Here is a 337,680-nt window from a genome sequence, read left to right on the forward strand (position 1 = left end):
ATCAACCTATCCATTCATCCGCTCGTGCCACATGACGCCTAACGCCTCGCTGCGCCCTCGCCTCGTCGCGCTCTACGCGGTGCTGCTCGCCGCCAACCTCGGCGCATGGCTGTGGGCGCTAGTCGCGTTTCGCCACTACCCGCTGCTGCTCGGCACCGCGCTGCTCGCGTATGGCTTCGGACTGCGTCATGCGGTCGACGCCGACCACATCGCGGCGATCGACGCCGTTACGCGCAAGCTGATGCAAACCGGCATGCGACCGGTCGGGATCGGGCTCGCGTTTTCGCTCGGCCATTCGACGATCGTGATCGCGGCGACGATCGGCATCGCCTGGACCACGCATTCGCTGAACGGGCGCTTCGAAAGCTTCAAGGAAGTGGGTGGCACGCTCGGGACACTGGTTTCCGCGTCGTTCCTGCTGGTGCTCGCGGCGGTCAATCTCGTGGTCCTGCGCGACGTGTGGCGCCGCTACCGGCACACGCAACGTGGCGACGCTGCGACCACAGCGTCGGCCGATGCGCTCGCTCCAGCCGGGCTGCTGTCGCGCGCATTGCTGCCGCTGTTTCGGCTGGTCACGAAAAGCTGGCACATGTATCCGGTCGGCGTGCTGTTCGGGCTCGGCTTCGACACCGCGACCGAGATCGGCCTGCTCGCGATCGCTGCGTCGCAGGCCAGCACTGGCCTGCCGCTCTATTCGATCCTCGTGTTCCCGGCGCTCTTCACGGCCGGCATGACGCTTGTCGATTCGACCGACAACGTGCTGATGGTGCACGCGTACGGCTGGGCGATGGACGACCCGAAGCGCAAGCTTTACTACAACGCGAGCATCACGTTCGTGTCCGCGATGGTCGCGATCGTGATCGGCGGCGTCGAGGCGCTGGGGCTGCTGTCGGATCGCTTCGGCTGGAGCGGCGGGGTGTCGGATGCGATCGTCGGAATCAACGATCATTTCGGCGCGCTCGGCTATGCGATCATCGCGGCCTTCATGGCGTGCTGGATCGGCTCGGTGCTGTTTCATCGCTGGAGACGGCCGGATAGGGCGGCACGATAAGTGGCCGGAACCGTTCGGCTGACGTTTCGTAGTTCAGCGTCTTCCGCGGACCTTCATTGGTCCTGTCGTCGAAGCATGTGAAGCGTCGGTCGTGCTTGCGCACCAGCATCGGTTCGAAGCTGCCGTCCCGGTCGCGCGGCACCTCAACGCAGATCGGGCTTATTCGTAGGTTTCCTTGAGAGTTCCACCTTGTGGAGTTCGAAACCGCATTTCGCACCGTGTTGCTCCGCCAATCCGTCCACAATCGCGGCCGCCCCTCGCGAGCACGCGTCCGGTAACCGTTGTGACGACGACACACCGCGCGTCATTTATCGGCCGATCGACTAGCGCGGCGCGCCCCCGGTGCGCCAGAGCCGCGAGCAATCGCTTACACTGAGACCGCTCTGCATAGCGTTGCCCTTTCGCGATAGCGGCCCCAGCACATCCCACCGCCCATCGGAAGGCGCGCTGCACCTCGCGCCGTCGCGCGACTCGCGCGACGGCTCCGAACCAGCAACAGAACGGGTTGGACACGCCATCGATGAAAACGCCAGCGGACCGATTTCTCGCACCTGACGCATTGGACGCAGCCCGCCTCACAGCCGACGCCTATGGCAACCACGCCCTCGACGAGTTTGTCGCCGGCCGCATCACGCGCCGCGAACTGCTGCGCCATGCGAGCGTGATCGGTCTGTCGCTCGCGGGTGGCGGCTTGCTCGGCGCGCCGCGAGCGCGGGCCCAAGGTGCTTCGGCCGGGTCGAACCAGACGATCCGCGTCGCGCATCTGACGCCGGCGGGCGCCGTCGATCCGCTGACGGTGACTGACGCCGCGAGTCTCGCACTGCTGAACCAGACCGGCGAATTCCTGATCGACGACGACGGCGAGAAGCTGATGCTGAAGCCCGCGCTCGCGCTGTCGTGGAAGCCGAACGACAAGGGCGACGTGTGGACCTTCAAACTGCGCCAGAACGTGAAATTCCACGACGGCCAGAGCTTCGGCGCGAAAGACGTGGTCGCGACCTTCGACCGTCTCGCCGATCCCGCGAGCGGCTCGGCCGCGCTATCGGTACTAAAGGGCGTGCTGTCGAAAGGCGGCGCGAAGGTCGTCGACGAACACACGGTCGAGTTTCATCTCGACGCGCCGACCGGCAATTTCCCGTACTACGTTTCCTCGGATAATTACAACGCGGTGATCCTGCCCGCGAACTTCGCGGGCAACTACGAAAAGAGTTTCATCGGCACGGGTCCGTTCAAATTCGAAAAGTATCAGCCGAAGGTTGGCGCGTCGTTCGTGCGCAATCCCGACTACTGGGGCGAAAAAGCGTTACCGCAACGCGTACAGTTTTCCTTTTACGCCGACGAGCAGGCTCAACTGCTCGCGTTGCAAGGCCACCAGGCCGACGTGATGGGCACGTTCACCGTGCAGGGCGGCGCGGCCATCCTGAACAATCCGGACTACAAGGCGGTCGGCGTCAAGTCGAGCGCGCACCGCCAGATTCACATGCGCAACGACAGCCCGCTCTTCAAGGACAAGCGCGTGCGTCAGGCACTCGCGTTGTCGCTCGATCGCGACGTGATCGTGCGCGGTCTCTTCAAGGGTCGCGCACAACTCGGCAACGACAGCCCGTTCGCGCCGGTGTTTCCATCGTCGGATGCGGGCGTGCCGCAACGCAAGATCGACGTCGCGAAGGCAAAGCAGCTGCTCGCGCAGGCCGGCGTGCCGAATGGTTTCGACGTCACGCTGACCACCGAAAAATACATGGAGATCCCCGACCTCGCGGTCGTCGTGCAGAACGCGGCGAAGGCGATCGGCGTGCGCATCAATCTGAAGGTCGAGAGCCAATCGCTCTACTACGGCGCGGGCACGCCGGGCAAATCCGACTGGCTCGACTCGCCGCTCGGCATCACCGATTACGGCCATCGCGGCGTGCCGAACGTGTTCCTCAACGCGACACTGACGAGCAACGGCACATGGAACGCCGCGCACTTCAAGAATCCGCAATACGATCAACTGGTCGCGCAGTTCGTCGCGGCGATCGATCTCGCCACGCAAAAGAAAATCTCCGGGCAGATCCAGACACTATTGCTCGACGAAACGCCACTGATCATCCCGTTCTTCTACGATCAGCTGATCGCGATGCGCAAGGGCGTGAACGGCGTGCGCTTCACTGCGCTCGCGCAACTGTATTTCGATCGCGCGACGCTCAGCGCGTAAGCAGCGCGCTGTCCGCCTCGCTTTTCGCAGGAGAACTCAAGATGTCGGCTCCGGCGCCCTCTCCCGCCTCGAATACATCGCGTATGCCGCGCGCGACGAACGGCAACGCGGGCCGCGTCGCGCGTTTTCTCGCGACGCGCGCGGGTCTTTCGCTGATCACGCTGTGGCTGCTGTCGGTGATCGTGTTCGCGGGCGGTCAACTGCTGCCCGGCGATATCGGCCGCGCGGTGCTCGGGCCGCTCGCCGATGCGCGCGCGGTCGCCGCGCTCGATCATCAGCTCGGCGCCGACCGGCCGCTGCTCACGCAATACATCGACTGGATCACGCATTTCGTGCGCGGCAACATGGGGCTGTCGTACGCGTATCGCGAACCGGTCAGACCGTTCATCGCCGATGCGCTCGGGCATTCGGCGAAGCTCGGTCTGCTCGCGTTCATCGTCGTCGTGCCGCTCGGCATCGCAGGCGGCGTGTGGTCGGCGATGCATGCGGGGCGCTGGCTCGATCGCACGATCAGCATCGCCGGTTTGTCGGCGACCGTGGTGCCGGAGTTCGTGTCGTCGATCGTGCTGATTCTCGTGTTCGGCGTGTGGCTGCGCTGGCTTCCGATCGAGGCCTCATATCCGCCCGATGCGAGCGTGCTCGAACAGCTGCGCCATCTGGTGCTGCCGGTGCTGCCGCTCGTCCTCGTGTTCTTCGGCTACATCGCGCGAATGGCACGCGCGGGCACCGTCGAAGCGCTCGACGCCGACTACACGCGCACCGCGATCCTCAAGGGCCTGCCGCGCCACGTCGTGATCTGGCGGCATGTGCTGCGCAATGCACTGCTGCCGACGATCACCGTCGCCGCCACCCAACTCGGCTACATGATCGGCGGACTCGTGGTGGTCGAGACGCTGTTCCACTACCAGGGCATCGGCTCGCTGATCTACAACGCCGCCAAGGCGAAGGATTTTCCAATGCTCGAAGCGGGCGTACTGACGATCGGCGTCGTCTATACGCTCGCGAATCTGGTCGCCGATGCGCTGCACGTGCTGCTCAATCCGCGACTGCGGGTGAGGACCGCCGAATGAATACGACCGTGCCGCCGGCTTCATCGACGCCACCAGGCTCGCCCGCGCCAGGCGCACCGGGCTCCGAGCCGCGTTTCCCGCGCCTCCTCCTGCTCCTCGGTTCGCCGACCTTCATCGTGGGCGCGCTGATCGTCGCGTGGTGGATCGTCTGCGCGATCGCCGGGCCGTGGTTCGTGCATCTCGATCCGTACGCGTCCGATCCGCTCAATTCGCTGACGCCGCCCGATCGCACGCACTGGTTCGGCACCGATCAGCTCGGCCGCGACGTATTCTCGCGCGTGATCGTCGGCGCGCGCGACATCCTGACGATCGCGCCGCTCGCGACCCTGCTCGGCACCGCGGCGGGCACCGCGCTCGGTCTACTGGTCGGCTACTTCGACGGCTGGGTCGACGACGTGATCGGCCGCATGATCGACGCGGTGCTCGCGCTGCCGCTCGTGATCGTCGCGCTGCTCGCGCTCGCCGCGGTCGGTGCGTCGAACTTCACGGTGATTCTCGTGATCGGCACCACCTTCACGCCGATAACAGCCCGCACCGTGCGCGCCGCCGTGTTCGCAGAGCGGCATCTCGACTATGTGGCCGCCGCGCAGCTGCGTGGCGAACGCGCGCCGTACATCATGTTCGCGGAGATCCTGCCGAACGTCCTGCCGCCGATCGTCGTCGAAGCGACGGTGCGGCTCGGCTATGCGATCTTCGCGGTCGCGACGCTGTCGTTTCTCGGCTTCGGCATCCAGCCGCCGTCGGCCGACTGGGGGCTCGCGCTGTCGGAGTCTTACACGCTGATGGCGGGCGGCGCGTGGTGGACCGTCGTGTTCGCGGCGGGCGCGATCGCGTCACTGGTGGTCGGCGTCAATCTGATCGCCGACGGCGTGCAGGGAGTGCTCGACCAATGAACGGCCCACCGCCCTCCTCGTTCGCCGCGTTCGACGTGTCGAAAAGCGATCGCACCGATGCCCTGACCGTGGTCGGCCTGACGGTCACCTACCGGATCCGCGGACGCGATCGTGAAGTGCTGCAGGACGTATCGTTTCGCGTGCGACGCGGCGAGGCGTATGGGCTCGTCGGCGAATCCGGTTGCGGCAAGTCGACCGTGGCAATGGCGACGCTGCGCTATCTGCCGCGCAATGGCAAGGTGAAGGCCGGCAAGATCGTAATCGCCGGTGAGGACGTGCAGAAGCTGGGTGCCGACGCGCTGCGCAGCATGCGTGCGACGACCGTCTCGATGGTCTACCAGGACCCGGGGCGCGCACTGAATCCATCGCTGACGATCGCCCGTCAGGTTTCCGAAGCATTCGAGGCGGCCGGCGTCGCGCGCGACGAGGCGCTGCAACGCGCGCTCGATATACTCAAACGCGTCCGCATCGCGGCGCCCGAGCGCGTGATGAACAGCTATCCGCATCAATTGTCGGGCGGCATGCAGCAGCGCGTCGTGATCGCGATGGCGCTCGCGTCGAACCCCGCGCTGCTGATTCTCGACGAACCGACTACCGGACTTGACGCGACCGTCGAAGCGGAAGTGCTCGATCTCGTCGCACAGTTGCGCGAGGAACTCGGCACCGCGGTGCTGTTCATCAGCCACAATCTCGCGGTGATCGGCCGCATGTGCGAACGCGTCGGCGTGCTGTACGCGGGCAAGCTGGTCGAGGAAGGCGCGACCCAGGACGTGTTCGCGCGGCCGCGTCATCCGTACACGGTCGGGTTGCTGCGCTGCCTGCCGACGGCCGGACGCAGCAAGGACAGCGAGCGGCTCGATACGATCGCGGGCGGCCTGCCTCTGCCGGGCTCGGTCACGCAGGGCTGCATCTATGCGGAGCGTTGCCGTCTCGCCGACGAGCGCTGCCGCCGCGACGCGCCGCCGCCCTATCGCCTCGGCGCCCGGCATGGCGATCAGATGGCGCGCTGCCACTATCACGAGCGTGCGATCGAACTGCCGCGTGCGACATCGAGCGCGGCGCCGGTGGCGGCCGCATCATCCAACGCGGGGCCGCGCGCGCCCTCTGCGCCGGTCTTGCGCGCTCGGAACCTGTCGAAAACATTCCACGTATCGGGCGCCCCGCTGCGCGCGGTCGACGACGTGTCGCTCGAACTCGCGAGTGGCGAGACGCTCGGCCTCGTCGGCGAATCGGGCAGCGGCAAGACAACGCTCGCGCGGCTGCTGCTCGGCCTGCTCGCACCCGATGCCGGCAGCGTGCTCGAACTCGACGGCGCCCCGCTCGCCGCGCGCGTCACACGACGCAGCGACGAGCAGCTGAAATCGCTGCAGATCGTGTTCCAGAATCCGGACTCGGCGCTCAATCGCGCGCATTCCGTCAAGCGGCTGATCGGCCGTGCGCTCGCGCGCTTCACCGCGCTGCGCGGGCCCGAGATCGACGCACGGCTCGCCACGCTGACGGACGCCGTGCGGCTGCCCGAGCGCTATCTGGACGCACGTTCGCGCCAGCTTTCGGGTGGGCTCAAGCAGCGCGTCGCGATTGCGCGCGCTTTCGCCGGCGAACCACGCGTCGTTGTGTGCGATGAGCCGACTTCATCGCTCGACGTGTCGGTGCAGGCCGCGATTCTGAACCTGCTCGCCGATCTGCAGCGCGAGCGCGGCGTCAGCTACGTATTCATCTCGCACGATCTGCACGTGGTCCGCTATGTGTCGGATCGCATCGCGGTGCTCTATCTCGGTCGGCTGCTCGAAATCGGCCCGGCGGCGGCCGTGTTCGATGGACCGCAGCATCCCTATACGGAGGCACTGCTGTCCGCCGTGCCGACGCTGCCGGGCGACGGCGCATGCGGCGAGATGCATCAACGTACGCGTATCCGTCTTTCCGGCGAGTTGCCCGGGCCCGGCGCGATGCCGTCGGGCTGCGTGTTTCACACGCGCTGTCCACGCAAGCTCGGCGCGATCTGCGAGCAGCAGGACCCGCCGTTTCTCGACGCGGACGGCGCCGCCGATTCGTCTTCGGCGCACCGGATTCGCTGCCATATTCCGGTCGCCACACTTCGCGAGCTGCAAAGCGAGCCGCGCGACGACAATGCGGGCGACCCGACGAATGGCGGCACCTCCGACGATGCGTCGGAAAACGCCAGCTAGCGTCGACTCGAACCTCATCGACGCACACCGCCCCTCTTAACGAATCCCACGTCGGAACACACTTTTGCGTCCGCGCGTTTCATCGTCGCAACGTTTTGAGGCGTTTTTCCAGCGTGCGCATTGCACATCCCGATATCGCCCGTGTCGCTTCAAGGCTTTGCGACGCGTGGCATGGATATCGCTAACTTACCGGCCAGAGATTCGAAGCCAAACCGGGCGCGCAACGCCGCGCATATCCGCCCGACGAGCGTCACCACGCGATGGCGCGACCTCGCGCGATCAGCACGGCAGCGACGCACGGACAACTTCGACACAACGGACTGGGGGTTCGACAAGACCCGCGCGCAGGCAGGCAGGTCGGCCGCCGCTGGAGCAGCTCGTGAAGGCGGCAGAGAGGTATGGTCCTTCGCTCTGGAGACGCGCGATGAAGTCCGGAAAATCAGATCAGTACTACCCGTGCAATGATGCGCCGCGCGGTGGCGGCTGCGGGAGCGGCGGCTGAGGTTGCGGAGGCTCCAGCGGGGGCCCAGGTGGTGGCTTTGGCGGTCGCCCTAGCGGTGGCCCTAGCGGTGGTTTCGGCGGTGCGAATGGTGCTGGCTTCGGTGGCGGCTTCGGTGGCGGCTTCGGTGGCGGCTTCGGTGGCGGCTTCGGTGGCGCGGCTTCGGCGGAGGCTTCGGCGGCGGTCACGGAGGCAAGGGTGGCGGCAGCGGCGGCAGTGGCAACGGTGGCGGGAACGGGCACTAGGCGTCGCCCGTTGCCCCCCGGGTAGGGGGCCCCGCGCCCTACCCGCCGGCGACATGTCCCGGCATACTGTCCGCTATCCGCTGGCAACGGCGGTGATGTCCCGATCCCCCGGTCGGGCGTCACCGCCGGAGGCCGGTCGGAGCGGCACGCTCGCCTTCGGCGCGCGCTGGCGGAATGGCTCGGAGAGCGCGCGAGCCGCGCCTCGCGCCATCGCGCGAACCGCACCGCGAGCGGCGGGAACTCAACTTCCCTTGCGTGCGAGTGTTATGGAACCAATCCGAGACGACCGCCTCATATCAAATTCATCGTTCGATATGAGGGCCCACAACATGCATAGAAGCGTCCCCCCCTCCGCGACCCGCACGGCAGCCGCCGTGCTGGCGGCTGCCGCCCTGGGCCTCGCATCGCTCGCCAATGCGCAAACACCCGCGCAGCCAATGGCGCAAACCTTGTCGCAAGCGTCACCACCGGTCGACCCGAGCTTCTCCGCCTACTCGCTCGTCCAGAGCTGCAAACAGCGCCACGACAACGTCGCGCAAGGGCAATGCGTCGGCGCGATCCGCGGCATCATCCACGGCTATCAATACGGCGTGCTGTTCCTCTCGCAACGAGCAACCCTCCCCGCCAACGAAACGCAGCGCGTGTCGCTATGCCTGCGCGACGTGGCGGTGTCGTCGATCGTCGACGACTTCCTCGCCGATGCCACCCAGGTGCCGGACGACGCGCTGCAGCACACCCCCGCCGAAGTCGCCGTGCTCGGCTCCGTGCATCAGCACCATCCCTGCACCTGAGCGCCGCGTCAGCGCGAGCGGCGTCATCGACACCCACAGCGCTTTGAGCCTCGCGCGCCGCCGTTCCGCAACGGACGGCGGCCGCGCCGGCGCTTACAACATCTCCAGCGCACGCTTGCCGCGCGGCGGCTTGAAGTACGCGTCGAGCGCGGCGAGTTCGCCGGCTTCCAGCACCAGTTGCGACGCGCGATGGTTGTCGCGCACATGCTCGACGCGCGCCGCCTTCGGAATCGCGCACACATTGGGCTTGCCCAGCACCCACGCAAGCGCCACCTGAAACACCGAGACGCCGCGCGCGTCGGCGATATCGTCGAGCGGCGAGCGTTTCGGCAGCCGCGCATGATCGACCGGGCTGTACGCCATCGCGGGCATGCCGCGCGCGGCGAGCCACGGCAACAGATCGAACTCCGGCCCGCGCCGCGCCACGTTGTACAGAATCTGGTTGGTCGCGCACGCGTCGCCGCCTGGCGTCGCGACGAGTTCTTCCATGTCGTCGGTATCGAAGTTGCTGACGCCCCAGTGACGGATCTTGCCCGCGCGCCGCAGCGCCTCGAAGCCGTCGACGGTTTCCGCCAGCGGCACCGAGCCACGCCAGTGCAGCAGATACAGGTCGAGCCGGTCCGTTTTCAGACGCTTCAGGCTCTGCTCGCACGCGGCGATCACGCCGCGCCGGCTGGCGTTGTGCGGATACACCTTGCTGACCAGAAACACCTTGTCGCGCAAACCCGCGAGCGCTTCGCCGAGCAGCGACTCGGTCGCGCCGTCGCCGTACATTTCGGCGGTATCGATCAGCGTCATGCCGAGTTCGATGCCGCAGCGCAGCGCATCGATTTCCGCCGCGCGTCGTGCCCGCTGCTCGCCCATCTCCCACGTGCCCTGCCCCAGTGCTGGCATGCGCTCGCCACCCGGCAGGCTCACGCTTGCGATCTTGCTCGTCATGCTGACTCCTCGAAAGTGGTTCGATCCAGATGCGATGCGCTGGCCCGCCGCCTCATCACGCAACGCATGCTACGAAAAACCTGGCGACGAGTTTAGCGGCTCCGCGGCCTCACGACGGCGCGCCTGGCAAAAGCCAGCTATAACGGGACGCGCCGATGTTTTAAAATTGCCGCTTGCCCATCTTGCGTGAGCCCCATGACCTCTGCCTCGGAAGACCGCTGGCGCGACCTGCGCCCGGACCCGGAAAACGACACGCCGCTCTATCTGCAACTTGCCCGCAAGCTCGGCAGCGCGATCCACGAAAACCGCTGGAACGCCGGCGAGGCGCTGCCTTCGGAGCGCGTGCTGTCGGAGGCGCTCGGCGTGTCGCGCATCACGTCGCGCAAGGCCATCGCGCTGCTCGTGGAGCAGGGTTTGATCCGCCGCACCCAAGGCGCGGGCAGCTTCATCACGCCGCGCTACGAAGATCCGTTGTCGCGTCTGTCGAGCTTCAGCGAAATGCTGCGGCGGCGCGGCTTCACGCCGAGTTCGAAGTGGCTGTCGCGCGAAATCTCACCGGCCAATCGCGACGAGGTGATCCAGCTGGGGCTGTCGCCGGCCGCCGCGGTCACGCGGCTGCGGCGGCTGCGGCTCGCCGACGGCATCGTGATGGCGGTCGAGAATTCGACGTTCCCGGCCGCGGTGATTCCCGATCCACAGGCAATCGGCGACTCGCTGTACACGTATCTGGAGAATCGCGGACTGACGATCGTGCGCGCGTTGCAGCACTTCCGCGCGGTGAACGCGAGCGACGAGATCGCGCAGCAGATGAGCATCGCGCCGAACGAGGCGTTGCTGTTGATCACGCGCGTGGGTTATACGGCGGATCAGCGCGCGATCGAACTGACGGACACGTACTGCCGCAACGATTACTACGACTTCGTGGCGGAGTTGCGAAAGTAAGCTGCGACACGATGGGCGGTTAGGTACGCCGCGTTCCCAACCTGAACGCGCCGCCCGCTCCAACCGTCACGTCCACCGGGCTTCGTGCGCGCCGATGCGCGCCGGCGGCAGCGCATAAAACGCAGGCGTCTGCTCCAGTTCCTCCGCCGGCAGCACGCCAAGCACACGCCCGAACTCCGATTGCACGCTCGCGACGCAATCGCGCACATCGTCGAGCGACACCTCGGGCGCCTGCTGTCCGTCGGCCAGCAGCCCGAACGACCGCAGCCAACGCCCCGTCTGCGCAAGAGACACCTTCACGTGCCAGCTGCCGCCCTCGCGAGCGCGCCGCGCGAGCGCGACCATCGCGCCGAACGCGGCCAGATAGCCGGTCGCGTGATCGAGCGCCTGACACGGCAGATGCCGCGGCTCGGCTGAACCCGCCGCCGCGCGCTCGGTCCACGCGATGCCGCTCGCCGACTGCACCAGACTATCGAAGCCGCGTCGCTGCGCCCACGGCCCTGTGTGCCCGTACGCGCACACCGAGACATAGACGATGCCGGGCCGCAGCCGCGCAAGCTCGTCCGGCCCGAAGCCGCGCGCCTCGAGCGCGCCCGGACGATAGGCCTGCAGGAACACGTCGGCATCGCGCGCGAGTCCGCGCAACGTATCGCAGCCTGCCGCCTCGCGAAGATCGACGATTGCCGAACGCTTGCCGCGGCCGTTGTCGATCACAAGCGGCGCGATGTTCGGCAGATGCGGCCCGTTGATCGTCAACACGTCCGCGCCGTGATGCGCGAGCGCGCGGCTGGCCACCGGTCCCGCGATGATCCGCGACAGATCCAGCACCCGCACACCCGCGAGCGGGCGGTCGATGCCGGGGTCAGCGTCGGCGTCGGCGTGGCGCGGCGGCTCGGCCGGGGCGTCGCCGATGCGCTCGATCTCGAACAGCGGCAAGCGCGCGATCGCTTTGGCCTGCTCGAGCGCGCCCCATTCGTCGGGCGTGCGAATCAAGGCGGCGCACAGGCCCGCGTCGGCGAGCGTTTGATCGAGCGTCGCGCCCTCCCAGCCGCGAATCGCGGCCGCCACCGAGGGCCGCCCATTGTCACAGCCGAGCACCTCGAGCACGCCCTTCAAGTGATGCGCGAAATTCGTATGCAGCTGGATCCAGCGGCCGTCGCCCGTTTCATAGAAGCCGGTGACCGGATCGCGCAGCGCGGGCGGCGGCCCATCGTCGATCCGCAAATAGCGTTCGCTGCGAAACGCCGCCAGCGCGCGACGCATCTGCACCGACACCTGTTGCCGGCGTCCGCTGCGCAAGCGCCAGTACTCGGCGGCGGCGAGGCCCGTCGCGGCGATGGTCGACGCCGCGAGGCTGCCGACGCGGTAGACCGACGGCAAGCCGGGGTCCGCGCCGGCAAGTGACACGGTGTGCAGCGCGATTGGATCGCTGCCGGCGAGGGTCCAGATGTGCTTGAGGGCGAGTTCGGGCGTCATGGGATCGGGCGGGCGAGCCGGCCGCGCGGACAGGAAGCGGATGCACCGAGTCTAAATTTGCGCCTTGCCGCAATCAACCTTGATTATGATAATCAACATATATTGATTTCTTCGGTTTATACGCACTTTTATGCCAGCCCCGATTTACCTGACCGCCGCCGAAGCGGCCGCAACGCTCGGCGTCAGTTTGCCGACGCTGTACGCGTATGTGAGCCGCGGCATGCTCGGCTCGTCGCCGGATACGCAAGGCAGGCATCGGCTCTACGATGCCGCCGAGGTGCGCCGCCTCGCGCGTCGCAAGGCGGACGGCAAACGCGCCGGCAAGGTCGCGCAGAAGGTGCTCGACTGGGGCGTACCGGTGCTCGAATCGTCGATCACGCTGGTCGCGGACGGTCGACCACTGTATCGCGGGCACGACGCGATCGAGCTCGCGCGCAGTGCGTCACTCGAAGACATCGCGGCGCTGTTGTGGGAATGCAGCGCGCGGCGCATCGCCGACGCGCCCGTCGTGCCGCTCGCCCCCGCGCAATGGGCCGCGTGGCTCAAGCTGTGGAGTGACAGCACGCCGCTCGATCGCGCGCTGGTGCTGCTGCCGACCGCCGCCGCGCAGATGCCGCGCGTGTGGGCGCTCGGCCGCGATGCGCAGCTCGACACCGCGTGCGCCGTGATGCGGCTGCTGGCCGCCGCGATGCTGCCGGCGGCGCCGTCGAACGAACCGCTGCATCGGCAGATCGCGACGGCCTGGCGGGTGCGCAGCCGTCAGCAAAGTGGACTGCTGCGCGCGGCCTTGGTCGCGTGCGCGGATCACGAGCTGAACGCGTCGACGTTCACGGTCCGTTGTATCACGTCGACGGGCGCGCACCTGTTCGGCGCGGTTGCGGGCGGGCTCGCGGCGCTTTCCGGGCCGCGTCACGGCGGTGAAACCGTGCGCATCGCCGCGCTGCTCGATGAGGCGTCGCGCTCGCCCGAACTGGACCGCTATCTGGCGAACCGTCTCGCGCGCTACGAGCACGGCGCGCAAGGTCCGGTGCTGTCGGGCTTCGGTCATCCGCTCTATCCGGACGGTGATCCGCGCGCGCGGTTGTTGCTGACGATGCTTGCCGACTGCGCGCCCGCCCGCTCGCCGCTCAACGAGGTGCTGCAGGTCGAGCGAGCGGTGCGCGACACGACCGGCGCGGAGCCGACGGTGGATTTCGCGCTTGCCGCGATCGAGCGCGTGCTCGGCTTGCCGAGCGGGGCCGCGTTCACGCTGTTCGCGCTCGGGCGGGTGGTCGGCTGGATCGCGCACGCGATGGAGCAGGCGCGCGATGGCCGGTTGATCCGGCCGCGGGCGCGGTATATCGGGGAGTATGAGGCGGGAGGTGCTGCTTAGGGCCTACGAAGAGACGGCTCGCCGTTCGCCCTGCATCAGACCACGCCTGGCCGACGCGCCAGCCAAGCCGGCATCGGCCAGCCGAATAGCAGCGTCGGCAGCTTGCGTTCCGAGCCGCTCGCCAGCGCAAAACGCGCCCCGTCCCGCCCGGCGCTGATCCATGCCACCGATCCACGCGCCAACTCGATCGATTGCCCCGCCGCCAGCCAGTGATCCTCATGCTCGCCCTCGACGGTCAGCCAGACGTTGCCGCTGATCACCTTGAAAATCGTCGGACGCGCAACCCGCCAGGCCGTGACGGGCTCGCCATGTTCCAGCTCGAAAACTCGCACTTCTCGCATCGCCGTTCTCCTCGATGAACTTTCTGTTGTACCGATTATTGACGTGCGATGATCGGACACCCATGCACAGTTCCGAACACTTTCATCGGAACTGTTCAGTCAAAAAACCGAACAGTTGGCATGGCTCGCGCGGCGCAGGTTTAAAACTTTCGCGTCCGCAGCCTGGCGACAGAAGGCAAGCGTATGAAACTCGAAATCCAGCTCGATCGGGACAACGCCGTGCCGCTGACCGAGCAGATCGTCACGGGCGTCTCGGCGTGGATCCGCTCGCGCAATGCACATCCTGGCTCAAAGCTGCCGTCGATCCGCCAGTTCGCCGCCGACTTCGGCGTAAGCCGCTTTCCGGTGATCGAGGCATACGACCGGTTGGTGTCGCTCGGCTATGTCGACTCGCGCCACGGCTCCGGCTTTTACGTCGCCGATCGCCAACCGACAGACATGCGCTGCCAGGGCACTTCGGACCCGCGCCGCGCCGATGTCGAGTCGGACCATCTGCTCGAGCAATTCAACTTTCCGGGCGAGACGCTGAAGCTCAGCACCGGTTTCATCCCCGAAAGCTGGCGCGACATCGATGGCATTGCGCAGGCGATCCGCCACGTGTCTCGAACCGATCCGGCTAGCATGGTCGAGTACGCGACGCCGCTCGGCAACCCGGTCTTGCGCGAACAGTTGCGCGGCCGCATTGGCCAGTTGGGCATCCAGGCAGACGCATCGCAGATTCTGATCACCAATGGCGCGAGCCAGGCGTTCGATCTGCTGGTGCGCTACATGCTCAAGCCAGGCGACACGATCTTTGTCGAGGACCCCGGTTACTACAACCTGTACGGCCTGTTGCGCCTGCACGGCATGAAGCTGATCGGCATTCCACGCACCGGCAATGGTCCCGACCTCGACGCGATGCAGGCGCAACTGAAGCTGCACCGGCCCAGATTGCTGCTCATCAACACCGTGTTCCACAATCCGACCGGCACCACGGTCGCACCGCAGGTCGCATTCCGTTTGCTGCAAATGGCGCGAGAGCATGGCTTCCAGATCATCGAGGACGATATCTACGCGGATTTTCAGACCGAGCTCACCGACCGCCTGGCCACCCTCGACCAACTCGAACAGGTGATCTACATCGGCGGATTGTCGAAAACGCTGTCGTCTTCGCTACGGATCGGCTGCGTGGTCGCGAGTCACGCGATCATCAAGGACCTGGTCGACATCAAGATGCTGACGAGCATCGGCTGTTCGCGCTTTGCCGAAGCGGTGGCGGTGTCGATGCTGGAGCGCGGCGCATATCGCAAGTATCTGGAGCGACTGCGCCGCCAGATGCGCGGCGCGCTCGGCTCGACCGTCCAGACACTCGAAGATGCCGGCTGGGAGATCTTCGCAGAACCAGCGGGCGGCAAGTTCGTGTGGGCACGCGTGCCGCATGTCGCGGACGCCGAGCGGCTCGTCGAATGCGGCGAGCCCCTCGGAGTGACAGTGCTGCCTGGACAGCACTTCAGGCCGAACCGGGAGGTGAGCCCGTGGATCAGGATTCATGTGGCGTTTGGTAACGAGCCACGGGCGCAGGCGTTTTTTCATGCGGCGGCGCAGTTGCCGCCTGATGCGTGAACACGGCGCGGAGCGCGGCCGTGACACAGCGCCGAGACCCGTGCAACGCTGCGCTGCCGGCTGCGCTGGGACCCACTTTTCCCTAGAATAGCGAGTCCCAGCCCGACCGAGCGCGCCCAGCCGCCTCATATGTCCACGCCGCCTCCGCCCGCCCTCGCTCCCGATATCCCCTCGGGTCCTTCGCCCCGCTCGCTGACCGTGATGCTGTGGCTGGTCGCCACGGGCTTCTTCATGCAGACGCTCGATTCGACGATCGTCAACACCGCGCTGCCCGCGATGGCGACAAGCCTCGGCGAACTGCCGTTGCGCATGCAATCGGTGGTGATCGCCTACTCGCTGACGATGGCGGTGATGATCCCCGTGTCCGGCTGGCTCGCCGACAGACTCGGCACGCGGCGCGTGTTCTTCAGTGCGATCCTCGTGTTCGCGGTGGGCTCGTTGCTGTGCGCGAACGCGCATACGCTGAACCAACTGGTGCTCTTCCGCGTTCTGCAAGGCGTAGGCGGCGCGATGCTTCTGCCGGTTGGGCGGCTCGCGGTGCTGCGAACCTTTCCGGCTGAGCGCTATCTGCCGGCGTTGTCGTTCGTGGCGATTCCGGGGCTGATCGGACCGTTGATCGGACCGACGCTCGGCGGCTGGCTCGTCAAGATCGCGTCGTGGCACTGGATCTTCCTGATCAACGTGCCGGTGGGCATCGTGGGCTGCATCGCGACGTTTATCTTCATGCCGGATAGCCGCAACGAACACACGGGCAAATTCGACCTTGGCGGCTACCTGTTGCTGGTGGTGGGCATGGTGGCGATTTCGTTCGCGCTCGATGGCCGCACCGAGTTCGGCATTCAACATGCGACGGTGCTGGTGCTGCTGATTCTGAGCATGGCGTGCTTCGTTGCGTATGGGCTGCACGCGGTGCGCGAGCCCGCGCCGATCTTCCCGCTCGATCTGTTCAAGATCCACACGTTTAGCGTTGGGCTGCTTGGTAATCTGTTCGCGCGGATCGGCAGCGGCTCGATGCCCTACCTGATTCCTCTGCTGTTGCAGGTGAGCCTCGGCTATAGCGCATTCGAAGCCGGGCTGATGATGCTGCCCGTGGCGGCCGCGGGCATGGCGACGAAGCGCCTCGTGACGAAGCTGATTCTGAAGTACAGCTACCGGCGCGTGCTGATGGCGAACACGATTCTGGTCGGCCTGATGATGGCGAGTTTCGCGCTCACGAGCACGCATCAGCCGCTGTGGCTGCGGCTCGTGCAACTGGCGCTCTTCGGCGGCGTGAACTCGATGCAGTTCACCGCGATGAACACGTTGACGTTGAAGGACCTCGGCACCGGCGGCGCCAGCAGCGGCAATAGCCTGTTTTCGCTCGTGCAGATGCTTTCGATGAGTCTCGGCGTGACGGTGGCCGGTGCGTTGCTGACAACCTTTACGGGCATCATGCAACGCGTGAGCGGCGCCAATTCGCTGCCCGCGTTTCATGCGACGTTCCTGTGTGTCGGCATCATCACCGCATGCTCGTCATGGATCTTTGCGCAGTTGTCGCCGGAGATTCGCACGCCCGCGAAAAAGACCGATCCTTCGGAGCGAACTTGAAAGCCGCACGAGCCAGGACGACGCATCCTCGTGCAGTCGCGAACGGATTTCCGGGCATCGCTCCGCGTGCGCCGCACGCAGCACTCTTGCACAGCGTCGCCGACCCGCAACGGGGCGCGTCCCGCACCAGCGAAGTGCGCGTTATCGCCTTCGTATCGCGGCGGGCGCACAATGATTTTCCTCGGAGCATTGCTGGTGGATGCTCGAGCTTTGTTTGAGCACGCGCATAGTTCTTGCTCGTCTATCCTGTAAACTCTTGTTCTTCGCGCGCGAACTCCTGCCTTGCCCAGCAAGCGCCGCCATTTCCACACGACTGACACGATGAGCATGATCGAACTCGATCCTCCCGGCTTCCAGCCACCACGCCCGATGGCCGGCGACGAAGGCTCCCGGCGTACCGTTCTCTATGGCGGCTACACCGTTTTCAGCGTGTTTCAGCCGGTCTTTTCGGTATCGCACCGGCGCGCGATCGGGTATCACGCGTCGCTGCGCGTGCACGACGAGCATGAGCGGCAAGTGCCCTCGCACGAAGTCTTTACGCAGGCCGCGCGACGCGGCGATCTGCTGGAACTCGGACGGCTGGCCGAATCGCTGCACCTCGGCAACTTCAACGCATTCGACAGCCACGACGAATGGCTCTTCCTCAGCCTGCATCCGGCCGCACTGATGGACACCAGTTACGGCGACGCGCTGCTTGCCAGCCTGAAGGCACTCGGCCTGCCCCCGCAGCGCGTGGTGCTCGAAGTATCCGAACAGGCTGGCGGCGAAACCACGCGCTTCGCCGAAATCGTCGATTCGCTGCGCAAGTCCGGTTTCCTGATCGCGCTCGACGGCTTTGGCGCCAAGCATTCGAACATCGACCGGGTGTGGAATCTGCGGCCGGACATCGTCACGCTCGACCGCTGCATCCTCGCGCAAGCGAGTGAACACTCGCATATCGAACGCGTGTTGCCGGGCCTCGTCTCTCTGTTGCACGAGTCTGGGCAACTGGTGCTGATGGGCGGTCTGAGCACCGAACGTGATGCGCTGATCGCGCTCGAATGCAATGTCGACTTCGTCCAGGGCGCATTTTTCGCGGGTCCGAGCGTCGAACCCGTCAAGCCGCAAGTTGCCGCTGGCCTGATGGATTCGCTCGCCGCTTCGCTGCGCGAACGCGTTGCCGCTCGAGAGAAAGCGCAATCCGCGCGGCTCGCGCCGTATGTCACGGCGCTCGAGGCAGCCGCCGCGCAGTTGGTTGCCGGGGAATCGATCACGCAGGCGACCGCGCCTCTGCTCGCGCTCGGAGAAACGGCGCGCTGCTTTGTTCTGGACGGTTCGGGGCGGCAGATCGGCGACAACGTGCTGCCGCCGGGTCGCACATCGCAACGCGCAAAGCGCTTCAGCCCGCTGCTGCATTCCGAAGGCGCGAGTTGGGAGCGCCGCCCGTACTTCATTCAGGCGATGCGTCAACCGGGGCGGGTTCATCTGACGCCGCCGTATCTGTCGATCAACGAAGCGCATCTGTGCGTGACCGCCTCGATTGCCGCGCACACATCGCATGGTACGCAGGTGCTATGCGTCGACATCAACTGGGAAGTCGCGGCTCACCGTAACTGACGCCCCCGGATGGTCCTTGATGCGGGCAAGCAGTTCCGTGACCGCATCACGGCCCAGCATCTGGTTGGCCGCCTGCAGATGCGCGGCGCTGGTCAGGATGCGCAGCGAGACGATTTTCGCCGATAGTTCCGTTTTGCCATCCGTCACCACGTCGATTAGCCCGACGATGTCGCCGTCGCAGAACAGTGCGATGCACACCGCACCCGCCATCGACACCACCTCGGCATGGCTCGCCTGTTGCGCGAGCGATGTGACTACAGCTATCCACTTCGGACCTGAACCCGGTTCGCGGTCGCGTTGCGCTTCGGTTTCAGGCGTTGGCCCTTGTGCTCGAAGGGCCGGATTGGCTGTGGGGAACGGAGGGGGCGGAGCGTACAAAGGTACGTCGCTGATCAGTTGCGGCGCATCGCTGAAAAGCTGTAGCAGGCCCGCCCGGTCTTGCGCTTCGAGCGCCGCGCGCAAACGCTCGACGATTCGCCCATGCACCGCCGGATCGGGCCGCTCCAACGGCGCCCCCGCACGTCTCAGACGCGCCTTGGCGCGATGAACCATTTGTCGGCAAGCGGCCGGTGTGCGCTCGAGAATCGAGGCGATTTCCGCATAACCGCACTCGAACGCTTCATGCAGGACGAGCGCCGCACGTTCGTCTGGCTTCAGATGTTCGAGAAGCAGCATCACGCCGTACGACATATCTGCCGCTCGCAACGCCAACTCCTCCGCCGATGGTGCGACCTCGTCGAGCCACGGCTCCGGCAACCAGCCGCTAGCCTGCGACGCGCGCTCGCGCTGTGCATGCCGCAGACGGTCGATCGCCGCGCGCGTGGTGAGCGTGGTGAGCCACGCGACCGGCGTTTGCACCGCCTGCGTATCGGCCAGGTGCCATTTGAGCCAGACATCCTGTACCACGTCTTCGGCCTCCGCGCGACTGCCGAGCATCCGATATGCGAGTGCCAGCAGACGGGCGCGCGCGGCCTCGAAACTGGATGCCTTGTCGATTCCCTGTTCAGTCATGCGTCGACCTCCCGATGGTGCGTGGTGAAAAAGCGGCTGCATACCGGTGGCATCGCTCAGGCGCGCGTCGTGTTCGGTATTCCTGAGCTTGACGCGTGGGCAACCGGTGATGTGACAGCGCGGCGCAAAAAAATTTTCTGTCACAACGCCAGCGGCTGCTCCGTCAAATGAGCAACAACCGGCGCATGTCAGGCGGCTTCTGATCCGCGGCGGCCTGCGCATCCCGGAACGCCCGCGCCATCCATCCGAGCGAGGAATCCATGCCTTCCAGTTACCCGTCTGTCTCCGGCCTCGGCCTTGTGCCCACGGTGATCGAACAATCCGGCCGGGGCGAACGTGCCTATGACATCTACTCCCGCCTGCTGCGCGAGCGCATCGTCTTTCTTGTCGGGCCCGTGAACGAGCAGTCAGCCAGTCTGATCGTCGCGCAATTGCTGTTTCTCGAATCGGAGAATCCCGACAAGGATATTTCTTTTTACATCAACTCGCCCGGCGGCTCTGTGTACGACGGCCTCGCGATTTACGACACCATGCAGTTCATCAAGCCGGAGGTCTCGACCTTGTGCACGGGTTTTGCCGCGAGCATGGGCACCTTTCTGCTTACGGCGGGTCAACGCGGCAAACGGTATGCGCTACCCAATGCGCGCATCATGATTCACCAGCCGTCGGGCGGCGGTCAGGGCACCGCGGCGGACATCGAAATCCAGGCCAAGGAGGTGCTGTATGTACGAGCGCGTCTCAATGCGATGATGGCCGAACGCACCGGACGCAGCATCGAAGAAATCGCGCGCGATACCGACCGCGACAACTTCATGTCGGCGCTCGAAGCGAGGGAATACGGATTGATCGATGACGTGCTGGAAGCTCGCGCGACATGGAACAACGCAGGCCGTCGCGACACCCTGTAACGGAACTGACATCGAGCCGCGCGCTGGACCACCAGTTGGACCGCTTGCTGCAAACTCCCACCTACCGATCGGTGCGAGCTCACGACAAAAGCTGCTCACCTTCGCTGGAATCGCTATCATGTCGCGATTCGTCGACTTCGACGACCGCTTCAATGGAGATACACATGGCGTCATCCAACGAAAACGTCAGCATGGCTCTGTTCTGCGACTTCGAGAATGTCGCGCTTGGCGTGCGCGACGCGAAGTACGACAAATTCGACATCAAGCTGGTGCTCGAGCGCCTGCTGCTGAAGGGCAGCATCGTCGTCAAGAAAGCGTATTGCGACTGGGACCGTTACAAGAGCTTCAAAGGCGCGATGCACGAGGCCAATTTCGAGTTGATCGAAATTCCCCACGTGCGCCAATCAGGCAAGAATTCGGCCGACATCCGGCTCGTCGTCGATGCGCTCGATCTTTGTTACACGAAATCGCACGTCAACACGTTCGTCATCATCAGTGGCGATTCGGATTTCTCGCCGCTCGTGTCGAAGCTGCGCGAGAACGCCAAACAGGTGATCGGCGTCGGTGTGCAACAGTCCACCTCGGATCTGCTGATTGCGAATTGCGACGAGTTCTTCTTTTACGACGATCTTGTACGCGAAAGTCAGCGCGCAGTCGCGAGGCCCGAATCGTCGCGTCAGCAGCAGAGCGCGCAGCAGGCAGCCAAACGTGCGCCTGATGAAGAGAAGGCTCCGCCCAAGGAAGATCTGGAGAAGCGCCGCAGCAAGGCCGTTGAAATTGCGGTGCAGACATTCGACGCGCTCGCTTCCGAACGTGGCGACAGCGGCAAGATCTGGGCGTCCGTGCTGAAGAACGCGATCAAACGGCGCAAACCAGATTTCAACGAGACGTATTACGGGTTTCGCGCTTTCGGCAATCTGCTGGAAGAAGCGCAGGCGCGCGGGCTGCTCGAATTCGGCCGCGATGAAAAGTCAGGCGCGTACGTCTATCGAAGCACAGCCGTGAACGTCGCGAGTGAAGCGGCAAGTGAAACCATCGGCGAAACAGCGGCGGAGTCTGCGGAAACGGGGTCGGCTGAAGCGGTATCGGCTGAACAGGCTGCCGAACATTCGTATGAAGCGCAGGCTGCGCAAGCGGCCGCGTCCGAGTCGGGCGGCAAGCACAAGTCGCGGCGCAAGGAGCGCAACAACCGCAAGCCGGGGCGGGGTCAGCAGGAGGCCGCGCACGGCAAGCGCGGTCACCACGAAACGGCTGATGAAGAGCATGCGGCTAACGCTCCGGCTCTCACCGAACACGCGGAACCCGCCGAAGAGGTCGAACGGCAGGAACCGCGTGAACACGCGCCGCTCCCACGTGAGTTCGTCACTGAACCGATAGCTGAAGAGTCCAAAGCTCGCGCTGTAACAGCGAAAGCGGATACAGCCGCTGAACAAGTCGTTTTCGGCGGCCAAGGAACCGACCATTCCACCGACAGCGACCAACCCGCGCTGCGTCAAAGCGCCAAAAAGCGCGCCTCGCGCAAAACGGCCGCGAACAAAGTGAAGAAAAGCACGCCACGCACGATCGAGGAAGTACCTGAGATCGCAGCGCCGGCCGAAGTCCCTGCCCCAGCAATCAACTCGGAAGAAGGGTCTGAGGCCGCCAGGAAGGCAGCCCGTAAAACGGCGTCCCGGAGCCGTCGCCCGCGCAAAGCGGCGTCAACCGACAGCGCGGAATAAGTTAGCGGCACGGATTCGACGATCGTCACTAAAAGCTACCGCCCAACCGTCCTTCGGACTTGAAACGCAGTACCGGCCGAAAATGCAAGACAAGCAAGCCGGCCGGCCTCAGCTATCACCGCTCAGTAAGCCGGATAAGGCCCATACATGACGGGCGGGGGCGGCGCGTAATAAGGACGGGGCGCGATGTACACCGGTTGCGTCGAATAGTAAGGCTGCGGCTGAACGATCGTCTCGCCCTTCGAGGTCATGCACTGGGCGTAGGCGGTGTCGTAGCGCGCCTGCATGCCGGCCGCCGAATACTGGGCGCCATTCGCGCCGTTCGCGCCCCCGATCAGCAGACCGCTGCCGGCGCCGATCGCCGCGCCCGCGCCGGCGTTGCCCGCCGCGGCGCCGAACAGCGCGCCGATCGCCGCGCCGCCGAGCGTGCCGAGCGCCGCGCTGTTCACGCTGTTCGTGGTGGCCGCCTGCGCAGCGCCGGACGGATTCGTCGATTGATTCGCGTAGTCGCGGCACGCGTAGTCGTTCTGCTGGAACTGGCTGAGCGGCTCGCCGCTGCGCGGCATCGCGGCTATGCTCGGGCCGCTCGGTGGCGCCACTGCGCAACCGCCTAACGCGAGCGCGATGACGGCGGCGGGAATCGCCAGGCTAATCGTTTTATTGCTGGAACTCATGGCGGTGCACTTCGGAGGATTGGAATTCAAACGTTAGGCTAATCGCGAAATTCCGTGGTTACGGCTCAGTTACAGAAAGTTTTTTGTCCGGCTGGCTAGTCGCTGCGGCGATTGGTACGTTATATCAAGTAATGCTTGTAGATGAGCTGGCATCAATTGACAAGAAGCGCGGCCTGCACTCGCGTCAAACGATCTCCGCCGCCCAACCCAATCGACCACACGAAGAACGCTTCTTTGAACCGGCTCATTCTCGCCGCCGCAGGGGCTTGCGTCGCCTGCAGCGCGCCCGGGTTCGCCCCATCGACGCCGGCCGCGCCGAACGTGGTACTCCAGCAACCGGGCACGACGACCTTCCCGAGCGTCGCGACCGCGCAGAACTTCCAGTACATGAACCATCCGCCGCCAGCGCCCGGCCCCGCCAGTTCAGCGAAGTCGACGGGCGAGGACCGGGCTCATCGGCACCGACAGATGTCCACGAATTCCGGCCCCGACGATTAGCCTCAGGGCAATTTCGCTTAGCGCCGCGCCCCGCGAAACCGCAGTTACTAACTGTGACAAACTTCTTTCAGAAGCGCGTAAGAAGCGCATCCGTCGGTGTAAGCAATACCAATCCCTCCCCTTCCAATCACCTCCAGAAAGAAAAAGCCCTCGCGATGGAGGGCTTTCTTCTCTGGCTACCATCTTCAATCGCGACCGCAAGGATCACGACATCAGACGGCGAGCTGCAACCGGCAATCTCAAGCGAAGTTTTTCGCTGCGAAGTCCCAGTTGACGATGTTCCAGTACGCTTCGACGAACTTCGGACGCGCATTGCGATAGTCGATGTAGTAAGCGTGCTCCCACACGTCGATCGTCAGCAGAGCCTTCGCGTCGGTGGTGAGCGGCGTGGCGGCGTTGCTCGTCGACACGAGGTCGAGCGAACCGTCAGCCTTCTTCACGAGCCATGCCCAGCCCGAGCCGAACGTGCCGACCGCGGTCTTCGCAAACTCTTCCTTGAACTTGTCGAACGAACCCCACTTCGCGTTGATGGCGTCAGCCAGCGCGCCAGTCGGTGCGCCGCCACCTTGCGGCGACAGGCTGTTCCAGAAGAACGTGTGATTCCATACCTGAGCCGAATTGTTGAAGATACCGCCCGACGACTTCTTGACGATCTCTTCCAGCGACAGGTTCTCGAACTCCGTGCCCTTGATCAGATTGTTCAGGTTGGTCACATAAGTCTGGTGATGCTTGCCATAGTGAAATTCGAGCGTCTCTTCCGACATGTGCGGAGCGAGCGCGTTTTTCGCAAACGGCAGCGGCGGGAGCGTATGTTCCATGGTGCTTTCCTTCTCTGTATCTGTTGTGGGGAGTCTGCGGATGACGCTATCGAGCACTCGATTGTAGGCGAGTTGGAATAACCCCGCAAACCAACGGCCTTTATGTCCGGCATGTCGAACACGTCGTGCGCAAGGCCCTTGAGAAGGGCGCGCATGGCGCGTGCCCGGCGCGTCGGAAGACAGTAAACGGGCGTAACGCGCCCACCGGCGAAACGTCAGAAACCGTCGGTCAGACGCGTCTGCACGTCGGCGAGCGCGACATCGGCCGAGCCTTCGGCGAGATGCATCGTCAGACGACGTCCAGGTTTCAGCGACGACGGCGTGCGAATCGCCCGACCGCTTTGCGCATCGAGCACGGCCGCATAACCGCGCTCGAGCGTGCGCTGTGGACTCAGCACTTCGAGTCGCGCGCTGAGCATGTCGATGCGCGCGACCTGTCGTTCATGCTGGCGCGATAGGGCCGCATTCAGACGCTGCGCCAGCACGTTGACGCGCGTGCGCTCGGCCGCGAGATCCGGACGCCAGCGTTGCCAGCGCATCTGCAGCAGCGAAAATCGCGCACGAGCGTCGCGCACCGGCCGGGCGCCCGCCGACGCGAGCCGAACGCGCAACTGCTGCAGATGCGTGCGCTGCCGAGCGAGCCGCTCGGCGGGCGACACGAGCCGGCGCGCCAGCCAGTCGAGCTGCTGCGCGCGCCGCTCCATCATGCGGCCGAACGCGCGCGCGAGCGTCGCGTGCCGATGATCAAGTTCGCGCAGCAGCATGACGCGCTGTGGACTGACGAGTTCGGCGGCGCCGGTCGGCGTCGGCGCGCGTACGTCGGCGGCGAAATCGGCAATCGTGAAATCGGTCTCGTGACCGACGCCGCTCACCACAGGTATGACGCTTTCCGAAATCGCGCGCGCGAGCACTTCTTCGTTGAACGCCCACAGATCTTCGATCGAGCCGCCGCCGCGACACACGATCAGCACGTCGACCTCGCGGCGCGCGCCAGCCGCCTCGACCATCGCCGCGAGCTTCGCGCTGACGCCCGCGCCCTGCACCGGCGCCGGATAAACGATCACCGGAATATGCGGCGCGCGACGCGACAGCGTCGTCAGCACGTCGCGCAATGCGGCCGCCTGCAACGACGTGACGATACCGATCGCGCGAGGATGCGTCGGCAGCGCGCGCTTGCGCTCGGCGGCGAACAGCCCCTCGGCCTCGAGTTGCGCCTTCAACCGCAGAAACGCTTCGTACAGACGCCCCTGGCCGGTGCGGCGCACCGCTTCGACATTAAGCTGCAGTTCGCCGCGCGGCTCGTACATCGTGACGAGGGCGCGCACTTCGATGCGATCGCCTTCGCGCGGCGTGAATTCGGCGTACTGAGCTCGACCGCGGAACATCACGCAGCGCATCTGTGCCTGCGCGTCCTTGATCGAGAAGTACCAATGGCCGCTCGCGGCGCGCGTGAAGTTCGACACTTCACCCGCGACCCAAACGAGTGGAAACGAGCGTTCGAGCATCGTGCCGATCGCGCGATTGAGCGCGGAGACAGGAACGACGACTTCACCGCCTGGTGTGGCCGCAGAAGCAAAAGGATTTTCGGGGTTCATGCAAGGAATAAGTAGCGCTGGCCGGACAGACGATAGACCGAGCGAAGAGCGGCGTCCAGCCGGAATCGCAGGATTGTTAAAAGTGTCCACATGGCGGGAACCGCCTGACGAATTTCGCCAGAACGCCCGCCAACGTCAATAAATTCGTGGCAGAGCCTTGATTTATATGGCGTTTGCATCTGGATAGCGAGCAAGTACTACGATCCAAAGCGCACGGAATGGCCCTTCCGGACGATCGGACGGCAGGTTCTCCACAAAGTTATCCACAGACTGTGGGCAACCGCACATAGCGTGGAGCGGCGTGCGTTGGACCTTACGCGACTTGCCGGGCGGGACGCCCGCGCGCTACAGTGCCGGGTTCGACGGCATGTCGATCGCGCAGCGCAGCGGAGAACTTGCCGGCCCGAGGCCACTGGGCGCGGGCCCTTTCGGCGCGCCGCTCGCACCTCATTTTTTGACCCGTATTCGCATTCGATTGCCCGGAGAACCGCGTTGATGTTGACCCCGCGTAGTGCGCACGGCGCGCAGTCCGTGCTCGCAACCCGCCCATGAGCGAACTCAGCGACCGTCTCGGAGCGCGCCTCTCGCGCGAATGGCAGCAACGTGGACCGCTCGCCTGGGCGCTGACGCCGCTCGCCTGTGTGTTCGGCGCAGTCGCGGCCGCGCGCCGCGCCGCGTTTTCGCTCGGCTGGCTGAAATCGGTGCGCGTCGGCGTTCCGGTGGTGGTGGTCGGCAACGTGACGGTCGGGGGCACCGGCAAGACGCCGACCGTCATCGCGCTCGTCGAAGCGTTGCGCGCCGCGGGCTTAACGCCCGGCATCGTGTCGCGCGGCTACGGCGCGCGCGTGAGCACGCCGACCCAGGTCACGCCCGGTTCGTCGGCACGGGTCGGCGGAGACGAGCCGTTGCTGATCGCGCGCCGCACCGGCGCACCCGTCTGGGTCTGTCCGGACCGCGTCGTCGCCGCGCAGGCGCTGTGCGCCGCGCATCGCGACGTCGACGTGATCGTCAGCGACGACGGCTTGCAGCACTATCGCCTCGCGCGCGATGTCGAACTCGTCGTGTTCGATCACCGGCTCGGTGGCAACGGTTTCCTGCTACCGGCCGGGCCGCTGCGCGAGCCGCTGTCGCGCCGCCGCGACGCGACGCTGATCAACGATCCGTATGCGCGCACGCTGCCCGCATGGCCGAACACGTTCGCACTACAGCTCGCCCCTGCCGACGCGTGGCATCTCGACAATCCCGCACTGCGCCGCCCGCTTGCGCAATTCGCCGGTCAACGCGTGCTGGCCGCGGCCGGCATCGGCGCGCCGGAACGCTTTTTCGCGACAGTGCGCGCGGCCGGCCTCGCGCCCACGACGCGCGCGCTGCCCGACCACTACGCGTTCGAGCGCAATCCGTTCACCGACGTCGACGCCGACGCGATCCTGATTACGGAAAAGGATGCGGTAAAATTGGGGGCCTGGCATGACGCGCGCATCTGGGTAGTCCCGGTCGAAGCCGCGCTTGATCACCGCCTCACTGCATTAGTTGTGGAGAAAGTCCGTGGACGCTCGCCTGCTTGAAATCCTCGTCTGCCCGATTTGCAAGGGCCCGCTCAGCTACGACCGCGCCGCGCAGGAACTGATCTGCAACGCGGACAAGCTCGCCTATCCGATCCGCGACGGCATTCCCGTGATGCTCGTCGACGAAGCGAGGCAGACCGTCGAAGGCACGCCGGTCGATCTGAATCCAGGCTCGGTCGCCTGACCCGGCGCGTCGCGGCACCGAGGTGCCGCGACGTCTCGCTCGCGCGCGGGTCAACGCAGGCTTCATCGATGCCAACGCCCCCTTCCCGCATGCTCTCCAAAATCGATCCGCGGCCGTTTTCGCCGACCCTGCGGGCGCGTCGCGCGCGCAGCCTCTTCCTCCGGCCTGATCGCCGCCCGTTCCTGATCCGATGATCCACACCATCCCTCATCCGTTTATCGCCGTCGTGCCGGCCCGCCTCGCGTCGACCCGTCTGCCCAACAAGCCGCTCGCGGACATCGGCGGCAAACCGATGGTCGTGCGCGTCGCGGAGCGCGCGCGCGAATCGGGCGCGCAGCAGGTGCTGGTCGCGTCGGACGCGCAGGAAGTGCTCGACGCGGCGCGAGACCACGGCTTCGACGCGGTACTCACGCGCGCCGACCATCCGTCGGGCACCGACCGTCTCGCGGAAGTGGCAACGCGTTTCGGCTGGAGCGACGACACGATCGTCGTCAACGTGCAGGGCGACGAGCCGCTGATCGACCCGGCGCTCGTGCGCGGCGTCGCCGCGCATCTGGCAACGACGAGCGACTGCGCGATCGCGACGGCCGCGCATCCGATCACCGATTCCGCCGAAATTTTCAATCCGAACGTCGTCAAGGTCGTGCCGGATGCGCGCGGCGTCGCGCTGTATTTCTCGCGCGCGCCGATCCCGTGGGCGCGCGACGCATGGCAACCGCTCTGGCCCAACGTCGCGTCGATGCCGACGCCGCCCGCGCCCGCCGTCGTATACCGGCACATCGGCCTGTACGCGTATCGCGTGAAATTTCTGCGCACGTACCCGAGCCTCGCGATCTCGCCGATCGAGCAGGTCGAAGCGCTCGAACAGCTGCGCGCGATGTGGCATGGCGAGCGCATCGCGGTCCTCGTCACGCAAGACGTACCGTTGCCGGGGGTCGATACCCCCGCCGATCTCGCGCGCGTACGGGCCTTATTCGGGTCTTGAGCGCGGGAAGCCGTGGCATAATCGAACGGTTATGCGCGTCTCCCAGCGCAGGCGACACTCGGGTTATCCCTGTCGCGCCGTGCGGATCTTGCAGCGCCGTCGTATTCGACGTGCAGCGCGAGGTAGTCAACGGTAGCCGATGCGGAACCTGCGAGAATCGCCGGGAAGCATGCCGCGTCAACAAAGAATTCACATAGATTTGGAGATATCCATGCGTTTGATCCTGTTGGGTGCACCGGGTGCCGGCAAAGGCACTCAGGCCACCTTCATCAAGGAAAAGTTCGGCATCCCGCAAATTTCGACCGGCGACATGCTGCGCGCGGCCGTCAAGGCTGGCACGCCGCTCGGCCTCGAAGCAAAGCGCTTCATGGACGCCGGCGAGCTCGTCACGGATGAGCTGATCATCAACCTCGTGAAGGAACGTCTGCAGCAGCCGGACTGCGCGAACGGCTATCTGTTCGACGGCTTCCCCCGCACGATTCCGCAAGCCGAAGCAATGAAGCAGGCCGGTGTCGCGATCGACTACGTGCTCGAAATCGACGTGCCGTTCGACGAGATCATCGTGCGCATGAGCGGCCGCCGCTCACACCCCGCATCGGGCCGCACCTATCACGTGACGTTCAATCCGCCGAAGGTCGAGGGCATCGACGACGTGACCGGCGAGCCGCTGATCCAGCGCGACGACGACAAGGAAGAAACGGTCAAGAAGCGTCTGGCAGTGTACGAATCGCAAACCAAGCCGCTGATCGAGTACTACAACGGCTGGGCGAAGAACGGAGATACGTCGAACTCAGTGAAGGCGCCCCAATATCGCCGCATTTCGGGCCTCGGCAGCGTCGATGAAATTCGCGCCCGCGCGTTCGACGCGCTGAAGTAAGCCGGCTTGGACCAAACATTACCGCTGTTTTCGTTTGACCAAAACCCGCCCACGTTGGGCGGGTTTTTTATTTGGCTCGGGGCGCAAACCAAAAGCGGCAAGCGGCGGGGAACGCCCAGCGGAACTAGTTAGTTTTCCATAGCGCTCGCATACCGCCGCCCGCTTCGCTTTCCGCAGCGCAGCACAGCCGCTACAATCGATCGTCGAAAAATGCTTCGCTCGAGACCGCACTGAACAACCGTAGCAAAGGAGAAGACATGGAAATTCGTGACAACGTGTTCCTGATCACCGGCGGTGCATCAGGGCTTGGCGCTGCCACCGCGCGCCTGCTCGTCGAGAACGGCGGCAAGGTCGTCCTCGCCGACCTGAATCTGGACGCGGGCGAGGCGCTCGCAAAGGAACTTGGCGGCGTTTTCGTCAAATGCGACGTGAGCCGGGAAGAGGACGCGCAACAGGCCGTCGAAGCCGCGACGAAGCTCGGCGCGCTGCGCGGTCTCGTCAACTGCGCGGGCGTCGCGCCGGCCGCGAAGACCGTCGGCAAGGATGGCCCCCATTCGCTCGATCTGTTCACGCGCACGATCTCGATCAATCTGATCGGCACGTTCAACATGATCCGGCTCGCCGCGGCGCAAATGTCGAAGAACGAGCCGAACGCCAACGGCGAGCGCGGCGTGATCATCAACACCGCATCGGTCGCCGCGTTCGACGGCCAGATCGGCCAGGCGGCCTACTCCGCGTCGAAGGCTGGCGTGGTCGGTATGACGCTGCCGATCGCGCGAGACCTGTCGCGCAACGCGATCCGCGTGATGACGATCGCCCCCGGCCTCTTCGAAACGCCGATGCTGCTCGGCATGCCGCAGGAAGTGCAGGACGCGCTCGGCGCGATGGTGCCGTTCCCGCCGCGCCTCGGCAAACCGGCCGAATACGCGATGCTGGCCAAGCAGATCTTCGACAATCCGATGCTGAACGGCGAGGTGATCCGGCTGGACGGCGCGATCCGCATGCAGCCGAAGTGAGGATCGCTTAGCGCTCGATCTGGTCGCCGACGCTTGGCCAAGGCCCGCATACGGCGATAAAAAAACGCCTGTACATGTGCGACATGTGCAGGCGTTTGTGTTTTATGCAGCGTGAAAACGCGCGTCGCTATTCGCCGCCATCATGCCGCGTGCGCTGCCGCAATTCATGCAACTGCGACTCGACCACGGTGGCATCTTCCGCATCGGGGCGATCGCCGAGATAGCTTTCGAGGTCCTCGAGCGCGGGCCGCAGATAATCGAGCCGCGCATACGCGAAACCGCGATCCCGCACTTCCTCGATATTGTCCGGCAGCAGAATGACGAGCCGTTGCTGCACCGCGAGCAGACGTTGCCAACGCTCGGTCTGAAGGTAGATCGCCTTCAGGTTGCGCAACATCCGCGCGACGATCTCGCGACGCGTGGCCGGTTGCAGCAGCATGCGTAGCGCTCGCCCGACCGAATCGCCAGCCGACGCGACGTACGGCTCGAGCATCTCGACCATCTGCGTTTCGGACAGCGAATGACCGGTGGTCGGATCGAGCATCACGTCGCCGTCGGGCGTCGTCACGCGCAGCAGGAAGTGGCCTGGAAATGACACCCCACGCACCGGAACGCCGAATTGCTCGGCCATCTCCAGATAGAGCACCGCGAGCGAAATCGGAATGCCGCGGCGACGTTTGAGTACGACGTTCAGATGGCTGTTGTCGGGGTCGTAGTAATCGTTCAGATTGCTCGCGAAACCGAGTTCGCGGAAAAAGAAACGATTGAGGATGCCAACCTTCTGACGGATGTCGGCATCGTCGGGCATGCGGCGCCGCAACCGCAGCACCAGCTCGTCGATCTCCGCGAGCACCGACTGTAGATCGAGGTCGGGATAGGCATCCTGCGCGATCGAGAGCGCCGTCTCGGTCAGCGGCAGGCTCTCGTCTTCGGCGACGAGCGTACTGAAATAATCGAGAACCCGCGACATGGTGATCACTTCACTCGCCTTTTGAAATACGCGTACTTGAAGCCCATCAGCCAAAGCATACCGAAATACAGCGCGGCGAACAGCACGAGACACGCACCGAGCAACACCATGCGGCTGACCGGCTGGGTATGCATGCCGATCCAGTCGAAGCTGATCGCGAGCCAGCGCATCACGCCGGCGAGCACGAGGCACGCTCCGAGCAACTGCACGAAAAACTTGAGCCAGCCGCTCGACGGCATATAAATGCCACGTTTGCGCAGACCAATGAATAGCAGCAACGCATTGACGCAAGCGCCGAGCCCGACGCTCAGCGTGAGACCCGCATGCGCGAATACCGGCACGAACGCGTAGTTGCTCAGCTGCGTGACGACCAGAACGCCGATGCCGATCTTCACTGGCGTCTTGATGTCTTGCTTCGCGTAAAAGCCCGGCGCGAGGATCTTGATGAGGATCAGGCCGATCAGGCCGACTCCGTACGCGGCGAGCGCGCGGCTCACCATCACGACCGCATTGCCGTCGAACTTGCCGTAGTTGAACAGCACCGCTGTCAGCGGCTGGGCGAAAAAGAATAGCGCGATCGCGCTCGGCGCGGCGAGCAGGAACGTGACGCGCAGTCCCCAGTCGAGCAGCGACGAATACTCATGCGAATCGGCATCGACGTGCGCCTTCGACAGGCTCGGCAGCAGGATCGTGCCCAGCGCGACGCCGAGCAGCGCGGTCGGAAACTCCATCAGCCGGTCGGCGTAGTTGATCCACGACACCGCGCCGGGGCCGATGTGCGACGCGATGTTGGTGTTGATGATCAGGCTGATCTGCGCGACTGACACCGCGAACATCGCCGGCACCATCTTCGCGAGCACGCGCTTTACGCCGCGATGCGCGAGCGCGCGCAGCGGGTTCAGGCCGATGAGCGGCACCATGTCGATCTTCTTGAGGCCCGGCAGCTGCACGACGAATTGCAGCACGCCGCCGACGATCACTGCCCAGGCGAGCGCATAGACCGGCGTTTGCAGGCGCGGCGCGAGGAATACGGCGGAGACGATGAACGCGACGTTCAACAGCACGGGCGCGAACGCGGGCAACGAAAAGTTCTTGTACGTATTCAGCACGCCCGACGCCAGCGACGTCAGCGAGATGAAAATGATGTAGGGGAACATGATGCGCGTCATCACGACCGCGAGCTGGTACGCGTGGCCCTCGTGCGCGAGGCCCGACGCGACGACGAACACGACGCCCGACGCGCCGACCACGCCGATCACTGACAGCACGGCGAGCGCCCACGCGAGCACGGTCGAGGTCGCGTCGACGAGCGCCTTGGTGGCGTCGTGGCCTTGCTGGTTCTTGAACTCCGCGAGGATCGGCACGAAGGCCTGCGAGAACGCGCCTTCGGCGGAAATGCGGCGCAGCAGGTTCGGAATGCGAAAGGCGACGTAGAAAGCGTCGGTGTATTGACTGGCGCCGAACGCACGGGCGATCAGCGTTTCACGGGCCAGTCCGGTCACGCGCGACAGCAGCGTGAAGCCGCTGACCGTCAGCAGGGCTCGGAATAGATTCATGGGGCGCTTATTATACGGGTCCCGCCAATGCGGGCGACGAGCCAGAACGCGATTCGGACCGATTTGCCACGCGGACGTTCGCCGCGATCGGCTGGAAAGCGCGATTTTTTGTGTTTTTTGCGGTCTTCCCGGCAGCGCCCCCGCCTTCCATCGGCGCCCTCGCAGGAGGGCCAGCACATACGCGCCGACATGACGCCGCTCCGGTCATCGTGGCGCCGGCCCGTGTTTTTCGTTGTCACGTGCCTGATTTTGTTGCTATAATTATCGGTTTCGAAGCTTGCTCAGTTTTCGAATGGTCTTCGGACGCGGTTCTCAGGTTGGCGCGCCGCCTGTCAATACATCCGGATGCCTTGAAACACGGGCCCGCCTTCGCGTAGTTCGATCGATTTTTTCGACACTTTTGCGCCCTTGGGCAATCGCTTCCAAGGGTTCGGATCGAGAAGCAGCACCTCGCCTCATCTTTGAAGGCCGGGTACTGGAAACAGGAACAGGATAAGGAACCGTCATGGCTAACTCCGCACAAGCACGCAAGCGCGCCCGCCAGGCCGCGAAGGCAAACTCGCACAACTCGGCACTGCGCTCGAAGTTCCGCACGGCTATCAAGGCTGTCCGCAAAGCAATCGACGCAGGCGATCACGCTAAGGCCGCCGAAATCTTCAAGGCATCGTCGAAGACCATCGACATCATCGCCGACAAGAACATCGTTCACAAGAACAAGGCAGCTCGCAACAAGAGCCGCCTCGCTGCAGCCCTCAAGGGTCTGCAAGCGCCCGCAGCGCAGTAATTCCGGTCGGCCCGCTTCGGCGGGCTACCTCCTGTTTCCGCTGCACAAGAAGCCCGCTTTGGCGGGCTTTAATGAGATGGTCAGCCTGACCGAAACAGCCCGATCGGCTTACGCTGATCGGGCTGTTTCCTTATGGGAGATCGTCATGGACACCATCTCGTTGATTGGAATCGATCTTGGCAAGCATTGCTTCCACCTGCACGCACAGTCCGCATCGGGCCACATGGTGTTGCGCAAGAAGCTGACGCGCAACCAGATGTTCACACTGCTTGCCCGTGTTCCGAGCTGCACGGTGGTCATGGAAGCCTGTGCCGGCGCTCACTGGGTCGCCCGTCGCCTCCAGGAACTTGGGCACTACCCGAAGCTGATATCCCCGCAGTTCGTCCAACCTTTCGTGCAAGGCAACAAGAATGACTTCGCCGACGCGCAAGCGATCTGCGAGGCCGCGTCACGTCCCAGCATGCGGTTCGTCAGTCCGCGCAACGAGGTGCAGCAGACGATCTCAGCGCTGCATCGGGTACGCGAAGCGCTGGTGCGCGACCGTACCGGCACGATCAACCAGATTCATGCCTTTCTACTCGAATTCGGCGTGAGCCTGCCCAAGGGGATGGGCGTCATCCGCCGACTTCCTGCCGTGCTGGCCTCGCATGATCTGCCGCCGCGACTAGTCGCGCTGCTCGAGCGTCTGCAGGCACATTTCAAGTACCTCGACGAACAAGTCGCGCAACTCGAAAGCGAATTGATCCGGCAACTGCGGGAGGACGAACGCAGCCAGCGCCTGTTGGAGATTCCCGGCATCGGCCCAATCACGGCCAGCGTGCTGGCAACCGAATTGGGCGACGCCCACCAGTTCGCTTGCGCTCGCCAGTTCGCCGCATCCATCGGGCTGGTTCCACGCCAATACAGTACCGGCGGCAAGCCCACGCTGCTGGGAATCAGCAAGCGCGGCGATAAGAATTTGAGGCGACTGTTAGTCCAGTGCGCGAGAGCGCTCATGCTGCACATCGAGCGGCACGCCGATCGCCTGGGGGCCTGGGTCCGCGACCTGCTGGCCCGACGGCATTCCAACGTGGTCGCTTGTGCGTTGGCCAACAAATTGGCGAGGATCGCCTGGGCCATCCTCGCCCGCGGAACACACTACCAAAGTGCTCAGGCTGTGGCAGCAGCCTGACTGTGCGCCGCCTACGTTACTCCTTCTGACCCAGGTCACTTCCTGGTTTTGCGACGAGAGATACGTGAAGACATAAACGGCTCAACGGCCGAGCAAGCAACCTGGCAAAGCAAATAGTATTCCGATACTGCGGCTTTTTTTAAGGTTTGCCCGGCGCGGCTCTCATCATGGGGCGGGAACCTGTTCCCACAACGACCCCGGATAGATTTGCGCAAGCCCAATTTACGTCAACACCACCTCGCTTGCAAAAGTCAGGCTGACCATAGATTTGTTTTGGTTGAATTGCCAGCCACAAAAAAAACCCGCTGCTTGCGGGTTTTTGTTTTTTGCTTTTGCCAATCCGGCCGACTGACATCAGATGACGTGCCGTTTGGCTTGTGGCGCAGGCGCATGCTCGAGTTCCAGCTCACACGCCTCGGTGACCAGCAGGTCGTTGTCTTTCGCGAAGTTCATGACGAAATCGAAGGCCATTGGTTCGATGTCGCGCAGCCGCGAATCGAGAATCACGCATTTGAGGTCGCCGATCATGGTCGGCCGCACGTACAGCGAGTACTGCATATAGGCGTTCGGCCCCTTCCTCACGCCAGGCCCGAACGACGACATGACGCCCGCGAGCCGCTCCGACCAGTCGCTCGGCCGAAATTTTTTTCCGGTCGACGTAATGCCCTGAATGAAATATTCGATTGGAGCTGCTTCGGCCATGTAGAAATACCTGTGTGACTGCCCAGCGGAATGACGACCAACCGGAGACGCCAGTTGTACGCTCGAATTCACCGCAAGCGGCATGTACGGCAAGCGCTTGCAGCCACCTGCGACGTGCGTGGGATCTGGCGCTAACGCAACAATGACGAACCGCACCACGAGAACCGCTGCGGCGAACCGGCTGAACCGCTCTGCGTCTGTCATGGCGGCCACGCCGTGACAGGCTTTCCGCGCCGCGCGAGCCGCGTTTCTTCATGCGAAACGCCGGCCTGCTGGGCTTTGGGATAACCCGCAGATTATAGCGCAGCGGGCCCTTTTCCGCAGCGCACACAAGCGCCTTCCGATGACCCCGGTGAAGCCCGATACAACGCTTTCGAATCGCTTGCGGCGCCTTCCCGCCGACTCGTCAAACGAGGCGAAATCCTTTATGCTGCATGGAGTTACCACCAAACCGACGGCGGCGCAGTCCGGCAACCCTGCCGGGTGAGACCGCCGTATTTGTTTCATGACCGCCAAGAAAATTCGCCACTACCTGCAGTTCAAGGACTTCTCGCTGGAAGACTACGAGTACGTGCTGGAGCGCGCGCGCATCCTGAAACGCAAATTCAAGAACTACGAGACCTATCACCCGCTGCATGACCGCACGCTGGCGATGATCTTCGAAAAGAATTCGACACGAACGCGCCTGTCGTTCGAAGCCGGCATCTTCCAGCTGGGCGGCCACGCCGTGTTCATGAGCACGCGCGACACGCAGCTCGGCCGCGGCGAGCCGATCGAAGACGCCGCGCAGGTCATCTCGCGCATGGTCGACATCATCATGATCCGCACGTTCGGCCAGGACATCATCCAGCGCTTCGCCGAGAATTCGCGCGTGCCGGTGATCAACGGGCTCACGAACGAATACCACCCGTGTCAGGTGCTCGCAGACATCTTCACGTACTTCGAGCATCGCGGTCCAATTCGCGACAAGACGGTCGCGTGGGTCGGCGACGCGAATAACATGCTGTACACGTGGATCGAAGCCGCGCAGATTCTCGGGTTCAGGCTGCGCCTGTCCACGCCGCCCGGCTACAAGCTCGACCGCGCGCTCGTCGCGGCGGAAAGCGCGTCGTTCTACGAGGAATTCGACGACCCGAACGAAGCCTGCACGGGCGCCGATCTCGTCACGACCGACGTTTGGACCAGCATGGGCTTCGAGGCCGAGAACGAAGCGCGCAAGAAGGCCTTCGCGGACTGGTGCGTCGACGCCGACATGATGGCGCGCGCGAATCCCGACGCGCTCTTCATGCACTGCCTGCCCGCGCATCGCGGCGAAGAAGTCAGCGCGGAAGTGATCGACGGACCGCAGAGCGTCGTGTGGGATGAGGCGGAAAACCGTCTGCACGTGCAGAAGGCGTTGATGGAATACCTGCTGCTCGGCAAGCTCAATCACTGAGCGAGCCGCGGGTCCGTACACCCGCCGGAACCGCGGGCACAAAAAAGGCGCCGGGAGGAAACTCCCGGCGCCTTTTGCATTCGTCGGCGGCGACGCTCCGCGGGGCAACTCAGCGCGAAAAGAGAGAACTGCCGCTCACAGGCAAACTGGCTCCGCCTCCAGTTCCACGCCAAATCGCTCGAACACGTCGTGCTGGATCGCCCGTGCCAGCGCCAACACTTCCGTGCCGCTCGCGCCACCGCGATTCACCAGCACCAGCGCCTGCCGCTCATGCACGGCCGCCGCGCCCATCGCGCGGCCCTTCCAGCCGCATCGGTCGATCAGCCAGCCGGCCGCCAGCTTCACCCGCCCATCCGCTTGCACATACGACACGACTTCCGGCTCGCGACGCTTCAGCGCCTCGAACTGGGCGGCATCGATCAGCGGATTCTTGAAGAAGCTCCCCGCGTTGCCCAGTTCAAGCGGATCGGGCAGCTTCGCGCGCCGCACGGCGACGACCGCATCGAAAATGGCTTGCGCGGTCGGCTGCATGGCCGCACCGTCGGCTTGGCCAGCGCTCGCCGCATGACCGCGCGCCGCCAGCTCGCGCGCGAGATCCGCGTAGCCCGCGCGCGGCTGCCACGCCTTCGGCAAACGGAACGTCACCGACGTAATCACGAAGCGCTCGCGCCCTTCCCGCTTGAAAAAGCTGTCGCGGTAGCCGAACCGGCACGCATCGCCGTCGAGTTCGACGGCCTCGCCGGTCGCGAGCTCGATCGCCCGCAGCGACGCGAAGCATTCGCACATTTCGAGCCCGTACGCGCCGATGTTCTGGATTGGCGCCGCGCCGACCGTGCCAGGAATCAGCGCGAGATTCTCGAGGCCGGGCATGCCCTGCGCCAACGTCCACGCGACAAACTCGTGCCACGGCTCGCCGCCGGCCGCCTCGACATACCACGCATCCTGATCCTCGCGCACCACGCGGCGCCCGCGCAGCGCCACCAGCAGCACGAGCCCGGCGAAGTCGCCGGTCAGCATGACGTTGCTGCCACCGCCCAGCACGAGGCGCGGCAGGCCCTCGACGCGCGGATCGCGCACCGCGGCGAGCAACTGTTCCTCACGCTCGACCAGGCACGCTAACTGCGCGCGCACGTCGAAGCCGAACGTGTTGTGGGCCTTCAGCGGATAGTCGGCCATGAGGGACGCGACGGCGGGAGCGGCAAGAGCGGATTGGGACATCGGAATGGCAACCGGGCAACGACGGGAAGCAACAGGAATCGACGAAAAACAACCAACGACGCGCCTGACGACACGAGCGGCGCCGCCCGCCGTCGCGACGCCGCGCGGCGGCCTTGGGCAAAAGAGAGCGGCGTCGGTAAAATGACGTCCGGTCCGTGATTATAGCGAGTGCCTCGCGATCGGCCGACCGGCTGTGTCGCGCACTGCCGCACTATTGGGAGAAAGCAATGCCATCGTTTGACGTCGTCTGCGAAGCGAACATGATCGAAGTCAAGAACGCGATCGAGCAGTCCAACAAGGAAATTTCGACGCGTTTCGACTTCAAGGGGTCCGATGCGCGGGTCGAACACAAGGAAAACGAAATCACCGCGTACGCCGACGACGACTTCAAGCTCGGCCAGGTGAAGGACGTGCTGCTGTCGAAAATGGCCAAGCGCAACGTCGACGTGCGCTTCCTCGACTACGGCAAGATCGACAAGATCGGCGGCGACAAGGTCAAGCAGGTCATCAAGATCAAAAAGGGCGTCTCGGGCGATCTGTCGAAGAAAATCGTGCGTCTGGTGAAGGACAGCAAGATCAAGGTGCAGGCGAGCATTCAGGGCGATGCGGTGCGCATCACCGGTGCGAAGCGCGATGATCTGCAAAACGTGATCGCGATGCTGCGCAAGGACGTGACCGACACGCCGCTCGACTTCAACAACTTCCGCGACTAAGCGGCACGACGCGCCGGGCTTGCAACGAGCCTCCCACGGACCCGGAAGCGCTTCGCATCGGGCCATCTGGCCGGGCGAAGCGCTCAGCCCACGTCAAAGATCGTTGCCCGCCGCCGGACTGGCTGCCTTCTTCTTGTCGCCGATACGGCTCTCCTGCCCCCGCATCAGCTTCGCAATATTGCCGCGATGCCGCCACACGAGCAGCAGGCTCATCACCAGAACCGCGAGCGCGACGATGCGCGGCCCGAACAGAAACACGTAGAAGAGCGGCGCGAACAGCGCCGAGCACAGCGCCGCGAGCGACGAGTAGCGCGTAAAGAACGCGACGATCAGCCAGGTTAGCAAGGTCGCGACGCCGAGCGTCGGGTTGATCGCGAGCAGCACGCCCGCGGCGGTCGCGACGCCTTTGCCGCCCTTGAAGCGGAAGAAAATCGGATACAGGTGACCGAGAAACACCGCAAGCGACGCAATCGCGATCGCGCGCTCGTCGAGCCCGTAACGCGCGCCGAAATGCACGACCAGCCATACCGGCAGCCAGCCCTTGAAGGCGTCGCCGATCAGCGTCAGAATCGCGGCCTTCTTGCTGCCGCTGCGCAGCACGTTGGTGGCGCCCGGGTTGCCCGAGCCGTACGAGCGCGGGTCGTCGAGACCCATCGCGGCGCTCACGATCACGGCAAACGACAACGAACCGATCAGATAGGCAACGACAGCGACGATCAGGTTTTGCATCTGGGACTCTTATAAGGATCGCGGTCTGACATTCGATACCCCAACCGCAACAGGGCATGCCCGTCGAATCAGGGCGGCGCACATTTTACCGAACGCGTCCGCGCGAAAAACATTCAGGCAAACGTCAACCCGCTCATCGGCGTCAGTCCACGCTCGCGCATTGCACCGGCTTCGCCGCAAGCAGATCGGTGAGCACCTTCGGCTCGATGCTGACGAGAAAGCCGCGCCGCCCGCCGTTCAACCAGATTTTGTCCATCTCGAGGATGGTCGACTCGACATACACCGGCATCTGCTTGCGCGTGCCGAACGGCGACGTGCCGCCGATCAGATAACCCGAATGCCGGTTCGCGACCTCGGGCTTGCACGGCTCGACGCGCTTCGCGCCGATCTGCCGCGCGAGGTTCTTGGTGCTGACGGTGCGATCGCCGTGCATCAGCACGATCAGCGGCTTCGCGTGCTCGTCTTCCATCACCAGCGTCTTCACGACGTGATGCTCGTCGACGCCGAGCTGGCACGACGATTCCGCAGTGCCGCCATGTTCGACGTAGTCGTAAGGATGCTCGCCGAACGTGACGCCGTGGCGGCGCAGCAGCTGCGTGGCGGGTGTTTCGGACACGTGTCTGGATTTGCTCATCGGCGCATTGTAATGGCGAGTTTGCACAACGGCTATTTGACGGATGGCCAATTGTGCGGGTTCGACGCTTGTGGCACGATCGTTCGAAAATATGCCGGCGTGGTGCGAGATACTGCGCGCAGGGCCACGAATTGGTAAAGAGGAGACAGTGTTGAAGCAGGCTTCATCCATCCGTTCCACGATCGATATCCCCGCGCTGCTCGCCGCCCTGCCCGCGCGCATCGGCGACATCCCGGCGCTCGCCGCCGCACGCGATCCGCGGCATGTCGCGCTGATCGAAGATGCGCGCCGCCTGACCAACGCGCAACTGCGCGAGGCCGTCGATGCGGCCGCCGCGCTGCTGCGCGACTGGGGCGTGCGCGGCGGCGATCGCGTGATGATCGTCGCGGAGAACAGCATCGCGCAAATCGTGCTGCTGTTCGCGACCGCGAAGCTCGATGCGTGGGCGCTCGTGTCGAACGCCCGACTGTCGGCCGCCGAACTCGATTCGATCCGCGCGCATGCGCAACCGCGCGTCGTCGCGTATGCGCTCGAAAGCTCGCCCGACGCACGCCAGCACGCTGAGCGGCATCGAGCGACGCACGCACCCACGCTGTCGCCGGACATCGGCGCATGGTCGTATGTGGTGGACAGCAGCGTGCAAGCCGAAGCCGTCGAACCCGCCAGCGACCGCCAATGCGCGGCGCTGATCTACACGACCGGCACCACCGGCACGCCGAAAGGCGTGATGCTGTCGCATCGCAATCTGCTGTACATCGCGGCCGTGTCGAGCCGGCTGCGCCAGGTCGGGCCCGACGACGTCGTCTATGCGGTGCTGCCGATCTCGCATGTGTACGGCTTCGCGTCGATGTGCCTCGGCAGCCTGCATGCGGGCGCGACGTTGCGGCTCGCGCCGCGCTTCGTGCCGGAAGCGGTGCGCCTCGCCCTCGCCACCGAGCACGTCTCGATCTTCCAGGGCGTGCCGGCGATGCACGCGAAGCTGCTCGAACATCTGCACACGCACGGCCACGCATGGTCCGCGCCGCGACTGCGCTTCGCTTACTCGGGCGGCTCACCGCTCGCCGCCGCGCTGAAGGCGCAGGCCGAAGCGGTGTACGGTCTGCCGCTGCACAACGGCTACGGCATGACCGAAAGCAGCCCGACCGTGTCGCAGACGATGGTCGACGCGCCGCGCGCCGATTGCTCGGTCGGCGAAGTCATTCCAGGCGTCGAGGTGAAGTTCGTCGGGCTCGACGGCGCCGAAGCCGCGCCGGGCGAGATCGGCGAGCTATGGGTGCGCGGGCCGAACGTGATGCTCGGCTACTACCGCAACCCCGAGCAGACCCGCGCGACCGTCACCGAGGACGGCTGGCTGAAGACCGGCGACCTCGCGCGGCAGGCCGCGGACGGCGCGTTGCATATCGTCGGGCGCAGCAAGGAGCTGATCATCCGCTCGGGCTTCAACGTGTATCCGGCCGAGGTCGAGCACGTACTGAACGCGCATCCGCAGGTCGTGCAGTCGGCGGTGATCGGACACGCGGTCGAGGGCAACGAGGAGGTGATCGCGTTCGTCGAGCTGGTTTCCGGCGCGACGGTCACGCCCGCGGAGTTGATCGCGTGGTGCGGCGAGCGGCTCGCGCCGTATAAGCGGCCAGCCGAGCTGAGGGTGCTCGCGGCGCTGCCGGCCGCATCGACCGGCAAGATTCTCAAGCACCGGTTACGCGAGTTCGTGTGAAGCGCGCGGGCACCCGCGCGGATGATGCTGCGCATGCAGCGATTTCAGCCGCTCTCGCGCGACGTGCGTATAGATCTGCGTCGTCGAAATATCGGTGTGACCGAGCAGCAATTGCACGACGCGCAGATCCGCGCCGTGATTGAGCAGATGGGTCGCGAACGCGTGCCGCAGCGTGTGCGGCGACAACGGCGCATGGACGCCCGCGGCCTGCGCGTGTCGCTTGATGATGTTCCAGAACTGCTGGCGCGTCATGCCTTCCGCGCGTGTCGTCACGAATAGCGCATCGGCCGCGCGCGGGCCGAGGAGCGCCGGGCGCGCCTCGCGCAGATAGCGCTCGATCCACGCGTGCGCCTCTTCGCCGAACGGAACCAGCCGCTCCTTCGAGCCCTTGCCAGTGACGCGCACGACGCCTTCGTTGAGTCCCACCTCGACGGTTTTCAGCGTGACCAGTTCGGTCACGCGCAAGCCGCTCGCGTACATCAACTCGAGCATCGTGCGATCGCGCAAGCCGAGCGGCGTGTCGATGTCGGGTGCGCCGAGCAACGCTTCGACCTGGACCTCGCTCAACGTCGACGGAAATCGCGGCGGCTGCTTCGCCGAGCGGATGCGCAAGGTCGGATCGGCGGCCGCGCGATGCTCGCGCACCGCCCACGCGTAATAGCGGCGAAACACCGACAGCCGGCGGTTCGCCGAGGTCGCCTTGTCCTTTTGCCGCGCCGCGCTGTAGGCGCTCAGGTCGGCTTCGCTCGCGGTGTCGAGCGAAGCGTTGCGCACGTGCGCGAGCCATTCGCAGAAGAGCCGCAAGTCGCGGCGATACGCGTCGAGCGTGTTGCGCGACAGGCCATGTTCGAGCCACAGCGCGTCGCAGAAGGCGTCGATCGATGCGGAGCTGGTCAGCAGCAGCGGTGATGCGGCGGCTGTGTCTTCGACGTGTACAGCGGTATCGGTGGTGGTGCTCGTGCTCATACGTACGGCACACCTTCATGCGCGAGCAACCAGCGCTTCACGTTGCGGAAGAAGCCGTCGCCGCCATCGCGCGCGAAGCCGCCGATGCCGCTCGAACTCACCACGCGGTGACACGGAATCACGATCGGAAAGAAATTGGCGCCGCACGCCTGGCCGACCGCGCGCGGCACGCTGCCGAGCTGCTTGGCGAGTTGTCCGTAAGTCAGCACGACGCCGGGCGGGATGTCGCTGATCGCCTGCCACACGCGCCGCTGGAACGCGGTGCCGCACTCGGCGAGCGGCAGCTCGAACTTCGCTGACGCGTGCTCGAAATAACGCTCGATCTGTTCGGCCACCTCGCGTGCGAGCGGCGTGTCGGGCGCGACGTTGGGCGTCGAGTCGGGCAGATAGACGATCTCGCGCACGGCTTCGCCTTCGAGCCGGATGCCGATCTTGCCGAACGGCGCATCGATCACTGCGTTGAACATGATTGCCTGCTCCTCTAGCGTGCCAGATTGCCGGCACCGAATTGCCACGACTTTACGCCGCTTCGAGCGCCCACTCCACATGCTCGCGCACGACCGCAGACGGATCGTCGGCTCGCTGCCTCAAAGCCAGCACGATCGCGCCACGGGCATCGAGGTCGAGACTTCCGGGCGCGGCACGCAACGCGTTACCCATGCCGACCGCGAGATTGCGCAGCCAGCTCTCGTAGCCGATGCGGCGAATCGCGCTGCCCTGCATGCGCGTATCGAATTCCTCGGCGCTCCACGCGAACAGTTCGACCAGCGACGCGCGATCGAGCCCGTGCCGCACGTCGAAATCGGCGACCGGTGCGGCCTGCGCGAACTTGTTCCAGGGACACACGAGCTGGCAATCGTCACAGCCGTACACCCGATTGCCGATCAGCGGCCGCAGGTCGAGCGGAATACTGCCCTTCAGCTCGATCGTCAGATACGAGATGCAACGCCGCGCGTCGACCTTGTACGGCGCGACGATCGCACCGGTCGGACAGGCGCCGATGCAGCGCGCGCAGCTGCCGCAATGCGAGCCCGGCGTTTCGGGCGCGGCCTCGGGCGAGGTTTCGGCGTCGGTCGGCAGCGGCACGTCGACATAGATCTCGCCGAGGAAAAACAGCGAGCCGGCGTCGCGCTGCAGCAGCAATGTGTGCTTGCCGCGCCAGCCGATGCCGGCCTTCTGCGCGAGCTCGACTTCGAGCACCGGCGCCGAATCGGTGAACACGCGATGGCCGAACGGCCCGATCGCCGCTTCGATCCGGTCGGCCAGTTGTTGCAGGCGCTGACGCATCACCTTGTGATAGTCGCGGCCGCGCGCGTAGATCGACACGACCGCCGTCGACGGGTCCGCGAGCCGCGCGTGCTCGGCCGCGCGCCAGTCGCGCGCGCGGGGTGTCGCGCGTGAGGCGGGTTGCGTTACGTCTTGCGACACGCTTTCAGGCGCGCTTTCATGGCCCCCTTCATGCGCCCCTTCAGCCGCCTCTGCTTCCAGCGTCTGCGCAGGCAAATAGGCGATGCGCGCGGTGACCACGCGTCGCGTGCCGGCCACAAGCTCGGCCGGCCGCGCGCGTTTCATGCCGTGTTTGGCCATATAATCCATCTCGCCGTGGCAACCCGCTTCGAGCCACGCTGCAAGCGGCGCTTCGGCGGCCGACAGATCGGTATCGCTAATGCCGATCGCCCCGAAACCGAGTTCACGGCCCCACGTCTTGATGTCGAGCGCGAGCGCACTAAGCGCCGCCTCGTCGAAACGGGACGTTGCACCAGAAGCTCGCGCGGCATCATCGGCCGATGCGGGCGTGCAGAAAACAGGGGACTTCGGACTTCGGTTCATCACGCCATTTTACGAGAATGCCTGTCAATCCCGATCACGCGCTCCTACCGTCCGCTCCCGTGCTGCTCGAACGCTCTTTCGCGCTCGCGGACGAAGCCGCCACGCAGGCGTTCGGCGCGCGCTTCGCACAGGCGATCGAAAGCGTGCGCGCGGCCTCGCATCAGGCACAGCCAGCCCAGCCTGGCGCTGTCAGCAGCCTCGCGTTCCACGGCTTGCAAGTCCAACTCGTCGGCGATCTCGGCGCCGGCAAAACCACGCTCGTGCGCGCGACCTTGCGCGGCCTCGGCCACACCGGCCGCGTGCGCAGTCCGACCTACACGCTCGTCGAACCGTATGTGCTCGAGCGGCCCGCCGGGGAACTCGCGCTCTATCACTTCGATCTGTACAGATTCACCGATCCGGCCGAATGGGCCGACGCGGGCTTTCGCGAATATTTCGACAGCGGCGCGGTCTGCCTCGTCGAATGGCCGCAACGCGCGGGACCGCTGCTCGGCGTGCCGGATCTCGTCTTCTCGCTCGGGCTCGTCGGCAACACAGAAGCAAACGCGGACGCACGCGTACTCGTCGCACGCGCTTATAGCGAATCAGGAAAGGCATGTCTCGAAAGATGTTAATCAAACCATTCCATTCGATCGAATCGGCGGCGGGCGCAACGCATAACTGGCGGCGCCGGCAGATCCTGCGCGCGGGTGCGTCGACGCTGGTGCTCGGCCTCGTCGCTCCGCGTCTCGCGTTTGCGAGCTCGGTGCTCGGCGTGCGCGTGTGGCCCGCGCGCGACTACACGCGCGTGACGATCGAATCCGATCAGCCGCTGCAGAACACGCAGCAGTTGTTGCAGGGACCGGACCGGCTCGTCGTCGATCTGAACGGCCTCGATCTCGATCAGGCACTCAAGGAACTGGTGTCGAAGATCACGCCGAACGATCCGCAGATTTCGTCGGTGCGGGTCGGGCAGTATCAGCCGCACGTCGTGCGCATGGTGTTCGACCTGAAGGGCTCGGTGAAGCCGCAGGTGTTCGCGCTGCCGCCGGTCGGCGCGTACAAGTACCGGCTCGTGTTCGACCTGTATCCCGCTGTCGCGCCCGATCCGCTGATGGATCTGCTCGCGCAGACCGAGCGCAAGCAGCAGGCGCTCAACGAAGAAAACAGCGCGCCGCCCGCGACGCTTGCCGGCCCCGGCACTGCGCCGCCCGTCGACAACAGCGAAGCGTTCTTCGAGCACTACGCGCAGAACGGTGGCGCCGGCAATGGCGCCGCGGGCGTACCGCATCCGCCCACGCATGGCACGACGGCGCCGTCCGCGCCGGTCATTGCCGGCAGGCAGGCGGCGCCGGCCGCGCCCTCCGCGCCGCCTGCCGCACTCGCGCGCAACAAGGGTGGCAACGCCAACGGCAACAGCAACAGCGCCGCACGCGGTCTCGACAGCAACAACGACAACCTCGGCGACAGCGGCGACACCTACGCATTCACCACACCGAAGTCGAGCCGCGGCAACACCGTGCGACTGCTCACCGTCGCAATCGATCCGGGTCATGGCGGCGAGGACCCGGGCGCGATCGGCGGCGCAGGCACCTACGAGAAGCACGTCGCGCTCGACATCGCGAAGAAGCTGCGCGCGAAGATCGACGCGCAGCCGAACATGCGCGCGATGATGACGCGCGACGCCGACTTCTTCGTGCCGCTGAACGTGCGCGTGCAGAAAGCGCGCCGCGTCGGCGCGGACCTGTTCGTGTCGATCCACGCGGACGCGTTCACGACGCCCGAGGCGAAGGGCTCGTCGGTGTTCGCGCTGTCGGAGCACGGCGCTTCGAGCGCGGCCGCGCGCTGGATGGCGAACAAGGAGAACTCGTCGGATCTGATCGGCGGCATCAACATCAAGTCCGCCGACGCCACCGTGAATCGCGCACTGTTCGACATGTCGACCACCGCGCAGATTCGCGACTCGATGCGCTACGGCAACTTCGTGCTCAAAGAGATCGGCGACATCAACAAGCTGCACAAGGGCTCGGTCGAGCAGGCCGGCTTCGCGGTGCTGAAGGCGCCGGACATTCCGTCGATCCTCGTCGAGACCGCGTTCATCAGCAATCCGGACGAAGAGCGCCGCCTGAACGACGACGCGTATCGCGAAAGGATGGCCAACGCGATCCTGACCGGCATCAAGCGCTATTTCGCGGCGAATCCGCCGCTCGCAAAGGGCCGCATGACGTGATGTCGGCACGCACGAGCCAATCACAAAACGGCCCTCCGGCCGTTTTGTGATTCACGCTCGCAACCCGTGGCGCAACGGTTGCTCAGCGTGCCGGCATCAAGCGCCGCACGACCCAGCCGCCGAACACGTTGACCGCGAGCCCCGCCATCACGAGCAACGCGCCCGCCACCTGCATCGCAGACAGTTGCTCGCCGAGCAGCAGCGACGCCGACGCGAGTCCGACGATTGGCACCAGCAGCGAGAACGGCGCGACCTGGCTCGCCGGATAGCGCGACAGCAGACGGCTCCACAAGCCATAGCCGACCAGCGTCGCGATAAACGCCAGATAGACGATCGCGAAGATCGACAGCGCGCTGATACCGGTCAACGCGGCGGCGATCTCGCGCGGCCCTTCGAACACGAACGACGCCGCGAAAAACGGCAGCGGCGGAATCAGGCTCCCCCACACGACGAGTCCGACCAGATCGACCTTGCCGACCTTCTTCGTAACGATGTTGCCGAGTGCCCACATGCACGCGGCGATCAGCAGACCCGCGACGTTCGGCAAACGGAAGCGCTCGTGCAGAAACAGCGCCGCGAAGATCAGCGTGAAAAACGCCTGCGCCTGAAGCACCAGCGATGCGAGCCCCGCCGGCATGCCGACGTACATCGCCGAGAACAGGAACGCGAATTGCCCGAACGAGATCGTCGCGCCGTAGGCGAACAGCCACCGCCACGGCATCTGCGGCCGCTTGACGAAAAACACCGCCGGCACCGCGGCGAGCGTAAAGCGCAGCGCGCCGAGCAGCATCGGCGGCACGCCATGCAGGCCGACCTTGATCACGACGAAATTGACGCCCCACGCAAGCACGACGATCAGCGCGAGCAGCAAGTCCCTGGGCGACATCCGGCTCTCCAATGAAACGGTGCAATCTGGCAGTGTAACGGAGGCCGCAAATTCGCTTCGTTGCGCCCGCTCGTGGCGAGCGTGCGCCGTTGCCGTCGGCAGCGCGCGACGCGCAGTAGAATCGATCATTCCAGCCTTCTCCTTCCACTTTCCCGTCGAGCCTGCCCATGACTTCCTCGATCAAAGCGGTCCTCAAACCGCACTTACGCGACATCGGCAATCTGACCGTGCGGCGCGTGCTGCCTGCGATGGCGGCGCGCCTCGTCGGCCCGTTCATTTTCTTCGACCACATGGGCCCCGCGACCCTCGAACCCGGCAGCGGCCTCGACGTGCGCCCGCATCCGCATATCGGCCTCGCGACCGTCACCTATCTGTTCGACGGCGCGATCATGCATCGCGACAGCCTCGGCTCCGAGCAGAAGATCGTCCCCGGCGACGTCAACTGGATGACGGCCGGGCGCGGCATCGTCCATTCGGAGCGAACGCCGCCGGAAGACCGCGCGCGCGGCCAGACGGTTCATGGCATCCAGACCTGGGTCGCACTGCCGCTCGCCGATGAAGACGCCGAGCCGTCGTTCACGCATCATGCGGCGGCGACCTTGCCGGTCGTCGAGCGCAACGGCGTGACGCTGCGCGTGATCGCGGGCACCGCATTCGGCGCGGTGTCGCCGGTCGCGACGTTTTCGGGCACGCTGTACGTCGCCGCCGACTTCACGCCGGGCAGCGCGTTCGCGCTCGAACCGGAGCACGAGGAGCGCGGCGTGTATCTGGTGGAAGGCGATCTGGAAATCGACGGCACGCCGCTCGAAGCGGCCGAGATGGCCGTGCTCGCGCTCGACGAAACCGTCACGCTCGCGAGCACGCACGGCGCGCGCGTGATGCTGCTCGGCGGCGAGAAGCTCGACGGCGAGCGCTTCATCGAATGGAATTTCGTCGCGAGCTCGCGCGAGAAGATCGAAGCCGCGAAGCTCGCGTGGACCAATCAGGAAATGGGCCACGTGCCCGGCGAAACCGAATGGATTCCGCTGCCGCAGCGCAAGTGACGGCGTCGGGCCCGCGCGCGAATCACCGCATTGAATTCGCGCGATTCGGCCCCACCTAGTGCCTGTTCACAAACCGTTTCTATCGACGAGGACGCAATGGACACCACTCTGGCCACTTTCGAACAGGACGTCATCAAGGCGTCGATGCTGGCCCCCGTGCTGGTCGATTTCTGGGCGCCGTGGTGCGGCCCCTGCAAGAGTCTCGGCCCGATGCTCGAAAAGCTCGAAGCCGAAGCCGCCGGCAAATGGAAGCTCGTGAAGGTCAACGTGGACGAGAACCACGAACTGGCCGCGCACTTCCAGGTGCGCAGCATTCCGCACGTGATCGCGTTCGCCGACGGCCAGGCCGTCGATCAGTTCGTCGGCGTGCTGACGGAAGGACAGCTGCGCGAGTTCCTCGACCGGCTCGTGCCGCAAGGGGCGCCGGCCGCGCGCATCGAAGCGCAGACCGCGCTCGCCGAAGGCCGGCGCGACGACGCCTACGACCTGCTGCAAGCGGCACTCGCTTACGACCCGGGCTTCGACGACGCGCGTATGGACCGCATCGAGTTACTGCTCGAAGACAACCGCGCCGATGAGGCGCGCAACGAAGTCGATCTGCTGTCGCCGAAAACCACGCAAGGCATCGACGCGCGTTTCAACGCGATCAAGACGCGGCTCGACGCGGTGGACGCCGCCGCGGACCTGCCGCCCACCGATGCGCTCGAGGCGCGTGTCGCCGGCAACCCCGACGATCTCGAAGCACGCTTCGATCTCGCGAATGCGTTTATCGCGCGACGCAAATACGCGCAGGCGCTCGAACATCTGCTCGCGATCGTGCAACGCGACCGCACGTTCCGCGACGATATCGGCCGCAAGACGATGTTGTCCGTGTTCGATCTGGCCGCGCATCAGCCGGAGCTGGTGTCGCAGTGGCGGCGCAGGCTGAGCGCGTCGTTGTATTGATCGATTGTGATGTTTTGCCCGATGGCAGCCTGGGTCAGAGCGGTTGAAACCGCCGCCCGGGTTGCCACCTAAACCGTCGCCTTCTTCGCCAGCGCCCGCAACACAAACGCCGCGGCCGCAAAACCAAAGCTCGCGGTTACGCACACGCTGGAGCCAAACCCCGCGCAGTTCAAGCCGACCGGCCCAGTATGTCCCGGCGACGTGCTCACGTGCTCGGCTTCTTCATCGATATCGCAGACGGCCGCTTCCGGATAGATCAACGGCTCGTCGGAATACACGGCGCTCACCTTGAACTTCGCCTTCGGCCCGCGCGGAAAGTCATGCTGCTTGCGCAACTGCCCGCGCACCTTCGACAGCAGCGGGTCCTGGATCGTCAGCGCGAGATCGTCGATGCGGATCCGCGTCGGGTCGAGCTGACCGCCCGCGCCGCCGACCGTGATCAGCGGCTGCTTGCGCTCGACGCACCATGCGATCAGCGCGGTCTTCGTGCGCACGCTGTCGATCGCGTCGATCACATAGTCGAAGCCGCCGCCGAGCGTGGCCGCGAAATTGTCCGGCTCGACGAAGTCCTCGATCAGCCGCACCTCGCAGTACGGATTGATTGCCGCGATGCGTTCGGCCATCGCTTCGACCTTCGGTTTTCCATAGTTGCCGTCGAGCGCGTGAATCTGCCGGTTCGTGTTGCTTTCCGCGACGTTGTCGAGATCGATCAGCGTCAGCGTGCCGAGCGCGCTGCGCGCAAGCGCCTCCGCGACCCACGACCCCACCCCGCCGATGCCGATCACCGCGACGTGCGCACCCTCGAATGCGGCGAGCGCGGGCGCGCCATACAGACGGGCGATGCCGCCGAAACGGCGCGCGCGGTCGGCGGTTTCGTTCGCGTCGAGGCTGGTAGTAAGATCGGATTGCGCGGCGGTGCTGGACATGATGGCAGGGCTCGAAAACACAGGCGGAACAAAGCAGGCGGTGGCGCTTTGGCAAATCGCCTTGGCAAATTGCTTTGGCAAATGGGGCGCGCAGCCCGTATTTTGCCTGAACACGTGCAAACAGCCGCGCAGGACCACGAGCAGCGACGCAGCGTTGCAGGCTTGCGCTGGCGCAACATGCGCCGCGCCATACGTTGCTCCGCTCACGCGCAAAAACCTGACGCCTTAGCTATACTTGGCCCACTGTAGCGTTCGCATAAGAACATGATCTCACTCGCCGAGCTTCGAAAAAACTACTCGCTGGGCTCACTGGACGTTGCCGACGTCAACCACGATCCGTTCCGTCAATTCGACACGTGGTTCCAGCAGGCCATCGACGCCAAGCTGCCCGAGCCGAATGCAATGACGCTGGCCACGGTCGACGCGCGCGGCCGGCCTTCGGCACGCATCGTGCTCATCAAGGGCGTCGACGAGCGTGGTTTCGTGTTCTTCACCAACTATGAAAGCCGCAAGGGCCGCGAACTGAGCGCGAACCCCTACGCGAGCCTGCTGTTTCACTGGATCGAACTCGAACGCCAGGTGCGCATCGAGGGTCGCGTCGTCAAAACGAGCGAGGCAGACAGTGACGCGTATTTCGCGTCTCGTCCGCTCGGCTCGCGGATCGGCGCATGGGCATCGAATCAGAGTCAGGTGATTGAAAGCCGTTCGCAGCTTGAAGTACGCGAACGCGAAATCAGCCTGCAATACGGCGAAAATCCTCCGCGTCCGCCGCACTGGGGTGGCTACCGTCTGGTGCCCGACGCGATCGAATTCTGGCAGGGGCGGCCGTCTCGGCTGCACGATCGGCTGCTTTTCACGCGCGCGGAAGAAAGCGCCAACTGGCTGATCGCACGTCTGTCGCCCTGACCGGTCGATGACCGGACGAATGAGGCCGGCGGCGGCGCCAACGTAGCGGCGCGCGCCGGCGGGATTGCGTTGCGCGGCCCGCGGAATGCGCCGCGCCATGTCGCGATCCACATAGCTTTGCTTTAAATCAACGAACACGGAGAGATCACATGTTCTGGGAGAAAAAGCTGGCGCAGTGGGTTGAAGATGTCAAAACCACAGCTAACCTGCCCGCACGCCTCGTGCTGTGGGACGGTCAGCAACACGACTTCGGGCAGTTCGCCGCGCCCCGGGTCACGCTACACGTGAAGAGCGCAACCGCGCTGCCCTATTTGCTCGAACCGAGCCTCGACAATCTTGGCGAAGCCTATGTCAAAGGCAAGATCGACATCGAGGGCAAGCTGTCGGACATCATCAATATCGGCTATCAGCTCGCGCGCAGCACCGTGACGAGCGCTGGCAAGCTCGCGCGCGTGCGGCGCTACTTCAATCACTCGAAGACGTCGGATAAGAAAGCGATCCAGTATCACTACGACGTGTCGAACGAGTTCTACAAGTTGTGGCTCGACGAGAACATGGTCTACTCGTGCGCGTACTTCGAGACCGGCACCGAAGACCTCGCGACCGCGCAGCTGAAGAAAATCGATCACATTCTGACCAAAATCCAGTTGCAGCCCGGGCAGCGTCTGCTCGACATCGGCTGCGGCTGGGGCGCGCTCGTGCTGCGCGCCGCGCAGAAGTTCGGCGCGAAGTGCGTCGGTGTCACGCTGTCGCAGAACCAGTTCGACCTCGCCACCGCGCGCGTGAAAGCGGCGGGCCTCGAAAACCAGATCGAAATCCGCCTGCAGGATTATCGCGACGTGCAGGGACAGTTCGATCGCATCACGAGCGTCGGCATGTTCGAGCACGTCGGCCGCAAGAACCTGCCCGGCTATTTCCACAAGATGCACGATCTGCTCGCCGACGACGGCATCGCGATGAACCACGGCATCACGTCGAGCGACGCCGATAGCGGCGAAACCGCGCTCGGTGGCGGCGAGTTCATCGATCGCTTCGTGTTCCCGGACGGCGAGCTGCCGCACATCAGCCTCGCGCTCGAAGCGATGCAGCGCGGTGGGCTCGAAGCGGTTGACGTCGAAAGCCTGCGCCGTCACTATGCGCACACGCTCGATATCTGGGCGGAAAATTTCGAAGCCCGCGCGGACCAGGCGCGCAAGCTCGTCGACGACGAAAAATTCCGCATCTGGCGCGTGTATCTGGCCGGCTGCGCGTATGCGTTCGAAAACGACGACGTGTCGATTTTCCAGGTGGTGTGCCGCAAAGCCGGCCGCAGCGCGAAAACCCTGCCGTGGTCGCGCCGCTACATGTACGAAAAACCGCTGTGACCCGGCTGTGACCCGGTTTGTGACCGGTCGCGCCGCGGCGGCGTGCATGAAGCGCGCGCCGCGGCGCAATTCTGATGAACAGCAGGCCGGACATTGATGGACCAGAGCAGGACGAGTGACGTTGAAGAGCCGTTGAACGGCAAGGACGGCAGCGCGGACGATGCGGTGCATCAGGCCACGCAGCAGTTCGATCTGTTCGGGATGCCGGTGGAGGCCGCGGCAGAAGCGCCGGCCATGTCCGCACGTGAAGCCGATTCGGCCGCAAGCGCTGCCGCGCAGCCAGAGCACAAGCGCACGCCGAAGACCGCAATATCCAATCCCCCCGCGTCGTTGTTCGAAGACGACACCCCGCCCGACAGCCCCGCTCCTGAACCAGACTGCGCCCTGGTCTCCGCCGACGCCCCGAAAAAGCGCCGCAGCCGCGACGTGCTCGCTGCACCGCCGTCGCCGGAACTGCTCGCGCTCGCGGCGCAATTGCCGCCGCAGATCCACCTCGGCACGTCGACATGGTCGTTCCCGGGTTGGACAGGCATCGTCTACGGCGACGACTACAGCAACAGCAAACTGTCGCGCGAGGGCTTGAATGCGTACGGCGCACATCCGCTGCTGAAGACGGTCAGCATCGACCGCTCGTTCTACCAGGCGTTGACGGTCACCGAATACCTGCGCTACGCGCAGCAGGTGCCCGAGCACTTCCGCTTCATCGTCAAGGCGCCGATGACGATCACCGATGCCACCGTGCGCGCCGAGCGCGGCGAGCCGGTGTCGCTGAACCCGTGCTTCCTGAACGCGCAGATGGCGATCGACGATTTCGTCACGCCCTGCCTCGAAGGCCTCGGCGCAAAGGCCGGCGCGCTGGTGTTCCAGTTTTCGCCGCTGCCGGATCAAATGCTTGCGCAGCCGGCCGTATTCATCGAGCGTCTGGGAGAGTTTTTCGACGCGCTGCCCGGGCTGCCCGACGGCAGTTGCTACGCGGTCGAGATTCGCGACGCGAGCCTGCTCACGCCGCGCTTCATCCGCATGCTGAAGACAGCTGGCGTGCGCTACTGCGTCGGCATTCACGCGCGGATGCCCGATCCGCTGCGCCAGGCCGCGGCGCTCGCGCTGCTCGATGGCGAGCCGGCCGGTCCGCTGATCGTGCGCTGGAGCCTGCACGGCGGTTTCAGATACGAACAGGCGAAGGCGAAGTACGAGCCGTTCAACCGGCTCGTCGACGAAGATCCGGCGACGCGCGCGTCGCTCGCCGCGCTGGCCGCGCGCTACGCGCTCGCTGGTCAGCCGGTCGTGATCGCGGTCAACAACAAGGCGGAGGGATCGGCGCCGCTCAGCTGCGTGAAACTGGCCGAAGAAATCGTCGAAGCCTGCGTGCGTGTCACGCAGGGACACGGCGATAACGGCGACGAGGCGCCATCGCGAGCACAGGAACCGCAGTGACGAACAGCAGCGGACGGTCTTACGCATCCGCCCGTTGCCGACTCCAAACCTCGCGCTGCGCCGTTAACCCGCCTTGATCCGATGCGCGAACTTCTGGCGGAATTTCGCGACTTTCGGCGCTACCACGAACGAGCAGTAGCCCTGATTCGGATGCTGCGCGAAATAGTTCTGGTGATAAGCCTCGGCGGGCCAGTAGTTGTCGCCGAGCGGCAGCACCTCGGTCACGAGCTTGCCGTCGTAAATGCGCTGTTCGCCGATCTCGCGAATCGCCTGCAGCGCGGTTTCGTGTTGCGCGTCGGAATGCGTGAAGATCACCGAGCGGTATTGCGTGCCGACGTCGTTGCCCTGCCGGTTCAGCTGGGTCGGATCGTGGATCGCGAATAAGATGTCGAGAATCTCACGATAGCTGATCTTAGCCGGATCGAAGTCGACCTTGACCACTTCCGCGTGGCCGGTGTCGCCGTCGCAGACCTGCTCGTAGCTCGGATGGCGCGTGTGACCGCCCGCATAACCCGACTCCACCGCATTGACGCCCTCGACGCCCAGATACACCGCTTCGAGGCACCAGAAACATCCACCGCCGAGCGTTGCCGTCTCGTTCATAAGCTTCACCCCTGGATCAGATTCACACAATGATCGGCAGCCGGCCTGCGCAGCGCCGCCGTATCTGCCACCGCATCCGAATATATGGCCGAAAGCGCGTTCCGAAAGGCGCAGTCAGGCATGAGTCAGGCACCCGTCGCGCAATGACCGCAAATTCGGCCGTGCAGATATCGAGTATAGAAACGCCGGCACGCGACGGGTGAATAACCGTGCCTAACCCACGCAAGCGCCACGCCCGCACCTCGATCCAGCACGATCGGTAAATTTTCGCGTGCAGCCTTTCGAGGAGATCGTCGATGCAACCGGCCGGCTGCCACGCGCCGCACGCATCGTCGTGCGGCGCGCGCGGCGATTGCAGTTAAAATTGGCAGAAATCAACGATTTTCACCATGACTTTCGAAACATCCGCTTCCCGCCGCGCGGGTATACGCTTCAATTCGCGCCTTGATTCGCGCTGCAGTCGTTCTTTCACACGGCGAGCGACGGGGGCCTCGCCCCGATGAAGCGCGCGAGCCCACCCAACTTCGACCCGTCCGCGTTCAAACAGGCGCTCAGCCAGTTCGCGACCGGCGTCACCGTGATCACGACGCGCGCCGCGTCCGGCCAACTGATCGGCATCACGGCCAGTTCGTTCAACTCGGTGTCGCTCTCTCCGCCGCTCGTGTTGTGGAGTCTCGCGACGCGCTCCGCATCGATGCCGGTGTTCCGCGCCAACAGTCACTACGTGATCAATGTGTTGGCCTCGACACAGCTCGATCTGTGCAAGCGCTTCGCGACCGTGAAGGGCGACCGCTTTGAGGGCGTGTCGCACGCGGCGGGCGACACCGGCATGCCGGTGCTCGACGGCGCACTCGCGTGGTTCGAATGCCATAACCGCAGCCGCTACGAGGAAGGCGACCACGTGATTTTCGTCGGCGAAGTGGAGCGCTGCGGTGTGCATGAAAATGCCGCGGACATGCTGCCGCTCGTGTTCCAGAACGCGCAGTTCCACGGCCTGAAGCCGCTTTGAGCGGCGCGGCACTTCCCTGGCGTCTGTAGCGCCTGTCGGTCGGACGCGTCGAAAACGGCGCGCCCCCGCCCTCATCATCCTCAACGGTCGCTATGCGTGGCTCCGTGCCCGCTGTTCTTCTTCACGAGCGACACCGGCACGCCCGAATCTTCCTTCAGCGTTTCGAGCACGATGTTCGAGCGAATGTCCATCACGCCCGGCGCCTTGTACAGGCGATTGAGCACGAAGTCCGAATAGTGTTTGAGGTTGTGCGCGAGCACGCGCAGCAGATAGTGGGTTTCGCCGGTCACGACGAAAGCGCCGACCACTTCGGGCCAGTCGCGCAACGCTTCGGCAAAACTCTCGTGCCAGTTCTGCTGGTCGTTGCGCATCGATACCTGCACGAACGCTTCGAGCTCGAACCCCAAAACTTCGCGGTTCAGGCACGCTCGGTAGTGTTCGATGACGCCCTGCTCTTCCAGCAGACGCAGGCGTCGCAGACAGGCCGATGGCGAGAGCGAGATGCGCTCCGCCAGGTCGAGATTGCTGATTCGTCCTTCCTGCTGAAGCACCGTCAAGATACGGCAATCGGTGGCGTCGAGCGAGATCGCGTTCATATTCGGTCTCCCTTTCCCGTTTGACTCAAATTATGTTCCAAGACACGGCTGGTAAGGAGATTTTTTCGCAATCACATTTCACCGCTTGACCTCTATCATTTAGAGATAGTTAGCAACCGTCGACTCCGTCATGCGAGCACTCTGGGACATCACCCCCGCCGTCGATACCGCCACGCCCGTCTGGCCGGGCGACACGCCGGTCGGCATCGAGCGCGTCTGGCGCATGGAAGCTGGCTCGCCGGTCAATGTCGCGCGTCTGACGATCTCGCCGCACACCGGCGCGCATACCGATGCGCCGCTGCACTACGACGTCGACGGCGCCGCGATCGGCAACGTGCCGCTCGACGCATATCTCGGTTTATGCAGAGTGATTGACTGTATCGGCGCGTCGCCTGTTGTGACGCCACAACATCTGGCCGGCTCGCTCGACGATTTACCGCCGCGAGTCTTACTGCGCACTTACAGAAAAGCGCCGACGCGCGAGTGGGATAGTGCGTTCTGCGCGGTCGCGCCCGAGACCGTCGACCTGCTCGCCGCGCGCGGCGTGATGCTGCTCGGCATCGACACGCCGTCGCTCGATCCGCAGGAATCGAAGACGATGGACGCGCATCACCGCATTCGCGCTCACCGGATGGCGATTCTCGAGGGCATCGTGCTCGACGCGGTCGAACCTGGCGACTACGAGCTGATCGCGCTGCCGCTGAAGCTGACCACGCTCGACGCGAGCCCGGTGCGCGCGGTGCTGCGTGCACTGCCCGGCTCGCGCTCAGCCACGTTCCCCGACGAGCGATCAACCGGACAACCCAACCCATCGAACCACCATGAACCATCGTGATGAAGCCGTGGCGCTCGACAGCGCCGAACCGCTCGCAGCGCTGCGTGACCAGTTCGCGCTGTCGCCGACGACCATCTATCTCGACGGCAATTCGCTCGGCGTGCCGCCAGCCGCCGCCGCGCAGCGCGCGCAGACCGTGATCGCCGCCGAATGGGGCGAGGGACTGATCCGCAGCTGGAACAATGCCGGCTGGTTCGCGCTGCCGCGCCGACTCGGCAACAAGCTCGCGCCGCTGATCGGCGCGGCCGAAGACGAAGTCGTGATTACCGACACGATCTCGATCAACCTGTTCAAGCTGCTGTCGGCCGCCGTGCGGCTCGCCAATGCGCGCGATCCGAAGCGTCGCGTGATCGTGTCCGAGCGCTCGAACTTCCCGAGCGATCTGTACATCGCGCAGGGCCTGATCGAGCAGCTCGATCGCGGCTACGAGCTGCGCCTCGTCGACGATCCGTCTGAACTGCCCAGCGCGATCGGCGAGGACACCGCGATCGCGATGATCACGCACGTGAACTACCGCACCGGCTATATGCACGACATGGCCGCGCTGACGAAGCTGATTCACGACAGGGGCGCGCTCGCACTGTGGGATCTCGCGCATTCGGCGGGCGCGGTGCCAGTCAATCTGAACGGCGTCGGTGCCGACTACGCGGTCGGCTGCACGTACAAGTATCTGAACGGCGGTCCTGGTTCGCCCGCGTTCGTGTGGGTGCCCAGGCGTCACCAGAACGAGTTTGCGCAGCCGCTGTCGGGCTGGTGGGGGCATCGCGCGCCGTTCGAGATGAACCCGACGTATCAGCCCGACAACGGCGTGGGCCGCTACCTGTGCGGCACGCAGCCGATGGTGTCCATGGCGCTCGTCGAATGCGGGCTCGACGTGTTCCTGCAAACGACCATGGAGGCGGTCCGCCAGAAGTCGCTCGCGCTGACCGATCTGTTCATCGAACTCGTCGAGACACGTTGCGGCGAATTTCCACTGAAGCTCGTGACGCCGCGTGAGCACGCGCAGCGCGGCTCGCACGCGAGCTTCGAACATCCGCACGGCTACGAGGTGATGCAGGCGCTGATCGCGCACGGCGTGATCGGCGACTATCGCGAGCCGCACGTGCTGCGCTTCGGCTTCACGCCGCTGTACACGCGCTTCGTCGACGTATGGGACGCCGTCGAAAGCTTGCGCGACGTGCTCACCCGCGAGGCCTGGCGGGCGCCTGAATTCGCCCAGCGCGGCGCCGTTACCTGAGGACGACAGAATGACCGATCACATGCACACGCCGGGCTTGCCAGAAGAACCGGCGGCACAAGGCTGCCCGTTCGGGCACGGACGGACGGCTTCGCCGCCGTCCGCGAGCGCGGCCGACAGCGGCTGGCACGACGCGCAGCTCGACTTCTCGGAGTCGATGAGCTACGGCGATTATCTGTCGCTCGGCACGGTGCTGGACGCGCAGCATCCGTTGTCGCCGGATCACAACGAGATGCTGTTCATCATCCAGCATCAGACGAGCGAGCTATGGATGAAGCTCGCGCTGTACGAACTGCGCGCGGCGCTCGCGGCCGTGCATCGCGACGAGCTGCCGCCCGCGTTCAAGATGCTTGCGCGCGTGTCGCGAATCATGGAGCAGCTGGTGCAGGCGTGGAGCGTGCTCGCGACGATGACGCCGTCCGAATACACGGCGATGCGGCCGTACCTCGGCAGTTCGTCGGGCTTTCAGTCGTATCAGTACCGGCAGATCGAATTCCTGCTCGGCAACAAGAACGAGCAGATGCTGAAGCCGCACGCGCATCGCGCCGACGTGTACGCGCAAGTGAAGGCATCGCTCGAAGCGCCGTCGTTCTACGACGAAGTGGTGAGGCTGCTGGCGCGCCGCGGCTTCAGGATTTCGCCCGCGCGGCTCGAACGTGACTGGACGAAGCCGACCGAACATGATGCATCGGTCGAAGCGGCGTGGCTCGAGGTGTATCGCAATCCGTCCGAGCATTGGGAGCTGTACGAGATGGCCGAGGAACTCGTCGATCTGGAGGATGCGTTCCGCCAGTGGCGCTTCCGCCACGTGACGACAGTCGAGCGCATCATCGGCTTCAAGCAGGGCACCGGCGGTACCAGCGGCGCGCCGTATCTGCGCAAGATGCTCGACGTGGTGCTGTTTCCCGAGCTTTGGCACGTGCGGACGATGCTGTAGCGCCTCCGCGTACTTCCATTTCACCCGGCAACCGGCAGTGCCTGACACCCTCTAGCGTGCGGTGTAACCACCGTCAATCGGCAAACACACCCCGCTGATCATCGACGCCGCGTCGCTCAACAGAAACAGAATCGGCGCGGCGACTTCCGCCGATTCGGCAAAGCGCCTGAGCGGAATCGCCTGTAACGCGGGATCGCGTTTCGCGGGATCGCTCCACGCCAGCACCGCCATCGGCGTCAGCGTGACCGTCGGGTTCACGCTGTTCACGCGAATTCCGTGTGGCCCCAGCTCGATGCACAACGCGCGCGTGACTGCATCGAGCGCGGCCTTCGACGCCGAATAGCTCAGATGATCGTCGAGCGCGACGAGCGCGGCCTGGCTCGACACGTTGACGATGCTGCCCGCGCGCTCCGCGTCGAGCATGCCACGCGCGACATGCTTCGCGACCAGCACCGCCCCGCGCGCATTCACCGCCATCACGCGATCGAAGCTTGCGGCCGTCGTTTCCACCGCTCGTTCGAGCAACGCGATGCCCGCGCAATTCACCAGACCGTCGAACGGTTCGAGCGAGGCCATTGCTTCGTCGATCGCGGCTTCGTCGCTGATGTCGAGCCTCAACGGCTCGCAGCCGGTTTCCTCGGCGAGCCGCGCGAGCTCGTTCACGTTGCGCGCGGCCGCGACGACCGACGCGCCGCTCGCGCACAGCGCCTCGACCGTCGCGCGCCCGATGCCGCTGGAGGCGCCCGTCACCAGAATCGAGCGGCCGGAAAAATCGAAAGTAGCGTTCATGACGATTGCAAGCGATGCATGACCGGCTTCAACGCCGGATAGAGGTCCGTGTACACGCCGAAGCGCTCTTTGTATAGCGCCATGCGCCGTGCGTCGGGCTGCGCGCGCTCGATCAGCGTGACCCAGCCGCCTTGCGCCGCTTCGCGCGACACGAGGCCGACGCCGAGCGCGGCGAGCAGCGCGGCGCCCATCGCGGCTTCGACGTCCTGCTCGATCGTGCAGACCGGATAGCCGGTGACGTCGGCGATGATCTGCATCCACAGGTCCGAATGCGTGGCGCCGCCGACCACGATCAGCTTGTCGTCGAGCGATCGCGCGCCTTTGCGCCCCGCCTCGATGTTGTGCTTCAGCGCGAACGACACGCCTTCGAGCACGGCGCGATACAGATGCGCGCGCGTATGAAACAGCGACAGCCCGACGAACGCGCCGCTCGCCTTCGCATCCCACACCGGGCTGCGCTCGCCCATTAGATACGGCAGGAACAGCACGCCGTCGGCGCCGGCCGGTACTTGCGCGGCCCGCTCTTCGAGTAGCCGATGGGGATCGCCATGCGGTGTCGCGCGCGCGGCCTCGATCTCCGCATGACAAAACTGCTCGAGATACCACGTGACCGACGCGCCCGCGGTAATCGCACCGCCGAATACGTAGATGTCGTGCTGCCCGTTGAAAACGTGCGGCATGCTGATCAAACCGTGCCGTGCGTCGACACGCTGATTGATGTAACCCCAGCACATGCTGGTGCCGATCATCGCGACGTGCTGCCCCGCGCGCGTGACGCCGGCCGCGAACGTCGCCATCGCCGCATCGACGCCACCCGCGACGATCGCGGTGCCCGCGTCGAGCCCGAGCTGCGCGGTCCATTGCGACAACAGCCCGCCCACCACCTCCGACGATTCGACGAGCCGCTCCGGCATCATCGTCGCGGGAATGCCGAGCATGTCGAGCGCTTCGTCCGACCAGTCGCGCCGCGCGATATCGTAGACGCCGCCGATATTGCCGGCCGAGCTGTGATCGACGGCGACCTCGCCGGTCAGCAAATAGATCACGTACGTATTCGGCGGCAGGAAATAGCGCGTATGCGCCCACACGTCCGGCTCGTTTTCGCGCAGCCACAGCATCTTCGTGTAACCGTAGTAGCTGTCCACTCCGTTGCCGGTGATCGTATAGAGCCGTTCAAGATCGATGTTCTCGCGCACCCAGTCGACCTGCGCGGTCGCGCGCCGGTCCATCCAGATCAGGCAGGGCGCGAGCGGCCGCATGTCGTTGTCGACCGGAATGCCCGAGCCGCCGTACAGGCTACTCACGCACAGCGCCTTGATCGCGCCCGGCGCGATGCCGGCCGCCTTCGCCTCGCTGACGCACTCGGCCACGCATTCGACCACCGCCTTCAGCCACACCACGGGCCACTGCTCGGCCCAGAATGGCTTCGGCGTTTCGGGCTGATAGCTCGACGCATGCTGCGCGACGATCGCGCCGTGCTCGTCGACCAGCAGCGCCTTCGTGCTCTGCGTGCCGATATCGACGCCGATGACGTAGTTCATAGAGTCTCCGTTGAAACGCCGCGCACCAGATTCACGCGCGCGGCTTCATCAGCACCTTGATCGAATCGAGCGAGTTCGCGATCCTGATCGCTTCGTCCCATTCTTCCAACGAAAAGCCGTGCGTGACGATGCCCTTCGACGTAACGAGTCCGCGCGCGAGCAGATCGATTGCGATCGGATAGCAATAGGGCCCAAGATGCGCGCCGCGCACGTCGAGTTCCTTGCGATCGCCGATCACCGACCAGTCGAGCGTCGTATCCGCGCCGAACACCGAGAATTCGACGAAGCGCCCGAGCTTGCGGATCAGGTCCATGCCCTGGTTCACGCCGATCGGCGCACCCGTCGTTTCAATATAGACGTCGCAGCCGTAGCCGTCCGTCAGTGAATGGATGATCGCGAGCGCGTCGTCCTTCTGAGGATTGATCGTCACGTCCGCGCCATATTCGCGCGCGAGTGCGAGCCGTTCCTCGACGAGATCGATCACGACGAGCTGCTTCGGCGTCTTCAGATGCGCGACCTGCGTCATCATCAGACCGAGCGGCCCCGCGCCCGCGATCACGACCACGTCGTCGAGTTGCAGATCGCCGCGATTGACCGTATGAATCGCGCACGCGAGCGGCTCGATGATCGCGGCGTCTTCGAGCGAGATGCCGTCCGGGATCTTGTGGACGATCGCGGTCGGCGGAATGCGCATGTACTCGGCCATGCCACCGTCCGCGACTTCGCGCTGAAAGCCGAAGATGTTGTGCACTTCGCACATCCAGTACTGGCCGGATTTGCAATAGCGGCACTTGCCGCACGGTACGATCTGCTCGGCGATCACGCGCTCGCCCTTCTGCACGCCGAAATGCTCGGCCGCACCCTCGCCCAGTTCCTCGACATAGCCGAAGAACTCGTGGCCCGGAATCACCGGCGCCTTGACCCAAGGGCTTGGGCCGCCCCAGAACATCTTCGCGCCCGAATGGCATTTGCAGTCGCTCGCGCAGATACCGCACGCGGCGATGCGGATCACGAGTTCACGCGCGCGGGCGCGCGGCTTTTGTACCTGTTCGACGCGATAGTCTTTCGGCGCATGGCAGACGATTGCCGTCATGCTCTGCTTGTCGGATTGAGTCATTGCATGGTCCTGCGAAAAGAGGGATGTGGGGAAGACAGCGTTACTTTCTGCGGTCGCGGCTGATATAGATCGCGAGCAGAATGATTCCGCCCTTGATCACGTTCTGCACGTACGGATTCACGCCGACCATGTTCAGGCCGTTGTTCAGGACGCCGAGTAACAGCGCGCCGATCAGCGTGCCGATGATCGAGCCGCGCCCACCGGAGATCGAAGTGCCGCCCATCACGACGGCGGCGATCGCGTCGAGTTCGAAACCGACGCCCGCGTTCGGCTGGCCGCTCATCAGGCGCGCGGTCAGCACGATCGCGGCGAACGCGGACGTCAAACCCGCGATCGTGTAGACGATCAGCTTCACGCGCGCCACACGCACGCCGGACAATCGCGTCGCCTGCTCGTTACCGCCGATCGCATACACATAGCGGCCAAACGGCATCCGTTCGAGCAGCACCCACGCGATCAGATAGATCACCGCCATGATCACGACCGGTGCCTGGACGCCGAGAATCTTGCCGCTGCCGAAGAAGCTGACCCAGTCGGGCAGACCGTCGATCGGATAGCCGCCCGTGTAGATCAGTGCGAGGCCGCGCGCGATACCCATCGTGGCGAGCGTGACGATGATCGGCGGCATGCCGGCGAACGCGACGAAAAAGCCGTTGGCCGCGCCGAAGCCGAGACCGACCGCGAGGCCGACCGCCAGCGCCGCCACCGCATTCATGCCGGCGACCATCAGCCCGGCCGACAGCGTGCCCGCGAGCGCCATCACCGAGCCGACCGACAGATCGATGCCGCCCGTCAGGATCACGCAGGTCATGCCGACCGCGATGATCGCGTTGATCGACACCTGGCGCAGCACGTTCTCGATGTTCGCGGCCGACAGAAAGCTGTCGCTCGCGAACACCATCACGACGCAGACGACCAGCAGGCCGATGAACGGATAGAACAGTGTCGAGCGTTTCAGCGCGGCCCACGTGAAACGCACCGGCGCGCCCGGCGTATCGCTGCCGACGCTCGATGTTTTCGGCGAAGAGGAAGGATTAGGCATGTTCATGAGAGGCTCCGAGCGAACCGGCGGTCGCATAGGTCATCACGGCGTTCGATTCGATCGCGTCGCCTTCGAGCAGCGCTTCGATGCGGCCCTGCCGGAATACGGCGACGCGGTCGCACATGCCGACGATCTCCGGCAACTCGGACGAGATCATGATGATCGAGTAGCCGCGCGCGGTCAGTTCGCGCATCAGCAGATAGATTTCGGCCTTCGCGCCGACGTCGATGCCGCGTGTCGGTTCGTCGAAGATCAGGATGTTGGTGTGGTGATTGAGCCAGCGCGCGATCACGACCTTCTGCTGATTGCCGCCCGACAGCGTCGCGACTTCGGTGTGCATCGTTGGGGCCTTCACGCCGACGCGCTTCATGATGTCGGCGGTCGCGCGCGCTTCGCTACGTTGGTCGATGAAGAAACGTAGCGACCGGTACTTGCCGAGGTTGTTGATCGAGATGTTCTGCTTGATCGAGAACTCGGTAACGAGCCCTTCGGTCTTGCGGCTCTCGGGCAGAATGCCGACGCCCGCGCGCAGCGCATCGGCCGGATCGGCGAGCTTCGCGGCCGCGCCGTTGACGCGAATTTCCTTCGCGTACGCACGGTCCGCGCCGATCACCGCGAGCGCGGTCTCGGTGCGCCCCGAACCGACGAGTCCCGCGAAGCCGAGAATCTCGCCCTCGCGCAGCGTGAAGCTCAACTCGGGGCTGTCTTTGAACAGCTGCAAGCGCACGACGTCGAGCACGACCTTCGCGTCGGCGCGCGGCGTCGGTTTCGGCGGAAAGCTGCTTTCGATGCGGCGTCCCACCATCATCTGCACGAGCCGGCCCACGTCGGATTGCGCGACCTCGGTCATGCCGACGTACTGGCCGTCACGCAGTACCGTGATGCGGTCGCACACCTCGAAAATCTCTTCGAGGTGGTGGGAGATGAAGATCATCGCAACGCCCTGCTGCTTCAGCTCGCGCATGATCGTGAACAGATGCGCGGCCTCGGCGGGCGTCAGCGTCGCGGTCGGTTCGTCGAGAATCAGCACGCGCGCATCGAGCGACAACGCCTTGCCGATTTCGACGAACTGCTGCTGCGCTACCGACAGTTCCCGGATCGGCACCGACAGATCGATCGCTACGCCAAGCCGCTCAAAAATCCGCGCCGCCGCGCGCCGCATGCTGCCGCGTTCGAGCAGACCGAAGCGGTTGCGCAATTCACGGCCGAGAAACATGTTCTCCACCGCGTTCAGATACGGAATCAGGCTGAACTCCTGAAACACGATACCGACGCCCGCGGCCACCGCGTCGTGATAGTTCGCGAAGTGGCGTTGCTCGCCGTCGAGCGTGATCGTGCCTTCGTCCGGCTGGTAGATGCCGCACAGAATCTTCATCAGCGTCGACTTGCCCGCGCCGTTCTCGCCGAGCAGCGCGTGAATCTCGCCGCGCGCGATCTCGAGGTGAATGCCTTGCAGCGCCTTCACGCCGGGAAAGCTCTTGCTGATGTTGTCGAGCTTCAGAATCGTGTCCATCGCATGTTCCTGTGCCGCGCGCCGCCGCGCATGATCCGCACGCGCGGCAGCCTGCGCTTGCGTTACCAGCTGAAGCCCCTGGCGTTGCTCTTGTCGATCATCTTCACGTCGACCGGAATCGCTTTCGGCACATTGGCGCCCCACTTCTTCGCGAGCGCGATGCCGAGCGCGATGCGCACCTGGTCGGCCGGGAATTGCGCGGACGTCTCGACGAATTTCGAATTCGGCTTCTGGATCGCGGCGATCGCTTCCGGTGCGCCGTCGACGCTCGTCAGCTTGATGTCCTTGCCCGACGATTCGATCGCCGACAGTGCGCCCATCGAGCCGCCGTCGTTCACGCTGAACACGCCCTTCAGGTTCGGGTGCGCCTGAATCATGTTCTCGGTGACGGACAACGCGGTCGCGCGTTCCTGCTTGCCGTTCTGCGTATCGACGAGCTTCACGCCCGGCGACTTCGCGAGCGCCGCTTTGCAGCCGCGCACGCGTTCGAGAATCGGCACGACCGGAATGCCGTCGAGAATCGCCACTTCGCCGCTGCCGCCGATCGACTTCGCGAGGTAGTCGCACGCCATCACGCCCGCGTCGTAGTTCTTCGAGCCGACGAACGAATCGACCGGACCGTTCGCGTTCGCATCGACCGCGACCACGACGACGCCCGCCTTCTTCGCCGACGTGACCGCCGACTGGATGCCGGTCGAGTCGGTCGGATTGACGAGCAGGATGTCGATCTTCTTTTGCAGCATGTCTTCGACGTCGCTGACCTGCTTGCTGACGTCGTGATGCGCGTCGGTGACGACGACCGTCGCGCCGGTCGACGCGGCCGCGTCGTTCAGCGCTTTCTGCATCGTCACGAAGTACGGGTTGTTCAGTTCCTGGAACGTCATGCCGATTTTCAGCGGCGCGGCCTGCGCGGTCTGCGCGGCCGACATGGCGACTAGCGACAAACCGAACGCGAGCGAGGCGACACGGCGCGCGAACATCATCGAAGGGTTGAGCGAAAGAGTAGACGGCTTCATGGTTGTCTCCATTTTTTGAAGTGAGCACGCCCCCTCGCGCTGTGGGCGCACAGCGCGATCGATGCGTGTTGAAACGCGAGTGGAATAAAGCTGCGAACTACCGGGCGGCCACTATGTGACCGGGTACGCGACGCCGCTACGCGGCAAGCCCGGCGCGAGCACGATCGCCGGCGCGTTGTCGATGCCCCTGCCATGCGCGGCCGCTTGCTCGGAGGCAACGCGGCTCGCATCGTTCAGTTGCTGATAACGGCGAAACGTCGACGGCGCCATGCCCTTCATCGCAAGAAACTGCCGGTTGAAATTCGACAGGTTGTTGAAGCCCGCCTTGAAGCAGATGTCGGTCACGCTCAGTTCGCCATCGGTCAGCAACTGGCACGCGAGATTGATGCGCATGCGGTTCACGTACTGCACGAACGGCAGCCCGGTATGGCGGCGGAAATATCGCGAAAACGCGCTGACGCTCTGGCCGGCGAGTTGCGCAAGCTCCGACTCGCGCAACTCGTTCGCGAGGTTCTTGCCGATATACGCGAGCACGTGATTGATGCGGGTCGCCGCGAAACTGGTCGGATCGGCTTGATAAGCGGGACTCGCGAGCGTGTCGCGATCCGGCGCGTTGATCAGGATCTCCAGCATCGACATGAACAGCACGAGCCGGCGCAGCCCACGCGCCGCGAGCAGTTCGAGAAAGAGCGGCTTGATCTGCGCGGATGTCTCCAGACCGAACGACAGGCCGCGACGCGCATCGGCGAGCAGCGCCTCGACCTGACGCCATTCCGGAAAACTCTCGAGACAGTTCGATACGAACTCCTGGCCGAATTGCACGACCAGATTGCGCTGCGCGACGCTCTCGCCTTCGGGCACGTCGCTGACCCAGTTGTGCGGCAGGTTCGGCCCCATCAGCACGAGGTTGCCGGGCGCGAAGCTGCCGATGTGATCGCCGACGAACATCTTGCCGGTCGTCGCGACGATCAGATGGATCTCGTACTCCGGATGAAAGTGCCAGCGCACCGTGCGATACGGATAGCCATGCGACCATACTTTGAACGATTCGTCGTGGCGTACGGCCACGATTTCGAGATCAGGTTGCACTGTCTGCCTCCATGAAGCGGCGTGCGGGAGGCGCCGCCGATCTTGATCTTGTAAAGCGAAAAGTAACCGCCAAACGCGTTGGCAACCACTTTAAAAGAAACCGCGAACCGATACTTTTTTGTATTCGGGTTACTCCCGACGCGCGCGCGGTCAAATTTGATGCAATGCAATATGAGTACCGCGATTTGTTTTGTCGCCTCGAACGCTCGTCGCTGCCGCCGGCGCATCGCCCATGCCGCGCTGCGCCATCAAAAGCCCGCCCCTTGCCTTGACTTTCGTTTCTCCGGGTACGATCATTCGCTCACATACAGAGCAAATGCTCTGCACGCACAGAACGCGCGCCGCGAGCGCCGCGGACAAGTTTTTGGAGACACAACATGAACAGCGGGCAAGGCAGCGGCGCGGCCGCACACGTGATCCTGCACATCGGCGCGGGATCGTTTCATCGCGCGCATCAGGCGTGGTATCTGCACCGGCTGAACGAAGCGGGCACGGCCGGCGAGCCGCGCTGGTCGCTCACCGTCGGCAACATTCGCAGCGACATGAACCCGGTGCTCGAAGCGCTCGCCGCGCAGAACGGCGTCTACACGCTCGAAACCGTCACGCCGCAAGGCGAGCGCGCCTACGAGACGATTCGCTCGATCGAGCGCGTGCTGCCGTGGAGCGAAAGCCTCGACGGACTGATCGAAGCGGGCGCCGATCCGGCTTGCAAGATCATCGCGTTCACGGTGACCGAAGGCGGCTATTACCTCGACGAACACGACCGGCTCGACACCGCGAATGCCGATCTCGCCGCCGACCTCGCCGGTGGGCACACGACGATCTACGGCGCGCTCGCGGCGATTCTCGACGCGCGCGCGAAGCGCGGCGCGGGACCCGTCACGCTGCAGACCTGCGACAACCTGCGCAGCAACGGCGAGCGTTTTCATGCGGGCATGAGCGAGTTTCTCGAACGACGCGGCGCGAACGAACTCGCGCAATGGTTCGACGACAACACGTCATGCCCGTGTTCGATGGTCGATCGCATCACGCCGCGTCCGACGCCCGACGTGCGCGAGCGCGTGAAGGCCGCGACCGGCGTCGACGATGCGAGTCCGGTGATGGGCGAGGCGTTCATCCAGTGGGTGATCGAAGACCGCTTCATCGCGGGACGGCCGACCTGGGAGAAGGTCGGCGCGGAACTCGTCGATTCAGTGCTGCCGTACGAGGAAGCGAAGATCCGCATTCTCAACGCGACGCATAGCTGCATCGCGTGGGCGGGCACGCTGGTCGGCCTGAACTACATTCACGAAGGCACGCTCGACGCTGACATCCGCCAGTTCGCGTACGACTACGTGACCGAGGACGTGATCCCGTGTCTGACACCGAGTCCGCTCGATCTCGAACGCTATCGCGACGTCGTGCTCGAGCGCTTCAGCAACCCGCATATCCTCGACACGAACCAGCGCGTCGCCGCCGACGGCTTCTCGAAGTTACCCGGCTTCATCGCGCCGACACTCGCCGAATGCTTCGAGCGCGGCGTCACGCCGGCGGCGACCTCTATGCTGCCCGCGTTGTTCTTCCGCTTTCTGGAACGCTGGCACACGGGCAAGCTGCCCTACGCGTATCAGGACGGCGTGATGGACGAGCGCGTCGCGCACGCCTTTTTCACGGCCCCCGATCCGCTGCGCGCATTCGCGGCCGACCGGCTGCTGTGGGGCGGCATGGCGCAGACGCCCGAGCTCGAAGCGGCGCTCGCGGGCGCGCTCGCGCGGGTCGACGCATGGCTCGCCAAACGCGGCGCGACTAGCCAGGCTTAATGCGCATGACAGCGCGCGCGATGAACCGCTAAAGTAGCGCATCCCCAACGACGAAGGTTTCGCTCCCATGTACCTAGGCATCGACCTCGGCACGTCCGAAGTGAAAGTTCTGCTGCTCGCCTCCGACGGCCGCGTGATCGGCACCGCAGGCTCGCCGTTCACCGTTTCGCGTCCGCACCAGCGCTGGGCCGAGCAGAATCCCGAAGACTGGTGGGCCGGCACGCGCACGGCGCTCGCCGCGTTGCGCGCGCGTCATCCCGACGAATTCGCGCAGATTCGCGGCATCGGCCTGTCGGGGCAGATGCACGGCGCGGTGCTGCTCGACGCGGAAAACCGCGTGCTGCGGCCCGCGATCCTGTGGAATGACATGCGCAGCGACAAGGAGTGCGCGGAGTTGACCGAGCGCGCGCCGGATCTGCACAGCGTCGCCGGCAATCTGGCGATGCCCGGTTTCACGGCGCCGAAGCTGCTGTGGGTCGCGCGTCACGAGCCGGAGATTTTCGCGAGGACTGCCTGCGTGCTGCTGCCGAAAGACTATCTGCGCCTGCAACTCACGGGCGGCAAGGTGTCCGATCCATCGGACGCGGCCGGCACGTTGTGGCTCGACGTCGCGAAACGCGATTGGTCCGATTCGCTGCTCGCTGCCTGCAACATGACGCGCGCGCAGATGCCGGCGCTGCGCGAAGGCAGCGCGCCGGCCGGCACGCTGCTGGCGGAACTCGCGCGCGAATTCGGCCTGCGCGACGACGTGATCGTCGCGGCCGGCGGCGGCGACAACGCGACCAGCGCGATCGGCATCGGCGCGACGCAACCGGGCGACGGCTTCGTGTCGTTGGGTACGTCGGGCGTGCTGTGCGTGGTCGGCGACAGCTTCCGCCCGAACCCGGCCTCCGCCGTGCATGCGTTCTGTCACGCGATCCCGGACCGCTGGCATCAGATGAGCGTGGTGCTGTCGGCGGCGAGCTGTTTGCGCTGGGTCTGCAAGCTGACGTCGACCGACGAGCCGACGCTGCTCGCCGAAATCGAGGCGTTGCCCGCCGAGGCCTTGACCACCGCGCCGCTCTTTTTGCCGTATCTGTCGGGCGAGCGCACGCCGCACAACGACCCCTATGCGCAAGGCGTATTCTTCGGCATGACTCACGCAACCGACCGCGCGCTGCTCGGCTACGCGGTGCTCGAAGGCGTGACGCTCGCGCTGACCGACGGCCTCGACGCGCTGCGCGCGGCCGGCACCGAGGCGAAGGTGTTGTCGCTGCTCGGCGGCGGTGCACGCAGCGACTACTGGGCCCAGTTGCTCGCCGATGCGCTCGACACCGTCACCGTCAAGCACGGCGGCGGCGAAACCGGCGCGGCGCTCGGCGCGGCGCGTCTCGGCTGGCTCGCCGCCGGTGGCGAGCCGGCCACCGTGCTGACCAAGCCGCCCGTCGAAAAGGAGTTCACGCCGAATCCGCGCCGCCACGCGCAATTGCGCACGCGACTCGAAGCGTATCGCGCGCTGTATCGCCACGTACGGCCGCTGTTCGATCCCGCGCGCGCACCGCTCGCCTGAGCGTCAACCGCAGCCGGCCCGCGCGACAGACGCGCCGCCGGCCGCTATCATCGGCGCACTTCAACCGAAAACTCATCGTGCCCAGGTCCACAGAAAAACTCGATCTCGCCACGCGCGCCGCGTGGCTTTATTACGTCGCGGGCAATACCCAGAACGAAATCGCCGAGAAGCTGCAGGTATCGCGGCCGGTCGCGCAGCGGCTCGTCGCGTTCGCGGTCGAAAAGAACCTGATCCGCGTGCGGGTCGATCACAAGCTCGCTGATTGCCTGTCGCTCGCCGATCAGCTGTCGAAGCGCTATGGCCTCAGCCTATGCGAGATCGTGCCGATCGACGGCGATACCTCCGAGGAAGTCGACCGTAAGCTCGCGGTAGCCGGCGCGCAGGTGATGGAGCGCTATCTGAGCGAGGAAAAGCCGATGGTCGTCGCGGTCAGCAGCGGCCGCACGCTGAAGGCCGCGGTCGATCAGATCGCGCAGCTAGACCGTCCGCAGCATCGGCTGGTATCGATGGTCGGCGCGATCGCGCAGGACGGCTCCTCGAACCGTTACGACGTCGCGCTGCACATTTCCGAAAAGACCGGCGGCAAGCATTTTCTGCTGCCCGCGCCGCTGCTTGCCGACAGCGAGGCCGAGCGCGCGCAGTGGTGCAATCACCGTCTCTATCGGATCGTCGAGTCGCTGTCCGCGCAGGCCGATGTCGCGTTCGTCGGCATCGGCAACATCGGCATGACCTGTCCGTTGCACGAGGACGGCTTCATCACGGAAGGCGAGGTGAACGAGTTGATGCACAACGGCGCGGTCGCCGAAATGCTCGGCCTGCCAATCGATGCGGCCGGCGCGCACGTCGAATCGCCGACCGGCCGACGCGTGACGAGCATCGCGCTCGACACGCCGCCACGGCGGCCGACCATCGGCTTCGCGGGCGGGCTGCGCAAGCGCGAGGCGCTGATCGCGGTGCTCAAGGGGGGGTGGTTGTCGGGGCTCGTTACCGATGAGTTGTGTGCGCGGGCGGCGTTGGAGGCGTGAGCTGCGGTAGCGTGCCGGTCGCGCTCTATCGCGTCAAATGCCCGAAAGCACCTTTCGCCTGACGGTCTGTAGTGCGCGCCCGTCAAACGCATGACTCTTTCGACGCAAGGCATAAAAAGGTGGCCGCCTGTTTTAATCTGTCCGGCGCGATTACCTAGTCAGTTCTGAATAATTCGCTTTGGTCGGCCCTTGCCTCACGGTTGAAATGCCACAGCGATTGGGCGGTTGAGCAAAGCGATCAGAACAATGGCGCAGAAGAGCCTCAGCTTCGTCAGAATCATCCGCACGTTATGGCCGGCGCCGCACGCACACTGCGTGCATCGCGTCGCCGAGCGCACCTTTGAGCCAGTTCCGATCGAGCTTGCCGTCCGCCTTCATGTGACCGATGGTCGGCTCGATCTCGCTTCACCTTTGGATCATCGCGCGCAAACCCCGCGTGCTTCCACGTCGCAGTCCCGGGTGATAAATCTTCACGCCATTGACGGCGACGCCCTTGTAGCTGCGATCAACAACGGCCACTTCCGGCTTCACGTCGTTCAGGATCGCCGCCTGCTCCAGCGCCTCGGCCAGTGCATGGCCATCGTACGGATTGCCGGGTATCGAGTGCGCCCCGGTCACGAGCCCTTGTGCATCGTCGTAATCGACACGGGCCACCGGCAGATCCGTCATAAGGTGGTGCGACCTCATCTATACGGAGTGCACCGAATCCATGACGAGCAAGTCGGTACCGCATAACCCGCAAACGCCACCACCGCCCGGCCTCAAGCAACCGGCATTTGCCTTTCCCTTCCTGCACAAGGCGCAAGGCAATGCGGGGGCACCAGCCCGATTCACCGACGAGCACGAGATTTACCGGCTGCTGGCCTTGAACGAGCCGTCCGGTTCGTACCTTGTGAGCCGCAAGGGTATATGGAACGGTGGGATACATGTCACGGACGCAGGCGCGGGGCAGGCGTTGGACCTTGACGCCGGATTGCGATGCATTGCGGACGGCGTGCTGGTCACCTATCGCGCCGACAGCGACTATCCGATCAGCGAAGTGAGCGTGGACGGCAGTAACGTACCGCTTCGAGCCCCTTACAGTACGGGCTTTGCCCTCGTGCGGCACGAGATGGAGTTTCCGCGCGGCTCGAAGCTGACGTTCTACAGCCTGTACATGCACCTTATGTCGAACGCCGACTACGACAGCCATTTCCCGAAGCGGCAGAAACCGGCGTACTGGTCGCGGCGGTGGCGGGTTACACAGTACGCCCAGGACAGACCGTCGCCGCGCGCTGGACAAACTGTGGACCCCTTGCAGGTTGGTTTGCATGTGCGCAAGACGCCTAACGGCGCAGTGCTTGGCATCCTGCCGCAGGGCGTGAGCGTGACCGTCGGCAAGACAGCGACGGTGCACGGCGCACCGTGGGGCCAGCTAACGGATCTGAACGGGGCAACGCTCTATCCGCCCGAGACGGGCGGCTATGTCGCGCCCTCTGTAGCCACTTCCGGCTGGATCTACCTGGGCGCGCAGAATGGCGGCCCGGTCGCGAAAGAGAGCCTCCCGGATTCAACCTTCGACCGGATAGTGGTCGCAATGAACCAGACGTGCAGCCCCGGCGATCCGCAGGGAACAGGCGGCGGTATTTCCGTCAAGGCGGGAGACCTGATCGGTCACCTCGGCCGCTACGACTCGCTGAATCAAGGCACGTCCGGAACGCGGATGGCGCACATCGAGGTGTTCTGCGACGACAGCATCCGGTCGTTCCTCGAACAGGGGCGCGCATGGGTCAACCGGCACGGTCCGCACAAGGAGGACTGGGCGGCACTGGGCCTGTCGTCCGAGCCGACGATCCTGCGGATCGCACCGGGCACGGTGCTGTATCAACGTACTCGGGACAATCAGTTTGTCCCGGGTGCTAACCTGCAGTCGAGAAAGACGGACGCCGTTCAGGTGTATTCGCTCGCCGAACTGGCGCGTAACCCGAATCGACGGATCCCCGAGCCGCATCCCCATCCCGACCCGGGTTACCCGGTGAACTGGTGGCACGTCGACGGCGTGAGTGCACAAGGTCAACCGATCGACGGCTGGGTGTGCGACTTCAACCACGCGAGCGGCCGGGTGACGCTGGAACTCTCGCAGAAGTGGATCGACTTCGAGTGCCTGTCAGACGCCCATGATCCGGCGCATACGATTTTTGCGACCACCCAGCAGTGGGTCGATTATGCGAGCGGCGCCAATGTTGCCGACCTCGCTTCGCGTTCGAATCTCAGTCCGTTGATGCTCAAGGTGTACGACGCCCTGTTCAGGAAAGGCGATGGGAAGCAGGCAGCTGATGAGCTATGCACGCTGTCACAGATTGAGCGTGGTGGGTATCCGTGGCTGATGCAAGCGGCGTCCCGGCTGATCGTCAAGCACGAGAGCGAGTGGGCGAAACCGGGAAAATGGAAGCAGCTGATCGCCGAGCTGGAGAAGCAGACGGGGCCCAAGCCGCAGCACCAGGAAGAGCAGAAGCGGATCGATAAGCTCGTGTGGTGGGATGAGGTGGCGGCTAAAGTCCCAGGCTTCCCCGGATCTGATATCTATCACATCAATCCGATTGCTCTGATTAGCAACTTCATGGGGGCAATTCGAGGCCGTCTGACGCTTGAAGAGGCGAGGATCCGTGCGTTTTTGAGGATGATTCCGGTCGGAGAGGGAACACAAACGCCTACCGGTTATGAGCGCCTATTCGGCGGGCAATCGTTTATCAGAGATTACGGGAAAGACTTCGATGATCATCCCCGGATTGTGATTACCAAAGCGAATAAAAAGACAGGTAAATCCTATAGCTCCAGTGCCGCAGGCGCCTATCAGGTTATGGGATATAACTGGGACGACCCAACCTATGTCGCGTACCGAAAGCAATATGAAATTAACGATTTTTCACCGATTTCCCAGGATAGATATTGCGTTATTCTTTTGAGGCATAAGCGTCATGCACTTAGTGACATCAAAAACGGTGATGTAAAGAAAGCAATATTTGCGGACCACTGCAATCTCGAATGGGCGAGTTTGCCGGGTGATCAATATGGGCAAGGTGGCGTGGGAATGGATACAGTAAATGCCAAATTTACAGAATATCTGAAAGACGAGCTGGCTGGAAAGAGTGATTTGGCTGTGCCGATCGGTGGCCTCGATGATTTGATTAAGTGAGGCAAAAATGAAAGCTATATTTCGAGCCTTGATGGTTTTTTTGTCAGTGAATTCGCCTTTGTTCACGCAGCCGACAACAGGACGCTGCCGAATTTTTCGGACTATTCCGTTGATGTGTATCATGGCACTCTAAAGATTCCGAATTACTATAAAAAAGTGGATGGTGAGTGGCGTGATGATTGGGGAAAAATGGTCTCCCCGATTGAGATAAATTTTGCTGGTAAATATTATATCGGGACTCATAGTTGTGGTGGGAGTTGTAGATACTATACGCTTTCGAACTTGGTAAGCGGATCGGAATCAAACGCGCTCGATATGTTTTCGAATGATGAGAGGCGCTCTCAGAAAACTTCTGATGGACGAAATTATGTAACCAGTCTCGTTAGTCAACCCAATAGCAAGATGTTGGTCGCGCAATATCATATTGATCGAAGTGCAATCTCTGAGGAAGAGTGTCGGGAAAGAATTTTTTATCTTAGTGATGATGGCAAGGAAGTTAGGCCGATAACAAAAACCGTCAATTTTTGCGACGAGCGCCGTTGAAATTTGACTGCGTGTGATCCCCTTTTTCATCGAAAAGATGCCGGCGCCGACGGGCTTAGTCTTATCTTGAATAAACATTTGTTCTAACGTAGCAGACTGAGGGTCGACATGAAAGCAATATTGTTGATCTTGGTGACGGTCTGCGCAGCCTGTTTTGCATACGGTTCAGAGCCACTTGCATCTGTGGAGAGCCAAGACCTTGGGCCAATCCCACAGGTGATTCGCTCGACCATCGAATCAGACATCTCCTTTAGACCTTACGGGTCGCTGAATTGCAAGGTGCAAGGAAAAAAATTCCACTGTCGTCGGATAGTTTGGTATCTACGTGGTTTGTCACAACTAGTGAGGCTTGTGGATGGGGAGCGGCGCTAGGACCTATTTGGCTAGTGGAAAAGCCGTCAACAGGCAATCCTTCACTGATGCTTTCAACTGGTGGCTATAGTGTGTCGATTGCTGGGAAGTCACGCGGCGGTTTTGTTGGCATTGCCGTCATCTCTGGAACTGCTGAGGAGAGTGTTCGTAAGCGTTACTTTTTTGATGGTCGAAAGTATATGTCCGGCACTAAATAGACCACGCTGGCACACGGGCTTGCACAAGCGGATGCACGCCGGACATGATTAACGCGACGGTGGCCGACATAGACCGGTTCAAGAGCGACCCTGCTGGAAACCTTGACTCAGCCTTCGAGGAGGAATTTGGCTACCAGTGCGATCCGACGGCGTGGAAGCAGACCACTGAGGCGGAGCCCGCGCTTCCTCGCACCGGACGACTCCCCGCCGTCCGGTAGATTTTCCGTTCTTTCATTTCACCTTGCAATGCAAAGCGCCTAACGCCCTCCAGGGACAGCGCCTTGCGTGCGCCGCCTGTTTATGCAATGCGTCATCGCGCGATCAAGCCGCCAGCACCTCGACGATCTTGCGCTGGAACGCCTTGCCTTCGCTGTCGAACAGATGGCAATGCTCGGGCGTCCCGCCGAGCTTCTGCACGTTGCCCTTCGCATGCCGTTCGAGCGGCGGAATCCGCGCGATCAATCCGTCCGGCGCCACGCTCGACTCCGCGTACAGATACGCGGCATCGCCGAGCGATTCGACCGTCATCGTGCGTGCCTCGATCCCGTCCTCGGTCGTGCTGACGTGCAGATGCTCGGGGCGGATGCCGACCGTCACCTTGTCGCCCTGCTTGGCCGCGCCCGGCTCGACCGATACGCGCTGCGTCTCGCCGGTCTCGTAACGCACCGTGACGCCGTCGTGCGACACCGACTGCACGACGCCTTCCATGAAGTTCATTTTCGGCGAGCCGATGAAGCCGGCCACGAAGCGGTTCGCCGGCGCGTGATACAGCATCGTCGGACTGCCGACCTGCTCCAGATTGCCCGCCGACAACACGACGATCTTGTCGGCCAAAGTCATCGCCTCGACCTGATCGTGCGTCACGTAGATCATCGTCGTCTTCAACTCGTCGTGCAGGCGCGCGAACTCGAGGCGCATCTTCACGCGCAGCGCGGCGTCGAGATTCGACAGCGGCTCGTCGAACAGAAACACTTTCGGCTTGCGCGTGATCGCGCGGCCGATCGCGACGCGCTGACGCTGGCCGCCCGACAGTTGCTTCGGCTTGCGATCGAGCAGATGGTCGATGTGCAGGATCTTCGCCGCGTTGCGCACGGCTGAGTCGATCTCCGGTTTCTTCGCGCCGGCGAGCTTCAGGCCGAACGCCATGTTGTCGTACAGCGTCATGTGCGGATACAGCGCGTACGACTGGAACACCATCGCGATGCCGCGCTTGGCCGGCGGCACGTCGTTCATGCGCACGGCGTCGATGTTCAGATCGCCGCCCGTGATGTCCTCCAGGCCCGCGATCATCCGCATCAGGGTCGATTTGCCGCAACCGCTCGGCCCGACGAACACGACGAACTCGCCATCGGCGATGTCGAGATTGATGTCGCGCATCACTTCGTTTTCGTCGTAGGCCTTTCTGATGTTGCGCAAGGTTACGCTTGCCATGATGTGTCTCCGTGTAATGCTGTTCGATGCTGCTCGTTACTTCGTGCTGCTACCAGATGCCGTGTCGTGTCGCGTGCATTCGCGCGCTCATGGCGCCGCGGCCGTTGCGGACAGTGTCCATTGCGCAACGAGGTCGGGCAACTGCCGCATGTCGTCGAACACATGACGCGCGCCCGCCGCGTGCAGGCGATCGATCTGCGCATCGCTCGCATGACCGCCGCCGATAAACCCCAGCACCGCCATGCCCGCCGTGGCCGCCGCCGTAACGCCGGTCACGCTGTCCTCGACGACGAGGCACGCGCCGGGCGCCAGCCCGAAGCCTTGCGCCGCCGCCAGATACACGTCCGGCGCGGGCTTCGGATTCGGCACCGCGTCGGCGCAGAACAGCCGCTCGCCGAAAAAACGCTTCAGGCCCGTGCGCGCCAGCACCGTCTCGACGTACGGCCGGAAGCTATTGCTCGCGCAGCCTTTGACGAGCGGCACCTGGGTCAGCGCCATCTCGATACCGTCGACCGCGGGCGCCTCGATCGCCGCAGCTTCGACCGCGCGGCGGATCGCATCGATATCGTCGGCGCCGAGCTGTTTGCCGAGCTGAGTCGCGGTGTCCTGCAACACGCGCTCGATGCGCAGCCCGAGCAGCGGCAGCACGACCGGCTCGACGTCGATGCCGGGCCAGCGCGCCTCGAGTTCACGCACCAGCATGCGCGCGGCCACCGCTTCGCTGTCGATCAGCACGCCGTCGCAATCGCAGATCAACGCATAGCGCACGATGCCCGGGCCAGCCGTCATTTGACGGCCCCGAACGTGAGCCCGCGCACCAACTGCTTCTGCGACAGCCAGCCGACGATCAGGATCGGCGCGACCGCCAGCAACGAAGCGGCCGACAACTTGGCCCAGAACAAACCTTCGGGACTCGAATACGACGCGATGAACACGGTCAGCGGCGCCGCGTTCGAGCTCGACAGGTTGATGCTCCAGAACGCCTCGTTCCACGACAGGATCACGAGCAACAGCGCGGTCGATGCGAGCCCGGGCAGCGCCATCGGCATCAGGAGATAGACGATCTCCTGCCACGTCGCCGCGCCGTCGATGCGCCCGGCTTCGAGAATGTCGCGCGGAATCTCGGCGAAGTACGTGAACGCCATCCAGACCGCGATCGGCAGATTGATCAGCGTGTAGACGATGATCAGGCCCGACACGGTATCCAGAAGGCCGCTGTTTTTCCACAGCAGATAGATCGGCACCAGCACACCGACCGACGGCATCATCTTCGTCGACAGCATCCACAGCAGCACTTTCTGCGTGCGGCGCGTCGGGAAGAACGCCATCGCGTACGCGCACGGCACCGCGAGGATCAGGCACAGCAGTGTGACGCCAACCGAGATCAGTATCGAGTTCCACGCGAACGCGAAGTAGTTGCTGCGCGCGAACACCTCGCGGAAGCTGTCGAGCGTCGGCACGAAAAACAGCGACGACGCATAGGCCTGCTGCTCGGTCTTGAACGCGGTGATCGTCATCCAGAAGATCGGGAAGAACAGCAGCAGCGCGACGAGCCACGCGATCACGCCGGGAATGCCGCGACGAATCGTGTCGAACGGCGATTTGGTCGGCACCGCGACCGGCTGCGTCGTCGATGCCGTAGTGGAGGCAACGTGGCTCATTTTTCGTACTCCCCTTTCAGGTTCTTCGCGAGCATCCGCACGAGGAAGATCGACACGATATTGGCCAGCACGACCGCGAGGATACCGCCCGCCGAGGCGAGACCGACGTCGAACTGTTGCAGGCCCAGCGCGAAGATCAGGTACGACAGGGTGGTGGTCGCGTTGCCCGGACCGCCGCCCGTGGTCGTATAGATCTCGGCGAAGATCGACAGCAGGAAAATCGTCTCCATCATCACGACGACCGCGATCGCACGTCGCAGGTGCGGCAGCGTGATGTAGAAGAACATCGAGAACGGACCGGCGCCGTCGATCTTCGCGGCTTCCTTCTGCTCCTGGTCGAGCGACTGGATCGACGTGAACAGGATCAGGAACGCGAACGGCAGCCACTGCCACGCGACGATCATGATGACCGCGGTGAGCGGATAGTCGGCGAACCAGTCGATCGGCTGCATGCCGAGCGCCCGCATGCCCTGCGCGACGAGGCCGTACACCGGGTGCAGGATCATGTTCTTCCAGATCAGCGCGCTGACCGTCGGCATCACGAAGAACGGGCCGATCGCGAGCAGGCGGGCCACCCCCTGCCCGTAGAACTTGCGGTCGAACAGGATCGCCATCAGCACGCCGCCGCCCACGGTGATCACGAGCACCCATACGATCAGCTCGATCGTATGTGCGATCGACGGGCCGAACGACGGATCGGTCGCGAGATAGCGGTAGTTGTCGAAGCCGGCGAAGCCGCGCAGATCGGGATTGAGCAGGTTGTAGTGCGAGAACGAGAACCAGATCGTCATCGCGAGCGGAATGACCATCCACAGCACGAGCACGCCGACCGACGGCGCCACGAGCCAGCGGGCCGAACTGGCCTTACGCTGCTCGCGTTCTTTTTCTGTCTGGGGATGGGTTTGCATCAGAGGTAGGCGCAAAGGACGCATGATGGACCACCTGTTCGGTAATGCGCGGAGCGTTCGCCGGAGCCGCGTATGTGCGACGCGGCGTGCCGTGCCTGAATGGCGCACGACACGCGCCGCATCGCATCGGGCGCAGACGAACGGCCGCCCTGCTGCATGAGCCGCATCGGTCGATGCGGCGGGCCTGCCGGGTTACTTCTGATAACCCGCCTGCTTGACCGCGCGATTCGCGGCCGCGTTGCCGGCCGCGAGTGCCTGGTCGACCGTCATCTGACCAGCGATCGCGCCGGAGATGCTCTGCCCGACAACCGTGCCGAACGACTGGAATTCGGGAATTCCGACGAACTGCACACCCGTGTACGGGACCGGCTTCAAGGTCGGATGATCCGGGTCGGCGGTCTGGATCGCCTTCAGCACGAAGTCGCCGAACGGCGCGGCCTGCTTGTACTCGGGGCGCGCGTAAGTGGACTGGCGCGTGCCCGGCGGCACCGAGGCCCAGCCTTCGTCCTTCGCGACCTGTTCAATGTACTCCTTCGAGGTCGCCCACTCGATGAACTTCTTCGCCGCATCTTGCTGCTTCGACGACTTCGGAATCGCGAGCGCCCACGCCCACAGCCAGTGCGAGCCCTTCGGCGTGACCGCGACGGGCGCCGCGGCGAAGCCGACCTTGTCGGCGATCTGCGACTGCTGCTTGTTGTAGAGCATGCCGGCCGCGACCGTCGCGTCGATCCACATCGCGCACTTGCCCGAGGACATCAGCGTCAGGTTTTCGTTGAAACCGTTCGAGCTTGCTCCCGGAGGGCCGTCCTTCTTCAGCAGATCGACGTAGAACGTCATCGCCTTCTTCCATTCCGGCGACGTCAGCTGCGCGTCCCACTTCTCGTCGAACCAGCGGCCGCCGAAGGTGTTCACGACCGTCGTGCCGTACGCCATGTTCTCGCCCCAGCCCGCCTTGCCGCGCAGGCAAATGCCGTATTGCTCCTTGGACTTGTCGGTGAGCTTGTCGGCGAATTGGGCGATCTGGTCGTAGGTCGGCTGGTCGGGCATCTTCAGACCGGCCTTGTCGAACAGATCCTTGCGGTAATAGGTCATCGAGCTTTCGACGTAGAACGGCAGCGCGTACAGCTGGCCGTTCGCGGACAGGCCGTCGCGGGCCGTCTTCACGACGTCGTTGAGGTCATAGCTCGCCGGCAGGTTGGTGATCGGCGCGAGCCAGCCGCGCTTGCCCCATTGCGGGGTTTCATACGCGCCGATCGTCATTACGTCGAACTGGCCGCTGCCGGTCGTGATGTCGGTCGTCGCGCGCTGACGCAGCACGTTTTCCTCGAGGATCACCCAGTTCAGCTTGATGTCCGGATTCGCTTTTTCGAACGCGGGCGACAGCTTCTTCAACTCGATCATGTCCGGATTGTTCAGCGTCGCGATCGTCACCGTCGCCGCCGATGCGCTCAGCGCGAAGCAGGTGGCCGCGCCGGCACCGGCCGCCTTCAGCGCAAATTTGAAAGCTGATTTCATCGTTGTCTCCTTTTTCGTACGTTATATGATGCTGCGTTCGTTTGACGGAATGACGCGCCGCTCGGAGCAGTCAACGTGCCCGCTCCCTGCTCTTTATTCAGCTCATCCAGTTGCCGCCGTCGACGTTCAGCGTCTGCGCGGTGATGTAGTCGGCATCGGCCGACGCGAGGAACAGCGCGGCGCCGGTCAGGTCGTCGGGCACGCCCATGCGGCCGAGCGGCACGGCCTCGCCGACGAGGCGCTTCTTCTCGCCGAGCGGCCGGTTTTCGTAGCGCGCGAACAGCGCATCGACCTCGTTCCACATCGGCGTGTCAACGACGCCCGGCGCGATGCCGTTCACATTGATCTTATGCGGCGCGAGCGCGAGCGCCGCGGACTGCGTATAGCTCAACACCGCCGCCTTGGTCGCGCAGTAGTGCGACACGAGCGCCTCGCCGCGCCGCCCGGCCTGCGACGACATATTGATGATCTTGCCGCCGCGGCCCTGCTCGACCATCTGCCGCGCGACCGCCTGCATCAGGAAGAACATGCCCTTCACGTTGACCGCGAACAGGCGGTCGAACACGTCCCAGGATTCGTCGAGGAGCGGGCGCATGTCGAACAGCGCCGCATTGTTGAACAGGATGTCGATCTGGCCGAAGCAGCCGAGCGTGCTCGTGACGATGCGCTCGATGTCCTCGCGGCGCCGGACGTCGGCGCTGACGCTCAACACGCGCTCGCCGTAGATGCCGCGCAGCGCGCCGCCGAGGCTGTCGGTCGGCTTCACGTCGACCAGCACGCAGCGCGCACCCTCGTCGAGATAGCGCAGGGCCACCGCTTCACCGATACCGCTGGCCGCGCCCGTCAGAATGGCGACTTTGTCCTGCAATCGTGCCACTGCCTGTCTCCGGTTCGTTTTTACATTTTGGCGCGCGGTGAGCGAACGCCCATCGCGCGATCAATTGCTCGGCTAGTGATCGAATGATCGGATACGGACCGGATCATGTCAAGGCACGCGGACGAATTTCGATGGTGCAGCGCGGCAGGAGCAAGCCCATTGCGCCATGGGTCGCCACGACGCGTTCGCTGCGTGCCGCCGTGCGAAGATTCGCGCCGCTGACAAAAAATCGCGCTACGTTATATCATTTCGACCTTGCAGCCCGCTCGGGGGCCGCCATGTCAGGAGATTCACGCCGATGACCACCTCGCTCGCCGAACAGCACGCCATGCGGCTCGCGCATGCGGACGCGCACGCCGCGGCGCAGGGGCTCGCGCTGACGCCGCTGCGCCGCCAGGTGTACGCGGCGATCGTCGCGAGCGAGCGGCCGGTCGGCGCGTACGAGTTGCTCGACGCGCTCGCGCCCGAGCGCGGTCGCATGCCGCCGACCACCGTCTATCGCGCGCTCGACTTCCTCGTCGCGCACGGCTTCGTGCACCGGATCGAATCGAAGAACGCGTTCGTCGCCTGCTGCGAAATCGGCGTGCCGCATCGCAGCCAGTTCCTGATGTGCGACGGCTGCGGCGCGACCGTCGAGATTCCCGGCGACGAACTCGCCGACCGCCTGTCGCACAGCGCGCCGGCGCATGGCTTCGAGGTGCATCGTCAGGTGATCGAGCTAAGTGGACTGTGCGGGCCATGTGCGCGAGCGGCGAAGCCTGGCGGCACCGGCGAAGCAGCAGGCAATTCGTCGTGATCAGATGCGCGGCGCCGCGCTAAGCGCCACCCCGTGCCACCCCGTATTTGGCCTTGCCACCGCGAGTGGCTGATTCAACTCTCACCCAGCAGGAAACAACGATGAAAACAATCGGCTCGATGTTGTCCAGAGCGCACCGCGCGCTGAAGCGTTCGACGTCTGTGCGCACCCTGTACACCTGTCTGCTCGCGATCGCGGCGCTCAGCTTCGGCCACAACGCGTTCGCCGCCGACGCGAAAATTCCGGTCGTCGCCGCGGAGAACTTTTATGGCGACGTGGTCCGGCAACTCGGCGGCGATCGCGTCGACGTGATCAGCATCCTCAGCAACCCGGACCAGGACCCGCATCTGTTCGAAGCGAGCCCGGCCACCGCGCGCGCGTTGCAGCATGCGAGCCTCGTCGTCTACAACGGCGCCGACTACGATCCGTGGATGGCGAAGCTGCTGGCCGCATCGAAAGGCACGCATCGCACCATGATCGTCGCGGCCGACCTCGTCGGCAAAAAAGGCGGCGACAATCCGCACCTGTGGTACGACCCGGCGACGATGCCGAAAGTCGCGCGCGCGGTCAGCGACGCGCTCTGCGCTGCTGACCCGGCGCACAAGTCGGCGTACGATGCGAACCTCGCGAAGTTTCTCGATTCGCTGAAGCCGATCGACGCGAAGGTCGCCGAGCTGCACGGCCACTATGCGGGCTTGCCGGTCACGGCGACGGAGCCGGTGTTCGGCTATATGTCTGACGCGATTGGCCTCGCCATGCGCAACCAGCGCTTCCAGCTCGCCACGATGAACGACACCGAAGCGAGCGCGGCCGATATCGCCGCGTTCGAACGCGATCTGCGTGAGCGGCGCGTGCGCGTGCTGATCTATAACAGCCAGGCCACCGAGGCGCTGACCCAACGGATGCTGAAGCTCGCGCAACAATCGAAGGTACCGACGATGAGCGTCACCGAAACCCTGCCGCCCGGCAAGACCTATCAGACGTGGATGCTGACGCAGCTCGATGCGTTGCAGAAAGCGCTCGCGGCGGGTGACACGAACGGCGCGATTGGCGCGACCAGCGCGAACGCGCAAGGAAAGGCTCCATGATTCCGACTGGCCATCAAACGCCAGCAGGTGCGCAATCAGGCGCACCCACCGCGCGCGGCGACAGGCCCGTGCTCGAACTCGCCAACGTGACGCTCGATCTGGGCGGCCGCACGATCCTGCGCGACACCAGCTTCGTCGTGAACCAGGGCGAGTTCATCGGCGTGCTCGGGCCCAACGGCGCGGGCAAGACGACGCTGATGCGCGCGGTGCTCGGCCTCGTGCCGGCCGTGGGCGGCGCGATCCGCGTGCTCGGGCAGACGGTCGAGCGCGGCAACGCGTCGATCGGCTATATGCCGCAGACGCGCAGCGCGCTCGCCGGCCGTCGCGTGCGCGGCCGCGATCTGGTCGCGATGGCAGCCGATGGTCATCGCTGGGGCTTGCCGCATGCGGATGCAAAAACGCGCGCGGACGTCGATCGGGTGCTCGAGCTCGTCGGCGGGACGAATCTGTCGAAGCGGCCACTGTCGGAGTTGTCGGGGGGCGAACGGCAGCGGCTCCTGCTCGCGCAATGCCTGCTCGGCAATCCGAAACTGCTGCTGCTCGATGAACCGTTGATCAGTCTCGATCCGCATCACCAGAAGAGCGTCGTCGAACTGGTGCGGCGCGTGCAGCAGGAGCTCGGCATCGCGGTGCTGTTCTCCGCGCACGAACTCAATCCGCTGCTGAACTCGATCGATCGCGTGCTGTATCTCGGCAGCGGCGTCGCGGCGCTCGGCACCGTCGACGAAGTGATCACGCGGCCGGTGCTGTCGCGTCTGTACGGCTCGCCGATCGACGTGATGCGCGTGAACGGCCGCATCTTCGTGATGTCGGGCGGCGTCGAAGTCGAGAAGCACGATCACGAGCACGAACACGACGAGGACGGCGGACATACGCATTCGCACGGCCACTCGCACAGTCGCCCAACCCCCCACGACTTACGCGACGGACACACGCACGATGTTTGAATACGATTTCATGGTGAACGCATTCGCGGCCTCGGGGATCGTCGCGGTGCTGGCCGGCGTGGTCGGCTATTTTCTGGTGATGCGCGGACAGACCTTCGCGGGCCACGCGCTGTCGCATGTCGGCTTCACCGGCGCGACCGGCGCGGTGCTGATCGGCATCCCGCCTATCTGGGGGATGATCGGCTTCACGCTCGCGGCCGGTGTCGGCATGGGCGCGCTCGGCGAACGGCTCGCCGGCCGCGACGTCGCGATCGGCGTAATCCTTTCCTTGTCGCTCGGCTTTGGGCTGCTGTTTCTGCATTTCTTCACCGCCTACGCGACGCAGGTCACGGCGCTGCTGTTCGGCAACGTGCTCGGCGTCAGTGCAGCGACGCTCGGTGTGCTCGCGGCGTTGGGCGTCGTCAGTCTGGTCGCGCTCGCGGCCATCATGCGGCCGCTGCTGTTCGCGTCACTGCAACCGGAGCTGGCCGAAGCGAAGGGCGTGTCGCTGCGCAGCGTGTCGGTGCTGTTTCTTGCGATCGCCGCGCTGGCCGTCGCCGCTTGCACGCAGATCGTCGGCGTGCTGCTCGTGTTCACGCTGATGGTGGGGCCGGCCGCCGCCGCGCAGAACCTGAGCACGCGGCTGTCGACGGGTCTCGTGCTCGCGGCCGTGTTCGCTCTCGCGCAGGCGTGGCTCGGGCTGACGCTCGCGTTCCATACCGATTGGCCGACGAGCTTCTGGATCACCGCGCTGTCGGCGGTGGTGTATGGCGGGAGTCTGTTGAAGCGGCATTGAGCGGCGCTTACGCCGATCACACGGAAAAACGGCGGCACACGTGCCGCCGTTTGTTATTTCATGCCGCGCTACCCGACGTTTTCAGCCGAGCAACACCTTCGCGTGATGCGCGAGATGATCCTCGACGAACGTCGAGATGAAGTAGTAGCCGTGGTCGTAACCCGCATGCCGGCGCAACGTCAGTGGCTGACCCGCGGCCTTGCACGCCGCTTCGAACACGTCGGGATTGAGCTGCGTGGGCAGGAACTGATCCGCGAGCCCCTGATCGACGAGAATCCCTTCCGCGAACTTGTGCGTCGCGTGCGAAACCAGCTCGCTCGCGTCGTACTGCTTCCACGCTTCACGGTTCTCGCCGAGATAACCGCTAAACGCCTTCTCGCCCCACGGACAACGCATCGGCGCCGCGATCGGCGCGAATGCCGACACCGACCGATAAATGTCCGGATTGCGCAGCGCGAGCATCAGCGCGCCGTGCCCGCCCATCGAATGACCGAAGATGCCGAGACGCACGCCATCGATCGGCAGGTTCGCAAGCGCCGTTTCGCGCAGCTCGTCGCGCACGTACGAGTACATGCGGTAGTTCCGCGCCCACGGCTCCTCGGTCGCGTCGACATAAAAGCCCGCGCCGACGCCGAAGTCCCAGGCATCGCTCTCGCCGGGCACGCCCGCGCCGCGAGGGCTCGTATCCGGCGCGATCAGCGCGATGCCGTGCCGGGCCGCGCAGCGCTGCGCGCCGGCCTTGATCGCGAAGGTCTCTTCGGTGCAGGTCAGCCCCGCGAGGTAGAACAGCGCGGGCACCTTCGCATTGCCTCGCAACGCCTGCGGCGGCAGATAGACCGAGAAGCGCATCGGCAGACCGATGGTGCGCGACTCGTGCCGGTAAAAGCGCTGCTCGCCGCCGTGGCAGGCGTGCGACGATAGTAGTTCGAGCATCGCGACGCTCCTCGCTTAGTAGAGCACGACCGAGCGGATCGACTCGCCCTTCTTCATCAGATCGAAGCCCTCGTTGATGCGCTCGAGCGGCAGACGGTGCGTGATCAGATCGTCGATATTGATCTTGCCTTCCATGTACCAGTCGACGATCTTCGGCACGTCGGTGCGACCTCGCGCGCCGCCGAACGCCGAGCCCTTCCACTCGCGGCCCGTCACCAGCTGGAACGGCCGCGTGCTTATCTCCTCGCCCGCCGCCGCGACGCCGATGATGAACGACTGCCCCCAACCCTTGTGCGTGCATTCAAGCGCCTGGCGCATCACCTTCACGTTGCCGATGCATTCGAACGAGTAGTCGGCGCCGCCGTCGGTCAGTTGCACGATGTGATCGACGACGTTCTCGACTTCGTTCGGGTTGATGAAGTGCGTCATGCCGAACTTCTTCGCGAGTTCGACGCGGCCCGGGTTGAGATCGACACCGATGATCCTGTCAGCGCCTATCATTTTGGCGCCCTGGATCACGTTCAGCCCGATACCGCCGAGCCCGAACACGACCACGTTGGCCCCCGCCTCGACCTTCGCCGAATACACGACCGCGCCGACGCCGGTTGTCACGCCGCAGCCGATGTAGCAGATCTTGTCGAACGGCGCGTCTTCACGCACTTTCGCGACCGCGATCTCCGGCACGACGATGTAGTTCGAGAACGTCGACGTCCCCATGTAGTGAAACAGCGGCTTGCCATCGAGCGAGAAGCGCGAGGTCGCGTCGGGCATCAGGCCTTTGCCCTGCGTCGCGCGGATCGCCTGGCAGAGGTTCGTTTTGCGCGACAGGCAGAACTTGCACTGACGGCATTCGGGCGTGTAGAGCGGAATCACGTGATCGCCCTTCTTCAGCGTGCCGACGCCCGGCCCGACATCGACGATCACGCCCGCGCCTTCGTGGCCGAGAATCGCCGGGAAGATGCCTTCGGGATCGGCGCCCGACAGCGTGTAGTAGTCGGTGTGGCAGATGCCCGTCGCCTTCACTTCGATCAGGACTTCACCGGCGCGCGGACCTTCGAGATCGACTTCCTCGATCGTCAACGGGGCGCCGGCTTTCCATGCGATTGCTGCTTTGGTCTTCATCGTCAATGCTCCTGTGAGTCCGTGAATGCGTGAATGCGAAATGGCATCGCGTGCCGGGCGACTACGTGGCACGCGAAAAGCGTCATGGTATTGCATAGTGCGTGAAGGCTGCGTCGCCGATGGCTGCGCTCGGCACCGTGTTCAACGCCGTCGCTGTCACTTCGCTTCGCCCGGCGCGCTACCACCAAACCACGGCTCGACCCGGCCATACAGATCGACGAAGCGCGTATAGCGTTCAGCCAGCGCCGCATCGCCTCGTGGACCCGCGACGCGCGTCGCGCGCGGCGCGAGCGCGGCGAGATCGCGCGTCTGCCAGTGGCCGCACGCGAGACCGCCGAGGATCGCCGCGCCGCGCGGCGCCGCGTTCGGGCAATCGACCGCATGCAGGTCGACGTCGAGCGCATCGGCGAGCAGTTGTCGCCAGCGCGCATCGACGGAGCCGCCGCCCGCGAGCTTGAGCGCCGTCACCGGTGCGCCGCTCGCGCGAATCGCGTCGAGCCCCGCGCGCAACGAGAACGCGACGCCCTCGAACGCGGCACGCATCATCGCGCCGCGCGTATGCTCGAGCGACAAACCGAGCCAGCCGCCGCGTGCCCGCGGGTTCAGCCACGGCGTGCGCTCGCCGGTCAGGTACGGCAGGAAGCTCAGCGTCGACGCCACTTCAGCGGCGGCACGAGCGCTTGAATCAGCCGCATCGTCAAATGCCTCTCGGTAAGCCTCCGCCCACCCAAACGACAGCCACCCGCACACCCGCTCCAGCGCGATGCCGACGTTCTGCATCGCCGCCATCCGATACCAGTGATCGCTCGCCGCGCGATAGCGATGCAAGCCCTTCAGCGGCGCAGGCTCGTCGTTCCCGAGCACGACGATCTGTCCGCCGGTGCCGGTCGTCAGCAGCGCGTCGCCGTCACGCACGAGTCCGCTGCCGAGCGCCGCGCACGGCGTATCCGCGGCGCCGGTGGCGAGCACGATACCGGCCCGTAAGCCAAGTGCCTGCGCGGCCTGCGGCGACAGCGCGCCCGCCGCCGCATACGACGGCGCCACAGGCGCGAACCACTCGGTCGGAATCTCGAGGCGTTGCAGCAGCGCCGTGTTCCACGCGCCGGCGGGATCGGCGAGCGCGGTCGCGCACGCGTCGGACGCATCGGTCACGCACGCGCCGCCGAGTGCGACGCGCAGCCAGTCCTTCGGCTGCAGCGCCCAGCGCGTGCGGCGCGCGGCTTCCGGTTCTTGCAGCACGAGCCAGCGCAGCAGCGGTCCGGCCATGCCGGGCGCGACCGGATTCGGTTGCGGCTCGGGCCACGCGTCGAGCATGGCGAGCGCGCGCGAGTCGGGCCACAGCATTGCGCGCCGCACGGCTGCGCCGTTTGCATCGAGCAGCACGACGCCGTGCATCTGGCCAGAGAAGCCAATCGCGCGCACGCCGTCACGCAGCTCGCGCGGCAGGCCCGCCATCGCATGGACGAGCGCGTTCCACCAGGTCTCGACGTCGCTTTCGGCCCAACCCGCGTGCGGCGTAACGAGCGCATAAGCGACGCTCGATACCGCCTGCTCGCGTCCATGTTCGTCGACGATTGCCGCTTTCAGGGAGCCGGTGCCGAGGTCGATGCCGAGAAAACTCATGAGCGCAGGGACGTTGAAATGAGATGAAGAAGGAGCCAGCGAGACTGGCGACGAAGTGGGAAAGCGAAGCTCAAAGGCGAAGCTGCACAGACGCCGCGAACGTTGAACAAACAGCTCGGAAAACACGCGAAAAAAACCATTCGCGGGTTAACCCCGCCGTGCTGCGAGCGTCATCAAAACAGGACTATGCGTGAAGCGTGATACACGTCATTGATTCTCACACATATCCCCTCGCGCCACGAACCCGCGCCGCGCACGCCATGCACCGCCCGCAGCCCCCACTGCATGGGGCTCTCTGGCGTCCGACGGCCGATCCGTCCCACTCGTGGCTTTAATTTGCCTTTCAAAACAGGTCCCTGCATATCGTCGCCGGGAATGCCGGAATAGCCACGTATGGTCTTGTTGCGACTTTTCGTCCCCGATACCTTGGAGTCATCCCAACACGAGATGGTGGAGACAGACGATATGCAAGCGAACACGGTTCACCCGTGCGACGAGCGCCTACCGGCGGGCCAGTTGCTCACTCTCGGCATCCAGCACGTGCTGGTCATGTACGCCGGCGCGGTCGCGGTGCCGCTGATCGTCGGCGCCGCGCTGAAGCTGCCGAAAGACCAGATCGCCTTCCTGATCAGCGCCGATCTGTTTTCGTGCGGCATCGCCACGCTGATCCAGACGCTCGGACTGTGGATCTTCGGCATCCGTCTGCCCGTCATCATGGGCTGCACGTTCGCGGCCGTCGGCCCGATGGTCGCCATCGGCACCAATCCTTCGCTCGGCATCCTCGATATCTTCGGTTCGACGATCGCGGCCGGCGTGATCGGTATTCTGCTCGCGCCCGCGGTCGGCAAGCTGCTGCGCTTCTTCCCGCCGGTCGTGATCGGCGTCGTGATTTCGGTGATCGGCCTGTCGCTGATGGAGGTCGGCATCAACTGGGCGGCCGGCGGTGTCGGCAATCCCGACTACGGCAATCCGGTATATCTCGGCCTGTCGCTGCTCGTGCTGACGCTGATCCTGCTGATCAACAAGTTTGCCAGGGGGTTCGTCGCCAACATCTCGGTGCTGCTCGGCATCGTCGCGGGCTTCGCGATCGCGCTGATGCTCGGCCGCGTCAACATGGACGGCGTCACACACGCGCCGTGGGTCGGCTTCGTGATGCCGTTCCACTTCGGTCTGCCGCACTTCGATCCGCTGTCGATCGCGACGATGGTCACCGTGATGTTCGTCACGTTCATCGAATCGACCGGGATGTTTCTCGCGGTCGGCGACATGGTCGATCGTCCGGTCGATCAGAAAACGCTGGTGCGTGGCTTGCGCGTCGACGGTCTCGGCACGCTGATCGGCGGTATCTTCAACTCGTTCCCGCATACGTCGTTCTCGCAGAACGTAGGGTTGATCGGCGTGACCGGCGTGAAGAGCCGCTTCGTGTGCGCGATGGGCGGCGTGATCCTCGTGCTGCTCGGCCTCTTCCCGAAGATGGCGCAGGTGGTCGCGTCGGTGCCGGCGTTCGTGCTCGGCGGCGCGGGCATCGTGATGTTCGGCATGGTCGCGGCGAACGGCATCAAGGTGCTGTCGCGCGTCGACTTCGTGAGGAATCAGCACAACCTCTTCATCGTCGCGGTCAGCATCGGGCTCGGCCTCGTGCCGGTCGTCTCGCCGCACTTCTTCTCGCAACTGCCGCCGGCGTTGTCGCCGCTGCTACATAGCGGGATTCTGCTCGCGTCGGTGTCGGCGGTCGCGCTGAACCTGATCTTCAACGGCGTAAAGAGCGAGAAGAAGGCGAAGAGCGAGCTTCGCCGCGCCGGGCACGATCTCGACGCCAGCGCGGGCGGCGAACCGCAGAGCAACGAGATGCTGCGGGCGGCGGATCTGCATTGAGCTTTGGATGCGTCGATAATGCGGCGAGCGGCACCGAACGCCGCGAATCAACAAAAACGCCACGGCATGCCGTGGCGTTTTTGCTTTACTTCAGCGGTTCGTCGAGCCGAAGCGCTTACCCTGCCGTCGCCGCCGAAGCCGCGACCGGTGCGCTCGCCGCACCGTAGTCGACCGGCGCGTCGGCGGGACGCGGCTGGTCGCCGTTGTGCTCGATCCAGCCGCCGCCGAGCGCCTGGTACAGCGTGACCAGGTTCTGCAGACGTTCCATGCGCGCGGTGACCAGCGCCTGCTGAGCCACGTACAACGAGGTCTGCGCGGTCAGCACCGAAAGATAGCTGTCGACACCGTTCGTATAACGGAGGGTCGACAGATCCAGCCGGCGCTGCTCGGCCGCGACATCCCGCTCGAGCGCCGCGATCTGCTCGTCGTACGTGCCGCGCGCGGCCAGTCCGTCCGCCACTTCGCGGAAGGCCGTCTGGATCGCCTTTTCATACGTGGCGATCTGCACGTTCTTCTCGATGTTGGCGAGATCGAGGTTGGCCATGTTCTGACCGCCCTCGAAGATCGGCAGCGTGATCGACGGCGCGAAGCTCCACGCCGCCGAACCCGGCTTGAACAGCCCGCCGAGCGTCGGGCTCAGCGTGCCGGCGCTGCCGGTCAGCGTGACCTTCGGGAAAAACGCCGCGCGCGCCGCGCCGATGTTCGCGTTGGCCGCGAGCAGATTCTCCTCGGCCTCGATGATGTCGGGACGACGCGTCAGCAGATCGGACGGCAGGCCCGCCGGAATATCCGTGAGCAGGCTCTGGTCGTTCAGCGGCAGGCCGCCCGGCAGATCAGCCGGCAACGGCTCGCCGATCAGCAGCACCAGCGCGTTGTCAGCCTGAGCCCGCAAACGCGTCTGCGTCTGCAGGTCCGCGCTCGCGGTCTCGACGACCGTTTCCGCCTGGCGCAGATCGAGTTCCGAACCGGTGCCGTTATCGAACTGCAGCTTGGTGATCCGATACGACTCCTGCGCCGTCTTCAACGTGTTCTGCGTGACCTTCAGCAGATCGTCCAGTTCGAGCACCGTCATGTACTGGTTCGCCACCTGCGACACCAGCGCGATTTCCGCCGCCTTGCGCGCCTGCGCGGTGCCGAGGTACGTGGCCAACGCCTGATCCTTCAGGCTCTGCACGCGCCCGAAGAAGTCGATTTCCCACGACGCGTTCAAGCCCACCGAATACGTGTTGGAGATCGTCACGCCGGTGAAAGTCAGGTCCTTCGGCGTGCGCGACTTGCTTTGCGAGGCCGCGGCGTCGAGCGTCGGGAACAGGCCCGCGCGCACGATACGGTACTGCGCCGCCGACGCCTGCATGTTCAGCACCGACACACGCAGATCACGGTTGTTCTTCAGCGCGATTCCGATCAGCTGCTGCAGACGCGGATCGACGAAGAAGTCGCGCCAGCCGATGTCCGCGGCGGCCTGACCGTTCGCGCTGCGCGCGCCCTGCGCGCCCGGCTGCTGGTCGTACACGCCGCCGGTCGGGAAGGTCGCCGTCACGGGCGCCGCGGGCCGCTGGTAGTGCGGTGCCAGCGTGCAACCCGTGGCGAGCAGCGCGACCGCTACTGCAATCAAAGAGTGTTTTTGCATCTCAATGCCCATCCTTGCCCGAGCCATTGCCATCCGAGCCGTCGGTCGTGCCACCCGCCGCGCCGCCTTGCGGATCGCGCGGATGGTGCTGTTCGTAGTGGCGCAGCGCCTCATCCGGGTCTTCCTTCTCACCGCCGAACTTCGCGCGAATCACGACGAAGAACATCGGGATCATGAAGATCGCGAGGAAGGTCGCCGTCAACATGCCGCCGATCACGCCGGTACCGATCGCGTGCTGGCTTGCCGACCCCGCGCCGTTACTGATCGCGAGCGGCAGCACGCCGAGAATGAACGCGAGCGAGGTCATCAGGATTGGACGCAACCGTAGACGCGCCGCTTCGAGCGCGGCTTCGATCGGTCCCATGCCTCCACTCTGCTGCAGTTCTCGCGCGAATTCCACGATCAGAATCGCGTTCTTCGCCGACAGACCCACGGTGGTCAGCAGACCCACCTGGAAGAACACGTCGTTCTCGAGCCCGCGCAGCGTCGCGGCCAGCAGTGCGCCGATCACGCCGAGCGGCACCACCATGATCACCGAGAACGGGATCGACCAGCTTTCATACAGCGCCGCGAGACACAGGAACACGACGAGAATCGAGATGCCGTACAGGATCGGCGCCTGCGAACCCGACTGACGCTCTTGCAGCGACAGACCCGTCCACTCGTAGCCGACTCCCGCCGGCAGCTTGGTGACGATCTGTTCCATCGCCGCCATCGCCTGACCGGTCGACTTGCCCGGCGCGGCCGCACCCTGGATTTCCACCGACGAAATACCGTTGTAGCGCTCGAGCTTCGGCGAACCGAAGGTCCACTCGGTGTTCGCGAAGGCCGAGAACGGCACCATCGCGCCCGCGCTGTTGCGCACGAACCAGGCGTTCACGTCTTCCGGTTTCATCCGGAACGGCGCGTCGCCCTGCAGGTAGACCTTCTTGATCCGGCCGTCGGTGTCGAGGAAGTTGTTCACGTACGCCGAGGCCCACGCGATCGAGAACGTCTGGTCGATCGTGGCGAGCGAAACGCCGAGCGCCGAAGCCTTCTCGTGGTCGATGCTCACCTTGAACTGCGGCGTATCGTTCAGGCCGTTCGGACGCACCTGCGCGAGCGTCGGATCTTTTGCCGCCAGACCGAGCAGCATGTTGCGCGCTTCCATCAGCTTCGCGTGACCGATACCCGCGCGGTCCTGCAGCTGGAAGTCGAAGCCCGCCGCGGTGCCGAGTTCAGGAATCGACGGCGGATTGACCGGGAACACCGTCGCGTTCTTGTAGGTGCTGAAGTGCATGTAGAGACGGCCCACCAGCGCTTGCACCTTCTGGTCCGCGTGCTGGCGCTGCGCGTAGTCCTTCATCCGCACGAACACGAGACCCGCGTTCTGGCCACGACCCGCGAAGCTGAAGCCGTTCACCGTGAAGGTCGATTCGACGATCGCCTTTTCGTCGATCAGCAGGTAGTCCGACACGTCCTTCAGCGCGCGCGCGGTAGTTTCCTGCGTGGAACCCGACGGCGTTTGCACCAGCACGAACATCGTGCCCTGGTCTTCGTCAGGCAGGAACGACTTCGGCAGACGCACGAACAGCAGCCCCACCGCGAAGATCACCACCATGTAGATGATGAGCCAGCGGCCCGAGCGCTTGATCACGTGGTGCACGCCCGAGTGATACTTGTCGCGGCTCGTGTTGAAGGTACGGTTGAACCAGCCGAAGAAGCCGGTGGCTTTTTCGTGATGCCCCTTCGGAATCGGCTTCAGGATCGTCGCGCACAGCGCCGGCGTCAGAATCAACGCGACGAGCACGGACAGCACCATCGCCGCGACAATCGTCAGCGAGAACTGCCGGTAAATAGCGCCGACCGAGCCGCCCGAGAACGCCACCGGCACGAACACCGCCGACAGCACGAGCGCCACGCCGACGAGCGCGCCGGTGATCTGGTCCATCGCCTTGCGGGTTGCATCGCGAGGCGACAAGCCCTCCTCCTGCATCACCCGCTCGACGTTTTCCACCACCACGATCGCGTCGTCCACCAGCAGGCCGATTGCGAGCACGAGACCGAACATCGACAGCGTGTTGATCGAGAAACCGACCACGCTCATGATCGCGAACGTACCGAGCAGCACCACCGGCACCGCGATCGTCGGGATCAGCGTGGCGCGCAGATTCTGCAGGAACAGGTACATGACGAGGAACACCAGCACGATACCTTCGAGCAGTGTCTTGACCACTTCCTCGATCGACAGGCGCACGAACGGCGTCGTGTCGTACGGGTACTGCACGACGAGACCGTGCGGGAAGTACTTCGACAGTTCGGCGATCTTCGTGCGCACCGCTTTCGCGGTGGAGAGCGCGTTCGCGCCCGTGGCGAGCTGGATACCGAAGCCTGCCGTCGGCTGACCGTTGTACTTGGTGTCGAAGTTGTAGTTTTCGCCGCCGAGCTCGACGCGCGACACGTCGCGCAGACGCACCTGCGAGCCGTCCTGATTCACCTTCAGCAGGATGTTGCCGAACTGCTCGGGGGTATTGAGCAGCGTCGCCTGCGTGATCGTGGCCTGCAGCACCTGGCCCGGCACCGACGGCGTGCCGCCGAGCGAGCCGCCCGCGACCTGCACGTTCTGCGCCTGCAGCGCGGTTTCGACATCGAGCGGCGTCAGACCGAAGTTATTCAGCTTGTTCGCGTCGAGCCAGATCCGCATCGCGTACTGCGAGCCGAACAGCGTCACCGTGCCCACGCCGTCGATACGGCTGATCGGATCCTGAATGTTCGACGCGACGTAGTTCGCGAGGTCGTACTTGTTCATGCTGCCGTCGGTCGACACGAACGCCATCACCAGCAGGAAGCTGCTGCTCGACTTCGTGACCCTAGTGCCGAGCTGCTGCACCGCCTGCGGCAGCAACGGCGTAGCGAGCTGCAGCTTGTTCTGCACCTGCACCTGCGCGATGTCAGGATTGGTGCCGGCCGCGAACGTCAGCGTGATGGTGGCCGTGCCCGAGTCGTCCGAGGTCGACGCGAGGTACAGCAGGTGGTCCAGACCACTCATCTGCTGCTCGATCACCTGCGTAACGGTGTTTTCCACCGTCTTCGCCGAAGCACCCGGATAGGTTGCGCTGATCTGGATGGACGGCGGCGCGATGGTCGGGTATTGCGCGATCGGCAGCGTGAACACCGACGCGAGACCCGCGAGCATCAGGATGATGGCGATCACCCATGCAAAAATCGGGCGATCAATAAAGAACTTTGCCATGTGGCGGGCTCCCTGTTATTACGCGCCCGAGGCGGCGGAGGCAGGTTGAGCCGCCGGTTGACCCGTCTGCGCGCCGTTCGCGGCTGCGTCGGAAGCCGGGGTGCCGGGCAGTTGCGCCGGCACGGGCTTGACCTGCTGGCCGGGACGCGCCTTGTCGGTGCCCTGGACGACCACGCGGTCACCCGGCTTCAGGCCGTCCGAGACCACCCAGTACGAGCCGAAGGTGCCCGAAGTGACGAGCTGACGCAGCTCGACCTTGTTGTCGTTGCCGACGACGAGCGCGGTGGGCTGACCCTTCTGGTCGTGCGTGACGCCGACTTGCGGCACGATGAGCGCGTTCTGGTTGACTCCCTCGTCGATCTTCGCGCGCACGAACATGCCCGGCAGCAGCACGTGGTTCGGGTTCTTGAAGATCGCGCGCACGGTGACCGAACCGGTGCCTTGGTCGACGGTCACGTCGGTGAACTGCAGCTTGCCCTTCTCGGAATAGATGCGGCCGTCTTCCAGCACCAGCGTGACCTGCGCGGCGCCCGGGCCGGTCGTCTTGAGACGCCCTTCCTGGACCTCGCGGCGCAGCTTCAGACCGTCGAGGCTCGATTGCGTGAGGTCGACGTAGACCGGATCGAGTTGCTGGACCGTGGACATCAGCGTGGCCGCGCTCTGCTGCACGAAGGCGCCCGGCGTGACCTGCGACACGCCGATCTGGCCGGTCACCGGCGAGGTCACGTCGGTGTAACCGAGGTTGATCTGCGCGGTATCGACCGCGGCCTTGCCCGCGGCGACGTCGGCGGCGGCCTGGCCTTCGGCGGCGACCGCGTTGTCGTAGTCCTGCTTGCTGACCGCGTTCGCCGCGACCAGCACCTTGTAGCGATTGGCCTGCGCGGTGGTCGTCACCAGGTTCGCCTGCGCCTTCGCGAGCGATGCCCTCGCGTTGTTCAACGACGCAATGTACGGCGCCGGATCGATCTTGTAGAGACGCTGGCCGGCCTTGACCTCACTACCCTCGGTGAACTCGCGGCGCAGCACGATGCCGTCGACCCGTGCACGCACCTGCGCGACGAGGAAGGCACTGGTACGGCCGGGAAGTTCGGTGACGACGGGCACGGTCGTCGGCTGGAGGGTGACGACGCCGACTTCGGGCGTCTGTGGCGGCGGGGCAGATTGTTTTGGTCCGCACGCCGCCAGCAAGATGGCAGCCGTCGCGGCACTGATTAAGCGGAATGGAACCCGTTCGACGCGCATGGAGCGACCTCTGTCAAAGACTGAGTAATGAAAAAGTGCGCGCATCCCTACCCCGGGGACGACAGCGCACACAAGCGTCTCGCGACGCTCGACCGGAAGCCCATGGATGCAAACCTGCGCCTGCAGGGCACCCTGCTACGAATGCGCCATACCGGGGAATGCCGCGCAGCGCCGCCATTTGGCGGCCGCGAAAGCGCTTTCGAAAGGCAACAGTGACGGATATTAACCGCTCGTCACGGCTTGGGCTATCCGATCGTGGGGTGCTATTATATATACATTCATGAATGCATGTAAAAGTGCATTCATATCTTCCGAGGCCGGGGTACCGCAGATTCGCGTCGCAATTCGCTTCAGAAGTAGTCAAAGCGTCATCAGACTGACTTAAAACTGTCCGCATAAACCCCAGGATCAGCGCAGGCTACACCAATATGGTCAGAAGAACCAAAGAAGAGGCGCTGGAGACGCGCAACCGGATTCTCGACGCGGCCGAACAGGTCTTCTTCGAGAAGGGTGTATCGCGCACGTCGCTGGCCGATATCGCCCAGGCCGCGGGCGTCACGCGCGGCGCCATTTATTGGCATTTCGCGCATAAGAGCGAGCTGTTCACCGAAATGTTCGACCGCGTGCTGCTGCCGCTCGACGAACTGAAGGCGGCATCGCTCGATCCGAACGAAGCCGATCCGCTCGGGCGACTGATGGAAGTCTGCATCGTCTGCCTGCGCGACACCGCCAACGATCCGCGCCGCCGCCGCGTGTTCGACATCCTGTTTCTGAAGTGCGAGCTGGTCGAAGACATGGGGCCGGTCATGGAACGGTATCAGACCAATATGCGCGAGGGGCTCGCGAAGATCGAGGGCGGTCTGCGCAATGCGATCTCCAAAGGCCAGATGCCCGTCGACCTCGACACGAAGCTTGCCGCGGCGATGGTCCACGCGTTCGTCGGCGGCTCGTTGCGCGACATGCTGTTTTTGCCCGACGCGACCGACTTCGGCGCGCATGCGCAGCAGATGGTGGAAGCGATGTTCGACGCCTTGCGCCTGAGTCCGGCGTTGCGCAGGAAGGCGGCGTAGAAGTCGCGCGAGGGTGACGGATTGGAAAAGCGGGCGGTTCGGTGAACCGCCCGCTTCTGTTTTTGGACCGGACCACCGCCCCTGCGCCGGGTTCAGGCAACCGCCCGGCGTGCTCGCGCCGCCTGATTCGACGCATAGATGTTGCCGCGCTCGAGCGGCGCGCCGCTCTTTAGCGCCGCGATCCATTGATCGGTGCTCGCGACCGCCGCGAAGCGCGACTGCAGCACCACGCTGAACACGTGATGAATCTCCTCCGCGCTCGCGAAGCCCGCGCTGTTTTCATACGGCACCGAGCCGGTTGCGTCGTGCAGGAACTCGACGGCGAGGCCAGCATGCACCGCGTGGTTGATCGTCGAGGCATCGCAATTGTGGGTCATGTAGCCGGTGACGCTCAGCGTATCGATCTGCCGGGCGGCGAGCCAGTCGGCCAGATCGGTCCCAGCGAATGCGCTCGGCAGCGACTTCTCGACGAAATGGTCATGAACGCGCGAGCTCACGACCGTGTGCAGTTCCGCGCCCGCGCTGCCGCGCGCGAACAGCGGCGAGGTGGCGGGCGCGACGTTCTGCACGACCACGACCGGCACGCTGGCGGCGCGCGCCGCATCGATCGCGCGACCGATGTTGGCGAGCGACGTGCGCACGTCCGGAAATTCGATCGGCAGGTCGCCGCTCACGTATTCGTTCTGCACGTCGATGACGATCAGCGCACGGCGCGGCGCGGGTGTGCTCATGGCAAGGCTCCTTGTCAGAAAAAGCGGTCGATGGCGCGCGCCCAGCGCGGTGGCCGCGGCGCAACGGCAATGACGGCATTGTTGCTCCGCTGCCCGCCTGTCGACAGCGGCCCGAATGACAACATTCGCTAGGATCGGGCCATACTTATGGCTTTCATGAGGCGCCCGGCATGACCACCTTCGCATCTTCCGACGACGTCTCCGGTCAGGCGCCGCGCCACGTCGTCGCCGTCGTCGCGTTCGACCGCATCAGCCCGTTCCATCTGTCGGTGCCGTGCGTCGTGTTCGGCGAAGACCGTCGCGGCGGCGGTGTTCCCGACTTCGACTTCCGCGTCTGCGCCGCGGAAACAGGCGCGCTGGCGACGACCGCGGGCTTCTCGATCGAGGTCATACACGGACTCGAAGCTCTTGCCGACGCGCAGACGATCATCGTGCCGAGCTGGCGCGATCCCGCCGAAACCCCGCCCGCCGCGCTGCTCGACGCGCTGAGGGCCGCGCATGCGCGCGGCGCGCTGCTCGTCGGCCTGTGCCTCGGCGCTTTCGTGCTGGCCGCCGCGGGCATCCTCGATGGACGGCCCGCTTCGACGCACTGGGCCTGGGCCGACGACTTCGCGCGCCGCTACCCGCGCGTGCGGCTCGACGCCGACGTGCTGTACGTCGACGACGGCAACGTGCTGACCTCGGCCGGCACCGCCGCCGGCCTCGACTGCTGCCTGCACGTGCTGCGCAAGATCTGCGGCGCGCGGATGGCGAACCACGTCGCGCGCCGGCTCGTCGTGTCGCCGCATCGCCAGGGTGGCCAGGCGCAATACGTGCAGCAGCCGATGCCGCCGAACCCGCGCGGCGATCGCCTGTCCGGCCTGCTCGACTGGGTGAGCGGCAACCTGGCCGCGCCGCATACGCTCGACACGCTCGCCGCGCGCGCGTTGATGAGTCGCCGCACCTTCACGCGGCGCTTCCGGCTCGCGACCGGCACCACCGTCGGCGCGTGGCTGCTCGCGCAGCGGCTCGCGCGTGCGCAACAGCTGCTGGAAAGCACCGACGGGTCGGTCGAAGCGATCGCGGCGAGCGCCGGATTCGGCTCGGCCGCATCGCTGCGGCAGCATTTCGCGGACGCGTTTCGCACGTCGCCGAGCGCGTGGCGGCGGGAGTTTCGCGGGGATTAGATGAAGGCGGCGGGAGCACCGCTATTTCGTAGTGCGTCACCGGGATTTCGTAGTCGCGCGGGGATGTCTGTCGCGCGTTCCATCAGGGGCTGCGCGCGGCTCGCGGCCTCAATGCTCGCTGAACCAGCGCGCGACATACAACAATAGTGCGACCAGAAAGATCATCCCGGCCCACGCCCAGTACGGCACGACATGCTGACCGGGCTCGTGATGCGACCAGCTATGCGACGCGCTCGCCGCGCGCCCCGACAGCGCATGGCTGTGCTCGATGCGCGCTCGCCGCGCGATGCCGCCGAGCGTGATCGGCCGCAAAAACACGTACTGGCGACGCGGCGCCGTGCCACGCGCGCGGTTCGGCCCTTTGCCGTGCTTGGCGCGCACGACGGCGTCGAACTCGGCGAAAAAATCGTCGGCAATCTGACGCAAGGCGTTCTCGAGCTGGCGCGTCGGCAGCTCGGCGAGCGGTCCCGACGACGTCGCCCACAATGTGTAGTCGATGCGCGTGCCGCGCTCCCGCCCCTCGTCCGCGCGCAAACGCACTTCGATCTGACCGCGCAACGCGCCGATGCCCTCGGCCAGGGCCTTGAAGTTGATGGTGCGGCGCTGCGCGTCCGCCGGGCCGGAATCCTGGCCGGCGACGTGCGCGCGCGCCTGATAGTGCGCGCGCAACGGGCCGAGCGGCACGGTCATCGTCAGCGCGTATTCGCCGTGGGCGAGACGCACGAATGACTCGCAGTTGTCGAGGCTGGCACGCAACAGCGCGAGGTCCTGCAACGCGTCCCAGACCTCGGACGGCGCCAGCGGAATCCGTAACGCGTCGTTCAGTTCCATGACAACCTCCCCGATGAACGCGCCGACTGCGGGATCAGGACGTCTGATCGATGCGGTCGACGCGCGATGCGTAAAAAGCGAGATAGCCCTTGATGCGACTGACCTGCTCGAACGGGGCCTCGTAGCACCACACCGCGTTCTCGATCACGCCATCTTCGGTGCGCAGATGGAAGTACGACGCGTCGCCCTTGAACGGACAATGCGACGTGTGCGTCGAGCGTTCGAGCCGGGCCATGTTCACGTGCTCGCGCGGGAAATAGAACACGTCGGCGAGGCCGGTCTCCGATAGCGTCAGCGCGGCCTGGGTGTCGGCCATCGTCACGCCGCCGTGAATCACGCGCACGCGGTGACCGTTGTCGCGGATCACGATGGTATGGCCGTCCAGCCGTCCCGCAGATGTCGACGCATCGGTCATGTCCAGGCTCCGTGATGGGGTGGGTGCTGCACTGCCGGCTATTGCCGCGGGAACGGCAAAGCCACGGGAGCTGCCCGTGGCTTCATTATCGGCCAAACTTCGGCCGATTGCGCTAGCTTGCTGCGCGGCGGCAGACGGATCGACCCGTTACTTCGCGTTCCAGATGAACGCGGATTTGACGTTGCCGTGCGCCGGCACGCTAACCGAGCGGGTTTGCTCGCTGTCGTTGTATTTCGCGTGCACCGTATAGCGGCCGGGGCTCAAGCGCACCAGCATGAACGGTCCGCGCGACGTCGTATTCAGCACTTCGCCGTTATGGGCATCGACGATACGCACGTGCACATCCGCGAGAAACTCGGCGTTGGGCCCGGTGAAGCGCAGCGTCAGTGGCCACTGGCTTTGCGCTTGTCGCAACGCCCGCGATTCGTCGAGGCCGACGCCGCCCGACACGTACGACACGTCGCCCTGCTGCTGGACTTGCGGCAGACCGCCGCCGTTGGTGTTGCCCGCGCTGGTGTTGTCGGTCGTCGAGCCACCGGTCACGCCCGCCTGCTGCGCGTACACACCGCCCGCCAGTCCGAGTGCGAGCGCCGCGCACAGCGCGACGGCTACGATCCTTTGCTGATTGCGTTGGGTTTTCATCGATTCGCTCTCCTTGTTGCAGTCCTTGCCCAGTCTCCGAACAGGCCAAAATCAAGACCGACGCAACCTGCGTGCCAAGCATCCGGTCGCGTCGACTTGACATGCGCGACCGTGGCACCAAGTCGCTTGGCGCGCTTCGTCCTGTCCGCGCTGCTCGCCGCAGCACGGTGCGGACAGGCGAAAAAAAACCGGTCCTTGCAGTAAATGCAAAGGACCGGCAATCGCTACTACAGCTCAAACTGGGGTGGGCGATCCGTTCGAACCGCCCGGATACTGGATCAGCCGAGATCTACGGGCACGAAAATCTGCGCGTTGTCCCGCTGGATCAGCAGCGCAATGCTGTTGCCTGCGCCCGAAATCATCTGCTTCAACTGATCGATGTTCGTGACCGGACGGCCATTGACCGCGAGAATCACGTCGCCCGCCTGGATGCCGGCGCTCGCCGCCGCACCGCCTGCCTGCTGCACGAGCAGACCGTGCGACACCGACGCGCTGCTCTTCTCTTCCGGCGTCAGCGGCCGCACCGCGACGCCGAGGCGGCCTTGCAACTGGGTCTGCTGATCAGTCTTGTTCGCCGACGCAACCTTCGCGTCCGAGAACGAGCCGATCGTCACCTTCACGTCCTTGCTGGCCTTATCGCGCCACACTTTCAGCGTCGCCGCGCTGCCCGGCGCGAGACCTGCGATCTTCGACGGCAAATCCGCCGAATCGCTGACTTCGTCGCCATTCACCGACAGGATCACGTCGCCCGGCTGCAAGCCAGCCTTGGCCGCCGGCCCGTTGGCGTCGACCGAGCTGACCAGCGCGCCTTGCGGCTTCTGCATGCCGAACGAGTCGGCGAGCGTCTGGTTCAAGCCCTGTACTGCGACGCCGAGGCGGCCGCGGCTCACGTGACCGGTCTTGACGAGATCGTCTTTGACCTTGATCGCCTCGCTGATCGGGATCGCGAACGACAGGCCCTGGAAGCCGCCCGTCTGCGAGTAGATCATCGAGTTGATGCCGATCACTTCGCCTTGCAGATTAAAGAGCGGACCGCCCGAGTTGCCAGGGTTCACCGGCACATCGGTCTGGATGAACGGCGTGTAGTTCTCGTTGGGCAGCGAACGCGACTTCGCGCTGATGATGCCCGAGGTCACGGTGTTGTCGAAGCCGTACGGTGAGCCGATCGCGACGACCCACTGACCAACCTTGCTTTGGCGCGGGTCGCCAATCTTCACCGTCGGCAGATCGCTCGCGTTGATCTTCAGCACGGCGACGTCGGACTGCTTGTCGGCGCCGACCACCTTCGCCTTGAACTCGCGCTTGTCGGTGAGCTTCACGGTGACGACGTTTGCGCCATCGACCACGTGCGCGTTCGTCAGAATGTAGCCGTCATTGCTGATGATGAAGCCCGAGCCGAGGCTCGCGCTCGGCTGGTCGGGCGAGTCTCCGCCATCGCCGCCCTGCATGCCGGGCACGCCGCCGAAGAACCGCTTGTAGAACTGATAGAACGGATCGTTCGGATCGATCGGCAGCTGGTTGCCGTTGAGGTTGCCGCCATTACCACGCATCGCGGTTTGCTTGACCACGTGCTTCGCGCTGATGTTGACGACGGCCGGACCGTAGGTCTCGACGAGCCCGGAGAAATCGGGGATACCGGTTTTGGCGGCAGCTTCGGCTGGCATCATCGCAGCGGCTTGCGCCGGCGAGATGATCTGCGGTGCGGGCACATCGCGATGGCCCGCCACATAGCCGGCTGAAAGCGCAGCGGCCACAGCTACCGCAACGGCGCCGCGGGACAAGGTTTTCGCGTTCATCATGAGCTCCTGACTGGAGAAAGTGACTTTGGATGTCGAGGAGCGTAAGGGGCATCACTTAAAAGAGTCTTAAGCAGCGCCAGATCATGGGAAGCTTATCGGACCGGCCGTTACGGACCGCCGCGCCAGCATGAACGCCAGCTTTGGCCGAACAGTAAATCACCATGATCAGAAGCGTACGACGACCTGCAAACCACCGGCCGGCGAGTCATCGAGCGACACTTGCGCATGATGTTGGGTGGCGATCCGACGCACGATCGCGAGACCGAGGCCGCTGCCCGCCACGTCGGTGCGCGCGCGATTCGCGCCCGCTTCCGCGCGATAGAACCGGTCGAACACGCGCTCGCGATCGGCGGGATCGATACCGGGGCCGCTATCGGCGATCCGCACGACCGGATGGCCGTCCTCGACACGCAGGCTGACGTCGACGCGGCCGCCACGCGGCGTGTACTTGGTCGCGTTGTCGACGAGGTTGTTGAACATCACGCGCAGCGCTTCGGCGTCGCCGGTCACGCTGGCGGCCTCGCTCGCCTCGATGCCGAGGTCGACGCCGCGATTCATCGCGAGCGGCGCGTAGGTCGCGACGCACTCCCGCAGTAGCTCGCGCAGATCGAGCATCACTGCGCCGGCGGCGCCGTCCGGCTCGGCGCGCGCGAGCGCGAGCAGTTGCTCGGCGAGGCGCGTCGCGCGCGTGACACCCGCCTGCAGATCGGCGAGCGCCTCGCCGCGGGCTGTGTCGTCCTTCGCGCGCGCGACCAGTTGCGCCTGAATCTGTACCGCGGCAAGCGGCGTGCGCAATTCGTGCGCGGCATCGGCGACGAACGCCTTCTGGATATCGAGCGCGGTCGCGAGCCGCTGCAGCAGCCCGTTCAGCGCACGCACGAGCGGCCGCACTTCGAGCGGCAGGCGCTGATCAGGCAATGGATCCAGCGCTTCGGGATGACGGGTGTCGAGCGCGCTCGTCACGCGCCGCAGCGGCTGCAGCCCGCGGCCGACGATCACCCATACCGCCAGTCCGAGCAGCGGCAGCAGCACGATCAGCGGCCACAGCGTGCGCAGCGCGACATCGGCGGCGAGCCGATTGCGCACCGACAGCGGCTGTGCGAGCTGCACGACGTTATCGCCGACGATCGCGCCATATACGCGCCATTCGCCGCGGTCGGTGCGCTCGGTCGAAAAACCGAGTTCGGCGCGCGGCGCGAGCGGCGCACGCGGCCGCGAGTAATACATCAGCATGCCGTTGCGGTTCCAGATCTGCAGCACGATGCCCTCGTCGCCGGTATCGCGGCCGAGCACCTGCGAGAACGGTTCCGCCGGCAGCGCCGCGGCGATCTGCTCGAGCTGGTAGTCGAACAGCTCGTTCGCTTCGGCAAGCGCCTGCCGGTAGATCAGCCAGCCCGCGATGCCGACGCCGAGCAGCACGAGCGCGAGCAGCCAGAACAACAGTTGTCGGCGAATCGAGCGCATCGGCTCAGGCGTCCTTCGCGATCATGTAGCCAAGCCCGCGAACGTTGCGGATCAGATCGGCGCCGAGCTTCTTGCGCAGCGCGTGGATATAGACCTCGACGGTATTGCTGCCGATCTCCTCGCCCCAGCCATACATCTTTTCCTCTAGCTGGCTCTTGGACAGCACCGCGCCGGGTCTCGCGAGCAGCGCCTCGAGCAGCGCGAATTCGCGCGCGGATAGCGCGACCAGGGCGCCATCGAGCGTCACCTGGTGCGACGCGGGATCGAGGGTCAAATTGGCGTGGCGAATCGTCGAATCGCTGCGGCCGGACTGGCGCCGGATCAGCGCGCGCATCCGCGCACCGAGTTCGTCGAGATCGAAAGGTTTGACAAGGTAATCGTCAGCGCCGGCGTCGAGGCCCTTGACACGATCGGCGACCGCGTCGCGCGCGGTAACGATCAGCACCGGCAGCGCATGGCCGCGCGCGCGCAGTGCGCGCAGCACCTCGAGACCGTCGCGCTTGGGCAGACCGAGGTCGAGCAACGCGAGGTCGTAAGGCTGGGCCGCCGCCGCGCGCAGCGCCGCTTCGCCGTCCTCGACCCAATCGACGGCGAAGCCTTCGCCGCGCAGCGCCTTGCGCACGCCTTCGGCGATCATCCGGTCATCTTCGACTAGCAGGATGCGCATGGTTGTCCGTTCCAAAACATTCGATGATGCCGCATTCTAGCGCCCGCTTCCGGCCCGCGCGGCGTGTGGCGCTTTTTTCACCGCAGCCTCGCGGGATGTCACTACAATGGGCGCTTTGCGTCGCGCGACGGCCGTCGGTTAGACCGCGGCGCGCCACCGCGCCGTCAAGGCGCCCAGCTTGCCGTTCCATTGTCCCGCGCACGCCGCACGCCGCTCGCCGCACACCTTGAAATCCTGCCCGTCCGTTTGCCCGTTCACCCGTTCATGACGCACGCTTTTCTGTCTTCCGTCGCACGCCGTATGGCGCTGCGCTCGCGCCGTATGTTCGATCGCGCGGCCTTCATGCCCAACCGCGTCATGCCGCGCGCGGCCGTCTGGCTCTGCGCCGCCGCGCTCGGCGCAGGCACGCTGCTGCCGCTGACCGGGGAGGCCCGCGTCAAGGCCACGCATCCGAGCGTCAACGTCACGACGGTACTGCCGCAGCCGGTGATGGTCGGTCTGCAGCGCGCGCACGTGCCGTTGTCGTCGATCAGCGTGGTCGTCGAAAAGGTCGGCGATCGCACGCCGCTCCTCGCGCTGAACGCCGGCAAGCCGATGATGCCCGCCTCGACGATGAAGCTCGTCACCACCTATGCGGGCCTGTCGATCCTCGGGCCCGGTTACCGCTGGCGCACCAGCGCGTACGCGGACGGCGCGCTCGACGCGAGCGGCGTGCTGCACGGCAATCTGTACATCCAGGGCACCGGCGACCCGAAGCTCGTGCCCGAAGAACTGATCGACCTCGTGCAGAAGATCCACAAGGCGGGCATCAACGGTATCGACGGCGCGCTGGTGCTCGACAAGCGCTACTTCGATCGGTCGACGCGCGACCTGCCCGCGTTCGACGACGACGTGAACGCGCCGTACAACGTCGGCCCCGATCCGCTGCTGTACGCGTTCAAATCGCTGTCGTTCACGCTGACGCCATCGCCGGACGGCACTGTGGCGATCGACGTGCTGCCCGCGCTCGCGCAACTGCGCATCGACAACCAGTTGCATGCGACGAGCGGCCCATGCCGGGGCGAGCTGCCGACGCCGACCGTCACGCCGGAGCCTGACGGCACGCTCGTCGCGTCGTTCATCGGCGACTTTCCGGTGCGCTGCGACGCGCGCACGATCAACGTCGCCGTGCTCGATCACTCGACGTTCTTCGCGCGCGGCTTCCTCGCGCTGTGGCAGCAAACCGGCGGCACCTTCACGGGCGCGACCCGCGAAGGCGCAGTGCCCGCCGGCGCGAAGCTCGTCGCCACGCACGAGGGGCCGATGCTGTCGGACATCGTTCGCGACATCAACAAGTTCAGCAACAACACGATGGCGCGCAACCTGTTCCTGACGATCGGCGCCGCCGAGGAAAGGCCGCCCGCCACGCCCGCGAAAGCCGCGCACGCGGTCGAAGCTTTCCTGACGCGCGACAGCCTGAACACCGAATACCTGTCGCTCGATAACGGCTCGGGCCTGTCGCGCGACGAACACATCACCGCGCTCGCGCTCGCCGATGTCCTGCAACGCGCGAACGCGAGCCCAGTCGCGCAGGTGTTCGTCGACTCGCTGCCGATCGCCGGTGTCGACGGCACGATGCGCAACCGCCTGACCAGCCAGGGCGCGGGCGGCAACGCGCACATCAAGACCGGCACGCTGCGCGACGTACGCGCGATCGCCGGCTACGTCGCGTCGGCCGACGGCAACAGCTATGTCGTCGTCAGCCTGATCAACGATGCGCATTCGGAAGCGGCGCGCGCCGCGCACGACGCGCTGCTCGAATGGGTGTACGAAGGCCCTTCGCAGGGCTTCACGAAGGTCTCCGCGCCCATCGGGGAAGCGCGCGAGAAGCCCAGGAAAAACCCGCGCAAGCGCGGCAGCCACTGAGTATTCCTTCTAGCGATGCCGCGCGCGGCAAGCTGCTAACCGTGTACGCTGTCGGGCAGCATGCGGCGCGCGACATCACGGGCTTGCCGCGCAGGGCGCCGGTCGCGCCGGTCGCGCAGACCGCGCGACCTCACGAACGATAACGACACCACCCGCTGCGTACCGCGCGGCGCTCAGGGACCAGGAAGGGAGACAAGATGCAATTCGATGCCGAATTGCTGCTGCTCGCCATGGCGCCCGTCTTTCTCGCCTGCATCGGCTGGGAGGCGTGGCACGTGAGCCGCACGCGCCCGGCCGAGCGGCTCTACAGCTGGCGCGACACGCTGTGCAACGCCGCGCTCGCGCTGCTGCAGCAGGCCGCCGACAAGCTCGCGTGGCTCGCGATCATCCCTGTCTACGCGTTTTTCTACGAGCATTACCGCATTCATACATGGCCGGCGACGTGGCTGTCGTTCGTCGTGCTGTTCGTCGCGCAGGACCTGCTCTATTACGTCTTTCATCGCTGCAGTCATCGCGTGCGCTGGCTGTGGGCCGCCCACGTCGTGCATCACTCGTCGGAGCGGATGAATTTTTCGACCGCGTTCCGCCAGAGTCTGATGTACCCGATCGCCGGCATGTGGGTATTCTGGATTCCGCTCGCGATCCTCGGCTTTCCCCCGAAGCAGATCGTCGCGATCGTGCTGATCAATCTCGGCTTCCAGTTCTTCGTGCATACGCAGGTGATCCGCAAGCTCGGCTGGCTCGAATACATGTTCAATACGCCGTCGATCCATCGCGTGCATCATGCGCGCAACGATCGCTACATCGATCGCAATTACGCAGGTGTACTGGTGATGTGGGATCGCCTGTTCGGCAGCTACGTCGAAGAAGATCCGCATGAGGCGCCGCAGTACGGCATCGTCGAGCCACTGGACACGTACAACCCGCTGAAGGCGACGTTTCACGAATGGGCGTCGATGGCCGCAGACTTCGCTAGTCTGCGCGGCTGGCGCAACAAATGGCGTGCGCTGTTCGCGCCGCCCGCCTGGGCCGCCGCTTATCATGCGCAACGCGCGAAGGGAGCCGGCTTGAACTCAAACCATACGGTCGCGCTTCGGACATCGCGCAGGCCGTAGAAGATTCTGTAAGCTGTCGTCACGCCGCCAACGCGGTGGACGCCGCCTGCAACACATGGCATCAAGGGCCACACATACGAGGAGATGCAGTCAACATGAATCAAACCGCTTCGAAGAAACAGCAATGGTTGCGGGTCACGCAGATCGCAGTGGCGAGCGCAGCGTTCGCCGCGCTCGCGGCATGCGGCGGTGGCGGCGACAACAATAGTTCGAGCAGCAGCACGCCGTCAGGTGGCGTCAAGTTGCAGGTCGTGTCGTTCGGCGACAGCCTGTCGGACGTCGGCACGTATTCGCCGGTGATCCAGGCCAGTTTCGGCGGCGGTCGTTTCACGACGAATCCTGGCGAAGTCTGGACGCAGAAAGTCGCTGAGTACTATGGGGATACGCTGACGCCAGCTTTTGTGGGCGGCTTCGGAGTGCCACTGAAGGCCAACGGCGGCTTGGGCTATGCGCAAGGCGGCTCCGATGTGGCGAACCCCATCGGCATTGGCTTCGCACCCAATAGCATGGCGGCCACGACCGTACCTGTCACGTCGCAGATCGCGCAGTACCTGACGGACCACGGCAGCTTCAATTCGAATCAGCTCGTGCTGGTGAGCGGCGGCGCCAACGACGTCCTGCAACTGTTGCAGAACACGCAGTTCATGACCGACCTCCAGACCCAGCTCGCGACGGCCACCTCCTTGCAGCAACAGCAGTTGATCATTGGGACGGCGGTTGGAACGCAGCTTCAGACGACTATCCAGAGCTTTGTGGGCGTCGTCGGCACCGCCCTCTCGAAAGGTGCGACACATGTCGTCGTCATGGACGTGCCGGACATCGGCCAGGCGCCGCTCGCGGCTGCCCAAGCGGCAGCAAGCAATGCGCCGCAACTGCCGACGCTGATTACTGCCATCGTGACCGCATACAACACGCTGGTCGCGAATGGACTCAAGACAGCCGGGATTGACACGAAAGTGATTCCGGTCAGCTCGTTCGCCTGGCAGCATCAGTTGCTCGCCAGCTACCAGTCGCAGGGATTTTCCAATGCAACGGGCACGGCCTGCGCGCTCCAACAGATGGAGCAGAACGCGACCGCTTATGCGACGGCCAATCCGTCGGTGCTGCAAGGCGGCATGACGGCGCAGCAGTACGGCCAGCAATTCGGCTCGTCGCTGTTCTGCTCGCCGCAGACCCTCACGGTAGCGGGCGCCGACCAGTCGTACGTCTTCGCCGACACGCTCCATCCGACGACGCACGCACACGCTGCGTTCGCAACTTTCGTCGAACAGCAGATCGCGGCGACGGGTCTGGGCAAGTAAGCGCACATCCGGCGTCCGGCGGGAGCGTTGTCTCCCGCTAACGTCTTCTCGAACTTTAGTTCGATACGAAAAAAGCCCGCCTCATTCGAGTCGGGCTTTCTGCTTTTGCGTGTTCGCTTTTGCTTGGCGCGCGAAGTGTATCAGAGGCGAAAACGTAGCGCCTTCAGGACTCGTGCGCTTCGAACGCCGCCGCCGCGCGCCCGAGCCGATCGTTGACCGCAATCCATTCGATCGTATCGGGCAGCTTCTCGATCAGAATCCGCATGACGTTCGCGCGATCGAGCGCGCGCAGCAAGCCATAGAGCTCGCGTGCATAGACGTGCGGATCTTCCGGCGCGGCGACGAAATGCACGCCGTCGACATCGGCCCACTGTCCCGCACGCGATGCGCGCGCGACCAGCGCGACGCGCTCGCCCGGCTCGCGCACCGCGAGCAGCGGCTCGAGTTCACCGAACGGCAGCAGCACGAGCGGCGTGCGCGGCGCGTAATGCGCTTTCAACGTGCCCGACGCGCGCGGCGCGGTCGCGTCCGACCCGTCGGGCAGACGCGGCGCCTCGCCGAGCACGTCGGCGATATCCTGCGGCGTCACGCGACCGGGCCTCAGCAGCGCCGGAAAGCCGCGCGACAGATCGAGAATCGTCGACTCGATGCCGACATCCGACGCGCCGCCATCGAGCACATGAATCGCGCTACCGAACTCGTCGCGCACATGCTGCGCGGTGGTCGGGCTCACATGTCCGAAGCGGTTCGCCGACGGCGCGGCGACGCCGCCATGCCCGCCGCGCAAGGCGCCGAACGCTTCAAGCAACGCCTGCGCAACCGGATGCGACGGACAGCGCAGTCCCACCGAATCTTGCCCGCCGCTGACCGCCGCGGGAATGCGCGCGGCGCGCTTGAGGATCAGCGTGAGCGGTCCCGGCCAGAATGCGTCGATCAGGCGCTGCGCATCCGCCGGCAAATGCTCGACCCAATAGTTCGGATCGCCGTGCGGCGCGAGATGCACGATCACCGGATGATTGGCCGGCCGCCCCTTCGCGGCGTAAATGCGCGCGACCGCGTCCGGGTTCTCGGCATCGCCGCCGAGGCCGTACACGGTTTCCGTCGGAAACGCGACCAGCCCCCCCGCGTCGAGCAAGGCCGCCGCGTGCTCGATCTGCGCGGCGCTGACCGGCAACGCGTTGGTAGCGTCCTTGGCGGGTTTCAGTTGATCCGGCATGGCGCGCGCGTCAGCTGGTAGCGATGTGCAGCAGCCGCGCGCAATCGCGCGCCGCGGTGCGGGCTTCTTCGAGGGTCGGCGCGGTGAAGTTCACGTGGCCCATCTTGCGGCCGCAACGCGCCTCCTCCTTGCCGTACAGATGCAGCCGGGCTGACGGCATCGCGGCGACTTCCTGCCACGGCGGCGTGACCGCCGCGCGCTTCGGACCGTCCGGAAACCACACGTCGCCGAGGATGTTCAGCATCACCGCCGGCGAATGCTGGCGCGTGTCGCCGAGCGGCATGCTGGTCATTGCGCGCACCTGCTGCTCGAACTGGCTCGTCGCGCATGCGTCGACCGTGTAGTGGCCAGAGTTGTGCGGGCGCGGCGCCATTTCGTTGGCGACCAGCGAGCCGTCTTCGAGAATGAAGAATTCGACGCACAGCACGCCGACGTAGCCGAGCTTCTCGGCGATCTGCAGCGCGGCCTGTTGAGCTTGCTGCGCGAGCGCCGGCGACGCGTCCGGCGCGGGGACGATGGTGTGCGAGAGCACGCCGTCGCGATGCGTGTTCTGCGCGAGCGGATAGACAACCGACGCCCCGCTCGCCGCACGCGCGATCAGCGCCGACACCTCGAACTTCAGCGGCAGGCGCTTCTCGAGCACACACGGCACGCCGCCGAGCGACGCATGCGCCTCACGCACTTCCTCGGCGTTGCGCACGCGAATCTGGCCTTTGCCGTCGTAACCCATGCGCGCCGTTTTCAGGATGCCGGGCAGCACCGCTTCGAGCTCGGCATCGCCCAGCGCCGCAAGCGCATCCGACGACTCGAACACGACGTGCGGCGCAACCGTCACACCCGACGACGCGATAAAGCGCTTCTCGGCGATCCGGTCCTGCGCGACGGCGACGCAACGCCCCGCCGGGCTCACGAAGGTGGTCTTGCCGAGAAAGTCGAGGCTCGCGGACGGCACGTTCTCGAATTCGGTCGACACCGCCGCGCACAACCGCGCGAGTTCGGTGAGCGCCGCTTCGTCGTCGTAGGCCGCGCGCAGGTGGCGGTCGGCGACCGCGCCGGCCGGGCTGGTTTCGTCCGGATCGAGCACGGCGACGCGATAGCCCATCGCCTGGGCGGCAAAGCAGAACATGCGGCCGAGCTGGCCGCCACCGACCATGCCAAGCCATGCGCCGGGCAGAATCGGTGAAACCGGTGTGTTGTCAGGGTTCATCTTGGTGGTCGGTCGCGGCCGGATACGCGTCGCGCTCATGCAACGAGCGGCGGGCATCCGGCCGGGGGTCGGACAGGAGACGTCTTATTAAACAACCAGCGCGCTTACAGCGCCGGCAATACCATCGCGTGAGCCGCTTCGTTCTGGCGCACACGGAATGCAGCGAGCTTATCCGCGTATTCGGCGCTGGTGCCGGAGAGCAGGGACACCGCGAACAGCGCCGCGTTCGCGGCACCCGCCTCGCCGATCGCAAACGTCGCGACCGGCACACCCTTGGGCATCTGCACGATCGAATGCAGCGAATCGACGCCCTTCAGATACTTGCTCGCGACTGGCACGCCGAGCACCGGCACCGTGGTCTTCGCGGCCAGCATGCCGGGCAGATGTGCCGCGCCGCCCGCGCCCGCGATGATCGCGCGAATGCCGCGCTCGCGCGCGCTTTCAGCATAGGCGAACATTTCGTCGGGCATGCGGTGCGCGGACACGACCTTCGCTTCGTACGGCACGCCGAATTCCTGCAGAATCGCGACGGCGTTTTTCATCACTTCCCAGTCGGAACTGGAGCCCATCAATACGCCGACGACCGGCGCATCATGCGTATGGGCGGTTTGTGCTTCACTCATCTTACGGCTTCCTTGTTTCCCGGCGATGCGCGCCTGACACGGCCCGCGCAATCAGATCAGTCGAGCTTGTGGCCCGTCAGGCGCTCGAGCGCTTCCTGGTACTTCTCGCCCGTTTTCGCGACCACGTCGTCCGGCAGTTTCGGCGCCGGCGGCTCTTTCTTCCACGGCTGGGTTTCGAGCCAGTCGCGCACGAACTGCTTGTCGAACGACGGCGGGTTCGTGCCGACCTGGTACTGGTCCGCCGGCCAGAAGCGCGACGAATCGGCGGTCAGCGCCTCGTCCATCAGGTACAGCTTGCCGTGGTTGTCCAGACCGAATTCGAACTTCGTGTCCGCGATGATGATGCCGCGCGTGGCCGCGTAATCAGCGGCTTCCTTATACAGACGGATCGAAATGTCGCGGATCGTGGCCGACAGCTCGGTACCGATGCGGCGCTCCATCTCGTCGTAGGTGATGTTTTCGTCGTGGTGGCCCATCTCGGCCTTGGCGGCCGGCGTGAAGATCGGCTCGGGCAGCTTCTGCGCGTTCTGCAGGCCCGGCGGCAGTTGCACGCCGCAGACCGAGCCGGTGGCCTGGTAATCCTTCCAGCCGCTGCCGGCCAGATAGCCGCGCACCACCGCTTCGACGAGGATCGGCTCGAGTCGCTTGACGACCACCGCGCGCCCCTTGACCTGCTCGACTTCGTCCGGCGCGACCACCGACTCCGGCGCGACGCCCGTCAGGTGGTTCGGCACCACGTGCTTCAGTTTCTCGAACCAGAAGTTCGCCATCGCGTTGAGCACGCGGCCCTTGTTCGGAATCGGCTCGCCCATGATGACGTCGAACGCCGACAGCCGGTCGGTCGTGACGATCAGCAACTGGTCGTTGCCCACCGCGTAGTTGTCGCGGACTTTACCGCGGCCAAGCAGCGGCAGCGAGCGGAGCGTGGATTCGTAGAGGGTAGACATCGTCGTGGTTCGCTAAAAGTAGGGCAAAAATGTGACCGGAACAAAAGGGAAACGCCGTTCCCCCGATGATGCGGGAACGGCGATCGGACGACAACCTGGCCAAACGGCCAGGCGCGGAGCCAAAACTACAGCTTAACGGACGACTTGCGCGAGCTCGCCCGACTTGTACTTCTCCGCAATTTTATCAAGCGAAACCGGCTTGATCTTGCCAGCCTGGCCTTCGCAGCCGAATTGTGTGTAACGGTCGATACAGATCTTCATCGCCGCTTCGCGCGCCGGCTTCAGGTAATCGCGCGGATCGAACTTGCCCGGGTTGGTCGCCATGTAGCGACGGATCGCGGCCGTGATCGCCAGACGCAGGTCGGTATCGATGTTGACCTTGCGCACGCCGTGACGGATGCCTTCCTGGATTTCTTCGACCGGCACGCCGTAGGTTTCCTTCATGTCGCCGCCGAATTCGCGGATTTCCGCGAGCAGCTCCTGCGGCACCGACGACGAGCCGTGCATCACGAGGTGCGTGTTCGGAATGCGCTGATGGATTTCCTTGATGCGCTGGATCGAGAGAATATCTCCCGTCGGCTTCTTGCTGAACTTGTAGGCGCCGTGCGAGGTGCCGATCGCGATGGCCAGCGCGTCGCACTGGGTCAGCTTGACGAAGTCGGCGGCCTGCTCCGGATCGGTCAGCAGTTGTTCACGCGTCATCGTGCCTTCGGCGCCGTGGCCGTCCTCCTTGTCGCCCTTCATCGTTTCGAGCGAACCGAGCACGCCCAGCTCCGCTTCCACGGTGACGCCGATCGAGTGCGCCGCCTCGACGACCTTGCGCGACACTTCGACGTTGTACTCGTACGATGCGACCGTCTTGCCGTCGGCTTCGAGCGAACCGTCCATCATCACGCTGGTGAAGCCGCTGCGAATCGCCGCCATGCACACCGCCGGCGACTGACCGTGGTCCTGATGCATCACGACCGGAATGTGCGGATACGACTCGACCGCCGCTTCGATCAGATGACGCAGGAACGGCTCGCCCGCGTACTTACGCGCACCGGCCGACGCCTGCATGATGACCGGGGCGTTGACCTTGTCGGCCGCGGCCATGATCGCCTGCACCTGCTCCAGGTTGTTCACGTTGAATGCCGGAAGGCCATAGCCGTTTTCCGCAGCATGGTCCAGCAGTTGACGCATTGATACGAGAGGCATGCTGAAACTCCTTAGATTGAAACGAATTCTTTTGCCGTCGGCATCTTTTGCGGCGATTTTATCGCGAAGCAGGCGGCGTTCCCGCGATGACACCGGCGCTTTGGTGCGCCGTCGCACATGGACCGTGCGGGTTTCGCCGCCCTGCTTCGCTCAATCGAGCCTGTGCCGATCGAGCGGTCCTGCCTGATCAGTACGGTTCACCGACCCGCACGATCTTCAACGTGTTGGTGCCGCCCGCCTGACCCATCGGCTCGCCGACCGTCAGCACGACCATGTCGCCGTGCGACGCGTAGCCCTTGCCGACCACCGTTTCGAGCGCTTGCTGCAGCGCCGTGTCGCGGTCGGTGTTGGTGTCCAGATGCAGCGACGTCACGTTGCGGTACAGCGCCATCGCCCGTTCGCTGCCGACGCGCGGCGTCAGCGCGAAGATCGGCACGTGGGTCCAGTGACGCGACATCCACAGCGCGGTCGAGCCCGATTCGGTCAGCGCGACGATGGCCTTGGCGCCCAGGTGATAGGCGGTGAACAGCGCGCCCATCGCGATCGACTGGTCGATCCGCGTGAACGTGCGGTCGAGGAAGTCCTTGTCGAGCTCCGACTGCTCGGACTTTTCCGCTTCGACGCAAATCGCGGCCATCGTCTCGATGGTCTGCACCGGGTACTTGCCCGCCGCCGATTCCGCCGACAGCATCACCGCGTCCGTGCCGTCGAGCACCGCGTTGGCGACGTCCGACACTTCCGCGCGGGTCGGTACCGGCGCGTGGATCATCGACTCCATCATCTGCGTCGCGGTGATCACGAACTTGTTCGATTCGCGCGCCATCCGGATCATGCGCTTTTGCAGTGCCGGCACCGCGGCATTGCCCACTTCCACGGCCAGATCGCCACGCGCGACCATGATGCCGTCCGACGCGTCGAGGATGCCTTGCAGCGCCGGAATCGCTTCCGCGCGCTCGATCTTCGCGATCATCTTCGGCTTGATGCCGTACGGCGCGCCGGCGATGTTCGCGAGCTGGCGGGCCATTTCCATGTCGGTCGCGTTCTTCGGGAACGATACCGCGATGAAATCGACGCCGAGCGACATCGCCGTACGGATATCCTCCATGTCTTTCGCGGTCAGCGCGGGCGCGGACAGACCGCCGCCCTGGCGGTTGATGCCCTTGTTGTTCGACAGCTCGCCGCCGATCTTCACGACCGTGTGGATCTCGTTGCCGATCAGGCGCTGCACGTTCAGCACGATCAGGCCGTCGTTGAGCAGCAGTACGTCGCCCGGCTTCAGGTCGCGCGGCAGATCCTTGTAGTCGAGGCCGACGCGCTCGTCGTTGCCGAGCTCGCAGTCGGCATCGAGGACGAACGGATTGCCGGTGACGAGCGTCGTGCGGCCGTTCTCGAATTTGCCGACGCGGATCTTCGGGCCTTGCAGGTCAGCCATGATGGCGACTTCGCGGCCGGCCTGGCGGGCCGCCTCGCGCACGAATTCGGCACGCTGGCGATGGTCGTCCGCTGTGCCGTGAGAGAAATTGAGCCGCACCACGTCCAGGCCCGCCTGAATCATTTGCAGCAGGATTTCCGGTGTGCTGGAAGCCGGACCGATAGTAGCGACAATCTTGGTGGCGCGATGCATGAGTCTCCTCGTCTGGATAGGATCGCTGGAAAGAGCGCTGCGGGGCTGCTGCGGAGTCTGCGCATCGAAAGATGCTGCCTGGGGGCGCGCGCCGGCTGGGGCCGGGGTCGCTTTGTGGAGTGATGCGGGTGATGCGGTATTCGAGACCGGTGCCTCGCGCGCCGGAGATTTGCTGTCCTGCTTGCCGGAAGGCTGTTCCGGCTGGGCCGAATCGTGTTGAGCAGATTCGACCTGTGCCGTTGGGGGCTGCTCCGCGTCGCCGGTCGGAGCATGCGCTGCAACCGGTTCCGCGGGCGCTCCGGCGGGTAGCGCCGGTTCGGCGGCCGCGGGCGCTACCAGCGCTTCGGCAGCCACGTCCTGTCCGGCCGCTACCGACGCAGCGGCCGCGCGTGTCGCGCGCTCCCCTGCCGGCGTTGCCGCGTTACCGCGCGGCACTTTCACGCCACGCGCCTTGGTCGACTTCGCCGCTGGGGAGCGCGTCGCCACGTTAAGCCCGCGATTCCAGAATTTCTACCGCCGGCAGCTTCTTGCCCTCGAGGAACTCGAGGAATGCGCCACCGCCCGTCGAAATGTAGCTGACCTTGTCGTGGATGCCGTACTTGGCGATTGCCGCGAGCGTATCGCCGCCGCCTGCGATCGAGAACGCAGCCGAGCGCGCGATCGCGTCCGCGAGCGTCTTCGTGCCGTTGCCGAACTGGTCGAACTCGAACACGCCGACCGGGCCGTTCCACACGATCGTGCCGGCCTTCTCGAGTTGCGCGGCGAGCATCTTGGCCGTTTCCGGGCCGATGTCGAGGATCATCTCGTCGTCCTGCACATCCGCGACGGCCTTTACTTCTGCCTTCGCGGTCGGCGAGAACTCCTTGGCCGTGACGACGTCGGTCGGGATCGGCACCGAGGCGCCGCGGGCCTTGGCCGCGTCGATGATCGCCTTCGCTTCGTCGACGAGATCCGCTTCGGCGAGCGACTTGCCGATCTTCAGGCCGGCCGCGAGCATGAACGTATTGGCGATGCCGCCACCGACGATCAGCTGGTCGACCTTCTCCGCGAGCGACTTCAGGATGGTCAGCTTGGTCGACACCTTCGAGCCCGCGACGATCGCCACGAGCGGACGCTTCGGCGCGCCGAGCGCCTTGCCGAGCGCTTCGAGCTCAGCGGCGAGCAGCGGGCCCGCGCAGGCAACCGGCGCGTACTTCGCGATGCCGTGGGTGGTCGCTTCAGCGCGGTGAGCGGTGCCGAACGCGTCGTTCACGTAGATATCGCAGAGCTTGGCCATTTTCTGCGCGAGCTCGTCGGAATCTTTCTTTTCGCCCTTGTTGACGCGGCAGTTTTCGAGCAGCACGACCGAGCCCGGCGCGACGTTCACGCCGTTTTCGACCCAGTTCGCGACGAGCGGCACGTCGCGGCCGAGCAGCTCCGCGAGACGCTTCGCCACCGGCGCGAGCGAATCTTCCGGCTTGAAGTCGCCTTCGGTCGGACGGCCAAGGTGCGAGGTGACCATCACCGCGGCGCCGGCGTCGAGCGCGGCCTTGATGGCCGGCACGGAAGCGCGGATGCGGGTGTCTTCGGTGATGTTGCCTTGATCGTCCTGCGGCACGTTCAGATCGGCGCGGATGAACACGCGTTTGCCGGACAGCTTGCCTTCGGCGATCAGGTCGGAGAGACGCAATACCTTGTTCATGGGCTTGAGTATGCGAGTTGATGAGAAGGCGGTGACGGACAGCGCGCAGGGCCAAAGCGCAGCGGACTCCAGCGCTTCGGCCCAACGGCTCCGCGGGATCGGGCGCCGGCGGCCGCGGCACCAGGCGCCTTGCTGCGGCGCGCTCAACCCGGAAAAGGCATTTTAACTGATCCCAACGGCCTTCTGATCCGCGACACGGCGAATGTCGCGCATTTGATCGCAAGGCCGCAGATGCCGCGGCGTAGCATTCATCGCCGCACCCCGGCCTTCACAGGAAGACGCGCATCAGCGTGAATACGACCATTCCGGTCACGATCGTGCCGAGCATGGTGCGTCGCCACAAAAACCAGCCAAGGCCGGCGAGCGTCGCGTAGAGCTCATGATTGGACGCCGCGAACGACAGCCCGTCGGGCGTCGTCAGCACGTCGGGCACCACCACCGCGGCGAGCGCGGCGGCCGGCGCGTAGCGCAGCATCTTCTGCACGCGCGCCGGCAGTACCGTGCGCTCGCCGCCGATCAGGAACATCGCGCGCGTGAGCGCGGTGACGAAGGTCATGCCGAAAATGGCGAGCCAGATTTGCGTGGAGGTCATCGGGAGTCTCTGGCGCGATCGTTCACGCCACGGATGCGGCGCAGGTCGGCGCGCTCGATCATCAGGTCGGCCGCACTGCCGGCCGCGATCGCCGCGATCACCGCGAGCGGCAACGCCAGCCGGTACGGCAGATCGAGCGCGAGCAGCGACACGATGCCGGCCACGCTGACCGCGACCAGCGTCGAGCGGGTGGCGATCGCCGACACCATCACCGGCAGCAGCGCGAGCGTGCCGGCCAGCGCGAGCCCCCAGTTGTCCGGAATCAGGCTCGCCAGCAGGATGCCGATGATCGACGACACCTGCCACGACAGCCAGCTCGATACCGCCATGCCCCAGAAGTACGCCTCCTTGCCCGGCACGTAGCCGGTCGGAAAGCTCTTCTTGACGAATAGCAGATAGATCACGTCGCCGTTGAAATAGCCCAGCACGATGCGCCGCCACATCGACAGATACGAGAAGTGCGGCGCGAGGCCGACGCTGAAGATCACGAAGCGGGTGTTGACCATCGCCGCGGTCAGCAGCACCGTCCACACCGGCAGCTTCGCCGCGAGGAGCGGCAACACCGCCAGCTGCGACGAACCGGCGTAGCACAGCAGCGACATCGTGAGCGCCTGGGGCAGCGTCAGCACGGACTTGCTCATCGCGATGCCGGTCACGAGGCCCCAGGAAAAAATCGCCATCAGCGTGGGGGCATAGGCGCGCGCGCCTTCACGAAAAGCGCGGCGATCGGTGTCGGACAGTCGAGCGAGCATCGGGCGAAGGGTGCGGGCGCAGGAAACGCCGTCAAGAAGGCCAGGTCGGCGCCAGCTTGCGAGACCACCCGCTGGCGCATCCGGATTTGATTTATGCGTGCGCTGGATTATAGCGTCCGGGGTGCGCCCAAATGCCCGTCGTGTGTGCAAAAGACGCTAAAATAGCGCTCCCGGCCATGTCCTGCGCTCATGGCCGCACCTCATAACGCACCTGCTGGAGAACCGTATGTCAATGGCCGACCGCGACGGCAAGATCTGGATGGATGGCGAGCTCATCGAGTGGCGTGATGCCAAAATCCACGTGCTCACCCATACGCTGCACTACGGCATGGGCGTGTTCGAGGGCGTGCGCGCTTACAAGACCGCCGACGGCGCCACCGCGATTTTCCGCCTGCAGGAGCACACTAGGCGCCTGCTGAACTCGGCGAAGATCTTCCAGATGAACGTGCCGTTCGACCATGAAACGCTCGCCGCCGCGCAGCGCGAAGTGGTCCGCGAGAACAAGCTCGAGTCGTGCTATCTGCGCCCGATCATCTGGGTCGGCTCGGAAAAGCTCGGCGTGTCGGCCAAGGGCAACACGATTCACGTCGCGATCGCCGCGTGGCCGTGGGGCGCATATCTTGGCGAAGAGGGCATCACCAAGGGCATCCGCGTGAAGACGTCGTCGTTCACGCGCCATCACGTGAACGTGTCGATGGTGCGCGCGAAGGCGTCGGGCTGGTACGTGAACTCGATCCTCGCGAACCAGGAAGCGATCGCCGACGGCTACGACGAAGCGCTGCTGCTCGACGTCGACGGCTACGTGTCGGAAGGCTCGGGCGAGAACTTCTTCCTCGTCAACAACGGCAAGCTGTACACGCCCGATCTGTCGTCGTGCCTCGACGGCATCACGCGCGACACCGTCATCACGCTCGCGCGCGACATGGACCTGCAGGTGATCGAAAAGCGCATCACGCGCGACGAAGTCTATACCTGCGACGAAGCGTTCTTCACCGGCACGGCGGCCGAAGTCACGCCGATCCGCGAGCTCGACAATCGCACGATCGGTGCTGGTTCGCGCGGCCCGATCACCGAAAAGCTGCAGTCGGCTTTCTTCGACGTCGTGAACGGCAGGAGCGCGAAATACGCGCACTGGCTCACGAAGATCTGAGCGACGTTTCGAGATGCTCCGCGCCGCCCAACGGCGGCCCACCGCAAGCACCCCGCATACAACGAGAAAATCTCATGAGCGAAATCAAGGAAATGCCGCTGGTCGAACTGTCGGCAAAAGATCTGCCGGCGTATTGTCCGAACCCGGCTATGCCGCGCTGGAGCGCGCATCCGCGCGTCTTCATCGACGTATCGCACGGCGAAGCGCGTTGCCCGTATTGCAGCACGCGTTACAAGCTGCGCGACGGCGAAGTGATCAAGGGCCATTGATCCGACGCATCGAGCGGTTCTGAGCCAGCTTGCGCGGCACGAGGCGCGCGTTTTGAATCACGCGCTCGCCGCGCCGCCATCGCGGCGCGTGTGGGCAAACGGCATCGCGCCGTGCGGCTTTGCGCTTTCCCCATTTACCTATCCGAGTGCCGCGCGCATCGCGCGCGCGGCGCTTGTTATCGACACCGGACACTCACTCTGATGCGTCGCGCGTTGGTTATCGCACCGAACTGGATCGGTGACGCATTGATGGCGCAGCCGCTGTTTGCGCGCCTCGTGAAATTGCATCCGCGCATCGTCATCGACGCGGTCGCGCCCAGCTGGGTCGCACCCGTGCTCGAACGCATGCCGGAAATCCGCGACGTCTACGCGACCGATCTCGCCCACGGCAAGCTGCAGATGCTGCGCCGCTGGCAGCTGTCGAGCGATCTGCGCGACGTCGGCTACGACGCGGCCTACGTGCTGCCGAATTCGTTCAAGTCGGCGCTGATTCCGTGGCTGACGGGCATTCCGCTGCGCATCGGCTACACCGGCGAGAGTCGCTACGGCGTGCTGAACGTGCGTCACGCGAATCCGCGCAAGGACGCCCGCCCGCCGATGGTCGGCCACTACGCCGCCCTCGCCTATGCGCCAGGCGCCAAGGTCCCCGAAGATCTGCCGATGCCGCGCCTCGACACGGACCTGAACGAGGCCTCGCGTGTGTCGGCGCGCTTCAATCTCGATACGCGCGTGCCGCTGCTGGTGTTCTGCCCCGGCGCAGAATACGGTCCCGCGAAGCGCTGGCCGCCCGAGCACTTCGCGTCGCTCGCGCAGATAGTCGGCCAGTCGTTCCCGTACACGCAAATCGTCGCGCTCGGCTCGCCGAAAGACGCGCCGCTCGCGCAAGCGATCGCCGAGAAAGCGCCGAACGTGCGCAACCTGTGCGGCCAGACCGCACTCGGCGAGGCCTGCGCGCTGATCTCGCGGGCCAACGCCGTCGTCACCAACGACTCCGGACTGATGCACGTCGCCGCCGCGCTGCGCCGCCCGCTCGTGGCCGTCTACGGTTCGACCGATCCGCGCCACACCCCGCCTTTGTCCGAGCTCGCGAAGGTACAATGGCTTCATCTCGAATGCAGCCCCTGTTTTGAGCGCGAGTGCCCGCTCGGTCATCTGAACTGTCTGAAGCAGCTGAGCGCCGAGCAGGTTTTCGGCGATTTGCGCGGCATGCTGCTCGCGCAGCGCTGAGCCGACTGGTACTTGCACGCAACACCGCACGCCCCCTGAGCGCGTCGCGTCATGTTCGCGCCTTGCGGCACGGGCAAGCTGACGCCGGGAGCGATGGTCCGGCGCTCTGGACCGTCCCGCTACCGCTGACCCGCAACCGCGCGCCGCGCACAAGAGACTGACGAGCCATGCCACGTTTTGCCCACATCTTCGAAGCCGCCGCCGATACCCTGAACGCCTACTATCAGGCCGTCGCCGAGGTCAATATCGACAGCTTGATGGGCTTGTGGATCGACGAGGAGTTCGTCAGCTGCATCTGCGCGGACGGCTCGCATCTGCACGGCCTCGAGAGCATCCGCAATGGCTTGCAGGTCCAGCTCGAAGCGCTGCCGGTGTCGATCGAGCCGCTCGACATCCGCGTCTACGACAGCCTCGGCACCGTCGTCTATGCGATTGCCGAGGCGCATCGTCCGGCCGACCCGACCGCCACGCCCGCGATGGTCTTCACCACCTACGTGATGGTCCATGAACGCGGCGAGTGGCGCATTGCGCATATTCACGCAAGCCCGATGCCGAACGAGACCGCCAGCCAGTTCGCGACGAAGATGCGGCATGGCCAGGGCCCGCTGCACTGACGCGCGGCACCACGACAGATTCAGAATCACGTTTTCTCGCTTTTCCGCCGGTATGAGTTCGACGCCACATAAACCCGCTTCCTCCGGTACGGCCCCCATCAAGGTGGCGGCCGCCGTCGGGGCGACCGTCGAGCTGCTGTACCGCGCGCCGCTGTGGCTGCCGAACCGGCATGTGCAGACGATCGTCCCGTCGCTGTTCGCGCGCCGCCCCGCGGTATCGTTTCGCCGTGAGCGCTGGGACACCCCGGACGGCGATTTCATCGATCTCGACTGGGTCGCGCACGATACTCCGCCCACCGACACCGCGCCGCTCTTCGTGCTGTTTCACGGCCTCGAAGGCAGTTCGTCGTCGCACTACGCGGTCGCGCTGATGGCCGCCGCGCGCGAATACGGCTGGCACGGCGTGGTGCCGCACTTTCGCAGTTGCAGCGGCCCGCTGAACCGGCTGCCGCGCTTCTACCATCTCGCCGACAGCAACGAGGTCGACTGGATCCTGCGCCGCTTGCGCGCCGCGCATCGCGGGCCGGTGGTCGCGGCGGGCGTGTCGCTCGGCGGCAATGTGCTGCTGCGCTGGCTCGGTGAGCGGCAAGCCGATGCGGCGCGGGTGGTAGCCGCCACTGCCGCGATTTCGACACCGATCGACGTCCATGCGGGCGGCCGTGCGCTGTCGCAGGGCTTCGGCCTCGTCTACACGCGCAGCTTCCTGAAGACGCTAAAGCGCAAGGCCAGCCAGAAGCTCGAGCAGTTCCCGGGCCTGTTCGATCGCGACGCGATGCTCGCGAGCCGCACGATGTACGAGTTCGACAACGTCGTGACCGCGCCGCTGCACGGCTTTCGCGATACCGACGACTACTGGAGCATCGCAACCACCCGCCCGCTGCTGCCGCACATTCAGGTGCCGACGCTCGTGCTCAACGCGCGCAACGACCCGTTCCTGCCGGCCGAAGCGCTGCCGTCACGGCACGAGGTGTCGGCGGCGGTCGAGCTTTATCAGCCTGAGCACGGCGGCCACGCGGGCTTCATGACCGGGCCGTTCCCGGGCCGCATCGACTGGCTGTCGCGGCGCGTGTTCGGCTATCTGGAGCGACACGTCGATCATGGATGACATCGTCAAACAGGCGCTCGCCAAATGGCCGAACGTGCCGAGTTGCACCGGCTGGCTGATGCTCGACCGGCGCGGCAACTGGCGCATGCGCGACGAAGCGGCCCAGGCGAGCGGCACGCCCGGCGTGCCGATCCGGCATGAGGCGCTGCTTGGCTTCATCAACCGGAATTACGAGGCCGATGAGCGCGGGCAGTGGTTTTTTCAGAACGGACCACAGCGTGTGTATGTCGAGCTGGCTTATACGCCGTGGGTGGTCAGATTGTCCGCGCACGCGGATGGAGCGCTCGCGCTGCACGACCAGGGCGGCGGCGCGTTCGAGCCGGCGGCGGTGTTCGTGGATGAAGACGGCGGCATTCTGTTTGCCGATCGCTCGCAGCCAGCACGTATCGCGGTGCTGCACGATCACGACCTCGAGATCTTCTCCGATCACGCGACGCTCGCCGACGATGGCTCATTGAGCGGTGCGTTCCACTGGAGTGTTCAGCGCGCCTTGCCGCTGCAAAGCGTGCGACGCGATCAGGTGGCCGCGCGCTTTGGCTTCGTTGCGAGCCCGGCGGCGCAGCTCTGACGCGCGCTCACGTCCACCCTACCCTTTCTCGTCGAGCCGCTCCTCCTTGTAGCGGCTCTCCATCTCGTGCAGGCGCGCGTCGACGGTCGCGAGGTCGTAATAGCCGATCGTCTTCAGGTCGCGCGCGTCCTTCAGCTGCCGGATCGCCGATGGCCACGCGCCCTCCAGCGCGAACTTCTCCGCCATCGCGCGATGCTGCGTCAATGCATCGCCACTGCCCGCGCTCGCCTGCGCGAGATAGAGCCACCACGCGGGTTGATCGGGATGCGCGCGGGTCTCCTGCTTCGCGAGCGCCTGCGCGTCGGTGAAGCGATGCAGCGTCAACAGCGTGCGGATATGCATGTCGATCGCCGCGTTCGATTGCGGCCAGCGCTTCTGCGCGAGCTCGGCGAGACGCGCGGCTTCGTCGGCGTGACCGGCACTCCGTGCGATGTCGGTCGCGAGTACGTCGAGGCTCGGCGAATCGCGTTCGGGCTCGCCTTGCGCGCGCGCGCCCGAGACGAACGCCGCGCGCGCGTTCGCGAGCGAGGCCGCCGCGTCGTCGTAGCGCTCGAGCAGCATCTGCCCGTAAGCGATGCCGTACCAGTTCGCCGCGACGTTCAGCGCGGTGCGGTCCTCGATTTCCGAGCGCAGCCGCGAAATCTCGTCCGCGTATTCGTTGCGCGAATGGTCCTGCAACAGACGCGAACGCGCCCGCACGAAGCCGTACTCGGGGTCCTGATGCGGTTGCCGATACGGCGCGCCGCGCGCGCGGTCCTCCATGTCGGCGATCCGCTCGCCGGTCAGCGGATGCGTACGCGCGTAGGCCGGAACGCCGTTTTCGTTCATCGCGGCGCGGTCGAGCCGGTGGAAGAACGTGGGCATCGCGTAGGGATCGAAACCGGCGCCGGCGAGCAGCAGAAAACCGACGCGGTCCGCCTCCTGCTCGGCCGATCGCGAGAAGCGCAGTTGACTGTCGACCGCATACGCCTCGCTGCCGAGCGCGATCGCGCTGCCGAGGTCGCCGCTATGCGCGAGTACGCCTGCCAGCACGCCGAACAGCACACCGACGAGCGCCGCGTAGCCGCCGCGCTCGCCGTTCGAGATCATCCGCGAGATGTGCCGCTGCAGCACGTGCCCCATCTCGTGACCCAGCACCGACGCGAGCTCGGACTCCGTCTGCGTCGTCACGATCAGCCCCGTGTTCACGCCGATGAAACCGCCCGGCAGCGAAAACGCGTTGATCTGCGCGTCGCGTACCGCGAACAGCTCGAAATCCGGACGATAGCCACCGATGTACAGCGCGCTGGCCGCTGCCGCGAGCTTGGCGGCGACCGAATCAAGATAGTCGCGCACGAGCCAGTCGTCGAGATAGTCGGGGTCGCGGCGTATCTCACGCATCACGCGCTCGCCGAGCTTGCGTTCGGCCTGTGGAGTCAGCGAGCCGGCGCCGCCGCTGCCGAGATCGGGCAACTGCTGCGCGACGATCGGCGCGCGCCAGTCGTTGCTGCCGGTTTTCCCGCCAGTGCCATCGCTACCGCCGCCATTGAAAAAGCGGCTTTGGGCGCCGCCGTAGGTGCCGAACACGCCGCGCGCGATGTCGGGCGGCAGGATCGGATCGGCATGCGCGTCGCTCGGGCCGCTCACTAGCGGCGCCTCGGACGATGACGTTCCCGGCACGATGGCCGCCCCGCCCGTCGATTGCGCGAACGCGCCCGGCGGCATCGCGAGCGCGACAGATAGCAACGCAGCGAGGAATCGTTTTGAATGCATCGCGAAGCCGGTCTGACGAAGTCGAAAACGCCGCGCGTGGCCCGGACTAAGATAACGGGCAAGGGCGTCGCAGGACGCGTACGAGGCAAAACTCAGAGCACGACACAGCGCAAGCGGAATCAGTCGCCGCGACGATTCGAGGCCGCGCCGCACTGCTATGATAGGCGCCCTCTGAAGGAGTCAACCATGCCTGAACTCACTCATTTCGATGCGGCCGGTGACGCGCATATGGTGGACGTCGGCGGCAAGCAGGAGACCCGGCGCATCGCGATCGCGCGTGGCTCGATCCGCATGCTGCCCGACACGTTCGCGCTGATCCGCGACGGCAACGCCAAAAAGGGCGACGTGATCGGCATCGCGCGGATCGCGGCGATCCAGGCCTCGAAGCGCACCGCCGATCTGATTCCGCTGTGTCATCCGCTCGCGCTGACACGCGTGAAGGCCGATTTCGAACTCGACGAGCAGATGCCCGGCGTGCATTGCACGGTCCAGGTCGAGACGTTTGGACGCACGGGCGTCGAAATGGAGGCGCTTACCGCCGTGCAGATCGGGCTGCTGACCGTGTACGACATGTGCAAGGCGGTGGATCGCGGCATGACCATCACCGATGTGAAGGTGATGGAAAAGCATGGCGGGAAATCGGGGGATTGGGTGGCGCAAGCTTGACGCGCGGTTCGACAACTATCCGGATAGCAACATGACCATCGACGAACTGCTCGAGCAGCTACTGGCGTTTCGCGACGCGCGCGACTGGCGGCAGTTTCACACGCTGCGCAACCTGATCGTCTCCACCGGCATCGAAGCCGGCGAGCTGCTGGAGACGATTCAGTGGAAGACCGATGCGCAGATCGACGCGCTGCTCGGTGATCCCGCGCAATCGACGAACCTCAGGCACGAGTGCGCCGACGTGTTCATGTACCTGCTGCTGGTTGCCCATACCGCAGGCTTCGACCTCGTCGACGCGGCAGCGGAAAAACTGAAGCTGAACGAAGCGCGCTACCCCATCGACAAGGCGAAAGGCACGGCCGCGAAGTATTCCGAGCTTTGAAGTTGACGCGCGCAAGCACCTTGACGCGAGCATGCCCAAGCCTACGCGGCACGATCAATCTTCGTCGCTGTCGTCATCCGGCGTCGCATCGGCCGCCGGTCTGCCGTAGCGCTTCACCAACTGCTCCTTGAAGCCCGCGAGCGACTTCTGCTCGTTGACGAGCTGGTAGAGATAGCCGAGCTGCGCCGGCCAGTCTTTCAATTCCTCGGCGAAGATCCGCAAGCGTTCGACCGTATCGAGCGCCGCCGCGGTATCGCCGGTCAGCGCCTGCAGCACCGCGTAGCGACGCAGCACCGTCTCGCCCGGCAACAGCGCGATCGCCTGCTTGTGCATCGCGAGCTTGCGCTGCAGGTTCAGCGGATTCATCGGCTGCAGCGTCGCGAGACCGTATTCGCCCCACGCGCCGAACATGAACGACGGATCGGCGCTGTACTGCTCGGCCGGACGCGCGCCGTAGTAGAGCACTTCGGCACGCGCATAGTCGCGATACACCGGATACAGCGCGGCGAGTCCGCCGAACACCACCACCGCGAACGCGCCGAGCGACAGATTCGCCGGCACCGCGCGCAACGGCCGCGTTTCGAGCAGGCCGAACACGAACATCGCGGGCAACAGGAAGAACATGTACTGCTGCGGATACTCGACGAGCGCATGCATCGTCAGCACGCCGATCAGCGCGATGCCGAACACGCGCGCGGCGCTTTGCGGCGCACGCACGACGCGCACGAGCCACGCGACGAGACCCACCAGCACGATCGCGAGACCGATCAGACCGGTTTTCGCGAGCAGGTCGACGAAAATGTCGTGCGAGTTGTTGGCGATTTCGACGCCGCCAAGCTGCTTGACGAGCTCGAATTGATGGCTCGGAAATTCGCCCCAGCCGACGCCGAGCAGCGGATGCTGCTTGAACATCGTCCAGCCGTATTTCAACAGCGCGAGGCGCGGCGCGATCTGGCCGGCATCCTGGAAGCGCTCGGCCGCCGACTGCCCGAGTTCGAGGTGAAAGCGCACGTTGGCCCAGCGGATCAACGCATTGACCACGAAGAACAGCACCGCGAGCGCGATCGGCACCAGCCATTCACGGTTGCTGCGGCGCAGATTCGGTTCGTTGCGCGTCTGCGCGAAGGCCATCCAGAAGCCCGCCACGACGATCACGCCCATCTGCAGCCACGGACCCCGCGACACGGTCAGCGCGAGGCCGACCGAGAAAATCGTCGACACGAGCAGCCAGATGGGCACCGCGATGCGGCGCGTCTGCACGAGGTACAGCGCGCCCGCCATCGCGAACGCGATATACGTCGCGAGGTGGTTCGCCTGCGCCATGTTGCCGAACGGCCGGCGCTCGACGGTCATGTTGTACGCGACGACGAGCGGAGCCACGCGCGTCTCGAGGTGAAACAGCTGGATCACCTGACTGAACACCGCGAACAGACCGCCGACGATCAACGCCCCCGCCGCCCAGCGCAACGCGGTCTCGTCGAGCTTCACGCGCGTAAAGCCATAGCCCATGTGCACGGCCATCCACGCAGCGAGCAGGAAGCCCGCGCCGAGCCAGTTCATCGATGGCTCTGCGACCGGCAGAACCAGCGTCTGCACGACCAGCACGAGGCCGAACAGCAAAGGCACGAGCGCGACCGTGGGCGACGCGAAGTTCACGCGCGGCCGGGTGGTCGCGACCAGCAGCACGACGGCCGCACCGGTCAGCAGAAACAGCGCGAGCGTGGTGAATTCGGCGTAAAAGGTTGGGATCGGATACGTATGGTTGGCAACCGCGTAGGGCAGGATCAACGCAAGAGCCAGCAGTACGAGAGACAGGTAGCGTGCGAAAGGGGTGGGCATCGAATCAACGGTGGGCATCAGCAACCGGCGCACTATACAAAAATTTCGTTGCACTGTGCGCCGGTCCGGCCGAAATAGGCTGAAAATCAGCCCTTTACGTTGTGGCTTCGACTCATCCAGTCAGCGCTCGGCTGCCTGTCTCGTTCACTTACTCATTTGCCCCTTATGAACGGCATTCGGGCGGCGCCAGATTCGCGGCGAGCGTCGGCGCTTCGCTTGGCATCGGCCCCGAACCCGGCGCCGGCAACGACGACGCGCTCTTGCCGCTCGCAAAGCATTCCCACGTCAGCGCGCCGGTCTGCACCGCGTCCTTGCTCAACGCGACGCGCGCGCTCGGCGCATCGACGTTGTCCGGGACCGACGGCACCAGCGTCATGGTGTTTGCGCCGGCCTGCGCGACACGCGTCGAGTACGTGATCGTGATCTGACCAGTGTCGTCGTCGATCTGGATGGACTCGACGTTGCGCGTGGCGGGGGGCGACGCATAACCGCCGCTGAACGCGTTGCCGCTCGCGGCGTTTTCGGCGACCGCAAGCCGCGCCGACGCCGCGAGCGACAAACCCTCGCCGACCCGGCTGCGCGCCAGATAGTCCTGATACGCGGGAATCGCGTAGGCCGCGATCACGCCGACGATCGCGAGCACGATCATCAACTCGATCAGCGTGAAGCCGACGCCGCAGCGGCGGCAGATGCGGGGGAACCAGCTCGCGCGCCAGCGTGCGCGGCGCGACCTACGCGGGGATTGCGTCGATTGAGAGTATGGGGAATATGGCAGGGTAACGATCATCGGCAGACTCCTGATACGAGAAACGCCTGGCCCGTGGATCGGGAACAGGCGTTTCAATCGTAGCGAGCGAAGCTCGCGCGTCACAGTCAGCCGGATGGCCAGGCTTGCATTCGGACGGCATCACGAAGCAGGCTGCGATGCAGCGTCAACGCCATGCTCACACCGCCGCGCGTTTCGCGTTACGGCGCTTCAACAGATAACCGACGATCACGACGAACAGCGCGCCCGCGATGCTCATCCCGTATTCGGCGACTGGCGTGTCGAGGATCGGCCAGCGGTCGCCGGCCGGGTCGTTGACCATCAGACCACCCGCGATCCAGCCGAGCAGGCCCGCGCCGAACAGTACGATGCCCGGAAAGCGATCGAGCAGCTTCAGAATCAGCTGGCTGCCCCACACGATCAGCGGAATGCTCACGACGAGGCCAAAGATCACCAAAGCCAACCGGTGCTCGTGCTCCGCGGCTTCGGCCACGCCCGCGATCGCGATCACGTTGTCGACGCTCATCACCGCATCCGCGATGATGATCGTCTTCACCGCCGAGATCAGCTTGTCGGCCGGCTTCACGTTGTCGTGAGCGTCGTGCGCCGGCGCGAGCAGGCGCACGCCGATCCACAGCAGCAGCAAGCCGCCCGCGAACTTCAGGAACGGCACGTCGAGCAGCACGACCGCGAACGCGATCAGCACGACGCGCAGCGCGATCGCGCCGGCGGTCCCCCACACGATCCCACGCATGCGCTGCGACTGCGGCAGGTTGCGGCAGGCGAGCGCAATGACGACCGCGTTATCGCCGCCGAGCAGAACGTCGATGACGATGATCTGAAATACCGAGCCCCAATGGAGGGTCGTGAAAAATTCGAGCATGGAAAGAAGCATAAGAAAGATCGACCGCGCGGGCAGAACCGCGGCGCAAGCGCGGACGAAAAAAAACGGAGGAGTCTGCACTCCCCCGCTTTTCGGGACCGCCCGCTCACGAAAGGAGTTCGTAAGCGTATCAAAATCGCGCGCCAACGGCACGCGAATTCGATTTACAGCATCGCCTTCAGAAGACGCGCCATTTCCGACGGGTTCTTCGTGACCTTGATACCGCACGCGTCCATGATTTCCAGCTTCGCTTCGGCGGTGTCCGCACCGCCCGAGATCAGCGCGCCGGCGTGGCCCATGCGCTTGCCCGGAGGCGCCGTGACGCCAGCGATGAAGCCAACCACCGGCTTCTTCATGTTGTCCTTGATCCAGTGCGCGGCGTTCGCCTCGTCCGGACCGCCGATTTCGCCGATCATGATGACGGCGTCCGTATCGGGATCGTCGTTGAACATCTTCATCACGTCGATATGCTTCAGACCGTTGATAGGGTCGCCGCCGATACCGACTGCCGACGACTGGCCAAGGCCGATCGCGGTCAGCTGGCCGACTGCTTCATACGTCAGCGTGCCCGAACGCGACACGACGCCGATGCGGCCCTTGCGGTGGATGTGACCCGGCATGATGCCGATCTTCAGCTCGTCCGGCGTGATCGTGCCCGGGCAGTTCGGTCCGAGCAGCAGCGTCTTGCGGTTTTCGCGACGCATACGATCCTTGATCTCGATCATGTCGCGGACGGGAATGCCTTCCGTGATACAGATTGCGAGATCCAGATCGGCTTCGACTGCTTCCCAGATTGCGGCGGCAGCGCCTGCCGGCGGAACGTAAATCACCGACACGGTCGCGCCCGTTTCGGCCTTGGCTTCAGCGACGCTCGCGTAGATGGGGATGCCTTCGAAATCTTCGCCGGCCTTCTTCGGGTTCACGCCCGCGACGTACGCTTCGCGGCCGTTTGCGTATTCACGGCAAGCACGCGTGTGGAACTGACCGGTCTTGCCGGTGATGCCCTGCGTGATGACCTTGGTGTCTTTGTTGATCAGAATCGACATGTATTGACCTCTGTTCGTTTGGCGTCGCGCGGTAGCGCCACTCGGCGCGATGCTTCACGCCTGTGTCGCTTGCGCGCCGCCACTCGTAAACCTGGCAAATGAGCTGGTAAATGCGCCGTGGACAGCTGGCTTACGCCTTGCCCGAAGCAGCCGCGACGACCTTCTGAGCCGCCTCTTCCATGCTGTCCGCCGAGATGATCGGCAGGCCGGATTCGGCGAGCATCTTCTTGCCCAGGTCTTCGTTCGTGCCCTTCATGCGGACCACGAGCGGCACCTTCAGCGACACCGCCTTCGACGCCGCGATCACGCCTTCCGCGATCACGTCGCAGCGCATGATGCCACCGAAGATGTTGACCAGAATCGCGGTCAGGTTCGGGTTCTTCAGCATGATCTTGAACGCTTCGGTGACCTTCTCGGTCGTAGCTCCTCCGCCGACGTCGAGGAAGTTCGCCGGTTCGCCGCCGAACAGCTTGATGGTGTCCATCGTTGCCATTGCGAGGCCGGCGCCGTTCACCAGACAGCCGATGTTGCCGTCGAGCGAGATGTACGCGAGGTCGAACTTCGACGCTTCGATTTCAGCCGGATCTTCTTCGTCCAGATCGCGGTACGCGACGATTTCCGGGTGGCGGAACAGCGCGTTCGAGTCGAAGTTGAACTTCGCGTCGAGTGCGATGACCTTGCCGTCGCCGGTCAGGATCAGCGGGTTGATTTCGGCGAGCGATGCGTCGGTTTCCCAGAATGCCTTGTACAGACCTTGCAGGATCGCGCGAGCTTGCGGGATCGAAGCGTCGGGCACGCCGATCTTCTTCGCGAGGTCGTCTGCTTCCGAGTCCTTCAGGCCGGTCGACGGATCGACGGCAACCTTGTGGATCAGCTCAGGCGTCTTTTCCGCGACTTCTTCGACGTCCATGCCGCCTTCGCTCGACGCCATCACGACGATCTTCTGCGAAACGCGATCGATCACGAGACCGACATACAGTTCCTTCTTGATGTCAGCGCCTTCTTCGATCAGCAGGCGGTTCACCTTCTGGCCTTCCGGACCGGTCTGGTGCGTGACGAGCTGCATGCCGAGGATCTGGTTCGAGTACTCGCGAACCTGTTCCAGCGACTTGGCGACCTTGACGCCGCCGCCCTTGCCACGGCCACCCGCGTGAATCTGAGCCTTGACGACCCACACCGGGCCGCCCAGCTCTTCCGCGGCCTTGACCGCATCATCCACCGAGAAGACCGGCTTGCCGCGCGGTACCGCGACGCCGAATTTCCGCAGGATTTCCTTACCCTGGTACTCGTGAATCTTCATGCGTGATTCCCTTCAGTCTGAGAGTTGGATAGAACTTCGATTCCGTTGCCGCCGTTCAGGCCGACGCGTCGCCGCTTCGTTCGCTGGCCGCCGCGCCGTCCGACGAGGCCGCGCGTTGCGCCGGACGCGGTGCGTGGCCATACCAGCGCGGATAAAACTGTTTCACCGCCTCGCCGTCGAAACGCAGCGCGTGGCAGCGTCCCAGCTGGAATGGCGGTTTGTCGTTGGAATGCTCGCCTGTGCCGGTAGACGATTCGTCTCCCGAACCCGCGTTCGCGCCCGGCGTGCCGTCATCGGTGTTCCACACGTCGCCGGCGAACGCCTGGATCGCGGCGGTCGGCAAGATCGCGCACAACTCCGTGAGATGCGTGCAACCGGCCGTGCCGGCCAGCAAACGGGCAGCATCGCGACGGAAGTTGTGGAGCAGATTGAGCCCGATGAGGGCACGGTAGGCGGGATTGCTGGCCTGGCACAACCCTGGATAGGGCACCCAGTCGGACGACGCCTCGGCGTGGACGACATTGAGCTTGCGATCGATGGTGATGCGAAGCCAGAGTTCATGGATCGGCTGACCATTGGGCCGGACACCCGACGCAAGCGCCACATCGCGTGGCTTTTCGTCGGTCAGGCACGCTTCCACATCCCACAGGCCATCGACTCGCTCGTAAGCTTCCGCTCTGATTGCACGACGATGGCGCAACTGACGGGACACTGGCGGGGAGAGCGACATGCGGGAAGGAAAGGCCGGATTGGAAAACCGTTGGATTTTAGCATAACGGGTATTTGGGACAGCCCCGATTGCGCACGGCCTGGCGCCAGGTTACGGCGCGGCAATCGCCCTACCCGTCGAGACTGGCGTGCTAGTCGCCGTCCCCGATGTCGTCGATACCCTTCAGGATCTTGCCGATCGTCGCGCCGGAGAAGCCGCGCGACGCGAGAAAGCGCGCCTGCTTCGCGCGCTCGGCCGGCGTTTGCGGCAACTGGCCGAACTTCTTGCGCCAGACCGCCTGGGCGCGCGCGAGCTCGGTTTCGCGCAATTGCGCGCTCGCCTCTTCGACGAGCGCCGGGTTGAGCGCGTGTTGCTTCAGTTCGCCGAGAATGCGGCTCGTGCCGAGCCGCGATGCGCGCCGATGGATCAGGCTTTCCGCGAAGCGCGAGTCGGATAGCCAGTTTTCGGCCTGCAGCGCGTCGAGCACCGTGTCGAGCGAATCGGTTTCCTCGACGTAAGGCTTCAGCTTGCGGGCGAGTTCGGCGCGGCTATATTCGCGGCGCGACAGATAGCCGAGCGCGCGCGCTTTCAGCGAACGGGCGGGGCGTTGGGATTTTCTGCTGTCGTCTTCGTCGGACCGGCCCGGTGTCTCTTCGCCGGGTTGGCGGCGCGAGCGGGTGTAGGTGACTTCGGAGGGGATTGGGGAATCGAGTCCGGAGGAATCCCGGCTGGACGACGCTGCAGCGGGCGCAGACCGCGTACGCTGCGGGCCGCGGGCAGCGGCGCGGTCGTGTGCGTCGAACGATTCGAACGGATCGAATGGATCGCCGGACTCAGGCGATCCATCCGCCGCGTCGCGCGGGCCGTCCGGATAGCGTCCGGAGTCGGAACCGGACAGCGGCCGGCCTTTGCGTATCACTTGATGCTTACTCTTCTTCGCCCGCGACTTCAGCGTCCGCGCCGGTCACGGCGTTCGCCATCGCGGTGACGCCCAGCGATTCGCGGATACGGTTTTCGATTTCCCGAGCGATGTCCGGGTTTTCGCGCAGGAATTCACGCGCGTTGTCCTTGCCCTGACCGATGCGCTCGCCGCTGTAGCTGTACCATGCGCCGGCCTTGTCGACGATCTTCGCCTGCACGCCGAGGTCGATGATTTCGCCCTGACGCGAAATGCCTTCGCCGTACAGGATGTCGAAAATCGCTTCGCGGAACGGCGGCGCCACCTTGTTCTTGACGACCTTCACGCGCGTTTCGTTGCCGATCACTTCGTCGTTCTTCTTGATCGAACCGATGCGGCGAATGTCCAGACGCACCGACGCGTAGAACTTCAGCGCATTGCCGCCCGTGGTGGTTTCCGGGTTGCCGAACATCACGCCGATCTTCATGCGGATCTGATTGATGAAGATCACGAGGCAGTTCGTGCGCTTGATCGTGCCGGTCAGCTTGCGCAGCGCCTGCGACATCAGACGCGCCTGCAGACCCGGCAGCGAGTCGCCCATTTCGCCTTCGATTTCCGCCTTCGGCACCAGCGCCGCGACCGAGTCGATCACGATCATGTCGATCGAGCCCGAGCGCACCAGCGCGTCGGCGATTTCGAGCGCCTGTTCCCCAGTGTCCGGCTGCGAGACCAGCAGGTCGGCGACGTTCACGCCGAGCTTGCCCGCGTATTGAATGTCCAGCGCGTGTTCCGCGTCGATGAACGCCGCGGTGCCGCCGAGCTTCTGCATTTCGGCGACGACCTGCAGCGTCAGCGTGGTTTTACCGGACGATTCCGGACCGTAGATTTCGACCACGCGGCCGCGCGGCAAACCGCCGACGCCCAGTGCGATGTCGAGGCCGAGCGATCCGGTGGAGACCACCTGGATGTCTTCGACTGCCTCACCTGCGCCGAGCCGCATGACCGACCCTTTGCCGAACTGCTTTTCGATCTGCGCGAGCGCGGCGGCGAGAGCCTTGCTCTTTTCAGCAGTCAGTCCAGCCGAGCCTTTCTTGCTTTCTTCCATGAATCGTCCTTTGCTATGATGAACGGCGTCTGAGGCAGGTGTGCGCCCGTGGTTCCACTCGAATTGAGCGGAGTCTCAAGGACATCACACGAAACGCAGACACTGTATAAAAAAACAGTAGTTTTGGCAAGCGCGATTGTGATGCGAACGCGCATTTTTACTGTCGCGTCGCCCCAACTACCCACAATAATGTTCGGAGACCGCCGCGCGCCGGGGCAACCCTACGGTGCCGGCAAAGCCAGGCTGGCGCATCATGCGAATTCTGATTGCCGAAGATGACAGCATACTCGCGGACGGTCTGGTTCGATCACTCCGCCAATCGGCCTATGCGGTCGATCACGTCAAAAGCGGCGTGGAAGCCGATACCGCGTTGTCAATGCAGACGTTCGACCTATTGATCCTCGATCTGGGCCTGCCGCGCATGTCCGGGCTCGAGGTGCTGCGCCGCCTGCGCGCGCGCAATTCGAACCTGCCCGTGCTGATCCTGACCGCCGCCGATAGTGTCGACGAACGCGTCAAGGGCCTCGACCTCGGCGCCGACGATTACATGGCCAAACCCTTCGCGCTGAACGAACTCGAAGCGCGCGTGCGTGCGCTGACACGGCGCGGCGCGGGCGGCGGCCCGACCGTCGTGCGGCATGGCTCGCTGTCGTTCGATCAGGTGGGCCGCATCGCCTACGTCAACGACCAGGCGATCGATCTGTCCGCGCGCGAGCTCGGGCTGCTCGAAGTGCTGCTGCAACGGATCGGCCGGCTGGTCTCGAAAGAGCAACTCGTCGACCATCTGTGCGAATGGGGCGAGGAAGTCAGCAACAACGCGATCGAAGTCTACGTGCACCGACTGCGCAAGAAGATCGAACCGAGCGGCGTGCGCATCATCACCGTGCGCGGGCTTGGCTACTGTCTCGAAAAAGCGGCGCCGCCGGCAAATGCTAGCGCGCCCGCCGCCCCGGCCGGCTCCGAGCCGCAAGCGGCACAAGCATCAATTTCGCCGTCGTCCGCCGCGATGCCGGCGAGCCACCACTACAAATAGAGGCCAGCGATGTCCGCACGCGCTGATCGCGCCACGGCGCACGCGGCGGACCTCGACGAGGCGCGCGACGCGCGCTACGCCAATCCGTTCGCCCCGCCCGACGAAACCGAAGCCGCCGCCGAAGCGCGTCCGCGCTCGCTGTTCGGCGAAATTCTCGACTGGATGCTCGCGCCGCTGCTGCTGCTGTGGCCGATGAGCCTGGCGGTCACCTATCTGGTCGCGAAGTCGATCGCGAACGGGCCGTTCGACCGCGCGCTCGAAACCGATGCCTACGTCCTCGCGCGCCAGATCCATCCGGTCAACGGCGTCGCGGAGCTGTCGCTGCCCGAATCGACGCGCGATTTCCTGCGTGCCGACAACGTCGACAGCGTTTTCTTTCAGGTGCTCGGCACGCGCGGCGAGCTCGTGGCCGGCGAGCGCGACATGCCGCTGCCGCACGAGGAGGACCGCCCGCCACCGGGCCTCGTCGAATTCCGCGACGACGTGCTGCGCGGCAACGACATTCGCGTCGCCTACACGACCGTCGAGTTTCCGCAGACGCCGGGCGCGCAGGCCGTGCTCGTGCAGGTCGCCGAAACGCTCGACAAGCGCAGCCAGCTCGCCAACGACATCATCAAGGGCGTGATCCTGCCGCAGTTCGTGATCCTGCCGCTCGCGATCCTGCTCGTGTGGTTCGGGCTGTCGCGCGGGCTCGAGCCGCTGCATGCGCTGCAGGCGCATATCCGCGCGCGCCGGCCGGACGATCTGTCGCCGCTCGAAGCGCGCCGCGCGCCGCCGGAAATCGAGCCGCTCGTCACGTCGTTCAACGATCTGCTCACGCGCCTCGAACAGAACATGGAGCTACAGAAGCGCTTCATCGCCGACGCCGCGCATCAGATGAAAACGCCGCTGGCCGGCCTGCGCACCCAGGCCGAGCTCGCGCTGCGCCAGAACGCGTCGGCCGAGGTTCGTCGCTCGCTCGAACAGATCGCGACGAGCTCCGAGCAGGCCGCGCGGCTCGTCACGCAATTGCTCGCGCTGGCGCGCGCGGAGAACCGTCGATCGGGGCAGATCTTCGCGCCGGTCGAACTCGGCGAACTCGCGCGCAGCGCGGTGCGCGAATGGGTGCCGGCCGCGCTCGCGAAGCAGATGGACATCGGCTACGAAGCGCCCGACGAGCCCGTCGAAGTCGCCGGCAATCCGGTGATGTTGCGTGAAATGCTGTCGAACCTGATCGACAACGCGATCCGCTATACGCCGGCGGGCGGCCGCATCACCGTGCGCGTGCGGCACGACGCCCCCGCGCGGCTCGTGCATCTGGAAGTCGAGGACACCGGGCTCGGCATTCCGGCCAGCGAGCGCTCGCGCGTGGTCGAGCGCTTTTACCGAATTCTGGGCCGCGAGGGCGACGGCAGCGGCCTCGGCCTCGCGATCGTGCGCGAGATTGCGGCAATGCACGGCGGCGAGCTCGCCATCGACGACAACGTCTACCAGGAGTCGCCGCCGCTCGCCGGCACACTGGTGCGCGTCAGCTTGCACGTGCTCGAACGGGGCGGGACTTACCCTAACGCGCCTCTATCGTCAGCTTGACGGTCAGCGTATTTTTAAGATACTTCAGCGCGGCTTGCGCGAACATACCAGCACATTAACGGAAATTGAACGCCTATTCGTCGGCTTACCGGACTACCCCAAGTTCAGGCGCCGAGTCAGAACGCCGTAAGTTTCCACTCCAATAATCGGTTGCACGGGAACGCCTGCGCCGGCGATCCGCGTGTATATCAATATTGGAGACGACATATGGCTACCGTTGGCGGGCAATTCTCGCGCGTGCCGATGACGCGCGATGAGAAGCGGGTGATCTTCGCATCGTCGCTGGGTACGGTTTTCGAGTGGTATGACTTTTATCTGGCCGGCTCGCTTGCGGCCTTCATCAGCAAGAGCTTCTTCTCCGGCGTCAATCCGACCGCGGCGTTCATCTTCACGCTGCTCAGCTTCGCGGCGGGCTTCGCGGTGCGGCCGTTCGGCGCGATCGTATTCGGGCGGCTCGGCGACATGGTCGGGCGCAAGTACACGTTCCTGATCACGATCGTCATCATGGGCTTGTCGACGTTTCTCGTCGGCTTCCTGCCGGGCTACGCGGCGATCGGCATCGCCTCGCCGGTGCTCTTCATCGCGATGCGCCTGCTGCAGGGTCTCGCGCTCGGCGGCGAGTACGGCGGCGCCGCGACCTACGTGGCCGAACACGCGCCGGCGAACCGCCGCGGCTTCTACACCGCATGGATCCAGACCACCGCCACGCTCGGTCTGTTCCTGTCGCTGCTCGTGATTCTCGGCGTTCGCACGTTCATGGGCGAAGACGCGTTCGGCGCCTGGGGCTGGCGCATTCCGTTCGTCCTGTCGATCCTGCTGCTCGCGGTGTCGGTGTGGATTCGCCTGCAACTGCATGAGTCGCCAGTGTTCGCGCGCATCAAGGCCGAGGGCAAGACCTCGAAGGCGCCGCTTTCCGAAGCGTTCGGCCAATGGAAGAATCTGAAGGTCGTGATTCTCGCGCTGCTCGGCCTGACGGCCGGCCAGGCTGTCGTCTGGTACACGGGCCAGTTCTACACGCTGTTCTTCCTCACGCAGACGCTGAGGGTCGACGGTTCGAGCGCCAACATCATGATCGCGCTCGCGCTGCTGATCGGCACGCCGTTCTTCCTGTTCTTCGGCTCGCTGTCGGATCGCATCGGCCGCAAGCCGATCATCATGGCCGGCCTGCTGATCGCCGCACTCACCTACTTCCCGCTGTTCAAGGCGCTCACGCACTACACGAACCCGGCGCTCGAAGCGGCAACCGCGAAGTCGCCGATCGTCGTGATCGCCGATCCGGCCGAGTGCTCGTTCCAGTTCAACCCGGTGGGCACGGCGAAGTTCACGAGCTCATGCGACATCGCGAAGGGCGCGCTGTCGCGAGCCGGCCTGAACTACGACAACGTCGCGGCGCCTGCCGGCACGATCGCGCAGATCCGCGTGGGCGATACGGTCGTCAACACGTTCGACGGCCGCGCCGCCGACGCGAAGGAGCAAGCCAAGACGTTCGAGAAGACGCTCGCCGCGACGCTGAAGGCCGCCGGCTACCCGCCAAAGGCCGATCCGGCTCAGATCAACTGGCCGATGAGCATCGTGATCCTGACGATCCTCGTGATCTACGTGACGATGGTCTACGGGCCGATCGCGGCGATGCTGGTCGAGATGTTCCCGACGCGCATCCGTTATACGTCGATGTCGCTGCCATATCACATCGGCAATGGCTGGTTCGGCGGCTTCCTGCCGGCCACCGCGTTCGCGATCGTCGCGGCGAAGGGCAACATCTACTCGGGGCTCTGGTATCCGATCATCATCGCATTGGTCACCTTCGTGATCGGCATGCTGTTCGTGCGCGAAACCAAGGACTCGGATATCTACGCGAAGGATTGAGTGGACCGACAGCCGGGGCTATCTGAAAAAGTTGTGAGCCGGGGGGTTGACAGCCTCCGGCTGCCCCAGCATAATCTCGCTTCTTTCGGCGAATTAGCTCAGTCGGTTAGAGCGACGGAATCATAATCCGCAGGTCCGGGGTTCGAGTCCCTGATTCGCCACCAGCTTCAAGAAAAAGCCGCTGTCCCACAAGGACAGCGGCTTTTTTGTTTTGAAACGCTGCCACGAAGCCTGACGACCCCGGATAGGCCACGTCAGCTGAGGTCGTTACGCGATTCGGCCGGTGTCGGGTGAAAGAGCAGCACCACCACGGTCACCAGACCGAAGGCTGCGCCCGCATAAAAGGTCGTGGCTGCGCCCAGACGTTCCCACAACTGGCCTGCGATAACGCTCGAAACCAGCGTCACGATGCCGCTCAGCAGATTGAAGCAACCAAACGCAGTCCCGCGCAGATGCGCAGGTGCCGTGTGCGCGACCATCGTGGCGAGCAGGCCTTGCGTCATCCCCATGTGCAGCCCCCACAGCGCCACGCCCACGACGACTACGCTCCAGCGGGTGCCGTGTGCCAGCACGAGGTCGGCGCCAATCAACACGATCAGACCACCTATCAGCAGCCGTGTATGCCGCATCGTGTCCGCGAGCTTGCCGAACGGATAAGCGGACAGCGCGTAGACGACATTCATTGCCACCATGACCAGCGGAACGAGCGCAATCGGTACGCCGCTGCCCATCGCACGAAGAACCAGAAAAGCCTCGCTGAATCGCGCCAACGCGAAAACAGCGCCTATCCCCACGACCCACCAGTAGTCCAAACCAAGCTCCCTGAGACTCCGCCACCGCACAGGATCGCTTCTTTTGGCGCGAGGCTCGTGCTCAGGCTCCGTGATACCAAACGTCAACAGCGCAACCGCGAGCACACCGGGAATGACGGCAAGCCAGAAGGCAAGCCGAAAATTACCTGCCCATATCAGCATGATGAGAACGGCCAGCAGCGGTCCGAGGAACGCACCGACCGTATCGAGCGACTGGCGCAGGCCGAAGGCCGCGCCACGCAGGTGCTGCGGCGTGACATCTGCGATGAGTGCATCGCGAGGCGCACCGCGAATGCCCTTGCCGACACGGTCAATGACACGCGCCGTCACCACGACTCCAACCGAGGACGCAATGGCAAAAAGCGGCTTGCTCATTGCGCCGAGCGAATACCCGGCTACGGCGAGCCACTTTCGATTGCCGAGGTAGTCACTCAGCGTTCCCGAAAACACCTTGACCATCTGGGCCGTAGCCTCCGCGATGCCCTCGATGAGCCCAATCGTGCCGGCGCCGGCGCCAAGGCTTGCCAGCAGAAACATCGGCAGCAGGCTGTGGATGATTTCGGATGAGATGTCCATGAAAAGACTCACACATCCTAGAACCCACACGCTGCGTGGAATCTGCCGGACGACATTGACTTGCGGTTCGTTTCGCATTCGATAGGGATGGCATCAAATAACACGTTCGAATGGCGCAGACGCATGCGAGCAGCAAGGCAGCCCGCTACGACCGTTGCATCTTATCTGGCATCGCTGAGTCGGATACCCGTCCTCTCACGCCCGAATCGAGTGCACTCCCTGACACACATCAGTGCACACCTTCCCCGCCCCAGGGCAAAAACTTGCCCTTCGCCGCACAAAGCTAACGACCAACCCGCGGTATGGCCCCTGGCACACTTCCCGCTTTAAAGAGCGCGCAAGGAGCCGGCGCAACCTCCGGTTCGACAGACAATCTGGAAATGGACGGCTAGGGTTCCGGCCTGCTTCACGCAGGTGCTGGTCCGAGAGCTGTCGACCTCAGGCGAGGTTACACGGCGGGACAAAAGCCCGGGAGAGAACGCGATGTTTGCGCTGCTCCCTGCCGTCGCTAACCGTCCCCTCCGAGGTCAACCCATGTTCAAGCTCGTTCGCTGTCTTGGCATCGCCGCCGTCTCCCTCGCCACCTTCGCCTCGAGCCCCACGTTCGCCGCGGGCCGCAACGACTTCAAGGTCTGCTGGACCATCTACGCCGGCTGGATGCCATGGGGTGAGGCGAAAACCCAGGGCATCGTGTCCAAATGGGCCAGGAAATACGGCATCAACGTCGATGTCGTGCAGCTGAACGACTACGTCGAGTCCATCAATCAGTACACGGCCGGCAAGTTCGACGGCTGCGCGATGACCAACATGGACGCGCTCACGATTCCCGCCTCCGGCGGCGTGGATTCGACGGCCCTGATCGTCAGCGACTACTCGAACGGCAACGACGGCGTACTGATGAAGGGCAAAGGCAAGCAGATCGCCGACCTGAAGGGCCAACAGATCAACCTCGTGCAGTTCTCCGTCTCCCACTACCTGCTCGCACGCGCGCTCGAAAGCGCTCACATGAGCGAGCGCGACCTCAAGGTCGTGAACACCTCGGATGCCGACATCTCGGGCGCATTCGCGACCCCCACGGTTCACAACGCGGTCACCTGGAATCCGATGCTCGCGGACCTGAAGTCGCAGCCGAACGTCAGCGAAGTCTTCGACTCCAGCAAGATCCCCGGCGAAATCATGGACATGATGGTCGTCAACACGAAGACGTTGCAGCAGAACCCCGCCCTCGGCAAGGCGCTGACCGGTGCATGGTTCGAAATGGTCGCGCTGATGCACACCGACTCCGCGGCCAGCACGTCCGCGCTGACCGCGATGGCGAAGGCCTCGGGCACCGACCTCGCCAACTTCAAGGGCCAACTTTCGACGACCGCCCTCTTCTATTCGCCGCAAGCGGCGCTCGACTTCATCACCAGCGCCGACATGCCGAAGATCATGACGCGCGTCGCGAAGTTCTCTTTCGATCACGGCCTGCTCGGCCAGGACGCGAAGAGCGCGGACGCGGTCGGCATGGCGTTCGACAAGGGCGTCGTCGTCGGCAACAAGAACAACGTCAAGCTGCGTTTCGATCCGACCTACGTCGCGATGGCGGCCGCGGGCAAGCTCTGAGACGGACCTTCCAGGCTCTCGCTGCGAGCTCGCATGCCGGGCTCGCATCCCAGCTTTCCAACCAGGCGCTCACCATGCGACTCGTCAATCGACATCCGAGCCGGATCGGCGGCTTGATGCTGCTTCTGCTGCCGTTCGTCCTGCTGTTCGCGGTCTACTTCACCGGGTCCTCGATGCGACTCTCGCTCAATCCCGATGACAAGCTGCTGCCGAGTGCGGCGCAAATGAGCGACGCGGTGAAGTCGGCCGCCTTCACCGAGGACAAGCGCACCGGCGAGTATCTGTTGTGGACCGACACGCTGTCGAGCTTGCGGCGGCTCGGCATCGGCCTTGTCGTCAGTGCCGTGATCGCACTGGTAGCCGCGATCGCGACCGGTTCGTTGCCGCTCGTCAGCGCGACGCTCTCGCCATTCATCACCGTGATCTCGATGGTGCCGCCGCTGGCGGTGCTGCCGGTCCTGTTCATCGTGTTCGGGCTCGACGAGTTGTCGAAGGTCGTGCTGATCGTCGTCGGCATCACGCCGGTGATCATTCGCGATCTGCATGCTCGCGCCCGCGAGATTCCGGTCGAGCTGTGGGTCAAGGCGCAGACGCTCGGCGCCACCAGCTGGACGCTGATTCTGCGTCTGGTGCTGCCGCAACTGCTGCCGCGTCTGCTAGTGGCGACGCGTCTGTCTCTCGGCGCGGCGTGGCTCTTTCTGATCGCCGCCGAAGCGATCGCGTCGACCGACGGCCTCGGCTACCGCATCTTTCTCGTGCGCCGCTATCTGTCGATGGATCTGATCCTGCCGTACGTCGCGTGGATCACGCTGCTCGCATGGCTCACCGACGAGCTGCTGCGCCGGATCACGCAATGGTGCTTCCCGTGGTACGGAGGCGCGCGATGATCGAAGTCCGCAACGTCTGGAAAGAGTACGGCGACCAGGTCGTGCTCGAGCGTTTGAATCTGACCGTCAAGGAAGGCGAGTTCTGTTCGATGGTCGGCGCGTCCGGCTGCGGCAAGTCGACGTTTCTGCGCCTGCTGCTGGGTCAGGAGCGCGCGACGCGCGGCGAGATCCTGCTGGACGGCAAACCGCTGCCCGCCGAACCGGACAGACATCGCGGCGTCGTGTTTCAACGCTACTCGGTGTTCGACCATCTGAGCGTGTTGCGCAACGTGATGCTGGGGCTGGAGCTTCCACAGGCGAAGTTCACCGGCCGGCTATTCGGTGCCCGTCGGCGCGTGGCGCGAGACGAGGCAGCGGCCATGCTCGAGCGCGTCGGTTTGGGCGCTGCGTTGAACAAGTTTCCGCAGCAGTTGTCGGGCGGCATGCAGCAACGCCTCGCGATCGCGCAGGCGCTGACGATGAAGCCTCGCGTGCTGCTGCTCGACGAACCGTTCGGCGCGCTCGATCCCGGCATCCGCAAGGACATGCATGAGCTGCTCTCCAGCCTGTGGCGCGAAGCGAAGCTCACGATTTTCATGGTCACGCATGACCTGAAAGAGGGCTTCACGTTGGGAAGCCGCGTGCTGGTTTTCGACAAGGTGCGCGTTGACCCGCAGGCGCCGGGCGCCTATGGCGCGCGCATCACCTACAACATTCCGCTCGACCATAGCCGCGATTCCAGGTCCGCCGTGCATATCGCCGAGGCTGCCGTGCGAGGCGCATCGCATATCGAACTGGTCTCCGACTGAAGGGAACTCAGGTATGAACTCAGATACGACCTTATTGCTTGAAGAAACCGTTCCAGGTGGTGGTCATACATCGCTGATCGTCAAGCGCGGTCAATCGCTGCGCGTTACCGACCTGCGCGGCGGCGCGAACGTCAGCGTGATGATGGTCAATGCGACGGAAAAGAGCGAACGGCTCAATCTGCCGGATTCGTTGAAGTGCCAGCACACGGCCAGGCTCACGGTCGGGCACTGCCTGTACTCCGACATGGGCCGCGTGCTTGCCGCGATCGTCGCGGATACCTGTGGCTGGCACGACAGCATCGGCGGTGTGTCGAATGCCGACGAGGTCCGCGAACGATACGGCGCAGGCCGCTACCAGGAGCTGCGCAACGCGTTCTATCGCAACGGCACGGACAACCTGCTCGTCGAAATGGGCAAGTGGGGACTCGGCATCACTGACCTGCTGATGACGCTCAACCTGTTCAGCCGTGTCGATGTCAGCGACGACGGCGTGCTCAGTTTCGTGCCAGGAAACTCGAAAGCCGGCGACTACGTCGAACTCTACTCACCGATGAACACGCTTGTCGTGCTCACCGCGATCCAGCACCCGCTCGACCCGAACCCCGAGTACGCGCCGAGGCCGGTCAAGCTCGAATTGAGCGACGCGCGGCCCGAGGTCGCCGAAGTTTGCCGCACCGCATGCGAAGAGAACGCACGCGGTTTCATCAACACAGAACGCTTCTTTCTTTGAGCGAAGGCCACGCTTATGATCAGCACGCTTATCGTCAGCGACAAACGTCCGGAAACCGCGGTCTATCGCGAGACACTCGCCGCCGGCGAGCCGTGGCTTCACGAGGTGAAGGCCGGGCAAACGCTGCGCATCGTCGATCTCGAAGGCAACCAGGCGGTCGACACGCTGTTCTACAGCCTCGCCGATCCGCGCGAGCGTTTCGACCCGCAACGCACGTTGTGCCGGCAAAAGAGCCTCTACCTGACCTCGGGCTCCGTGCTGTACTCGAACCTCGGCAATCCGATGCTGACGATCGTCGCCGACACGTGCGGCCGCCACGATACGCTCGGCGGCGCCTGCGCGCAGGAGAGCAACACGGTGCGCTACGCACTGGAGAAGCGCTACATGCACAGCTGCCGCGACAACTTCCTGCGTGCCTGCGCACATGACGGCCGCCTGTCGAAGCAGGACATCGGCGCGAACGTCAACTTCTTCATGAACGTGCCGGTCACGGCCACGGGCGGGCTCAGCTTCGAAGACGGCATTTCCGCGCCGGGCAAATACGTCGAATTGCGCGCGGAGATGGACGTGATCGTACTGATCTCCAACTGCCCGCAGCTGAACAATCCGTGCAACGCCTACAACCCGACGCCCGCCGAGCTGCTGATATGGAATTGAAGCGCATCCGCCACTGGCTTTTTCTCCTCATGCTGGTTCGCTCGGGCCGGTACTTCAGCCGTACGCGCGAAGAACTGACCCAGACGCAACGCTGACGCGACTTCGGCCGTGGACGACCACGGCCGGCCATTCCCACGGCGGGACGGCCCGCCTCCGAATCAACACACCTTCCATGTTCGAGAAGATTCTGATCGCCAATCGCGGCGCTATCGCGTGCCGCATTCTCAGGACGTTGCGCGAACTCGACGTCACCGGCGTCGCCATCTATGCGGAAGCCGACCGAGCGAGCCGCCACGTCAGCGAAGCGCCTGTCGCGCATGCGCTCGGCGAGGGTCCGGCCGCGCTGACTTATCTCGACGTGGACAAGATCCTCGCGATTGCGCGTCGCGAAGGCGTACAGGCGATCCATCCCGGCTACGGCTTCTTATCGGAGAACGCGGCGTTCGGCGAAGCCTGCGAAGCGGCCGGCATCGCGTTCATCGGACCGACACCCGCGCAGCTTCGCGCGTTCGGCCTCAAGCACACGGCCCGCGAAATCGCGGCCAACGAAGGGGTGCCGATGCTCGAAGGCACCGGGCTGCTCGCGGACTTGCCGGCGGCGCTCGCGGCGGCACAGGGCATCGGCTATCCGGTGATGCTGAAGAGCACCGCGGGCGGCGGCGGCATCGGCATGCGGGTGTGCTGGAACGCCGCCGAACTCCGCGCTCATTTCGATGCCGTGAAGCGCCTCGGCGAGAACAATTTCAGCGATGCCGGCGTGTTTCTGGAGAAGTACATCGAACGGGCGCGGCATCTGGAAGTGCAGGTATTCGGCGATGGCAAAGGCGACGCGCTCGCGCTTGGCGTGCGTGACTGCTCGGTGCAGCGGCGCAATCAGAAGGTGCTCGAGGAAACGCCCGCCCCCTGCCTGCCGGACGGCATTCAGGCCGCGCTCTGCGAGGCAGCGGTCAAGCTCGCGAAAGCCGTCGACTATCGCTCCGCCGGCACCGTCGAATTCGTGTACGACAGCGCCGCCGAACAGTTCTACTTCCTCGAAGTCAATACGCGTCTGCAGGTCGAGCACGGCGTCACCGAACAGGTGTGGGGCGTAGATCTCGTGCGTTGGATGATCGAACTGGCGGCCGGCACGCTCGCGCCCCTGAAGGACCTGGCGGCGAGTCTAACGCCGCGAGGGCACGCGATCCAGGCGCGGCTCTACGCGGAAGATCCGGGGCGTGATTTCAAACCGAGTCCGGGCCTCTTGACCGATGTCGCGTTCCCGCACGCTGACGGGCGCGCATTGCGCATCGATACATGGATCGAGGCAGGTTGCGAGGTGCCGCCGTACTTCGACCCGATGCTCGCGAAAGTGATCGCGTGGTCGCCGACTCGCGATGAAGCGCTCGATGCGCTCGACGATGCGCTGCGCGACACCCGACTCTACGGCGTCGAGACCAATCGCGACTATCTGCGCCAGATTCTGCGCGACCGGCCGTTTGCGTCGGGCGAACCGTGGACTCGATGTCTCGAAGGGCTCAGGTATCGGGCCAGCACGGTCGAAGTCGTCAGCGGCGGCACGCAGACGACGGTGCAGGACTATCCCGGCCGCCTGGGCTACTGGGCGGTCGGCATCCCGCCGTCGGGGCCGATGGATGACCGGGCGATGCGGCTCGGCAATCGCCTGCTCGGCAATGCGGCCGACGCCGCCGCTCTCGAAGTCACGATGAGCGGGCCGACGCTGCGCTTCAACACGAATGCCGTGGTCGCCATCACCGGCGCGCAGATTCCGGTGCTGCTCGACGATGTCGCTCAGCCGCTGAACACGAGCCTCCACGTGCCGGCGGGTTCGACGCTCGCGCTCGGCACGATACGTGGCGCGGGCGCGCGCGCTTATCTGTGCGTGCGCGGCGGCTTCGACGTCGCACTGTATCTCGGCAGCCGCAGCACCTTTACGCTCGGCCAGTTCGGCGGACATGGCGGCCGCGCGATCCGCGCGGGCGACGTGCTGCATCTTTATCCGCTCGACGATGCGCAGGCCGGCGCGGCGCTCGTCAACGCGCCGACGCTCGACGGCGTGCGCACCGTTCGCGTGATCTATGGCCCGCACGGCGCACCCGAATACTTCAGCGCCCGCTATATCGCGCAGTTGCTCGACACCGAGTGGGAGGTTCACTTCAACTCCAGCCGTACCGGCGTGCGCCTGATCGGACCGAAACCCGAGTGGGCGCGCGAGGACGGCGGCGAGGCTGGACTGCATCCGTCGAACATTCACGATAATCCGTACGCGGTCGGCGCCGTCGACTTCACCGGCGACATGCCCGTGATTCTCGGACCCGACGGCCCGAGTCTCGGCGGCTTCGTCTGTCCGGTGACGATCATCGAGGCGGACCTCTGGCAGATCGGCCAGTTGAAAGCAGGCGACAAGATCCGCTTCGCGCCCGTCGAAGTCGAAGAAGCGCGTGAGGCTGCGCGTGAGCGTCGTCGGGAACTGGAGAGCCTCGAGATTGCACCGGGTGCGCCGAGCGAAAGAAGAGCATCGCTGACGTCGCCCATCGTGCTCGATACCGGGGCGGACCGCGACAGACTCGTCGCACGTGTATCCGGCGACACACATCTGCTGCTCGAAATCGGTCCAGCGGAGCTCGATCTCGTGGCACGGTTTCGCGGACATGCGCTGATGCAGTCCCTCGAAGCGCAGCATCTGACTGGCGTCATCGATCTCACGCCGGGCATCCGTTCGCTGCAGATCCACTACCGGCCCGAGGATCTGCCGCTCGCCAGGTTGCTCGACATCGTCGCGCGGGCGTGGGACGAGGTCTTGTTGCACAAGGATCTGCGCGTGCCATCGCGGGTCGTTCATCTGCCGCTGTCATGGGACGACCCCGCGTGCCAGCTCGCGATCGAAAAATATATGACCACCGTGCGCAAGAACGCGCCGTGGTGCCCGAGCAACCTCGAATTCATTCGCCGCATCAACGACCTCGACTCCATCGACGCGGTCAGACAAATCGTCTTCGATGCGAGCTATCTGGTAATGGGCCTCGGCGACGTGTACCTCGGCGCACCCGTCGCGACACCGCTCGACCCTCGTCACCGGCTGGTCACGACGAAATACAACCCGGCCCGTACGTGGACCGCGGAGAACTCGGTCGGCATCGGCGGCGCGTATCTGTGCGTGTATGGCATGGAAGGGCCTGGCGGCTATCAATTCGTCGGCCGCACGTTGCAGATGTGGAATCGCTACCGCGAAGTCGCGGATTTCGCCGGACAGCATTATTTGCTGCGCTTCTTCGACCAGATTCGTTTCTACGAAGTATCGGCCGACGAACTGTTGCGCATCCGCGCGGACTTTCCGCTTGGGCGTTTTCCGTTGCGGATCGAAGAGTCCGAGCTTTCGTTGCCCGACTATCAGGCGTTTCTCGCTAGCGAATCCGCCAGCATCGAGCAGTTCCGTTCAAGGCAGCAGGCGGCCTTCCAGGCCGAGCGCGAGCGGTGGCGTGAAGCGGGCACCTCGGAAGTCACGTTCGAGACACCGGTCACCGAAGACACTCAGTTAGCTCCGCTTCACGACGGCGAAGTCGCCGTGGACAGCGAGATCGCCGGCAGCCTCTGGCAAGTCAAGGTGAAAACCGGCGACGCGGTCGACGCGGGCGACGTGCTGCTCATCATCGAGTCGATGAAGATGGAAATCTCGGTGTGTGCGCCGTGCGCCGGAACGGTCGGCGAGATCTACGTGGCGCCGGGTTCGCCCGTGCGCGCGGGGCAACGCGTCGCCGTCGTCGAACGTCACTAATTATCTGGACGCAAACCATGTCTTCATTCTCGTCATTCGATCTTCGCCTCCCGACACTTCGCGCCGCATACCGTGATGGAACGCTCACGCCGCGCAGGCTCGTCGCTGAACTGCTCGAAAAAGCTGCGGTGCTCAATCCATCGTTCAATCTGTTCATCCATCTTCTGACCGAAGATGAAGTCGCGCCCTACCTCGACTGGCTCGACACGCAGGAGGTCGAAAGCCTGCCGCTCTATGGCGTTCCGTTCATGATCAAGGACAACATCGATCTCGCCGGCATTCAGACGACCGCCGCGTGCCCCGCGTTCGCGTACACGCCGTCGCGATCGGCGAGCGTCGTTGCCCAATTGATCGCGCTCGGCGCGGTACCGCTCGGCAAAGCCAATCTCGACCAGTTTGCGACCGGTCTGAACGGCACCCGGTCGCCGTATGGCAAGTGTCGCAATAGTGTGCATCCCGACTATCCGTCGGGCGGCTCGAGCGCGGGGTCGTCACTCGCGGTCGCGCTCGGCGTCGCCAGTTTCGCGCTCGGGACCGACACGGCCGGTTCCGGTCGCGTGCCTGCCGCGCTGAACAATCTCGTCGGTCTCAAGCCCACTAAAGGCCTGCTGTCCACCGCGGGTGTGGTGCCCGCGTGCCGCACGCTCGATTGCGTGACGTTCTTCACGGCGACGGCGGAAGAAGCGAGCGAGTTGCTTGCGTTGAGCGCGCACCCCGATCCTCGCGATGCATACAGCCGCGCGAATCCGCAATGGAATACGGCACGCGCGTTTGGCAGGCCCACGGCGTTCAGGTTCGGTGTGCCGGCGCAACTGGAATTCGCCGGCTGTTCCGAGAGCCCCGGGCTGTTCGCGAAGGTGCGCGCGTTGCTCGAAGAAGCAGGTGGTGAAACTGTCGAAATCGACTTCACGCCGTTTGTCGAAGCCGCCAATCTGCTCTACCAGGGGCCGTGGGTGGCCGAGCGTTATAGCGTGGCGGGCGAGTTGATGACGGAGAAACCCGCTGCGGTTTTGCCCGTCATTCGCGATGTGTTGGCGAAGGCACCCGGCGCGAGCGCGGTCGAACTGTTTCGCGCGCAGTACCGCTTGCAGGAATTGAAGGCCCTCTGCGATGCGTCGATCGATTCACTCGATTTCGTTCTGACGCCGACGTATCCGCGTGCCGTGACGCTCGACGAGTTGGAGCGCGACCCCATTGGTCCGAACTCCCTGCTCGGCTATTACACGAACTTCATGAATCTGCTGGACTATGCCGCCGTCGCTACGCCGACCGGTTTCATGAAGAATGGTCTGCCCTGGGGCGTGACCGTCTTTGGCCGCGCGTTCACCGACCAGTATCTGTTGGGTGTGGCCGACCTGCTGCAACGAAAGAGCGGCGTGCACTGCGTCGGAGGCGTAACCGTCGAGCCGGAGCCGCGCGGCGAACGATGCGCGGCGAGTCACGATCGCATGCGGATCGCGGTCTGCGGCGCACACATGCAAGGTTTGTCCCTCAACCGCGATCTGCTTGCCCGACGCGCGCGGCTCTTGCAGGCCACTCAGACTGCCGCGCAATACCGGTTGTCGGCGCTGCCTGCGTCGGCGGACGGCACGAGGCGTCCAGGCCTGTGGCGCGTCACCGATGGCGGCGCAAAAATTGCTGTCGAAGTGTGGGAAATGCCCAGCGCGGAGTTCGGCTCGTTTATTTCGACCGTTCCGTCTCCGTTGGTTCTGGGGAAGGTCGAACTCGTCGACGGTTCGTGGGTTTCCGGTTTCCTCTGCGAGCCGCATGGCGTGCAGTCGGGAACCGATATCTCGGAGTTTGGCGGGTGGCGAGCATGGCTTGCCAGCGTGCGTTGCGCGAGTTTCTGATGGAACGAACGATGAGCAGCGGCGTCGCAGGGTATGGGCAGTGAAGCGCCGCGGGTTTTGTTGGCACCTCCTCTATTGAGAGAATAGCGTCACGAGCAAGCCTGGCAAGTTCTCTCTTAGGGTTCTAACGCGCGCCTACGATGCAGGACCTGACAGGCTTCCTTCCGCAATTCCGTCGCAACTTCGAGAGGTTCCTTAATGACGCTCCGCACCGTCGCGCTCGCCGCAACCACTGCGCTCACGCTCGCCGGCACGACCGCCGCCCTCACCGCACAAGCTCAAACGCCGAGCACCGCCGACAGTCAATGGCGCGCCAGTTCCACCATGCTCCCGACGCTGCTGCAGGACGGCTACAAGATCGTCGCCGTGGTCAACAAGGGTCCCGCCGACACGATCTTCGTGCAGCGCGATCAGAGCGCGTTCAAATGCATCGATCCGCAGCAGCCGGATGCAAAAGCAAAAACGTCGGTGGCGCCGGGCTGTTACGAGCTGGTACCGCCGAGCGGCGCCACGCCGGCGTCGGAATCCAAATAATGTGATTTGAAGCGCGAGCTCAACGTAACCCCGGCTCGCGCGAAAGACTTCGGCGTCGCGCCAACTCCGCGACGCTTCAGCGATCCACGAGCCGGCTCAGATTGCCGCGCACCCGCTGCAGCAGGGCAATTAACTGCGCGGCTTCTTCATCGCTGAAACCATTGAGCGCTTCGAGCGCGACCTCGTCGCCGACCTTGCGCGCCTTGCCGAGCGTGCGCTCAGCTTTCGGCGTCATGCGCACCTGGCGCTCGCGGCGATCCTGCGGATTCGCGGTCCGCTCGATCCAGCCGCCCTCCTCCATCCGGTCGAGCAGCCGGCCCGCCGAGATCGGCGCGACCTCGAGCAGATCCGCGAGCCGGGCCTGATTGATGTCGCCGTAGTGGCCGAGATAGGCCAGCACGCGACACTGCGCGCGCGTCAGATCGACCGACGACCTCGCGAGATCGTCAAAACGCTTGCCGGTCAGCCGGCCGACGTCGGAGATCAGAAAGCCGAAGCGCTCTTCGAATTGGGTTTTCATGCGCGAATTATACGGAAGCGCTTCGGCGTACAGCGCGACTGCGTATGCGTTCTATCCTCAGCACAACTCCCGATAGCACCAACCCGTATTGACGATATACTAAGCATGCTTACTATATCGACCCTCCCCACCATTCATGTCTTCCGCCTCCACGTCGGCGAGCGCCACTGAGCTGCTCAACCGGCCGATGATCACGATTTCGATCATGCTCGCGACGCTGATCCAGACGCTCGACAGCACGATCGCCAACGTGGCGCTGCCGCATATGCAAGGCACGCTGTCCGCGTCGCAGGACGAGATCACGTGGGTGCTGACCTCCTATATCGTCGCCGCCGCGATCGCCACGCCGCTCACCGGCTGGCTGGCGGATCGCCTCAGCGTGAAGCGGCTGCTGCTGATCGCGATCGGCGGCTTCACCGTGTCTTCCGCGTTGTGCGGACTCTCCGAGACGCTGCCGCAGATCGTCGTGTCGCGTCTGTTGCAAGGGATCTTCGGCGCGTCTCTGGTGCCGCTGTCGCAATCGATCCTGCTCGACATCAACCCGCGTGAAAAGCAGGGCCAGGCGATGGCCGTGTGGGGCATGGGCGTGATGGTCGGGCCGATCCTCGGTCCGACGCTCGGCGGCTGGCTCACCGATAGCTACAACTGGCGCTGGGTGTTCTTCATCAACGTGCCGATCGGCGCGTTCGCACTGTTCGGCGTCGCGACCTTCCTGCCGACTCGCGAACCTAAACACGACGTGAAGTTCGACGCGTTCGGCTTCATCACGCTCGGCCTCGCGATCGGCGCGTTGCAGGCGATGCTCGATCGCGGCGAGCAGCTCGACTGGTTTTCGTCGACCGAGATCGTGATCGAGGCGCTCGTCGCGGCGATCAGCTTCGCGTTTTTTCTGGTCCACACGGCCACGGTCGGCGAGCGCTCGTTTTTCAAGTACAACTTATTGAAGGACCCGAACTTCGCGACCGGCACCTTCTTCATCTTCGTGATCGGCGCGGTGATGTACGCGACGCGTGCGCTGCTGCCGCCGATGCTGCAAAACCTGATGGGCTATCCGGTCGGGACCACCGGCCTCGTCACCGCGCCTAGCGGTGCCGGCACGATGGTCGCGATGCTGATCGCCGGCCGGCTGCTCAAGCGCGTCGACGCGCGGCTGCTGCTGCTCTGCGGCTTCCTGATTTCGGCGTTCGCGCTGTGGCAGATGATGCAGTACACGATCGTGCTATCGGCATCGGACATCGTGTGGCCCGGCGTGATCCAGGGCTTCGGACTCGGCCTCGTGTTCGTGCCGCTGTCCACGCTGACGTTCTCGACGCTGTCGCCGGAGCTGCGCGCGGACGGCACCGCGACTTATAGCCTGATGCGCAATATCGGCAGCAGTATCGGCATTTCGATCGTGCAGACGCTGATGACGCGCAACACGCAGATCTCGCACGCGGACCTCGCTGCGAACGTGACCGCGTTCAATCCGGCGCTCCAGTCGATGCTCAGCAGCGGCTCGAACTATGACATCGCGTCGCTGAATGCGTCGATCACGCAGCAGGCCACGATGATCGCGTATCTGAACGACTTCAAGCTGATGTTCGTGGCGACGCTGCTGGTCATCCCGCTGTTGCTGCTGATCCGGCCGTCGCACAAGGCACCGGACGCGTCGGTCGCGCATGCGGCGATGGATTGACGCCGTCCGCCTCAGCCTTCGATTCGCCCGCGCGTCACGCCGAGCAATGACGCCATCGCCGCGTACGCCGCGGCGGCATCGCGGGCGCGAATCGCGTCGAACACCGCCGTGTGCTCGGCGAGCGACGCGTTGAACACATCGGCGCGTTTCGCATTGAGCCGCAATTGTGCCTCGAGCGTACGCTCGATCAGCGCGCCAAGCGGGATCAACAGTTCGTTGCTGCACGCGGTGAGCACGCACAGGTGGAACTGCAGATCCGCGCGCACCCATTCATCGACGTTGCGCGCCGCCACCATCGAGGTATGCGCGGCCGCAAGCGCGCCCAACGTGTCGACGGTGTGCGCGGCGGCTGCGAGGCCGGCGGCATAAGGTTCGACCATCTCGCGCATTTCCTGCAGCTTGAGCGCGAACGCCATCGGCTCGGCGACGCGCGAATACCAGTCGAGCAGATCGGCATCGAGCAGATTCCACGCGGACTTGACCCGCACGCGCGTACCCACGCGCGGCCGCGATTCGATCAGCCCTTTCGACGTCAACGTGCGCAGCGCCTCGCGCAGCACCGTGCGGCTCACGCCGAACATCTCCATTAACTCGGCTTCGCGAGGCAGGATCGACTCCGGCGCATAGTCGCCGCGCAGAATCGCGGTCGCCAGCAGTTGGGCGACTCGCCCGTGCAGATCGTGCGGAATGGTTTTCTCCTCGCGGTTGATGATCCCGTCGCGCAACGCGCGCGGTAAGGCGGCCAGATCTCACCACTATGTGGCAAATAATACTATTAATAGTATTTTAATGCGGTTTTGTTGTAGCATGGAATTCCCCGAAATTTTGCATGCCCGCAGACCTGCTTTGCATGGGTTCGGAGTAAGCGCCAAAGCGCCAACTTCGATCGACACCGGAGACACACACCATGAAAATCACCAAGCTCGAAACCTTCATCGTCCCGCCGCGCTGGTGCTTCCTCAAGATCGAGACCGACGAGGGCATCGTCGGTTGGGGCGAGCCGGTGGTGGAAGGCCGCGCGCATACGGTCGCCGCGGCCGTCGAGGAACTGTCCGATTATCTGATCGGCAAGGACCCGCTGTTGATCGAGGATCACTGGCAGGTGATGTACCGCGCGGGCTTCTATCGCGGCGGCCCGATCACGATGAGCGCGATCGCCGGCGTCGATCAGGCGCTGTGGGACATCAAGGGCAAGCATCACGGCGTGCCGGTGCATGCGCTGCTCGGCGGCCAGGTGCGCGACAAAATCAAGGTGTACTCGTGGATCGGCGGCGACCGTCCGAGCGATGTCGCGAACAACGCACGCGCGGTGGTCGAGCGCGGTTTCAAGGCCGTCAAGATGAACGGCTCGGAAGAGCTGCAGATCATCGACACCTTCGACAAGGTGCAAGGCGTGATCAACAACGTCGCGGCGGTGCGCGAGGCGGTCGGGCCGAACATCGGAATCGGCGTGGACTTCCACGGCCGCGTGCATAAGCCGATGGCGAAAGTGCTCGCCAAGGAACTCGACCCGTACAAGCTGCTGTTCATCGAAGAGCCGGTGCTGTCGGAAAACGCCGAGGCGCTGCGCGACATCGTCAATCAGACCAACACGCCGATCGCGCTCGGCGAGCGTCTTTATTCGCGCTGGGACTTCAAGCACATCCTGTCGGGCGGCTACGTCGACATCATCCAGCCGGACGCGTCGCACGCGGGCGGCATCACCGAGTGCCGCAAGATCGCCGCGATGGCGGAAGCCTACGACGTCGCGCTCGCGCTGCATTGCCCGCTCGGCCCGATCGCGCTCGCAACCTGTCTGCAGATCGACGCGGTCAGCTACAACGCGTTCATCCAGGAACAGAGCCTCGGCATCCACTACAACAAGGGCAACGACCTGCTCGATTACATCAAGAATCCGCAAGTCTTCAAGTACGAAGACGGCTTTGTGACGATTCCGCAGGGCCCCGGACTCGGCATCGAGGTCAACGAAGAGAAGGTGCGCGAAATGGCGAAAGTCGGTCACCGCTGGCGCAATCCGGTGTGGCGTCACGAGGACGGCAGCGTCGCCGAATGGTGATCTGAACACCTGAACGAAACAGGCGGAATGCCGCCGGCGGGCCACGTGACACTCAGGCCGTCGCAGTAACGTAACATCCCGGACCAGGCGGCCCGAACCGGCGTTCGAGCGCTGCCGCCCCGACCTGCATCACTCCCCGCCGAGCCTTATCCCGCCTGGCTTTCGCGACGTTTGTTCGGTATCGGACATACGTATGGCCTGCTCCTTGCTGAAATGCATGCCAACAACGCATGCAGCGAGGAACACCATGGGCGAATTCCTTCCCGACTATCTGATCCGCGAACAGGCGGCGGTCGGCGCGCTGGTTGCGTTCGGCGTGCTGCGCATCATCGGCGCGATGCTCGCGTACGAGCGCGGATGGAACATCTCGGTGGTCGGGAAATGCTTTATCGCCGCGGCGGTGCTGTACTGCCTGCCGCAGGTCTTCGATCTGCTCACGCAGATGGTCGGCTCGCACGCGGCCGGCGCCGAACTCGAAGGCAAGGCCGCGGGCTGCGCGATCGCGTTGTTCTGCGCGCCGATTCTCGGTCATCGCCTCGGCTTCGAGTAAGCGGGCTTCGCAGTGCGGCGCTTTTTTACGCGGCGCGCATTCGCGGGTGCTGTCGTAGAACTGACGCGCGATGGACGCGCGCGGCCGTCGCGCATCCATCGCCGATTGGTCAATCGCCTATGCCGCGCCGCGCGTTCAACCGAGCGCAGCGAACGCCGGCACGGTGTGTGACAACGCGGCCGCGACGACGAACACGCCGATCATCAAGAGAGCTTCCAGATACATCACGTTGACGAAGGTGTGCGCATCCATCGTCGATGCGGTGCGACGCAGGCGTGGCAGCGCCGATGTGCGGTTCAGCGCGCCGAGCACCAGCGCGAGCGCGACCAGCACGAGCTTCAACGTCAGCACATGACCCCACGTGCTCGCCTGAATCGCTTCGAACGAACTGCCCGAGTCGCGCACCGCATTGAAGACGCCCGACAGCAACACCAACGCGACCGCGACGATCGACACGTTCGACACCTGGGTCGCCGTGCGGATCAGCATGCCCCGCGCGGTGGATGCCCCGAGCGCCGGCAGCACCGCCAGGCCGGAGGCCATCGCGAGTCCGCCCCATACGCTCGTTGCGAGCACGTGCAGCGTCTGCATGCCGATCGCGGCCGACACGACGCCGGCATCGGCCGCATGACCGAGCGACGCCTTACCCGCCGCGATCGCGAGTACCGCGAGCCACAGCAGCGTATTGCGCAGCATGCCCGTGCCATGGCTCAGCGCGGTGCCGAGCAGCACCAGTGCGCCGCCGAACGCGACGCTCCAGCCATAGCCCACATGCGTTTGCGTCAGCACCGTCGGCACCACGCCGAACGCCGCGGACAACGCGACACCGCTCATCGACGCCGCCTGATACAGGAGCCAGCCGAGATCCGCGAGCACCAGCACGATGGTGGCCGCGAGCATCGAGCGTTGCGCGCGCATCCAGCCGGGACGCGCCGGTGAAGTGCCCTTGAGCCCGTCCCTCGCGAGCCATGCGCCGAGTAGCGCCGAGCCGACGGCGAAGCCGAACGAGACGTTCATGAGCGCGGCCATTGCGACCTGCCCGATCCACAGTCCGTCGAAGTTCATTTGACGTTGAACGCGAAGTCGCCATGAGTACGATGGCCGTCGATGGCCACCGCGATCCAGTGCACCGCATAGCGGCCGCTCGTCAACTGAGGCAGCGCGAGGTGCATCACGCGGGGGTCCGCGCTATCGACCGTCGACGCGCCCGGCGTCGCGGGCTTGCCGTTTGCATCGGCGAGTGTGATCTTGCTGAATGCGGGCTCGAGCGGCTCGGTGAAATGGATCGTCAGGTCGGTAGGCGCGACGGCGTCGGCGTTCGCGGCCGGCACGCTCGAGATCAGATGCGCATGCGCGAACGCGGTGGACGACATGGCCAGCGCCACCGCGCCGGACATCAACGCTCGCAGCGTCGACGAGGAGAAATCGAATAGCTTCATGTAAGGCCGATAGCGGATGAGAACGAACGGAACATAGGCGGGCCGGCGAGGCGCATCGTCTGCACGACGGCCGGCGAGCCCGGAAGTGTACGCTTCGATGGTGCGCGTGGGGATCGGTTCAACCTGGCTAGATCGAATGCGTCGCGCGGCATCACGCTTGCGGCCGCGACGCCGTGATTATTTTTGAGGCAAAGACGTCGACCACGTTCCGTGACGCAATCAAACTCAGAAACCGGCATAACGCGACACACTGTCGCATGGCGGTCACACCTGGAACCGTCTCTAATGCGGCAAATAGTCACTATTACCCTTCGATGATAGAATGCTGCGTCGCCGCAGCGACGGTTGTCCTTCACACCGAGCCGCCCGAAGTTCGGTCAGGTCCCCGATTCTGATGGAGTTACGCGTGTCTTCAAGACGCCTCTTCCGCCCGTTGCTTGCCCTTCTGTTGATCGGCACCGCGGGTGTCTATAGCGCAGCGAAAGCGCAGACTCAACCGAAGGCCCCCGACACGATGGAAGCGCGCGTGCAAGGCTGCACGGCCTGCCACGGGTCGCATGGGCAAGGTACAGACAACGACTACTTCCCACGCCTCGCGGGCAAGCCGGCGGGATATCTGTTCAATCAATTGCAGAACTTCCGTGAAGGGCGCCGCAGGTACCCGCCGATGAACTACCTCGTCACGTATCTCTCCGACGACTACCTGCGTCAGATCGCCAGCTTCTTCTCGCAACAGCGCCCGCCGTATCCGACGCCGGCCAAGCCGACGGTCTCGGCCGCCACGCTCGCGCGCGGTGAGCAGATCGTGCTGCACGGTGATGCGAACAAGCAGGTGCCCGCTTGCGCGGCCTGCCACGGCAAGGCGCTGACCGGTATGGAACCGGCAATCCCGGGTCTCGTCGGCCTGCACGCCGACTACATCAGCGCGCAGCTGGGCTCATGGCGCTCGGGCACGCGTCGCGCGATCGCGCCGGACTGCATGCACACCATCGCCACGCGCCTCAGCGACGAAGACGTGAACGCCGTCGCGGCCTGGCTTTCCATGCAGCAGGCTCCGCAAAACCCCGTGCCGGCTCCGGCCCGCTCCTTGAAGACTCCGCTTGCCTGCGGCAGCGAACCGCAATAAGGCGCCGGGAGAGACATTCAAATGAAACGCAAGTCTTTGTTCGCCCTCTCGGCAGTCGTCGTGGTCGCGGCCGCCGCACTCGTTCCCGTCCTGTGGTCGGGCGGCGATCATCTGCATAGCAGCGGCGTGGCCGTGGCGGCAACGCCCGCGGACCAAGCCGACCTGATCAAGAAGGGCGAGTACCTCGCCCGCGCCGGCGACTGTATCGCCTGCCACACGGTGCGCGGCGGCCTGCCGTTCGCGGGCGGCCTGCCCATGGCCACGCCGTTCGGCACGATGTTCACGCCGAACATCACACCGGACGACCAGTACGGCATCGGCAAGTGGACCCAGGACGACTTCTATCGCGCGATGCACACCGGCCGCTCGAAAGATGGCAGCCTGCTCTATCCGGGCTTCCCGTTCACGAGCTACACGAAGGTCACGCGCGCGGACTCCGACGCGATCTACGCATATCTGCGCTCGGTCACGCCGGTCAACGTACCGAGCCGTCCGCACGAACTGAAATTCCCCTTCAACCAGCGCAACATGCTGATCGGCTGGCGCACGCTGTTCTTCCGTGAAGGCGAGTTCAAGCCGGATCCGACCAAGTCGGTCGAATGGAACCGCGGTGCGTATCTGGTCGAAGGCCTTGGTCACTGCGGCATGTGCCACACGTCGATCAATGCGATGGGCGCCCCGGTCAACTCGGCCGCGTTCGCGGGCGGCCTGATTCCGCTACAGAACTGGTATGCGCCATCGCTGACGTCGAACCGCGAAGCCGGCCTCGGCGACTGGGACCTCAAGGACATCGCCGACCTGCTCAAGACCGGCGTGTCGAGCCGCGGCGCGGTGTTCGGTCCGATGGCCGAAGTGGTTCACAACAGCCTGCAGTATCTGTCGACCGAAGACATCAACGCGATGGCGACGTACCTGAAGACGATTCCGCAGAAGAGCGAAGCACCGGAACCGCTGCAGCTCGAAACCTCGGAAAAATTCGGCGGCGAACTGCTGAAGCAAGGTCAGAAGATCTACGCTGACAACTGCGCGAAGTGCCATGAGGAAAACGGTCTCGGCCGGCCGCCGGCATTCCCGCCGCTCGCGAACAACCAGTCGATCCAGATGCCGTCCGCGGTCAACCCGATCCGCATGGTGCTGAACGGTGGTTATCCGCCGAGCACGGAGGGGAACCCGCATCCGTATGGCATGCCGCCGTTCGCGCAGGCTCTGTCGAATCAGGAAGTGGCAGCGGTCGTGACGTACATCCGTATGTCCTGGGGCAACCACGGCACGGCCGTGTCGCCGCAGCAAGTGGCCGACTTGCGTTCGGCGCCGCTCGACTAAGCAGGGTTCGATGCACCCCGGGCGCGGCCTGCGAAATTCGCGGCCGCGCCCTTCGTTTTTTCAGGACCGGTATCATGTGGGCCTGTTTGTGTTGGTGGTCGCCCTCGCGGGACCGTGCAGGAGGAAAGAGTTGTGCCCTTCGGTGAGCGTTTGAATAGCATTACCCATCTCGTCGGCGCCGTGCTGTCGGTGGTGGGGCTGGCGGCGCTCGTCACGATGGGCGCGCTCGCCGGCGACGCCTACAAGGTCGTCAGCTTCGCCGTATATGGTGCGATGCTGTTCGTGCTGTATGCGATCTCGACGCTGTATCACAGCGTCAGCCATCCGCGTCTGAAGGCGATTCTGCAGAAATGCGATCATTCGGCGATCTACCTGCTGATCGCCGGCAGCTACACGCCGTTCACGCTCGTCACGTTGCGTGGACCGTGGGGCTGGTCGTTATTCGGCGTGAGCTGGGGGCTCGCTGCCCTCGGCATCGTGCAGGAACTCACGCTCGGGCGACGCACCCGCAGCGTGTCGATGGTGCTGTATGTGTTGATGGGATGGCTCGCGCTCGTAGCCGTCAACCCGCTGGTGCAGGCGTTGCCGGCCGCGGGGACCGCGTGGCTCGTGGCCGGCGGCGTCATCTATAGCGTCGGCATCTATTTCTTCATCAACGACGAGCGCATCCGCCACGGACATGGTATCTGGCACCTGTTCGTACTGGCGGGCAGTCTGTGTCAATTCGTCAGTGTCGCGCGCTATGTCGCGTGACATTCCACGGCGACGAATTGCAACTTAAGGCCAGTCGACGTGTCTGCATAGCGCGTTGAAACATTCGGCACATCTGTGAGCGTGCCGCCGATTTCTCCGTGAACGGAACCGGGCCTCGGCCCTCGAACACGCCATGCGGGCGTGTCGATTCCGCGCTGGTTTTTCCGCGTTGGGGTCCTTTGGACCCAGCGGGGCCGTTCGCGACACTGCATTGCAAAGAGCTTTTATGTCTTTTGATTCCCTCGGCTTGTCCGAACCGCTGGTCCGCGCTGTCAATGAACTCGGCTACACCAGCCCGACTCCGATCCAGACTCAGGCGATCCCGGCCGTGCTCAACGGCGGCGATCTGCTCGCCGGCGCGCAAACCGGCACCGGCAAGACCGCCGGCTTCACGCTGCCGATCCTGCAGCGCCTGAATTCGATGCCGCCGGCCGCCGGCGGCAAGCGCGTGGTCCGCGCGCTGATCCTCACGCCGACGCGCGAACTCGCCGCGCAGGTCGAAGAAAGTGTGCGCGCCTACGGCAAGTATCTGAAGCTGAAGTCGACCGTGATGTTCGGCGGCGTCGGCATCAATCCGCAGATCGATGCGCTCAGGCGCGGCGTCGATATCGTCGTCGCGACGCCGGGCCGTCTGCTCGATCACATGCAGCAGAAGACCATCGACCTGTCGCATCTCGAGATCCTCGTGCTCGACGAAGCCGACCGCATGCTCGACATGGGCTTCATCCACGACATCAAGCGCGTGCTCGCGAAGCTGCCGCCGAAGCGCCAGAACCTGCTGTTCTCGGCGACCTTCTCCGATGAGATCAAGACACTCGCCGATGGCCTGCTCGACTCGCCGGCGCTGATCGAAGTCGCGCGCCGCAACACGACGGCCGAAACGGTCGCGCAGAAGATTCACCCGGTCGATCGCGACCGCAAGCGCGAGTTGCTCACGCATCTGATCCGTCAGCACAGCTGGTCCCAGGTGCTCGTGTTCACGCGCACCAAGCACGGCGCAAATCGCCTCGCCGAGCAGCTGGCGAAGGACGGCATCAGCGCGCTCGCGATTCACGGCAACAAGAGCCAGTCGGCACGCACGCGCGCGCTCGCCGAGTTCAAGGACGGTACGCTGCAGGTGCTGGTGGCGACCGACATCGCCGCACGCGGCATCGATATCGATCAGTTGCCGCACGTGGTCAACTTCGATCTGCCGAACGTGCCGGAAGACTACGTGCATCGCATCGGCCGCACGGGTCGCGCGGGTGCGACCGGGGAGGCGGTGTCGCTCGTGTGCGTCGATGAACTGCAGTTGCTGAAGGACATCGAGAAGCTGATCAAGCGTCCGGTCCCGCAGGAAGTGATCGCCGGTTTCGAGCCGGATCCGACCGCGAAGCCGGAGCCGATCCTGCGACGCGGGCAGGGCGGCGGCGGGCGCTCGCCGCGCCAGGGACAAGGTGCGGTGCGTCGTGACGGCGGTGCTGGTGGTGGCCCACCGGCCAAGCCGGCTCAAGGCTCCGGTCAGCGTTCGGGACAAGGCACGGGTCAGCGTTCGGGCCAGCGTGCGTCGAACGCTCAGCCCACGCCGCGGCCACAAGGTACGAAGCCGGCCGGCAATGGCAATCAGCCGCGTCGCGATACGCAGCGTCACGACGATCGGCCGCGTGCCGCCGCGCATGATGGCGCTCCCGCGAATCATGCGCCGCGCAAGCCGCAGGGCAATCGTTCGCACAACGGCAATCCGGGCGCGTTGCTCGGCGGCGGCGCGAAGCGCAACGATGCGCCGCGTCGTGCGCAACCGTCGCGCAACGGCGACCGTGGCCGTTAAGCGTCGCGCGGCCTAAAGGCTGCCCGCGCATCAGCCGTTAGCGCTTCCCTGCTCGAAGACTAACGGCTGCTCGCGGCGGCAGCCTGCTTCAAATGCTCGACCTGCCGTTCCCATCGCTCGAGCACCACACTCCCCTCTCCTTGCAATTCGAACGTGATGCCGCCCGTCAGGCGCGCATAACGGACGCTTTGTGCCTCCGCTGTGTCGATCGAGCCGAGCAGATAGACAAGCCCGCTGTCGTCGCCAGCAACACCGGGCAGCGGCGCGACACGCAACTGCACCTGATAGAACGCCGCGTCACAGACGAAGCTCAGCGCCGCGCGCCCGCTTTGCGCGATCGCGCGCGTCGCGCGCGCCTGCGGCCATAGCGCGACGCACAGCGTGCGCGAGTCGGGCGCATAGAGTTCGCCGACGCTCAGCAGAGATGTGCGCACGTGGCCGTTCGCATCGACGGTCAGTAGCGACGCGGTGAAGCCCAGCTTGTCCGCAAGCGACGAACCGTCGAACAACGCGCGCACGTTGGCCGGCCATTCGTCGAACACGATCTGTTCGAGCGGACGCGCGGACGTAGATGCGGAGGAGGAAGCGCTCATGCCATCGATCCAGTCGAAGTAGTCGGTAAAGCTCCATCATGCCTCGAAAAAACCAAAGCCCGCATAAGCGGGCTCTGGTTCGTTTCGTCAGGTCGTTGCAGCTGCATTCAGCCGATGCCTCGCGCAACGATCGATGGCTCAGCGAAAGAATACGTGTTGCGTGATCTTCGCGAGCGGATAATGCACGCCCGGCTGAATGCGCGCCGGCAGATCGAGTGGCTTGAGCAGCATCTTCACGCACATGTCGGCGGACAGATTGCGGCGCACCAGCTTGTTGATGCGCGCCGCGCGCTCGCGGTTATACGCGGAGTCGTGCACGCGCTCCGGATAGCGAATCGCGAACACGTGCCGCAATGCGATCTCCGAATCTTCGTTCTTGATTTCCATCACGCGACGCATCAACGCGCCGAGCACCGCGAGCCGACCGTTGCCCTCGATCCGGTTGTACTTCTTGAAGTACCTGAAAAAGTGCTTGTAGTGACGGACTTCGTCGGTGCGGATGTTGTCGGTGATCTGCTTGAGCACCGCTTCGTCCGAGCACTCGTTGATCGCGCGGTACAGCGTCGCGGTACCCGTTTCGACCACGCAACGCGCGACCATCTCCAGCGCGCGGGTCTTTTCGAAATCCTCGACCGAGCACGTGAGCGAATACTCGCCCATGAAATTGCGGAACGCGGTGTCCCAGTCGAACTCGGGCCATACATACGCGATATAGGTCTTCAGCGCCCGGCCGTGCTGCATTTCCTCGGGCTCCCACTCGTGGTTGAGCCAGGCCGAGACCTCAGGGTCGTCGTTGAAAAACGTACTCAGATTGCTGGTGTAGAGATCGGTGCCGCTTTCGATGAACGAAGCCGCGCACAGCAACAGCAGCAGGTCCTCGTTGGCCGCGGCCTTCTGACGGTCAATGCGCGTCAGATCGATGTCTTCGATCCGCCAGGGCATGACATGGTTCAGCTCTGTGTGCATCGTGTCTTGCTCCCATGCTGTACCGACCCGTGGAGTTCTTCGCAACTGCCCCCCGCGCTCGCCGTGATGTTTCTGCGTGTCGGATACAACGCCGTGAATTAGAGTTGGGCCCTTGTACTCTGCATGGTAGCCGGAGATGTCCGACCATGCAGATCACACAGCACAGACCATGCCGCATCGACGCAGTTCCGATTTCAAGATAGTCGAAATCTTCCAACGTGTTAAAACATGTGCGCAAGGCAAAAAAAAAGCCAGCCCAAAAGGCTGGCTTTTCGGACAGACATCAGACCCGGCGGGGTCGGGGACACGGGCGGGCCCTCCAGGCGAGCCCCTCTTCCTCAGGCAGGCTGGACGTCGCCCGCGATGGGACGCACGCGACGCATGCGCAGCGCGACGATGATCAGCGATACGCCCGAGAGCACTGCCGCAAGCAGGACGTAATAACTTGGCGCGAGTTTGTCGCCGGTCAAATGAATGAAGGTTTCGACGATGGTCGGCGCGAAGCCGCCGAAGATCGTCACGCCGATGCTGTAACCGATCGAAAGGCCAGTCGAGCGCACCTGGGTCGGGAAGATCTCCGACATCAGCGCGGGCATCGGCCCCGAGTACGAGGCCTTGAAAATACCGGCGACGCCTTGCAGCACGAGCAGCCAGCCAATCGTCGGATGTGTCTGCAGCCATGCGAACATCGGATAGATCAGCAGGCCCATCAGGATCGACGTGCTCAGCATGATGCGAATTCGGCCGATGCGATCGGACAGCGCGCCCATGATCGGCGAGAAGATGAACTGCATGCCGCCGTTCAGCACGACCACGCCGAACGACGCAGCCGCCGCCATATGCAGCTGCTTGACCGCGTAAAGCGGCATGTAGAGCTGCAGCACGTACACGCCGACCGTCGACTGCGCAACCATGCCGATCGCGAGCAGCAGGTTGACCCACTGATTCGAGAACGACGCGTCCTTCGTTCCGCTGACGACCTTGTGCTCGCCAGCCGCCTCGCGAGCCGCGCGTTCTTCACGCAATGCGAGGAATTCGGGCGTCTCGTCGAGATGCGAGCGGATGTAGTAGCCAACTGGCCCGACCAGCAGACCGAACACGAACGGCACACGCCAGCCCCAGCTGTTCAGATGCTCGGCCGGCAGCCACGCGGTCAGCAGCGAACCGAAGGCCGCCGCGGTGATCGCCGCGAGACCCTGGCTCGCGAACTGCCAGCTCGCGTAGTAGCCGCGCCGGGTCGCGCTGTGCTCGACCATGAACGCGGTCGCGCTGCCGAACTCGCCGCCGACCGCGAAGCCCTGCACGAGCCGCGCCAGCAGCACCAGCAGCGGCGCCGCGAGACCGATCGTCGAAAACGGCGGCATCACGGCCATCGTGAAAGTACCGACCATCATCAGCGCGATCGCGAGCGTGAGCGCCGCCTTGCGGCCCTTGCGGTCGCCGTATACGCCGAGCACGATCGCGCCGAGCGGGCGCATCAGGAACGAGAGGCCGAAAGTGGCGATCGCGAGCAGCGTCGACAGCCACTCGTCCTGCATCGGGAAGAACTGTTTCGCGATGATCGTCGCGAAGTAGCCGTAGACCAGGAAGTCGAACCACTCGAGCGCGTTACCGATCGACGACGAGAAAACGATCCGCCGCACCATCGCTTTCGAAAGCGGCGCGGCGTGGGGGGAAGCGGTCGTCGAGTGCGACGCGGGGGTGTTCATGATGGTCTCCTGCCTGTCTGCTGCGTGATAGCTGTGGTAGGTGCGGCACCGCCTGGGTCAGCGAGGCGGCTGGCGGGCGCGCAATAGCGCGGCATACGGCATGCCGCGCGTTCGTTACGTGTTACCCGGGTGTCGGACCTGAGTCCCGGTGCGGACCTCGGCCCCGGACGTTGCCTCGTTGTGGCCTAGAAGCCGGCGGCGAGACCGTCGCGGCGGCTGTCGCTGGCTGCGACGTAGCCGCGCTCCGGCTCGTTGCGATCGAGTTTCCAGATGAACTGGCCGGAGCCGAAGTCCATGTACGGATCGTCGACCGACTTGATCGTGTGGCCGAGCTTCTGCAGGCCCTCGGTGGTCTTTGGATCGAGCGTCGACTCGATATCGACCGTGAAGTCGCGGTTGACCTTCCAGCGCGGCGCGTCGCACGCGGCCTGCGGCTGCTGAGCGTAGTCGAGCATGCGCACCACAGTTTGCAGATGGCCTTGCGGCTGCATGTCGCCGCCCATCACGCCGAAGCTCATCACCGCTTCCTGCTGGCCGTTCACCTGCTGGGTGAGGAACGCCGGGATGATCGTGTGGAACGGCCGCTTGCCGCCCTCGACGACGTTCGGCGACTTCGGATCCATCGAGAAGCCGCAGCCGCGGTTCTGCAGCGCGATGCCGCTGTCCGGCACCACCACGCCCGAGCCGAAGCCCATGTAGTTCGACTGGATGAAGCTGACCATCATGCCGCTCTCGTCCGCGGCCGACATGTAGATGGTGCCGCCCGCCTTCGGCATGCCGAAGTCGAAGTGCGTCGCCCGCTTCGGATCGATCAGCTTGGCGCGCGAGCTCAGGTACGCGTCGTCTAGCATCTGCTCGGGCGTGACTTCCATCGACCGCGGATCGGCCACATAGCGATACAGGTCGGCAAACGCGAGCTTCATAGCTTCGATCTGCAGATGCTGCGACTCGACGCTGTCGACCTTCAGCGACTTCACGTCGAACTTCTCGAGGATGCCGAGCGCAACCAGCGCCGCGATGCCCTGGCCGTTCGGCGGAATCTCATGCACGGTGTAGCCGCGATAGTCCTTGCCGATCGGCTCGACCCAGTCCGCGCGGTAGTTGCGGAGATCGTCGGCGCTCAGCGCGGCGCCGCCTTCGCGTGCGAACGCGGCGATCCGCTCGGCGATCTCGCCTTCGTAGTACGCGCGCGGGCCCTGCTCGGCGATCAGGCGCAACGTCTTCGCGTGACCGGGGAAGCGCACCAGCTCGCTGACCTCAGGCGCGCGGCCGCGCGGCATGAAGGTCTGCGCGAAGCCCGGCTGATCCTTCAGTTCCGGCACCGCGGCCGCCCATTTGTACGCGACGATGCTCGCCACCGCGTGACCGCGCTCGGCGATCTCGATGGCCGGCTCCATCAGGTCGGCGAACGGCAGCTTGCCGAACTTCTGGTGCAGCGCTTCCCAACCGGCGATCACGCCCGGCACCGTGACGGCGTCCCAGCCACGCTTCGGCTGTTTCGCGAAGCCGTTTTCCTCGCCGTATTTGCGCTTGAAGTAATCGACGTTCCACGCAGCCGGCGACACGCCCGAAGCGTTCAGACCATGCAGCTTCTTGCCGTCCCACACGAGCGCGAACGCATCGCCGCCCAGGCCGCACGACACCGGCTCGACCACTGTGATCGCTGCGGCGGCCGCGATGGCCGCGTCGACGGCATTGCCGCCCTTCCACAACATGCGCAGCCCGGCCTGCGCCGCGAGCGGATGCGAGGTCGAAACGATATTGCGTGCGAATACGGGCAGACGTTGCGTCGGATAAGGGTTTTGCCAGTTGCTGAAGCCAGTCATGTCGAACACTCTCGAAAGCGCGGGCCGGCACGAAAAAGTCGCCGGACATCATGGGAAAGGTTGTAAGGCGGGTAAATCGCGGAACCCAGGATTGCATCGCGAAGCGAGCCAAAAAACAAATTCATTTATCAAATGAATAAATGCATATTGTGCCTGAATGAAGGTTCGAGCAGGTTCAGAGCGTTCGCGGCGAGTTCCAGCGGATTGCGCCAGTTGGCGGACATGGGGCGCAGTGGTCTTACAATAGCCGCAATCGCGTTCGTCGACGGCGGGCTTCCTGCCCGTCGCTTGATGATCGCGACGGACCACGCCGACACGACAGCCACCACACGAGACACATGACACGAGACCCCCGCCTGACTCTCAACGCCCGGCAACAGGAATTGCTGGAGTGGGTTCAACGCGACGGCTTCGTGACCGTGGACGACCTCGCGAGCCACTTCGACGTCACCCCGCAGACGATCCGCCGCGACGTCAACTGGCTCGCCGATATGAATCTGCTGCGCCGCTATCACGGCGGCGCCAGTCTGCCGACCAGTTCCGAGAACGTCTCCTACACCGCGCGCCAGCGCATGTTTCATGAAGAGAAAAGACGCATCGCGGCGCTAGTTGCCACTCACATTCCCGATCAGGCATCGCTCTTCATCAACCTCGGCACGACCACCGAGGAAGTGGCTCGCGCGCTGAACCGCCACCGTGAACTGCGCGTGATCACGAACAATCTGAACGTCGCGAGCATGATGAGCGGCTACCCGGATTGCGAAGTGCTGGTGACGGGGGGCATCGTGCGGCCGTGGGATAAGGGCATCGTCGGTGAATTGGCGATCGACTTCATCCGGCAGTTCAAAGTCGATTTCGCGATCATCGGCACGTCGAGCATCGAAACGGACGGTACGCTGCGCGATTTCGACACGCGCGAAGTGCGTGTCGCCGAGGCGATCATCCAGCACGCACGCACCGTGTTCCTCGCTGCCGATCACTCCAAGTTTGGCCGCCCCGCTCTAGTTCGCCAGGGGCATCTGGAGCAGATCGACGCGTTGTTCACCGACGCCGCGCCGCCCGCCGACATGGCCGAGGCGCTGAACGCCGCGAATTGTCAAATCTATATCGCCGGATAATTCCAGGCGATCTCCGCCATGCTGCGGTGCACGCAAAACCTCGCGTGAAATCAAGAATCTGGCCGCGGGGCCAGACCGCCTATCGCGCGGCAAATTGTCAAATGGAAAATTTACGGGGACCGGGTTGGCGTTTCATCGGTGCTCGCCTACACTCCAGTTCCCCAACGTGCGTTGCGAGTTTCGCACGGCGTCGGTTATGTGAATCTGTCGTGTAAGCCGTACCTCCCGCACTGATCCTTTAGCGGACCCCGCCCCGGCCTGCCGGTCGACTGCAAGGTTGTCCGCAATTTGCTGACATGGAGAGAACGATGCTGAGTCCGCATGAATTCGCCACGTTGTTGCTAGTCAAGGACGCCCCCAACCAGGTCGAAATGGGCCGAGAAGAACTCGATGCGTTGCTCGAACGCCAACTGGTGCAACTCGAGCGCCTCGCATCGGGCAACGAAGAATGGCGCGTGACCGAAACCGGCGACACCGCATTGCGGGCCATCAAACGTTTTTCCTGAGATTCCCTGTCGTTCGATCCGAGAGCCGTTGGCGGCGTATCCGCGCCGCCTTGGCGGATGCGCCGCGCGCTTCGCTCGCGACTGCCGGGGCTCGTATCGTTCAATTCACCTGACAGCGAGCTGCATTCGCGGCGCTTTGTTGTGCGCATCTCATTTACACAGTAAATTCACGCGACGGACTTCCCGCCCTCGCGCATGCCCAAGACGCTCTCCGCCGACGACATCCAGCAGTTTCGCGAAGCCATGCGACGCGTCGCCGAAAACGCATTTGCAACCCGCGGCGCGCAAGGCGTGACGATGCGCGAGCTGACGAAGGAGCTCGGCTGCAGCGCGATGACACCGTATCGCTATTTCCGCGACAAGGAAGAAATTCTGGCGATGGTCCGCGCCGCCGCGTTCAACCGCTTCGCCGCGCGCCTCGAGGCGGCCGCGCGCGGCATCCCCGCGAACGCCCCCGCCATCGATCACAGCGCCGTCAGCCGGGCCTACGTCGACTTCGCGCTCGATGAACCGCACGCCTACCGTTTGATGTTCGATCAGACGCCGCAACAGCAAGGCGCTTACCCTGAACTGGCCGCGGCGTCGCAGCGCGCGTGGCGTTTGCTGGAAGCGCACTTCGAGCGGCTCGTCGAGGCGGGTATTCTCGAAGGCGATCCGCGCCTGATCGGCTATGCGTACTGGACGAGCCTGCACGGCTTCACGATGCTTGCGCTCGCGAACCAGCTACCGCCGTCGGCGGCGCAACAGGCCGATTCCGCCGGCGACGGAGCGCCGCAGCCATCACGTGAAGCCGTGTTCGCGCAGATTTTGCGCATGCTGTGGCGCGGAGCGTTGGCGCCGCACAAGTGAACCGGTGCGCCGGGCGGGCGGCGCGAGAGTGAGGCTCGCCGGTCGAGCCGCTGCCGCTTACCCGTTACGCAAGGTCGGATCGGCACTCGCACGCCAGCTGATCGCCCTTGCGCGCTGCTCGTTGAAGAACTCGACCCACTGGTTGCGCACTTTCGGATCGCTGCTCGTCGCCTCGCTCGCATGGCGCTGCGCGATCGATGCCTGGAACGCGCAGAAGTCGTCGTTCGACAGCCGGCCGCGCCGGTTCGCCACATAGGCATCGAAAAACGTCTCATAGACGATCTGCGCGTCGCTGCCGTAGTCGACGGTTTGCGGCGAGCACATCTTCTGCAACGCCTCGAACGACGTTGCGCCCCTCGTCCCTTCCAGACTCGGCGTACTCACGCATCCCGCCACAAGCGCGGCCGCGCCGATCATCAAAAGTCCACGCATACATCACCTCGAAATGGCTGCTGCCGAGAGTATCGTCCGCGGTCGCGTATTGCGCCACTCCCGTGCTATTCGACCCAGGCATGCTCGGGTCCAAGCGAACTTTACTTTTTCGAATATGTTCATTAAAGTTCGAAAACGAACATGATTCGTTCAATCCGCTTTCCAACTTACTCCCAGATTCGATGCAGAGGCTCACCAGATGACGCAAGGCACGAAATACGATTTGCTCGTCGTCGGTGGCGGGATCAACGGCGCCGGCATCGCCCGCGACGCGGCCGGCCGCGGCCTGGCGGTGCTGCTGTGCGAGCAGGACGATCTGGCCGCGCACACCTCGTCGGCGAGTACCAAGCTGATCCACGGCGGCCTGCGCTACCTCGAGTACCGCGAGTTCGGGCTCGTGCGCAAGGCGCTGCAGGAGCGCGAGACGCTGCTGCGCGCGGCGCCGCACATCATCTGGCCGCTGCGCTTCGTGATGCCGCATATGCCGGATCTGCGCCCCGCCTGGCTGATCCGCGCGGGTCTGTTCCTGTACGACCATCTGGCCAAACGCGAGTTGCTGCCGGGCTCGCGCGGCATCGTGATGAGCCGGCATCCGGCCGGCGCGCCGCTCGTCGAAACGATCAAGCGCGGCTTCGTTTATTCGGACGGCTGGGTCAACGACGCGCGCCTCGTCGTCCTGAACGCGCTCGACGCGCACGAGCGCGGCGCGACGATCCTCACGCGCACGAAGCTGGTCAACGCAGAGCGCGCCGGCGGCGAGTGGCGCGCGCAACTGCAACGCGCGGACGGCACGACGCTCGACGTGCGCGCCGCCGCGATCGCGAACGCGGCGGGCCCGTGGGTCGGCGAGCTGCTCAAGGGCGCGCTCGGCCGGCCATCGTCGCATAGCGTGCGGCTCGTCAAGGGCAGCCACATCGTCACGCGGCGCCTGTTCGAACACGACCACGCGTACATCTTCCAGAACGCCGATAAGCGGATCATCTTCGCGATTCCCTACGAGCACGACTACACGCTGATCGGCACCACCGACCTCGAATATCGCGGCGACCCGTCGCAAGTCGCGATCGACGCCAACGAAACGCAGTATCTGTGCGATTCGATCAACCGCTACTTCAGGCAGAAGATCTCGCCGGCCGACGTGCGCTGGAGCTATTCGGGCGTACGCCCGCTGCTGGAGGACGAGAACGCGGACAATCCGTCGGCGGTCACGCGCGACTACTCGCTCGAACTCGACGCGCCCGCGGAACAGGCGCCGCTGCTGTCGGTGTTCGGCGGCAAGATCACGACGTTTCGCAAGCTCGCCGAGCAGGCCGTCGATACGCTCACCGACGCGCTGCGCCACGGCGGGTCCGCGTGGACCGTCGACGCGCCGCTGCCGGGCGGCGACATCGCACAGGCGAACTTCAATCGCTTCCTCGGTGAGTTCTCGCGCGAGCATGCGTGGCTGCCGGCGTCGCTCGTGCATCGGCTCGCGCGCGCGTATGGCACGCGCGCGAATCGCGTGATCGGCTTCGCGCGCTCGCGCGCCGAGCTCGGTCGCGAGTTCGCGCCGGGACTGCACGAAGCCGAGCTGGTTTATCTGCGCGATACCGAATGGGCGCGCACCGCGCAGGACGTGCTGTGGCGGCGCTCGAAGCTCGGCCTGCACGTCGAGCCGGGCACGCTCGATGAGGTTACGCGCGATATCGACGCGTGGTTCGCGCGCGAACCGGCCCGGCAGAGCGCGTAGGCGGCCCTGCCGGGCAAACTGGCATTCCCCGACAAAAGCGGCGGCAAACACAACGCGGCGCCAATGCCGGGTGAAGCGAACGGCGCGAGCCCGTAGAGAGGGCGCACACCATCCGCGCGTCCCGGGGCCGGCCCCACCGCAGCTTCGGCTGGACGACACCGGCACGCGCCCTCACACTATGGCGGCCCGCTCACAACAACACGCCGCCCGCATCGCCGGTCAGCAATCCGGCGATCCGTAACATGCATGGAGAAGAGACAATGCTGGATCAGTACGTTCTCGCGCTTGACCAAGGCACCACCAGCTCGCGCGCGATGCTGTTCGACCGGCGCGGCAACGTCGTGTCGACCGCACAAAAGGAATTCCAGCAGATCTACCCGCACCCGGGCTGGGTCGAGCACGATCCGCAGGAAATCTGGTCGACGCAGGCCGGCGTCGCCGCCGAAGCGGTCACGCGAGCCGGCATGAACGGCACGTCGATCGCGGCGATCGGCATCACGAACCAGCGCGAAACCACGATCGTGTGGGATCGCGAAACCGGCCACCCGATCTACAACGCGATCGTCTGGCAGGACCGCCGCACCGCCGACTTCTGCGACGACCTGAAAGCGCAGGGTCTCGAAGCGAGCGTGCGCGCGAAGACCGGCCTGCCGATCGACTCGTATTTCTCGGCGACCAAAATCCGCTGGATTCTCGACAACGTCGAAGGCGCGCGCGAAAAAGCGCGTCAGGGCCGGCTCGCGTTCGGCACCGTCGACAGCTGGCTGATGTGGAATTTCACGAAGGGCGCGCTGCACGTCACCGACGTGACCAACGCGTCGCGCACGATGCTGTTCAACATCCACACCCTGAAGTGGGACGACGAACTGCTCGCCGCGCTCGACATTCCGCGCAGCATGCTGCCGGAAGTACGGCCGTCGTCGGAAGTGTATGGACCGACGGTGACCACCGTGTTCGCGTCGAAGATTCCACTCGCGGGCATCGCCGGCGATCAGCACGCCGCGCTGTTCGGCCAGATGTGCACCGAGTCCGGCATGGTCAAGAACACCTACGGCACCGGCTGCTTCCTCGTGATGAACACGGGCGCCAAACCGATCGAATCGAAGAACAATCTCGTCACGACGATCGCCTGGCAGATCGGCGAGCGTATCGACTACGCGCTCGAAGGCAGCATCTTCATCGGCGGCGCCGTGGTGCAGTGGCTGCGCGACGGCCTCGGCATCATCAGGAACGCGGCGGAAATCGAAACGCTCGCGCGCGGCGTGCCGCATTGCGACGGCGTGTATCTCGTGCCCGCCTTCGCCGGCCTCGGCGCGCCGCACTGGAACGCGCATGCGCGCGGCACGCTGTTCGGCGTCACGCGCGGCACGACCTCCGCGCATATCGCGCGCGCGGCGCTCGATTCGATCGCCTATCAATCGCTCGATGTGCTGAAGGCGATGGAAGCCGACTCGGGCATTCGCATCGGCGAGTTGCGCGTGGATGGCGGCGCCTGCGCGAACAATCTGCTGATGCAGTTCCAGGCCGACATCCTCGGCGTCGACACGGTGCGCCCCCAGGTGTCCGAGACGACCGCACTCGGCGCCGCCTATCTGGCCGGTCTTGCGGTGGGTTACTGGAAGGACATCGACGAGTTGAAAAGCCAGTGGAAGCTCGAGCACCGCTTCACGCCGGCGCTACCGCATGCGGAGGTCAGGACCTGCCTCGATGGATGGCAGCGCGCGATCCGCGCGGCGAAGGCCTGGGCCGATACGCCGTAAGGCCGCGGGCGCGCAGAACGCCAAAAGGACGCGGTCCGAAAGTACGTATGATGACGCTTTTCATCCCGGCGCGCGGGCCCGCAACCCGCCGCCCGCGCGCTTTGCGCTTACCGTTTTTCAGGCATGATCGACCACCTCATCTGTGACTGCGACGGCGTGCTCGTCGACAGTGAAGTCATCGCCGATCGCGTGATGTTCGACACGCTGACGGCCACCTTCCCCGGCATCGATTTCGCCCCCGTCGTCAAAACCGCGTTCGGCCAGCAAACCTCGCGCTTTCTCGCCGGCCTCGAAACGCGGTTCGACATCACGCTGCCCGCGAACTTCCTCGGTACGATCGAGCACAACGTCGAGCTCGCGCTCGCCGCGTCGCTCGGTCCGATCCACGGCGTGCGCGACGCGCTGCAACGCGTGACGCTGCCGGCAGCGGTCGTGTCGAACAGCCGTATGTCGCGCGTCGCCGCATCGGTACGGCGCGCGGGTCTGCAGCAAATTTTCGGCGAGCGCGTGTTCAGCGCCGAGCAGGTCGCGCGGCCGAAGCCGTATCCGGACGTCTATCTGTTCGCGGCGACGACGCTTGGCGTCGAGCCGGCGCGTTGCCTCGTCGTCGAGGACAGCGTCGCGGGGTTGAACGCGGCGCGCGCGGCAGGTATGAAGACGATCGCGTTCGTCGGCGCGAGCCATATTCCGGACGGCTACGCGGATGAGCTGCGCGCGATGGGTATCACGCGAATCACCAGGCATATGGATGAACTGCCGGCGCTCATCGAGGCAGGCGTGCGCGGCGAATTCGGCGACGTGCAGTCGTAGCGGTTTTGCGCAACGCCGATAAAAAAGCCGGTTCTTCGGAAGAAGAACCGGCTTTTTGCGTCATGACGTCGCGTGCCGCTCGATGGATGGCCCGTCAAGCCTCGGCCGTCGCGCCCTCGCGCACCTGCGCGAGCGATGCGCGAAACTCGACCAGCTCGGCGATCGTCAGCATCGGCAGATCATGTTGCGCGGCGAAGCGCTCGACGTCCGCGCCGCGCGTCATCGTGCCGTCGGCGTTCATCAGTTCGCACAGCACGCCGGCCGGCTTCAGGCCCGCGAGAATCGCCAGATCGACGGTGCCTTCGGTGTGGCCGCGCCGCGCCAGCACGCCGCCCGGCATCGCGCGCAGCGGGAACACGTGGCCGGGGCGCACGATGTCGGCGGGTTTGGCCGTATCGGCGATCGCGGCGCGGATCGTGGTCACGCGATCCTGCGCGGACACGCCGGTGCTGACGCCTTCGCGCGCTTCGATCGACACCGTGAACGCGGTGCCGTGACGGCTTTCGTTGTTGACGGCCATCGGCGGCAGTTCGAGCGCGCGGATCTTGTCGTCGGGCAGGCACAGGCAGACGATGCCGCTGCATTCCCGGATCAGCAGCGCCATCGTTTCGACCGACAGGCGCTCGGCCGCGACGATCAGATCGGCTTCGTTCTCGCGGTCGTGGTCGTCCTGCAGCACCACGGCGCGGCCCTCGCGCAGCGCCTGCAAGGCGGCGGCGATACGCGGCGGAACGGCTTCGGTGGCAAGCAGCGGGAGATCGGCGAAGGCATCGTCTGCAGTCGTCGACGGAGCGGGAAAAGTAGCAAAGGACATGGTTGAAACGCTCATCGCAAAAGTTGGGCGAGAAACGTTTCAGGGCATTGCAAACAGACTGACACGCGCCGCGCCCAGGCGCCGCGCGAAAGCGGACGCTGATACGCCGTCCAGGCTACAGGCGGCGGCACGGAACGCACATGACTGTATGCACATCTTCTTCCATCCGGACTATGACCGTCGGCTCTGGCTTCTGACCAGATCTGCTGACCCCGCGCCTGTCTCCGCTATTCCGAAGGCTAAGCGATGCGGGCGCTCGCGGGCTTGCCGGCTCACGCTGTCGCGCTGCCGGCCTACCGCCGGTGGGGAATTTCACCCCGCCCTGAAGACGCACTGATTGCCGGTTCGACCGGCGGGCGAAGCATACAACAGTCGCGCGAGCGCTGCAGCGCGACGAACAAAGACCCTACTCACTGCATTGGACCTGCATCGACGCCCTGACCCGCGCTTGAACCTCGGACGCCGTCGATTCTCAACCCGGCACGCCTTCGCGCGCGGCTTCGTCGCGTGCGGCACCCGCGGCCGGGACTTCCCAGCGCGGCGGCGTCTCAGCCCGCAGCGTCACGCGAAACGCGCGCGCCTCGGTGTCGCCGGGATTGCGCAGGCTGTGCGGCTGGTCGGCGTCGAACACGATCGCGTCGCCGGTCGCGAGCAGTTGACGCTGGTCGTGCACGCTGACTTCGAGCGTACCGTCGCTGACCACCAGATTCACCGTCGTGCCGGGCGCGCGGCGCACGCCCGCTTCGGTATGCAGCGGGGCGATGCGCAGTTCGTGAAACTCGACGGCGATCGACTCGTGGTCGGGATACAGCGGCCGCACCGAGTAGCGACCGTTCGCGCTGACCACGCGGGCCGAGCGCTCGGCCGGCAGATGCTCGAAGCCGTTGGTCGCGTGACGCCGCAGGAACGCCGCCACCGACACCTTCAGCGCCGCCGCCACCTTGCACAGCACCTTGATCGACGGCACGCTGCGCGCCGACTCGATCTGCGCGAGCATGGCGCGCGACACGCCTGACGCGCGCGCCAGCGCATCGAGCGAAAGCTGCCGTTCAGCGCGCAGCCGCGCCAGATTCACGCCGACCAGCTGTTCGAGCGCATCGAAGGGTTCGGCGGAGCGCGCCGCCGCATCGGTATCGGCATCGGCCGACGGATCGCGGACCAGCGCGAGCGGGGAATGCATATTGGCCTCCAGAGCGCCGCCAGGCGGCGCAAGAGCAGTAATTGGAAGCAAGATAGCATCGGCTTTCGCCGCACCCAACGAAGTTATCTTCACACTGTTATCAGCATGGCGGAGGCAAGCAACTGACGACTCACGCGCTTTGCGCGAGCGCGCGCGCCGGCGCATCCATGCGCGCCGCGAACCACGTCAGCAGCAGCGCGGCGACGCTGACCGCGGCCGCGACCCACGGCAAGGTATCGAGCACGTGACCGTGATTGATCACGAGACCGCCGAGCCACGCACCCGCCGCATTGCCGACGTTGAACGCGCCGATGTTCAGCGTCGACGCGAGATTCGGCGCGGCGGCCGCCTTCTCGACCACACGCATCTGCAACGGCGGCACCGTCGCGAACGCCGCGATGCCCCACACGAACACCGTGATCGCGGCAGCCGCTTGCGAATGGCTGGTGCGCGCGAAGATCGCCATCACGACCGCGAGCGCGGCGAGAGTGCCCATCAGCGACGGCATCAGCGCGCGGTCCGCAAGCTTGCCGCCGACCATGTTGCCGACCGTCAGGCCCACGCCGAACAGCACGAGGATCAGCGTCACGCCGCGCGGCGAAAAACCGCTCACCTGCTCGAGGATCGGCGCGATATAGGTGAACACGACGAACACGCCCCCGAAGCCGAGCACCGTCATCGCGAGGGCGGTCCACACTTGTGGGTCCTTCAGCACGCGCACTTCGTGGGCGAGGCCGGCGGGGCCGGTGTCGTGGCGGTTCGGCACCAGCGCGCAGATGCCCGCGAGCGACAGCACGCCGAAGCCGCTGACGATCCAGAACGCCGCGCGCCAGCCGAACTGCTGGCCGATGAAGGTGCCGAACGGCACGCCAAGCACGTTCGCGAGCGTTAGGCCCGTGAACATCAGTGCGATCGCGCTCGCGCGCTTTTCGGCCGGCACGAGTGAGGCCGCGACCACCGCGCCGATGCCGAAGAACGAGCCGTGCGCGAACGAGGTCACGACGCGCGCGATCATCAGCACCGAATAGCCCGGCGCCACCGCGCACAACACATTGCCGACGATGAACACGCCCATCAGCAGCTGCAGCGCGAACTTGCGCGACATCCTGCTCGTGACTACCGCGAGCAGTGGCGCGCCGACCGCGACGCCGAGCGCATAGCCGCTGACGAGCAGGCCAGCGGACGGGATCGACACGGCCAGATCGCGCGCCACTTCGGGCAACAGGCCCATGATGACGAATTCGGTCGTACCGATGGCGAAGGCGCTAATCGCGAGCGCGAGTAATGGAATGGGCATTTTTCCGCTCCGGGAATGAGGTGGGATCAGGGTTTGGGTTGAAAGGCTTGGCGCGGTGACGATGGTCGCGTGATCGAGTTGCATGGCGAAGGACAGCAGCGGAGTTTCGACGGCTGCATTGTCGCGGCGTGACGCCAATTTGATAATTGACGTAGCATTTGAAGCATTTTCAAATTCTGCTTGAAAGCCAGCGATGGATAACCTCGGCGACATCCGCCTCTTCGTCGAAGCGGCGCAGCAAGGCAGCCTGTCGGCGGCGGGCCGCAAGATGGGCCTGACACCCGCCGCGGCGAGCGCGCGGCTCGCGAAACTGGAAGCGAGGCTCAAAGCGCGCCTGTTCGAGCGCACCACGCGGCAGCTACGGCTCACCGACGAAGGCCGCCTCTACCTGAACTGCTGCCGCCAGGCGCTGCAATCGCTGGACGACGCCGAAGCCGCGCTGCAAGCGGGCCAGGGCGTCGTGCGCGGCAAGGTGCGGGTGTCGGCGACCTCGGACTTCGGCCGCAACCTGCTGATGCACTGGCTCGACGAATTCAACGCGCTGTACCCCGACGTGACGTTCGCGTTGACGCTGTCGGATGCGCTGGCCAATCTCGTGCAGGAGGACATCGATCTGGCGATCCGCTTCGGCGTGCCGCAGGACAGCTCGCTGGTCGCGCGCCGGCTCGCGCCGAACCGGCGGGTGCTGTGCGCATCACCGGAATACGTCGGGCGTCGCGGCGAGCCGAAGGACCCGCTCGACCTCGCCAATTTCGACTGCATCGTGCTCGGCACCGCATCGGGGCCGGCCAGCGAATGGCGCTTCACGCGCGGTGACGAGGTGCAGCACTACAGCGTGCCGTTCGAAGCGGCGCGCGAAACCAACGACGGCGCGGTCGCGCGCGAATGGGCGCTGCGCGGCTACGGCATCGCGATCAAATCGATGTGGGACGTGGAAGCGGACCTGCGCGCCGGTCGCCTGAAGATCCTGCTGCCGGAATGGCGCTACCCCGATGCCCCCCTGCACGCGCTGTATCACCGCAATCGCTTCATGGCGCCGCGCGTGCGCGTGCTGCTCGATTTCCTCGCCGAGCGCTTCGCGCAGGTGTCGGATGAACTGGAAAGCCTGCTGGGACTGCCGCCGGACCGGCCAATCAGCGCCGAAACCCCCGTTGCGTGAAGGGCTATAATATGCAGTTACGCTGCAAAGACACGCGCAAGCTGGCCATCACGCGCCGCGCTGTCCCGCGCCGCGGCCTCCTTCACCTTTTTACGACGCCCCCAGGTTAACCACTGCGACCGGCGAAATTCGATGACCAAGAAAGTTTATGTAAAGACCTTTGGCTGCCAGATGAACGAGTACGACTCCGACAAGATGGTCGACGTGCTCGGTGCCGCTGAAGGACTCGTCAAGACCGACACGCCGGAAGACGCCGACGTGATCCTGTTCAATACCTGCTCGGTGCGCGAAAAAGCGCAGGAAAAAGTCTTCTCCGACCTCGGCCGCGTACGCGAGCTGAAGGACGCGAATCCGAATCTGATCATTGGCGTGGGTGGCTGCGTCGCGAGTCAGGAAGGCGCATCGATCGTCGCGCGCGCGCCGTACGTCGATATCGTGTTCGGTCCGCAAACGCTGCACCGCCTGCCGCAATTGATCGACGAGCGCCGCGCGAGCGGCCGCGCGCAGGTCGACATTTCGTTTCCCGAAATCGAGAAGTTCGATTACCTGCCGCCGGCGCGCGTCGAAGGTCCGAGCGCGTTCGTGTCGATCATGGAAGGCTGCAGCAAGTACTGCAGCTACTGCGTCGTACCGTACACGCGCGGCGAGGAAGTGTCGCGTCCGCTCGACGACGTGCTGACCGAAATCGCCGGTCTCGCCGAACAGGGCGTGCGCGAAATCACGCTGCTCGGCCAGAACGTCAACGCTTATCGTGGAGCGCTGAGCGTGGGTTCGACCGAGATCGCCGACTTCGCGACGCTGATCGAATACGTCGCGGACATCCCCGGCATAGAACGGATCCGCTATACGACGTCGCATCCGAAGGAGTTCACGCAGCGACTGATCGACACCTACGCGAAGGTGCCGAAGCTCGTCAGCCACCTGCATCTGCCGGTGCAGCACGGCTCCGACCGCATCCTGATGGCGATGAAGCGCGGCTACACCGTGCTCGAGTACAAGTCGGTGATCCGCAAGCTGCGCGCGATCCGCCCGGACCTGTCGCTGTCGACGGACATGATCGTCGGCTTCCCCGGCGAGACCGAGGAAGATTTCGCGAAGATGATGGCGCTCGTCGAAGAGATGAAGTACGACACGAGCTTCTCGTTCATCTACAGCCCGCGTCCCGGTACGCCGGCCGCGAATCTGCACGACGACACGCCGCGCGAGGTGAAGCTCAAGCGCCTGCAACATCTGCAGGCCACGATCGAAGAGAACGTGCAGCGCATCAGCGACGCGATGGTCGGCAAGGTCGAACGCATTCTGGTCGAGCGCCCGGCGCGCAAGGACCCGAACGAGCTCGCGGGCCGCACCGGGAACAACCGCGTCGTCAATTTCCCGGCGCCGGTCGCGTCGCATGCACGGCTGATCGGCCAGATGGTCGACGTGAAGATCGTGCACGCGTATCCGCACTCGCTGCGTGGTGAACTCGTGATGGTTCACGACGACAGCGCCGCGACGACGCACTGAACGACATTCTGAGTACCGCAACCGACAGGATCGACTCACCGCCTTGAAGACCACTCAGCAGCATCTGGAATTCACCGCACCGCGCGAAGATAATGCGCGGCTCGCCAACCTCTGCGGACCGCTCGACGAAAATCTGCGGCAGATCGAGCAGGCGCTCGACGTAACCCTGCAGCGCCGCGGCCACCGCATCGCGATCCGCGGGCGCGGCGCGAAACTCGCGCTGACCGCGCTCGAAAACTTCTACAACAACGCGCGCGAGCCTTTGTCGGTCGACGACATCCAGCTCGCGCTCGTCGAAGTGCGCCATCCGGCGCGTCATCGCCCGAATGGCAACGGCAATGGCGACACCGTCGACGCGCACTTCGCCGGCAATCCCGATCACCCGTTCGACCAGCCCGCCGACGCCAATGCGAGCGAGGACGACTTCGAGGAATACGGCCCGAAGCTGTACACGCGACGCGCGGATCTGCGCGGCCGCACGCCGGCGCAGCGCGAGTACCTGAAGCAGATCGTGTCGTACGACGTCACGTTCGGCGTCGGCCCGGCCGGCACCGGCAAGACCTACCTCGCGGTGGCCTGCGCGGTCGACGCGCTCGAGCGCGACCAGGTCAAGCGCATCGTGCTGACGCGTCCGGCGGTCGAGGCGGGCGAGCGGCTCGGCTTTTTGCCGGGCGATCTCGCGCAGAAAGTCGATCCGTATCTGCGCCCGCTCTACGACGCGCTGTACGACCTGCTCGGCTTCGACAAAACCGCGAAGATGTTCGAGCGGCAGATGATCGAAATCGCGCCGCTCGCGTACATGCGCGGCCGCACGCTGAATCACGCGTTCATCATCCTCGACGAGGCGCAGAACACCACGCCCGAGCAGATGAAGATGTTCCTCACGCGAATCGGCTTCGGCTCGAAGGCGGTCGTCACCGGCGACACGACCCAGGTCGACCTGCCGCGCGGCCAGAAGAGCGGGCTGATCGAAGCGCAGCAGGTGCTCGCGGACGTGCGCGGCATCGCGCTCACGCGTTTCACGAGCGCGGACGTGGTGCGGCATCCGCTGGTCGCGCGAATTGTGGAGGCGTACGATGCGCATGCGCAGAAGTCGCAGGCCGCGGTCGATCCGCGCTAAAGCGATGCGCTTCGCAGCGCGAGGCCCGCGTCGCCTCGCCGCCTCGCCGCAAAAAAAAACGACTGAGCCAGGAATGCCACGCATAGAAACCGCATGAGCCGCACCCCGAAATTGACGTTGAGCCTGCAATTCCCCGCCGCCAAAGCCTGGCCGGAACACAAGGCGCTGCTGCCGCGCGCGACGGTGGCCGGCTGGATCAAGGCGGCGCTGTTCGCGGACGGCGAACTGACGGTTCGGTTCGTCGACGCCGAAGAAGGCCGCACGCTGAATCGCACCTATCGCGGCAAGGATTACGCGACCAACGTGCTGACCTTCGCCTATGCCGAATCGGAAGATGATCCGGTCACGGGCGATCTGATTCTGTGCTGCCCGGTGGTCGAGAAGGAAGCCGCCGAGCAGGGCAAGCCGCTCGCCGCGCATTACGCGCACCTGCTCGTGCACGGCACGCTGCATGCACAGGGCTACGACCACGAGGTCGAAGAAGAAGCCGAGGAAATGGAAGCGATCGAAACCGAAATCCTCGGCAAGCTCGGCTTTCCGGACCCTTACCAATAGGCGTTCCGCCCCTCCTCGACGCCAGCCCGACCGAACCCACCGTGAGCACTCCGTCCCCCGAAGCCGATATCCCCGTGCGCTGTCCGGACTACCCGCCGGTGCTCGGCGAGTCGCGGCTCCTGACGGACGACGAACTGCGCGCGTCGCTCGAATCCACCTTGCGCGGCTGGGACCGCCAAGGCGATCTGTGGCTGTTCGGCTATGGCTCGCTGATCTGGAACCCGGGCCTGCCGACCGTCGAGGCGATGCGCTCGAAGGTGCACGGCTATCACCGCGGCCTCTATCTGTGGTCGCGAGTCAATCGCGGCACGCCAGAGCAGCCCGGCCTCGTGCTCGCGCTCGATCGCGGCGGCTCGTGCACCGGCATGGCCTTCCGGCTCGCGGCCGATGGCTCGAGGCCGCATCTCGAAGCACTGTGGCGCCGCGAAATGCCGATGGGCTCGTACCGTCCCGCGTGGCTGCCGTGCGTGCTCGCGGACGGCCGGCGCGTCGACGCGCTCACATTCGTGATGCGCCGCGACGTGCCGAGCTACACCGGCAAGCTGCGCGACGACATCATCCAGACCGTGCTGGGCTGCGCGAGCGGCCGCTACGGCACGACCTTCGATTACGTGAGCCGCACCGTGCACGCGCTGCGCGAAAGCGGCATGCCGGACCGCGCGCTCGAAGCGCTGCTCGCGCGCTGCAAGCCGGCCGTGTGACCGCGGCATCTCGGCGAAAACCCCACCCGTGACTTTTTTGCCAGCGAGCGCTTTTGCCCGCGTAATCGGTTAGGATGATTCAACGCTCCACCGTCGCGGCGGGGCCGTTTCACCTGGCTTCGCTCATCGCCGGGCCCGGCGGGACACGGTTCCGCCATGCGCCTGGTGTATCCTTAACGCTCTGCAACAGCGCGCCCAGTCTCGCCGGGCGCACTACCATGAACGACACGTATCCCAGTCGACGCCATACCGGACGCCAACTCGACAAACCGCAGGAAAAGCGCTCGCTGCTCGAGCGCCTGACCGACTTCATCTCGCCCGAGCCCGACTCGCGCGCCGAACTTCTGGAAATTCTGCAGGACGCGCACGAACGCAACCTGATCGACGCCGACTCGCTGTCGATGATCGAAGGCGTGTTCCAGGTGTCGGAACTGAGCGCCCGCGACATCATGGTGCCGCGCGCGCAAATGGACGCGATCAACATCGCAGACAATCCCGCTGAATTCATCCCCTACGTGCTGGACAAGGCGCATTCGCGCTATCCGGTCTACGAAGGCAATCGCGACAACATCATCGGCGTGCTGCTCGCGAAAGATCTGCTGCGCTACTACGCCGAAGAAGAGTTCGACGTGCGCGGAATGCTGCGCCCTGCCGTGTTCATCCCCGAGTCGAAGCGGCTGAACGTGCTGCTGCACGACTTCCGCGTGAACCGCAACCACCTCGCGGTGGTCGTCGACGAGTACGGCGGCGTCGCGGGCCTGATCACGATCGAAGACGTACTGGAGCAGATCGTCGGCGACATCGAGGACGAATACGATTTCGACGAGGAGAGCGGCAACATCATCGCTTCGCCGGACGGACGCTTCCGCGTGCGCGCGCTGACCGAGATCGAGCAGTTCAACGACACCTTCGGCACGCATTATTCGGACGACGAAGTCGACACGATCGGCGGGCTGGTCACGCATCACTTCGGCCGGGTGCCGCATCGGGGCGAGAAAGTCCGCCTCGACGACCTGATCTTCGAGATCCTGCGCGGCGACGCCCGCCAGATCCACATGCTGCTGGTGCGCCGCGAGCCGCTCGCGGGCCAGCGCGAGCGCGAGTCACAGCACGTGCAGACCTGAGCCGGCGGCTCGGGCCGATGCACGGCCTGAGCGCCCGCGCGCTTTCATTGCCGGCGCATTTGCCAACTCGTTTGCCTACTGAGTTGCCCTTTCAACTACCGACGCCGACCGCGCAACAATGGCCGACCCGATCACTTCCCGTTCGCACCGCGGCGTGAGCGCCCCCGCTCCCGCTTCCACCGAAGACGGCACGCGCAGCCGCGCGCTGCCGCGCTGGCACTACCTCGTCGCACTGGCCGCGGGCGCGGCCAATACGCTGTCGTTCGCGCCGACGCCGCATGGCGGCTGGCTGCAACTCGCGATCTTCGTGTTCTTCTTCGCGTGGCTCACGCGCAGCACCGGCTGGAAAAGCGCCGCGCTGACGGGCGGCGCGTTCGGCTTCGGCAACTTCGTGAGCGGCGTCTGGTGGCTGTATGTGAGCATGCACTACTACGGCGGCATGCCGGCACCGCTCGCCGGCACCGCGCTCGTGCTGTTTTCGCTGTATCTCGCGCTCTATCCGGCGCTCGCCGCGGGGGTGTGGTCGTTCTGCGCGGGCCATGCGCGCAATGGCGCGGCCGACGAGCGCGCGCCATTCTCGCCGACCTGGCACGGCGCGCTCGCCTTTGCAAGCGCGTGGGCGATCGGCGAATGGCTGCGCGGCACGGTGTTCACCGGCTTTCCGTGGCTCGCCACCGGTTATGCGCAGGTCGACGGCCCGTTGGCGGGGTTTGCGCCAGTGGTCGGCGTATATGGCGTCGGTTGGATGGTTGCGCTGACGGCCGCGTTGATCGTGCAGGCGTTGCTGGCGCTGCTGCCGTCGTGGCGCTCCGGGCGTGCGAATGAATCGCTCGAACCGAACGCCAGCGCCGCTGATGACGCCAGCGGTCGCGCCGCGCGGGGCCGCGGCACGCGCGTCGCCCCCATCGTCGTGCCTGCCGGCGTCGCGCTCGCGCTGCTCGCGATCGGCCTGCTGCTGCCGCTCGTGCAGTGGACCACGCCCGCCAACGCGCCGCTGTCGGTGCGGCTGTTGCAAGGCAACGTGAAGCAGGAGATGAAGTTCGAGGAAGCCGGCTTGCGCGCGGCGGTCGACGAGTATCAGCAGATGATCACGTCGAAGCCGGCCGATCTGATCGTCACGCCGGAAACCGCGATCCCCGTGCTCGCGCAGCAGCTTCCGCCGAACTTCGCGGCCGCGATCCGCCATTTCACGGATTCGACCGGCAGCGCGCTGCTGTTCGGCGCGATCGGCGGCACGATCACGCCGGACGGCCGGGTGGTCGACTACACCAACAGCCTGTTCGGCGTCACGCCCGGCTCGCACGAGATTTATCGCTACGACAAGCACCATCTGGTACCGTTCGGCGAATTCGTGCCGTGGGGCTTCCGCTGGTTCGTGAACCTGATGAACATTCCGCTCGGCGATTTCTTCCGCGGCCCGCCGGTACAAAAGCCGTTCATGGTGCATAACCAGCCGGTCGCGGTGAACATCTGCTACGAGGACATCTTCGGCGAGGAGATCGCGCGCACGCTGCGCGAGAATGCGACGCCCGCCGGCGTGCTGATCAACTCGACCAATCTCGCGTGGTTCGGCGACACGATCGCGCTCGACCAGCATCTGCAGATCGCGCGCATGCGCTCGCTCGAGACCGGCCGGCCGATGCTGCGCGCAACCAACACCGGCATGACCGCCGCGATCGACGCGAACGGCCGCGTGATCGGGCGCCTGACGCCCTACACGGTCGGTTCGCTCGACGTGAGCGTGCAAGGCACCTCGGGCAACACGCCTTACGTGACGAGCGGCAACAACACGGTGCTCGCGGTGTCGGCGCTGCTGCTCGCGTTCGGTTTCGCGTTCGGACCGGGGCTCGCGCGGCGACGCGACGGCAAGCGGTAACGCCGACGTCAAAGGCACGACACCCGCAAAAAAATGCGCCTGACATGCAGGCGCATTTTTTTCATGCTCGTCCGAGCTTCATCAATCCTTCGGCACCGTATCGATGAAAGACTGCCGCAGCGACAGCTTCTGGAAGTGCTTGTCCAGGTTCGGATGCGATTCGCGCCAGTTCAGTTCCGGCATACGGAAGTCCAGATAGCCGAGCGCGCAGCCCACCGCGATGTCGGCCAGCGTGTAGTGATTGCTCGCGCACCACGGCTTGCTGCCGAGCCCTTGCGACATCGCGATCAGCGCTTCGTCGATCTTGCGCAGCTGCCGCGCGACCCACGCGTCCACGCGCTGCTCGGGCGCGCGCTGCGTGCCTTCGAGACGGATCAGCACGGCCGCGTCGAGCATGCCGTCGGCGAGCGCTTCCCAGCAGCGCACTGCGACGCGCTCGCGCCCCGACGGCGGAATCAGCTTGCCGACCGGCGACAGCGTATCGACGTACTCGCAGATCACGCGTGAATCGAACACGGCCTCGCCGTCTTCCATGACGAGGCACGGCACCTTGCCGAGCGGATTGAAGGTGTGAATCCGGGTATCCGGCGCCCAGACGTTCTCGGGCACCAGTTCGTAGTCGATCTTCTTATCGGCGAGCACGATGCGTGCTTTGCGCACGAACGGGCTGCCGAACGAACCGATGAGTTTCATCATGACCTTCTGCCTTTTTCTGAATCCGGCGAAAGTATAAGTGGTCCAAGGCTTTCGCGAGCGTGCTGGCGCCATCTTCGCGAACTGCCCGCCGAGCCACCGTGGACGGATTGCAACATGACGGCGGCCGCCGCGCCGTCCGGAGCCGCACAAAGCGAGTCAATGTCGTGCGCGGAGAATGGGGCCAGGAGAAACGCGGCGCTACAATCGCACGATGAACCAGCCGACCGAACCCACCATCGCCATCGACGTCTACCGCACGCGCCGCGAGCGCGTTCTCGCCGCGCTGCGCGCCGCGGGCGGCGGCGTCGCCATCGTCCCGACCGCGCCGGAAGCGCTGCGCAACCGCGACACTGACTACCCGTACCGCCACGACAGCTACTTCTATTATCTGACCGGCTTCACCGAGCCCGAAGCGCTGCTGGTGCTCGATGCCAGCGCCGCGCCCGGCGCGCCCGCGTCGATGCTGTTCTGCCGCGAGAAAAGCGTCGAGCGCGAGACCTGGGAAGGCTTCCGCTTCGGCCCCGATGGCGCGCGCGAAGCATTCGGGCTCGACGCCGCGTTCCCGATCGGCGAAATCGACACGCAGTTGCCGCGCATCATCGCCGACAAGCCGGCGCTGCACTACGCGTTCGGCACCTCGGCGCATTTCGACGAGCAGGTGCGCGGCTGGCTCGACGCGGTGCGCGCGCAAAGCCGTGGCGGCACCGTCGCGCCCACGGCCGCGCGCGACCTGCTGCCGTTGCTCGACGAAATGCGGCTCGTCAAGGACGACCATGAGCTCGCGATCATGCGCCGCGCAGGGCAGATTTCAGCGGCCGCGCATCGTCGCGCGATGGCGGTGTGCCGGCCCGGTATCCGCGAGTACGAACTCGAGGCCGAACTGCTCTACACGTTCCGCAAGTTTGGCGCGCAGGCGCCGGCCTATACGTCGATCGTCGCGGCCGGCGCGAACGCGTGCGTGCTGCACTACCCGGCCGGCAACGCGATCGCGCGCGACGGCGACCTGATCCTGATCGACGCGGCCTGCGAACTCGACGGCTACGCGTCCGACATCACGCGCACGTTTCCGGCGAGCGGGCGTTTTACGCCGGCGCAGCGCGAGCTGTACGACATCGTGCTGGCAGCGCAGCAGGCCGCCGTCGACGCGACGCGCGCCGGCGCGAGCTTCGACGATCCGCATCAGGCCGCGCTGCGCGCGCTGTCGCAGGGGCTGCTCGACACCGGCATCGTGCCGCGCGCGAAGTTCGCCTCGGTCGACGACGTGATCGCCGAGCGCGCCTACGTGCCGTTCTACATGCACCGCACCGGCCACTGGCTCGGCATGGACGTGCACGACTGCGGCGACTACCGCGAGCGCGGCGCGCCGCGCGACGAAGCGGGCGCGCTGCCGTGGCGCACGCTGCGCGCGTCGATGACGCTGACGATCGAGCCGGGCCTGTACGTCCGCCCGGCCGAGGGTGTGCCAGAACGCTACTGGAACATCGGCATCCGCATCGAGGACGACGCGATCGTGACGCCGACCGGCTGTGAGCTGATCACGCGCGACGTGCCGGTCGCCGCCAACGAGATCGAGGCGCTGATGCAGGAAGCACGAGCCCCCCATCAAGCGTCGCATCAACAGAGGACCTGATCCGCGATGAACGAAGCATCTCCATCGGCGGTGATCCTGAGGCCCGCCTCCCACCAGCAGGGGTTCGATTTCGACGTGACGATCGTCGGCGCCGGGCCGGTCGGCCTCGCGCTCGCCGGCTGGCTCGCGCGCCGCAGCCTGACGCGCGAGCTGAAGATCGCGCTCGTCGACGCGCGCGAGCCGGAAGACTCGATTGCCGATCCGCGCGCGATCGCGGTCTCGCACGGCAGCCGGATGATCCTCGAGCCGCTGCGCTGGCCCGCCGACGCCACCGCGATCGAGCGCATCCACGTGTCGCAACGCGGTCATTTCGGCCGCACGCTGATCGATCATCGCGAGCACGGCCTGCCCGCGCTCGGCTACGTGCTGCGCTATGGCTCGATCGTGCATGGCCTCGCCGACGCCGTGCATGCGACGCCGGTCCACTGGTTCCGCTCGACCTCGGCCGGCGCGCCGGTTCAGGAGCTCGACGGCGTCACGCTGCCGATCGAAACCGCGGGCGTCGCGCGCCAGTTGCGCACGCGGATTCTGGTCAACGCCGAGGGCGGCCTGTTCGGCGACCAGAAGCACGCGAAAAATCCGAGCCGCGCCACGGACGAATACGCCGGCGCACGCGACATCGGTAAAAACGACGCCGGCTCGCGCGACTACGGCCAGACCGCGCTGGTCGGCACGGTCACCGTGTCCGCGCCGCAGCCACACGTCGCATGGGAGCGCTTCACGTCGCAAGGTCCGATCGCGCTACTGCCGATGGGTGGCGTGCGTGGTGCCGACTACGCGCTCGTCTGGTGCTGCGCGCCCGACGAAGCCGCGCGCCGCGCGCAGCTTTCCGACGAAGCGTTCCTGCGCGAGCTCGACGCCGCGTTCGGCAACCGCATGGGCCGCTTTACGCACATCAAGGGTCGCGCGTCTTTCCCGCTCGGTCTCAACACGGTCGACACGCTCGTGAACGGCCACATCGTCGCGATCGGCAATGCGGCGCAGACGTTGCATCCGGTGGCGGGCCAAGGCCTCAATCTGGGCTTGCGCGATGCGCACGCGCTCGTCGACGCACTGTCGGCCGAAGGCCCCACCCCGCTCGCGCTCGCCACCTTCGCGCAACGCCGCGCGCTCGACCGGCGCCTGACGATCGGCTCGACCGACACGCTCGCGCGTCTCTTTACCGTCGACTTCGCGCCGCTCGCGGTACTGCGCGGCCTCGCCCTGACCGCACTCGAATTCGTGCCGCCGGTGAAAACCGCGCTCGCCCGGCAGATGATGTTCGGCCAGCGCCGTTAAGCACGAGAAAGCGCTGCGCGGTTCTATGAGCCGGGCGACTTTCATAGAAGATTTAACGGGTTACAAGACTCGGTTCGCGGGTCCCGCCAACCCGTTAACGCTAAAATAGCCGTTTTCCCTCGCATTTCGCGCTGCGCCGGCTGTCACGATTGTCAAATCCTGGCCCGTCGGCGGCGCACGCTCACGCCATGCCCCCTCTCGGCCCCCACAATCTGCGTAACAACCTGTTCGTCGCCCCGATGGCCGGCGTGACCGACCGACCGTTCCGCCAGCTGTGCAAACGGCTCGGCGCGGGTTATGCGGTGTCGGAAATGGTCGCGTCGAACGCGCAGCTGTGGAAGAGCGAAAAGACCATGCGCCGCGCGAACCACGAAGGCGAGGTCGAGCCGATCGCGGTGCAGATCGCCGGCGCGGACCCGGAGATGATGGCCGAAGCCGCCCGCTACAACGTCGCGAACGGCGCGCAGATCATCGACATCAACATGGGCTGCCCCGCCAAGAAGGTCTGCAACGTCGCGGCCGGCTCGGCGCTGCTGCAGAATGAACCGCTCGTGCAGCGCATCGTCGAGGCCGTCGTGAACGCGGTCGGCGTCGGGCCCGACGCGGTGCCCGTCACGCTGAAAATCCGCACCGGCTGGAATCGCGAGAACAAAAACGCGCTGAACGTCGCGCGTCTCGCGCAAGCAGCGGGCATTTCGATGCTGACCGTGCACGGCCGCACGCGCGCGGACCTGTACCACGGCGACGCCGAGTACGAAACCATCGCCGCGGTAAAGGCGGCGGTGCGCATTCCGGTCGTCGCGAACGGCGACATCACGTCGCCGCAAAAGGCGCGCGAGGTGCTCGCCGCGACCGGCGCGGACGCGATCATGATCGGGCGCGCCGCGCAGGGCCGTCCGTGGCTGTTCCGCGAGATCGAGCATTTCCTGCAAACGGGCGAGCTGCTGCCGCCACCGCGCATCGACGAAATCCAGCAGGTGATGAACGAACATCTCGAAGATCACTACGCTTTTTACGGGGAATTTACCGGTGTCCGCACTGCGCGCAAGCACATCGGCTGGTACACTCGCGGCCTTTCCGGCGCCAACCTGTTCCGGCATCGCATGAATACGCTGGACACCACGCGCGAACAACTCCTCGCCGTCAACGAGTTCTTTGACGCGCAAAAGGCGATCTCAGACCGCCTCGTCTACGTCGACGAAGCGCCCGGCAACCCCGGGCTCGACAGCGAGAGCGAGGACAACTCCGACCGACTAGCAGCATGAGCAAGAACAACATCGAACAATCTGTCCGCGACAGCCTGGACGTGTATTTCCAGGATCTCGACGGCTCCAATCCGCACGACGTCTACGACATGGTCATTTCATGCGTGGAAAAACCCTTGCTCGAAGTGGTGCTCGAGCAGGCCGGCGGCAACCAGTCGCTGGCCGCCGAGTATCTCGGCATCAACCGCAATACGCTGCGCAAGAAGCTGCAACAACACGGTTTGCTGTAGCGCGTCGTAGTTTCTCGCGCCCTGCCACGTTTCCCTTCGGCTTTTCGTCTTCATCATGATCAAGCAAGCGCTCATCTCCGTTTCCGACAAGTCCGGCATCGTCGACTTCGCCAAATCGCTGTCGGACCTCGGCATCAAGATCCTGTCGACCGGCGGCACCGCGAAACTGCTCGCGGACGCGGGCCTGTCCGTCACCGAAGTCGCCGACTACACGGGTTTCCCGGAAATGCTCGACGGGCGCGTGAAAACGCTGCATCCGAAGGTGCACGGCGGCATCCTCGCGCGCCGCGACCTGCCCGAGCACATGGCCGCGCTCGAGAAGCACGACATTCCGACCATCGACCTGCTGGTCGTGAACCTGTACCCGTTCGTGCAGACCGTGTCGAGGGAAGAATGCTCGCTCGAGGACGCGATCGAGAACATCGACATCGGCGGCCCGACGATGCTGCGCTCGGCCGCAAAGAATCACCGCGACGTGACGGTAGTGGTCGATCCGGCCGACTACGCGGTCGTGCTCGACGAAATGCGCTCGAACGGCAACACGGTGTCGTACAAGACGAACTTCCGCCTCGCGACCAAGGTGTACGCGCACACCGCGCAATACGACGGCGCGATCACGAACTACCTGACGAGCCTGACCGACGAGTTGCAGCATTCGTCGCGCAACGAGTACCCGGCCACCTTCAACATGGCGTTCGACAAGGTGCAGGACCTGCGCTACGGCGAAAACCCGCATCAGAGCGCGGCGTTCTACCGCGACCTGGCGGTGCCGGCCGGCGCGCTCGCCAATTACAACCAGTTGCAGGGCAAGGAACTGTCGTACAACAACATCGCCGACTCCGACGCGGCGTGGGAATGCGTGAAGACCTTCGACGTGCCGGCCTGCGTGATCGTCAAACACGCGAATCCGTGCGGCGTCGCGGTCGGCGCGGACGCTCACGAAGCGTATTCGAAGGCATTCCAGACCGATCCGACCTCGGCGTTCGGCGGCATCATCGCGTTCAACCGTGAAGTCGACGAAGCGGCCGCGAAAGCGGTGGCGAAGCAGTTCGTCGAAGTGCTGATCGCGCCGGCGTTCAGCGCCGAAGCGCGTCAGGTGTTCGCGGCAAAGCAGAACGTGCGTCTGCTCGAAATCGCGCTGGGCGAAGGCCATAACACGTTCGATCTGAAGCGCGTCGGCGGCGGCCTGCTCGTGCAGTCGCTCGACTCGAAGAACGTGCAGCCGCGCGAATTGCGCGTCGTCACGAAGCGTCATCCGACGCCGAAGGAAATGGACGACCTGCTGTTCGCATGGCGAGTCGCAAAGTACGTGAAGTCGAACGCGATCGTGTTCTGCGCGAACGGTATGACGCTCGGCGTCGGCGCGGGCCAGATGAGCCGCGTGGACTCGGCGCGCATCGCGAGCATCAAGGCTCAGAACGCCGGTCTGACGCTGGCCGGTTCGGCGGTCGCATCGGACGCGTTCTTCCCGTTCCGCGACGGTCTCGACGTGGTCGTCGCGGCAGGCGCGACCTGCGTGATCCAGCCGGGCGGCTCGGTGCGCGACGACGAAGTGGTCAGCGCCGCCGACGAGCACAACATCGCGATGGTGCTGACGGGCGTGCGGCACTTCCGTCATTGATCGGCTGAAGTTCGGTAGCCGCAAGACAGGCCCGGCGGGTTGTCCCGCCGGGCCTTTTGTTTCGAGGCGACGCGTTCAATCGTCCGGCTCTTTGCGCGCATAACCGTCCCGCACCTGCGCATGCTGGCTGATGTACGTGCCCAAACCCCGGCCCCGCCGCGCGAGACGTTTCAGCACGGCGACATGTTCGGCGCCGACACTCGCCTCTGTGTACCAATACACGACGCCCGGCCGAAAGCGCACCTTGATGAAATCGTCGCCGATTTCATAAGCGTCGACACCCGAGTCGCCGCTGAGATTGCGGTAGCGCTCCATTCTCGATCGCCCTCCTTGCGCAAAGCCTTTAGCAGCTTTTATTCCGCTAGGCATGCTGCCAGCGGGCCGCCGCGCGCCACGTTCGTTGTAGTATCGCAGGCACCTGGTTTTTATCGCTTGTGCGGCACCTCATGAGAATTCTCGGCATCGACCCCGGCCTGCGCGTGACTGGCTTCGGCGTGATCGAACAACACGGCCACACGCTGAGCTACGTCGCAAGCGGCGTGATCCGCACCGCCGACGCCGACCTGCCGTCGCGGCTCGGCACCATCTTCGCGGGCATCTCGACGCTGATCCGCGAGCACGCGCCGGATCAGGCGGCGATCGAAAAAGTCTTCGTCAACGTCAATCCGCAGTCGACGCTGCTGCTCGGCCAGGCGCGCGGCGCCGCGATCTGCGGGCTCGTCGCGGGCGGCGTGCCGGTCGCCGAATACACCGCGCTGCAGCTGAAGCAGTCGGTGGTCGGCTATGGCCGAGCGACCAAGGAGCAAATGCAGCAGATGGTTGTGCGGCTGCTGAGCCTGTCGGGCGTGCCCGGCACAGACGCCGCCGACGCGCTCGGCATGGCCATCTGCCACGCGCACGGCGGTTCGACACTGAGCACGCTCGGCGGCATCGCACCGGCTCTCGCGAAGAAGGGTCTGCGCGTGCGGCGCGGCCGTCTGGTCGGATAGACCGACGCATAACCCGCCATGCCGTTCGCGCCGCCGAGCCGCTGCGCTACACTCGCGCTTTCCCATCCGACTCTGAAAACTAATCCGCCATGATCGGTCGCATCGCCGGCGTTCTGCTGGAAAAAAATCCGCCGCATCTGCTCGTCGACTGCAACGGCGTCGGCTACGAAGTGGACGTGCCGATGAGCACCTTCTACAACCTGCCGTCGACCGGCGAGCGCATCGTGCTGCTCACGCAGATGATCGTGCGCGAGGACGCGCATCTGCTGTACGGCTTCGGCACCGCGCAGGAACGCGCGACGTTCCGCGAACTGCTGAAGATTTCCGGCATCGGCGCGCGCATGGCGCTCGCGGTGCTGTCGGGCATGAGCGTCGCGGAGCTCGCGCAGACCGTCACGATGCAGGACGCCGCGCGCCTCACGCGCGTACCGGGCATCGGCAAGAAGACCGCCGAGCGGCTGCTGCTCGAACTGAAGGGCAAGCTCGGCGCCGACCTCGGCGCGATGGCGGGCGCCGCGTCGCCATCCGACCACGCCTCCGACATCCTCAATGCGCTGCTCGCGCTCGGCTACTCGGAAAAAGAAGCGCTCGCGGCAATCAAGAACGTGCCGGCCGGTACGGGCGTGTCCGAGGGCATCAAGCTCGCGTTGAAGGCGCTGTCGAAGGGCTAAGCGCCAAGCCACGCGCGGTACAATGACCGCATGATCGAAACCGACAAACTCGCCGCCGAGCGCATCATCGCGGCCACGCCCGTGTCGCCGAACGAAGAAGCGTTCGAGCGCGCGCTGCGCCCGCGTCAGCTCGACGAATATGTCGGGCAGGAGAAAGTGCGCGGCCAGCTCGAAATCTTCATCGAGGCCGCGAAGCGCCGTTCCGAATCGCTGGACCACGTGCTGCTGTTCGGGCCGCCGGGCCTCGGCAAGACCACGCTCGCGCACATCATCGCGCGCGAGATGGGCGTCAATCTGCGGCAAACGTCGGGGCCGGTGCTCGAACGCGCCGGCGACCTCGCCGCGCTGCTGACAAATCTCGAAGCCAACGACGTTCTTTTCATCGACGAAATCCACCGGCTCTCGCCGGTCGTCGAGGAAATTCTGTATCCAGCGCTCGAGGATTATCAAATCGACATCATGATCGGCGAAGGGCCGGCCGCGCGCAGCGTGAAGCTCGATTTGCAGCCGTTCACGCTGGTCGGCGCGACCACACGCGCTGGTATGCTGACCAATCCGCTGCGCGACCGCTTCGGCATTGTCGCGCGACTCGAGTTCTATAACGCCGAGGAGCTCGCGCGCATCGTCACGCGTTCGGCCGCGCTGCTCGGCGCGCAGATCCATCCGGACGGCGCGTTCGAAATCGCCCGTCGCGCGCGCGGCACGCCGCGTATCGCGAACCGCCTGCTGCGGCGCGTACGCGACTTCGCCGAAGTGAAGGCCGACGGCAACATCACCGCGCAGGTGGCCGACGCCGCGCTCAGCATGCTCGACGTCGACGCGGTCGGCTTCGATCTGATGGACCGCAAGCTGCTCGAAGCGATCCTGTACAAGTTCGACGGCGGCCCGGTCGGTGTCGACAACCTCGCCGCGGCAATCGGCGAGGAGCGCGACACGATCGAAGACGTGCTCGAGCCGTATCTGATCCAGCAGGGCTTCCTGCAGCGCACGCCGCGCGGCCGCATCGCCACGCTGCTCACGTACCGGCATTTCGGACTGGCCGCGCCGGATTCGGCGAGCGCGCGGCCGGGTCTGTGGGATTCCACGAACTGAGTCACGCGACGAGGCCGACCAGGATGTCAGACCAGACCCAGCAACCCGGCCCTTCCAACCGTTCACCTGTCAATCCCGCCGGCGCCCCGTCCGGCAATTTCACGCAGCGCCTCACCCACCGCCTGCGCTCGAAGCTCGCCGCCGGCGTCACGCATCTGACGACCGGCAGCGGACCGGTGCTCGACTACTCGTCGCCGCCGGGCGACCCCGGTCTGTTCGGGCCGGACTCCGTCTGCTGGAAAGTCCACGCCGACTTCACGTCGATGATGACGGGCGGCATCAGCGCGCTGCTGCTTCAGGCGCTGCATCCGCTCGCGCTCGCGGGCGTCTGGGATCACTCGAGCTTTCGCACCGACATCCTGGGCCGGCTGCGTCGCACGGCGACGTTCATCGCCGGCACGACGTACGGCAGCAAGAACGATGCGCTCGCGCTGATTGAGCGCGTGAAGCGTATTCATCTCGACGTGACCGGCGTCGCACCGGACGGCCAGTCGTATCGCGCGAGCGAGCCCGCGCTGCTGACGTGGGTGCACGTCGCGGAAGTGTCGAGCTTCATGACCGCGCATCTGCGCTATGTGAATCCGGTGCTGTCCGTCGCGGCGCAGGATCAATACTTCGCGGAAACCGCGCGCATCGCGGAAATGCTCGGCGCCGTCGATATTCCGCGCTCGCGCGCCGAGATCGAGGCGTACCTGCTCGCGATGCGGCCCGTGCTCGTCGCGAGCGAGCGCACGCGCGAAGTCGTGAGGATTCTGATGAACGCGCCGGCACCGAGCTTCGCGATGCGACCCGCTGGCACGCTAATGCTCAACGCGGGGGTCGATCTGTTGCCCGACTGGGCGCAGACGATGCTCGGCTTGAATCGCCACGCGGCGCTGCGTCGAACCTTCGCGCGGCCTGGCGTGCGGGTCGTCGCGCCGGTGATCCGCTGGGCGCTGGTCAATGGAGTATCGAAACGGGCCAGGCGGCGCGCGGCGGCGGCGGTGCGGGAGCAGGATTGATTGCGGCACGCGTCTCGGGCCATTGCCCGCCTTTGCTTACCGCCCCGGTCCCTTCCTGAAACCATCATCGTCGGCGCTGCCCGCGTCTAGGTGCGTTACGTCCGCCCACGACACGATCGTCGCGCGACCGTCCCCGTAATCCACGACGTTCAGGCTGGTGTTCAGCAGCGGGTAGTCGCGCGGTGCGTCGAGCCGCATGCCGGTTGCAAAGCGGCGCACGCAGTCGAGCACGCCGCCATGCGTGACACAGGCGATGCGCCCGCCCGGATGCGCGGCGACGAGCGGCTCGATCGCATGCACGATGCGGTGGTAGAACACGCGGTGCGACTCGCCCTCGGGCGGCGCAAAGCCGGGATCGCGGGTTTGCCACTGCGCGTATTCGTCGGGGAAACGCAGCGCGATCTCGTCGCTGTCATGGCCCTGGAACGCGCCGTACGAGCGCTCGCGCAAGTTCTCGCGCGACTGCAGCGGCAGGCCGAGCGCCTCGCCAATCGGCTGCGCGGTCTGCTGCGCGCGCTGCAGGTCGCTCGAATAGATCGCGTCGAGCCGCGCGCCCTGCTTCGCCTCGTCGGCGAGGCGCTGCGCGAGACGTCGCGCCTGCGCGATGCCGGTCGTCGCAAGCGGAATGTCGATGTGGCCTTGAATGCGCTTGATGCGGTTCCAGTCGGTCTCGCCGTGCCGGATAAACAGGATCTGCGTCGTCATGAGAGAGGCGCCGTTCGCGGTTGTGTCGAGCGACTATTGTGGCAAAAAGCAGCGGCACGGCTCGCCTGCGGCGACGGCGGGCTCGAACGTTTGCGTTCTTTTACGCGTTGGTCTGCAACCAGAACGTGACCGGCCCGTCGTTGACGAGTGACACCTGCATATCCGCGCCGAACTCGCCAGTCTCGACGATCGGATGCTTCGCGCGCGCGGCCGCGACGAAGTAGTCGAACAGGCGCTTGCCCTCGTCGGGCGGCGCGGCCGGCGTGAAGCTCGGGCGCAGGCCGCTGTTGGTATCGGCCGCGAGCGTGAACTGCGACACGAGCAGCAGCCCGCCCGCGCGTCCGGCGCCGTCGACATTCTGCACCGACAGGTTCATCTTGCCGGCAGCGTCGCTGAACACGCGGTAACCGAGCACCTTGGCGAGCAGCTTGTCGGCCGTGGCCTCGGTGTCGCCGCGCTCCGCGCAGACCAGCGCAAGCAGGCCCGCGTCGATCGCGCCGGTCACGCGATCGGCGACGCGCACTTCAGCGCGCCGCACGCGTTGGATTAGCGCGATCACGCCGTCAGCGTCACGCGCGCGAAACGGCGCTTGCCGACCTGCACGACGTACTCGCCCGCTTCGACCTTCAGGCTCTTGTCGGACACCGCGGTGCCGTCGATCTTCACGCCGCCTTGCTCGATATTGCGCAGCGCCTCGCTCGTCGACGGTACGAGGTTCGCCTGCTTCAGCAACTGGCCGATCGCGAGCGGTGCGCCCGCGAGCGTCACGGCCTGGATATCGTCGGGCACGCCGCCCTTCGCGCGATGGTTGAAGTCCTCGAGCGCGCGTTCGGCGTCCGCCTGCGAGTGGAAGCGCGCGACGATTTCCTGGCCGAGCATCACCTTGAAATCGCGCGGATTACGGCCCGCGTCGGCCTCGCGCTTGAAGCCGGCGATTTCGTCCATCGGACGGAACGACAGCAGTTCGAAGTACCGCCACATCAGCGTGTCGGAGATGCTCATCAGCTTGCCGAACATGTCGGTCGGCTTTTCGCTGATGCCGATGTAGTTGTTCTTCGACTTCGACATTTTCTCGACGCCGTCGAGCCCTTCGAGCAGCGGCATCGTCAGGATGCACTGCTGCTCCTGGCCGTACTGCTTCTGCAACTCGCGACCCACCAGCAGGTTGAACTTCTGATCCGTGCCGCCGAGCTCCAGGTCCGCGTTCAGCGCGACCGAGTCGTAGCCCTGCATCAGCGGGTACAGGAATTCGTGGATCGAGATCGGCACGCCGCCCTGGAAGCGCTTCGTGAAGTCCTCGCGCTCGAGAATGCGCGCGACCGTGTAGCGCGACGCAAGCTTGATCATGCCGTCGGCGCCTAGCGGCATCGACCATTCGCTGTTGTAGCGAATCTCGGTCTTGTCGCGATCGAGCACGAGCGCGGCTTGCTCGAAATAGGTCTTCGCGTTCGATTCGATCTGCTCGCGCGTGAGCGGCGGGCGGGTCGCGTTGCGCCCGGACGGGTCGCCGATCAGCGACGTGAAGTCGCCGATCAGGAAAATCACCGTGTGGCCGAGGTCCTGCAGCTGGCGCATCTTGTTCAGCACGACCGTGTGGCCGATGTGGATGTCGGGTGCGGTCGGATCGAGCCCGAGCTTGATGCGCAGCGGCTTGGCCGTCGCCGCGCTGCGCGCGAGCTTTTGCGCGAATTCGTCTTCGATCAGCAGTTCGTCGACGCCGCGCTTGGTCACGGCGAGCGCGTGACGGACTTCGTCGGTGATCGGGAAGGCGGAAGCGGGATTGGGCTGGATGGACTCGGTGCTCATGCTGGAAACGTGAAGTCGCGAAAAAACAGGATTGTCCCATAGATGCGCGCCGCCGCGCCCACTCACGCGCCCCGCACGGCCCCGCGACGGCTAATTCGTTGCCGCTCGCATCACCTTCGCCGTTTGCGCCGATAATCTGCTACAACGAATCGCAATGAACATCGACAGGAGCAGCGACGTGGCGCAAGATCCCGCAGACGGCATCTATTTCGGACTGATGTCCGGAACCAGCATGGACGGTGTGGACGGCGTGGCCGTCCGGTTTGCCAATGGGAAGCCGCCCGAGGTGCTGGCCGAAGCGTTCGTCGGCTTTTCGGCCGGCATCCGCGAAGCGCTGTTCGCGCTTCAACAGCCGGGGGACAACGAGATCGAGCGCGAGTCGCTCGCCGCCAACGCGCTCGCGACGCGCTACACGGTGTGCTGCCACGATCTGCTGCGCGACAGCCGCGTATCGGCCGATGACGTCCGCGCAATCGGCGTGCATGGGCAGACCGTGCGGCATCGGCCGGAAAAGGGGTATACGCGGCAGATCAACAACCCGGCGCTGCTCGCGGAAATGCTCCATATCGACGTGGTCGCCGATTTCCGCAGCCGCGACGTCGCGGCAGGCGGCCAGGGCGCGCCGCTCGTGCCCGCTTTTCATGCGACGATCTTCGGTGCGAAGGACGAAACGCGCGTCGTCTGCAATCTTGGCGGAATCAGCAACATCACAATCCTGAACGCGGCCGGCGGCGTGCGCGGCTTCGACTGCGGCCCGGCGAACGCGCTGCTCGACGCATGGGCCGAGCGCCAGCTCGGCAAGCCATTCGACGAAAACGGTCATTTCGCGGCGAGTGGCCAGGTCGATCGCAAGCTGCTGAACGCTTTGCTCGACGAACCATTCTTCGCAGAGCAGCCGCCCAAGAGCACCGGGCGCGATCTGTTCAACACCGCATGGCTCGATGCGAAGCTCGAGCCGTTCTCCGCGCTCGCACCAGCCGACGTACAGGCGACGCTCGTCGCGCTGACCGCGGTGACGGTCGCGCGCGAGATTGAGCGGCATGCATCCGATGCGCGGGCCGTGTACGTGTGCGGCGGCGGCGCGCGCAATCCGGAGATCATGAAGGCGTTGCAGCAGGCGCTCGAAGACAGCGGCGTAAGCGGCGTGCCCGTGATGACGACCGACGCGCTCGGCGTGCCGCCGAGCCAGGTCGAGCCGCTCGCGTTCGCGTGGCTCGCGATGCGCTGCATCGCGCGTCTGCCGGGCAGTCTGCCAAGCGTGACGGGAGCATCCGCGGAGCGGGTGCTGGGGGCTATCTATCCGCGCTGAGAAGGGATGAGCTGAAAACAAACATCTTTTGTTGCCGCACGCGGATTCTGCGGCACGAAGGCAATGAAAAACGGGGCCTCTCGGCCCCGTTTCTTCGCTCTGGCTTGACGAGCCTTTGCGCTCAGACCGAGAACGACGAACCGCAACCGCAGGTCGTGGTCGCGTTCGGGTTCTTGATGACAAACTGCGCGCCGTTGATGTCGTCTTTGTAGTCGATCTCTGCGCCAACCAGGTACTGGTAGCTCATCGAGTCGATCAGCAGCTGGACGCCGCTCTTGTTCATCACGGTGTCGTCTTCGTTGATCGCTTCATCAAACGTGAAGCCGTATTGGAAGCCCGAGCAGCCGCCGCCCTGCACGAACACGCGCAGCTTGAGCTCCGGGTTGCCTTCCTCATCGATCAGTTGCTTGACCTTGTCAGCCGCTGCGTCGGTGAAGACGAAGGGGGCCGGCATCTCGGTCACGGGGGTGTCGGTGACTGCGTTCATTTCGAACTCTCCAAAAAGCTTTAGCCGATATTGTAGGGCTGTTCCGGATATCGTGCTGAAGTCCACAAAATCAATGCGTTCTTGCTGCAAGGTCGATGCGAGGCGATCCGTTGGCACTTGAGCGAACGGGACCGGGGTGCGAACCCCGGCGAACCATAAAAAAAGCCGCCTTCGCGCGTGGCGTTGGCGGCTTTTGCTGCAAACCGGCGCGAGGGCCGGTTCACGCCCGAAACGATTAACGCTTCGAGAATTGCTTGCGGCGACGTGCCTTGTGGAAGCCGACCTTCTTACGTTCGACTTCACGAGCGTCACGCGTCACGAAGCCAGCCTTCGACAGTTCCGGCTTCAGCGTTGCGTCATAGTCCATCAGCGCGCGGGTGATGCCGTGGCGAACCGCACCGGCTTGCCCCGTTTCACCGCCGCCCGTCACGTTGACCTTGATGTCGAACGTGACACCGTGGTTCGTGAGTTCCAGCGGTTGACGCACGATCATCAGCGACGTTTCGCGCGAGAAGTAGTCGGCGATGGGCTTGCCGTTCACAACGATGTCGCCCTTGCCTGCCTTGATGAACACGCGAGCGACGGCGCTCTTGCGGCGGCCCGTGCCGTAATTCCAGTTACCGATCATGTGGGCTCCCCTTAGATCTCGAGCGCCTTCGGCTGTTGTGCCGAATGCGGATGCGTTGCGTCAGCGTAGACCTTCAGCTTCTTGATCATCGCGTAGCCGAGCGGACCCTTCGGCAGCATGCCCTTGACCGCTTTCTCGAGCGCGCGGCCCGGGAAGCGTTCCTGCATCTTGCCGAACGTCGTTTCATAGATACCGCCCGGGTAGCCCGAGTGACGGTAGTACTTCTTGTCGGTAACCTTGTTGCCCGTGACCTTCAGCTTGCCAGCGTTGATGACGATGATGAAATCACCGGTGTCGACGTGGGGAGTGAATTCAGGCTTGTGCTTGCCGCGAAGACGGTGTGCCACTTCGCTGGCGACACGCCCGAGAACCTTATCCGTCGCGTCAATCACGTACCATTCGCGCGTCACCTCATGGGCTTTTGCGGAAAACGTCTTCATGATCGATCCAAAAAAATTGCTGCGCCCAATGTTTTCTTTCCTGCTTGTAGTGTGCGCATCGAGGCGCGTGCAGGCTCTCCCTGGTTCTTCTTCCGCGGGCGCGGATGCGGAAAAGCCCTGAATTATAAAGGAATTTGTGCTGGCAAGTCAAAACGTGCGATGCGCTCGCCGCGAGCGGTCAGGAAATGGGGCGAAACGCCTGACAAACGCGGGCGAAAAAACCCGAACGAGCGGTTCGGGTTTAATCCACCAAAGGAGGAGGTGGCGGAGACAGCGGAGGTTGCAGAACTGCTGCAACGATGGACTAAATTGTAAGAGTGCGCCCTCGTGCAACGCAAGAGGATTTGCATTGTGAAATCAATTTTCATAATGTGACAGATTCGATGCGCGGAGGACGTTTGACGAAACTCCTTTTGGATCAAGCACTAAAGGCCAACGAATTCGATCGCATCAGACATTCCCTAGAGTAAGATCCCTAAACTGGACGAGGAATTCTGCAACCCCGCCCATTCCGCATCGCAAGAAGAAAGCAATCGCCGTGCATGAACGCGGGATGCGCTCAGCGTGCGCCAATCGTCAGACACAGGGCTACAATGCCGTCTCGACAAAGCGACGCGCGGTGGGAGAGACAGCATGGAATGCAAAGTAAGCTGGATGGGACAAGACGGGATGGCGTTCGCGGCCGAGACGGGCAGCGGTCATCTGGTCGCGATGGACGGCGCACCCGAGGGTGGCGGACGCAACCTCGCGCCGCGCCCGATGGAAATGGTGCTGCTCGGTACCGGCGGCTGCACCGCCTACGACGTCGTGATGATCCTGAAGAAGAGCCGCCAGGAGATCGCCGGCTGCTCTGTGACGCTGAAGGCCGAGCGCGCGAGCGAAGATCCGAAGGTGTTCACGAAGATCCACTTCCACTTCACGGTGACGGGCAAGAATCTGAACCCGGCGACCGTCGAGCGCGCGATCAACCTCTCGCACGACAAATACTGCTCGGCGTCGATCATGATCGCGAAGACCGCCGAGCTCACGCATTCATTCGACATCGTCGCGCTCTGAGCGCGATAGCGATAGCGATGGCGGCCACGGCCGCCACTCCGCCCCAAATGAAAAAGCCGGCGTCCCAACGGACGCCGGCTTTTCTTATTCAGCGGCAAAGCAGGCCGATAAGCCGGATTCTGTGCACGCGCCGCGCCCGAAGACTCGACCCGCGTGGCAGCCATTCCTCTAGGCGCGCCATTACTGACGCGCTCAAGCTTCCTACCCGCAGACGAGACGGGGGCCCCGTCCTGCATCGCGAAGATGCGCGCCTGCCTACTTGGAATTGCTCCGGGTGGAGGTTACCGTGCCGGTCTGCCTTGCGACAGCCGCGGTGCGCTCTTACCGCACCGTTTCACCCTTACCTGATCCCGGCTTGCGCCGGGCCATCGGCGGTTTGCTTTCTGTTGCCCTATTCCGCGTGTCGCCACGGATGGCCGTTAGCCATCACCCTGCCCTGTGGAGTCCGGACTTTCCTCGCCCTCGTTGGCCGAAGCCGTCGAGGCCGCGACTGCCTGGCCTGCTTTGCTGGCGCGAATTTTAACACCGAACGCGGAAGCGCCTAGCGCGTGCGCCGCCCCGTGCGGAACACGGACGTGTCGTCGTAGAACGCTGGCGATTCGTTCTCGGGCCACCAGCCCGGAATGCCCAGCACCGGCAGCGGCGCGAACATGCGGCTCGTCAAAGCGTCGGGGCCGAGCAGCGCCGCGCTGACGGCTTCATCGAGCCATGCGTCGCGCGCCGGGGTGTCCCATTCGAAATACTCTGCCGGAACGTCGACGATCCATGCATGGCCGGTGCAGCCCTTGAACGGCGCGATCAGCTTTTCGAGCAGCGCATGGCCGAAGCACCGCACTTCGCAGCTCCGCCCCCACGCATCGCGCCACGCGATAAACAGCGTCTGCCACTCGAAGCCGCGTAGCGCGGCGCTCAGCGAAGAATCGGCACAAGCGAACAGCAGCGCGTTTTCGTCGAAGAGAGTCAGCATGTCGCGCACGCCGCCACGCGTCGGGCCGACGCCGAGCACGTCGAGTTCCGCGGACTGGCGCGCGTTCAGCGCCGCCTTGATGCGCGGAAACTCGAACCACATCGAGCCGTTGAAGAAGTCGTGCAGATTGTGGCGCGTCGGCACGCAACCGGTCGACGCTATATGCCCCTCGTACGCGGCACCCGGTGGCAGGTCGTCCTGCGCGATGAACGCAAGAGGCCGGCCGCGGCCGGTGGTCTGTTGCATCTGGGCGGCGTCGGCGTTCATCGCGGCGAGAAGGTCCGCGTAGCCGGTCAGCGCGGCTTGCTGCCAACGCTTACCGCGTGTGGCGAATTGCGCGAACCACGGCTTCGACCAGTCGATTGCGGCGAAGCACGGTGGCAGAGGCTCGGGTGCCATGCCGCGCGCAGCTTTGTCCGCCGCGGCTTCATGCGCTACCGCGGAGCCCGCCTTCGCCGCCTTATCAATATTGGCAGCGCGCTGCCCCGCCTCACGCTCCCGCATCTACCGCAGCCTCAAACGAGACGCCAGCCAATCGACTCTCCGCCTCGCAGCGGCACGACCGGCGTATCGCCGGCCGGCAGCTCGGCCGGCAGCGTCCATTCCTCGCGACGCAGCGTGACCTTCTCCGTATTGCGCGGCAGACGGTAGAAGTCCGGACCATGAAAGCTCGCGAAGCCTTCGAGCTTGTCGAGCGCGCCGGCCTTGTCGAATGCTTCGGTATAGAGCTCGAGCGCGTGCAGCGCGGTGTAACAGCCCGCGCAACCGCACGCGTGTTCCTTCAGCCCCTTCGGATGCGGCGCGCTGTCGGTGCCGAGGAAGAAGCGCGGATCGCCCGAGGTCGCCGCCTCGACCAGCGCTACGCGATGGGTCTCGCGTTTGAGCACCGGCAGGCAGTAGTAATGCGGACGGATGCCGCCCTGGAAAATCGCGTTGCGGTTGTACAGCAGATGGTGCGCGGTGATCGTAGCGCCAAGCAGTTCCGGCGCGACGCCCGCTTCGCGGACGTAGTCGGCCGCGTCCTTCGTCGTGATGTGCTCGAACACGACCTTCAGCGCCGGAAATGCGCGGCGCAGCGGCATCATCACGCGATCGATGAAGACCTTTTCGCGATCGAACAGATCGATGTCCGAATCGGTCACCTCGCCATGCACGAGCAGCGGCATGCCGAGTTCCTGCATCACTTCCAGCGTCTTCGCGCACTTCATCAGATCGGTGACGCCCGCGTCGGAGTTCGTCGTCGCGCCCGCCGGGTACAGCTTCACGCCGTGCACGAAGCCGCTCTCGCGCGCGCGGCGGATCTCGTCGGGCGGCGTGTTGTCGGTCAGGTACAGCGTCATCAGCGGCTCGAATTTCGCGCCCTCGGGAATCGCGGCGATGATGCGCTCGCGATATGCCTTCGCCATCGCGGTCGTCGTGACCGGCGGCTTCAGGTTCGGCATGATGATCGCGCGACCGAACTGGTGCGCGGTGTCAGGCAGCACGGCCGCGAGCATCGCGCCGTCGCGCACGTGCAGATGCCAGTCGTCCGGGCGGACCAGTGTGACGGAATCGGGGGAAACGTTGGAAGCAGTCATGGCAGGAATACGAGACTTCGCGCGCATCGCTGATCGACCGGTCAAACCGCGTTGTAGCGGCCCAAACACATGTCAATTTTGCTATTTGGCGTCTCCGGCTCGGTGATATGCTTGGAAAATCATCATTGTAACGGCTCACTCCGTTCACAGGCTCGCCTGCAACATGTGCCAACTTCTCGGAATGAACTGCGCCGCGCCGACGGACGTCACGTTTTCCTTTACCGGCTTTGCGGCGCGTGGCGGCGTCACCGATCACCACGCCGACGGCTGGGGCATCGCTTTCTTTGAAGACAAGGCCTGCCGCTTGTTCATCGATCATCAATCGTCGGCCACGTCGCCGATCGCCGAGATGGTCAAGCGCTACCCGATCAAATCGAAAAACACGATCGCGCACATCCGCAAGGCGACGCAAGGGCACATCCTGCTCGAAAACTGCCACCCGTTCATGCGCGAACTGTGGGGGCGTCACTGGATCTTCGCGCATAACGGCGACCTGCAGGCTTACGCGCCGGAACTGAACGGCGTGTATCAGCCGGTCGGCACGACCGACAGCGAACTCTCGTTCTGCGCACTGCTGGAAGGTTTGCGTAAGGCTTTTCCGGGCGCGCAGCAGCCGCCGCTTCACGAGCTGTTCGCCGCGCTCGAGACGCTCACGCGTGAAATCACGCAGTACGGCGTGTTCAATTTCCTGATGTCTAACGGCCAGGCCCTGTTCGCGCATTGCTCGACGCATCTGCATTACCTCGTGCGTCGCTGGCCGTTTTCGACCGCGCATCTGGTCGACGCGGACGTGTCGATCGATTTCGCCAAATACACGACGCCCGAAGACCGCGTCGCGGTGATCGCGACCAAGCCGCTGACCGACAACGAAGTGTGGACCGCGTTCAAGCCCGGCGATCTGCTGATGTTCCAGCATGGCGACGTGATCGGCCACGCCAATATTCCGGTGCCGCAGTCGGTGCTCGAAAAGCTGCGCAATCCGGCGCTCGACGCATCGGCGTCGGCCACGACGATCGCGGCGTCGAACGGCGCGCACGCGGCGGGCACGAGCGGAACCACGCTTTCATCCGACAGCGAAACCGATCTCGAAGCCGCCGATGACACGGCAGCGTTCGAGTCGTAAGCCGCAGCGTCACCCTACGCCTGCGCAACAAAAAGCCGCTCCTCGGAGCGGCCTTTTTTTTCGTCGCGAACCCCGAAACGAGGCCTGCGCGCCCACCCTCAGTGCAGAATCTTCGCGAGAAAATCCTTCGCGCGATCCGACTTCGGATTCGCGAAGAAGTCTTCCTTGCGGTCGTCTTCGACGATCAAACCCTTGTCCATGAAGATCACGCGATGCGCGACCTTCTTCGCGAAGCCCATTTCGTGCGTCACGCACATCATGGTCATGCCTTCCTGCGCGAGCTCGACCATCACGTCGAGCACTTCGTTGATCATCTCCGGGTCGAGCGCCGAGGTCGGTTCGTCGAACAGCATCGCGATCGGGTCCATGGAGAGCGCACGCGCAATCGCCACGCGCTGCTGCTGACCACCGGACAACTGCCCCGGATACTTGTCCGCATGCTCGCGCAGCCCCACTCGATCGAGCAGCTTCAGGCCCTTCGCGGTCGCCTCGTCGTTCGAGCGGCCCAGCACCTTGACCTGCGCGAGCGTCAGGTTCTGCACGATCGACAAATGCGGAAACAGCTCGAAGTGCTGGAACACCATGCCGACCTTCGAGCGCAGCTTCGAGAGATTGGTTTTCTTGTCGGTCAGTGACTGGCCGTTGATGACGATCTCACCCTTCTGGAACGGCTCGAGTCCGTTGACGGTCTTGATCAGCGTGGACTTGCCCGAACCGGACGGCCCGCACACCACGACCACTTCGCCCTTTTTGACTTCCGTCGTGCAGTCGGTCAGCACCTGGAAATGACCGTACCACTTCGAAACATTCTTGATAGAGATCATCTTGCGACCTTTTTCTGAAGACCTTTGACGAGGCTCGACGCGATCACGCAGATCACGAAATAACACGCGCCCGCGAACAGTACCATCTCGACGTTCGTGCCGTCACGATCGCCAATATTCGTAGCCGTGCGGAAGAAGTCGGCGAGGCTGATCACGTAGACGAGCGACGTGTCCTGAAACAGCACGATACCCTGCGTGAGCAGCAGCGGCACCATCGCGCGGAACGCCTGCGGCAGCACGATCAGGCGCATCGCCTGCCCATAGGTCATGCCGAGCGCGAACGACGCGTTGACCTGGCCGCGCGGCACCGCCTGAATGCCGGCGCGGATGATCTCCGAATAATACGCGGCCTCGAACAGCGAGAACGCGACCATCGCCGAGGCGAGCCGGATGTCGATGTCGGCCGACAGACCGAGCACGCTTTGCAGCACCTGCGGCACGATCAGGAAGAACCACAGCAGCACCATCACGAGCGGGATCGAACGGAAGAGCGTCACGTAAGCCTGCGCGAACCATCCGAGCGGCTTGATCGGCGACAGTCGGAACATCGCGAGAATGGTGCCCCAGATAATGCCGAATACGATCGCGATCAGCGTGATCTTGAAAGTGATGATCGCGCCGGTCCATAGCGTAGGCAGCGCGCCCGGAATACCGCTCCAGTCGAAATGATGCATCACTTTCCTCCGATATAGCCGGGCAGCCGGGCCTTCACTTCGACCCAGCGCATCAGTTGCATCACGATCAGATTGATCAGCATGTATGCGACCGTGACCGCGATGAACGACTCGTAAGTTTGCGACGTGTAGTCGACGAGCTGGCGCGCCTGCGCGGACAGATCGAGCAGACCGATCGTCGAGGCGACCGCGGAGTTCTTGAAGATGTTCAGAAACTCGGAGGTGAGCGGCGGCACGATGATCCGGTACGCGACCGGCAGCAGCACGTAGCGATACGTCTGCCATTGCGTGAAGCCCACCGCAAGACCGGCCGCGCGCTGGCCGCGCGGCAACGCGTTGATGCCCGAGCGCACCTGCTCGCACACACGCGCGGCGGTGAAGAGCCCGAGACACACGATCGACGACGAGAAGAACTGCGCGCCCGGCGGCAATTGCTTGAACCAGTTGCCGATCGACACGGGCAGCAGCTCCGGTATCACCAGATACCAGATGAAGAACTGCACGATCAGCGGAATGTTACGGAAAATCGCGACGTAGACGGTGCCGACGCCCGACGCCCATTTGTTGGGCACCGTGCGCAGCACACCGAAGAGCGAGCCGACGATTAGCGCGATCACCCATGCCGACAGCGACACGGTGACCGTCACCCGCAGCCCCGAGAACAACCAGCCCAGATAGGTGGTCGGCTCGCCCGTGGAGACGGGACTCAGCAGAATGCCCCAGTTCCAGTGATATGACATGACCAAGACTCCGGCAAAAAGAAACGGAAGAAGCGCGTGGCCCCTTCCGTTCCGTTCAGCGTTTCGAAAGTGTCGAAAAAGCAGCTAGGGTTTAGTCGATTGCCTTGTCGTTCGGGTTCTTGAACAGCGCACGCATATCGTCGCTCATCGGGAAGTTCAGGTTCAGGCCCTTCGGCGGGATCGGCGATTCGAACCAGCGCTTATAGATCTGTTCGCCTTCGCCCGACGTTTGCACCTTCGCGATGGCGTCGTCGGCGACCTTCTTGAAGTCGGGGTCGTTCTTGCGCAGCATGCAGCCGTACGCCTCCCGCGATTGCGGCGTGCCGACGATCACGAAATCGCCCGGGTTGTTCGACTTCGCGCGCTCGCCGGCGAGCAGCGCATCGTCCATCATGAACGCGGCGGCGCGACCCGTCGACAGCGTCAGGAACGACTCGCCGTGATCCTTCGCGCTGATGATGTTCATGCCCATGTTCTTCTCCTGGTTCATCTTGCGAAGCAGGCGCTCGGACGTGGTGCCGGCGGTCGTCACGACCGTCTTGCCCTTCAGGTCCGGGAAGTCCTTGATGCCGGAATCTTTCTTGGTCATCAGGCGCGTGCCGATCACGAAGATAGTGTTCGTGAAGGCGGCCTGTTGCTGACGCTCGAGGTTATTCGTGGTGGAGCCGCACTCGATGTCGACCGTGCCGTTCTGCACGAGCGGAATGCGGTTCTGCGACGTGACCGGCACGAGCTTCACCTTCAGGTTCGGCATGTTCAGCTTCTGCTTGACGGCCTCGACGATCTTCATCGCGTAATCCTGCGAGTAGCCGATCACGTTCTGCTTGTCGTCGTAATAGGAGAACGGGATCGACGATTCGCGATGGCCCAGCGAAATGACGCCCGTATCCTTGATCTTTTTCAGCGTGCCCGAGTCTTGCGCATGCACGCCAACCGTAAACAGTCCGAGAGTCGCGAGCAGCAGCGCGGCTTTTTTAATCTTCATCTTGATCTCCTTGGCAAGAACCGGCGCCAGTGTAACAAAGTAATTTTTCTGAAAGTATCGCTATTAACCATTCTGTTGCGCGCACGCCGCGATGGGCCCGCAGCGCCGCCGCACGGCCGTTTCGCGCATATGAGAAGGCGGGCGGCATCGATACGATGCCGCCCGCCGGTCGAACACGCCGTCTTGTGGACCGCGTTGATGCACAAAGTTTCGGCGGTTTCGCCTCCCAGCCCGGATACCGGGCCGCCTCACCGCCGTTTCAAACAAGATAGGACACGGTCCATCAGGGATACAAGCCGCGCATCTCGCGCGCTTGCAAAATCCGCTTGCACGCGACGATGAACGCCGCCGTGCGCACCGACACGTTCTGCTCGCTCGACACCTGCCAAACCGCCGCGAACGCTTCGCGCATCACGCGCTCGAGGCGCTCGTTGATCTCGTCCTCGGTCCAGAAGAAGCTCGAGAAGTCCTGCACCCATTCGAAATATGACACTGTCACACCGCCGGCATTCGCGACCACGTCCGGAATCACGAGGATGCCGCGATCGTGCAGGATGTCGTCCGCCGCCGTGGTGGTCGGGCCGTTCGCGCCCTCGACGATGATCCTGGTCTTGATCTTGCCGGCGTTTTTTTCGGTGATCTGATTTTCCAGCGCCGCCGGAATCAGGATGTCCGACTCGACGGTCCAGAACTCATCACCGGTGATCGCGTCGGCTTCGGGGAAACCGCCGACGCCGCCCGTCTTCGCGACGTAGTCGAGCAGCGCGACCGCGTCGATGCCGGTGGACTTGTACACCGAGCCGGTGTGGTCCTGCACCGCGACGACTTTCGCGCCCGCCTCCTGGAACAGACGCGCTGCGATGCCGCCGACGTTGCCGAAGCCCTGCACCGCGATACGCGCGCCTTCGATGTCGAAGCCGATGCGGCGAGCCGCTTCGCAGCCCACCACGAATACGCCGCGGCCGGTCGCCTCGCGACGGCCGAGCGAGCCGCCGAGCGTGATCGGCTTGCCAGTCACGACGCCGGTGGCCGTCTGGCCCTGATTCATCGAGTACGTGTCCATCATCCACGCCATGATCTGCTCGTTCGTGTTCACGTCCGGCGCGGGGATGTCGGTATTCGGTCCGATGATGATGCCGATCTCGCTCGTGTAACGGCGCGTCACGCGCTCGAGCTCGCCACGCGACAGCGTGCGCGGATCGACGCGGATGCCGCCCTTCGCGCCGCCGTACGGCACGTTCACCGCCGCATTCTTCACCGACATCCATGCGGACAGCGCCATCACTTCGGAGAGCGTAACGTCCTGGTGATAACGCACGCCGCCCTTGCCCGGACCGCGCGACACATTGTGTTGCACGCGATAACCCTCGAAGTGCGCGACCGTGCCGTTGTCGAGTTCGATGGGCACGTCGACGACGAGAATGCGCTTCGGGCGCTTCAGGGTTTCGAGCCAGCGGGACAGCGAACCGAGATACGGCGCGACGCGGTCGACCTGGCGCAGATAGTTGCCCCAGGGGCCGAGGTCTTCGCGATTGAGGTAGGACGGAACGGACTGCAACGTTGCGGCGGCTTGTACCGATTCTGCGGCTTGTTGTTGGGATGACATGAACGCTCCGGCGTTTGATCGAGTACGGGCATTGTGGAAAAACGCCGTATCGAAATCCAATGCCGTTTCCTTATCCCGTTATGTTTTTCTTGCATAACGTTCGCAAAGCCGCAAATTCGCGTCGTCGCGACGCAGGTTCGAGTTTGAGTTTTATGCCGCGGCTCAGGCGGCGCTCTGCCGGAGTTCCTCCGACACCACGTCCCACAACTGCCGCACGAGGATCTGCCGCGCGTCGTCGCTTTTCGCGGCGAGCTTGTCGCGATATAGGCGAATCTCCATGCTGAGCGTCAGCTGCCCTTCGGGCGTGCCGCGCGTCGCGCGATCGAGGCGGATCAGCCGGCCTTCGGCCACCGCATCTTCGACCGCGCTATGCGGCAGAAACGCGATGCCGTGACCGGCGAGCGCCATCGCCTTGAGCCCCTCGGCCATGTCGGTTTCGTAGAGCCGGTCAAGGTACAGGCGCTCCGGCGCGTTCGCGAGAATCACCTCGGTCATGCGCCCGAGGTACGCGTTCGGCGTGTACGACAGATACGGCGCGGGCGCATCGGCCGAGCCCGGCAGCGTGTGACGCGGCCGCCCCGTGCGGGCCGGCGCCGAGAACGGGCTGATCGGCTCGTGGCCGAGCGTCAGCATGTCGTAGCGTGCCGGATCGAGCGCGACCGGATGGCTCGGATGGTGGTAGCCCATCATCAGATCGCAGCCGCCTTCCACCAGCGACAGCGCCGCGTCGTGCACGTTCAGCGCGCGCAGCCGCGTGTGGATCGGGCCCATCTGCGCCTCGATGCGCTGCAGCCAGCGCGGAAAGTAAGTGAGCGACAGCGTGTGGGGGACCGCGAATTCGATCGTCGCCTGGGGCGTCGCCGTGTGGCCGCGCAGCAGCGCGCGCGCCTCGTGGAATTGCGACAGCATCGCGAGCGCCTGCTCGTTGAACACCTGACCGGCCGCCGTGAGCCGCGTCGGATAAACAGAACGGTCGATCAGTTCCGTGCCGAGCCACGCTTCGAGCGCCTGGATGCGGCGCGAGAAAGCCGGCTGCGTGACGTGGCGCAACTCGGCCGAGCGGCTGAAGCTACGCGTTTCCGCGAGCGAAATGAAGTCTTCGAGCCATTTCAGTTCCATGCGATTGCGCTTGCCGTCGAGAGGGAAGAAGTCTGCATTCTAGCGGCGCGGATTGCGACCGACGCATCCGGGCGGGCCGATCGCATCACGGTGGTAAAATCCACGGTTCCCTCCGTTCCCGACCCGCTCGCTGAGCGCTCAACCGCTTCAACCCGGTCCTCATCATGTCCGACACCCGCCCCGACACCCTGTTCGCGCTGAACGCGCTTTCCCCGCTCGACGGCCGCTATGCCGCCAAAACCGAAGCCCTGCGCGACTGGCTCTCGGAAGCCGCCTTCATGCGCAATCGCGTGACGGTCGAAATCCACTGGCTGATCGCGCTGTCGCGCGCCGGCTTCGCCGAAGTGCCGCGCTTCTCCGAGGCGTCCGAGCAATTCCTGCTGCAACTGGCCGAGCGCTTCACCGCGCACGACGCCGCGCGCATCAAGGAAATCGAGCGCGTGACGAACCACGACGTGAAGGCCGTCGAATACTGGCTGAAGGAATCGGTGAAGGGCCATGAAGAACTGGAGCGCGCGAGCGAGTTCATCCACTTCGCGTGCACGTCGGAAGACATCAACAACACGTCGCACGGCCTGATGCTCGCCGGCGCGCGCGAACACGTGATCCTGCCGGCGCTGCGCTCGGTGCATCAACGCCTCGTTGCGCTCGCGCACGCGCATGCCGCCCAGCCGATGCTGTCGCGCACGCACGGCCAGCCGGCCAGCCCGACCACGCTCGGCAAGGAAATCGCCAACGTCGCCGCGCGGCTCGCGCGTGCGATCGAACGTATCGCGAAGGTCGAACTGCTCGGCAAGATGAACGGCGCGGTCGGCAACTTCAACGCGCACCTGTCCGCGTATCCGGAGTTCGACTGGGAAGCATTCTCGAAGGATGTCGTCGAGAACCGTCTGAAGCTCACGTTCAATCCGTACACGATCCAGATCGAGCCGCACGACTACATGGCCGAGCTGTTCGACGCGATCACGCGCGCGAACACGATCCTGCTGGATCTGGACCGCGACGTGTGGGGCTACATCTCGCTCGGCTACTTCAAGCAGCGCACGAAGGCCGGCGAAATCGGTTCGTCGACGATGCCGCACAAGGTCAACCCGATCGACTTCGAAAACTCGGAAGGCAACCTCGGCCTCGCGAACGCGACGTTGCGCCACCTCGCCGACAAGCTGCCGGTGTCGCGCTGGCAGCGCGACCTGACCGACTCGACGGTGCTGCGCAACATCGGCGTCGCGTTCGGCTACTCGCTGCTCGCGTACGACTCGCTGATCCGCGGCCTCGACAAGCTCGAAGTGAACGCGCAACGTCTGAACGAAGACCTCGACAACTGCTGGGAAGTGCTGGCCGAGCCGGTGCAGACCGTGATGCGCCGTTACGGCATCGAGAATCCGTACGAGCAGCTGAAGGAACTCACGCGCGGCAAGGGCATCACGCGCGAGGCACTGCGGAGCTTCATTGGCGGCCTGGCGATTCCGCAGGACGCGAAGGACCGCCTGCTCGCGATGACGCCCGGCTCGTACATCGGCCGGGCCGTCGAACTGGCGAAGCGGATCGGCTGATCTGCTGGCCCAGCTTCTTCAATGCATAAAAAAGCCGCTCCGAGGAGCGGCTTTTTTTTCGTCCCGCGTTCGAAGCTGGAACGCGAAGCAATCAAAGACTCAGCGCGCTTCGACCTGCTTGAGCACCTCGTCGACGATCTGTTCCGGCGTCAGATCGATGCTGACCGTGATCGCTTCATCGTCACCGGGCTCCTCGAGCGTATCGAGCTGGCTTTCCAGCAGCGACGGATCGAAGAAATGCCCGGTGCGATGCCCGAGACGCTCCGCGAGCACCTCGCGCGAACCCTTCAGGTAGACGAAGCACACGTCCTTGTCGCCGGCACGCAGAATGTCGCGATACGAGCGCTTCAGCGACGAACACGTGAACACCGCCGTCTCGCCCGCTTTCTGCTTTTCCTCGATCGCCGCGCGGATCGTCTTCAGCCACGGCCAGCGGTCTTCGTCGGTGAGCGGGATGCCGTGGTGCATCTTCTCCTTGTTCGCCGCGCTATGGAACGCGTCGCCGTCGGTGAACGCGCAATGCAGGCGCTCGGCCAGCATTTCGCCAATCCTCGTCTTGCCGGCGCCCGACACGCCCATTGCGATCAGAATCATTTGAAACTCCTTACAGGACCGCCGCGAGTGCGAAGGTCAGGCCCAGCCCCATCACCGAAATGATGGTTTCGAGGAGCGACCACGTCTTGAAGGTCTGCACCACCGTCATGCCGAAATATTCCTTGATCAGCCAGAAGCCGCCGTCGTTCACGTGCGAGAAGATCAGCGAGCCCGAGCCGGTCGCGAGCACCATCAGTTCCGGCTTCACCTGCACCGCGCCCGCCGCCGCGATCGGGGCGACGATGCCGCAGGCGGTCGTCATCGCGACGGTGGCCGAGCCGGTCGCGAGACGGATCATCGCCGCGACAAGCCAGCCGAACAGCAGCGGCGACAGATGCACCGCGGTCGCCACGTTGGTGATTTCCTTCGAAATGCCGCTATCCATCAATACGCGGCCAAAACCGCCGCCCGCACCGACGATCAGTGTAATACCCGCGATCGGCGCCAGACATTCTCCGCAGAACTTCTGGATCTGCTCGCGGTTAAAGCCCCGGCTCGCGCCGAAGGTCCAGAAGCTGACCAGCACGGCCGTCAGTAGCGCGACGTCGGTGTTGCCGAAAAAGCGCAGCAGATCGTTCGGCAGCGTCTTCGGTTCGAAGACCAGGTCGGCCCAGCTGCCGACCAGCATCAGGACCACCGGCAACAGAATCGTGGCCAGCGTGATGCCGAAGCCCGGCAGTTCGCGCTTCGGTGCAGCGGCCTTCGCGGCGTTACCACTTTGCACGCCGTTGGCGTCCTTCACGTCGCTGCTCAGAAATTGCGCGGCAAGCGGATTTTCCTTCGGCAACTGGATATGGCGGCTCACCAGCAACGCGAACAGCGGACCGGCGACGATCGCGCACGGCACGCCGACGATCAGACCGTAGGCGATCGTCTTGCCGATGTCCGCGTGATACGCCTGCACGGCGAGCAGCGCGGCCGGGTGCGGCGGAATCAGACCGTGCACGACGGACAGACCCGCGACCATCGGCAGGCCGACCAGCAGCAGCGATTTGTTGGTGCGCTTGGCGACGTTGAACGCGATCGGAATCAGCAGCACGAAACCGACTTCGAAGAACACCGGCAAGCCGACGATGATCGCGACCACCATCATCGCCCAGTGAATGTGTTTCTCACCGAACCAGTTGATCAGCGTGGTCGCGATGCGCTCGGCGCCGCCCGATTCGGCCATCATCTTGCCGAGCATCGTGCCGAGACCGACGACGATGGCAATGTGCCCAAGCGTGTTGCCGTTCCCCGTTTCGAACGATTTGACGATGGTCTGCATCGGCATGCCGGCCACGAGGCCCAACAGCAATGAGACGATGATCAGGACGAGAAACGGATAGACCTTTAAGCGCGTGATCATGAAGATCAGCAACGCGATGGCGATTAACGCGTAGACCAGCAGCATGCTGCCGTGGGCAGATTCCATGAAGCCCCTCCTTTGGTTTATTGATTTCAGAGTGCGGATGCGGCCGCCACCTCGTCTCACGGCAACCTGCGCGATGCCTGACAATCCGGCTAGCCGCGCGGACGCTGAATTTTACTGTCTGTTTCCCGAAAACGCGCGCAAATCCAGCACGCATATCAAGTAAAAAAAGAGTCTCGGCGCGACAGCCAGATGCGGCTGTATCGACGAGACTCCTGGGCCCGGTTCAGTTGACCGATGCGCTATTGGGTTGTGGGGCTTAGTGCGCGGGTGCCGCCAGCTGGCTCGCGGCGCGCGCGAGGCGCGTGACCTCGTCCCAGTTCTGCGCGGCGAGCGCGGCCTTTGGCGTGAGCCACGAACCGCCGACACAGACCACGTTCGGCAGCGACAGGAAGTGCGGCGCGCTTTCCGGCGTGATGCCGCCGGTCGGGCAGAACTTCAGCGTCGGGAATGGGCCGTGGAACGCCTGCAGCATCGGCACGCCGCCCGCCTGCTGTGCGGGGAAGAACTTGACGATCTCGTAGCCGAGCTCGAGCGCGAGGATGATGTCCGACGGCGTCATCACGCCGGGCAACAGCGGCAGACCCACATCCTGCGCGGCCTTGTGCATGTCCTTGGTCAGACCCGGCGACACGCCGAACTGCGCGCCGGCCTTCTTCGCCTGGGCGCAATGCTCGGGCTTCGTGATCGTGCCGACACCGACCACGATGTCGTCGGCGAGTTCGCACGCACGCTCGATCGCGCCAAGGCCCGCCGGCGTGCGCAGCGTGATTTCGAGCACCTTCACGCCGCCCGCGTGCAACGCGCGCGACACGTGTTCGCCCTGTTCGACCGTGTCGAACGCGAGCACCGGAATCACCGGGCCGAGGCGCACGATATCGCTTACTGTTTTCGACGTCATAGTCAGACTCCTTGTTTCTGCAGCGCCGCGCCGGCTTGCGCGGTGCTCGTGTGATGATGGTCGCTGGGTTGATGGTCACCGTCGTGGCCGTGCTTGTGATGGCTGCCGTGGCCGTGCCGGCCGTCGACCGTGCCGCCCTCGCCGACCAGCTTGCCGAACACCGACGCGCCCTGCTCCGCCGGCGCCGCCGCCGCACGGAACACGCCGAACAGCTCGCGGCCGAAGCCGACTTCGTTGTCCGCCTGATGCAGCGGCTCGGCGTTCGGACGCGCGGCCCATTCGGCTGCGTCGATCTCGATGTCGAGCACGCCCGCTTCGGCGTCGATCACCAGCATGTCGCCCGTGCGCACTTTGCCGATCGGGCCTTGCAGCAACGCTTCCGGCGACAGATGAATGACCGCCGGCACCTTGCCCGACGCGCCCGACATACGGCCATCGGTCACCAGCGCGACATGGAAACCCTGATCCTGCAGCACACCGAGCAGCGGCGTCAAACGATGCAACTCGGGCATGCCGTTTGCCCGCGCGCCCTGGAAGCGCACCACCGCGATGAAGTCGCGCTTGAGCTCGCCCTTGTCGAACGCTTCCTGCACCGCTTCCTGCGAATCGAACACGATTGCCGGCGCCTTCACCTTGCGATGCTGAGCCGCGACCGCCGAAATCTTGATTACGCCGCGGCCGAGCTTGCCCTGCATCAGACGCAGGCCGCCGTCCGGCTGGAACGGCTCCTTGATGCCGCGCAGCACCGCTGTGTCCGCGCTCGCCTCGACACCTGCCACCCATTGCAGCTTGCCGTCGAGCAGCTTCGGCTCCTCGGTGTAGCGCTTCAGGCCCTTGCCCGCGACCGTGTTCACGTCTTCATGCAGCAGACCGCCTTCGAGCAGATTGCGCACGAGGAACGCGACGCCGCCCGCCGCTTGGAAGTGGTTCACGTCGGCCTTGCCGTTCGGATAGATCTTCGCAAGCAGCGGTACCGCCTGCGACAGCGTGTCGAAGTCGTCCCAGTCGATGACGATGCCGGCCGCGCGCGCGATTGCGACGAGGTGCAGCGTGTGATTGGTCGAGCCGCCGGTCGCCAGCAGCGCGACGATGCCGTTGACGATCGCCTTCTCGTCGACCACATGGCCGATCGGCATGTAGTGGCCGCGCTCGACCGTCAGATCGAGCACGCGGCGTGCGGCCTGCGCGGTCAGCGCGTCGCGCAGCGGCGTGTGCGGATGCACGAAGGCCGAGCCCGGCAGATGCAGGCCCATCACTTCCATCAGCATCTGGTTACTGTTCGCGGTGCCGTAGAACGTGCAGGTGCCGTGGCTGTGATAGGCGGCCGCTTCCGCTTCGAGCAGCGCGTCGCGGCCGCACTGGCCGGTCGCGAACTGCTGACGCGTCTTGGCTTTGTCGTCGTTCGACAGGCCGCTCGTCATCGGGCCGGCCGGCACGAAGATGGTCGGCAGATGGCCGAATTGCAACGCGCCGATCAGCAGGCCCGGCACGATCTTGTCGCAGATGCCGAGGCACAGCGCCGCGTCGAACATGTTGTGGGTGAGCGCGACGGCCGTGCTCATCGCGATCACTTCGCGCGAGAACAGCGACAGCTCCATGCCCGCGTTGCCCTGCGTGACGCCGTCGCACATCGCCGGCACGCCGCCCGCGAATTGCGCGACGCCGCCGTTTTCGCGCGCGGCCTGCTTGATGATGTCCGGGTAGTTTTTGTACGGCGCGTGCGCCGACAGCATCTCGTTGTACGACGACACGATGCCGATATTCGGCTCGCGGATGTGCTTGATCACGAGCTTGTCGTTGCCCTCCAGGCCGGCGAAACCGTGAGCGAGATTCGCGCACGACAACGCGCCGCGCGCCGGAAAGCGCCCCTGCGCATGCTGGATGCGGGCCAGATACGCTTCGCGCGTGGGCTTGCTGCGCTCGATCACGCGTTGCGTGACCTTCAACAATTGCGAATGCGGGGAAACCATCGGAGCTCCTTCGTCGCTGGCGGCAGGCGCACGCATGACGCCAGGCGGTATCGCGGGGTTGTAAAAACGAACGACCTTATCCTAGTAGAAAAACTACATGATCGCAATGACGAACTCTGTTGCGGCGCCGCATGGCGTGGAGCGCCAGATCGACCTATTGGCGGTGCTTCAGCGCTTTACAGCAGAAACCCAGGGAATACACTTATTCGCTGATATGTAGTTTTTGTACCTAGTTTTGTGCGCCAACGACCAATCGTATATAGTCCACACGTTCTTCAGCATAGTGCGAGTTTTCCGATGATGCTGTCCCAAGTGGAAGAGATGCGCGACCAGTTGCGCCCGTCCGAGCGCAAGCTGGCCGATTACGTGATCGAGGCGCCGCGCGAGGTGCTCGATCTGTCGATGACCGAGGTCGCCGCGCGCGCGGGCGTGAGTCAGCCGACCATCGCGCGCTTCTGTCACGCGCTCGGTTTTTCCGGCTTTCGCGAATTCAAGATCCGCCTCGCGCAGGGCATCGCCAGCGAAGTGCCCGCCGTCTATCGCGACGTGCGGCCCGACGAACCGACGCCGGGCGTCGCCGCGAAGGTGCTCGACCGGACGATTGGCGCGCTGATCCAGGTGCGCAACAATCTGTCGTCGGATAGCGTCGCGGCGGCGATCGACATGCTCGCGCAAGCGAAGCGCATCGAGTTCTACGGGGCGGGCGGCTCAGGCATCGCCGCGCTCGATGTGCAGCACAAGTTCTTTCGGCTCGGCATGCCGAGCGTCGCGTATTCGGACCCGCACACGTTTCTGATGTCGGCCGCGCTGCTCGGACCTGGGGACGTGGTCGTCGCGATTTCCAATACGGGCCGCACGCGCGACATTATCGATGCCGCGAAGGCCGCGCTGAACGCTGGCGCGAAGGTGATCGCGATCACGCACGGCAACTCGCCGCTCGCGCGGCTCGCAACCGTGGGCCTCTTTGCGAACGTCGACGAAGACACCGACATCTTCTCTCCGATGACCTCGCGCGTGTCACATCTGGCGATCGGCGACATTCTGGCGGTCGGCGTCGCGCTGAGCCGCGGGCCCGAACTGGTGGAGAAGCTCGCGCAGACGAAGGAAGTGATCCACCGGCGGCGGGTGGATTCGCAGGGGTGAACCGCTGCGATGGAACGCGGAACGACGGGATAACGCAAAAGGGCGGTGTGCCATTCAACCGGCATACCGCCCTTTTTGGTCTATTCCAGCGCCCTGCTTAACGCCGTCAGCCGCTCAGAACGGCTTGATCACCACCAGCGCGACCGCCGCGAGCATACCGAGCACCGGCAGCTCGTTGAACATCCGATACCACTTGTCCGAGCGGCGATTCTCGCCGCGCTCGAACCTGCGCAACAGCACGCCGCAATACGCGTGATAGATGACCAGCAGCACGACCACGCCGACCTTCGCGTGAATCCAGCCCTGCCCGCTGCCGATGCCGATCACGAGCCACAACCACAGGCCGCACGCGATCGCGGGCACGGCGATGAAGCTCATGAAGCGGAACAGCTTGCGCGCCATCAGGAGAAGACGGGCCGTCGCGGCGGGTTCCGTTTCCATCGCCAGATTGACGAAGATGCGCGGCAGATAGAACAGGCCGGCAAACCAGGAGGCAATCAATACGATGTGAAACGTCTTTACCCAAAGCATCAGCGGGGTCCTTGTGGTCCTTGTTGTTGTGGCGCCGGTGGTTGTGGCGCTTCGATTCGTGCTTATTGACGGCCTTCGCCGTGACCGAGCACGACGTATTTCAGCGACGTCAGCCCTTCGAGTCCGACCGGGCCGCGCGCGTGCAGCTTGTCGTTCGAAATGCCGATCTCGGCGCCGAGGCCGAACTCGAAGCCGTCCGCGAAACGCGTCGACGCGTTGACCATCACGCTCGCCGAATCGACTTCGCGCAGGAAGCGCATCGCGCGGTCGTGGTCTTCGGTGACGATCGCGTCGGTGTGCCGCGAGCTGTACGTGTTGATGTGCTCGATCGCCGCGTCGATGCCGTCGACTACCTTGATCGCGAGCACCGGCGCGAGATATTCGGTGCGCCAGTCTTCCTCGGTCGCGTCGAGGAGCGGACCGACGCCCGCATCGGCCAGCACCGCGCGCGCCGCCGCATCGACGCGCAACTCGACGTCCTTGCCGCGATACAGCTTGCCCAGCGGCGGCAGCACTTCGGCCGCAATGCCGCGCGCGACCAGCAGCGTTTCCATCGTGTTGCAGGTGCCGTAGCGGTGCGTTTTCGCGTTGTCGCAGACGTTGAGCGCCTTCGCCAGGTCCGCGCGATCGTCGACATAGACGTGGCAGATACCGTCGAGGTGCTTGATCATCGGCACGCGCGCTTCGTTCATCAGACGCTCGATCAGACTCTTGCCGCCGCGCGGCACGATCACGTCGACGTACTCGGTCATCGTGATCAGCTTGCCGACCGCCGCGCGGTCCGACGTCGCGACCACCTGCACCGCGTCCTGCGGCAGACCGGCCGCTTCGAGACCCTCGCCGATCAGCTTCGCGAGCGCGGTATTGCATTCGAGCGCTTCGGAGCCGCCGCGCAAAATGGTCGCGTTGCCGGACTTCAGGCACAGCGCCGCCGCGTCGATCGTCACGTTCGGGCGCGATTCGTAGATGATGCCGATCACCCCGAGCGGCACACGCATCTGGCCGACCTGGATGCCGCTCGGCCGGTACTTCAGATTGCTGATCTCGCCGATCGGGTCGGCCAGCGCCGCGACCTGGCGCAGGCCTTCGACCATCGTTTTCAGCGCCTTGTCGGACAGCGTCAACCGGTCGATGAACGCGGCATCGTGGCCCTTGCCGCGGGCGCGTTCGAGGTCGCGCGCGTTGGCGGCCTTCAGCAGATCGGCATCGCGCTCGATCGCCTCGGCAACGGCCGCAAGCGCCGCATTCTTCGCTGCGGTCGACGCACGCGCCATCGCGCGCGAAGCCTGACGGGCGCGTTGGCCGAGGTCGGTCATGTACTGGTCGATATCCATGGTCATTCTCGTGATGCCCCGCACGTTGGCATGCGGTGGTCGGGCAGGATTAGCGAAAGATCAAACGATTGTAAGTCGGGTACCGGGGCTTTGCTCGCGCGCGGGCGGCGGGTGCGCTGTGCTGTCGCAGGTTTGCCGGTGCATTGCGGCGAGCGGGTGGCGCGCGAAACGCGATGGTCTGCATGAGGCGACTGACGGTTGCTACGCGACTGCTGGCCTCAGCCGATGTTTCGGCACTCACGCGCGAAAATCGATCGCTGCCGAACTCGCCCGCGCCCAGCTGCTTAGATTGGCCGCCGCGCTGGCGCCGCCGTTGGCACCCGAGGTAGCGGCGGCGGCACTGGCGACGCTGCCGACGGTTTTGGCGCCGCCACCGTCATCGCGAGTTCGAACAGTCCGTCCCACGGATCGGGCGGCGGATCGTTGCGATGATTGCCCGGCGTGCCGCCCGACAGCCCCTTCACCTGCCGGTCGAGCCGCGCCGCCAGCGCGAGCGCCTTCTCGAGCGCCGCTTCGCTGACGCGCGACAGCGCAGGTCCGATCAGCCGTTCGCGCGGACCCCACACGCGGTTCTCGCGCGTGAGCATCGCGAGCGGCTTGCCGGCCGCGACGCCGCGCTTGATCCGCAGCAGCGTGCGCACTTCTTCGACGACCGCCCACAGCACGAGCACCGCGGCCTCGCCTTCACCGCGCAGCCCGTCGAGCATGCGCGCGAGACGGCCGACGTCGCCCACGAGCATCGCCTCGTTGAGCTTGAACACGTCGTAGCGCGCGACGTTGAGCACCGCGTCCTGAACCTGATCGAAGCTCAGCGAGCCGTTCGGATACAGCAGCCCGAGCTTCTGGATTTCCTGATGCGCGGCGAGCAGATTGCCCTCGACGCGCTCGGCGATGAACGCGAGCGCACGCCGCCCCTCCTCGCCGGCTGCGACGCGCTGACCCTGGGCCGCGAGCCGCTGCCCGACCCAGTTCGGCAGCTGCGCGCGCTCGACCGGATCGATCTTCAGCGCGACGCCGGCGTCGGCGAGCGCGGTGAACCATGCCGACTTTTGCGTGGCCGCATCGAGGCGCGGCAGCGTAATCATCGTCAGCACGTCGTCGTTGACGGCGGATGCGAGCGCCTTCAGCGCATCGGCGCCTTCCTTACCGGGTTTGCCCGACGGAATGCGCAACTCGACCAGCTGACGGTCGCCGAACAGCGACATCGACTGGCTCGCGCCGAGCAGCGAGCTCCAGTCGAAACCGCGCTCGACCGTGAACACCGAGCGGTCGGTGAAACCGGCCGCGCGCGCCGCCGCGCGGATGCGATCGCACGCTTCCTGCGCGAGCAGATGCTCGTCGCCGTATACGACGTACAGTCCGGCGAGGCCGCGGGCGAGATGCGCTTCGAGCGCGTCAGGTCGCAGTTGCATGGCTGGCGGTTGACGGGATGGATGAGATTCGACGAATCACGAACGGCGCGATGCTCACAGCGGCGGCGGCGGCAGCGGTGCGCGCGGCGCGATGGCCGGCACGGCCTCGGCCGGCGTCGGATGCAGCGAGCGCACCACGCCGAGACGGCGGATCAGCTGATCGACCGCGTCGTTTTCCATGTCGGCGAACAGGATGTCGGACTCGGCGGCCTTCGCCTGCGAGAACTGGTCGCTATAGGTCATCGCGCGGTTCAGCGCGATCACGCTGCCCGGAATCAACACGGTGCCGTCCTTGCCGGTCAGCGTGTAGGTCATCTGCAGATTAAGCTGATACTCGGCGACGACGCCCAGCGAATTCAGCGTCAGCGTGCTGACGTTGCGGTTCTGCGTGATCTGCAGCAGCGCATCGGCATTGGCGGGCGAGCTGACCACCACGGTGTCGCTGCCGCCCTGTACCATGCGCGTGAAGCGCGCCATGGCCGCGGGCGAGCCGCCCGCCACATAGAGGCGCTTGAACGCGAAGTCCTGCTGGCCGCGCAACTGAAAGCCGCAGGCCGACAACATCATTACGCTGCAAGCGAGCGTCAAAAACGATCTGCGAGTCACATTCGCTCCCGGTTCGCAGTGGATTCGCGGTGCCGAGGAACGCCGCCGGGCGGGCGGCGCTCCGTCTGCCGGATGAGGGCCTGGAACGTCAAACGACCACGTTCACGAGACGGCCCGGCACCACGATGATCTTCTTAGGCGCCTTGCCTTCGCTGAACTTCACGACCATTGCGTGCCCGGCCGAGAGCTGCTCGATCGCTTCGCGCGACGCGTCCTTCGCGACCGTGATCGCGCCGCGCACCTTACCGTTCACCTGCAGCACGAGTTCGATCTCGGCCTGTTCGAGCGCCTTCTCGTCGACCTTCGGCCACGGCGCGTCGAGCAGTGGGCCGAATTCGTCGGCATAGCCGAGCTCCTGCCACAGCTGGAACGTCAGGTGCGGCACGACCGGGTACAGCACGCGCAGCATCACACCATAGGTTTCACGCAGCACGGCGGTCTGCGCGCCCTTCGCGCCGTCGAGCGCGTTGAGCATCTTCATCGCGGCCGATACCACCGTGTTGTACTGAAGACGCTGATAGTCGAAATCGGCCTGCTTCAGCACGCTATAGATCTCACGACGCAGCGCCTTGTCGGTGTCGTTGAATCGTGCGGCGTCCAACTGGCCGCCCGCGCGCAGCGCGGCTTCGTTCGTATAGCCGAAGTTCCACACGCGACGCAGGAAGCGGCTCGCGCCTTCGACGCCCGAACCCGACCACTCGAGCTGCTGCTCGGGCGGAGCCGCGAACATCACGAACAGACGCGCGGTGTCCGCGCCGTGCTGATCGATCAGCATCTGCGGGTCGACGCCGTTGTTCTTCGACTTCGACATCTTCTCGACGCCGCCGAGCACGACCGGCTGGCCGTCAGCGTTGAGCACCGCGCCGACCGGGCGGCCCTTGTCGTCGAACGACACGGTCACTTCCGCCGGGTTGTACCAGGTCTTCTTGCCCGCTTCGTTTTCGCGGTAATAGGTTTCGTTGAGCACCATGCCCTGCGTGAGCAGGTTCTTCGCCGGTTCGCCGAACTTCACGAGACCGAGGTCGCGCATCACCTTCGCCCAGAAACGCGAGTACAGCAGGTGCAGGATCGCGTGTTCGATACCGCCGATGTATTGATCCATCGGCACCCAGTAGTCGGTGCGCTCGTCGACCATCGTCTTCGCATCCGGCGACGCGTAGCGGTAGAAATACCACGACGAATCGACGAAGGTGTCCATCGTGTCGGTTTCGCGCTTTGCCGCGCCGCCGCAGCTCGGGCACGTGCAGTTCAGGAACGCTTCGGACTTCGCGAGCGGATTGCCCGTGCCGTCCGGCACGAGGTCTTCCGGCAGCACGACCGGCAGGTCTTTTTCCGGCACCGGCACGTCGCCGCACTTCGGGCAGTGGATGATCGGGATCGGTGTGCCCCAGTAACGCTGGCGCGACACGCCCCAGTCACGCAGACGCCACGTGATCTGCTTGTCGCCGAGGCCCAGTTCCTTGAGGTCGGCGGCGATGCGGTCTACGGCTTCGTCGTAGGCGAGGCCGTCGTACTTGCCGCTGTTCACCAGCGTGCCGGTCTTCTCGCCGTACCACTCCGCCCACGCTTCGGTCGAGAATTCCTTGCCCTCGACCGCGACGACCTGCTTGACCGGCAGACCGTATTTCTTCACGAACGCGAAGTCGCGCTCGTCGTGCGCCGGCACGCCCATCACCGCGCCTTCGCCGTAAGTCATCAGCACGTAGTTGCCGATCCACACCTCGACCTTCTCCCGCGTCAGCGGATGCGTGACGTAGAAGCCGGTGGCCATGCCTTTCTTTTCCATCGTCGCGACGTCGGCTTCGGCGACGCCGCCGCGCTTGCATTCGTCGATGAACGGCTGCAGTTCCGGCCTGTCTTGCGCGAGACGCGTGGCGAGCGGATGCTCGGCGGCGATCGCGCAGAACGTGACGCCCATGATCGTGTCGGCGCGCGTCGTGAACACGCGCAGCAGCTTCTGTTCGCCGTCGATTTCATACGGGAAGCCGAAGTTCACGCCGAAGCTCTTGCCGATCCAGTTCTGCTGCATGATCTTCACGCGCTCGGGCCAGCCGAGGCCTTCGAGATCGTTCAGCAGTTCATCCGCGTACTGCGTGATGCGCATGTAGTACATCGGGATTTCGCGCTTTTCGACGAGCGCGCCCGAGCGCCAGCCGCGCCCGTCGATCACCTGCTCGTTCGCGAGCACGGTCTGGTCGACCGGGTCCCAGTTCACGGTGCCGGTTTTTTTGTACGCGATGCCCTTTTCGAGCATCTTCAGGAACAGCCACTGGTTCCACTTGTAGTAGTCGGGGCTGCAGGTCGCGACTTCGCGCGACCAGTCGATCGCGAGGCCCATCGACTGCATCTGCTTCTTCATGTAAGCGATGTTGTCGTAGGTCCACTGCGCGGGGGGCACGTTGTTGGCCATCGCGGCGTTCTCCGCCGGCATGCCGAATGCGTCCCAACCCATCGGCATCAGCACGTTGTAGCCGTTCATCCGCAGATAGCGGTACATCACGTCGTTGATCGTGTAGTTGCGCACGTGCCCCATGTGCAGCTTGCCCGACGGATACGGCAGCATCGAGACGCAGTAGAACTTGGGCTTGTCGGTGGTTTCCGTCGTCTTGTAGGCGTCGGTCGCGCGCCATTGCCCTTGCGCGGCGGCTTCGACGTCGGAGGGAACGTATTTTTCGTGCATGGTGTGATGGGATCGCCAGGTTCGGTGCTTTCGCACCGGCCCGGTGCTCTGCAGAATGTCGTTGCGTCGTTTCCCCTTCTGCGGGGAAAGGGCTGATTATACCGTTCGCGGACGGGTGCGCCGCGCGGCGTGGTGCGGGACTGGGTATGCCGGATTCGTGAACGCGGCGCGCACCCGGCGGCGCTCAGTGCTGCGCGGCGGGCGGCGGCGGGTCCGTCACGAAGCCGATCCGTTCGAGCCCCGCCTGCTGCGCGGCGCCCATCACCTGTGCGATCACTTCGTAGCGCGTCGAGCGCTCCGCGCGCAACTGGATGTCCGGCTGGTCCGCCCGCTTGCCGGCCTCGGCGAACTGCGCGCGCATCTGCGCGAGCGTGATCGGCTTGCCGTTCCAGTAGAGCTTGCCGGCGCCGTCGATCGAAAGGGAGATGGTTTGCGGGGTCTGGCGCGCGGGCGCCGCCGCGACCTTCGGCAGATCGAGCCGGATCGCGTGCGAGAACAGCGGCGCGGTGATGATGAAAATCACCAGCAGCACCAGCATCACGTCGATCAGCGGCGTCATGTTGATCTCGGCCATCGGCGCGGCCGTCTGCTTCTTCTCGAGTCCGCCGAATGCCATGTCGCCTCCTTGCGTCTGAGCTTGCCCGTGCGATGGGCGGTGTGTCGCGCGAGGAAGCTCGCGATGTGCCGAGCCCGCCGCGCGTGACAAGTCAGCGGTGCGCCTCGTGCGCCGCCTGCTGCGCGCGCGGAGGCGTCGGCGCGTGCTCGGTTGGGGAGCACACGTACGCATGCAGATCGTGCGCGAAGCCGTCCAACTCCTCGGACAATTGCCGCACGAGACGGCCCAGCACGTTGTACGCGAGCACCGCCGGAATTGCGACCACCAGACCGAACGCGGTCATGATCAGCGCCTCGCCCACCGGTCCCGCGACGTTCTCGATCTGCGCCTGCCCGCTCGCCGCGATGCTGCCGAGCGCGTGATAGATACCCCATACGGTGCCGAGCAGACCGACGAACGGCGCGGTGCTGCCAACCGACGCAAGCAGCACCTGACCGAACTCGAGCCGCCGCTGCGACGCATTGAGCGCCTGGCGCAGCGCGCGCAGCACCCGTTCGCTGCGCTCGACGCGCGCGAGCAGCGCGCCCGGAATGTCGACCTCGGCCGCATTGAGCGCCGCCTCGGCGAGCGGCGCGAACACGCGCTCACGATCAGTGCGGCGCAGGATGGCGACGCCTTCGGCGAGCGTCGGCGCCTGCCAGAAGCGCGCGATCGCCCGGTCGGCCTGGCGTTTCGCGCGCGTCAGAATCCAGCTCTTGACGATCAGAAAACACCAGCTCGCAATCGACATGGCCAGCAGCACATAGGCGACGCCATGCGTGATTGCGTCGCTCGTTTGCAGGTAATGGATGATGCCGCTGCTGCCTGCCATCTGACCTCGCCTTGGGAAAGTGACTTCGGGAGGGCGCGCTCGGGATGCGCTACTCCGCCTATGCGCAACGGACTTCGCTCAACGCAGGCCGAGCACGTCCTGCATGTCGAAGAAGCCGTTGTCGTGGCCTTCGAGGAAGCGTACAGCACGAAGCGCGCCTTGTGCATATGACAGGCGGCTTGCCGATTTGTGCGTGATCTCGATGCGCTCGCCGATGCCCGCGAACAGCACCGTATGATCGCCCACGATATCGCCGCCGCGAATCGCCGAGAAGCCGATCGTCGACGGATCGCGCTCGCCGGTCACGCCTTCGCGACCGTAGATCGCGCAGTCGTCGAGGTTGCGGCCGAGCGCGTTGGCGATCACTTCGCCCATCGTCAGCGCGGTGCCGGACGGCGCGTCGACCTTGTGACGATGATGCGCCTCGATGATCTCGATGTCGTAGCCGGTCGAGAAGTGCCGCGCCGCGTATTCGAGCAGCTTCAGCGTGACATTCACGCCGACGCTCATGTTCGACGCGAACACGACGCCGATCTTCTGCGCCGCCGCGCGCAGCTGCGCTTTTTGCGCGTTGTCGAAGCCAGTCGTGCCGATCACCATTTTCACGTCGTGGCGCTGCGCGGCTTCGAGATGCGCGAGCGTCGCGTCGGGACGCGTGAAGTCGATCAGGTAGTCGGATTCGGCGAACACACGCTCGATGTCGTCGGACAGCAGCACGCCGGTCTCTTTGCCGAGGAACGCGCCGGCGTCCTGGCCAAGCTGCGCAGCGCCCGTACGGCAGAGCGCGCCGGACAGCGTCGCGTCGGCATCGTTGAGGACGGTTTCGATGAGCATGCGGCCCATCCGGCCCGATGCGCCTGCAATGGCAATTTTCATGACGATGAGGATTCGAAAAGAGTCAACCGGTATGGAGCCCGGCAAACGCGGCCCGGCGAATGCCCGAACCAGTGTGCCGGGGAATGCGCCCGGTCGATATAGGGACACGTGGCGGCAGGGAGCAAAATCACCCGGCTCGCTGCTGGAGCCAATGGGGGCGGCCGGTCGGGACGGCTCGCTCAGGTGACTGACCGATACGGCCCGCTGCGGCGACCCACTGCCGCGGCAACCGCGGCAACACATTCATGCGGCCCAAGCGGCGCATTTCCGACCTCGCCTGGTACCGGACAAACACACATGTGGCGCGCAGCCCGCCTCACAACACCGACGAGCAAATCAGTTGCTCGTTCCCGGCGTCGCCGGCGAAGTGTTCAGCGTCGGGCTGCCGCTGCTTTGCGAACCCGTCGGACCGACCGGGTTGCTCTCGTTCTCCTGAGCGGGCGGCGGCGGACGCTTGAACTGGAACTGCGGCTGACCGCCGGACGTCGGGCCTTGCGTCGGGATCCCGCCAGCGCCCGCTCTCGGCACGGCCGACCGCACGGACGGCGCGCGGCTCGGCGTCGGCACCGCGCTCGTTGCGCGATTGGCCGCCTGGGCGGCTTCCGCGTTGGCGTCCATGGACGGCGTGGCGGCCTGCTGGGCGCCTTCGACCGACGGCGAGCGCGCCGTATCCGCCGTAGCCGGTGCCGCGGCGGCGGCCGCGCTGGCGGCGGCTGCGTCGCTGGCGGCCACGGCGTTGGCGGCCGCGGCCGCGCTCGCCGCGCGCGGCGGCGTCGCGTTCGGGCTGCGGCCACGGCGGTCGCCGTCGATCTCGGCCAGCAATTCGAGGTTGGTCGGCAGATCCTCGCCACCCGTCCAGTGGGTCACGAGGTCACCCGAGAAGAACACCACGAAGTCGCGCTGCTGAACGATCGAGGTGTTGCCGCGCTTGAAATAGAACACGTAATCCCAGCGATCCGCGTGGAACATGTCGGTCAGCAGCGGCGTGCCGAGCACCTGACGCACTTGCGCGCGCGTCATGCCGACCTTCATCTGATCGGCCATTTCCTGTGACACGAAGTTACCTTGCACCACCGTAATCCGATACGGCGTAATGCGTTGGGCAACGCGCTGTGTCAGGCTGTCGTACGTGGAACATCCGGCAAGAACTGCGACAGTCGCAACAGCGATCAAGGTACCCCGCATGCGGCTCCCCCGGTAGATCAATTGAGATTTAGAAATCATTTCACTCACTGTGCGGGCCCGCTCGCGGGCCGCGCTCATTCCATCGAAAATGACCAGAACGGCAAAAACACATTACTATGAGAGCCCAGCATTGTACTCTAGGGATCCCTTGTCATGACCAATCCAACCGATCTCAAGAATATCGGGCTCAAGGCGACCCTTCCGCGCCTCAAAATTCTTGAGATTTTCCAGCATAGCCCGGTGCGTCACCTGACCGCCGAAGACGTGTACCGCAACCTCCTGCACGAGGAACTCGATATCGGTCTTGCCACCGTGTATCGGGTGCTTACGCAATTCGAGCAGGCCGGCCTGCTCTCGCGCAGCAATTTCGAATCGGGCAAGGCGGTGTTCGAACTGAACGAGGGGTCGCACCACGACCACCTCGTGTGCCTCGATTGCGGGCTGGTCGAGGAATTTTTCGACCCCGAAATCGAAAGCCGTCAGCAGTCCATCGCCAAGGCACGCGGCTTCAAGCTGCAGGAACACGCGCTGGCGCTGTATGGGGCGTGCACGAAGGAAAATTGTCCGCATCGTAAGCACTGATGCGTCGCGGGTCGCCTGCTAACGCGACCTGGCAAGTCAGAAAAAAGACCCGGCCGATGCGCATCGGCCGGGTCTTTTTTATTCAGGCGGCGGCAATCGCCGCTATCCGACCGACTCCACGCTCGGCTCGAAGGCGAGCCGCCACGGCTCGGCCAACTGCAATTCGTCGCAATTCGGCGCATCGCCGCCGCGATCGACGACGATGAAGTCGCTGACCTGATCCAGCGCGAGCAGCGGATGGTGCCAGACCGCTTTCGCGTAATTGACGCCCTGCCACGCATCGGTCCAGAACGCGCGCATGCGCGCGGCGTCGAACTCGCCGGCGGGCGCGACCACCATCAGATATCGGCCCGCGCGTAATGGAATGAAAGCCTGGCTGCCGAGCGGATGCCGCTCCATCATCGTGATCTCGACGGGCAGCGGGCGCGGCTGCGCGCGAAACAGACTGACGAGCGGCCGGCCGCCCTGCTCCGCCACGTCGACGCGCGCGAGGTCGTGATAGCGCTCGGTGGTACCGCCGTTGATCGGAAAACGACGCGCGCCGTCGAGTTCGATCACGTCGCCGAACGGCGCGAAGGCCGCGCGCGTCAGGCGTTCCATCTGCAGGATCTTCATGCGTGCCGCTCCATGACGTTGCTTGCGTTAAGCGATCTCTCCCCACGGACGCAGGCGCGACACGCCGCCGTCCGGGAAGATGTTGAAGCGCACGTGCGTGACCGGCCCGAGCGCGGCGAGGTCGTCCGCGAACGCGTGCACGTGATCCATCTGCAGTTTCTGCTCGCCGAGCAGCACCGGCCAGAACATCGCCTGCGTGACGAGGGAATCGTCGGTGCCCCCCGTCACTGATGCCGCCTGCAGCGAGCAGCGGTCCGGGAAGTTGCCCTTGAAGTGGGCGGTGTCCACTTCGATCTTGCGGATCACGCCGGGCCGCGCGAGCGCGACGATCGCCCAGTCGTTGCCCGGTTCGCGACGCCGCCGCGTTTCCCAGCCGTCACCCATGTTCACGCCACGGCCCGGCATCAGCATCTGCGAGGCCGGCCCGAAATGCTGGTTGTTCGCGGCGACGAGGTACGCGCCGTTTTCGATCGCGGCGAGATCGAGCAGCGTGCCGCGCTCGACGCGGCTCCAGTCGCGCTGCGGCTGGCCGTACACGCGCAGTCGCGCGAGCCCGCCGTCCGGATACAGATTCACGCGCAGATGGGTGACCGGGCGCGCGTCTTTCACCTCGACGTAGTGATGATGGTTGCCCTGTAGCGTTGTCGCCGGCACGAGCGGCTGCCAGTCGGCGTGCCCGGGCGGCACGTCAGCGTCGCTATGGCAGGCATCGATCGACGCCGCTGGCGGGAAATTGCCCGTGAAGTGGCTCGTATCGAGATCGACCCCATGCACGACGCCCGGCCGCGCGAGCCGGATCACGCAATGGTCATGGCCGGTCGTGCGCTTGCGACGCGTCTCCCAACCGTCCATCCACTTGCCGTGGTCGTCGTATTTGCCGGAGATGAACACCGCCGGCTGCGGGTCGAGCATGCGCTCTTTCGGTGCGAAGAATTCGTCGCTGGCGAACAGCGCCTTCGCGCCGAGGCGCGGATCGGCGAGGTTCATATAGCGGCGTGTGAAGGCGGGAGCGTTCGGGTCGAGGATCGGGTTGGCCATGATGTCGGTCGGTGTCGAGAGGTCAGAAACAGCCGGCGGCGCCACGGCAACCGCCGGCTTTGCGAAAAAGATCGAGGAGCTATCTGGAAAGCGATGCCGGTTCGTCTGGTCAGACCAGATCCCCACGCAGCCGTCAGACCGCCGGCGCATGTTCGGCCGCACCGGGTTCGACGAGCGTGTCGTCGACGACGGGCACGTAGCGCAGCGCCGCGTCGCGATTCAACACGCGATGCGCGCGCGCCTTGTCGATATCGTTTTCCCACACGGCGACCACCACTGTCGCGACGCAGTTGCCGATCAGGTTGGTGAGTGCCCGGGCGATGCCGACGAACCAGTCGACCGGCAGAATCAGCACGAGACCGAGCACCGGAATCGCGGGAATCGCGGAGAGCGTCGCCGCGAGAATCACGATCGCTGAGCCCGGAATGCCGTGCGCGCCCTTCGACGTCACCAGCGACACCAGCACGACGACGATCAGGTCATGAATAGACAGCGGCGTGTTGGTCGCCTGCGCGATGAACAGCACCGCGAGCGTCAGATAGATCGAGAAACCGTCGAGGTTGAACGAATAGCCGGTCGGAATCACGAGACCGACCGTCGAATCCTTGACGCCCATCCATTCGAGCTTGCGCATGATCTGCGGCAGCACGGCGTCGGACGACGCGGTGCCGAGCACGATCGACAGTTCTTCGCGCAGATAGCGGATCAGCTTGAAGATGCTGAAGCCGGCGAGCCGCATCACCGCGCCGAGCACGAGCACAACGAACACCACGCAGCTCGCGTAGAACACCAGCACGAGCATGCCGAGCTGCTTCAGCGACTCGACGCCGTAGGTGCCGGTCGTGAACGCGATCGCGCCGAGCACGCCGAGCGGCGCGAGCTTGATGATGAAGCCCATCACGCGGAAGAACACCTGCGACAGCTCATCGACCAACCCGCTCACGCGCTGCGCGCGCTTGCCGAGCAGCGACAGCGCCGAGCCGAACAGTACCGAGAACACGAGGATCTGCAGAATGTCGCCGGTCGCGAACGCGTTGATCGCCGTGTCGGGGATGATCTTCAGCAGGAAGCCCGCAGTGTCCTTCAGGCTCTTCGCGTGCTCGGTATAGGTCGCGAGCGACCCCGCATCGAGCGAGTTCAGGTTCACGTTCATACCTGCACCAGGACGCGTCGCGTAAGCGAGCACAGCGCCGATCACGAGCGCGATCGTCGTCATCGCCTCGAAGTAGATCACCGACTTCAAGCCGACGCGGCCGACCTTGCGCAAATCGCCCGCGTGCGCCATGCCGCTCACCACCACGCAGAACACGATCGGCCCGATCACCATCTTGATCAGCTTCAGAAAGCCGTCGCCAAGCGGCCGCAAGGACTGCGCGAAATGCGGAAACACGGCACCGAGCACGATGCCGACCACGAGCGCTATCACGACCCGGCCAAATAGCGAATTGAAGAATTTCAACACGACTTCCTCCTGCGGATGGTTGTCTCGGTCACTTCTGTTCAGACTGGTCCGACCAGTGCTGTTATGGCGAATAGTAGGAAGCCGATATACCCACGTCAAGGACTCATCGAGCAGTGTTTACCCGTTGTTTCTTTTGCGATTTCGGGTCGGATTCGGGATTTCAGACGGCGCGCGGCGCGCCTTCTCACGCGCAAGTATTAGAATTGCGGTCAGACCACGCTACCGAGCGATCCCTCATGAAAAACGTCCCGCACACCGTCACCGACGCGGCCATCGCGACCATCCGCGAGCGTATCGAGGCGGGCGTCTATCCGGTGGGCAGTCTGCTGCCGGCGCAGCGCCAGCTATCCGATGAACTGTCGATCAGCCGCGCGTCACTGCGCGAAGCGCTTTCCACGCTGGAAGCGCTTGGTCTGCTGGTGATCCGCCCCGGCAAGGGCGTTTACGTGGAAAGCGCGCAGGCGAAAAGCGCGCAGGCGTGGCGCTTCGCCGAGCAGTCGTCGCTGCCCGACACGTATCAGATGCGCTACGCGCTCGAAGGCTTCGTCGCGCGCATGGCGGTGCTCGCGGTCACCAACGACGACCTCGCGTGGCTCGAGGAAAACATCGCCGCGATGCAAAGCGCGCTCGCCTGCGAGGAACTCGACGAAGCAGCTCGGCTCGACTACGCGTTCCATATGCGCATCGTCAGCATCGCGGGCAATGCGGCGATCGAGTCGATCCTGCGCAGCAGCGCCGAGATCATGCAGGAAAGCCAGCGCATGCCGTTCTACCGGCGCGAGCGGGTGCTATCCACGTACACCGAACATCGCGCGATTCTCGACGCGTTGAAGGCCCGCGATTCGCTCGCCGCGGGCAAGGCGATCGAGACGCACATCGCGAACGCCGCGCAGCGCGCCGGCGTCTATTTCCCCACGCCGTAGACGGCAAAAACCGCAGACGAAAAAAAACCGCTCCGAAGAGCGGCTTTTTCATGCAGCGTGAAACCCGAAACTTACTTCGCGTTCGCGAGCGCCACGGCCGTGTCCAGCATGCGGTTCGAGAAGCCCCACTCGTTGTCGTACCAGCTCGACACCTTCACGAGACGGCCCGACACCTTGGTCAGCGTCGAATCGAACGTCGACGAAGCCGGGTTGTGGTTGTAGTCGATCGACACGAGCGGCGCGTCGTTGTAACCGAGGACGCCCTTCAGCGCGCCTTCCGATGCTTCCTTCATGATCGCGTTGACTTCCTCGACCGTCGTGTCGCGCGCGGCGATGAACGACAGGTCGACGACCGACACGTTGATCGTCGGGACGCGGATTGCGTAACCGTCCAGCTTGCCGTTCAGTTCGGGCAGCACGAGGCCGACCGCCGATGCCGCGCCGGTCTTGGTCGGGATCTGGCTGTGCGTGGCCGAACGCGCGCGGCGCAGATCTTCGTGGTACACGTCGGTCAGAACCTGGTCGTTCGTGTACGCGTGGATCGTCGTCATCAGGCCGTTCACGAGGCCGATCTTGTCGTTCAGCGGCTTGACCAGCGGCGCGAGGCAGTTGGTCGTGCACGATGCGTTCGAGATGACCGTGTCCGACGCCTTCAGCACGTTGTGGTTCACGCCGTAGACAATCGTCGCGTCGACGTCCTTACCGCCCGGCGCCGAGATGATGACCTTCTTCGCGCCGCCCTTGATGTGGGCGCTCGCCTTTTCCTTGGTCGTGAAAAAGCCCGTGCACTCCATCACGACGTCGACGCCCAGCTCGCCCCACGGCAATTCGGCCGGGTTGCGGTTCGCCAGTACGCGGATCTTGTCGCCGTTCACGACGAGGTAGTCGCCGTCCACCGACACGTCGCCCGGGAACTTGCCGTGCGCGGTGTCGTACTGCGTCAGGTGGGCGTTGGTCTTCGCATCGCCCAGATCGTTGATGGCAACGATTTCGATATCGTGCTTCTTGCCGTTTTCATAGAAGGCGCGCAGGGTATTGCGGCCGATCCGGCCGTAGCCGTTGATTGCGACGCGAATCGTCATGATTTATCTCCTGATGGCTAAAAAAATCCGTTTACGTTCGCCTGGTCGGACATCCGGTTCGGTGCGTTGCCGCGCGCAGCCACGAGGGCGCGACGGCAACGCGACGCAACCATCAGCCGAGCGCGGCCTTGACCGTCGCCACCACGTGCTCGACGGTGAAACCGAAATGCTTGAACAGCACGCCCGCCGGGGCCGATTCACCGAACGTGTCGATGCCGACCGCGCCGCCTTCCAGACCCACGTACTTGCGCCAGAAATCCGACACGCCCGCTTCGATCGCGACGCGGCGCACGCCATGCGGCAGCACGCGTTCGCGGTACTCGGCGTCCTGCTTGTCGAACACGGTCGTCGACGGCATCGACACGACGCGGGCGGCGATGCCTTCGCGCGCGAGCGGCTCGACGGCTTTCATCGCGAGTTCGACTTCCGAGCCCGTCGCGATCAGGATGATCTTACGCGCGACGATCTCTTCATCCCAGTCGCGCAGCACGTAGCCGCCCTTCTCGACGTTGGCGATCTGCGCGTCGGTGCGCTCGTTGAACTGCAGATTCTGACGGCTGAAGATCAGGCACGACGGACCTTCATGCTCGATCGCATGGGTCCAGGCCACCGCGGTTTCGACCGTGTCGGCCGGGCGCCACGTTTGCAGATTCGGGATCAGGCGCAGGCTCGCGACGTGTTCGATCGACTGGTGGGTCGGGCCGTCTTCGCCGAGACCGATCGAGTCGTGCGTGAACACGAAGATCGACGGCGACTTCATCAGCGCGGCGACGCGCAGCGCGTTGCGGCTGTAGTCGGAGAACGTCAGGAACGTGCCGCCGAACGCCTTGTAGCCGCCATGCAGCGCGACGCCGTTGATCGCCGCGCTCATGCCGAATTCGCGCACGCCGTAGTTCACGTAGTTGCCGGCGGCACGGCCTTCGGCATTCACGCGCACTGGCTTGGCGGCCTTCCAGTTGGTGAGGTTCGAGCCGGTCAGGTCGGCGGAACCGCCGAGCAGTTCGGGCAACACGGCCGACAGACCTTCGATGGCCTGCTGCGAGGCCTTACGCGTCGCCACGGTCTCAGCGCGCTCGTTCGCGCCGGCGATGATCGCTTTCGCCTTATCTTTCCAGTCGGCCGGCAGTTGCTTCGCGCTGCGGCGCTTGAACTCGGCCGCTTCCTGCGGGTACTTCGCCGCGTAAGCAGCGAACGCCGCGTCCCATTCCGCTTCGAAGCGCGCACCCGCTTCCTTCGCGTCCCATGCCGTGTAGACTTCCTGCGGAATCACGAACGGCTCCCACTTCCAGCCGATCGCTTCGCGCGTCGCCGCGATTTCCTTGTCGCCGAGCGGCGCGCCGTGCGAATCGTGCGAGCCCGCCTTGGTCGGCGCGCCTTCACCGATCACGGTCTTGCAACAGATCAGCGTCGGCTTGTCCGACAGCTTCGCCTGCTTGATCGCCGCGTCGACCGCGTCGACGTCATGGCCGACCACGTTCGGGATCACGTTCCAGCCGTACGCTTCGAAGCGCTTCGGCGTGTCGTCGTGGAACCAGTGCACCACTTCGCCGTCGATCGAAATGCCGTTGTCGTCGTAGAACGCGATCAGCTTGTTCAGCTTCAGCACGCCCGCGAGCGAGCAGGCCTCATGCGAGATGCCTTCCATCAGGCAGCCGTCGCCGACGAACACGTACGTGTGGTGATCGACGATCCTGGCGTCGGGCTTGTTGAATTCGGTGGCAAGCAGCGATTCGGCGAGCGCCATGCCGACCGCGTTCGCAAGACCCTGGCCGAGCGGGCCGGTAGTCGTCTCGACGCCTGGCGTGATGCCGTATTCCGGGTGACCCGGCGTCTTCGAATGGAGCTGGCGGAAGTTCTTCAGCTCTTCCATCGGCAGGTCGTAGCCGGTCAGATGCAGCAGCGAGTACAGCAGCATCGAGCCATGACCGTTCGACAGCACGAAACGGTCGCGATCGGCCCATTGCGGGTTCTTCGGGTTATGGCGCAGATGACGCGACCACAGGGCGACGCCGATTTCGGCCATGCCCATCGGCATGCCGGGGTGACCGGAGTTCGCCTTTTGAACGGCGTCCATGGCCAACGCGCGGATCGCGTTGGCCATCAGGGAGGTGGGTGCGGGAGACGGGGTCGTCATGTCGAGTCCGGAGACAGAGTCAGAAAGCGGGGGCGCGCTTGAGGCCCGGAAGCTCGGCGGACAGTTCGCTACGACGCACGATGCGGCGCCAGGAGACGCGAAACGGGCAGAGCAAGCGGACAAGGCTGAAAGCGTCACATTCTAGCAGAAGGCTAATCCCTACCTGGCCGGAAAGCCGCCTGGCCGCGTGGTTCAACGCACACCGCCAGGCGGCGGCATTTACAATTCGAGCAGTGTGCCCACACTACCGATCGAGCCCGTCCGCCGTGAACGCCCCGCTATTGTTCCAACCTTGTCCCGACGCCGTCTACGGCTTTCCTCACGCGCGCCTCGTCGAGCGTGTCGAATCCCGTTATCAGACGATCGAGATCTGGGACACGCCGCAGCTCGGCGCGCTGTTCACGCTCGACGGCCGTCCAATGACATCCGCTGGCGACGAGTTCATCTACCACGAATGCATGGTGCATCCGGCCGCGCTCGCGCATCCGGCGCCGCGCGCGGCGCTGGTCCTCGGCGGCGGCGATGGCGGGGCCGCGAGGCAATTGCTCAGGCATCCGGGCATCGAGCGGATCGTCGTCGCGGAGCTCGATCCCGAGGTCGTGCGGCTCACGCACGAACATTTGCCGGAGGTGCATGGCCGTGCGTTCGACGACCCGCGCGTCGAACTGGTGATCGGCGATGCGGCGGACTACGTCGCGGCGGCGGCCCGCGCGACGCAGGGTGCAACGAATGTCGCGGCCGCGCGGTTCGACCTCGTCGTATTCGACCTGACGCCACCCGATTCGCCCGCGGCCGGTCTGTACACGCCGACCTTCTACGCGCAGTTGAAGCGCGTGCTGCGCGCTGATGCGTTGTTGTCGCTCCATCTCGGCTCGCCCTACCACCACGCGCCGCGCATCGCCGCGCTGCTCGGCGATCTGCACGCCGCGTTCGCACAGGTGCGCACGCTGGGCACCTTCGTGCCGCTCTACGGCTCGCTATGGCTGATGGCGATCGCCAGCAACACGCTCGACCCCGCCGCGCTGACCGCCGAGACGCTCGCCGAGCGTCTCGGCGCGCGCGGCATCGATTCGCTGCGTCATTACGAACCAGCCCTGCACGCGGGGCTATTCTCGGCGGCGCGATCGGCGCGCGATAAACTGAGCCCGTTGACGAAGTCGTCCTTTTGAAGCGCGGACACCTTGCGCGAATCGGTTCGTGGGATGCCGGCGTGCCGCGCCCGACCGAAACCCGCAAGCGTAACCTCGCGGCCCCACGAGATCCGGAGAACTCCATGACCGCCCCCCGCCCCGCCGGTGTGCCCTGGCTGACCCCCTATCTGACCGTGCGCGACGCGCGCGCGTCGACGGCGTTTTTCTCGGCGGCGTTCGGTTTCGACGTGCGCGACAGCGTGCAGGACGACGGCGTCGTCATGCACGTCGAGATGACCTATCAAGACCAGCTGATCGTGATGTTCGCGCCTGAAGGCGCGTTCGGCTCGACCGCGAAGACGCCGAAAAGCGCGGGCACAATCGCGCCCCAATCGTTCTATGTCTATGTCGAGGACGTCGACGCCGTGTATGCTCGCGCGCTCGCGGCCGGCGCGAAGTCGCTGAGCGAGCCACAGGACCAGTTCTGGGGCGACCGCTTCGCGCAGGTCGAGGATATCGACGGCTATCGCTGGGCACTCGCCCGCCACCTTTCCTGAATTCAAGAGTCTCCCGTCGATGCCCCGTTTTTTTGTTGATATGCCGCTTTACGCCGACGACGTGATCGCACTGCCCGACGACGTCGTGCGCCACGTGGCCGTGCTGCGTCTGCAGCCAGGCGATTCCCTGGCATTGTTCAACGGCCAGGGCGGCGAATACGGCGCCGAACTCGTCGAGGTCGAGCGTCGTGCGGCTCGCGTGAAAATCGGCGAATTTCGCGCGATCGAGGTCGAGCCGCCGTATCGGCTGACGCTCGCCCAAGGCATCGCCGGCGGCGACAAGATGGACTGGCTGATCGAGAAGGCGGTCGAACTCGGCGCCTCGGGCTTCGTGCCGCTCGGGACCGCGCGCAGCGTCGTGCGGCTTACCGGCGAGCGCGCGCAGCGGCGGCAGCAGCACTGGCAGGGTGTGGTGCGGGCGTCGTGCGAACAGTGCGGACGCAATCGGCTCCCGGACGTGATGCCGGTGTGCGAGATTGGCGCGTGGCTCGATACGCTGTCGCGCGAGCCGGCGCCTGACGAGTTGCGCCTGCTGTTGTCGCCGCGCTCGAGCATCGGCTTTGCGGCGCTGCCTGACGCGCCGCCGCCTGGTGGCGTGACGCTGCTGATCGGCCCCGAAGGTGGCCTTTCCGCCGACGAGGAAGCCGCCGCCGTCGAACAGGGCTTTACCGCGATTGGCTTGGGACCGCGTGTGCTGCGCACCGAGACCGCCGGAATCGCAGTGTTGGCGGGGCTCGCGGCGCGCTGGGGCGGCTGGTGAGCGGGAGCTTGCCCAAGCAGCGCGACAAAAGCAAAGGCCCGCCAATTAGCGGGCCTTTGCCGTTTATACCGCGACGTTCACTGTCAGACTCAAGCAGCTACGCCTGAACAGGCGAAAATCAGGCGAACCTCAAGCGAACGAGTAGAACACCCGGAACGCGACCTTGCGCTCGGCCCAGAATTCGGCCGCTTCACGGAACACGTCGAGCAGCGTCTCGCGCCCTTCCTTGTCGAATTTCTGCGCGATCGGCAGGTGTTCGAGCACGATCACGAAGCCGGGCTGCGCGCCGGCCTTTTGCACGAGGTCGGTCAGGCAGTCGTAGAGCGCGTCGTAGTTCTTGCCGAAATGCTTGGGAAACAGGAACGACGTCGCGATCGTCTCGAGCACTTCCTGCTTCGAGGCGGCGTTCGCGCAGTACGCATACAGAAAGTGCTGGCCGAGCCGGTTGGCCTCGTCGGCGAGATCCTGCACGCGGAACGCGCGGATCGACTGCACGATGTTCGGCCGCACCGTCCTGAACAGGCTCATGGGCTCCTCGTTCGATGAAACCACCGTGCCAGCCTCGCTTTGATTGTCGCGACCCTGCTCGTCGGCGCGCATCTTCATGACGCGTTGGAACAAATTGCCGTCGCCGGCCGCGAAAAGATCCGTCGCGACTCCGGAATCGTGCGCGTAGATGTTGTCGCTCATGCCGTTCATCCCAATGTCATTCAACAATATGGTTAAAACTGGTGTAATGGTCGTCCGAGTAATAACAATGGTCGGTTCGCTGTAGCGGACCTCCGCAGACGATGCGACGCGCCCCGCGGTTACGCGCGTGAGGCGTGGGGACGGTGTATTCGTGGTAATAGCCGCGCCGATGGGCGGGCAGCACCCGTTCGTAGTTGCCGAATACGATGCCGTCCTTCTGATACGGGTAAGGCCCGCCGGCGGCAATGAGGTTCAACGTATCGACCGCCTCGCGCGGCAATTGCGCCAGCGCGGTGGTGCCCACCTGCGCTTCCACCCCAGCTGGCGCCGAGTAATCTCGCGCCAGCGCTTCGGGCGCGGAACTGGACAACGCGCAGAGCGCGGCGGCACCGATCAGCACGCCTTTCAAGCGCAACCAGTTGCGTGCCATGTATCAGGTTTCCCCGCTGTCAGATCACGAGTTTGACGACCATGAAAGTCGTAAGGGTATCGCTAATAGCCTTTGGAATCAACGTTCGACGGCCGATGGCACCCCGCCTCACCCCCGCGGAAAAGCCGGTGGCGGGGACTTTGACGACTTTTGACAGAATGTTTAGCTCGATCGGGCTAAACTGAGCTCAACCGTGATCGAACGCAGCGCAGGCGGTGCAAGCGGCCGCCGGCCGAGGCGCTCGATTGCGGTTGTTAGAGCCTGAAACCACTCAGCCGAAAGGCTGTGCCATTGCCATTTTTCGGGGTGGCGATCCCCCGCTTGCCCTGAGGGCGTGCCCATTGCGGGCACGCCTTTTTTCAGGTGCGCCGGTGGGAAAACCGGCGCCGGGCCTGTCGCGGCCCGATCGCGATGCGCAGTTAGCGGGTTGCGCTGACGTCCGCGACCAGCAGCGCCGCCATGTTGACGATCCGGCGCACCGTCGCCGACGGCGTCAGCACGTGCACCGGCTTCGCCGCGCCGAGCAGAATTGGGCCAATCGCAATGTTGTTGCCGGCCGCCGTCTTCAGCAGGTTGTACGAGATATTGGCCGCGTCGATGTTCGGCAGCACCAGCAGGTTCGCGTCGCCTTCGAGCGTCGAATCGGGCAATACCTCACGGCGCAGGTTGGCGTCGAGCGCGACGTCGCCGTGCATTTCGCCGTCAACTTGCAGCCCCGGCGCGCGTTCGCGCAGGATCTCGAGGGTATCGCGCATTTTCTGCGCCGTCGGCGCGTTGCTCGAACCGAAGTTCGAGTGCGACACGAGTGCAACCTTCGGCTCGATGCCGAAACGGCGCACTTCCTCGGCTGCCATGATCGTGATCTCAGCCAGCTCGGCCGGTGTCGGATCAACGTTCACGTGCGTATCGACGAGGAAAATCTGCCGATTCGGCAGCACCAGCGCGTTCATCGCCGCATAGACCTTCGCACCGGGCTTCTTGCCGATCACCTGATCGATGAAGTGCAGGTGGCGGTGCGTGGTGCTGACCGTGCCGCAGATCATGCCGTCCGCCTCGCCCTTCTTGACCATCATCGAGCCAATCAGCGTGGTGCGGCGGCGCATCTCGAGCTTGGCCATTTGAGTGGTGATGCCTCTGCGTGACATCATCTTCGCGTATTCCTGCCAGAACTCGCGGTAACGTTCGTCATGATCGGTGTTGACGACCGTGTAGTCCTGCCCTGCGACGAGCCGCAGGCCATAACGCGCGATCCGCTGCTCGATCACTGCCGGCCGGCCGATCAGGATCGGCTTCGCGAGCTTTTCGTCGACGATGATCTGCATCGCGCGCAGCACACGCTCTTCTTCGCCTTCCGCGAACACGATGCGCTTCTTCTCCGGCTCGACGCTGCGTGCGAGCTGGAAGATCGGCTTCATCGTCGTGCCGCTGTGATAAACGAACTGCTGCAGATGCTGCGCGTACGCGTCCATGTCCTCGATCGGACGCTCGGCGACGCCGCATTCCATCGCGGCCTTCGCCACCGCGGGCGCGACCTTCACGATCAGACGCGGATCGAAGGGTTTCGGTATCAGGTATTCCGGTCCGAACGATAGATCCTGGATGCCGTACGCGGTCGCGACGATGTCGCTCTGCTCCTGGCGCGCCAGCTCGGCGATCGCGTTGACGGCGGCGATTTCCATTTCGCGCGTGACCGTCGTCGCGCCGGCGTCGAGCGCGCCGCGGAACAGAAACGGGAACACGAGCACGTTGTTGACCTGGTTCGGGTAGTCGGTGCGGCCCGTGCACAGCACCGCGTCCGGGCGCACTTCGAGCGCGAGTTCCGGCAGGATTTCCGGCGTCGGGTTCGCAAGCGCGAGGATCAGCGGCCTGGCGGCCATCTGCTTGACCATGTCCTGCTTGAGCACGCCGCCAGCCGACAACCCAAGGAACACGTCCGCGCCTTCGATCACCTCGGCAAGCGAGCGCGCGCCGGTTTCACGCGCGAAACGCTCCTTGTCCGGGTCCATCAGTTCGGTGCGGCCCTTGTACACGACGCCCGCGAGGTCGGTCACGGTGATGTTTTCGAGCGACAGGCCGATGTCGACCAGCAGGTCCAGACACGCGAGCGCCGCCGCGCCCGCGCCCGACGCGACCAGCTTGACTTCCTTGATGTCCTTGCCGACGACCTTCAGGCCGTTGGTGACCGCCGCCGCGACGACGATCGCGGTGCCGTGCTGGTCGTCGTGGAAGACCGGAATCTTCATGCGCTTGCGGCATTCGCGTTCGACGATGAAGCAGTCCGGCGCCTTGATGTCTTCGAGGTTGATGCCGCCGAAGGTCGGTTCGAGCGCGGCGATCACCTCGACCAGCTTGTGCGGATCGGTCTCGTTGATCTCGATATCGAACACATCGATGCCGGCGAACTTCTTGAACAGGACGGCCTTGCCTTCCATGACCGGCTTCGACGCGAGCGGCCCGATGTTGCCGAGACCCAGCACCGCGGTGCCGTTCGTGACGACGCCAACGAGGTTGCTGCGCGCGGTGAAGCGCGCGGCGTTCAGCGGGTTCTCGACGATTTCCTCGCACGCGAACGCGACGCCAGGCGAATACGCCAGCGCGAGGTCGCGCTGGTTGATCATCTGCTTGGTCGGGGCGATCGCGATTTTGCCGGGAGTCGGGAACTCGTGGTAATCGAGAGCTGCTTCGCGGAGTTTGGTATTGACGGGATTCGACATAAGGCGGGCTTCGGAGGGCAGATTAGAATAGACGTTCGACGGCATTGTAGCCCCAATCGCCTACGCAATTCCTTCAATACGGGTACAACAGCCGCGACTGAAACAGCGTGAAAGCGCGCGTTGCCCGTTGTCCGAATGGTCCGGCGCTTGCAACGGGGTATCACGCTCAATCGCCCTGATCCGCGCTATTTCTCCAACCCGTTCTCCGCTCATCGTCCGCCATCATGCTTTCCGAGTTTTCGCTGATCGACCGTTTCTTTGCCTGCCGCGCCGCCGCCGTGCGGCCCTCCCATGCCGAAGGCGGCACGCTCGGCATTGGCGACGATTGCGCGTTGCTGGCGCCGCCTGCCGGCGAAATGCTGGCGATATCGACGGACATGCTGGTCGAAGGCCGTCACTTCTTCGCCGATATCGATCCCGAAGCGCTCGGTCACAAGGCGCTTGCCGTCAATCTGTCGGACCTCGCCGCAATGGGCGCGCAGCCGCGGGCGTTCACGCTGGCCATCGCGCTGCCGAAAGCCGACGAAACCTGGCTTTCCGGTTTCAGCGAAGGCCTGTTCGCGCTCGCCGAGCGCTACGGTTGCGAGCTGATCGGCGGCGATACGACGAGCGGGCCGCTCAATCTGTGCATTACGGTATTCGGCAGCGTGCCGCCACGAACAGCCTTGCGCCGCGATGCCGCGCAACCCGGCGATGACATCTGGATCTCCGGCACTCTCGGCGACGCGCGCGCCGGCCTCGGCGTGCAGCGCGGCGAATGGTCCGCCGCCCCGAACGACGCCGCGACGTTCCGCCTCGCGCTCGAACGCCCCGAGCCGCGCATCGCGCTCGGCCTCGCGCTGCGCGGCATCGCACACGCGGCGCTCGACCTGTCGGACGGACTCGCCGGCGATCTGCGGCACATCCTCGAACGCTCGTCGGTGGGCGCGAGCGTCGACGTCGATGCGGTGCCGCGCTCGGCCGCGCTACGCCGCCTGCCGCCCGACGTCCAGCAGCGCTGCACGCTCGCCGGCGGCGACGACTACGAGCTGTGCTTCACCGCGCCCACCGCCGCGCGCGCCGCGGTCGAGGCCGCCGCGCAGAAGGCCGCCGTGCCGGTCACCCGCATCGGTACAATAAGCGCACTGGAGGCGACCACCGACCGCCCGGCCATCGCGTGGCGCAACGCCAGCGGCGCGCCGCTCACTCTGACGTTGCAAGGTTTCGATCACTTTCATGCAGAATGACCCCCCGCTCGGCCCCGCCGACGACTTCCTTGGCGGTAAGCCGCCCCAGGCGCCTGGACCGCGCGCGCCGAAGCCTGCTCAGCCGCGCCGCGCCACCGCGCGCTTCATGCTGTCGCATCCAGTCCACCTTGTGTCGCTCGGCTTCGGCAGCGGGCTGTCGCCCGTCGCACCGGGCACGTTCGGCACGCTGCTCGGGTGGGCCTCGTTCGCGGTGCTGAGTCGCTATCTGACAGTTATCGAATGGGGCGTGCTGATCGGCGTCGGCTTTCTCGGCGGCATCGCGTTGTGCGGCTTTACCGCCAAGCGGCTCGGCGTCGAGGATCCCTCGGCGGTCGTGTGGGACGAAATCGTCGCGTTCTGGCTCGTGCTGCTGATCGTCACACCTGCCACGCTCACCGGCCAGGTGTGGGCGTTCCTGATCTTCCGCTTCTTCGACATGGTGAAGCCGCCGCCGATCGGCTACTTCGACCGCCGGCTGAAAGGTGGCTTTGGCATCATGTTCGATGACCTGATCGCCGCATTCTTTACGTTGCTCGTGATTGCGCTGTGGCGGATGTCGGTTTGAGCGCTGCCGGTTCACCGTTCGAGTACCGTTCGACTCTTTTGGTCGCCGCCCGGCCCTGCCGTTCGCCGCGCCGCCCGGCCGGCTTCGTTTTCGGGATTGACTGAGATCATGCCTACCGATTCCGTCGTTCACCAGCTTGCGATCCGCGTGAGCAACCGTCTGCGCGACGAGCGCCTGATGCTCGTGACCGCCGAGTCCTGCACGGGCGGCATGGTCGCGACCGCGATCACCGATATCTCCGGCAGCAGCGGCTGGTTCGAACGCGGCTTCGTCACGTATTCGAACCAGGCGAAGAGCGAAATGATCGGTGTGCCGGCCGACGTGATCGAAAAGCACGGCGCGGTCAGCGAGCCGGTCGCACGAGCGATGGCCGAAGGCGCGTTGCGCAACAGCCGAGCGCAGGTGTCGCTGTCGATCACCGGCGTCGCCGGCCCCGGCGGCGGCACGGAAACCAAGCCGGTCGGCATGGTGTCGTTCGGTTGGAGCAACCGGCTGCATACGTCGGTGGAAACGAAGATTTTCAAGGGCGACCGCGACCAGATCCGCGTGCAGGCCGTGGCGCACGCGCTGCGCGGCCTGCTGGCGCTACTCGACGAACGCGAGCATTGAGCGGCGGCTAACTATCGCTGAGGAGGCGGACAATGCTGGATTCGCGCGCGATCGCGGACGAACTGATCCGCCGCTTCGATTTGAAGCCCCATCCTGAAGGCGGCTTTTTCGCGGAGACCTACCGCTCGGCCGCGCGCGTGCTGCGCGCCGGCGAACCGAACGAGATTGGGAACACCCGTGCGGCGTCGACTGCGATCCATTACTTGCTGTGCGACGGCGCGCATTCGGCGTGGCATCGGATCCGTTCCGATGAAGTCTGGCATTTCTATGCCGGCGAGCCGCTGCTGGTCCACGTGCTCGATGAAAGCGATGCCGGCGGTGCGCTCGTCACGCACCGGCTCGGCAATCCGCTCACGCATCCCGATACGGTCTGTCAAGCCGTCGTGCCGGCCGGCTTGTGGTTCGCGGCCGAGTGCGCCGATCCGGCATCGTTCGCGCTGGTCGGCTGCACGGTTGCGCCGGGTTTCGAATTCAGCGAGTTCGAACTCGCGGAAGTGGACGCGCTAAAGGCGCGGCATCCGCGGCATGCGGGGTTGATCGGGCGGCTCGCACCGGCGCGCTGACGCGCCGCGCCGCCCGCCGCGGGATCGTCCGCCGCGGGGTCGCCCGCCGGTTCAACGAAACGCGTTGATCCGGTCGCGCGTGTCCTTCGCGGCCTGCGCAGCCGCCTGTGCGAAATCGTCGCCCTTGCCCGCGTAGATGATCGCGCGCGAAGAGTTGATCAGCATGCCGGTGCCGTTCGCGGTTCGGCCAGCGCTCACGGTGGCCTGCACGTCACCGCCTTGCGCGCCGATACCAGGAATCAGCAGCGGCATGTCGCCGACGATCCCCCGCACCACTTCGATTTCCTTCGGAAACGTCGCGCCGACCACGAGCCCGAGCTGGCCACTCGCATTCCACTTCTGCGCGACCAGTTGCGCGACGACCTGGTATAACGGCCGGCCGCTTGTCTCGAGAAACTGCAGATCCGAGCCACCCGCGTTCGACGTGCGACACAGCACGATCACTCCCTTGCCTGCGTGCTCGAGATACGGCTCGATCGAATCGAAACCCATGTACGGATTGACCGTCACCGCGTCGGCCTGGTAGCGCTCGAAGGCCTCGCGTGCGTATTGCTCGGCCGTGCTGCCGATATCGCCGCGCTTGGCGTCGAGAATCACCGGCAGGCCCGGATGGTTCGCGTGAATATGGGCGATCAGCTGCTCGAGCTGCTCTTCTGCGCGATGCGCGGCGAAGTAGGCGATCTGCGGCTTGAACGACGACGCGTACGGCGCGGTTGCATCGACGATCGTGCGGCAGAACTCGAAGATCGCGTCGGCGCGGCCCGCGAGCGCGCCGGGAAATTTGCTGGGCTCGGGATCGAGGCCAACGCACAGCAGCGAGTTCGTGCGCTGCCAGGCGTCGTTGAGTGTCTGGATGAAATTGGACATGGTGAGTCTCGCGGCGAGCCGGTAATCGGAGGAGGCGCATATTTTACCTGTCCCACGATCGCCATCCGTCGATGGCGATTACCGCGCGGCCCGCGCTTCATTGGCGATAGCAGCGCCAGGCGCACGTTCGGACGTTCGCCGGCCCGGCGGCTGCGGCTACGGCTATGGCCTGCGCCTCGCGCCACGCCCGCCCGGCATCGAGCGCAGTCCAGTCCGTTCGACCGTGAAGCGGAACATGCGCGTCAATCGCTCGCCGCGCTTGAGCAGCGTCATGCCGTTTTCGCTCGCGCCGCCCGCCAGGTTCATCGCATTGATCGGATGATCGACCGGTTCGAAGCAGAAGAAGTCTTCGCCGGGCGGCGTGTACAGCACGTAATAGTCGGTGTCGGCGGCGATGTTCAGCGACAGACGGCGCTTCGGCCACACCACTGCCGCCTGGCCGCTCCAGCCGGTGAACGCGTGATTGACGATCGTCTCCGGCAGCGGATACGCGACGCCGAACTGCCACGCGGGGGGCGCCGGCACGTGGCGCACCGGCAGCCAGTCGTCGCCCGAGAGCCACAGGCCGCCGGCCGCCGCCGACAGCTCGGTGTCCGCGTCGCGCACGAAGAACGGATGCACGCCGAGCCCGAACGGCAGCGTCTCGCGGCCAGCGTTTTCGATCTCGAGCGAGACGACCAGCGTCGGGCCGTCCAGCGTGTAGGTTTGTGTCGCGCGGAACGCGTACGGCTTGCCGTCGCTGCGGTCGAGCGCGAGACGCACGTGCTCGCGGCCCGCGTCGAGCACCTGCCATTGCGCGAGCCAGCCGTCGCCGTGAATCGGCAGCGGCTCGTCGGCGCGGTTGCGCGGTACCTCGACGCGCCGCCCGGCCACGCTGAAATGGCCGCCGCCGATGCGGTTCGAGTACGGCAAGAGCGGATAGCAGGCCAGCTGGTTCGGTTGCGTATCGACACCGACGTGACTGCAGCGCCGAAAGATCGGCGTCAGCGCGCCGTCGTCGCGCCAGTCGAAGCGGGTCACGCCGCCGCCGAGCGTCGGCGCGACATCGAGACGCAATTGCGAGTTGGCGAGCGTGATGCACGCGACATCGCCGGCGCTGCCTTCGCCGAGGGCCACCGCCGACGTGCTCGGGCCCGCCAGCACGGGATTGGCCGCCGCGGCGAGTCGCGAGCGTCGCGTTTGAGAGGTTGGGGATGAGGCTGAAACGAGATTCGCAACAGTCATATCTGGCTCCATCGAGAGGCGTGGGACGTTGCCGTCAGGGTTGACGGGAGTGGCGGGCGACTTTTTGTGACCAATTCGCCTCGAGTCCGAACTGCATGCTGCCGATTCGTTGCCGGCCGGTCGCGGGCGTATTGCTCGCGGACCGAAACTGCCACATCGACTTCTGCTTCACCTTCAGGATCGCGGCTCCGGCGCGCGGCCGGGGCTGCGTCATTCTGCGCTAGATAGGCGCGCCCTGAAACAGCGGCTCCGCAACACCGCGCCGCGCGAGCGTCGCGACGAACAGGTCGCCCGCGAGCGTATCGGCCGCGCGCGCCGTCGCATCGAGCTCGGCGTAGGCGCTCGTGATGTACAGCGTGTCGAGCGCCGTCTCGCCCTGGGCGCTGCCCGTGGCCTGGCCGAGCGCGGCACCGCCGATCGCGACGCAACTCGGCTGCGTGGTCGGCACGTCGATGCGCTCGGTTTCCACGCCATCGGGACCGTAACGCACCACGCGCGCGCCGCCCCATTGCGCGTTCCACAGGCCGCCGTCGCTGTCGACGGTCGAGCCGTCGGGGATGCCGTTCGCATCGGTCAGGCGAGTGAACAGGCGATCGTTCGCGATGCCGCCGTCCGCGCGATAGTCGCACGCGCGGATCTCACGCGTCGGCGAATCGCAGTAGTACATCGTCGCGCCGTCGGGACTGAATGCGATGCTGTTCGAAATCGCCGGCGCTGGCAACGGTAAAGGTTCGAGCGACAGATCGTGATTCAACCGGTAAAAGCCGGCGACCGTCTGCCGTTGCCCGCTTTCGTCCTTGGTGCCGAACACGAAGCGCCCTTGCCGATCGCAGCGGCCGTCGTTGACGCGTGTATTCATGCCGGGCTCGACGTCGACGATGCGCTGTGTGCTGCCTGTCTGCAGATCGAAAAACGCGAGGTGCGATGCGAGCCCGAGCAGCACGTAGCGCGGGTTTTCGCACAGCGCGAAGGTAGCGAGCCGCTCCGGCATGTCGAACGAATCGCTGCGGCCGTCGGCCGGATCGTAGCGCCACAGCCGCGCGCCTTCGATGTCGGTCCAGTAGAAGCGGCCGCTCCTCGCGCACCAGGTCGCGCCTTCGCCGAGCTCGCATTGCGCGTCGAGCAGCAGCGTGGCCCGCTGCACGCGTGGGCTGACGCTCACGCCCAGCCTCCGTCGACGACGATGTCCTGCGCGGTGATCATGCGGCTGTCGTCGGCGGCGAGGAACAGCGCCATGCGCGCGAGGTCGGCCGGCATCAGCTCGGCGTCGATGCACTGGCCTTCCTTGATCTGGCGGCGGCCGTTGTCGTCGAGCCACAGGCACAACTGCTTCTCGGTCATCACCCAGCCCGGCACCAGCGTGTTGACGCGGATATTGAAGTGGCCGAGGTCGCGCGCGAGTCCGCGCGTCAACCCCTGCACCGCCGACTTCGACATCACGTACACCGGATAGCCGCCGTTCTTCAGCATCCAGCTGATCGAGCCGAGGTTGATGATCGAGCCGCTACGCGCGGCCTTCATGTCCTCCATTACGGCCTGCGCCGCGAAGAACTGATGGCGGATGTTCACGGCGATGCCGGCGTCGAACGACTCGCGCGTCACGTCGCCGATCTGATGGCGCTTGTCGTTCGCAGCGTTGTTGATGAGCACCTGGATCGGACCCAGCGCGGCCTTCACGTCGGCGATCGCTTTTTGCAGCGCGTCGACGTCGGTCAGATCGCAGGCCAGAAACAGCGGCTTGTGCTTCGAATCGCCGAGCTGGTCGGCGAGCGCTTCGCCCGCGCTCGCATCGATATCGAAGAACGCGACGCGCGCGCCCTGCGCCGCGAAGTGCTCGACGAACGATGCGCCGATGCCGGTCGCGCCGCCCGTGATCAGCACCGTACGGTCGACAAGGCTCGGATAGCGCGCGTACGCGGTGTCAGCGAGGCTGGCGTTTGCATTGGCCGGAGACGACATCGTTCGATTCCTTTATGAGCTTGCATGTGCTTGGGATGGGGTGAAAGCGACTCAATCGCGCGAGCCGCGGTTCTTCAACTGGTCGAGCAACACGGCCGCGAGCAGGATCGCGCCGCGCACCAGGTACTGATAGAACGCGTCGATGTTCAGCAGGTTCATCACGTTCTCGACCGTACCCATGATCAGCACGCCGATCACGACGCCCGAGATCGTCGCGCGGCCGCCCAACAGCGACACGCCGCCGAGCACGCACGCGGAGATCACGTTCAGCTCGAAGCCTTCGGCGGCGTTCGGCTGACCCGACGTGATACGCGACGCGAGAATCACCCCGGCGAGCGCGGTGACCGCGCCCTGGATCAGGAAGATGAAGACGCGCGTGCGCTCCACGTTGATACCGGCGAGCCGCGACGCTTCCGGATTACCGCCGATCGCCAGCGTATTGCGGCCGTACACGGTCTGGTTAAGCATCACGCCGAACACGATGAAGCAGATCAGCGTGACCCAGATCGGCAGCGACACGCCGAAGAACGTCAGGCCGCCGAGCGCGATGAACGTATCCGACGACACGCCGACCGCCTGCCCATGCGACACGATGAAGCCGAGGCCACGGACGATTTCCATCGTCGCGAGCGTCGTGATCAGCGCGTTGATGCGCAGATAAGCGATCACCGCGCCGTTGACGAAGCCGATCACCCCGCCCGCCGCGACCGCCGCGACGATGGCGATGACCGTGCTGTTGGTCGCGTTGAGCACCATCGCGCACAGCACGCCGGCGAACGCGACGGTCGAGCCGACCGACAGGTCGAAGTCGCGCGACGCGAGACAGAACATCATCGTGCACGCGACCATGCCGATCTGCGAGATCGACAGCGCGAGGCCGAGCATGTTCTCGATCGAGAAGAAATGATCGACGGTCAGCGACATCGTGACGAACATCACGATGAAGATCACGATCAGGCTGTACTCGGTGATCTGCTGCCACCACTTGGCCTTGTCGCCCGTCTGCGGAATCAGCGCGTCGGCCGCGCTCTTGGCGGCCTGCTGCGCGAGGTTTTCTCTGGCTTGCATGTTCAATACTCCTCCCCGTTCCCCACGGGTTGCGGACTCGCGTCCGGATAAGGTTCAGGCCGCGCGCGAGCCGCTCTGGTTGGCGGCGTTCGCGTTCGCATTTGCGTTCGGGTTTGCGTTATCAGGCAGCGCGGTCGAGCTTTGCGGCAGCGCGAGGCTCAACACCGACTGCTCGGTCGCGTCCTGGCGCGCCAGCTCGCCGGAAATGCGGCCCTGGCGCATCACGACGATCCGGTCGGACACGCCGAGCACTTCGGGCAATTCCGACGAAATCATCACGATCGCGCAGCCGCGCTCCGCGAGCTGATAGATGACGTTGTAGATCTCGTGCTTCGCGCCGACGTCGATGCCGCGAGTCGGTTCGTCGAGAATCACGACTTTCAGATCGGGCTCGGCGAGCCAGCGCGACAGAATCGCCTTCTGCTGATTGCCGCCCGACAGGAAGCGGATCTTCTGCCGCCGATGCGGCGTCTTGATCTTCAGCAGCTTGATGAAACGGTCCGCCGTCTGCGCCTCCTTCTTGCGATCGAGAAACACGCCCGCGCGCAAATAGTGACGGCGGCAGCTAATGTTGATGTTCTCCGCGACGCTCGCCATCGCGACGATGCCCTCTTCCTTGCGATCCTCGGGGCACAGCACGATGCCGTGTTTAATGGCCTCGCCCGCGCTGCGCACCTTGATCGGCTTGCCGTCGAGCACGAGTTCGCCGCCCTTGCGATGCTCGGCGCCATACACCAGATGCATCAGCTCGCTGCGGCCCGCGCCGACGAGTCCGAAGAAGCCGACGATCTCGCCGCGCCGCACCTCGAAGCTCGCCGGTTGCGCGAGCGGATGACCTTCGATCGCCTTCGCCGCGAAACGCACTTCGCCGAGCGGCCGCGCCGAATAGCTATAGATGTCCGAAATTTCGCGCCCGACCATCTCGCTGACGATCGTGTCGCGCGACACGCCTTCGAGCGTCGGATGCGACGCGACCTTGCGGCCGTCGCGGAAGATCGTGCACGCGTCGCACAGCTCGTAGATCTCGTCCATCCGATGCGAGATGTAGATCATCGCGCGGTTGTCGGCGCGCAGATCGCGCACCAGCTTGAACAGCAGCTCGGTCTCGCGGTGCGACAGCGAGCTGGTCGGCTCGTCGAGCGCGATGACGCGCGCGTTGCGCATCAGCGCCTTGCAGATTTCGACCATCTGCCGCTGCGCGATCGACAGCTTGCGCAGCTTCGCGTTCGGATCGAGCGCGACGCCCATCGCTTCGAGCCGTTCGCGCACGAAGCGCTTCGCCTCGCGCTTGTTGACCCAGCCGAGCGCATTGGGCAGCTGGCCGAGCAGCAGATTTTCCGCGACCGTGAGGTCGGGCACGTACTGCAGTTCCTGGTGAATCACCGCGATGCCGGCACCGATCGACGCGGCCGCGCTCGGAAAGCGCACCTCGTTGCCGTCGATCATCATGCGGCCCGAATCGGGCTGATACTCGCCGCCGAGAATTTTCAGCAGCGTCGATTTTCCCGCGCCGTTTTCGCCCATCAGGCCGTGCACCTGGCCGACGTTGACGTCGAAGGACACACCGTCGAGCGCACGCACGCCTGGAAAAACCTTGCCGATATTGTCAAAACGTAGCGTCGCTGACACTTCGCCTCCTTGTCGACCGGAGTTAGCGCTTTAGCGCTTACTCCGGTCCCATGCAGTTTCATCGCGGTCGACCGGAGTTAGCGCTTTAGCGCTTACTCCGGTCCCATGCAAGATATTGCTGCGTCATGTTGACCGTACGCGTATCGCGCGCGGTCCGTCTGTCTACCGCAGATCTTCTCTCGCCGCCGGCGCGCCGTCTCCTGCGATAGGCAGGGAAAGCGACGCGCCGGCGGTGTACTTCATACCACCGCAAGTCTTGCGACTACTTCGACGCGAGGCCCATCTTCTCGCGCACTTCGCCGACGTTGTCGCGCGTCGCCAGCATGCCGGTCGTCAGCGTCAGCAGCGGCGGTTCCTTGCCCTGCGTGATCCACGTGTACATCAGTTCCGAGGTTTCCTCGCCGTGGCGCTTCGGGCTGATGATCACGGTGCCGAAGAAGCCCGTCGGCTGCGGCTTCTTGAACTCGTTCATCGCGGACTCCGAACCGCCGATGCCGATGCCGATCATGTTGTCGGCCTTGAAGCCGCGGCCTTCCGCCGCGCGCACCGCGCCGAGCACGCCTTCGTCGTTCAGCGCGTAAGCGACCCAGTGCTTGAACTGCGGGTTCTTCGTCAGCGCGATGTTGGCGGCGTTGAACGCGTTTTCCGTGTCGGTCTTCGCCTGCGGCGCGGTGACGATGTTCGCTTTCGGGAAGCCCGCTGCGACCAGCGCGTCGGTGGCGCCCGTGGTGCGGTCATGCGCGGTCGGCAACTGCTCGTAGGTCACGTCGATCGCGCCGACGTCCTTCATGTCCCAGCCGCGTTTCTTGATTTCAGCCGCGATGCCGTCGCCGACCTGCTTGCCGATGTTATACGCCGAGATGCCCATGTGCGGCACCGCTTCGATCGGCTTGCCCGCGCCGTCGACGAGGCGGTCGTCGACCGTCATCATCTTCAGGCCGTCCGCCTTCGCCTTCGCGACGATGCCCGGCCCGAGCTTGACGTCGGGTGTGCAGATCACGAAGCCCTGTGCCTTCTGCGCGGCGAGGTTATCGATCGCGCTCATCACCTTCTCGCCCGACGGCGCGCCGATCTTCACGAGCGTGAAGCCCTTCTGCTTGGCGGCCATCTCGGCGAATTTCCATTCGTCCTGGAACCACGGTTCTTCCGGCTGCTTCACGAGGAAGCCGATCTTGACCGAATCGGCGGCCTGTACGACCGGTGCGTTGAAGAGCACACCCGCCGCCGCCGCTGCCAGCGTGAGGAAAATTCTGCGTTTCATAATGCGTGTCTCCTGACTAATTGATAACGAGAAGGTATTGGCCGCGTCTTCTTGTACCGGTCTGACACACGCGGCCAGCGCGTCGTCCGGTGTTCTGTGCATCTGTTCGCGATGCGAATTCAGTCGTGATACAGCGCCGAGCGTCCGCCATCGACGGTAATGCAGCTCGCGTTGATGAACGGCGCCTCGTCCGAAGCGAGGAACACCGCGGTCATCGCCACCTCTTCCGGGCGCCCGATGCGCTTCATCGGCTGCAGATCGAGTGTCGCCTGCTTCGCGGCGGCCGGATCGGACTGCTCGTTCCACCAGTCGTGCGTCAGCTGCGTCTCGATGTAGCCCGGCGCGATCGCGTTCACGCGCACGTTGCGAGGCGCGTACTCGATGCCGAGCGCGCGCGTCAGGCCAATCACGCCGTGCTTCGCGACCGGGTACGGAAAGCAGCCCGGGATGATCTTGAACGCGTGCGTCGACGCGATGTTCACGATGCTGCCCGCGCCACGCTCGACCATGCCCGGCAGCACCGCGCGACAGCCGTTCCACACGCCGTCGAGATCGACCGCGAAGCAGCGCCGCCAGTCGGCGTCGGTCATCGTCAGCGGATCGCAGAACACGTTGATGCCCGCGTTGTTGACGAGGATGTCGAGCGCACCGAACGCGCGTTCGCCTTCGCTGACCGCGTGCTGCACCGACGCGGGTTGCGTCACGTCGGTCTGCACCGCGAGCACGCGCGCGCCGGCGCCAACGTCTGCCTCGATCTGCGCGGCCGTACGCTGCGCCAGGTCGAGGTCGAGTTCCGCCAGCACGACCGCCGCGCCCTCGCGCGCGAACGCCAGCGCGATCGCCGCGCCGATGCCACGCCCGGCGCCGGTTACGAGAGCGGCTTTGCCGGCGAGCCGGTTCATTTCTTCACGCCCGCGCGGGCGATCCGCAGGCCGTTGATGAACGCCTTCGCATGCGACGCGGTCACCGCCGCGCTCTGGCCCGGCTTGTACAGCGCCGAGCCGAGGCCGAAACCGTTCGCGCCGGCGCTCAGGAACGGCCCCATGTTGTCCGGCGTGACGCCGCCGACCGGCACGAGCGGCACCTGCGCCGCGATCACCGCGCGCCATGCCTTGACGACCTGGCAGCCGAGCTGCTCGGCGGGGAACATCTTCAGCACGTCCGCGCCGTTCTTCAGCGCGACGAACGCCTCGGTCGGCGTCGCGACGCCGGGCGCGCAGGCGAGGCCCCGCGCCTTCGCGGCGATCACGACTTCCGGATCGCTGTGCGGCATCACGATGAGTTCGCCGCCCGCAGCCTTCACGTCGTCCACGAACAGCGGATGCAGCACCGTGCCCGCGCCGACGATCGCGTCGGCCGGCAGCACCTTGCGGATCGCCGAGATGCTGTCGAACGGCTGCGGCGAATTGAGCGGTACTTCGACGATGCGAAAACCGGCTTCGTACAGGGCCTGACCGTGATCGGCCGCGTCGGCGGGCGTGACGCCGCGCAGGATCGCGATCAGCGGACAGGCTTCGAACGCGGCGATCAGACCCGCGTGCGGCATGTACGGTGCGGGCAGATTGATGTGTGGTTGCATGTCGGTTCCTTGTTTCGTGAGCGTCGTAAAGGGCTCTGCGGCCGGTCAGCCTGCGCGCGCCGCCTGGGCGGACGGCCGGACGAGCCCCGCTTCGACGGCGACGCGCCACAGGCCGCGTTCGGTTGCATGCCTGACCGGCTCCGCGCGCAGACAGCCGAATTGCGCGAGCGCGAGGCGGTAGCGATCGCACAGCGCGTCGTTACCGATCAGCCGCAGACTCTGCTGCGCGAGCGAGCTGTCTTGCTGCGCGAGTACCGCTTCGAGGCCGGCGAGTTCGTGCCCGATCAGCAGGCCCGACAGATAGTCGGGCTGTGCCTCGCTCGACAGCGCGCCGGTCAAGCCGAGCGTGCGCGTGCTGAACACGGTCGCGAGCACACCTGCCTGGCCCTTCTCGCGCGCGATGTTCACGCCGCGCAGAAATGCTTCGGTATCCGGGCGTTCGGGCGTGACCATCGTGCGGCCGAGAATGGTGTGCTCGCGCAGCGCGGCGAACACCTCGCCGGTCATGAACGTATGAAAGCGCTCGATGCGCTCCGCCTGCACGACCGCCCATTTCGCGTGCGTGCCGGGCAGGCCGATCAGCGAGCGGGCGTTGTTGTCGACCGGGTTCGCGTCGTGCGCGCCGTCCGCGTCCGCGCTGAGCGCGCCGAAAATCTGCGTCTCCTCGCCGCGCATCACGTTCGGCAGCTCGCCGCGTTGCAGCACGCCCGGCACGATATGCAGCGTCGCGCCGCGCGCGGTCTGCACGCGGACGATACCGGCCACCAGCGCATCGGCGTTCGCGGGTGTCTCGACATACGGCGCTTCGAGCCAGCCCTGCGCGCTGCCGACCATCCCCGCCGCGATCACCGGCACGTCGCGCGCATGGTCGAGCCATGCGCCGCAGGCGTCGTCGAACGCGGCGTCGAAGCCGCCCTCGGCCGCGCTACGCGGCAGATTCATGATGCCGGCCGTCGTTGCACGCGTCGCCAGCACGTGACCGTGCGCGTCGTACAGATAGGCGCGTAGCGACGTCGTGCCCCAATCGAGCGCGATCAACGCGGCGTGCGTGAAATCGACGGCGGCGGTATCGGCGGCGGCGGTCGCGTCCGGCTTCACGCCCGTGTCGGGCGCGGCGGCCGCCCGGTGGTCCGCCAGTGTGGCGGTGCCCGCTTGTTTCATCGCTTGATCCTGCGCGTGGCGGGTTGCGGTGCGCGCCAACCGAGTTCTTCCGATATCGCGCGCGCCTCGCGCTGCACGACCGGAATCAGCTCGTCCATCCGTTCGAGCGACATATAGGGAATCGTGCTCGCCACCGACAACGCCGCGACGATCGCGCCCGACGCATCGCGCACCGGCGCCGCGACGCAACGGATCGCCGCTTCGTTCTCTTCGAGATCGAACGTGTAGCCGCCGGCCGCGTAGTTCGTCATGCGCTGCAGGAAGGTCGGCGCGTCGGGGCGGTTGTCGGGCTTGAAGCTGACGCCCGCGAGCGCGCGGCGCGACGCGTCGAACAGCGACTGCCATGCGTCCGGCGCGAGGTCGAGCATCATCGCCTTGCCGATGCCGGTCGACGCGAGCGGCATCCGATGACCGACGCGCGAGCGCATTTCGAGGCCGCGCGTGCCGGGGATCTTGTCGATGTACAGCACGTCGTCGCCGTCGCGCACGCCGAGGTGGATCGTGTCGAGCGTCTGCTCGGCCAGCGACTCGAGGTGCGGACGCGCGACGGCCGTCAGCGGCATCTGTTCGAGCGCGATCGTGCCGAGCTCGATCAGCTTCGGCCCGAGCAGATAGCCGCCCTGCACCTGGCGCAGATAGCGCGCCTGCACGAGGCTGCTGACGAGCCGGTGCGTGGTGCTGCGGGTCGTGCCGAGCGCGGCGCCGAAGCTGCGCAGGTCGCGCACGCCGGCCGCGGCCGCTTCGAGAATCGCCAGGCCGCGCAACAGTGTCTGCGTGCCGGCCTGCTGCGGCGTGATTTCCAGCAGCGTGACCGGCAGCCCGAGTCCGTCGACGGTCGCCGCGCGCGCCACCGGGCGCGACGCCCTCGCGGTAGCGGACGCACCGGCGGCGACATTGGCGGTGACGGCTGAAGCCTCGCGCGGCGCGGAATTGGGCGCGGGATTCGACGCGCTGTTCGGCCCGCCGTTCGACCCCTGCGCGGCCTCGGCCGCGCTCGCGGCGTGAGTGGGCATCGCTTTGTTCATGGCGATTCGCTTTCGGATGGTTTCTGCGCTTAGCGCGCGGGGCCGGAGAACAGGGCGGGAATGCGTGCGGCGCCGCGCTCGCGCGGCTGCTGTGGTTGGCTGCCAGACATGGTCGGTCTCGTCTCCGGTTTTTTTCTGTCGCTGTTCGCTGTTTCGGCGCGCTGGGGCGCCGAGTCGCGATGCATGTTGGCTTGGATTGTAGGGCGACTTTTGAGAATCACCAATATGTGAATGTTGAGTCCATATAGTGAGATTTTAGTGGGCGATCGAGTGTTTAGCGAACTGTCGCGGTCGCGGTCGCGGTCTGTTGACGCAAAAAAGCCCGCGCGAGGCGGGCTTCGAAGCAGGACAACGGGACCGAGGGCTCTTTCAATCCGGCAATTCAGCCGCGCCCATCCGCCGCGCAATCACGCGCGCGCGTTGCGTGAGATACGCCGAATTCCTGTGTTCATCGAAATACCTGGGGCGCGGCAGCATCACCGCGAGCCGCGCGGACTGTGCGGCCGTGAGCTTGCTCGCCGAGGTCTTGAAGTAGTATTGCGCAGCCGCCTCGGCGCCGTACACGCCGTTGCCCCATTCGACCGAGTTCAGATAGATCTCGAAGATGCGCTGCTTGTCCATCAGCGTTTCGAGCATCCACGTGATGATCAGCTCCTGGCCCTTGCGGATATAGCTTTTCTCGCGCGACAGAAACAGGTTGCGCGCAAGCTGCTGCGAGATCGTCGAGCCGCCGCGCACGATCCGGCCTTGCGCCTTGTTGCGCTCCCACGCCTGCAGGATCGCGTCGGTTTCGTAGCCTTTGTTATTAACGAAGTTCGCGTCCTCGGACGCGATGATCGCGCGCTTCAGGTTGCGCGAAATCTGATCGTACGGCACCCATGTTCGCTGCACCGACAGATCCGGCCGGTCCTGCGACAGACGCCATGCGTCCGAGCGCATGAACGCGGTCGAGCGCGGATTGACGACGTTCCAGATTGCGATCTGCGCGAAGTAGTACGCCTGCGTCGCGATCCAGGCGATGGCCACGACCGCGGTCACCCAGGCGAGCCAGCGCAGCGGGCCCGACCGGCCGCGCGAACCGCTGGCGCGCCGCGTCGCTGTCATGGTACGTGCTATCCGCGCGCCGACGTTACGCGGGCGACGGCGCCGTCAGCAGCGCGCGCAATTCGGCGAGCACCGGCGCACTGTCCGGACGCACGCCGCGCCACACATAGAACGATTTGGCGGCCTGCTCGACCAGCATGCCGAGTCCGTCGGCGCCGCGCGCGCCGAGTTTCGCCGCGTGCTGCATGAAGATGGTCGGATGCGCGCCGTACATCATGTCGTAGGCGAGCGTGCCGTTGCCGAATGCGCGATCGTCGCATTCGGGCAGCGACGCATCGAGGCTGCCCGCGGTCGCGTTGACGATCACGTCGTACTGGCCCGCTTCGATCGCGCGGGCGCTGCCGCCGGTCAGACGGCAGTGCGCGTCGCTTGCAGCCTGCGCGAACTGGTCGACCAGCGCTTCGGCCTTCTGCGCCGTGCGATTGACGATCGTCAGCGTATGCGGTGCGCGCTCGAGCATCGGCAGCACGACACCGCGCGCGGCCCCGCCCGCGCCGAGCAGCAGGATGCGCGCGCCCTTCAGCGACACGCCGAGATTCACCTCGATGTCGCGCACGAGGCCGACGCCATCAGTGTTGTCGCCGTAGATGCCGTCGGCGTCGACCCGCAGCGTGTTCACCGCGCCGGCCGCCGCCGCACGCGGCGACAGCGTGTTCGCGAATGCATGCGCGTCGAGCTTGAACGGCACCGTCACGTTCAGGCCGCGTCCGCCCGCTTCGATGAACGCGCGCACGTGCGGCACGAACGCGTCGACCGGCGCGAGCAGATGACCGTACTCGACCGGCTCGCCGGTTTGCGCGGCGAAGCGGCCGTGGATGAACGGCGACTTGCTATGCCCGACCGGGTTGCCGATGACCGCGTAGCGATCGCGCGTCTGGTTGCCGCTCATCGTCCCGGCTCCGTGATGTGCTGGTCCTTGTCGGCGGTGTTCGGGGCATCGCTGCCGTCGCCGGTCGCCGCGGATTCGTCGGTGCTGGGGTTGTCGTTGGGATTGCCGCCGTCGGCTTCGGCTTCCGCTTCAGCTTCAGCTTCGGCTTCGGCTTCGGCTTCGGCTTCGCTTTCGGCGCTGTCGTCCGATGCGTCGAGCAACTCTTCCTCGCCCTCGTCCTCGCCTTCTTCGGCTTCGGCGCCGCTCGTCACGGTCGGCGCATCGAGCACGTGCAACAGACGCACCGACGCTTCGATCGTCAGTTCATCGATCGACATGACTTCCATCTGCAAACGCGTGCCGCGCGCATGCACGCCGAGGCCCGGCACGTGCAGCAGCAGCGGAATTTCCTCGAGACGCACGAGATCGCCCTTCACGACCGACGCGACCACCTGCTTGCGGTTTTCCTGCGTGAGCCAGCGCAGACACCAGAAGTACTCCATGCGGCGCTGATAGTCGGCGTACGCGGTGTAGGTGTCGTCGAAGCCTTGCACGACCGCGAACAGATCGGCGTCCTTCGGCTTGAACGGCGCGGCGAGCTTGGCGGTCACGCCATGCTGCACGCACGCGATCAGCTGCCACTGGTTCACGAGGTCGACGTAGCGGCGCAGCGGCGACGTGCTCCATGCGTACTGCGTGACGCCGAGACCTTCGTGCGGCGCGGCGTTGGTCTGCATGCGCGTGCGCTTCGGGCCGCTCGGCGCGCCGAACGCGCGCTGCGTGCGATAGATGCCCGGCACGCCGTGATCGTGCAGGAACCCGCCCCACGACGAGTTCGCGAGAATCGCCAGCTCGGCGACGATCGTGTCGAGCGGCGAGCCGCGCCGGCGCGGCGTAATCGTGATGTGCTCGCCGTCGACGTAGAAATTGAAGTCGGTATTGCGCTGCACTTCGCGGCGCAGGCCGTAGCCGGCGCGCGCGGTCTGGCGCTTTTCGAACAGCGCTTGCGCGAACGGCCACAGCACGGCGATATCGTCCTTGTGCGGATACTCGCCGGTGCCCTCGGCGAGCGCCTCCTCGGTGACGATTTCGTCGAGCGTGTTGTGGCGCAGATTGTTCTTCACGAACACGCGCTCGGCTCGCGTTTCGCTCGCAACGATCTCCTGCGTCTCGCGATTGACGATCACGTACAGCGACAGCGCCGGCCGATACCCGCCCTCGGCAAGCGTGAAGGTGTCGACGACGTTGTCGGGCAGCATCGTGATCTTGTCGCCGGGCATGTAGACCGTCGACAAACGTGCGCGCGCAATCGCATCGACGTCGTCGCCACGCTGGATGCCGAGCGCCGGCGCGGCGATGTGCACGCCGATGCGCACACGGCCGTCGGCCAGATGCTCGACCGAGAACGCGTCGTCGATTTCGGTCGTGGTGATGTCGTCGATCGAGAACGCTTCGACGTCCGCCTGCGGCAGATCGTCGGGCACGTTCGCGGCCGCGACGGACGGGAAGCCGGTGCCGTGCGGGAAGAATTCGGACAGGAACTTCGCTTCGTGCAGCGCGCGAGGCGACGCGATCGCGCCGCATTCGAGCATCAGCCGCGCCTGCGAGATGCCGCGCGCGGCCGCGGCGCCTTCGAGCGCCTTGTACTCGATGGTGTTCTTGTCGGGCTTCGTCAAGAGCGCGAGCCCCTTGCCGCCCGCGAACGCTTCAGGCAGACGGCCTGCCTTCAGCTCTTCCTCGTACTGCGCCTGCACGAGCGCCTGCTGACGCTTGCGCTCGAGGCCCGCGAGCGCCAACTTCAGTTGCTCCTGCGGCGCGCGCTGGTACATGCCGCGGCCCTTGCGGCGGAAGTACACCGGCGAACCGTGCATGCGCAGCACCAGCGCCGCGCGCTCGATTGCGCCAAAGCTCGCGCCGAAGTACTCGGCGCCGAGCGTCGCGAACGGGAATTCATCGTCCGGCGCGCATTCCCACAGGAAGTCCAGATCGATCTCCTCCGCCAACGCGTCGGCCTGCTGCATCAGTTCGGCCGCGGAGGGCTTCTCGAACTCGATCAGCACATCCTTCGCGCGCACCTTCGCGCGCCGCCCGCCCGGCAACTCGACCTGAAACGCGTCGCCCTGGCGCGACAGCACGCTGCCGGCCTTGAAACTGCCCGATTCCTCGAAGAAAACGTTCACTCAATACTCTCGTTCTGACTTGCGTCTGCCGTCGCGCCCGACGCCCTGTGGCGATCGATCACTGCATGCGCGGCACGGCAACCTGTTCGTGATAGTGAATCCGCGGCGCGCACTGCGCGTGCCAGCGGGTTGAATCTTGCGACCAGCGGTGGCGGTCGGTGTGTCTTTCGAATTGACGTCCTGGCAAGGTTCGGTGCCGCCGCCCTTGCGTGCCGTCAGGCCGCCGCGCGCGGCGCCGGCGGCTCGACATGTTCGGCGTCGCAAAAGGCCAGCACGTCGTCGAGATACTGCGCGAACTCGCTGATCGCATGGTCGCTGCCCTCGATCAGCGTGGTGCGCGTGCCCGGATAGTGCGCGAGCATTTCGCGGTAGTCGAGCACTTCGTCGCCGGTGGCTGCCATTAAATAATAACGTTCGGGCCGCGTGATCGACGCCACGCCGAGCGCGCGCAACTCATCCAGATGATGCCGCTCGACGACGATGCTGCCGCCACCGTGCCACAACGGCTGCTCGCCGAGATACGCGCTCAGGTCGCGCTGCGGCACGACCGCCGGGTTCAGCAGCACGGCCGGCCAGCCGTGTTTCTCGGCCAGATGGGTAGCGAAGTAGCCGCCGAGCGAACTGCCGATCACGGTCGCCTGCCGCGCATCGCCCTTCGCGCGTGCGTCGGCGACCAGCGATTCGGCGAGCGCCACGGTTTCGAACGGCGAAACCGGCAGCATCGGGCAGCACCACTCGTCGGCGCGGCCCAGCTCGGCGAGACGCGCCGCGAGCAGGCGCGCCTTGAACGAATTCGGCGACGAACGGAAACCGTGCAGATACAGAATCACGACGCGCCTCGCGTCGAAAGACCGTCGAGCAGCTTCTGATGCACGCCGCCGAAGCCGCCGTTGCTCATCACCAGAATCTGGTCGCCGGGGCGCGCCGCGTGGACGACCGCCTTCACGAGCGCCTCGAGGTTGTCGAACGCCTGCGCCTTGCCGTCGAGCGGCGCGAGCGCTTCGCCGAGGTTCCAGCCGAGCGCGTCGCGCCCGCTCGGTGCGCCGTAGCCGAACACGAGGTCGGCGTCGGCGAGGCTCGCCGGCAGTTGCGCCTTCATCACGCCGAGCTTCATCGTGTTCGAGCGCGGTTCCAGCACCGCAAGAATTCGCGTGTTGTCGCGGCCGACCCGCGCGCGCAGGCCGGCCACCGTCGTCTCGATCGCGGTGGGGTGATGCGCGAAGTCGTCGAACACGGTCACACCGTCGACGCTGCCACGCACTTCCATGCGGCGCTTCACGTTGCGAAAGCCGGACAGCGACTTCGCGGCCTGCGCGGGCGGCACGCCGACATGGCGCGCGGCGGCGATCGCGGCGAGCGCGTTCATGCGGTTATGCTCGCCCTGCACCTGCCAGTCGACCACGCCGACGCGCGCGCCGTTGTGATAGACGGCGAAGCGTTCGTCGACGGGCACGCCCTGCTCCGCCGCCTGGATCTCCCAGCCGCCCTGGACGCCGAAGCGCTCGACCTCGCTCCAGCAGCCGCGCGTCAGTACGCGCTCGAGCGCGTCCTCGCGGCCGTTCGTGACGACGCGGCCCAAGCGCGGCACCGTGCGGATCAGATGATGGAACTGCGTTTCGATCGCGGCAAGATCAGGGAAGATGTCGGCGTGATCGAATTCGAGATTGTTCAGCACCGCCGTTTTCGGGCGGTAATGGACGAACTTCGAGCGTTTGTCGAAGAATGCGGTGTCGTATTCGTCGGCTTCGATCACGAAGAAGCTCGAATCGGTGAGCCGCGCCGACACGCCGAAATTCAGCGGCACACCGCCGATCAGGAAGCCGGGGTTCAGGCCCGCGTCTTCGAGCAGCCAGGTCAGCATCGAGCTCGTGGTGGTCTTGCCGTGCGTGCCGGCCACGGCCAGCACCCATTTGCCGTTCAGCACGTGCTCGCCGAGCCACTGCGGACCGGACACGTATGGCAGGCCGCGGTCCAGAATCGCTTCCATCAGCGGGTTGCCGCGCGTGACCACGTTGCCGATCACGAATAGATCCGCGTTCAGGCCGTTCAGTTGGTCCGCGTCATAACCCTCGATCAGACCGATGCCTTGCGCCTCGAGCTGCGAGCTCATCGGCGGATAGACGCCGGCGTCGCAGCCGGTCACCGTGTGGCCCGCATTGCGCGCGAGCACCGCGAGTCCGCCCATGAAGGTGCCGCAGATGCCGAGGATGTGGATGTGCATAAGCCTGTCGTGCCGCGGGGGCGTTTCTTGCGAGGGATGAGAGAGCCACAGGACGGTCGGAACGACCGTCTGTAAAGGACGCCTATTGTAACCGACGCGACGCGCGCTGCCCCCTGCCGGCCACGCCCGGCGCCGCCCCGTGCGGGCCGCCGAACCGCGTCGCCAGGCCCGATCGAGTATCATGCAAGCATGGTCCGCAAATCACATTTCGATCCGCAGCGCGTGCGCGAGGAAATCGCGATCGCGGCTGCACGCCTGATTGCCGAAGACGGTCTTGACTACGCCAGCGCGAAGCGCAAGGCGGCCCGGCAGGTCGTCGGCGAAACCCGTGTTGCCGGCGAATGGCTGCCGGATAACGATCAGATCGAAGAAGAAATCCGTGAATATCAGTCGCTGTTCCAGGGCGACAGCCAGCCGGCGCTGCTGCGGCGGCTGCGTATGATCGCGGTCGACTGGATGGAGCGGCTCGCGCCGTTCAATCCGTATCTAACGGGCGCGGTGCTTGGCGGCACGGCCGGCGAGCATTCGGATGTGCATCTGCAGGTGTTTTGCGACAACCCGAAGGAAGTCGCGATCTACATGCTCAATGCGAACATCCAGTACGACGTGTCGGAAACGCGCCATTTCGCGGGCCGTGGCTACGTTGAAACGCTGAGCTTTCTGTGGCGCCCCGCGGGCGAGCGCAACGCCGAGCCGGTCGGCATCCACGTCGCGCTGTACGAAACCGACGATCTGCGTGGCGCGGTACGCGCCGACGCGCGCGGCCGCACGGCGCGGGCCAATTTGCCGGCGGTGCAGGCGCTGCTCGACGGCGACGAAGTGCCGTCCTTCACCAATTGATCAGACAGACCGGAGCACGATGAACACGAGACGTATGCTGGCGGGCGCGGTCGTCGCGCTGATTGCCGCGGGCGGCGGCGTGCTGGCCAATCATTGGCTCAATCGCGGTACCGACGTCGCGTACGCGGCGCAGGCCGGCTCGCAGCCCGACGCCCATGCGAGTCCCGTGCAGCAACTGTGGACCGCGCCGGTCACGAACGTCGACGGCAAGCCGCAGTCGCTCAGCCTGCTCAAGGGCCACCCGATCGTCGTCAACTTTTGGGCGTCGTGGTGCGCTCCGTGCGTCGAGGAAATGCCGGCGCTGTCGCAGATCCAGCGCGAGTACGCGAAGAAAGGCATCCAGTTCGTCGGCCTCGGCGTCGACTCGGAAAAGAACATCCAGACCTTTCTGCAGAAGGTCAAGGTCGCGTACCCCGTCTACGTGACCGGCTTCGGCGGCGCCGACCTCGCGCGCGCGTTCGGCAACAATGCGGGCGGTTTGCCGTTTACCGTCGTGATCGACGCAAAAGGCAACATCCGCTCGACAAAATTGGGCCAGATCGACCCGACAGCGCTGCGCCAGACGCTCGACGCGCTGTAAATCTCCCATTTCCCACGCTGCGCTTTTGGCATGCGATTCCGTGCAGAACGAGCAAAAATACGCGGATAATCCCCGATTTTGAGTGAAGTTGGACCCAAGGCTGCGCCGCGGCCCGCGCCGGCCGTCGCCGCGTACGCGCGCGAAACTAGACAAGTTTCTCTAATCAGCGCTAAAGTGCGCGCAATTCCACGGAAAAAGAAGCGACCATGACGCGACTGCTGGTACTGCACGGGCCCAACCTCAATCTTCTCGGCACCCGGGAACCCGAGGTCTACGGTCGCGTGACCCTGCCGCAGATCGATCAGGCGCTCGCGGACCGCGCAGCCGACACTGGCGTCGAGCTCGCGTCATTCCAGAGCAATCACGAAGGCGCGCTGGTCGACCGTATTCAGGCGGCCCGCACCGAGCAAACCGATTTCATCCTGATCAATCCCGCCGCGTACACGCACACGAGCGTGGCCATCCGGGACGCACTGGCGGGGGTCGGCATCCCGTTCGTCGAGATTCATCTGTCGAACGTGCATCGCCGCGAACCGTTCCGGCATCACTCGTATTTCTCCGACCAGGCTGAGGGCGTCATCTGCGGCCTCGGCTGGAAGGGGTATCTGTACGCGCTCGAATTCGCGCTCGACCGGCTCGCGGCCGGGTCGTCGCGCGGCTGAATCCAAACACGTCCAATTTGAGCCGGCTACTGCGACTTGCACACGCCGGCACACTACGCATTGAAAAGGGGCAACCTGATGGATCTACGTAAACTCAAAACTCTGATCGACCTCGTCTCGGAGTCCGGTATTTCCGAACTCGAAGTGACCGAGGGCGAAGGCAAGGTCCGCATCGTCAAGAATGCGCCGCCGGTTTACGTCCAACCGTCCGCCTCATACGCCGTACCGCAATTCGCACAACCGGCACCGTTCGGCGCTGTCGAAGCACCGGCAGCCCCCGCGGGCGCTCCGGCCACGCCGGCCGCCGCCGCACCGCAGGGTCACGTCGTCACCTCGCCGATGGTCGGCACGTTCTACCGCGCGCCGTCGCCGGGCGCCGATCCGTTCGTGCAGGTCGGCGACACGGTCAAGGAAGGCCAGACCATCTGCATCATCGAAGCGATGAAGCTGCTCAACGAGATCGAGTCGGACAAGTCCGGCGTGGTCAAGGAAATCCTCGTCGAAAACGGCCAGGCGGTCGAGTACGGCCAACCGCTGTTCGTGGTCGGCTAACGCGGCACGCACTATCCGCCGCCCGCGCGCCGCTCATCCCCAGGCGCGCGACCGATCCTCTGCGGCAGCCGGCGTCGTGACCGACCCGGCGCCCATTGATGAGTCGAAAACCCGCTATGTTTGAAAAAATCCTCATTGCCAATCGTGGCGAGATCGCGCTTCGAATCCAGCGCGCCTGCCGCGAGCTCGGCGTCAAGACGGTCGTCGTCTATTCGGAAGCCGACAAGGAAGCCAAGTACGTGAAGCTCGCCGACGAGGCGGTCTGCATCGGCCCGGCACCGTCGAATCTGAGCTATCTGAACATGCCCGCGCTGATCAGCGCGGCCGAAGTCACCGACGCCGAAGCGATCCACCCCGGCTACGGCTTCCTGTCGGAGAACGCCGACTTCGCCGAGCGCGTCGAGCAGTCCGGCTTTACCTTCATCGGCCCGCGTCCGGAAACGATCCGCATGATGGGTGACAAGGTCACCGCGAAGCAGACCATGATCAAAACCGGCGTGCCGTGCGTGCCGGGTTCGGAAGGCGCCCTGCCCGACGATCCGAAGGAGATCGTGAAGATCGCCCGCCAGATCGGTTACCCGGTCATCATCAAGGCGGCGGGAGGCGGCGGCGGCCGCGGCATGCGAGTGGTCCACACGGAAGCGGCGCTCGTCAACGCGGTCATCATGACCCGCGAGGAAGCCGGCCGCGCGTTCGGCAACCCGCAGGTCTACATGGAGAAATTCCTCGAGAACCCGCGGCACATCGAAATCCAGGTGCTGGCCGACTCGTTCAAGAACGCCGTGTGGCTCGGCGAGCGCGACTGCTCGATGCAGCGCCGTCACCAGAAGGTGATCGAGGAAGCGCCGGCGCCGGGCATCGCGCGTCGTCTGATCGACCGCATCGGCGATCGTTGCGCGGACGCGTGCAAGAAGATGGGCTATCTCGGCGCGGGCACCTTCGAGTTCCTGTATGAAAACGGCGAGTTCTACTTCATCGAGATGAACACGCGCGTACAGGTCGAGCATCCGGTGACCGAACTGATCACCGGTGTCGACATCGTGCAGGAACAGATCCGCATCGCGGCCGGCGAGAAGCTCACGTTCCGTCAGCGCGACATCCAGTTCCGCGGCCATGCGATCGAATGCCGGATCAACGCCGAAGATCCGTTCAAGTTCACGCCGTCACCGGGACGCCTGACCTCTTGGCACATGCCGGGCGGTCCCGGCATCCGCGTCGATTCGCACGCCTACAATGGTTATTTCGTGCCGCCGAACTACGATTCGATGATCGGCAAGCTGATCGCTTACGGCGCCACGCGCGAACAGGCGATCATGCGGATGCGCATCGCGCTGTCGGAAATGGTGGTCGAAGGTATTCAGACCAACATCCCGCTGCACCGTGAGCTGATGCTCGATGCGAAGTTCGTCGAAGGCGGCACCAGCATCCACTACCTCGAAAACCGGCTGGCCGCGCGTCAGCAGGTCGCGGAAGAAGCGTAAGTCATGAGCTATCGGGAACTGGTTGCCGAACTGGCGCGCGAGCACGCGGAGGAGTTGTCCGACGCGCTGCTCGAGCTGGGCGCGCTGTCGGTGTCGGTCGAAGACGCCGACGCCGACACGCCCGACGAGCAGCCGCTGTTCGGCGAGCCCGGCCTCACGCCGGATCGCACGGCATGGCAGCATTCGCGTGTGATCGCGCTGCTCGCGCCGGAACACGATCCGGCCGTGCTGCTAACCGCCGCGGCCAACGAGATCGGACTCGATGCCGCGCCAGCATATACCGTGCGCGAGGTCGAGGAGCAGGACTGGGTGCGGCTCACGCAGTCGCAGTTCGATCCGATCCAGATCGGCGAGCGCATCTGGGTCGTGCCGTCGTGGCACGATGCGCCGGACCCCGCCGCGCTCGTGCTCGAACTCGATCCGGGCCTCGCGTTCGGCACCGGCAGCCACCCCACCACGCGTCTGTGCATGGAGTGGATCGAGCAGTCGATCAAGCCCGGCCAGTCCGTGCTCGACTACGGCTGCGGCTCGGGCATCCTCGCGATTCTCGCGAAGAAGTGCGGCGCCGATCCGGTGATCGGCATCGATATCGATCCGCAGGCGGTCGAATCGGCGCGTCACAATAGCGAACGCAATCACGCCGAAGTCACCTATGGCCTGCCCGACGCCTGTCCGGCCGGCGAATTCGACGTCGTGGTCGCGAACATCCTGTCGAATCCGCTCAAGCTGATGGCGTCGATGCTGTCGTCGAAGGTGAAGCCGGGCGGCCACATCGCGCTGTCGGGCATTCTCGCCCGCCAGGCCGAGGAGGTCGCGCAGGTCTACGCGCGCTGGATCGATATCAGCGTGTGGCGCGAACATGAAGGTTGGGTGTGCCTCGCCGGAACGCGCCGCGAAAGCAATTAGAATAAGGCGTATTGTCAACCTAACGGCCTCAGGCTCAACGGCTCGATATGCACCTGGCGACGCGTTGCCCCTTCTGCGAAACTGTCTTCCTTCTGCAACCGGCGCAGCTTGCGCAGCGCCGCGGCCTCGTGCGGTGCGGGCATTGCCAGGAAGTCTTCGACGCGTCGAGCAGTCTGTTCGACGTCTCCGAAGGCGGCGATTTTTCCACGGCCAAACCGGTTGCCGCCGCGGCGGCAATCGAAGCGCTGTCGGGTGTGCGGCAACCCAACCCCGACTTCAGCGGGGTCGCGTGGGACCCGTGGGCGCCGGCTTCGGAACAAGACTCCACCAGCATTTCCCGCAGCACGCTCGATGCCCGTTTGCGCGACCACGTGAGCAGCGTGCCGCTCGCGCCGCTGCCGCCTGGCGGCAACGAGCACGCCCCCGTCACATCGGGCACTCCTCGCCAGGCGACCGAACCGGAATTGCGCGCCGGCGCTTTCACGGCACCGCTACCCGCGGACGATGAGCCGACGCTGGCCGACGCGCCGCTCGAACCCTTCGCCTATCCCGCCGACAACGCGGTCGATGAAGCGCCTGTCGTCCCGCCCACCGCGCCTGCTCCACCACCGCGAGTCGAAGACGAAGCGCCGCGCGTCTGGCACAAGATCGAACGCCCCGAGCCGTCCACGCTCGATGAACCGGCGCTGCGCGAATCTGCAAGTCTGCATGGCATGCCCGACAACGAGCCGCGCTTCGGCCCGGTCGGTGGGGGCGTGGCCGGCTTCGGCGCCGCCGCAGGCATGGGTGCCGCAGGTGCCTCGGGCGCCGGCGGTCCCGGCGGCCCGCGCCCGCCGGGCGGTCCGTCGGCCGCCCCATCGAGCGGCGAGCCGTTCTCGGTCAATCCTCCCGTCGGCGATGGCGACGATCCGTTCCCGGTCGTGCGCGAAACCCGCCCGGTGGACGCCGGACGCGTCGGCTGGATCGTCGCCGGTGTGGTGCTCGCCGCGCTGCTCGTCATTGCGCTGCTCGCGCAACTCGCGTGGTGGCAACGCGAGACCGTGATGGTCAACCTGCCGCGCTCGCAGATCCTGTATGCGCAGGCCTGCGCGCATCTCGGCTGTCAGCTGACGCCGCCGCACGACCTCGAAGGCCTGCTGGTCGAGCCCTCCGATCTGCGGCAGATCGACGGCCCGCACAAGCTCGAGCTTAAGATGCCGCTGCACAACCGCCTGAACATCGCGCTCGCCTACCCCGCGATCGAACTCACGCTGCTCGACGATCAGAACAACGTCGCCGTGCGGCGCGTGCTGTGGCCGCAGGATTACGTGCCGCCCGGCACCGTGATCGCGTCCGGCCTGCCCGCGCACGCGACGCAGACGATGATCGTGCACCTCGACACCGGCACCGCGATCGCCTCCAATTTTCGCGTACAGATTTTTTATCCGTAACGCACCCTCGCGCGCCCGCTCCCGAGCGGGCGCATCATTGTCATAACTGACGCCCTTTTCGGAGCACAACACATGAGTCAAGTCACGCTGGGTGGCAACCCGATCGAAGTAAGCGGCACGTTCCCGTCGGTCGGCCAGCAGGCCTCCGCGTTCTCGCTGATCGGCCGAGACCTGAAGCCGCTGACGCTCGCCGACTTCGCCGGCAAGCGCAAGGTGCTCAACATCGTCCCGAGTCTCGACACGCCGACTTGCGCGACGTCGACGCGCAAGTTCAACGAAGCCGCTGCGAAGCTCAGCAACACGGCCGTGATCGTCGTGTCGGGCGACCTGCCGTTCGCGGCGTCGCGCTTCTGCACGACCGAGGGCATCGAGAACGTGGTGACCGCGTCGACGTTCCGCGGCCATGAGTTCGCGCAAGCGTACGGCGTCGACGTGACGAGCGGTCCGCTGACAGGCCTGACCGCGCGCGCGGTCGTCGTGCTCGACGAAAACGACAAGGTCGTGCACGCCGAGCTGGTCGGCGAGATCAAGAACGAGCCGAACTACGACGCAGCGCTCGCCGCGCTGAAGTAAGCCCTCTCGCGCGCGAACGACGGCGCCGCGCCTCGCGCGGCGCCGTCGGCGCGACGCGTCTCTTCCCAACGCTTTCATACAGGAACGCTCGCCTTGGCTACGCTCATCTGCGGCTCGCTCGCGTACGACAACATCATGACTTTCGAAGGCCGCTTTCGGGAGCACATCCTGCCGGAGCAGGTCCACATCCTGAACATAAGCTTTCTCGTGCCGACCATGCGTCGCGAGTTCGGCGGCTGCGCGGGCAACATCGCCTATGCGCTGAATCTGCTCGGCGGCGACGCGCGCATCATGGGCGCGATCGGCGCCGTCGACGCGCAGCTCTATCTGGACCGGCTCGCGCAGCTCGGCCTGTCGACGGAAAACGTGCTCGTCGTGCCCGACACCTACTCGGCGCAAGCAATGATCACGACCGACCTCGAGAACAACCAGATCACCGCTTTCCATCCGGGCGCGATGATGCAGTCGCATCAGAACCGCGCCGACGAAGTGGAGGGCCTGACGCTCGGCATCGTCGCGCCGGACGGCTATGACGGCATGGTCCAGCACTCCGAACAGCTTGCCGCCGCAGGCGTGCCGTTCATCTTCGATCCGGGCCAGGGCTTGCCGCTGTTCGACGGCGAGACGCTGCGGCGCATCATTGAACTTGCTACCTATGTAGCGGTCAACGACTACGAAGCCGCGTTGGTGAGCAACAAGACCGGCTGGTCGATCGAACAGATCGCCGGCAAGGTCGACGCGCTGATCATCACGCTCGGCGAGAAGGGTGCGCAGATCCATCACGGCGGCGGTATCGAAGAGATTCCGGCGGTCACGGCCAGGCAGGTGCTCGATCCCACCGGCTGCGGCGACGCGTTTCGCGGCGGCTTGCTCTACGGTATCGAGAAGGGTCTCGGCTGGGCCACGACCGGCCGTCTCGCCAGCCTGATGGGCGCACTGAAGATCGAGCATCAAGGCCCGCAAAACTACGCGCCCAGCCGGGCGGAAATCAACGAGCGGTTCAAGCAGGCCTTCGGATACGACCTGCACTGATATCGCGTGCTATGGGAGTTTGGGAATGAGAACATCGAGTCGCCTGATCGTCGTCACCTTGATCGCCGGTTCGCTGGCCATGTCGGGGTGTGCGGTCAACAGCAGCTCTCCCGACGTTTTCACCGCCTCGCAGGCGCAGCGTGAACAGACGGTTCGCATGGCCACGGTGGAGAGCGTGCGCGCGGTGCGGATCAGCACCAACGACGGTCAGCCGATCGGCATCGGCGCACTCGGTGGCGCGGCGCTCGGCGCGCTCGCAGGCAGCACGATCGGCGGCGGACGTGGCTCGGTCGCGACGGGTATCGTCGGCGGCATCGGCGGTGCGGTCGCCGGCAATGCAATCGAAAACCGCGTCGCCATGCGCGACGGTATCGAAATCACCGTGCGCCTCGACAACGGCGACATGCGCGCCGTCACCCAAACTGCTACCGGCGAAATCTTCCGCGCCGGCGATCGCGTGAGGCTGCTGTCGAGCGGCGGCGTCACGCGCGTCACACACTAAGCGCACCTCCCGCGCGGCGGCGCGTAGTTCAGCGCCGCGACGACGACTTCACACGCTTGGGTCCTCACGGGTCCATGCGTGTTTTTTCTTTTCGGGACGACGGGCAAAAAAAACCCGCCACCGGCACACCGGTAACGGGTCATTGACCGGGTGGTGCTCGCAAAACATCGAGCACGACCCGGTCATCCGACACATCGTACGACGTGTCGACCTAATGCTACTGCTTACGGACGGCTGCCCGTCGGGAACGGCCATGCCGCTGCCGGGTTCAGCGCGGTCTTCACCGTCGCCGCCGGTGCGCTCGAGACAGCAGGCGCAGCGGGAGCAGGCGCGGCCTTCTTGGCGACAGCCTTCTTCGCAGGGGCAGCCTTCTTCGCAGGCGCAGCGGCCTTCTTCGCGGCAGCCTTCTTGGCAGGTGCAGCTTTCTTGGCTGCAGCCTTTTTGGCAGGCGCCGCCTTCTTGGCAGCGGTCTTCTTCGCCGCGACCTTCTTCGCCGGTGCTGCCTTCTTCGCTGCGGCCTTCTTCGCCGGTGCGGCCTTCTTCGCTGCGACCTTCTTCGCTGCGGCTTTCTTCGCCGGTGCTGCCTTCTTCGCCGCGACCTTCTTGGCCGCAACCTTCTTGGCCGCAACCTTCTTCGCAGCGACCTTCTTCACTGCGGCTTTCTTCGCCGGTGCGGCCTTCTTCGCCGCGACCTTCTTCGCTGCAACCTTCTTCGCGGCGACCTTCTTCACTGCGACCTTCTTCGCGGCGACCTTCTTGGCCGGAGCAGCCTTCTTAGCCGGAGCAGCAGCCTTCTTGGCCGCGGTCTTCTTTGCTGCGGGCTTCTTGGCCGCGGCTTTCTTTGCAGTTGCCATCATTTTCTCCTTCAGGTTTTCAGATGAGGTCAGTTCAAACTACACCCTTCGTCAAAACCCGCTTCCCGCGGACGCTTCTCAGGGCGCGCGCTACGAAGCGGGCTATTCATCGGCGTACGCAGATGCGGCGCGCTTACGCTAATGAATGCGGTAAGGCGCGCCGTGCCCGAAGGCACCGCGCGCCAAATCTGGTCGGCGTCGCAAGGCGACGCCGGCAATTGCTTGATCGGGCCGCCGGCGACGACGCCAGCGGCTTTTTCCGGGGGGAAGTTTGCCCATCCCACTGAAGGGTCCGCAAAGTGCCTGTCATGTTTGTGGGCCGTCAAGGCACCGGGCACGCTTTGCATCAGGCCGTTCTGCTCCTAACCCGGGGCGCCGCGGCCACAGGCGGCGGCATCCCCATCAATGAATACATCCGCGATACGAATCCCGGCTTACTCCCAGGAAAGCGCACCGCCAGTCTGATATTCGATCACTCGCGTCTCGAAGAAATTGCGTTCCTTCTTCAGATCGATCATCTCGCTCATCCACGGGAACGGGTTTTCCTCGTTCGGGTAGAGCGGATCGAGACCGATCTGCTGGCAACGGCGGTTGCAGATGAAGCGCAGATAGCTCTTGAACATCGACGCGTTGAGGCCGAGCACGCCGCGCGGCATCGTATCTTCGGCGTAGCGGTATTCGAGCTCGACCGCCTGCTGGAAGATCGCGCGAATTTCGGCGCGGAACTCAGCTGTCCACAGGTGCGGGTTTTCCAGTTTGATTTGGTTGATCAGATCGATGCCGAAGTTGCAGTGCATCGACTCGTCGCGCAGGATGTACTGGTACTGTTCCGCCGCGCCGGTCATCTTGTTCTGGCGGCCGAGCGCCAGGATTTGCGTAAAGCCGACGTAGAAGAACAGGCCTTCCATCACACAGGCGAACACGATCAGCGAGCGCAGCAGCGTCTGGTCTGCTTCGAGCGTACCGGTCTTGAAGGCCGGGTCGGTCAGCACGTGGATGTACGGAATCAGGAATTCGTCTTTCGCGCGGATCGACGGAACCTCGTGATACGCGTTGAAGATTTCGCCCTCGTCGAGACCGAGCGACTCGACGATGTACTGGTAAGCGTGCGTGTGGATCGCCTCTTCGAACGCCTGGCGCAGCAGGAACTGGCGGCATTCGGGCGCCGTGATGTGGCGGTAGGTGCCCAGCACGATGTTGTTGGCGGCGAGGGAATCTGCCGTCACGAAGAAGCCGAGGTTGCGCTTGACGACGCGGCGCTCGTCTTCGGTCAGCCCGTTCGGGTCTTTCCACAGGGCGATGTCGCGCGACATGTTCACTTCCTGCGGCATCCAGTGGTTGGCGCAACCCGCCAGATACTTTTCCCAGGCCCACTTGTACTTGAACGGCACCAGCTGATTGACGTCGGTCTGGCCGTTGATGATGCGCTTGTCGGCGACATTGACGCGCGCTTCGGAAGCGGCCGCCGCGTTGCCAGCCGCGTTGCCAACATGAGCGACGGGAGCGACAGCGATGTCGTTCGCGAAGACTTCTTGAGCGAAGGGAGCATGCGAAGCGGAACGCGTTCCGATTTGCGAACCCACAGCCGACCCCGCAGCGTTGCGCAACACGTTCGGTTGCGTCGCGCTCGAGGGAGTTACGGCAGTGATCTCGTCATCCCAGTTGAGCATAAATGTCACCATCAATTTAGAACGGTTTGTACCATCTTTTCACGAGCGATAAAAGAGCTCACTCGCGAAAATTCCTGTTTTCGATTCGCGTTGCTACGTTCATACAACACTTTGTTCGACATGCTGCGTGTGACCCATCCAGTGACGCATCGAGTGACGCGCGATGAACGCGTGTTGAACATGTGTTGCCGAGGTCCTTCGCGAACTCGAAGAGCAACGTTTCGACACGACGTTTCGTTGCTCTATCTATATGTATTGCGCAGTGCGTTCACGGCATCCGCCGACTGATCGATGGATTGATCGATGCCGCACGAGCCGCGCATCGCGAGAGTCGGCGGTGAGCCGTGCTGAGCATGTTGCGTCAGCGTTGGCGGTCGAGCTGCGATGCCGCGTCGAGCGATCGTCTGGTGTTGCCAACGGCTGGGTTGCTTCACTGCATCGAAGAGCGGTGAGACTCCGATACTGCTCACCGCTCGTCGACCTGCGTCTACTTCATCGACGGGGCGCGTCGCTCACCGCCTGCGGATCACCATCTACGACCCTCGCGTGCAGTTAGCAAGCATCGCTCCCGCTGCTTGCCAATCTTTACTGGCAAGCCTCGCACTCGTCGAAGCCAGGATCGCCCGGACGCATCATGCAGACCGGACCATCCGCTTCGGGTGCCGCCTCGACTGCGACCGCGGCAGTCGCTGCAACCGTTGCCGCTGCCTGGAAGCCGCCGCCCACACCACCCGCCGCGCCACCGCCCACGCCGAAGCCGCCTGCCGCGCCGCCTGCGCCACCCGAGCCGTCATGACCCGAGCTCACCGCGTTCAGCGCGCCGTGCGCGACCGTCGACTTCTCGACGTGCGTCGCCGCCATCGTGCGCAGGTAGTAGGTGGTCTTCAGACCGCGCAGCCATGCGAGCTTGTAGATCTCGTCGAGCTTCTTGCCCGATGCGCCCGCCATGTAGATGTTCAGCGACTGCGCCTGGTCGATCCACTTCTGACGCCGCGAGGCCGACTCGACGAGCCATACCGGATCGACTTCGAACGCGGTCGCGTAGATCGCGCGCAGGTCGGCCGGGATGCGGTCGATGCGCGACAGCGTGCCGTCGAAGTACTTCAGGTCGGCGACCATCACTTCGTCCCACAGGCCGCGCGCCTTCAGGTCGCGCACCAGGTAGTCGTTGACCACCGTGAACTCGCCCGACAGGTTCGACTTCACGTACAGGTTCTGATAGGTCGGCTCGATGCACGCCGACACGCCGATGATGTTCGAGATCGTCGCGGTCGGCGCGATCGCCACGCAGTTCGAGTTGCGCATGCCGTAGGTCGAGATGCGCGAGCGCAGCGCGGGCCAGTCCATCGACTCGCTCGAATCGACCTCGACATAACCGCCGCGCGCTTCGGCGAGCAGCGCCACCGAATCCTGCGGGAGGATGCCGCGATCCCACAGCGAACCGCGGTAGCTCGAGTAGCGGCCGCGCTCTTCGGCGAGTTCGGTCGACGCGTAGTACGCGTAGTAGCAAACCGCTTCCATCGAGCGATCGGCGAACTCGACCGCTTCCTGCGACGCGTACGGCGTGCGCAGCACGTGCAGGCAGTCCTGGAAGCCCATGATGCCGAGACCGACCGGACGGTGCTTCAGGTTCGAGTTACGCGCCTTGGCGACCGCGTAGTAGTTGATGTCGATCACGTTGTCGAGCATGCGCATCGCGACGCTGATCGTGCGCTTCAGCTTGTCGTGGTCGAGCGCGAGCGTGCCGTCGGCCTGTTCCTTCAGGTGCGCGACGAGGTTCACCGAGCCGAGGTTACAGACGGCGATTTCGGCGTCGCTCGTGTTCAGCGTGATTTCCGTGCACAGGTTCGACGAATGGACGACGCCGACGTGCTGCTGCGGCGAGCGCACGTTGCACGGATCCTTGAACGTGATCCACGGATGGCCGGTTTCGAACAGCATGCCCAGCATCTTGCGCCACAGTTGCGCCGCCGGGATCTTCTTGAACAGCTTGATCTCGCCGCGCGCGACCTTGCCTTCGTAAGCCGTGTAAGCCGCTTCGAACTGGGCGCCGAACTTGTCGTGCAGGTCCGGGCAGGTGGACGGCGAGAACAGCGTCCAGTCGCCGCCTTCCATCACGCGCTTCATGAACAGGTCGGGAATCCAGTTCGCGGTGTTCATGTCGTGCGTGCGACGACGGTCGTCGCCGGTGTTCTTGCGCAGCTCGAGGAATTCCTCGATGTCGAGGTGCCACGATTCGAGGTACGCGCACACCGCGCCCTTGCGCTTGCCGCCCTGGTTCACGGCGACCGCCGTGTCGTTGACGACCTTCAGGAAGGGCACCACGCCCTGCGACTTGCCGTTAGTGCCCTTGATGTGCGAGCCGAGCGCGCGCACACGCGTCCAGTCGTTGCCGAGGCCGCCGGCGAACTTCGACAGCAGCGCGTTTTCCTTCAGCGCTTCGTAGATGCCGTCGAGGTCGTCGTCGACCGTGGTCAGGTAGCAAGACGACAGCTGCGAGCGGCGCGTGCCGGAGTTGAACAGCGTCGGCGTCGAACTCATGAAGTCGAAGCTCGACAGCACGTTGTAGAACTCGATCGCGCGCGCTTCGCGGTCGATCTCGTTCAGCGACAGACCCATCGCGACACGCATAAAGAATGCCTGGGGCATTTCGATACGCACGTTGTCGTGATGCAGGAAGTAACGGTCGTACAGCGTCTGCAGACCGAGGTAGCCGAACTGCAGGTCGCGGTTCGCGTCGAGCGCGGACCCGAGGCGCTTCAGGTCGAACTGCAGCAGCTTGTCGTCGAGCAGCTCGGCTTGCACGCCGCGCTTGATGAACTGCGGGAAGTACTCGGCGTAGCGCTCGTCCATCTCGGCTTGCGTGACTTCCTCTTCGAGAATCTCGCGGCGGATCGTATGCAGCAGGATGCGCGCGGTGACCTGGCTGTAGGCCGGGTCCTTTTCGATCATCGTACGGGCAGCGAGGATCGCCGAGTCGTACACCTGGCTCATCGGCACGCCGTCGTACAGGTTCTTCACCGTTTCCGCCACGATCGGCTCGGCGCTTACCGCGTCGCCGAGGTTCGCGCACGCGGACTCGATGATGCCGCGCAGCGCAGCCATGTCCAGCGGACGCGTGATGCCGTTGTCGGTCACGTTCAGGCCCGGGGTGCTGGCGCTTTCCGCTGTCTGACCTTCAAGAGCGTCATGCGCGCGCGCCTGGTTGCGCTTCTCGCGATACAGCACGTAAGCACGCGCGACGTTGTGTTCGCCGCCGCGCATCAGCGCGAGTTCGACCTGATCCTGAATGTCTTCGATATGGAACGTGCCGCCATTCGGACGGCTGCGCACCAGCGCGCGCACCACGTTCTGCGTGAGTTGCTCGACCAGTTCGCGCACCCGTGCCGACGCCGCGCCCTGACCACCGTTGACGGCGAGGAACGCCTTCGTCACGGCGATCGCGATTTTCGACGGCTCGAACGACACCACGCTGCCGTTGCGGCGGATCACCTTGTAGTCGGCGTAATTCGCTTGCGGCGCGAGCGCCTGCGCGCCTTGGGTCTGGCCGAAGGCCTGGCCAGTCGGTGAGCCCTCGTAACGGGTCGTCACGTTGTCGGTGGTTTGCATGTGCAAAGCTCCTGGTCTTGGAAATATTGCGGCGAGTGCCGCGGATTAAATCGAACGCCGCGCCGCCGCGTGCGCGTGCGATGAGGTGCAGGAAGGCCGGCTACGCCGGTTGGCGGGATGCAACTGCGAGGAAGCCTGGTTCGATTTGATGACGGTCTTCATCGGGTCGGTCGCGATCACTGGCTGGTCCTTTCCGAATGCTTCTGGATGCGGCCGGAGGTCCCCTACCGGCTGCGCCCCAGGAATTTTTTCGCTGTCTGGAATGCTTGCGGTGCCATGCTCGGGGAGCGGGACGCCGCAGACTTATCCACTCCTATTCACTCGGTTATGCACATGGTTATTCACAGCACAACACAAGATATAGTGCGAAACTCAGTTGTCGGCACCAAGTATAGTGGAGTTTCGAGACAGATCAAATGGTTTTATTTGCGCTTGCAGTCTTGACTTTTGCTTTACGCGGCGCGCAGAAGCTCTCCGGAGAAGCAGGCTGCGCCTCGTTCTCCGTGGATCACGCAAGATCGTGCGAAGGGGGTTACCGCGTTTCGGAAAACTTGAGATAGGGGAAATACCGACCGTCGAGCAACGTGTCGCGCTGCAGTCGCGGCCACTCGAAATACGGACCGGGATCGGTCTTGCGACCGGGTGCGATGTCGGAGTGGCCGGCAAGCGCGTCGATCGGATAGCGTGCCTTCAGTGCTCTGACGAGCGCGGCGAGCGTGCGGTATTGCGCCGCTTCGAAGACGGTGGTGTCGCTGCCTTCGAGCTCAATGCCGATCGAGAAATCATTGCAGCGCTCGCGGCCGAAAAAATTCGACGGCCCCGCGTGCCACGCGCGTTCGTTGCACGACACGAACTGCTCGAGTGCGCCATCGCGATGAATTACGAAATGCGCGGACACGCGCACGCCGCGCAGATGCGTGTCGTAGTACGGGTGAGTGTTGCAGTCGAGCGCGTTCTGGAACAGCTCGGCAATCGCGCTGCCGCCGAACTCGTTCGGCGGCAGGCTGATGTTGTGAACGACGATCAGCGTCGGCAGCGCGCCTTGCGGCCGCGCTTCGAAGTTTGGCGAGGGGAGCTTGCGTGCGGCAGGGACCCAACCGTCGGCATCGACGGTGTACGCGCCGCTCATCGGGCGTCGCGGCCGCTCGGACGCGCGCCGTGGCGCTGCGCGTGCGCGGCGCAGCAGAACGCCTGGCCCGCGACGCTGACCGAGTCGCTCTTCGGTGCGTGCACGCCGCACTCGACGCAGCGGATCATCGGCTCGGCAAGCTGCGGCTGTTGCCCATTCGAAGAACGCGCGCCGCCATTCGCGGTGCCGGCAGCGTTGGCGCCGCCGGCACCGGTGCGTTGCGCGGATTGCGCGTCGTGGCGGCGCAGCGCCTTCACGAGCCATTGACCGACGATGAACAGCAGAATCAGCAAAAAGATTTGTCGCATGGGGACACTCACACTACGGGCCGGTGCAACAGCACCTCGAAAACAAAACGGCTGCCGACGTACGCGAGCAACAGCGCGACGAACGAGGCCAGCACCCAGCGCAACGCCGCACGGCCGCGCCAGCCGGACACCTTGCGCGCGGTCAGCAGCGCGCCGAACATCACCCACGAAAGAATCGCGAACACGGTCTTGTGATCGAGCCGCAACGCGCGGTCGATCAGTTGCTCGCTGAACAGGATGCCCGACAGCAGCGTCAGCGTGAGCAGCACGAAGCCGGCGCCGATCAGACGGAACAGCAGCTTCTCGAGCGTCAGCAGCGGCGGCAGCGTGTCGAGCCAACTCGACCACCAGCCGTTGTGCGCCGCCGCGTGCCTTTGCGCGAGACCACCGCGCATCGAATGCAGACGCCGCTCGACCGCCAGCATCAGCACCGCGTGCAGCGCCGCGATCGCGAACAGACCGTACGCGATATTCGCAATCAGGAAGTGCAGCTTGAACATCGGCGCGGCCGCATACGGCAGCACGCGCACGCCGCCGAACGCGAGCGGCAGCAGCGACGCGACGCACGCGAGTGGCAACACCAGCAGGCGCAGTCCGTCGAGCGGAAAAAAGAAACTCTCGATCCAGTAGATGCCGGCGCCGAGCCAGAACATCGCCGACAGCGCAAACGCGAAGCCGAATACCATCGCGTTCTGCGGGAAGATCGTGGTATGCAGCAGCACGCCGTGAGCGAGCAGCGCGACGAACAGCAGCGCGCGCCCGGGTGCGCTCATGCCGGAGGCCATCAGAGCGCCCGCGTTGGCGGCATGACCGGGCAGCGGCGGCACGCTCTCGAGCAGTGGACGCACGGCCACGTGCCGGTGCGAGCGCCAGCCGGCCACGGCAAGACCGCCGTAGAGAAGCGCGGTGAGGGCATACAGTACAATATCCATATTCGAAGTTTACACTAGGGCCCTGCTCCGCGACGTCTTGCGCTTCGCGCGCTGCGCGGGCCCACCGTTCATCGCTCCCCATGCTCGACAATCTGACTCAACGGATGGCGCGCGTCGTCAAGACGCTGCGCGGCGAAGCCCGGCTCACCGAGGCGAACACCCAGGAAATGCTGCGCGAGGTGCGTCTCGCACTGCTCGAGGCCGACGTGGCGCTGCCCGTCGTGCGCGAGTTCATCGCGAAGGTCAAGGAGAAGGCGCTCGGCGAGGAAGTGATCTCCAGCCTATCGCCGGGTCAGGCGCTCGTCGGCGTCGTGCAGCGCGAACTGACCGCGGTGATCGGCGGCGATTACGAAGGCAAGGCCTCCGAGCTCAATCTCGCCGTCGCGCCGCCCGCGATCATCCTGATGGCGGGTCTGCAGGGTGCCGGTAAAACGACCACGGTCGGCAAGCTCGCCAAGCTGCTGCGCGAGAAGTACAAGAAGAAGGTGCTGACCGTTTCGTGCGACGTCTATCGTCCCGCCGCCATTGCGCAGCTGAAAACGGTGACCGAGCAGGTCGGCGCGGACTTCTTCCCGTCGGAGCCGAACCAGAAGCCGGTCGACATTGCCCGCGCCGCGCTCGACTGGGCCAAGCGCCACTATCACGACGTGCTGCTCGTCGACACGGCCGGCCGTCTCGGTATCGACGAGGCGATGATGAACGAAATCACCGCGCTGCACGCCGAGCTGAAGCCGGCGGAAACGCTGTTCGTCGTCGACGCGATGCTCGGCCAGGACGCGGTCAACACCGCAAAGGCGTTCAGCGACGCGCTGCCGCTCACCGGCGTCGTGCTGACCAAGCTCGACGGTGATTCACGCGGTGGCGCGGCGCTTTCGGTGCGTCACGTGACGGGCAAGCCGGTCAAGTTCGTGGGTGTCGCCGAAAAACTCGACGGCCTCGAAGTGTTTCACCCGGACCGCATGGCGAGCCGGATCCTCGGCATGGGCGACATTCTCGCGCTGGTGGAGGAAGCGCAGCGCGGCGTCGACGTGCAGGCCGCGCAGAAGCTCGCCGACAAGGTCAAGAAAGGCGGCGACTTCGACCTCAACGATTTCCGCGCTCAGCTCACGCAAATGAAGGGCATGGGCGGCCTGTCGTCGCTGATGGACAAGCTGCCCGCGCAGTTCCAGCAAGCCGCGGCCGGCGCCGACATGAGTCAGGCCGAGAAGCAGATGCGCCGCATGGAAGGCATCATCAACTCGATGACGCCGGCCGAGCGCGCCAAACCCGAACTGATCAAGGCGACCCGCAAGCGCCGCATCGCCGCGGGCGCGGGCGTGCAGGTGCAGGAGGTCAACCGCATGCTGAACCAGTACGAACAGATGCGCACGATGATGAAGAAGCTCAAGGGCGGCAACCTGCAGAAGATGATGCGCGGCATGAAGGGCATGATGCCCGGCATGCGCTAAGCTTGATGGGACCGGCGCGCGCTCGCGCCGAGTGCGGCGCGGCTGACTTCGGCATCGTGCGGGTTTATTCTGTAGCGCATTGCGCCGTCGCTCGCAGGAATGTCCCCCGGGATGTTGCCTCCTACACTATGTATACAGTTACCGTCCGTCAGACGTCATGAACCGCGAAGAAGCCCTCCATATTTTTCGACACTCCGAAGAGATAGTTTCGGCCTCGGACGTCACTGCGTCGATCGCCCGCATGGCGGCTGCCATCCGCGACGAGATGAGCGAGGACTTCCCGCTCGTGCTGTCGGTGATGGGCGGCGCCGCGGTATTCACAGGCATGCTGCTGCCGCACCTCGATTTCCCGCTCGAGTTCGACTACATCCACCTGACGCGCTACCGCAATACGACGAAGGGCAGCAACGAGATGCAATGGCGCGTCGCGCCGGCCGAGTCGGTCAAGGATCGCGAGGTGCTCGTGCTCGACGACATCCTCGACGAAGGCGAGACGATGGCCGCAATCCGCGACCGCATCCTCGCGATGGGCGCGAAGCGCTTCCTGTCCGCGGTGCTGTGCGAGAAGATCATTCCGAAGGCGAAACCGCTGCGCCCCGATTACTGCGGCTTCGAAGTGCCGGACCGGTACGTGTTCGGCTGCGGGATGGATGCGAAGGGCTACTGGCGCAACCTGCCGACCATTCGGGCGCTGACCGAGGGAGCGTGAGCGGGACATCCGCCCTGCCCTACCGGCGAAAAAAAAGCAGCCTGCCCGGCTGCTTTTTTATGGCTGCGACGGTGGCAATGCGCGCACCGGCTCGCGCTTCACAGCTTGTGCACGAAGGAGCGGATTCCACCGAGCATCATCTCGACTGAAATCGCGACGAGCACGAGCCCCATCAGCCGCTCGAACGCCGCCATCACCCGTTCACCGAGCCACGCCTGAATGCGCTCGGCGAGCATCAGCACGATCGCACAGATAATCATCGTGACGGTCAGCGCGCCGATCCACTCGAACGTCTTGCCCGGCGCCTGCGAAGTCAGCAGCATAACCGTCGCCAACGCCGACGGACCCGCTAGCGCCGGAATCGCGAGTGGCACGATCAGCGGCTCGCCGCCGCGCGCGTCGCCGCCGAACGGACCGTCCGGATGCGGAAACACCATGCGCAGCGCAATCAGAAACAGCACGATGCCGCCGCCGATCCGCAACGACTGGTCACTGAGGCTCATCATGCGCAGAAAGCTCTGCCCGAGCATCATGAACACCAGCAGGATCGCAAACGCGATCGCGACCTCGCGCAGGATCACGACCGTGCGACGCTCCGGCGACACACCTCGCAGGCAACTGACGAAGATCGGGATGTTGCCGAGCGGATCGGTGATCAGGATCAGCAGCACCGTCGCGGACAGGAAGGTGTACTCCACTGCCCGCTCCGCTTAGTTCGCCAGCGCCGCGCGCACTTTGCCGATCACGGTCTGCGCGGCGTCCGCGACCGGCAGCAGCGTCGCTTCGGCCTCGCGACGGCCCTGATACTCGATCTTGCCGTCCTTCAGACCACGGTCGCCGATCACCAGTCGATGCGGCACGCCGATCAGTTCCCAGTCGGCGAACATCACGCCCGGCCGCTCGCCGCGATCGTCGAGGATCACGTCGATACCGGCCGCGACGAGTTCCGCGTACAGCTTGTCGGCCTGCTCACGCACCGCGTCGCTGCGGTCATAGCCCATCGGGCACAGCACGACTTCGAACGGCGCAATCGACTCCGGCCAGATGATGCCCTTGTCGTCGAAATTCTGTTCGATCGCGGCGCCGAGAATCCGCGTGACGCCGATGCCGTAGCAGCCCATTTCCATCGGCCGAGGCTTTCCGGTTTCGTCGAGACAGGTCGCGTTCATCGCTTCGGAATACTTGGTGCCGAGCTGGAACACGTGGCCCACTTCGATGCCGCGGCAGATGTCGAGCACGCCCCTGCCGTCCGGCGACGGATCGCCCTTCTTCACATTGCGGATGTCGGCGACGAGCGGCTCCGGCAGATCGCGGCCCCAGTTCACGCCGGTGGTGTGATAGTCGACGTCGTTCGAGCCGACCACGAAGTCGCTCATGTTCGCGACCGTGCGGTCCGCGATCACCTTGACCGGCTTCTTCGTGTTGATCGGACCGAGATAGCCCGGCGGCGTGCCGAACGTCTCGACGATCTCGGCTTCGGTCGCCATGCGGAAATTAGCGAGGCCCGGGAGCTTGGCCGCCTTGATCTCGTTCAAATCATGATCGCCACGCAGCATCAGCAGCCAGATCGTCGGCTCGGCGCCTTCGTTCTCGGTGGCGAGCACGACCGACTTGATCGTGCGTTCGAGCGGAATGTTCAACAGTTCGGCAACCGCCTCGCACTTCGCCTTGCCGGGCGTCGCGGTCTTCTTCATCTCTTCTTCCGGCGCCGCGCGCTCTGCGATCAGCGGTAGCGCTTCGGCTGCCTCGACGTTCGCGGCGAAATCGGAGGTCGGGCAATACGCAATGTCGTCTTCGCCGGTGTCGGCGATCACATGGAACTCATGCGAGCCGCTGCCGCCGATCGAGCCGTTGTCGGCCGCCACCGCGCGGAAGTCCAGACCGAGGCGCGTGAAGATGCGCACGTACGCGTCGTACATCTTGCGATACGACTCGCGCAGACCCTCCGCGTCCTTGTCGAACGAGTACGCGTCTTTCATGATGAATTCGCGGCCGCGCATCACGCCGAAACGCGGACGGATCTCGTCGCGGAACTTCGTCTGGATCTGATAGAAGTTGACCGGCAGTTGGCGATAGCTCTTGATCTGGTTGCGCGCGATGTCGGTAACCACTTCCTCGTGCGTCGGGCCCATCACGAAATCGGCCTGCTTGCGGTCCTTGAAGCGCAGCAGCTCGGGACCGTACTTCTCCCAGCGCCCCGATTCCTGCCACAGTTCGGCCGGCTGCACGGCCGGCATCAATAGCTCGATGGCGCCCGCCCGGTTCATTTCCTCACGCACGATCGCTTCCACCTTGCGGATCGAACGCAGGCCGACCGGCAGGTAGTTATAGATACCGCCCGCGACGCGACGGATCATGCCCGCGCGCACCATGAGCTTGTGGCTGATGATTTCGGCGTCGGCGGGCGCTTCTTTGAGAGTGCCGATAAAGAAACGGGAAGCTTTCATTCAAGGTGTCCAAAAGCGGCGGCTTCCGGTAGGACCGCCAGAAAAGAGGAAATGGGGAAAATCGACACAGATCCGCGGCGAAGCCCGCAGGGCTCGCCCGACTGGCGGCGCCCTGCCCCTGCGCGGCGCCGAAACCGCCGCGCAAAGCCTCTCTCACAAGGGATAGGCACGGAAAACCGACAGGCTACCGCAAACCCGGGCCTGTTGCGGCGAATCGCTCCATTCTTATGCGATTCGGTGCGTAGGGTCCGTTATCTGTTTATAATCAAAGCAATTTTAAAGGATTCGAAGGTGGTTGTATGCTGGATCGTGAAGGCTTTCGCCCGAACGTCGGCATCATCCTCTTGAACGCGCACAACGAGGTGTTTTGGGGCAAACGGCTCCGTGAACATTCCTGGCAGTTTCCGCAAGGGGGCATCAAATATGGTGAGACCCCCGTGCAAGCGATGTATCGGGAGTTACACGAAGAGACCGGGCTGCTTCCTGAGCACGTCAAGGTGATCGGTCGCACGCGCGACTGGTTGCGTTATGAGGTGCCTGACAAGTTCATCAAGCGCGAAGTACGCGGTCATTACCGCGGCCAGAAACAAATCTGGTTTTTGCTCCGGATGGTAGGACGCGACTGCGACATCTGTTTGCGCGCCACCGACCACCCTGAGTTCGATGCGTGGCGTTGGAACGAGTATTGGGTGCCGCTCGACTGTGTGATCGAGTTCAAGCGGGATGTGTATCAGTTGGCGCTGACGGAGCTGTCCCGTTTCATGCGCCGGCCTGCGCCGCGTGCGGAAAAACCTGGCGGGCATCATGGGTCGCGTTATCCCCGGATAGCGTCGTCGATGCAAAGCCCGCCGGATTCCACGGTAAGCATGGCGGTCACCACCGTCACTACCGTAACTTCGGTCAGCGTCGAAACTTCGACGCACGTGCTGGTCGCGCCGGATTGCGGTCCCGGCTCACCGGATGCGAACATGAGATCGGAGCACGAGTGCGAAACGGCCGAAGCCGACGAGGCCGTCGCCCCGTTAGTCCGACGAGGCGTGCGCGGTTAACCATTCCAGGCGGCGGCTCGCGCCGCCTCTCTCTGGCGCGGCTTTCGAGCCGCGTCTGTCTCTCGAGGGAATCAGATTGAAAGCATTTGCATTCGCCGTGGCGTGCGTCGCCACCGGCGCCCTGCTGGCAGGCTGTTCGAGCGCCGGCAAACCGACCAACAAAGACGACAGCGAGTTCACCTATCTGCTTGACCGCAAGAGCAACTGGGTTGAAAACAAGGTCGACACATTGCCGCCGCTGCCCTCCGATGCGAACCTGCTGTCGTTCGAAGTCTCCGGCAATACGCCGCTGCAATTTGCGATCGACCCGAAGTCGGTCAGCGTCGGCGACGACGGCGTCGTGCGTTACACGGTGGTCGTCACGAGCCCGGGCGGTGCGCGCAACGTCAATTACGAGGGCATCCGCTGCGACACGTATGAATGGCGTCAGTATGCGGGCCTGAACGCCGATCACGACGGCTGGGACACGACGGTCGCGAACCCGTTTTCGCGGATCGAAAACGGCGCGCTGAATGCGTACCAGGCCGCGTTGTATCAGGACTATATGTGCGCAAACAAGATTCCGACCGGCAGCGCGCAGCACATCGTCGAGAACATTCGTTACAAGCGCACGCAGACGTCGCAGATTCATTGACGCCGTTGCTTATACGTGTCGATTAAAAAGCCGTTCCAGCCTGCGCTGGAACGGCTTTATTGTTGGCTCTTCGTACGCGCGATATGCGCGCCGCTTCGCAGATCAAAGCACCACGAGATTGTCGCGATGAATCAGTTCGGGCTCGAGCATATAGCCGAGCACTGACTCAATTTCGCCGCTCGGACGCCGCTGGATCAGTTTGGTTTCCGCGCTGCTGTAGTTCGTCAAACCACGTGCGACCTCGCGGCCTGACGCGCTCAGACACGCGATCACCTCGCCGCGCGCGAATGCACCCTGCACACCGACGATGCCGATCGGCAGCAAGCTCTTGCCGCCGGCGGTCAGTTTTTCGACCGCGCCGTCATCGATCACGACGTGGCCGCGCACCTGCAGGTGATCGGCCATCCATTGCTTGCGCGCCGCCATGCGCGCGGTGCGTGCGATCAGTTCGGTGCCGATCGCCTCGCCGGCCGCCAGTCTCACCAGCACGTCCGACTCGCGCCCACTCGCGATCACCGTATTGGCGCCGCTATGGGCCGCACGCTTCGCGGCGAGAATCTTGGTCAGCATGCCGCCGCGGCCGAGGCTCGAGCCCGCACCGCCCGCCATCGCCTCGAGCTCAGGCGCGCCGGCGTCGGCTTGCTGGACGAGTGTCGCGGTCGGGTCCTTGCGCGGATCTGCGGTGAAGAGGCCTTGCTGGTCCGTCAGAATGATCAGCGCGTCGCCCTCGATCAGATTGGCAACCAGCGCGCCGAGCGTGTCGTTGTCGCCGAACTTGATTTCGTCGGTGACGACCGTGTCGTTCTCGTTGATGATCGGTACAACTCCGAGTCCCAGCAGCGTGAGCAGCGTGGAGCGAGCGTTCAGATAGCGCTCGCGGTCAGCAAGGTCAGCGTGAGTAAGCAGGATCTGCGCAGTCTGGATGGAATGTTCGGCGAAGCGGCTTTCGTACACTTGCGCGAGACCCATCTGACCGACCGCCGCGGCCGCCTGCAGCTCATCGATTTCACGCGGCCGCTTCGTCCAGCCGAGCCGCTGCATACCCTCGGCGATCGCGCCCGAGCTGACCAGCACGACTTCCTTGCCTTGCGCGCGCAGTGCGGCAATTTGCGCGGCCCAGCGGCCGATCGCCGCATGATCGAGGCCGCGCCCGTCGTTCGTGACGAGGCTCGAACCGACTTTGACGACCAATCGCCGTGAATCTGCGATGACGGAACGCATTGTGCGCTGTCTCCCAAGATGACCCGTGATGCATACCGGCACCCGCCGCTGGCGCCGGCGCTCGAGTTGTTATTCCTGCGGATCGGTGCCGGCTTCGCGGGTCGGGGCCGGTACTTGCGTCCCGTCGCGGAAACGCACGTCGGAGGCCAGGTCTTCGGCTTCGGCCGCGCGTTGCGCGTTGGAGTGCTCGGCGAGGTAGTCGAACACCGCGTAGCAAAGATTTTCACAGCCCTGGCCAGTCAGCGCCGAGATCTCGAACACCGGACCGTCCCAGCCGAAGCCGTCGAGGAAAGCCGCCACGCGCGCTTCGCGATCGTCCTCAGGCACCATGTCCAGCTTGTTCAGCACAAGCCAGCGCGGCTTCTGATAAAGCTCTTCGTCGTACTTGCGCAGTTCGTTGACGATCGCCTTCGCTTCCGCGACCGGATCGATCGATTCATCGAACGGTGCGATGTCGACGATGTGCAGCAGCAGCCCGGTGCGTTGCAGGTGGCGCAGGAATTGATGGCCTAGGCCGGCGCCTTCCGCCGCGCCTTCGATCAGCCCCGGGATGTCGGCAATCACGAAGCTGCGGCTCGGCCCGACGCGCACGACGCCGAGGTTCGGCGCGAGCGTGGTGAACGGGTAGTCGGCGATTTTCGGCTTCGCGTTCGACACCGACGAGATAAACGTCGACTTGCCCGCATTCGGCATGCCGAGCAGACCGACGTCGGCCAGAACTTTCAGTTCGAGGCGGACCATGCGGCGCTCGCCCGGCTTGCCGTCGGTCTTCTGACGCGGCGCGCGGTTCGTGCTGGACTTGAAATGGAGGTTGCCGAGGCCGCCGGCTCCCCCTTGCGCGATTTGCACGCTCTGGTTGTGCTCGGTCAGATCGGCGATCAGCTCGCCGGTTTCCATGTCCGTGATGGTGGTGCCGACCGGCATGCGCAGCGTGATGTCGTCGCCGCCCTTGCCGTAGCAATCCGAGCCGCGGCCGTTTTCGCCGTTGCGCGCCAGATGTTTTTTCGCGTAGCGGTAATCGATCAGCGTGTTGATGTTGCGGTCAGCCACCGCGATCACGCTGCCGCCCCGGCCGCCGTCACCACCATCGGGGCCGCCGAACGGGACGAACTTCTCGCGGCGCATCGACGCGCTGCCATCCCCTCCGTCGCCGGCGATGACTTCAATCCTCGCTTCGTCAATGAACTTCATGCGTTACTCCGTCACGTGGTGTACTGCCCGATTCGATGCAGGGGTTGATACTGATTGGATGCTGCTATTTTGCCGCGCGCGCCGCGCGTTGATCAATCGACCGAACTCCATGGTCCGCCGATGAGGAGCGGTCGGCTGCGCGGCTTCGGCGCCAAGCTAAAGAGGCTCCGCAATAAAAAAGGCCCCGCGAACTTCGCGGGGCCTTTTTCCGGTCCTGAAGCCCGTGCCTGATTAAACTCAGGCTGCCGGGACGACGGAAACGGTGTGCTTCTTCGCCGCGCCCTTCGTCGAAAACTGGACGTGGCCGTCCTTCAGCGCGAACAGGGTGTGATCTTTGCCCATGCCGACGTTCTCGCCAGCGTGCATCCGCGTACCGCGCTGACGCACGATGATGCCACCAGCGTTGATAGCCTGGCCGCCGTAAACCTTAACGCCGAGGCGCTTCGATTCGGAGTCGCGGCCGTTCCGGGACGATCCGCCTGCCTTTTTGTGTGCCATTTGATTTGCTCCTTAACCGGTGCGCTTACGCGTTGATCGCGTCGATGCGCAGTTCGGTATAGTTCTGGCGGTGGCCGCCATGCTTCTGGTAGTGCTTCCGGCGACGCATCTTGAAGATCGTCACTTTGGCGTGACGACCTTGCGACACGACGGTAGCCTTGACGGAAGCCCCACTGACCAGCGGCGTACCGAACTTAATCGATTCGCCTTCGCCCACTGCGAGAACCTGGTCGAGCGTGATTTCAGCGTCAATGTCTGCCGGTATCTGTTCTACTTTAAGTTTTTCGCCGACGGCAACCTTGTACTGCTTGCCACCGGTTTTTATGACCGCGTACATTGAGAACCTCACTCTGTATTCATTTTCCCACGCACCGCGCGCGGAAACTCTCAATTATACATAGAGTTAGCTGCTCGGTCAAAAGCTGCTTACCAAACCGTCTACCGTCCGGCTTCGCCTCCCTCGCAGGCGCTCGCAGACGGCAAACCTGCGACGCGCGGCGCCCCGCAGACGGCCTTGGCAGGTGCCCCGCGCGCGATGCGGAACGCATCCACGCGGCAGCCGACGACCCGGAAGCGCCCCGATCGCCTTATAATTCGCGGCACTACCCAATTCAGCCATCATGTCGTCGACTGCCACCACCTCCCCCAACGTCGCCAGCCTGCTTGCTCCGATCGCCGAAGACATGCAGCAGGTCAATCGCGTCATCCGGCAACGTCTTGCGTCGGACGTGATGCTAATCAATCAGATTTCCGAGTACATCATCAGCGCCGGCGGCAAGCGGCTGCGGCCCGCGCTGCTGTTGCTGGTGGCGGGTGCGCTGGGCGATACGACGGGGCACCGGCACGAGCTGGCAGCGGTCGTCGAATTCATTCACACGGCCACGCTGCTGCATGACGACGTGGTCGACGAGTCCGACCTGAGGCGCGGCCGCCAGACCGCCAATGCGCTGTTCGGCAACGCGGCGAGCGTGCTGGTCGGTGACTTTCTCTACTCACGGTCGTTCCAGATGATGGTCGGCGTAGGCAAGATGCGCGTGATGGAAATTCTGTCGGAGGCGACCAACATCATCTCTGAAGGCGAAGTGCTGCAGTTGTTGAACATGCACGATGCCGACGTCGACGAAGCCCGTTACATGCAGGTGATCCGCTACAAGACCGCAAAGTTGTTCGAGGCGGCCGCCCAGCTCGGCGCGGTGCTGGCCGGCTCGGACGCGAAAACCGAAGCCGCCGCCGCCGAGTATGGCCGTCGCATCGGCACCGCGTTCCAGATCATGGACGACTGGCTCGACTACACAGGCACGGCCGAGTCGATGGGCAAGAACGCCGGCGACGATCTGCGCGAAGGCAAACCGACGCTTCCGCTCATCTATCTGATCGAACGCGGCACGCCCGAGCAGTCGGCGCTCGCGCGCGAAGCCATCGAGCAAGGTGGCACCGACCGTTTCGATACGATTTTCGACGCGATCACGCGCTCGGGCGCGCTGGATCACACGCTGGAGTGCGCGAAACAGGAGGCGCAGGCAGCCGCGGCAGCAATTTCGTCATTTCCCCATTCCATTTTCAAAGAGAGCCTGCTAGACTTATGCTCTTACTCGACGGCAAGGCAGTCTTGAACAAGACTGAAACACCGAATTAGTCTGAATCGAGTCAGCATTACCAAATCGGGGTGTAGCTTAGCCTGGTAGAGCGCTACGTTCGGGACGTAGAGGCCGGAGGTTCGAATCCTCTCACCCCGACCAGATTGTCCTTGTTAGCTCAAGGTTCAAAACCGCCGCAGCATTGCTGGGCGGTTTTTTGTTTTGCGCGGCGCTTTTTTCGTCGCTCTCGTGCTGCCCTTCGCCGCTTTCCTTCCTCCGGCTCGTCAGGCACAGTGCATACGTTGCCACGTTGTCGTTCTAGCGGCGTCAGCCGCCGTCCACGCCGGAACGCGCGGCCCCCTCTGCTATATTCTCTCCATCCTTTCCCCCTATTTTTTCACGACGCGTGGAACAACTTCCCTTATGGGCGCAGATCGGCGCCGTCCTTCTGCTCCTTGTCTGCTCCGCCTTCTTTTCCATTTCCGAGACAGCGATGATGGCGCTCAATCGTCATCGCCTCAAACATCTCGCCAGCAAGAACACGCTCGGCGCAAAGACGACTCAGGGCCTGCTCGCAAAAACCGATCAGCTGCTCAGCGTGATCCTCATCGGCAACAACCTGTTCAACACGATCATTCCGGTACTGACGACATCGCTCGCGCTGCACACGTTCGGCCGCAATAGCCTCGTGCTGTCGATCGCGACCGGTATCGTCGCGTTCCTCATTATCGTGTTCGCGGAGATCACACCGAAGATCGTCGGCGCGACGTTTCCCGAGAAAATCGCGCTGCCCGCGAGCCTGCTCATCGCGCCGTTGATGCGCGTCGCGAGACCACTGATCTGGTTTGTCAACTTGTTCGCGACCGGCATCCTGCGCGTGCTGCACATCAACACGAAGGGCGCGCGCGACCAGCGGCTGTCCACCGAAGAACTGCGCACCATCGTGCTCGAGTCGGGAAGCTTCATGCCCACCAAGCACCGCAGCATCCTGCTGAACCTGTTCGACCTCGAAAACATCTCCGTCGATGACGTGATGATCCCGCGCCGCCGTATCGAGGCGCTCGACTTCGATGCGCCGTTCGAACAGATCCTGCATCAACTGGAGACCTGCTATCACAACAAGCTGATCGTCTACCAGGGCGACATCGACCGCGTGCTCGGTGTGCTGCACGTGCGCAAGACGCTGTCAGGGCTGCACAACCAGGAGCTCGAGCGCGATACCTTGCGCGAGCTGCTCGCCGAGCCGTACTTCGTGCCAAGCGGCACGCCGGTGTTCCAGCAGCTGCAATACTTTCAGGAAAGCCGGCAACGCATCGCACTCGTCGTCAACGAATACGGCGAACTGCAAGGCCTCGTCACACCGGAAGACATCATCGAGGAACTGATCGGCGAATTCACCACGTCGATTCCGCGTAGCGCCAGCTCGCGCGGTGGCTGGAACGAGGCGGGCGAATGCATCGTCGCGGGAAGCATGCCGTTGCGCGAGCTGAACCGCTGGCTGCAACTCGGGCTGCCCACCGATGGCCCCAAAACGCTGAACGGCCTGATTCTCGAAATCCTCGAAGACATCCCCGACGGCGACGTCTGCGTGCGCATCGGAGACACCAAGCTCGAAGTGATGCGCAGCGACGATCAGGCGATCCGCACCGTCAAGCTTTTCAAACCGCCGTCGCGCACGAAGGCCGGTAAAGCACGGTCGGGCTGAACTTGGCGCCGTCGCTCGCTGATTCACAGTCAGCATCGCACAGGCTCGTGACACGCGCCATTAGCCGAATGGCCGAATGGCATTCGGACGCCCGCAACCGGAAGATGAAGCCGTCATGTTCTATAGGCGGCTCATCACCGGTCACTCATGCAAACAACCTTTGCCACCGCCGTGGCATCGCCGCGCCCACTCGCTGTCGACGGCGAATCCAGCGCAACGAGTCTGAGCGATCCCGACAACGCCCCAGCCGTGCGTCTATTGACCGACACGTTGCACGAAGCGACGCGGCGCAATGCGTCGGATATCCACATCGAGCCGGCCGAACATGGCTGGCGTGTGCGCCTGCGTATCGACGGCGTGCTGCATGAAATCCCGCGGCCGCCCGCGCATCTGCGCGACGCGTTCGTCACGCGTGTGAAAGTGCTCGCGCGCATGGACATCGCCGAGCGACGCGTGCCGCAGGACGGCCGGCTACGCCTCGCGACGTCGCCAGGGCGACTCGAGGACTACCGCGTCAATTCGCTGCCGACGCTGTTCGGCGAAAAGCTCGTACTACGACGGCTCGACGCGCTGCCCGCCGATCTTTCGCTCGATTCGCTCGGCCTCGATCCGCGGCAGCGCGAAGCTGTCGACGCCGCGATCCGCGCGCCGCACGGTCTGATGCTCGTCACCGGACCGACGGGTAGCGGCAAGACACTATCGCTGTACTGCTTCCTGAACCTGCTGAATGGCGAGGCACGCAACCTCTGCTCGGTGGAAGACCCAGCCGAGATCCAGCTGGCCGGCATCAACCAGGTCAGCGTGCGCGAAAAAGCCGGACTGACTTTCGCGGTCGCGCTGCGGGCTTTTCTGCGTCAGGACCCGGACGTGATCATGGTCGGCGAAATCCGCGACAACGAAACCGCCGACGTTGCAGTGAAGGCCGCCCAAACCGGTCACCTCGTGCTGTCCACGCTGCATACGAACGACGCGCCCGCGGCCATCGCGCGGCTCGTCGATATCGGTGTCGAGCCGTACAACCTTGCCGCAGCGCTGCGCATGGTGACCGCGCAGCGGCTGGTGCGGCGACTGTGCGTCGCATGCCGCGCGCCCGCGCCGCATTCGCCGGCGGCACTCCACGCCGCGGGCTTTGGCGAACATGAGCTCGACGGCTGGCAACCGTATGCGGCGACCGGCTGCGCGGTTTGTCATGGCATCGGCTATCGGGGGCGCGTCGGCATTCATCAGGTGATGCCCGTCTCCGACGCGATGCGTGAGCAGATCGTCGCAAGCGCGGGCGCGCACGAGCTGGCCCGCCTCGCGCAGATAGAACAGGTCGCGACGTTACGCGACGCGGCGCTTGCGCGCGTGCGCGACGGCACCACGAGTCTCGCCGAAGCGCTCGCCGCCACGGAGGTCGCATGAGTACCGCCGAGCTGTCACCAACAAAGCCCGTCTCAGCCGATCTGCGCTTCAGATGGCGCGGCGTCGACGCGGACGGCACGCGCCAAAGCGGCACGCTGATCGCGCCCGACGCGAGCGCCGCACGCACGATGCTCAAACGCGACAACCTCTTTATCGTCGAACTCGCAACGCAAGGGCCGGCGCCACGCCCGAAGACCAGCGCGGCCGCTGTCACGCTGTTCACGCGACAACTGTCCAGTCTGCTACGTGCCGGTTTGCCGCTCGCGCCCGCGCTCGAACTACTCGCGCAGACGCCGACGTCGGGTCAGCGGCAAGGCATGCCGCGTATCGTTGGCGCTGTCGCGCGCGACATCACCGCCGGCCTGCGGTTTTCGGCGGCCTTGCAGCGGCACCCGGCGCAGTTCAATGCGCTGTATTGCCAGCTCGTCGAGGTGGGTGAAGCGGCGGGCGCGCTCGTCACCGTGCTCGCCCGCCTCGCCGACGATCGCGAACGCGCCGCTGCGCAGCGCGCGAAGGTGCGCGCGGCTCTCACCTATCCAGTCGCGATCCTGCTGCTCGCGCTCGCGATAACTGCCGCATTGCTGGTGTGGGTCGTGCCGACGTTCAAGCAGATCTTCGATGGCTTCGGCGCGAAGCTGCCCGCGCCGACGCAGTTCGTGCTGGCGCTCTCGGCGGCCGCCGCGCGCTGGAGTGTGCCGGTGTTCATACTGATGCTCGCAATGAGCTCGGCCATCACGCTCGTGCTGCGTCGTTCGGTAAGCGCTCGCATCCGCTTCGCGCGCCTGTTGCTCGACCTGCCGGTGGCCGGCCCGCTGCTGCGCACGCTGTGCGCGGCGCGCTGGAGTCGCGCGCTTGGCACCTTGCTGTCCGCCGGCACGCCGCTCGCCGACGCATTCGATTCGCTCACTCAGGCGACCGGCAATGCTTTCTTCGATCGCGCGACGGCAAGCATCGCCATCAGATTGCGGCGCGGCGAACGGCTCGCCGCGGCTATGCTCGCAGCCCGCTGCTTTCCCCCCGAAGTCGTGCAGCCCGTTGCGGTCGCGGAGGAATCCGGCGCACTCGACAGCATGCTGCTCGATGTCGCGTCGCTTGCGGATCGCCAGGTCGACGACAGGATCGGCACGCTATCGAGCCTGTGCGAACCGCTCGTGATCGTCGTGCTCGGCACACTGGTCGGCGGCCTCGTCATCGCGATGTATCTTCCCATTATTCAACTCGGCAACGTGGTGTAGCATCGCAGCCGAATCCACTTCGTCACCATGCAGGCTCCTCTTCCGCTCGTGTCACAAACTACCTCCAGCCTGCTCGCGGGCTTACTGCCGGGCCGCTTCGCCAGCGATATCGGCTTCGCACTCGCGAGCCTGCCCGCCGGCGTGCAGATCGCATTCGCGATCGTGCTTGGCCTCGTGATTGGCAGCTTCCTGAACGTGGTCGTGCATCGATTGCCGATCATGCTCGAGCGTGCATGGCGCGCCGAAATCAGCGAGACCACCGACGAGCCGCAGCCCGACGACGGACTGCCCGCGCGCTACAACCTGTGGGTGCCGCGCAGCGCGTGCCCGCATTGCGGCCATGTACTGAGCGCGTGGGAAAACTTGCCGGTGCTGAGCTACCTGCTGTTACGCGGCCGTTGTTCCGCGTGCGGCACGCATATCAGCGCACGCTATCCGCTGCTCGAAATCGCGAGCGCCGCTTTCGCGGCAGGCGCACTGACAGCGTTCGGCCCGACGCCGATGGCACTCGCCGCGTTCGGCCTGTGCGCGACGTTGCTGGCGATGAGCGCGATCGACGTCGACACGCATTTGCTGCCCGACTCCTTGACGCTGCCGCTGTTGTGGGCCGGCCTGATCGTCAATTTCAACGGCATGTTCACGAATCTGCATGATGCGGTGCTCGGCGCTATCTTCGGATATCTGGTGTTGTGGACCGTGCATTGGGTGTTCAAGCTCGTGCGTGGTATCGAAGGCATGGGCTATGGAGACTTCAAGCTGCTCGCCGCGCTCGGCGCGTGGCTCGGCTGGTCCGCGCTGCCGCAGATCGTGCTGGTCGCCGCGGTGGCCGGTGCCGTGATCGGCCTCGCGGCGACGTGGCGTGGCCGTATGCGCTTCGAGGAGCCGCTGCCGTTCGGGCCGTTTCTCGCGGCGGGCGGTGTGCTTACGCTGTTTGCCGGCACGCCGCTTTATCTGGCTTTGGGAGGCTGAACCATGTTCGTTGTGGGACTCACCGGCGGCATCGGTAGCGGCAAGTCGACGGTTGCCGGTCTGTTCGCCGCGCGCGGCGTGCCGCTCGTCGACACGGACGTGATCGCGCATCGCATCACCGCGCCGCATGGCCTGGCGATGCCGCACATCGCCGCCGAATTCGGCACCGAGTTCGTTGCGGCCGATGGCTCGCTCGATCGCGCGCGCATGCGCACGCTCGTGTTCAGCGACGAGACCGCACGCAAACGTCTCGAAGGCATCACGCATCCGCTGATTCGCACAGAAACCGAGCGCGAAGAGCGCGCGGCGCAAGGGCCGTATGTGATCGTCGTGGTGCCGCTGCTGGTCGAGTCCGGGACATGGAAGGACCGCGTCAATCGCGTGCTCACCGTCGATTGCAGCGTCGACACGCAGATCGCGCGTGTGATGAGTCGCAACGGCTTCAGCCGTGAGCAGGCGCTCGCGATCATCGCACGCCAGGCCACGCGCGAAGCGCGCCTCGCCGCCGCCGACGACGTGATCGTCAATGACAATGCGCCGCTCGAAGAACTCGAGGCGCAGGTGGACGCTCACCATCAAGCGTATCTGTCGCTGGCGAAGGGCGATGCCGAGTTGTAGCGCGCGCGGACGCACCGTCACCGACACATTGAACTTTGCGCGCACGCGGGAGCCGAAGCGCCCATAACACGGGGAACTCACGAAAAAAGTTGCGAAAGCGCGCAGAAAAAGTGCGTGATTGCCTGGGTAGTCCCACGGCATTAGAATGTTTTACATTCCTGTCACCGACCACGCCCGAGGCGAGCCCGCTTGATCCTTTACGAGTACCCCTTCAATGAGCGAATCCGGACGCTGTTGCGGCTCGAAGATCTGTTCGAGCGCTTCACGTTCTTTCTGACTCAGGAAGACGCGCGGGAACATCACGTCGCACTGACAACGCTGTTCGAAATCTCCGAAGTGGCGGGTCGCGCGGATCTGAAGTCGGATCTGATGAAAGAACTCGAGCGGCAGCGGCAGACGCTCGCGCCGTTTCGCGGCAATCCGGGCATCGAGCAGAACGCGCTCGAAGCGGTGCTCGGTGAAATCGAACAGACCCTTGCGGGGCTCACGCAGATGCAAGGCAAAGCCGGCCAGCATCTTGCGGACAACGAGTGGCTCGCGAGCATTCGCAGCCGCGCAATCATCCCCGGGGGTACCTGCAAATTCGACCTGCCCTCGTATTACGCGTGGCAACAGTTGCATCCCGATCAGCGTCGCCAGGACATCGCTAAGTGGGTGACACCGCTTTTGCCGCTGCGCGACGCGGCCACCATCGTGCTGCGCCTCGCGCGCGAGTCGGGCCAGGCGTCGAAGGTCATGGCGATGCAAGGCAGCTATCAGCAAATGCTGTCGGGCCGCTCGTATCAGTTGATGCAGGTTCGCGTCGCTCCCGAATTGCGCGTGATTCCCGAAGCGAGCGCCAACAAGTACATGCTGTGGGTGCGCTTTACGGTGCAGGACGGCGATTTGCGGCCGCGCGCGGTCGACGTCGACGTGCCGTTCCAACTCACGCTCTGCAGCCTGTAATCGCCTGTCAATCACCGCCGCGTTGAGCAGCGCACCGGATTTGACCGAACGCGGCTTTGAACCGGCGCGAAATCGCCCTATATTCGTTACTTGTTCCGTTTGAGATTGACCGTCCGACCGTATGCCTACCGTCGTCAAATGTCCTACCTGCGGTAAAGATGTCCGCTGGACCTCCGAGAGCCGCTTCCGTCCTTTCTGCTCCGAGCGCTGCAAGCAGACCGATCTGGGCGCATGGGCCGCCGAAAAATACAGGATTGGCGGCAACGAACAGGAAGGGTCTTCGTCCGAAGAGGAAACGCCGCGCGGCGACTACAACCCGCACTGAGCGAACCAGTAAAAAAGCCACGCGAACCGGCGCTGCCGATACAGCGCCCGCAACCGCGTGGCTTTTTCAGTCACTGCCTTCAATCAATCACTTCTTCTCAGCCGCGAGCCACTCCAGCACCGGGATCGTGGCCGGCAGCAACGGCGAGACATCCGCAGGCAAGCTCTGCCACACGAAGGCCTGGCCTTCACGCCCGTGCGGCTCGCCCGACCACTGCGTCACCTTGCAGAAGAAGAGGCGCACATAGGCGTGCGGATAATCGTGTTCGAGCGTGTGCCACAGATGGCTCGCCTCGACCTCGATTCCAAGCTCCTCGTGCAGCTCGCGCGCGAGCGCGGCCTCGACCGATTCGCCCGCTTCGAGCTTGCCGCCCGGAAACTCCCAGTAGCCCTCGTACGGCTTGCCCGTCGGACGCTGCGCGAGCAGATAGCGTCCATCCGGCCGCACCAACACGCCGACCGCGACTTCGGTGATCGGACGGCCCGCGCCGTTGGCGCCGACGCTATTGCCGGCGCCATCGCCGGCGCTTTTGTCAGCGTCGCTCATGCCGGCGTCTTACGGCCGGACCAGTCGCGCGCGAACTGCCACGCGACTCGCCCCGAGCGCGAGCCACGTTCGAGCGCCCACACGAGCGCATCGCCGCGCGCCGATTCGATCTCGGCGTCGTCGCAACCGAAATGGCGCAGCCAGTGCGCGATGATCGTCAGGTAGTCGTCCTGCTTGAACGGATAGAAGCTGACCCACAGCCCGAAACGCTCGGACAGCGAGATCTTCTCTTCGACCAGTTCACCCGGATGAATCTCGCCGTCCGAGGTGTGCTTGTACGTCTCGTTGTCGCTCATGTACTCGGGCAGCAGATGGCGGCGGTTCGACGTCGCATAGATCAGTACGTTGTCGGACTGCGCAGCCACCGAGCCGTCGAGCGCGACCTTGAGCGCCTTATAGCCCGACTCGCCTTCTTCGAACGACAGGTCGTCGCAGAACACGACGAAGCGCTCCGGCCGCTTCGCAATCAGATCGACGATGTCGCCGAGGTCGTGCAGATCGTCCTTGTCCACTTCGATCAGGCGCAGACCGTCTTTGGCATACGCATTCAGGCACGCCTTGATTAGCGACGACTTGCCGGTACCGCGCGCGCCCGTCAGCAGCACGTTGTTGGCCGGCTGACTGCGCACGAACTGGCGCGTGTTCTGTTCGATCAACCCTTTCTGGCGATCGATGTTCTGCAGGTCGTCGAGCGTGATCGGCGAAATGGCGTGCACCGGCTGCAAGTAGCCGCGCCCCTGGCGCTTGCGCCAGCGGAAAGCGACCGCGGCCGACCAGTCGATCTCCGGTGCGACGGGCGGAAGCATCGCTTCCAGGCGGCCAAGCACGGCTTCGGCCCGGTTCAGAAACAGTTCGAGTTTGTCCATGGTAAGTAGGCGGCCCGCGGCCGCGCTTTGAAGCTGATTACGAGCGGTAGTCAGCGTTGATGCTCACGTAGTCGTGCGACAGATCGCAGGTCCAGATCGTGGCTTGCGCATTGCCGCGGCCGAGCACGACGCGAATGCCGATCTCGCTTTTTTTCATGACGCGCTGGCCGTCTTCTTCGCGGTAGGCCGGGTTGCGGCCGCCGGCAGTCGCGACCAGCACCTCGTCCAGATACAGATCGATCTTGCCGACGTCGAGATCGTCCACGCCGGCATAGCCGATGGCCGCGAGAATACGGCCAAGGTTCGGGTCCGATGCATAGAAGGCTGTCTTGACGAGCGGCGAGTGGCCGATCGCGTAGGCGATCTGGCGGCATTCGCCGACGCTCGAGCCGCCTTCGACACGCACGGTCATGAATTTGGTCGCGCCCTCGCCGTCGCGCACGATCAGTTGCGCGAGGTTCTGCGCGACCTCGGTCACCGCGTCGCGCAGCGCTGCATAAGCGGGCGAATCGGTGGACGTGATCGCGGGCAGGCTCGATTTGCCCGACGCGATCAGGATGAACGAATCGTTGGTCGACGTATCGCCATCGATCGTGATGCAGTTGAACGAGCGATCCGCGACGTGCTTCACGAGCTCGTCGAGGACCGGCTGCGCGACGGCCGCGTCGAACGCGAGGAAGCCGAGCATGGTCGCCATGTTCGGCTTGATCATGCCGGCGCCCTTGCTAATGCCGGTCAGCGTGACGGTGTGACCGCCGATCGTGACCTGGCGCGAGCTCGCCTTCGGCAGCGTGTCGGTTGTCATGATCGACTGCGCCGCGTCGTACCAGTTCGCTTCCTTGCGGTTCGCGAGCGCGGCCGGCAAGCCCGCTTTCAGACGATCGACCGGCAGCGGTTCGAGAATCACGCCCGTCGAGAACGGCAGCACCTGCTCGGGCGCGATGTCGGCGAGACGCGCGAGTTCCGCGCAAGTTTCGCGCGTCGCCGCGAGGCCCGGCTCACCGGTGCCCGCGTTCGCGTTGCCGGTGTTGATCACCAGCGCGCGAATCGGCTTGCCGCCCGCGCGCACGCGCTGCAGGTTCTCGCGGCAGACCGTGACGGGCGCCGCGCAGAAGCGGTTCTGCGTGAACACGCCGCCTACCGTCGCGTCTTCGTCGACGGAAATGACGAGCACGTCCTTGCGATTCGGTTTGCGGATATTCGCTTCCGCCCAGCCTAGCGTGACGCCCGCGACGGGGTGGAGTTGAGCGGGATCGATCGAGGGAAAGTTGACAGCCATGGTCGCGACCTGTCGAAGAAAATGCCGGCGGACGCCGGCATCGGGGAAACGGAACTGACGACCCGGGTGTGCTGCCGGGTCACCCGCGAAATCAAAACGGCCAAACGGCGCTTAAAGACGACACGGCGCGCCCGGAAGCGCGCCGCATCGCCATCAGGCGATTTTGCCGTGGCACTGCTTGTACTTCTTGCCGCTGCCGCACGGGCACGGGTCGTTGCGGCCGACCTTCGGTACGTTGTCGGTATTCATGTGCACGGCCGCCTGCGGCGCTGCGCCGTGGCCGTGGCTCATCGCGTCGCCGATCATCGCGGCGGTGGCCGCTTCGGCCGCGACGGGCGCGGCGGCGCCGGCTTCCGCGAACTCGGCATGACGGAACTCGACGTTCTCCAGATGACCGCCCTGCTCTTCCATCTGCTCCGCAGCCGCTTCGAGCTGCTCCGGCGACTGGATCTGCACGTTCATCACGATGCGCGTGACTTCGAGCTTCACGGCGTCGAGCATCGCGGCGAACAGTTCGAACGCCTCGCGCTTGTATTCCTGCTTCGGGTTCTTCTGCGCATAGCCGCGCAGATGGATGCCCTGACGCAGATGATCGAGCGCGGCCAGATGCTCGCGCCACGCGCGGTCGAGCGTCTGCAGCATGATCGAGCGCTCGAACGCGCTGAAAGATTCGCGGCCGACCAGCTGGACCTTCGCCTCGTACCCCTCGTCCGCGGCGGCCTCGACCGCTTCGAGAATCTCTTCCGCGCTGATCGAGTTCGACTCGTTGATCATTTCCTGGATCGCGAGGTCGAGCTGCCATTCGTTGCGCAGCACTTCCTCGAGCTCGGGCACGTCCCACTGCTCTTCGATGCTGCCCACCGGCACGAACTGATGCACGATGTCGCCGACCACGCCGTGACGCATCGCGGTGATGGTCTCGGTGATGTCGTTCGCTTCGAGCAGTTCATTGCGCTGCTGGTAGATCACCTTGCGCTGGTCGTTCGATACGTCGTCGTATTCGAGCAATTGCTTACGAATATCGAAGTTGCGCGCCTCGACCTTGCGTTGCGCCGATTCGATCGAGCGCGATACGATGCCCGCTTCGATCGCCTCGCCTTCCGGCATCTTCAGGCGGTCCATTATTGCGCGCACGCGGTCGCCCGCGAAAATGCGCAGCAGCGGATCTTCCAGCGACAGATAGAAGCGAGACGAACCCGGGTCGCCCTGACGGCCCGCGCGGCCGCGCAGCTGGTTGTCGATCCGGCGCGACTCGTGACGCTCGGTGCCGATGATGTGCAGCCCGCCCGCGGCCTTCACCTGATCGTGCAGCGTCTGCCATTCGTCGTGCAGCTTCTGGATGCGGCGCTGCTTTTCGTCGGCGGCGAGCGTTTCGTCCTGCTCGATGAACGACGCCTGCTTCTCCGCGTTGCCGCCGAGCACGATGTCCGTACCACGGCCGGCCATGTTGGTTGCGATCGTGATGCGCTGCGGACGGCCTGCTTCGGCGACGATCTCCGCTTCGCGCGCGTGCTGCTTCGCGTTCAGCACTTCGTGCGGCAAGCTGACCTGCTTCAGCAGATGCGACAGCAGCTCCGAGTTCTCGATCGATGTCGTGCCGACCAGCACCGGCTGACCGCGTTCGAAGCACTCGCGAATATCGCGGATCACCGCGTCGTAGCGTTCCTTCGCGGTCTTGTAGATCTGATCCTGCTTGTCGATCCGCTTCGGCGGACGGTTGGTCGGGATCACGACCGTTTCGAGACCGTAGATCTCGTTGAATTCGTACGCTTCGGTGTCGGCCGTGCCGGTCATGCCGGCCAGCTTCGCGTACATGCGGAAGTAATTCTGGAACGTGATCGATGCGAGCGTCTGGTTCTCGCTCTGGATCTTCACGTGCTCCTTCGCCTCGACCGCCTGATGCAGACCGTCCGACCAGCGGCGGCCGGCCATCAGACGGCCGGTGAATTCGTCGACGATGATCACTTCGCCGTTCTGCACGACGTAGTGCTGATCCTTGAAGAACAGCGTGTGCGCGCGCAACGCCGCGTACACGTGGTGCATCAGCGTGATGTTCTGCGGCGCGTACAGGCTTTCGCCGTCGCCGATCAGGCCCCACTCAGAGAGCAGGCGCTCGGCCTTTTCGTGGCCCGACTCGGTCAGGAAGACCTGACGGCCTTTTTCGTCCAGCGTGTAGTCGCCCGGCTTCTCGACGCCGGTGCCGTCCGCCTTCTCTTCGCCGATCTGGCGCTCGAGCAGCGGCGGCAACGCGTTCATGCGCACGTAGAGTTCGGTGTGATCTTCGGCCTGGCCGGAGATGATCAGCGGCGTACGCGCTTCGTCGATCAAGATCGAGTCCACCTCGTCGACGACCGCGAAGTTCAGGCTACGCTGCACGCGCGCGTCGGTCTCGTAGACCATGTTGTCGCGCAGGTAGTCGAAGCCGAATTCGTTGTTGGTGCCGTAGGTGATGTCGGCGGCGTAGGCTTGCTGCTTCGCCGTGTGCTCCATCTGCGACAGGTTGATACCGACCGACAGACCGAGGAAGTTGTAGAGACCCGCCATCCATTCGGCGTCGCGCTGCGCGAGGTAGTCGTTGACCGTGACCACGTGAACGCCGCGGCCCGACAGCGCGTTCAGGTAGACCGGCAGCGTCGCGACGAGCGTCTTGCCCTCGCCGGTGCGCATTTCACTGATCTTGCCGTAGTGCAGCGCCATACCGCCGATCAGCTGCACGTCGAAGTGGCGCATCTTCAGCACCCGCTTGCTGGCCTCGCGGCAGACCGCGAACGCTTCCGGCAGGATCTTGTCGAGCGATTCACCGCTCGCGACGCGCTGGCGGAATTCACCCGTTTTGGCGCGCAGTTGGTCATCCGTCAATTGCTCGATCTGCGGCTCGAGCGCATTGATCGCCGCGACGGTCTTTTGATATTGCTTGACTAGCCGCTGATTACGGCTGCCAAAAAGCTTCTGTAGAAAACCGGTGGTCATCGGATCGGTGTCTGCGTCGCGGCTTCGGCTGGCTCGCGGTATGCGCTATGCGCATACCGCGCCTGGGTCGGAAAGTCCTCGGCGGCTTAGTCCAAGAGTGAATTCGAATCGGGCATTTTAGCACGCGCCTCCGGCCGCGCTCGTGTCGCAGGCGTGACGGCGCCGGCCACCGCCAGCCCCGCCCGGCAACCTCCGGCGCGGCGCGGACCGACTTCGCAAGCTGCCCGCGCGGTACAATCGCGGCGTGAGCGCGCATGGGGCGAGCTCACGTCGTCAATCCCAAACATGAGCCGTTTTTCGTCCTTTTCAAGGCCGCCGAAGCAGTTCGATCGGCGCCGTCCGCAACCGCTTGCCGAGGTACTCGGCCGCACGGACGCGTTCGCTGCGCTGCGCGCAGGCGTCGAGCAGATCGCCGCGCTCGAGAAGGATCTGCGCGAGCTGCTGCCCGATTATCTGGCGACGAGCGTCGAGCCTGGCTTCATCAAGGAGGGCGTGCTGGCCCTGTTCGCCGCGCACAACGCGCTCGCGGCGCGTCTGCGGCATCTGGAGCCGCGGCTGCTGGCGGATTTGCAGCAGCGCGGCTGGCCCGTGCAGGCGCTGAAGATTCGCGTGCGGCCGCAGCCGCTGAAAGAACCGCCGCCCGTAAAACAGGCGCGCATGACGCCGGCCGGTGCCGCCGCGCTGCAGGCGTTGAGCGAATCGCTCGAGCCTTCGCCGTTGCAGGAGGCGCTCGCGCGCATGGCCGCGCGGCATCGGCGCAATCGCTGAACGCTCGACAAAAAAACGGCCCCGAGGGGCCGTTTTTCATTTGCTTGCCTGTTACGCTGGCTTTATGCGAACGCAGTCTGCGTCTCGTACGCGAAGCCGCGCGGCGCCTTCTGCGGGTCGTCGAAAGCGACGATTTCGTATGAGTCTTCGTGCGCGAGCAGCTCACGCAGCAACGCGTTGTTCAGACCGTGGCCCGACTTGTACGCGGTGTACGACGCGAGCAACGGGTGGCCGACCACGTACAGGTCGCCGATCGCGTCGAGCATTTTGTGCTTGACGAACTCGTCGTCGTAACGCAAGCCGTCGTTGTTCAGGATGCGATACTCGTCGAGCACGATCGCGTTGTCCATGCTGCCGCCGCGCGCGAGGCCGAGCTCACGCATCATTTCCACTTCATGCGCGAAGCCGAACGTGCGGGCACGCGCGATTTCGCGCACGTACGACGTGTTGGCGAAATCCACTTCCAACGCCTGACCGGTTTTGTCCACGGCCGGGTGACGGAAGTCGATCGTGAATTTGAGCTTGAAACCGAAGTACGGATCGAGGCGCGCGAACTTGTCGCCGTCACGGATTTCGACCGGCTTCGTGACCTTGATGAATTTCTTCGGGGCGTTCTGCTCTTCGATACCCGCCGACTGGATCAGGAACACGAACGAACCCGCGCTGCCGTCCATGATCGGGATTTCCTCGGCGGTGACGTCGACGTAAAGATTGTCGATGCCAAGACCGGCGCAGGCGGACATCAGATGCTCGATGGTCGACACGCGCGCGCCGTCTTTCTGCAATACGGAAGCCAGACGCGTATCGCCAATCGCCATCGCCGACGCAGGAATGTCGACCGGCGTGGGCAAATCCACGCGCGAAAACACGATGCCAGTGCCCGGCGCCGCCGGGCGGAGCGTCAGATTGACTTTACGGCCGGAGTGCAGCCCGATGCCGACAGTCTTGACGATCGATTTAATTGTGCGCTGCTTCAACATGGTGGCATTCTGTTCGATTGAAAATCCTAATCGGGATTTTTTATTCCATAGCGCGAATTATACTCCAATCTCCAGACCAGCGTCTTTGCGGGGAACGTGACAATCTGTTTCGCCGCATTACCCACTGGGCTCAGCGACGGAAAGCGTGACGGGCCGATGCCCCGGAACGGAGGCGTTTCCGGTCATCGGCCCGCGTAACGGCCTGTCACAAAAGCGTCGTAATCACCGTTGCCGTAACGCCACGCGGCATAAGCGCGGGGTCGCGACGAAGGTGCGACGTCAGCAACTAGCTCAACGTGGCGAGAATACTCGCTGCATCGCTGACTTCGAATTTGCCGGCAGCCTCGACGTTCAGCGTCTTGACCACGCCGTCGTCGATCACCATCGCGTAGCGCAGGGAACGGATCCCCATGCCGCGCGCCGACAGATCCTGCTCCAGACCAAGCGCCCGTGTGAAAGCCGCACTACCGTCCGCCATCATGCGCACCTTGCCCGAGGTGTGCTGATCGCGTCCCCACGCGCCCATGACGAACGCGTCGTTGACGGACACGCACCAGATTTCGTCGATGCCGGCAGCGCGCAACTGCTCGGCATGCTCGACATAGCCCGGTACATGTTTGGCCGAACAGGTCGGCGTGAACGCGCCGGGCAATCCGAAGATCACCACGCGCTTGCCCGCCGTCTGCTCGCGCACGTCGAAGCTGTTCGGTCCGATCGTGCAGCCCGCCCGGTCGTCTTCGACGTACTCGAAGAGCGTCGCGTCGGGCAGCTTTTCACCTTCCTTGATCATGCTCAGTCCTTTGCATCGATGCGAAGCACGCTCGCACGTCCTCGTGTCGCAGTGAATTTCGGTTCGGCCCATTCAACTATAAGCCAACGCCGTTCGGCGCCAGTCACTTCGTCCGCTTCGCGAATCCGCAGAGGGCAGTTGCCCCTGCCGCGAATCAGACGATAAGCGACCTGCTTGCCGTTCACCCGCCACGCTCGTGCGTTCGTCCGCCAGCGCTGCGTCTGCGACCCTGCTCGCAACGCGGCAACGAAGCCTGCCCGTGCGCTCAGTCCGCCTGCTTGCGCAGGAATGCCGGAATGTCGTACGTATCGACGCCCTTTTCCTGCAGCGCCTGCACGTGCGAGGCTGCCGTGTCGCGCGACGTGCGCCACACCGCCGGCGTATCGAGCGCGCCGTAGTCGGCCGTGCTGGCGTGGCCTGCCGCCGGTGCGTACGCCGCATGCGCCATCGCGCCGATCGGCTGGTTGTCGGTGCCGGTGCGCAGCAGCGTCATCGGTGCAGATTGCTGCTTCTTCGCCGCGCGGCCGAGGCCCGTCGCGACGACCGTCACGCGCAGCGCGTCGCCCATCGCGTCGTCGTACACGGCGCCGAAGATCACCGTGGCATCTTCCGCGGCATAGCTCTTGATCGTGTTCATCACTTCGCGCGTTTCCGACAGACGCAGCGAACGGCTCGACGTGATGTTGACCAGCACGCCACGCGCGCCCGACAGATCGACGCCTTCCAGCAGCGGGCTCGCGACGGCCTGTTCGGCAGCGAGACGCGCGCGATCGACGCCGGCAACCGTCGCCGTGCCCATCATCGCCTTGCCCTGCTCGCCCATCACGGTCTTCACGTCTTCGAAGTCGACGTTGACGAGACCGTCGACGTTGATGATTTCCGCAATGCCCGCGACCGCGTTGTTCAGAACGTCGTCAGCGCACTGGAAGCACTTGTCCATCTCGGCGTCGTCGCCCATCACCTCGAACAGCTTGTCGTTCAGCACGACGATCAGCGAGTCGACGTGATCCTCCAGTTGCTGCGAACCGGCTTCCGCCACGCGCATACGCTTGCCGCCTTCGAATTCGAACGGCTTGCTGACGACGCCAACGGTCAGAATACCCATTTCCTTTGCGATCTGCGCGACGACCGGTGCCGCGCCCGTGCCGGTGCCACCACCCATACCGGCGGTGATGAACACCATGTGCGCGCCGCGCAGTGCGTCGGCGATACGCTCGCGTGCTTCCTCAGCGGCGGCGCGGCCCATTTCCGGCTTGGCACCCGCGCCCAGACCCGTGTTGCCGAGCTGGATCACCGCGGTGGCGCGCGAACGCGACAGCGCCTGCGCGTCCGTGTTCATCACGATGAAGTCGACGCCTTGCACGCCTTTGTTGATCATGTGCTGAACGGCATTGCCGCCAGCGCCACCGACTCCGACGACCTTGATGATCGTGCCGCTCGTTTCGGTTTCCAGCATCTGGAATTCCATGTTGCCTCCGTCAAGATAAAAAATTACTGCCACTCGGCGTTATCCGGCAGGAGATCGGGCAACCTCCTGTCGCGCACCGGCCGCCGGCACCAGCGCGAATTTCTCGAAACCTGTGGTCAGAAGTTGCCGAGGAACCAGTCCTTCATGCGCGAGAACACCTGTCCCATCGACCCCGACTGCACCGCAACCTTGCGCCCGCGCATGCGCTGCGAGCGTCCTTCGACGAGCAGGCCCATCGCCGTCGAATATCGCGGATTGCGCACGACGTCGGCGAGACCGCCCGCGTACTCCGGCACGCCGATGCGCACCGGTTTCAGGAAAATGTCCTCGCCGAGCTCGACCATGCCGATCATCATCGACGCGCCGCCCGTCAGCACGACGCCCGAGCTCAGCAGTTCCTCATAACCGGACTCGCGCACCACTTGCTGCACGAGCGAAAACAGTTCTTCGACGCGCGGCTCGATCACAGCCGCCAATGCCTGGCGCGACAGCGTGCGCGGACCGCGCTCGCCGAGGCCCGGCACTTCGATCATCTCGTCCGGATCGGCGAGCGCCTGCTTGGCGATGCCGTAGTCGACCTTGATGTCCTCGGCATCCGGCGTCGGCGTGCGCAGCGCCATCGCGATGTCGCTCGTGATCTGGTCGCCGGCGATCGGAATCACGGCCGTGTGGCGGATCGCTCCTTCGCTGAAGATCGCGATGTCCGTCGTGCCGCCGCCGATGTCGACCAGCACCACGCCCAGTTCCTTTTCGTCTTCCGTCAGCACCGCGAGCGACGACGCGAGCGGCTGCAGAATCAGGTCGTTCACTTCGAGGCCGCAGCGACGCACGCACTTGACGATGTTCTGCGCCGCGCTGACCGCACCGGTGACGATATGCACCTTCACTTCGAGGCGGATGCCGCTCATGCCGATCGGCTCGCGCACGTCTTCCTGACCGTCGATGATGAATTCCTGCGTGAGGATATGCAGCACCTGCTGGTCGGTCGGAATGTTGATCGCCTTCGCGGTTTCGATCACGCGCGCGACGTCGGCCTGCGTGACTTCCTTCTCCTTGATCGCGACCATGCCGCTCGAATTGAAGCTGCGGATATGGCTGCCGGCGATCCCGGTGAATACATTCGTGATCTTGCAGTCGGCCATCAGCTCGGCTTCCTCGAGCGCGCGCTGAATCGACTGCACGGTGGCTTCGATATTCACCACCACGCCCTTCTTGAGCCCCTTCGATTCGCTCTGGCCGAGACCGATCACCTCGTAGTGACCCTCGCCCTTCAACTCGGCGACGATGGCCACTACCTTCGACGTTCCGATGTCGAGGGCGACCAGCAGATCTTTATAGTCTTTACTCATAGCGTGCTCAGTGCGTGTGATGTCCGTTTACTTCTTGCCCTTGTCGGGTTCGCTGATGAAGCGCATGCCAGCGGCACGAATCGCGAAACCGTTCGGATAGCGCAAGTCCGCATTCTCGATATCCTTTCCCCAACGTTGCGTCACCGCGCTCCATGCCGCGGTCAGGCGCTTGCTGCGATCGGCCAGCGTGTCCTGATTGCGTTCGCGGCCCAACTCCACCTGCGTGCCGTTCGACAGCTTCACCGTCCACGCGTAGCGCGGCGACAGCGTCACTTCCTCGGGCGTCGCGTTGATCGCCGCGAACCACTTCTGGAAGTCGTGATAACGCGCGACGACTTCCTTCGCCGTACCGTCCGGGCCGTCGAACGCCGGCAGGTCTCCGTCGAGCTCGCCCTGGTTCGCGGTGAACAGGTCGCCGTCGACGCTCACCAGCTGATCGCTGCCCCACGTCCCAAGCGGCTTGTACTCCTCCAGCGTGACAGCCAGTGCGTTCGGCCATACGCGCCGTACGCTCGCGTGACGCACCCACGGCATCTGCTCGAACGCCTGCCGTGCGGCGTCGAGATCGACCGTGAAGTAGTTGCCCTTCAGTCGCCCTACCACGCCGGCGCGTACCGTCGGCGAATTGATGTGCTCGGTATCGCCGTCGATCTGGATCTCGCGCAGCGCGAAATTCGGGCGCTGGATCAGCCAGTAACCGCCCGCCGCCAGCAGCACGAGCACCAGCAACGCGTGCAGCGCGTTGGTGGCAAGATTGAGCTGGCGAACGTTGTTCCACATGGTGTCGCTTGCGGTTGCCTTGGTTATTCCTGCAGCGTCAGCGCCAACACGCCGACCACCAGTTCCTGATAGCTGATGCCGACCGCGCGCGCCGCTTTCGGCGGCAGCGAGTGATCGGTCATGCCGGGCGCCGTGTTCACTTCGAGGAAGTACGGCTTGCCTTCGCCGTCGAGCATGAAGTCCGCGCGGCCCCAGTCGGTGCAGCCGAGCACGTCGAACGCGCGGCGCGCGAGTACCTTCAGGCGCGCTTCCTCTTCAGCGCCGAGACCGCACGGAATCAGATACTGCGTGTCGTTGGCGACGTACTTCGCGTGGTAGTCGTAGAACTCGCCGGCCGGCACGATGCGGATCACCGGCAGGTCCAGATTGCCGGCGATGCACGCGGTGTACTCGCCGCCGCCTTCGATGCTCTTCTCGACCACGACGATACGGTCGTACTTCACGGCTTCGATCAACGCGGCCGGCAGCGCGTCCGCGCTCTTCACCTTGATCACGGCGACACTCGAACCTTCGCTCGCCGGCTTCACGAACAGCGGCAGACCGAGCTTCGCGACGATCTCCTTCGCGCGCGCTTCGTAGTCGTCGCCGCGCAGCACCGCTTCGAACGGCGGAGTCGGAATGCCGAGCTGCTGCCACACGAGCTTGGTGCGGAACTTGTCGAGACCGAGCGCCGAGCCGAGCACGCCGCTACCGGTGTAACGGATGCCATAGAAATCCAGCGCGCCCTGGATCTGGCCGTTCTCGCCGTAGCCGCCATGCAGCGCGTTGAACGCGCGCACGAAGCCTTCATCCTTCAACGCGGACAGCGGACGCTCGGCGGGATCGAATGGATGCGCGTCGACGCCGGCGTCGCGCAGACCCTGCAACACCAGGCGCCCGGAATTGAGCGACACCTCGCGCTCGGCGGAATTACCGCCGAGCAGCACCGCCACCTTGCCGAATTGTTTAGGGTCGATACTGCTCATCTCACACCTTCAGTTCCTGGGCGAGACGAACCGGCACACCGCCGATCGAACCCGCGCCCATCGTAATCACCACATCGCCGTCGCGCACCACCGTGGACAGCGCGTCCGGCACTTCATCCACCGTATCGACAAACACCGGCTCGACCTTGCCCGCGACGCGCAGCGCGCGCGCCAATGCGCGGCCGTCGGCGGCGACGATCGGCGCTTCGCCGGCCGCATAGACTTCGGTCAGCACGAGCGCGTCGACGGTCGACAGCACTTTCACGAAATCCTCGAAGCAATCACGCGTGCGCGTGAAGCGGTGCGGCTGGAACGCCAGCACCAGACGCCGGCCCGGAAATGCGCCGCGCGCCGCCGCCACCGTGGCGGCCATTTCGACCGGGTGGTGACCGTAGTCGTCCACCAGCGTGTAGGAGCCCGCGCCCTGGCCGTCGCTGAGAACCGGCACCTCGCCATAGCGTTGGAAGCGTCGGCCGACCCCGTTGAAATCCGCGAGCGCTCGCTGGATATCGGCATCTCTCACTTCAAGTTCAGTCGCAATTGCAATTGCGGCCAACGCGTTTTGCACGTTGTGCTCGCCCGGCAGGTTCAACGTGACGTCGAGCGGCGCCGCGTCTTCGCGCATCACGGTGAAATGCATGCGGCCTTCGCGAGCTTCGACGTTGACCGCGCGTACCTGTGCATCGGCCGCGAAACCGTAGCGGATGATCGGCTTCGACACGAACGGCAGGATCTCCTTCACGTTCGGATCGTCGACGCACAGCACCGCGATGCCGTAGAACGGCAAACGGTGCGTGAATTCGATGAAGGCCTGCTTCAGACGCGCGAAGTCGTGACCATAGGTGTCCATATGATCGGCGTCGATGTTCGTGATGACCTCGATCACCGGGAACAGGTTCAGGAACGACGCGTCCGATTCGTCCGCCTCGGCGACGATGAAGTCGCCGGTGCCGAGGCGCGCATTCGCGCCCGCGCTGATCAGCCGGCCGCCGATCACGAAGGTCGGATCGAGCCCGCCAGCGGCGAGCACGCTCGCGACCAGCGACGTGGTCGTGGTCTTGCCGTGCGTGCCGGCAATCGCGATGCCCTGCTTCAAACGCATCAACTCCGCGAGCATCACCGCGCGCGGCACGATCGGAATGCGGCGATGACGCGCGGCCAGCACTTCCGGGTTGTCGCTGCGCACCGCGGTCGACACCACCACCGCGTTCGCGCCTTCGATGTTCTCCGCCGCGTGCCCGATCGAAATGCGCGCGCCGAGCCCAGCGAGGCGCTCGGTGACCGCGTTGCCCGACAGGTCCGAGCCGCTCACCTGATAGCCGAGATTGACGAGCACTTCGGCGATGCCGCTCATGCCCACGCCGCCGATGCCGACGAAATGAATGTGTTTGACGATGTGTTTCATTGCTTTCCTTCTGGGCTCACGCCCGCCATCGAACCCGCGGCCGCCACCGTCGCGCAGATCTGCGCGACCTGTTCGGTGGCATCCGGTTTCGCGAGCGAGCGCGAACGCTCCGCCATTTCCGCGAGACTTTCCCGCGTCTGGCTGCGCAACCAGTCGGCGAGCTTTTCCGCCGACAGATCGCGTTGTTGCACGACCAGCGCCGCGCCGTTGTCGGCGAGGAACGCTGCATTAGTGGTCTGGTGATCGTCGACCGCGTACGGGAACGGCACGAACAGCGCCGCGACGCCGACCGCCGAGATCTCCGACACGGTCATCGCGCCCGAGCGGCAGATCACCAGATCGGCTGCTTCGTAGGCGCTCGTCATGTCGTCGATGAACGGCACGAGCGAGACATCCGCACCAGCCTGCAAACCAGCCGCCGCGTAGTTCTCGCGCAGCGCGTCGATATGCTTCGCGCCCGCCTGATGCACGATGCGCGGTCTCTCGTTGGAGCCAAGCAGCGCGACGGCGCGCGGCACGACTTCGTTCAACGCCGCGGCGCCGAGACTGCCGCCCACGACGAGCATGTTCAGCGGACCATTGCGCTGCGCGTAGCGTGCTTTGGGTGGATTCGCCCGCGCAAGTTCCTCGCGAATCGGATTGCCGGTCCATTCGCCGTGCGGCAGTGCATCCGGAAACGCGACCAGCACGCGCTTCGCGAGTTTTGCGAGCACCTTGTTCGCGAGACCGGCGATCGAATTCTGTTCGTGCAGCACGAGCGGCCGGCCGCTCAGCGCGGTCATCAGACCGGCCGGGAACGTGATGTAGCCGCCCATGCCGAGCACGACGTCGGGCTTCACGCGACGCAGCACGCTCAAACTCTGCGTGCACGCGCGCAGCAGATTCACCGGCAGCATCAGCTTGGTCTTCAGACCTTTGCCGCGCACGCCGCCGAAGCGGAGGTACTCCATTGGAATGCCGTGCTTCGGTACCAGCGTCGCTTCCATGCCCGCGGGGTTGCCGAGCCACACGACTTTCCAGCCCCACGCCTGCATCAGATGTGCGACCGCGAGCCCCGGGAACACATGTCCCCCGGTGCCGCCGGCCATCACCATCAACGTGCGTTGTGGCAGAGCCGTCATACCTTGCCCCCGCGCATCAGCACACGATTTTCATAGTCGACCCGCATCAGCACCGCGATCGCCACGCAGTTCAGCAAAATGCCCGAACCGCCGTAGCTGACGAGCGGCAACGTCAGGCCCTTGGTCGGCAGAAGACCGAGGTTCACGCCCATGTTGATGAAGGTCTGCGCGCCGAACCAGATGCCGACGCCCTTCGCGACCAGACCCGCGAACGTGCGATCGAGCGCGAGCGCCTGACGGCCGATCTCGAACGAGCGGCGCACGATCCAGTAGAACATCAGAATCACTACCAGCACGCCGACGAAACCCAGCTCCTCGCCGATCACCGCGAGAATGAAGTCCGTATGCGCTTCCGGCAGATAGTTGAGCTTCTCGACGCTGCCGCCGAGACCGACGCCGAACCACTCGCCGCGCCCGAAGGCGATCAGCGAGTGCGTCAACTGATATGCCTTGCCCTGCGCGTAGCGATCGTCCCACGGATCGAGGTACGCGAAGATCCGCTCACGACGCCACGGCGACGCCCACACCAGCAGCGTGAACGTGCCCACCGCGGTCGCGACGAGCCCGCCGAACAGCTTGCCGTTCACACCGCCGAGGAACAGCACGCCCATCGCGATCGCCGCGATCACCATGAACGCGCCCATGTCCGGCTCGAGCAGCAGCAGCATGCCGACGAGACCGACCGCGACCGCCATCGGCAGAAAGCCCTTGGCGAAGCTGTGCATGTATTCCTGCTTGCGCACCGTGTAGTTCGCCGCGTAGATCGTCACCGCGAGCTTCATGATTTCCGATGGCTGCATGTTCGTGATGCCGAGCGGAATCCAGCGGCGCGCGCCGTTCACGCCCTTGCCGACGTGCGGAATCAGCACGATCACGAGCGCGACGAGCGAGATCAGGAAGAGCTTCGGTGCGTACTTGTCCCACGTCGAAATCGGAATGCGGAACGACGCGACGCCGACCGCCGCGCCCATCAGCACGAAGATGATCTGGCGCACGAGGAACGCCCAATCGCGATACGACGCGTACTTCGGCGAATCGGGCATCGCGATCGACGCCGAGTACACCATCACGACGCCGAGCCCGAGCAGCGCGACGACGACCCACAGCAGCGAGTGGTCGTAGTCGAGCATACGCGAGCGCAGCGGCCGCACGCCGTTGACTGCGCTCGCGAGACCACTGCCGCCGGTGCGGGTGGTGGACGTGCGCGCGGCGGCGCCGTTGCCGCCGGCGGCTTCGCGCGAGCCGAAACGTTCCGACCAGCTCATATCATCGTCCCCCGTTCGGCCGCGATATCTTCGACCGTGCTGCGGAATACCGCCGCGCGGTGGGCGTAACCCTTGAACATGTCGAAGCTCGCGCACGCGGGCGACAGCAGCACCGCGTCGCCGGGCTGCGCGAGCGCGCCGGCCGCGCGCGTCGCGTCTTCAAGAGTTGCGTGATCGGTCATCGCGACGCCGCAATGTTCGAGCGCCGCGCGAATCTGTGGCGCGTCGCGGCCGATCAGCATCACCGCGCGGCACCAACGCATCACCGGTGCGGCGAGCGGCTCGAACTCCTGACCCTTGCCGTCCCCGCCGGCGATCAGCACGACGCGCTGCGCGAGACCGTCGAGCGCGGCGACCGTCGCGCCGACGTTGGTGCCCTTGCTGTCGTCCACATAGTCGATACCGTCGATCGACGCGATCAGTTCCACGCGATGCGGCTCGCCGCGATATTCGCGCAGGCCGTGCAAAAGCGGCGCGCCGGGCAGGCCGATCGCACGTGCGAGCGCGTACGCGGCCAACGCGTTGGCCGCGTTGTGCAGGCCACGGATGCGCAGTGCGTCGGCGGGCATCAGACGCTTCAACGCGATGTCGGGCGTTGCGGCTGCTTCGTTCTTGCGACGGCGCTTCGGCGTCGGCGCCCCGAAGGAAGTCCCCTTGGGGGACTCGTCGCTCGCGTCGCGATCTTGCGCTTCGACGAGCCACACCATGCCGTTGTCGCGCAAGAGGCCATAGTCACCGTCGTTCTTCGGCTCGGTCACGCCGAACGTGACGAGCTCCGCGTCGCCGCTTGCAGGCGCGAGCGCCATTACGCGCGCGTCGTCGCGGTTCAGCACGCGCACCGTCCGTGTACCGAAGATGCGGCCCTTCGCGGCCGCGTACGCGTCGAGTCCGCCGTGCCAGTCCAGATGATCCTGCGTGATGTTGAGCACGGCCGCCGCGTCCGGCGTAAACGTATGCGAGGTCTCCAGTTGGAAGCTCGACAGTTCGAGCACCCACACGTCGGGCAGCGCGGTCTGGTCGATCGCTTCGGAAAGCTTGTCGAGCAGCGACGGGCTGATGTTGCCCGCCACCGCGACCTTCTTGCCCGCGCGTTCGCACAGCAAGCCGGCGAGACTCGTCGTCGTGGTCTTGCCGTTCGTGCCGGTGATCGCGACCACCTTCGGCGCGTAGCCGGACTCGCCGAGCGTGCGCAGCGCCTGCGAGAACAGTTCGAGCTCGCCCCACACCGGGATGCCCTGCTCGCGCGCCGCCGTGATCAGCGGCAGCAGATCGGCGGCCAGCGGCGACAGTCCCGGGCTGATCGCGACCAGCTCGACGCCTTCGAGCAGCACCGGCGAAAACGGACCGCCGACGAAATCGGCATCGACGCCATGCGCTTCGAGCGCGGACAGGTTCGGCGGCACTTCGCGCGTATCGGCCACGCGCAGCCGACAGCCGTGCCTGGCGCACCAGCGCGCCATCGCGAGACCGGATTCACCCAGTCCCAGCACGAGCACCATCGGCTTTTGCCGATCCCGAAACTTCTCGCCGAACATCGCCTGCTTCCTTAAATACTGCTGCTTAACGCAATTTGAGCGTGGACAAACCGAATAGGCACAACATCAACGTGATGATCCAGAAACGCACGACCACCTGCGTTTCCTTCCAGCCCGACAATTCGAAATGGTGATGCAGCGGTGCCATCTTGAAGAACCGCCGCCCTTCGCCGTAACGGCGCTTCGTGTATTTGAACCACGTGACCTGCAACATCACCGACAGCGTTTCCGCGACGAAAATGCCGCCCATGATGAACAGCACGATTTCCTGACGCACGATCACCGCGACCGTGCCGAGCGCGCCGCCGAGCGCGAGCGCGCCGACGTCGCCCATGAACATCTGCGCCGGGTGCGTGTTGAACCAAAGAAACGCGAGACCCGCGCCGCCCATCGCCGAACAGAAGATCAGCAATTCGCCGGCGCCGGGAATATGTGGGAACAGCAGGTATTTCGAGTAGACCGAACTGCCCATCACGTACGCGAACACACCGAGCGACGCGCCGACCAGCACGACCGGCATGATCACGAGGCCGTCGAGGCCGTCGGTCAGATTCACCGCGTTGCTGGCGCCGACGATCACCAGGTACGTCAACACGATGAAGCCCCACACGCCGAGCGGATAAGTGATTGACTTGAAGAACGGCAGCAACAGGTCGGCGCGCGCGGGCAGGCCCATCGACAGACCGCTGCGCACCCACGCCATGAACAGGTCGAACACGCGCACGTTGCTCGCCTCGGACACGCTGAACGCGAGATAAACCGCCGCGAACAGGCCGATCACCGATTGCCAGAAATACTTCTCGCGCGATGACATGCCGCGCGGGTCCTTGTAGACGACCTTGCGGTAATCGTCGACCCAGCCGATCACGCCGAAGCCGAACGTGACGAGCATCACGATCCAGATGAAGCGGTTGGTCAGATCGGCCCACAGCAGCGTGGCCACGGCGATGCCGAGCAGGATCAGCACGCCGCCCATCGTCGGCGTGCCCGATTTGACGAGGTGAGATTGCGGGCCGTCCTTGCGAACGGCCTGGCCGACCTTCATCGCGGTCAGCTTGCGAATGACCGCCGGGCCGCAGACGAGCCCGATCAACAACGCGGTGATGGTCGCCATCACCGCGCGAAACGTCAGATAACTGAACACGCGCAAGAAGCTTGCGTCATTCTGCAGCCATTGCGCCAGCGCCAGTAGCATGCCTGGATCCTTCTATTTCAATGTGCAGCGGGCGTCGTGCCCGCGGCGTTGGGTTGTGGACTCGTAACGGCGTCCACCACGCGCTCCATCTGCATGAAGCGCGAGCCTTTCACGAGAAGCGTTGCGGCAGCGCCGAAGCCGGCCTGCTGCAGTTGCGCGACCAGCGCGCCGACATCGGCGACGTGGTGCGCGCCCGCACCGTATGCGGTGCAGGCGTCGCGCGAGGCGTCGCCGATCGCATACAGCGCGTCGATACCGCGCTCTTTCGCATACGCGCCGATTTCGCGGTGAAACGCCGCGCCGTGGTCGCCGACTTCGCCCATGTCGCCCATCACGAGCACACGCGGCGATTCACGTGACGCGAGCACGTCGATCGCGGCGCGCATCGAATCGGGATTCGCGTTGTAGGTGTCGTCGATCACGGTTGCGCCCGCGAGCGTGCCGAGCACGGCCTGCTTGACCTGCAGACGACCCTTCACCGCGCCGAACGATTCGAGGCCGCGCTGGATCGCGTCGAGCGACACACCCGCTGCCAACGCGGCGGAGGCCGCCGCGAGCGCGTTGTGCGCGTTGTGATTGCCAAGCACCTGCAGCGTGACGTCGAGATGACCTTGCGGCGTGTCGATAGACAGACGCTTGCCGTCGAACCTGCCCTTCACCGCGGCTTCGGTCGTGCGCTCCGCGCTGTTCAACGCGAAATCGATGATGCGACTGCCGGTCGCGGCGACGCGCCAGATGCTCGCGTATGCGTCGTCGGCGGGGAATACCGCCGTGCCTTCCGGCGACAGCGCGTGAATCACGCTCGCATGTTCGAGCGCGACCGCCTCGACGGTCGCCATGAATTCCTGGTGCTCGCGCTGCGCGTTGTTGACGACCGCAACCGTCGGCTCGGCGAGTTTCGCGAGCAGTTCGGTTTCGCCCGGATGGTTCATGCCGAGTTCGACCACCGCGAGCCGATGCGCGGCATGCAGACGGAACAGCGTGAGCGGAAGGCCGATGTCGTTGTTGAAATTGCCCGCGGTCGCGAGACGCGCATCCGCGCCGACCGCGGCCGCGAAGATCGAGGCGATCATTTCCTTGACCGTGGTCTTGCCGTTGCTGCCCGTGACCGCGACGAGCGGCAGGTCGAACTGACGACGCCAGCCGCGCGCGAGCGCGCCGAGCGCTTCGCGCGTATCGGCGACGCGGATCGCGGGCACGCTCCAGCTATCCGGCGTGCGTGCGACGAGCACCGCCGCGACGTTGCGCTCGGCGACTTGCGGCAGGAAGTCGTGCGCGTCGAAACGGTCGCCCTTGATCGCGATGAACAGATCGCCGGGGCCGGCGCTGCGGCTGTCGGTCGACACGCGCTCGAAGCGCACGCTGTCGTCGCCGGTAACGCTCGCGCCGGGGACCTGCGCGGCGGCGGCACGTAGCGAGAACATGTTCATTCGCCACCTCCGCGTGTTTGTGTTGCCCGCGCGGCGAGCGCGAGGCGGGCGTGGTCCTGATCGGAGAAAGCGCGTTTCTTGCCCATGATTTCCTGTGTGGCTTCGTGCCCCTTGCCGGCCAGCACGATCACGTCTTCGCGCGCGGCGCCGCGGATCGCCTGCAGGATCGCGCTCGCGCGGTCCTCGATGCGGCGCGCCTTCGACGCATCCTGCATGCCCACGGAAATTTGCTCGATGATCGCGAGCGGATCTTCGCTGCGCGGGTTGTCGCTCGTCACGACGACGTTGTCCGCGAGCCGCTCGGCGATCGCGCCCATCAGCGGACGCTTGGTCGCATCGCGGTCGCCGCCGCAGCCGAACATACAGACGAGTTCGCCGCCGCGCGCGGTCGCGATCGGCCGGAGTGCTTCGAGCGTTTTTTCGAGCGCGTCGGGTGTGTGCGCGTAATCGATCACGACGAGCGGCTCGTCGTTTTGCAGTCGGCCGCCCAGACGCTGCATGCGGCCGTTCACCGGTTCGAGCTTCGCGAGTTCGGCGAGCGCCGCGTCGAACGGCACGTCGGCGGCGAGCAGCACGCCGAGCACCGCGAGCAGATTGCCGACGTTGAAGAGGCCGAGCGTTTGCACTTCGACTTCGGCGTTGCCCCAGTCCGAGGTGCTCAGATGAAACGCGGTGCCGGTCACGGTGGCACGCACGTTCGATGCAGTGAGCCACGCGTCGGATTGCGGCGTGCAGTTAGCGTCGGCGTCGCCATGCTCGCCCTCGATGCCATACGCGATCGTGCGCGCGTGACTACGCGTGCTCGCGAGCAAACGCCGGCCGGCGGCATCGTCGCGATTGATCACGGCCGCGCGCAGCTCGGGCCAGGCGAACAGACGCGCCTTGGCGGCTTCATAGGCCTCGAACGTGCCGTGATAGTCGAGATGGTCCTGCGTCAGGTTCGTGAACACCGCGATGTCGAAAGCAGTGCCGTTCACGCGCCCCTGGTGCAGCGCATGCGACGACACTTCCATCGCCACCGCCTGCGCGCCCGCGTCGCGCAATTGCGCGAGGCTGCGTTGCAATTGCGGTGCGTCGGGCGTCGTGAAGCCGGTGTGCACGAGTTGGCCGACGAGCCCAGTGCCGAGCGTGCCGACGATCGCACAGCGCGTGCCGCGCGCGGACAGCGCCGCGGCGACCCACTGGCTGCACGAGGTCTTGCCGTTCGTGCCGGTGATGCCGACCGCGAGCATCGCGTCGCTCGGATCGCGATACCACGCGCTCGCGATCGTGCCGGCGAGTTCGTTCAACGCCGGCACCGCGTGGGCGACCGACGCATCGAGCGTGCCGCTGAAGCCTTCGGGTTGCACGAGCACGGCGGCCGCGCCACGCTTGATGGCCGCGTCGATGAATGCGCGGTTGTCCGCGCCATCGACCGCGTACGCGAAGAACGCGTCGCCGGCCGCGAGCGAGCGCGTGTCGGCGTGCAGATGCGCGCCTGGCTGCACGTGCGCGTGCAGCCAGGCGAGGGCGTCGGCGATCTGCCGGTGCGCTGGATGTTGCTCGCGCAGCGCGCTCATCGCTCGACTCCTGGATGATTTTTCGGGTTGGCGGAAATGGTCATCTTCTTCACGCCGGGGCTCGTCGACAGCTTCTTCACCACGGGCGGCGTGGCCGGCGCGCCGGGCGCGGGCGGCGCCGAATCGTCGGACACGACCATCTGCTTGACGGGCATGTCGGGCGGCACGTTCAGCGCGCGCAGCGTATCCCCGGCGATGCCCGAGAACACCGGGCCCGACACCTGGCCGCCGAAGTGGCTACCGGCCGTCGGCTCGTCGACCGACACCGCAACGACGATGCGCGGATTCGGCATCGGCGCCATGCCGACGAACGAGGCACGATATTTGGAGTGGTCGTAGCCGTGCGGACCGTGCTTGTACGCGGTACCGCTCTTGCCGCCGACGCGATAGCCGGGCACCGCCGCATCCGGCGACGTGCCTTGCGGCGACACCACGGTTTCGAGCATCGCGCGCACTTCACGCGCGGTGGTCGGCGAGAAGATCTGCGGACCGGTGGCCGGCTGGTCGCCCGGCGTATGGAAAATCGTCACCGGCATGATTTCGCCGTCGTGCGCGATCGCGGTGTACGCGCGGCCGAGCTGGAACAGCGACACCGACAGGCCGTAGCCGTACGACATCGTCGCCTGCTCGATGCGGCGCCAGCTCTTCCACGGACGCAGACGGCCCGCCGCCGCGCCCGGGAAACCGACCTTCGGCGCCTGGCCGAGACCGATGCTCGTGTACATGTTCCACATCTCTTCGGGCCGCAGCTGCATCGCGATTTTGGTCGCGCCGATGTTGCTCGACTTCTGGATCACGCCGCCTACCGTCAGCACGCCGAAGCCGCTGTCGTCGGTAATCGGCGCGCCGTCGAGTACGAAGTGGCCGTTGCCCGTATCTACCAGTGTAGTCGGCGTCACCCGGTGCAGATCGAGCGCGAGCGACACCGTGAAAGGCTTCATGATCGACCCCGGCTCGAACGTGTCGGTCAGGATGCGGTTGCGCAGCTGGTCGCCGGTCAGGCGCGAGCGGTCGTTCGGGTTGTAGGTCGGATAATTGACGAGCGCGAGCACTTCGCCGGTGCGCACGTCGATCACCATCGCCGCGCCGGCCTTCGCCTTGAATTTCTCGACTGCCGCTTTCAGGTTCGTATAGGCGATGTACTGGATCTTGCTGTCGATCGACAGATCGACGTCCTTGCCGTTGTGCGGCACGACCTGTTCGTCGACGTCCTCGATGATGTGGCCCATCCGGTCCTTGATCACGCGACGGCTGCCCGACATGCCCGCGAGCAGCTTCTGGTCGCCGAGCTCGACGCCTTCCTGGCCCTCGTCCTCGACGTTCGTGAAGCCGATCAGGTGAGCGGTGATCTCGCCTTCCGGATAGAAGCGCTTGTACTCGTCGCGCGAGTAAATGCCGGGGATGTCGAGCGCCGCGACTTTTTCTGCGACGTCGACCGGCACCTGACGCTTCACGTAGATGAAGGTCTTGTCTTCCGACAGCTTCGAGCGCAATTCCTTGGTGGTCATGCCGAGCAGTTTGCCGAGCGCGTCGAGCTTGTCGGCGCCGAGGTCGTCGGGCACCGATTCGGGAATCGCCCAGATTGCACGCACCGGCAGACTCGTGGCGAGCACGAGGCCGTTGCGGTCGAGAATCTTGCCGCGCGTGGCCGGCATGTCGATGCGGCGCTGATAGCGGATCTCGCCCTGCTTCAGATAGAACGCGTTGCCCGGGCCCTGAATCCAGAACGCGCGCGCGGCGAGCGCGACGAACGCCATGAACAGCAGGAACACGACGAGCTTCGAGCGCCACATCGGCAGGCGCACCGACAGAATCGGATTGGCCGAAAACGCAACGCTCTTGTGGGCCGACGATTTTTTCATCGCGTGGCTCCGCGACGGGTCGCGACCGGCGCCGAGGCCGGCGCGGAAGTCGGAATGGGTGCGTCGATCGCCGTCGCGGCACCCGGGGCGAGCGTCAGGTACTGGGTGCGGCCCGTGATGACCGATTGCATCTTCAGCGAGGCGGTGGCGAGTTGCTCGATGCGCGACGTTTTGGACAGCGCGCTCTGCTGATATTGAAGCTGCGAATAGTCCTGCTGCAGCTGACGCTCCTGCGACTGCGCGCGCTGCAGCTGGATAAAGATCTGACGCTGCTGATTGGTCGCGTTGACGACCGACAAGGCACAGCCCATCACGATGATCAGCAGGAAAATATTGAGGCGGTTCATGGCGCGATCCGCTCCGCCACGCGCATCACGGCAGAGCGGGCGCGCGGGTTGTCGGCGACTTCAGCGTCGCTCGCGAAGACGCGGCCGATGATCTTGAGCGGAGGGCTCGGCAGGTCGACCGCGCGGATCGGCAGGCGGCGGTCGACCGCCGGCGTGCTTGCGTGCGCCTGCATAAATCGCTTGACGATCCGGTCCTCGAGCGAATGAAAGCTGATGACCACCAGCCGCCCCCCTTGTTCCAACAACGACAACGCTGCGTCTAGAACGACTTGCAGCTCCGCAAGCTCTTGATTGACGTGAATCCGTATAGCCTGAAAGGTGCGGGTTGCCGGGTCCTTGCCCTTCTCACGGGTTTTGACGACGTTAGCCACGATTTGGGCAAGCTCGCCCGTGCTGACGAGAGGCCCAAGACGGTCGGACTCTGCCCGGCGAGCAACAAGCGCCTTTGCAATCTGAAAAGCAAACCGTTCTTCCCCATAATCTCGTATCACCTCCGTCAATTCCTGCACCGTGGCCCGCGCGAGCCAGTCAGCGGCGGACTCGCCGCGCGTCGGGTCCATCCGCATGTCGAGCGGGCCGTCGGCGCGGAAGCTGAAGCCCCGCTCCGGATCGTCGACTTGCGGCGACGACACGCCCAGATCCAGCAACACCCCCGACACACGCCCTACCCCGCGCTCCGCCATCGCGGCGCGCAGTGAAGCAAAACTTTCGTAAACGATGGCAAAGCGCGGATCGGCGATCTTCTGCGCCGTCGCGATCGCGAGCGGATCTTTATCGAACGCGATCAGCCGCCCTGCTTCACCGAGCCGTTCCAGCACGAGGCGGCTATGGCCGCCACGGCCGAACGTGCCGTCCACATACGTGCCGTCGGCGCGCGTGACCAGCGCATCGACCGCTTCGTTCAACAGCACCGTGCGATGCTGCAATTCGTTTCCCATCGCAGAAGCCATATAAATGAGCCGCGATCAGAACGTGAAATCTTTCAACGCGTCGGGCATGCCCTCGGCGATCGCCGCCTGTTCCTTCGCGGCGTAGATCTGTGCATCCCACAACTCGAAATGGCGGCCCATGCCGAGCAAGGTCACTTCTTTCTCCAGCGAGCCAGCCGCTCGCAACTCAGGCGACACGAGCACACGGCCTGCACCGTCCATATCCACATCCATTGCATTGCCGAGAAAAATGCGTTTCCACCAGGCGGCGTTCATGGGCAGCTTGTCGACCTTGTCACGGAAGATTTCCCATTCGGGGCGCGGAAAGAGCAACAGGCAGCCGTCCGGGTGCTTGGTGATAGTCACCCGGCCCTCTGCCTGTGTTTGCAGCGCATCCCGATAACGAGAGGGAATCGACATCCGCCCTTTCGCATCGAGCGTCAGCGCCGACGCCCCTTGGAACACTTCGCTCTCCCCTTTTGCGACGCTGTTTGCGCCGCCCGCCCGGTCCGTGAAAATCTACCCGAAAGTGGTGCCGAGAACACACAAAAATACACTTTCTCACACTGTCTCCCACTTTAGAGTAACGCTAAACATGGGTCAAGGGAGCGGCCCGCTTTTTGAGCGGATTTTGTTTGCTAGAACAAGGACTTAGGGCGACTCCTTCACGTCCCGCATAAAAACGGAAAACCGTTATAAATGAACGGGCTACTGCAACTTGTGAAGGTGATACGTGAAAAGTGCGAGGAAACAGCGCGAATTGAAAGAGATCGTTAAGGGATTCTGAAAGAGACAAGGCGGCGTCGCCCGGACGGACGACGAACGGGGCGCGCGGCGCCGTCTCGCTTGCGAAGATGCGTTCAGCGATGGTTGAGGCGATGCGTGCGGTGCTCCGGTTAGCGAAGCGAAACGGGTGAAACGCTCATATGTAATAGGCGGTGCGCGTCATCACCTTCGACATCGCACGCATCAACGCGCGTGCAGGAAACGGCAACTCGATGCCGCCCGCGTCCATCGCGGCCTTGCCGTGCCGCGCTTCATCGACGCGCATCTGCTCGACGATCGCGCGCGATTCATGATCCGCAGCGGGGAGCTGATCGAGATGACTGTCGAGATGCTGCTCGACCTGGCGCTCCGTTTCGGCCATGAAGCCAAGGCTTACGCGATCGCCGAGACGCCCTGCGGCAAGTCCGATCGCGAGCGCGCCGGTGTACCACAGCGGATTGAGCAGACTCGGACGCGAGTCGAGCGCCTCGAGGCGTTTAGCGGTCCACGCCAGATGATCTTCCTCTTCCGACGCGGCGTGATCGAACATGGCGCGCAATGAAGGCGAGTCAGTGGCGAGTTTCTGCGCCTGGTAAAGCGCCTGCGCGCACACTTCACCGACGTGGTTCACACGCATCAAACCCGCCGCATGCGCGCGCTCCGCGGGCGAGAGTTCGGGAGCTTCGGCCGTCGCCGCGGAAGCCTGCGGAAGCGGCAGCGGACGGCTCATCCGCGAGACCCCCGTCAGTGAGCGTAAACCCCGATCAAACTCGCCAATCAACTCGTCCAGCAACATAAAGCACTCCCTGATTCGATAACCGCCGCATCGTTCCGGAAGGTCCGTGCGACAAGGCCTCGCAACGCGAAACCCGCGGCCCGACAGGCACCGATCCGCATGAAATGGACGGTTAATTTCGGATTCTAGACCATGTTGCGTAAACGAAACAGCGGCCTTCCGGAGCGACTCCTTTTTCTTTGTTCCATGTATGCCTTTTGTTACATTACGTGGCAACTTCTCGCGAAGTTGGATAGCAAGGCCCTCAGCACTAACTAAATATTTCGCCTTGTACAAAAGATTCGTATTCCTTGGAGATCATTCGATGAAAAAGTCGCTTCTCGCTCTCGCAGCATTGGGCGCATTCGCAGGCGTCGCTCATGCGCAGAGCAGCGTGACCCTGTACGGCATCGTTGACGTTGGTATCAACATGAACACCAACTCGGGCGGTAAGCATCTGTACAACATGTCCAGCGGCGTCCTGCAAGGCTCGCGTTTCGGCCTGCGTGGCACGGAAGATCTGGGCGGCGGTCTGAAGGCCCTGTTCGTGTTGGAAAACGGCTTTGACGTGACGAACGGCAAGCTCGGTCAAGGCGGCCTGATGTTCGGTCGTCAGGCATATGTCGGTCTGTCGAGCCAGTTCGGCACGGTCACGCTGGGTCGTCAGTACGACTCCGTCGTCGACTACGTGGGTCCGTTCGAATCGGGTGATCAGTGGGGCGGCTACATCGCCGCTCACCCGGGCGATATCGACAACTTCAACAACGCGTATCGCACCAACAACACGGTCAAGTTCACCAGCAACAACTACAATGGCCTGACGTTCGGCGGCACGTATAGCTTCGGCGGCGTCGCCGGTGACTTCACGCACAACCAGATCTGGTCGTTGGGTGCTGGCTATAACAACGGTCCGCTGCAATTGGGCTTGGGTTATTTGAACGCGCGTACGCCGGCAGCTTCGGGCGGTCTGTTCAACAACGGCGGCACGATCGCAACGAATACGCCGGCCGTGGGTACTACTGCAGCTAACTTCGCAGTCACGACCCCGATCTACGCAGGCTTCGCATCGGCCAACACGTACCAGGTCGTCGGCGCGGGCGGTGCATACACGTTCGGCGCGGCAACCATTGGCCTGACGTATTCGAACATCCAGTTCGGCAACCTCGGCAAGACGTTCGCGTCGCCGTTCGCTGGCCAGAAGGCAACGTTCAACAACGGCGAAATCAACTTCAAGTATCAGTTGACCCCGGCACTGCTGGTCGGCGCAGCGTATGACTACACGCGCGGCACGCAGATCGAAGGCAACTCGCGTGCTCAGTACCACCAAGGCGCGCTGGGCGTGGACTACTTCCTGTCCAAGCGTACCGACGTGTACCTGGTCGGCGTGTACCAGCACGCTTTGGGCGACACGGTCAACGCAACGGGTCAGGTGGTCGCAGCAACGGCAGGCATCAACGGCCTGACCGGTTCGACGACCAACAACCAGTTCACGGCTCGCGTCGGTATCCGTCACAAGTTCTAATAAGTCGTAAAAAAACGCAGTTTGTCTCAAAGGCGCCTTCGGGCGCCTTTTTTTATGCGCGGATTTTGTACGGGCAACAAAAAGCCCGGCGCACTTTCGTGCGCCGGGCTTTTGTTCTTCGGTCGCTTAAGCCCTGCCGTCGCGCAACTCGCGGCGCAGGATCTTGCCGACATTGCTCTTCGGCAACTCGGTGCGGAATTCGACGACCTTCGGCCGCTTGTAGCCGGTCAATTGCGTTTTGCAGTATGCGAAGATCTGTTCGTCAGTCAACGACGGATCCTTTTTCACGACGAACAGCTTCACTGCCTCGCCGGAATGCTGATCCGGTACCCCCACCGCCGCGACTTCGAACACGCCCGGCAGCTTTGCGACGACGTCCTCGACTTCATTCGGATACACGTTGAAGCCGGACACCAGAATCATGTCCTTCTTGCGATCGACGATCTTCACAAAGCCGTCCGCGCCCATGACTCCGACGTCGCCCGATTTGAAGAAGCCGTCCGCCGTCATCACCTTGGCGGTTTCGTCGGGCCTGTTCCAGTAGCCCGCCATCACCTGCGGGCCGCGGATGCAGATCTCGCCGGATTGGCCGGGCGGCACTTCGCTGCCTTCGTCGTCGCGGATCGAGACTTCGGTCGACGGCAGTGGCAGGCCGATCGTGCCGTTGTATTCGGTGGCGGTGACGGGATTGCAGGTCACGCACGGCGAGGTTTCCGACAGCCCGTAGCCCTCGACGATCGGCGTGCGCGTCAGCTCGAACCAGCGCTTGGCGACCGCCTCCTGCACCGCCATGCCGCCGCCGTTCGCGGTCAGCAGCTTCGAGAAGTCGAGCTTGTGAAAGTCGGGGCTGTTCAACATCGCGTTGTAGAGCGTGTTGACCGCGGGAATCGTCGTGATCGCATACCCCTCGAGCGACTTGATCATGCCCGGGATATCGCGCGGATTCGGAATCAGCACGCCGAGACCGCCGGTGCGGATCGTCAGCAGCCCGCACACGGTCAGCGCGAACACGTGATACAGCGGCAACGCGACGACCGTAATGAACTGATCGATATCCGTGCGGTTCGCGCGCACCGGATTGAGCCAGACCTCAGACTGCAGCACGTTCGCGATCAGGTTCCGGTGCAGCAGCGTCGCGCCCTTGGCCACGCCGGTGGTGCCGCCCGTGTATTGCAGGAACGCGATATCGTCGGGTCCCTGCTGGACCGGCTTGAACGTCAGACGTGCGCCCTCCGAGACCGCGTCGTTGAACTTGACGTGCCCAGCGAGGCTCCACGCCGGCACCATCTTCTTGACCTTGCGCACGACGAAGTTCACGAGCGGGCCTTTGATGCCCATCAGGTCGCCCATCGCCGCGATGACCACATGTTTGATCGGCGTATTGCGCACGATTGCCTGCAAGGTCCCCGCGAAATTCTCGAGCAGGATGATCGCCTCAGTGCCGCTGTCCTTCAGTTGGTGCTCGAGTTCGCGCGGCGTGTACAGCGGATTCACATTCACGACCACGTAGCCCGCGCGCAGAATCGCGGCAAGCGCGATTGGATACTGCAGCACGTTCGGCATCATGATCGCGACACGCGAGCCGCGCGTGAGTCCTTTCGACTGCAGCCACGCCGCAAGATCGCGCGAAAGCTCGTCGAGTTCACCGTAGCTGATCTGCTTGCCCATGCACACGAACGCCGGCTTTGCGCGGTGTTCGCGAAAGGCTTCCTCGAGCAACTCGGCCACCGACGAATAGCGTGTCGGGTCGATCTCTGCTGGAACGCCGGGCGGATAAGATTTCAGCCAGATTTTCTCCATGCAGCGTCTCCTGAATTATTTTCGAATGGTCGTGCTAAAAACGCATCGTAGCATGGGCATATTGCGGCCAATGGCCAAAGCGACGAGGTTAGACGGCAGCCTCGAACTTGCGAGGCTGGGCGTCAGTTTCAATGTGCGGCGCGGCGTTCAGGCCCGCTCGACTTCGACGAGACAGTCGTAAAACGTCGCCGAACCGCCGAGATCGGTGAGTGCCTGGCTCGTCAACTGGTTGGCGTTGCGGCCGTCCGGCGCGAGCTTCTTCCACCAGATCGACAACCCAACGACCAGGCCTTCGCGCGCCCGGTCGGTCACGCGGGCACGCGCTTGCATCGAGCCGCGGTCGTTGAAGATGCGCACCTGATCACCGTCGCCGATGCCGCGCGCGTGCGCGTCGGCAGGGTGGATGTCCAGATGCGGTTCGCCTTCCGTCGCACGCAGACTCTCGATGTTCACGAAGGTGCTGTTCAGGAAGTTGCGCGCGGGCGGTGAAATCATCGCGAGCGGATAGCGGGCCGCCAGTTCGGGCGCGCCGTCGGCCGATTCGTAGGGTGGCAGGAAGTCAGGCAGCGGGTCGAGGCCCTGTTGTGCAAGGCGCTCGCTGTAAAACTCGCACTTGCCGGATGGCGTGCGAAAACCGCCGTCGGCAAATGGCGCGTCAGGCAGATTGAGACGGGCCCAGCCGGCTTGCTTCAGCATCGGCCAGTCGACACCGTCCAGCGTCTTGTCGTCCCAGCGAAATGCCGCTTGCGCGACGGCTTCGTCGCTGTCGAAGAGCGCCGGTTCCGTCATGCCCATGCGGCGCGCGAGGCTGCGGAAGATCTCGGTATTCGGCCGTGCGTCGCCGAACGGCGCGATGGCGGGCAGGTTGACCATCACGTGCGTATGGCCGTATGACTTGTGCACGTCGAGATGCTCGAGCTGCGTCGTGGCAGGCAGCAGCAGGTCGGCGTAATCCGCGGTGTCGGTCTGGAAATGCTCGAGCACGATCGTGAACAGATCCTCGCGCCCAAAACCCGCCGCGACGCGTTCGGAGTCCGGTGCGACCGCGACCGGATTCGAGTTGTAGACCACGATCGCCTCGACCTTGGGGCCGAACGTCGCGTCGCCCGGATGCAGCAACGCGTCGCCGATCGCATTCATATTGATCACGCGGCTCGGCTTCGACGGCCAACCCGGCATCAGGTCGGGACGCTGCAACGCGTGCGAGTCGACCGGTGCCCAACCGCTCGACGACAACAGCGCCCCGCCCGCACGCTCGCGCCATGCGCCGGTCAGCGACGGCAGACACGCGATTGCGCGCACTGCATTGCCCCCGCCACGCACCCGCTGCAGACCGTAATTCAAGCGGATCGCGGCTTTCTTCGTGCTGGCGTAAAGCCGCGCAAGATCGGCGATTTCCTCTTCTTCGACGCCACAGATTTCACTAACCCGAGACAATGGATAGCTGAGCGCACGCACCTTCAAGTCGGCGAAGCCCAGCGTGTGCGCCGCGATGTACTCGTGGTCGAGCAGATTCTCGGTAATCAGGACGTTCATGATGCCGAGCGCGAGAGCCCCGTCTGTGCCTGGCTTCAGCGCAATATGCTGATGGCATTTCTCCGCGGTCAGCGAGCGATACGGATCGATTGCGATCAGCCGGGCGCCGCGACGCTTGGCCTCCTGCGCGCGCGTCCACAAATGCAGATTCGATGCAATCGGATTCGCTCCCCAGATCAGGATCACCTCGCTCTCGGCAAAAAACTCGGTGTGCATACCGATGCCGGCGCCGTACGTGTATTTGAGGCCGGCAGCGCCGGCCGCCGCGCAAATCGTGCGATCCAGCTGCGAGGCGCCGAGCCTGTGGAAAAAGCGTTGCGCGATGCTATCGCCCTGCACCAAGCCCATCGTGCCCGCGTAGCTGTAAGGCAGAATCGCTTCCGGCGCGCGATGGAGAATCTCGCCGAGGCGGCTTGCGGCAAGGTCGAGCGCTTCGTCCCAGCAGATTGGCTCGAAACGGCCCTCGCCCTTGCGGCCGACACGCTTCATGGGCGTCGTCAACCGGTTCGGATGGTATACACGCTCCGCGTAACGACTGACCTTCGTGCACAGCACGCCCTGAGTCGGCGGATGGTCGGGATCGCCGGCGACCTTGATCGCCCGTCCATTGTCGACGGTCACGCGCATCGCGCAGGTGTCGGGGCAATCGTGCGGGCACACGGCGCGCACGAATTCGGTCGGGGCGTTCATCGGCAATGTGTCCTGGCGAGCAGTAAGCGGTCGGGCAAAGTGGAATTTTATTACGTCTATAGGCCGCCGACCTCGGTGGCGCCGCCAAGAATGCCTTCGGCGTAGAATGAATTATCCGCAGTGCCCGGGCCGACGTGGTCCGCGGCGATCTCAAGCTCGTCAAGCACAAACGCATAATCACTCAATCATGAAACTCATCCCCGAAATTCAGGCCGCTCGCGGCGAAATTCAGACCCTTCGACGAACCATCCATGCCCACCCGGAGCTGCGCTACGAAGAGACGGCGACTGCTGATCTCGTCGCGCGTTCGCTCGAATCCTGGGGCATCGAGACTCACCGTGGTTTCGGCAAGACGGGCGTGGTCGGCGTATTGAAGCGAGGTGACGGCTCGCGCGCGATTGGCCTGCGAGCCGACATGGACGCGCTGCCGATCCAGGAGCTCAACAGCTTCGATCATCGTTCGACGAACGACGGCAAGATGCATGCGTGCGGGCACGACGGACATACGGCGATGCTGCTCGGTGCCGCGCACTACCTAGCCAAACACGGTGATTTCGACGGCACGATCGTGTTCATTTTCCAGCCGGCTGAAGAAGGCGGCGCCGGGGCGAAGGCTATGATGGACGACGGCTTGTTTAACAAATTCCCCGTGAACGCCGTGTTTGGCATTCACAACTGGCCGGGCATGCCGGCGGGCCACTTCGGCGTGACCGAAGGTCCGATCATGGCGTCGAGCAATGAATTTCGCATCGAAATCAAGGGTGTCGGCTCGCATGCAGCGCTACCGCACAATGGCCGTGATCCGGTCTTTGCGGCGGTGCAAATTGCCAACGGGCTGCAAAGCATCATCACGCGAAACAAAAAACCGCTCGATACTGCGGTATTGTCGATAACGCAGATACATGCGGGCGATGCGGTCAATGTGGTACCGGACGACGCTTGGATCGCGGGGACCGTTCGGACCTTCACTACAGAAACGCTCGACCTGATCGAGTCACGCATGCGCAAGATCGCGCACAATACAGCCGAAGCATACGATTGCTCCGTTCAGATCCAATTCCACCGGAACTATCCTCCGACGATCAACAGCAGCGAGGAAGCGCGTTTTGCGGCGTCGGTCATGAAAGAGGTCGTTGGCGCGGAGAATGTCGATGAAGCAGTTGAACCGACCATGGGTGCCGAGGATTTTTCGTTCATGCTGCTGGCGAAACCGGGTTGCTATTCGTTTTTGGGCAACGGCGATGGCGGCCACCGCGAAGCTGGCCACGGTGCGGGCCCTTGTATGCTGCACAACGCGAGTTATGACTTTAACGACGAGTTGTTGGCGGTGGGATCGACGTATTGGGTCCGACTGGCGCAGAAGTTTCTGGCGCAAGGGAAGTAGAGAGTTGAAAAGCGTTGAGGCGGGCGGAGGTATCGCTTGCTTCAATGCTGTTTGTTGATTTTGGCCGCGTAAACGCAAAAACCCCACCGCGGCGGGTGGGGTTTCTGACGTGGGGGGGAGCCTGACGATTACCTACTTTCACACGGGCAATCCGCACTATCATCGGCGTGGAGTCGTTTCACGGTCCTGTTCGGGATGGGAAGGGGT

Annotated in this window: 306 protein-coding genes, 2 tRNA genes, 1 rRNA gene, 1 other RNA gene, 2 pseudogenes and 2 riboswitches; of the genes and pseudogenes, 140 read left to right on the forward strand and 172 right to left on the reverse strand. The window is 64.8% G+C overall.

Going from position 1 to position 337,680, the window contains the following annotated elements:
- The first annotated feature begins 31 nt into the window (after nucleotides 1-31).
- A complete protein-coding gene (locus tag HDG39_RS13395) occupies nucleotides 32-1,051 on the forward strand; it encodes a HoxN/HupN/NixA family nickel/cobalt transporter (protein ID WP_184006382.1) in 1,020 nt (339 codons plus the stop codon).
- A gap of 61 nt (nucleotides 1,052-1,112) precedes the next feature.
- Here the strand turns inward: HDG39_RS13395 and HDG39_RS35840 are convergent.
- Nucleotides 1,113-1,265, reverse strand: a pseudogene (locus HDG39_RS35840) (transposase); the annotation flags it as partial.
- Nucleotides 1,266-1,571: 306 nt separating this feature from the next.
- Here HDG39_RS35840 and HDG39_RS13405 point away from each other — a divergent pair.
- The 5 genes from HDG39_RS13405 to HDG39_RS13425 all read left to right on the forward strand — a co-directional run bounded on the left by HDG39_RS13405 (nucleotide 1,572) and on the right by HDG39_RS13425 (nucleotide 8,929).
- Complete coding sequence (locus tag HDG39_RS13405) at nucleotides 1,572-3,245, forward strand: ABC transporter substrate-binding protein (RefSeq protein ID WP_184006383.1); 1,674 nt, start codon at nucleotides 1,572-1,574, stop codon at nucleotides 3,243-3,245.
- Between the two features lie 41 nt (nucleotides 3,246-3,286).
- Entirely contained in the window at nucleotides 3,287-4,315 is a 1,029-nt protein-coding gene (locus HDG39_RS13410; RefSeq protein WP_260327827.1) for an ABC transporter permease, read from the forward strand.
- Nucleotides 4,312-5,208, forward strand: coding sequence for an ABC transporter permease (locus HDG39_RS13415; protein WP_184006384.1), 897 nt, complete (start codon nucleotides 4,312-4,314; stop codon nucleotides 5,206-5,208). The genes HDG39_RS13410 and HDG39_RS13415 overlap by 4 nt, the downstream gene beginning before the upstream one ends.
- Entirely contained in the window at nucleotides 5,205-7,394 is a 2,190-nt protein-coding gene (locus tag HDG39_RS13420) for an ABC transporter ATP-binding protein (RefSeq protein ID WP_184006385.1), read from the forward strand. Before HDG39_RS13415 ends, HDG39_RS13420 begins: the two co-directional genes overlap by 4 nt.
- Before the next feature lie 1,073 nt (nucleotides 7,395-8,467).
- Nucleotides 8,468-8,929, forward strand: a complete 462-nt coding sequence (locus HDG39_RS13425; RefSeq protein ID WP_184006386.1) for a Rap1a/Tai family immunity protein — start codon at nucleotides 8,468-8,470, stop codon at nucleotides 8,927-8,929.
- Nucleotides 8,930-9,022: 93 nt separating this feature from the next.
- Here HDG39_RS13425 and HDG39_RS13430 read toward each other — a convergent pair whose 3' ends face one another.
- Nucleotides 9,023-9,868, reverse strand: a complete 846-nt coding sequence (locus tag HDG39_RS13430) for an aldo/keto reductase (protein ID WP_184006387.1) — start codon at nucleotides 9,866-9,868, stop codon at nucleotides 9,023-9,025.
- Between the two features lie 195 nt (nucleotides 9,869-10,063).
- Between HDG39_RS13430 and HDG39_RS13435 the strand changes: the two genes are divergently transcribed.
- Nucleotides 10,064-10,810: a GntR family transcriptional regulator gene (locus HDG39_RS13435; RefSeq protein ID WP_013090333.1), complete on the forward strand. Its 747-nt coding sequence runs from the start codon at nucleotides 10,064-10,066 to the stop codon at nucleotides 10,808-10,810.
- 66 nt (nucleotides 10,811-10,876) lie between these two features.
- Here the strand turns inward: HDG39_RS13435 and HDG39_RS13440 are convergent, their stop codons facing one another.
- On the reverse strand, nucleotides 10,877-12,286 hold the full coding sequence (locus HDG39_RS13440) for a CoA transferase (protein WP_184006388.1): 1,410 nt from the start codon (nucleotides 12,284-12,286) through the stop codon (nucleotides 10,877-10,879).
- Nucleotides 12,287-12,416: 130 nt separating this feature from the next.
- Here HDG39_RS13440 and HDG39_RS13445 point away from each other — a divergent pair, with 130 nt between their 5' ends.
- Nucleotides 12,417-13,658, forward strand: coding sequence for a citrate/2-methylcitrate synthase (locus HDG39_RS13445; RefSeq protein WP_184006389.1), 1,242 nt, complete (start codon nucleotides 12,417-12,419; stop codon nucleotides 13,656-13,658).
- A 35-nt stretch (nucleotides 13,659-13,693) separates the two neighbouring features.
- Here the strand turns inward: HDG39_RS13445 and HDG39_RS13450 are convergent, their stop codons facing one another.
- Nucleotides 13,694-13,999 carry a DUF2917 domain-containing protein gene (locus HDG39_RS13450; protein WP_018421613.1) on the reverse strand — a complete coding sequence of 102 codons (306 nt, stop codon included), beginning with the start codon at nucleotides 13,997-13,999 and terminating at the stop codon, nucleotides 13,694-13,696.
- Between the two features lie 183 nt (nucleotides 14,000-14,182).
- Here HDG39_RS13450 and HDG39_RS13455 point away from each other — a divergent pair, with 183 nt between their 5' ends.
- The 3 genes from HDG39_RS13455 (at nucleotide 14,183) to HDG39_RS13465 (ending at nucleotide 18,784) form a co-directional block, all read left to right on the forward strand.
- Nucleotides 14,183-15,601, forward strand: a complete 1,419-nt coding sequence (locus tag HDG39_RS13455; protein WP_184006390.1) for an aminotransferase-like domain-containing protein — start codon at nucleotides 14,183-14,185, stop codon at nucleotides 15,599-15,601.
- A 129-nt stretch (nucleotides 15,602-15,730) separates the two neighbouring features.
- On the forward strand, nucleotides 15,731-17,188 hold the full coding sequence (gene mdtD, locus HDG39_RS13460) for a multidrug transporter subunit MdtD (protein ID WP_026226006.1): 1,458 nt from the start codon (nucleotides 15,731-15,733) through the stop codon (nucleotides 17,186-17,188).
- A gap of 321 nt (nucleotides 17,189-17,509) precedes the next feature.
- The gene (locus tag HDG39_RS13465) at nucleotides 17,510-18,784 is read left to right on the forward strand and encodes an EAL domain-containing protein (protein WP_184006391.1); all 1,275 of its coding nucleotides are present in this window, start codon (nucleotides 17,510-17,512) and stop codon (nucleotides 18,782-18,784) included.
- Here the strand turns inward: HDG39_RS13465 and HDG39_RS13470 are convergent.
- Complete coding sequence (locus HDG39_RS13470; protein WP_184006392.1) at nucleotides 18,740-19,795, reverse strand: sigma-70 family RNA polymerase sigma factor; 1,056 nt, start codon at nucleotides 19,793-19,795, stop codon at nucleotides 18,740-18,742. The two genes, HDG39_RS13465 and HDG39_RS13470, sit on opposite strands and share 45 nt — an antisense overlap.
- Nucleotides 19,796-19,819: 24 nt before the next feature.
- On the opposite strand from HDG39_RS13470, the gene HDG39_RS13475 reads away from it, so the two are divergent.
- The 3 genes from HDG39_RS13475 to HDG39_RS13485 all read left to right on the forward strand — a co-directional run bounded on the left by HDG39_RS13475 (nucleotide 19,820) and on the right by HDG39_RS13485 (nucleotide 22,421).
- Nucleotides 19,820-19,966, forward strand: a complete 147-nt coding sequence (locus HDG39_RS13475) for a hypothetical protein (RefSeq protein ID WP_184006393.1) — start codon at nucleotides 19,820-19,822, stop codon at nucleotides 19,964-19,966.
- A gap of 89 nt (nucleotides 19,967-20,055) precedes the next feature.
- Entirely contained in the window at nucleotides 20,056-20,703 is a 648-nt protein-coding gene (gene clpP / locus HDG39_RS13480) for an ATP-dependent Clp endopeptidase proteolytic subunit ClpP (protein ID WP_018421618.1), read from the forward strand.
- Nucleotides 20,704-20,867: 164 nt separating this feature from the next.
- Nucleotides 20,868-22,421, forward strand: coding sequence for an NYN domain-containing protein (locus HDG39_RS13485; protein ID WP_184006394.1), 1,554 nt, complete (start codon nucleotides 20,868-20,870; stop codon nucleotides 22,419-22,421).
- Between the two features lie 122 nt (nucleotides 22,422-22,543).
- Here HDG39_RS13485 and HDG39_RS13490 read toward each other — a convergent pair whose 3' ends face one another.
- From HDG39_RS13490 to xseA, 4 genes are all read right to left on the reverse strand, one after another.
- Nucleotides 22,544-23,095 (reverse strand): glycine zipper family protein, encoded by a 552-nt coding sequence (locus HDG39_RS13490; protein ID WP_184006395.1) that lies wholly within the window; start codon nucleotides 23,093-23,095, stop codon nucleotides 22,544-22,546.
- A gap of 152 nt (nucleotides 23,096-23,247) precedes the next feature.
- A complete protein-coding gene (locus HDG39_RS13495) occupies nucleotides 23,248-23,484 on the reverse strand; it encodes a hypothetical protein (protein WP_184006396.1) in 237 nt (78 codons plus the stop codon).
- A 348-nt stretch (nucleotides 23,485-23,832) separates the two neighbouring features.
- Complete coding sequence (gene sodB / locus HDG39_RS13500) at nucleotides 23,833-24,411, reverse strand: superoxide dismutase [Fe] (protein WP_013090345.1); 579 nt, start codon at nucleotides 24,409-24,411, stop codon at nucleotides 23,833-23,835.
- 215 nt (nucleotides 24,412-24,626) lie between these two features.
- A complete protein-coding gene (xseA, locus tag HDG39_RS13505) occupies nucleotides 24,627-26,006 on the reverse strand; it encodes an exodeoxyribonuclease VII large subunit (protein WP_184006397.1) in 1,380 nt (459 codons plus the stop codon).
- A gap of 548 nt (nucleotides 26,007-26,554) precedes the next feature.
- On the opposite strand from xseA, the gene lpxK reads away from it, so the two are divergent.
- The 5 genes from lpxK (at nucleotide 26,555) to HDG39_RS13530 (ending at nucleotide 30,633) form a co-directional block, all read left to right on the forward strand.
- The gene (gene lpxK / locus HDG39_RS13510) at nucleotides 26,555-27,571 is read left to right on the forward strand and encodes a tetraacyldisaccharide 4'-kinase (RefSeq protein WP_184006398.1); all 1,017 of its coding nucleotides are present in this window, start codon (nucleotides 26,555-26,557) and stop codon (nucleotides 27,569-27,571) included.
- Entirely contained in the window at nucleotides 27,552-27,755 is a 204-nt protein-coding gene (locus tag HDG39_RS13515) for a Trm112 family protein (protein WP_007180583.1), read from the forward strand. The genes lpxK and HDG39_RS13515 overlap by 20 nt, the downstream gene beginning before the upstream one ends.
- Nucleotides 27,756-27,945: 190 nt before the next feature.
- Complete coding sequence (gene kdsB / locus HDG39_RS13520; protein WP_184006399.1) at nucleotides 27,946-28,740, forward strand: 3-deoxy-manno-octulosonate cytidylyltransferase; 795 nt, start codon at nucleotides 27,946-27,948, stop codon at nucleotides 28,738-28,740.
- A gap of 211 nt (nucleotides 28,741-28,951) precedes the next feature.
- Nucleotides 28,952-29,617 carry an adenylate kinase gene (gene adk, locus HDG39_RS13525; protein ID WP_184006400.1) on the forward strand — a complete coding sequence of 222 codons (666 nt, stop codon included), beginning with the start codon at nucleotides 28,952-28,954 and terminating at the stop codon, nucleotides 29,615-29,617.
- A gap of 257 nt (nucleotides 29,618-29,874) precedes the next feature.
- The gene (locus HDG39_RS13530; RefSeq protein WP_184006401.1) at nucleotides 29,875-30,633 is read left to right on the forward strand and encodes a 3-hydroxyacyl-CoA dehydrogenase; all 759 of its coding nucleotides are present in this window, start codon (nucleotides 29,875-29,877) and stop codon (nucleotides 30,631-30,633) included.
- Between the two features lie 127 nt (nucleotides 30,634-30,760).
- On the opposite strand, the gene HDG39_RS13535 is transcribed toward HDG39_RS13530, so the two are convergent.
- Nucleotides 30,761-31,603 carry a SirB1 family protein gene (locus HDG39_RS13535; protein WP_026226009.1) on the reverse strand — a complete coding sequence of 281 codons (843 nt, stop codon included), beginning with the start codon at nucleotides 31,601-31,603 and terminating at the stop codon, nucleotides 30,761-30,763.
- A gap of 5 nt (nucleotides 31,604-31,608) precedes the next feature.
- Nucleotides 31,609-33,159 carry a murein biosynthesis integral membrane protein MurJ gene (gene murJ, locus HDG39_RS13540; protein ID WP_184006402.1) on the reverse strand — a complete coding sequence of 517 codons (1,551 nt, stop codon included), beginning with the start codon at nucleotides 33,157-33,159 and terminating at the stop codon, nucleotides 31,609-31,611.
- A 505-nt stretch (nucleotides 33,160-33,664) separates the two neighbouring features.
- Between murJ and rpsT the strand changes: the two genes are divergently transcribed.
- A complete protein-coding gene (gene rpsT, locus HDG39_RS13545; RefSeq protein ID WP_018421629.1) occupies nucleotides 33,665-33,943 on the forward strand; it encodes a 30S ribosomal protein S20 in 279 nt (92 codons plus the stop codon).
- Between the two features lie 145 nt (nucleotides 33,944-34,088).
- A complete protein-coding gene (locus tag HDG39_RS13550) occupies nucleotides 34,089-35,114 on the forward strand; it encodes an IS110 family RNA-guided transposase (RefSeq protein WP_184006403.1) in 1,026 nt (341 codons plus the stop codon).
- Between the two features lie 354 nt (nucleotides 35,115-35,468).
- On the opposite strand, the gene HDG39_RS13555 is transcribed toward HDG39_RS13550, so the two are convergent.
- Nucleotides 35,469-35,816 (reverse strand): DUF3579 domain-containing protein, encoded by a 348-nt coding sequence (locus tag HDG39_RS13555; RefSeq protein WP_008923011.1) that lies wholly within the window; start codon nucleotides 35,814-35,816, stop codon nucleotides 35,469-35,471.
- A 505-nt stretch (nucleotides 35,817-36,321) separates the two neighbouring features.
- On the opposite strand from HDG39_RS13555, the gene argF reads away from it, so the two are divergent.
- Nucleotides 36,322-37,251: an ornithine carbamoyltransferase gene (argF, locus tag HDG39_RS13560; RefSeq protein ID WP_018421631.1), complete on the forward strand. Its 930-nt coding sequence runs from the start codon at nucleotides 36,322-36,324 to the stop codon at nucleotides 37,249-37,251.
- A gap of 135 nt (nucleotides 37,252-37,386) precedes the next feature.
- Here argF and murB read toward each other — a convergent pair whose 3' ends face one another.
- Nucleotides 37,387-38,469: a UDP-N-acetylmuramate dehydrogenase gene (murB, locus tag HDG39_RS13565; protein WP_260327831.1), complete on the reverse strand. Its 1,083-nt coding sequence runs from the start codon at nucleotides 38,467-38,469 to the stop codon at nucleotides 37,387-37,389.
- Nucleotides 38,470-38,696: 227 nt separating this feature from the next.
- On the opposite strand from murB, the gene HDG39_RS13570 reads away from it, so the two are divergent.
- Nucleotides 38,697-39,182: a YajQ family cyclic di-GMP-binding protein gene (locus tag HDG39_RS13570; protein WP_184006404.1), complete on the forward strand. Its 486-nt coding sequence runs from the start codon at nucleotides 38,697-38,699 to the stop codon at nucleotides 39,180-39,182.
- 93 nt (nucleotides 39,183-39,275) lie between these two features.
- On the opposite strand, the gene plsY is transcribed toward HDG39_RS13570, so the two are convergent.
- On the reverse strand, nucleotides 39,276-39,911 hold the full coding sequence (plsY, locus tag HDG39_RS13575; protein WP_018421634.1) for a glycerol-3-phosphate 1-O-acyltransferase PlsY: 636 nt from the start codon (nucleotides 39,909-39,911) through the stop codon (nucleotides 39,276-39,278).
- A 142-nt stretch (nucleotides 39,912-40,053) separates the two neighbouring features.
- Nucleotides 40,054-40,545, reverse strand: coding sequence for a Cys-tRNA(Pro) deacylase (ybaK, locus tag HDG39_RS13580; protein WP_090801630.1), 492 nt, complete (start codon nucleotides 40,543-40,545; stop codon nucleotides 40,054-40,056).
- 151 nt (nucleotides 40,546-40,696) lie between these two features.
- On the opposite strand from ybaK, the gene HDG39_RS13585 reads away from it, so the two are divergent.
- The gene (locus tag HDG39_RS13585) at nucleotides 40,697-42,259 is read left to right on the forward strand and encodes a class I adenylate-forming enzyme family protein (RefSeq protein ID WP_184006405.1); all 1,563 of its coding nucleotides are present in this window, start codon (nucleotides 40,697-40,699) and stop codon (nucleotides 42,257-42,259) included.
- Here the strand turns inward: HDG39_RS13585 and xerD are convergent.
- The 3 genes from xerD to queG are packed head-to-tail and all read right to left on the reverse strand — an operon-like array spanning nucleotide 42,242 to nucleotide 45,055.
- Nucleotides 42,242-43,225, reverse strand: a complete 984-nt coding sequence (gene xerD, locus HDG39_RS13590) for a site-specific tyrosine recombinase XerD (RefSeq protein WP_184006406.1) — start codon at nucleotides 43,223-43,225, stop codon at nucleotides 42,242-42,244. The two genes, HDG39_RS13585 and xerD, sit on opposite strands and share 18 nt — an antisense overlap.
- On the reverse strand, nucleotides 43,222-43,692 hold the full coding sequence (locus HDG39_RS13595) for a methylated-DNA--[protein]-cysteine S-methyltransferase (RefSeq protein WP_184006407.1): 471 nt from the start codon (nucleotides 43,690-43,692) through the stop codon (nucleotides 43,222-43,224). The genes xerD and HDG39_RS13595 overlap by 4 nt, the downstream gene beginning before the upstream one ends.
- Nucleotides 43,693-43,744: 52 nt before the next feature.
- The gene (gene queG, locus HDG39_RS13600) at nucleotides 43,745-45,055 is read right to left on the reverse strand and encodes a tRNA epoxyqueuosine(34) reductase QueG (RefSeq protein WP_184006408.1); all 1,311 of its coding nucleotides are present in this window, start codon (nucleotides 45,053-45,055) and stop codon (nucleotides 43,745-43,747) included.
- Nucleotides 45,056-45,072: 17 nt separating this feature from the next.
- Here queG and tsaE point away from each other — a divergent pair, with 17 nt between their 5' ends.
- Together tsaE and HDG39_RS13610 are read left to right on the forward strand one after the other, a co-directional pair.
- Nucleotides 45,073-45,669 carry a tRNA (adenosine(37)-N6)-threonylcarbamoyltransferase complex ATPase subunit type 1 TsaE gene (gene tsaE, locus HDG39_RS13605; protein ID WP_184006409.1) on the forward strand — a complete coding sequence of 199 codons (597 nt, stop codon included), beginning with the start codon at nucleotides 45,073-45,075 and terminating at the stop codon, nucleotides 45,667-45,669.
- The gene (locus tag HDG39_RS13610; RefSeq protein WP_184006410.1) at nucleotides 45,651-47,264 is read left to right on the forward strand and encodes an N-acetylmuramoyl-L-alanine amidase; all 1,614 of its coding nucleotides are present in this window, start codon (nucleotides 45,651-45,653) and stop codon (nucleotides 47,262-47,264) included. Before tsaE ends, HDG39_RS13610 begins: the two co-directional genes overlap by 19 nt.
- A gap of 82 nt (nucleotides 47,265-47,346) precedes the next feature.
- Here the strand turns inward: HDG39_RS13610 and HDG39_RS13615 are convergent, their stop codons facing one another.
- Nucleotides 47,347-48,150, reverse strand: a complete 804-nt coding sequence (locus HDG39_RS13615; RefSeq protein ID WP_184006411.1) for an EamA family transporter — start codon at nucleotides 48,148-48,150, stop codon at nucleotides 47,347-47,349.
- Between the two features lie 167 nt (nucleotides 48,151-48,317).
- Between HDG39_RS13615 and HDG39_RS13620 the strand changes: the two genes are divergently transcribed.
- On the forward strand, nucleotides 48,318-49,193 hold the full coding sequence (locus HDG39_RS13620; RefSeq protein ID WP_184006412.1) for a pirin family protein: 876 nt from the start codon (nucleotides 48,318-48,320) through the stop codon (nucleotides 49,191-49,193).
- Nucleotides 49,194-49,289: 96 nt separating this feature from the next.
- Complete coding sequence (gene trxA, locus HDG39_RS13625; protein ID WP_184006413.1) at nucleotides 49,290-50,138, forward strand: thioredoxin; 849 nt, start codon at nucleotides 49,290-49,292, stop codon at nucleotides 50,136-50,138.
- A gap of 68 nt (nucleotides 50,139-50,206) precedes the next feature.
- Here the strand turns inward: trxA and tcdA are convergent, their stop codons facing one another.
- Nucleotides 50,207-51,064, reverse strand: coding sequence for a tRNA cyclic N6-threonylcarbamoyladenosine(37) synthase TcdA (gene tcdA, locus HDG39_RS13630; protein ID WP_184006414.1), 858 nt, complete (start codon nucleotides 51,062-51,064; stop codon nucleotides 50,207-50,209).
- A gap of 264 nt (nucleotides 51,065-51,328) precedes the next feature.
- Here tcdA and pdxH point away from each other — a divergent pair, with 264 nt between their 5' ends.
- The 3 genes from pdxH (at nucleotide 51,329) to HDG39_RS13645 (ending at nucleotide 54,768) form a co-directional block, all read left to right on the forward strand.
- A complete protein-coding gene (gene pdxH / locus HDG39_RS13635; RefSeq protein ID WP_018421646.1) occupies nucleotides 51,329-51,970 on the forward strand; it encodes a pyridoxamine 5'-phosphate oxidase in 642 nt (213 codons plus the stop codon).
- A 149-nt stretch (nucleotides 51,971-52,119) separates the two neighbouring features.
- Nucleotides 52,120-53,334 (forward strand): class I SAM-dependent methyltransferase, encoded by a 1,215-nt coding sequence (locus HDG39_RS13640; RefSeq protein ID WP_184006415.1) that lies wholly within the window; start codon nucleotides 52,120-52,122, stop codon nucleotides 53,332-53,334.
- Between the two features lie 96 nt (nucleotides 53,335-53,430).
- Complete coding sequence (locus HDG39_RS13645; RefSeq protein ID WP_184006416.1) at nucleotides 53,431-54,768, forward strand: DUF72 domain-containing protein; 1,338 nt, start codon at nucleotides 53,431-53,433, stop codon at nucleotides 54,766-54,768.
- Between the two features lie 63 nt (nucleotides 54,769-54,831).
- On the opposite strand, the gene msrA is transcribed toward HDG39_RS13645, so the two are convergent.
- Nucleotides 54,832-55,371, reverse strand: a complete 540-nt coding sequence (gene msrA, locus HDG39_RS13650) for a peptide-methionine (S)-S-oxide reductase MsrA (RefSeq protein ID WP_184006417.1) — start codon at nucleotides 55,369-55,371, stop codon at nucleotides 54,832-54,834.
- Between the two features lie 271 nt (nucleotides 55,372-55,642).
- Here msrA and HDG39_RS13655 point away from each other — a divergent pair, with 271 nt between their 5' ends.
- Nucleotides 55,643-55,819: a hypothetical protein gene (locus HDG39_RS13655; protein ID WP_184006418.1), complete on the forward strand. Its 177-nt coding sequence runs from the start codon at nucleotides 55,643-55,645 to the stop codon at nucleotides 55,817-55,819.
- A gap of 51 nt (nucleotides 55,820-55,870) precedes the next feature.
- Nucleotides 55,871-56,380 (forward strand): flavin reductase family protein, encoded by a 510-nt coding sequence (locus HDG39_RS13660; RefSeq protein ID WP_018421650.1) that lies wholly within the window; start codon nucleotides 55,871-55,873, stop codon nucleotides 56,378-56,380.
- Between the two features lie 80 nt (nucleotides 56,381-56,460).
- Here the strand turns inward: HDG39_RS13660 and HDG39_RS13665 are convergent, their stop codons facing one another.
- Entirely contained in the window at nucleotides 56,461-56,976 is a 516-nt protein-coding gene (locus tag HDG39_RS13665; protein ID WP_018421651.1) for an Lrp/AsnC family transcriptional regulator, read from the reverse strand.
- 130 nt (nucleotides 56,977-57,106) lie between these two features.
- Here HDG39_RS13665 and kynB point away from each other — a divergent pair, with 130 nt between their 5' ends.
- Genes kynB through kynA form a run of 3 tightly spaced genes read left to right on the forward strand, consistent with a single transcriptional unit; the run spans nucleotide 57,107 to nucleotide 59,985 of the window.
- Nucleotides 57,107-57,811 carry an arylformamidase gene (kynB, locus tag HDG39_RS13670; protein WP_184006419.1) on the forward strand — a complete coding sequence of 235 codons (705 nt, stop codon included), beginning with the start codon at nucleotides 57,107-57,109 and terminating at the stop codon, nucleotides 57,809-57,811.
- Nucleotides 57,798-59,048, forward strand: coding sequence for a kynureninase (kynU, locus tag HDG39_RS13675; protein ID WP_184006420.1), 1,251 nt, complete (start codon nucleotides 57,798-57,800; stop codon nucleotides 59,046-59,048). The genes kynB and kynU overlap by 14 nt, the downstream gene beginning before the upstream one ends.
- Nucleotides 59,049-59,058: 10 nt before the next feature.
- Nucleotides 59,059-59,985, forward strand: a complete 927-nt coding sequence (gene kynA, locus HDG39_RS13680; RefSeq protein WP_184006421.1) for a tryptophan 2,3-dioxygenase — start codon at nucleotides 59,059-59,061, stop codon at nucleotides 59,983-59,985.
- A 51-nt stretch (nucleotides 59,986-60,036) separates the two neighbouring features.
- On the opposite strand, the gene HDG39_RS13685 is transcribed toward kynA, so the two are convergent.
- The 7 genes from HDG39_RS13685 to HDG39_RS13715 all read right to left on the reverse strand — a co-directional run bounded on the left by HDG39_RS13685 (nucleotide 60,037) and on the right by HDG39_RS13715 (nucleotide 68,092).
- Entirely contained in the window at nucleotides 60,037-60,774 is a 738-nt protein-coding gene (locus HDG39_RS13685) for an SDR family oxidoreductase (RefSeq protein ID WP_184006422.1), read from the reverse strand.
- On the reverse strand, nucleotides 60,771-62,315 hold the full coding sequence (locus tag HDG39_RS13690) for an FGGY-family carbohydrate kinase (protein WP_184006423.1): 1,545 nt from the start codon (nucleotides 62,313-62,315) through the stop codon (nucleotides 60,771-60,773). Before HDG39_RS13690 ends, HDG39_RS13685 begins: the two co-directional genes overlap by 4 nt.
- Before the next feature lie 31 nt (nucleotides 62,316-62,346).
- On the reverse strand, nucleotides 62,347-63,432 hold the full coding sequence (locus HDG39_RS13695) for an alcohol dehydrogenase catalytic domain-containing protein (RefSeq protein ID WP_184006424.1): 1,086 nt from the start codon (nucleotides 63,430-63,432) through the stop codon (nucleotides 62,347-62,349).
- A 40-nt stretch (nucleotides 63,433-63,472) separates the two neighbouring features.
- On the reverse strand, nucleotides 63,473-64,480 hold the full coding sequence (locus HDG39_RS13700) for an ABC transporter permease (RefSeq protein ID WP_184006425.1): 1,008 nt from the start codon (nucleotides 64,478-64,480) through the stop codon (nucleotides 63,473-63,475).
- Nucleotides 64,467-65,987, reverse strand: coding sequence for a sugar ABC transporter ATP-binding protein (locus HDG39_RS13705; protein ID WP_184006426.1), 1,521 nt, complete (start codon nucleotides 65,985-65,987; stop codon nucleotides 64,467-64,469). Before HDG39_RS13705 ends, HDG39_RS13700 begins: the two co-directional genes overlap by 14 nt.
- Nucleotides 65,988-66,049: 62 nt before the next feature.
- Nucleotides 66,050-66,970, reverse strand: a complete 921-nt coding sequence (locus HDG39_RS13710; RefSeq protein ID WP_409259176.1) for a substrate-binding domain-containing protein — start codon at nucleotides 66,968-66,970, stop codon at nucleotides 66,050-66,052.
- Between the two features lie 144 nt (nucleotides 66,971-67,114).
- Nucleotides 67,115-68,092: an AraC family transcriptional regulator gene (locus HDG39_RS13715; RefSeq protein ID WP_184006428.1), complete on the reverse strand. Its 978-nt coding sequence runs from the start codon at nucleotides 68,090-68,092 to the stop codon at nucleotides 67,115-67,117.
- Nucleotides 68,093-68,469: 377 nt separating this feature from the next.
- On the opposite strand from HDG39_RS13715, the gene dalD reads away from it, so the two are divergent.
- The 3 genes from dalD (at nucleotide 68,470) to HDG39_RS13730 (ending at nucleotide 72,465) form a co-directional block, all read left to right on the forward strand.
- A complete protein-coding gene (dalD, locus tag HDG39_RS13720; protein WP_184006429.1) occupies nucleotides 68,470-69,891 on the forward strand; it encodes a D-arabinitol 4-dehydrogenase in 1,422 nt (473 codons plus the stop codon).
- 67 nt (nucleotides 69,892-69,958) lie between these two features.
- Nucleotides 69,959-71,440, forward strand: a complete 1,482-nt coding sequence (gene xylB, locus HDG39_RS13725) for a xylulokinase (protein WP_184006430.1) — start codon at nucleotides 69,959-69,961, stop codon at nucleotides 71,438-71,440.
- 77 nt (nucleotides 71,441-71,517) lie between these two features.
- Complete coding sequence (locus tag HDG39_RS13730; RefSeq protein WP_184006431.1) at nucleotides 71,518-72,465, forward strand: sugar-binding transcriptional regulator; 948 nt, start codon at nucleotides 71,518-71,520, stop codon at nucleotides 72,463-72,465.
- A 194-nt stretch (nucleotides 72,466-72,659) separates the two neighbouring features.
- Here HDG39_RS13730 and HDG39_RS13735 read toward each other — a convergent pair.
- Nucleotides 72,660-73,092, reverse strand: a pseudogene (locus HDG39_RS13735) (IS5/IS1182 family transposase); the annotation flags it as partial.
- Nucleotides 73,093-73,174: 82 nt separating this feature from the next.
- Between HDG39_RS13735 and HDG39_RS13740 the strand changes: the two are divergent.
- Both HDG39_RS13740 and HDG39_RS13745 read left to right on the forward strand, forming a co-directional pair.
- Complete coding sequence (locus HDG39_RS13740) at nucleotides 73,175-75,640, forward strand: glycoside hydrolase family 24 protein (RefSeq protein ID WP_184006432.1); 2,466 nt, start codon at nucleotides 73,175-73,177, stop codon at nucleotides 75,638-75,640.
- 929 nt (nucleotides 75,641-76,569) lie between these two features.
- A complete protein-coding gene (locus tag HDG39_RS13745; protein WP_184006433.1) occupies nucleotides 76,570-76,752 on the forward strand; it encodes a hypothetical protein in 183 nt (60 codons plus the stop codon).
- 321 nt (nucleotides 76,753-77,073) lie between these two features.
- On the opposite strand, the gene HDG39_RS13755 is transcribed toward HDG39_RS13745, so the two are convergent.
- The 6 genes from HDG39_RS13755 to HDG39_RS13780 form a co-directional block, all read right to left on the reverse strand.
- A complete protein-coding gene (locus HDG39_RS13755) occupies nucleotides 77,074-78,183 on the reverse strand; it encodes an ABC transporter ATP-binding protein (RefSeq protein WP_184006435.1) in 1,110 nt (369 codons plus the stop codon).
- An 87-nt stretch (nucleotides 78,184-78,270) separates the two neighbouring features.
- Nucleotides 78,271-78,972, reverse strand: coding sequence for an HAD family hydrolase (locus tag HDG39_RS13760; protein WP_184006436.1), 702 nt, complete (start codon nucleotides 78,970-78,972; stop codon nucleotides 78,271-78,273).
- Complete coding sequence (locus tag HDG39_RS13765) at nucleotides 78,969-79,844, reverse strand: carbohydrate ABC transporter permease (protein ID WP_184006437.1); 876 nt, start codon at nucleotides 79,842-79,844, stop codon at nucleotides 78,969-78,971. Before HDG39_RS13765 ends, HDG39_RS13760 begins: the two co-directional genes overlap by 4 nt.
- Nucleotides 79,841-80,776, reverse strand: coding sequence for a carbohydrate ABC transporter permease (locus tag HDG39_RS13770; protein WP_184006438.1), 936 nt, complete (start codon nucleotides 80,774-80,776; stop codon nucleotides 79,841-79,843). Before HDG39_RS13770 ends, HDG39_RS13765 begins: the two co-directional genes overlap by 4 nt.
- 168 nt (nucleotides 80,777-80,944) lie before the next feature.
- Complete coding sequence (locus HDG39_RS13775) at nucleotides 80,945-82,267, reverse strand: ABC transporter substrate-binding protein (RefSeq protein ID WP_184006439.1); 1,323 nt, start codon at nucleotides 82,265-82,267, stop codon at nucleotides 80,945-80,947.
- A gap of 97 nt (nucleotides 82,268-82,364) precedes the next feature.
- Complete coding sequence (locus HDG39_RS13780) at nucleotides 82,365-83,144, reverse strand: L-iditol 2-dehydrogenase (RefSeq protein ID WP_184006440.1); 780 nt, start codon at nucleotides 83,142-83,144, stop codon at nucleotides 82,365-82,367.
- A 298-nt stretch (nucleotides 83,145-83,442) separates the two neighbouring features.
- Between HDG39_RS13780 and HDG39_RS13785 the strand changes: the two genes are divergently transcribed.
- The 4 genes from HDG39_RS13785 to HDG39_RS13800 all read left to right on the forward strand — a co-directional run bounded on the left by HDG39_RS13785 (nucleotide 83,443) and on the right by HDG39_RS13800 (nucleotide 86,750).
- A complete protein-coding gene (locus HDG39_RS13785) occupies nucleotides 83,443-83,940 on the forward strand; it encodes a Fur family transcriptional regulator (RefSeq protein ID WP_184006441.1) in 498 nt (165 codons plus the stop codon).
- 101 nt (nucleotides 83,941-84,041) lie between these two features.
- Complete coding sequence (locus HDG39_RS13790) at nucleotides 84,042-85,028, forward strand: metal ABC transporter solute-binding protein (protein ID WP_184006442.1); 987 nt, start codon at nucleotides 84,042-84,044, stop codon at nucleotides 85,026-85,028.
- Complete coding sequence (locus HDG39_RS13795) at nucleotides 85,025-85,975, forward strand: ABC transporter ATP-binding protein (RefSeq protein WP_184006443.1); 951 nt, start codon at nucleotides 85,025-85,027, stop codon at nucleotides 85,973-85,975. Before HDG39_RS13790 ends, HDG39_RS13795 begins: the two co-directional genes overlap by 4 nt.
- Entirely contained in the window at nucleotides 85,968-86,750 is a 783-nt protein-coding gene (locus HDG39_RS13800; RefSeq protein WP_184006444.1) for a metal ABC transporter permease, read from the forward strand. Before HDG39_RS13795 ends, HDG39_RS13800 begins: the two co-directional genes overlap by 8 nt.
- Before the next feature lie 81 nt (nucleotides 86,751-86,831).
- Here HDG39_RS13800 and fghA read toward each other — a convergent pair whose 3' ends face one another.
- The 3 genes from fghA to HDG39_RS13815 all read right to left on the reverse strand — a co-directional run bounded on the left by fghA (nucleotide 86,832) and on the right by HDG39_RS13815 (nucleotide 90,428).
- Nucleotides 86,832-87,683 carry an S-formylglutathione hydrolase gene (gene fghA / locus HDG39_RS13805; RefSeq protein WP_184006445.1) on the reverse strand — a complete coding sequence of 284 codons (852 nt, stop codon included), beginning with the start codon at nucleotides 87,681-87,683 and terminating at the stop codon, nucleotides 86,832-86,834.
- 15 nt (nucleotides 87,684-87,698) lie between these two features.
- Nucleotides 87,699-88,805: an S-(hydroxymethyl)glutathione dehydrogenase/class III alcohol dehydrogenase gene (locus HDG39_RS13810; protein ID WP_184006446.1), complete on the reverse strand. Its 1,107-nt coding sequence runs from the start codon at nucleotides 88,803-88,805 to the stop codon at nucleotides 87,699-87,701.
- A 156-nt stretch (nucleotides 88,806-88,961) separates the two neighbouring features.
- A complete protein-coding gene (locus HDG39_RS13815) occupies nucleotides 88,962-90,428 on the reverse strand; it encodes a xylulokinase (protein WP_184006447.1) in 1,467 nt (488 codons plus the stop codon).
- Nucleotides 90,429-90,893: 465 nt separating this feature from the next.
- Here HDG39_RS13815 and HDG39_RS13820 point away from each other — a divergent pair, with 465 nt between their 5' ends.
- On the forward strand, nucleotides 90,894-92,303 hold the full coding sequence (locus tag HDG39_RS13820) for a nucleobase:cation symporter-2 family protein (RefSeq protein WP_184006448.1): 1,410 nt from the start codon (nucleotides 90,894-90,896) through the stop codon (nucleotides 92,301-92,303).
- 115 nt (nucleotides 92,304-92,418) lie between these two features.
- Here the strand turns inward: HDG39_RS13820 and HDG39_RS13825 are convergent, their stop codons facing one another.
- Genes HDG39_RS13825 through HDG39_RS13835 form a run of 3 tightly spaced genes read right to left on the reverse strand, consistent with a single transcriptional unit; the run spans nucleotide 92,419 to nucleotide 98,407 of the window.
- Nucleotides 92,419-93,933: an efflux transporter outer membrane subunit gene (locus tag HDG39_RS13825; RefSeq protein WP_026226018.1), complete on the reverse strand. Its 1,515-nt coding sequence runs from the start codon at nucleotides 93,931-93,933 to the stop codon at nucleotides 92,419-92,421.
- Between the two features lies 1 nt (nucleotide 93,934).
- Nucleotides 93,935-97,165, reverse strand: a complete 3,231-nt coding sequence (locus tag HDG39_RS13830) for an efflux RND transporter permease subunit (protein ID WP_184006449.1) — start codon at nucleotides 97,163-97,165, stop codon at nucleotides 93,935-93,937.
- Nucleotides 97,166-97,183: 18 nt separating this feature from the next.
- The gene (locus tag HDG39_RS13835; protein ID WP_184006450.1) at nucleotides 97,184-98,407 is read right to left on the reverse strand and encodes an efflux RND transporter periplasmic adaptor subunit; all 1,224 of its coding nucleotides are present in this window, start codon (nucleotides 98,405-98,407) and stop codon (nucleotides 97,184-97,186) included.
- 428 nt (nucleotides 98,408-98,835) lie between these two features.
- Between HDG39_RS13835 and HDG39_RS13840 the strand changes: the two genes are divergently transcribed.
- Nucleotides 98,836-99,477 (forward strand): TetR family transcriptional regulator, encoded by a 642-nt coding sequence (locus tag HDG39_RS13840; RefSeq protein ID WP_184006451.1) that lies wholly within the window; start codon nucleotides 98,836-98,838, stop codon nucleotides 99,475-99,477.
- Nucleotides 99,478-99,569: 92 nt separating this feature from the next.
- On the opposite strand, the gene HDG39_RS13845 is transcribed toward HDG39_RS13840, so the two are convergent.
- Nucleotides 99,570-100,208 (reverse strand): isochorismatase family protein, encoded by a 639-nt coding sequence (locus HDG39_RS13845; RefSeq protein WP_184006452.1) that lies wholly within the window; start codon nucleotides 100,206-100,208, stop codon nucleotides 99,570-99,572.
- Between the two features lie 170 nt (nucleotides 100,209-100,378).
- Between HDG39_RS13845 and HDG39_RS13850 the strand changes: the two genes are divergently transcribed.
- Nucleotides 100,379-101,374, forward strand: a complete 996-nt coding sequence (locus tag HDG39_RS13850; protein ID WP_184006453.1) for a helix-turn-helix domain-containing protein — start codon at nucleotides 100,379-100,381, stop codon at nucleotides 101,372-101,374.
- A gap of 108 nt (nucleotides 101,375-101,482) precedes the next feature.
- Here the strand turns inward: HDG39_RS13850 and HDG39_RS13855 are convergent, their stop codons facing one another.
- The 6 genes from HDG39_RS13855 to HDG39_RS13880 all read right to left on the reverse strand — a co-directional run bounded on the left by HDG39_RS13855 (nucleotide 101,483) and on the right by HDG39_RS13880 (nucleotide 107,192).
- Entirely contained in the window at nucleotides 101,483-102,205 is a 723-nt protein-coding gene (locus HDG39_RS13855; protein WP_018421687.1) for an SRPBCC family protein, read from the reverse strand.
- Between the two features lie 34 nt (nucleotides 102,206-102,239).
- Complete coding sequence (locus HDG39_RS13860) at nucleotides 102,240-102,620, reverse strand: DUF427 domain-containing protein (RefSeq protein ID WP_018421688.1); 381 nt, start codon at nucleotides 102,618-102,620, stop codon at nucleotides 102,240-102,242.
- Between the two features lie 147 nt (nucleotides 102,621-102,767).
- Complete coding sequence (locus tag HDG39_RS13865; RefSeq protein WP_184006454.1) at nucleotides 102,768-103,262, reverse strand: carboxypeptidase regulatory-like domain-containing protein; 495 nt, start codon at nucleotides 103,260-103,262, stop codon at nucleotides 102,768-102,770.
- A 278-nt stretch (nucleotides 103,263-103,540) separates the two neighbouring features.
- Nucleotides 103,541-105,058: a DegQ family serine endoprotease gene (locus HDG39_RS13870; RefSeq protein WP_184006455.1), complete on the reverse strand. Its 1,518-nt coding sequence runs from the start codon at nucleotides 105,056-105,058 to the stop codon at nucleotides 103,541-103,543.
- Between the two features lie 168 nt (nucleotides 105,059-105,226).
- A complete protein-coding gene (locus HDG39_RS13875) occupies nucleotides 105,227-106,525 on the reverse strand; it encodes an ATP-binding protein (RefSeq protein ID WP_184006456.1) in 1,299 nt (432 codons plus the stop codon).
- Nucleotides 106,526-106,529: 4 nt separating this feature from the next.
- Complete coding sequence (locus tag HDG39_RS13880; RefSeq protein WP_018421692.1) at nucleotides 106,530-107,192, reverse strand: response regulator; 663 nt, start codon at nucleotides 107,190-107,192, stop codon at nucleotides 106,530-106,532.
- Nucleotides 107,193-107,456: 264 nt separating this feature from the next.
- On the opposite strand from HDG39_RS13880, the gene dacB reads away from it, so the two are divergent.
- The 3 genes from dacB to HDG39_RS13895 all read left to right on the forward strand — a co-directional run bounded on the left by dacB (nucleotide 107,457) and on the right by HDG39_RS13895 (nucleotide 111,513).
- Nucleotides 107,457-109,097: a D-alanyl-D-alanine carboxypeptidase/D-alanyl-D-alanine endopeptidase gene (gene dacB, locus HDG39_RS13885; RefSeq protein WP_184006457.1), complete on the forward strand. Its 1,641-nt coding sequence runs from the start codon at nucleotides 107,457-107,459 to the stop codon at nucleotides 109,095-109,097.
- A gap of 197 nt (nucleotides 109,098-109,294) precedes the next feature.
- Nucleotides 109,295-110,212, forward strand: a complete 918-nt coding sequence (locus HDG39_RS13890; RefSeq protein ID WP_184006458.1) for a sterol desaturase family protein — start codon at nucleotides 109,295-109,297, stop codon at nucleotides 110,210-110,212.
- Nucleotides 110,213-110,307: 95 nt separating this feature from the next.
- The gene (locus HDG39_RS13895) at nucleotides 110,308-111,513 is read left to right on the forward strand and encodes an SGNH/GDSL hydrolase family protein (protein ID WP_184006459.1); all 1,206 of its coding nucleotides are present in this window, start codon (nucleotides 110,308-110,310) and stop codon (nucleotides 111,511-111,513) included.
- Nucleotides 111,514-111,676: 163 nt separating this feature from the next.
- Here the strand turns inward: HDG39_RS13895 and HDG39_RS13900 are convergent, their stop codons facing one another.
- From HDG39_RS13900 to HDG39_RS13940, 9 genes are all read right to left on the reverse strand, one after another.
- Nucleotides 111,677-112,729: an L-threonylcarbamoyladenylate synthase gene (locus HDG39_RS13900; RefSeq protein ID WP_184006460.1), complete on the reverse strand. Its 1,053-nt coding sequence runs from the start codon at nucleotides 112,727-112,729 to the stop codon at nucleotides 111,677-111,679.
- A 10-nt stretch (nucleotides 112,730-112,739) separates the two neighbouring features.
- Complete coding sequence (locus tag HDG39_RS13905; RefSeq protein ID WP_026226020.1) at nucleotides 112,740-113,936, reverse strand: 5-(carboxyamino)imidazole ribonucleotide synthase; 1,197 nt, start codon at nucleotides 113,934-113,936, stop codon at nucleotides 112,740-112,742.
- 104 nt (nucleotides 113,937-114,040) lie between these two features.
- On the reverse strand, nucleotides 114,041-114,559 hold the full coding sequence (gene purE, locus HDG39_RS13910; RefSeq protein ID WP_018421699.1) for a 5-(carboxyamino)imidazole ribonucleotide mutase: 519 nt from the start codon (nucleotides 114,557-114,559) through the stop codon (nucleotides 114,041-114,043).
- A 56-nt stretch (nucleotides 114,560-114,615) separates the two neighbouring features.
- A complete protein-coding gene (locus HDG39_RS13915; RefSeq protein WP_184006461.1) occupies nucleotides 114,616-115,506 on the reverse strand; it encodes a phosphoribosylaminoimidazolesuccinocarboxamide synthase in 891 nt (296 codons plus the stop codon).
- Nucleotides 115,507-115,638: 132 nt separating this feature from the next.
- Nucleotides 115,639-116,703, reverse strand: a complete 1,065-nt coding sequence (gene fba / locus HDG39_RS13920; protein ID WP_026226021.1) for a class II fructose-bisphosphate aldolase — start codon at nucleotides 116,701-116,703, stop codon at nucleotides 115,639-115,641.
- A 187-nt stretch (nucleotides 116,704-116,890) separates the two neighbouring features.
- Entirely contained in the window at nucleotides 116,891-118,327 is a 1,437-nt protein-coding gene (pyk, locus tag HDG39_RS13925; RefSeq protein WP_184006462.1) for a pyruvate kinase, read from the reverse strand.
- A 487-nt stretch (nucleotides 118,328-118,814) separates the two neighbouring features.
- On the reverse strand, nucleotides 118,815-120,008 hold the full coding sequence (locus HDG39_RS13930; RefSeq protein WP_184006463.1) for a phosphoglycerate kinase: 1,194 nt from the start codon (nucleotides 120,006-120,008) through the stop codon (nucleotides 118,815-118,817).
- 268 nt (nucleotides 120,009-120,276) lie between these two features.
- Nucleotides 120,277-120,600: an AzlD domain-containing protein gene (locus HDG39_RS13935; protein ID WP_184006464.1), complete on the reverse strand. Its 324-nt coding sequence runs from the start codon at nucleotides 120,598-120,600 to the stop codon at nucleotides 120,277-120,279.
- Nucleotides 120,597-121,352 carry an AzlC family ABC transporter permease gene (locus HDG39_RS13940; RefSeq protein WP_184006465.1) on the reverse strand — a complete coding sequence of 252 codons (756 nt, stop codon included), beginning with the start codon at nucleotides 121,350-121,352 and terminating at the stop codon, nucleotides 120,597-120,599. The genes HDG39_RS13935 and HDG39_RS13940 overlap by 4 nt, the downstream gene beginning before the upstream one ends.
- A 226-nt stretch (nucleotides 121,353-121,578) precedes the next feature.
- Between HDG39_RS13940 and HDG39_RS13945 the strand changes: the two genes are divergently transcribed.
- The 6 genes from HDG39_RS13945 to HDG39_RS13970 all read left to right on the forward strand — a co-directional run bounded on the left by HDG39_RS13945 (nucleotide 121,579) and on the right by HDG39_RS13970 (nucleotide 126,285).
- Nucleotides 121,579-122,502 (forward strand): branched-chain amino acid transaminase, encoded by a 924-nt coding sequence (locus HDG39_RS13945; RefSeq protein WP_184006466.1) that lies wholly within the window; start codon nucleotides 121,579-121,581, stop codon nucleotides 122,500-122,502.
- 74 nt (nucleotides 122,503-122,576) lie between these two features.
- Nucleotides 122,577-122,771 (forward strand): zinc-finger domain-containing protein, encoded by a 195-nt coding sequence (locus HDG39_RS13950; RefSeq protein WP_008920434.1) that lies wholly within the window; start codon nucleotides 122,577-122,579, stop codon nucleotides 122,769-122,771.
- 201 nt (nucleotides 122,772-122,972) lie between these two features.
- Nucleotides 122,973-123,998 carry a lipopolysaccharide heptosyltransferase II gene (waaF, locus tag HDG39_RS13955; RefSeq protein WP_184006467.1) on the forward strand — a complete coding sequence of 342 codons (1,026 nt, stop codon included), beginning with the start codon at nucleotides 122,973-122,975 and terminating at the stop codon, nucleotides 123,996-123,998.
- A gap of 167 nt (nucleotides 123,999-124,165) precedes the next feature.
- A complete protein-coding gene (locus HDG39_RS13960) occupies nucleotides 124,166-124,612 on the forward strand; it encodes a nuclear transport factor 2 family protein (protein WP_018421709.1) in 447 nt (148 codons plus the stop codon).
- A 52-nt stretch (nucleotides 124,613-124,664) separates the two neighbouring features.
- The gene (locus HDG39_RS13965; protein ID WP_184006468.1) at nucleotides 124,665-125,717 is read left to right on the forward strand and encodes a hydrolase; all 1,053 of its coding nucleotides are present in this window, start codon (nucleotides 124,665-124,667) and stop codon (nucleotides 125,715-125,717) included.
- Nucleotides 125,710-126,285: a DUF2946 family protein gene (locus tag HDG39_RS13970; RefSeq protein ID WP_184006469.1), complete on the forward strand. Its 576-nt coding sequence runs from the start codon at nucleotides 125,710-125,712 to the stop codon at nucleotides 126,283-126,285. The genes HDG39_RS13965 and HDG39_RS13970 overlap by 8 nt, the downstream gene beginning before the upstream one ends.
- Nucleotides 126,286-126,303: 18 nt before the next feature.
- Here HDG39_RS13970 and HDG39_RS13975 read toward each other — a convergent pair whose 3' ends face one another.
- Entirely contained in the window at nucleotides 126,304-128,037 is a 1,734-nt protein-coding gene (locus HDG39_RS13975; RefSeq protein WP_184006470.1) for a M48 family metalloprotease, read from the reverse strand.
- Nucleotides 128,038-128,223: 186 nt separating this feature from the next.
- Here HDG39_RS13975 and moaC point away from each other — a divergent pair, with 186 nt between their 5' ends.
- Both moaC and HDG39_RS13985 read left to right on the forward strand, forming a co-directional pair.
- Nucleotides 128,224-128,703: a cyclic pyranopterin monophosphate synthase MoaC gene (gene moaC, locus HDG39_RS13980; protein WP_018421713.1), complete on the forward strand. Its 480-nt coding sequence runs from the start codon at nucleotides 128,224-128,226 to the stop codon at nucleotides 128,701-128,703.
- 31 nt (nucleotides 128,704-128,734) lie between these two features.
- Nucleotides 128,735-129,085 carry a nucleotide pyrophosphohydrolase gene (locus HDG39_RS13985; RefSeq protein ID WP_090805453.1) on the forward strand — a complete coding sequence of 117 codons (351 nt, stop codon included), beginning with the start codon at nucleotides 128,735-128,737 and terminating at the stop codon, nucleotides 129,083-129,085.
- 54 nt (nucleotides 129,086-129,139) lie between these two features.
- On the opposite strand, the gene HDG39_RS13990 is transcribed toward HDG39_RS13985, so the two are convergent.
- The 8 genes from HDG39_RS13990 to recA form a co-directional block, all read right to left on the reverse strand.
- On the reverse strand, nucleotides 129,140-130,924 hold the full coding sequence (locus HDG39_RS13990) for a PglL family O-oligosaccharyltransferase (RefSeq protein WP_184006471.1): 1,785 nt from the start codon (nucleotides 130,922-130,924) through the stop codon (nucleotides 129,140-129,142).
- A 163-nt stretch (nucleotides 130,925-131,087) separates the two neighbouring features.
- On the reverse strand, nucleotides 131,088-131,711 hold the full coding sequence (locus HDG39_RS13995) for a pilin (RefSeq protein ID WP_184006472.1): 624 nt from the start codon (nucleotides 131,709-131,711) through the stop codon (nucleotides 131,088-131,090).
- Nucleotides 131,712-131,868: 157 nt separating this feature from the next.
- Nucleotides 131,869-132,573, reverse strand: coding sequence for a TerC family protein (locus HDG39_RS14000; RefSeq protein WP_184006616.1), 705 nt, complete (start codon nucleotides 132,571-132,573; stop codon nucleotides 131,869-131,871).
- A gap of 164 nt (nucleotides 132,574-132,737) precedes the next feature.
- Complete coding sequence (gene sucD / locus HDG39_RS14005) at nucleotides 132,738-133,619, reverse strand: succinate--CoA ligase subunit alpha (protein ID WP_018421718.1); 882 nt, start codon at nucleotides 133,617-133,619, stop codon at nucleotides 132,738-132,740.
- A 130-nt stretch (nucleotides 133,620-133,749) separates the two neighbouring features.
- The gene (gene sucC, locus HDG39_RS14010) at nucleotides 133,750-134,919 is read right to left on the reverse strand and encodes an ADP-forming succinate--CoA ligase subunit beta (RefSeq protein ID WP_013090442.1); all 1,170 of its coding nucleotides are present in this window, start codon (nucleotides 134,917-134,919) and stop codon (nucleotides 133,750-133,752) included.
- A 55-nt stretch (nucleotides 134,920-134,974) separates the two neighbouring features.
- Complete coding sequence (locus HDG39_RS14015; RefSeq protein ID WP_184006473.1) at nucleotides 134,975-135,649, reverse strand: DUF2889 domain-containing protein; 675 nt, start codon at nucleotides 135,647-135,649, stop codon at nucleotides 134,975-134,977.
- 130 nt (nucleotides 135,650-135,779) lie between these two features.
- Nucleotides 135,780-136,547, reverse strand: a complete 768-nt coding sequence (gene recX / locus HDG39_RS14020) for a recombination regulator RecX (RefSeq protein ID WP_184006474.1) — start codon at nucleotides 136,545-136,547, stop codon at nucleotides 135,780-135,782.
- 7 nt (nucleotides 136,548-136,554) lie between these two features.
- Entirely contained in the window at nucleotides 136,555-137,631 is a 1,077-nt protein-coding gene (gene recA / locus HDG39_RS14025) for a recombinase RecA (protein WP_018421721.1), read from the reverse strand.
- Nucleotides 137,632-137,884: 253 nt separating this feature from the next.
- Between recA and HDG39_RS14030 the strand changes: the two genes are divergently transcribed.
- From HDG39_RS14030 to HDG39_RS14045, 4 genes are all read left to right on the forward strand, one after another.
- Nucleotides 137,885-138,664: a response regulator transcription factor gene (locus HDG39_RS14030; RefSeq protein ID WP_184006475.1), complete on the forward strand. Its 780-nt coding sequence runs from the start codon at nucleotides 137,885-137,887 to the stop codon at nucleotides 138,662-138,664.
- A 9-nt stretch (nucleotides 138,665-138,673) separates the two neighbouring features.
- Complete coding sequence (locus HDG39_RS14035; RefSeq protein ID WP_184006476.1) at nucleotides 138,674-140,233, forward strand: sensor histidine kinase; 1,560 nt, start codon at nucleotides 138,674-138,676, stop codon at nucleotides 140,231-140,233.
- Nucleotides 140,234-140,440: 207 nt separating this feature from the next.
- Nucleotides 140,441-142,099, forward strand: a complete 1,659-nt coding sequence (locus tag HDG39_RS14040; RefSeq protein ID WP_184006477.1) for an MFS transporter — start codon at nucleotides 140,441-140,443, stop codon at nucleotides 142,097-142,099.
- An 87-nt stretch (nucleotides 142,100-142,186) separates the two neighbouring features.
- Nucleotides 142,187-142,263: transfer RNA gene (locus HDG39_RS14045), tRNA-Met, on the forward strand.
- A gap of 90 nt (nucleotides 142,264-142,353) precedes the next feature.
- Here the strand turns inward: HDG39_RS14045 and HDG39_RS14050 are convergent.
- Nucleotides 142,354-143,565 (reverse strand): MFS transporter, encoded by a 1,212-nt coding sequence (locus HDG39_RS14050; RefSeq protein ID WP_184006478.1) that lies wholly within the window; start codon nucleotides 143,563-143,565, stop codon nucleotides 142,354-142,356.
- 299 nt (nucleotides 143,566-143,864) lie between these two features.
- Nucleotides 143,865-143,964, forward strand: a riboswitch (guanidine-I (ykkC/yxkD leader).
- 57 nt (nucleotides 143,965-144,021) lie between these two features.
- On the opposite strand from HDG39_RS14050, the gene HDG39_RS14055 reads away from it, so the two are divergent.
- The 8 genes from HDG39_RS14055 to HDG39_RS14090 all read left to right on the forward strand — a co-directional run bounded on the left by HDG39_RS14055 (nucleotide 144,022) and on the right by HDG39_RS14090 (nucleotide 154,310).
- A complete protein-coding gene (locus HDG39_RS14055; protein ID WP_184006479.1) occupies nucleotides 144,022-145,092 on the forward strand; it encodes a putative urea ABC transporter substrate-binding protein in 1,071 nt (356 codons plus the stop codon).
- Between the two features lie 74 nt (nucleotides 145,093-145,166).
- Entirely contained in the window at nucleotides 145,167-145,979 is an 813-nt protein-coding gene (locus HDG39_RS14060; RefSeq protein WP_184006480.1) for an ABC transporter permease, read from the forward strand.
- Entirely contained in the window at nucleotides 145,976-146,767 is a 792-nt protein-coding gene (locus HDG39_RS14065) for an ABC transporter ATP-binding protein (protein WP_184006481.1), read from the forward strand. The genes HDG39_RS14060 and HDG39_RS14065 overlap by 4 nt, the downstream gene beginning before the upstream one ends.
- 13 nt (nucleotides 146,768-146,780) lie before the next feature.
- Nucleotides 146,781-147,497, forward strand: coding sequence for an urea amidolyase associated protein UAAP1 (locus HDG39_RS14070; RefSeq protein WP_184006482.1), 717 nt, complete (start codon nucleotides 146,781-146,783; stop codon nucleotides 147,495-147,497).
- A gap of 15 nt (nucleotides 147,498-147,512) precedes the next feature.
- A complete protein-coding gene (locus HDG39_RS14075) occupies nucleotides 147,513-148,154 on the forward strand; it encodes an urea amidolyase associated protein UAAP2 (protein ID WP_184006483.1) in 642 nt (213 codons plus the stop codon).
- A gap of 172 nt (nucleotides 148,155-148,326) precedes the next feature.
- A complete protein-coding gene (gene uca, locus HDG39_RS14080) occupies nucleotides 148,327-151,926 on the forward strand; it encodes an urea carboxylase (protein WP_184006484.1) in 3,600 nt (1,199 codons plus the stop codon).
- Between the two features lie 17 nt (nucleotides 151,927-151,943).
- Nucleotides 151,944-153,776 carry an allophanate hydrolase gene (gene atzF, locus HDG39_RS14085; protein WP_184006485.1) on the forward strand — a complete coding sequence of 611 codons (1,833 nt, stop codon included), beginning with the start codon at nucleotides 151,944-151,946 and terminating at the stop codon, nucleotides 153,774-153,776.
- A 198-nt stretch (nucleotides 153,777-153,974) separates the two neighbouring features.
- Nucleotides 153,975-154,310: a hypothetical protein gene (locus HDG39_RS14090; protein WP_184006486.1), complete on the forward strand. Its 336-nt coding sequence runs from the start codon at nucleotides 153,975-153,977 to the stop codon at nucleotides 154,308-154,310.
- A gap of 76 nt (nucleotides 154,311-154,386) precedes the next feature.
- Here the strand turns inward: HDG39_RS14090 and HDG39_RS14095 are convergent, their stop codons facing one another.
- Nucleotides 154,387-154,830 carry a MarR family winged helix-turn-helix transcriptional regulator gene (locus HDG39_RS14095; protein WP_018421735.1) on the reverse strand — a complete coding sequence of 148 codons (444 nt, stop codon included), beginning with the start codon at nucleotides 154,828-154,830 and terminating at the stop codon, nucleotides 154,387-154,389.
- Between the two features lie 205 nt (nucleotides 154,831-155,035).
- Between HDG39_RS14095 and HDG39_RS14100 the strand changes: the two genes are divergently transcribed.
- Nucleotides 155,036-156,505 carry a DHA2 family efflux MFS transporter permease subunit gene (locus HDG39_RS14100; protein WP_409259175.1) on the forward strand — a complete coding sequence of 490 codons (1,470 nt, stop codon included), beginning with the start codon at nucleotides 155,036-155,038 and terminating at the stop codon, nucleotides 156,503-156,505.
- A gap of 11 nt (nucleotides 156,506-156,516) precedes the next feature.
- Here the strand turns inward: HDG39_RS14100 and HDG39_RS14105 are convergent, their stop codons facing one another.
- On the reverse strand, nucleotides 156,517-157,230 hold the full coding sequence (locus tag HDG39_RS14105) for a FadR/GntR family transcriptional regulator (RefSeq protein WP_184006487.1): 714 nt from the start codon (nucleotides 157,228-157,230) through the stop codon (nucleotides 156,517-156,519).
- Nucleotides 157,231-157,412: 182 nt separating this feature from the next.
- Between HDG39_RS14105 and dgoD the strand changes: the two genes are divergently transcribed.
- Together dgoD and HDG39_RS14115 are read left to right on the forward strand one after the other, a co-directional pair.
- On the forward strand, nucleotides 157,413-158,561 hold the full coding sequence (gene dgoD / locus HDG39_RS14110; protein ID WP_018421739.1) for a galactonate dehydratase: 1,149 nt from the start codon (nucleotides 157,413-157,415) through the stop codon (nucleotides 158,559-158,561).
- 247 nt (nucleotides 158,562-158,808) lie between these two features.
- Nucleotides 158,809-159,111 (forward strand): hypothetical protein, encoded by a 303-nt coding sequence (locus tag HDG39_RS14115; RefSeq protein WP_184006488.1) that lies wholly within the window; start codon nucleotides 158,809-158,811, stop codon nucleotides 159,109-159,111.
- A 135-nt stretch (nucleotides 159,112-159,246) separates the two neighbouring features.
- Here the strand turns inward: HDG39_RS14115 and HDG39_RS14120 are convergent, their stop codons facing one another.
- Nucleotides 159,247-160,176 carry a CopD family protein gene (locus tag HDG39_RS14120; protein WP_184006489.1) on the reverse strand — a complete coding sequence of 310 codons (930 nt, stop codon included), beginning with the start codon at nucleotides 160,174-160,176 and terminating at the stop codon, nucleotides 159,247-159,249.
- Nucleotides 160,173-160,550 carry a copper homeostasis periplasmic binding protein CopC gene (copC, locus tag HDG39_RS14125; protein ID WP_184006490.1) on the reverse strand — a complete coding sequence of 126 codons (378 nt, stop codon included), beginning with the start codon at nucleotides 160,548-160,550 and terminating at the stop codon, nucleotides 160,173-160,175. Before copC ends, HDG39_RS14120 begins: the two co-directional genes overlap by 4 nt.
- A 394-nt stretch (nucleotides 160,551-160,944) precedes the next feature.
- On the opposite strand from copC, the gene HDG39_RS14130 reads away from it, so the two are divergent.
- From HDG39_RS14130 to HDG39_RS14145, 4 genes are all read left to right on the forward strand, one after another.
- A complete protein-coding gene (locus HDG39_RS14130) occupies nucleotides 160,945-161,676 on the forward strand; it encodes a c-type cytochrome (RefSeq protein ID WP_184006491.1) in 732 nt (243 codons plus the stop codon).
- 21 nt (nucleotides 161,677-161,697) lie between these two features.
- Nucleotides 161,698-162,999, forward strand: a complete 1,302-nt coding sequence (locus HDG39_RS14135; protein WP_184006492.1) for a c-type cytochrome — start codon at nucleotides 161,698-161,700, stop codon at nucleotides 162,997-162,999.
- A 132-nt stretch (nucleotides 163,000-163,131) separates the two neighbouring features.
- Complete coding sequence (gene trhA / locus HDG39_RS14140) at nucleotides 163,132-163,752, forward strand: PAQR family membrane homeostasis protein TrhA (protein ID WP_184006493.1); 621 nt, start codon at nucleotides 163,132-163,134, stop codon at nucleotides 163,750-163,752.
- Between the two features lie 226 nt (nucleotides 163,753-163,978).
- Nucleotides 163,979-165,559, forward strand: coding sequence for a DEAD/DEAH box helicase (locus HDG39_RS14145; protein ID WP_184006494.1), 1,581 nt, complete (start codon nucleotides 163,979-163,981; stop codon nucleotides 165,557-165,559).
- Nucleotides 165,560-165,618: 59 nt separating this feature from the next.
- Here the strand turns inward: HDG39_RS14145 and HDG39_RS14150 are convergent, their stop codons facing one another.
- The 4 genes from HDG39_RS14150 to HDG39_RS14165 form a co-directional block, all read right to left on the reverse strand.
- A complete protein-coding gene (locus HDG39_RS14150; RefSeq protein ID WP_184006495.1) occupies nucleotides 165,619-166,152 on the reverse strand; it encodes a hypothetical protein in 534 nt (177 codons plus the stop codon).
- Nucleotides 166,153-166,290: 138 nt separating this feature from the next.
- The gene (locus HDG39_RS14155; RefSeq protein WP_026226031.1) at nucleotides 166,291-167,118 is read right to left on the reverse strand and encodes a ferritin-like domain-containing protein; all 828 of its coding nucleotides are present in this window, start codon (nucleotides 167,116-167,118) and stop codon (nucleotides 166,291-166,293) included.
- Between the two features lie 338 nt (nucleotides 167,119-167,456).
- Complete coding sequence (locus HDG39_RS14160; protein WP_184006496.1) at nucleotides 167,457-168,827, reverse strand: MFS transporter; 1,371 nt, start codon at nucleotides 168,825-168,827, stop codon at nucleotides 167,457-167,459.
- A gap of 185 nt (nucleotides 168,828-169,012) precedes the next feature.
- Nucleotides 169,013-170,653, reverse strand: a complete 1,641-nt coding sequence (locus tag HDG39_RS14165; protein WP_184006497.1) for a gamma-glutamyltransferase family protein — start codon at nucleotides 170,651-170,653, stop codon at nucleotides 169,013-169,015.
- A 338-nt stretch (nucleotides 170,654-170,991) separates the two neighbouring features.
- Between HDG39_RS14165 and HDG39_RS14170 the strand changes: the two genes are divergently transcribed.
- The 3 genes from HDG39_RS14170 (at nucleotide 170,992) to HDG39_RS14180 (ending at nucleotide 173,126) form a co-directional block, all read left to right on the forward strand.
- Nucleotides 170,992-171,771, forward strand: a complete 780-nt coding sequence (locus HDG39_RS14170) for a DeoR/GlpR family DNA-binding transcription regulator (protein WP_026226032.1) — start codon at nucleotides 170,992-170,994, stop codon at nucleotides 171,769-171,771.
- A gap of 308 nt (nucleotides 171,772-172,079) precedes the next feature.
- Nucleotides 172,080-172,277, forward strand: coding sequence for a hypothetical protein (locus HDG39_RS14175; RefSeq protein WP_018421753.1), 198 nt, complete (start codon nucleotides 172,080-172,082; stop codon nucleotides 172,275-172,277).
- A gap of 195 nt (nucleotides 172,278-172,472) precedes the next feature.
- Nucleotides 172,473-173,126 carry a TetR/AcrR family transcriptional regulator gene (locus HDG39_RS14180; RefSeq protein WP_184006498.1) on the forward strand — a complete coding sequence of 218 codons (654 nt, stop codon included), beginning with the start codon at nucleotides 172,473-172,475 and terminating at the stop codon, nucleotides 173,124-173,126.
- A gap of 57 nt (nucleotides 173,127-173,183) precedes the next feature.
- Here the strand turns inward: HDG39_RS14180 and HDG39_RS14185 are convergent, their stop codons facing one another.
- Complete coding sequence (locus HDG39_RS14185; protein ID WP_184006499.1) at nucleotides 173,184-173,558, reverse strand: hypothetical protein; 375 nt, start codon at nucleotides 173,556-173,558, stop codon at nucleotides 173,184-173,186.
- Nucleotides 173,559-173,757: 199 nt separating this feature from the next.
- Between HDG39_RS14185 and glpD the strand changes: the two genes are divergently transcribed.
- From glpD to HDG39_RS14200, 3 genes are all read left to right on the forward strand, one after another.
- Nucleotides 173,758-175,287: a glycerol-3-phosphate dehydrogenase gene (gene glpD / locus HDG39_RS14190; protein WP_184006500.1), complete on the forward strand. Its 1,530-nt coding sequence runs from the start codon at nucleotides 173,758-173,760 to the stop codon at nucleotides 175,285-175,287.
- 260 nt (nucleotides 175,288-175,547) lie between these two features.
- Nucleotides 175,548-177,047, forward strand: coding sequence for a glycerol kinase GlpK (gene glpK, locus HDG39_RS14195; protein ID WP_184006501.1), 1,500 nt, complete (start codon nucleotides 175,548-175,550; stop codon nucleotides 177,045-177,047).
- A gap of 123 nt (nucleotides 177,048-177,170) precedes the next feature.
- Nucleotides 177,171-177,857: an HAD family hydrolase gene (locus HDG39_RS14200; protein WP_184006502.1), complete on the forward strand. Its 687-nt coding sequence runs from the start codon at nucleotides 177,171-177,173 to the stop codon at nucleotides 177,855-177,857.
- 94 nt (nucleotides 177,858-177,951) lie between these two features.
- Here the strand turns inward: HDG39_RS14200 and ribB are convergent, their stop codons facing one another.
- From ribB to HDG39_RS14215, 3 genes are all read right to left on the reverse strand, one after another.
- Nucleotides 177,952-178,671, reverse strand: a complete 720-nt coding sequence (gene ribB / locus HDG39_RS14205; protein ID WP_184006503.1) for a 3,4-dihydroxy-2-butanone-4-phosphate synthase — start codon at nucleotides 178,669-178,671, stop codon at nucleotides 177,952-177,954.
- A 150-nt stretch (nucleotides 178,672-178,821) separates the two neighbouring features.
- Nucleotides 178,822-179,005, reverse strand: a riboswitch (FMN riboswitch).
- Nucleotides 179,006-179,143: 138 nt separating this feature from the next.
- Entirely contained in the window at nucleotides 179,144-179,851 is a 708-nt protein-coding gene (locus HDG39_RS14210; RefSeq protein WP_184006504.1) for a helix-turn-helix domain-containing protein, read from the reverse strand.
- A gap of 130 nt (nucleotides 179,852-179,981) precedes the next feature.
- Entirely contained in the window at nucleotides 179,982-181,148 is a 1,167-nt protein-coding gene (locus HDG39_RS14215) for an MFS transporter (RefSeq protein ID WP_184006505.1), read from the reverse strand.
- Nucleotides 181,149-181,341: 193 nt separating this feature from the next.
- Here HDG39_RS14215 and HDG39_RS14220 point away from each other — a divergent pair, with 193 nt between their 5' ends.
- From HDG39_RS14220 to lnt, 7 genes are all read left to right on the forward strand, one after another.
- Nucleotides 181,342-182,307: a LysR family transcriptional regulator gene (locus HDG39_RS14220; RefSeq protein WP_184006506.1), complete on the forward strand. Its 966-nt coding sequence runs from the start codon at nucleotides 181,342-181,344 to the stop codon at nucleotides 182,305-182,307.
- 132 nt (nucleotides 182,308-182,439) lie between these two features.
- Nucleotides 182,440-183,813 (forward strand): tRNA (N6-isopentenyl adenosine(37)-C2)-methylthiotransferase MiaB, encoded by a 1,374-nt coding sequence (gene miaB, locus HDG39_RS14225; protein WP_184006507.1) that lies wholly within the window; start codon nucleotides 182,440-182,442, stop codon nucleotides 183,811-183,813.
- A gap of 43 nt (nucleotides 183,814-183,856) precedes the next feature.
- On the forward strand, nucleotides 183,857-184,933 hold the full coding sequence (locus HDG39_RS14230; RefSeq protein WP_018421764.1) for a PhoH family protein: 1,077 nt from the start codon (nucleotides 183,857-183,859) through the stop codon (nucleotides 184,931-184,933).
- Nucleotides 184,934-185,026: 93 nt separating this feature from the next.
- Nucleotides 185,027-185,488, forward strand: coding sequence for an rRNA maturation RNase YbeY (gene ybeY, locus HDG39_RS14235; RefSeq protein ID WP_018421765.1), 462 nt, complete (start codon nucleotides 185,027-185,029; stop codon nucleotides 185,486-185,488).
- A 41-nt stretch (nucleotides 185,489-185,529) separates the two neighbouring features.
- On the forward strand, nucleotides 185,530-186,189 hold the full coding sequence (locus HDG39_RS14240) for a gamma-glutamylcyclotransferase (RefSeq protein WP_184006508.1): 660 nt from the start codon (nucleotides 185,530-185,532) through the stop codon (nucleotides 186,187-186,189).
- 218 nt (nucleotides 186,190-186,407) lie between these two features.
- On the forward strand, nucleotides 186,408-187,313 hold the full coding sequence (locus HDG39_RS14245; protein WP_184006509.1) for a CorC family transporter: 906 nt from the start codon (nucleotides 186,408-186,410) through the stop codon (nucleotides 187,311-187,313).
- Between the two features lie 118 nt (nucleotides 187,314-187,431).
- Nucleotides 187,432-189,189, forward strand: coding sequence for an apolipoprotein N-acyltransferase (lnt, locus tag HDG39_RS14250; RefSeq protein WP_184006510.1), 1,758 nt, complete (start codon nucleotides 187,432-187,434; stop codon nucleotides 189,187-189,189).
- Between the two features lie 81 nt (nucleotides 189,190-189,270).
- On the opposite strand, the gene HDG39_RS14255 is transcribed toward lnt, so the two are convergent.
- Nucleotides 189,271-189,885: a glutathione S-transferase C-terminal domain-containing protein gene (locus HDG39_RS14255; RefSeq protein ID WP_184006511.1), complete on the reverse strand. Its 615-nt coding sequence runs from the start codon at nucleotides 189,883-189,885 to the stop codon at nucleotides 189,271-189,273.
- 211 nt (nucleotides 189,886-190,096) lie between these two features.
- Here HDG39_RS14255 and HDG39_RS14260 point away from each other — a divergent pair, with 211 nt between their 5' ends.
- The 5 genes from HDG39_RS14260 (at nucleotide 190,097) to purH (ending at nucleotide 195,909) form a co-directional block, all read left to right on the forward strand.
- The gene (locus HDG39_RS14260) at nucleotides 190,097-191,515 is read left to right on the forward strand and encodes an aminopeptidase P N-terminal domain-containing protein (RefSeq protein ID WP_184006512.1); all 1,419 of its coding nucleotides are present in this window, start codon (nucleotides 190,097-190,099) and stop codon (nucleotides 191,513-191,515) included.
- A gap of 6 nt (nucleotides 191,516-191,521) precedes the next feature.
- Nucleotides 191,522-192,793 (forward strand): UbiH/UbiF/VisC/COQ6 family ubiquinone biosynthesis hydroxylase, encoded by a 1,272-nt coding sequence (locus tag HDG39_RS14265; RefSeq protein ID WP_184006513.1) that lies wholly within the window; start codon nucleotides 191,522-191,524, stop codon nucleotides 192,791-192,793.
- Between the two features lie 188 nt (nucleotides 192,794-192,981).
- Nucleotides 192,982-194,058 (forward strand): tRNA dihydrouridine synthase DusB, encoded by a 1,077-nt coding sequence (gene dusB / locus HDG39_RS14270; RefSeq protein ID WP_090801809.1) that lies wholly within the window; start codon nucleotides 192,982-192,984, stop codon nucleotides 194,056-194,058.
- The gene (locus HDG39_RS14275; protein ID WP_008919619.1) at nucleotides 194,055-194,288 is read left to right on the forward strand and encodes a Fis family transcriptional regulator; all 234 of its coding nucleotides are present in this window, start codon (nucleotides 194,055-194,057) and stop codon (nucleotides 194,286-194,288) included. The genes dusB and HDG39_RS14275 overlap by 4 nt, the downstream gene beginning before the upstream one ends.
- 55 nt (nucleotides 194,289-194,343) lie before the next feature.
- A complete protein-coding gene (gene purH / locus HDG39_RS14280) occupies nucleotides 194,344-195,909 on the forward strand; it encodes a bifunctional phosphoribosylaminoimidazolecarboxamide formyltransferase/IMP cyclohydrolase (protein WP_184006514.1) in 1,566 nt (521 codons plus the stop codon).
- 75 nt (nucleotides 195,910-195,984) lie between these two features.
- Here purH and HDG39_RS14285 read toward each other — a convergent pair whose 3' ends face one another.
- Complete coding sequence (locus HDG39_RS14285) at nucleotides 195,985-196,224, reverse strand: hypothetical protein (RefSeq protein WP_018421774.1); 240 nt, start codon at nucleotides 196,222-196,224, stop codon at nucleotides 195,985-195,987.
- A gap of 131 nt (nucleotides 196,225-196,355) precedes the next feature.
- Here HDG39_RS14285 and ruvC point away from each other — a divergent pair, with 131 nt between their 5' ends.
- The 4 genes from ruvC to HDG39_RS14305 all read left to right on the forward strand — a co-directional run bounded on the left by ruvC (nucleotide 196,356) and on the right by HDG39_RS14305 (nucleotide 199,662).
- Nucleotides 196,356-196,898 carry a crossover junction endodeoxyribonuclease RuvC gene (gene ruvC, locus HDG39_RS14290; RefSeq protein WP_184006515.1) on the forward strand — a complete coding sequence of 181 codons (543 nt, stop codon included), beginning with the start codon at nucleotides 196,356-196,358 and terminating at the stop codon, nucleotides 196,896-196,898.
- A gap of 89 nt (nucleotides 196,899-196,987) precedes the next feature.
- On the forward strand, nucleotides 196,988-197,569 hold the full coding sequence (ruvA, locus tag HDG39_RS14295) for a Holliday junction branch migration protein RuvA (RefSeq protein WP_018421776.1): 582 nt from the start codon (nucleotides 196,988-196,990) through the stop codon (nucleotides 197,567-197,569).
- A gap of 30 nt (nucleotides 197,570-197,599) precedes the next feature.
- Nucleotides 197,600-198,661: a Holliday junction branch migration DNA helicase RuvB gene (gene ruvB / locus HDG39_RS14300; protein WP_184006516.1), complete on the forward strand. Its 1,062-nt coding sequence runs from the start codon at nucleotides 197,600-197,602 to the stop codon at nucleotides 198,659-198,661.
- Nucleotides 198,662-198,684: 23 nt separating this feature from the next.
- A complete protein-coding gene (locus tag HDG39_RS14305) occupies nucleotides 198,685-199,662 on the forward strand; it encodes an oxygenase MpaB family protein (protein WP_184006517.1) in 978 nt (325 codons plus the stop codon).
- 36 nt (nucleotides 199,663-199,698) lie between these two features.
- On the opposite strand, the gene HDG39_RS14310 is transcribed toward HDG39_RS14305, so the two are convergent.
- From HDG39_RS14310 to tyrS, 3 genes are all read right to left on the reverse strand, one after another.
- Complete coding sequence (locus tag HDG39_RS14310; protein WP_184006518.1) at nucleotides 199,699-200,367, reverse strand: histidine phosphatase family protein; 669 nt, start codon at nucleotides 200,365-200,367, stop codon at nucleotides 199,699-199,701.
- A 100-nt stretch (nucleotides 200,368-200,467) separates the two neighbouring features.
- Nucleotides 200,468-200,926 (reverse strand): D-aminoacyl-tRNA deacylase, encoded by a 459-nt coding sequence (gene dtd, locus HDG39_RS14315; protein ID WP_184006519.1) that lies wholly within the window; start codon nucleotides 200,924-200,926, stop codon nucleotides 200,468-200,470.
- Complete coding sequence (tyrS, locus tag HDG39_RS14320) at nucleotides 200,923-202,173, reverse strand: tyrosine--tRNA ligase (RefSeq protein ID WP_184006520.1); 1,251 nt, start codon at nucleotides 202,171-202,173, stop codon at nucleotides 200,923-200,925. Before tyrS ends, dtd begins: the two co-directional genes overlap by 4 nt.
- A 178-nt stretch (nucleotides 202,174-202,351) precedes the next feature.
- Between tyrS and HDG39_RS14325 the strand changes: the two genes are divergently transcribed.
- Entirely contained in the window at nucleotides 202,352-203,482 is a 1,131-nt protein-coding gene (locus tag HDG39_RS14325; RefSeq protein WP_184006618.1) for an anhydro-N-acetylmuramic acid kinase, read from the forward strand.
- A gap of 121 nt (nucleotides 203,483-203,603) precedes the next feature.
- On the opposite strand, the gene erpA is transcribed toward HDG39_RS14325, so the two are convergent.
- From erpA to rplM, 3 genes are all read right to left on the reverse strand, one after another.
- Nucleotides 203,604-203,969, reverse strand: coding sequence for an iron-sulfur cluster insertion protein ErpA (gene erpA, locus HDG39_RS14330; RefSeq protein ID WP_013090506.1), 366 nt, complete (start codon nucleotides 203,967-203,969; stop codon nucleotides 203,604-203,606).
- 235 nt (nucleotides 203,970-204,204) lie between these two features.
- Nucleotides 204,205-204,597, reverse strand: a complete 393-nt coding sequence (gene rpsI, locus HDG39_RS14335; protein WP_011489810.1) for a 30S ribosomal protein S9 — start codon at nucleotides 204,595-204,597, stop codon at nucleotides 204,205-204,207.
- 11 nt (nucleotides 204,598-204,608) lie between these two features.
- Nucleotides 204,609-205,037, reverse strand: coding sequence for a 50S ribosomal protein L13 (gene rplM / locus HDG39_RS14340; RefSeq protein WP_013090508.1), 429 nt, complete (start codon nucleotides 205,035-205,037; stop codon nucleotides 204,609-204,611).
- 633 nt (nucleotides 205,038-205,670) lie between these two features.
- Here rplM and HDG39_RS14345 point away from each other — a divergent pair.
- Nucleotides 205,671-206,093: an OsmC family protein gene (locus HDG39_RS14345; RefSeq protein ID WP_026226035.1), complete on the forward strand. Its 423-nt coding sequence runs from the start codon at nucleotides 205,671-205,673 to the stop codon at nucleotides 206,091-206,093.
- Nucleotides 206,094-206,185: 92 nt separating this feature from the next.
- On the opposite strand, the gene rnpB is transcribed toward HDG39_RS14345, so the two are convergent.
- The 3 genes from rnpB to pyrC form a co-directional block, all read right to left on the reverse strand.
- Nucleotides 206,186-206,599: RNase P RNA component class A (gene rnpB / locus HDG39_RS14350), an RNA gene on the reverse strand.
- 35 nt (nucleotides 206,600-206,634) lie between these two features.
- A complete protein-coding gene (locus tag HDG39_RS14355; RefSeq protein WP_184006521.1) occupies nucleotides 206,635-207,564 on the reverse strand; it encodes a DUF3025 domain-containing protein in 930 nt (309 codons plus the stop codon).
- 11 nt (nucleotides 207,565-207,575) lie between these two features.
- Complete coding sequence (pyrC, locus tag HDG39_RS14360) at nucleotides 207,576-208,637, reverse strand: dihydroorotase (RefSeq protein WP_184006522.1); 1,062 nt, start codon at nucleotides 208,635-208,637, stop codon at nucleotides 207,576-207,578.
- A gap of 163 nt (nucleotides 208,638-208,800) precedes the next feature.
- Between pyrC and HDG39_RS14365 the strand changes: the two genes are divergently transcribed.
- Entirely contained in the window at nucleotides 208,801-209,760 is a 960-nt protein-coding gene (locus tag HDG39_RS14365) for a class II glutamine amidotransferase (RefSeq protein ID WP_184006523.1), read from the forward strand.
- Nucleotides 209,761-209,858: 98 nt separating this feature from the next.
- Here HDG39_RS14365 and HDG39_RS14370 read toward each other — a convergent pair whose 3' ends face one another.
- The 6 genes from HDG39_RS14370 to HDG39_RS14395 all read right to left on the reverse strand — a co-directional run bounded on the left by HDG39_RS14370 (nucleotide 209,859) and on the right by HDG39_RS14395 (nucleotide 215,708).
- Nucleotides 209,859-210,584: an amino acid ABC transporter ATP-binding protein gene (locus HDG39_RS14370; protein ID WP_018421787.1), complete on the reverse strand. Its 726-nt coding sequence runs from the start codon at nucleotides 210,582-210,584 to the stop codon at nucleotides 209,859-209,861.
- Entirely contained in the window at nucleotides 210,581-211,258 is a 678-nt protein-coding gene (gltK, locus tag HDG39_RS14375; RefSeq protein ID WP_018421788.1) for a glutamate/aspartate ABC transporter permease GltK, read from the reverse strand. Before gltK ends, HDG39_RS14370 begins: the two co-directional genes overlap by 4 nt.
- Nucleotides 211,258-211,998, reverse strand: coding sequence for an amino acid ABC transporter permease (locus HDG39_RS14380; protein WP_018421789.1), 741 nt, complete (start codon nucleotides 211,996-211,998; stop codon nucleotides 211,258-211,260). Before HDG39_RS14380 ends, gltK begins: the two co-directional genes overlap by 1 nt.
- 91 nt (nucleotides 211,999-212,089) lie before the next feature.
- Nucleotides 212,090-212,983, reverse strand: a complete 894-nt coding sequence (locus tag HDG39_RS14385) for a glutamate/aspartate ABC transporter substrate-binding protein (protein ID WP_018421790.1) — start codon at nucleotides 212,981-212,983, stop codon at nucleotides 212,090-212,092.
- Nucleotides 212,984-213,266: 283 nt separating this feature from the next.
- On the reverse strand, nucleotides 213,267-214,589 hold the full coding sequence (locus HDG39_RS14390) for a Glu/Leu/Phe/Val family dehydrogenase (protein ID WP_184006524.1): 1,323 nt from the start codon (nucleotides 214,587-214,589) through the stop codon (nucleotides 213,267-213,269).
- Between the two features lie 162 nt (nucleotides 214,590-214,751).
- Nucleotides 214,752-215,708, reverse strand: a complete 957-nt coding sequence (locus HDG39_RS14395; protein WP_184006525.1) for a LysR family transcriptional regulator — start codon at nucleotides 215,706-215,708, stop codon at nucleotides 214,752-214,754.
- A gap of 164 nt (nucleotides 215,709-215,872) precedes the next feature.
- Here HDG39_RS14395 and purB point away from each other — a divergent pair, with 164 nt between their 5' ends.
- The gene (gene purB / locus HDG39_RS14400; protein ID WP_184006526.1) at nucleotides 215,873-217,261 is read left to right on the forward strand and encodes an adenylosuccinate lyase; all 1,389 of its coding nucleotides are present in this window, start codon (nucleotides 215,873-215,875) and stop codon (nucleotides 217,259-217,261) included.
- 99 nt (nucleotides 217,262-217,360) lie between these two features.
- Here the strand turns inward: purB and HDG39_RS14405 are convergent, their stop codons facing one another.
- The 4 genes from HDG39_RS14405 to edd all read right to left on the reverse strand — a co-directional run bounded on the left by HDG39_RS14405 (nucleotide 217,361) and on the right by edd (nucleotide 222,137).
- On the reverse strand, nucleotides 217,361-217,855 hold the full coding sequence (locus HDG39_RS14405; protein WP_184006527.1) for a gluconokinase: 495 nt from the start codon (nucleotides 217,853-217,855) through the stop codon (nucleotides 217,361-217,363).
- A gap of 10 nt (nucleotides 217,856-217,865) precedes the next feature.
- On the reverse strand, nucleotides 217,866-219,269 hold the full coding sequence (locus HDG39_RS14410; protein WP_184006528.1) for a GntP family permease: 1,404 nt from the start codon (nucleotides 219,267-219,269) through the stop codon (nucleotides 217,866-217,868).
- A 256-nt stretch (nucleotides 219,270-219,525) separates the two neighbouring features.
- Complete coding sequence (gene eda / locus HDG39_RS14415; protein ID WP_018421796.1) at nucleotides 219,526-220,167, reverse strand: bifunctional 4-hydroxy-2-oxoglutarate aldolase/2-dehydro-3-deoxy-phosphogluconate aldolase; 642 nt, start codon at nucleotides 220,165-220,167, stop codon at nucleotides 219,526-219,528.
- 2 nt (nucleotides 220,168-220,169) lie between these two features.
- A complete protein-coding gene (edd, locus tag HDG39_RS14420; RefSeq protein ID WP_184006529.1) occupies nucleotides 220,170-222,137 on the reverse strand; it encodes a phosphogluconate dehydratase in 1,968 nt (655 codons plus the stop codon).
- Between the two features lie 297 nt (nucleotides 222,138-222,434).
- Here edd and HDG39_RS14425 point away from each other — a divergent pair, with 297 nt between their 5' ends.
- Nucleotides 222,435-223,280, forward strand: coding sequence for a MurR/RpiR family transcriptional regulator (locus tag HDG39_RS14425; RefSeq protein ID WP_018421799.1), 846 nt, complete (start codon nucleotides 222,435-222,437; stop codon nucleotides 223,278-223,280).
- A gap of 114 nt (nucleotides 223,281-223,394) precedes the next feature.
- Here the strand turns inward: HDG39_RS14425 and HDG39_RS14430 are convergent, their stop codons facing one another.
- The 9 genes from HDG39_RS14430 to HDG39_RS14470 form a co-directional block, all read right to left on the reverse strand.
- On the reverse strand, nucleotides 223,395-223,811 hold the full coding sequence (locus HDG39_RS14430; RefSeq protein WP_018421800.1) for a CopD family protein: 417 nt from the start codon (nucleotides 223,809-223,811) through the stop codon (nucleotides 223,395-223,397).
- Between the two features lie 62 nt (nucleotides 223,812-223,873).
- Nucleotides 223,874-225,145 carry a glutamate-5-semialdehyde dehydrogenase gene (locus HDG39_RS14435; RefSeq protein ID WP_184006530.1) on the reverse strand — a complete coding sequence of 424 codons (1,272 nt, stop codon included), beginning with the start codon at nucleotides 225,143-225,145 and terminating at the stop codon, nucleotides 223,874-223,876.
- Nucleotides 225,146-225,429: 284 nt separating this feature from the next.
- Nucleotides 225,430-226,557 carry a DNA polymerase III subunit delta gene (gene holA, locus HDG39_RS14440; protein ID WP_184006531.1) on the reverse strand — a complete coding sequence of 376 codons (1,128 nt, stop codon included), beginning with the start codon at nucleotides 226,555-226,557 and terminating at the stop codon, nucleotides 225,430-225,432.
- Between the two features lie 54 nt (nucleotides 226,558-226,611).
- Nucleotides 226,612-227,163: an LPS-assembly lipoprotein LptE gene (locus HDG39_RS14445; RefSeq protein WP_184006532.1), complete on the reverse strand. Its 552-nt coding sequence runs from the start codon at nucleotides 227,161-227,163 to the stop codon at nucleotides 226,612-226,614.
- A gap of 88 nt (nucleotides 227,164-227,251) precedes the next feature.
- Nucleotides 227,252-229,843, reverse strand: coding sequence for a leucine--tRNA ligase (leuS, locus tag HDG39_RS14450; protein WP_184006533.1), 2,592 nt, complete (start codon nucleotides 229,841-229,843; stop codon nucleotides 227,252-227,254).
- A 184-nt stretch (nucleotides 229,844-230,027) separates the two neighbouring features.
- Nucleotides 230,028-230,459, reverse strand: coding sequence for an ExbD/TolR family protein (locus HDG39_RS14455; RefSeq protein WP_018421805.1), 432 nt, complete (start codon nucleotides 230,457-230,459; stop codon nucleotides 230,028-230,030).
- Between the two features lie 91 nt (nucleotides 230,460-230,550).
- Nucleotides 230,551-231,270, reverse strand: coding sequence for a MotA/TolQ/ExbB proton channel family protein (locus tag HDG39_RS14460; RefSeq protein ID WP_184006534.1), 720 nt, complete (start codon nucleotides 231,268-231,270; stop codon nucleotides 230,551-230,553).
- A 78-nt stretch (nucleotides 231,271-231,348) separates the two neighbouring features.
- On the reverse strand, nucleotides 231,349-232,146 hold the full coding sequence (gene dapB, locus HDG39_RS14465; protein WP_184006535.1) for a 4-hydroxy-tetrahydrodipicolinate reductase: 798 nt from the start codon (nucleotides 232,144-232,146) through the stop codon (nucleotides 231,349-231,351).
- Nucleotides 232,147-232,482: 336 nt separating this feature from the next.
- The gene (locus HDG39_RS14470; protein ID WP_184006536.1) at nucleotides 232,483-233,331 is read right to left on the reverse strand and encodes an outer membrane protein assembly factor BamE; all 849 of its coding nucleotides are present in this window, start codon (nucleotides 233,329-233,331) and stop codon (nucleotides 232,483-232,485) included.
- Nucleotides 233,332-233,484: 153 nt separating this feature from the next.
- On the opposite strand from HDG39_RS14470, the gene fur reads away from it, so the two are divergent.
- Entirely contained in the window at nucleotides 233,485-233,913 is a 429-nt protein-coding gene (gene fur / locus HDG39_RS14475; RefSeq protein WP_013090534.1) for a ferric iron uptake transcriptional regulator, read from the forward strand.
- Nucleotides 233,914-234,015: 102 nt separating this feature from the next.
- Here fur and HDG39_RS14480 read toward each other — a convergent pair whose 3' ends face one another.
- The 3 genes from HDG39_RS14480 to HDG39_RS14490 all read right to left on the reverse strand — a co-directional run bounded on the left by HDG39_RS14480 (nucleotide 234,016) and on the right by HDG39_RS14490 (nucleotide 237,028).
- Nucleotides 234,016-234,528: an ureidoglycolate lyase gene (locus HDG39_RS14480; RefSeq protein ID WP_184006537.1), complete on the reverse strand. Its 513-nt coding sequence runs from the start codon at nucleotides 234,526-234,528 to the stop codon at nucleotides 234,016-234,018.
- Nucleotides 234,529-234,555: 27 nt separating this feature from the next.
- On the reverse strand, nucleotides 234,556-235,566 hold the full coding sequence (gene alc, locus HDG39_RS14485) for an allantoicase (protein WP_184006538.1): 1,011 nt from the start codon (nucleotides 235,564-235,566) through the stop codon (nucleotides 234,556-234,558).
- 133 nt (nucleotides 235,567-235,699) lie between these two features.
- Complete coding sequence (locus HDG39_RS14490; protein WP_184006539.1) at nucleotides 235,700-237,028, reverse strand: C4-dicarboxylate transporter DctA; 1,329 nt, start codon at nucleotides 237,026-237,028, stop codon at nucleotides 235,700-235,702.
- Between the two features lie 236 nt (nucleotides 237,029-237,264).
- On the opposite strand from HDG39_RS14490, the gene HDG39_RS14495 reads away from it, so the two are divergent.
- Nucleotides 237,265-237,951, forward strand: a complete 687-nt coding sequence (locus HDG39_RS14495; RefSeq protein ID WP_184006540.1) for a FadR/GntR family transcriptional regulator — start codon at nucleotides 237,265-237,267, stop codon at nucleotides 237,949-237,951.
- A gap of 71 nt (nucleotides 237,952-238,022) precedes the next feature.
- Here the strand turns inward: HDG39_RS14495 and gap are convergent, their stop codons facing one another.
- Nucleotides 238,023-239,033, reverse strand: a complete 1,011-nt coding sequence (gene gap / locus HDG39_RS14500; RefSeq protein ID WP_008923882.1) for a type I glyceraldehyde-3-phosphate dehydrogenase — start codon at nucleotides 239,031-239,033, stop codon at nucleotides 238,023-238,025.
- 112 nt (nucleotides 239,034-239,145) lie between these two features.
- Nucleotides 239,146-241,167, reverse strand: coding sequence for a transketolase (gene tkt / locus HDG39_RS14505; RefSeq protein WP_184006541.1), 2,022 nt, complete (start codon nucleotides 241,165-241,167; stop codon nucleotides 239,146-239,148).
- A gap of 266 nt (nucleotides 241,168-241,433) precedes the next feature.
- Here tkt and speE point away from each other — a divergent pair, with 266 nt between their 5' ends.
- The 3 genes from speE to HDG39_RS14520 all read left to right on the forward strand — a co-directional run bounded on the left by speE (nucleotide 241,434) and on the right by HDG39_RS14520 (nucleotide 243,614).
- A complete protein-coding gene (gene speE / locus HDG39_RS14510; RefSeq protein WP_184006542.1) occupies nucleotides 241,434-242,336 on the forward strand; it encodes a polyamine aminopropyltransferase in 903 nt (300 codons plus the stop codon).
- Nucleotides 242,337-242,440: 104 nt separating this feature from the next.
- The gene (locus tag HDG39_RS14515; protein WP_018421817.1) at nucleotides 242,441-242,854 is read left to right on the forward strand and encodes a VOC family protein; all 414 of its coding nucleotides are present in this window, start codon (nucleotides 242,441-242,443) and stop codon (nucleotides 242,852-242,854) included.
- Nucleotides 242,855-242,873: 19 nt separating this feature from the next.
- Nucleotides 242,874-243,614, forward strand: coding sequence for a 16S rRNA (uracil(1498)-N(3))-methyltransferase (locus HDG39_RS14520; protein WP_184006543.1), 741 nt, complete (start codon nucleotides 242,874-242,876; stop codon nucleotides 243,612-243,614).
- A 129-nt stretch (nucleotides 243,615-243,743) separates the two neighbouring features.
- Here the strand turns inward: HDG39_RS14520 and HDG39_RS14525 are convergent, their stop codons facing one another.
- The 3 genes from HDG39_RS14525 to HDG39_RS14535 form a co-directional block, all read right to left on the reverse strand.
- A complete protein-coding gene (locus HDG39_RS14525; RefSeq protein WP_260327849.1) occupies nucleotides 243,744-244,304 on the reverse strand; it encodes a barstar family protein in 561 nt (186 codons plus the stop codon).
- A gap of 16 nt (nucleotides 244,305-244,320) precedes the next feature.
- Nucleotides 244,321-244,734 carry a ribonuclease gene (locus HDG39_RS14530; protein ID WP_184006545.1) on the reverse strand — a complete coding sequence of 138 codons (414 nt, stop codon included), beginning with the start codon at nucleotides 244,732-244,734 and terminating at the stop codon, nucleotides 244,321-244,323.
- Between the two features lie 419 nt (nucleotides 244,735-245,153).
- The gene (locus HDG39_RS14535; protein ID WP_184006546.1) at nucleotides 245,154-247,493 is read right to left on the reverse strand and encodes an NADP-dependent malic enzyme; all 2,340 of its coding nucleotides are present in this window, start codon (nucleotides 247,491-247,493) and stop codon (nucleotides 245,154-245,156) included.
- A 179-nt stretch (nucleotides 247,494-247,672) separates the two neighbouring features.
- Here HDG39_RS14535 and thiL point away from each other — a divergent pair, with 179 nt between their 5' ends.
- The 4 genes from thiL to HDG39_RS14555 all read left to right on the forward strand — a co-directional run bounded on the left by thiL (nucleotide 247,673) and on the right by HDG39_RS14555 (nucleotide 250,411).
- Entirely contained in the window at nucleotides 247,673-248,674 is a 1,002-nt protein-coding gene (gene thiL, locus HDG39_RS14540) for a thiamine-phosphate kinase (RefSeq protein WP_184006547.1), read from the forward strand.
- Nucleotides 248,664-249,239: a phosphatidylglycerophosphatase A family protein gene (locus tag HDG39_RS14545; RefSeq protein ID WP_184006548.1), complete on the forward strand. Its 576-nt coding sequence runs from the start codon at nucleotides 248,664-248,666 to the stop codon at nucleotides 249,237-249,239. Before thiL ends, HDG39_RS14545 begins: the two co-directional genes overlap by 11 nt.
- A gap of 108 nt (nucleotides 249,240-249,347) precedes the next feature.
- The gene (locus tag HDG39_RS14550) at nucleotides 249,348-249,848 is read left to right on the forward strand and encodes a CinA family protein (protein WP_184006549.1); all 501 of its coding nucleotides are present in this window, start codon (nucleotides 249,348-249,350) and stop codon (nucleotides 249,846-249,848) included.
- Between the two features lie 32 nt (nucleotides 249,849-249,880).
- The gene (locus HDG39_RS14555; RefSeq protein ID WP_184006550.1) at nucleotides 249,881-250,411 is read left to right on the forward strand and encodes a cupin domain-containing protein; all 531 of its coding nucleotides are present in this window, start codon (nucleotides 249,881-249,883) and stop codon (nucleotides 250,409-250,411) included.
- A gap of 51 nt (nucleotides 250,412-250,462) precedes the next feature.
- Here HDG39_RS14555 and pyrF read toward each other — a convergent pair whose 3' ends face one another.
- The 16 genes from pyrF to mpl all read right to left on the reverse strand — a co-directional run bounded on the left by pyrF (nucleotide 250,463) and on the right by mpl (nucleotide 268,557).
- A complete protein-coding gene (pyrF, locus tag HDG39_RS14560; RefSeq protein ID WP_184006551.1) occupies nucleotides 250,463-251,278 on the reverse strand; it encodes an orotidine-5'-phosphate decarboxylase in 816 nt (271 codons plus the stop codon).
- Between the two features lie 162 nt (nucleotides 251,279-251,440).
- Nucleotides 251,441-252,502: an aldose 1-epimerase gene (locus HDG39_RS14565; RefSeq protein WP_184006552.1), complete on the reverse strand. Its 1,062-nt coding sequence runs from the start codon at nucleotides 252,500-252,502 to the stop codon at nucleotides 251,441-251,443.
- A gap of 220 nt (nucleotides 252,503-252,722) precedes the next feature.
- Nucleotides 252,723-253,664 carry an SMP-30/gluconolactonase/LRE family protein gene (locus HDG39_RS14570; RefSeq protein ID WP_184006553.1) on the reverse strand — a complete coding sequence of 314 codons (942 nt, stop codon included), beginning with the start codon at nucleotides 253,662-253,664 and terminating at the stop codon, nucleotides 252,723-252,725.
- A complete protein-coding gene (locus HDG39_RS14575) occupies nucleotides 253,661-254,461 on the reverse strand; it encodes an SDR family NAD(P)-dependent oxidoreductase (RefSeq protein WP_184006554.1) in 801 nt (266 codons plus the stop codon). The genes HDG39_RS14570 and HDG39_RS14575 overlap by 4 nt, the downstream gene beginning before the upstream one ends.
- A 51-nt stretch (nucleotides 254,462-254,512) precedes the next feature.
- Entirely contained in the window at nucleotides 254,513-255,529 is a 1,017-nt protein-coding gene (araH, locus tag HDG39_RS14580; protein WP_184006555.1) for an L-arabinose ABC transporter permease AraH, read from the reverse strand.
- 54 nt (nucleotides 255,530-255,583) lie between these two features.
- Nucleotides 255,584-257,158, reverse strand: coding sequence for an L-arabinose ABC transporter ATP-binding protein AraG (gene araG, locus HDG39_RS14585; protein WP_184006556.1), 1,575 nt, complete (start codon nucleotides 257,156-257,158; stop codon nucleotides 255,584-255,586).
- Nucleotides 257,159-257,420: 262 nt separating this feature from the next.
- Nucleotides 257,421-258,419: an arabinose ABC transporter substrate-binding protein gene (locus tag HDG39_RS14590; protein ID WP_018421833.1), complete on the reverse strand. Its 999-nt coding sequence runs from the start codon at nucleotides 258,417-258,419 to the stop codon at nucleotides 257,421-257,423.
- A 119-nt stretch (nucleotides 258,420-258,538) separates the two neighbouring features.
- Nucleotides 258,539-259,321: an SDR family oxidoreductase gene (locus HDG39_RS14595; RefSeq protein WP_018421834.1), complete on the reverse strand. Its 783-nt coding sequence runs from the start codon at nucleotides 259,319-259,321 to the stop codon at nucleotides 258,539-258,541.
- Nucleotides 259,318-259,998, reverse strand: a complete 681-nt coding sequence (locus HDG39_RS14600; RefSeq protein ID WP_184006557.1) for a 2-dehydro-3-deoxy-6-phosphogalactonate aldolase — start codon at nucleotides 259,996-259,998, stop codon at nucleotides 259,318-259,320. The genes HDG39_RS14595 and HDG39_RS14600 overlap by 4 nt, the downstream gene beginning before the upstream one ends.
- 45 nt (nucleotides 259,999-260,043) lie before the next feature.
- A complete protein-coding gene (locus HDG39_RS14605; RefSeq protein ID WP_184006558.1) occupies nucleotides 260,044-261,159 on the reverse strand; it encodes a 2-dehydro-3-deoxygalactonokinase in 1,116 nt (371 codons plus the stop codon).
- Nucleotides 261,156-262,184, reverse strand: coding sequence for an IclR family transcriptional regulator (locus HDG39_RS14610; protein ID WP_184006559.1), 1,029 nt, complete (start codon nucleotides 262,182-262,184; stop codon nucleotides 261,156-261,158). Before HDG39_RS14610 ends, HDG39_RS14605 begins: the two co-directional genes overlap by 4 nt.
- 369 nt (nucleotides 262,185-262,553) lie before the next feature.
- Nucleotides 262,554-263,288 (reverse strand): monofunctional biosynthetic peptidoglycan transglycosylase, encoded by a 735-nt coding sequence (mtgA, locus tag HDG39_RS14615; protein ID WP_184006560.1) that lies wholly within the window; start codon nucleotides 263,286-263,288, stop codon nucleotides 262,554-262,556.
- Between the two features lie 25 nt (nucleotides 263,289-263,313).
- Nucleotides 263,314-264,177, reverse strand: a complete 864-nt coding sequence (gene aroE / locus HDG39_RS14620) for a shikimate dehydrogenase (RefSeq protein ID WP_184006561.1) — start codon at nucleotides 264,175-264,177, stop codon at nucleotides 263,314-263,316.
- Nucleotides 264,174-266,336, reverse strand: coding sequence for a ribonuclease catalytic domain-containing protein (locus HDG39_RS14625; RefSeq protein WP_184006562.1), 2,163 nt, complete (start codon nucleotides 266,334-266,336; stop codon nucleotides 264,174-264,176). The genes aroE and HDG39_RS14625 overlap by 4 nt, the downstream gene beginning before the upstream one ends.
- A 215-nt stretch (nucleotides 266,337-266,551) precedes the next feature.
- Nucleotides 266,552-267,166: a YqiA/YcfP family alpha/beta fold hydrolase gene (locus HDG39_RS14630; RefSeq protein ID WP_184006563.1), complete on the reverse strand. Its 615-nt coding sequence runs from the start codon at nucleotides 267,164-267,166 to the stop codon at nucleotides 266,552-266,554.
- Nucleotides 267,163-268,557 (reverse strand): UDP-N-acetylmuramate:L-alanyl-gamma-D-glutamyl-meso-diaminopimelate ligase, encoded by a 1,395-nt coding sequence (mpl, locus tag HDG39_RS14635; RefSeq protein ID WP_184006564.1) that lies wholly within the window; start codon nucleotides 268,555-268,557, stop codon nucleotides 267,163-267,165. Before mpl ends, HDG39_RS14630 begins: the two co-directional genes overlap by 4 nt.
- A gap of 189 nt (nucleotides 268,558-268,746) precedes the next feature.
- On the opposite strand from mpl, the gene HDG39_RS14640 reads away from it, so the two are divergent.
- From HDG39_RS14640 to HDG39_RS14685, 10 genes are all read left to right on the forward strand, one after another.
- A complete protein-coding gene (locus HDG39_RS14640; RefSeq protein WP_184006565.1) occupies nucleotides 268,747-269,397 on the forward strand; it encodes a UDP-N-acetylmuramate--alanine ligase in 651 nt (216 codons plus the stop codon).
- A gap of 19 nt (nucleotides 269,398-269,416) precedes the next feature.
- Nucleotides 269,417-269,977 carry a TlpA family protein disulfide reductase gene (locus HDG39_RS14645; RefSeq protein WP_184006566.1) on the forward strand — a complete coding sequence of 187 codons (561 nt, stop codon included), beginning with the start codon at nucleotides 269,417-269,419 and terminating at the stop codon, nucleotides 269,975-269,977.
- Between the two features lie 206 nt (nucleotides 269,978-270,183).
- Nucleotides 270,184-270,639 (forward strand): type II 3-dehydroquinate dehydratase, encoded by a 456-nt coding sequence (aroQ, locus tag HDG39_RS14650; protein WP_184006567.1) that lies wholly within the window; start codon nucleotides 270,184-270,186, stop codon nucleotides 270,637-270,639.
- A gap of 78 nt (nucleotides 270,640-270,717) precedes the next feature.
- Nucleotides 270,718-271,191: an acetyl-CoA carboxylase biotin carboxyl carrier protein gene (accB, locus tag HDG39_RS14655; protein ID WP_090801903.1), complete on the forward strand. Its 474-nt coding sequence runs from the start codon at nucleotides 270,718-270,720 to the stop codon at nucleotides 271,189-271,191.
- A gap of 116 nt (nucleotides 271,192-271,307) precedes the next feature.
- Nucleotides 271,308-272,672 (forward strand): acetyl-CoA carboxylase biotin carboxylase subunit, encoded by a 1,365-nt coding sequence (gene accC, locus HDG39_RS14660; RefSeq protein ID WP_184006568.1) that lies wholly within the window; start codon nucleotides 271,308-271,310, stop codon nucleotides 272,670-272,672.
- A gap of 3 nt (nucleotides 272,673-272,675) precedes the next feature.
- Nucleotides 272,676-273,578: a 50S ribosomal protein L11 methyltransferase gene (gene prmA, locus HDG39_RS14665; protein WP_184006569.1), complete on the forward strand. Its 903-nt coding sequence runs from the start codon at nucleotides 272,676-272,678 to the stop codon at nucleotides 273,576-273,578.
- Nucleotides 273,579-273,625: 47 nt separating this feature from the next.
- A complete protein-coding gene (locus HDG39_RS14670; RefSeq protein WP_184006570.1) occupies nucleotides 273,626-275,008 on the forward strand; it encodes a zinc-ribbon and DUF3426 domain-containing protein in 1,383 nt (460 codons plus the stop codon).
- 72 nt (nucleotides 275,009-275,080) lie between these two features.
- On the forward strand, nucleotides 275,081-275,581 hold the full coding sequence (gene tpx, locus HDG39_RS14675) for a thiol peroxidase (RefSeq protein WP_184006571.1): 501 nt from the start codon (nucleotides 275,081-275,083) through the stop codon (nucleotides 275,579-275,581).
- Between the two features lie 93 nt (nucleotides 275,582-275,674).
- Nucleotides 275,675-276,613, forward strand: a complete 939-nt coding sequence (locus HDG39_RS14680; protein ID WP_184006572.1) for a carbohydrate kinase family protein — start codon at nucleotides 275,675-275,677, stop codon at nucleotides 276,611-276,613.
- A 25-nt stretch (nucleotides 276,614-276,638) separates the two neighbouring features.
- Nucleotides 276,639-277,115 carry an outer membrane lipoprotein gene (locus HDG39_RS14685; protein ID WP_184006573.1) on the forward strand — a complete coding sequence of 159 codons (477 nt, stop codon included), beginning with the start codon at nucleotides 276,639-276,641 and terminating at the stop codon, nucleotides 277,113-277,115.
- Between the two features lie 224 nt (nucleotides 277,116-277,339).
- Here HDG39_RS14685 and HDG39_RS14690 read toward each other — a convergent pair whose 3' ends face one another.
- From HDG39_RS14690 to HDG39_RS14720, 7 genes are all read right to left on the reverse strand, one after another.
- Nucleotides 277,340-277,969: a histone H1-like DNA-binding protein gene (locus HDG39_RS14690; protein ID WP_184006574.1), complete on the reverse strand. Its 630-nt coding sequence runs from the start codon at nucleotides 277,967-277,969 to the stop codon at nucleotides 277,340-277,342.
- Nucleotides 277,970-277,998: 29 nt separating this feature from the next.
- The gene (locus tag HDG39_RS14695; protein WP_084754174.1) at nucleotides 277,999-278,316 is read right to left on the reverse strand and encodes a hypothetical protein; all 318 of its coding nucleotides are present in this window, start codon (nucleotides 278,314-278,316) and stop codon (nucleotides 277,999-278,001) included.
- Between the two features lie 87 nt (nucleotides 278,317-278,403).
- Nucleotides 278,404-279,639 (reverse strand): ribonucleotide-diphosphate reductase subunit beta, encoded by a 1,236-nt coding sequence (locus HDG39_RS14700; RefSeq protein ID WP_018421854.1) that lies wholly within the window; start codon nucleotides 279,637-279,639, stop codon nucleotides 278,404-278,406.
- A gap of 585 nt (nucleotides 279,640-280,224) precedes the next feature.
- Nucleotides 280,225-283,248: a ribonucleoside-diphosphate reductase subunit alpha gene (locus tag HDG39_RS14705; protein ID WP_184006575.1), complete on the reverse strand. Its 3,024-nt coding sequence runs from the start codon at nucleotides 283,246-283,248 to the stop codon at nucleotides 280,225-280,227.
- A gap of 532 nt (nucleotides 283,249-283,780) precedes the next feature.
- Entirely contained in the window at nucleotides 283,781-284,377 is a 597-nt protein-coding gene (ampD, locus tag HDG39_RS14710) for a 1,6-anhydro-N-acetylmuramyl-L-alanine amidase AmpD (protein WP_184006576.1), read from the reverse strand.
- Nucleotides 284,374-284,685 (reverse strand): PP0621 family protein, encoded by a 312-nt coding sequence (locus HDG39_RS14715; RefSeq protein ID WP_090801917.1) that lies wholly within the window; start codon nucleotides 284,683-284,685, stop codon nucleotides 284,374-284,376. The genes ampD and HDG39_RS14715 overlap by 4 nt, the downstream gene beginning before the upstream one ends.
- A gap of 8 nt (nucleotides 284,686-284,693) precedes the next feature.
- Nucleotides 284,694-285,617, reverse strand: a complete 924-nt coding sequence (locus HDG39_RS14720) for a cytochrome C assembly family protein (RefSeq protein ID WP_184006577.1) — start codon at nucleotides 285,615-285,617, stop codon at nucleotides 284,694-284,696.
- Between the two features lie 80 nt (nucleotides 285,618-285,697).
- Here HDG39_RS14720 and ffh point away from each other — a divergent pair, with 80 nt between their 5' ends.
- Entirely contained in the window at nucleotides 285,698-287,065 is a 1,368-nt protein-coding gene (gene ffh, locus HDG39_RS14725) for a signal recognition particle protein (RefSeq protein ID WP_184006578.1), read from the forward strand.
- Between the two features lie 157 nt (nucleotides 287,066-287,222).
- Nucleotides 287,223-287,774: a hypoxanthine-guanine phosphoribosyltransferase gene (locus tag HDG39_RS14730; protein WP_026226044.1), complete on the forward strand. Its 552-nt coding sequence runs from the start codon at nucleotides 287,223-287,225 to the stop codon at nucleotides 287,772-287,774.
- Nucleotides 287,775-287,872: 98 nt separating this feature from the next.
- On the opposite strand, the gene HDG39_RS14735 is transcribed toward HDG39_RS14730, so the two are convergent.
- Entirely contained in the window at nucleotides 287,873-288,472 is a 600-nt protein-coding gene (locus HDG39_RS14735) for a MarC family protein (protein ID WP_184006579.1), read from the reverse strand.
- Between the two features lie 12 nt (nucleotides 288,473-288,484).
- On the reverse strand, nucleotides 288,485-290,221 hold the full coding sequence (locus tag HDG39_RS14740; protein ID WP_184006580.1) for a proline--tRNA ligase: 1,737 nt from the start codon (nucleotides 290,219-290,221) through the stop codon (nucleotides 288,485-288,487).
- A 299-nt stretch (nucleotides 290,222-290,520) separates the two neighbouring features.
- On the opposite strand from HDG39_RS14740, the gene HDG39_RS14745 reads away from it, so the two are divergent.
- A complete protein-coding gene (locus HDG39_RS14745) occupies nucleotides 290,521-291,270 on the forward strand; it encodes an RNA pyrophosphohydrolase (RefSeq protein ID WP_184006581.1) in 750 nt (249 codons plus the stop codon).
- Nucleotides 291,271-291,346: 76 nt separating this feature from the next.
- Nucleotides 291,347-291,904: a CNP1-like family protein gene (locus HDG39_RS14750; protein WP_184006582.1), complete on the forward strand. Its 558-nt coding sequence runs from the start codon at nucleotides 291,347-291,349 to the stop codon at nucleotides 291,902-291,904.
- A 102-nt stretch (nucleotides 291,905-292,006) separates the two neighbouring features.
- Here the strand turns inward: HDG39_RS14750 and proB are convergent, their stop codons facing one another.
- From proB to rplU, 4 genes are all read right to left on the reverse strand, one after another.
- A complete protein-coding gene (gene proB, locus HDG39_RS14755) occupies nucleotides 292,007-293,125 on the reverse strand; it encodes a glutamate 5-kinase (protein ID WP_184006583.1) in 1,119 nt (372 codons plus the stop codon).
- Between the two features lie 69 nt (nucleotides 293,126-293,194).
- On the reverse strand, nucleotides 293,195-294,316 hold the full coding sequence (gene cgtA, locus HDG39_RS14760; protein WP_184006584.1) for an Obg family GTPase CgtA: 1,122 nt from the start codon (nucleotides 294,314-294,316) through the stop codon (nucleotides 293,195-293,197).
- Between the two features lie 237 nt (nucleotides 294,317-294,553).
- Nucleotides 294,554-294,814 (reverse strand): 50S ribosomal protein L27, encoded by a 261-nt coding sequence (gene rpmA, locus HDG39_RS14765; RefSeq protein ID WP_008923994.1) that lies wholly within the window; start codon nucleotides 294,812-294,814, stop codon nucleotides 294,554-294,556.
- A gap of 25 nt (nucleotides 294,815-294,839) precedes the next feature.
- Nucleotides 294,840-295,151 (reverse strand): 50S ribosomal protein L21, encoded by a 312-nt coding sequence (gene rplU / locus HDG39_RS14770; protein WP_007180329.1) that lies wholly within the window; start codon nucleotides 295,149-295,151, stop codon nucleotides 294,840-294,842.
- Between the two features lie 283 nt (nucleotides 295,152-295,434).
- Between rplU and HDG39_RS14775 the strand changes: the two genes are divergently transcribed.
- From HDG39_RS14775 to HDG39_RS14815, 9 genes are all read left to right on the forward strand, one after another.
- Nucleotides 295,435-296,427: a polyprenyl synthetase family protein gene (locus HDG39_RS14775; RefSeq protein WP_184006585.1), complete on the forward strand. Its 993-nt coding sequence runs from the start codon at nucleotides 295,435-295,437 to the stop codon at nucleotides 296,425-296,427.
- A gap of 49 nt (nucleotides 296,428-296,476) precedes the next feature.
- Nucleotides 296,477-296,553 (forward strand) — tRNA-Pro (locus tag HDG39_RS14780).
- 244 nt (nucleotides 296,554-296,797) lie between these two features.
- On the forward strand, nucleotides 296,798-298,096 hold the full coding sequence (locus HDG39_RS14785) for an HlyC/CorC family transporter (protein WP_184006586.1): 1,299 nt from the start codon (nucleotides 296,798-296,800) through the stop codon (nucleotides 298,094-298,096).
- A 147-nt stretch (nucleotides 298,097-298,243) separates the two neighbouring features.
- On the forward strand, nucleotides 298,244-299,500 hold the full coding sequence (locus HDG39_RS14790; protein WP_184006587.1) for a GspE/PulE family protein: 1,257 nt from the start codon (nucleotides 298,244-298,246) through the stop codon (nucleotides 299,498-299,500).
- Complete coding sequence (locus HDG39_RS14795) at nucleotides 299,497-300,735, forward strand: type II secretion system F family protein (RefSeq protein WP_184006588.1); 1,239 nt, start codon at nucleotides 299,497-299,499, stop codon at nucleotides 300,733-300,735. Before HDG39_RS14790 ends, HDG39_RS14795 begins: the two co-directional genes overlap by 4 nt.
- Nucleotides 300,736-300,762: 27 nt before the next feature.
- Nucleotides 300,763-301,704, forward strand: a complete 942-nt coding sequence (locus HDG39_RS14800; RefSeq protein ID WP_184006589.1) for a prepilin peptidase — start codon at nucleotides 300,763-300,765, stop codon at nucleotides 301,702-301,704.
- A 3-nt stretch (nucleotides 301,705-301,707) separates the two neighbouring features.
- Entirely contained in the window at nucleotides 301,708-302,322 is a 615-nt protein-coding gene (gene coaE, locus HDG39_RS14805; protein ID WP_184006590.1) for a dephospho-CoA kinase, read from the forward strand.
- Nucleotides 302,323-302,511: 189 nt separating this feature from the next.
- A complete protein-coding gene (gene zapD, locus HDG39_RS14810) occupies nucleotides 302,512-303,267 on the forward strand; it encodes a cell division protein ZapD (protein WP_184006591.1) in 756 nt (251 codons plus the stop codon).
- A gap of 121 nt (nucleotides 303,268-303,388) precedes the next feature.
- Nucleotides 303,389-303,592 carry a DNA gyrase inhibitor YacG gene (locus tag HDG39_RS14815; RefSeq protein WP_084754177.1) on the forward strand — a complete coding sequence of 68 codons (204 nt, stop codon included), beginning with the start codon at nucleotides 303,389-303,391 and terminating at the stop codon, nucleotides 303,590-303,592.
- A gap of 87 nt (nucleotides 303,593-303,679) precedes the next feature.
- On the opposite strand, the gene HDG39_RS14820 is transcribed toward HDG39_RS14815, so the two are convergent.
- The 4 genes from HDG39_RS14820 to secA form a co-directional block, all read right to left on the reverse strand.
- Entirely contained in the window at nucleotides 303,680-304,138 is a 459-nt protein-coding gene (locus tag HDG39_RS14820) for an NUDIX domain-containing protein (protein WP_184006592.1), read from the reverse strand.
- Nucleotides 304,135-305,004, reverse strand: coding sequence for an ATP-binding protein (locus HDG39_RS14825; protein WP_184006593.1), 870 nt, complete (start codon nucleotides 305,002-305,004; stop codon nucleotides 304,135-304,137). The genes HDG39_RS14820 and HDG39_RS14825 overlap by 4 nt, the downstream gene beginning before the upstream one ends.
- A 37-nt stretch (nucleotides 305,005-305,041) precedes the next feature.
- Nucleotides 305,042-306,283: a bifunctional glutamate N-acetyltransferase/amino-acid acetyltransferase ArgJ gene (gene argJ / locus HDG39_RS14830; protein ID WP_184006594.1), complete on the reverse strand. Its 1,242-nt coding sequence runs from the start codon at nucleotides 306,281-306,283 to the stop codon at nucleotides 305,042-305,044.
- Nucleotides 306,284-306,436: 153 nt separating this feature from the next.
- A complete protein-coding gene (gene secA, locus HDG39_RS14835; protein WP_184006595.1) occupies nucleotides 306,437-309,253 on the reverse strand; it encodes a preprotein translocase subunit SecA in 2,817 nt (938 codons plus the stop codon).
- 285 nt (nucleotides 309,254-309,538) lie between these two features.
- On the opposite strand from secA, the gene HDG39_RS14840 reads away from it, so the two are divergent.
- Nucleotides 309,539-310,021 carry a DciA family protein gene (locus HDG39_RS14840; RefSeq protein WP_090801953.1) on the forward strand — a complete coding sequence of 161 codons (483 nt, stop codon included), beginning with the start codon at nucleotides 309,539-309,541 and terminating at the stop codon, nucleotides 310,019-310,021.
- 62 nt (nucleotides 310,022-310,083) lie between these two features.
- Here the strand turns inward: HDG39_RS14840 and lpxC are convergent, their stop codons facing one another.
- The 18 genes from lpxC to coq7 all read right to left on the reverse strand — a co-directional run bounded on the left by lpxC (nucleotide 310,084) and on the right by coq7 (nucleotide 330,562).
- A complete protein-coding gene (lpxC, locus tag HDG39_RS14845; protein ID WP_184006596.1) occupies nucleotides 310,084-311,001 on the reverse strand; it encodes a UDP-3-O-acyl-N-acetylglucosamine deacetylase in 918 nt (305 codons plus the stop codon).
- 286 nt (nucleotides 311,002-311,287) lie between these two features.
- Nucleotides 311,288-311,791 carry a peroxiredoxin gene (locus tag HDG39_RS14850; protein ID WP_018421882.1) on the reverse strand — a complete coding sequence of 168 codons (504 nt, stop codon included), beginning with the start codon at nucleotides 311,789-311,791 and terminating at the stop codon, nucleotides 311,288-311,290.
- 265 nt (nucleotides 311,792-312,056) lie between these two features.
- Nucleotides 312,057-313,259 carry a cell division protein FtsZ gene (gene ftsZ / locus HDG39_RS14855; protein WP_184006597.1) on the reverse strand — a complete coding sequence of 401 codons (1,203 nt, stop codon included), beginning with the start codon at nucleotides 313,257-313,259 and terminating at the stop codon, nucleotides 312,057-312,059.
- Between the two features lie 116 nt (nucleotides 313,260-313,375).
- Nucleotides 313,376-314,608: a cell division protein FtsA gene (gene ftsA / locus HDG39_RS14860; RefSeq protein ID WP_008921172.1), complete on the reverse strand. Its 1,233-nt coding sequence runs from the start codon at nucleotides 314,606-314,608 to the stop codon at nucleotides 313,376-313,378.
- A 27-nt stretch (nucleotides 314,609-314,635) separates the two neighbouring features.
- Complete coding sequence (locus HDG39_RS14865; RefSeq protein ID WP_184006598.1) at nucleotides 314,636-315,388, reverse strand: cell division protein FtsQ/DivIB; 753 nt, start codon at nucleotides 315,386-315,388, stop codon at nucleotides 314,636-314,638.
- A gap of 23 nt (nucleotides 315,389-315,411) precedes the next feature.
- Complete coding sequence (locus HDG39_RS14870; protein ID WP_184006599.1) at nucleotides 315,412-316,353, reverse strand: D-alanine--D-alanine ligase; 942 nt, start codon at nucleotides 316,351-316,353, stop codon at nucleotides 315,412-315,414.
- Nucleotide 316,354: 1 nt separating this feature from the next.
- The gene (gene murC / locus HDG39_RS14875) at nucleotides 316,355-317,758 is read right to left on the reverse strand and encodes a UDP-N-acetylmuramate--L-alanine ligase (protein ID WP_184006600.1); all 1,404 of its coding nucleotides are present in this window, start codon (nucleotides 317,756-317,758) and stop codon (nucleotides 316,355-316,357) included.
- Nucleotides 317,755-318,879: an undecaprenyldiphospho-muramoylpentapeptide beta-N-acetylglucosaminyltransferase gene (gene murG / locus HDG39_RS14880; RefSeq protein ID WP_018421888.1), complete on the reverse strand. Its 1,125-nt coding sequence runs from the start codon at nucleotides 318,877-318,879 to the stop codon at nucleotides 317,755-317,757. Before murG ends, murC begins: the two co-directional genes overlap by 4 nt.
- A complete protein-coding gene (gene ftsW / locus HDG39_RS14885; protein ID WP_184006601.1) occupies nucleotides 318,876-320,144 on the reverse strand; it encodes a putative lipid II flippase FtsW in 1,269 nt (422 codons plus the stop codon). The genes murG and ftsW overlap by 4 nt, the downstream gene beginning before the upstream one ends.
- Nucleotides 320,141-321,679, reverse strand: a complete 1,539-nt coding sequence (murD, locus tag HDG39_RS14890; protein ID WP_184006602.1) for a UDP-N-acetylmuramoyl-L-alanine--D-glutamate ligase — start codon at nucleotides 321,677-321,679, stop codon at nucleotides 320,141-320,143. Before murD ends, ftsW begins: the two co-directional genes overlap by 4 nt.
- A gap of 25 nt (nucleotides 321,680-321,704) precedes the next feature.
- Nucleotides 321,705-322,874 (reverse strand): phospho-N-acetylmuramoyl-pentapeptide-transferase, encoded by a 1,170-nt coding sequence (gene mraY / locus HDG39_RS14895; protein ID WP_018421891.1) that lies wholly within the window; start codon nucleotides 322,872-322,874, stop codon nucleotides 321,705-321,707.
- A 17-nt stretch (nucleotides 322,875-322,891) separates the two neighbouring features.
- On the reverse strand, nucleotides 322,892-324,304 hold the full coding sequence (locus HDG39_RS14900; RefSeq protein ID WP_184006603.1) for a UDP-N-acetylmuramoyl-tripeptide--D-alanyl-D-alanine ligase: 1,413 nt from the start codon (nucleotides 324,302-324,304) through the stop codon (nucleotides 322,892-322,894).
- On the reverse strand, nucleotides 324,301-325,863 hold the full coding sequence (locus HDG39_RS14905; RefSeq protein WP_184006604.1) for a UDP-N-acetylmuramoyl-L-alanyl-D-glutamate--2,6-diaminopimelate ligase: 1,563 nt from the start codon (nucleotides 325,861-325,863) through the stop codon (nucleotides 324,301-324,303). Before HDG39_RS14905 ends, HDG39_RS14900 begins: the two co-directional genes overlap by 4 nt.
- A complete protein-coding gene (locus HDG39_RS14910; RefSeq protein WP_184006605.1) occupies nucleotides 325,860-327,725 on the reverse strand; it encodes a peptidoglycan D,D-transpeptidase FtsI family protein in 1,866 nt (621 codons plus the stop codon). The genes HDG39_RS14905 and HDG39_RS14910 overlap by 4 nt, the downstream gene beginning before the upstream one ends.
- Nucleotides 327,722-328,072 carry a cell division protein FtsL gene (gene ftsL, locus HDG39_RS14915; protein WP_018421895.1) on the reverse strand — a complete coding sequence of 117 codons (351 nt, stop codon included), beginning with the start codon at nucleotides 328,070-328,072 and terminating at the stop codon, nucleotides 327,722-327,724. The genes HDG39_RS14910 and ftsL overlap by 4 nt, the downstream gene beginning before the upstream one ends.
- Nucleotides 328,069-329,022 carry a 16S rRNA (cytosine(1402)-N(4))-methyltransferase RsmH gene (gene rsmH, locus HDG39_RS14920; RefSeq protein ID WP_184006606.1) on the reverse strand — a complete coding sequence of 318 codons (954 nt, stop codon included), beginning with the start codon at nucleotides 329,020-329,022 and terminating at the stop codon, nucleotides 328,069-328,071. The genes ftsL and rsmH overlap by 4 nt, the downstream gene beginning before the upstream one ends.
- Nucleotides 329,023-329,037: 15 nt before the next feature.
- Nucleotides 329,038-329,466 carry a division/cell wall cluster transcriptional repressor MraZ gene (mraZ, locus tag HDG39_RS14925; protein WP_013090620.1) on the reverse strand — a complete coding sequence of 143 codons (429 nt, stop codon included), beginning with the start codon at nucleotides 329,464-329,466 and terminating at the stop codon, nucleotides 329,038-329,040.
- 457 nt (nucleotides 329,467-329,923) lie between these two features.
- Nucleotides 329,924-330,562, reverse strand: a complete 639-nt coding sequence (coq7, locus tag HDG39_RS14930; RefSeq protein ID WP_184006619.1) for a 2-polyprenyl-3-methyl-6-methoxy-1,4-benzoquinone monooxygenase — start codon at nucleotides 330,560-330,562, stop codon at nucleotides 329,924-329,926.
- Nucleotides 330,563-330,866: 304 nt separating this feature from the next.
- Here coq7 and HDG39_RS14935 point away from each other — a divergent pair, with 304 nt between their 5' ends.
- Entirely contained in the window at nucleotides 330,867-332,063 is a 1,197-nt protein-coding gene (locus HDG39_RS14935; RefSeq protein ID WP_184006607.1) for a porin, read from the forward strand.
- Nucleotides 332,064-332,189: 126 nt separating this feature from the next.
- Here HDG39_RS14935 and HDG39_RS14940 read toward each other — a convergent pair whose 3' ends face one another.
- Both HDG39_RS14940 and HDG39_RS14945 read right to left on the reverse strand, forming a co-directional pair.
- Nucleotides 332,190-333,863, reverse strand: a complete 1,674-nt coding sequence (locus tag HDG39_RS14940) for a long-chain fatty acid--CoA ligase (RefSeq protein ID WP_184006608.1) — start codon at nucleotides 333,861-333,863, stop codon at nucleotides 332,190-332,192.
- Between the two features lie 147 nt (nucleotides 333,864-334,010).
- Nucleotides 334,011-336,089 carry a molybdopterin-containing oxidoreductase family protein gene (locus HDG39_RS14945; protein WP_184006609.1) on the reverse strand — a complete coding sequence of 693 codons (2,079 nt, stop codon included), beginning with the start codon at nucleotides 336,087-336,089 and terminating at the stop codon, nucleotides 334,011-334,013.
- Nucleotides 336,090-336,276: 187 nt separating this feature from the next.
- On the opposite strand from HDG39_RS14945, the gene HDG39_RS14950 reads away from it, so the two are divergent.
- Entirely contained in the window at nucleotides 336,277-337,473 is a 1,197-nt protein-coding gene (locus HDG39_RS14950) for a M20 aminoacylase family protein (protein WP_184006610.1), read from the forward strand.
- Between the two features lie 119 nt (nucleotides 337,474-337,592).
- On the opposite strand, the gene rrf is transcribed toward HDG39_RS14950, so the two are convergent.
- Nucleotides 337,593-337,680, reverse strand: a 5S ribosomal RNA gene (rrf, locus tag HDG39_RS36030); the annotation flags it as partial.

It is taken from the genome of Paraburkholderia lebeckiae, assembly GCF_014201005.1.
GTDB classification, from domain to species: domain Bacteria; phylum Pseudomonadota; class Gammaproteobacteria; order Burkholderiales; family Burkholderiaceae; genus Paraburkholderia; species Paraburkholderia tuberum.

Excerpts from the sequence above, each read along its gene's own strand:
- HDG39_RS13395 (WP_184006382.1), top strand. The coding sequence starts at position 32 with ATGACGCCTAACGCCTCGCTGCGCCCTCGCCTCGTCGCGCTCTACGCG.
- HDG39_RS13405 (WP_184006383.1), top strand. The coding sequence starts at position 1,572 with ATGAAAACGCCAGCGGACCGATTTCTCGCACCTGACGCATTGGACGCA.
- HDG39_RS13410 (WP_260327827.1), top strand. The coding sequence starts at position 3,287 with ATGTCGGCTCCGGCGCCCTCTCCCGCCTCGAATACATCGCGTATGCCG.
- HDG39_RS13415 (WP_184006384.1), top strand. The coding sequence starts at position 4,312 with ATGAATACGACCGTGCCGCCGGCTTCATCGACGCCACCAGGCTCGCCC.
- HDG39_RS13420 (WP_184006385.1), top strand. The coding sequence starts at position 5,205 with ATGAACGGCCCACCGCCCTCCTCGTTCGCCGCGTTCGACGTGTCGAAA.
- HDG39_RS13425 (WP_184006386.1), top strand. The coding sequence starts at position 8,468 with ATGCATAGAAGCGTCCCCCCCTCCGCGACCCGCACGGCAGCCGCCGTG.
- HDG39_RS13430 (WP_184006387.1), bottom strand. The coding sequence starts at position 9,868 with ATGACGAGCAAGATCGCAAGCGTGAGCCTGCCGGGTGGCGAGCGCATG.
- HDG39_RS13435 (WP_013090333.1), top strand. The coding sequence starts at position 10,064 with ATGACCTCTGCCTCGGAAGACCGCTGGCGCGACCTGCGCCCGGACCCG.
- HDG39_RS13440 (WP_184006388.1), bottom strand. The coding sequence starts at position 12,286 with ATGACGCCCGAACTCGCCCTCAAGCACATCTGGACCCTCGCCGGCAGC.
- HDG39_RS13445 (WP_184006389.1), top strand. The coding sequence starts at position 12,417 with ATGCCAGCCCCGATTTACCTGACCGCCGCCGAAGCGGCCGCAACGCTC.
- HDG39_RS13450 (WP_018421613.1), bottom strand. The coding sequence starts at position 13,999 with ATGCGAGAAGTGCGAGTTTTCGAGCTGGAACATGGCGAGCCCGTCACG.
- HDG39_RS13455 (WP_184006390.1), top strand. The coding sequence starts at position 14,183 with ATGAAACTCGAAATCCAGCTCGATCGGGACAACGCCGTGCCGCTGACC.
- mdtD (WP_026226006.1), top strand. The coding sequence starts at position 15,731 with ATGTCCACGCCGCCTCCGCCCGCCCTCGCTCCCGATATCCCCTCGGGT.
- HDG39_RS13465 (WP_184006391.1), top strand. The coding sequence starts at position 17,510 with ATGAGCATGATCGAACTCGATCCTCCCGGCTTCCAGCCACCACGCCCG.
- HDG39_RS13470 (WP_184006392.1), bottom strand. The coding sequence starts at position 19,795 with ATGACTGAACAGGGAATCGACAAGGCATCCAGTTTCGAGGCCGCGCGC.
- clpP (WP_018421618.1), top strand. The coding sequence starts at position 20,056 with ATGCCTTCCAGTTACCCGTCTGTCTCCGGCCTCGGCCTTGTGCCCACG.
- HDG39_RS13485 (WP_184006394.1), top strand. The coding sequence starts at position 20,868 with ATGGCGTCATCCAACGAAAACGTCAGCATGGCTCTGTTCTGCGACTTC.
- HDG39_RS13490 (WP_184006395.1), bottom strand. The coding sequence starts at position 23,095 with ATGAGTTCCAGCAATAAAACGATTAGCCTGGCGATTCCCGCCGCCGTC.
- HDG39_RS13495 (WP_184006396.1), bottom strand. The coding sequence starts at position 23,484 with ATGTACTGGAAGTTCTGCGCGGTCGCGACGCTCGGGAAGGTCGTCGTG.
- sodB (WP_013090345.1), bottom strand. The coding sequence starts at position 24,411 with ATGGAACATACGCTCCCGCCGCTGCCGTTTGCGAAAAACGCGCTCGCT.
- xseA (WP_184006397.1), bottom strand. The coding sequence starts at position 26,006 with ATGAACCCCGAAAATCCTTTTGCTTCTGCGGCCACACCAGGCGGTGAA.
- lpxK (WP_184006398.1), top strand. The coding sequence starts at position 26,555 with ATGAGCGAACTCAGCGACCGTCTCGGAGCGCGCCTCTCGCGCGAATGG.
- kdsB (WP_184006399.1), top strand. The coding sequence starts at position 27,946 with ATGATCCACACCATCCCTCATCCGTTTATCGCCGTCGTGCCGGCCCGC.
- adk (WP_184006400.1), top strand. The coding sequence starts at position 28,952 with ATGCGTTTGATCCTGTTGGGTGCACCGGGTGCCGGCAAAGGCACTCAG.
- HDG39_RS13530 (WP_184006401.1), top strand. The coding sequence starts at position 29,875 with ATGGAAATTCGTGACAACGTGTTCCTGATCACCGGCGGTGCATCAGGG.
- HDG39_RS13535 (WP_026226009.1), bottom strand. The coding sequence starts at position 31,603 with ATGTCGCGGGTTCTCGATTATTTCAGTACGCTCGTCGCCGAAGACGAG.
- murJ (WP_184006402.1), bottom strand. The coding sequence starts at position 33,159 with ATGAATCTATTCCGAGCCCTGCTGACGGTCAGCGGCTTCACGCTGCTG.
- rpsT (WP_018421629.1), top strand. The coding sequence starts at position 33,665 with ATGGCTAACTCCGCACAAGCACGCAAGCGCGCCCGCCAGGCCGCGAAG.
- HDG39_RS13550 (WP_184006403.1), top strand. The coding sequence starts at position 34,089 with ATGGACACCATCTCGTTGATTGGAATCGATCTTGGCAAGCATTGCTTC.
- HDG39_RS13555 (WP_008923011.1), bottom strand. The coding sequence starts at position 35,816 with ATGGCCGAAGCAGCTCCAATCGAATATTTCATTCAGGGCATTACGTCG.
- argF (WP_018421631.1), top strand. The coding sequence starts at position 36,322 with ATGACCGCCAAGAAAATTCGCCACTACCTGCAGTTCAAGGACTTCTCG.
- murB (WP_260327831.1), bottom strand. The coding sequence starts at position 38,469 with ATGTCCCAATCCGCTCTTGCCGCTCCCGCCGTCGCGTCCCTCATGGCC.
- HDG39_RS13570 (WP_184006404.1), top strand. The coding sequence starts at position 38,697 with ATGCCATCGTTTGACGTCGTCTGCGAAGCGAACATGATCGAAGTCAAG.
- plsY (WP_018421634.1), bottom strand. The coding sequence starts at position 39,911 with ATGCAAAACCTGATCGTCGCTGTCGTTGCCTATCTGATCGGTTCGTTG.
- ybaK (WP_090801630.1), bottom strand. The coding sequence starts at position 40,545 with ATGAGCAAATCCAGACACGTGTCCGAAACACCCGCCACGCAGCTGCTG.
- xerD (WP_184006406.1), bottom strand. The coding sequence starts at position 43,225 with ATGAGCACGAGCACCACCACCGATACCGCTGTACACGTCGAAGACACA.
- HDG39_RS13595 (WP_184006407.1), bottom strand. The coding sequence starts at position 43,692 with ATGTTCAACGCAGTGATCGATGCGCCGTTCGGCAAGATCGGCATCCGG.
- queG (WP_184006408.1), bottom strand. The coding sequence starts at position 45,055 with ATGAACCGAAGTCCGAAGTCCCCTGTTTTCTGCACGCCCGCATCGGCC.
- tsaE (WP_184006409.1), top strand. The coding sequence starts at position 45,073 with ATGCCTGTCAATCCCGATCACGCGCTCCTACCGTCCGCTCCCGTGCTG.
- HDG39_RS13610 (WP_184006410.1), top strand. The coding sequence starts at position 45,651 with ATGTCTCGAAAGATGTTAATCAAACCATTCCATTCGATCGAATCGGCG.
- HDG39_RS13615 (WP_184006411.1), bottom strand. The coding sequence starts at position 48,150 with ATGTCGCCCAGGGACTTGCTGCTCGCGCTGATCGTCGTGCTTGCGTGG.
- HDG39_RS13620 (WP_184006412.1), top strand. The coding sequence starts at position 48,318 with ATGACTTCCTCGATCAAAGCGGTCCTCAAACCGCACTTACGCGACATC.
- trxA (WP_184006413.1), top strand. The coding sequence starts at position 49,290 with ATGGACACCACTCTGGCCACTTTCGAACAGGACGTCATCAAGGCGTCG.
- tcdA (WP_184006414.1), bottom strand. The coding sequence starts at position 51,064 with ATGTCCAGCACCGCCGCGCAATCCGATCTTACTACCAGCCTCGACGCG.
- pdxH (WP_018421646.1), top strand. The coding sequence starts at position 51,329 with ATGATCTCACTCGCCGAGCTTCGAAAAAACTACTCGCTGGGCTCACTG.
- HDG39_RS13640 (WP_184006415.1), top strand. The coding sequence starts at position 52,120 with ATGTTCTGGGAGAAAAAGCTGGCGCAGTGGGTTGAAGATGTCAAAACC.
- HDG39_RS13645 (WP_184006416.1), top strand. The coding sequence starts at position 53,431 with ATGGACCAGAGCAGGACGAGTGACGTTGAAGAGCCGTTGAACGGCAAG.
- msrA (WP_184006417.1), bottom strand. The coding sequence starts at position 55,371 with ATGAACGAGACGGCAACGCTCGGCGGTGGATGTTTCTGGTGCCTCGAA.
- HDG39_RS13660 (WP_018421650.1), top strand. The coding sequence starts at position 55,871 with ATGAAGCGCGCGAGCCCACCCAACTTCGACCCGTCCGCGTTCAAACAG.
- HDG39_RS13665 (WP_018421651.1), bottom strand. The coding sequence starts at position 56,976 with ATGAACGCGATCTCGCTCGACGCCACCGATTGCCGTATCTTGACGGTG.
- kynB (WP_184006419.1), top strand. The coding sequence starts at position 57,107 with ATGCGAGCACTCTGGGACATCACCCCCGCCGTCGATACCGCCACGCCC.
- kynU (WP_184006420.1), top strand. The coding sequence starts at position 57,798 with ATGAACCATCGTGATGAAGCCGTGGCGCTCGACAGCGCCGAACCGCTC.
- kynA (WP_184006421.1), top strand. The coding sequence starts at position 59,059 with ATGACCGATCACATGCACACGCCGGGCTTGCCAGAAGAACCGGCGGCA.
- HDG39_RS13685 (WP_184006422.1), bottom strand. The coding sequence starts at position 60,774 with ATGAACGCTACTTTCGATTTTTCCGGCCGCTCGATTCTGGTGACGGGC.
- HDG39_RS13690 (WP_184006423.1), bottom strand. The coding sequence starts at position 62,315 with ATGAACTACGTCATCGGCGTCGATATCGGCACGCAGAGCACGAAGGCG.
- HDG39_RS13695 (WP_184006424.1), bottom strand. The coding sequence starts at position 63,432 with ATGACTCAATCCGACAAGCAGAGCATGACGGCAATCGTCTGCCATGCG.
- HDG39_RS13700 (WP_184006425.1), bottom strand. The coding sequence starts at position 64,480 with ATGAACATGCCTAATCCTTCCTCTTCGCCGAAAACATCGAGCGTCGGC.
- HDG39_RS13705 (WP_184006426.1), bottom strand. The coding sequence starts at position 65,987 with ATGGACACGATTCTGAAGCTCGACAACATCAGCAAGAGCTTTCCCGGC.
- HDG39_RS13710 (WP_409259176.1), bottom strand. The coding sequence starts at position 66,970 with ATGATGTTCGCGCGCCGTGTCGCCTCGCTCGCGTTCGGTTTGTCGCTA.
- dalD (WP_184006429.1), top strand. The coding sequence starts at position 68,470 with ATGAACAGCGGGCAAGGCAGCGGCGCGGCCGCACACGTGATCCTGCAC.
- xylB (WP_184006430.1), top strand. The coding sequence starts at position 69,959 with ATGTACCTAGGCATCGACCTCGGCACGTCCGAAGTGAAAGTTCTGCTG.
- HDG39_RS13740 (WP_184006432.1), top strand. The coding sequence starts at position 73,175 with ATGACGAGCAAGTCGGTACCGCATAACCCGCAAACGCCACCACCGCCC.
- HDG39_RS13755 (WP_184006435.1), bottom strand. The coding sequence starts at position 78,183 with ATGGCAAGCGTAACCTTGCGCAACATCAGAAAGGCCTACGACGAAAAC.
- HDG39_RS13760 (WP_184006436.1), bottom strand. The coding sequence starts at position 78,972 with ATGACGGCTGGCCCGGGCATCGTGCGCTATGCGTTGATCTGCGATTGC.
- HDG39_RS13765 (WP_184006437.1), bottom strand. The coding sequence starts at position 79,844 with ATGAGCCACGTTGCCTCCACTACGGCATCGACGACGCAGCCGGTCGCG.
- HDG39_RS13770 (WP_184006438.1), bottom strand. The coding sequence starts at position 80,776 with ATGCGTCCTTTGCGCCTACCTCTGATGCAAACCCATCCCCAGACAGAA.
- HDG39_RS13775 (WP_184006439.1), bottom strand. The coding sequence starts at position 82,267 with ATGAAATCAGCTTTCAAATTTGCGCTGAAGGCGGCCGGTGCCGGCGCG.
- HDG39_RS13785 (WP_184006441.1), top strand. The coding sequence starts at position 83,443 with ATGACCACCTCGCTCGCCGAACAGCACGCCATGCGGCTCGCGCATGCG.
- HDG39_RS13790 (WP_184006442.1), top strand. The coding sequence starts at position 84,042 with ATGAAAACAATCGGCTCGATGTTGTCCAGAGCGCACCGCGCGCTGAAG.
- HDG39_RS13795 (WP_184006443.1), top strand. The coding sequence starts at position 85,025 with ATGATTCCGACTGGCCATCAAACGCCAGCAGGTGCGCAATCAGGCGCA.
- HDG39_RS13800 (WP_184006444.1), top strand. The coding sequence starts at position 85,968 with ATGTTTGAATACGATTTCATGGTGAACGCATTCGCGGCCTCGGGGATC.
- fghA (WP_184006445.1), bottom strand. The coding sequence starts at position 87,683 with ATGCTCGAACTACTATCGTCGCACGCCTGCCACGGCGGCGAGCAGCGC.
- HDG39_RS13810 (WP_184006446.1), bottom strand. The coding sequence starts at position 88,805 with ATGAAGACCAAAGCAGCAATCGCATGGAAAGCCGGCGCCCCGTTGACG.
- HDG39_RS13815 (WP_184006447.1), bottom strand. The coding sequence starts at position 90,428 with ATGAGTTTTCTCGGCATCGACCTCGGCACCGGCTCCCTGAAAGCGGCA.
- HDG39_RS13820 (WP_184006448.1), top strand. The coding sequence starts at position 90,894 with ATGCAAGCGAACACGGTTCACCCGTGCGACGAGCGCCTACCGGCGGGC.
- HDG39_RS13825 (WP_026226018.1), bottom strand. The coding sequence starts at position 93,933 with ATGCAAAAACACTCTTTGATTGCAGTAGCGGTCGCGCTGCTCGCCACG.
- HDG39_RS13830 (WP_184006449.1), bottom strand. The coding sequence starts at position 97,165 with ATGGCAAAGTTCTTTATTGATCGCCCGATTTTTGCATGGGTGATCGCC.
- HDG39_RS13835 (WP_184006450.1), bottom strand. The coding sequence starts at position 98,407 with ATGCGCGTCGAACGGGTTCCATTCCGCTTAATCAGTGCCGCGACGGCT.
- HDG39_RS13840 (WP_184006451.1), top strand. The coding sequence starts at position 98,836 with ATGGTCAGAAGAACCAAAGAAGAGGCGCTGGAGACGCGCAACCGGATT.
- HDG39_RS13845 (WP_184006452.1), bottom strand. The coding sequence starts at position 100,208 with ATGAGCACACCCGCGCCGCGCCGTGCGCTGATCGTCATCGACGTGCAG.
- HDG39_RS13850 (WP_184006453.1), top strand. The coding sequence starts at position 100,379 with ATGACCACCTTCGCATCTTCCGACGACGTCTCCGGTCAGGCGCCGCGC.
- HDG39_RS13855 (WP_018421687.1), bottom strand. The coding sequence starts at position 102,205 with ATGGAACTGAACGACGCGTTACGGATTCCGCTGGCGCCGTCCGAGGTC.
- HDG39_RS13860 (WP_018421688.1), bottom strand. The coding sequence starts at position 102,620 with ATGACCGATGCGTCGACATCTGCGGGACGGCTGGACGGCCATACCATC.
- HDG39_RS13865 (WP_184006454.1), bottom strand. The coding sequence starts at position 103,262 with ATGAAAACCCAACGCAATCAGCAAAGGATCGTAGCCGTCGCGCTGTGC.
- HDG39_RS13870 (WP_184006455.1), bottom strand. The coding sequence starts at position 105,058 with ATGAACGCGAAAACCTTGTCCCGCGGCGCCGTTGCGGTAGCTGTGGCC.
- HDG39_RS13875 (WP_184006456.1), bottom strand. The coding sequence starts at position 106,525 with ATGCGCTCGATTCGCCGACAACTGTTGTTCTGGCTGCTCGCGCTCGTG.
- HDG39_RS13880 (WP_018421692.1), bottom strand. The coding sequence starts at position 107,192 with ATGCGCATCCTGCTAGTCGAAGATGACCGGATGATCGCCGAAGGCGTG.
- dacB (WP_184006457.1), top strand. The coding sequence starts at position 107,457 with ATGACGCACGCTTTTCTGTCTTCCGTCGCACGCCGTATGGCGCTGCGC.
- HDG39_RS13890 (WP_184006458.1), top strand. The coding sequence starts at position 109,295 with ATGCAATTCGATGCCGAATTGCTGCTGCTCGCCATGGCGCCCGTCTTT.
- HDG39_RS13895 (WP_184006459.1), top strand. The coding sequence starts at position 110,308 with ATGAATCAAACCGCTTCGAAGAAACAGCAATGGTTGCGGGTCACGCAG.
- HDG39_RS13900 (WP_184006460.1), bottom strand. The coding sequence starts at position 112,729 with ATGCCGGATCAACTGAAACCCGCCAAGGACGCTACCAACGCGTTGCCG.
- HDG39_RS13905 (WP_026226020.1), bottom strand. The coding sequence starts at position 113,936 with ATGAACCCTGACAACACACCGGTTTCACCGATTCTGCCCGGCGCATGG.
- purE (WP_018421699.1), bottom strand. The coding sequence starts at position 114,559 with ATGAGTGAAGCACAAACCGCCCATACGCATGATGCGCCGGTCGTCGGC.
- HDG39_RS13915 (WP_184006461.1), bottom strand. The coding sequence starts at position 115,506 with ATGTCTACCCTCTACGAATCCACGCTCCGCTCGCTGCCGCTGCTTGGC.
- fba (WP_026226021.1), bottom strand. The coding sequence starts at position 116,703 with ATGCCTCTCGTATCAATGCGTCAACTGCTGGACCATGCTGCGGAAAAC.
- pyk (WP_184006462.1), bottom strand. The coding sequence starts at position 118,327 with ATGCATCGCGCCACCAAGATTGTCGCTACTATCGGTCCGGCTTCCAGC.
- HDG39_RS13930 (WP_184006463.1), bottom strand. The coding sequence starts at position 120,008 with ATGAACAAGGTATTGCGTCTCTCCGACCTGATCGCCGAAGGCAAGCTG.
- HDG39_RS13935 (WP_184006464.1), bottom strand. The coding sequence starts at position 120,600 with ATGACCTCCACGCAAATCTGGCTCGCCATTTTCGGCATGACCTTCGTC.
- HDG39_RS13940 (WP_184006465.1), bottom strand. The coding sequence starts at position 121,352 with ATGCTCGCTCGACTGTCCGACACCGATCGCCGCGCTTTTCGTGAAGGC.
- HDG39_RS13945 (WP_184006466.1), top strand. The coding sequence starts at position 121,579 with ATGTCAATGGCCGACCGCGACGGCAAGATCTGGATGGATGGCGAGCTC.
- HDG39_RS13950 (WP_008920434.1), top strand. The coding sequence starts at position 122,577 with ATGAGCGAAATCAAGGAAATGCCGCTGGTCGAACTGTCGGCAAAAGAT.
- waaF (WP_184006467.1), top strand. The coding sequence starts at position 122,973 with ATGCGTCGCGCGTTGGTTATCGCACCGAACTGGATCGGTGACGCATTG.
- HDG39_RS13960 (WP_018421709.1), top strand. The coding sequence starts at position 124,166 with ATGCCACGTTTTGCCCACATCTTCGAAGCCGCCGCCGATACCCTGAAC.
- HDG39_RS13965 (WP_184006468.1), top strand. The coding sequence starts at position 124,665 with ATGAGTTCGACGCCACATAAACCCGCTTCCTCCGGTACGGCCCCCATC.
- HDG39_RS13970 (WP_184006469.1), top strand. The coding sequence starts at position 125,710 with ATGGATGACATCGTCAAACAGGCGCTCGCCAAATGGCCGAACGTGCCG.
- HDG39_RS13975 (WP_184006470.1), bottom strand. The coding sequence starts at position 128,037 with ATGCATTCAAAACGATTCCTCGCTGCGTTGCTATCTGTCGCGCTCGCG.
- moaC (WP_018421713.1), top strand. The coding sequence starts at position 128,224 with ATGCCTGAACTCACTCATTTCGATGCGGCCGGTGACGCGCATATGGTG.
- HDG39_RS13985 (WP_090805453.1), top strand. The coding sequence starts at position 128,735 with ATGACCATCGACGAACTGCTCGAGCAGCTACTGGCGTTTCGCGACGCG.
- HDG39_RS13990 (WP_184006471.1), bottom strand. The coding sequence starts at position 130,924 with ATGCCCACCCCTTTCGCACGCTACCTGTCTCTCGTACTGCTGGCTCTT.
- HDG39_RS13995 (WP_184006472.1), bottom strand. The coding sequence starts at position 131,711 with ATGATCGTTACCCTGCCATATTCCCCATACTCTCAATCGACGCAATCC.
- HDG39_RS14000 (WP_184006616.1), bottom strand. The coding sequence starts at position 132,573 with ATGCTCGAATTTTTCACGACCCTCCATTGGGGCTCGGTATTTCAGATC.
- sucD (WP_018421718.1), bottom strand. The coding sequence starts at position 133,619 with ATGTCGATTCTGATCAACAAAGACACCAAGGTCATCACGCAGGGCATC.
- sucC (WP_013090442.1), bottom strand. The coding sequence starts at position 134,919 with ATGAAGATTCACGAGTACCAGGGTAAGGAAATCCTGCGGAAATTCGGC.
- HDG39_RS14015 (WP_184006473.1), bottom strand. The coding sequence starts at position 135,649 with ATGTCGCTCTCCCCGCCAGTGTCCCGTCAGTTGCGCCATCGTCGTGCA.
- recA (WP_018421721.1), bottom strand. The coding sequence starts at position 137,631 with ATGGAAGAAAGCAAGAAAGGCTCGGCTGGACTGACTGCTGAAAAGAGC.
- HDG39_RS14030 (WP_184006475.1), top strand. The coding sequence starts at position 137,885 with ATGCGAATTCTGATTGCCGAAGATGACAGCATACTCGCGGACGGTCTG.
- HDG39_RS14035 (WP_184006476.1), top strand. The coding sequence starts at position 138,674 with ATGTCCGCACGCGCTGATCGCGCCACGGCGCACGCGGCGGACCTCGAC.
- HDG39_RS14040 (WP_184006477.1), top strand. The coding sequence starts at position 140,441 with ATGGCTACCGTTGGCGGGCAATTCTCGCGCGTGCCGATGACGCGCGAT.
- HDG39_RS14050 (WP_184006478.1), bottom strand. The coding sequence starts at position 143,565 with ATGCGAAACGAACCGCAAGTCAATGTCGTCCGGCAGATTCCACGCAGC.
- HDG39_RS14055 (WP_184006479.1), top strand. The coding sequence starts at position 144,022 with ATGTTCAAGCTCGTTCGCTGTCTTGGCATCGCCGCCGTCTCCCTCGCC.
- HDG39_RS14060 (WP_184006480.1), top strand. The coding sequence starts at position 145,167 with ATGCGACTCGTCAATCGACATCCGAGCCGGATCGGCGGCTTGATGCTG.
- HDG39_RS14065 (WP_184006481.1), top strand. The coding sequence starts at position 145,976 with ATGATCGAAGTCCGCAACGTCTGGAAAGAGTACGGCGACCAGGTCGTG.
- HDG39_RS14070 (WP_184006482.1), top strand. The coding sequence starts at position 146,781 with ATGAACTCAGATACGACCTTATTGCTTGAAGAAACCGTTCCAGGTGGT.
- HDG39_RS14075 (WP_184006483.1), top strand. The coding sequence starts at position 147,513 with ATGATCAGCACGCTTATCGTCAGCGACAAACGTCCGGAAACCGCGGTC.
- uca (WP_184006484.1), top strand. The coding sequence starts at position 148,327 with ATGTTCGAGAAGATTCTGATCGCCAATCGCGGCGCTATCGCGTGCCGC.
- atzF (WP_184006485.1), top strand. The coding sequence starts at position 151,944 with ATGTCTTCATTCTCGTCATTCGATCTTCGCCTCCCGACACTTCGCGCC.
- HDG39_RS14090 (WP_184006486.1), top strand. The coding sequence starts at position 153,975 with ATGACGCTCCGCACCGTCGCGCTCGCCGCAACCACTGCGCTCACGCTC.
- HDG39_RS14095 (WP_018421735.1), bottom strand. The coding sequence starts at position 154,830 with ATGAAAACCCAATTCGAAGAGCGCTTCGGCTTTCTGATCTCCGACGTC.
- HDG39_RS14100 (WP_409259175.1), top strand. The coding sequence starts at position 155,036 with ATGCTCGCGACGCTGATCCAGACGCTCGACAGCACGATCGCCAACGTG.
- dgoD (WP_018421739.1), top strand. The coding sequence starts at position 157,413 with ATGAAAATCACCAAGCTCGAAACCTTCATCGTCCCGCCGCGCTGGTGC.
- HDG39_RS14115 (WP_184006488.1), top strand. The coding sequence starts at position 158,809 with ATGGGCGAATTCCTTCCCGACTATCTGATCCGCGAACAGGCGGCGGTC.
- HDG39_RS14120 (WP_184006489.1), bottom strand. The coding sequence starts at position 160,176 with ATGAACTTCGACGGACTGTGGATCGGGCAGGTCGCAATGGCCGCGCTC.
- copC (WP_184006490.1), bottom strand. The coding sequence starts at position 160,550 with ATGAAGCTATTCGATTTCTCCTCGTCGACGCTGCGAGCGTTGATGTCC.
- HDG39_RS14130 (WP_184006491.1), top strand. The coding sequence starts at position 160,945 with ATGGAGTTACGCGTGTCTTCAAGACGCCTCTTCCGCCCGTTGCTTGCC.
- HDG39_RS14135 (WP_184006492.1), top strand. The coding sequence starts at position 161,698 with ATGAAACGCAAGTCTTTGTTCGCCCTCTCGGCAGTCGTCGTGGTCGCG.
- HDG39_RS14145 (WP_184006494.1), top strand. The coding sequence starts at position 163,979 with ATGTCTTTTGATTCCCTCGGCTTGTCCGAACCGCTGGTCCGCGCTGTC.
- HDG39_RS14150 (WP_184006495.1), bottom strand. The coding sequence starts at position 166,152 with ATGAGCGCTTCCTCCTCCGCATCTACGTCCGCGCGTCCGCTCGAACAG.
- HDG39_RS14155 (WP_026226031.1), bottom strand. The coding sequence starts at position 167,118 with ATGCACACAGAGCTGAACCATGTCATGCCCTGGCGGATCGAAGACATC.
- HDG39_RS14160 (WP_184006496.1), bottom strand. The coding sequence starts at position 168,827 with ATGAACACCCCCGCGTCGCACTCGACGACCGCTTCCCCCCACGCCGCG.
- HDG39_RS14165 (WP_184006497.1), bottom strand. The coding sequence starts at position 170,653 with ATGACTGGCTTCAGCAACTGGCAAAACCCTTATCCGACGCAACGTCTG.
- HDG39_RS14170 (WP_026226032.1), top strand. The coding sequence starts at position 170,992 with ATGACACGAGACCCCCGCCTGACTCTCAACGCCCGGCAACAGGAATTG.
- HDG39_RS14175 (WP_018421753.1), top strand. The coding sequence starts at position 172,080 with ATGCTGAGTCCGCATGAATTCGCCACGTTGTTGCTAGTCAAGGACGCC.
- HDG39_RS14180 (WP_184006498.1), top strand. The coding sequence starts at position 172,473 with ATGCCCAAGACGCTCTCCGCCGACGACATCCAGCAGTTTCGCGAAGCC.
- HDG39_RS14185 (WP_184006499.1), bottom strand. The coding sequence starts at position 173,558 with ATGCGTGGACTTTTGATGATCGGCGCGGCCGCGCTTGTGGCGGGATGC.
- glpD (WP_184006500.1), top strand. The coding sequence starts at position 173,758 with ATGACGCAAGGCACGAAATACGATTTGCTCGTCGTCGGTGGCGGGATC.
- glpK (WP_184006501.1), top strand. The coding sequence starts at position 175,548 with ATGCTGGATCAGTACGTTCTCGCGCTTGACCAAGGCACCACCAGCTCG.
- HDG39_RS14200 (WP_184006502.1), top strand. The coding sequence starts at position 177,171 with ATGATCGACCACCTCATCTGTGACTGCGACGGCGTGCTCGTCGACAGT.
- ribB (WP_184006503.1), bottom strand. The coding sequence starts at position 178,671 with ATGTCCTTTGCTACTTTTCCCGCTCCGTCGACGACTGCAGACGATGCC.
- HDG39_RS14210 (WP_184006504.1), bottom strand. The coding sequence starts at position 179,851 with ATGCATTCCCCGCTCGCGCTGGTCCGCGATCCGTCGGCCGATGCCGAT.
- HDG39_RS14215 (WP_184006505.1), bottom strand. The coding sequence starts at position 181,148 with ATGCCCATTCCATTACTCGCGCTCGCGATTAGCGCCTTCGCCATCGGT.
- HDG39_RS14220 (WP_184006506.1), top strand. The coding sequence starts at position 181,342 with ATGGATAACCTCGGCGACATCCGCCTCTTCGTCGAAGCGGCGCAGCAA.
- miaB (WP_184006507.1), top strand. The coding sequence starts at position 182,440 with ATGACCAAGAAAGTTTATGTAAAGACCTTTGGCTGCCAGATGAACGAG.
- ybeY (WP_018421765.1), top strand. The coding sequence starts at position 185,027 with ATGAGCCGCACCCCGAAATTGACGTTGAGCCTGCAATTCCCCGCCGCC.
- HDG39_RS14245 (WP_184006509.1), top strand. The coding sequence starts at position 186,408 with ATGAACGACACGTATCCCAGTCGACGCCATACCGGACGCCAACTCGAC.
- lnt (WP_184006510.1), top strand. The coding sequence starts at position 187,432 with ATGGCCGACCCGATCACTTCCCGTTCGCACCGCGGCGTGAGCGCCCCC.
- HDG39_RS14255 (WP_184006511.1), bottom strand. The coding sequence starts at position 189,885 with ATGATGAAACTCATCGGTTCGTTCGGCAGCCCGTTCGTGCGCAAAGCA.
- HDG39_RS14260 (WP_184006512.1), top strand. The coding sequence starts at position 190,097 with ATGAACCAGCCGACCGAACCCACCATCGCCATCGACGTCTACCGCACG.
- HDG39_RS14265 (WP_184006513.1), top strand. The coding sequence starts at position 191,522 with ATGAACGAAGCATCTCCATCGGCGGTGATCCTGAGGCCCGCCTCCCAC.
- dusB (WP_090801809.1), top strand. The coding sequence starts at position 192,982 with ATGCCCCCTCTCGGCCCCCACAATCTGCGTAACAACCTGTTCGTCGCC.
- HDG39_RS14275 (WP_008919619.1), top strand. The coding sequence starts at position 194,055 with ATGAGCAAGAACAACATCGAACAATCTGTCCGCGACAGCCTGGACGTG.
- purH (WP_184006514.1), top strand. The coding sequence starts at position 194,344 with ATGATCAAGCAAGCGCTCATCTCCGTTTCCGACAAGTCCGGCATCGTC.
- HDG39_RS14285 (WP_018421774.1), bottom strand. The coding sequence starts at position 196,224 with ATGGAGCGCTACCGCAATCTCAGCGGCGACTCGGGTGTCGACGCTTAT.
- ruvC (WP_184006515.1), top strand. The coding sequence starts at position 196,356 with ATGAGAATTCTCGGCATCGACCCCGGCCTGCGCGTGACTGGCTTCGGC.
- ruvA (WP_018421776.1), top strand. The coding sequence starts at position 196,988 with ATGATCGGTCGCATCGCCGGCGTTCTGCTGGAAAAAAATCCGCCGCAT.
- ruvB (WP_184006516.1), top strand. The coding sequence starts at position 197,600 with ATGATCGAAACCGACAAACTCGCCGCCGAGCGCATCATCGCGGCCACG.
- HDG39_RS14305 (WP_184006517.1), top strand. The coding sequence starts at position 198,685 with ATGTCAGACCAGACCCAGCAACCCGGCCCTTCCAACCGTTCACCTGTC.
- HDG39_RS14310 (WP_184006518.1), bottom strand. The coding sequence starts at position 200,367 with ATGACGACGCAGATCCTGTTTATCCGGCACGGCGAGACCGACTGGAAC.
- tyrS (WP_184006520.1), bottom strand. The coding sequence starts at position 202,173 with ATGAGCACCGAGTCCATCCAGCCCAATCCCGCTTCCGCCTTCCCGATC.
- erpA (WP_013090506.1), bottom strand. The coding sequence starts at position 203,969 with ATGAACGCAGTCACCGACACCCCCGTGACCGAGATGCCGGCCCCCTTC.
- rpsI (WP_011489810.1), bottom strand. The coding sequence starts at position 204,597 with ATGATCGGTAACTGGAATTACGGCACGGGCCGCCGCAAGAGCGCCGTC.
- rplM (WP_013090508.1), bottom strand. The coding sequence starts at position 205,037 with ATGAAGACGTTTTCCGCAAAAGCCCATGAGGTGACGCGCGAATGGTAC.
- HDG39_RS14345 (WP_026226035.1), top strand. The coding sequence starts at position 205,671 with ATGGAATGCAAAGTAAGCTGGATGGGACAAGACGGGATGGCGTTCGCG.
- HDG39_RS14355 (WP_184006521.1), bottom strand. The coding sequence starts at position 207,564 with ATGCGGGAGCGTGAGGCGGGGCAGCGCGCTGCCAATATTGATAAGGCG.
- pyrC (WP_184006522.1), bottom strand. The coding sequence starts at position 208,637 with ATGACTGCTTCCAACGTTTCCCCCGATTCCGTCACACTGGTCCGCCCG.
- HDG39_RS14365 (WP_184006523.1), top strand. The coding sequence starts at position 208,801 with ATGTGCCAACTTCTCGGAATGAACTGCGCCGCGCCGACGGACGTCACG.
- HDG39_RS14370 (WP_018421787.1), bottom strand. The coding sequence starts at position 210,584 with ATGATCTCTATCAAGAATGTTTCGAAGTGGTACGGTCATTTCCAGGTG.
- gltK (WP_018421788.1), bottom strand. The coding sequence starts at position 211,258 with ATGCATCATTTCGACTGGAGCGGTATTCCGGGCGCGCTGCCTACGCTA.
- HDG39_RS14380 (WP_018421789.1), bottom strand. The coding sequence starts at position 211,998 with ATGTCATATCACTGGAACTGGGGCATTCTGCTGAGTCCCGTCTCCACG.
- HDG39_RS14385 (WP_018421790.1), bottom strand. The coding sequence starts at position 212,983 with ATGAAGATTAAAAAAGCCGCGCTGCTGCTCGCGACTCTCGGACTGTTT.
- HDG39_RS14390 (WP_184006524.1), bottom strand. The coding sequence starts at position 214,589 with ATGTCATCCCAACAACAAGCCGCAGAATCGGTACAAGCCGCCGCAACG.
- HDG39_RS14395 (WP_184006525.1), bottom strand. The coding sequence starts at position 215,708 with ATGGAACTGAAATGGCTCGAAGACTTCATTTCGCTCGCGGAAACGCGT.
- purB (WP_184006526.1), top strand. The coding sequence starts at position 215,873 with ATGTCCGACACCCGCCCCGACACCCTGTTCGCGCTGAACGCGCTTTCC.
- HDG39_RS14405 (WP_184006527.1), bottom strand. The coding sequence starts at position 217,855 with ATGATTCTGATCGCAATGGGCGTGTCGGGCGCCGGCAAGACGAGGATT.
- HDG39_RS14410 (WP_184006528.1), bottom strand. The coding sequence starts at position 219,269 with ATGGAATCTGCCCACGGCAGCATGCTGCTGGTCTACGCGTTAATCGCC.
- eda (WP_018421796.1), bottom strand. The coding sequence starts at position 220,167 with ATGACGTCGAAAACAGTAAGCGATATCGTGCGCCTCGGCCCGGTGATT.
- edd (WP_184006529.1), bottom strand. The coding sequence starts at position 222,137 with ATGGTTTCCCCGCATTCGCAATTGTTGAAGGTCACGCAACGCGTGATC.
- HDG39_RS14425 (WP_018421799.1), top strand. The coding sequence starts at position 222,435 with ATGATGCTGTCCCAAGTGGAAGAGATGCGCGACCAGTTGCGCCCGTCC.
- HDG39_RS14430 (WP_018421800.1), bottom strand. The coding sequence starts at position 223,811 with ATGCTTTGGGTAAAGACGTTTCACATCGTATTGATTGCCTCCTGGTTT.
- HDG39_RS14435 (WP_184006530.1), bottom strand. The coding sequence starts at position 225,145 with ATGGATATCGACCAGTACATGACCGACCTCGGCCAACGCGCCCGTCAG.
- holA (WP_184006531.1), bottom strand. The coding sequence starts at position 226,557 with ATGCAACTGCGACCTGACGCGCTCGAAGCGCATCTCGCCCGCGGCCTC.
- leuS (WP_184006533.1), bottom strand. The coding sequence starts at position 229,843 with ATGCACGAAAAATACGTTCCCTCCGACGTCGAAGCCGCCGCGCAAGGG.
- HDG39_RS14455 (WP_018421805.1), bottom strand. The coding sequence starts at position 230,459 with ATGGCATTCGGCGGACTCGAGAAGAAGCAGACGGCCGCGCCGATGGCC.
- HDG39_RS14460 (WP_184006534.1), bottom strand. The coding sequence starts at position 231,270 with ATGGCAGGCAGCAGCGGCATCATCCATTACCTGCAAACGAGCGACGCA.
- dapB (WP_184006535.1), bottom strand. The coding sequence starts at position 232,146 with ATGAAAATTGCCATTGCAGGCGCATCGGGCCGGATGGGCCGCATGCTC.
- HDG39_RS14470 (WP_184006536.1), bottom strand. The coding sequence starts at position 233,331 with ATGCGGGGTACCTTGATCGCTGTTGCGACTGTCGCAGTTCTTGCCGGA.
- fur (WP_013090534.1), top strand. The coding sequence starts at position 233,485 with ATGACCAATCCAACCGATCTCAAGAATATCGGGCTCAAGGCGACCCTT.
- HDG39_RS14480 (WP_184006537.1), bottom strand. The coding sequence starts at position 234,528 with ATGAAGATCCTGCAGATGGAACGCCTGACGCGCGCGGCCTTCGCGCCG.
- alc (WP_184006538.1), bottom strand. The coding sequence starts at position 235,566 with ATGGCCAACCCGATCCTCGACCCGAACGCTCCCGCCTTCACACGCCGC.
- HDG39_RS14495 (WP_184006540.1), top strand. The coding sequence starts at position 237,265 with ATGAAAAACGTCCCGCACACCGTCACCGACGCGGCCATCGCGACCATC.
- gap (WP_008923882.1), bottom strand. The coding sequence starts at position 239,033 with ATGACGATTCGCGTCGCAATCAACGGCTACGGCCGGATCGGCCGCAAT.
- tkt (WP_184006541.1), bottom strand. The coding sequence starts at position 241,167 with ATGACGACCCCGTCTCCCGCACCCACCTCCCTGATGGCCAACGCGATC.
- HDG39_RS14515 (WP_018421817.1), top strand. The coding sequence starts at position 242,441 with ATGACCGCCCCCCGCCCCGCCGGTGTGCCCTGGCTGACCCCCTATCTG.
- HDG39_RS14520 (WP_184006543.1), top strand. The coding sequence starts at position 242,874 with ATGCCCCGTTTTTTTGTTGATATGCCGCTTTACGCCGACGACGTGATC.
- HDG39_RS14525 (WP_260327849.1), bottom strand. The coding sequence starts at position 244,304 with ATGAGCGACAACATCTACGCGCACGATTCCGGAGTCGCGACGGATCTT.
- HDG39_RS14530 (WP_184006545.1), bottom strand. The coding sequence starts at position 244,734 with ATGGCACGCAACTGGTTGCGCTTGAAAGGCGTGCTGATCGGTGCCGCC.
- HDG39_RS14535 (WP_184006546.1), bottom strand. The coding sequence starts at position 247,493 with ATGCCGTCGAACGTCTATTCTAATCTGCCCTCCGAAGCCCGCCTTATG.
- thiL (WP_184006547.1), top strand. The coding sequence starts at position 247,673 with ATGCTTTCCGAGTTTTCGCTGATCGACCGTTTCTTTGCCTGCCGCGCC.
- HDG39_RS14545 (WP_184006548.1), top strand. The coding sequence starts at position 248,664 with ATGCAGAATGACCCCCCGCTCGGCCCCGCCGACGACTTCCTTGGCGGT.
- HDG39_RS14550 (WP_184006549.1), top strand. The coding sequence starts at position 249,348 with ATGCCTACCGATTCCGTCGTTCACCAGCTTGCGATCCGCGTGAGCAAC.
- HDG39_RS14555 (WP_184006550.1), top strand. The coding sequence starts at position 249,881 with ATGCTGGATTCGCGCGCGATCGCGGACGAACTGATCCGCCGCTTCGAT.
- pyrF (WP_184006551.1), bottom strand. The coding sequence starts at position 251,278 with ATGTCCAATTTCATCCAGACACTCAACGACGCCTGGCAGCGCACGAAC.
- HDG39_RS14565 (WP_184006552.1), bottom strand. The coding sequence starts at position 252,502 with ATGACTGTTGCGAATCTCGTTTCAGCCTCATCCCCAACCTCTCAAACG.
- HDG39_RS14575 (WP_184006554.1), bottom strand. The coding sequence starts at position 254,461 with ATGTCGTCTCCGGCCAATGCAAACGCCAGCCTCGCTGACACCGCGTAC.
- araH (WP_184006555.1), bottom strand. The coding sequence starts at position 255,529 with ATGCAAGCCAGAGAAAACCTCGCGCAGCAGGCCGCCAAGAGCGCGGCC.
- HDG39_RS14590 (WP_018421833.1), bottom strand. The coding sequence starts at position 258,419 with ATGAAACGCAGAATTTTCCTCACGCTGGCAGCGGCGGCGGCGGGTGTG.
- HDG39_RS14595 (WP_018421834.1), bottom strand. The coding sequence starts at position 259,321 with ATGAACCGGCTCGCCGGCAAAGCCGCTCTCGTAACCGGCGCCGGGCGT.
- HDG39_RS14600 (WP_184006557.1), bottom strand. The coding sequence starts at position 259,998 with ATGCAACCACACATCAATCTGCCCGCACCGTACATGCCGCACGCGGGT.
- HDG39_RS14605 (WP_184006558.1), bottom strand. The coding sequence starts at position 261,159 with ATGAAACAAGCGGGCACCGCCACACTGGCGGACCACCGGGCGGCCGCC.
- HDG39_RS14610 (WP_184006559.1), bottom strand. The coding sequence starts at position 262,184 with ATGAACAAAGCGATGCCCACTCACGCCGCGAGCGCGGCCGAGGCCGCG.
- mtgA (WP_184006560.1), bottom strand. The coding sequence starts at position 263,288 with ATGACAGCGACGCGGCGCGCCAGCGGTTCGCGCGGCCGGTCGGGCCCG.
- aroE (WP_184006561.1), bottom strand. The coding sequence starts at position 264,177 with ATGAGCGGCAACCAGACGCGCGATCGCTACGCGGTCATCGGCAACCCG.
- mpl (WP_184006564.1), bottom strand. The coding sequence starts at position 268,557 with ATGCACATCCACATCCTCGGCATCTGCGGCACCTTCATGGGCGGACTC.
- HDG39_RS14640 (WP_184006565.1), top strand. The coding sequence starts at position 268,747 with ATGGTCCGCAAATCACATTTCGATCCGCAGCGCGTGCGCGAGGAAATC.
- HDG39_RS14645 (WP_184006566.1), top strand. The coding sequence starts at position 269,417 with ATGAACACGAGACGTATGCTGGCGGGCGCGGTCGTCGCGCTGATTGCC.
- aroQ (WP_184006567.1), top strand. The coding sequence starts at position 270,184 with ATGACGCGACTGCTGGTACTGCACGGGCCCAACCTCAATCTTCTCGGC.
- accB (WP_090801903.1), top strand. The coding sequence starts at position 270,718 with ATGGATCTACGTAAACTCAAAACTCTGATCGACCTCGTCTCGGAGTCC.
- accC (WP_184006568.1), top strand. The coding sequence starts at position 271,308 with ATGTTTGAAAAAATCCTCATTGCCAATCGTGGCGAGATCGCGCTTCGA.
- prmA (WP_184006569.1), top strand. The coding sequence starts at position 272,676 with ATGAGCTATCGGGAACTGGTTGCCGAACTGGCGCGCGAGCACGCGGAG.
- HDG39_RS14670 (WP_184006570.1), top strand. The coding sequence starts at position 273,626 with ATGCACCTGGCGACGCGTTGCCCCTTCTGCGAAACTGTCTTCCTTCTG.
- tpx (WP_184006571.1), top strand. The coding sequence starts at position 275,081 with ATGAGTCAAGTCACGCTGGGTGGCAACCCGATCGAAGTAAGCGGCACG.
- HDG39_RS14685 (WP_184006573.1), top strand. The coding sequence starts at position 276,639 with ATGAGAACATCGAGTCGCCTGATCGTCGTCACCTTGATCGCCGGTTCG.
- HDG39_RS14690 (WP_184006574.1), bottom strand. The coding sequence starts at position 277,969 with ATGGCAACTGCAAAGAAAGCCGCGGCCAAGAAGCCCGCAGCAAAGAAG.
- HDG39_RS14695 (WP_084754174.1), bottom strand. The coding sequence starts at position 278,316 with ATGCAAAGCGTGCCCGGTGCCTTGACGGCCCACAAACATGACAGGCAC.
- HDG39_RS14700 (WP_018421854.1), bottom strand. The coding sequence starts at position 279,639 with ATGCTCAACTGGGATGACGAGATCACTGCCGTAACTCCCTCGAGCGCG.
- HDG39_RS14705 (WP_184006575.1), bottom strand. The coding sequence starts at position 283,248 with ATGCAAACCACCGACAACGTGACGACCCGTTACGAGGGCTCACCGACT.
- ampD (WP_184006576.1), bottom strand. The coding sequence starts at position 284,377 with ATGAGCGGCGCGTACACCGTCGATGCCGACGGTTGGGTCCCTGCCGCA.
- HDG39_RS14715 (WP_090801917.1), bottom strand. The coding sequence starts at position 284,685 with ATGCGACAAATCTTTTTGCTGATTCTGCTGTTCATCGTCGGTCAATGG.
- HDG39_RS14720 (WP_184006577.1), bottom strand. The coding sequence starts at position 285,617 with ATGGATATTGTACTGTATGCCCTCACCGCGCTTCTCTACGGCGGTCTT.
- ffh (WP_184006578.1), top strand. The coding sequence starts at position 285,698 with ATGCTCGACAATCTGACTCAACGGATGGCGCGCGTCGTCAAGACGCTG.
- HDG39_RS14730 (WP_026226044.1), top strand. The coding sequence starts at position 287,223 with ATGAACCGCGAAGAAGCCCTCCATATTTTTCGACACTCCGAAGAGATA.
- HDG39_RS14740 (WP_184006580.1), bottom strand. The coding sequence starts at position 290,221 with ATGAAAGCTTCCCGTTTCTTTATCGGCACTCTCAAAGAAGCGCCCGCC.
- HDG39_RS14745 (WP_184006581.1), top strand. The coding sequence starts at position 290,521 with ATGCTGGATCGTGAAGGCTTTCGCCCGAACGTCGGCATCATCCTCTTG.
- proB (WP_184006583.1), bottom strand. The coding sequence starts at position 293,125 with ATGCGTTCCGTCATCGCAGATTCACGGCGATTGGTCGTCAAAGTCGGT.
- cgtA (WP_184006584.1), bottom strand. The coding sequence starts at position 294,316 with ATGAAGTTCATTGACGAAGCGAGGATTGAAGTCATCGCCGGCGACGGA.
- rpmA (WP_008923994.1), bottom strand. The coding sequence starts at position 294,814 with ATGGCACACAAAAAGGCAGGCGGATCGTCCCGGAACGGCCGCGACTCC.
- rplU (WP_007180329.1), bottom strand. The coding sequence starts at position 295,151 with ATGTACGCGGTCATAAAAACCGGTGGCAAGCAGTACAAGGTTGCCGTC.
- HDG39_RS14775 (WP_184006585.1), top strand. The coding sequence starts at position 295,435 with ATGTCGTCGACTGCCACCACCTCCCCCAACGTCGCCAGCCTGCTTGCT.
- HDG39_RS14790 (WP_184006587.1), top strand. The coding sequence starts at position 298,244 with ATGCAAACAACCTTTGCCACCGCCGTGGCATCGCCGCGCCCACTCGCT.
- HDG39_RS14795 (WP_184006588.1), top strand. The coding sequence starts at position 299,497 with ATGAGTACCGCCGAGCTGTCACCAACAAAGCCCGTCTCAGCCGATCTG.
- HDG39_RS14800 (WP_184006589.1), top strand. The coding sequence starts at position 300,763 with ATGCAGGCTCCTCTTCCGCTCGTGTCACAAACTACCTCCAGCCTGCTC.
- coaE (WP_184006590.1), top strand. The coding sequence starts at position 301,708 with ATGTTCGTTGTGGGACTCACCGGCGGCATCGGTAGCGGCAAGTCGACG.
- HDG39_RS14815 (WP_084754177.1), top strand. The coding sequence starts at position 303,389 with ATGCCTACCGTCGTCAAATGTCCTACCTGCGGTAAAGATGTCCGCTGG.
- HDG39_RS14820 (WP_184006592.1), bottom strand. The coding sequence starts at position 304,138 with ATGAGCGACGCTGACAAAAGCGCCGGCGATGGCGCCGGCAATAGCGTC.
- HDG39_RS14825 (WP_184006593.1), bottom strand. The coding sequence starts at position 305,004 with ATGGACAAACTCGAACTGTTTCTGAACCGGGCCGAAGCCGTGCTTGGC.
- argJ (WP_184006594.1), bottom strand. The coding sequence starts at position 306,283 with ATGGCTGTCAACTTTCCCTCGATCGATCCCGCTCAACTCCACCCCGTC.
- secA (WP_184006595.1), bottom strand. The coding sequence starts at position 309,253 with ATGACCACCGGTTTTCTACAGAAGCTTTTTGGCAGCCGTAATCAGCGG.
- HDG39_RS14840 (WP_090801953.1), top strand. The coding sequence starts at position 309,539 with ATGAGCCGTTTTTCGTCCTTTTCAAGGCCGCCGAAGCAGTTCGATCGG.
- lpxC (WP_184006596.1), bottom strand. The coding sequence starts at position 311,001 with ATGTTGAAGCAGCGCACAATTAAATCGATCGTCAAGACTGTCGGCATC.
- HDG39_RS14850 (WP_018421882.1), bottom strand. The coding sequence starts at position 311,791 with ATGATCAAGGAAGGTGAAAAGCTGCCCGACGCGACGCTCTTCGAGTAC.
- ftsZ (WP_184006597.1), bottom strand. The coding sequence starts at position 313,259 with ATGGAATTCCAGATGCTGGAAACCGAAACGAGCGGCACGATCATCAAG.
- ftsA (WP_008921172.1), bottom strand. The coding sequence starts at position 314,608 with ATGAGTAAAGACTATAAAGATCTGCTGGTCGCCCTCGACATCGGAACG.
- HDG39_RS14865 (WP_184006598.1), bottom strand. The coding sequence starts at position 315,388 with ATGTGGAACAACGTTCGCCAGCTCAATCTTGCCACCAACGCGCTGCAC.
- HDG39_RS14870 (WP_184006599.1), bottom strand. The coding sequence starts at position 316,353 with ATGAGCAGTATCGACCCTAAACAATTCGGCAAGGTGGCGGTGCTGCTC.
- murC (WP_184006600.1), bottom strand. The coding sequence starts at position 317,758 with ATGAAACACATCGTCAAACACATTCATTTCGTCGGCATCGGCGGCGTG.
- murG (WP_018421888.1), bottom strand. The coding sequence starts at position 318,879 with ATGACGGCTCTGCCACAACGCACGTTGATGGTGATGGCCGGCGGCACC.
- ftsW (WP_184006601.1), bottom strand. The coding sequence starts at position 320,144 with ATGAGCTGGTCGGAACGTTTCGGCTCGCGCGAAGCCGCCGGCGGCAAC.
- murD (WP_184006602.1), bottom strand. The coding sequence starts at position 321,679 with ATGTTCGGCGAGAAGTTTCGGGATCGGCAAAAGCCGATGGTGCTCGTG.
- mraY (WP_018421891.1), bottom strand. The coding sequence starts at position 322,874 with ATGCTACTGGCGCTGGCGCAATGGCTGCAGAATGACGCAAGCTTCTTG.
- HDG39_RS14900 (WP_184006603.1), bottom strand. The coding sequence starts at position 324,304 with ATGAACATGTTCTCGCTACGTGCCGCCGCCGCGCAGGTCCCCGGCGCG.
- HDG39_RS14905 (WP_184006604.1), bottom strand. The coding sequence starts at position 325,863 with ATGAGCGCGCTGCGCGAGCAACATCCAGCGCACCGGCAGATCGCCGAC.
- HDG39_RS14910 (WP_184006605.1), bottom strand. The coding sequence starts at position 327,725 with ATGAAAAAATCGTCGGCCCACAAGAGCGTTGCGTTTTCGGCCAATCCG.
- ftsL (WP_018421895.1), bottom strand. The coding sequence starts at position 328,072 with ATGAACCGCCTCAATATTTTCCTGCTGATCATCGTGATGGGCTGTGCC.
- rsmH (WP_184006606.1), bottom strand. The coding sequence starts at position 329,022 with ATGGCTTCTGCGATGGGAAACGAATTGCAGCATCGCACGGTGCTGTTG.
- coq7 (WP_184006619.1), bottom strand. The coding sequence starts at position 330,562 with ATGTTGCTGGACGAGTTGATTGGCGAGTTTGATCGGGGTTTACGCTCA.
- HDG39_RS14935 (WP_184006607.1), top strand. The coding sequence starts at position 330,867 with ATGAAAAAGTCGCTTCTCGCTCTCGCAGCATTGGGCGCATTCGCAGGC.
- HDG39_RS14940 (WP_184006608.1), bottom strand. The coding sequence starts at position 333,863 with ATGGAGAAAATCTGGCTGAAATCTTATCCGCCCGGCGTTCCAGCAGAG.
- HDG39_RS14945 (WP_184006609.1), bottom strand. The coding sequence starts at position 336,089 with ATGAACGCCCCGACCGAATTCGTGCGCGCCGTGTGCCCGCACGATTGC.
- HDG39_RS14950 (WP_184006610.1), top strand. The coding sequence starts at position 336,277 with ATGAAACTCATCCCCGAAATTCAGGCCGCTCGCGGCGAAATTCAGACC.